The organism is Xanthobacter autotrophicus (assembly GCF_005871085.1).
GTDB lineage: Bacteria > Pseudomonadota > Alphaproteobacteria > Rhizobiales > Xanthobacteraceae > Xanthobacter > Xanthobacter autotrophicus.
This window is the reverse complement of sequence record NZ_VAUP01000022.1, coordinates 222,429-664,363: the sequence shown is the minus strand read 5'-3', so window position 1 is coordinate 664,363 and position 441,935 is coordinate 222,429. Positions and strand designations below refer to the sequence as shown.

Sequence of the window (441,935 nt, the reverse complement as noted above, 5' to 3'; positions counted from 1 at the left end):
CGGGCTACGCCGGCGTCGAGAACGAGCTGTTCTTCAAGGACAATACCATGATGCTCTTCGGCGACGCCAAGAAGGTCACCGAAGAGGTCGTAAAGGCCCTCGGACACTGAACAAAGGCCTGGCACGGGGCGCCGATCGGATTCGCAGCCCCGGGGCAAGGCATTCGCAAGAAGCGTTGCGGCCTCGATTGCCGATGTCCCGCGCCGCCGGTGTCAGGCTTCGCCGATTTCCAGAGGACGGGAGTGATCGGCGGTCCATTCGGCGAGCGAGCCGTCATATTCCAGTGTCGCGTCGTAGCCGATCACTGCCAGCGCGAGCGCCCCCAGGGCGGAGGCGACGCCGCCGCCGCAATAGGTCACGACCACTTCACCCGCCAGCGCCGTGCGTGCCTTGAACAGGTCGCGCAGTTCCACCGCCGGCCGCAGGCTGTTGTCCGCCTCGTTCAGGAGTTCGACGAAGGGGAGGTTGGCGCTGCCCGGAATATGCCCCGGCCGGGATCGGCCGGGCACACGGCCGGAGAAATCATCCTTCTGCAGCAGGCAGATCAGTCGCCCCGGTCTCCGCCCCTCCACGATGTCGAGAACATCGTTCGTGGTGGCGACCGTGCCGGCCGGAAGCGGCAGGGTGTAGTTCGCCTTCACATAAGGGGAGAGCCCGAACTCCAACGGGCGGCCTTCCGCCCGATACTTCCGTAGCCCGCCATCGAGCACGCTCACGCGCGGATGCCCGTAGGAGCGGAGCACCCACCACAGGCGTGCGGCCCATTGGTTCGTCAGATCATCATAGATGATCACATGGGACGTGCGTGCGATCCCGAGCCGGCTGGCTGCGGCGGCCAGTTGAGAGGCCGTGGGACGGGTGAACGGAAACGGTGCGCCCGGATCGGAGAATTGGGTGAACAGATCGGCGAAGCGGGCGCCGGGGATGTGGCCGCGCCGCTCATAGTCGTCGAGCCCGCTGCGGAACTCCGCGGGGGCGCCGTCGCGGGCCGGGTCGAGATAGATGCTGGCGTCCAGGACGATCACGTCGTCATCGCCCAGATGTTCCCCGAGCCATTGCGTGGAGACGAGAGGAAAGGTCTTGGGCATACGGAAAGTCCGGTCGGGTCGGGCGGCAGGCACGCTGGGAGACAGGATCGCGGACTTGCGTCCGCGGCGCCGCCGATATAAATTCTAAACTAAATTTATATATGAAATGCAAGAAATGCGTGGCGCTTCACTTCAATCTGTCGCCTCCGCCGCCGATGGCGAGGATCGCGCACAGGCCGCGGGGGATGAGCTCCCTTCGTCGGGAGTGGCGCCGTCTTCCGCCCGCTATGGGGCCGCGGTCAAGGACCTGGCGGTGGCCGAGGTGGAGCGGCGCAGGCTGCACAACCCGCGCGACCGCACCATCTATCGGGAGGTGGCCCGTCAGTTCGGCGTCGGGGAGCAATCGCTCCGTCTGTGGATGAAGAAGAGGGACGCCGAGCGCTTGGAGGCCGGCGCGCCGGCGGCCGGGGCCGAGGCCGGCGAACTCATGTCGCCGGAGCAGATGCAGAGCGAGCTTCAGGCCCTGCGGCGGCAGATCCAGAAGCTGCGGACCGAGAACGAGGTGTTGAAACGGGCCTTCGTCGTGTTCTCCTCCGAATGGGGTGGAGACAAATAGGGCGGACCCGACCGAACCCCGACCGCCCGGCGTGGGCGTCGGTCAGGGTGGGTCGAGCAGTCCCAGCCCCTGCCGGTGCCGCTCCAGGTTCGCCGCCACCTTCTCCACCAGCGCCAGCCGGGCGCCACTGCCGATGGCCGCCGTGTGGGGCGACACCCGCACGCGCGGATGGCTGTAGAAGGGATGGCCGGCGGGCAGGGGCTCGGGCGTGGTGGTGTCGAGGGTGGCGCGCGCCACCCGGCCATCGGCAAGCGCCTCCAGCAGGGCCTCGTCGTCGATGAGGCTGCCGCGGGCCACATTGATGATGTGGATGCCCGGCTTGGCCGCCCGCAGGCTGTCCGCGTTCAGGATATGCCGGGTCTGCGGCGTGGCTGGCGCGGCGAGCACGAGATGGTCGCTTGTCGCAAGCAACTCCTCCACTGACCGGACGAAGACGATGCCCTCGTCCGCCGCCGGCGCGGAGCGGCGCAGGGCGTGGACGCGTATCCCCAGCCCCAGCGCCCGGCGTGCCACCGCCCGGCCGATGGCGCCATAGCCTAAAAGGCCCAGCGTCGTGCCCTCGATGGGCGCGAACGGACGGGTGCGCCACGCCTGCGGATCGTCGATCCACACCGTGTGCAGGGCTTTCACCGCCTCGAAGATAGTGCCGATGACGAACTCCGCGATGGGACCCGCCGCGACGCCTCGCGCCGTGCTGACCGGCAGCGAATCGAGGAACCAGCGCGGATAATGGTCCGTCCCCGAGGAGACGAGCTGGATCCATTCCAGCCCGAACGGCCAGCCTTCCGGCGCATCCGGCGGCTCCGGCAGATGGGGCAGGTCCCACACCCCGAACATGGGCGCGACGATGAGGACCTGCGCCTCGGCGGGCAGCGCCGCCGGCGCGCCGCGAGGCACGGGCAAGACCTCGGCTCCGAGACGCTCCGCGAGCGCAGTGTTGAAGAAGGGCTCAAGCTGGCTGGCGATGAGCATGGCGCCTTTCCTGCGGGTCAGATCACCACCAGTTCGTCGAACGCACCGTGCTCGGGCGCGAGATTCCAGCTGCGCATCCACGCGGTGGTGTAGGCGAAGCGCTTGGGGTCCAGCGGCTTGGCGTGGGCATAGTGGACGAAGTGGTCGGCGATCTCGAGGGGCGCGATGCGGTCGCGGATCTGGTCCACGATCAGGTGGTGCTTGAAGCTGCCGAAGTCCGCGCGGATGAGGTCCGCCGCGGCGTTGACGGCGGTGAGGTAGCCCTGGCGCTGCGTCGGGGTGAGGTCCGGCGAGATCACCTCGGCGCCGCGATAGAAGTTGGCCGAGATGATGTGCGCGCCCTCCTTCAGGGCGAGGCTGACATAGGGCTCCATGAGCGAGGCGGCCCGTAGCGTGCCGGCCTTCAACTGCTGATAGCGCAGGTAGGGTTCGCCCACGTGTTGCAGCACGATGTCTTCCCGGGGCAGCGTGCCTTCCAGGAACTGCAACGCGGTGTAATGCGAGCCGGTGAACTCGTTGATGCCCACCGGCACGCCGGCGAGGTCACGCGGCTCCTGGATGTCGCCATCGAAGGTGAGGATCACCTGCGCCGCCACGGCGGGCCGCAGGGCATGCACGCGGCTGCCGCGCCCGCTGCGGTCCGAGCGGTCGAGCCCGGCCCATTCGCACAGATTGTAGGCATCCGCCCGGCCGCTCTCGTAGAGCGATTCCTTCTGGCGCTTGAACGCATCCTGGTTCGACGTGACGGGATCGTGCCGCGCCACGAACTCGACTTCGACGCCTTGCGCGTGGAACAGACCGCGCTCCAGCGCGACGATGATGGGCAGGTCGAACACCGGGACGTTGGGGGCAAGGCGGATGACCTGTGTCGTCGCGTCGGACATGGCTGGCTCTCCAGTGCTGTGTGGGAAAAGAGAGGCACGCCGCCCGCAGCAGGGCGGGCGGGCGAAGGCGCGGTTCAGGCTTCCAGCGGGCGCTGGGGGTCCTTCGACCATTCCGACAGCGAGCCGTCGTAGACACGGACCCTGTCGTGCCCCAGTGCCTTCAGGACGAAGCCGTCGAGGGTGGCGGCGATGCCGCTGCCGCAATAGGCGATGACGTCGGTTTCGGAGGAGATGCCCTTGGCGGCGAATTCGGCCTTCAGCACCTCCAGCGGCTTGAGGCTGTTGTCCGCCGCCGTCACCAGCGACCCCGCCGGCAGGGAGATGCTGCCGGGAATCCGTCCGCTGCGCCCATGGGGCCCGGCGACCGCGCCGCTGAAGTGATCCGGGCTGAGGGCGTTCACCAGCGTGGCGCCTCCGCCCTCCACGGCGGCTGCGACCTCCGGCAGGTCGGCGAACAGGCGCTGGGCAACGGGCTCGAAGGCGGGCGCGGGCGGATAGGGCGGCTGCGCGCCGTTCGCCGTCGGGCGGCCCTCCTTGATCCACTTTACGAGGCCGCCGTCGAGCACGGCCACGCGGCTGAAGCCGAGGTCGTTCAGCAGCCACCAGACGCGGGTCGCCCAGCCGTAGGTCGAGGTGGAGTAGACCACTACTAAGGCATCTGGCCCGATGCCCGCGCCGGCGAAGGCCGCGGCGGCGGCCTCCGGCGGGAGGCGGGTGAAATCGAGTGCGGCGGAGGTGTCGGAAAGGTCGTTCTTCAGGTCGAGATAGCGGGCACCGGGAATGTGCGCCTTCTCGAACACGGCGCGGGCGGGCTCGGCCTGTGCTGCGCCGGGGGCGTGGGCAGCGCCCGCCGTGGCGTCAAACAGGCGCAGCGCCGGGTCGGCGAGGTGCTCGGCGAGCCATTGGGTGGAGACGAGGAGAGAGGGGACGGGCTCGGTCATGGTGTCTTTTCCCTAAAAGAGTGCCGGGATGCGGCGGAGAAGCGGTCCTGGCGCGGAGCGCGGCCTGGTTAGGCGCGGCTCGCCGGCGAGCCGGAGGCCCGGCGGTGCCCGCTGAGTTCATGCCCGGCGCCGGGATGCAGCCGCAGGGCCACCGGCACCGCCGCCAGCACCAGGACCGCGAGCACGAGGAAGGCGGCCGCATAATCGCCGCCGCCGGGATGCGGGCGCTGCGCCGCCCAGGCGGAAAGGTTCACCACTGTGACGGACAGGGAAATGCCGATCATCACCGCGAACTGCTGGAAGGTGGTGTTGAGCGAGGTCGCCGGGGCCACCGAACGGCGCGGCAGGTCGGCATAGGCGATGGCGGCCAGCGCATTGAGCTGGATGGCGCGGAAGAAGCCGCCGATCGAGGCGAGAAGGGCGATGAGCGCCACGCTCCAGGACGCCTGGAACGCCGCGCACAGGGCCAGCGCGAAGCCGCACAGCACGCCATTCCAGATGATCACGCTGCGAAAGCCGAAATGCGCCAGGATGCGGGCGGTGAACGTCTTGGTGATGAAGGCGACGAGGCCGGTCGCCAGCAGCACGACGCCGCTCTCGATGGCCGTGAAGCCGAGGCCGAGCTGGAGCTGTAGCGGCAGCAGGAAGGGTAGCGCGCCATAGCCCACGCGCACCAGGCAGCCGCCCCAGAAGGAGACGTTGAAGGTCGGCACCTTCAGCAGCGCGAAATCCAGCAGCGGGGGATGCCCGCCGCCGTGAACGCGCCGCACATAGGCCGTGCCGGAGACCACCGCCAGCGCGATCAGGCCGGCATACACGGCGGGCGAAATGCCGGGGTGGCGCACCAGCCACAGCAGGCTTGCCCCGGCCACCAGCAGCAGCGCCAGCCACAGCCATTGGCGCAGGTCGAAGGGCGGGGGCTCCTCGTCGGTCACCTGGGGCATGACGCGCGCGGCGAAGAGATAGCCGGCAAGGCCGAGGGGCAGGTTGAGGAAGAAGATCCACCGCCAGTCGGAATAGGTGGCGATGACGCCGCCCAGAAGTGGGCCGATGAGCGGGCCCAGCATTGCCGGCGTGATCATCCAGGCGAGGGCGGCCACGAGGTCCGCCTTGCTGGTGGCGTGGATGATGGCCATACGCCCCACCGGCATCATCAGCGCCGCGCTCGCGCCCTGCAGCACGCGTGCCGCCACCAGCGCGGGAAGGGATTGCGCGAAGCCGCACAGGGCCGAGCTTGCCGCGAACAGGATGAGCGAGGCCTGGAACACCGTGCGCGTGCCGAAGCGGGCGGCGAGCAAGCCGCTCAGCGGAATGACCGCGACGTTGGCCAAAAGATAGACCGTCATGGTCAGGTCGAGGTTCAGCGGGCTCACCCCGAAGGCCACCGCGATCTGCGGCAAGGCAGGGGCGATGATGGTCGAGTCCAGCTGATCCATAAAATAGGCCAGCCCCACCAGGACAGAGAGGGGACGATAGCTGGCGGTCCGGGGCGGCATGGCAGGGTGTCTTCGACCGTTGCGACGAAATTTATTTAGTCCATCAATTTAATAAAATAAAGATTGAACTTAGAATTTTAAGTGAGTAGCGTCGAGCTGTGCTGGCGCTGCGCCCCTCGGGGCGCCCTCGGCACCGCCTTGGAAGCATGGGACCCGCGTCCTGGCTCAACCGCCATTTCGCCGATCCCGCGCCGGCGGGCCTGCCGACCTTCGGGCCGGCGGCCTGGCCGCGCATGCTCCGAAGCGCAACAAAAATCGAACGCCGTTTTGGAGCGACACATGAGTGCTCTGCCGCAAGCTTCCGCTGGGTCCGACATCCAGACCGCACGGGTTCTGCACATCCCCGAGGAGCGGCTCGACAGTGCCCAGGCCAAGATCCTGTCCATTGCCGATTACCGGGGCGAGCGGGAAGCCCTCGACACCGTGGTGGTCGAGCCCTATTCGCCGGTGGTTGGCGCCCATGTGCGCGGCCTCGACTTCGGCGCCTCCACACCGGAGCACGATGCGGCGCTCGCTCAGTTTCTCCACGACCGCCTGGTGCGCTACGGCTTCCTGTTCTTCGCGCCGGGCATCGTGCGAGCCGAGGATTTCGGCCGCCTCGTCAGCCTGTTCGGCAAGGCCCGCTATGCCGGCACGCCCTACACCCCGCCGCCGGCCGGGGACACCAGCGTCAACACCATCGATTCCTCGGTGAAGAAGACGCGCATGAACCTGATCTGGCACATCGACCAGGCGTTCGTGCCCGAGCCGCCGCGCTTCACCGCCCTGTTCGGCAAGGCCGCGCCGCCCACCGGCGGCGACACACTTTTCGCCAATGCCACCGCCGCCTACGACCTGCTGGACCCCGACTTCGCGCGCTACCTCGAAACCTTGACCGCGGTGCATGACGTGGAGACGCAGGGCTTCTTGACCCTCGCCTACCAGGACCCCGGTGCCCTCGCCGCCCAGCGCGCCAAGTATCCGCCCATCGAGGCGCCGGTGATCCGCGTGCATCCGGACACCGGCCGCAAGCAGATCTTCGTCAGCGAGCTGTACACCCAACGCATCCTGGGCGTTCCCCGCACGGTGAGCGATCATCTGCTCCAGATCCTGTTCGACTACGTCAAGTCTCCGGACGTGCAGACCCGCGTCGCCTGGCAGGAAGGCGCTGCGGTGATCTGGGACAACCGCGTGGTCCAGCATCGCGGTGTCGCCGATTACGGCGACGGCCTGCGCGTGCTCCATCGCGCCATCGTCCAGTAAACCCGCGCGACAGGCCGCCGCCAGCCCCCGAGTGCCCGGACCCGGGCGGAGACGTGAAGATGAACAGAAGAGAAAGCCTGAAGCTGCTCGCGGGCGCCGCGTCTGCCGCGCTGCTGCCGGCGGGGCGGGTATCCGCTGCCGCCGCGCCGGTGCGCATCACCTTGCCTTCCCCCGGGAGCGCCGGCTCGGTGTGGCAGCCGCTGGTGTCGCGGCTTGGCATCGCCGAAACGCTGGGGCTGAATCTGGAATGGATCGTCGCCGATCCCGGCAAGATGCAGACCCAGCTCGCCGCCGGGGCGCTGGACGTGGGCGTCTATGGCTCTGTGGGGCTCAGCACCATCATCAACAAGGGCAGCGACATCGTGCTGTTCGGCCCGGCGCTGGACAACAACACCCGCTGGGTGGTGCGCGGCGACAGCCCCTTCAAGACTCCCAAGGACCTCGCCGGCAAGACGGTGGCCTCCACCCCCGAGACCAGCGAGACCTACCAGCAGGCCAAGATCGCCGCCTCCCTTGCCGGCCTTGACTTCAACGACCTCAAGATCGTGTTCGGCTCACCTCTCGCGAACCTCGCCCTGTTCGAGCGCGGCGACGTGGAGGCCATCCTCACCCTCGAGCCCACCGCCACGCGCCTCGTCGCCCGTGGCGCCCGCGACCTCGCCCGGGTGGCGGACGAATGGGAGCGCGGCACGGGCCTCAAGGGCGCGCCCATCCTCGTCGGCCTCGCCGCGAGCCGCCCGTGGCTCGACGCCAACCGGGAGACCGCGGCGAAGGTTTCCAAGCTGTTCGTGACGGTGAATTCGGCCATCCGCGAGAACCCGCGGCTGCTGGTGGACGTGGCCCGCGAGATCGGCATCAAGCCGGATGAGACCGAGGCCCTTGCCCTGCTGCCCGGCCGGGCGCGGGAATCCTACGCCACGGCGTGGGACGAAGAGGTGTTCAAGGTCATCGACAAGCAGATCGAGGTGGCGGTCAAGCTCGGCCTGCTGAAGCAGGCCCCCGCCGGCAAGATCTACGTCAAGGTCTGAAGACGGGAGGGGCCGGCTTCGGCTCGCCCCGTCCGGCATGCGTGAAAGAGGAACGATGTCAGTCGTGGACAAAGCCGATGCCGCAGCCCGTGCCCGTGTGCGGGTGGAGCGCCCCGCTACCCGCTGGGTTCCGGCGGTGCGCTCCGCCGCCGGCGAGGCGCTGCCCTTCATCGCCTCCTTCGTGCTGCTCGCCGCCTCTTGGGAGGCGATGGCCCTGTGGCTGCACTCGCCGCTGGTGCCGGACCTCTCCGCCATCCTGCGCGAATTCCTCGTCATCGGCGAGAGCGGCAAGGCGTTCCGGGAGATCTGGGTCACCTTCTACCGCATGGGGCTCGGCTTCCTGCTCGCGGTGGTGCTGGCGTTTCCCATCGGCATCGCCTCGGCGGTGTCACGCAAGGCGGAGCGCTTCTTCGAGCCCGGGGTCATTCTCGGCCTCACCGTGCCCGGACTGGTATGGGCGCTGCTGTGCGTGATCTGGTTCGGGGTGAGCATCGTGTCCCCGGTGATCGCGGTGGCGCTGGGTGTGCTGCCCTCCATGGTCATCACGGTGCAGCAGGGCGTGCGCTCGCTCTCCGCCGACATCGTAGAGATGACGCGCGTGTTCCGGTTGAAGCGCACCACCGTGCTGCGGCGGATCTGGATTCCCCTGCTCTACGCCTCCACCATTTCGGGGGCGCGGGTGGGCTTCTCCATCGCCTGGAAGGTCATCGTGCTGGTGGAGATCTTCGGCATGTCGAACGGGGTGGGCTACCAGCTGAACTCCCAGTTCAGCCTGCAGAGCGTCGAGGGCGTGATCGCCTGGACCCTCGCTTTCTGGCTCGCGATGATGGCGGTGGAGTACCTCGTGTTCCGGCCGATCGAGAAGAACGCCAGCCACTGGAAGAAGTCGGCCTATGAGTAGCGACATCGTTATAGAAGGGCTGGGCAAGGCCTATGCCCCGCGCGGCGGGCGGCGCCCGGCAGTGATCTTCGATGGTCTCGACATGCGGGTCGAGGCCGGCCAACTGGTGGCGCTCGTGGGTCCGTCGGGCTGCGGCAAGTCCACCCTGCTCAACCTCATCGCCGGGCTCGACGCGCCGGACGCAGGCGCCATCCGCTTCGACGGACGGGCTCGCGACAGCCGCCTCGCCATGGTGTTCCAGCAGCCGCGCCTGGTGGACTGGCTGACGGCGGAGGAGAATATCGCCCTCGCCTTCGAGCGCGAGGGCAGCCGGCCGCGTGGCGACGCCCGCGAGATGGTGCGCGCCCTTTTGCGCAAGGTGGGCCTTGTGGACCACGCCGGCGCCTATCCGCAGTTTCTCTCCGGCGGCCAGCGCCAGCGCGTGGCCATCGCGCGCGCCTTCGCCGTGGACCCGGATATCCTGCTGCTGGACGAGCCCTTCAGCGCACTCGACGAGCTGACCGCCCGCCGCCTGCGCCTGCTGCTGCAGAGCCTGTGGGGCGAGGCGGACGGCCCGCGGCCCACAGGAGTTCTGGTGACGCACAACATGCTGGAGGCGGCCCTGCTCGCCGACCGCATCTTTGTGCTCAACGGCCATCCCGGCCGCTTTGCCGCCGTGATGGACATCGACCTGCCGCACCCGCGCGACCCGGAGGACCCGGCCTTGTTCGCCATCCACCGACAGGTGCTGCACGCCCTCGGCGAGGCCTGACGCGGCCTCGCCGGCCCGCGCATTCCCCATGAAACGAACCGGCCGGACCTCCCGGCCGGGCGGACCACCGCGGCCGGAGCCGGACGGCTGCCGCGCCCACAGCCGAGGACCAATGCCCATGCCCCGCGATGGCCTGCGACGGCGCACCCTCCTCACGGCCGGCTTCGCCACGTTCGGGCTCGCCGCGCTCTCCGGCCGCGCCCGGGCCGAGGCGGCAAAGCCCTTCCCCATCAAGCTGATGGCGCCGAACAAGGGCAGCACTTCCGCCATCTATCCCGCCCTCATGGCCTCCGACCTCGTGGACCTGTCGGGGCTCGACATCTCCTGGGTTGGCACCGCGCCGGGCCAGATGCAGGTGCAACTGCTCTCGGGCGCGCTGAACGTGGGTGGCTACGGCGCGCTCGGCGTGGCGGAAGCCCAGCTGAAGGGCGCGGACGTGACCCTGTTCGCCCCGCTCAGCCTCAACCATGGCAGCTTCATCGTCCCCGCCGGTAGCCCGGCCCGCAAGCTGGAGGACCTGAAGGGCAAGCGCATCGCCACCGTGCCGGTGAACACCGACACCTTCCGCCAGGCGGAGGTGGCGGCCGCCCTTTATGGCCTGAACCTGCGCAAGGACTTCCAGGTGAGCCACAGTCCCGGCCTCGCCAGCCTTGCCCTGTTCGAGCGCGGCGACGTGGACGCCATCCTCGCCATCGAGCCCAACTCCACCCGCCTCATAGCGCGCGGCGCGCGGGAGATCGCCCGCGTGGAGGACCTGTGGAACGCCGCCACCGGCAACAAGGAGCCGCTGTTCCTGGTGGGCTGGGCGGCGCGCAGGTCGTGGATCGACGCCAATCCGGAGGTCGCCGCCAAGGTGGCGAAGGCCTACCTCCACATCAACCGCGTGCTGCGCAAGGATCCCTCCATCCTCAAGCGGCCCGAGCTCTACACCGCCCTCGGCCTGCGCGAGGAGGAGACAGACGCCATCGCGCTCCTGCCCGAGCGCATCGCCCGCGTGACCCCGGTGGAGTGGAACCAGGCCGTCTTCGACAATATCGGCCAGCAGATCGACCTGGCGCTGAAGTACGGCACGCTGGACTCCCGCCCGACCCAGCCGCTCTACACCGTGCTGCCGGGCGTATCATGAGCATGGAGGTTTCCTCCGGTGGCCTCGCGCCGCCCGGCGCGGCCGAGGCGCCGCGTGCCGTGCCTTCCCGCGCCGGGACCCTGTCCCACCCCGCAAATTGGCGGCGCGCCGCGAGCCATGTTGCGTCCGTGGTCGCGCCGGTGGCCCTGCCCCTGCTGCTGCTCGGCCTCGTGGCCAGCGCATGGGAGGCCATGGCGGTGGCGCTCCATTCTCCGCTCGTGCCGCACCTGCCGGAGATCGGCAAGGAGCTGGCGCGCATCTTCAGGGGCGGGCACTTCTTCGGCGAGATGGCGGTGACGTTGCTGCGGGTGGGGGCGGGCTTCACCATCGCCTTCGCCGTCGCGGTGGCCGCCGGCATCGCCATGGGCCGGCAGAAGACGGTGGCGCATTTCCTGGAGCCGGCCATCATTGTCGGGCTCACCGTGCCGGGGCTGGTGTGGGCGCTCCTGTGCGTCATCTGGTTCGGCATCGGGCTCACCGGTGCGGCGGTGGCGGTGGCGCTCTCCATCGCCCCGGCGCTGCTGCTCAACATCCTGCAGGGCGTGCGCGCGGTGGATGCCGAACTTCTGGAGGTGGCCGCCATGCTGCGCCTGCCGCTGCGCAAGCGCCTCGCCTGCCTGTGGCTGCCGAGTCTGATGCCCGCGCTGCTGGGCGGCGCACGGCTCGGCCTGTCGCTGGCGTGGAAGGTGGTGGTGCTGGTGGAGCTGTTCGGTCTGTCGAGCGGCATCGGCTACCAGCTCAATAGTGAGTTCGGCGCCCAGAACGTGGCCGGCGTTATCGCCTGGACCCTCGGCTTCGCCGCGGTGATGGGCGTGCTCGAATATGGCGTGCTCGCCCAGCTGGAGCATCACCTGATGCGCTGGCGTCGCACGGCGCAGGTGTGAGGCCGGCCATGGATCGCGCGTCGCGCGGGTTGCCACTCCTCATCAGCCGGCTGGACAAGGACTATGCGGGCAAGGCCGGGCCCCGGCCGGTGCTGCGCGGCATCGACCTTGAGGTGGAGGCCGGCGCCTTCATCACGCTCATCGGCCCCTCGGGCTGCGGCAAGTCCACCATCCTGCGCCTCGTGGCCGGGCTCGACCGCGACTATTCCGGTTCCATCCGCGTCGGTGAAGCGCCGATCCGCGGCCCGGACCTGTCACGAGGCATGCTGTTCCAGGAACACCGGCTGTTCCCCTGGCTCACCGTGCGCCAGAACGTGGCGCTCGGGGCCTTCCACTGCGGCCTTGCGCCGGCAGCGGTCGACGCCCTTGTCCGCGAGTTGCTGGAGCGGGTGGGTCTCGCCCATGCGGCCGACCTGTTCCCAAGCCAGCTGTCGGGCGGCATGGCGCAGCGCGCCTCCATCGCCCGGACCCTCGCCGGGCAGCCGCGCCTGCTGCTGCTCGACGAGCCGTTCAGCGCCCTGGATGCCTTCAATCGCCTTGCGCTCCAGCTGGAACTGGAGCGGCTGTGGCAGCGCACCGGCATCACCATGATCCTGGTCAGCCACGACATCGAGGAAGCCGCCTACCTCTCCGACCGCATCGTGGTGTTGGAGGCCGATCCCGGCCGCATCCGCACCGTGGTGGAGAACCCCTTGCCGCGCCCACGCGACCGCGTCTCGCCGGCCTTCAACGCCATCAAGGCGCGCCTGTTCGAGGCGCTCCACGTGGACACCGGCGCACCGTTCGCCGTCCCCACCGATCCTGCGCCCGAGGAGGCCATCCCATGACCGCTGGCGTCGAAGCCCTGAGGACCCCGTCCGTCCGCGACCAGGTGAGCGCGGAGGAATGGCAGGCCCGTCTCGATCTTGCCGCCTGCTACCGGCTCGCCGCCCTGTGGGGGTGGACCGACCACATCTACACTCACTTCTCCGCCCGCGTGCCTGGCAAGGAGGAGCACTTCCTTATCAACGCCTACGGCCTCACCTTTCCGGAGGTGACGGCGTCCAACCTGGTGAAGGTGGACCTCGCCGGCAACCTGCTGCTGGACATCACCGGCCGTGGCCACAACCCGGCCGGCTATGTCATCCACAGCGCGGTCCACGCGGCCCGGCCGGACCTGAAGGCCGTGCTCCACACCCACACCACCGCCGGGGCCGCAGTCTCCGCCCAGCGCGATGGGCTGTTGATGATCTCGCAGCATGCCGCCCGCTATTACGGGCGCATCGCCTATCACGCCTTTGAGGGCTTCGCCCTGAACCTCGACGAGCAGCAGCGTCTGGTGCGTGATCTCGGCGACAGGCGCGTGATGATCCTGCGCAACCACGGCCTCCTGGCCGCGGGGCGCAGCGTGGGCGAGGCGCTGCAGGAGCTCTATTTCCTCGAACGCGCCTGCGCCATCCAGATCGCCGCCCTCGCCGGCGGCGTGCCCCTGGTGGTGCCGGACGAAGCCGCGCTGAGGCAGGCGTCGGAGACCTACGCGCGCGCCTCCGGCGGCAGCTACACCACCCGCAACTGGGCGGCGTTCGTGCGCGAGCTGGACGCCGTCGACACCTCCTATCGCCAATAGCAAAAGGACCGCACCCATGGACCACGAGGAGGGCAGGAGGCAGATCAGGCTGGGCCTGTTCGTGCTCCATGCGGGCTATCACCTCGCCGGCTGGCGCCACCCGCAGGCGCGCTCCGGCGGCGAGGATTTCGGCCTCATGCGAGAGACCGCGCTGATCGCCGAGCGCGGCCTGTTCGACCTGTTCTTTCTGCCGGACACGCCCACCTCGTCGCGCGGGGCCTCGCCCTCGGCGGCGGCGCGGCTGGAGCCGCTGACGCTGCTCAGCGCCCTCGCCGCGGTGACGGCGGACATCGGCCTCGTGGCCACCGCCTCCACCACCTACAACGAGCCGTTCAACCTCGCCCGCCAGATCGCCTCCCTCGACCACCTGAGCAACGGGCGGGCGGCGTGGAACATCGTCACCACCCTCTCGGCGGAGGTGGCCGCGAGCTTCGGTCGCGCCGGCCATCTGCCCCACGCCCTGCGCTATGCGCGGGCCGCCGAGTTCATCGACGTGGCCAAGGGTCTGTGGGACAGCTGGGACGACGACGCCTTCGTGCGCGACAAGGCGAGCGGGGTCTATTTCGACAAGGCCAAGCTGCACTATCTCGACCACGAGGGTCCGCACTTTTCCGTCCGTGGCCCGCTCTCCCTTGCCCGGCCGCCGCAGGGCCATCCGCTGCTGGTGCTGGCCGGAGCCTCGGACGACGGGCAGGCGCTGGCGGCGCAGGCGGCCGATATCGTCTTCAGCGCCCAGAACGACCTTGCCGAGGCACAGGCCTTCTATCGCGGCATCAAGCTCCGGGCGGCGCAGACGGGACGCGACGGCGGGCGCGTGCTGGTCTTCCCCGGGGTGCTGCCCATCATCGGCGCCACGGAGGCGGAGGCGCGGGCGAAATTCGATGAGTTGCAGAGCCTCGTGGACATGGAGCATGCGCTGCCGCTGCTGTCCTTCTTCCTCGGGCACGACGTTTCCGGCCTGCCGCTGGACGAGCCCTTGCCCGACCTTGGACCCTCGGACGCCATGAAGAGCCGCACCGCGCTTCTCGCCGGCCTTGCGCGGACCGAGAATCTCACCGTGCGCGAGCTGGCGCGGATCGTCGCCGCCGGGCGCGGCCATCGGGTGGTGGTGGGCAGCCCGGTGCAGGTGGCCGATACGCTGGAGCGCTGGTTCCTCGAGGGCGCGGCCGACGGCTTCAACGTCATGGTGCCCTATCTGCCGGGCGGCCTTGAGGATTTCGTGGAGGGGGTGGTGCCTATCCTCCAGGCGCGGGGGCTCTACAAGACCGCCTATGCGCCCGGAACGCTGCGCGACCGGCTCGGCCTTCCCCGGCCCCAGAGCCGATACGCGACCCCCTTGAACTCTCTGTAGCGTGTTCCCGTCTCCTGCGACCGGTAATAGACTGCCAAAACACGGGAGCTTCAAAAGTGGGAGACTTCCGCGCGGTGGAGTTTCAGCCCGCCGCCGCCATGATGCTTGAACGCCACGCCGTTGGCGTCACGCCGGCCCACCGTCGAAAGGCGCGTCCGAAATTGCTGTGGGCTGAAAAGGACAGGGCCGATGCGATGTCACCGACCGGCAGATCGGTGAGCGCGAGCAGTTCCTGGGCGACGCGAAAGCGCACTTCATCGCGGATCGCGACGAAAGATGATCCGGTCGAGAGCAGGCGCCGGTTCAGGGTGCGCGGATGCAGGTTCAACCGTCGCGCGACGGTGTCGAGCGAACAGGCGTCCTGCATGAGGAGAGGCTTCATCCGATGGAGCAGCATCGCGGCCGGATCGGCCGCGTCGATGCTCATCATCGCGGCGAGCTGCGCCAACAAGGCGTCGTAGCGGCTGGCGTTCGCCTGCGGGTTGGCCAGCTTCAGGTCTGTGCGGGCGAAAACCACGCAGGACTGGAATTGGTCGAACCGGACCTTCGCCTTCAAAACGGTTTCAAATAATGTGGGATCGGCAGGCGGGCGGTGGCAGATCAGAACCTCGGCGATGTTCGCCTTGTTGCCCGTCAGAGACCGGATGATGTTGACCGCCATTGCCATGGCGAAGTCATAGGCGTGCTTGGCGCCCGGTTGATGGCGGGCATAGATGCCGTAGCCGAGGGTGGCATCTTCCCCGAGGCGATACGAATAGACGGCCGCGCCGCGGGACAGTCCGATCTGGACATGGGTATAGTGGCGGATGGCGTCCCCTAGGTTCGGGCTTACCTGCATCAGCTGGCCGATCGGACCGAGAGACAGATGATCGAACCGCGCGCCCAGCATCAGGCCGAAATGCGCCTCGCCGCTCACCCGCTGGCAATTCGCGAGAAGCTGGAGCGCTTCGTCAAAGGCGATGAGGCCGTCAGGCACAAGATCCTCGGGCCGGAACGAAAGACCCGCGCAGGCATCGTGGGGATCGGCACCGAGTTCGCGCAACAGGGCCGGTACTCCCGATAGCCCGGCCACCCGCTGCAAGGGCGCGCGGTCCTTTTGCATCCCCATCCGTGCCTTGTCGTGAGAAGATAAACTGATCCTGTACGGCTTCTATAACATCCCCGCGCGCCGCAGGAAGGGCCATTTGCCAGGGCGCTGGAACGTTGGCTGATCGGGGGAATGGGGATGAAGGTATCGCGACGTGCAGTCTCGCTGGGGCTTGGAATTCTGGGCGCCGGCTCCGGTCTCGCGCCGGCCGTTGCTGAGGGCCTCGTCCACGAACTGGCGGCCGATGTCGAGGACCTGCGCTCCGCATCGGAAGCCTATATCTACGGCTATCCGCTGGTGACCATGGAGATCACCCGCCGGGTGATGACGAATGTCGCTACCCCGGAAGCAAGCCGCGCGCCCATGGGGCAGTTCGTGCGCATGCGCTCCTATCCCGATTCGAGCTTCCGCGACGTGACTGCCCCCAACGCCGACACGCTTTATACCACCGCGTGGATCGACGTGGGTAAGGAGCCCTGGATCCTCAGCCTGCCTGACATGAAGGGACGCTATTTCCTGTTCCCCATGCTCGACGGCTGGACCAACGTGTTCCAGGTTCCCGGAACGCGCACCACGGGGACGGGCGCGCAGACCTACGCTATTACCGGGCCCGGCTGGAAGGGCACGCTGCCCGCCGGCGTGGTCGAATACAAGTCGTCCACGGCACTGGTCTGGCTCCTCGGTCGCATCTATTGCACCGGCACGCCGGAGGATTACGCTGCCGTGCACGCGTTGCAGGATGCCTGCACCATCTCTCCCCTCAGCGCCTGGGGCAAGCCGTTCACACCCCCGGCGGGAACGGTGGATCCGGCGATCGACATGAAGACGGCCGTGCGAGAACAGGTCAACGCTTTGAGCGGCATCGACTTTTTCCGCGTGCTCGCGGACCTGCTAAAGACCAATCCGCCCAGTGCCGCCGACGCGCCCATCCTGCCCAAGTTGGCGCAGATCGGTGTGGTCCCCGGCAAGGATTTCAACCCGGCCGCCGCCGATCCGGCAGTGCTCAACCGTGTGCCGAAGTTCAGCTTCGACCGTATCATGCTGCATTTCGTGACCGGGCCGGACATCAGCAACGTCAACGGCTGGCGCTTCACCACCAAGACCGGCCTCTATGGCACGGACTACATCCAGCGGGCGCTGATCGCGGCGATTGGGCTCGGTGCGAACCGGCCAGAGGACGCTGTCTATCCCACCTCACCAAAGTCCGGCGGGGGCCTCCTGGCGCGCAAGTATGATGGCGCCAACAAATATGTGATGCACTTCCCGAAGGGCCAGCTGCCGCCGGTCAAGGGCTTCTGGTCCCTGACCATGTACGACGAAAATTATTTCTTCGTCGCCAATCCGATCAATCGCTATTCAATCAGCCAGCGCCAGGACCTGAAGAAGAACGCCGACGGCTCTGTCGACCTCTACATCCAGAACGCTTCTCCGGGCGCGGACAAGGAATCGAATTGGCTGCCGGCACCGGCGGGCAAGTTCGTGCTCATGCTGCGCATGTACTGGCCGAACCCCAAGAGCCCGTCCATCCTCGACGGCAGCTGGAAGATCCCGCCGGTCACAACCGCTTCGTGATACAAGGCCCGACGCTCGGCTCTCGATCTCAAGGAACAGCGAGACCTAAACGCACGGCAGGGCACGCGAGCCTGCGCGGAGCCCGATCTTTTCCTGCGCGCCGTGATCAACTGTCCCCGATCTGCCCTGGCAACGTTTCCGTTCAATCAGAAAGATGATGTTCATGACCCTTCGCAAACTCCATCTCGTGGCCATCGCGGCCTGTCTTGCTGCCGCCGCGCCGGCATCGGCTCAGTCCGTGCCGAAGCCCGCATCGGTGGAAGTGGTCACCGTGGCCGGGCTCGGCAGCGCCACGATCCTGACCTACAAGGCGCAGTTCGTCTCCGCGGACCCTGCTACCCGTCGCGTGGTTCTGGAAGTGCCGTCGGGAGAGCGCTGGGCCGTGATCGCGCCGCCCCTGGTCGGCGACCTCAGCTCGTTCCGCGTGGGGCAGAACCTGGTGATCCGCAAGCTGCCTGGCGTGGTCACGGCGATCGGCAAAGTCGGCAAGGGCCAGCCTACCGAGGTGCTGAACGAAGTCGTGGTGAATGAAGGACTTCCCGGCCTTCCCGAGGGCTTCGGCCTGCGCGAGGTCTCTATCGCCGCTCCGGTCGTGTCGGTCGATCCGGCCGCCGGCACCGTGAGCTTCCCCGGGCCGGACGGCTATCTGCGGACCCTGAAGGCGGCCAACGCCACCGTCCTGGTGGACCTGCAGGCGTTGCAGCCCGGGACCACGGTTAAGTTCACTTATGTGGAAGGCCTGGCCATCAACGCCGTGCAATGACACAGCGCGCGCCGACGAAGCTTTCCGAGGCGCGTTCTCGTCCGGTGTCGGAGCCCGCGGGCTTCCCGCTCCACTCCATCCGCACGGCGGGGGAGTGGAGCGCTTCCCGGCGATGGTTGTAGCTCGCAGCGTGGGCTGACCACCAAGTCCATGCCCAGATCGATATGGTGGGGCTTCCGAGCCAGCTCACCCGCGCCGTTAGGGCGAGCGGCGAAGCGCCAGCGGCGCGCCATCCTGAGCCCCATCCGGCGAGCGGCGGTGTTTTCAGGCTCAGTCCTAGCCGTCCGATGCTTGCGCTCAACCCTGCGTCGCCGCCTGCGCCATGCGGGGTCGACATATCCCCGCCACAGGGTCAGGCGACTGTCACGCAGACGCCATTCATGGGCAAAATGGCTGCGAAATGACCGGGCTGTGGCGCGGTAGGTGCCGGACGTCTCGCCAAACACCACAACGCAATCGCCGCCGTCGACGAACTCATCCGTCCTTAGGACCATCATGTCGCCCGGCCGCTGTATCTCGTCGATCCCTGCGTTGCGCTTGGGGTGCCCGAGCGCACGCTGCGTCGCGCATTCCACGACCATTTCGGCATCGGGCCGAATTGCCGTCTCTGGCTTCGCCGCATGCATCTCGCCCGCCGTGACCTCTATTGCGATGGACCACCGGTTCTGGGAACTGGGCTGGTTCGCCGCCACCTATCGCCAGCTCTTTAGTGAGACTCCGTCGGCGACACTGCGGCGGCCGCCGGATTCCGGGACTCCACCCCAGCCGTCAGGCCCTCTCGACCTGTCGGTTCCCCCATCGCCAGTCGCCGCCTCCGCTCGACACGCCGCCGGGTGATGCAGTCCTCCGACACGTGATCGGGTGGAGCAGAAGGGCTGAGCAGGGCGCCACGACGCGCCCGCAGCGTTCATCCCCCGCCGGTGGGCTATTTTTACAGGGAAATCCTTGAAATCGTGCGCCGCAAGCGGGCCCTTCATCTCCTCGTCGAGACCGACATGCGCATCGCCGATATTGCCGCCGGCTTGGGGTATGAGGAACACGCCAATTTCACCCGCGCGTTCGGTCGATGGATGCAGTGCTCCCCATCGAAGTTCCGACAGCTGAAGACGTCCGGGCGTGCCTCTCCCGGGCTGGCCGCTCCAGACGATGCCCATGGGATGCCGTCGCCCGGTGCCCGATTATAATTGTATTCCGAAGGCGAACAGGGCGGACCTGCGGTTCACCTTCGTGGCTCATCTGAGCCGGGCGTCGATCCTGCGGTGGGCAGGACGATCTCGGCTTTCAGGCCGCCCTCGGGATGGTTCGCGAGCGTCAACTCCCCGCCGTGCGCCTTGACGATACTGCGCGCGATGGCGAGGCCCAATCCCATGCCACCGGTCTCGGTGCTGCGCGACGGCTCCAGGCGCACGAACGGCTTGAAGGCCTCCTCGAGCAGGTCCTCGGGTAATCCTGGCCCTGCATCCTCGACCCGGACTGTCACGGTGCCGGGCGATGGTCGCAGGACCGAAACCCGGGCGCTGTGTCCATAACGGACGCCATTGTCCACGAGGTTGCGCAGGGCGCGCCTCAGGGCGACGGGGCGGCAGGGCAGCAGAACAGGAGAGCCGGCGGCGATCATTTGCGCATCGGCGCCGACACTGGCGAATTCCTCCACCACGTCCGCACACAAGGCATCGAGATCGACGGTCTGCGTGTCCTCGCTGGTGGCCTCGGCGCGGGTAAAGGCGAGGGTCGCCTCGCAGATGGCCACCAACTCGTCGATGGTGGCGACGATGTCGGCTCGCACGTCCTGATCATCCACGAATTCGGCCTTCAGCCGAAGCGTCGTCAAGGGGGTGCGCAGGTCATGGCTGATGGCTGCCAGCAGCCGCATGCGGTCGTGCATGAACTGGCTGAGCCGTTGCTGCATGGTATTGAAGGCGAGTGTCGCCGCCACCACTTCCGCCGGTCCGCGCAGATCCAGAGCCGGCACGGTCTCGCCTCGACCCAGCCGCTCGGACGCATCGGCAAGGGAGCGCAGCGAGCTGGTCTGCAGCCGCACGCAGGCGACGGTCACGCAGGACACGGCGAGGGAGGAGATCAGGAACGAGAGCAGGGTGGCGGGGTTCCAGATGCCGGGCAAGCTCACCAGCGCGTTCAGGTGCAGCCAGCGCTGATCCGAAAGCGGCACGCTCAGGGCGACCGCGCCGAAGCCCGGACGCTGCTCCTGCGGCGTGGCCGACGGGGCACCGGTCTGGCGCCGGAGCCAGGGGGCATCGTCGCCGGTGCGCTCCGGGCAGCTGCGGTCCCAGGTGGTGCCTTCGGTATCGATATGCACGTCGGGACGGCCGCTCGCGACCCCGTGGAGGCGTCGTGACAACAGGTTCGCAAGTCTTTCCTCGGCCCGCGTCATGGTGCGGGGGTCGGGTGGGGTGGCGGAGACCCACGCACAGAATCCCCGAGATGCGAAGGCGCTGGTGAGCCGGTCCACATCCTCCGGTCCCATGGTCTCGATCAGGCGGACGAGCGTTACCGTCTGGCTGAGCGCCTGGCCGCGGACAATGCCGGCGATGAAGCTGTCGTTCTGGGTCTGCAGCACCGTGATCAGCAGCAACTGCGCGATGGCGAGCGTCGCCACGAGGAGGAGCACAAGCCGACCGGCGAGGCTGCGCGGCCAGACGATGCGCGCGAGGCGGTTCACGTGTCCACCTCGACCGGCGCGGCGAAGACGTAGCCGTCGCCCCACACGGTCTTGATGAGTTCGGGATGCTGGGGATCACGCTCGATCCGACGCCGGAGCCGGCTGACCAGATTGTCGATGCTGCGATCGAAAACCTGCGCCGGGCGACCCGCCGTGATGTCGAGAAGCTGGTCGCGCGTGAGCACGACGGACGGCCGGGTCACCAGGGCGGCTAGAAGGCGGAACTCGGCGCTGCCGAGGCGGACCTCGGTGCCGTGCTCGTCAAGCAGCACCCGGCGGTCGGGATCAAGCTGCCACCGGTCGAAGCGATAGCGGCGCGGTCCGTCCTGCTGCGCGCGCGCCGGCCCCTGCGCTCGACGCAGGATGGCGCGGATGCGCGCGAGCAGCTCCCGCGGGTTGAAGGGCTTGGTGACATAATCGTCGGCGCCGAGCTCGATCCCGACGATCCGGTCGGTCTCTTCCGCCGCCGCTGTGAGCAGGACGACGGGAATGTCGCTCGACTGCCGCAACTGCCGGCATAGGGTGAGCCCGTCGTCGCCGGGCATCATGATGTCGAGCACCACGAGATCGAAGGTGCCGGTGCGCATCTGCTGGCGCATGTCCGCGCCGCCGCTAGCGACGCTGACCCTGAATCCGTTGCGGGACAGGTATTTCGCGAGCAGTTCGCGGATCTCGCGGTGATCGTCGACAACGAGGATGTGCGGCGTGCGTTCCATGCGGTCCAGATTTCAACGCGTTCCAGATATCAACCAGCTTCGCCGGGCTGCGACATTTGACCGGGCCCGTGCTGCCGGGAAGCCCGGATGCGCTGCATCGCCCGAGCGACTTGAGCGGAGCGAACCCGCGCTTGCTACCATGAAATTGTATCGAAATGTGTCAACTCCGCAGAGGAGAGACGAACGATTACCAACCTGCTGCGCTGAGACAAACTCCGGGAACTCCGTCGGTTCATAAGGGGGCACGAAGGAACCTGCCGCCAGACAGGCCGAGTGCCGTCCAGCCCCGCATGTGCCAATCCGCCCATCGGAGTTTGTCATGTCGTTCGCCACCGTCCGGTCCGCGTTGATCTTCCTTCATCGCTGGATCGGCCTCATCCTCGCCCCCATTTTCCTTGTCATCATCGTCACTGGCGCGATCCTGTCATTCCGGCCCATTGTGAACAGCGGGCCGCCCGTGGCGCGCCCCGGATCGAGCCTTGATGTCGTGGCCTTCAAGGCGCTCCTCGGCCAATTGGAAGCGCGGGGCCAGTTCGGGGCAGTGAGCATCGTCGACGGCGGACGTTCCGTCTCCGTGATGTCCCAGAACCCGGAACTGGGAGGCCGCTGGGAGATCGCCACCGGCCAGCACACGCCGGCACCGGCGGGCAGCATCGATATTTTCCGCACCGCGGAAGGGCTGCACAAGACGCTTCTGCTGGGCTTCGGCCTCGTAGTCGAGGTGGCGAGCTTTCTCATGCTTGCGATCATGGTGGCGGGGCCGTTCATGGCCTGGCTCAGGTTCCGCAATACGCTCATGGGCTGGCACACGGCCGTCGGCTGGTGTCTGCTGCCGCTCACCCTGACGTCCCCGGTCACGGCGGTCATGCTGACGCTCGGCATCGGGGTGGGGCCGCGTCCTGAGCTTCCCCGCGCCAAGCGGCCGGTGAGCATCAGCGAAGCCGTCACCATTGCTTCCCGCGACCTCGATACGACCCGGCTTGCGGCGGTGCGCCGGTTCCGGGGCGGCTCGGTGATGGTGCAGATCGCCGGAGATGGGGCGGGAACCAAGGGTGGCTCCTTCGTCGTCACCGACGCCGGGGTGACACCGCTGGTCGGCGGTCCGAACCTCGTCAAGCAGATTCACGAGGGAACCTGGGGCGGGGCCTGGTCGGGCACCCTCAACTTCGTCATTTCCCTCGCTCTTCTGGGGCTCACCGTAACCGGCTTCCTGTCCTGGTTCCGTCGCTGGAGACGCGACCGCGCCAAGACACTGGCGCCCGGCGCCGACATCCTGGTCGCCCATGCGAGCCAGACCGGGCGGGCCGCGCGCCTCGCGACAGCCACCCATGAGGGCCTTATCGCCGCAGGCGAAAAGGCGGCAATCGCCCCCATCGGCGCGATGAAGCCCAAGGATCTCGCCCGCTTCCGCCTTGTTCTGCTCATCGCCTCCACTACCGGCGAGGGCGAGATCCCGGACGGGGCCCGGGCGGTCGCGAAGGCCCTGAAGCCGGGCAGCCTCAAGGGCGTCCGGTTCGCGGTGCTGGCCCTGGGCGACCGCACCTACACCCATTTCTGCGGCGGCGGGCAGAAGCTGCGTTCGGCGCTGCTCTCCGCCGGCGCCGCCGAAGCCGTGCCCATGTGGGAGGCCGACGGCGATCCGGCCGCCACATGGGTCTCGTGGATCGATGGGTTGCGCGCCGAACTCGGTCTGACGTGTGAGGTCCCCCAGCTGCCGCCCGTCAGCGCGCCGGTTGCGCTCACGGTCGCCGCGCGCCAGCGCCTGGACGATCCGGCGCGCGGGGATACGCTGGAGACGTGGCGCATCATGCTCAAAGGGGCCGATGACCTGGCCTTCCGCCCGGGCGACCTCGTGCGCCTGTCCCCCAGCGACGGGGAGGCGCCGCGCTCCTATTCCGTGGGCAGTTCGAGCCTGGTCGATCCCGGGCACATCGACCTCACCGTCCGGCTCCACGCCTGGAACGGGGCGGATGGGACGCCCCGCATGGGCCGCGTCTCCGGCTATCTGGTGCGCGAGGCTCTCGACGGCGCGACCATCGAGGCGCGGCTCGATCCGCATCCCGCCTTCAATCCGCCGTTGGATCCCGCATGGCCGATCATCATGATCGGCGCGGGTTCCGGCATCGCACCCTTTCCCGGCTTCATCACCGAGCGCCGCGCGTCCGGACGGGCGGGGCCGGCCTGGCTCATCTTCGGCAACCGGCACCGCGACGGCGACTTCCTGTGGCGCGAGCTGTTCGAGGCCGCCCTGCGCGACGGCACACTCACCCGCATGGACACGGCCTTCTCCCGCGACCCCGATGATGGTGCCCGCGTTCAGGCGCGGCTCATGGAGAATGCGGCGGCGGTGTTCGACTGGCTCGCGGAGAAGAAAGCTGTCGTCTATATCTGCGGCCGTCGCGCCATGGCACGCGGGGTCGAGGAGGCCATCGCCGACATCCTCGTCACCCAGGGCGGGCTGAAGCCTGACGCCGCGCGGAGCGAGGTCAGCCGGTGGCTCGCCGAGGGCCGCGTTCGCATGGACACGTTCGACTGATGCCAGCTCTTCATGAGGCATTCCCGCCCCGCCCCGATCCGGGAGAGGGTGGCGGGACGTGCGTGCGTCCCGTTGGAGTCCCCATACCGGATCGCGATGCGTCGGCTTCCTCGCCTCCCGGCAGGGGATGGCCCGGAGCCCGCGCGTTCAAAGCCATGCTCGGGGGCCTGCTCGCACTGTGCGTCGCGGCCTGCGCCGTGGGGCCGGAATACGAGACTCCCGATCTGGCCCTGCCCGGACACTGGGGGGCGGCGCCCCAGGCCCGGGTAGCGCCGACGCCCGACCTCAAGGCGTGGTGGCGGCGGATGGGCGATCCCGTGCTCGACGCCCTGATGGATGAGGCGGTCGCTGGCAACCTCGATGTCGCCACCGCCAAAGCCAACGTCAGGGCGGCCCGCGCAAGCTATCGCCAGCAGGTGGGCGGGCTGTTTCCGCAGGTCACCGGCAACGCCTCTGGCACGCGGGGCGACACCGGCGGGCGGGTCGGCTCCGACGGTGATCTCACCGTCGACAGCGGTTACGGCCAATACCAGGCGGGGCTCGACGCCGGCTGGGAAATCGACCTGTTCGGCGCCAATCGCCGTGGCGTGGAGGCGGCGGCCTTCGGCGTCGATGCCTCCGTGGACGATCTCGACGCTGTCCTTTTGACCTTGGTGGGAGATGTGGCGTCCAATTATGCGGATGCCCGCGGTTATCAGGCGCAAATCGCACTCGCTCGCCGCACCGCCGCCTCGCAGCGGGAGACGGAGGCGCTCACCCGGCGCAGGCTCGATGCTGGTGCCGTCTCCGCCTTGGACGTAGCCAACGCTTCCGGCCAGGTGGCGAGCACCGAGGCGAACATTCCCGAGCTTGAGGCGGCGCTGGCCACGAGCGTGCACCGCCTCTCCGTCCTCACCGGCCAGCCGCCGGGCGCCCTCGCTCGACGCATGGCGGCCGTGCGGAAGGTTCCCGCGCCGCGCCTGCCGGTGCCGCGCGGCATTCCCGCCGACGTGCTGGCCAGCCGGCCGGACGTGCGCGCCACCGAGCGCCGGCTTGGCCAGTCCACCGCCCTCATCGGACAGGCCGAGGCGAACCGCTATCCCGCCATCAGCCTGACCGGCAACATCAATGCGACCGGCACCCAGCTCGGGGACCTCGGCCGCGCCTCCTCCATCAGCTGGGCGTTCGGCCCCTCGCTCACTGTGCCGATCTTCACCGGCGGGCAATTGAAGGCGGCCGTGGATGGGACCGAGGCTGCGCGCGACGGGGCCTTCCTCGCCTATAAGGCGTCGGTGCTGACCGCGCTGGAGGAGGTGGAAAACGCCTCCGTCTCGCTCGCCCAGCAGCGCCTGAAGACCGCCAAGCTTGCCGTGTCCGCGGCCGCCTATGGTGAGGCGGCGCGGCTCTCCCGTTCGCTCTACGAGAACGGGTCGTCGAGTTTCCTCGACGTGCTGACGGCGGAGCGCTCGCTCTATTCGGCCGAGACCCAGCTCATCCAGAGCCGGGTGGCGACGGCCAGATACTACATAGCCCTCAACAAGGCCCTCGGCGGCGGCTGGGACGGGATGGTCGACACCTCCGCCCGGGAGGTGGTGGACGGATACACCGGCCCGCATTTCGCCCGCCTCAAGCCCCTGGCGAACCAATGACGGGACGTGCCAAATCATGAACGCCCTGCCTCCCCTCGACGAGACCCGCATCCCCCCGCGAGACGCGACCAAGGCCACCGCGGCGCGTTCGCGGCCGCGCCGACGGCTGTGGCAATGGGGGCTGCTGGCGGTCCTCCTCGGTGCGGGCGCCTATGGCTACACCCGCTACACCGCCCCGGCGCCCGGCTCCGGCCTCATGATCGCCCCGGTCACCACCGGCATGGTGGAGGAAACCGTGCTGGCGAGCGGCACGCTCAAGCCGTCGCGCCTGGTGGCCGTGGGCTCGCAGGCGTCGGGCCGCATCCTCTCGCTCAAGGTCAAGCTGGGGCAGAAGGTCGAGAAGGGCGAACTGATCGCGCAGATCGACGCCGTGACCCAGGAAAATGCGCTGCGCACGGCGGAGGCCTCCCTCGCCAACATGCGCGCCCAGCGGGCGGAGAAGGAGGCGACCCTCGTCCTGAACGAGCAAACCCTCGCGCGCCAGAAGACCATGGTGGCCCAGAAGGCCGTCTCGCAGGCGGATTTCGAGGTGGCCGACGCAGCCGTGAAGGTGACCCGCGCCCAGCTCGCGGCCTTGGAGGCTCAGATCGTCGGGGGCCAGATCGCTGTGGATACTGCCCGGGCTAACCTCGGCTATACCCGCATCACCGCCCCCATCGACGGCACCGTGCTCGCCCTGGTTGCTCAGGAGGGGCAGACGGTGAACGCCTCCCAGTCGGCGCCCACCATCGTCATCCTCGGCCAGTTGGACGTGATGACGGTGCGCGCCGAGATTTCGGAGGCCGACATCGTGAAGGTTGCGCCCGGCATGCCGCTATGGTTCACCGTGGTCGGCGCGCCGGAGGACCGGCACGAGGCCAAGCTCGAATTCATCGAACCCGCCTCCGAATCCATCAAGAGCGACAGCAGCTTCGCCACCTCGACAAGCACATCCTCGTCGTCCTCGAGCTCCACCTCGTCCGCCATCTATTACATCGGCGTGTTCGACGTGCCGAACCCCAAGGGGCGGCTTCGGACCTACATGACGGCGGAGGTGCATATCGTGCTCGGCCGCGCGGCGGGTGTGCTCACCGTGCCTTCGACCGCACTGACGCGCGCCGGGCGCGGCTACCATGTGCGCGTCCTCAAGCCCGACGGGACGGTGGAACGCCGGCGCGTCGAGGTGGGCCTCAACGACAAAATCACCGCGGAGATCCGCTCGGGCCTGGTGGAGGGCGAGAAGGTAGTGACCGGCGAGGCTTTGGCGGGGGCGGGCGGCGCTCAGCAGCAGCAACGCCGACCGGGCGGGCCGCCGCCGCCCATGGGGGGGCTGTGAGCATGGACGCGCCCCTCATCCAGCTGAAGCAGGTGTGGCGCGAATATCCCTCCGGCGAGGGCACCATCGCGGCGCTCAAAGGCATCGACCTCGAGATCCGGCGCGGCGAGATCGTGGCCATCGTGGGCGCATCCGGCTCGGGCAAGTCGACGCTCATGAACATACTGGGGTGCCTGGATCGCCCCACCTCGGGCAGCTACCGCGTGGGCGGCAAGGAAATGTCCGCCCTCGAACCGGATGAGCTGGCGGCGCTGCGCCGTGAGCATTTCGGCTTCATCTTCCAGCGCTATCACCTTTTGGGCGAGCTGACGGCGCTCGGCAATGTGGAGATCCCCGCCGTCTACGCCGGCGCGAGCGCGGAGGCGCGCCGGACCCGCGCCGAGGCGATCCTTGCCCGCCTCGGCATGGCCGACCGCGCGGAGCATCGGCCGGGCCAGCTGTCCGGCGGCCAGCAGCAGCGCGTCTCCATCGCCCGTGCCCTGATGAACGGCGCCGACGTGATCCTCGCGGACGAGCCCACCGGCGCGCTGGATTCGCGCAGCGGCGCGGAGGTGCTGCGCATCCTCGACGAACTCAACGCCGAAGGGCGTACGATCATCATCGTCACCCACGACATGAAGGTGGCCGAACGCGCCCGGCGGATCATCGAGATCCGCGACGGCGAGATCGTCGCCGACCGCCCCGGCGGTGCCGCGCAGGCGCGGCTCTCCGGCCAGGGGCCCAGCCCGCGGACGCCGACAGGGCAGCTCGCCGGCTGGCGCGCCTACGTCGACCGGCTCGGCGAGGCGTTCGTGATGGCGCTGCTCGCCATGAACGCCCACCGGCTGCGAACCTTCCTGACCATGCTCGGCATCATCATCGGCATCGCCTCGGTGGTGTGCGTGGTGGCGCTAGGCGAGGGCTCGCGGCAAAAGGTGCTCGCCAACATTTCCAATCTTGGCACCAATACGCTGGAGATCTTCGCCGGCCGCAGTTTCGGCGACACCCGGTCAGGTCGCATTACCACGCTGGTGGTGGCCGACGCGGATGCCCTCGCGCGGCAGCACTACGTCGCCGCAGTAACGCCCACCGTGTCGAAATCCAGCACGGTGCGCTTTGGCGCCATCGAGGCGAGCGCCCTCGTCAACGGTGTCGGCGAGGGGTATTTCGAAGCCAAGGGTGCAAAGCTCGCGCAGGGCCGCTTCTTCGATGCCGATAGCGTGCGCGACCGGGCCCTTGACGCCGTCATCGACGAGAATACGCGCCGCACCCTGTTCAAGGACTTCCCCGGCAGTCCCCTCGGCCAGGTGATCCTGCTCGGCGAGGTGTTCGTGCGTGTCGTCGGGGTGGTCGCGCCGCAGCAGTCGGGCTTCGGGTCCAGCCAGAACCTGTCCATCTACCTGCCGTTCACCACGGTGCAGACGCGCTTCGTGGGCTCAAGCTCGCTGCGCTCCATCACCGTGAAGGTGGCCGACGACGCACCCATGGACGTGGCCGAGCAGCAGGTGACGCGCTTCCTCACCCAGCGCCACGGCACGAAGGATTTCTTTATCATCAACACCGATGACATCCGGAACACCATCACCGCGACCACCGAAACCATGACGGTGCTGATCGCCTCCATCGCCATCATCTCGCTCATCGTGGGCGGGATCGGGGTGATGAACATCATGCTGGTGTCGGTGTCGGAGCGGGTCGGGGAAATCGGCGTGCGCATGGCCGTGGGCGCGCGGCGCAGCGACATCCTCAATCAGTTTCTCATCGAGGCCGTGCTGGTCTGCCTCGTCGGCGGCGTTGCAGGCATCGGCCTCGCGCTCGGATTCGGCGTGGTCTTCGCCTATATGGGATCGAACTTCACCCTCATCTATTCAGCGACCTCCATCGTCGCGGCGGTGCTCTGCTCGAGCCTGATCGGCGTCAGCTTTGGCTATCTGCCGGCGCGCAATGCCTCGCGGCTCGATCCAGTGACGGCCCTGGCGCGGGATTGAGCGTGGGCCCGACACCTGCGGCTGCGGTCTTCGACCGGAGCCTGTCCATCTGCGCATCCCCTCGCGGCATCGCATGTGATTGAAGGCCAGATACAGCCCGGCGGACGATCCGCCCAACTTGTCCTTCGCCCACGCTGAATTATGAGCGTCTCCAGCGAAGCCAAGACAAGGCGAGGCGGCGGCGGGGCTTCGCCCGGCGGATCGCTTCGGCGCGCGCCAGTTCCGCGCGCATTGCCGCGGCGGCGCGGACCTCGGCGTCCCGCACGCGCTCCAGTGCCCGGTCCGCCAGGGCGTCGAGGGCGGGATGCCCCGCCTTCCGCAGTCCAGGTTCGGCCAACCGGCAGAAATCGGGCACGGCGGTCTCGATCGAACGGGAAAACCAGCTGATGGCCTCGTCGACGAAGCCGCCCTCATACAGGGTGCGGGCGTGATCGAACTGGCCTCGGTAGTCACCACCGAGCGCGGCTTTTCGATACCAGCGGCGTGCGGCCTCCGGGCGCGGGTGTCGTCCCCATCCGTGCTCGATAAAGCGCCCGACCATGGTCATGGCCTTCACGTTGCCGCGTCGGGCAGAGCGCACGTACCAAGCCAGCGCCCGGGAGGGATCGGCGGCAAAGTCGTCAGAGTGCAGCAGGAGCGTCGCGAGATTGAACTGGGCCCAGGCGTGGCCGCGTTCGGCTGCTGAAAGATAGCAACGGGCCGCCTCGGCCATGTCCAGCGTGCAACCCCAGCCGAATTCGTGGCACCGGCCCACCATATTGACGCCGTCGAGGCTGCCGGCCTCGGCGGCGATCGAGAACCACCTGAGCGCCGCCTCCGCATCGCGCTCGATCCCCTCGCCGTCGAGCAGCATCTGGCCCCAGGCGACCTGCGCGCTCTTTATTCCGTTCAGCGCGGCCGCGCGGACCCAGGGGGCCGCATCTCGTGGCGTATCCCCCATCTGGGCGCGCAGGACATCCGGATGGATCTCCTTGAGAGTCTTGTAGGAAATCCGTTCGTCGACCATGTCGGACCCTGCACTCCGGACTGCCACGGTGCACCCGCACGGCAGTTGGATGGGCACGTGCTCCACACCGTATTGAGAGAGTGCCTAAAGACCCCGGAGAGGCGCATCCGTGTCAATACCCTTTCGGCATGAGGAGCCAAGATCAGAATTTGAATTATTAAAAACCATGTATATTTCTGTATCAAATAATCACACTTCGTCTCGCGGTTCCTGAGTTTGGCCCAAGTTAGATCTAATAAAAAACATAATAGTTGCGTTGCAGCATGATCGATCCTTATATCCTCATCCGTACTGAATACGTCCCGCTCGGATCTGCTCATTTGATGCGTTCTGGCGGGTCGGTGGCGGCAGTCGGGCCCCGGATGTCGCTGCACAATCAATCCGCAAGATTTTGATCTGGCGGTCGAAGCTCGGCGCCTGGTGTCAGGTGTGGAGTGCTCAAGTGTGTGTCTTTAATTGAAGCGCAACTAAGTAAATTATAGCTATTTTAAATTGATAAAAAGGTAATATTTAAGCAAGTTGTTCAACTATGACGAGTGGCGTTATTATTTCATGCAGTACATCATGTGATTTCAGTGCGTAAATTATTGCGGCGAATCGAAATAATATTCGTTCGAAGGCGGCATATCGAACAGGAGAAATGAGTATGGCGGCGTTGAGGACACTTCGTCCGGCGATGAAGCATTCCACGGTCACTGCCGGTCTCGCGATGACCATGTCTGCGGTGCCCATGCTGGACGCACTCGCGCAGCAGGCGCAGAACTCGAACACGGAATCGTCCACTCTGGAGCTGCCCACCATCGTCGTGGCCAACGAGGGGGAGCCGGCCAACGCGCTCGAAGCGAGCACGGGCCTCTCCCGCCTGCCGGGCACCGTCCAGGACACGCCCCAGACTATCACCGTCATCTCGCAGGAGACGATGCAGCAGCAGGGCGTGACGACGCTCGAGCAGGCGCTGCGCAACGTGCCCGGTGTCACCGTCTCCATCGGCGAGGGCGGCGGCGGGATGAACGGCGACCAGTTCCGCATCCGAGGCTTCCAGGCTAAGGGCGACATCTACGTCAACGGCCTGCGCGACTTCGGTGTCTATGTGCGCGACAGCTTCGCCTATCAGAACGTGGAAGTCTTCAAGGGGCCGACATCGGAGACCTTCGGATCCGGAACCACCGGCGGTGCCATCAACTCGGAACTCAAGCAGGCCCACCGCGGCAATGTGTATGACATCGAAGGCCAGTTCGGCTCGGGCCCGCTCTATCGCGGTGTCTTCGACGTCAACCAGCAACTGAACGACACCACCGCCGTGCGCATCGTCGGCATGGTCAACGAGCAGGACGTTGTCGATCGTGACCACATCGAGTCCGACCGCTGGGGCCTGATGGGATCGCTCGGCTTCGGCCTCGGCACCAACCAGACGCTGTATCTCAATTATCTCTACCAGCACGGCGACCGCACGCCCGACTATGGCGTTCCGATTGTCACGCCCCTGTACGGCGACGTCCAGAAGTTCGGTTCGCTCGGCCTGCCGGTGACGGAATGGGGCGTGCCGCGCAGCACCTTCTACGGGAAGGTTACGGACCGCGACATCACCGACACCAACATGTTCACCTCCAATTACAAGAACGAGATCAACGACTGGCTGACCTTCACCAATGACAGCCGCATCGGCTACTACACCCGCAGCTTCGCCACGACGGTCCCGGGTTGCAGCCAGGGAACAACGCCGATCACGGAGGCGAAATACGAGGCGAGCTGCACCGGGCAGTTCTTTGACGGAAACGATCCCGCGATCGCCTTCGGCGGCGGCAATCCGGGCTTCGACCAGACGAGCTGGGCGGCGCAGAACGTCGCCACGCTGGTCGCCAAGTTCAAGACCGGCTGGCTGCGCCATGAATTGGTGACCGGCATCGACTACTACACGGTGAACGACGAGCGTACCCTGATTTCCGTCAACGGCAGCAAGGGTACCTCGACCATCTGGAACCCGATCTACCAGAACACCACGGGTTATTTCCTCTATTCGAACCCGCTGGGCAACAATGGTCAGAAGATCAGCAACACCTCTGATTTCGGCGCATTCGCCAGCGACCGCATCTGGTTCACCGACCAGGTCTCCATCCTCGCGGGCACCCGTTGGGACAGCTATTCGACCGACTACAACTATTGGTGTGTCAACACGGCCGTGACCTGTCCGGGCAGTCTCGGCACCTGGGTTGACGCGGATTCCGACACCCAGTTCTGGAGTCCCAAGGTTTCGCTGATCTGGGAGCCGACCAAGACCCAGACCTATTATGTTTCCTACGCCAAGTCCTTCACGCCCCAGGGCGCCTTCCCCACCAACGATGTCACGGTGGTCAATCCCCTCCAGCGGGATCTCGAGCCGGAAGACAACGAAACCTGGGAAGCTGGCGCCAAGATCTCGGTGCTGGACGGCAGGCTCGGCCTCACCGCGGCGATCTTCCGCGTCAACAAGAGCAACGTCTTCTATACCGATCCGGTGACCGGAGATTCGGTGGAGACCGGCGAGACCCAGCGCGTGCAGGGCATCGAGCTTGGCATGACGGGCAACATCACCGATGCCTGGAGCATCCAGGCGGGCTATGCCTATTACGACAGCTCGATCCTCACCTCACCCTTGGCCACGATCGCGAATGTCGGCAACGAAGTTCCGTTCGTTTCGCCGAACAACTTCACGCTCTGGACCACTTATGACCTGATTAAGGGTGGCGTCATCAAGACTATACCCGGACAGCTTCTCGTGGGTGGCGGCATCGTCTATGCAGATGCCTATTTCACCAACACGGGAAATACGTCGATTATTCCGGATACATTCTCACTTGATGCGCTGGTCTCCTACAAGTACGACAAGTACCGCATTGCGCTCAACGGCTACAACCTGACCAACGAGCTCAACTATTCAAGCGGCTTCGGCAGCCGCGCCGTCCCCGCGCCCGGCCGCACCTTCACGCTGACCGTCGGCGCCACCTTCTGAACCTCGCGCCCCTGCGGTCGGCGCGGACGGAGATTTGCTCCGTCCGCGCCGACCGCGTTTTGCCTCTGGAAGGGATCCCGCATGCTCGTCGAAATCCCGAATCTGCTGACCGGAGCGGAAGTTGCTCATTGCCGCCGCGTGCTGGAAGCGTCGCCCTGGGTCGACGGGCGGGTGACGGCGGGCCAGCAAGCTGCAAAGTCGAAATTCAACCTCCAGATCCCGGTGGATTCGCCTCAGGCGCTGGAACTCGGCGACATCATTCTGCACGCGCTGGGCCGTAACCCCGTGTTCAACTCGGCGGCCATGCCGCTCCACGTCCTTCCACCCATGTTCAACCGCTACGACGTGGGCATGAAGTTCGGCGCACACGTGGACGGCGCCATCCGTGCCATTCCCGGGGCGGGCCGGCGAATGCGCACCGATGTGTCCACCACGGTCTTCCTGAGCGATCCGGCGGACTATGACGGCGGCGAGCTGGTGATCGAGGACACCTACGGCGCGCATGAGGTGAAGCTGCCGGCGGGCCACGCCGTGGTCTATCCGTCGAGCAGCCTGCACAGTGTCAACGAGATCACGCGCGGCAGCCGCTGGGGTGCATTTTTCTGGAGCCAGTCGATGATCAAGGAAGGCGAGCGGCGCGAGCTGCTTTACGATCTTGACCTCGCCATTATCGAAATCCGCACCAGGATGCAGGACGATGATCCCGCGGTTCTGGCGCTCACCAACGTCTATCACAACCTGCTCCGGCAATGGGCGCAGATGTGATTCCGCGCGGGTGGGCAGGTCGCCTGTTCCGCGTTTGAGCTGACCGGGCGTGGCGGAGGTTCCAGCGCCGGGAAGGTCGAGCCGAACCCGTAAGACGCGGCGCCTGTTCGCTCTGGATCCGGAACGGCCTGGCCCACTTCGCGTGTCTCACATGACCTGCATCGTCACCAGTCAGGCTTCCAGCCTGGGCTGGGGGCTACCGTCCGCACGCGAGCCCCCTGGCTCTCGAATGCCTCAGCGCATCAGCGAAGCGGGTCCGGAGCGGCGCAAGCCGGTGCCGCGACAATACCAGGCTTGCGGTTTCCCTACCCGGTGCTCGCGCTCAATGCGGGGCCGCTGGTTGGGCGCCGTCCTTGTCGTGGAGCGCGAAGCGATCGACCATGGTCGCGCTCGCCTCGTTGAGGCCCAGCACGCTTACCTGCGCGCCGGACTGACGGAATTTCAGCACCGCCTTGTCGAGGGCGCCGATGGAGGTGATGTCCCAGAAGTGCGCGTGGGCGAGGTCGATGACCACCTCGGCGGGCTTTTCCTCGAAGTCGAAGCCGCGCAAAAACGTCTCGGCTGAGGCGAAGAAGATCTGGCCGAGAACGGTATAGGTCACGCGTCCCGCCTCCAGCGTCCGGGTCACGGACACCATCCGTGCCACCTTTCCGGCGAAGAACACGCCAGACAGCAGCACCCCCACCAGGACGCCCTTGGCGAGGTCGTGCGTGCCAACCACGGTCGCCACCGTCGCCAGCATGACCACGGAGGACGGCGCGGGATTGCGGCGCAGATCGAGGATCGAGCGCCACGAGAAGGTGCCGATTGAAACCATGACCATTACCGCCACCAGCGCCGCCATGGGAATGATACGGACGAGATCGTCCAGCACCAGGATCAGGAACAACAGCAACGCGCCCGCCACGAAAGTGGAGAGCCGCCCCCGTCCGCCGGAGGTGACGTTGATCACCGACTGGCCGATCATGGCGCACCCACCCATGCCGCCAATGAGCGCCGAGGCGATGTTGCTCGCCCCCTGGCCGAGGCATTCCTGGCTCTTGTTGCTCAGGGTGTCGGTCATGTCGTCGACGATCTGGGCCGTGAGCAGGGATTCCAGCAGGCCGACGGTGGCGAGCGTGACCGAATAGGGGAAGATGATCTTCAGCGTCTCGAAGGTCAGCGGTACCTGCGGCAGCATGAAAGCCGGTAAGCTTGAAGGCAGTTCGCCGAGGTCGCCCACCGTCCGCAGACCCATGCCCGACCACCAGGCAAAGCCGGTCAGCACCGCGATGGCCACCAGCGGCGACGGCACCGCCCTGGTGAGGAGAGGGAACAGGTAGATGATGGCCAGCCCCGCCGCGACCATCACATAGGTCTGGACCGGCACGCCGATCAGCTCGGGCAATTGGGCCATGAAGATGAGGATGGCGAGGGCGTTGACGAAGCCGGTGATGACCGAGCGGGAGACGAAGCGCATGAGCCGGCCGAGCTTCAGGAAGCCGGCGGCGATCTGAAGCAGCCCCATGAGGATGGTGGCGGCGAAGAGATATTGCAGGCCGTGGTCGCGCACGAGGCTGACCATCACCACCGCCGTCGCTGCCGTAGCGGCCGAGATCATGCCCGGCCGTCCACCCGCGAAGGCGGAGACACAGGCGATGGCGAAGGAGGCGTAGAGCCCCACCTTCGGATCCACCCCGGCGATGAGGGAAAAGCCGATGGCTTCAGGAATGAGGGCAAGGGCAACGACGACGCCGGCGAGAATGTCGCCGCGGGGATTGGAAAACCATTCCCGGAAATAGGCTGTGTGCTTGGTCATGTCTGGGAATCCGCAATAGACGGCCACGCCGCGCGGGGGCGGTTGGGGCTGTGCTGTCATATGCGTTGTCCGGCGGGTCGGCGGCCGGAAGAGCCACCCGGATTTACACCGGGTCCAGATGATTGGGTCAGCTTGTACAGCCGCTCCCCGCGCCGCACCATGGAATTTATGCGCCGCAGTCCCCGCGGCGGTGCAGTCCGATAGGCACGGCCTTACCCGTGCCGTCACATGCCATCGCTCCGGCGGTCATCAAGGGTGGCCCATCCCGACGGTTGTCCCGTGGGCGGCAACTGCTCGCGCTCCTGCGTCGCCCGCAGGATGTGGGCCTTCGCCAGCATGTGGGCGCTCACCGGCGCGGTGAGGAACAGGAACAGCGTGATGAGCAACTCGTGGATGGAGAAAGTCCCGCGCGCCACCGAAAAATAGATCATGGAGGCGATGAGCAGCGCGCCGATACCCAGCGTTGTCGCCTTTGTGGGTCCGTGCAGGCGGCGCATCATGTCCGGCAGTTTGGCGAGTCCCAGCGCACCCACCAGCAGGAAGAAGGCGCCGGCGAGGATGAGCGCGGCAATCAAGGCGTCGATCAGCATAGGCATGGGCGGCCCCCTATTCGATGACGTTGCCGCGGAGGAGGAACTTGCAGAAGGCCACGGTGGTCACGAACCCCACCATGGCGAACAGCAGTGCTGCCTCGAAATACATGGCGATGCCGAAGGCGATGCCGCCTAGCACGATGAGCGCGATGGTCTCGATCACCAGCGTATCGAGCGCCAGCACGCGGTCGGTGGCGTCCGGCCCCACCGCGAGACGGTAGAGCGTCAGCAGGATGGCGAGGCAGATGGCGCCCCCTGCGATGGTGATGGCGGCGGCGATCATTCGAAGATCCTCTTCAGCCGGCGTTCGTAGCGTGCCTTGATGGCGGCGACGGTCGCAGCCGGGTCCCCGGTGTCGAGGCAATGCACCAGCAGGGCCTTGCCGTCAGCGCTGAGGTCCGCGCTCACCGTTCCCGGCGTCATGGTGATGGTGCCGGCGAGCAGGGCGATGGCCTCGGGGGCTTCAAGGTCGAGCGGCACGGTGACGTAGCGCGTGCGCAGGCTGTCGCCGCGCCGGAACAGGATCAGCTTCGCCACCTCGATGTTCGAGACGATGATGTCCCACAGCACCACGAGCATGAACTCGGCGACGGTGAGGGGCGCCTTCAGCCGCGGCCGGCCGGGCCAGAAGGGCGCGGTGAGAAGGGGAATAGCGAAGCCCAGGATCAGCCCCAGCACCACCACGCCCGGCGTTACCTCGTTCATGAGGAACACGAACACGAGGGCGACGAGAACGGTGAGCAGGGGGTGGGGCAGCAGGCGCGCGCGCATGTCAGTTCCCCGTCGCAAGGCGCACGTCGGGTCCCAGCACCGCGCCGATATAGGCGGAGCGGTCGAGGGCCTGGCGCGCGGTGAGCTGGAGCCCGTCCGTCGCCGGCCCGGCAGCCAGCGTCCAGGCGACCGTCAGCCCAAGGAGGAGTACCACAGCGGCGAGGGGCAGGGCGGGTGGCGCCCTGCTCTCCGATGCCGGACCGCTGGCCCAGAACAGCACCGAGCCCGCCCGGGCGAAGCCGAAGGTCATGACCAGGCTCGCGGCGAGGATGAGCGCCCAGATCCAGGGCCAGATGGCGGCCGCCTGCGCCGCCTGCAGGATCATCACCTTGCCGAGGAAGCCGGACAGTGGAGGCAGTCCCACGAGGGCGATGGCGGCGAGGAAGAACAGGCCGCCGAGCAGGGTTTCGCCGGCCATGGCGGGGGCCGGCAACAACCGGTCGCTCGCCGCGCCCCGCTGCTCCTGCACCAGCCCGGCGATGAGGAAGAGGGCCGCGCCCGCGAGGGTCGAGTGGACGAGATAATAGAGCCCGGCCGAGAGCCCCGCAGTATCGAACAGGCCGATGGCGACGAGCAGCGTGCCCATGGAGGCGATCACCGCGAAGGCGGACAGATCGCGCAAGGTCCGGCTTCCCACCAGCCCGATGGCGCCCACCCCCAGCGTCACCAGAGCCGCCGGGATGACGAACGGCGCCGCCGCCAGCGCCAGCGGACCCGCCCCGGCACCGAACACGAGGCCGTAGACCCGGATAATGGCGTATGCGCCCACCTTGGTCATGATCATGAACAAGGCCGCGGCAGGCGCGGAGGTGCCGGCATAGGTGGCCGGAAGCCACCAGTGCAGCGGCACCAGCGCCGCCTTGGTGGCGAAGACGAGGAACAGCAGCAGCGCCCCCGCCTTCAGCACCGCGGCGTCGGCCTCGGCCACTTGTGGCACCTTCATGGCGAGGTCGGCCATGTTGAGGGTGCCGGTGACGGCGTAGATCAGCCCCACGCCCACCAGGAAGACGACGGAGGCGAGCAGGTTGATGGCCACGTACTGGAAGCCGGCCTTCAGCCGCGCCGGGCCGCCGCCATGCAGCATGAGCCCGTAGGAGGCGATCAGCATCACCTCGAAGAAGACGAACAGGTTGAACACGTCGCCGGTGAGGAAGGCGCCGTTGATGCCCATGAGCTGGAACTGGAACAGGGGATGGAAGTGCCGCCCCCGCCCGTCCACGCCCCCGGCGGCATAGACCGCCACGCACAAGGCGAGCACGGCGGTGAGCAACAGCAGCGTCGCGGAGAGCCGGTCCAGCACCAGCGTGATGCCATAGGGCGCCGGCCAGTCGCCGAGCCGGTAGGCGCGGACCGTTCCGTCCGAAGCCTGGGCGAAGAGGAAGGTGGCGATCCCCAGCAGCAGGGCCGTGACCACGATGGAGACCGTGCGCTGCCCCTTGAGATGATGGCGCAGGGCAAGGACGAGGAAGGCCGCCGTCATGGCGGGCAGGATCACCGGCAGGATGATCATGTGGTCGAGCGGGGTCATGACCGGCCTTCCTCGTCGGTGCGGCGCGGGGCGTCGAGCGCGCTGCGGTCGGAGCCGGTCTCCAGATAGCCGCGCAGCGCCAGCACCACGATGAGCGCCGTCATGCCGAAGGAAATGACGATGGCGGTGAGCACGAGGGCCTGGGGCAGGGGGTCGGTATAGCCCATGGCGTCCGGCGAGATCACCGGCGGCCGGTCGATGGTGAGCCGGCCCATGGCGAACAGGAACACGTTCACCGCATAGGACAGGAAGGTGAGGCCGAGGATGACCGGGAAGGTGTGGGCGCGCAGCAGCAAATAGATGCCCACCATGGTGAGGATGCCGATGGCGGCGGCGACGACGAGTTCCATGGCCTTAGCTCTCCCCGCCGGCGGTGCGGGGCACCGTGCGCTCCAGCTGCACGTCCATCGGCTCCCGGCTTTCCGGCGATGGATCGACGCGATGGGCGACGCGGGAGAGCTGGGCCAGCGATAGCAGCATCACCCCCACCACGGTGAGGAACACGCCGAGATCGAAGGCCATGGCCGAGGCCAGCTCGAACGTGCCCACCACCGGCGAGTGCAGATAGCCGAACGTCGAGGTCAGGAATGGTCGGCCGAAGGCAAAGGCGGCGATGCCGGTGAGGCCGGCGATGGCCACGCCCGCGCCGATCATGGACTGGGCATCCACCTTCATGCGTTCCGCCGCCCAGCCGTAGCCGGAGGCGATGTATTGCATGATGAGGGCGATGGCCACCACGAGGCCGGCGATGAAGCCGCCGCCGGGCTCGTTGTGCCCGCGCAGGAAGATGTAGGCGCCCACCACCAGCGACAAGGGCAGGAGGACGCGGGTCGCCACCACGAGCAGGAGGGGATGGGCATCCCGGGATTCGGTCCGAGGGAGCATGGCCTTGATGCGCCGCACCGCCGCGCCCTTCAGCGCCGGGTCAAGCAGGGCGTAAATGGCGAGCGCGGCGATGCCGAGCACGATGATCTCGGCGAAGGTGTCGTAGCCGCGGAAATCCACCAGGATCACGTTCACCACATTGGTGCCGCCCCCACCGGGCTTGGATTGGGTGAGGTAATACTCGGAGATGGAGGTGCCGTTCCGGGTCATGACGGCGTAGGCCAGCCCCGCCACGCCCAGTCCGGCGAGGCCGGCGACCGTGCCGTCGCGCCAGCGCACGGCCAGGCTTTGTTCCCTTGGCGTCGCCTTGGGCAGGAGGTTGAGGGCCAGCAGCATGAGGATGGTGGTCACCACGTCCACCGAGATCTGCGTCAGGGCAAGGTCGGGCGCGGAGAATTGCAGAAAGGCGAGCGCCACCACCACGCCCACCACGCCGGTGAGGATGAGCGCCGTCAGGCGCTCGCCGTGGAACGCCAGCACCCCGCCGCTGGCCAGGACGAGCGCGAGGAAGGCGGTCAGGGCCGTCGCGGTCACGGGCAGCGGCGGTCGGGTTCCGGCACCGTGCGTCGCGCTCCAGAAGCCGTAGCCGCCGACTGCGATGAGCGTCGCCACGGTCACGCCCATGTAACGGGCCAGCGCGCCGTCGTGGAGGGCGACGAGGCTGCGCCGGCACCCGACCACGAACATGCCGGTTGAGGCCTCGAACATGGCTTTGGCATCGATGCGCGGCAGCCGCGCCCGCAGCGCATCCGCGCGGCGGAACGCGAGGATGAGCGCCGCGGCGCCGGCGAAGGCGACAAGGCTCATCACGAGCGCGGGCGTGATGCCGTGCCACAGGGCCAGGTGATAATCGGGCAGCGGCCCGCCGATGACTGCTGCGGCCGTCAGCGCAACCAGAGGCCCGGCCACGGGACCGGGAAACAGGCCGATGGCGATCACCGGCACCACCAGCACCGCCACGGGCAGCCACATGCCCAGCGGCGGGTCGTGGGGATGATGCGGATAATCGCCCCGCACCGGGCCCAGGAAGGTGCCGATGGCGAAGCGCGCCGAATAGGCGACGGAAAAGACCGCCGCCACCGTCGCGAGCACGGGGAAGAGCAGGTCGAGCCCCAGATAGGAGGTGTGGGCCGCCTCTTCCAGCATCATCTCCTTGGACAGGAAGCCGTTGAACAGCGGGACCCCGGCCATGGAGGCAGCAGCGAGGAGCGCGAGGGTGCCGGTCACCGGCATCAGCACCATGAGACCGCCCAGCCGGCGGATGTCGCGGGTTCCGGCCTCGTGGTCGACGATGCCGGCGCTCATGAACAGCGCGGCCTTGAAGGTGGCGTGGTTGATGACGTGGAACACCGCCGCCACCGCGGCCATGGGCGTGCCCAGGCCAAGCAGCATGGTCATGAGGCCGAGGTGGCTCACCGTGGAATAAGCCAGCAGCCCCTTCAGGTCGTTCCTGAACAGGGCGATGGCGGCGCCGATGAGCATGGTGACGAGCCCCGCCGGCGCGATGATGAGGAACCAGGCCTCGGTACCGGCGAGCACCGGCCACAGCCGCGCCAGCAGGAACACGCCCGCCTTCACCATGGTGGCGGAGTGGAGATAGGCGGAAACCGGTGTCGGCGCCGCCATGGCGTGGGGTAGCCAGAAATGGAACGGGAACTGGGCGGACTTGGTGAAGGCGCCGGCCAGCACCAGCAGCAGCGCCGGCAGATAGAGCGGCGAGGCGCGCACCATCTCGCCACGGGAGAGGATTTCGGTGAGCTGGTAGGAACCTGCCGCCTGCGCCAGCAGCAGGAGGCCGGCGATGAGCGCCAGCCCGCCGCCGCCGGTGATCACCAGGGCCATGCGCGCGCCCTGGCGGGCATCCGCGCGCTTGGTCCAAAAGCCGATGAGCAGGAATGAGGTGAGGCTTGTCATCTCCCAGAAGACGAGCAGCAGGATGACGTTGTCGGACAGCACCACGCCTACCATGGAGCCCTGGAAGAGCAGCAAATAGGCGAAGAAGCGACCCATGGGGTCCTCGCGCGACAGATAAAACCGCGCATAGACGATCACCAGCAGGCCGATGACGAGGATCATGGCGGCGAAGAAGAAGCCGAGCCCGTCCGCGAACACGGACAGCGAGAGCCCCATGGCCGGAACCCAGTCCACGCCGGCCTTGGGGACTTCTCCCGAGAACACCGCTGGCGCATGGGACATGAGCAGGGCCAGAGCGAGCAGCGTCACGCCGCCCGTCGCCACCGCGCAGGTGTTGCGCCCGGAGCGGATCACCAGCGGCGGGAGGAGGGCCCCCATGAAGGGGATGAGGACTACGAGAAGCAGAGTCACGTCGGACGCCTCGTCACGCCTGGCTCGGTCAGGTGGATGAGGCTCCGGGAGCCCCGGTGGAAGGTGGCGACCGCAGGTCCCCGGCCGGAGCGGTCCCGATCATGGCACCAGCCCATGCACTGACGGTGCGGCTGCCGCCCTAGTGATAGATGAAGATGCAGGACTTCGGTTCCCCGATGATGTTCTGGGTGGTGGAGCCGAACAGAAACTCCTTCAGTCCCCGATGGCCATAGGCCCCCATCACGAGCATTTCGATCTCGCTGCGTGCCGCATAGGCCTGGATCACCGCGGATGGTGCCTCGGACGAAGCGATGGGATCAAGGGCGACGTCATAGCCGTGGCGCCGCAGATAGGCGGCGGCATCCCTGGTGAGCCGCTCGGCCATCTCGACCTGGGGATCCACACTCACGACATGGACATGCCGGTTCGCCCACCCGCCGCAGAGGGCAAACAGCTGGAGCGCCCGCATGGCGGGCAGGCTGCCGTCATAGGCGACCATCACGTCGCCTTCTGGCCGAAAGGCATCGGGGCAGACCAGGACAGGCCGCGGTGTCGCGTACAGGAGCTGCGCCAGCACCTGCGAGTTCACTTCCGACTTCATGCCCCGGAACGAGACGTCATGGCCGGCAATCACCAGGTCGCAGGCGGCGCTGAGGGCGGTGACCCGTTCGAAGGGGTCGCCGGCGAAACTGAGGCTCGTGGGTGCGAGCCCATCGGCGACGCAGTCCAGACGGAAGGTTTCCTCTAGGCGCTGGCTGGTTTTTGCCGCTTCGGCCTTCAGGCCGGTTTCCATCTGCGCGTGATACGCCGCGCCGCCGATGGTTCCGGGCATGGGCGCTTCGATGAAGGCGAGGTCGATGCCCGCAAGACCGGTCAGGTGGGCGGCCTTGCTCTTGGCGAGCCGCCGGGCATAGGCGCTGGCGGCGATGCTGGACGGACTCTCGCCGAGCAGGAGCAATGCGCTCTTCATCATTCTGGTTTCCTCCGTGGACCCCTTTTGTGGGCTGCGGGGCGACGGGCATGGTTGCGGAGCCTGAACAGGCGTTTTTCCGCTTCTACCACAAAGAGCAGCATCACTCCGGCGCCTACAGCGAGGGCCAGCTCGGAAACGCCGAGCGGCCGCGTGGCGAAGATGGTTTGCATTGGCGGCAGGTAGGTGAAGGCGATCTGGGCGACGGTCACGCCCACCAGCCCAAGCAGCACGGCCTGCGTCCCGACGAGGCCCCGAAGCGTCAGGGATGTGCCGTGGATGAAGCGGACGGAGAACAGATAGAACACCTCCATGGCCACGAGCGCGTTCACAGCCATGGTGCGGGCGGTCTCGGCATCGCGTCCCCAGGCTCCGGCGATCGCGTGGACGCCGAAGGCCCCCGCCGCCATCAGTACCGAAACGAACACCAGCTGCCATATGAGCCGGGCGGACAGGAGCGGGGCGCCAGGTGGACGCGGCGCGCGGCGCATGGTGCCGGGCTCCGTGGGCTCGAAGGCGAGGGTCAGGCCCAGCGCCACGGCGGTGACCATGTTGACCCAGAGGATCTGGATCGGCGTCACCGGCAGGGTCAGGCCGAACAGCACGGCGAAGACGATGGTGAGCGCTTCGCCCCCGTTGGTGGGCAGGGACCAGGCCAGCACCTTGGTGAGATTGTCGAAGACCGTCCGGCCTTCACGCACGGCGGCGACGATGGTTGCGAAATTGTCGTCGGCCAGCACCATCTCGCTGGCCTCCTTGGCTGCCTCGGTGCCCTTGCCGCCCATGGCGATGCCGATGTCGGCGCGCTTGAGGGCCGGCGCGTCGTTGACGCCGTCGCCGGTCATGGCGACCACCGATCCATCCGCCTGGAGTGCGCTGACGAGGCGCAGCTTGTGCTCGGGCGTGGTGCGGGCGAACACGGTGGTCGAGCGGGCGGTCGCACGCAGCGCATCGTCGTCCAGCCGGTCGAGGTCGGCGCCGGTGACGACCTGGGGATCGTCCGCCAGCGCGAGCCGGGCGGCGATGGCGCGGGCGGTCTCCGCGTGGTCACCGGTGATCATCTTGAGGGCGATGCCGGCGGCCCGGCAGTCCCGCACCGCCACCTCCGCCTCCGGCCGGGCCGGATCGATGAGGCCGACGAGGCCCAGAAGGGTCAGGCCGGTCTCCACCCCTTCCGGGGACAGGCGCGCCTGCGATGCCGTCACCGGCTGAAAGGCCAGCGCGATGACGCGCTGTCCCTCGGCCGCGGCCAGCCGCGTCGTTGCGTCCCATGCCGTCCGGTCCAGCGGCCGGCGTCCTGCGGTGGCGGCCACGTCGGCGCACATGTCGAGGATGCGCTCGGGGGCGCCTTTGACGGAGAGAACCTGTCCACCGTCCGTCGCGTTGAGGCTCGCCATGTAGCGATGGCGGGCGTCGAACGGGATTTCGTCGCGCCGGGGATGGTCGGCGCGGACCCGGGCGGGATCGAGCCCGCCCTTGACCGCCAGAACCAGGAGCGCGCCCTCCATGGGGTCGCCATCGACGGTGGGGTTGCCGTCGCGCACGTGCAGTTGCGCGTCATTGCACAGCAACGCGGCGCGCAGCAACTCGGCGAGGAGCGGGTCGGCGGCGGGGTCCAGGCGCATCCCGTCGCGCAGAAGGCCGCCCTGGGCGCCGAACCCCACGCCTTCCACCGTCACGGCGCCATCCGCGGTGTAGAGGTTGCACACCGTCATCTCGTTGCGCGTCAGTGTGCCGGTCTTGTCGGAGCAGATCACCGAGACGGCACCGAGCGTCTCGACGGCCGGCAGCCGGCGGATGATGGCGTTGCGCCGCGCCATGCGCCGCACGCCCACCGCCAGGGTGATGGTCATCACCGCCGGGAGGCCCTCGGGAATGGCCGCCACGGCGAGCCCGACCACCGCCATCAGCGCGGTCTCCGGGTTGTAGTCCCGCCACAGGACGGCGACGGCGAACACCACGGCGGACAGGACGAGAATGGCCGCCGAGGCCTGCCGGGCAAGCCGGTCCATGGCCCGCATGAGTGGCGTGGCGAGGCTCTCCACCGCGCCGATCATGGTGCTGATGCGCCCAAGCTCGGTGGACCGGCCGGTCGCCACCGCGACGCCGATGCCATGGCCGGCGGCGACGAGGGAACCCGAATAGGCCGCCGAGGCGCGGTCGCCCAGGGTGGCCGTCGCGGCAACCGGCTCCACCTGCTTGGTCGCCGCCACCGATTCCCCGGTCAGCAAGGCCTCGTCGATAGTGAGATTATGGGTGCGCAACAGCCGCAGGTCCGCAGGCACCCGTTCGCCCGCTTCGAGGAGCACGATGTCACCTGGAACCACGTCCTCCGCCGGGATCGATATGCGGTGGCCGGAGCGCATGACGCTGGCATGCGGATCCATCATGGCCCGGATGGCGTCGATGGAGCGCTCCGCTCGTCCCTCCTGGATGAAGCCGACGATGGCGTTCACCAGCACCACACCGGCGATCACCAGGCTGTCGGTAAGGTGGTCCAGCAGCAGCGTCACCGCCGCGGCGGCGAGCAGGACGTAGATCAGGACGTTGTGAAACTGGCTGAGAAAGCGGGCGATATCGCTTCGCCGGCGCGCCTTGGGAAGCCGGTTGGGACCGTGGGTCGAAAGCCTGCGCGCGGCCTCTTCGGTCGCAAGGCCGTGCGGGCTGGACGCAAGGGTCCGCAACACGGCTTCCGCATCCAATGCGTGCCATGCGGTCTCCTCGGTCGCGTCCCGGGAGCGTTCGTCTCGTGTTCGTTCGGCTTGTTTCCTGCCGTGCTCGGGGATCGAAGCTTGTCCGCGAGGATCGGATGCTTGAGCGTCCTGCGTGTCCAAGGGCCTGTTTCCCTCCCCGCAATCGGAGCCGGTGAGCGTATCGATGCGCACTCGGTCCTGCGGGGCGCACATTCATTCCGTTACGGCATGAGTGCCATGGGTCGCAATACGGCACAGCGGCGCAGAAGGTACAGGACTGGCGAATGTCGAGGGACAGCAAGTCACAAGGCACGCGTGTATCCCGATTGATTGCGCCATTCACACCTATCGCATCCTTGTTGCGCGCCGATACGACCGGGGGAACGCAAGCTCATGCTGCGAGGATTGACGCATTGATGATCGATGCATAGCCTCCCAATATGTCGCATCCCTCCCCATCGGCCATGCCATCCGTCCCGCCGTCGCCCGCGTCGGTGGGGAAGCCGAGCCCCGATTTCCTGAGCCGCGCCTACTGGAACGGCACCATCAAGATGAGCCTGTCCAAGTTCTTCATCCTGTGCGTGCTGCACCAGCGGCCCATGCACGGCTACGACGTGGCGCGGGCGGTGGAGGCCACCACAAACGGCTGCTGCTCCCCCACCGAGGGCACCATCTATCCGGTGCTGCGGGAGTTCGAGGAGGGCGGCTATCTCACCGCGGCGAGCGAGGTGGTCTCGGGCCGCGAGCGCAAGGTCTACACCCTTACCGACAAGGGACGCGCCGCCTTCAAGGTGGCGGTGGAGGCCTGGATGGACGTGACCCACTGCCTGGTCGACGCCGGGAAGATGATCGCCGACGCGCCGGGCGATGAGGAGAGCGCCGGGGGATGCTGCATTTGAGCGCGCTCCATCTGCTCCCAAAAAGTGCCCACCAATGCAGTGTTCATCATTGCATGGCACGCCGGAGCCTGCGGTCGCCTCGGATCGAGACACCATACTGCGGTACGGCCCCGTGACCGGTAGCCTGAGCGGCGAGCTCGCGCAGCCGACGTCCGCGCCCCCGCTTTCGGGCCGCAGCCTGTTCATCACTGGCCTTGGGATCGGCCAGATCTGTTCCTGGGGATCGCTCTATTACAGCTTCCCTCTGATGGCCGAGGCCATGGGGCGCGATCTCGGCTGGTCGAAGCCGGACCTGTTCGGCGCCGCAACTCTCGGCCTCGCCCTTGGGGGCATTGCGGCCTTCCCAGTGGGTGCCGCCATCGATAAAGGCCACGGCAGATGGGTGATGGCGGGGGGTGCCGGACTTGCCGGCCTGTGCCTCCTGGCCTGGTCGCAGGTGCAGCAGCTCTGGCTGTTCTATGTCCTGATGGCCGTCCTCGGCATCCTCCAGGCGGCGACCCTCTATGAGCCGGCGTTTGCGGTGGTGGCGCGCCGGACCGGAGCGGCTGGTGCCCGGGCCGGCATTACCGCGCTCACCTTGTGGGGCGGTTTTGCCTCTACGGTGTTCATTCCGCTGATCCAGATCTTGCTGGATCTGGTGGGGTGGCGCGGCGCGCTGGTGGCGCTCGGCGCGGTCAACCTCGTCGTCTGCGCGCCGCTCTATGCCACAGTGATCCGACCCATGGCCGACCAGGCGGTATCATCGGCCCACGCCCTTGCGCTGTCCGGAGCGGCGACCCTGCGGCAGGTGATGGGAAGCATTGCCCGAAGGCCCACCTTCTGGGCGCTGGCGGTGGCGTTCACCGCCTATGCCGCCACCTTCTCGGCCTTCACTTTCCATCTTTATCCGCTGCTGCTGGAGCGCGGCTTCACGCCGGGGAGCGTGGTGATGGCTATGGCCATCATCGGCCCGACCCAGGTGGCGGGCCGGATCGCTGTCTCGGTATTCGCGCCGCGTGCGCCGGTTCGGCTCATCGGCAGCTGTGCCGTGCTGGCCTTTCCTATCTCCATCCTCGCCTTGGCGTGGCTGCCCCCCAGCTTCACCCTGGTGGCGGGGATCGTGGCGCTCTATGGCAGCGCCAACGGCATCATGACCATTGTGCGTGGGCTCGCCGTGCCGGAAATGCTGACCCGTCACGCCTATGGCGCGGTGAACGGCGCGCTGGCGGCGCCCGCCATGCTTGCCCGCGCCCTGGCACCCGCCGGTGCCGCGCTCCTCTGGGCGCAATCCCAGTCCTACGGCGCGGTCCTTTCCGCCATGGCGGCCGGTGGGATCGTGCTGGTCGCGGCCTTCTGGGCCGCCGCGCTGCTGTCGCGCCGCGACGACGGTCGCCCCTCTTGAGGCTGGACACCCCGCGTCGGCAGCGCCCCGGAGGCGTTCCGGCATGTTGCTCCCGACAGCATCTTCATCGGTGCAGCCGCCGAAGGGCGGTCGCTCTCGGAACCGCTGCGCGAGCGCAACGCATGGACGGGCAGCCGGGCTGCGCGTTCCCGGGCGCGCCGTACCGTGCTAGCGTCGCGCATGAGCAATCTCGAAATCGAAGTGTGAGCAGGCCCTTGCGGTCAGGTCGCCACATCCTCCTCCTCACCCTGCTGCTTTCGGCGCTGGCGTTTCACGCTCCCGCCCTGGCAGCGGATGCCGCGTTCACGCAGTTCATCGCCTCGCTCTGGCCGCAGGCGCAGGCTGTGGGTGTCTCGCGGGAGACGTTCGAGCGTGAAACCCGAGGCCTGGAGCCGGACTATAAGCTGCCTGATCTGGCCCTGCCGGGACGGCCCGCGACCGGTGCGTCGGCGCAGGCGGAATTCGTACAGGTGCCGGCAAGCTATGTGAAGGAAGCTACCATCGCGCGGCTGGCCGCCGAAGGGCGGCGACTGATGCAGAAGCACCAGGCCGCCCTCGACCGGATCGAAAGCCATTTCGGCGTGCCGGGGACCATGGTGTTGGCATTGTGGGGCCGCGAGACCGATTTCGGTCGCTATACTTCACCCTATGACACCCTGCGCGTGGTGGCGACCCAGGCCTATGCTGGGCGCCGCAAGGAGCAGTATCGCGAGGAATTCATTCTCGCGCTGAAGATCCTTGATGACGGCGCCGTGGCGCGCAAGGACTTCCGCTCGTCCTGGGCCGGCGCCACCGGCCTCACGCAGTTCCTGCCGTCTGAATACTACAAGCACGGCGTCGATTTCGACGGCGATGGCCGCGTCGATATCTGGCGTTCGGTGCCGGACGCCTTGGCGTCCGCCGCCAAGCAGCTCTCCGACAAGGGCTGGCAGCCCGGCCTGCGCTGGGCCTATGAGGTCCGCGCACCGGCGAATGCCGACTGCACCCTGGGCGTGCCTGACGTGAAGAAGCCCATGGGCGAGTGGCTGCGCACCGGCTTTGCCCCGTTCGAGCGGCTGTCGTCCGGTGAACAGGCCCAGCCGGCATCGCTGCTGCAGCCCGAGGGCGTTTATGGTCCGTCCTTCCTGACCACGGCGAACTACTTCGTGATCAAGCAGTATAATTTCTCCGATCTCTACGTGCTGTTCGTCGGCCATCTCTCCGACCGCATCGCCGGCGCCGGGCCTTTTGCCACGCCGTGGACGGCCTCGACGCAGCTGCGCACCACCTCGGTGGCGGCGATGCAGAAGCATTTGACGCGCATCGGCCTCTACACCGACAAGATCGACGGCAAGGCTGGCATGCTGACCCGCGCGGCCCTCGGCGCCTACCAGAAATCCGCCGGGCTGAAGGTGGATTGCTGGCCGAGCGAGACGGTACTTCAGTCGATGGGTGGGGCGAGGTAGTGGTCCGGGCAGGCCGGGCGCTGGTCCGGCGCGCTGTCGCCGCCTTCTCTCCCGGCGCATGAGTCGTCAGCGCCGCGGGACATGAACCGGAGGGATGCGGGCGCACGTCCTGCCGGTAACGTCCATTTGGCGCGTAATATGCCTTAGGCGGGTCAGACCCGGAGTTTGGTCGGGTTTGTGACGTCGAACCCTACAAGGAGCGTATCTTGCCGTCATTGCAGGAAACCCGCACCATCGTGCCGCTTGCGCCCGCGAAGCCTGCCGGATTGGCCGATCTGGGCGTGCCATTGACCGACACCTCCGTGGTCAAGAAGGGGCGCGCGCACGAGTATCTGCAACTACTGGCGGACGGCAAGATTGGTCGCCGCTTCCAGGATCTTCGCGTCATCGGGATCAAGACGGTCGAGGCCGACGTTCCCTCCGCCAAACTGTTCATCCAGTTCGAGGTGTTTGGCGACAACACCGCGGCGCCGGCAAGCGGGGTCGGTTTCGAGGCGGCGCTGTTCGCGGGCTCGCAGCAATTGGCCAGCCTGTCGTCGAGCAGCCTGTTCCTGCCTTATGCCAACTTCTGGTATGCGAACCGCTTCGTGTTCGAGGTGCCCATGGCGGACTTCGATCAGGCCGACCGCCTGGAATTCATCGCCCTGCCGGAGGAGGTCCGCGCCGTCTAGGCGCGGCGGCGACCGATCCCACGACCGGGACGCTGCGCTGGTGGCGTGGACATTGCCCGTCAGGGGCGGGAGCCCGCCCGCAGCGTCTCTTGCGGGGCCCTTTTGCCGCTGCCTGAAGCCGCGGGGCGTCCGCTGTTGTCTTGTCCGGTCTCATAGAGAGCGACGACTTATGAGCTATCCTCTCGTCAAACGCGTGCCGCATCGGATGCTCGGCGAAATGCTGCGGATGATGTTGAGCGAGCAAGTGTATTTTGATTTGACCCTGGAGGAGGGGCGGACATTGTCGCGCGCCTTCACCGCCGTGGCCCATGACTGGCGGCGGACCGATTCCATCTATCTGAGCCCGGTCGGAAGCGATGGAGAATTCTCCGCCGCCGTCACCCAGGATGGTCTTCATCTGGAAACGGCGGATGGAGCGCGTCATCTGAACTGGGACGACGTGACGGAACTGGCCGAGCGCTTGGCCGTGGTGTAGACGGCAGCCGGATCGAGTGTTGGTCGCTTGGGCGACCCAGTGCATTTCGAAGTATCGTCGACGGCGATGTTCGCCTTGTCGATGAGGACTGTCACGAAGTGCTGGCGGGCCTGATCGATGCGTTGGCGCCTGAGCTGCGTGGCGAGCCGATCCCTCACCTGCTCGAAGGGGACCGGCTCGGTGCCGCCGCCCGGTTTCATCTCCACCATCCGCACGATATGCCAGCCGTTGGCAAGGCGGACCGGAGCCATCCCGCCTTGCCCAATGGCCGGCCGCATCCGCTATGGGATCGGTGCCACCACGTTCTCGTAGAAGAGGTTGACGTCCGTAGTCTCCTGCTGGGAGGTCATGCGCAGGGGCAGCCCGCTGGTGGTGCCGATCCACACCCGCTGCGGCCCCAGCGGTCCGGCTCCCTCCATGGGCGGGGGCGTATATTGATAAATGGTCGCCGGCTGCCCGCGCACGGTCTCGGTGCCGACACGGCTGCAATCCTTGAGCGCGGCGGCGCTCGGCATGGTCTGCTTCTGCATGCTCGCCCGCGTGCCCGGATCCACCGGCAGTTTCTGCCAGCTCGGGCCGGGCTTCATGTAGATGGCGTCCCCGATGGCAATCAGCTCCATGGGCGGGACGCCGGCAAAGGCCATGGTCTGGCGGTAAGCCGGCGCCTTCGAGAGGGCCTCATAGGCCTCGTAGATGGTCTGGCAGTCGTTCGCCTGAACGCCCTGGACCTGGGCGAGGAGGGCAACGGCGACAACAGCCGGAGCAAAAGGCGTTACAAGCGCGCGCATGGGTTGTTCCATGTGGGGGCCTCGTGGTGGGGGCCTCTGAGGGTACAGAGTGATCTGATACCAAGCCAGCGCTCGCCGCGCACCCCGTCTTTGCCACCGACCTGATGGATTGCAGCCGTTTCCGCACGCTGCAGCTCTCTCGGCCGACAGGCGCGCCGGGCCTGCCGACCTCTCCGCTCTGGAAAGACTCGAACGACGCGTCCTTAAGGCCTTCGCGGGGGCCGGGAGCCCCTTTGGCCGTGTGGGTCCCTCGCGAGATCGAGCTCGGATGGGTGGCCCTCAATTCGGGAAGTCGTCGACGGTCCAGAATTTCTGGTCGCGCACCATCGCGAAGGTGGAGCACATGAGCACCTGCTTTCAGGCGGGCCTGTTTCCGTTCGCCCTTTCGGCCGGCGACGCGCCGGGTCATCCGCACGGCGCTTGACGCAGCGTGGTTCGGTGCACGGCTTCGCCGCGCTCGGGCCGACGGCAGGCGAAGGCCGTCGGTCGGAGGAAACGGGTGCCGCGCTCCCGTCGGGAAGCGCCGGTGTGCGCGTTTTGAACATCCGCAGGAAATTGCGATGTTCTTGTGAAGCTCACACCTGCCGTGTTGTCCGAACAATGCACAAGAATGCAGACCCGTCCGACGTGAAGACGCCGGACGGGCAGTTGATCAGGCGCTCAATTCAGCGGCGGTCTTGCCGATCTGGCTCTCATCGACCGTCTTCATGATGCCGTGCTCCATCAGAAGATCCTCGAGCTCGTCCATGGTGATGGGGGTCGGGATGATGCCGTTGCCGACATTGTTGTGAACCTTGGCTGCAAGGTTCCGGTAGTGCTGGGCCTGGGCGCTCTCGGGCGCGTATTCCACGACGGTCATGCGGCGCAATTCTGCATGCTGCACGATGTTGGCGCGCGGCACGAAGTAGATGAGCTGCGTGCCAAGCATCTTTGCCAGCGACTCGGCCAGCTCCAGCTCCTTGTCGGTCTGGCGCTCGTTGCACACCAGCCCGCCCAGGCGCACGCCGCCGGAGTTGGCATACTTCAGAATGCCCTTCGAGATGTTGTTGGCCGCATACATGGCCATCATCTCGCCCGACATCACGATGTAGATTTCCTGGGCCTTGTTCTCGCGGATGGGCATGGCGAAGCCGCCGCACACCACGTCGCCGAGCACGTCGTAGGACACGTAGTCGATGTCCTCGTAGGCGCCGTTCTCTTCCAGGAAGTTGATCGAGGTGATCACGCCGCGGCCGGCGCAGCCAACGCCCGGCTCAGGACCACCGGACTCCACGCAGCGGATGTCCTCGAACCCGATCTTCATCACGTCCTCGAGCTCGAGGTCTTCCACCGAGCCGGCGTTCGCCGCAAGCGACAGGATGGTGTCCTGGGCCTTGGCGTGCAGGATCAGGCGGGTCGAGTCGGCCTTGGGGTCGCAACCCACGATGAGGATCTTGTGACCCATCTGCGCAAGCGCAGCCAAGGTATTCTGAGAGGTGGTGGACTTGCCGATGCCACCCTTCCCGTAAAATGCGATCTGTCGCAGGCCCATGCTTCTCTCCTGATGAGAGCATCCGTCGCCGCCGGCCACGCTGGTCCGGGTATCCGAAAAGGTCTGTGCGGCGGGATGCTTGGAGCTTCACAGCAAGAGAAGTGCCATTTGGCGAGCGGCGGCCAACTCTATTCAGCATTCGCAAAAATCCGGTCGCGAAATGTCGCCGTTCGACGGGCGTGCGATGGGGCTGCGTGCAGGTGGGTTGCAGAATTATAATGATTTCAATGTGATGGAAAATCGAACGCGGGCGCAGCTGTGTCGGGTCGCGATATATAATGCGATTATATCGATATCCTCTACCGTCTGCCTTTGCTTCCGGCGCCCGGATGGGGTCCGCGCGCCGAAGCCGGTCGGGTGGTTTGGGCGCCGACGCTTTTTCGAACGGGTGTATTGGCGATCGCGTCGGAACGTTCGGTGTTGGGAAGCGCACAGCGCCATTGTCGCAAATAATACAATAGAGTGTTCTGGAGAGCTTCCATAGATAGGAGGGATGCGAGATTTGGAGGCATTCCATATAAATTCAATATATCACCAGGAGAGCCCATATCCCGGTGGGCCGAGCGGGCGGGCGGCCCCACATGGCACGGTGTGTGATAGGCTGCGCCTGAATGAGGGGCTTTCCGCAGCCCGCTGTCCTGGCGTGCCGGGCGTGATGCGGGAGTGGAAGCGCGCGGGGAGAGCGTGTGAATGGCGGACAAGATCGACGCGATGCTCGCCTTGCGCAGCGGTGGTCGCCTCCTGGTTGGCCGCGACCGGATCGCGATTCTGGAAGCGGTGGCCCAGCACGGGAGCATCACCGAGGCGGCGCGGGTCCTTGGCTTCAGCTACAAGACCGCTTGGGATGCGGTCTCTTCCATCAACAATCTGATGCCGCGCCAAGTGCTTGTCACCAAGGCGGGTGGACGGCGCGGCGGCGGCGCGGTGCTGACTGAAGAAGGGCACCGGCTCATCGCCGCGTTCCGGCGGCTGGAGGACAAGCTCTCGCGCATCTCCACGCTCATTTCCGAAGAGGGTCTGGATGGGCCGACCGATCTGCTGTTCTGGAGCGTGGCCATGAAGACGAGCGCGCGCAATGTGTTCCATTGCACGGTCGCAGAAGTTCGCCGGGCCCCGGTGAATGTCGAGGTTGTGCTGAAGGTTTCGCCCGTCCACTCCATCGTGGCGGTGATCACCAACGAAAGTGCCGATGATCTCGGCATTGCTGTGGGGCGCGAGGCGGTCGCCTTGGTCAAGGCGTCTTTCGTCATGCTGGCGCGGCCGACACCGGGCCTGACCCTGTCCACCCCAAACTGCATCGAAGGCACGGTGCTGGAGCGTATCGACGGCGGGGTCAATTCCGAGATCGTGCTCGATCTTGGCGGCGGCAAGACGCTGACTTCGATCGTCACAAGGGATGGTGCCGATGACCTGGAGCTGAAGGTCGGCGCGACGGCATGCGCCTTCTTCAATACATCGCAAGTTATCATCGCGGTGGATTAGCGCGGGAAATGAACTTGAACCTGCCGTTTTCAGGATCGGGCCGTGCCGCTGTCGTCCTCACGCCTGAGGCTGGCCCCAGCCTCAGGCGTGACAGCACCGTGGATCATCTGACCGTCCAGGGATGGTGAAGGAGAGAGAATGTTTCCCATCCGCCGGGCGGATCATGATCCCCGGGCATCTGGCAGGCCGAGAGCGATTGCCCTCGCCATTATATGTCAGTTGACGCCGTGAAAGTGCAGATGCGCAAGCTCAGGCCGCGCCCTGGCTCCGCAAAGCCTCGAACGTCATGCGGGGAATGCGGAAGAAGCCGCGGCCATTCGCCAGCGTCTGGTAGTGCTGCGGCACGCCCATGTAGAGCCGATTGAACCAATCTCTCTGGCTCAGCTCATCAGGCTTTGCATCGATGGTGAATATTTCCGCGCTCGGATGAAAGCGGACATGGATGAGAACGTCGTCATGCTGCCGTTCGGATTGCGATTGATCAATCTTCGCCAACGCATTCATACTCGTCTCCGGGCGATAGGGGGCGGGGCAGCCTGTGTAACGTTATATAAAAATAATACATTACGAGTCAAAGGGGATTTTGCGCCGCGGCAAAAGGCGTCCGGAAGGTCGCCGTCAGCCGGAAAGGGTGAGGGCGCCGGGCGCGGTGCGCGTTCCGGCGCCCCGGTGCCAGGCCGCCGGAGACAGCGGCGAGACCCGTCAGGCAATCCGGCCCGTGGGCTGAGGTTGCCCGGCTCTCAGGAGAGGAAGTGGCCCATGGCGATGCCGGCCAAAGCGGCGGAAGCGGCGATCGCCAGCGTCTCCAGCGTCGCGCGCGCCACGGAACGTTTCGCCACCAATCCTCGGCCGATGCCGAGCGCCACCAGCAGCACCGTGGTGAGCACGAGCGAAACGATGCGGGCGCTATCCATGGGCAGGAATGCGAACGGCAGCACCGGCGTGAAGCCGGCGAACAGGTCGGAGACGAACATCCAGAAGGCGTGCGAGGTGGGGCTCGCCCCGTCGTCCGCCTCGGCCAGCTCCGTGCGAAGGCCGGCCACGGCCCGTGGCGCGCGGGAAAGCGCGTCGGCCACCAGGCTCACATCCTGCGGCGCCATTCCGCTGCGGGCCAACGCTGTGGTGATGGCCGCGGTCTCGGCCCGCGCCGCCTCCTCGTCCACGGGGCCGTCGCGACGGACCCGGCGGGCGTCCCGCACGGATTCCGCATCAAGGTAGCTGCCGGCCATCATGGACACGGCGGCGGCTGCCGCACCCGTGGCGCCCGCGATCAGCACTGTATGGGGATCATCGGTGCTGATGGCGACGCCGAAGACGAGACCGAATATGGAGACGGTGCCGTCCTCCATGCCGAAGACCACATCGCCGATCGAGGCCTTGAGCGAGGCGAGGATGCGTTTGGGTGCCGACATTCGTCTGGTCCTTCCGGCCGCTCCGCGTTCGCCCTTCGGGCGCCTCAGCCGACCCAGGCAGGGAACAGGTGGCGCAGGGCCGTGGTGATCATTTCCATAGCGATGGCCGCGAGCACGATGCCCATGAGCCGCTTGGAGATGCTGAGCGCGGTGGCCGAGAGGAAGCTGGCGACGAAGGGCGCCGCCGCCATGCACGCGCTGAAGAAGATCATGTATCCCACCAGCGCGAGATAGAACCCCGCGGCGCCCCCGGGATGCCCGGATGTCTGGGAGAAGACGATAATCGTCGCCATGGTGCCGGGGCCGATGGAGAGCGGGATGCCGAGGGGATAGACACCCATGCTGGAAGCCGTTTCGTAGGTCTTCTTCTCTTCCGTGGTTCCCGAATGGGCGCTGTGGTCCTCGCCGCTCAGCATGGAGAGCGCGAGGAGCAGGACGATGAGCCCGCCCGCAAGCTGGAAATGGGTCACGTCGATGCCAAACACCGATAGCACCCAGCGCCCGCCGATGGCGCAGATGAGGCAGCCCAGCGCGACGGTGGCGTTCAGTACCAGCATGGTGCTGCGCCGTTCCGCCGCCGACCGGTCCGCGGTCAGGCTGAGGAAGACCGGGATGATGGTCAGCGGATTCATGATCGCGAAAAGGGCAGCGAACAGTTTCGCGGCGAGGGTGAGATCCACGTCGGTCAGGTTCAACGTCGCGCGCCCCGTTCAATTGGCCAATCCGGTACTCCGGTGACCCTAGCGAAGCATGCCGTCTGACTCAATGCCGCGAACGGGCCTTGCGCCGTTCAACGCGCGATCAGGCTTGCGGGCACGTCGCGGGAAGTCATGGCCCCGAGCACGAAGGCGAGGTTCGCCGCCGAGACCAGCGCGGCGGCATGGGCGTCCGACTGGGCCAGCCGCGCGGTCAGAAGGCCGCTGTCGGCCGCCGTAGCGACACTGATGTTGCCGACACCGGCCCGATAGGCCGAGAGCGCCGCGTCATAGGTCACGGCCGCCGCCTGCGCCAGCGCGGTGGCGGCGGTGTAGGAGGCAAGCGCCGAGCGCAGGGTGTGGGCCGCGACGACGATCTCGCGGGCCGCCTCGTCCCGCACCTTCTGGAAGGTGGCCTCGGTGGCAGCGGCGAGGGATTCGGCGTTCTTCAGCTGGGCCGCGCGCAGGCCGCCGTCGTAGAGCGGCATGGTGGCGCCCACCATCACGCCCGAGGCCGACGACATCCGGCCGATATTGGGCAGGCCGGAGGCGCTCAGGCTGCTGTTGCCGCCGGCGGCGATGGCCCCGAGATAGACCTTCGGCAGGAATTCCGCCTGCGCCGCGCCGATGCCCGCCTGGCTCGCCTTCATGGCGGAGAAGCTGGCGAGCACGTCCGGGCGGCGGGAAAGCGCGGCCTCCACCATCTTTTCCGTGGGGGCGCCGATGCTCGCGGGCAGGGCGCGCCCGTTGGCCGGCTTCACCTTCAGCTCGGTGACAGGGCTGACGCCCATGGCGCCCAGCAAGCCCTGGTAGGTGTCGCGTTCGGCGCCCTGCGCATGCACCAGTCCGAAGCGCGCCTGCGCCACCTGCTGCCGGGCCTGGGCCACTTCCACGGTGTTGCCGAGCCCGTTCTTCATCCGGGCCTCGGCGGCATCGAGGATGTCGCCGCTGTTGGTCAGGTTGTGTGCGGCGATGCCCACGCGACTGCGCGCCGCGCCATAGATGAAATAGGCCCGGGTGACATCATAGATGATCTTCTGGTGCAGGCCGTTGAACAGGACATTGGCGGCCGTCGCATTATGCTTGTCCACTTCATGCACCGACCCGCGCTGGCCAAAGTCGAACACCAGCTATTGCAGTGCTACCTGCGGCGAAACTCCCTGGGTGGTGCTGGTGATCTGGTTGACGCTGCCGATAGCGAGTGGCAGCGGATTTTCGTACTTCTGGTAGCCGCCGATCACATTGGCGGTGATGAGGGGCAGGTAGGTGGCCTCCACCATGCCGGAAGCAAGCGCCGCCTGTCGCGCCTGCTGCCAGGCGATGCGGGTGGCCGGGTTCTGGTTCTGCGCGATGTCGATGAGGTCCGCGAGGCCGTAGGGCTTGTCGCGGGAGATGTCGGGCGTGGGCTTGAGGACGCCCGCCACCGGCTCCGAGGGGACGCTGAAATCACGCACCGGGGCCGTCTCGGTCCGCGCCTGCGGCGTGGTCTCCGCGCCGGCTGGCGTTGCCGATTGGGCGGTCGGGGTCCAGGGCTGGGATGGGTCGGCCGGCGCGGTGTCGAGGGCGTTGGTCGCGCATGCGGTCAGCAGCGCGCAGGCCGGCACCGCCAGCCCGCGCTTCGCCAGCTCCGCGCGGCGGGGGGAGAGCCCGGGCATGGACCATCGCGCCATGCCCGTCACCTCGCCGCGAGCTGTTCGATGTGGCGCACGCGCGCGGCAAGCGAGCCGGGCGCGTCCGGCCCGGCGTCGGCCACCCCATCCGTGCCTGCGCCACCGGCCGTGCCGGAGACCTGCGCCGACGCGCGGGAAAGCCGCTGGGCGATCTCGCCCTGTTCCTGCCCTGGGCAGAACATCAGCGGGGGCAGCAGCGCCCGTGTTTCCGCGATCAGGGCATGGAGCCGGGCGATGCCGGCGGGGGCGGGACGCTGCGACGCCGGCTCGAACGGCAGCAGCCGCAACTGCTCGCACGCCTTCTCCGCCTCGGCTTCCACCCGCGCGGCATCGTCCAGCGCAGCGGCGCGGGCGGCGGGTTCCAGCGCCGCGAGGCGGGACAGGGCGGCGAGGACCCGAGCCAGGCGGTCGCGCACATCGGCCACCGCACTCTTGGGCCAGATGCCGGTGAAGATGAGGTAGACCACCAGATTGCCGAGCAGGGTGCCGACCACGCGGTCGCGGGCGGATGCCATGTCGAGGCTCGGCGCGAACCCGTTGAGGATGGTGAGCAGGAAGGCGAACCCCACCTGCACCCCGGCATGGGAGATGCGCTCGTTGCCGGCCGATACCCAGGCCCCCGGCAGGACCCCGAAGAACACCAGCACCATGAGCCCGCCCACCGAGCCAAGGTGGGGAATGACGAACAGGATGCACAACAGGCCGATGGCCGCCCCCACGAGGCAGCCGCTGATCCGCAGCGCCAGCTTGTGCACGGTTTCCCCGGTGGTCCCAAGCGCGGCCACGTAGCAGGTGATCATGGCGGTATGGATGCCCTGCCAGGCGATCAGCGAATAGGTCAGGTAGCAGATGACGGCGGCCGCTGTGGTCTTCAGGGCATAGCGCTGGTAGTCCGGATTGCTGAAGGCGTCCGCCGCGAGGAACGGCGGCTTGGGCGCCACCGCGTCGGTGCCGCCATTGGGCCGGGTGAGGCCGTCAAGAGACGCCTGCACCGTTCGCAGGGCTTCGTTCCCGACCGGGCCGGCAGGGGCGGCCGGCGCCGGGGGGCGGCCACCGGCGCCGATCGCTGCCGCCGCGGCGCGGCAGTGCTCCGATAGCGCCGCGCGGGCCTCCTGCGCCAGCCCCGCCGGCAGCGCGGCCACCGCCAGGAGCAACTGGTAGCTGGTGCGCGCGGCGCCCGGGAGCCAGGTGACGGTCGCGGTGGGCGCGGTGGCCGCCGCCTCCAGCCGCTCCACGACCGTCTGGCGCAGCAGGCGATGGGGGGAGGTGCCGAGGACGAGGTTGAAGACGATCATGAGCGCCATGGGCATGACCGCCATCTGCCAGGCATAGAGCAGGCCGCGCGTCGCGATCTCGCCCAGCGGCAGGCTGTCCACCAGGGTCAGGATGAAGGCGATGACCAGCGCGATGCTGGAGCCGATCTCGCCCAGCTGGGAGGCGGCGCCGAGGAAGACGAAGGCGAAGGAGGTCAGCGCGATCACGCAGATCCGCAACAGCGGATCATCCGCCGTCGCCTGGTGGTGTCCCGGTGGAAAAGAGGCGCCGTCGGCCCCTTCTCTCTCCTGAGGGGAACGGCTGGGGAGGGGCGAGACTGCGACGGTCGGCACTGACAGCACCAAGAAAAGCACCCTTGCCCCCTGCCTCACCCGCCCAGGGGAGAGGGATCCCCGCATGCCCCGTCGAAGCCGCAAGCCCTCAAGCTGAGACACCACTCAGCGGCCGCCAGCCGAGCCTCGAGGCCGGCTTCCTGACGGGCTTGCAGACGGGTGCTCGGATGGGCAGCCGTGCCGCGCGCGGAACCGCCATCGGGCGGTTTGCCTTCATAGCCCATGCGCGCGGTCTGCTGGTCCGCTCCTTCAGGTCCTTGATTTGTCGGTCTTTCCGTACCGGCAAAAGTGTGCCACGAAACGGCAGGTCCGGGACCCGAGCGGTGCCGGCCCGTGTCGCGGCGTGTTGTTCCTCCGCGTTTCGGAGATGATTCCGGGAAGGGTGGACGGCATGGTTCGCGATCCCGTCCGGCGGGGTGCGGTCGAGCGCCCCGGGTTCCTGGTTTTGGAGGATGCAACGGCATGTGCACGGCGCTCATCTACAGCGATGCGGATGGACGGAGCTATCTCGGCCGAACCCTCGAGCTGACCATAGACCTGCCCTACCAGGTGGTCTTCCTTCCGCCCGGCTTTGCCGCCTCGTCGCAGATCGCCGGTCATCCCGCGCTGGCCTACACCTCGCGCCACGGCTTCCTGTCGCTGACCATGCCGTGGCGGGTGCCGACGCCGGATGCCCCTCTCGGCCTCGGTGATCTCAAGGTGGTCGAAGGGCTCAATGATCAGGGCCTCGCCTTCAGCCTGCTGTCCTATCCCGCCGCGGCCGGCAAGCCGCAGGCGGTGGAGATGACCCGCGCGGTGCTGTCCGTCGCCGATCTCGGCAGCTGGGTCCTCGGCCAGTTCTCCACCGTCGCCGAGGTGAAGGCGGCGCTGGCCGAGCAGCCGGTCCTGCTACAGGCGCTGCCTATCCTGCGCGGTGCCGTCTCGCCGTTCCACTATGTGGTCAACGACGCCACCGGCGCCTCCATGGTGATCGAGTTCCAGCAGGGCGAGATGTCGCTTCACGACAATCCGGTCCGCGTCATGACCAACGGACCGCAGTTCGACTGGCATCTCACCAATCTCGACAACTATACCCACCTTCTCAACGTCGACAGGCCGACCGCCACGTTCGGCAGCTACAAGGCGGCGCAGCCGGATTCGGGCATCGCCACCGCAGGGCTCCCGTCCTCGAGCACCTCGGTCGGGCGTTTCATCCGGGCCGTCTACTACGCCACCTTCACCGAGAAGGCGGCTTCGCCCGAAGCCGCCGTGCGCACGCTCGCGCATGTCATGAACAATTTCGACCGGCCCCGGGGCGTGAGCATCGATTATCCCGAGGGCGGCGGCGGACACATGGAGGTCGAGGGGCTCGAGGCCGACCATGCCCAGCCCTACGCCACCGAGTTCACCACCTGGACCAGCCTGTCGGATCTCGGTCGCAAGCTGTTCTTCGTGCGTGAATACGCCGGCATGAACTTCACCCGCATCGACCTGGACGGCCTCGCCGAGGTGCGCGAACCGAGGGTGATCGCCCTCCGCAAGCTGGGCGATGCAACGCCGGATGCCACTCAGACGTTGAAGGCTGCAAGTCCGGCCGCCTTCCACCAGCCCGGTCACTGAGGCATGTCGCAGCTCCCGAGGCGCGCGCCGATGAACAGGCGCGCCCTGACCGGACCCACGTTCGCGCCGGTATCGAACATGGTTTAATGCGAGGAGCTTTTCTTCAAACGCGTGCCGCACCATGCATGATTCCGCCGTCGTCGCCTGGCTGCTGTTTGCCGTCCACGCGAGCCTCCAGCTTGTCTTCATCGTCCGCGCGCTGCTGCGCCCCCACCGGGAGCCCGCCTCGCGGTTCGCCTGGGTGCTGGTGATCGTGCTCGCGCCCGTGATCGGGATCCTGGCCTACATTCTGTTCGGCGAGGTCAATCTGGGACGCAAAGCCGTCGCGCGGCTGCGCGCGGCGCTGGATGCCCTGCCGCCCGCCGCGGATGTGGCTGGAGCGTCGGCTGAGGCGATGATCCCCGAACGCTGGGTGCCGCTGTTCCGGGTCGGCTATTCGGTGACCCATTTTTTGCCGGTCGCCGGCAACCGGGCCGCGCTGCTGCCGGATTCCGCGTCCGCCATCGCCGCCATGGTCGCGGACATCGATGCGGCGCGCCACAGCGTGCATGTGCTGTTCTACATCTGGCTGGCCGACGAGAGCGGCGTGACGGTGATGGAAGCGCTGAAGCGCGCGGCTGCGCGCGGCGTCGTCTGCCGGGCCATGGCGGATGATCTCGGCTCACGGGCGCTGATCCGCTCCATGCACTGGCGCGACATGGCGGCGAGCGGGGTGAGGCTTGCCGCGGCCCTGCCGGTCGGCAATCCCCTACTGCGCCTCTTCAAGGGCCGCATCGACATGCGCAATCACCGCAAGATCGCGGTGATCGACAATGCCATCACCTATTGCGGCAGCCAGAATTGCGCCGATGCCGCCTTCGCGGTGAAGGCCCGGTTTGCCCCCTGGGTCGATGTGATGGCCCGTTTCGAGGGGCCGGTGGTGCGGCAGAACCAGCATCTGTTCGCCAGCAATTGGATGGCGCAGACCGACGAGGATCTCGCCCCCCTGTTCGCCGAGCCGCTGCCCGCGCAATCCCAGGCCACCTCGGTGTCGGGCTTCGTCGCGCAGGTGATCGGCTCCGGCGCCGGCGTGCGCTATTCGGCCATGCCGGAGACCTTCGTCGCGCTGATGAACGCGGCCCGCCGCGAACTGGTGATCACCACGCCCTATTACGTCCCGGACGAGCCGATCCAGGCTGCTCTATGCGCCAGCGCCCGGCGCGGGGTCGCAACCACCATCGTCTTTCCCCGGCGCAGCGATTCCTGGATCGTGGCGTCCGCCAGCCGCAGCTATTATCGCGACCTGCTGGAGGCTGGCGTCGAGATCCGCGAATATGTCGGCGGCTTGCTGCACGCCAAGACCCTCACCCTCGATGGCGAGGTGACCCTGATCGGCTCCGCCAATATCGACCGTCGCAGCTTTGAGCTGAACGCGGAGAACAACATCCTCCTGCACGACGAAACCTTTACCCGCGCGGTCCGGGCGCGCCAGCAGGTGTTCCTCGACGCCGCGCCGCCGGTGACGAAGACCCAGGTGGACGCCTACAGCCCGGCGCGGCAGCTCTGGAACAACACCATCGCCATGCTCGGACCGGTCCTGTAGGGCGTGCGCCGCGACCGGGGGCTAACCACCGGGCCCAAAGCGATCCCCCATGAGGGTGCCGTCCGCTGCTGAAGGCCGGGGACCGTATCAACGATCATCCGAAACGGCCGCGGCGTCGGGGTGCCCCCATTTTCGTCCCGGTATTGCGCCCGTGGGGATGGACTCCAAGGAACGACGGGACAAATGGAACGGGACCAAGGGCCCAGCCGACCAGCGCAACGAAGCCGCGCGGGCCCTTTTGTGTTCCTAGGCGGTGGCCCCGCCGCATCCGGCGCGGTCCTGGCGACGGCGGGTGTATCGCAACGGCTGGTATCGGAATATGGCGCGACGAGCTTTCGAGGCTCGTTACATTTCAATAGCTTATGTCATTGAATTGGTGGAGCCGAGGGGAATCGAACCCCTGACCTCTGCAGTGCGATTGCAGCGCTCTCCCATCTGAGCTACGGCCCCGATCCGTGGGAGGCGCCATTTATGAGTTGGGGCCCCATGCTGTCAAGCGCCCCAGGGCGCGAAATCCGTGCCATTCCTGCGCTGTCCACCATGGCCTTGCCTCAGGCCGTCTTCCGCTCGCCCCGCAGCACTACGTAGATGGCGGGGATCACCAGCACCGTCAGGGCGGTGGAGGAGGCGAGGCCGAACAGCAGCGAGAGCGCGAGCCCCTGGAAGATAGGGTCGGTGAGGATCACTGCCGCCCCGATCATGGCCGCGAGCGCCGTGAGCAGGATCGGCTTGAAGCGGATGGCGCCGGCCTCCAGCAGCACGTCCTTGAGCGGGCGGCCCGGCGCGCGGGCGTGGCGGATGAAGTCCACCAGCAGGATGGAATTGCGCACGATGATGCCCGCCAGCGCGATGAAGCCGATCATGGACGTGGCCGAGAACGGCGCGCCGAACAGCCAATGCCCCGCCATGATGCCGATGAAGGTGAGCGGGATGGGGGTGAGGATCACCAGCGGCAGCTTGAATGAGCCGAACTGCGCCACCACCAGGATGTAGATGCCGAGGATCGCCACGCCGAACGCCGCGCCCATGTCGCGGAAGGTGACATAAGTCACCTCCCATTCCCCGTCCCACAAAAGGGTCGGGCGGCTTTCGTCGGTGGGCTGGCCGTGGAGGGTGATCTCAGGCTTCGGCAGGTCGCCGAAATCCGTCGCCGCCAGCGCCTTCGACACCGCCAGCATGCCATAGACGGGGGCCTCATAGGCTCCGGCGAGGTCGGCGGAGACCATTTCGGCGGCGCGGCCGTTGTGGCGGAAGATGGGGAAGGAGGCGGGCTCTCGCACCACCCGCACCACGTCGCCCAGTTCCACCACGCCGCGCCCGCCGGGCAGGGCGTTGGCCGGCACCGGGGTGGAGAGGGTGCGCGGGTCCACCGCCTGCTCGCCCTTGGGCAAGGCGAGGCGGATGGGAATGGGCGCGCGCCCGCCGCCGCGATGGGAATAGCCCAGTGTCGCCCCGGTGAAGACGGAGCGGATGGCGTCGTAAACGTCCGCCTGCTCCACCTTGTAGAATTCAAGATTGTCCTGGTCGATGGCAAGGCGCACCCGCTCGCCGGGCGTGCCGAAGCTGTCGTCCACGTCCACGATATAGGGCACGCTCTCGAACGCCTGGCGCACCTTGCGGGCGACGGCGCGGCGGGTGTCCGCGTCCGGGCCGTAGATCTCGGCGAGCAGGGTCGCGAGAACCGGAGGGCCGGGGGGCGGCTCCACCACCTTCAGCGCGCTGCCGGCGGGCAGCGGGATGGCTTTCAGCCGCGCGCGCACGTCGAGGGCGATGGCGTGGCTCGCCCGGCTGCGCGCGCCCTTGGGCTGGAGGGTGATCTCGATGTCGCCCTGCCGGGGGGCGGACCTGAGCCCGTAATGGCGCACCAGCCCGTTGAAATTGAACGGCGCCGCCGTGCCCGCATGGGTCTGGAAGGCGACCGCCTCCGGCAGGTCCGCCAGCGCGGTCACCATGTCCTGAAGGGTGCGGTTGGTGGTCTCCACCGAGGTGTCGGCGGGCAGGTCGAGGATGACGGCCAGCTCGGTCTTGTTGTCGAAGGGCAGGAGCTTCACCGTCACGCCGTGGGTGTAGAATAGGCTGAGCGAGGCCAGTGTCGCCACCCCCACCACGGCGAGGAAGGCCCCCGAGCGTGCCCGCGAGGCGAGGATGGGCGCGGCCACGCGGCGATAGATGCGCCCCAGCCGTCCGCCGTCCGCCGCCTCGGCATGGAGGGCGGTGCCGGTGTCGCGCCCGGCGAGCTTCAGCATCAGCCAAGGCGTGAGCACCACCGCCACGAAGAAGGAAAACACCATGGCCGCCGAGGCGTTGGCGGGGATGGGGCTCATGTATGGCCCCATCATGCCCGACACGAACAGCATGGGCAGCAGCGCCGCCACCACGGTCAGCGTCGCTACGATGGTGGGGTTGCCCACCTCGGCCACCGCGTCGATGGCGGCTTCGGCGCGCGTGCGGCCGTCTTTCATAGCCCAGTGCCGGGCGATGTTCTCGATGACGACGATGGCGTCGTCCACCAGGATGCCGATGGAGAAGATGAGCGCGAACAGGCTCACGCGGTTCAGCGTGTAGCCCATGAGCCGGGCGGCGAAGAGGGTGAGCAGGATGGTGGTGGGGATCACCACCGCCACCACCAGCGCCTCACGCCGGCCGATGGCAAAGCCCACCAGCACCACGATGGAGACCGTGGCGAGGCCGAGATGCAGCAGCAGCTCGTTGGCCTTCTCGTTGGCGCTCTCGCCGTAATTGCGGGTGACCTGGACTTCCACGTCCGCCGGCAGGGTGCCGCCATGAGCAGCTTCGATCTGGCGCAAGACGGCTTCGGCGATCACCACCGCATTGGTACCGGGCCGCTTGGCGATGGCGAGCGACACGGCGGGGCGGCGGGCAAGGCCGTCCGTGGTCTTCGCCACGTGGAACACGCGGGTCTCGGCGGTGTCGGTGGCAAGGGTCACCTGAGCCACGTCGCGGACATAGACCGGGCGGCCGTCGCGGGCGGTGACGAGGATGTCGCCGATCTCCGCCGGGGTCTGGAGCGTCTGCCCGGCGACGAGGGTGCGCTGGGATGCGGCCTCGCGCACGGTGCCGGTGTTGAAGGTGCGGTTGGCGCCCTCGAGCTTGCCGGCGAGCTGGGCGAGCGTGATGCCATAGAGCGAAAGCCGCTCGGGATCGGGGGCGACGCGGATCTGTTCCGGCTGCTCGCCCACCATGTAGGTGAGGCCGATGTCCGGCAGCTTGGCGATGTCCGCCTGAAGCTCGCGGGCGACACGGGTGAGGGCGTTGGCGGTCCAGCGCTCCGACGCCTCCGGCTTGGGTGTCAGGGTGAGGACGAGGATGGCCACGTCGTCGATTGAGCGCCCGACGATGAGCGGCTCGGTGATGCCCACCGGGATGCGGTCGAGATTGGCGCGCACCTTTTCGTGCACGCGCAGGATCGCGGCATCCGGGCTGGTGCCGGTGAGGAAGCGGGCGGTGACGATGACGCCGTCGTCCTGGGTGGTGGAATAGACGTGTTCCACCCCGTCGATGGCCTTGACGATGGTTTCCAGCGGCTCGGTCACGAGCTTCACCGCGTCTTCCGCCTTCAGGCCCTGGGCCGAGACGGAGATGTCCACCATGGGCACGGAGATTTGCGGCTCTTCCTCCCGCGGCAGGGTGATGAGCGCGATGAGGCCGAAGGCGAAGGCGGCGATGAGGAGGAGGGGAGTGAGCGGCGAGGTGATGAAGGCGCGCGTCAGCACGCCGGCGAGGCCGAGGGAGCGGGTCTTGCTGGTCATGTCAGTGCCCCGGCGCCTGGATCCGGTCGCCGTCGGCGAGGCCGGTGAGCACCTCCACCCGCTCCCCGGCGGCGTCGGTGAGGCGTGCGCCGAGCACCACGGGCACGTCGAGGGCGCCGCGCGGCGTGGCAACGCGCACATAGTCGATGCCGTGGCGGGTCGAGACCAGGGCCGGGGGGATGGCGAGTACGCCGCGACGGCCGATCTCCACCCACACCAAAGTGCGCTCGTTGACGAAATAATCGCCGAGGCCGTCCACCTCCACGTCGGCCATGACGCGGCCGGCGGTGATTTCCGGATAGACCTTCACCACCCGCCCAAGGCGGGCGGTGGCGGCGGTTCCGGCCCTATCCTGCGTGATGCCGCGCTGGCCGATGCGGACCGTGCCGCCCTCGCGGATGTCGGCGGCGTGGCGCTCGGGCAGGCTGAGGCGCAGGTAATAGGGGCCGGAGGCGATGCGGGCGATCTCATCACCGGCCAGCACCACGCTGCCCGGCGTCACCGGAACAGTGAGGACGCGTCCGTCCGCCGGGGCCAGCACGGCGCCCTCGCGAGCCCGCTGGAGCACCACGGCGCGGTCGGCCTCGGCGGCGGTGACCTGGTTGGTGGCCACGTCGAACAGGGTCTTGCCGGTGTCCAGCCGGCTCTGGCTGGCGACGCCCTTGGCCACCAGCTGCTGGGTGCGGTCCAGCTCGACGCGGGCGTTTTCGAGCTGGGACCGCAGCTCCTTGATCCGGGCGTCTGCGGCGTTGAGGGAGAGGGCGAGCTTGTCGTCCACCACCAGGGCGATTTCGTCGCCCTCCTTCACCAGGCTGCCCTCGGAGACGGAGACCGCCCGCAAGCTGCCGCCTATGCGGGCGCGGGCGGGCACCACGGTGCGGCTTTCCACCTCGCCGAACACGGCTTTCAGCTCCGGCACCTGTTCCAGGCGCACGGTGAAATCCTCCGCCCCTGCGGCGGAGGAGGCGAGGGGAGCGGCAAGGAGCGCGGCGAACAGCGCGAGGGAAGGCAGGTGCATCTTAGGTCTCTTCCGCCCGGCCGGCACCGGGCGCGGGCTCAGGAGAAGGCGACGCCGGGCTTCAGGCCCAGCTTCTTCAGCACGATGGCAGCCGGGCAGAAGCCGGTGAGGGACGCCTGCATCAGGTTCACGCCCACGAAGGCGGTGAGCCAGAACCAGTAAGGCGATACGAAAAGGCCGAGGCCGAGGGAGGCCAGCACCATTAGCCCGGCAAACAGCATGACGGCGCGATCAACCGACATTATCCTAGATCCTCGAAAGCGCGTGGGCCCCTTGCCCGTGCGGGTTCGTTTGCATTTAACATTCAAACATTATAAATTCAAGATCATGAATGTTGTTGATATGATGCCCGCTTCGGAACGGGCGGCCGAGCTGATGCGCAGCCTCTCCCATCCGCAGCGCCTCTTGGTGCTGTGCGCACTGGGCAGTGGGGAGAAATCGGTGGGCCAATTGCGGGACGAGCTGGGCATCGAGCAGGTGCCCATGTCGCAACAGCTCATGCGCCTGCGCGCCGACGGCCTGGTGGAGGCCCGGCGCGAGGGCACGAGCGTGCACTACCGCATCGCCCGCGAGGAGGTGCTCCACATCATCGAGGCGCTGCACAAGGCCTTCTGCAGCAAGCCGGAGGGGCCGTGCTGAAGGGAGCGCCGCTCACACCAATGGCCCTCGAGCCTGCCTCGTGGGCCATTGGACAAGCCCGCGCGGCGCTTGAGCGAACCCACTTGGCATCGGTCAACGACCGAGGCCGATGGTAGAAACCCCGCGCGGGCGCCAGACGCTGGTGCGCTTGATCTCCATATCCTCCAGCTCCCGGGTCACCGGCACGCTGTATTCGGCGAGGTGCTCCAGCCGGTCCTTGGGCAGGTAGGTGCGGCCGGGATCGCCGATGAGCACGGTGGCGCCGCGCGTGGACAGGGCGAGCAGCCAGTCGAACACCCGCGCGGACAGGTCCTTCTCATAGGCGATGTCGCCGGCAAGCACCGTGTCCCAGCCCGCGTCGGTGCCGATGAGGTCATGCTCGGTGGCGGTGAGGGTGACGCCGTTGGCTTCCCCGTTGAGGCCGATGGCGGCGCGGGCGAAGGGGTCGATATCGGCACAGGTGACGGACGCCGCCCCCGCCTTCATGGCGGCGATGCCCACGAGGCCGGAGCCGGAGGCGAAATCCAGCACCTTGCGGCCCGCCACCGTTTCGGGATGGTCGAGCACGTGGCGGGCCAGCGCCTGCCCGCCGGCCCAGGCGAAGGCCCAGAATGGCGGCGGCAGGCCCATCTCGCCCAGCTCTTCCTCGGTGCGCTGCCAGAGGGGCACGGCCTCGTCGGCCACATGGAGCGAGATTTCCGGCACCAGCGGCACCGGGTTCAGGCGGGTTTCGGCGCGGATGAAGGCGAGCGGGTCGGCGATGGGCGCTCTCACACCCCGCCCATCCCGCAGACGATGTCCCATTCCTCATCGGTCACCGGCTGCACCGAGAGGCGGGAGAATTTGATGAGCGCCATCTCCTGGAGCCGCGGCTCGGCCTTGACGGCGGCGAGCGTCACCGGGGTCTTCAGGGGCTTCACCGCCTTGATGTCCACCATGAAGAACTTGCCCGAGGGGTCGGAGGGGTCGGGATAGGCCTCCTTGATGACCTCCACGATGCCGACAATCTCCTTGCCCTCGTTGGAATGGTAGAAGAAACCCCGGTCACCCTTCTTCATGGCCAGCAGTTGCTGCTTGGCGAGGTGGTTGCGCACCCCGTCCCAGTGGGTGCCCTTGGCGCCAGCCTTCACCTGCATGTCCCACGACCATTTGAAGGGTTCGGACTTGTAGAGCCAATGGGCCATGGCAAAGCTCGTGTTTCGCAATGATGGTGCGGGTTTGCCTCTTCCCTCCCGGCTTGGCAAGTCCATTGGCAGGCTTGCGGGCCGGTGCCGGGCAATCTTGCCTCGACGGGGCGAAGCCTTAATGTCCCGCGCGGCGGCGCGGACGGGCCGTCGCTGTGAAGGAAAACATCATGGTCTATGAGATCGCCACGCTGGACATCAAGGAAGGCTCGGAAGCGGCCTTCGAGGCCGGAGTGAAGGAAGCTGCCCCCTTCTTCCAGAAGTCGCGCGGCTGCCGCGGCCTGTCGCTGCAGCGCTCGGTGGAAACGCCCAGCCGCTATTATCTCGTGGTGACCTGGGACACGGTGGAAGACCACATGGTCCACTTCCGCAACTCGCCCGAATTCCAGGAATGGCGGCGCCTCGCCAGCCCCCATTTCGCCAGCCCGCCGTCGGTGGAACACACCAGCGTGGTCGGCTCCTTCTTCTGAGCGCCCAGGTTCTTCTGAGAAACGAGGAGCCCGCGCCGCGCCGGTGCGGGCTCTCCCCTTTGTGGCCGTCCCCCAAGTTCCTACGCAGTTTCCCTATGTTGAACGTTGTATCCAACGAAACATAGCTTGTTCCATCTCAATGCGCCGGCTTTCCATCTTGGGGAGCGTGGCGCGGCGCCCGTTGCGGGCGGATGGCATTTTTGGAGGCTTGCCGTGGCGATCGCTTCAGAGGGGCGGGCGGAGGATGCGCGTGACGAGGCAGGGCCGGCCGGGTTCTTCCGCGCCCAGCACGAAGCCTTCGGCGCCACGCTTGGTGCCAACAAGGGCGCGGCGAATCTGCTCGACCGCATCTGGATGCAGGCGTTTTCCAGCTACGAGCACAATGTGGACGAGCAGACCAGGGACCTGCCGCCGCTGGCCTGCCGCAAAGGCTGTGGCACCTGCTGCCGGATCCAGGTGGTGGCCACCGCTCCCGAGGTGCTGATGGTGGCGCGCTATGTGCGGGCCATGGCGGATGGCTTCCGAAAGGTGGGCATCGATCTGCCCGCGCGCCTCGCCGCCGCTTCGGCCGCCGCGCCCGAGGCCGCCGGCACCATGGCGCTGGGGCGTGAATGCCCGTTCCTCGTCGAGGGCATCTGCGTGATCTATCCGGTGCGCCCGCTGGCGTGCCGGGGCCACGTCTCCTTCAACGAGGAAGCCTGCGTCGCCGCGCTGGAAGGGGAGGCGGACGAAGTGCCCGTCTCCGAATCACACCGCACGGTGCGGGCGCTGGTGCAGGGCGCGCTGCAATCGGCCCTGCGCGATACGGGCCACCCCTGGGCACTCTATGACTTGGTGGGGGCACTGAGGATCGCCCTGGCGCGGCCCGACGCGGAGGCGGCCTTCGCCGCCGGCACCGACGTGTTCGAGCCCGCCATGATCGACCATGTGAGCCGCGAGGAAATGGCGCGCACCTTCGACCGGCTGAAGGCCTGATGCCATCGGCCTCGGTCGTTGCCCGAGGCGAAATGGTACGCGAAGTGGGTCCGCTCAAGCGGCGCGCGGGCTTGGCCAATGGCCCATGAGCAAAGCTCCAGGCCATTGGCTTGACGCGTCAACTTCCCCGCCGCCGGGCCTCCACGATGGTGAGGGCCGCCTCGAACGCCTGGGCGATATCCAGCGCCGACGTGTCCAGCAGCACCGCGTCGTCCGCCTGCACCAGCGGCGCAGCGGCACGGGCCGAATCACGCTCGTCGCGCTTGCGGATGTCCGCGAGGACAGCCGCATAGGCGATATCCTCGCCGCGCCCGATCAATTCGCGGTGGCGCCGCTCGGCGCGCACCTCCGGCGTGGCCGTGACGAACAGCTTGGCCTGCGCCTTCGGGCAGATGACGGTGCCGATGTCCCGCCCATCCAGCACCGCGCCGCCGGGCTGGGCCGCGAATCGGTGCTGGAGATCCAGCAGGGCCGCGCGGACGCCGCCGCGCGCCGCCACCACCGAGGCCGCCTCGCCCAGTTCCGCCGTGCGCAGGGTGTCGGGATCGAGCGCCGCCACGTCCAGCGTTCGCGCTGCCTCCACCGCGGCCGCCTCATCCTGAAGCCGCCCCTGCGCCAGCACGATGGCGCCCACGGCCCGGTAGAGCAGGCCGGTGTCGAGGTGGGGCAGGCCGTAATAAGCGGCGAGCCGGCGGGCCAGCGTGCCCTTGCCGGAGGCCGCCGGCCCGTCGATGGCGATGACCACGGTTGTCACCTCACGAAATGACGGCGCCGAGGCCGCGCATCATGGGCATGAAGGTGGGGAAGGAGGTGGCGATGAAGGCCACGTCGTCCACGCTCACGCCCTCTTCGCTGGCGAGGCCCAGCACCAGGAACGACATGGCGATGCGGTGATCCATGTGAGTGGCCACCGGACCGCCGCCCTTGACCGTGGCAGCGCCGGTGACGAGGAGATCGTCCCCCACCACCTCATGGGCCACGCCGCAGGCGGCAAGGCCGTCCGCCACCGCCGCCAGGCGATCGCTTTCCTTCACCCGCAGCTCGGAGAGGCCGCGCATGGCGGTGACGCCCTCCGCGAAGGCGGCGGCGACGGCGAGGACCGGATATTCGTCGATCATGGCCGGCGCCCGCTCGGGGGGCACCTCCACGCCCTTCAGGCGGGAATGGCGCACGCGCAGGTCGGCGACGCGCTCACCGCCCTCGGTGCGCTCGGCCACCACCTCGATGCTGGCGCCCATTTCGAGCAGCGTGGTGATGAGGCCGGTGCGCAGCGGGTTCATCATCACGTCGGTCAGGGTCACGTCGGAGCCGGGCACGATCAGCGCCGCCACCAGCGGGAAGGCGGCGGAGGAGGGGTCGGCCGGCACGTCCACCGGGGCGGCCACCAGCGTTGGCCGGCCCTTCAGGGCGATGCGGCGACCGTGGGGGCCGTGGGGCTCCACCCGCACGTCGGCGCCGAAATGGGCCAGCATGCGTTCGGTGTGGTCGCGGGTGGCTTCGCGCTCGATCACCACCGTCTCGCCCAGGGCGCCAAGGCCGGCCAGCAGCACCGCTGACTTGACCTGCGCCGACGGCATCGGGGTCTCGTAGGTGATGGCTTTCGTCTTGTCGCTGCCCTTGAGGGTGAGGGGCAGGCGCCCGCCCTCGGCGCTGGCCACGATCTCCACCCCCATGGCGGTGAGCGGGTCCAGCACGCGCTTCATGGGGCGCCGCCGGAGGCTGGCGTCGCCGTCGAAGGTGGCGGTCACATCCTGCCCGGCCACCGCGCCCATCATCAGGCGCACGCCGGTGCCGGAATTGCCGAAATCCAGCGGGGCGGCGGGGGAGGACAGCCCGTCGGCGCCGGCGCCCTCCACCTCCCAGTCGCCGGGACCGCGGCGGGTGACGCGCGCGCCCAGGGCGGCGCAGGCCTTGGCCGTGTTCAGCACGTCCTCGCCTTCCAGCAGGCCGGTGATGCGGGTGATGCCCTCCGCGAACAGGCCGAAGATCAGCGCGCGGTGGGACACGGACTTGTCACCGGGAACGCGCACGCGGCCGCTGAGCGCAGGAGAGCGAAGGGCGGTCGCGGGCTGAGCCGGGCCGTCGCCGTGGCCGGAGGCGGGAGCGGCGCTGCGGGTGGCGGACATGGGGGCCTTCCTCAAGCGTTGGCGTCTGGGCCGGAGTTCGTCGGCGATGGATTCTTGCGTGCATGCCGGCTTGCGGGAAGCCGGAACAGGTCGCCCTGCCGGGCAAGGTACCGGGGCGTGCTCTAGCACAGGGCGCGGCGAGGCGTCACCGCCCCGCGCTCGCCTGATGATCGGGCCTTGACAGGGGATACGTCTGGCGCCAATGGAGCACGCTCCTGTTTAGCCCTTCCGAGGATCTTTGCCGTGGCGAAAGCTGAACTCGGCACGAAGCGCATCTGTCCTGTTACGGGGCGCAAGTTCTACGACCTGAATAAGGACCCCGTCGTGTCGCCGTTCACGGGGGAGTCCTATCCGCGATCCTATTTCGAGCCCGCCGTGCGCGGCTCGAGCCGAGCCGAGCCGCGTGGCGCGGTCGAGGAGGTTGAAGCCGAGGACACCGAGGCCGAGGTCATCAGCCTCGAGGAAGCGGACGAGGAAGCCGCCGCCCCCGCCAAGGTGGTCGTGGGCGACGATGTGGACGTGGACGACGACATCGAGGCCGGTGACGACGACACCTTCCTCGAAGAAGACGAAGATGATGGGGACGACGTCTCCGATCTCATCGGTGAGGGCCTCGAGGACGACGAAGAGGCTTGATACCCGACGCGGCCTGTGCTTAAAGGCCGCTCTCGCTCGGCGGGCCTGGTTTCACGACTAAGGTTCACCGGGCATCCGCCGCGGATTTCCCGGCACGCAGATCCGGCGCTTCCCCCCAAAGGAGCGCCCTGCGCGCAGGCCGCGGTAAAGTGGGGCCATAGCTCAGTTGGGAGAGCGCTTGAATGGCATTCAAGAGGTCGGCGGTTCGATTCCGCCTGGCTCCACCAAATTTCCCATAAGCGTGCGGAACGCGGCTCGGGCCTCGGCTCGGATCGTCCCGGACGCGACCACGCTTCCCCGCGTGGGGCCATAGCTCAGTTGGGAGAGCGCTTGAATGGCATTCAAGAGGTCGGCGGTTCGATTCCGCCTGGCTCCACCATTTCCGCTTCAGATGCACTGAACGCAGGCTTCGGCCGCCGCCGAGGCCGTTCTCCTGAGCTTTCCCTTTTCCTGAACCTGCCTGTCCCTGAACGGCGAGCGGGTGCCGACGCATCCGGCCAAGCGGTCCGAATCAGCTGGTGATGGTGGCCTTGCGGCACGGCGGGAGCGCAGTGCGGCGTGGGCGCGTTCTCGCCCCTCCATGGGCGATGTGGCGCCCGGGGTTGAACATCTGCTGCTTCGCCGGGCCTGTTCCGGAGCCGGACCCTTCCACCTGAACCGCGCGCCGGGGCGCTGCGCCGCTCGGGACCCGAATCCGGCTCAAGCCGGGGCCCGGCAGCCGATTGTCGCTGCCCATGCTGGCGGCGACAAGGTGCGCCGGTGCCTTGCGTCAGAGTCGCTGCGGCCCATCGGGGCCAGGCCGGCTCCGGATTCGATCCCTTTTGGATCAGTCTCTTAATTCGCTTCCCGGTTGTGCGTGCTAGACCCCATCTTCTGCCGATCCGGGTGACCAGTGCCTGCAACGCAAGGTCTGGGCTCGCGTGTTTGAGCGCACGTGTCTTCGCGTGCGTGTACTGGCGCACCTGTCGGGATCCCGTGCCAAGCCCTGACCGGCACGGGGTGGGCGGGCCGGGTGGTTTCGTTCGCGGGGCCATCCGGCCCGTTCCGGGTTGCGCGGGCGCGTTCCCGCCATCGGCGGGGCGGCCCTGCCATGGGCTCAGTCCAGGGTGATGCCCAGGCGGTCCGCCTGCCGTTGCACGAAGGCTTCCATGCGCGCGCGCCCGAGATCGGTGAGGTGGACGATGATGCGCCGCCGGTCGCGGGCGTCGGGAACCCGGGACACGAGCCCGGCCTCCTCCAGGTCGTCGATGCGCCGCAGGGCGGTGGTGGCTGGCGCGCCGGAGGCGATGCACAGGCTGGTGACGGAGATGGGCCGATGGCTGGCTTCCGCCATGGCGAGATCGAGCATCATCTCCCAGGCCGGGTCGGAAAACAGGCCGGTCTGAAAGATGGCGTCGCGGTCGGCGCGGGCGGCCACGAGGGCGCGCAGATAGCGCGCCCGCAGATGCTGGGCGCTCAGGTCATGGGGACGCGGAGGGGAGCTCGCCGGGGGTGAACCCGTCTCCCCCTCGGACGTGGCCTCGTCCTCCACCAGCGCGAAGGCGCGGGTGATGGCGTGGGCCACCTCCTCGGCGCTCAGCGGCTTCTGCAGAAAGTCCACCGCCTGCAGGCGCAGCGCCCCCACGGCGCGGTCGAGGGAGGCGTGGCCGGTAATGACGATAGCGGCCACGGGATGCTTGCGGCGCCGCACCGCAAGCTTCTGCAGCAGCTCGATGCCGTCGATCCGCGGCATCTGCAGGTCGGTTACGACGACCTGGAGGTTGTCGTGGCGCTCCATGAGATCAAGCGCCTCGACCGCGGTACCGGCGGTGAGGGAGGTAATACCCAGCAGGCCAAGGCCTTCCTGCAATTCGATCAGCACGTCGGGATCGTCGTCCACCAGCAATACGCGAGGGGCCGTCTTGATCTGGCCGTCCATCGTCTCCTCCGGTTGGCGGCCTTCGTACCGTCGTGGCCGCCGATTTTTATGATCAAGTTTTCTGCCACCTCAAGATCTCGGCAAGCCGAGCTTTGCTGAAAGTTCAAGGACTCTGGACGCGAACACCCGCTCCGGCTTTGATGAGCGACAAGTTTTGTCTCCCTTCAAGACCTTCCATCAACCATCCTCCGCCAAAGGTGGCCTCGTCCGGCTTGATGATAGGAATAAAGGTAACTAGATAAGGCGTTGCGTTTGCCGGTCGAAGCCTGGGGCTTGGAAAGTGCCTCAAGCACGGACCTTTATACCTTTTGGACCTTTGGTGGGCGTTTTTTGCGCTTGCCTTCCCTTTACGACGGCGATCCGGATTTGGTTTGCAGATCAATCCGATATGAACTGAATTCGCCTTGACGGTACCGCCCCCGCGTTGTGCAGTGCCTCCCGATCTGGCGGTGCGCAGCGCGCCGGCGCGAACCGGTGTCTCCGCCATCAGGCTGGTCAGGGCCTCCGGCGGTCAGGTGGATTTCCTGCGCCGCCGCCCCACCGGTCAGGTCGGTTCAACCTGATGACGTCCGGCTCCGGTTGCCGGAAGATGGTCGTGAGCGGTGGCGCATGGGCCGGATTCTTGTGGTTGATGACGAGCCTGAATACCTCGATGAACTGGTCGAGGCGCTGGGCTTTCGCGGGATTTCCGCGATTTCGGTAGGACGAGGCGCCGAGGCCATCGACACGCTTCAGCGCGAGCCTGCCATCACCGTCATCCTCACCGACATGCGCATGCCGGACATGGACGGCATCACGCTGATCAGGGCTGTTCAGGCGACCTTTCCAGAGCGCAAGATTCAGTTTCTGGTGATGACCGGCCATGCCGCCCCCGGCGACCTCATGCAGGCGCTGGCGGCAGGGGTGGTGCGGTGTTTTTCCAAGCCGCTGGCCTTCGATGACCTCTACGAGGCCCTGGTGGCACTTTGCGTCAGCTAGAGCTTTGCCCGCCTGCCGTGCCTCGCGGCGATCGCTCCCGGCTCTTGCGCTGACGCATTATCTTCACGCCAATGGTGCCCGCTCCGCCTGAAACCGCGCAGGGGAGCGCCCCCAGCATGTTGCACGGCCATCCGATCGGCGCATGCTCTCGTAGACTGCGGAATGGCGGCAAGAATGAACGGTAATGAGGCGTGGGGCGACAGGTTGCGGGGGCTGGTCAATCCCGTCACGCTGATGCTGTGCAGCCTTGTGGTCCTCGTGGGCCTCATTCCGTTCGCCGCGGCGCTGGTGCTGTACCAGCTGCACAGCCGGACCGTGCTGACCGAGGCGCGGGACAGTGCCCACCGCACCGCCACCCTGCTGATGCGCAGCTTCGAGCAGTCCATCGAGCGCATCGATGCGGTGCTTCAGGACTTTGCCGAGGCCTATGACGGCACCGCCTCGCCGGTGCAGGTCTACGAGGTTCTCCGCAGCCTGAGGCTACCTGCCGCTGTGCTCCAGGTGAGCGTGACCGACACGTCGGGCGTGCTGATCGCGAGCAGCCTGTCTCCGGGCCTGGAACGGATGGACCTGTCCGACCGTGAACATGTGCGGGTCCAGATCGGCAAGGACCGGGCGAATGCGGAACTGTACATCAGCCGCCCGGTGCTGGGCCGGCTGTCGCAGACATGGGGGATCCAGCTCTCCCGCCCGCTTGCTGATGCGGAAGGCCGTTTTGCCGGGGTGGTGGTGGCGTCCTACGCCATCAGCGACTTCATCGATTTCTACAAGCAGCTGCGCACCGAGGATGACATGCTGATCGCCCTCGTCGGTCGCGACGGCATCGTGCGCGCCCGCGCGGCCCGGACCACCAGCTTCGGCGACGATGTCTCCGCAGATCCTGCCTTTCTGGCGGCGTGGAAGCATGACGGGGTCTATGACCAGGCCAGCCCGTTCGATCACATCGCGCGCATCGGCTATTCGGTCGCGTCGCGAAAATATCCCATCCTGGTGCTGGTCGCCCATTCGCGTGCCGTCGTGGAGCAGCAGTCGAACGAGTTCCGCGTCGCCATCTGGAGCACGGCGCTCGGTCTTTCGGTCGCGCTGCTCATCGTAGTTCTGCTGGGCGGGCGCTACCTCAACCTGCAGAAACAGCTCAAGGCCAACGAAGTGCAGGCCCTCGCGCGCCAGCGCGAGGCCAACGTGCTCGAAGCCATCAGCCGGGTGCCGGGGGTCGCCGTCATGCACGTGACCGCCGCCGGCGCGAGCGAGGTGGGCACCACCTCCAACGCGGCCCTGTCGCCCATGCTGCGCCGCTATCTCGCCAGCGGCCGGTTCCGTGTCCTCGTCCGCGGGCTCCGGGAGCCGCAATTGCGCGACGAGCACCTGTCGGATGGCACCAGTGAGCTGGAGGTGGAGATGGTTGTGGCGCCGCTCCAGGGCATCGAGCGGGCGTCACCGCCGGGGGAGGGGGACGACATGGTGGTGTTCGCCGTGGATCGCACCCAGCGGCGGATGGAGGAAAACAAGCTCTACCAGATGTCGAAGCTGGCTTCCCTCGGTGAAGTGGCGACCGGGCTTGCCCACGAGATCAACCAGCCCCTCGGGGTGATCCGGCTGGCCGCGTCCAATGCGCTGGCCGGCATGAAGAAGGGGCTGCCGGCCGACCATCTCGCCGCCAAGCTCGACCGCATCATCCAGCAGACGGTGCGCATGAGCCGCATCATCGACCACATGCGCATCTTCGGCCGCAAGAGCGAGGAGGAGCTTCAGCCCTCCCACCCCACCGACGCGGTGGACGGCGCCTTGCAGGTGGTGGGCGCCCATTTCCGCCTCGACGAAATCGAGGTGACGACCCAGTACGAACCCGACCTGCCCGCGGTGCTCTGCCGCCAGGACCAGCTGGAACAGGTGATCATCAACCTGCTCCAGAATGCCCGTGACGCCATCAACGAGCGCCGTGCCGCCGTGGGGGAGCATTTTCCTGGCCGCATCGTGGTGCGCGTCGCCGGCGAGGCCAGGCCGGGCGTGGCGGAGCAACTGGTGATCGAGGTCTCCGACAATGGTGGCGGCATTCCCGAGGAGATGGTGGACCGCATCTTCCAGCCGTTCTTCACCACCAAGCCGCCGGGCAAGGGCACCGGACTTGGCCTGTCGGTGAGCTTCGGCATCGTCCGCGACCATGGCGGCAGCCTCTCGGTCCGCAACGGGTCCGAGGGCGCCATCTTCAGCATCCGGCTGCCGTCCCGGCTGGGGGCGCCGCTCAGGGCCAGCGCCGTGGAGGGCTGAGGCCCGAAAAGGGCGCATGCAGCTCTCGCCGGCGCCCTTTTGAAGGTCCTGAGGGGCTCTCGGGTGTTCCGTCGCGCCTGCCGGGGAACCGGTCCCGTCCTGCGGTCCTCACTCGGCGGCGGAGCGCATCTCTGTTCCGGTGGGGCCGGCAGCGCGGATGCCGAGGCGGGCGAACAATGCCGCGTCCTTGTCCCGCTCCGGATTGCCGGTGGTGAGCAGAACGTCGCCGGTGAAGATGGAATTGGCGCCGGCGAGGAAGCACAGGGCCTGCATCTCGTCGCTCATGGCGTCGCGGCCGGCCGAGAGGCGCACGATGCTCTTGGGCATCAGCAGGCGCGCCAGCGCGATCAGGCGCACGAAGGCGATGGGGTCGGGCTTGTCGGCCTTGTCCATCACCGGGGTGCCCTCGATGGCGTTCCACATGTTCAGCGGCACGCTCTCGGGATGGGGGTCGAGGGTGGCGAGCACCAGCAGCATGGCGATGCGGTCGTCCACGGTCTCGCCCATGCCCACGATGCCGCCGGTGCACAGCCGGATGCCGCCCGCCCGCACCGAGGCGAGGGTGTCGAGCCGGTCGTCCATGGTTCGGGTGGTGACGATCTCGGGGTAGAAGGCGGGCGAGGTGTCGATGTTGTGGTTGTAATAGTCGAGGCCGGCGGCGCCGAGGCGGGTCACCTGATCAGGGGTGAGCATGCCCAGGGTCACGCAGGCTTCCAGGCCCATGGCCTTGACGCCCGAGATCATGGCGCAGACGGCGTCGAGGTCGCGATCCTTGGGGCTGCGCCAGGCGGCGCCCATGCAGAAGCGGGTGGCGCCGCCGTCCTTGGCCTTCTGCGCCTGGGACAGCACCTCATCCACGCCCATGAGCTTGGTGGCCTTCAGGCCGGTCTCGTGGTGGGCGCTCTGGGAGCAGTAGCCGCAATCCTCGGCGCAGCCGCCGGTCTTGATGGAGAGCAGCGTCGCGGTCTCCACTGTGGTGGGGTCGAAATGGCGCCGGTGCACGCTCTGGGCGCGGAACAGCAGCTCGGGGAAGGGCAGGTCATAGAGCGCCCGGGCCTCGGCCTCGGTCCAGTCGGAGCGCAGCTGGCCCCCTTCCGCCGCGAAGGCGGTCCCGGTCCCGGTGGTCGTGCCGGTGCTCGTGGTCATGCGGTGCTCCTGAAGATTACCCGATCTGGAGGCAAGGATTACGCCGCAACGCACACCGGGCGCAATCCTCCCCGTGTCAGCCTTCCGGCGCAGACGGTTGGCGGGCCGGCGCGGCGCGCGTCAGAAATGCGTGCGGTAGATGCGGGCGATGGTCTGGTTGATGATGGGCGTGCGCAGCGCCTCCGCGATCAGGGAAGCGCGCCGCGGCGCGTCGGTGGCGGGATCGGGCGGTGCGCCGCTCTCATAGCGCAGGAAGTCGAATCGATCGCAAGTCAGCCGCTCGCGGCCCCGCGCCAGCGCGATGGCGGGCCCGAACCAGGAACGGCACTCGTTGGTGCTGGTGGCGACGGACACGCGATCGGGCGGGATCGGCTGGAACAGGCTGTGACCGCAATAGGCGAGGCCGTCGTCCAGGGCGACGCCCAGCAGGTCAGCGAGGGTGGGGGCGATGTCCACATTGGCGATCAGGCGCGCGCCGTTGCCGCGCAGGGCTTCGGCCATGGCCTCGGGCAGGTGGCGCGGTGGCTTGACCAGGAACAGGGTGCGCAGCACCCAGTCGCTGTAGTTCTCCAGCCGGGAAATGGCCGCCCGGGCGCTCTCCGCATGGTCCGGGCGCTCGCCATGGTCGGCGATGGACAGGATGAGGGCATCGTCGTAGCGGCCGGCGCGCTTCAGCGCCTCGAACACCCGCCGGTGCGCCGTCTCGGTGATGGAAAGGGCGCGCGATCGCCGGTCTTGGAGGGAAGCGGGAATGGGAAAGCGGCTCTCGGCCTGGAACGGCACATGGAGCGCGTTGAGGAAGAGGACGGCGAAGAGCGGCCCCCGGGTCTCGGCGATGATGGCTTCGAGCTTCTCCACCGGATAGGCGTCGTCGATGCCGATGTCGTTGACGAGGGGATGGCCCTCGGTCTCCGCCGCATACAGATCGTCGATGGCGGCGGTGGAGAAGAAGCGGTCGAGGTTCGACCACTCAAGGGTCGACGCCATCAGCAGGGCGGTGCGATAGCCGCGCGCCTTGGCGAGATCGAACACGAAGGGCATCCGGTGCAGCGCCTCGGCGCTTTCGTGGGTCCCTACGCCGGTGAGCAGCGACGGCACGCTGACTTCCGTGCAGGCCGAATTGGTGACGACGTTCGAGGGCTCCAGCCAGTCGGCGGGGTGTCCACTCAGCTCGCGGATCCGCTCGGCCAGGCGGGTGCCGGGCGCATCGCTCGCGGGCAGCCACTGGCCGGCGGATTCATTGATGATGATGAGGATGGTTTCCGGCCGGTGCCCGGCAGCGGCGAGCCGGAATCGGCCGCTCCTGTCGGCGGCGCGCAGTTCGCAGGTTCCCATCTCGGGCGGCACGAGCAGGAAGGCGGTTTCCTCCGGCAGCAGGGGCCGGCGCCCGCCCGCCCGTTCGAGCAGCGCCCACACCAGCAGGGCCAGGAGGCAGGCCGGCACGGCGAGCGCCAGGGACAGGTTGGCCGACCCGATGGCCAGATGGGCCAGCGCCGCCATGGCGAGGAAGGCGGCGATCACCGCCGCGAGAAAGCGCGGCGGAACGAACGGGCGAAAATACGTCCGGGCCAGCTTTGGCAGGGAGGTGGTCGAGCCCGAATGCCGCACATAGCGGTAGATGGTGAACGGCGAGGCCCCCAGATGCTGCCGGCACGAGAGGTCGATGGTGGCCGCGCATCCAAGCAGGATGGCCCCCGTCGCCAGGATGACCGCGCCGGCGAATGGCGGCGCCACATGGGCCGAAGCGCTCAGCAGCACGCCGAAGCAGCCGGCGACCACAAGCGGCCAGCCGATCTTCTCCGACCGAAGTCGTATTCGGCTGCGTCGCGCCCGCAGATAATGCCGTCGCAGACGGTAAAGTACGGCCGCAAGCCCAAGAACGACCACCGGCGTCCCAAATACAAGCCCCATGACGCCGCCGCCCTGCCAGTCATCCCCAAGCTTTAAGCCGTCGCCATAGCGGACGAGGCCTGGATTGACAATCAAGGCATCCCGCCGGGCGCCCCGCCCGGCGGGATTTGGGGGGATGTGTGCGGGCGTTGCCCTGGGGAAGTCTCTAGGCTGCGGTCAGGAACGGCACCAGCACGCGGGCGAGGGCTGCGGGCTGCTCCACGCAGGGAATGTGGGAGGCATCCGCGATCACCTCCAGCCGGGCGCCGGGGATGGCTGAGGCCAGCGCCTGCGCGGAGGCGGGGGGCGTCGCCGGGTCCTGATCGCCGACGATGACGAGGGTGGGCGCGGTGATGGTGGCCGCCGCTGCCCTCAGGTCGGCATCGCGCACCGCCATGGCGCAGCCGAGATAGCCGTCCAGCGTGGTGCGGGCCACCATGTTGGCATAGCCGCGCATGAGCTGCGGGGCCTTCTGCCGGAAGGCGTCCGTGAACCAGCGGCCCATCACCCCCGGCGCGATGGCGGCGAGGCCGTCGCGGCGGATGCCGGCGATGCGCTCGTCCCACACCGAGGCGGGGCCGATGAGGGCCGAGGTGTCGCACAGCACCAGCCGGTCCACCCGCTGAGGTGTCGTCGCCGCCAGATGCTGGGCCACCATGCCGCCGATGGAGAGGCCGCACACATGGGCCTTCTCGATGCCGAGGGCATCCAGCAGCGCCAGCGCGTCGGCCGCGAGCAGGGGGATGGAATAGCCGCTGCCGTCCGCAGGCAGGGGCGTCACGTCCGTGAGGCCGTGGCCGCGCATGTCATAGCGCAGCACCCGGAAGGCGGCCGCAAGATCGGCCATCACCTCGTCCCACACATGGAAGCTGGTGCCCAGCGAATTGGCGAGCAGCAGCACCGGGGCGCCCTCGGGGCCTTCGAGGGCGTAGTGGGTGGTGATCTCTCCGGCGGCGATGAAGGGCATCCGGCTGTCTCCGGCTGGAAGGGGGCGCCGCGCCGGCTGGCGGGGCAGATCGGGGGGCAGTCAATCGAGGTGCAGGAAAGCCGCCCGCCCGCCCCGGCGCAAGGGGTGGGCCGTGCGACGCAGTGGGTGGCGGCGCTCAACTGGCGCGGATGGCGATGCCGGCGCGCGCGTTCAGGTCGTCGAGGCTCAGGCCCGGCGGCAGCGTGCGCGCCACGAAGCCCTCGGGGGTGATGTCGATCACCCCGTGGTCCGTATAGACGCGCGAGACGCAGCCGAGGCCGGTGAGCGGATAGGTGCAGTGCTCCACCAACTTGGAGTCGCCCTTCTTGGTGAGCAGCTCCATCATCACGAACACGTTGCGGGCGCCCACCGCGAGGTCCATGGCGCCGCCCACGGCGGGAATGGCGTTGGGATCGTTGGTGGCCCAGTTGGCGAGGTCGCCGTTCACCGCCACCTGGAAGGCGCCGAGGATGGCGATGTCCAGATGCCCGCCGCGCATCATGGCGAACGACAGGCTGTGGTCGAAGAAGGCCCCGCCGTCCAGCAGCGTCACCGGCTGCTTGCCGGCGTTGATGAGGTCATAGTCCACCTCGTTGGGCGAGGGCTTGGGGCCCATGCCGAGGATGCCGTTCTCGCTGTGGAGCAGGATTTCCTTGTCCTGCGGCAGGAAGTCCGCCACCAGCTCGGGCATGCCGATGCCGATGTTGACGATGGCGCCGTCCGGGATGTCGGCGGCGATGCGCTGCGCCATCTCGGCGCGCGTCCAGGGCGTGAAGGCGATGTCGCTCATTGGGCGGCTCCCGTGCCGATGGCCACCAGGCGGTCCACGAACACGCCGGGGGTGACGATGTCTTCCGGATCCAGCGTCCCGAGGGGGACGATGTCCTCCACCTGCGCCACGGTGACGGTGGCGGCGGTGGCCATGACCGGACCGAAATTGCGCGCCGTCTTGCGATAGGTGAGGTTGCCCCAGCGGTCGCCGCGGTGGGCCTTGATGAGGGCGAAGTCGGCCTTCAGCGGATATTCGAGCACATAGTTGCGCCCGTCGATCTGCCGCGTCTCCTTCCCGGCCGCGATGGGGGTGCCGTAGCCGGTGGGGGTGAAGAAGGCGCCGATGCCGGCACCGCCGGCGCGGATGCGCTCCACCAGATTGCCCTGGGGCACCAGCTCCAGCTCCAGTCTGCCCTCGCGATAGAGCTTGTCGAACACGAAGGAATCCGCCTGGCGCGGGAAGGAGCACACCACTTTCTTCACCAGCCCTGCCGCCAGCAAAGCGGCAAGCCCAGTGGTGCCGTTGCCGGCATTGTTGGAGATGATGGTGAGGTCCTTCGGCGCGCGGGCGATCACTGCCTCGATCAGTTCGTGGGGCATGCCGGCGCCGCCGAAGCCGCCCACCAGCAGGGTCGCCCCGTCGGGGATGTCGGCGACGCAGCTTTGCGTGTCGGGCCTGGTTTTGTCGATCATGGGCGCGCTCCTCAGATCGCCGACGGGTGGCGCGCCAGCGCCGTCACAGTGATGTCCATGAAGGGGAAGAGCGGCAGGGAGGAGAGCAGGGTGTGCAGCTCGTCCACGCTCTCCACGTCGAAGATGGAGATGTTGGAATAGCGCCCGGCCACGCGCCACAGATGCACCCACTTGCCCTGCCGCTGCAGGTCCTGGGCATAGGCCTTTTCCGCCGCCTTGATGGTGTCGGCTTTCTCCACGGGGAAGTCGTGGGGGATCTTCACGGTCATCTCGACATGGAACAGCATGGCGGTGCGCCTTTATTGATGGGGTCTTGAGGGGCGGGGTATCAATTCCGGGACAGTGTTTGAAAATTTCCGGCAGCACTAACCGCGTCATGCCCGGCCTTGTGCCGGGCATCCACGCCGGGCCGCTGGTGCCATCCGCTCAAGGTGGCTCCCGGCCGCACCGCGTGGATGGCCGGGTCAAGCCCGGCCATGACGGCGTGAAAATACCGGTGCGGTCGCGTTTTCAAACACGCTCCAAAACTCACACTCGCTCGATGATGGTGGCGATGCCCTGGCCGACGCCGATGCACATGGTGCACAGGGCGTAGCGCCCGCCGGTGCGGTGGAGCTGGTAGAGCGCGGTGGTGATGAGACGCGCCCCCGACATGCCGAGCGGATGGCCCAGCGCGATGGCCCCGCCGTTGGGGTTCACATGGGCGGCGTCATCCGGCAGGCCGAGGTCGGCGAGCACGGCGCAGGCCTGGGCGGCGAAGGCCTCGTTCAGCTCGATCACGTCCATGTCGGCGAGGGTCAGGCCGGCCTTCTCCAGCACCTTGCGGGTGGCGGGGGCCGGGCCCATGCCCATGATGCGCGGCGGCACGCCGGCGGTGGCCATGGCGACGACGCGCCCGCGCGGGGTCAGGCCGTGCTTCTCCACCCCGGCGGCGGAGGCCAGCAGCAGGGCCGCCGCGCCGTCATTGACGCCGGAGGCGTTGCCGGCGGTCACGGTGCCGCCGGGCTTCACCACGCCCTTCAGGCGGGTGAGGTCTTCCAGCCTGGTGTCGGGGCGCATGTGCTCGTCGCGCTCGAACAGCTTGGGATCGCCCTTGCGCTGGGGGATGCTGACAGGGACGATCTCGTCGGCGAAGCGGCCGGCGGCCCAGGCCTCGGCGGCGCGGCGCTGGCTCTCCAGCGCGAAGGCGTCCTGCCGGGCGCGGCTGATCTGGAAATCCTCCGCCACGTTCTCGGCGGTCTCAGGCATGGAATCGACCCCATGCAGGGCCTTCATGGCCGGGTTCACGAAGCGCCAGCCGATGGTGGTGTCCTCGATCTTCGCGGCGCGGGAGAAGGCGCTGTCGGCCTTGCCCATGACGAAAGGGGCGCGGCTCATGCTCTCCACGCCGCCGGCGATCATGAGGTCGGTCTCGCCGGCCTTGATGGCGCGGGCGGCGGTGCCCACCGCATCCATCCCGGAGCCGCACAGCCGGTTGATGGTGGTGCCGGGCACCGCGATGGGCAGGCCGGAGAGCAGGGCGCCCATGCGGGCCACGTTGCGGTTGTCTTCGCCGGCCTGGTTGGCGCAGCCGAAGATCACGTCCTCCACCTGAGCCGCGTCGAGGCCGGGGCTGCGCGCGGCGAGGGTACGGATCACGTGGGCCGCCAGATCGTCCGGTCGCACCGAGGACAGCGCGCCGGCATAGCGCCCGATGGGTGTGCGCACCGCGTCACAGAGGAAGGCGTCGCTCATCGTTTCCTCGTTTTGTGCGTTATACGAACTTAAGTTCGCAAAATTGATAAGGGCCAGAGGCGGGCGCCGTCAAGGAAATTTCGGGCGTGCTGCGCGCCAAAGTATTCAGGCGGAGCGTGCTGTGCTGTCCCACAAGGCTGTTCCGCGCGCGCTCCGGCCAGCGCTTCCGGATCGTCCGTCTCCGATTGCGGCAGATATCTTGTGCGTTATACGAACAAATGCTACATCCGCCCCGGTGGCATCGGCGCACCGGCGCGCCGCAGCGGGGAGGGCGGATGACCAAGGTGCAGGCGAGCGAGGACAAGGACTATGTGCAGTCCCTGGTGCGCGGGCTGGAGGTGATCCGCACCTTCAGCCGCTACAAGCCGCGCATGACCTTGACCGAGGTGGCCCAGCAGACCGGCATGACACGCGCCGCCGCGCGCCGCTTCCTGCTCACCTTGGTGCGGGAAGAATATGCCGAGACCGACGGCAAGTATTTCGCCCTGCGCCCCAAGGTCCTGGACCTCGGCTTCGCCTATCTCTCGTCCCTGCCCATGTGGGAGGTGGCCCAGCCGATCATGCGCGACGTGGTCAATGTGCTTCAGGAATCCTGCTCGCTGGCGGTGCTGGATGGCCTCGACATCGTCTATGTGGCGCGGGTCCCCACCGAGCGGGTGATGACCATCGGCCTGTCCATCGGTTCGCGCCTGCCGGCCTATTGCAGCTCCATGGGCCGCACCCTGCTCGCTGGCCTGCCGCCAGCGGAGCTGGCCGCCTATTACGACCGGGTGAAGATCGAGCGGCGCACCGAGCGCACGGTGACCAACATGGTGGCCCTGAAGGATGCCATCGAGACCTCGCGCCGGCAGGGCTGGACGCTGGTGGATCAGGAACTGGAAATGGGCCTGCGCTCCATCGCGGCGCCGGTGAAGAACCGCCGCTCGGAGGTGCTGGCCGCGCTCAATGTCAGCACCCACGAGGGGCGCACCTCCATCGAGACCATGAAGACGCGCTTTTTGCCCGTGCTGCTCGACGCCGCCCAGCGCATCTCGGCGGCGGTGCCGCAATAGTGGTAACATATTCTGTATAACCGCACGTCGAAGAGAATATTCGGGCGCTCAGAGTCTGATGACGTTACGTAATTATGCCGGGCGCGCCAGATCATCCCGGTTTTCAGGTGGGATCTTGTCCGCGCGCGCATAGTCCGGACCGGGCCGCCATGGTATCAGCGCCGCCGACGCAGCGTGCTTCACCTGCGTCGGGCTCCTGGCTTGAAGTGGACGGAAAATGAAAATCTCTGTGTCCGACCGTGCGCGGTCCCTGCGGGTTTCCGCGCTTGCGGCGGCGACCTGCGTGGGCCTTCTCTCCCTCGCCACGGCGGGTGTCGCCCATGCGGCCGACGCGCTCGGCAAGTTCACGCGGCCGTCGACCGGCACGGTGGTGAATTTCTATGATTGCGGCGGCAAGCTCTGCGGCAAGATCATCTCGGTGACCAATCCCAAGTTCCAGTCGACGGTGGGCCAGCTCATCGTCGATGGCGCGGAATCCGTCGGCTCCGGCAAGTGGAAGGGCAACCTGTTCGATCCCGATTCCAACAAGACCTACAAGGGCTCCATGACCCTTTCCGGCGACGGCCTCAGGCTCGAAGGCTGCGTGGCCGCGGTCCTGTGCAGCGGCGAAACCTGGCGCCGGACCAACTGACACCTTCGGCCTCTGTCGATCGAGGCCACCACGGCACGCCCTCGTGATCCGCGCCGCTTGGGCCGGCGCGGATCACCCGTTGCGGATGCGGCCTCCGCGCCGATCGGTGGTATAGACTTTAGTCTAAGTTGGCAGAAAGTCTCTGGCCTTGACGGAAGGAAACGCTAGCCTCCCTCGTAACGATTAAAAATTGCAAGGGAGCACGCCTGTGAAGCGGACCATCGCGACTGCCCGCGCCTTCAAGGCCGCGCGCCTGGGTGCCATCGCCCTCGTCTCCACGCTGGCCTTCGCGCCGGTGGCGGCCAAGGCCGAGTTCGTCAACATCCTCACCGGCGGCACGTCGGGCGTCTATTATCCGCTCGGGGTCGCCATCTCGAAGCTGGTGGGCGAGAAGGTGCCCGGCGCCCGGCCCTCGGTTCAGGCCACCAAGGCATCGGTGGAGAATTTGAACCTCATCGAGCAGGGCAAGGGCGAGGTGGCCTTCACCCTCGCCGACAGCCTCGCCGACGGCGCCTCCGGCAAGGAGGAAGCCGGCTTCAAGGCCCCGCTCACCAAGGTGCGCGCGCTGGGCGGCATCTATCCCAACTACATCCAGATCGTGGCCTCCAAGGATTCCGGCATCCGCACCATCGCCGACCTCAAGGGCAAGCGCCTCTCGGTGGGCGCGCCGAAGTCGGGCACCGAGCTGAACGCCCGCGCCATCCTGGGCGCGGCGGGGCTGAAGTATGACGACCTTGGCAAGGTGGAATACCTGCCCTTCGCCGAATCCGTGGAGCTGATGAAGAACCGCCAGCTCGACGCCACGCTGCAATCGTCCGGCCTCGGCGTGGCCTCCATCAAGGATCTCGCCAATTCGGTGCCGATCGTGGTGGTGGAGGTGCCCGCCGCCATTATCGACAAGATCGGCGCGCCCTATCTGAAGGCCACCATCCCCGCCAACACCTATGAGGGACAGGCCGTGGACGTGGCCACCGCCGCGGTGCCCAACTTCCTCGTCACCCGCGCCAGCATGAAGGATGAGGATGTCTACGCCATCACCAAGGCGATCTATGACAACCTGCCTGAACTGGCGGCCGCCCATTCCGCCGCGCGCAGCATCAAGATCGAAAATGCCATGAAGGGCTCGCCGGTGGCGTTCCATCCCGGGGCGGAGAAGTATTTCAAGGAAAAGGGCGTGACGCCCTGAACCGCGCCCCCTCGCGGGCACGGCGCCGCCCCTCCTGAGGGCCGCAGGCAGCGGCCGAGCCTGGAGGTGCCGGCCTGAAGACGAACGCCCGGTCCCATGCCGGAACCGGGCGGAACGCGGCCGGCCCGCGCGGGCCGAAGGTCTCGCGGCGCCCGTGCAATTCCTCCCGGGCCAGTTGAAGACAGGGCTTGAAGGCAGGGTTTCATGACATCGTCGCTGCACACCCCCAACACCGTTCCGCCGGTGAGCCACGATCTTGATGCGCCCGGCCACGGCGCGGCGGTGGTGGTGGACGATGCCCTGCTGGATCTCACCTGGGGCCCCGGCCTGTGGGGTCGCGCGGTGTTCTGGATCGCGGTGGCATTCTCCGCCTTCCAGATCGTCACCGCCGCCTGGAGCCCGTTGGCCAGCCAGATCGTGCGCTCGGTGCACGTGGGCTTCCTGCTGCTGGTGGTGTTCGCCATCGCCGGCAACCACAAGAGCGGCGGCGAGCGGCTCGTTCTGTGGGGGCTCGGCATCCTCTCCTTCGTGGTGGGGCTCTATCACTGGGTGTTCTATGCGGCGCTGATCCAGCGCGCGGGCGACCCCTCCACCCTCGACATCGTGGTGGGCACGCTGGCCGTCGCGCTGGTGTTCGAGGGCTCGCGGCGGCTGATGGGCGCCTCGCTGCCCATCCTGTGCGGCATGTTCATCCTCTACGGCCTGTTCGGCGAATATCTGCCGGCGCCGCTGGATCATCGCCCGTTCGATTTCGTGCAGGTGGTGGACCAGATGTTCCTGGGCACCGAGGGCATTTACGGCACGCCCACCTATGTGTCGTCGTCCTTCATCTTCCTGTTCATCCTGTTCGGCGCGTTTCTCGAGCGGGCGGGGATGATCAAGCTGTTCAACGACGTGGCCATGGGCCTCGTGGGCCATGCCAAGGGCGGACCGGCCAAGGTGGCGGTGATCTCCTCGGCGCTCATGGGCACCATCAACGGCTCGGGCGTCGCCAACGTGGTCACCACCGGGCAGTTCACCATCCCGCTCATGAAGCGGTTCGGCTACAAGCCGGCCTTTGCCGGCGCGGTGGAGGCCACCGCCTCCATGGGCGGGCAGATCATGCCGCCGGTGATGGGCGCCGTGGCCTTCATCATGGCCGAGACCATCGACGTGCCCTATGCGGACATTGCCACGGCGGCGGTGATTCCGGCCTTCCTGTATTTCTTCACCGTGTTTGCCATGGTGCATCTGGAGGCCGGCCGGCGCGGCCTCACCGGCCTGCCCCGGGAGCAGTGCCCCAATGCGCTCGCGGCGCTGAAGGCGCGCTGGTATCTGATCCTGCCGCTGGCGGTGCTGGTGTGGCTTTTGTTCTCCGGCTACACGCCGCTGTTCGCGGGGACCGTGGGCCTCGCTCTCACGGCGCTGATCGTGCTCGGCGCTCCGGTGGCCCGGGTGATCGGGCCCTATGGCCTGCGCGTGGTGTTCTGGATCGCGCTGGGCCTTGCCGCCGCGAGCTTCGTTGAATACGGCATCAACGGCGTCGCCGCCGTGGTGCTCGCGCTGGTGCTGCTGCTGTTCTTCGTGAAGGGCGGGCGGGAGACCTTGCGCATCAGCCTGGAGAGCATGGCGGACGGCGCCCGCAACGCGCTGCCCGTGGGCATCGCCTGCGCCCTGGTGGGCACCATGATCGGCGTCTTCACCCTGACCGGAGTGGCGACCACCTTCGCCACCTTCGTGGTGGAGGTGGGCAAGAACTCCCTGTTCCTGTCCCTCGTCCTCACCATGATCGCCTGCCTGATCCTCGGCATGGGCCTGCCCACCATCCCCAACTACATCATCACCGCCTCCATCGCCGGACCAGCGCTGCTGTCGCTCGGGGTGCCGCTCATCGTCTCGCACATGTTCGTCTTCTACTTCGGCATCATGGCGGACCTGACCCCGCCGGTGGCGCTGGCCGCGTTCGCCGCCGCGCCCATCGCCGGGGTCTCGGGGCAGGCCATCGGCTGGATCGCCACCCGCATCGCCCTCGCCGGCTATGTGGTGCCGTTCATGGCGGTCTACGCGCCCGCCCTGATGCTGCAGGACGGCGACCCCATGTCGGCGGCCATCGGCTTCTGGCCGTCGGTGGCCTATGTGTTCCTGAAGGCGATCATCGCCATCATCCTGTGGGCGGGCACCGCCACCGGCTATCTGCTGGGGCCGCTGAATGCACTGGAACGGGTCTTCGCCTTCGTGGCGGCGGCGATGCTCATCCTGGCTCTGCCCATGACTGACGAGGCCGGCTTCGCCATGGCGGTGGGCTTCCTCGCCTGGCACTATTGGTGCACGCGCAAGCCCCTGTCCGCACAGGGGTGAGCGGATGCCGGTCGCCTGTCTGGTCGCGGGGGCATATGTGGCGCGGCTGGCGGTGATGTTCACCCTTGCCTGGACCCATTCGGTGGCGAAGAGCGAATGGCAGGAGGACTGGCGCGCCACGCCAGGCGGGCTGGTGCTCGACGCGGTGCGGGTGGAGGGCTCCGGTGCCGGCATGGAGCCGCCGGACGACGCGGTGCGCGAGGGCCGGTTCTATGTGGCCCATCCCCGGCTTCCGCCCCAGCGGGAGGTGCTGCTGCGCCGCTCCGGCGCCACCGCCGACTGGCGGGTTTGCATGGACGGAAGCTGCCGGCCCATGGGCGCGTTGCTGCCCGTCGACCTGCCGCCCGCTGACGCCGATCCGGTGCGCCTGATCCAGTGCGAGTGATAGCGCCGCGCGGGCTTGACTGGTGCGTGGCCACGCTCAAGCGCCGCGCGGGCTTGACCGGTGCGTGGCCACGCTCAGCCGCCGCGCGGGCTTGCCGCTGCGCTGACCCGGCGCGCGGCGGCGCAGGACACCGCCGGCGCGGTGCCGGCCCTCAGGGGGCCGGGCTGCCGTGGAGCTGGAACACCGCGTTCACCCGGGCCTCGATCTCCGGGGTGATGACCACGTCGAGGGTGGCGAGGGTCTCCTCCAACTGCGCCATGGAGGTGGCGCCGATGATGTTGGAGGTCACGAACGGCCGGCTCGTCACCCACGCCTGCGCCAATTGCACCGCCGTCAGGCCAAGGTCGGCCGCCAGCGCCAGATAGGCCTTGATGGCCGCGTCCACGCCGGGCTTCTGGTAGCGCTGGCCGCGATCGAACAGGGTGGAGCGGGCGCCGGCCGGGCGCGCGCCGTCCAGATACTTGCCGGTGAGATAGCCCTGCGCCAGCGGCGAATAGGCGAGCAGGCCCACATCTTCCCGCGCGGCGAATTCGGCGAGGCCCACCTCATACTCCCGATTGATGAGATGGTACGCGTTCTGCACCGAGGCGACGCGCGGCCCGCCGCCGGTCTCCGCCGCCTTCAGGAAGCGGTGGAGGCCCCAGGGCGTTTCGTTGGACAGGCCGATATGGCGCACCTTGCCCGCGCTCACCAGATCGGCGAGCGCCCCCAGCGTCTCCTCGATGGGCACTTCGGGGCCGTCGCCGCTGGTGGGCGGGCCGCCCGCTGAAGGATTGCCGAACAGCGGCACGGCGCGGTCGGGCCAGTGGATCTGGTAGAGGTCCACGTAATCGGTCTGCAGGCGCTTGAGTGAACCCTCGATGGCGTAGGTGATGTTCTTCGCATCGAGCCGGGTCTTGGCGCCGTTCTCGCGCAGCCAGGTGTTGTCGGTGCGGCCGGCCACCTTGGTGGCGAGGACGACCTTGTCGCGCCCGCCGCGGGACTTCAGCCAGGTGCCGATGATGCGTTCCGTGGAGCCCTGGGTCTCGGGCCGGGGCGGGATGGAATACATCTCCGCCGTGTCGATCAGGTTGATGCCCACGTCGCGGGCGCGGTCGAGCTGGGCGTGGCCTTCGGCTTCGGTGTTCTGCTGGCCGAAGGTCATGGTGCCGAGCGAAATGGACGACACCGAAAGGCCGGTGCGCCCGAGGGGACGATAATCGAGCATGAAGGATGCTGCTCCGGGGACGGGCAAAGGCAGGGGAGGGGAGAAAAGACCCTGAGGCGGGGTGACGTCAACGCTGGTGGCGGAACCCCGGCGCGATGGCCGGAAAACCCCGGCCGATTTATAATTCAACTTAAACCATCGAATAAATCAAAAAATGATTGACGGGACGTCCGGCGTGCCTATCGTGGAGGGCGAAGACGCGTTGCCATGGAGGTCCCGATGAGCCGCGCCCGCTGTCTGCTCTGATGGTCCCTCGCCTGGCGGCTGCGCCCGTCAAGGATTGCCCCGCGCGTCCGCGCCGCGATCCGGTGGGCGCTCTGTAAGGCTGCGCGCGAGCCGTCTCGTGAGCCATCTCGCGCGCCCTCCCGAGGGCGCCCGCCGACACCCTTTCGTTCTGCCCCGTCACACGCCGCACGTGATCCCGAGAGGGAGGCACGCGGCGAGAACGTGATCCCGTGCGGGGATCGCGAGGAGAGTATCCATGGCCCATGTTGAGACGTCGCCCGGCCGGCAGCTTGTCCTCAACCTGTTCATCTATCCGGGCGGCCATCACGAGGCCGGCTGGCGCTATCCCGGCGCGAGCCCCGAGCGGCTGCTGGACATCACCTTCTACCAGGACCTCGCCCGCTCGGCGGAAGCCGCCAAGCTCGATGCGGTGTTCTTCGCCGACGGCCCGGCGCAGGTGGACAACATCCGCTTCGCCTCGCGCTTCCGCATCGAACCGCTGACCTGGCTTGCGGCCATCGCGGCGGCCACCACCCATATCGGCCTCATCGGCACCGCCTCCACCACCTATTACGAGCCCTATAACCTCGCCCGGCTCTATGCCTCCCTCGACCATCTGAGCGGCGGGCGCGCGGGCTGGAACATCGTCACCACCGCCGTGCCGCAGGCGAGCGGCAATTTCGGCCTCGCCGAGACCCCGAGCCACGCCGAGCGCTACGCCCGCGCCGCCGAGTTCGTGGACGTGGTGACCAAGCTCTGGGACAGCTGGGAGGACGACGCCCTCGTCGCCGATCCCGTCTCCGGCGTGTTCGCGGACGATGCCAGGATCCACCCCATCGAGCATGTGGGCCGGCACTTCCGGGTGAAGGGCGCGCTCAACACCCCGCGCAGCCCGCAGGGCCGCCCGGTCTATGTGCAGGCCGGCTCCTCGGACGACGGCCGCTCCTTCGCCGCGCGCTATGCGGAGGCCATCTTCACCGCCCACCAGACGGTGGAAAGCGCGCAGGCCTTCTATGCCGACATCAAGAAGCAGGCGCAGTCGCTGGGCCGCAACCCGGACCATGTGAAGATCCTGCCCGGCATCAGCCCCTATATCGGCTCCACCGAGGCCGAGGCGAAGCGGCTGTACGACGAGGTCAACGACCTGATCCAGCCGGCCTATTCCATCACCCAGCTCAAGCAGATCACCGGCGTGGACTTCACCGGCCATCCACTGGACGGCGTGGTGTCGCTGGACGCCTTCGCCGATGCCGGCCCCGCCCGCACCGTGGCGAGCCGCTTCCAGCTGGTGGTGGACATCGTCAAGCGCGAGAAGCCGACCCTGCGCCAGCTCATCGATCGCCTCGCCGGCGCGCGCGGCCATTATGTGGTGGTGGGCACGCCGGAGAAGATCGCCGACGAGATCCAGCTCTGGTTCGAGAAGGGCGCGGCCGACGGCTTCAACGTGATGCCGCCCTGGTTCCGCGGCGGCTTCGATCTGTTTACTTCGCAGGTGGTGCCGATCCTGCGCAAGCGTGGCCTGTTCCGCAGTGAATACACCGGAAAGACCTTGCGCGAGCACTATGGCCTGCCGCGCCCGGAGAGCCTTTACGCCAACGAGGCCCGCGCCACGGCGTGAGCTGCCGGCCCGCGCCAAAGCTTCCCTTCAGAAGGCATCATCTTCGCGAAATCCTTCCTTCACTTGCCGGGCCGGCAGATCTGGCCGGCCCTGACACGGATGAACCCATGACTGTTCTGTCCCGCTCCCGCTTCCTCGCTTTGGCCTTTTCTGGGGCGGTCTCCGGGCTCGCCCTCTTCACCCTCGGTGCCGGCGCGCAGGCCCAGACGCCGGCTCCGGCGGCCGACAAGCCGCTCAAGGTGGGCGTCTCCGCCGGTCCCTATGGCGATGTCCTGCGCGAGGCGGCGCGGCTTTCCGAGAAGGAAGGGGTGAAGGCGGAGATCATCGAGTTCACCGACTGGAACCAGCCCAACGCGGCGCTCCAGGCCGGCGACATCGACCTCAACAACTTCCAGAACCGGCCGTATCTCGCCAACCAGATCAAGACACGCAACTACCAGATCGTGGCCCTCGACGAATCTCTCCTGGTGCCGGCCGGCATCTATTCCAAGACATACACCAGCGCCGCCGACATTCCGGCCGGTGCCAAGATCGCCATACCCAATGATCCAACCAATGGCGGGCGTGCCCTGCTGCTGTTCCAGAAGGCCGGGTTGATCAAGCTCAAGCCGGGCACGGGCCTTTATGCCAGCGTGCTGGATGTGGCGGAGAACCCCAAGAAGCTGCAGATCGTGGAGATTGACGCCGCCCAGTTGCCGCGCTCGCTGGATGACGTGGCGGCCGCCTTCGTCTCCTCCAACTACGCCTATCTCGCCGGCCTCGATCTCAACAAGGCGCTGGTGGCCGAGACCAGTGTGGAGGAGGCCAAGCCGTACTTCACCCTCGTCTTCGCCGCGCGGGAGGACCGCAAGGATGATCCGCGCGTGCGCAAGTTCATCGAGGTCTACCGCTCGCAGCCGGTGAAGGACTTCACCCTCGCCAAGTTCAAGGGAAGCATCCTGCCGGCGTGGTGAGCGGCCGCGCCGAAAGGCCCGCCCACACCCCCAGCAGGACCGCCGCCACAGGACCTTTGCCATGACCCGCCCTTCCGTCGTCACCTTCCCCGCCGGGCGCCCGGCCGAGAGCCCGGCGCCCCGCTTCGACGCCATCGCCGCCGCCGAGCGGGTGGCGCAGGCGCTGCTGCCGGACGCCGCCGAGCGCGACCGCCTCGGCGCTGCCCCCCGCAAGGAACTGGAGCTTTTGCGCGGCTCCGGCCTGCTGCCCCTGCTCAACCCGCAGGAGCACGGCGGGGGCGGCGGCAGCTTCACCGACGCGCTGTTGGCGGTGCGGGTGATCGGGCGGGCGGATGCGTCCATCGCCCAGCTGCTCGCCTACCATTATCTCCACCTCACCAACGCCCTGTGGCGGGCGGCGCCTGAGCAAAGCGCGGCGCTGTCGCGGGCCTCGGTGGCCGGCAACTGGTTCTGGGGCGGGGCCTCCAACCCGCGTGATCCGGAATCAAAACTCACGGCAGTTGAAGACGGCTTCCGCCTCACCGGCCGCAAGACCTTCGCCTCCAACGCCTCCCTCGCCGACCGCATCACCCTGCGCGCCGAACTGAACGATGGCTTCGCCGTGCTGGTGGTCCCCGGCGACCGGGAGGGGGTGACCCACGGCAACGACTGGGACGCCTTCGGCCAGCGGCTGTCGGAGAGCGGCACCATCACCTTCGCCGACGTGCATGTGGCCAGGGACGAGGTGCTGGGCGATCCCGCCGCCGCGCCGCCGCCGCGCACTAGCCTGGTGGTGCCGTTCCACCAGCTGCTCATCGTCAATTTCTACCTCGGCACGGCCGAGGGCGCGCTCAGCGAGGCCAACCGCTACATCCGCACCGTCTCGCGGCCCTGGCAGGCCTCCAACGTGGAGAAGGCGAGCCTCGACCCCTACATCCTCGAGCATTACGGCCTGCTCGACGTGGAGCTGCGTGCCTCCCTCGCCCTCGCCGACGTGGCCGCCGACCGCTTCGAGGCGGCCGCGGCGCGCGCCAACGACATCACCCTTGATGAGCGCAACGTGGCGGCGGGGGCCATCTATGCCGCCAAGGTGCATTCCAGCCGCACCGCGCTGGAGATCACCTCGAAGATCTTCGAGCTGATGGGCGCGCGGGCCACCGCCGAGCACTACGGCTTCGACCGCTTCTGGCGCAACATCCGCACCCACACCCTGCACGATCCCATCGTCTACAAGGCGCGGGAAGTGGGCAATTACGCGCTCAACGGCACCATCACCCCGACCCCGCTCTACAGCTGACGCGCAGGAGATCCTCATGAGCTGCAAGCGGGAGCTGCGCTTCAACGCCTTCAACATGGCCGCCCCCGGCCACACCTGGGCCGGCCTGTGGGCCCATCCGCGCGACAAGGCCATCGACTACAACAGCCTCGATTACTGGATCGAGCTGGCGCAGACCGCCGAGCGCGGCCTGCTGGACGGCATCTTCATCGCCGACGTGTTAGGTATCTATGACGTCTATGGCGGGACGCCCGACGCCGCCCTGCTCTCGGCCGCGCAGACCCCCCATATCGATCCCACGCTGGTGGTACCGGTGATGGCGCAGGCGACGAAGCACATCGGCTTCGGCGTCACCGCCAACCTCACCTACGAGCACCCCTACCAGTTCGCCCGCCGCTTCTCGACCCTCGACCACCTCACCGGCGGGCGGGTGGGCTGGAACATCGTCACCGGCTATCTGGACAGCGGCGCCAAGGGCATGGGCCATGTGGCCAACCGCGCCCACGACGCCCGCTACGAGGCGGCGGAAGACTTCCTCGCCGCCGTCTACAAATTGTGGGAATCCAGCTGGGAAGACGGCGCGGTGCACCGCGACCGCTCCGCGCGGGTGTTCACCGATCCCGCCAAGGTCCACCGCATCCATCACGATGGGCCTTACTACCAGGTGGACGGCATCCACCTCGCCGAGCCCTCGCCCCAGCGCACGCCGGTGCTCTACCAGGCGGGGGCCTCCGATCGCGGGCGGCTGTTCGCGGCGAAGCATTCCGAGGGCATTTTCCTCAACGGCCAGACAAGGCCCATCCTTGCCGAGTCGGTGCGGGCGATCCGGCAGGCGGCGCAGTCCTTCGGCCGCGACCCCTACGACATCCGCATGTTCCCCGGTGCCACCGTGATCGTCGCGCCGACCCGGGCGGAGGCCCTCGATCGCCTCGCCGATTATGCGCAATATGTGAACACGGCGGGCCAGCTCGCCCTGCTCTCAGGCTGGACCGGGGTGGACCTCTCCAAGGTCGATCCGGACGACGCCATCTCCTATGTGAAGAGCAACGCCATCCAGTCCACGCTGGAGAACCTGACCCTGCGCAGTGCCGAGCCGCTGAAGGTGAAGGACCTCGCCACCCTCTCGGCCATCGGCGCCCGCGCCCCCTTCATCGTGGGGTCGCCGAGCGAGGTGGCGGACGAGATCCTGTCCTGGGTGGAGGACACGGACATCGACGGCTTCAACCTGAACCGCCTCGTCTCCCACGAGACGCTGGCGGCCTTCGTGGATCTGGTGGTGCCGGAGCTTCAGGACCGTGGCGTCTACAAGACGGCCTATGCCGAAGGCCCCCTGCGCCAGAAGCTGTTCCCCGGCCGTGGTCCCACGCTTCCTTCCACCCACCCCGCCGCCGGCTTCCGGCGCGGGGCGACGGTTGCGCCGGCGGAGCCGGTGGCGGCCGGGGCCTGAGTGTCGGAAGACCGATGCCATCGGGCAGACGGTCGGGGGTGTATCAGTTTGAAAGTCTGCTGCTTCGACCAGGTGCGCCCCAGAACCCTCTCCCGCCCGAAGGCCGGATGTTTCCGGCCTCGGCTCGTGGGAACCGAACGCGGTAGAAGCCGAGTTCGGGCGGGGAAGGGTGGGGGCGGGCCTTCTGCGCCACCTTGCCCGCCGGGTATTCTGCCCCGGCGCCTCTGCCCCCTCCCCACCCCTCCCCCGCAAGCGGGAGAGGGAGTTGGCCGGCGCGGGGATGGAGAGCAGGGGGCTCCGGCGCTCCTTTTCAAACTGAGACACAGTCAAACGGTCTTGTTGCTTGAAGTCCGGGACGGGAACGGTTCAGCTTGCCGCGAGCTGAACCGTTCCGGCCTCCGCATCATGGAGCTGTCATGTCTGCCACCCTGTCTGAGGCCCGCCCCGCGCCGGCCCCGTCATCCGATGCCCGCGCTTTGCTGGAGGCCCGCTACGGCGCCGCCGAGGCGCCCGCCGGCATCCTCCTCAACGACACCATCGCCGCGCTGCTCTCCCATCGCACCGTGCGTGCCTTCTCCGACCGCCCCCTGCCCGAGGGGCTGATCGAGACCCTGGTGGCGGCGGCGCAGTCGGCGCCGTCCTCGTCCAACCTTCAGACCTTCAGCGTGGTGGCGGTGGAGAACCCGGCCACCAAGGCGCGCCTCGCCGAGGTGGCGGGCGGCCAGAAGCATGTGGTGGAAGCCCCCTTGGTGCTGGTCTGGCTCGCCGACCTCTCGCGGCTGGAGGAGATCGGCCGCCGCGCCGGGGCGCCCACCGACGCGCTTTCCTTCCTTGAAACCCTGTTCGTGGGCATCATCGATGCCGCTTTGGCGGCGCAGAATGCGCTCGTGGCCCTGGAATCCCTCGGGCTGGGCGGCGTCTATCTCGGCGCCCTGCGCAACAAGCCGGACGTGGTGGCGCAGCTTCTGGGCCTGCCGCCCAACGTGGTGGGCGTGTTCGGCCTCGCCATCGGCTATCCCGATCCGCAGCGCCCGGCGGATGTGAAGCCGCGCATCGCCCAGCGCCTGGTGCTCCACCGCGAGCGCTATGACGCCAGCCTGCCGCAGGCGGCGCTGGACCATTATGAGGACGCGCTGAAGGCCTTCCAGCGCGGCCAGAACCTGCCGCAGGTGGGCTGGACCAGCGCGGCCCTGGCTCGCGTGCGCGGGGCGGAGTCCTTAAGCGGGCGCGACCGCATCCCGGAAGTGCTGAAAGCCCTCGGCTTCGGCCTGCGCTGAGGAGCGACCGGCGCCGCCGTCACGGTGGCCGAAGCCGGTTCTCGGACAGCTGGAGCCAGTCGGGCTGGCGCTGCCAGCCCCGGCGCCATCTGCATCTCGCGCACCTCGCGGATGGCGCCCGGCGCCGGTCCCGGATAGCGCGCACGACGGGCGCATGTGGGATGATCCTCCCCGCGAATCGCGGGGAGGAAGCAGGAATGGCGGCGGATCTCGATCTGTCCGGGAAGGTGGCCCTGGTGACGGGGGCGGCGAGCGGCATCGGCCTTGCGGCGGCGCAGATCCTCGCCCGGCAGGGCGCCCATGTGGTGCTGTCCGATCGCGACGGCGCGGCGGCCGAGGCGGCGGCGCAGGCGCTGAGGGCGGAGGGCGCGCGCGCCTCCAGCCAGGCCTTCGACGTGACCGACGAGGCGGCGGTGGGGGAGGGCGTGGCGTATCTGCTCGCCGTTCATGGCCGCGTGGATATCCTGGTCAACAATGCCGGCCTCTCCATCCGCAAGGGCATCGCCGAGCTGGCGCTTTCGGACTGGGAGAAGGTGTTCGCGGTGAATGTCACCGGCGCCTTCCTCACCACCCGTGCGGTGGTGCCGGCCATGCGGGCGCAGGGCGCGGGCGCCATCGTCAACATCGCGTCCATCATGGGGCTGTCGGGGGGCGGGCCTTATCCCAACCCGGCCTATCAGGCCAGCAAGGGCGCCATCGTGAACTTCACGCGCGCGCTGGCGGTGGAGCTGGCCCCAGCGGGCATAAGGGTGAATGCCGTGGCGCCCACCTGGGTGCGCACCCCCTTTATTGCGCCGCTGATGAACGACGCGGAGCAACTGGCCAGGATCGAGGCGCTGATGCCCATGGGCCGCATCGCCGAGCCGGAGGAGGTGGCCGACGCGGTGCTGTTCCTCGCAAGCTCCATGGCGTCCATGGTCACTGGCCACATCCTGCCGGTGGACGGCGGCTTCCTGTGCCAGTGAAACCCGGAAACGGGAGAGTAGAAGCGGATGATCGATCGGGCGGTGTCCGAAGGCCTTGAAGCAACCGGATGGTCCATCCGGCCCACCCGAAAGATGAAAACCCCGATCGGCTTGCCATGGAAGCTGCCTGGCAAGCTGATCGGGGTGTTGATCCTACAGGGACACGTAGATGAACTTCTCGCCCTTCAGCGCCGGATAATTGGCGCGCAGGGCCGTGGCGATCTTGCCCACCAGGGTCTTGTCGCCCGCTGCCGAGGGGCCGACGAAATCGGTGCCCGCCATCCAGGTCTCGAAGAAGCAGTGCAGGCCCTCGTCATAGTCCGCGCCCGTGGGGTTGGCGGTCTTGTCGGCGAGGGTGGCAACACCCTCCTTGGTCACTTCCAGCCGCCAGTCGCGGTCATCCACCACCGAGCCGATGAGCTTGGCGAGGTCGGCGTCGGTCCAGTCGCCGTTGATGTCGAGTGCCATGTCGCATTCCCTACCCGTGAAAGTGCCCGGGAGAGGAGACGCAAAAAGCGGTCCATGCGGCGCGGACCGGCTCCGGCCCGGCGCGAATCAGCACGGGCGGGCAAAGCTTGCATTGGGAGTGGAACAGGGAGGTGTCAGCCCCGGCGCTACCGGCGACCACGCTTGCCCGGAGCATGAGCTAGGGCTCGGCAGGCCGGCCGAACGCGGACGATGGCGCCCGATGGGGTGGGCCTTTGAACTCGCCCTGCGCTTCCCGGCCGGCGCTGCCGGCCAGGCCTGATGGAACATTCGTCGGGCGAGCCCAAGGCAAAAGGGCGGGAGGTGCCCCGCCAGCCGCGCGGAACGAAGCCGCGCGGGCCGACCGCGACGGCGATCAGCGGCGCTCGGGCCGGGCGTCGGCCTTTACGGCTTCGTCGTGATACCAGCTGGAGCCGATGACCGCCTGGGTGGCTCCCATGGCCGCGATTTCCGCCGCCCATTTCGCCTCTTTGGAAGGCATGCCGACATTCGCGCCATTCTTCATCGGGAAGGGATAGATTTTCGCCGTCTCGCGCTTCTGCATCACAGTCATCATTCAAACTCCGGTCGATGAGCCTCCTGGGCGCCATCCATTGATCCATTCTTAGCAGAGTTTTGGATCTGCATATACATAAATTGCCTAAAAAATTAGTATGATGCCTAAATTATAGGCGGATATAATTTCAAGACAGATATCCGATTTGTTTGCGCGCATGGTGCATAGCGTCCGCGCGTCTATCGCAGTGCAGCGAGGGTGCCCGAGATCAATCATCCGTGGCGCGCATTTGTTCCGTCGGAATCGCGATGGTGGCGCTTGGGCTCGGCGATATGGCGGGTTTGCCTGCGTGATGGGCGATCCGCCCAAGCGTAAGGCCTAATCCTGGTGCACAAATGGGCAGGTCGTGCCCGAAAGGGGCGTCGCGCGCCCTTGTATGGCGGTTGCGTGAACCTTGGCACGCGGATTGCTAAGGAAACTGCGGCCCAAACGGTCAGTGGATTCTTCGCGGCCGGACGCTCAGTCACGAGTTCCAAAATCTCACGTCATCGGCTTATGAGAGACTGCAATGCGAAAGTTTAAGCTCGAGTATATCTGGCTGGACGGTTACACCCCGACCCCGAATCTGCGTGGCAAGACGCAGATCAAGGAATACGACGTGTTCCCGACCCTCGAGGAACTGCCGCTGTGGGGCTTCGATGGCAGCTCCACCCAGCAGGCCGAGGGCCGCAGCTCTGACTGCGTGCTCAAGCCCGTGGCGGTTTATCCCGATCCGGCCCGCACCGACGGCGCCCTGGTCATGTGCGAAGTGATGATGCCCGATGGCGTCACGCCGCACCCGACCAACAAGCGCGCCACCATCCTCGACGATGCCGGCGCCTGGTTCGGCTTCGAGCAGGAATACTTCTTCTACAAGGACGGCCGCCCGCTCGGCTTCCCGGAGAACGGCTTCCCGGCGCCCCAGGGCCCGTACTACACCGGCGTCGGCTACAAGAACGTCGGCAACATCGCCCGCCAGATCGTCGAGGAGCACCTCGACCTCTGCCTCGCGGCCGGCATCAACCACGAAGGCATCAACGCGGAAGTCGCGAAGGGCCAGTGGGAATTCCAGGTGTTCGGCAAGGGCTCCAAGAAGGCGGCCGACGAAGTGTGGATGGCGCGCTACCTGCTGCTCCGTCTCACCGAGAAGTACGGCGTGGACATCGAGTTCCACTGCAAGCCGCTCGGCGACACCGACTGGAACGGCTCGGGCATGCATGCCAACTTCTCCACCACCTATCTGCGCGAAGTGGGCGGCAAGGCCTATTTCGAGGCGCTGATGGCGGCCTTCGAGACCAATCTCGAGGACCACATGGCGGTGTACGGCCCGGACAACCACATGCGCCTCACCGGCAAGCATGAAACCGCGCCGTGGAACAAGTTCTCCTATGGCGTGGCCGACCGTGGCGCGTCCATCCGCGTGCCGCACTCCTTCGTGCGGAACGATTACAAGGGCTATCTTGAGGATCGCCGCCCCAATTCCATGGGCGACCCCTACCAGATCGCCTCGCAGATCCTGAAGACCATCGCGTCGGTTCCGACCAACGTCTCGGCTGCGGCCTGATCAAAACGCCACGGCGCGTTTCGCGCGCCGTGGCTCCCTTCCGGGCTTTGCCGTTTTGGCGCCTGTGCGCGTCGCGCCTGCGTGACGACTGCCCTTATTCTTGACGCACCATTCGTCCCGGCCTGATTTGGCCCATCCTGATTTTACTCATCCAGATTGCTCATCCAGATTGCTCATCAAGGTGTGAGGCACGCACGGATCCCGGCTGCGGACCGTGAAGGGGCACTTGTCCTGGGGCGTTTGCTTTTGGGGCGTTTGTCTCTGGGGCTTCGGGTCCGGCAGGACTCGTCCCGGCCATCCACGCCTCGACCGCCTGGCGTGTCCTGTGCAGGGATGGCGCCAGCGGAGCGGCGTGGATGCCCCGGACGAGCCGTGGCGCGGCCTTTGGCCCGCGCGAGTTTTTCTCGATAGGCCTTGTCTGTGCAAGCGTCGCCGCACGTCCAGACATCGTGGCGCCACTTCCCCCAGATCCCGGTGACCTGCAAATCCGCTGCCTTGCGTCTTCCTCCCCTCACAGGGGGGCTGGTGGCTGGGTATGCCTGCCAATGGCGGGTGAATGGGGCTTGTCCTCCCCGGCCAGGAAACCCCCGCCGTCCCGGAGCGATGCCATCCCGGCACCGGTCAAAGACGGTAGGCGGCGGTATGAGGGCCGCGTTCACCCGTTTTCCAGCCTGACCGGGCCTCTGTCTTTGCTAAGATCGGTGCCGGATTCGCCATTCGGGCCCATCAGCCCAACCGGCGAAACCGGCCCAAGGGAGCGCGATTCATGGCCGCCGATTGGAATGCCCGCCAGTATCTGAAGTTCGAGGATGAGCGCACCCGCCCGTCCCGCGATCTGCTGGCACAGGTGCCCCTTGCGGAGGCCGCCTTCGTGGTGGATCTCGGCTGCGGCCCCGGCAATTCCACCCAGCTTCTGGCGGAGCGCTTTCCCGGCGCCGAGGTGCTGGGGCTCGATACCTCGCCCGACATGCTGGCGGCCGCCCGCACGCGCCTGCCGTCCGCCCGCTTCGAGGCGGGCGATGCCACCACCTTCACCCTGGACAGGCCGGCGGATCTCATCTTCGCCAATGCGGTGCTGCAATGGGTGCCCGACCACGCGGTGCTGCTGCCCCGGCTCTTGTCCCTGCTGGCGCCGGGCGGCGTGCTGGCGGTGCAGATGCCGGACAATCTGGACGAGCCGTCCCATGTGGCCATGCGGGAGACCGCCATGTCCGGGCCGTGGGCGGACAAGCTGTCGGAGGCCTCCCGCGCCCGTGCCGTGCTGCCGGAGCCCGGCGGCTATTACAATATGCTGGCGCCCCACGCCGCGCGGGTGGACATCTGGCACACCATCTACAACCACCCGCTGAACGGGGTCGCGGCCATCGTGGAGTGGCTGAAGAGCACCGGCCTTCGCCCTTTCCTCGATGCGCTGGAAGGCGACGAGCGCGCGCAGTTCCTTGAGGATTATGCCGCGCGCCTCGGCGACCGTTATCTGCCGCGGGTGGATGGCAAGGTGCTGCTGGCCTTCCCGCGCCTGTTCCTGCTGGCGGTGAAGACATGAAAAAGGCCGGTGGGCTGAACCCACCGGCCTTCGCAATGCACTTGGGCGGCGCTGCCGGGAAAGGCCTTCGCCGGATCACCAGCTCGGCAGCACGGCGCCCTTGAAGGTCTCCAGGATGAAGGCTTTAGTCTCGGGCGACTGGTAGGTTTCCACCAAAGTCTTCACCCAGGCCTTGTCCTTGTCCTCGGCCCGCACCGCGATGACGTTCACATAAGGCCCCTTGGGGTCCTCGCGCAGGATGGGGTCCTTCACCGGGTCGAGACCGGCTTCCTTGGCATAATTGGTGTTGATGCCGGCGGCGGCGAGATCGGGCAGGGAACGCGGCAGCTGGGCGGCGTCGATCTCCACGAACTTGAGCTTCTTGGGGTTGTCGATCACGTCCACCACCGAGGCCTTCACCCCGATGCCATCCTTCAGCTTGATGATGCCCTTGTCGGCCAAGAGCAGCAGGACGCGCCCGCCGTTGGTGGGATCGTTCGGAATACCGATCGATGCGCCGGCGGGGATATCGGCGAAGCTCTTGTACTTCGTCGAGTAGACCCCGATGGGGAAATTCACCGTCAGGCCCACGGGCACGATCTTGTAGCCGCGATCCTTGATCTGGTTGTCGAGGTAGGGCTGGTGCTGGAACGAGTTTGCCTCAAGATCGCCGCCGGCCAGCGCGGCGTTGGGCACCACATAGTCGGAAAACTCGATCACCTTGATATCAAGGCCTTTTTTGGCCGCTTCGGCCTTCACCTTCTCCAGGATCTGGGCGTGGGGGCCGGGGGTGACGCCGACCTTGATGGTCTCGGCGGACGCCGCGCTGAGGAGGCCGGCGGCGAGCGCGAGGGCGAGCGCGCCGGCAGTCGCGAGGGCTTTCATGGAAGTCTCCGTTGAGAAGTCGAACGTGAAGAAGGTGGAGAAGTTCAGGAGCGGCTGCGCTTGTCGAGGCGGCGGGCGATGAGATCGCCCAGCGTCTGTACCCCCTGCACCAGCAGGATGAGCACGATGACCACCGCCGCCATCACCTCCGGCATGAAACGCTGGTAGCCGAAGCGGATGCCGAGGTCGCCAAGCCCCCCGCCGCCCACCGCGCCCACCATGGCCGAGTAGCCGAGCAGCGACACCGCCGCGAGCGTCAGGGCCAGCGTGATGGCCGGCAGCGCCTCGGGCAGCAGCACCTTGGCGACGATCTGGAGCGGGCTTGCCCCCATGGCCCGGGCGGCTTCCACAAGCCCTTGATCCACCTCGCGGATTGCCGCCTCGATGAGGCGCGCGATGAACGGCGCGGCGGCCACCGTCAGCGGCACGATGGCGGCGTTGGTGCCGATGGAGGTGCCCGCCACCAGCCGGGTGAAGGGGATGATGGCCACCACCAGGATGATGAAGGGGGTGGAGCGCGCCGCATTCACCACCAGGCCAAGCACATGGTTGGCGAGGGGCGCGGCAAACAATTCGCCCTTGCGGCTGGTGGCGAGGAACACCCCCAGCGGCAGCCCCGCCAGGGTGCCCAGAACGCCGGAAACCGCAACCATGTAAAGGGTTTGCTGGGTGGCATCGATGATCAGGTCGACGATGGCGGGCGGCAGCAGGCCGAAGCTGAGATCAAACATAGCCGAGCACCTCCGCCGACAGATGAAGTCGTTCCACCGCGCCGACCACCGCCGAGACGGTGGCGGCGTCGCCGGGGACCGAGACGATGATGACGCCGAAGGGGGCGCCGGCGATCTCGTCCACCTGGGCCTGAATGATGTTCACATCCACCGACAGCAGCCGCGACACCCGCGACAGCACGGGATCTGAGGCATGGGTTCCGGTGAAGACGATGCGCAGCACCGCGTCACGGCCTTCTGCCGGCTCGGGTTTCAGGCGGTCGGCCAGTTCCGGCGGCAGGCTCTGGCCGGTGAGGGCGGAGAGGAAGGATCGGGTGGTGGCGTGCTGTGGCGCGGCGAAGACGTCGTAGGTGGCGCCTTCTTCCACGATGCGGCCACCGTCAATCACAGCCACCCGGTCGGCCACCGCCTTGATCACTGCCATCTCGTGGGTGATGAGCAGCACGGTGAGGTTCAGCTCGGAATTCACCTTGCGCAGCAAAGCGAGGATCTGGTTGGTGGTTTCTGGGTCAAGGGCCGAGGTGGCCTCGTCGGAGAGCAGCACGCGGGGGCGGGTGGCCAGCGCCCGGGCGATGCCGACGCGCTGCTTCTGCCCGCCGGACAATTCGGCCGGGTAGCGGTCGCGCTTGTCGGAAAGGCCGACCAGTTCCAGCAGGGGCTCCACGCGGGCCTTGATCTCGCGGCGGGGGACGCCGGCGATCTCCAGCGGCAGGGCCACGTTGTCGAAGGCGGTGCGCCGCGCCAAAAGGTTGAAATGCTGGAAGATCATGCCGATGGAGCGGCGCTCGGCGCGCAGCGCCTTCTCGTCCAGGGCGCTGATGTCCACCCCGTCCACGGTGACGCGGCCGGACGTGGCCCGCTCCAGCCCGTTGACCAGGCGGATGAGGGTGGACTTGCCCGCACCCGACCGGCCGATGACGCCGAGTATGGCGCCTTCCGGCACGTCCAGCGTGATGTCGGAGAGGGCGGCGACCTGCGCATTGCTGCCGCGCGCGGCGAAGATCTTCGCCACCTTCTCAAAGCGGATGATGGGGCGCGCGGCCGCTTGGGCGGGGGCGAGCGGGGCGGGGGAGGGCGTTTGCACTTGATCCGCCGATAGGATGAGTGGGGCGTTCACGGGGGGGCTCCGGGCTTGCCGCCTGTTCGCTAGACCGGACCCCTTGTCCTGCCGTTCAGGACGGCGGAAGGGGTGCGAAAGCGAAGGCGAGCGTCACGCTTCAGGGACGACGTGGCGAGCGCGGGTCCACAAAAGCTTCAATAAGCTGTGTGTTCCGGCGGGTTCCAGCTGGTTTCAGCGACACATCATCATGGCGACGCCCGTAAGTGATGGGGCAATGTTCCCTTCCAATATCGTTCTCTTTATCGAACGCGTCAAGCCATATTAATATGATCAATTTAGTTTATATTATACGCGTCGCCAAGGCCCTGGCATCCCCAAGGTCCTGAAGCAGGCGCCGCTCCAGCCGCGCCAGGGTGCGGGTGAAGACGGTGGCGTCGTCCAGCGCGCGGGCGAGCACCAGCGCACCCTGGATGGCGAGCACGGCGTCCTCGGCCTCCTCGCTTGCCGCTGCTGCCGGATGGCCGATCCGGATCAACGCGTCGGCCAGCGCCTCCCGCCAGCGGGCGAAATAGCTTTGCACCGCCTCGGCGAAACGGTCGCGCACCTCGCCCAGGGCAAACACGCCCACGAGGCACACCCGCCGCCCGGAGCGGAAATAGGCGTCAGTGCGGGCCAGCATGTCGCGGATGGCGGCGCCGCCGTCCTCTTCGGTTCGCAGCGGTGCGAACACGTTGGTCTCGAACCAGAGGTCGATCTCCGCGAGCACGGCCGCCGCCATCTCCTCCTTCCCGCCGGGGAAGAAGTGATAGAGGCTGCCCTTGCCCAGCCCGGTGCGGGCGGTGATGTGGGCAAGGCTCGCCCCCTCGAACCCGTGCTCGCGGAACACCTCGCCCAGGAGGGGCAGGATGTCCGCGCGCTCGCTCACCGTCCGTGCCATGGCGGTCTTTGTCCCTGTCCCTGAAGCTCACATGCCCAGTTCCGTGAGGCCGGGATGGTCGGCCGGGCGCGGGCCCAGCGGCCACAGGAAGCGGCGCTCGTTCTCGCGGATGGCCACATCGTTGATGGAGGCCTCGCGCCGGCGCATCAGCCCGTTCTCGTCGAATTCCCACTGCTCGTTGCCGTAGGAGCGGTACCACGCGCCATCGGCATCGTGCCACTCGTACTGGAAGCGCACGGCGATGCGGTTGTCGTTGAGGCCCCACAGCTCCTTGATGAGCCGATAGTCCAGCTCCTTCTGCCACTTGGCGGTCAGGAAGGCGACGATGGCGGGGCGGCCCACGAGAAAGTCCGAGCGGTTCCGCCAGCGGCTGTCGGGGGTGTAGGCGAGGGAGACCCGCTCGGGGTCGCGGCTGTTCCAGGCGTCTTCTGCAAGGCGGGCCTTCTGGGCGGCGCTCTCCACGGTGAAGGGCGGCACGGGTGGGCGTTGGCTCATGGTCGTCTCCTGTACCGATCAGTCAATAATGTACTGAATGGTACAGGTGCCAGCGCGAGTCAAGCGGGGCGGGATTTCTCCCGCCCCGCTTGGGTTCATATGTCTGGGTTCATTCCGCGGCGCGGGGCAGGCCGGGGCTCGCGTGGGGCGGGGTTCCCGCGTGGTGGTCGCCCGGCTCGTCCCTGGCGCCGATGAAGCGGCCGAAGATGCGCCCGAGGATGTGGCTCAGATCGTCCATGACCGAGAATACCGCCGGCACGAACACCAGCGACAGCACCGTCGAGGTGATGAGGCCGCCGATCACCGCGATGGCCATGGGCGCGCGGAAAGCGCCGCCTTCGCCCAGCGCCATGGCCGAGGGCACCATGCCCGCCACCATCGCGATGGTGGTCATGACGATGGGCTGCGCCCGCTTGCGCCCCGCCTCGATGAGGGCGGTGGTGCGGTCAATCCCCTGGTGCATGGCCTCGATTGCGAAGTCCACCAGCAGGATGGCGTTCTTGGTCACGATGCCCATGAGCATCAGGAAGCCGATGATCACCGGCATGGACACCGAATTGCCGGTGATGAGCAGCGCGATGAAGGCGCCGCCCACGCTCAGCGGCAGCGAGACCAGGATGGTGATGGGCTGGAGCAGGTCGTGGAACAGCAGCACCAGCACCGCCAGCACCAGCATGAGGCCGGCGGCCATGGCCATGGCGAAGCCGGTGTTCACCTCCTCCATGATCTCGGCGTCGCCCGCCTCCTTCAGGGTTACGCCGGCGGGAAGGCTTTGCGCCGTGGGCAGGGCCTTCACCCGGGCGAGGGCGTCGCCCAGTGGGGTCTCACCCACCAGGTCGGCCTCCACCGCGATGCGCCGGGCGCGGTCGTAGCGGTCGAGGGCGGTCGGGCCCTTGCCGAAGCGCACGTCCGCCACGGCAGAAAGCGGCACCGCGCCGCCGGCGGCAGTGGGCACCTTCAGGGCGTCGAAGGTGGCAAGGCTCGTGCGCGCCTTCTCGTCGAGCTGCACGCGGATGTCGATCTGCCGGTCCTTGGCTGAGAACTTGGCGAGGTTGGCGGAGATGTCGCCGATCGTGGCGATGCGCACCGTCTCGGCAATGGTATCCACCGAGACGCCCAGCTCCGCCGCCTCGTCGAGCTTGGGCACGATGCGGATCTCGGGCCGGTCCAGCGCCGCCGAGGAGACCACGTTGGTGAGTTCCGGCACGTGGGCGCGGATGTCCTTTTCGAGCGCGACGCCCGCCTCCTCCACCGCCGCCCCGTCATTGCCGGCGAGCACCACCTGGAAGCCGCGCTGGGTGTTCTGCCCGTTCTGGCTCCAGGAGAAACGCGCGTCGGGAATGGCGGCCAGCGTCCGCGAGAATGCGGTCTCGAACGCCTTCTGGTCCATGTCGCGTTCGGCGCGGGGCTTCAGGTTGATGACGATCTGCGCCTTGCGCACCTCGCCGGCGGTGAGCGACAGGCCGCCCGAGCCGCCGGAGCCGGCGGTGGCATAGACGCTCCGCACCTCCGGCAGCTTCAGCAGGGTGCGGGTGATGTCGTCGGACACCTTCTGGGTTTCGGCGAGCGTGGTGCCCGGCGGCAGCTCCACCGAGAGCAGGGCGCGGGAAATGTCGTTGGTGGGCAGGAAGCCGGAGGGCAAAAGCGTCGACAGGAAGATGGTGCCGATGAAGATGGCGATGCCCATGCCGATGGTGGCGAAGCGGTGCCGCACCGACCATGACAAAAGGCGCACATAGCCCCGCATCACCGGCCCGTCGCCGGCTTCCCGGTGGCCGGTGTCGCGCAGGAAATAGGCCGCCACCAGCGGCGTGATGAGCCGCGCCACCGCCAGCGAGAACAGCACCGCGATGGCCACCGTCAGGCCGAACTGCTTGAAATACTGTCCGGCGATGCCGCCCATGAAGGACACCGGCGCGAACACGGCGGCGATGGTGAGGGTGGTGGCCACCACCGCGAGGCCGATCTCGTCCGCCGCCTCGATGGCCGCGCGATAGGGGGATTTCCCCATCCGCATGTGGCGCACGATGTTCTCGATCTCCACGATGGCGTCGTCCACCAGGATGCCGGTGACCAGCGTGATGGCGAGCAGGCTCACCGCGTTCAGAGAGAAGCCCAGCATGTCCATGACCCAGAAGGTGGGCAGGATGGACAAGGGGATGGCGAGCGCCGTGATCAGCGTCGCCCGCACGTCGCGCAGGAACAGGAACACCACGATCACCGCGAGGATGGCGCCCTCGATGAGCGTGTGCATGGCCGACTGGTAGTCCGACTTGGTGAAGCGGACCGTGGTGTCGATCTCGGTGACGGTGATGCCCGGATTGGCGGCCTTGAGCTTTGCGAGGTCCTCATTCACCCGGTCGTAGACGGTGACATCGGAAAAGCCCTTGGCGCGGTAGACGCCGAAGGCCACCACGCTCTTGCCGTCGAGGCGGGCGAACACCCGCTGCTCGGCGGCGCCGTCGATCACCTGGCCGAGGTCGCCGAGGCGCACGAAGCGGCCGTTGGAGAGCACGATGCGGGTCTCGGCGAGACCTTCCATGGTGGTGGCGCCGGCGAGCGTCCGGATGGACTGCTCCTGCGTGCCCACCTCGCCGCGCCCGCCGGACACGTCGAGATTGGTGGCGCGCAACTGCCGGCTGACCTCGGCGGCGGTGATGCCCAGCGCCATCAGCCGGTCGGGGTCAAGGGCGATGCGGATCTCCCGGTCGACGCCGCCCTGCCGCTTCACCTGGGCCACGCCGCGCACGCCCTGCAGCGCGCGGGCGATGGTGTCGTCCACGAACCAGGAGAGTTCCTCGGTGGTCATGTTGGGAGACGACACCGCATAGGTGACGATGGGCAGGCCTTCGATGTCCACCCGTTGCACCTGCGGCTCGTCGATGGAGCGCGGCAGGTCCTGGCGGATCTTGGTGACCGCGTCGCGGGTGTCGTTCACCGCGCGGTCCACCAGCGTCTCCAGATGGAATTCCACCGTTGTGATGCTGGCGCCTTCCGAGATGGAGGAGGTGATGTGCTTGACCCCGGAGACGCCGGCGATGGCGTTCTCCACCTTCTTGGTCACCTGGGTTTCCAGCTCGCTCGGCGCGGCGCCGGACTGGGTGACCGTGACCATGACGATGGGCACGTCGATGTTCGGCATCTGCGTCACCGGCAGGCCGCGGAAGTGCACGATGCCCAGCACCACCAGGATGAAGAAGAAGACGAGGGAGGGAACCGGCTTGCGGATCGCCCAGGCGGAGACGTTGAGAGCCATCAGCGTGCCTCGCCCAGGGAGAGCGGCTGGGTGACCGGTGTCACCCGGTCGCCGTCGCGCAGGAAGCTGCCGGCGCGCGCCACCACGGCGTCGTCGGCGGCAATCCCGCTGGCGACAAGGATGCGCCCGCTTTTCTTGAGGCCGGGCACGATGCGGCGCACGCCGACGATGCCGTCGGTGACGGTCAGCACATAGGCCCCGTCCGCGTCGAACATGACGGCGGACTGGGGCACGGTGAGCCCCTTCACCTCGCCCACATTGATGACGGCGCGGCCATAGGCGCCGGATTTCAGGCGCGGGTCGTCGGGCAGGGCGATCTTCACCGTGCCGAGCCGCGAGGCGCGGTCCACCTCGGCGGAGACGAGGCGCACCTTGCCGTCCAGCGGCGCGTCGAAGCCGGCGGGCTGCACCTGCGCGATGAGGCCGTCCCGCATGCGCGGCATGGCGCTTTCGGGCACGTCGGCCTGAAGGTCCATGGCGCCGTCCTCGGCGATGCGGAACAGGGGCGCGGAGCGGGTGGAGAGGGCGATGGCGCCGAGACGCGCCTCCCGCGACAGGATAAGGCCGGCGGCGGGGGCGCGCACGTCGGTGCGCTTCATCTTCACGTCCAGCTCGTCGCGCTGGGCCTTCACGAACACCGCTTCCGCCTCGGCGGCGACCAGCATCTCGCGGGCGGCGGCGACCTGGGCTGTGGCCACCTTCACGGCGCGCTCGCGCTCGTCCAGCTGCTCCTGGGAGGAGGTCCCGGTCTTGCGCAGCTGCCGGGTGCGCTCCACGGCGGCGGTGGCCTCGGTTTCCTGGGCAATGACCTGGTCGAGGGCGGCGCGTTGCTGGGCGATGGCGGCGCGGGCCTTGGCGGCGGAGGCGGTGTTCTGGGCGAGCTGCGTCTCCAGCACCTCGCGGGAGAGGCGGGCCAGCACCTGGCCCTTCTCCACCCTGTCGCCGGCCTCCACCAGGATCTCCATGAGGCGATAGCCCTCGATTTCCGGCCCCACCTCGATCTCCTCTCGCGGCTTCAGGGTGCCGGTGACGAGGAGGGTATCGGTCATGGTGTCGGGCTTGGGCTTCACCACCGTCACCGAAAGCGCGGGCGGCGCCTTGGGCGCCGGGCTTTCGGCGGCCTTGGCCGGCTCCGCCGCCAGAACGCCGCCGCCGGGCGCCGCGGCGCAGGCGAGGAGAACGGCCGCCGCCAGAGCGGCGCGGGTGGCAGGACGGACGGTCGCGGACATGATGAAGGAAGCCTCTTTCCGGATCGGGGCGGGACCGTGGGGCGAGACCACGGCATGAACGTGACGGAAGGCGGGTGCGCTGCCGCTTGCGGTGGGCTGTGGCATTGCGGTCACGCCTCAGCCCCCACCGGCGCCTGTGCATCGGGGGCGAGCATGCGCTTGACCAGCTGCGCGAAGGCCGGCAGCCGTTCGGCAAGCCGCCACTGGGGATGCAGCTGATGGTGGAGCAGCACGCCGTCGCCGATGATCTGGAGCAGCAGAACCACCGTGTCGAGGTCCAGCGCCGGGTCGATTTCGCCCTGGGCCACCGCATTGGCAAGGGCCGCCTTCAGCTGGACGCGGCTCTCCTCCTCATGGGGCTCAACGGCGGCGCGCAGGTCCGCATTGCGGATGGCCTCGGCCATGACCTCGGGGCCGAGCCGCGCCGTGGCGAGGCAGCCTTCCTCCATCATGGCGGCGGTGCAGTCGGTCAGGGCGTCGAGTACGGACGGCGCCTTGGAGACGGTGTCGAAGAAGGCGAGCCGCTCCGCGCGCTCCCCCTCCACGATGGCGGCGATGAGGGATTCCTTGGAGGGGAAATAACGGTAGAGCGCGCCGGGGCTCATGCCCGCCTCGGCGCAGATCTTCTGCATGGAGGCGCCGTGGAAGCCATCGCGGGAGAAGCAGGCCACTGCGGCATCAAGGATGCGCTGGCGCTGCTCTAAACGATGGTCCGCCCGGCTCGCGGGCCTGGCGGATGGGGGGGATTCGGCTGGCGGGGCCACGGTGGAAGAGGTCATGGGCAAAGGGGTCCATCCGGCTGCGGAGCGCCGAAAGTGCTGAGAGCGAATGTTCGTTCGCATTATCATGCTGCGGTGCGGCGAGCAAGAGTGAACGTTCGTTCGCGTCTCGGGCGTCTTGGGATCGTGATGAAGCAGGCGCGGTGACAGGGGGCCGTCGCCACGCCTGTCTCTTGACGCTTCTGCGCATTTTTTCGCTGTCGCCGGGTTGCAAGCCGGAGTGGCGTCGATTGAATCGGGAGGACGAATCCTCGCCCCCCATCCGGAGCGTCCATGCCCCGATCGCCCTTCGCCTTTCTGGTCGTCGCCGCATTGGCGGTGGTTGTCGCCGGCCCGGCCGCGGCGCCGGCCCGTGCCGAGCAGGCCGCCCCCGAACAGGTCGCCCCCGTGATCCTCGCGCCGGGCCTCACCGCCGACCTGCTGGAGACCAAGCTGCTGTTCGGCCTTGCCAGCGCCGATGGCAGCGGGGTCAGCGAGCAGGAATGGGCGCGCTTCCTTGCCGAGGAGGTGACGCCGCGCTTTCCCGATGGCCTCACCGTCGTCGCCGCCTACGGCCAGGTGAAGGGCGAGGCCCACGGCACCGCGCAGGTGGTGCAAGAGAACATGCGCCTCGTGCTCATCTACCATCCCGACACGCCCGAGGCGGTCGCGCGCCTTGCCGAGATCCGGCGCCGGTATTCCGAGCGCTTCCACCAATGGGGCGTGCTGCAGGTGACGAACCGGGTGAAAGTTACCCTTTGAGCGCGCCGCGCCATCTTCGTCCGTTCTGCCCTTGAGCCGTCGCGGCCGGCACCCCACTTCTCGCTTGGTTCAAACCCGGACGGTGCCATGCTCGCTTCTGCCCTGGAAGCCTTTCGCCAGACCTTCTCGCCGCTGTTGCGCGGCATGCTCTTGAAGTCCATGGCGCTGGCGGCGCTGCTGCTGGTGGTCCTCGCCATCGCGCTTGAGGCGGCGCTCACCCATTTCGTGCACGTGCCGTCCTATCCCTGGATCGAGACGACGCTTGCCATCATCGCCGGCTTCGGCCTCGTCTTCGGCATCATCTACCTGATGCCGGCGGTCTCCTCGCTGGTGGCGGGCCTGTTCCTCGACGACGTGGCAGAGCGGGTGGAGAAGGCGAGCTATCCCATGGATCCGCCGGGCCGGCCCCAGCCGGTGCTGCGCTCGCTGTTCTATGCGCTGCGCTTCTTCGGCGTGGTGCTGGCGGTGAACCTTGCCGCTTTGCTGCTGCTGCTGGTGCCGGGGGTGAACATCATCATCTTCTACGTGGCCAACGCCTATCTCATCAGCCGGGAATATTTCGAGCTGGCGGCCATGCGCTATCGCACCCCGGAGGAGGCGCGCCGGCTGCGGCAGGCCCATGGGGTGCAGGTGTTCGTGGCCGGGCTGCTGATCGCGCCGATCCTGTTCGTGCCGATCCTCAACCTCATCCTGCCGGTGTTCGGCACCGCCTTCATGGTGCACTTCCACCGCCGCATCGCCCCGCTCCCGCTGCTGCGCGACCGCGACGGCGCGCTTTTGATCGAGGGGCGGGCGCTCTAGATTTTTTCGTGACGCGTTTTCTTCACGCGAACCGGTGTCCACTTCGCTCGAAAACGCTTTAAAGCCCAGCCGCCCTCAGCGCATCCGACTGGCGTGCGGCCACCTCCTCGGCGGAGAAGTCGCCCATGGCGGCCTCGAACAGGCGGTGGAAATTCAGTTCCGCCTTCAGGTGCAGGAACACGGCGCCGAGGCCTACGGCGGCGCGGTCCATGAACACGAACTCGCGCGGCACCGTCACCGGCCCCAGCTCCTTCAGGGCCTTGTGCACGGTGAAAGCCTCCTTTCGCCCATACTGTCCCGGCGCGACCCCGTCGGCGATGGAGCGCACCCGGTCGTCCATGAGCGGGCCATAGATGAAGCGCGCCCAGATGTTGAGAACGTCGATCAGCTCGCGCTTCAGCCCCTTGAAACCCCAGGTCTCATAGGCATGAACCACGCGAGCCTCGTCGCCGGCGATCAGGCCGCGATAGAGGTCCACCACCCCGGCCACGAAGCGCGGCGGGAAGATGCGCACGCAGCCGTAATCGAGCAGGTTGATGCCCGCCGGGCGGCCACCTTCCGAGAACACGGTGTAATTGCCCAGGTGCGGGTCGCCGTGGATCACCCCGAACCGGCTGAACGGCAGCCACCAGGCGGCGAACATGGCCTCGGCCAACTGGTTGCGCTCCTCCAGCGGATGGTCGGTAAAGGTGAGGATCTTCTCCCCCTCCAGCCATTGCAGCGTCAGCAGGCGCCCGGTGGAGAGATCGTCACGCACCCGGGGCACCCGCACCCGGTTCTCGCTTGCGAGCATGAAGGCGTAGAGGGCGGCGTGGCGGGCCTCGCGGCGATAATCCAGTTCCTCGCGCACCCGCTCGCCGATCTCGGTGGCGATCTCGCGGGTGTCGATGGCCCCATCCATGCGGCGCTGGAGGGAGAACAGGATGTCGAGCTGGGAGAGGTCCGCCTCCACCGCCGCCTGCATGTCTGGATACTGGAGCTTGCAGGCCACGTCCTCGCCGTCCAGCGTCACCGCCTTGTGCACCTGCCCGAGGGAGGCGGCGGCGGCGGGCTGGTGTGAGAAGGACGCGAACCGTGTCTCCCAGTCGCGGCCCAGCTCCGCCATCATGCGCCGGCGCACGAAGGCCCAGCCCATGGGCGGTGCATCGCTCTGCAGCTTCTGCAGCTCGGCGGCATATTCGGGGGGCAGCGCGTCGGGAATGGTGGCCATCAGCTGCGCCACCTTCATCAGCGGACCCTTCAGCCCACCGAGCGCGGCGGTGAGGGCCGCGGCGTTGGAGCTGTCGCGGTCGAGGCCCATGAGGCGGGTGCCGGCGATGCGCGCCGCGACGCCCCCCACATTGGCGCCGACGCGGGCATAGCGGGCGGCGCGGGCGGAAAAGCGGTTGCGTTCGTCGTCGGCGATCTTGTCGGACATAAGCCCCGGCTCGCTGGTTCCGACGGGTTCTACGCGCTGGCGGCCCGGCCGGATCGATAGGTGAGGGCGAGCAGGATGAGGAGCAAAAGCGGCGTCAGCACGTCGGTGTAGAGGATGGGCCCGGCATTGCCTGCGGCATAGTTGCCAGCCTCGGCGATCTCGATCAGGTGGTTGACCGCCGCCCCGCCGAGGAAGCCGGCGGTCATCACCGCCACCGCGAGGCGGAAGCCCCAGTTGGGATAGAAGGCGCCGATGAGGCCGGCGAGGCCGATGCCGAGATTGGCGGCGCCCACCTCGATCTGGAACGGGCTCGTCGCCCAGCCGATGCCCGCCGCCGACCGGGCCGGGAACATGATGTGTCCGAGCGCGGCCCACAGGCCCATGAGGCCCACCGGGAACAGGCAGATGTAGCGCAGCAGCAGCTTCGCCAGCAGGCCCGGCCCGCGCGGCGGCGCGGCGCGGGAGTAGGACAGGGCGGTCAGCAGCAGCACCGCCACATAGGACAGGATCGGGACCCAGAAGATCATGTCATTCCCCCACCATGACCGCGGCCGGAACCTGCCATAGGCCGCGCCCACCCGCCAGGGTCCCGGCGCCGGCCGGCGGGCCGGATCAGGGCGCGAGACGGCGGAAGCCCACCACTCCGGCGTCGGCGTCGAAGAGATAGTCGAAGGCGTTCAGCGCCCGCACGGTGGTGTTGACGAACACCGGCCGACGCCCCCGGCCCACCAGCATCACCGCTTGCGGCACCACCGGGTCGCTCCCGTCGCCCACCGTGAAGGCGTAGGCGGGCGCTGAGGCGCCGGGGCCGGGGGAGACGGCGAGGCGCGTGCCATCCGCTACCACCGGCGCGCCGCGCGCGGTAAGGGCCGCAAGGCCGTCGGTCTGGGCGTCCGGCAGCGACAGGAACATATTGGTGACGCCGGTATCCATCAGCAGCGTGCCGCAGGCGGCGGGGGGGCGGCCGGCCAGCGAGAGGCAGGCCGGCGTTGCCGCCCAGTCGCCGGTTTGCGGGTCGGCGGCGAGCTTCACCTGTGCAAAGCCCTGCGCGGCACCGCTCGAAAGCCCCACCGTCACGGACTGCCGGCGCACCACATAGTCGCGCCCGAGGGCGCCGGGCTGGCCGGGCGTGCCCATGCCCGGCACATTGAGGAAGGGGTTGCGCTCCGGCGTCGCGCCGGGCTGGAGATCGCGGCTGCGGGCAAAGCCGATGCCCAGCATGGCCACGCGGCGTGGCGCCTCCTGCGGGCGGCAGGAGCGGGCGCGCTTCAGGCAGTCGATGCGGGTAACGGCGAGCACGCGGATGGGGCGGGTGGTGACGCGCGAGCCGTCCGCCCCGGTCAGGGTCACCGGCGTCTCCACATAGACCCCGCGCATGACGCGACCGGAGGAGGAATAGGTCAGTTCCCCCGGCCCGAGCTGCGGCAGTGTCTCGAACCCGGCGATGGAGGTGGCGGACACCACCACGCCGGTGGAGCCGGTGTCCATCACCGCCCGGTGGATTTCGCCGCCCACCGACAGGCCGAGGGTCGGCGGTCGGCGGATCGGCGCGCCGTCCGCCGGAGCATTGAGATAGGGCAGGGTGACGGCCTGCTGGGCCGCCACCCTTCCCGCCAGCAGGAGGGGCAGAGCGAGGGCGAGGAACACGGCGGGCGAGCGGAAACGGTTCACGGCAAAGGGTCCTCGGATCACGACGGCGTGTTCCTCAAGGCCTGGAGAAGGTGGCTCCGAAGCCCGCCGCCCTAAGGTCCCCCCCAAACCCCCGCCGTTCAGCCGTGCATGAGTGCGGAAACGTGGGCGGCGGCCGAGGAGGCGAGGCCTTCCAGGTCATAGCCACCTTCCAGCACCGAGACCACGCGGCCCTGGCAGGAGGCGTCCGCAACTTCCATCAGCCGGCGGGTGACCCAGCCGAAATCGGCATCCACCAGGCGCAGGGAGGCGAGCGGATCGCGGATATGGGCGTCGAAGCCGGCCGAGATCAGGATCAGGTCCGGCGAGAAGGCGGTGATGCGCGGCAGGATGCGCGTTTCCATGGCCTCCTTGAACACCGCCCCGTCGTCGCCCGAGCGCAGCGGGGCGTTGACGATGGTGTTGGCGTCCCCGGTCTCGTTCACCGCGCCGGTGCCGGGATAGAGCGGCATCTCGTGGGTGGAGCAGTAGAGCACGCTGTCGTCCGTCCAGAAGATGTCCTGGGTGCCGTTGCCGTGGTGCACATCGAAATCCACGATGGCGACGCGGCTTAGGCCGTATTTCGCCTGGGCATGGCGGGCGGCGATGGCCACCTGGTTGAGCAGGCAGAAGCCCATGGGCTTGCGCGTCTCGCAATGGTGGCCCGGCGGGCGCATGGCGACGAAGGCGTTCTGCACCTTGCCCTCCAGCACCTCGTCCACCGCGTAGCAGGCGCCGCCCACCGCGCGCAGGGCCGCTTCCCAGCTGCCGGGAGACAGCACCGTGTCCGAATCGATGCGCACCAGCCCGTCCTTGGGCGAGGCCTCGCCCAGCGCGTCCACGAAGTCGGCCGGATGAACGCGGATGATGTCCTCGCGCGCACCGAGGGGGGCGAGGTCGCGGATGAGGTGGGTGAATTTTTCCTGCTCGAAGATACGGTCGAGGGCGCGCAACCGGTCCGGCCGCTCGGGATGTCCGGGCGGGGTCACATGGTTGAGGCCGGCAGGATGGGTAACGAGCAGCGTGTGCATGAGCCTTGGCGTCTCCCTGAGCCGTGCGTGTCGGCCGTGGCATGGTTTGCGGCGTTTTCGCCTGTTGTTCTTGACATACCATATTCCAGCGCGTCCGGCAGGATGTTGCGCCGGATCAAGAAGCGCTTCCGACCAAAGGCGTGGATACTCCGCGCCCATCGCATGGCAGAGGCGACGGGCTTCGATCGGCGCGGGTGGCGCAGCTCCAGTACCGCGTGGGCTTGAGGCCAACGGGCGCTGGTCTCAGCCCTCCGCGCGCTGGGGCCGGGCCATGAGGGCCTCGATGGCGCCGTCGATGGAGAGGCGGCCCTGCAGCACCCCGTCCACCGCCGCGCTCACCGGCACATCCACGCCCTTGGCGCGGGCCATCTCCACCAGTACCGAGGCGGTGAAGGCGCCTTCCGCCAGCTTGTCGCCGGTGGCCGTGCCCGCCCCCAGGGCCTGGCCGAAGGCGAAGTTGCGCGATTGCGGGCCGGAGGTGGTGAGGATGAGGTCGCCGAGGCCCGACAGGCCGGTGATGGTCTCCGCCTTGGCCCCATAGGCGCGGCCGAAGCGCATCAGCTCGGCAAAGCCCCGCGCCACCAGCGCCGCCGCCGCGCTCGCCCCGAGCCGGCGGCCGGAGACGATGCCGGCGGCAATGGCCAGCACGTTCTTGGTGGCGCCACCGATCTCCGCGCCGCGCACATCGGTGGAATGATAGAGCCGCAGCGTCGATGAGCCGAGCGCCGCGGCCAGCTCCGCCGCCAGCTGCGCGTCATGGGCGGCGAGGGTGACGGCGGTGGGTAGGCCGGCAGCCACGTCGGTGGCGAAGCTGGGGCCGGAGAGCACGGCCGGGCGCGCGCCGGGCATGGCCTCGGCAATCACCTCGCTCATGAAGGCGCGGGTGCCGCGCTCGATGCCCTTGGCGCAGGAGATCACCGGCAGGCCGTCGCGGGCCAGCGGGGCGAGCCGCGCCAGCGTTGCGCGGCAGGCCTGCGCCGGCACCACCAGCAGCAGGGCGTCGGTTGAGGCCACGGCGGCGAGATCCGCGGTGGGGGTGACTGCGGGATCGAGGGCGATGCCCGGCAGGTCCGGCCGGTTCTCGCGTAGCTGCGCCATCTCGACCATGGCGGCGGCATCGCGGCCCCAGAGCACCACTTCATGGCCCGCCTGCCCGCCCTGGCGGCCGGCGCGGGCGGCGGCATTGGCGAGCGCGGTGCCCCACGCGCCGGCACCCATGACGCCGATGCGCCGGTAAGCAGCAGCCATCGCGCGTCAGCTCCGGGCGTTGGCGGAGGCGGCGGCCAGGGGGTCCAGCGGCCAGCGGGCGCGCGGGCTGAAGTCCAGCCGGTCACGCATTCCGCGTGACAGCCGCTCGGCCCCGGCCCAGGCGATCATGGCGCCGTTGTCGGTGCACAGCTCCGGCGACGGCATGGCGAAGCGGGTGTTCAGCTCGGCGGCCACCTTGGCCAGGGTCTCGCGGATCATGCCGTTGGCGGCCACGCCGCCGGCCACCACGAGGGCGGTGGGGCCACGGCCCAGCCGGTCGCGGAAGGCGCGGGCACCGGCGCGCACCCGGTCGGCGATGAGATCGACCACCGCCGCCTGGAAGCTGGCGCACAGGTCCGCCACGTCGTCGTCCGAGAGCGGGGCGAGGCGGTCCGCCTCCAGCCGCACGGCGGTCTTCAGGCCCGAGAGGGAGAAGTCCGGCTCGCGCCGGCCCATCATGGGGCGGGGAAAGGCGAAGCGGCCGGCATAGCCGAGCCTGGCCTGCGCCTCCACCTGCGGCCCGCCGGGATAGGGCAGGCTCAGCATCTTCGCCACCTTGTCGAAGGCCTCGCCCACGGCGTCGTCCAGGGTGGTGCCGAGGCGGGTGTAGCGGCCCACGTCCTCCACCGCCAGCAGCTGGGTGTGGCCGCCGGAGACAAGGAGCAGCAGATAGGGGAAGGCGACGCCGTCGGTGAGCCGGGCGGTCAGCGCATGGGCTTCCAGATGGTTCACCGCCACCAGCGGCTTCTTGGCGGCGAGCGCGATGGCCTTGGCGGTGGTGAGGCCGACGATGACGCCGCCGATGAGCCCCGGCCCCGCCGCCGCCGCGATGCCCGACAGCTCGGAATAGTCCGCATTGGCCTGGCGCATGGCCTCGGCGATGACGTGGTCGAGGATCTCCACATGGGCGCGCGCCGCGATCTCCGGCACCACGCCGCCATAAGGCGAATGGATCTCCACCTGCGAGCGGATCACGTTGGAGCGGATGTCGGACGCCCCCGAGGGCGAGCGCGCCACCACCGCCGCCGATGTCTCGTCGCACGTGGTCTCGATGCCGAGCACCAGAAGATCGGCCACGCCCTCACCCTCCCAGATCCGTTCTTTCGCGGTATCTCGCTATGGCGCCGCTGCGCCCGAACGCCGCTCTATCCCATTTCGATTCCGTCGCGCATTGTACGCCGCCATGAGTGAGAATACGAAATCCGTTTACCATTCCGTCCACCCCCGTTTGCGCATCGGCACCCGTGGCAGCCCGCTGGCCCTGTGGCAGGCCCATGCGGTACAGGCGGCGCTCGCCGCCGCGCTGGGGGTTGAGAAGGAGGCCATCGCCGTGGAGGTCATCAAGACCTCCGGCGACCAGATCCAGGATCGCGCGCTATCCGAGGCGGGCGGCAAGGGGCTCTTCACCAAGGAGATCGAGGAGGCGCTGCTGGATGGCCGTGTCGACCTCGCCGTGCATTCCGCCAAGGACGTGGCGACGGTGCTGCCCGATGGCCTGCACCTGGCCGGCTACCTGCCGCGCGCCGATGTGCGCGATGCCCTGATTATGAAGTCCGGCGCGGCGCTGGCGGACCTGCCGGCGGGCGCGAAGGTGGGCACCGCCTCGCTGCGGCGGGAGGCGCAGTTGCGCCGCATCCGTCCGGATCTGAAGGTGGAACTGCTGCGCGGCAACGTCCACACCCGCCTCGCCAAGGTGAAGGACGGGGATTTTGACGCCACCTTGCTGGCGCTGGCCGGCCTCACCCGCCTCGGCATGGCGCAGGCGGCGAGCTGCGTGCTCCCGACCGATGATTTCCTCCCCGCCGTGGGGCAGGGGGCGGTGGCCATCGAGTGCCGCATCGCTGATCCCGATACCAATGCCGCCATCGCCGCCATCGCCTGCCGCGACACCGGCATCGCGCTGGAGGCGGAGCGGGCCTTCCTCGCGGCGCTGGACGGCTCCTGCCGCACCCCCATCGCCGGCTTGGCCACGGTGGACGGGGAGAATGTGCGCCTGCGCGGCCTCGTCCTGTCGCCGGACGGCAGCGATGCGGCGGAGATCGCGGAACTGGCGCCCATCGCCGACGCGGCCCGCCTTGGCGCGGAATGTGGGGCCAGCCTGAGGACCAGCGCGCCGGCGCGGGCATTGGGGCTTTAGGGGGGCGCGTAGATACCTTCGGTGTTCGGAGGTGAAACGGGTTGGTTGGGCAGGGACCAGCGTAGAACCCTCTCCCGCTTGCGGGGGAGGGCAGGGTGGGGGCAGAGCCTTCTCCACCGTCCCGCCGCCGGGCTTATCTCCCAGCGCCTTGCCCCCTCCCCAACCCTCCCCCGCAAGCGGGAGAGGGGGCGCCAGCGTGAAGAGGACCACCGGCGCGGACCAAATTCTTCAGGGCCCGCGCCCGCCCATATTTTTATCGGCCGCTCTTTTCGAGCCCGGACACGTCTTTTGCTGAGGCCGCCATGCATATTCTCGTCACCCGTCCGGAGCCTGCCGCCTCCCAGACTGCCGAGCGCCTGCGCAAGCTCGGTCACGCGGTGACGGTGGACCCCATGCTGCGCATCGCCCCCACCGCGCCGGTGCTGCCGGAGGGGCCGTTCGACGCGGTGGCCTTCACCTCCATCAACGGGGTGAAGGCGTTCGCGCAGCATCCGCAGGGGCCGGATTTCTTCCACCTGCCGGCCTTCGCCGTCGGCCCGCGTACCTCCAAGGAGGCGCGCGCCATCGGTTTTGCGAACGTCACCGACTGCGATGGCGACGCATCGGCCCTCGCCGGGCGCATCGCCGGGGCGCTGCCGGCCGGGGCAAAGGTGCTGAATCCGGCGGGCGAGGACCGGGCTGCGGACCTCCAGGCGCTGCTGGCGGCGCCGGGCATCACACTGGAGCTCGCCATCGTCTATGCCGCCCAGCCCGCCGATGCGCTGAGCGGGGAGGCGCGGGCGGCGCTGGCCAGCGGAACCGTGACGGCAGCTTTGCACTTGTCCCAGAGAACGGTGAAAACACTGCTCAAGTGTGTCGCCGTCGCCGGCCTTAACGATCGGTTGATCGAAGTGCGCCAACTGTGCCTGTCGGAGCAGGTGGCCGAGCCGTTCGTGAAGGCCGGACTGAAGGTGGAGGTGGCCACGGCGCCCAACGAGGATGCGCTTCTCGCCCTGCTGTGACGCGGCTGTGACATGACCTTGCGCAGCGGGGCTGTTGCGGTGCGACGCGGGGCGGTTTATCCGGAACCGGTACAGCGGATCCGAACTCACGATGGAGGCACGAGAGACGCCTATGGCGAGCGACGATCCGAAGGCGGAGGGCTTCGCGTCCCGCCCGTCCCGCACCCCGCCCACGCTGGACCTGAAGGCCGAGGAGGTCGCGACCGCTTCGGGCGCGCCCGGTGCGACCGCAGCCCAGGGCATCGGCACCCAGGTGCCCGGCAAGGACACCAAACCCGCCGGGGTCGACACCAAGCCGGTGGAGGCCAAGCCGGCTCCGTCCATGCCGGTCGAGCCCAAATCCGCCGATCCCCAATCGTCCGATCCCAAGCCTTCGAGCACCGTGTCGACCGGGCCCAAGCTCTCGGACGCCAAGCCGGCAGATATCAAGCCATCTGACGCCAAGCTGTCCGATGCCAAGCCATCCGAGGCCAAGCCGGCGGGATCGAAGCCGGCCGAGGCCGTTGCCTCCGGCGAATCGGCCGCGGGGGCGAACACCGCCGCCAGGGCGGCCACGCCTGCGCCGGCCCGTTCGGGCAATGGCGGCGCGGTGTTTGCTGGGCTGATTGCCGGCATCATCGGCGGCGGCGCCGTGGCCGGCGGCCTGTGGTATGCGCTTCCGCAATTCTTCCCGCCGCCCGCGCCCGTGGTGGAGCCGGCCCCGGTGGTGAACCTCGCGCCGCTGCAAAGCCGCATCGCGGCTCTGGAAACGCGTCCGGTCTTCGATCCGCGTTCCATCGCCGCCCTGTCCGAGCGTCTGGAGCGCAGCGAGGCGAGCCTGAAATCCCTTGAAGCCACCGTGGTGGCGCTGAAGTCCGCCCCGGCCCCGACCGGCACGTCCGCCCCGACTCAGGCTCAGGCCCCCGTGCCCGCCGTGCCGCCGGGCCTGCTGAAAACGGTGGACGACCTGAAGGCGAGCAGCGAGGCGACGCGGGACGCGCTCGCCACCGCCCGCCGCGACATCGAGGCCCTGCGCACGGTGGAGACCAATCTCCATACGGCGGTGGCCGCAGCCACGGCCGGCGCCCAGCAGGCTGGCGCCCAGGCGCAGGCGCAGGTTCAGGCCCTCGCCCAGTCCCTCACCCCCAAGGTGGAGGCCGTCGGCCCGCGCCTCGATGCGCTGAAGGCGCAGATCGAGGAGGCGACCGCCGCCGCCACCGCCTTCAACCGCGCGGCCGCCGGCCTCGTGGTGCTTTCCACCTTCCGCGATGCGGTGGTCTCCGGCCGGCCGTTCGCGGCGGAGCTGGCCGCCGCCCGCACCACGCTGGGGCCGGCCGCCGGCCAGCTCGATCCGTTCGCCGCGGCGGCGGCGGCGGGCTATGCGGCGCCGTCCAAGCTCGCCGCCACGCTGGCGCAGCAGGGCGCCGCCGCCATCGCCGCCGAGCGGCCCGCGCCCGCGCCGGTGGATTCCTCCGCCTCGCTGGTGGACCGGCTCCTGGCCTCGGCCGAGAGCCTGGTGAAGGTGCGCCCGGTCACGGGTCCCGGCTCGGTGGATCTTGAAGGCCTCATCGCCACCGCTGTCGGTCAGCTGAAGGCCGGCCAGCTGGATGACGCCCTCATCACGCTGAAGAAGCTGCCGGACCCGGTGCAGGCTCGCCTTGCCGTGATCCGCGAGATCGAGGCACGCACCGCTGCGGTGCGTGTCGCCGGGACGCTCTACCAGCAGCAGCTCGCCGCCATTTCGAGGAAGGTGCCGTGATCCGCCTCGTCCTATTCCTGCTCCTGCTCGTCGCCATCACCTTCGGCGTCTCCTGGCTGGCCGACCGGCCGGGCGAGGTGACGGTGGTGTGGGAAGGCGTCGCCTATGGCACCACCGTGCCCGTGGCGCTGGCGGTGATCGCCGTCGTCGCCGGCCTCATCCTGATCCTGTGGCGTATCCTCTCCCTGCTGGTGCGCTCGCCGAAGATCATCGCCGCCTTCTCGCGACGCCGCCGGCGCGAGAAGGGCTGGAACGCGGTGACGCGCGGCCTGCTCGCGGTGGGCATCGGCGACAATGCCGCCGTGCGCCAGGCCCGGCACGATGCCGCCCGCCTCTTGCCCAACGAGCCGCTCACCCACCTGCTCACCGCCCAGGCAGCGCAGCTGGATGGCAAGCACGAGGTGGCGGTCGCCGCCTTCCGCGCCATGGTGGACAAGCCGGAGACGCGCCTGCTCGGCCTGCGCGGCCTGCACATGGAGGCGCGCAAGGCGGGGGACAAGGTGGCGGCCTACGCCATCGCCGAGGAAGCCGCCTCCGCCGCGCCGACCCTGGGCTGGGCGGCGGATGCCGTGATCGAGGCGCGCTGTGCCGCCGGCGATTATGCCGGCGCGCGCGGCGTGCTGGAGCGCCAGATGGCCCTCAAGGGCATCGACAAGGCCCAGTACCGCCGTCGCAAGGCGGTGCTGCTGGCCGCCGAGGCCATCGCGCTGGAGCATTCCGACCCGCTGGTGGCACGGGAAAAGGCGGTGGAGGCGGTGCGCCTCGCCCCCACCCTCGTGCCTGCCGCCGCCTGCGCCGGCCGCCTGCTGGGCGCCGCCGGCGAGCTGCGCAAGGCGGCCAAGGTTGTGGAGACCGCGTTCGCCACCAATCCCCATCCCGAGTTGGCGGACGTGGAGGCCTATCTGCGGCCGGGCGACGCAGCGCAGGATCGCCTGAAGCGCATCCGCACCCTGGTGAACCGGGCGCCCAGCCATCGCGAGAGCGCCATCGCCCTGTCCCGCGCCGCCATCGATGCGCAGGAATTCGCCCAGGCCCGCCTGGTGCTGGAGCCGCTGCTGGCCGAGCCGAGCCAGCGCGTCTGCCTGCTCATGGCCGAACTTGAAGCCGCCGAACATGCCGATATCGGCAAGGCTCGGGAGTGGACCGCGCGCGCCGTGCGGGCCAATCGCGACCCGGCCTGGATCGCCGACGGGGTGGTGTCCCACGCCTGGGCGGCGGTGTCGCCGGTGTCCGGAAAGCTCGACGCCTTTGTGTGGGAAGTGCCCCCCGGCGTCTCCGCCACCCCGATCCTGGAGCATGAGGCGGAGCGGGTGAAGGCGGCCATCGCCGCCGTCCGCGCCAGCGAGGAGGCCAAGGCTGCCGTCGCCGCCGCCGAAGCGGCTGCCCTTGTTGCAGCCGCCGAGGCGGAAGCCGCCGCGCTCACTCCCCCCAAGGAGGAGCCGAAGCCGGAGCTGGTGGTGGTGCCCGAGCCGGAACCGGCGGTGGTCGTCGCTCCGCCACCTCCCGTAAAGCCAGCACCCGTAACGCTTTCCCCGGAGCCGGTGCCGGCCCCCGCCGCAGCGGCGAACGGGAAGGGGAAGCCGGCGCGGCCCGCCCCCATCGTCGCCCTGCCGCCGCTGCCGGATGATCCGGGACCGGAGGGGGAAACCCCCGACGAGCCGGAGACACCCGGCAAGAAGCGCCGCCTGATGGGGCTTTGAGGGCCGTTTTGTCCTGATCCTGTCGAGACGGGCGCGCGCGTCCGCCAGACGGCGGTGGTGCGCGCCCCTGCGAGGATTGCCGTCGTGCGGGCGGGGCTCGTGCCACCCCTTCTCCCGCCCTGCGCCGGCCCTGCCGCCTTGTGGCGAACCCGCGCCGATGCTATGCGGCGCGGATGACCGCCACCGCCCAGAAGAACATTCGCAACTTCTCCATCGTCGCCCACATCGATCATGGGAAATCGACCCTCGCCGACCGCCTGATCCAGATCACCGGCGGTCTCACCGAGCGGGAGATGACGGATCAGGTGCTCGACAGCATGGATATCGAGCGCGAGCGCGGCATCACCATCAAGGCCCAGACCGTGCGCCTGTCCTACAAGGCGCAAGATGGCGAGACTTACATCCTCAACCTCATCGACACCCCCGGGCACGTGGACTTCGCCTATGAGGTGAACCGCTCGCTCGCCGCCGTTGAGGGCTCGCTGCTGGTGGTGGACGCCTCCCAGGGCGTGGAGGCGCAGACGCTGGCCAACGTCTACCAGGCCATCGACAACAACCACGACATCGTCCCGGTCCTCAACAAGATCGACTTGCCCGCCGCCGAGCCGGAGAAGGTGAAGGCGCAGATCGAGGACGTGATCGGCCTCGACGCCTCCAATGCCATCGGCATTTCCGCGAAGACCGGCCTCAACGTGGACCAGGTGCTGGAAGCCATCGTCACCCGCCTGCCGCCGCCTATGGGCGACCGCGCCGCGCCGCTGAAGGCGTTGCTGGTGGATTCTTGGTACGACACCTATCTCGGCGTGGTGGTGTTGGTGCGCATCATCGACGGCGTTCTGAAGAAGGGCCAGCGCATCAAGATGCTGGGCTCCGGCGCCGTGAACGACGTGGACCGCGTCGGCGTGTTCACCCCCAAGATGGTGGCCATGGCCGAGCTTGGCCCCGGCGAGATCGGCTTCCTCACCGGCTCCATCAAGGAAGTGGCCGATACCCGCGTCGGCGACACCATCACGGAAGAAAAGCGCCCCTGCGCCGACATGCTGCCGGGCTTCAAGCCGGCGCAGCCGGTGGTGTTCTGCGGGCTGTTCCCGGTGGATGCGGCGCAGTTCGAGGATCTGCGCGCCGCCATGGGCAAGCTGCGCCTGAACGACGCCAGCTTCTCCTATGAGATGGAGACCTCCGCCGCGCTGGGCTTCGGCTTCCGCTGCGGCTTCCTCGGGCTCTTGCACCTGGAGATCATCCAGGAGCGGCTGGAGCGCGAGTTCAACCTCGACCTGATCGCCACCGCGCCCTCGGTCATCTACGAGATCCAGATGACCGACAATTCGGTCATCGACCTGCACAATCCGGCGGACATGCCGGATGTGGTGAAGATCGAGGAGATCCGCGAGCCGTGGATCCGCGCCACCATCCTGACCCCGGACGAGTATCTCGGCTCGGTGCTGAAGCTGTGCCAGGACCGGCGCGGCAACCAGATCGAGCTGACCTACGTGGGCGCGCGGGCCATGGTGACCTATGACCTGCCTCTCAACGAGGTGGTGTTCGACTTCTACGACCGGCTGAAATCCATCTCCAAGGGCTACGCCTCGTTCGACTACCAGATCACCGAGTACCGCGCCGGGGATCTCGTGAAGATGTCCATTCTGGTGAATTCGGAGCCGGTGGACGCCCTCTCCATGCTGGTGCACCGCGCGCGTGCCGACGCACGCGGCCGGGTGATGTGCGAGAAGCTGAAGGACCTGATCCCCCAGCATCTGTTCAACATCCCGATCCAGGCCGCCATCGGCGCCAAGATCATTGCCCGCGAAACCATCAAGGCCCTGCGCAAGGACGTGACCGCCAAGTGCTACGGCGGCGACATCTCTCGTAAGCGCAAGCTTCTGGACAAGCAGAAGGAAGGCAAGAAGAAGATGCGCCAGTTCGGCAAGGTGGAGATCCCGCAGGAGGCCTTCATCGCCGCGCTGAAGATGGACGAATAGGGCGCGCACCTGTCCCGTATCGGCCTGAGCGCGGTCCCGCACCGCACCCGGCCGCTGGCCCGTCTCTTGCTTGAAATCCAGGCGCAGACCGATCCGGCCGATCGGCGGGGCGGAAGGGAATGCCAGACGTGTCGTCAATCCCGGAGATCGAGCAGGCCTATGGCCTCAAGGGGGTGCTGGAGCATAGCTTCGAGCGCACCCGCCATGACGCCTCGGGCATGCTTGCCGATTACATTCCCGAACTCGCCAAGGCCGATCCCGAGCGCTTCGGCATCGCGGTGGCGTCGGTCTCCGGCGAGGTGGTGGGCGTGGGCGACGTGGATCTGCCCTTCACCATCCAGTCCATTTCCAAGGCGCTGGCCTATTGTCTGGCGCTGGAGGCGCTGGGCCGGGACAAGGTCTTGGCCCATGTGGGGGTCGAGCCGTCCGGCGATGCCTTCAACGCCATCGTCTTCGATGCGCTGTCCAACCGTCCCTTCAATCCCATGGTGAATGCCGGGGCCATCACCGTCTCCGGCCTTCTTGCCGAGGCGTTCGGGGCGGAGGCGTTCGAGGTGGTGCTGGACCGCTTCTCCGCCGCTGCCGGCCGCCGGCTGGCGATGGACGAGACCGTGTTCCGCTCGGAGGCGCAGACCGGCCACCGCAACCGCGGCATCGCCCACCTGCTGAAGTGCGCGGGTGCGCTCGGCGCCGATGTGGACGACGCCGTCGAGCTTTATTTCCGCCAGTGCTCCATCCTCGTCACCGCCACCGACCTTGCGGTGATGGGGGCGACGCTGGCCAATATCGGGGAAAATCCGCTCACCGGCAGCGCCGTGTTCGCGGTGGAGGCGGTGCGCAACACCCTGTCGGTGATGTTCACCTGCGGCATGTATGATTTTGCCGGCAACTGGGCCTTCGACGTGGGCGTGCCGGCCAAAAGCGGGGTGGGCGGCGGCATCCTCGGCGTGGTGAACCGGCAATTGGGCATCGGCACCTATTCGCCACGCCTCGACGCCAAGGGCAATTCGGTGCGCGGCATCTCAGCCTTCCGCGACCTCACCGAGGAGATGGGGCTGCACGTATTCGATCCCACCAATCGCGGCTCATCCCTGCTCAGTGCGTACCGGCGCTGAGAAGCGCCCGCGCAATTCACCCGTCAGGGCATGGCCTGCCGGGTGTGGCGCGTGGCCGTGGGATGGTCGCAGGAGAGTCGGCCGGCTGGGCGCCGGCCGATCAGGCACCCGGGTTCAGGAGCAGCGCACGTAGACCATGGTGCCGTAGCGACGGGAGACCTCAGGGTCCAGCCACTTCAGCACCAGCACGTTGCCATCGAAGCGCACCACCTGGCGGTCCCGCTCGCCACCGGCCGGGTCCTCTGGGGGCCCGATGTAGGTCGGGCCGCCGGCCACCTGCTTCGACACAACTTCGGTCAGCTTGTTGTCGTCAGCGAGGTACATCATCACGCCGCCATTGGGGCCGGCGGTAATGACATAGGGATTTGAGCACTGCGCGCGCGCCTGATTCTCGGTCCGGGTCGCATCATCGGGCCGGTGATAGGCGGCGAGGCCCCAGCGGCCCACCAGGCGGTCCGGCGGAATGGGGCTGGTGAATTGCGGGCGGGCCGGAGGCGGCGGCTCGGTGGGGCCGCTCGCGCACCCGGCGAGCATCAGCGCCAGTCCGGTCACGGCAACGCCCAGCAGGCCGGCGCGCCGCGCGGCGCCCACATGCGACTTCGATCCCGCAAACATCTTCGTCATGTGATTTCCGAGGCCTCCCGCCGCCTGGGATCCGTTATCCGATTGCCCGCCATGCCAGCCGGTTCCGCCGACCATAATGGTTGGCGCCGTCCGCGTCGATGCCGCCGCGCCCCGCGAATCGCGAAGGTTTGGCGCCACTGTGAACCAAAGCTAGACCACGCCGGTTACGGCTTTCCTAGCTGTCCTTTGAGGCAGCCGGCCGGATCTCATGCTGCAGCGCGCCTTGACGGGGAGGGGTGGCCCGCTTATCTCCGCTGCGAGCTTGGCACTCCACCTTGGAGAGTGCCAGAACCGGCGGGCCAGAGGCTCGCGTCCCTCGGAGAGGTAAAAACAATGTCCTTCCGTCCCCTGCACGACCGCGTCGTGGTCAAGCGCATCGAAGCCGAGCAGAAGACCGCTGGCGGCATCATCATCCCCGACACCGCCAAGGAAAAGCCCCAGGAGGGCGAGGTGATCGCGGTGGGCGCCGGTGCGCGCGACGAGGCCGGCAAGCTGGTTCCCCTCGACGTGGCGGCGGGCGACCGGGTGCTGTTCGGCAAGTGGTCCGGCACCGAAGTGAAGATCGACGGCCAGGACCTTCTCATCATGAAGGAGAGCGACATCCTCGGCGTCATCACCAAGTGAGTGGTGTTGCCGGTTGAGTGTCGCTGCCGCGTGAGGGTATTCGCCAAGTGATGGCGGCCCGAACGCACCCTATAATCCCAGAATTCAGGAGGCCGTAATGGCTGCCAAAGACGTAAAGTTCTCCGGCGACGCCCGCGAAAAGCTGCTGCGCGGCGTCGATATCCTCGCCAACGCCGTGAAGGTCACCCTCGGTCCCAAGGGCCGCAACGTGGTGATCGAGAAGTCGTTCGGCGCCCCGCGCATCACCAAGGACGGCGTCACCGTCGCCAAGGAGATCGAGCTGGAAGACCGGTTCGAGAACCTCGGCGCCCAGCTGGTGCGTGAAGTCGCCTCCAAGACCAATGACCTCGCAGGCGACGGCACCACCACCGCCACCGTGCTGGCCCAGGCCATCGTGAAGGAAGGCGCCAAGTCGGTCGCCGCCGGCATGAACCCCATGGACCTGAAGCGCGGCATCGACCTCGCCGTCGCCGCCGCCATCGCCGACATCCGCGCCCGCGCCAAGAAGGTCTCCTCCTCCGCCGAAGTGGCGCAGGTGGGCACCATCTCCGCCAACGGCGATGCCTCCATCGGCGAGATGATCGCCGGCGCCATGCAGCGCGTAGGCAATGAAGGCGTCATCACCGTCGAGGAAGCCAAGACCGCCGAGACCGAGCTCGAAGTGGTCGAAGGCATGCAGTTCGACCGCGGCTATCTCTCTCCCTATTTCATCACCAATGCGGAGAAGATGATCGCCGACCTGGAAGAGCCCTACCTCCTCATCTTCGAGAAGAAGCTCTCCGGCCTCCAGCCGATCCTGCCCGTGCTCGAAGCCGTGGTGCAGACCGGCCGCCCGCTGGTCATCGTGGCCGAGGACGTGGAAGGCGAGGCGCTGGCCACCCTCGTGGTCAACAAGCTGCGCGGCGGCCTGAAGGTCGCGGCCGTGAAGGCTCCCGGCTTCGGTGATCGCCGCAAGGCCATGCTGGAGGATATCGCCATCCTCACCGGCGGCACGGTGATCTCGGAAGATCTCGGCATCAAGCTCGAGAACGTGACCATCGCCCAGCTCGGCCGCGCCAAGAAGGTGATTCTCGAAAAGGAGAAGACCACCATCGTGGACGGCGTCGGCGAGAAGGCCGACATCGAGGCCCGCGTGAACCAGATCAAGGCGCAGATCGAGGAGACCTCCTCGGACTACGACCGCGAGAAGCTCCAGGAGCGTCTGGCCAAGCTCGCGGGCGGCGTCGCGGTGATCCGCGTCGGCGGCTCCACGGAAGTGGAAGTCAAGGAGAAGAAGGACCGCGTGGACGACGCCCTGAACGCCACCCGCGCTGCGGTGGAAGAAGGCATTGTCCCCGGCGGCGGCGTGGCCCTGCTGCGCGCCAAGAAGGCGGTCGAGCTGGTGACCTCGGACAATCCCGACATCACCGCCGGCATCAAGATCGTCCTGCGCGCCCTTGAGGCCCCCATCCGCCAGATCGCCGAGAATTCCGGCGTGGAAGGCTCCATCGTGGTGGGCAAGGTGCAGGAGTCCAATGATCCGAACTTTGGCTTCAATGCCCAGAGCGAGGAATATGTGGACATGATCGTCGCCGGCATCGTCGACCCTGCGAAGGTGGTGCGCACCGCCCTGCAGGACGCGGCCTCCATCGCCGCCCTGATCGTCACCACCGAAGCCCTGGTGGCCGAGCTGCCCAAGCGCGACAGCGGCATGCCCTCCATGCCCGGCGGCGGCATGGGTGGCATGGGCGGTATGGACTTCTGAGGAAGTCCAGGCCGACCAAGGTCTTGAGTGGCGAAGCCGGCAATGCCGGCTTCGGTGGCGGTATGGACTTCTGATCCAGCCTTCCATCTTCGAAATAAGAGAGGGCGCGGCTTCGGCCGCGCCCTTTTCGTTTGGTTGGCTCGTTTTGCGGCGCTCCCCCTCACGTCCCGCAGAAGGTCTGGTAGCCCTCCATGGACGGCGGCAAGCCGGCATAGGCGGCGAAGGCCGGCTGCTCCTCGAAGGGGTGCGCCAGCACCGTGTTCAGCGTCTCGAAGGGGGCGAAGTCGCCCTCCGTCGCCGAAGCGATCACCTGCTCCACCAGATGGTTGCGCGGGATGAAGAGGGGATTGACGCGGTCCATGGCCGCGCGGGTCGCCGCGGCGTCGCGTCCGGTGGCGGCCAGCCGCTCGCGCCAGCGGGTGGTCCAGGCGTCGAAGGCCTCCCGGTCGAGGAACAGGTCGCGCACCGGACCCCCGGCTTCCGGGTCGGCGGCAAGCGCCCCCAGCCGGCGGAAGGTGAGGGTGAAATCGGCCTTGGACGCTGCCATCACTGACAGCAGCTCCAAAGCGAGGGTGGTGTCTTCCTCGCTCGCTACCCCGTCCGGCGCCGCAAGGCCGATCTTGGCCACGAGGCCGGAATGGTAGGCCGCCCTGAAGAGCGCCGGGAAGTCCTTCAAGGCGCCGTTGGCGGCGGCGATGGCGGCTTCCTTGTCCTCGCCCAGCAGCGGGATCAGGCATTCGGCGAGGCGGGCCAGGTTCCAGTGGGCGATGTCCGGCTGGTTGCCATAGGCGTAGCGGCCCATCTGGTCGATGGAGGAGAACACCGTTTCCGGGTCATAGGCGTCCATGAAGGCGCAGGGGCCGTAATCGATGGTCTCGCCGGAGACCGACATGTTGTCGGTATTCATCACCCCGTGGATGAAGCCCACGAGAAGCCAGCGCGCCACCAGCGCCGCCTGCCGGCCGATGACGCCATTCAGCAGCGCCAGATAGGGTTCGCTCGCGCCGGCAAGCTCGGGATAATGCCGGGCGATGGTGTAGTCGGCCAGCTGGCGCACCGCGTCGGTGGCCTTGCGGGCGGCGAAGAACTGGAACGTGCCGATGCGGATATGGCTCGCCGCCACCCGCGCCAGCACGGCGCCCGGCAGCGGCCGGTCGCGCAGTACCGGCTCGCCGGTGGTCACCGCCGCCAGCGCCCGCGTGGTGGGGATGCCCAGTGCCGCCATGGCCTCGCTGACGATGTACTCGCGCAGCACCGGACCCAGCGCCGCCCGCCCGTCGCCACGGCGGGAGAAGGGCGTGGGGCCGGAGCCCTTCAGCTGGATGTCGCGGCGTCGGCCGGCACGGTCCACCACCTCGCCCAGCAGGATGGCCCGCCCGTCGCCGAGCTGGGGCGTGAACTGGCCGAACTGGTGGCCGGCATAGGCGAGCGCGATGGGTTCCGCCCCCTCCGGCACATGCTGGCCGGCGAACATCTCCACCGCGTGCGGGGTGGCCAGCGCTTCGGGGTCGAGGCCCAGCTCTTCCGCGAGGGGGGCGTTGACCTTCACGAGGCCGGGTGCGGTCACCGGGGTGGGCGTGGCGGGAGCGTAGAAGCCCGGCAGGTCGCGGGCATAGGAATTGTCGAAGGGGAAAGGGGCAGGCATGGCGCGGCAATCTCCCCCGGGGCAGAAAGGGGCAGACCCCCGGGCCGTCAACGATGGGGAAAAGGTGGGGTCTCCCCCCGGCGATGTCCAGCCGGCTTCAGGCCACGGCGTAGAGCGGATGCTCGCGGCGCAGCTCCTCCAGCAGGATCTCCTCCACCTTGGCGAGGGCCGGCGGGCGGCTGCCGGGCCGGCCGTAGAGCACGAATTCCATGTCCGGCAGGCTGGCGCGGTCGAGGTCCGCCACCACCGCAAGGTCGGGCCTGAGTGCGCGCGGTGAGCGCACGGTGACGCCGATTCCCGCGCCCACCGCGGCCATGAGGCCGGGCAGGCTGGGGCTGGTGAAGGCGATGCGGAAAGAGCGCCCCGCCGCATTGAGGGCCGAGATGGCGGCGCTGCGGCAGATGCAGGGGTTCTCGAACAGCACCAGCGGCACCGGCGCCTCCCGGTCGAGGCGCAGGTGGCGGGCGGCGATCCACACCATGGGCTCGCGCAGCAGCAGGGTGGTGGGCAGGTCGCTCTCGTTGCGCAGGCCCACGGCGATGTCGAGGTCCTCCGCCTTCAGCTTGTCCAGCATGGTGACGGTGGTGCACACGCGCACCGTGATCGGGGCCTGGGGAAAGCTGGCCGCGAGGCGATACAGGATGCGCTTCATCACGTCTTCGCCCACGTCCTGCACGAAGCCGAGCCGCAGCGGCTGGGCGAAGGCGCCGTGCACATGCTGGGTCAGCACCCGGTCGTTGAGGTCGAGCAGGCGGCGGGCATCCTCCAGGAAGGCACCGCCGCGCGGGGTGGGAGAGACGGCCCGGCCCCGCCGCTCCAGCACCTGGAAGCCGAGGGATTCGGCCAGCCGGTCCATTTGCAGGCTCACGGCCGACTGGCTGCGCCCCACCTTGCGCGCGGCCGCCGAGATGGAGCCCAGATCGGCCACGGCCGCGAAGCTGCGCAGGAGATCGAGATCGAGATTGCGGATCATGATATGAGCTTATCCGATTTCTCGGATTTTAGAATTCAAATTTTCTCATGCGAAGGTGCGGCGTAGGGTGACGCCATCGAACCGATGGAGACCCTCATGCCCCTTCTCGATGTGAAGCTGTCCGGCGCGCCCGATGCCGCCCTCGCCGCCACTGTCGCGGCCACCCTGTCCGATCTCACCGCCGGCATCCTGCGCAAGGACCCGAAGGTGACGGCCGTCGCCGTCTCCTTCGTGCCGCGCGAGCAGTGGTTCGTGGGCGGCGCGTCGCTGGCGGCGAAGAACGCCTCGTCCTTCGCCCTCGACATTCTGGTGGTGGACGGCACCAACACCAAGGACGAGAAGGCGGCCTATCTGGAAGCGGTGTTCGCCGCCATGGGCGGCCTGCTGCCGGAGCTGGATCCGGAGAGCTACATCCTGGTGCGCGAGGTGAAGGCCGACGCCTATGGCTATGGCGGGCGCACCCAGGAAAGCCGCTATGTGGAGAAGAAGCTGAAGGCGGCGTGAGGGCGGGGCGGATACTTCGACGCTTCGTCGTGCGCCGCCACATCGACCCGTCATACTGGAAACCCTCTCCCGGGTGCGGGGGAGGGCAGGGTGGGGGCAACGGTGCTCTCCACTGGCGCTACCGGAACAGAGGAGGAGGACTTGCCCCCTCCCCAACCCTCCCCCGCACTGAAGCCGGATGTTTCCGGCTTCAGTGCGGGGGAACCGAACTCGGCAACAGCCGAGTTCGGCCGGGAGAGCGGCGACTGCGCCTACAGCCTCGCGAGGCCCCGCGCCAAGACGCCCAACCTCACTTGCCGGCGAGCAGCGGGGCCAGTTCCTTGTCCCATTCGGCGATGCCGAGGGCGCCGGAGACCTTCTTGCCGTTGATGAAGAAGGTGGGGGTCGCGTTCACGCCCAGCTCCTTGTTGGCGTAGAGGGCGCTTTCCTGCACCTTCTCGCCGAGGGTCTGGTCGGTGAGGCACTTCTCGAAATCGGCCTGACTCATGCCCGCCTGCTTGGCCACGGCCAGCAGGCCCGCCGCCGGGTCCTGGCTGTAGGCCCAGGCCTTCTGGGTCTCGAACAGGGTCGAGATCATGGGGAAATATTTGTCGTCCGGCATGCAGCGGGCCAGCATGAAGGCGGCGGTGGCCACCGGCTCGAACGGGAATTCGCGGAAGACGAAGCGCACCTTGCCGGTGTCGATATATTTCGTCTTCAGCTCGGGGAAGGTGGTGGTGTGGAAGGCGGCGCAATGGCTGCACGTGGCCGAAGCGTATTCCACCACCGTCACCGGCGCCGTGGCGCTGCCGATGGCCTTCTCCGGCAGGGGGCTCGCGGCGGGGGCCATGAGCTTGGCCTGCTCGACGGTCTGCGCGGCGGCCGGCTCGAACGGGATGGTGAGGCCGAGGCCCAGGCCCGCGGCGAGGGCGGCAAGTCCGGCTCCGGCCAGGAAACGGCGGCGATCGAGAATCATGGACATCTCCGAAAGGTCCGGCGTCGAATCCGGGGGTCCCGCGCGGGCGGGAGCCGGATGCGCCATATCGCCGAAGCTATTGAGCGCAAAGCACGGGTAAAGGCGGGGCAGGGCGCCTCGCCAGCGGAATCCATGGCGCTCTAACATGTCGCCCGTATGGCGGCAAACGTGCGACGATCACAGCTTGTTCAGTGCGCTCGCGCGCCGGCCGGAAGCCGATCAGCCGCGTCCGCGCTCGCGTCGCACCAGCGCCCCGAGCCGGGCGAGGGAGGCGGCCAGCGCCTCGTCCTCGAAGGCGCCGATCTCGCCGCGCACGGCGGCGACGGTCGCCGGCTCGGGCTTGGACGGCAAAGGCTGGCGGGCATGGCGCTGAGGCACCGGCCCCTGGCGCAGGGCGAGCCGGCCCACGCAGCGCCAGCCGAAATAGGCGTTGATGCGCTCCACCACCACGCCGGCGGCATATTGCAGCTCGATGGCATAGGCGCCTTCCACCCGCACCACCAAAGTGGCGGCGGCGCCGTCTTCCTTGGGCCATTGCAGGCGCACGGGCATGCAGCGCGGGGCAAGGTCCGGCCCGACAATCTCGTCCCAGTGGGTCACCACCTCCACCACGGAGAAGCCCGCCTTGCCGCACAGGTCCGAGATGCTCGGCGCGACGAAGTCGGCGAGCGGCCGGGGGCCGGAGCGGCGGGAGAGCATGCGGAGCGGGTTCGACACGGGCGGCTCGGGGATTCTCTGAAGGGGAAGAAGGCGCGGCGCCCCTTGTCCTGCGGCGCCGACGCAGCCACCTTGGCCGCATGACATCCTCCCCCGCCGCAAGAGCCACGGCAAGAGCAGCAGCGAGAGCGACTGCAAGAGCGTCCGCGCGGGCCTCGGCGCGTGCGTCGGCAGGTTCGGGCGCGCGTGCGGACCTAAGTTCCGACGCGATTGCCGAAGCAAGCTCCGGCGCACCCGCCGCCGCATCACGCACCGGCGGGCCTGATCCTGCCGCGCTGCTCGCCTGGTACGACCGTCACCGCCGCCGCCTGCCCTGGCGGGCCGAGCCGGGGCTGCGGGCCGATCCCTACCATGTGTTCCTCTCCGAGATCATGCTGCAGCAGACCACGGTGAAAGCGGTGGGGCCGTATTTCGGGGCCTTCCTCGCCCGCTGGCCCAGCGTGTCGCATCTCGCCGCCGCGCCGCTGGAAGAGGTGCTCTCCGCCTGGGCGGGGCTCGGCTATTACGCCCGCGCCCGCAATCTCCACGCCTGCGCCAAGGCGGTGGTGGACCGCCACGGCGGGCGCTTCCCCGATGCCGAGGCGGCGCTGCTGGATCTTCCCGGCATCGGCCCCTATACGGCGGCCGCCATCGCCGCCATCGCCTTCGACCGGCCGGCAAGTCCGGTGGACGGCAACATCGAGCGCGTCATCTCCCGCCTCTATGCCGTCGGCGAGCCGTTGCCGGGGGCGAAGGGCGCCATCAAGGCCCGCGCCGCCGCGCTGACGCCGTCCGCGCGGCCGGGGGATTTCGCCCAAGCCATGATGGATCTGGGCGCCACCATCTGCACACCGAAATCTCCCGCCTGCTCGCTCTGCCCCTGGATGGAGCCGTGCGTGGCGTGGGCTGAGGGCGATGCCGCCCGCTATCCGGTGAAGGCGCCCAAGGGCGAGAAGCCCCGGCGCGAGGGCGCGGCCTTCCTCGCCGTGCGGGCGGATGGGGCGGTGCTGCTGCGCACCCGGCCCGACAAGGGCCTTCTGGCGAAGATGACGGAGGTGCCCTCCACCCCCTGGGACAGCCGGGCGGGGGCGAAGGCGCCTGCGCGCACCGAGGATCACGCCCCCTTCCCGACCCGCTGGCGCGCCGTGCCGGGGGCGGTGGAGCATGTCTTCACCCATTTCGCGCTGACGCTGAAGGTGCTCCGCGCCGACCTGCCCGCCGCCACGCCGGCGCCTGAGGGCCATCGCTGGGTTCGGCCGGAGGGTTTCGGCCGTGAGGCGCTGCCCTCGCTCATGCGCAAGGTGCTGGCCCACGGTGGCGTCGAATAATGGACAACCGCTGTCATCCCCCGACCCGCCGTCATCCCCCGGCTTGACCGGGGGATCCATCTGGCATCCGTGGCCGGGCTTTGAAGAGGGGATGCTGCGATCGTGGCTGGGCGGCCGGGATAGCGGGCGCGGCCGGCGTGCGTAAGCGGAGCGTCCCGGCCGGCCTATTCCGCCGCGATGCCCATCTCAGCCCGCAGCCGGGCCCGCAGCACGTCGATGGGGTGGCGGCGGCCCTGTTCTTCCACGTGCCAGAAGGTCCAGCCGTTGCAGGCTTCCGCCCCCTGCGCCAGAGCGCCGACGCGGTGGATGGAGCCCACATTCTGCCCGCCGGCCAGTGACAGGGTGCCATCGGCCCGCACCACGGCGCGGAAGCGGCCCTTGGCGTCGGTCAGCTCGGCGCCGGGCGTCACCAGCCCGCGCTCCACCAGCACCGAGAATGCGACGCGCGGGGCTTCCCGCGCGCTGGGCGGGGCGATCAGGGCATCTTCCGGCAGCGGCTCCACCGCATCGATACGGGCGCGGGCGGCCTGCGCATAGGCCTCCTCCCGCTCGATGCCGATGAAGGAGCGGCGCAGGCGCCTCGCCACCGCACCGGTGGTGCCGGAGCCGAAAAAGGGGTCGAGCACCACGTCGCCGGGCTTGGTCGCCGAGAGCAGGACGCGGGCGAGCAGGGCCTCGGGCTTCTGGGTGGGGTGCAGCTTCTTGCCCGCCCCGTCCTTCAGCCGCTCCTGGCCGGTGCACAGGGGGAACAGCCAGTCCGAGCGCACCTGAACATCTTCGTTGCCCGCTTTGAGCGCCTCGTAATTGAAGGTGTATTTGGCATCCGCGCTGCGGGCGGCCCAGATCAGCGTCTCGTGGGCATTGGTGAAGCGCCGGCCCCGGAAATTGGGCATGGGGTTCGCCTTGCGCCACACGATGTCGTTGAGGATCCAGAAGCCCAGATCCTGCATCATGGCGCCGACGCGGAAGATGTTGTGATAGGAGCCGATGACGAACAGCGTGCCGTTGGGCTTCAGCGCCCGCCGCGCGGCCAGAAGCCAGGCGCGGGTGAAGGCATCATAGGTGGCGAAGCTGTCGAAGCGGTCCCAATCGTCGTCCACCGCATCGACGAGGCTCTCGTCGGGCCGCTTCAGCTCGCCGCCGAGCTGGAGATTGTAGGGCGGATCGGCGAACACGAGATCCACGCTGCCGGCGGGCAGGCCGGCCATCATCTGGATGCTGTCGCCGAGGAGGATCTGGTCGAGGGGCAACGCGCCCGGCGCGACGCCTGCCGCGTCCCGCGTCCGCTTCGCCGGAGATACAGCGCGCGCGGCACGGGGTGCCGTAAGCACCGGCTCGACGGCCCGCGGGGCCGTACCTGGCACCGTAACGGCCCGTGGGGCCGCCAAGGGGGCAGGCTCGGCATACTCCGGACAAACGCCCAACTGGCGCGCCGTCCGTCCGGCTGCCCCCTTGGCCACACTACGCATGACGCAACCCTACGCAACGCTTACGAACAGGTAGGAGTGTGGCCGGCAGGGGTTAAGGCTGGGTGAAGGGGAAGGCGGTTGGAGGCTACGGAGTTTGCGGCGGCTTGGCTTGTCCCGCGCCTTCGCAATCGCCCGCCGAAACCCGACAATTCCCCGTGGCTCCGATCTTGCTTGTAGCTGGTCCATGTCCGCTTCCCGCCAAGGGGAGCGTCTCGCACGTCCGGGGAAAGGCGCGGTCCATGAGTGAGCTTTTCGCCGTATGTGCCACCTATGAGGTCGATGACGGCGATGCGCGCGGCTTCGTGCTGGCGCGGCTGGACGAGACCGGCGCCGTCAAGAGGTGGCCCATCCTCATCGCGCGCCAGTCCAAGAACTACTACGGCTACGAAAATGCCTGCCCCCACGAGGGCACGCGCCTGGATCTGGTGCCGGGGGAGTTTCTCGACCGGGAGGGCAACTTCCTCGCGTGCGGCCGGCACGGGGCGAAGTTTGATTTCGACACCGGCCACTGCTTCATCGGCCCCTGCCAGGGCAAGGCGCTGACGCCCATCAAGCTCGTCATCGACGATGGCGACGTGTGTCTGGTGGATGTCGAACTGGCCGAAGAAGACGGACTAGACATTGAGGACCCCAACGAGGTCCCCGAGGTCCTGATCACGGGCGATTGAAGCGGGCCGCACGGCCCGCCGACCAGAGGTCGCGCCCTTTGGGCGCGGCAGACCGCGACGGTGCGGTTCGCGCGGCAGGTTTCCGCCGAGCGAACGACGGCACCCACAGCAAGCCCACCACGACCTCCACAAAGGACCAATCCTTATGACTGCCATTGCAGATACGCCGTTTGCCAAGCTCGAAACCGAGGGCCGGCTGCTGAAGCCCAGCCTGAACGCCGACACCCACGTGGCCGGCCGCTTCGGCTTTCGCGGCGAAATCTCCTATGACGGCCCGGAGACCCTCCTGAAGGAGGTCTTCGCCGTTTCCGAAGACGGCCAGCCGGCCATCGGCTTCCTCGCCGGCTCCATCGCCGAATTCGAATCCCTGCCCAAGCTGGTGGAGACCTTCGGCTCGGCCTTCAATGCCGATGGCAAGTATCTCATCTATATCGCGGACCTGCCCCAGGGCAATCGCCTCTCGATCCAGTTCGGCGATGTGAAGATCTTCGCCATCTTCATCGACGGCACCTCGGTCTATAATGAGTTGATCGACACGTTCTACGTGGACAAGATCAAGCTGAAGAAATACGACACCGCCGCCAAGCTCGACGCGCTCGCCGACGTGGGCCTGAAGTATTCCTCGCCTTCCGACTACAAGGAAGTGTCCTACGCGGACGGACTGGCGATCAAGAACGCCGCCTGAGCCCCGCGCCGACACTGCCCACACAGCCCGCCGGAGCACGTACCGACCACTTCATGCCGGATCGTCACGTGCTCCGGGGCTGGATCAGCTTTTACGCACCCCGTTCATCTGCCCCACCACATCCACCAGCAGCGGCACGTTCTTCTCGCCGTTTCCGAGCCCTTCGGCGGTGGCGTAGAGGTTCTTCACCGTGGCGCTGATGAAGGCCGCCGCGCCAGTGTTGGTGGCGAGGTTGGTCACATAGCGCATGTCCTTGTGGGCATTGGTGATGGTGAAGCGGTGGGCGTTCACGTCGCCGTCCAGCGCATAGCCCATGAAGGTGCGGTAGAAGCCGCAATCCATGCGCCCGCCGCGGATCACGGCATCGAACACCTGCGGCGTCACCCCCGCCTTGGCGGCCAGCGCCAGTGCTTCCGCATAGATGGCGCCATAGCCCAGCGACAGGAAGTTGTTGAGCAGCTTCATGGTGTGCCCCGCCCCCGGCGCGCCCACCCGCACGATGCGGTTCGCATAGGCCGCCACCACCGGCTCGATCACCGCGAAGGCGGCGTCCTGCGCGCCCACCATGGCCGAGAGCGTGCCCTCGTCCGCCTGCACCGGGGTGCCGCCGAGGGGCGAATCGCAGAAGAAGACGCCGCGCGCCTCCAGTTCCGCCGCCAGCGCCATGGTGAGGGTGGGCTCTGAGGTGGAGGTATCGATGATGTGGAGGCCGGCTTTGGCAGTGGAGAGAATGCCGTTTTCGCCGCGCAACACCGCTTCCACCTGTGGCGCGCCGGTAACGCACAGGACGATGATCTCGCTCACCTGCGCCAGCTCCGCCGCCGACTTCACCTCGGTGGCCCCGCGAGCGACGAGGTCTTCCACGGGTGCCCGGTTGCGATGGCCCAGCACGGCGAGGGGAAAGCCTTTGGCGAGAATGTTCTTCGCCATCCCATGGCCCATCAGTCCCACGCCGATGAAACCGACCCGCGCCTTGCTCGTATCCTCGGTCATGTCTTTCGTCCCTATGCCAATTACCATTGGTCGTTGCCGTTAAATCGTTTAACATGAACGAAAGGACGGCGCGAGACGCGACAGATCCGGTTATAGGGAAGGCCCATGGATGACAATATCCCCGATCAGGCCCAAGCCGGCCAGATGCCCGCTTCCATCGGCAAGGTGACGCTCCAGGGCCTTGCCCGCGAGCTTGGATTATCCACCGCCACCATCTCGCTCGCCCTGCGCGACAGCCCCATGGTGGCGGAGGCGACGCGCCTGAAGGTGCAGGAAGTAGCCCGCGCCCGCGGCTATGTGGCCAATCGCGGCGCCGCGGCCCTGCGCACGGCGCGCACCAATATCGTGGCGCTGGGCCTGCACGATATCGTCAATCCCTCCTTCACCGAGCTGCTCGCGGCGGTGGAGGATGCTTTGACCGCCGCCGGCAAGACGGTGCTGCTCGGCGTCAGCCAGGAGGACGTGGCGCGCCAGACCCGCACCCTGGGGACGCTGGCCGAATACCGCCCGGACGCCTTCCTGGTCTCGCCCGCCGCTTATTCCACGATTGCGGACCTGAAGGCGCTCGCCTCCACCGGCATCGCCGTGGTGCAGGTGACGCGGGAGATCGAGGGCTCGGGCTTCGATTTCGCCGGCTCGGACGATGTGACCGGGGTGGCACTGGGCGTCGCCCATCTGGTGGCGCTGGGCCATACCCGCATCGGCATGCTGGGCGGCTTCGGCGCTATTTCCACCGGCCGCAAGCGTCTTGCCGGTTACAAGGCCGGCCTTGCCGCCGCCGGCCTCACCTTCGATCCCACCCTGGTGATGGAAGGGCCGGGCCTGCGGGAAGAAGGCCGCCGCCAGCTGGCGCGCCTGCTGGCGCTGGAGGAGCCGCCCACCGCCGCCGTCAGCTTTAACGACCTCTCCGCCTTCGGCGCCCTCATGGAGCTGCAGGCGGCCGGGCTCACGGTGGGCCGAGACTTCTCGCTGGTGGGCTATGACGACATCGGCGAGGCCAAAGTCTGGCATCCGGGGTTGACGTCGGTGCACACCTTCATCCCCGAATACGGCCGTGCCGCCGCCGACCTTGCCCTCAAGCGCATCGCCGATCCGTCACGCCCGGTGGAGCGGGTGGAGATGCCCCCCAAGCTGGTGGTGCGCGCCACCACCGCTCCGCCCGTGCCGGTGAAGCGCCGGCCCCTATGATCCTTCCGGTGACCGAGGCCGCTGATCCGCGCATCGCGGATTTCCGGGACGTGCGCGAGCGCGACCTCGTGGGCCGGCAAGGCTCCTTCATGGCGGAAGGGGAGGTGGTGCTGCGCCTGCTCGTGTCGCGCCTCGGTGGAGCGGATAGCCACCGCCTGCGCGCGCTGCTGCTGTCCGAGGCGCAGGCCATGCGGCTCGCCGATGTCATCACGGCCCTGCCGGAGGACGTGCCGATCTATGTGGCCGGGCAGAAGGTGATGGACCAGGTGGTGGGCTTTCCCATCCATCGCGGCATCCTGGCGCTCGGGGCGGCGCGGCCGCTGCCGGAGCCGGGGGCGCTGCTGGACCGGCTGGGGGAGCGGGCGCTGGTGGTGGCGGCCCTCGGCCTCACCAATCACGACAATATGGGCGGCATCTTCCGCAATGCGGCGGCCTTCGGCGCCGATGCGGTGCTGATCGATGCCGCCTCCTGCGATCCGCTCTACCGCAAGGCCATCCGGGTGTCGGTGGGGGCGAGCCTGGTGGTGCCGTTTGCGCGGGTGGCGGACGGCGCAGCGGCGGTGGACCTGCTGAAGACGCGCGGCTTCGAGGTGGTGGCGCTGTCGCCGGCCGGGCGCGAGCCTCTGTCCCGGCTTGTCCGGCCGCCGCGGGTCGCGGCCCTGTTCGGCACCGAGGGGCCGGGCCTGCCCGACGCGGTGATGGCCATGACGCGCACCGTCGCCATTCCCATGGCCGCCGGCTTCGACAGCCTGAACGTGGCCACCACCAGCGGCATCGTCCTGCATCATCTGTCGGGGGTGTGAGGGGCAAGAGATCGGTTTAATCCATCCAGATGGGGCCTTCAGGCCCCCTCCGGCGCTTCATTGCCGTCATGGCCGGGCTTGTCCCGGCCATCCACGCGGCAAGGCCGGGAACGATTTTCGCACATAAGCGCAGGCGGTTCGGCGTGGATACCCGGCACAAGGCCGGGTATGACGTTGCGTAAATATCGAAGCCGTCAGCGAATGCCGATCCAGCCGCGTTCCCAACGACGCCTCACTCTTCCGTGGTGCTCTCCCAGGTGGCGTGGCGCACGCCGGGCAAAGCGGCGAGGCGGTCGGTGACCGCGTCCAGCTCGGCCGGCTCCACCGCCGTGCTCATGAGCTTGGCCACGAGTAGCGAGGTGTCGTCGGCGGCGGGGCCCTCGTCCACGTCGCTCACCGGATATTTCGCCTGTTCCAGCAGCTCGATGAGCTTTTCGCGCAAATCGGGGATGGCATCGGTGTCCACCGTCACGCGCACCTCGTAGCTCACTTCCGAATGGCGCTCGTCCAGCGGGATGCGGTCGATGAAGTTGGCCACCGGGCGCAGCAGGGTATTGCCGGCGATGACGATGAAGGTCAGCAGCATGGCTTCCGCCAGCATGTCCGCCCCGGTGAAGCAGCCCACCGCCGCCGAGCACCACAGGGTCGCCGCGGTGTTGAGGCCGCGCACGTTGAGGCCTTCCTTCATGATGACGCCGGCGCCAAGGAAGCCGACGCCGGTGACCACGTTGGCCACCACGCGCATGGCCTCGTCGGAGCCGGCGATGCGCGCGGCGAGGTCCACGAAGGCGGCGGCGCCCACCGCCACCAGCACATTGGTGCGCAGGCCGGCGGTGCGCTGGCGGTACTGGCGTTCCGCGCCGATCAGCGTGCCGAGCACGAAGGCGGCGGCAAGGCTGACCAGGGAATCAAGGAACGACCACAGTTCGAAGGTCTTCAGGAAGCTCACGCGGGTCCCCGTGCTGCGCTGGTTCCGGGCGGGCTTCTTCCTCGCGTCCCTGCGGCGGGCGGGCAAGGGAAAAAGCCGGCCGAAGACGTTTTCACAGTCTCGCGCGCCGGATTGTCGCGGCTCGATGGAACTGCTACAAACCGCCCATGCATCATGCCTGTGCGCCTCTTTCGATCCTGAGCCGGGTGGCCCTCTGCGCCGCCGGCCCGTTCGCGCGCACGACCATGGAGTTCGCGGCGGTGCCGGATCATGTCCGCCTGCCGGGCCGCTTCTTCGGCCGCTTCACCACGGCGGCTTCGGCCCAGCTTCGCGGCTGACGCGCCTTTAAGTCTCGTCGTCGAGACAGCTCGCATTCCAGATACCGGCCCGGCCGCCCATCGCGCGCGCCGGCCTCTCCTCAGGACAGGACCCGAGACGTAGCCATGACCGCACCTGCGAACGCCGCACCCGCGAACGGCCCCCGCACCCTCTATGACAAGATCTTCGACGACCATGTGGTGGCGCGGCAGGAGGATGGCACCTGCCTCCTCTACATCGACCGCCACCTGGTCCACGAGGTGACCAGCCCCCAGGCCTTCGAGGGCCTGCGAATGACCGGGCGGACCGTGCGCGCGCCGCACAAGACCTTGGCGGTGGTCGACCACAACGTCCCCACCACCGACCGCACCCTTCCGAACCCGGACCCGGAGAGCGTGGCGCAGATCGCTGCGCTGGCGGAGAACACCCGCGAGTTCGGCGTCGAATATTATGACGGTTTCGACAAGCGTCAGGGCGTGGTCCATGTGGTGGGCCCCGAGCAGGGCTTCACCCTGCCCGGCACCACCATCGTCTGCGGCGACAGCCATACCTCCACCCACGGCGCCTTCGGCGCGCTCGCCCATGGCATCGGCACGTCCGAGGTGGAGCATGTGCTCGCCACCCAGACGCTGATCCAGAAGAAGGCGAAGAACATGCGCGTCACCGTCTCCGGGCCGCTGCCCGAGGGCGTCGGCGCCAAGGACGTGGTGCTTGCCATCATCGGCACCATCGGCACCGCCGGCGGCACCGGCTATGTGATCGAATATGCGGGCGATGCCATCACCTCCCTGTCCATGGAAGGGCGGATGACGGTGTGCAACATGTCCATCGAGGGCGGTGCCCGCGCCGGCCTGGTGGCCCCCGACGAGAAGGCGTTCGAATATCTCAAGGGTCGCCCCAAGTCGCCCAAGGGCGCCGACTGGGACGCGGCCATGCGCTTCTGGCAGACCCTGCGCACCGACGCGGGCGCCCATTTCGACGCCGAGATCCAGCTCGACGGCGCCAACCTGCCGCCCATCGTCTCCTGGGGCACCAGCCCCGAGGATGTGATCTCGGTGGAGGGCCTGGTGCCTGATCCGGCCCTCATCTCCGACGAGGGCAAGCGCGCCGCCAAGATCCGCGCGCTGGGCTACATGGGCCTGACCGCCGGCACCAAGATCACCGACATCACGCTCGACCGCGTGTTCATCGGCTCGTGCACCAATGGCCGCATCGAGGATCTCCGGCAGGCCGCGGCCATCGTCGCCGGCCACACGGTGAATGCGAACGTGAATGCCATGGTGGTGCCGGGCTCGGGCCTCGTGAAGGAGCAGGCCGAGGCAGAAGGTCTCGACAAGATCTTCCTCGCCGCCGGCTTCGAGTGGCGCGAGCCGGGCTGCTCCATGTGCCTTGCCATGAACGCCGACCGCCTCGCCCCCGAGGAACGCTGCGCGTCCACCTCGAACCGCAATTTCGAGGGCCGGCAGGGCTTCAAGGGCCGCACCCATCTGGTGTCGCCCGCCATGGCGGCGGCCGCGGCCATCGCCGGCCGCTTCGTGGACGTGCGCCACTGGCCCAAGGCGGCGTGAGGGTTACGGCCTGAGGGTTTTCTCAGCCTGTTGATACGGAACGGCCGGGCTCGCGCCCGGCCGTTTTCGTTTGGGGCGCGCTCACCCCACCCAGTCGAGGCCGATGTCGAGGATGGGGGCGCTGTGGGTCAGCCAGCCTACGGAGATGAGGTCCACGCCCGAGGCTGCGATGGCCGGCGCGGTGTCGCGGTTCACCCGGCCGGAAGCCTCGGTGAGCATGCGCCCGCCCACCATCCGCACGGCTTCCGCCAGCGTCTGCGGCGTCATGTTGTCGAGCAGCACCGCGTCGGCGCCGATGGTGAGCAGCTCTTCCAGCTGGGCGAGGGTGTCCACCTCCACCTCCACCTTCACCATGTGGCCGGCGCGGGCGCGCACCCGGCTCACCGCCTCGCGCACCGAGCCGGCAATGGCCACGTGGTTGTCCTTGATGAGCACCGCGTCGTCGAGGCCGAAGCGGTGGTTGGCGCCGCCGCCGGCCCGCACCGCGTATTTCTCCAGCGATCGCAGCCCCGGCGTGGTCTTGCGGGTGCAGACGATCTGCGCCTTGTGGCCGGCGATGGCGGCAACCAGCCCCGCCGTGGCGGTGGCGATGCCGGAGAGGCGGCAGGCGAGGTTCAGCCCCGTCCGCTCGCCAGTGAGCAGCGCGCGGGAGGGGCCTTCCACCTGCGCCAGCACCGTGCCCGGTTCCACCGCCGTCCCGTCCGTCACCCGCGGGGTGAAGCGCACGCCGCCATCCAGCAGGCGGAAGGCGAGGCGGGCGCAATCGAGCCCCGCCACCACGCCGGGCTGCCGCGCGGCGAGCACGAGGCGGCTCTCATGGCCGGGCGGTACCACCGCGTCGGTGGTGATGTCGCCGGCCCGGCCGAGATCCTCCAGCAGCGCGGCGCGCACGATGGGCTCCACCATCAGCTCGGGGAGCGGGTCGAGGGGCATGATGGGATCCGTCAGCTGGATGAGGCGAGGGCGAAGGCCGGGGCGGCGTGGCGGCGGGCCTCGGCAAGGCTGCGCTCAAGGGTGGTGCGGGAGCGCCGGGCCACGGCAGCGGGGGCGGGGAAATCCGTGCGCGCATGGGCGCCCCGGCTTTCCTCACGCGCCAGCGCCGACACCGCCATCATGAGCCCCACCCGGGCGGGCGCGCAGGCCGGCCCGGTGCCCTCCGCCAGCGGCAGCAGGCGGGCGATGGCGGTGGCAAGGCCCGCCGCATCACGGGTGACGCCCAGATGGCGCGAGACGATGGGGCGGACGGAGGTCGCGTCCGGCGCCGCCGGCAGATGCGCGGCCATTCGGCGGGCGGGGGCGCGGGCCGGCGTTCCGGCCACGCTCAGGGCCGCCGCGCGCCCGCAGACCACCGCCTCCAGCAGGGAATTGCTGGCCAGCCGGTTGGCGCCGTGGAGGCCGGTGGCCGCCACCTCGCCCGCCGCCCACAGGCCGGGAACGGAGCTGCGGCCGTCCGCATCCACCGCGATGCCGCCCATGTGGTAGTGGGCCGCCGGGCGGATGGGCACGAGGTCGGTGGCGGGGTCAATGCCCGCCGCCCGGCAGCCGGCGGCGACCGAGGGAAAGCGTGTGGCGAAGCGCGCGCCGAGGCTGGCGCGGGCATCGAGGAATACCTCGCGGCCGGCCACCAGTTCCCGCCACACGGCGCGGGCCACCACGTCGCGCGGGGCAAGCTCCGCCCCCGGCACGGCTTCCAGCACGCGGCGGCCGGCGCGATCGACGATAAGGGCGCCTTCGCCGCGCACCGCCTCGCTGATGAGGGAGAGCGGACGGGCCGAAGTGGCGAGCGCGGTGGGGTGGAACTGCACGAATTCGAGGTCCGCCAGCTCCGCCCCGGCCTCGGCTGCGAGCGCGAGGCCCATGCCGAAGGAGGAGGCCGGATTGGTGGTGTGCTCGAACAGGGCGCCGACGCCGCCGGTGGCCAGGATGAGGCGGCGGGTGCGCAGCACGGCGCCGCCGTCTCGCCCCGACACCAGCAGGCCGGCCACCGCGCCATCCTCCATCAGGATGCGGCGGGCTTCCGCCTCCACCACGGTGATGGACGGGCAGGCACGGGCGGCGCGAGTGAGCGCCTGCACCAGCGCGCGGCCGGTGGCGTCGCCATCCGCATGGACGATGCGGCGGCGGCTGTGGGCGGCCTCCAGGCCGAGGGCGAGGCTGCCGTCGGCGGCCCGGTCGAAGGCGACGCCGAGGCGCTCCAGTTCGGCCACGGCGGCGGGGCCATCGGCGAGGATGCGGCGGGCGACCTCGGAATCGCACAGGCCGTCGCCGGCCATCAGCGTGTCGGCCAGGTGGAGGTCGGCATCGTCGTCCGTGCCGACGCTGGCGGCCATGCCGCCCTGGGCCAGCGGGCTGGAGCCGTCCGCGCCCAGCGGCGCGCGGGTGACCAGCACCACCGGCTCGGGCGCGAGGAAGAGGGCGGCGGCAAGCCCGGCGATGCCGCCGCCGACGATGACGGGGCGGCCCTCCAGCCGCTCGAAGCCGGTCACAGCGCCAGCATCCGCTCCACCGAGGCGCGGGCGCGGTCCGCCACGTCCGCCGCGATGGTCACTTCGTGCTGGTTGCCTTCCAGCGCCTTGCGGATGTTGGAAAGGGTGATCTTCTTCATGTGCGGGCAGAGATTGCAGGGCCGCACGAAGTCGATGTCCGGATAGTTCACGGCGACATTGTCGCTCATGGAGCATTCGGTGAGCAGCACCACGCGCGGCGGGCGCTTCTGGCCCACATAATCGCTCATGGCGGCGGTGGAGCCGGCGAAGTCCGCTTCCGCCACCACCTCCGGCGGGCATTCCGGATGCACCAGCACGGTGACGCCGGGATTGGCCAGGCGCAGCTCGCGCACGTCCTGCGCGGTGAAGCGCTCGTGCACCTCGCATTGGCCGGCCCAGGAGATGATCTCGACGCCGGTCTCGGCGGCCACGTTCTTGGCCAGATACTGGTCCGGCAGCATGATCACCTTTGGCACGCCGAAGCTTTTCACGATGCGCGCCGCATTGCCCGAGGTGCAGCACACGTCCACCTCCGCTTTCACGGCGGCCGAGGTGTTCACATAGGCGATGACGGGCAAGCCGGGATAGGCCTGCCGCATGAGGCGCACGTCCTCCGCCGTGATGGAATCGGCCAGCGAGCAGCCGGCGCCCTGGTCCGGGATCAGCACGGTCTTGCTCGGATTGAGCAGTTTGGCGGTCTCGGCCATGAAATAGACGCCGGCGAGCACGATCACGTCCGCATCCACCCGCATGGCCTCGCGGGCCAGCGCCAAGCTGTCGCCCACGATGTCGGCGACGCAGTGGAAGATTTCCGGCGTCTGGTAATTGTGCGCCAGGATCACCGCGTTGCGCTCGCGCTTCAGGCGCAGGATGGCTTCGGCATCCTCGGCGAAGAAGGCCCAGTCGGCGGGCGGCACCACGCGCCGGACGCGCTCATAGAGCGCGGCGGTGCGGGCGAACGCCTCCGAGAGGGCAGTCTCGGAAAGGCGGGGGTCGGCGAGGGCAGGCTGGGCAAGTGCGACCATTATCTATACTCAGTTTGAGCATATGTCTGGCATATGCTTATACTGAGCATAAGCACTGTCAAGTGGGCGCGAGGGGCAATTTCGTTCCCGCCAGCGCCCGCTCTTCCACCACGGCATGGCGGAAACGGAAGAGTTTTGCTGGCCGTCCAAGGCTTTCGGAGGTGGTGCCGCCGGTTTCCTCCACCAGCTCCTGTTGTTCCATGAGCCGGCGAAAATTCTGCTTGTGCAGGGTGCGCCCGGCGATGGCTTCCACGCAGCGTTGCAGCTGCAGCAGGGTGAAGGTGGGCGGCATCAGCTCGAACACCACCGGGCGATACTTGATCTTGGCCCGCAGCCGCGCGATTCCGGTGGCGAGGATGCGCCGGTGGTCGGCGATCATGGGCCGGCCGGCGCCGCCCGCCTCGCTGTGGCCTTCCCGGCGCAGGCGCTCGGCCACGATGCCGGCCTCGTACAGCATCTCGTAGCGCTGGAGGGTCAGTTCCTCGTTCCAGCGCGCCCCATCGAGGGCGAAGGTGGCGGCGGCCCGCAGGCGCCGCTCGCTCCGCATGCCGGCGGTGGAGGCATCCTCCGCCCAGGCGGCCAGCGCGGGCGCCAGCACCCTGGCGATCACCGGCGGCGGGCCGGCGCGGTGGTCCTCCCAGGGAAAGTATTCATACCAGCTGTGCCAGCCGGCCTCGGCCGCGTCGTGCTCCCGGGTGAGGCCCAGATAGGAGATGGAGATGGTGCGCGGCGCGGTATCCGCATCGGCGCGGTCCTTGTCGGCGAAGGTGTAGAGCTGTTCCACATAGCCGAGCGGATGGTGGGTCTGCTGCTCCACCCAGTCGCGCAGGCCCTGCTGGAGCGAGCGATGGGCCAGTTCGAACGGGCCGGAGGGCAGGGCGCTGCCCTTGGTTACCGTCATCACCCGCGGCTCACCGGCGGTCACCGCCGCGAGCACGGCGATGAGATCCACGACAACGGATCGGCTGGCGCGCTGGGAACCCGGCATGATGCTCACGGCAGGGGGGAAAGCCTCGCGGAATAGCGATGCCATCCGCTGCGCCCCCGATAGCACGCCGACCGCGCGGGACGGAAGCGCGGCAAAAGGGGGAGGGGCCTGGGGAGAGCGGGACGGCTGGTCGCGGCCGGAAGCGCTTTGGCTCCAAGCTCTGCCATCGCGACCGGGTGCAGGCGTGAACCCTCCCCCGCAAGCGGGAGAGGGCAGGGCCTCTCCACTTGAAACCATGCGATGGCACGCAACCCAGCGTCTCTGCCCCCTCCCCAACCCTCCCCCGCAAGCGGGAGAGGGGGCGCGGCGGTTCTGGTTCAAGGTCTCGGCGTAAACACGGCCCTACACGGTGGCCCGCAAGCGGGAGGGGCAGCGCGGCGGCTCTGGTCCCGCCCGTCTCGCGATCAGCCCCGCAGGGGGGCGGCGCCGCTCAGAGCCAGGGCTGCTCGGCGCCCTTGGCGGTTTCGTAGGTGGCGATGGCTGGGGCCTTCTCCAGGGTCAGGCCGATGTCGTCCAGCCCCTCGATGAGGCAGCGCTTGCGGAACGGGTCGATCTCGAACTTCACCACGCCGCCATCCGGGCCGCGGATTTCCTGCGCCGGCAGGTCGATGGTGAGGGTGGCGTTGGCGCCGCGGTCGGCGTCGTCGAACAGCTTGTCCAGGTCTTCCTTGGAGACGACCACGGGCAGGATGCCGTTCTTGAAGCAGTTGTTGTAGAAGATGTCGGCGAACGAGGTGGAGATCACGCAGCGGATGCCGAAGTCGAGCAGTGCCCACGGCGCGTGCTCACGGGACGAGCCGCAGCCGAAATTGTCGCCGGCCACCAGGATCTTGGCAGTCTTGTAGGCGCTCTGGTTGAGCACGAAGTCGGGATTGTCCGAGCCGTCGTCCTTGTACCGCATCTCCGAGAACAGGCCGGTGCCCAGGCCCGTGCGCTTGATGGTCTTGAGGTACTGCTTGGGGATGATCATGTCGGTATCGACATTGACCAGCTTCAGCGGGGCGGCGACGCCCTCCAGGACGGTGAACTTCTCCATGGGACCTTGAGCCTCGGCTTGTCTTTATAGGCTTCCTGCCTGAGGCCCCTCCATAACAGGCGCATCCGCCCTTGCCCAGTCAAGAAGACCGGCGCGCGAAGGCCCGCGCGCCGGTTTGGGCCGATCCCGCCGCTCAGGGCGCGACGCGTTCCGGCAGCATGCGCTTCAGCACGTCGTCCTTGAGCACGTAATGGTGGGCCACGGCGGCGGCCGCGTGCAGGACGGCGAGGACGACCAGGGCGTTGGCCAGCCATTCGTGGACCTCGATCACCTCGCGCGCCAGGTCGCGGTTCACCGCGATGGGCGAGGGGATGGTGAAGAGCGAGAAGAAGCTCACCTCGTTGCCGCGCAGGAAGGCCAGGTAGATGCCGACCAGCGGCACCGCGATCAGCAGCAGGTAGAGCAGCCCATGCACGATGTGGGAGGCGATGGCCACCGGCCGGCTGATCTGCGTCGAGGCCGGCGGATGGTGCCCGAAGATCCGCACCGGAATGCGCGCTGCCACCAGCGCGATGATCAGGAGGCCCACCGAGATGTGGGTCCACCAGATGAGGCCGCGCTCCGGCGTGCCGCGCGCGAAAAAGCCCTCCAAATAGGTGATGCCGAACACCACGATGATGCTCACAACGGTGAGCCAGTGGATGGCGCGCAGCGGCGCCCCATAGCGCGACAGTCTGGGATCGACGGGCATATGAGCCTCCTTATTTGGATCAATTCTAAAAAGAATGACGCCCCGGGTCCAGCGTGCGGGCGGGGCTTACCCTGCGGTCAATGCGCCCGGTCCTCGATGGCCTCCATGTCGTCGTCGGACAGGCCGAAATGATGGCCGATCTCGTGCACCAGCACGTGGGTGACCACGTCGCCGAGGGTTTCCTCGTTCTCCGCCCAGTAGTCGAGGATGGGGCGGCGATAGAGGAACACCATGTTGGGCAACTGCCCGGTGTGGGCCACCGCGTCCGACTGGGCGCGGCCGATGCCCTGGAACAGGCCGAGCAGGTCGAACGGCGTCTCGGCCCCCATCTCGTCCAGCACTTCGTCGGTGGGAAAATCCTCGATGCGGATGATGAGGCCCTCGCACAGCGCCCGGAACGAAGCGGGCAGGCCGGCGAAGGCGTCGCGGGCCAACTCCTCGAACGCGGCGATGCCCGGCGCCTCGAGGTCGCGCCAGACATGCGTCGTGCCGCTTTTTCCCGCGCTGTTCTGCGACATGCCTGTACCTCCTTCGGCGGAACCCTTGCTGCTGCGATGCAACATCATGCGGGGCAAAGGTCAATCGTCCTGACCCTCCAGGCGGGCCAATCGTCACGCAGCCGTGACTTTCCTGAACACTTTCTGAACGGGAGCATCAAAGGGGGTTCAGACAGACTTGGTTAAGGAACTCTTAATCGACCTGCATCGTTAACCCTGTAGATGACGAATTTGGAGAGTGGCCATGGTTCGGAAGCTTGCTGTCACCGGCGCTCTGGTGACCATCCTTGGAATTGCAGCGTTTTTTGCCCCTCACGAGGCCAATGCGGCCACCCTCGGCATGCTCGGCGGCGTGATGTTCTGATATCTGGCCTGGACGGCGAGCTTTTTGCGCGCCGTCTGATCACGTGATTGTGATGGAAACGGAGACCGTTCAAAGTTGCTCGTTTCCCATGTGCAACAGCTGAGTTGGCGCCTTCGCAGCTGCGAAATGGGTCGCCAAACGTTCCCCCGCGCTCTCTGAACGTGCCGCGGGAGCGCTTTCGCGCGCCTAGCGTCAACCGCCTGTTCAACCCATGGCGGCGCGGATGAGTTCCTCCTCCGCCTCCGCGAGCAGCGCGTCGCTCGCCTCGCCCCCCACGCTCTCCTGGCCGATCTCCAGCAGCACCGGCACCGCCAGCGGCGACACCCGGTCCAGCGCCATGTGCACGATGTGCCCCTTGATGCGCGCCAGCATCTCGGCGAGCCGCTTCACATCCAGCAGCCCGGTGGCGGCGTCCGCCCGCGCGGCCCGTAGCAGAAGATGGTCCGGCTCGTGCCGGCGTAGCACGTCATAGATCAGGTCGGTGGAGACGGTGACCTGCCGCGAAGTCTTCTCCTTGCCGGGGAACCGTCGCTCGATCAGGCCGGCGATCACCGCGCAGTATCGGAACGTCCGCTTCATCAGGGCGCTTTCCGCCAGCCACGCCTCCAGATCGTCTCCCAGCATGTCCTCGTCGAACAGGTCCGCCAGCGCCAGCCGGCCTTGCGCGATGGCGGCGCCCATGTCCCCCGCCGCATAGACCGCGAGGGCGTAATCATTGGCGACGAAGCCCAGCGGCTTCAGCCGTGCCCGCTCCAGCCGCCGCGTCAACAGCATGCCCAGGGTCTGGTGGGCGAGGCGGCCCTCGAACGGGTAGGTGACAAGATAATAGCGCCCGCCTTGCACGAAGCTTTCCACCAGAAGGTCGTCGCGGCCCGGCAGGCGCGAGCGCAGGCTCTGCAGCTCCAGCCATTCGCGCACTTGGCTGGGCAGCGCCGCCCAGCGCTCGGGCGCGGCGAGCAGCGCCCGCACCCCGGCCGCGAGGAAGGTGGAGAGGGGAAATTTGCCGCCCGCATAGGCCGGCACCTTGGGCTCGGTGGCGGTGGTGCGCGAGACATAGACCTCGTCCTCCACCAGGGTCTCGTAGCGCAGGATCTCGCCGGCGAAGACGAAGGTGTCGCCGGGGACCAGGGTCTCCACGAAATATTCCTCCACCTCGCCCAGCATCCGCCCGCCGAAGCGCACCCGCCCGGTGACGCCGGTCTTGGCCGCGCCTCGCGCCGAGACCAGGCGAACTTTCAGCATGGTGGATTCCACGATGGTGCCCACGTTCAGCCGGTAGGCCTGCGCGATCATGGGGTTGGCCACCCGCCACAGGCCGTCGCGGGTGGGGCGGATCTTGGCGTAGCGCTCATAGGCCTTCAGCGCGTAGCCGCCGGTGGCGACGAATTCCAAAGCGGCGTCGAAGTCCGCGCGGGGCAGGTGCCGGTAGGGCGCGGCCGAGCGCACTTCCCGAAACAGGGCGTCGGCGGCAAACGGCGCGGCGCAGGCCATGCCGAGGATATGCTGGGCCAGCACGTCCAGCGCGCCGAGGCGCTCCGGCGGGGTGTCCTGCGCACCGATCGCCACCGCCTCCAGCGCGGCGCGGCATTCCAGCACCTCGAACCTATTGGCCGGCACCAGCACGGCGCGGGAGGGCTCGTCCAGCCGGTGGTTGGCGCGGCCGATGCGCTGGAGCAGCCGCGAGGAGCCCTTGGGCGCGCCCACGTTGATGACGAGGTCCACGTCGCCCCAGTCGATGCCGAGGTCGAGGGAGGAGGTGGCCACCACCGCCTTGAGCCGCCCGGCGGCCATGGCCGCTTCCACCTTGCGCCGCTGTTCCACCGCCAGCGAGCCGTGGTGGAGGGCGATGGGCAGATTGTCGTCGTTGATGCGCCACAGCTCCTGGAAGATGAACTCCGCCTGCCGGCGCGTGTTGACGAACACGAGGCTGAGCCGGTTCGCCTTCAGCAGCGCATAGATGTCGCGCACCGCATGGAGTGCCATGTGGCTCGCCCAGGGCATGGGCACGTCCGTCTCCAGCATGCGCACGTCGGGCGCGACACCGCCCTGCGCCACCACGAGGTCGGCGAGGGGGACGGGCGTGGGGGCGGCCTCGTCCTGCGCCACCAGATAGCGGCGCAGGTCGTCAGGCTCGGCCACGGTGGCGGAGAGGCCGACACATTGCAGCCCCGGCGCGATGGCCCGCAGCCGTGCCAGCGCCAGCGCCAGCAGGTCGCCGCGCTTGGAGGTGACGAGGGCGTGCAACTCGTCCAGCACCACCCGCTTCAGGCCGCTGAACAGGTGCTCGGCGTCCTTCGAGGCGAGCAGCAGGGAGATCTGCTCGGGGGTGGTGAGCAGGATGTCGGGCGGGTCGCGCCGCTGCCTTTGGCGGCGGGAAGAGGGGGTGTCGCCGGTGCGGGTCTCCACGCGGATGGGCAGTCCCATCTCGCTGATGGGCGTCTCCAGATTGCGCGCGATGTCCACCGCCAGCGCCTTCAGCGGGGAGATATAGAGCGTGTGCAGCGGCGAGGCCGGCTGCGCTGCCTGCCAGCGGGCGAAGGGCAGGGGGGCGGCGTCGGCATTGACCATTTCCCCTTTGCCGACATCCGGCGCGGCCTTGCTCCCTCTCCCGCTTGCGGGGGAGGGCTGGGGAGGGGGCGCGGTGTCCAGAATGGGCAGGGTGTCCGGAGGGGGCAGATCGTCCGGAACGGCAACACCCCCGCGCTTCCCCCTCCCGCCACTCAGCTCGATCAGCGTGGGCAGGAAGCCGGCCAAGGTCTTGCCGGCGCCGGTGGGGGCGATGAGCAGCACCGAGCGGCCCGCCCGCGCGGCGGCGACCAGATCAAGCTGGTGCGCCCGCGCCGTCCAGCCCCGCGCGCGGAACCAGCTTTGGAACACCTCCGGCAGCCCGCCGGGCGGAACGGCGTCCGGAGGGGGGGCGTCAGGTCTGGGGGTTTTTCGGGGGGAGCGCGGCACCAGACCAAGATAGGCATGCCGGGCCGTTTGCGCGATGGGCCGGCCCGTTGGCCCGTTGGAACCTGCATCCGACACGGCACGCCGTCGTCGGTCGGTGGTATCCGGAAGACGTTGCGTCATCGATGCATAGCCTTATAGTGCGGCCGCTTTCGCGGGGGCGGCGCGATCACGGGACGCGATCACGGGCGGGGAAGGGCAGGGATGACGGTTCGCGTTGCGGGTGAATGTTCGCTGAGAGCGGAGCACGGTGCCGCCCGGGTGGCGAACGGCCTGTTCATCACCACCAAGAGCACGGACCGGATCAGGGCCCATTTCGAGCGGGTGCGGCAGCAGACCGAAGGGCTGGTGGACTGGCGCCTGATCCACAATCCGGGCAACCACGTGGCCCCCGTCGAGCCGTGTCTCGATCCACCGCCGGAAGCGGTCCTGCCCGAGCGCCTGCGCCAGCTGGATGAGAATGGCGGCCTGGTGCCCGGCTATGTGGACGTGCTCACCGTGGCAGCGGCCTGGCCGCTGCCCCACGACCACACATGGGTCATGGAATTCGACGTGGACTACACCGGCGACTGGCGCGCCCTGTTCGAGCGCTTCGCCGCCAACGACGCCGACCTCCTGACCACCACGCTCGTGCCCCTCGCCGACGACCCGGACTGGTATTTCAACGAGACGGCGCTGGCTCCGGCCCATGTGGACCCGGCTTGCCGCATGCGCTCTTTCAATCCGCTCATGCGCATGTCGCGGCGGTTCATGGAGGCTTATGCGGCCGAAGTGCGTGACCCCGGCTGGCAGGGCCATTTCGAGTATCTGCTGCCCACGGTGGCCCGCCATCTCGGCCTCAAGATCGAGGACATGGGCGGGGATGGGCCGTTCTGTCCGCCCGAGCGGCGGGGAAGGCTCTATTCCAACACCCCGCTTGATCCCAATCTGGTACCGGGGACCTTCGTGTACCGCCCCTGGCGGCCCGACTATTTCGCCGAGCGCCCGCAGGATTTCCCGCAAGGGGACTGGCTGATCCATCCGGTGAAGCCGGACACGCCGCAGCCGCCCCCACCGCCGGCGCCGGCGCCTCCGCCGCAGCGGTCTTTGCCCCGGCGCTTGTGGCGCTTCGTCCGCGGCAAGGGGATGGGGTCTTAATCGCTCGTCAACCGTCCCGGACGCATGGTGCGGCAGTTGTCCCGCACCGGAGTTGCCGTCCCATGATGTCGCGCGCCGACCGCACCGTCTTGAGCGAATGGTGGTGGACGGTGGACCGCGCCCTTTTGGCCGCCCTGTGCGGCCTGATGGTGATCGGGATCATCCTGTGCCTTGCCGCGAGCCCGGCGGTGGCCGCGCGCCTCGGCATCGCCGACCCGTTCCACTTCGTGAACCGGCAGGTGCTGTTCCTGGTCCCCGCCGCAGTGGTGATGATCGCCACGTCCTTCCTGTCACCGCGCGCGCTCCGGCGCATCTGCGTGGTGGTGTTCGCCGTCTTCTTCGTGCTGCTCATGGCCACCCTGGTGGTGGGGCCGGAGGTGAAGGGCGCGCGGCGCTGGCTCACTATTGCCGGCGTCACCGTGCAGCCGTCCGAATTCATCAAGCCGGCCTTCGTCATCCTCGCCGCCTGGCTGTTCGCCGAGAGCACCAAGCGGCCGGAGATGCCGGCCACGCTGCTCGCCTTCGGCCTGCTCGGCAGCGTGCTGGGCCTTTTGGTGAAGCAGCCGGACTTCGGCCAGAGCCTCTTGATCTCGCTGGTGTGGGCGTCCCTGTTCTTCCTCGCCGGGCTGCGCTGGATCTGGATGGTTGGGCTGGTGGGCGTGGGCGCCGGGGGCGGCTTCATCGCCTACATGACCGTGTCCCACGTGCAGAAGCGCATCAACCGCTTCCTCAATCCCGATTCGGGCGACACCTACCAGATCGACGCCGCGCTCAATTCCTTCCGCAACGGCGGCTGGTTCGGCCAGGGTCCGGGCGAGGGCACCATGAAGCGCATGCTGCCGGACGGGCACACCGATTTCGTCTTCGCCGTGGCGGGTGAGGAGTTCGGCATCATCCTGTGCCTGATCATCCTCGCCTTGTTCGCCTTCATCATCCTGCGCTCGCTGTCGCGGGCCTCGAAGGAGAGCGACCCCTTCTCCCGCTTCGCCATCACCGGCCTTGCGCTGCTGTTCGGGCTGCAGGCGGCCATCAACATGGCGGTGAACGTGCACATCGCCCCGGCCAAGGGCATGACGCTGCCCTTCATCTCCTATGGCGGCTCCTCGCTCATCTCCATCGCCTTCGGCATGGGCATGCTGCTGGCCCTCTCGCGCAAGCGGCCCGGCGCGGCGGCGCTGGCGGCCCTCACCGAGAAGCCGTCGGTGGAGCCTGTGGCACGGCCTGTCGCGCCGCCGGCAGGTGCCATGCCGGACCCGGCCTGACCAGCCTTTTCCTCCCCGGAATGGCCGCATTGACGGGGCAGCAAGCCCTATCTGGCTGATCGGATCGGCCATTCGAGGTAGATGTGACGCAAATTGTTCTTCTCGCCGCCGGCGGCACCGGCGGCCACCTGTTTCCGGCCGAGGCGCTCGCGGCGTCGCTTGGTCGGCGCGGATTCGACGTGGATCTCGCCACCGATGCCCGCGCCGCGCGCTATGCCGGCCATTTCCCCGCGCGGGAACTCCATGTGCTGCCCGCCGACACGGTGCGCGGCCACTCCCCGGTGGCGCTGGCGCGGACCGGATTTGCCCTCGCCTCGGGCCTTGTCTCCTCCCTCGCGCTGCTCCGGCGGGTGAAGCCGGTGGCCGTGGTGGGCTTCGGCGGCTATCCCACCGTGCCACCGCTGCTGGCGGCCGCGCTCATGGGCGTGCCGACCCTCATCCATGAGGCGAACGGCGTCATGGGCCGGGCCAACCGCATGCTGGCGCGGCGCGTCACCGCCATCGCCACCGGCTTTCCCGGCATCGTCGCTGCCGATCCGGCGCTTGCCCCCAAGGCGGTGTGGACCGGAAATCCCCTGCGCCCCTCCGCCATCGCCGCCGCGGCCACGCCTTACGACCCGCCGCTGCCGGGGGGCGAGCTGCGCCTGCTGGTGTTCGGCGGCAGCCAGGGCGCGCGGGTGATGTCCGACGTGGTGCCGGAGGCCATCGAGCGGCTGGACTCCGACCTGCGATCCCGTCTCGTCCTCACCCAGCAGGCGCGGGAGGAGGATCTGGAGCGGGTGAAGGCCACTTACGCGCGCCTCGGCGTACGGGCGCAGGTGGCGCCCTTCTTCGACGATTTGCCGGCGCGCATGGCGCTGGCCCATCTGGTGGTGTCGCGCTCCGGTGCAGGCACGGTGGCGGAGCTGGCCGCCATCGGCCGGCCCTCCATTCTGGTGCCGTTGCCCCACGCCCTCGATCAGGACCAGGCCGCCAATGCCCGCTCACTGGGCGACGTGGGCGCGGCGCTGGTGCTGCGGCAGGTGGAGTTCGATCCCGACCGGCTGGCGCTGGAGCTTCACAGCTTTGCCAGCGAACCTCGATCATTGACGCAGATGGCGGATAAGGCCAGAAGCCAAGGCGTGCTCGACGCAGCGGAACGACTGGGCGATCTCGTCCGGCATCTGGCGGCGAAAGGCGCGGTCGCAACCTTTCAGGGGAAACTGGCATGAAGTTGCCGTCCGGCCTCGGCTCCATCCATTTCGTCGGTATCGGCGGCATCGGCATGAGCGGCATCGCCGAAGTGCTGCACAATCTCGGCTACGAGGTGCAGGGCTCGGACGTGGCGGACAGCGCCAACGTGAAGCGCCTGCGCGACCTCGGCATCAAGGTGATGATCGGCCACGCCGCGGCCAATGTGGATGACGCCGACGTGGTAGTGGTCTCCTCCGCCATCAAGCGCGACAATCCCGAGCTGGTGGCCGCCCGCGCCAAGCGCCTGCCGGTGGTGCGCCGCGCCGAGATGCTGGCCGAACTGATGCGGCTGAAGAGCTGCGTTTCCATCGCCGGCACCCACGGCAAGACCACGACCACTTCCATGGTGGCGGCGCTGCTGGATGCCGGCAATTTCGACCCCACCGTCATCAACGGCGGCATCATCAACGCCTACGGCACCAATGCCCGCCTCGGCGACGGCAACTGGATGGTGGTGGAGGCGGACGAGAGCGACGGCACCTTCCTGAAGCTGCCCACGGAAGTCGCCATCGTCACCAATGTGGACCCCGAGCACCTCGACCATTTCAAGACCTTCGACAAGGTGCAGGACGCTTTCAAGACCTTCGTGGAGAACGTGCCCTTCTACGGCTTCGCGGTGATGTGCATCGACCATCCGGTGGTGCAGGCGCTGGTGGGCCGCATCGAGGACCGACGCGTGATCACCTATGGCGAGAACCCGCAGGCGGACGTGCGGCTGGTGGACGTGGACCTGAAGGGCGGCATCACCCGCTTCGGCGTGGTCTTCCGCAACCGCGCGGGGGAGACGGTGCACGAGATTTCCGGCCTCAAGCTGCCCATGCCCGGCAAGCACAATGCGCTCAACGCCACTGCAGCCATCGCGGTGGCGCACGAGCTGAAGGTGCCCGACGACAAGATCATCGAGGCCATCGCCAGCTTCGGCGGCGTGAAGCGGCGCTTCACCCGCACCGGGGAGTGGAACGGCGTCACCGTGTTCGACGATTACGGCCACCACCCGGTGGAGATCGCCGCCGTGCTGAAGGCGGCGCGGGCCGCGAGCGAGGGGCAGGTGATCGCCGTGGTGCAACCGCACCGTTACTCGCGGCTCGCCTCCCTGTTCGACGAATTCTGCACCTGCTTCAACGATGCCGACCACGTGGTGGTGGCGCCGGTCTATGCCGCCGGCGAGGCGCCCATCGAGGGCGCGGACCGGGACCATCTGGTGCAGGGCCTCATCGCCCACGGCCACCGCTCGGTGACGGCGCTGGACGGGCCGGAGAAGCTCGCCGAAGTGGTGGGCGCGTTGGCCAAGCCCGGCGATTACGTGATCTGCCTCGGCGCCGGCTCCATCAGCGGCTGGGCCTATGCCCTGCCGGGGGACCTCGCCGCCCTCGAGCCGGCGGCTTAGGGACGGTTTCGGGGCGGGCGGGATCGTGGCGATGCCGGTTTTGCCTGGCCGGTTTTGCCTGATTAACCCCGGGTCTGGCTATCTCACCACCGTCATCCCCCGGCTTGACCGGGGGATCCATGGAGGGGGCGCGAGCGCTGCACGCGTTACGTCCCCGGCGACGCCCTTAACCGGGACCCATTCCACCTGACCGGCGGCACGATGGATCCCCCGGTCAAGCCGGGGGATGACGCTGCCTCAAGAAGATGCCTCTGTCCCAGGGGGATGACGCTTCTTGAGGGACCGGCCTCACGTCTTCGCGCCGGCCTCGATCACGTCCTCAAGGGTACGCAGGCCGGTGCGGGGGGCGTTGACCAGCACCGCCATGTTGCCGGGGGCGTGCTGGTTCTTCCACATCTTGGTGTGCGCCTCGGGGATGCGGTCCCAGGGGAACACTTCCGACATGCAGGGGTCCACGCGCCGGTCGATGATGAACTGGTTGGCGGCGGAGGCCTGCTTGAGGTGGGCGAAGTGGGAGCCCTGGATGCGCTTCTGGCGCATCCACACATAGCGGGCGTCGAAGGTGATGTTGAAGCCGGTGGTGCCGGCGCAGAACACGATCATGCCGCCGCGCTTGCCCACGAGGGTCGAGACCGGGAAGGTCTGCTCGCCGGGGTGCTCGAACACGATATCCACGTCGCGCTTGCCGCTGATGTCCCAGATGGCCTTGCCGAACTTGCGGGCTTCCTTGGTCCACTCATTGTATTCCGGCGAGTTGACCTTGGGCAGCTGGCCCCAGCACTTGAAATCCTTGCGGTTGATCACGCCCTTGGCGCCGAGGCCGAGGACATAGTCGCGCTTGGTCTCGTCGGAGATGACGCCGATCACATGCGCGCCGGAGGCGGCGGCAAGCTGCACGCCGAACACGCCGAGGCCGCCCGAGGCGCCCCACACCAGCACGTAGTCGCCCGGCTTCACCGTGTGCGGCGGGTGGCCGAACAGCATGCGGTAGGCGGTGGCCATGGTGAGGGTGTAGCAGGCGCTCTCTTCCCAGGTCAGGTGCTTGGGGCGCGGCATCAGCTGGCGCGCCTGCACCCGGCAGAACTGGGCAAACGAGCCGTCCGGGGTCTCATAGCCCCAGATGCGCTGGGACGGCGAGAACATGGGGTCGCCGCCGTTGCATTCCTCGTCGTCGCCGTCGTCCTGGTTGCAGTGCACGACCACCTCGTCGCCCACCTTCCAGCGCTTCACCTTGGAGCCCACCGCCCAGACGATGCCCGAGGCATCGGAACCGGCGATGTGGAAGGGCGCCTTGTGCACGTCGAACGGCGAGATCGGCTGGCCCAGGCCCGCCCAGATGCCGTTGTAGTTGACGCCGGCGGCCATGACGTAAACCAGCACGTCGTTCTCGCCCAGCTCCCAGGTGGGAACCACCTCCAGCTGGAACGACTCTTCCGGCGGCCCATGGCGCTCGCGGCGGATGGCCCAGGCATACATCTTGGCCGGGACGTGACCGAGGGGGGGAACCTCGCCCAGCTCATAAAGGTCCTTCACCGGTCCCTCGTTCGCGTTGGCGGCTGCCGTCTGGGCCATGGCTGTCGTCCTCTCCTGGCATTTCTGCGGACCGTTCGGTCGGCTCTTGCGGGGCTTCTTGCGTTGCAGCGTAGCAGAGAAAAATTCCAAAGCGATACCCCCCACTTTGGACCATCGGGGGACAATTTCCGCGTTCTGCGAACCACAAGGCCACGCTCGCGTTGTCATTCCCGCGGCGCGCTGCAGGCGCTAGGCTGGGGCGTCGCGGGACGGGCCGGCCACCGGGGCGGACGGGCCGGGGCGGCGACACGGAAAGGGGACGGGACATGGGTATCTTGTGGATGGTCATCGTCGGCGCCATCGCCGGCTTCCTGGCGGGGCAGATCTTCCAGGGCTACGGCTTCGGCCTTCTGGGCAACATCGCGGTGGGCATCGTCGGCGCCCTCATCGGCGGCTTCCTGTTCGGCGGGGTGTTCGTGGTGGGCGGCATGCTGGGCCAGATCATCTCGGCCACCATCGGTGCGATCATCCTGCTGTTCATCATCTCGCTGGTGAAACGGTAGGGGCAGGGCCGGCGGCCGCGCGCGATCCCTCCAGTGGCTTAAAGCTGCGAGGGGCGCGCGCGGAGCCGCGGTCGGCACGAAAAGCACACGCACCTGTGGAGAGGTGCCATGGGCCTCCACCAATTTCCCATCGACGTCCGGGCCATTGCGACGCACAATCGCGTCCAATCCAGAACGACCAGATGGGGGAATAGGAATGGTGGCGCGCGACAAACCCTGGCTTTTCCGCACCTATGCGGGGCATTCCACCGCCACGGAGTCCAACAAGCTCTATCGTTCCAACCTCGCCAAGGGCCAGACCGGTCTTTCGGTGGCCTTCGACCTGCCCACCCAGACTGGCTATGATTCCGACCATCCGCTGGCGCGCGGCGAGGTGGGCAAGGTGGGCGTGCCCATCTCTCATCTGGGTGACATGCGCACCCTGTTCGACGGCATCCCGCTGGCCGAGATGAACACGTCGATGACCATCAACGCCTGCGCGGCGTGGCTGCTCTCACTCTATATCGCCACTGCCGACGAGCAGGGCGCCGACCGCACCAGGCTGCAGGGCACCACCCAGAACGACATCATCAAGGAATATCTGTCGCGCGGCACCTATGTGTTCCCGCCGGCGCCATCCATGCGGCTGACCAAGGACACCATCATCTTCACCACCGAGTATCTGCCCCGGTGGAACCCGATGAACGTGTGCTCCTATCACCTGCAGGAGGCCGGGGCGACGCCGGTGCAGGAACTGGCCTTCGCGCTCGCCAACGCCATCGCCATCCTCGACACGGTGAAGAAGTCGGGGGAGGCGGAAGGCAAGGTGTTCGGCGAGGTGGTGGGGCGCATCTCCTTCTTCGTGAACGCCGGCATGCGGTTCATCACCGAGATGTGCAAGATGCGCGCGTTCGTGGATCTGTGGGACGAGATCTGCGTCAACCGCTACGGCATCACCGACGCCAAGCAGAAGCTGTTCCGCTATGGCGTGCAGGTGAATTCGCTGGGCCTCACCGAGCAGCAGCCGGAAAACAATGTCTACCGCATCCTCCTGGAGATGCTGGCCGTCACCCTGTCCAAGGGCGCCCGCGCCCGCGCCGTGCAGCTGCCCGCCTGGAACGAGGCGCTGGGCCTGCCCCGCTCCTTCGACCAGCAATGGTCGCTGCGCATGCAGCAGGTGCTGGCCTATGAGACCGACCTGCTCGAATACGGCGACATCTTCGACGGCTCCATCGAGATCGCGAGGAAGGTGGAGCAGCTGAAGGAAGAGGCCCGCGCCGAGCTGGCGCAGATCGACGCCATGGGCGGCGCGGTGGCGGCCATCGAGAATTCCTACATGAAGCAGCAGCTGGTGGAATCCAACACCCGCCGGCTGGAGGCCATTGAGCGCGGCGAGCAGGTGGTGGTGGGCGTCAACCGCTGGACCGAGACCGAGCCCTCGCCGCTCACCACCGGGGAAGGCGCCATCCTCACCGTGCCCGAGGGCGTGGAGGCCGAGCAGATCGCCCGCCTCCAGGCCTGGCGCGAGGCGCGTGACAATAAGGCCGCTGCTGCTGCTCTGACGGCGCTGAAGAGCGCGGCGCAGGAGGGGCGCAACATCATGGAGCCCTCCATCGTCTGCGCCAAGGCCGGCATCACCACCGGCGAATGGGGCACCTGCCTGCGCGAGGTGTTCGGCGAATACCGCGCCCCCACCGGCGTCGGCCGCGCCGCCCGCGTGGATACGCAGGGGCTGGACGAAGTGCGCAAGGGCGTGGACGCGGTGTCCGAGAAGATCGGCCGGCGCATCAAGTTCCTGGTGGGCAAGCCGGGCCTCGACGGCCATTCCAACGGCGCCGAGCAGATCGCCGTGCGCGCCCGCGACTGCGGCATGGAAGTGGTCTACGAGGGCATCCGCCTGACCCCCGCCGAGATCGTGAACGCCGCGCTGGAAGAGAGCGTGCACGTCATCGGCCTGTCCATCCTCTCCGGCTCCCACGTGCCGCTGGTGCGCGACGTGATGGAGCGGCTGCGGGCCGAGGGCCTCTCCGACATTCCGGTGGTGGTGGGCGGCATCATCCCGCCGGAGGACGAGGTGCAGCTGAAGGGCTTCGGCGTGACCGCGGTCTACACCCCGAAGAATTTCGAGCTGAACCGCATCATGGCCGACATCGTCGCCATCGTGGACCGGCAGGCCCAGAAGGCGGCCTGAGCCGGGGCGGGGGGAAAGGTTTCGCCGATCCGCCTGGCATGCGGGCTGATCGGCGCCTTTGACAGGTCGGTGCTCGATTTGCCGGGAGAGGGCGCATGGCCCTTGAAGGTGCACATGCAGGCGGACGGGGGCGGTCGCTGGCGGCGGCCGTTCTGGTCGTCGCCCTCGCGCTGAGCGTGCCGGTTGCACGGGCCGAGGGTGGCCCGGTGGATGTGGCTGCGTCGGAAGCGGCCCCGCCCCCCAATCCGCCTGCCCCTGCCGTTCCGGCACCCGCGTCCAGCGCACCGTCCCCGACTCCCGTCTCCGCCGCAGCCGCCGATCCCTATGCCGGCCTGCCGAAGGTGGTGGCGCGGGCGGTGCAGGAGCTGGAGGCGGAGTGCCGTGCCGCCGAGGGCAGGCCGAATTGGAAGCCCGGCACTCTCGCCGAGGTGGTCAACGTCTCCCCCGACGGGCGGCCGGACTATCTGATCGACACCCACGCCATCGCCTGCGACGGCGGCTTCACTCCCTGGATCGGCTCGGACGGCTTCCGGCACATCCTGTTCGTCTCCACAGGTCCCGGACGCTGGGTCCGGGCCTTCGATCGCGCCGCGCGCGGTTTCGAGATCGACAACAAGGGCCGCAAGGTGCCGCAGGTGATCGTCTTCTCCCATTCGGCCTACTGCACGCGGCCCAATCCCGAGCGCTACATGCGCTGCACCCAGGTCTATGAATGGCGCCGTGGCAAGCTGCGCAAGATCTCCGAGGACTGGTTCACCGACTGATGCCGCCCGAGAACGGGCAGGGTGGCACCCATGCGGCGCTGCTGCGCGTTGCTTGCGTTGGTGCAATGGCATGCGCCTGCCACTTCCACCATATTTGGAGCAACGCAGGCGGCGGCACCGAAAGGCGCCTCCGTCTCGCCAGGAGCTTCAGCATGACCGCCGCCCTTTCCCTGTCCCCCAAAACCGCGCCGCACGATCTCGCCCTCGGCGCAGTGGCCCTGTCGAGCCGCGATCCCGAGCGGCTCATCCCCTTCTATCGCGATGGCGTGGGCCTTGAAGTGCTCTCCACCGGCGAGACGGTGGTGCTCGGCGCCGGCGGCCGCCCGCTGGTGGAGATCACGCGCCGATCCGACGCCGCCCCGGCGCCGGTCCGCGCCCCCGGCCTGTTCCACATGGCCATCCGCGTGCCCGATCGCGCGAGCCTTGCCGCCCGGCTGCTCGCCCTCCACCACATGGGCCTTCGGATGGGTGCTTCCGACCATCTGGTGAGCGAGGCGCTCTATGTGGACGACCCGGACGGCAACGGCATCGAGATCTACCGCGATCGCCCCGCCGACGAATGGCCGCGCTCCGTCGACGGCACCATCGCCATGGCGACCTTGCCCCTCGACCTGAACGCCCTGGCCCGCGAGGCTCTGCCGGCCGCGCAACCCGCACCCGCCGGCACCGACATGGGGCATGTGCATCTCAAGGTCTCCGACCTTGAGGCCGCGCGGCGCTTCTGGGTGGATACGGTGGGACTCACCATCATGGCGCGCTATCCCGGCGCCCTGTTCGTGAGCGCGGACGGCTACCACCACCATCTCGGCCTCAACACCTGGCAGTCCTCTGGCGCACCCGCGCCGGCGGCCGGCACGGCGGGGCTCGACCATTTCACCGTGCGGCTGCCGCAGGCCTCCATCGATGCCCTCGGCCAGCGCCTCGCGGCGGCGGGTGTCGCGTTCGCGGCAGTTGAAGGCGGCGGCCTCACGGTGCGCGATCCGTCCGGCAACACGGCGGTGTTCCGCCCGGCCTGAGGCGCGGGCCGGCGCAGGCGCGATCCATCATGAGGCAGAGCACTCCCTTGGTAAGGGAGAGGTCATCTGGGCAGCCAGTGCGGGCGCGATCCATCACACCCGCTGATGGGTGCGTGCGCCAAAATCGATTTCCCCCGCGCCTCGGATGACGCTACAGCGGTCGCCTGCCGAGCCCGCTCCCACCGGAGCTGGCTCCAAGCCCGCGCCGGAGGCGTGGATCGCATCATGCGGGAGGAAAAATGTCGGTGAGGCCCTCGCGCCCGTCCGGAATAGCCCTGTACGACGCGCCCTATCTGCTGCTCACAGTGACGGCGCTGCTGTGGGCCATCAACATCGTGCTCGGGCGCTTCGTCGCCGGTCATGTGCCGCCGGTGACGCTGGCCTTCGTGCGCTGGACCGGGGCGACGCTGATACTGCTGCCGTTCGCCTTCTCGCAGCTCCGGCGCGACCTGCCGCTCATCCGCCGCCATTTCTGGCTGCTGGTGCTGCTCGCGGCCACCGGCATCGCCTGCTACAACGCCATGAGCTATTATGGCTTGCAATATACTCAGGCCCTCAACGGCCTTTTGGTGCAGTCCACCGCGCCGCTTCTGGTCGCCCTGTGGACTTTCTTCATTTTTGGCGAGCGGTTGAGCCTTGGCCAGATGGCCGGCATCGTCACCTCGCTCGTCGGCGTGCTGGTGATCATCAGCCATGGTAGCCTGGATACTTTCCTGCACCTGAAGCCCAACATCGGCGATGTGTGGATCATCTTCGCCCTGTTCATCTATGCCTTCTATGCCGCCATCCTGCGCAAGCGGCCGGGGCTGGGGCCGCTCTCCTTCCTCGTGGTGATCATGGCGCTGGGCTCGGTGCTGCTGGCGCCGTTCGCGCTGTGGGAAGCCGCGCTTGGGCACATTTTGCGGTTCGACCGGATGACGCTGGGGGTGCTGGCCTATGTGATGGTGGGGCCGTCGATCTTTGCCTATCTGTTCTTCAACCGGGGGGTGGAACTGGTGGGGGCCAATGCCGCCGCGCCGTTCCTGCATCTCATGCCGGTGTTCGGCACCGCGCTCGCCATCGTGTTCCTGGGCGAGACCATGGCCTGGTATCACGCGGCGGGCTATGCGCTGGTCATCGCCGGCATCGCGCTGGCGACCCTGTCGGCTCGCGCCAGGGCTCGCCCACCCGCCTGAACGGCAGGGCCGTCACGCCTGCGTGAAACCGTTCATATTTATATTAAGAGGTTACAAACTCTCTGCTAGGAGCGGTCCTGCCGGATGAGCCGGCAGGAGGTGATGAGCATGAGCAAGGGGATTTCGACCAGGGGTGTCGGCGCGCTGCTGGCGCTGGTGCTGGCGGGGCTGGCCGCGCCGGCGGCGGCGCAGGTGCACGGGTCCGGCTGGGAGCTGCCGTTGACGCTCGCCAACGAGGCTGCGCTGGAGGCGGTGCGCGCCTGTGCCGAGAAGGGCTGGCCGGTCTCCGTGGCGGTGGTGGACGTGTCCGGCGAAACCCGTGTGCTGGTGAAGGGCGACCATTCCACCACCCACACCCGCACCTCCAGCTTCCGCAAGGCCTATACGGTCGCGACCCTTGGGCCGGTGTTCGGCTTCGATACCCTCTCGGCCTTCGTGGAGAAGACCCGCGGCGGGCCCAGCACCCAGGCGCTCGCCTCCCTGCCGGATATCCTGCTTCTGGCCGGCGGCGTCGGCGTGAAGGCGAAGGGGGAGATCGTGGCCGCCATCGGCGTCGGAGGCGCGCCGGGCGGGGAGAAGGACGAGGCCTGCGCGGCCGCTGGCCTTGCCAAAATCGCCGACCGCCTGCCGCACTGACGCAAGACCTGGCCCCGTCTTCGACGGGGACCGCACGCAACATGCGTGAACGAAAACGGCCGCCCCGAGGGCGGCCGTTGCGGCTCGTTCAGAACACCAAAGCCTCAGAACACCAGGGCCTTGGCCGCCTTCACCTGCGGCAGCGCCTGCACCTTGCCGAGCACGTCGGTCGGCACGGTGCCGTCCACCGCCACCAAGGCGATGGCGTCGCCGCCCAGATGGTCGCGGCCGAGGGCGAAAGTGGCGATGTTCAGCCCCGCATCGCCGAGCAGGCTGGCGAAGCGGCCGATGAAGCCCGGCTTGTCCTCGTTGGTGATGTAGATCATGGAGGGCGCGAACTCCGCGTCCACCTTGATGCCCTTGATGTTCACGATGCGCGGGCGGCCGTCCGCGAACACGGTGCCGGATATCGAGCGCTCCAGCGTGTCCGTCACCACGGTGAGGGTGATGAGGCTGTCAAAGTCGCCGGTGGCGGCGCGGGTGGTCTCCTCGATGACGATGCCGCGCTCCTTGGCGACGGTGGGGGCGGACACCACGTTGACCTCCGAGAGCATCGGGCGCAGCAGCCCTGCCACCGCGGCGGAGGTCAGCGCCTTCACCTTCAGCTCCGCCACCGCGCCTTCGTAGACGACGTGCACGGTCTTGATGTCGGTGTCGGTGAGCTGGCCGGCGAACGAGCCGAGCTTTTCCGCCAGCTCCACATAGGGCTTCAACTTGGGGGCTTCCTCCGCCGTGATGGAGGGGAAGTTCACCGCATTGGAGATGGCGCTGGTGAGCAGATAATCGCTCATCTGCTCGGCCACCTGGAGCGCCACGTTCTCCTGCGCCTCGGTGGTGGCGGCGCCCAGATGCGGCGTGCACACCACGTTGGGATGGCCGAACAGCGGGTTCTGCTCCGCCGGCTCCACGGTGAACACGTCGAAGGCGGCGCCCGCCACGTGCTTGGAATCAAGCGCATCGCGCAGGGCGGCTTCGTCCACCAGGCCGCCGCGGGCGCAATTGATGATGCGCACGCCCTTCTTCGTCTTGGCGATGTTCTGTGCCGAGAGAATGTTCTTGGTCTTCTCGGTCAAGGGCGTGTGGAGGGTGATGAAGTCGGCGCGGGCGAGCAGGTCGTCCAGCTCCACCTTCTCGACGCCGAGGTCCAGCGCCCGCTCCACCGAGAGGAAGGGATCGAAGGCGATCACCTTCATCTTCAGGCCCACGCCGCGCTCGGCCACGATGGAGCCGATGTTGCCGCAACCGATGATGCCGAGCGTCTTGGCGGTGACCTCGACGCCCATGAAGCGGTTCTTCTCCCACTTGCCGGCCTGGGTGGAGGCGTCCGCCGCCGGGATCTCGCGGGCCAGCGCGAACATCATGGCGATGGCATGCTCGGCGGTGGTGATGGAATTGCCGAACGGCGTGTTCATCACGATCACGCCCTTGGCGGTGGCCGCCGGCAGATCCACGTTGTCGACGCCGATGCCGGCGCGCCCGATCACCTTCAGGCGGTCGGCCTTCTGCAGGATCTTCGGGGTGACCTTGGTGGCCGAGCGGATGGCGAGGCCGTCATAATTGCCGATGATCTCGGCCAGCTTGTCCTTGTCCTTGCCGAGGTCGGGCTGGAAATCCACCTCGATGCCGCGATCCTTGAAGATCTGCACGGCGGCGGGGGAGAGCTTGTCGGAAATGAGAACGCGGGGTGCCATGGGGGGCTCCACAAATGGGGGGATGTCCGGCCGGGCATGCGCGAGCGTTCCGCGCTTCACCGGCGTGAACCCTCTCCCGCTTGCGGGGGAGGAGAGAATGGGGAGGGGTGTCGTCCCACTCCCGCGGCTTCTGCCGATGCAAGCCCTCACCCGCTTGCGGGGGAGGGTGGGGAGGGGGAAAGCGGGCGTGCTGGCGGAAGGCGTTTCAGGTCGGGAGAGAGTGGAAGGACACCACCCCAGCCCTCCCCCGCAAGCGGGAGAGGGGGCAGGGCGATTCAGTCACCCCGCCAGCCTCACGCGGCCGGATCTCACGCCGCCGGATCTCACGCCGCCGGATCTTACGCCGCCTTGGGCAGCGCGGCCTTGGCTTCGGTGAAGGCCCAGTCGAGCCAGTGGGTCAGGGCTTCCACGTCGGCCCGTTCCACGGTGGCGCCGCACCAGATGCGCAGGCCGGGAGGGGCGTCGCGATAGGCACCGATGTCGTAGGCGATGCCGCCCTTCTCAAGGCCGGAGGCGATGGCCTTGGCGAAGGCGGCCTGGGCGTCGGCGGGCAGCGAGGTCACGTCCGCATCCACCACCTTCAGGCACACCGAGGTGTTGGAGCGCGTCACCGGGTCGGTGGCCAGGAAATCCACCCACGGCGTGCGGTGCACCCACTGGGCGATGGCCTCGAAGTTGCGGTTGGAGCGCTCCTGCAGGGCGGACAGGCCGCCCACGTTCTTTGCCCACTTCAGCGCGTCGAGATAGTCTTCCACGCACAGCATGGAGGGCGTGTTGATGGTCTCGCCCTCGAAGATGCCTTCGATGAGCTTGCCGCCCTTGGTCATGCGGAAGATCTTGGGCAGCGGCCAGGCCGGCTTGTAGGTCTCGAGCCGCTCCACCGCGCGCGGGGAGAGGATGAGGATGCCGTGCGCGCCCTCGCCGCCGAGCACCTTCTGCCAGGAGAAGGTGACCACGTCGAGCTTGGCGAAATCCAGCTTCTGCGCGAAGGCCGCCGAGGTGGCGTCGCAGATGGTGAGGCCGGCGCGATCGGCCGGGATCCACTCCGCATCCGGCACCATGACGCCGGAGGTGGTGCCGTTCCAGGTGAAGACCACGTCGTGGGAGAAATCCACCTGCGCGAGGTCCGGCAGCGCGCCATAGGGGGCGGTCAGCGCGCGGGCGTCGGTGAGCTTGAGCTGCTTGACGACATCGGTCACCCAGCCTTCGCCGAAGCTTTCCCAGGCCAGCATATCCACCGGGCGGGCGCCCAGCATCGACCACAGCACCATCTCCACGGCGCCGGTATCGGAGGCGGGGACGATGCCGATCCTGTAGTCGGCGGGCACTTCCAGCACGTCGCGGGTGAGGTCGATGGCCTCTTTGAGCTTGGCCTTGCCCACCTTGGCGCGGTGCGAACGGCCCAGCGGCGCGTCCGAGAGGCCCTCCAGCGTCCAGCCGGGACGCTTGGCACAGGGGCCGGACGAAAAGTTCGGGTTTTCCGGACGCGTGGCCGGAGCAGGATTCGTCGTCATGTGGTCCATCCTTACAGATGGGCGCCTCCCGTTGGGGGGAGGTGTCCCACGGATGGGGTTACGCCCGAGGGGGCGGGGGCGTCAAGGGTGATGAGGGGAGGGATGCCGAAGGCTTGGTCGCGGTGCCCAAGGGATGGGCAGGCAAAAAGCGGGCAGGAAAGGCGCGGTCTCGCGTGTCGTCTTTCCTCTAGATTGTCTGCGCCACCCGCCCCGCCTTCACCCGCACCCCGACGAACGCCGCGATGAACACCGCCGTCATCAGCAGCACGATGGTGGGCGCCGGCGCGGAATCGAGGAAGAAGGAGAGGTAGACGCCGGAGAGCGCGCAGCCCACCGCCACCGCCACCGCCACCACCAGCATGACGCCGAAGCGCCGGGTGACGAGGAAGGCGATGGCCCCCGGCGCGATCAGAAGCGACACGGCGAGGATGATGCCCACCGCCTTCAGCGCCGCGACGATGGTCAGCGACAGCATCACCAGAAGCCCGTAATGCAGCAGCCCGACGCGCAGGCCCACCGCGCGCGCCTGCGCGGGATCGAACGCGTTCAGCAGCAGGTCGCGCCATTTGGCCAGCAGCGCCACCGTCACCAGGCCGCAGATGATCGCGCTTTCGGCGATGTCGCCCCAGGTCACGCCCAGCATGTCGCCGAACAGGATGTGGTCGAGGTGCACGTCCGACTGGATCTTGGTGTAGAGCACCAGCCCAAGCCCGAACATGCCGGAGAAGACCACGCCCATCACCGTGTCTTCCTTGATGCGGCTGTTGGCCTTCAGATAGCCGGTGCCGAGCGCGCACACCATGCCGGCCACGAACGCCCCGAGGGCCAAGGGCAGGCCGGCCATATAGGCCAGCACCACGCCGGGGAGCACGGCATGGGAGACCGCGTCCCCCATCAGCGACCAGCCCTTCAGCACCAGGAAGCAGGAGAGCAGCGCCATGGGCACAGCCACCAGCGCCGAGATCACCAGCGCGCTCAACATGAAATCGAACTGGAACGGGGCGAGCAGCGTGTCCATCACAGCCCGCCCTCCCTCAAGGCCAGCGCCGCCTGCCGCCGCGCCGCCAGTAGCCCGTGCTTGGGGGCGAACACGAAGGCGGTGAGGAAGATGAGGGTCTGCAGCACCACGATGATGCCGCCCGTGGCCCCGTCCACGAAATAGGAGAGATAGGCGCCGGTAAAGCTCGTGCCCGCGCCGATCAGCACCGACAAGGCGATGAGGCGGGGGAAGCGATCGGTGAGCAGATAGGCGGTGGCCCCCGGCGTCACCACCATGGCGATCACCAGGAAGGCGCCCACCGTCTGCAGCGCCGCCACCGTGCAGGCGGACAGAAGCGTGAAGAACATGATCTTCAGGAAGGTGGGGTTGAGGCCGATGGAGCGGGCGTGGCTCTCATCGAAGAAGGTCACCATCAGGTCCTTCCAGAACACCAGCAGCAGCCCCAGCGAGACAAAGCCGATGAGCGCCAGTTGCAGCGTGTCGGCCGGCGAGATGGCGAGGATATTGCCGAGCACGATGGTCTGCACGTTTACTGAAGTGGGCGAGAGCGACACCATGAACAGGCCGAGGCCGAAGAAGGAGGTGAAGATGAGGCCGATGACGGCATCTTCCTTCAGCTTGGTGCGCTCCTGCAAAAACAGCATGGCACCGGCCGCCAGCGCGCCGGAGAAGAAGGCGCCGAGCGAGAAGGGCAGGCCCAGCATGTAGGCCCCCGCCACGCCCGGCACGATGGCATGGGACAGGGCATCGCCGATGAGCGACCAGCCTTTCAGCATGAGGAAGGCGGAGAGGAACGCGCACACCGCCCCCACCAGCGCGCTCACCCACATGGCATTGACCATGTAGGAATAGCCGAACGGCTCAAGGAGGAGGGTCATCACCCGATTCCCTCCGACGAGCCGGCGGTGCCGCTGGCGGCGGGGCGGTCCTTGTAGAGCACGAGGGGGCGCTCGTCGTCGGTGAGCACGCCCAGCGTGCCGGCGGCGGTGGAATGGCTCTCGTCCAGCACGAAATGGCGCAGCACGCCGCCGAAGGCCTTCTCCAGGTTCACCTGCGTGAAGATCTCGGAGGTCAGCCCATAGGCCAGAACCGTGCCCTTGATGAGCACCGTGCGGTCGCAGAATTCCGGCACCGAGCCGAGATTGTGGGTGGAGACCAGCATCACCCGCCCCTCGTCGCGCAGGGCCTTCAGCAGGGCGATGATGGCGTCCTCGGTCTTCACGTCCACGCCGGTGAAGGGCTCGTCGAGCAGGATCACGCGGGCGTCCTGCGCCAGCGCGCGGGCGAGGAACACGCGCTTCCTCTGCCCGCCGGAAAGCTCGCCGATCTGTCGGGTGCGGAATTCCAGCATGTTGACGCGGCCGAGCGCCGCCGTCACCGCCTCATGGTCGGCGCGGCGGGGCATGCGCAGGAAGTTCATGTGGCCGTAGCGGCCCATCATCACCACGTCTTCCACCAGCACGGGGAAGGTCCAGTCCACTTCCTCGGCCTGGGGCACATAGGCCACCACGTTGCGCTTCAAGGCCTCGCGCACGCTCATGCCGAGGATGGTCACCGACCCCTTCGCCGCCGAGAGGAAGCCCATGATGGTCTTGAACAAGGTGGACTTGCCCGAACCGTTCACCCCCACCAAAGCGGTGATGGTGCCGGTGGGGATCTCGAAGCTGGCATCGCGCAGGGCGGTGTGGCCGTTGCGATAGGTGACGGTGACGTGGGCGACGCTGAGACCGGCGCCGGCGGTATCCGCCTGGGTCAGGGGAGGAAGAGGGGCATTCATCGGGCGGTGCCTCCGGTGAGGCCGTCGGCGATGGTGGTGGAGGTGACCCGCAGCAGGTCGAGATAGGTGGGCACCGGGCCCGCCGCGTCGCTCAGCGAATCCACATAGAGCACGCCGCCGTAGCGGGCGCCGGTTTCCCGCGCCACCTGCTTGGCGGGCTCGGCGGAAATGGTGCTCTCGGAGAAGATGGCGGGGATCTTGTCCGCCCGCATGCGGTCCACGACGCGGCGCACCTGCTGGGGCGTGCCCTGCTGGTCGGCGTTGATGGGCCACAGATAGAGCGGCTTGAGGCCGAAATCCCGCGCCAGATAGCTGAAGGCGCCCTCGCTGGTGACCAGCCAGCGCTGGTCCGCCGGCACCTTGTCCAGCTCGGCGCGGATGGGGGCGATGGTGGCGGTGATCTTCGCCTTGTAGGCCTCGGCGTTGGCCTTGTAGGTGGCGGCGTTGGCCGGATCGTATTTCACCAGCGCGTCGCGGATGTTGTCCACATAGATGAGGGCGGCCGAGGGCGACATCCAGGCATGGGGATTGGGCTTGCCGCTGTAGGGGCCCTCGGTGATGCCCATGGGCTCCACGCCGTCGGACACCACCACGCTCGGCACCCCTTTCAGGCGGCTGAAGAACTTCTCGAACCACAGTTCCAGGTTCAGGCCGTTCCACAGGATCAGGTTGGCGCCCTGGGCCTTGATGAGGTCGCCGGGGGTGGGCTGGTAATTGTGGATCTCGGCGCCGGGCTTGGTGATGGAGTCCACCTGAGCCGCGTCGCCGGCCACGGTCTTCGCCATGTCGGCGATGATGGTGAAGGTGGTGACCACCTTCAGCTTGTCCGCCGCCCGGGCAGGCCCTGCGGACGACGCTGCGGCCAGCCCCGCCAGCAGCCCCGCGAGAAACACGGCGCCCGCCGCCGAAAAGACACGGCCAGCCCAGGAACGAACCAAAGAATGAGCCGGAGAACCGGCCGTCAAACCATCAGGGCAGCGCATGAAGCAGCGCTCCAATCCAATCATCGCATCAATTTGCGATCCATTTGCAAAAATAGGCCCACCAAACTGCAATTGCAACTTATTCGCATTTAAGTCGGCCTAGCCTTTTTCGTTCTGCTCCGCCACGGCGCTCTCCGCAAGAGCGGGAACCGGGCCGGGGGCGGATTCCGGTGTCGAAAGCGGCGGCTGCGTTGCCGCAGGTCCATTGAGGCCCGCCGGCACCATGGCCGGGGAGGGGGATTGCACCGGCGCCGTCCCGGCCGTGGGGACGGGAGCGGGCGTGACCGCGCTCACCTCCACCGCGCCGGCAGGTGCGTCGGGAGAGGGGGAGGCAGCCTCGGCCCCGGTGCCCGCGGTGCCGGCGGCCTGCACGGCGGCGGCGAGGTCGGCGTCGCTGCGATCCAGCACGTGGGCGAGCATGCCGCGCGCCACCTCGCGCTCGCCCATGATGATGAAGTCGGCGCCGCCCTGGCGCAGGTGCTCCACCTCGGCGTCGGAATGGGCACGGGCGACGATCTCGATGCCGGGATTGATCTGCCGGGCCTTGCGCAGCACGCCGCTGGCCTCGAAGCCGTCGGGGATGGCGAGGATGAGCCGCTTGGCCCCCGCCACGTTGGCGGCGGTGATGGCGGCGGGGGACGCGGCATTGGCGTCCACCACCTCGATGTCGCCGCGCCGCAGCACCTCGACCCGGTCGTCCTGGTCCTCCACCACGAGGAAGGGCAGGCCGGCGGCCTTCAGTCCGTCCGCCACCAGATGACCCACCCGGCCGTAGCCCACCAGAACCGTGTGCGCCTGCTGGCTGGTGACCGGCAGGGTGGGCGCGGGCGGCGCCTTTTCCGCCGGGGTCGCAGCCTCGGCCGCCGCTGCGGCCGCCTTGGCGGCGGAGGCCGACACCGCCTTCGCCCGGTAGCGATCCAGCGCCAGGAAGAAGAACGGATTGATGAGAATGGAGATGATCGCCGCCGCAAGGATGAGGTCGCGGCCTTCCTCCGGCAGCAGATGGAGGTCCACGCCCAGCGCCACCAGGATGAAGGAGAATTCGCCGATCTGCGCCAGCGAGGCGGAGATGGTGAGCGCCGTGATGTTGCCGTAGCCGAACGCCCGCACCAGCAGGAAGGCGGCCAGCGACTTGCCGAACAGCACGATCAGCACGGTGATCAGCAGCGGCCCCGGGCTCTTGATGATGATGGAGGGGTCCACCAGCATGCCCACGGAGACGAAGAACAGCACGGCGAAGGCGTCGCGCAGGGGCAGCGTCTCTTCCGCCGCGCGGTGGGAGAGCGGCGATTCACTCAGCACCATGCCGGCGAAGAAGGCGCCGAGCGCGAACGACACCCCGAACAGCTTGGCCGAGCCGAAGGCGACGCCGAGCGCGATGGCCAGCACGGCGAGGCGGAACAGCTCCCGCGAGCCGATATGGGCCACCCAGTGCATGATTCCGGGAATGACGCGCCGGCCCACCACCAGCATCAGCACCACGAAGCCCGCCACCTTGGCGAGGGTGATGCCCAGCGTCACCCACACGTCGTCCCCGCCCAGCCATTCGGCGGTGGGGGTGGCCACCACGCGCCCGCCCAGCGCCCCGGAGAGCGCTGGCAGCAGCACCAGCGCCAGCACCATGGCGAGGTCTTCCACGATGAGCCAGCCCACCGCGATGCGGCCCTGCTCGCTCTCCACCATGCGCCGTTCCTGCAACGCTCGAAGCAGCACCACCGTGCTCGCCACCGCCAGGGCGAGGCCGAACACGATGCCGGCGCCCAGGCCCCAGCCCAGCGCATAGGTGAGGCCGATGCCCATGAGGGTGGCGACGCCGATCTGCAGCACCGCGCCGGGAATGGCGATGGCCTTCACCGACAGCAGGTCGCTGAGGGAGAAATGCAGGCCCACGCCGAACATCAAGAGGATGACGCCGATCTCGGCCAGTTCCAGCGCCATGCTCTGGTCGGCGACGAAGCCGGGGGTGAAGGGGCCCACCATGACGCCGGCGAGCAGGTAGCCCACCAGCGGCGACAGCTTGAAGCGCTGGGCGATGGCGCCGAAGACGAAGGCGAGGACGAAGGCCCCGACGAGTGTCGCAATGAGCGGCGTTTCGTGGGGCAATGGTCGTCCTCCGTCGGGCAAAGGGGCACCTCGCGCCGGATGCGCGCGTGAGCCCGGATTTGGGATGAGGGCAGTTCAGGCGGAAGCCCCTGCCAGCGCTACCAGTATCCCGCATGAACGCGGCACTGTCATGGCACAGATGCCGATGGGGCAGGTTTTTTCGGCTTTTCGGGGGGAGGGGCGGCGTTCCCGGCCGACTGCAACGGAGCGTCGGTGTACAGGAAGAAGAGCCGCTGTAACCCCCTCCCCCGCAAGCGGGATAGGGGCTGGGCCGCTTCTCGCTATCGTCGCCCGCCGGCTTGACCGGAGGGTCCATCTCGCCGCTTGTCCGGCCCCCGCCGTTTTGTCCCTGAGAGCGTCTTCCCGTCGGGGCCATGGGCCGCCCGGTCAAGCCGGACGGCGACGGTGGTCGGGGGACGTCGTCCCAGTGTAGCTTCCGGACTGAAGGAGATCGCGCCCGCCCGCCGCGCCCGCCTCACACGGCGGCGAGGATGCGCTCGTGCAGCCGGGCGGCTTCGGCTCCCGTGCGCCCGCCGCGGGGCAGATCAACCGGCACGTCGAGGGCGATCTCGCCCTGCCGCAAAACCACCACCCGGTCGGCCAGCGAGACCGCCTCGGCCACATCATGGGTGATGAGCACCACGGTGAAGCCGTGTTCCTTCCAGATGCGCTCGGTGAGGCGGTGCATCTCCACCCGGGTCAGGGCGTCCAGCGCGCCGAACGGCTCGTCCAGCAGCAGCACGCCGGGGCGCGACACCAGGGCGCGGGCCAGCGCCACGCGCTGCTTCTGCCCGCCGGAGAGCACAGAGGGCCATTCCCGGCCGCGATCGGCAAGGCCCACGTCTTTCAAGGCCGCATGGGCCTTCTCGCGCCAGCCGGGGCCGCGGGCGATGCCTACGTTGCCGATGACGCGCTGCCACGGCGCGAGGCGGGCGTCCTGGAACAGCAGGCGCACCTGCGGCATCAAGCCGGTGACCGGCGCCTCGCCGATGCGCACCTCCCCGGAGGTGGCGGTGTCGAGCCCGCAGATGAGGCGCATGAGGGTGGTCTTCCCCCCGCCCGAGCGGCCCACCACGGCGAGGAACTGGCCGGCGGGCACGTCGAGGTCGAGCCGGCGCAACACAGTGCGGGCGCCGAAGCTCTTCACCACATTGTTCAGGCGGATGCGCTCGCCCTGCCAGCGCTCGGCGGTGGCGGTTTCCGGAAAGCGCGGGCTGCGGAAGGTCTCGCGAATCTCCACCTCCCGGCTCTCCCTGTCCCGCAGGGCGGCGGAGATTTCGGCGTCGCTGGCGGCAAAGATTTCCATCACGCAACTCCCTTGCCGCCGGGCTGGTAGGCCGGGTTCCAGGCCAGCGCGCGCTGCTCGATAGCCCGCGTCAGGCTGTCGGCGAGCTTGCCGAGCAGGGCGTAGGCGAGCACGCCCAGCACCACCACGTCGGTCTGGAGGAATTCGCGGGCGTTCATGGTCATGTAGCCGATGCCCTCGGTGGAGGAGATGGTCTCGGCCACGATCAGCGTCAGCCACATGATGCCCAGCGCATAGCGCAGGCCCACCAGCACCGAGGGCAGCGCCCCCGGCAGAACGATGCGTGTGAACAGGGCGGCCGGGGAGAGCCCGTAGACCCGCGCCATCTCGATGAGGCCGGAGTCCACGTTGCGGATGCCATGGTAGGTGTTGAGATAGATGGGGAAAGCCACCCCCACCGCCACCAGAAAGATCTTGGCCTCCTCGTCGATGCCGAACCACAGGATCACGAGGGGGATGATGGCGAGGTGCGGCACGTTGCGCAGCATCTGCAGGGTGGAATCCAGCGCGGTTTCCGCCGGCTTCCACACCCCGTTGAGCACCCCGAGCGCGAAGCCGATGCCGCCGCCGATGGCCAGGCCCGTGAGCGCCCGGCCGGTGGAGACGGAGATGTTGGAAAGAAGCGTGCCGTCTCTCAGGGTGCGCCAGAAGGCGATGGCCACATCCCCCGGTGCCGGCAGCACGCGGGAGGAGAGGAAGCCGAGGCTCGCGGCCGCCTGCCACACGGCGAGGATGGCCAGCGGCAGCGCCCAGGGGGCGAGCGACTTCGCCAGCGATTTGCCGAGCGCCCGCCCGGTGCTTGCCAGCCGCGACCGGCCAGCGGCGCCGGCCGCATCGTGACGTTCCGCCTGCGCCCCGGTGACCGCTGGGACACGGCTCGCCGGCACGGTGCCGGCAGCCGCGCCTTGCGTGAAGGCGATGGCTTCGGTGGGGCCGGACAGGCTCATGGCGGATCTCCTCGGAGAATGTTTGAAAACTCGACCGGTCGGGGGCTCTCGCCGACCACTGAGGTGCTCAGCACCGTCATGGCCGGGCTTGTCCTGGAAGTTGGCTGTTGCCGACTTCCGTCCCTGAGAGCGGAACCCGCAAACATGCGGGTTCCGGCCATCCACGCGGTGAGGCTGGGAACGATTTTCGCGGGTCTTCGCAAGCGGTTCGGCGTGGATGCCCGGGACAAGCCCGGGCATGACGGCGGGATTGCCAGAGTGCCTGCCGTGCGTTTTCAAACGGGCGCTCAGGATTTGGGTGCGCGCAGGGCGTCGGCGATGCGGATGGGCTTGGGGATGAGGCCCAGGGCGAAGAAGGTGTCCGCCACCTTCTGCTGCTCCGCTGCGACCTGGGGCGTCAGCGGCTTCACGTCATACTGCTGGCGGGCCAGCGCCACCTCTAGGATGGGCGCGGGAATGCCGATGAGGGGCGAGAAGGTCTCGGCCGCCGCCTTGGGGTTGGCCTTGGTCCAGGCGCCGATCTCGGCGACGCCGGCCAGCACCGCGTCCACCACCTGCGGCGCCTGATCCACGAACGCCTTGGTGGAGAAATAGAACTGGTAGTTGGAGACAATGCCGGTGCCGTCCGCCAACTGCCGGGCCTCGATGGTCTTCTCCGCCGCCGCCTGGAAGGGGTCCCAGATGGCCCAGGCGTCCACCGAGCCGCGCTCGAAGGCGGCGCGGGCGTCGGCCGGAGTGAGATAGGCGGTCTTGATGTCGCTATAGGGCACGCCGGCCTTCTCCAGCGCCTTCACCAGCAGGAAGTGGACGTTGGAGCCCTTGTTGAGGGCCACCGTCTTGCCCTTGAGGTCGGCCACGGTCTTCAGCGGGCTGCCCTTGGGCACCAGGATGGCCTCGCCCTGGGGCGCGGCGGGCTCGAAGCCCACATAGACAAGGGGTGCGCCGGCAGCCTGGGCGAAGATGGGCGGGGCCTCGCCGGTGTTGCCGAAGTCGATGGCACCGGCGTTCAGCGCCTCCAGGAGCTGCGGGCCGGCGGGGAACTCGGCCCACTTCACGCTGTAGCCCAGCGGCTTCAGCTTCTCCTCCAGCAGGCCCTTGTTTTTCAGGAGGATGAGGGTGCCGTACTTCTGGTAGCCGATGCGGACCACCTTCTCCTGCGCCAGCGCGGGGGCCGACACGAGGCCCGCGGCGAGGCCGGCGGCGAGGAGGAGGGAGGTGCGGCGGGTGATGCGGCGGGTGATGCGGCGGGTCATGAGGCGATCCTTCGGGAATGACGCGGGGCGGTCGGCGAGCTGAAGGCCGGCCTCAGTCGGCGAGGGAGCGATAGCCGCCGGCCCAGTACAGCAGCGGCTGCGCGCTTTCGGTGATGCGGGAGGCCACCACCCGGCCGATAACGATGACGTGGGAATGCCGCTCGATGGCGTCCTCCAGCACGCAGTCGAAGGCGGCCAGCGCATCCGCCAGCACCGGGGCGCCGGTTTCCAGCCGCGTCCAGTCGCCGCCCTGATAGCGCTCGGCGCCCTTCAGCCCGCCCTTGCCGGCGAACTGGTCGGCGATGGCCTGGTGATGCGGGCGCAGTACGTTGATGGCGAACGCCCGCTCCTGCAGCACCGGACCGATGGAGGAGCCGCTGCGGTTGATGGTGATGAGCAGGGTGGGCGGCTCCACCGACAGGGAGGTGACCGACGTGGCGGTGAGCCCGGTGCGCCCGTCGCCCACGCCGACGGTCAGCACGCTCACGGCCCCGGCCAGCTTGCGCATGGCGGCGCGGAAGGCGAGCGCGGCGTCGGGCAGCTCGGGCGCAAGGGCGGGGGAGGCGACGGACGTATGCGCGTTCATGAAAGTGGCCTTCTGGACGGCGCGCGACGGCGCCGGGGCGTTCGGGAGCCTCCGGATCATTCCGGAGGGCATCGGGTGGAAAAAAGGATAGACAGCGGCCAACTCATTAGTCAATAAATTCGATGAAGTTTATTGAATTAAAAAAGGGCCAGCCCCGGGGCGTCCCGGCGGCCGTGCCCTCAGCCAGGAGCCGATCATGTCGAGTGCCAAAACCGCGAGCGCAGAGCCCACCCTCACCCCGGCGAGCGAAGCGAACGTGCTATGGTTCCTGCCCACTCACGGCGACGGTCACTATCTCGGCACGTCCCACGGGGCGCGGGAGGTGAGCCTGGGTTACCTCAGGCAGATCGCGCAGGCGGCGGACCAGCTCGGCTACTACGGCGTGCTCATCCCCACCGGGCGCTCCTGCGAGGACAGCTGGATCGTCGCCTCGGCGCTGGCCGGGCTCACCGAGCGGCTGCGCTTCCTGGTGGCGGTGCGGCCGGGCCTCCTCTCCCCGGCGGTGGCGGCGCGCATGACGGCGACGCTGGACCGCATCTCGGGCGGGCGGGCGCTCGTCAACGTGGTGACCGGCGGCGACCCGGAGGAGAACAAGGGCGACGGCTTCTTCGCCGACCACGCCGAGCGCTATGAGATCACGCGGGAATTCCTCGACATCTACACCCGCCTGCTGAAGGGCGAGGAGGTGACCTTCACCGGCAAGCACCTTCAGGTGGAGGGCGGCAAGCTGCTCTATCCCCCGGTGCAGCAGCCCCATCCGCCGCTGTTCTTCGGCGGCTCCTCCGCCCCCGCCCACGAGGTGGCGGCGCGGCAGGTGCAGAAATATCTCACCTGGGGCGAGCCGCCGGCGCTGGTGGCCGAGAAGATCAAGGACCTCAAGGCCCGCGCCGCTGCGGTGGGCCGCGAGCTGACCTTCGGCATCCGCCTCCATGTCATCGTGCGCGACACCACGGCCGAGGCCTGGGCAGCGGCGGACAAGCTGATCTCCTATATCGACGACACCACCATCGCCGAGGCCCAGAAGGTGTTCGCGCGCATGGATTCGGAAGGCCAGCGGCGAATGAGCGCCCTGCATGGCGGGCGCCGCGACAAGCTGGAGGTGAGCCCCAACCTGTGGGCCGGCGTCGGCCTGGTGCGCGGCGGCGCCGGCACCGCGCTGGTGGGCGATCCCGCCACGGTGGCCGAGCGCATCAAGGAGTATATGGCGCTGGGCATCGATACCTTCGTGCTCTCCGGCTATCCTCACCTCGAGGAGGCCTATCGCTTCGGCGAAGGCGTGCTGCCCCTGCTGCCGCTGGCCGCGGGCACCGGCGCCCCCAAGGTGGTGACCAACCATCGTGGCCCGTTCGGCGAGATCATCGGCAACACCATCGTGCCGCAGGAGCGTCGCGTCTCGGCCTCCTGAGCCCGGAGAACGCCCGCCGCTCGGCGTTCCGGGCGGCGGTGTTGGCCTTGCCGTTCACCCTTGCAGACTTCGCTTCGCAGACTTTGCGCAGGACCGCCTCGGCCCGCGACAGCCTTGACGCGGGTGATGAGCCGATGACCGGGGCCGGTGCGGGTGGGCTCGGTCGGCTTCAGGCCTGCGACAGCACCGGGCGCGGCCACACCGTGCGAACCTTCAAAAGTCCGACCGTTCGACCAGCCCCGCCCGCGACCCCTCTTCCGCTTTCGGGGAGGGCAGGGGGCAACGCAGGCGCCCGCGTGGCGCCGTTGGCGGCGACGCGCCATTGGAGAGGCAACCTCCATCCCCGCCGGCCTTCGGCCACCTCCAAATCGGCCGGGTGAGTGTGTTTGTCGCGCTCCGCCGCGCTGTGGAGGCGGAAATGCCCGGCATCCTGCGGGCGCCGCCTTTCACATTTCCGCGATGTCGTTCACCGCAAATGTGTGGCGCAAAGGCCACCCCGCAACGCAGCATAGATGGTACATCGCTGCCCATGAGGTCTTGCGGCCGCGCCATCCGCTGCGCCTTCAGGCGAAGCCGGTGATGCGCCGTTAACCTTAACGCCACATGTGCAAGGTTCAATGCAACGGACCGGTGGGCGAAACCCGCGCCCCGGTCCGCGCGTTGATGCGTGCAGAGATTCGTTTCGTTCCGAGTGGACAGACCATGGCCCTGAAGTTCCCCCCGGCAGATCATTCCTCGACGCCTGAACGCCTCACCCGTCGCCTGTTCGTGCTTGGAGCGCCTCTGGCGCTCGCCGCCTGCGTGACCAATCCGCCGCCGGCGCCGCTCAGCCGGTCGGCCATGATGTATGGCCCGGTGGAGGGCGAGCCCTTCCCGGTGGACGAGGTCGACATCTCCGAGGTGGATCCCCGCTTCCTGCGCCAGGAAGTGCCGGCGCCCGCGGGCTTCGCGCCCGGCACCATCCTCGTCGATATCAACGAGCGCTTCCTCTATCTCATCGGTCGCGACGGCAAGGCCATCCGCTACGGCGTGGGCGTGGGCAAGGAGGGCTATTCCTTCCGGGGCTGGGCCACCATCAAGCGCAAGGAAAAGTGGCCCCACTGGACCCCGACGGCCAACATGGTCCGGCTCCAGCCGGCCCGCTACGGACCCTACGCGGCCGGCCTGCCCGGCGGCGAGACCAACCCGCTGGGCCCGCGCGCGCTCTATCTCTACGACGGCGACCGCGACACCCTGTTCCGTATCCATGGCACCATCGAGCCGTGGAGCATCGGCCAGCAGGTCTCCTCCGGCTGCATCCGCCTGCTCAACCAGGACATCATCGACCTCTACGAGCGCGTGCCGCTCGGCACCCGCGTCTATGTGAGGGGGTGAGGGGGCGGTCTTGCGTTTTCATGCCCCGGCTTGTCCGGGGCATGTATCGATTAGCCACTCCTTGGTGATGCGCGGCTAAAGTACAGGTTATTTTTGTGGGTCTGCCCTTGACCATAGAGCATTGCCTACCACCTAAGGTGGAATGGTTTTTTTGTTACTTGGTAAGGGTAGCCGGTGTTCGATCGCAGTGCTGGTCCGTTTGCGGTTTGTCATGCGCACAACGGGATGCCGTTCCCTCATGCTAAAAACATTGAAGCGCTTGCAAATGCGGTAAAATTTGCCCGGTATCACCACATGCGTTGCGCTGAGGGTGGCGGGATGTCGCCCGCGCTCGCGCTTATTGACGGCAGTGGCAACATGGCGCCTCTGGGCGAATTTGACGGACAGTTCCTTGACTGAACGCTGCGATAGATACTGAAAAATCTATGCGGCGAAAGTCTTGGGTGCATCGGCTAAGGCGGAGAGGGCCTCCCCCTCCCCAACCCTCCCCCGCAGGCGGGAGAGTGGGCACCACCAGCCCCAAACTTGCCGTTCCGGCCCCCGTCCTCTAAGACGCCCCAACCCTTTGTGAAGATACCGGGACGGGCTCCCAATCCCCATGGCCAAAGAATTCAAGCCGAAGGCGCGGCTCCCCCGCGGCCTCGTCGACCGCACCGGCGCGGAACTGTCCGCCACCCGCGCCATGCTGGAGAAGATCCGCGCCGTCTATGAGCTGTACGGCTTCGAGGCGCTGGAGACCCCGGCGTTCGAATATACCGACGCCCTCGGCAAGTTCCTGCCGGACCTCGACCGCCCCAACGAGGGCGTGTTCTCCCTGAAGGACGACGACGAGCAGTGGCTGTCCCTGCGCTATGACCTGACAGCGCCGCTGGCCCGCTACGTGGCCGAGCATTTCGAGCAGCTGCCCAAGCCCTACCGCTCCTACCGGGCCGGCTACGTCTTCCGCAACGAGAAGCCCGGCCCCGGCCGCTTCCGTCAGTTCATGCAGTTCGACGCCGACACCGTGGGCGCCCCCTCGGTCGCCGCCGATGCCGAGATCTGCATGATGGCCGCCGATACCCTGGAGGCGGTGGGCGTGCCCCGCGGCGCCTATGTGGTGCGGGTGAACAACCGAAAAGTGCTCGACGGGGTGATGGAGGCCATCGGCCTCGGCGGCGATGAGAATTTCGGCCGCCGTCTCACCGTGCTGCGCGCCATCGACAAGTTCGACAAGTTCGGCGTTGAAGGTGTCGAACTTCTGCTCGGCCCCGGCCGGCGCGACGAGAGCGGCGACTTCACCAAGGGAGCGGGCCTAAGCCAGCGCCAGAGCGCGGTTGTGCTGGCCATGCTCACCGGCACCGGCCTGCGCGCCACCGATGTGGGAGTTGAAGTCGAACTCGACGGTGATGTGGAACTCGCGGCGGCTTTGGCGTCCAATTCCGCCTTCCTTGAAGGCATGGCGGAGCTGCGCGACATCGCCGCGCTGGTGGCTGCGGCGGGCTATCAGGACCGGGTGAAGATCGATCCCAGCGTCGTGCGCGGCCTGGAATATTATACCGGCCCCGTCTACGAGGCCGAATTGACCTTTGAAATCAAGGATGAAGACGGTCGACCAGTGCGTTTCGGCTCGGTGGCCGGCGGCGGACGCTATGACGGCCTGGTGGCCCGCTTCCGCGGCGAGAAGGTGCCGGCCACGGGCTTCTCCATCGGCGTCTCCCGCCTGCTGGCGGCCCTGGCCTTCCTGGGAAAAATGGATGCAGTGGAAGGGGTTGGCCCGGTCGTGGTGCTGGTGATGGACAAGGAGCCGCACCGCCTCGCCGACTATATGAAGATGGTCGCCGACCTGCGCGCCAACGGCATCCGGGCCGAGATGTACCTGGGCGGCGGCGGCATGAAACCGCAGATGAAATATGCCGACCGGCGCGGCGCGCCTGCGGTTATCATCCAGGGATCAAACGAGAAATCAGCCGGCGAGGTGCAGATCAAGGACCTTGTGGAGGGCGCGAGGATCGCCGCCTCCATCGCCGACAATGCGGAATATCGCGCCGCCCGCCCGGCCCAGTTCGCGGTGAAGGAGGAAGACCTCGTCTCCGCCATCCGCGACGTGCTGGAACGCCGCGCCGCGCCCACGCTGGGGCTCGCGGACTGAGCTTTCCGGACCGGCTGCCGGAGGGGAAATCCCCTCGTAATCTCAATGTATTGCAAGAAGGGCCGGGGTGCCTCTTCCCCGGCCCTTTGCGTTTTCAGAGAAAGGCGAGCCGCCGGTCCCGGCGGCGATCCTGCACAGGCTGGTAGGCCATGCGGGCATGCACGGTGCAATAGGGCGTGCCCGGATTGCTCTTGCCGCCACAGAAATGAAAGCTCTCCGTGCCCGGCTCGCCCAGGGGCCAGCGGCAGGTGGACTCGGTGAGATTCATGATGGTGCAACGCTGCGCCATGGGCACCACGTTGTCGGCCGCCTTGGGGGCGGGGGCAGGTGCCGGCGCCTCTTCCGGCATCTCCTCCGGCTCGGCCGCGAGCGCGGTGTTGCCGATGGTTGCGGGGCGGTTGGGACGGGCCTCTGGCCGCTCGGGCCGGTCCGTCTTGCTGCGCGGGCGGGCGGGCGCCGGGGTCGGCGACTTGGCCCGGCCGGACAGGCCCAGCCGGTGCACCTTGCCGATCACCGCATTGCGGGTGACTTCACCCAGTTCAGTTGCAATCTGGCTCGCGGAGAGGCCTTCGCTCCAGAGCTTTTTCAAGAGTTCGACGCGCTCGTCAGTCCAGCTCATCGCTCTTCTCCATTTGCCGCATTTGAAAGCCACCGGCACCGGCGCTTGCCGGCGTCGCGTGGGTCGGTCCGCGGCCCATGCTGGACCCCGGACGACGGCCGGCGAGAATGCGTCGGCCGAAAACGAGGGCGCCGGAATACGCGCGGCACCGAGGGGCCATCCCGGTCCGATCGCGGTGTGATCGGAAAAGCGGCCTCTTTTCATCATGTTGGAGACGGATTGGTCGATCAGGCCTTGCAACCTGAACGGATCCGGCTCCTGCCAACCCGCCCCCCGACCGTGTTGGGTGGCACGTGAAGCCGGACTCCTTCCGCATTCCCGCACGCTTTCGCGCACAGGCTCGGCCCGGCTCTGCAAGGTCCTGGAAATGCGTTCCTGGCGTCCCTCGCGCACGACATCTCGTGGCTGACGAGGGATAACCTACAATATGGCTGGTGCGCACAACAGAGTCGGTGATGGCGTCAAGGCCGTTTTCCCCAGCTCCTTAAGGCTCCGTTAATGCCGCAGGTTCCATCGCGCACCCGTGTGCCGTGAAAACTTTCGTGGGGAAACGTCCGTGAGGCCAAAGAACCGGCTCCGGCCGCGCACGAGTTGACCTCTCGCCCATGATCATTAGAATCCATTGCTGTCGGGCCGCCCCCCGCTTGGGCGGCCTTTTTTGTTTGCGACGCACCGGTTGTCGCGTTTTGTTCGTCAACCGGTGCCACCTCAAGGGGAATGAACCCTTTTTGGGAGGTTTGAAGTGATCACCGCCGTTCTGCCGACCTATGCGCGCATCGACCTCGAATTCGAACGGGGGGAGGGCTGCTGGCTCGTCACGACGGACGGGCGACGCTTTCTCGATTTCACCGGCGGCATCGCCGTGAACGTGCTGGGCCACGCCCATCCCTATCTCGCCGAGGCGCTTTCCGAGCAGGCGAAGAAGCTCTGGCACACCTCCAACCTGTTCCGCATCCCCGGCGGCGAGAAGCTGGCGGATCGCATCAAGGCTGTGACCTTCGCGGACACCATGTTCTTCACCAATTCGGGTGCGGAAGCCATCGAGTGCGCCATCAAGATGGCCCGCAAATACCAGTTTGCCAGCGGCCATCCCGAGAAGAACCGCATCATCACTTTCGAGGGCGCCTTCCACGGCCGCACGCTGGCGACCATCGCCGCCGGCGGCAACGCCAAGTATCTCGAAGGGTTCGAGCCGGCCATGCCCGGCTTCGATCAGGTGCCGTTCGGCGACCTGGAAGCCGCGCGCGCGGCAGTGACGCCTGAGACCGCCGCCATCCTGGTGGAGCCGGTGCAGGGCGAGGGCGGCGTGCGCGTGCCCCCCTCCGGCTTCCTCAAGGGCCTGCGCGATCTGTGCGACGAAAAGGGCCTGCTGCTGGTGCTGGACGAGGTGCAGAGCGGCGTCGGGCGCACCGGCAAGCTGTTCGCGCACGAATGGGTCGGCGTCACCCCGGACATCATGGCGGTGGCCAAGGGCATTGGCGGCGGCTTCCCCATGGGCGCCTGCCTTGCCTCGGAAGAGGCCGCCAAGGGCATGACCCTCGGCACCCACGGCTCCACCTATGGCGGCAACCCGCTTGCCATGGCGGTGGGCAATGCGGTGCTCGATCTCGTGCTGGCCGACGGCTTTCTCGACCATGTGAACGCCATGTCGATGCGCCTCGTGCAGCGCCTCGCGGAGGTCAAGGACCGGCATCCGTCCGTCATCGCCGAGGTGCGCGGGCAGGGCCTGCTGCTGGGCCTGCGCTGCGCCGTGCCGGCCGCCGATCTCGTGGTCGCGCTGCGCGAGGAAGGCATGCTTGCCCCCGGCGCCAGCGACAATGTGGTGCGGCTGTTGCCCCCGCTCATCGTGAGCGAGGAGGAGGTGGGCATCGCCGTGGAGAAGATCGAAGCTGCCTGCCGGCGGATCGAGGACCGCCTCGTCGCCGCCCCGGTGCAGGGAGCGGCGGAATGAGGGGGAACGGCGTGCGCCATTTTCTAGACCTGTCCGAGATCCCGGCCGAGGAGTTGCGCCGGGTTCTCGAAGTTTCCAAGGACCTCAAGGCCCGGCGCAAGGCCGGCGAGGTGGACCGGCCGCTCGCGGGCAAGACGCTCGCCATGGTGTTCGACAAGCCGTCGACCCGCACTCGCGTGTCGTTTGACCTCGCCATGCGTCAGCTCGGCGGCGACACCATCATGCTCACGGGCCAGGAGATGCAGCTCGGGCGCGGCGAGACCATCGCCGACACCGCCCGCGTGCTGTCGCGCTTCGTGGACGCCATCATGATCCGCATCCTGGACCATGACGACCTCACCGAACTGGCCAAGCACGCCACCGTTCCGGTGATCAACGGGTTGACGCGCATCTCCCATCCCTGCCAGGTGATGGCGGACGTGCTGACCTTCGAGGAGCACAAGGGCAACATCCAGGGGCGCTCCGTGGCCTGGACCGGTGACGCCAACAATGTGCTGGCGTCCTGGGTCCATGCCGCCCAGCGCTTCGATTTCTCGCTCAAGGTCGCCACCCCGAAGGAGCTTTCGCCGCGCCAGGCGCTGAAGGACTTCGTGAAGCGCACCAAGGCGAAGGTAAAGTTCATGCGCGATCCCGAGGAAGCGGTGGAGGGCGTGGACTGCGTCGTCACCGATACCTGGGTCTCCATGGGCGACAAGGAGGCGGAGCGCCGCCACAACCTCTTGAAGCCCTATCAGGTGAACCGCTCGCTCATGGCGCGCGCCGACAAGGATGCCATCTTCATGCATTGCCTGCCCGCCCATCGCGGCGAGGAGGTGAGCGACGAGGTGATGGACGGTCCGCAGTCGGTGGTGTTCGACGAGGCGGAGAACCGGCTGCACGCTCAGAAGGGCATCCTGGCTTGGTGCTTCCACGCGGCGGGCGACTGAACGCGGGACGCCGACGCGGGATAAGATCCGGACGAGCGCGGTCCGGGGTGTTCAGGCTGACCGATCCGGGGGCATCTTCCGCCGGCGGGGTCGGGTGCCTATATGCCGGCTTAACCCTTCCGGGCCGGGTGGCATCTGGCCGCGCCAGCGTCTGCCGGATCCTTGGCTCGCGGCCACGGTCTGTCCTGCCCGGCCCATCGTTTCGAGGAGTCCCCCAATGAGCGGCGAGCGGTCCCGCGGCGAGCAATCCCGCGGCGAGAGACACGGCAGCACCCGCCAGGCTGCGCCCGAAGCGGCCCAGGACGATATCGTCACCGCCTTTCAGGTGGATGCGCTGGACCTGCGCGGGCGCACCGTGCGCCTCGGCGCCACGCTGGACGCCGTATTGGCGCACCATGATTATCCGGCGGCGGTGAAGCGCGTGGTGGGCGAGGCGGTGACGCTCGCCGTGCTGCTCGGCTCGTCCCTCAAGTTCGAGGGCCGCTTCATCCTGCAGACCCAGACCGACGGGCCGGTGGACATGGTGGTGGCAGACTTCGTCACCCCCGACAAGATCCGCGCCTATGCGCGCTTCGACAAGGAGGCTCTGGCCGAGGCCGAGCGGCGCAACGAGACATCGCCCGCCGCCCTCATCGGGCGCGGCCACCTCGCCATGACCATCGACCAGGGCATTTCCGCCAACCGCTACCAAGGCGTGGTGGCGCTGGACGGCTCGGGTCTGGAGGAAGCGGCGCACGAATATTTCAAGCAGTCCGAGCAGATCCCCACCCGCGTCCGCCTTGCCGTAGGCGAGGAGATGAAGGCCGGGGGCGCGGCATCGTCCTGGCGGGCGGGGGGGCTCCTGGCCCAGTTCCTGCCGCAGGATGCTTCCCGCTCCCGCATGTCCGACCTTGCGCCGGGCGATGCGCCGGAGGGCACCACGCCCCACGCCTTGGACGAGGACGATGCCTGGGTGGAGGCGCGCTCCCTCGTGGCCACCCTGGAGGACGTGGAGCTGATCGACCGCGACCTCTCCAGCGAGCGGCTGCTCTATCGCCTGTTCCACGAACGCGGGGTGCGGGTGTTCGATCCCTCGCCCATGGCGGCCCATTGCTCCTGCTCGCGCGAGCGGGTGTCAGGCGTGCTCGCCTCCTTCTCCAGCGAGGAGCGGCGCGACATGATCCAGGACGACGGCCATATCGCCGTCACCTGCGAGTTCTGCGGCCGCGTCTACAAATACAGCGCCGAGGAAGTCGTCGGCGGGCAGCCGGACGCCTGACGAGCGCGGCGGCCGCCTGGTCTCCTCTCCCGCAGGGGAGGGGGGCATCCCCCGGCTGGGCCGGGGGATGAGAAGGCCAGCGCGTGGCCCTATCCGCGCCGCCGCTCCATGTAGGCGCGCCAGCCGCCGAGCGCGGTGATCTCCTCGGCCCGCTCCACCGCATGGGCCTCGCACAGGAAGCCGGGCACTTCGCTACCGTCCTCCAGCCGCACCTTGCCGATGCCAAGGGGCGCGGGGATGCGGGAGACGAAGCGGCCGAAGGCGGCCGGGTCCAGCGCCCACACCTCCACCTCCAGCCCCGGCCCGGCAAAGCCCGGCGCGCGCACCACGCCCGGCTTCTGGGGCGTGGTGTCCGGCAGCACGAACAGCCGGTAGTCCGGCGCGGTGCGGCAGCTTTTCACCAGCACGCCGCCGGCCTCCGTGAGTTCCGGGTTGAGCGGCATGCCGGAGAGGTGCGCGCCCACCACGGCGATGGGCACCGCCTCCCGCGGGCTGGTTTCGGACGGGCGATGTCCGCTGAGCGGCAGATCGGTCGTCATGAGCTTTCCTCTCAGCTTTCGTCACAGGGCTTCGAGCACGCAGACCACATCGCCGGACCGCACGGTGCGGCCGGGGACGGCGCGGATTTCCCGCACCCGCCCGGCGGCATGGGCGGTGATGGAGATTTCCATCTTCATGGATTCGATGATGGCGATGGTTTCGCCTGCGGCGACCACCGTCTCCTCCTCCACCAGCACCTTCCAGACATTGCCGGGCACGTTGGCGGCGACGCCGAAGCAGCCGTCCGGCATCTCGCCCTCGCTGAAGGGGCCGGCGCCGTCCTCCACCACGAAGCTGTCGAGCCCCTCCGCCTTCCAGCGCGCGCGCTCGGCCTCGAAGGCCCCCTGCTGGCGAGCCTTGCCGGCGGTGATCTCGCCGGCATTGGCGGCGAGGTTCGCGGCATAATCGGCGTAGGAGAAGCGGCCTTCCTCGATGCGCACCGGATAGGCGCCATGGGGGAAGGCCTCGCGCGCCTCCATCAGCTCCTGATGGCTCACGGGGAAGAAGCGGATCTCGTCGAAGAAGCGCAGCAGCCACGGGGTGCCGGGCTCGAACGCGGGGGTCGACCTCCACGTGTTCCACATCTGGATGGTGCGCCCGAACAACTGGTAACCGCCCGGCCCCTCCATGCCGTAGATGCACATGTAGGCGCCGCCGATGCCCACCGCGTTTTCCGGCGTCCAGGTGCGGGCGGGGTTGTACTTGGTGGTCACGAGGCGGTGGCGCGGATCGATGGGGGTGGCTACCGGCGCGCCGAGATAGACATCGCCCAGGCCCAGCACCTGGTAGCTGGCGCCAAAGATGATGTCCTTCACCGCCTGTTCGTCCGGCAAGCCGTTGATGCGGCGTATGAACTCGATGTTGGACGGGCACCACGGCGCGTTCGGCCTCACCAACTCCTGGTACTTGCGCATGGCAAGTTCCGCCTGCGGGTCGTTCCACGACAGGGGCAGGTGGACGACGCGGCTCGGTACCACCACGTCTTCGGCGCGGGGCAGGCCGCTCTCGATCTCGGCGAGGGCGTCGAGCAGCTTGGCGCGTGGCATGGCCGCGCCGTCGTAGTGGATCTGGAGCGAGCGGATGCCGGGGGTGAGGTCGATGATCCCCGGCAGGCGCGCCTCCTCGACCGCCTGCGCCATCAGGTGGGCGCGCAGGCGCAGGGCGATGTCGAGGTGCATGTCGCCGAATTCGACCAGCAGGTTGTCATCGCCCTGCCGGCGATAGACCACGCTCACCGGCCCATCGTCCCGCCGCGCGAGGATGGGGGAGCCGGTCTCCTCCGGCGCGCCGATGACCATCGGGCCGGCGATGGGGTCCTGCGGCCGGGGCAGGGCGACGAAGCGCACGGTGTCGCCGGGCTTCAATTGCCCCATCTTCCACTGCTCGTCGCGGGCGATCACCGCCGGGCAGACGAAGCCACCCAGAGAGGGGCCGTCCGGGCCGAGGATGATGGGCATGTCGCCGGTGAAGTCGATGGCGCCGATGGCATAGGCGTTGTCGTGGATGTTGGAGGGGTGGAGCCCCGCCTCGCCGCCATCGGTCCGCGCCCAGCGCGGCGTCGGCCCCATGAGGCGCACGCCGGTGCGGGCGCTGTTGAAATGCACCTCGTAGGTGGCGGCGAACAGGTCCGCGATGTCGTCGTCCTGGAAGAAGTCCGGCGCGCCGTGGGGGCCGTAGACCACACCGATGCTCCACTCCCGCGTCAGCGGCGCGGGCGAGCCGGGCACGTGGTCCGGAACCTGTGGCCGCGCGGCCTTAGGCGCGAGGTGGAGGGCATCGCCGCCCTTCAGGGTGCCGGTGGCATGGCCGCCGAAGGCGCCCAGGGCGAAGGTGGCACGCGAGCCCAGCACCACGGGGGCCTGGAACGCACCATTGACCGCCAGATAAGACCGCTGCCCCGGCCCCGAAATGGCGCCGATGGCCAGCACCTGCCCGGCCTTCACCGGGAAGGCGGCATCGTGGGGCGCTGGGACACCATCCAGTGTCGCCGGCATCAGCGCGCCGGAGAGGGCGACCACCGCATCGTCGTGGAAGCGCAGGGTCGGGCCGTTCACCGTCAGTTCCAGCGCGCATCGGGTCTCGGCATTGCCCACCAGCGCATTGGCCCGGCGGAACGAATACTCATCCATGGGTCCGGAGGGCGGCACGCCCACGTGCCACAGGTGAAGCCGTCCGGGCAGTTCCTGAAGGCTGGACTGGGCGCCGGGGACCAGCACCTCCACGCTTTCGGGCCGGAAGGCGAAATCCTTCAGCGCTGTGGTCGCCACCTTCGCCGACGCAAGCAATTCGGACGCCGCGATGGCGCGCAGATATTGCAGGTTGGTCTCGATGCCGCAGATGGAGGTTTCCGCCAGCGCCGCGTTCAGAGCCGCGATGGCGGCGGGGCGGTCTTCCCCGGTCACGATCACCTTGGCGAGCATGGGATCGTAGAAGGGTGTCACCTCGGTGCCGGTCTCGATCCAGCCGTCGATGCGCGCGCCGGCCGGGAACTTCACCTCGGTGAGAAGGCCGGCCGAGGGCTGGAAGTTTGCATGCGGGATCTCCGCATAGACGCGCACCTCCATCGCCGCGCCCTTCGGCACCAGTGGGCCGGCGGCGGCGATGGGATCTTCCCCGGCGGCCTGGCGGATCATCCATTCCACGAGGTCGATGCCGAACACCGCCTCGGTGACGGGATGCTCCACCTGCAGGCGGGTGTTCACCTCCAGAAAGTAGAACTCCTGCCGGGCCGGGTCGTAGATGAACTCCACCGTGCCGGCGCTCTCGTAGGAGACGCTCTCGCCGAGCTGCACGGCGGCGGCGTGGAGGCGGGCGCGCACGTCGTCTGAGAGGAGGGGGGCGGGCGTCTCCTCCACCACCTTCTGGTTGCGGCGCTGGAGCGAGCAGTCGCGCTCGCCGAGCGCGACGACCTTGCCCTTGCCGTCGCCGAAGATCTGCACCTCCACATGGCGCGCCTCGGCCACGAAGCGCTCCAGATACACCCGCGCATCGCCGAAGGAGGCGCGGGCGGTGCGCTGAACCCGCTCGAAGGTGTCGGCCAGCTCCTGCGGGGTGTGGCACAGCTGCATGCCGATGCCGCCACCGCCGGCGGTGGACTTCAGCATCACCGGATAGGTGATGGCCTCCGCCGCCTTCAGCGCGTCTTCGGCGCTCTCCAGCAGGTCGGTGCCCGGAAGCAGCGGCACGCCGGAGGCTTTCGCCAGCGCGCGGGCTGTGTGCTTCAGGCCGAAGTCCTTCAAATGCCCGGGCTTGGGGCCGATGAAGCGGATGCCTTCGTCGGCGAGGCGCTGTGCGAAAGCCACGTTCTCCGACAGGAAGCCGTAGCCGGGGTGCACCGCCTGCGCCCCCGTCGCCTTGCAGGCGGCAATGACGGCGTCCACGTTCAGGTAGCTCTCGGCGGCCGGGGCCGGGCCGAGGCGCACCGCCTCGTCCGCCTCCAGCACGCCGCGGGTGAAGCGGTCGGCATCCGAATGCACGGCCACCGACTTGATGTTCATGGCGCGGAGCGTGCGGATGACGCGGCGCGCGATCTCGCCGCGATTGGCGATCAGGACTTTGGTGAACATGGATCAGCCCTCCTCGCCGGCGAAGACGAGGACCTGGATCGGCGTCGGGTTGAAGCCGTTGCAGGGGTTGTTGATCTGCGGGCAGTTGGAGATGACGACGAGCACGTCCATCTCCGCCTTCAGCTCCACATAGTCGCCGGGGCCGGAGATGCCGTCCACGATGGCGAGTTCCCCCGAGGGTTCCACCGGCACGTTCATGAAGAAGTTGATGTTGGGCACTACGTCCCGCTTCGACATGCCGTGCTTCATCACCTCGATGACGAAATTTTCCCGGCAGGCGTGCAGATACTTCACCTGATGGCCGAAGCGCACCGTATTGGCCTCGCACGAGCAGGCGCCCGCCGAGGTGTCGTGCCGCCCGCAGGTGTCGGCGGTCACGGTGAGCATGAGGTTGCCCTCGGTGGAGATCAGCTTCGTGCCCGTGGACACATAGGCCGAGCCCTGCATCCGCAGGGTATCCTGAGAGGAATAGCGCTCGGAGAAGTCGTCGGCGCGGTAGAACAGGGTATCCACCGCCTGCTGGCCTTCCAGGTCCACGATGCGCACGCTCTCGCCCTTCTTCACCACGCAGGAGAAGGGGGCGTTGGCCGGCACGAAGTAATCGGCGATGGCGGTGGAGGCATCCCGCACCGGGGTTGCGAAGAACTTGCTCATGTCAGCCTCCCCTCAGCGCGCGGTGTTCTCGAAGCCGCGGACGGCTTCGATGGTGGCGGTGCGGCACAGGTCGTCCGCGGCCGGCGCGGGCGCGCGGAAGCGGATCGCCTCCACGGCGGGCGGGGCACAGTCGGGCGCCGGGTCGAGGGGGTGGGGGCAGTTGGACAGAGCGACGATGAGGTCCATCTCGGCGCGCAGGTCCACGAAGTCGCCGGCCTGCCGCTTGCCGTCCAGCCAGCGGAAGACACCGTCCGCATCGGTGCGCACGGGCGCGAAGAAGGTCAGTGCCGGGGGGATGTCGCGCTTGTCGTAGCCGAGCTTGCCGGCGGCGAGGATGAAGTTGTCGCGGGTGTTGCGCAGCACCTTGTCGCCATAGCGGGCGCGGTTGGAGGCGGCGGTGGAGCCGCCCACCAGCGCGTCGTGGAAGCCGGTGGTGTCCTCGATCAGGGAGAACATCACCCGGCCCATGTCGGAGAACAGCACGCGGCCCTTGCCAAGGGCCGAGGTCCACTGGACCTTCACCGTGTCGGCATAGTTCAGCCGCTCGCTCTTGTCGGCCGCCGACCAGGCGATCATGGAGACCGCCGCCGGGCCATGGGGCAGGCGGATGCGCAGGGCCTCGCCGGCCTTGAGCGGCGTCGACCAGTACCAGCCGCCCGGAAGGGTTTCGGCATGGATCACGGCGCCTTCAGGGATGGGGGCACCATCACGCGGCGTCGGACCGGGCAGGGCCTTCGGCGCGTGCTTCTGGCCGGCGGCCTTCAATTCGGCATAGCGGCGCTTGTTCTCTTCGATGAAGAGGCGGGTGTCCTCGGTGACGGTCATGTCGTGTCTCCTCAAGCCGTCTGGAGTGCCGGGTCGTCCCGGCCGGGTCCCGAGGGAATGGCCGGGTCGTCCCGGCCTGGGGTGGGTGATGCCTGCCTGGTCTTGCCGGCGATGCGGGTCGGCCAGACTTCGATGTCCTTGGCGATGGTGGCGCCGTAGCGGGCCTTCTCCTCGGGCCGGTTGCGGCGGCGCTCGAAGGCGATGATGCGGGTGGCGAGGGTGAACGCCTCTTTCAGGTCGTGGGTCACCATCACCACGGTCATCTCGCAGCTGTTCCACAGCTTCAGCATGAGCTGGTGGATGTCGGCGCGGATGCCGGGATCGAGCGCGCCGAACGGCTCGTCCAGCAGCAGGATCTTGGGCTTGCGCATGATGGCCTGCGCCAGCGCCAGGCGCTGCTGCATGCCGCCGGACAGCGCCGCGGGGTATTTGTCCTCGGCGCCCTTCAGGCCCACTTCCTCGATGAGGGCGCGGGCCTCCTCCTCCACGTGACGGCGGCGGGCGCCGAACAGGCGGCCGATGAAGGGGGCTTCCTCCATCTCGGCGGCCAGCACCACATTGCCCAGCACGGTGAGGTGCGGGAACACGGAATAGCGCTGGAACACCACGCCCCGGTCGGCGCCCGGCTCGCGGGCGATGGGCTTGCCGTCGATCAGCACCTCGCCGCGGGTCACGGTCTCTTCCGAGAGCAGGATGCGCAAAAAGGTGGTCTTGCCGCAGCCCGAGGGGCCGACAAGGGCGATGAAGGAGCGCGGCGTGAAATCGAGGGAGATGTCCTCCAGAACGATCTGGTCGCCATATTCCTTCCACAGGTGGCGCACGGCGATGGCGGTCATTTCGCGGCTCCAAACCAGGGGAAGAAGAAGCGGCGGGCGCGCACCAGCGCGAAATCCATGGCCACGGCGAGGAGGGTGATCCAGGCCACGTAGGGCAGGATCACATCCATGGCGAGATAGCGCCGCACCAGGAAGATCCGGTAGCCAAGGCCAGAGTCGGAGGCGATGGCCTCTGCCGCGATGAGGAACAGGAAGGCCGGCCCCAGCGACAGGCGCAGGGCGTCCATGAGGCGGGGCAGGATCTGCGGCAGCACCACGCGCAGAGCCATCTGCCAGGTGGAGGCGCCGAGCGTCTGCGCCTTGATCATCTGCTCGCGGGGTAGTTCCTCCACCCGCATGGCGAGGTCGCGGATGAGATAGGGCGTGATGCCGATGGTGATGAGCGCGATCTTGGAGGCTTCCCCGAGGCCCATCACGATGAACAGGATGGGCAGCAGCGCCAGCGGCGGCACCATGGAGACCATGGCCACGAACGGCGCGAGGAAGGACCGCACGATGGGCAGCATGCCCACGAGCACGCCGATGAAAAGCGCGATGGCGGTGGAGATGGCGAGCGCCGAGAACAGGCGTTCAAGGCTCGCCAGGGTGTCCGACCACAGCAGGTAGTTGCCGGTGCGGGCATCCGCCGTGAAGGCCACCTTGACGATGGCGTCGCCCAGCGACACGAGGCTCGGCAGCAGCTTGTCGTCGGGGTTCGCGGACAGGCGCTCGGCCGAGCCCAGCACATAGGCGAGGATGACCAGGGCAAAGGGCAGGATGGCGAGGAACAGCGCCGTTCCCCGATCCGGCCTGATGTTTACAAGGCGCATCAGCGCTGCTCCGAAAATTGGGTGGGATGGCAGCCCGGCTGGACCGCAGTGGCGCCCTCTCCCGCTTGCGGGGGAGGGCCGGGGAGGGGGCAGTTCTGCGGACGAGGCGCGGCGTGTGGCACACGATGCGGCGCCGTCTCCTCACCGGGCGCGGAAGGTGGCGGCAGGCCCCCTCCCAACCCTCCCCCGCAAGCGGGAGAGGGCTCAGGACGGGCTCGGTGGAGGAGTGCCCCTCAGAGCTTCCCGTCGGCGGCGAGCGCCATCCAGGTGTCGACGAAGCGGAACTTCACGTTCTTGGCGTCGCCCAGCACCTTGCCGTCGGCCAGCGCGATGCCCACCGCGTCGGCGGACTTAGCGTTGGAGCCGAGCAGGTTCTTCTCGAACAGGAACTTGCGCACCCGGTCCATGGTGGTGCCCACGGCCGGGGAGCGCACGAACTCCACCGCGTCCGACGCCTTGGCGAACAGCTTGGTGGCGGCGAGCTGGCTGTCGAAGCCGGCGAGGTCCGAGCCGGAGGCCTTGCCCATGGCGGCCCGTGCCGCCTTGCCGGCGTCGGTGTCGGCGGTGAAGAGGGCCGTGGTCTCGTACCAGATGCCCACCAACGCCTTGCCGAAGTCCGGGTTGTCCTTGAGCGTGTCGGAGTTGGCGACCATCAGGTCCATGATCTCGCCGGGGATCTTGGATGAGTCGAACACGTTGTGGGCGTTCTTGTCGGCGAGGATCTCGGACACCAGCGGGTTCCAGGTGACCACGGAGGTCACGTCCTTGGTCTTGAAGGCGCCGACCATGTCGGCGTCGGAGGTGTTCACCACCTTCACGTCGCGCTCCTTCAGCTTGATGCTCTCAAGGGCGCGGGCGAGCAGGTAGTGCGAGACTGAGAACTCCACCAGGTTCACCTTCTGGCCCTTGATGGCCGAAAGCTCCTTCTTGCCCTTCAGGATCACGGCGTCGTTGCCGTTGGAGAAGTCGCCGACGATGACGGCGGTGGTGTCCACGCCGCCGGCGGCGGGCACGGAGAGGGCATCCATGTTGGTGACGGTGAGGGCGTCGAAGGCGCCGGCCGTGTACTGGTTGATGCTCTCCACATAGTCGTTGAACTGCACGACTTCGATCTTGATGCCGTACTTGTCGGCCCACTTCTTCACGATGCCGGTGTCGTTGGCGTAGCCCCAGGGCATCCAGCCCACATAGATGGACCAGGCGACCTTGAATTCCTTCTTGGGCGCGGCGGCGGCCGGCTGGGCGGCGAGCGCAAGGCCCACCACGGCGGCGGCGCCGAGGGCGCGGGCGGCGAAGGATTTCAGGCGCTGAGCTGAGAACGAGAACGCAGTGTGCATGTAATTCCCCTTCGTTTCGAACGATTGGGAACTGGCGGAAACCCAAGTGCCGCCAATTCCTTGGCCACTGAGGTCTCCCGGGCTTTTATCCCGCCGTGCACCCGCCCCGGATGTCTCCCGGAGCAGTGGCAGCTCTCGGACCAGCACATCCCGCAGGATGCCGGAACCCTAGCCACCAACTCGTCCTGATATCAAGCAACGGGCGTGCCAGATGATGGTTATAATAAAATCAATGACTTGCCGATTCCACGCGGTTGGGATGTGCGTGGGAGTCGTGCACTCGCGGCATAATTATTGAGCATAAGTGCCATTCTCTGTGCGCATTGCATACATCGGCGCTCGGCGACGAAGCGCCCCGCGCGCCGGCCGGGTCCCCTCGCCATCCGGCTGCGCTTGAGGTAGTCGGTGCAGGCCCGCTTTCGGGGGAAGGATGCAGCATGAAGTTTCCGGTCGGTCTCGCCGCGGCGATCTTGGTCTTTGCCGCCCTGTATGTCGCGGACACCCTGATCGTGCCGGTGGCCTTCGCCGTATTCGTCATCGCCGTGGTCTACCCGCTCCAGTCCCTGCTGGAGAAACGCCTGCCGAAGCTGCTGGCCGTCCTGGCGACCCTCGTCATCACCCTGGCGGTGGTGGGCGGCGTGTCGTCCGTGGTGGTGTGGGGCTTCAGCCATGTGGCCACCTGGGTGTTCCAGAACACTGCCCGCTTCCAGGTGCTCTATGGCCAGGCTGCCGCATGGCTGGAAGGGCACGGCTTCGTGCTGGCGGGCCTGTGGGCCGAGCATTTCGACGTGCGCTGGCTGCTGCGGGTGTTCCAGGATATTTCCGGCCGTCTGCAGGGGCTGGCGAGCTTCCTCGTCTTCACCTTTGTCTATGTGCTGCTGGGCCTTCTGGAAGTGGATGCCATCAAGAGTCAGGTGCTGCGGCTCGGCCGCACCGGGCGTGCGCCGCACCTGCCGGCGGCCCTTGCGGACACCGCTGCGAAGCTCCAGAAATATATGGCGGTGCGCACGCTCATGAGCATCGCCACCGGCGCGGTGGTGTGGGTGTTCACGCTGACCGCCGGGCTGGAGCTGGCGCTTGCCTGGGGCGCGATCGCCTTCGCCATGAACTATATTCCGTTCATCGGCCCGTTCGTGGCGACGCTGCTGCCGGCGCTGTTCGCCCTCGCCCAGTTCGAATCCTGGGAAATGGCCCTGTTCGTCTTCGCCTGCCTGAACGTGATCCAGTTTCTCTCCGGCTCCTATCTGGAGCCGCGCCTTGCCGGCAAGGCGCTGGCGGTGTCGCCGTTCCTGGTGCTGTTCTCGGTGTTCTTTTGGGCCTTCCTGTGGGGCATCGCCGGCGCCTTCATCGGCGTGCCGATCCTCATCGCCGTCCTCACCATCTGCGCCCACCACCCGTCGTCCCGCTATGTGGCGGAGCTGCTGTCCGGCCAGACGGTTCCGGAGGAAATCTAAGCCCAAGCCGGCGCGGCGCCCTGAGCGACGGCTTCCTCATTTACCGGGCGGGGGGCAGGCCCGCTGCCACGCGCTCAGCGAGGTAAGGGAAGAAGGGGTTGGAGGACATGCGCACCAGCATGTCCATGCCCACCACCAGCGACCCGAATTCCCCCCGGGCAGCGATGTCGCCGAGCCTAATGCCGAAGGTGTCGGAAAGGTCCGGCTCCAGTCCGTAGAGCCCGTCGGAGAGCGGGAACGGGATCGCCACGTGGGACAGGGAATAGACATCGCCCGGATAGCTGACCGAGAGCGGGCGTGTCGTCTCCTCGGTGGCGTTGGCGAGGGTCTCGCGCACCTCCATGGCCTCGGTGGTGGTGGAGGCATTGGCAATCACCGCCGTGCGGAACCGGCGCGGCGCGGGCGGCAGCAGTCGGGAGAGGGCGGTGCCGGCATTGACCGTCAGCAGTTCCTCGAACTGCCCGCCGCGATTGATGTCAAACAGCACCAGCTCGCTGCCGTTGTCGTCGAGACGGGCGTGCAGTTCGTCGATCACCGCGCGGGTGCTCACCGTGTGGTCCAGCACCGACTGGAAGGTCAGCACCGGGGCGAGGCCCGACAGCCGCCCGGTGCGCGAATGGCGGACGATGTTCGCCTGCAGCGCTTGCGTCAGGAGAAAGGACTGACGCGCCGCATGCACCGGGAATGAATTGTATTTGAACGGGTTGAATTCGGGGATCAGGTTCAGCCACGCCGCCTTGGCGAAGGCGGGAAAGATGGCCGGCAGGCCGGCGAGGCCGGCGAAGCGCGCGAACTCGGTCACCCCCACCATGGGCGACATCAGCACGATGCGGGACGGCGCCACCAGCGAAGGATCGTCCAGCGCATCCAGCGCATGCATGAGGGCCAGCGCCCCGCCGTTGGAATAGCCGACGATATGCACCGGCTTGTCCGGCCCCACGCGGCGGCGGGCCTCGCGCATGGCAAGGCGGGTGGCGGCGATCCAGTCCTCGTAATCGGTCTCGGTGAGGGCGCCGGGCACCGTGCCGTGGCCCGGGAGGCGCAGCACGATGGCGACGAAGCCATGATCCGCATAGAGCTTGGCCAGGTGCCGGTGGCTGTAGGGCGAATCGGTGAGGCCGTGCAGGAACACGGCCGCCCCCTCCGGCGCGCCTTTGGGCTCCAGCACATAGGTGCGGTTGAAATCCTGTGCGAAGCGGCCGGGATAGATGGGGCTGGCGTCATAATAGCGGTTGAAGCGCACCCGGTCGGAGGGGGGCAGCTTCTGCGTCACCTTGGCCTGCACGGCGGCGAACGCCTTGCCCTCGGCCTCAAGGTATTGGGCAAGGTCAGCCTTTGCCAGCGCGCCGCGGCTGAGTTCCGGCGGCACGAAGGTATGCCATGGCTCCAGCGGCGGACCGCGCTGGCTGTCCACCGCCCGCACCACGAAGATGGTGAGGACGACAACGGCCACCAGCAGCGCGAAGAGTTTTACCGCGCGCGTTGAGCCCCGCCACAGCGGGCCGAAAATCCTCATGGTGCCGTCATCCCTTTTGCCGTGTGTGCCGGCGCGGGACCCCTATAGGTCGCTGGAAGGCCATGGCAAAGGCGAAGCACGGCGCCCTGCCATGCGCAAGCGGCACGGCGCAGACCTGTGCCGCGCCTTTGCCCCTTGAAGCGCGGGGGCGTGATCGCTATCTGCGATGCATGCCAGAAAGGCAGTGTCGCCATGGAAAATCTGAAGCTCATCGCCCTCGACGACGAGGATCTCGCGATCTTTTCCGCCCATCTGCAGGATGCGGTGGTGAAGACGGTCGATATGGGGTTCCTGCCGCGGTTGCAGCGCTTCGCCATGGTGCTGAACCGCTTCGACTGGGACCAGCAGGTCTGCGCCAACGAGACCGTGCGCCGCCGCACTGGCCTGCATTTCGAGCGGGTGCGCGACGTGAAGTGCCGCAACATGGAGGAGGCGCGCCGTACCGGCGTGCTCAATCTCCTGGCCGTCACCTTCATCCCTGGCGAGACCCCCTCAGGCTTCGTGCTGCTCACCTTCTCGGGCGGAGCGGAAGTGCGGCTTGAGGTGGAGTGCATAGAAGCCGGCCTGCGGGACCTCGGACCCGCATGGGGTTGCACGCATGCGCCCAAGCACCCGGTGCCGGAAGAGGCGCCGGAATCCAAGGGCACCGCCGCTTGAGCGGGGCTGCGGAGGCGCTGGCGCTGTATGCCGCCGGCGCGGCACGGTGACCGCGGGGCTTCCCTCGCGGGCGAACCTGATCTAGCAAGGCGCCATGCCGATCCGCCTCATCACCGAACAACCCGATTTTCCCGAACGTTTCACCACCTTCCTCGGCTCCAAGCGCGAGGCCTCGGTGGACGTGCAGGAACAGGTGGCCACAATTATCGCCGACGTGCGTGCGCGCGGCGATGATGCCCTCGTCGACCTGTCGCGCACCTTCGACCGGGTGGACCTTGCAAAGCTCGGCCTGCGCGTGACCGACGCGGAGCTGGACGCGGCCCTCGCCTCCATCCCGCCGGAGACCCGCGAGGCGCTGGCCTTTGCCAAGGCGCGCATCGAATCCCATCATGCCCGCCAGAAGCCGACCGACGAGACCTATCGCGACGCCGCCGGCGTGGTGCTGGGCCATCGCTGGACCAGCGTGGACGCGGTGGGGCTCTACGTGCCCGGCGGCACGGCGGCCTATCCCTCGTCCGTGCTGATGAATGCGGTGCCGGCGCAGGTCGCGGGCGTGCCGCGCATCGTCATGGTGGTGCCGGCGCCGGATGGCGAGATCGCGCCTCTGGTGCTGGCGGCGGCACGTCTGGCCGGCGTGCACGAGGTCTATCGCGTGGGCGGCGCCCAGGCGGTGGCGGCGCTGGCCTATGGCACCAAGACCATCCAGCCGGTGGACAAGATCGTCGGCCCCGGCAACGCCTATGTGGCGGCCGCGAAACGGCAGGTGTTCGGCAAGGTGGGCATCGACATGGTGGCCGGCCCTTCCGAGGTGCTGATTCTGGCCGACGGGGACGCCAGCGCCGATTGGATTGCCGCCGACCTCCTCGCCCAGGCCGAGCATGACACCGCCGCCCAGTCCATCCTCATCACCGATTCGCCCGAGCTGGCGGACCAGGTGGAGAAGGCGGTGGAGGGCATGCTGGCAACCTTGCCGCGCGTGGCCATCGCCTCCGCCTCCTGGCGCGACCATGGCGCCGTCATCCTGGTGCCGGACCTCGCCTCGGCCATCCCGCTGGTGGACCGCATCGCCCCAGAGCATCTGGAAATCCACGCCGCCAATGCGGACGAGCTCGCGGCCAAGGTACGCCATGCGGGAGCGATCTTCGTGGGCGCCTTCACGCCGGAGGCCATCGGCGATTATGTCGGCGGCACCAACCACGTGCTGCCCACCGCCCGCTCGGCGCGCTTCTCCTCGGGCCTGTCCGTGCTCGATTTCATGAAGCGCACCTCAATCCTGAAGCTCGACGCCGGCGCCTTGGCGCAGCTCGGGCCGGCGGCCGTGCGCCTCGCGGCGGTGGAACGCCTCGACGCACATGGGCGGTCTGTCTCCATCCGCACCAACAGATGATCGGAAGGACGAGGCGATGAGCGACAAGCCGGATGCGCGCCCCCCAGCCCGCCTCAGCGCGGTGACGCTCGACGATGCCTCCATCGGCCATTCCAGCGCCGACATCGACCACGAGCGCGCCACCGCCATCTGGGACCTCATCGAGGACAACACCTTCGCCCCCTGCAACGATCCGGGGGCTGGTCCCTACACGCTGCACATCTCGCTCATGGAAAGCCGCCTGGTGCTCGACATCAAGCGCGAGACTGGCGAGCAGGTGGTGCAGCACCACCTCTCACTCACCCCCTTCCGCAAGGTGGTGAAGGATTATTTCCTCGTCTGCGAGAGCTATTACAACGCCATTCGTTCCGCCTCGCCGAGCCAGATCGAGGCCATCGACATGGGCCGGCGCGGGCTGCACAACGAGGGTTCGACGCTGCTGCGCGAGCGCCTCGACGGCAAGGTGGAGCTGGATTTCGATACCGCCCGGCGCCTGTTCACGCTCATCTGCGCCCTGCATTGGAAAGGCTGAGCGACCATGGAGCCGCCTGCGGTACCCAAGCGCTCGGCGCGACCGCAATCGGTTCTTTTCATGTGCGGGCAGAACGTGGTGCGCTCGGTGATGGCGCAGGCGCTGGCCAAGCACCTGTTCGGCAAGTCCATCTATGTGGCCTCGGCCGGCGTGATCGCGGGCGATGCCGACCCCTTCGTCACCGCGGTGCTGGATGAAATCGGCCTCGACGTGAAGAAGCACCGGCCGCAGAGCGTGGAGGACCTCGAGGAATATGAGGGCCTCAGCTTCGACCTCGCCATCACCCTGTCGCCGGACGCTCACCACCGCGCGCTGGAGCTGACCCGCACCAATGCTTTGGGCGTGGAATACTGGCCGACCTCGGATCCATCGCGGGAAGCCGGCAACCGCGAGCAGCGCCTCGACGCTTACCGCGCCGTGCGCGATGAACTGGAGCAGCGCATCCGCGCCCGCTTCCGCCAGCCCTGAACCCAGCCCGCGCGGCGCTTGAGCGAAGAGATCCCGGATGCGCAGCATCCAGCCCGCGCGGCGCTTGAGCGAAGAGATCCCGGATGCGCAGCATCCCCCGGGATCGCGAGAAAACCACGCCCGCCGCCGGACTTGGGGAAGCAGCGGCGGGCGTGCTGTCGCGGCGGAGCTACACCACCAGCGACAGAGCCATGATGAGGCCGAGGGCCACCACCGACAGGATCGTCTCCATGGCGGTCCAGGTCTTGAAGGTCTCTTCCACCGTCATGTTGAAATACTGCTTCACCAGCCAGAAGCCGGCGTCGTTGACGTGGGAGAGCACCACCGAGCCGGCGCCGGTGGCCAGCACCAGCAGCTCGCGGTTGACCCCAGGGGTGAGCGCGAGGACCGGGGCGACGATGCCGGCGCCGGTGATGGTCGCCACCGTGGCCGAGCCCGTGGCCACCCGGATCACCGCCGCCACCAGCCAGGCGAGGAGGATGGGGTTCACATGGGCCTGCACCGCCATGTGGCCGATGACATCGCCAACGCCGCTTGCCACCAGCATCTGCTTGAAGCCGCCGCCGGCGCCGACAATGAGGATGATGCCCGCCACCGGCAGGAGGCTGTCGTTGAGGTGCTTGCCGATAACCTCGCGCGAGAAGCCGCGCGCGCTGCCGAAGGTGTAGAGCGACAGCAGCAGCGCCGCGAGCAGCGCGGTGATGGGATGGCCGATGAGATCCAGCCACGCCCGCACGGGATGACCGGCCGCGAAGGTCACGTCGGCGAAGGCCTTCAGCAGCATCAGCACCACCGGCAGCAGGATGGTGGCGAGGGTGACGCCGAAGCCGGGCAGGGTGTGGGTGCGGGTGTCCTGCACGAACTGGGCGACCAGTTCCGGCGAGGCGTGGCCTGGAATGCGCTTTGAAATGAACGAGCCGAACATGGGCCCGGCGACGGCGGCGGCGGGAAGGCCGACGATGAGGCCGTAGAAGATGGTTTTGCCGATATCGGCGCCGAACACGCCCACCGCCAGTAGTGGTCCGGGATGGGGCGGCACGAGGCCGTGCACGGCCGAGAGGCCGGCCAAAAGCGAGATGCCCACCTTCACCAGCGACACGCCGGTGCGGCTTGCCACCACGAAGACCAGGGGGATGAGAAGCACGAAGCCGATTTCGAAGAACAGCGGAATGCCCACCAGGAAGGCGGCGAGCATGATGGCCCAATGCACCCGCTGCTTGCCGAAGGCGTCGATAAGGGTCTGGGCGATCTGGTCCGCGCCGCCCGATTCAGCCATCAATTTGCCCAGCATGGTGCCGAGGCCGAGCACGATGCCGACGAAGCCAAGCACGCCGCCGAAGCCGTCCTGGAACGACTTCATGATGAGGTCCACCGGCATGCCGGAGCTGAGCCCCAGGAAGCCTGCGGCCAGGATCAGGGCCACGAAGGGGTGGACCTTGAAACGGGTAATGAGGACGATGAGGCCGATGATGGTCACCGCCGCGTCGACCAGTAGAAATGTGTCCTTGCTCATGCCCAGCATGCGTTCCTCGTAGCGTTCTTGCAGTTCAGTGGAAAAATACCGTTCGCTGGTCCTGTGTCCGGGACCCTGCCGATGGCGATGACATGAATGAGTTTGGTTGACGCTAAGTGAGATAGCGCTATCTCAAAGGTGCGGCAGAGCCGTGCGACAGAGATCCTGGATCAGGCGGACGAAAGGGATGGAGGGTGTCAGATGGCCTGACTGAGAGTGGGACCTGGAACCCTTCGAGCCCCCGAGTTGGCCGCTTGAGGCGCGCGCCACCATTCCACAATGCGCGGCGCCATCTCCGACAATGGGAGCGTGGCATCAAGGGTCAGGGTGAGGGCTTCCGCCGAAGGGCGCTCCAGCGCGGCGAACTGGCTGTCGATGAGGCTCGCCGGCATGAAATGGCCGGGCCGCTCGGCCACTCGGCGGGCGGCCATTTCCCGTGTGAGATCAAGGAAGACGAAGCCGAGGCGTGGGACGGCCGCACGCAGGGCATCACGATATCTGCGCTTCAGCGCCGAGCAGGTGAGAACCGGTGTCGCGCCGTCGCTGAGAGTGCGTGCCATCTCCTCGCCGAGACGCGCCAGCCAGCCGGCGCGGTCGTCGTCGTCGAGTGGAATGCCGGCCGACATCTTGGCGATGTTGCCGGCGGGATGGAAGCTGTCGCCTTCGATCAGGCGGGCGCCGGCCAACTCGGCCACAGCCGCGCCGACGCTGCTTTTGCCGCAGCCCGAAACACCCATCACCACCAGGGCTGCAATTCTCTCGCCCATCCTTGTCCCCTCTTGCCGTCCGGCAGTGTCTCTCGGCAACGTCACGCGGCATCAACAAAGATAGCGCTATCTCCAATCGGTGAAAGCATACCTGCCATGCAGCGCCGGACCATTGACCTTAAGTCGAGTATGCCCCTAAATCTCAAACACATGGCGCTTCCGTTACTGTGGAATGCGCAAATTCTGGCTTGATGCCGTCGAGATAGCGTTATCTTATGCGCTGTCGGCGGCAGCTATCAAGCGGAAAACGCGTCCCATGTCTCCACGCTCTTCGGGAGGATCGTCCGGCGGTCCCCCTCGCGGGTCGCGCGCCAGCGGCCGCCCCACCCTGGCGGAGCTGGCCCGGATCGCCGGCGTCTCGCCGATCACGGCCTCCCGCGCCTTGCGCGGCGTGGCGAGTGTGGATCCCGATCTCGCAAAGCGCGTGCGGGAGGCGGCTGCGGCGCTGAATTATGTGGCCAATCCCGCCGCGCGCACCCTTGCATCCGCCCACAGCGAAGCGGTGGCGGTGCTCATTCCCTCCCTCTCCAACCTGCTCTTCATCGACACGCTGGAAGCGATCCACGACGTACTCATGCCGCGCGGCCTGGAGGTGTTGATCGGCAATTTCCACTATTCGCCGGAGGAGGAGGAGAAACTCGTCCGCAACTATCTGGCCTACCAGCCACGCGGCATCCTGCTCACCGGGCTGGAGCAGACGCCGGCCACGCGCGGCCTGCTCGCGGCCAGCGGAATCCCGGTCGTCTACATGATGGAACTGAGCCGGGAGGCCGGGCTTCACAGCGTCGGTTTCTCGCAGGAAGAGTCCGGCGCAGCGGTGGCCAGCCACCTGCTGGCCCGGGGGCGGCGAAATCTGGCTTATGTGGCGGCCCAGCTTGATCCGCGCGCCCTCGAACGCGGGCTCGGCTTCCAGCGGGTGCTGGCGGGAGAGCGCGAGGTGCGGCCCCCGGTGTGGCTCTCGGTGCCCGAGCCCTCGTCGGTGGCCCTCGGCGGGGAACTGTTCCTGCGCCTGCTGGAGGCCTATCCCGACATCGACGGCATCTTCTTTTGTAACGACGATCTCGCCCAGGGCGCGATCTTCGAGGCGACGCGGCGGCAGATCCCCATTCCCGGCCGGGTCGCCGTGGTGGGCTTCAACGACCTGCCCCTGTCGGCCCACATGGCGCCGCGACTCACCTCCATCCGCACCCCACGGGCCAAGGTGGGGGAGGCGGCCGCACGCCGGCTCGTGGCCCTCATGGAGGGCGATTGCCGCGCCGAGCCGGCCATCGACCTGGGCTTCGAGTTGGTGGCGCGGGAAAGCAGCTGAGGCTCGATCCTGCCGCAGCGGATCTTGACCGCGCCCCGGTGGGCATGGTGTAAACGGGATGCGCTCGCTCTGCGGCGCCGTAAGCGTCCGACGTCAGGCAACGCATCCATACCGGTCCTTGGCCGGTTCGGGTGCGTATGCGATCCGGACCCGCCGGGACCATCCTGAAGGGATGGCCCAGATGGCCTCTTCGAACTTTCCCTCTTCAAACTCTCCCAAGTTCACCCGCAAGCTACCGGCGCGCTATGCCGGCATTCTCATGCCGCTGGTGCTGTCGGTGCTGATGACCTTCGTGGTCTCGGCCATCGCCACAGCCAGGAGCCTGGGCTTCGGCCCGGATTTCCTCGCCACTTGGCCCACCGCCTGGGCGCTGTCGTGGGTGGTGGCCTTTCCCACGCTGCTGCTGGTGCTGCCCGTGGTCCGGCGGATCGTCGCGCTGCTGGTGGAGGCGCCGGCGCGCTGAAAACGCTCCAAAAGAAAAGGCGGCACAAGAAAAGGCGGCACTTGGGCCGCCTTTTCCGATCAGATATGCCGCCCGCTCAATTGTCGAGGAATGACCGCAGCTTGCGCGAGCGCGAGGGGTGCTTGAGCTTGCGCAGCGCCTTCGCCTCGATCTGGCGGATGCGCTCGCGGGTCACCGAGAACTGCTGGCCGACCTCTTCCAGGGTGTGGTCCGTGTTCATGCCGATGCCGAAGCGCATGCGCAGAACGCGTTCCTCGCGCGGGGTGAGGGAGGCCAGCACCCGCGTGGTGGTCTCGCGCAGGTTGGACTGGATCGCCGCGTCGATGGGCAGGATGGCGTTCTTGTCCTCGATGAAGTCGCCGAGGTGCGAATCCTCCTCGTCGCCGATGGGCGTTTCGAGGGAGATGGGCTCCTTGGCGATCTTCAGCACCTTGCGCACCTTCTCCAGCGGCATGCCGAGCTTCTCGGCCAGTTCCTCGGGAGTGGGTTCGCGGCCGATCTCGTGAAGCATCTGCCGGCTCGTGCGCACGATCTTGTTGATCGTCTCGATCATGTGCACGGGGATGCGGATGGTCCGTGCCTGATCTGCGATGGAGCGGGTGATGGCCTGTCTGATCCACCAGGTGGCGTAGGTGGAGAACTTGTAGCCGCGCCGGTACTCGAACTTGTCCACCGCCTTCATCAGGCCGATGTTGCCCTCCTGGATCAGGTCCAGAAACTGCAGGCCGCGGTTCGTGTACTTCTTGGCGATGGAGATGACGAGGCGCAGGTTGGCCTCCACCATTTCCTTCTTGGCCTGGCGGGCTTCCTTCTCGCCCTTCTGCACCATCTGCACGATCTTGCGGAACTCGGCGATCTCCAGCCCGGTCTCGGTGGCCAGCGCGTGGATGTCGCCGCGGATCTCGTGGATGGTATCCTTCTCGTGGCCGACGAAGCCCTTCCAGCCCTTGGTGCCGAGCTTCGACACCCGCAGCAGCCATTTGGGGTCCAGTTCCGCGCCCATGTAGTTCTTCAGGAAGTCGTCGCGGGTCACGCCATAGCTGTCGGCGAGGCGCAGCAGGCGCCCCTCCAGCCCTACGAGGCGCTTGTTGATCTCGTAGAGCTGCTCCACCAGGGCGTCGATGCGGGCCTGGTTGAGGGACAGGCTCTTCACGTCGCCGACGAGGTCTTCCTTCAGCTTCTTCGCCTTGCGCTCCTGCGCCGGCGACAGCGTCTCGTTCTTCAGCTTGGATTCGACGTTCTGGTCCTGCAGCCGCCGCAGCTTGGTGTAGGACGAGGCGATGCGGTCGAAGGTTTCCAGCACCTTCGGCTTGATCTCCGCCTCCATGGCGGCGAGCGACATGGAATTTTCCATGTCGTCGTCGTCACCCTCGGGACCGGGGGCGTCGCCCAGAAGGCCGTCTTCCCCCGCCTCAGGGGCAAGGGCTGCTTCCTCGCCGAGCGCTGCGGGCGGGTTCTTGCCTTCGGGGCCGGCGTAGGTGGCCTCGAGGTCGATGATGTCGCGCAGCAGCACGCGGCCTTCGGTGAGCTCGTCGCGCCAGATGATGATGGCCTGGAACGTCAGCGGGCTCTCGCACAGGCCGGCGATCATGGCCTCGCGGCCGGCCTCGATGCGCTTGGCGATGGCGATTTCGCCCTCGCGGGAGAGCAACTCCACCGAGCCCATTTCGCGCAGGTACATGCGCACCGGATCGTCGGTGCGCTCGGCCGGCTCGGACTTGGTCTCGGAGCGCGCGACGGCGCGCGGGGCGGGCTCGGCGAGCTCGCCGCCCTCGGCCTCCTCGGGCTCCTCGGCGGTCTCGGTCTCCTCAGCGCCCTCTTCGGCCTCGGCTTCCTCGGCCTCGATGACGTTGATGCCCATGTCGTTGAGCATGGCGAGCGTGTCCTCGATCTGCTCGGAGGTGACTTCCTCGGAAGGCATCACCTCGTTGAGCTGCTCGTAGGTCACATAGCCCCGACGCTTGGCATTCTTGATCATCTTCCGGACGGCGGCGTCGGAGAGGTCGAGCAACGGCCCGTCGGGCGCGTCGGTCTCCTTCTCGGGAGCCTCGGTCGCTTCGGAAGACTGCTTCGCCATAGACTTCTCCTGCGGATCCTGCTGAGTGCCAACAGCAGAACGGCGGCGCGGCGCCTCGGCCGTGCCACCTTTTGCCTTTGCGCCCGGGAGCGGCTTTTTTGACGCCATCCCGTTAAACCAGCCTGAACGCACTTCCAACCCCTATGGTTGATGCGTTAGGCTCCCTTTCATTCTGCTTCGCTTACCGCCGTAGCCACCATGGGGGTGGCCGACAGCCGGGAAGCGAGAAGAGTGCCGTTGTCCGCCTTGACCCCGCATGTTCCGGGAACCCAGTTCCAGCAACACGACCGGTTCAAAGGGAGCGCACCGCACTCCGGCCTGATGACGCACCAAAACCTTCCACCAGTGCTTCGGTTCCATCCAGCGCCGAAAGGCGCTCGCGGACGTCCCGAAGCCAAGCAAAATTGGCTTCGCTGGGGTCTTCCCCCAAAGTGCGTTCGGCCTCCTTCAACTCTCTAGATAGCGCGTGAGCCTTGCGATGCAAGGCCGTGCGCTGATGCCACCAGAGTCGCACATCGTTTGGCGCGGTATCTGGATATGCTGGCCAGTCATGCCGGGGGTTTGCAAATGCCTTCACACGGCGGGTGAGGGCATCGATATCCGCCTGCCCCAGCCGTTCCGTGAGGGCTTCTGCATCGGCGCCCTCAAGGTGCGAATCAATCAGGATGCGGCGCAGGCGATCTGCCTCCGGGTTGGCCAGCGGCAGGCTTGCCACGTCCTCATCCGCCTCGTCCAGCAGGAAAGTGTGGTTGATGAGGCAGAACAGCAAGAGCGCCTCGTTGCGGGGCAGGGCAGCCATGGGTCCGCGCACCAGCGCGCTGCGGGCGATCTCGGTGCCGCGCGGCACCAGCGGCGGGGGCGAAGGTGGACCGCGGCGGCCGCCGGACGGCTGCCAGCCCTCCTTCCAGCCCTCCCGCCGGGCCCTCGCGGGCGCGCGGTCCTGCGGGGAGACTAGGGCGTTGAAGCGGCTCAGCAATTCCTGGCGGTAGTGCTTGCGCACCGTCTCGTCGGCGATGGCGGAGACCACCTCGCCGAGGCGTGCTTCGAGGCCCGCGCGGCGCTCCGGCGTGTCGAGGGTGGCGGTCTCGCTCTCGCGTGCCCAGAGTTCCGCAACCAGCGGACGCGCCTGGGCCAGCACGGCCTCCATGGCCTCGCGGCCGGAGCGGCGGATGAGGTCGTCGGGGTCCTGCCCCTCCGGCAGGGTGGCGAAGGCGAGGCTGCGGCCGGCCTTCAGGTGCGGCAGGGCGAGGTCGAGGGCGCGATGGGCGGCGCGGCGGCCGGCCTTGTCGCCGTCGAACAGCAGCAGCGGCTCTTCCGACATGCGCCAGAGCAACTGCAACTGATCCTCGGTCAGCGCCGTGCCCAGAGGCGCCACGGTGGCACCGAAGCCGGCCTCGGCCATGGCGATCACGTCCACATAGCCTTCCACCGCGATCACCCGGGCCCCCGACTGGGCGGCGGTGCGGGCGGCGGCGCCGTTATAGAGCAGCGATCCCTTGTGGAAGAGCACCGTTTCCGGGGAATTGAGGTATTTCGCCGGAACATCCTTCTCCAGCGCCCGGCCGCCGAAGCCGACGATGCGGCCCTTCAGGTCGGTGATGGGGAACATGACCCGGTCGCGGAAGCGGTCGTAGGGCACGGGAATGTCTTCGCCGGCGATCAGCAGTCCGGCCTCCACCATGTCCTCCACCGGCACCCCGGCCTTGCCCAGCGCCTCCTTCAGGCGGAAGCGCTCGCCGGCGGCATAGCCGAGGCCGAATCGCTTCTGGGTAGCGGCGCCCAGTTCCCGGTCGGCGAGGTAGCCGCGGGCCTTGGCGCCGAGGCGTGATTGCAGCGTCTCCTCGAAATGCCGGGCGGCGAGGGACATGACCTCGAACAGGGTATGGCGGCGGCGTTCCCTGGCGGCCGCCTCCGGGGTCTCCTGCGGCAGAGGCAGGCCGGCCATGGCGGCGAGCCGCTCCACCGCCTCGCCGAAGGGCACGCCCTCCGTTTCCATCAGGAAATCGAACACGTCGCCATGCTTGCCGGAGGAGAAGCAGTGATAGAAGCCCTTCTGGTCGTTGACGAAGAAGGACGGAGTCTTCTCCGCGTTGAAGGGAGAGAGGCCGGCGAACTCACGCCCCTGTTTCTTCAGCTTGACGCGTCGGCCCACCACTTCCGACACGGGAAGGCGGGCGCGGATCTCGTCGAGGAAGGCGGGCGAAAAGCGCATATGGCCTAGTCTGTGCCTGGTCTGTTAGGTCGTCGATGGGGGCGCGGCGATGGCGCGTACAGCCGCCGTGGCCGCACGACGGACGCCACGGGAGGAGCCTTGTAACAGTGGGAGGCGTCGCCTCTCTTGTAAAGCGCTGCTTATCGGCGAAGTCGGGTTATTACACAATCTAAGATTGTGTTTTTCCCACCCATGGGGCCTCGAACAGCCAAGGTGCTACACGCGCCAGCGCCAGCCCTGCGAACAGGGCCGTAGGCAGGGCGATGGCAAAGATCAGATAGGGCGTCGCGGGCAAGTTGGACAGCCCGGTCACAGCGAACCCGTTGACCAGATAGACGATCAAGATCTTGTGCAGCAGGTAGATATAGAGCGTGCGCCGGCCGATGAAGCCGAGGGCGGTTGCGATGAGGGTGCCCTCCACCGCTTGGCAGAACTGGCAGACTGTGAAGATGCCGAGGGCGCTGGTCAGCAGCGTGAGAGGGGCGAGGTGGTCCGCGTCGTACGAGAGGATGGCGCTGCTCAGCGCCGCAAACGCGGCGAGCGTCACCGGCCATAGACGCCGGTAGGCCTGGGAGCACGTATTTACCGCGTCGAACAGATAAATTCCCAGAATGAAGAACAGCGGGAGGCGTGCCATGCGCGTTGCGAAGGTCAGCGGCTCCCATTGACCGTCGGTCACGCTGACTGTGTAGGAGAGGAGCAAAATGCCGATTGCCACCGGTTTTGGCAGAAGGCGGGCCACCTTGGCGATCGCGAAAAGCACGGCGAGCGCGAAGATGAACCAGAGATACTCTAATGGAGATACGAAATTTACGATATAGTCAGAAATATATAGCGGATTCCCATTCTTTATTTCACGTACGCACACCACTAAAATGAAGAATATTGTCATCCAAATGGTGTATATATAATAATAATTGAAACACCTTTTTCTGAAGAGGCTCGCCCAGTTTCCGGCGGTGGCCTTTGCAGCGAAAAATCCAGCGGCAAAAAAGAACAGAGGCATGCGCACGAAAATTAAAAGGGTGTTGATGGCAAGTTCTGTCCCCGCGGTGTGCCACAGCACGACCAGGCAGATGCTGATGCCCTTGGCGCTGTCCACCCAATCCGCCCTTTTTTTCGGTTGATCGAGGGGAGCCGCCGGGCTGATCGGCTCGCCTCTAGTGATCTGCCGATCCAGTTCGAGTTTCATTGGCCGCTCGTTCAAAATTGAGCGGTGAGGACGGCTCCTACGCCGTTCGTCGGAAGGCGGATATCGTCAGCCACGCGGCTGAAGACCTGTCTCCCGGGTATCTTGTGCCCGTGACTCTTCGCTTTGTGTGGCTTCGTCTTGCCCCGGAGGGGTGATGGCGGCGTGGGGGACAGGCCGGCCAAGCTGCCCACACGGTTACACAGCGTACCCGCCATGCCTCGCTCCTTGATTCACGCCATGCGTGTATCGCCCTATCTTCTAAGGATACCGCCATTTGCCATGCGGCGAAAGATGCCGCGATGCAACCTTTGATCTGTAATTACGCAAATTGCGAATCGTGTCTTGGGCGTCATCCGCGGGTGAATGCCCAACAGCCGGTTGCATTATCAAAATACCACTACAGGCGGGGCCTGTGCGGTGGGTTGTGCAGCGCCCCGTTGGCCGTGGCCGGATCAAGCCGTTCTCTTGCTGTCCTCGTTATCCACAGCACGCCACGGCATGGCGTAGCGGTACTTTCGGGGGCGTATCGCTGTGGACCCCGTCGCCGACCACCGCTAGCCTGACTGGCGCACGTGGGCGTTGCATGGGGGCGGGCGCAATGGACGCACTGATCGATTTAGTGAACACGATTTTCTGGGGCTATATCCTCATCTACGGCCTGTTGGCGGTGGGCGTGTATTTCACCTTCCGATTGCGCCTCATCCAGATCCTGCATTTTCCCGAGATGCTGCGCTCCGTGCTGCGGGCGGATGCAACCGACAAGTCCGGCATCACGCCGTTTCAGGCCCTGTGCACCTCGCTCGCGTCGCGGGTGGGCACCGGCAATATCGCCGGCGTCGCCGTGGCGCTCACTCTCGGCGGGCCGGGCGCCATCTTCTGGATGTGGGTGGTGGCGGCCCTCGGCATGGCCACCGCCTTCGCCGAGAGCACGCTCGCCCAGCTCTACAAGGTGAAGGACGAGCAGGGCCGTTATCGTGGCGGGCCTGCCTTCTATATCGCGCGCGGGTTGAAGGCGCCGTGGGCCGGAGGGGTGTTCTCGGTCTGCCTCATCCTGTCTTTCGGCCTGGTCTTCAACGCCGTGCAGGCCAATTCCATCGCCGATGCCATGCACGGCGCCTTTGAAATTCCCAAGCTCTGGACCGGGCTGGCCGTCGCCGCGCTCTCGGGCGTCATCATCTTCGGCGGCATCGCCGCCATCGCGCGCACCGCGGAACTGGTGGTGCCGTTCATGGCCTTGGCCTATGTGGCCCTCGCGCTCTATGCGCTCGTCACCCATCTCGGCGCCGTGCCGGCCATGCTCGGCCATATCGTCGGCAGCGCATTCGGCCTCGAGCCGGCTGCCGGCGGCGTTTCGGGGGCGGTGGCCGCGGCCATGCTCAACGGGGTGAAGCGCGGCCTGTTCTCCAACGAGGCCGGCATGGGCAGCGCGCCCAACATCGCCGCCGTGGCGACGCCCGATCCCCACCACCCCGTGAGCCAGGGCTTCGTGCAGTCACTGGGCGTATTCATCGACACCATCGTGATCTGCACCGCCACCGCGCTGCTGATCCTGCTGTCGGGCGTGGAACTGGGGACGGTCACCGGCACCCAGCTCACCCAGGCGGCGCTGGAGGCGCATGTGGGCGGGCTGGGGCGCTATTTCATCGCCATCGCCATCTTCTTCTTCGCCTTCACCTCCATCATCGGCAACTACTCCTATGCCGAGAATGCGCTGGTGTTCCTCGGCCACGGCCATGTGTCCGGGGTGGTGATCCTGCGTCTTGGCGTGCTGGCCATGGTGGTGTGGGGTGCGATCCAGAGCGTCGCCACCGTGTTCAACCTGGCGGACGCCTCCATGGGCCTCATGGCCTCCATCAACCTCGTGGCCATCGTGCTGTTGTCGGGCACAGTGGTGCGGCTGGCCCAGGACTATCTCGCCAAGCGCAAGTCCGGCGTGGAACCGCTCTTCATCGCCAGCGAGATGTCCGACCTGCCGCCCGGCGTGGATGGAGAGATCTGGAAGCGCAAGCGCTGACCGGATCCGCCTTCTGTAAACAGAGAGGAGTGCCGGCGGGCCTGACCCGCCGGCGAAACGACCTCAGGCCGCGACGGTGAGGGCTTCCTTCACCCAGCCGGAGGCCTTGCCGAAGTCGATGGCGCCAGCGTGGCGCTCCTTCAGCACCGCCATGGTGCGGCCCATGTCCTTGATGCCCTTGGCCTCGATCTCGGTGATCACCGCCTGGATGGCGGCGCGGGTATCGGCTTCCGAGAGTTGCTGCGGCAGGAACGCCTGGATATAGGTGATTTCCTCGCGCTCCTGCTCGGCGAGCTCGGGGCGGGCGTTCTCCTCGTAGATCCTGGCGCTTTCCTCGCGCTGCTTGACCATCTTGGCGAGCAGGGCGCGCAGTTCGTCGTCGGTGAGGGGGTCCTTGCCATGGCCGCGCTGCTCGATGTCGCGGTCCTTGAGCGCGGCGTTGATCAGCCGGAGCGTGCCGGTACGGCGCTTGTCCTGGGCCTTAAGCGACTCTTTCAGGGCCGCGTTGATGTCGTCACGAAGCACGGAACATCGTCCTTGGTTGAAAGAAGGGATCATAAGGGGCGGGCGGGCCGGGGCACCGCTGGAGCAGAGAGCGGCTGGGCTGACCCGCTTGTACGCCTTCGGCTCCATCCAGAACGCCAGCCTGCGGAGGCATTTCATCACCGGTCCCACGACCGTCTGGCGCCGCGCCGCACAAATTCCCGCGCGTGACGCTGGAAACGTGACGCGCGAGCCTCTATCTAGGCGATCCATGACCAACGAACAAGACCACGCCCCGACCGCACCGGCCGAAGGCCGGGATGCGCGCCCCTCCTCCGAAGGCTGGAGCGAGCCCAGGCCCACCGCCGTCCTCGTCCTCGCGGACGGCACGGTCCTTGAGGGCTTCGGCATCGGCGCCGAAGCCCGTCTCGCCGGCGAAGTGTGCTTCAACACTGCCATCACCGGCTATGAGGAGATCCTCACCGACCCCTCCTACGCGGGCCAGATCATCACCTTTACGTTCCCGCACATCGGTAATGTGGGGACCAACGAGGAAGACGTCGAGACGGTGTCCATGGCCGCCGCCTCGGGCGTACGCGGCGTGGTGCTGCGCACCGCAATCACCGAGCCGTCCAACTACCGCGCTACCCGCAACCTGAATGAATGGCTGAAGGCGCGCGGCATTCCCGGCATCACCGGCATCGACACCCGCGCGCTCACCGCCCTCATCCGCGAGGCGGGCATGCCCAATGCGGTCATCGCCCATTCCGCCGACGGTGTCTTCGACATCGAGGCGCTGAAGGCTGAGGCGCAGGCTTGGCCGGGCCTCGTCGGGATGGACCTCGTGCCCGGTGTCACCTCCGTCCAGCGCTTCGGCTGGGACGAGACCACCTGGGAATGGGAAAAGGGTTACGGCCACCTGAATGCGCCCCGCCACCACGTGGTGGCGGTGGACTATGGCGTGAAGCGCAACATCCTGCGCCTGCTCGCCCGCGCCGGCTGCAAGGTGACGGTGGTTCCGGCCACCTCTTCGGCCGACGACATCCTGGCTTTGAAGCCGGACGGCGTGTTCCTCTCCAACGGCCCGGGCGATCCGGCGGCGACGGGGGAATATGCGGTGCCGGTGATCCGCCAGATCATCGAGACCGGTGTGCCCACCTTCGGCATCTGCCTCGGCCACCAGATGATCGGCCTCGCGGTGGGCGGACGCACGGTGAAGATGCACCAGGGCCACCACGGCGCCAACCATCCGGTCAAGGATCTCACCACCGGCAAGGTGGAGATCACCTCCATGAACCACGGCTTCGCGGTGGATCGCGAGACCCTGCCGAAGAATGCGGTGGAGACCCATATTTCCCTGTTCGACGGCTCGAATGCCGGTATCGCTCTGGCGGACCGGCCGGTGTTCTCGGTGCAGTACCACCCCGAGGCCAGTCCCGGGCCGCAGGACAGTCACTATCTCTTCGATCGCTTCGTCGAGATGATCGGCAAGCACAAGGCGGCCTGAGGGCCGCGTCGCAGATGCAAAAAGGCCGGCGCATGCGCCGGCCTTTTTTGTTGCGTGCGTCGAGGGACGCTCAGTCCAGGAAGTTACCGTGCTCGGCCACGTGGCGGGCAAGGCCCATGGTGTGCTCGCGCACCAGGCGCTCGGCGAGGTCGGGGTCGCGCTTCTCGATGGCTTCCACGATCTTCGTGTGGTCCACGATGGAGCGCTGGGCGCGGTGATCCTGGCCGATAGTGACCTTGCGCACCCCGCGCATGTGCGGAAACAGGTTTTCCGTGGTCTCGGCGATGAGCTGGCATCCGGACATGCGGATGATGAGCTTGTGGAAGGCAAGGTTCGCCTCGGAATATTCCGAGACGTAGTCTTCCGGATCGCGGTTGGCGAAGGCGCGCACGTTTTCCCGCAGCAGGCGGATCTCACCCTCGCTGGCCCGCTCGCAGGCAAGCCGGGCGGCCATGCTTTCCAGCGCGGCCCACACAGTGATCATCTCGATGATCTCCTGCTTGGTCTTGCGGACCACGAAGATGCCGCGGCGCGGCACGGAGCGTACGAAGCCTTCCTGCTCCAGCAGCGTCATGGCTTCGCGAATCGGCGTGCGCGAGACGCCGAGCCGTTCGGAGAGCTGGCGTTCCTCGAGGCGGATCTCCTCGGGGTGGCTGTAGATGTCCATCTCCATGATGGCCGCCTTCAGCGCCTTGTACGCCTTCATCCGGAAGCTCGATTCGGTCTCGATCGGCTTCACGTTGATATCTTGGTACGTCATCGCACCCTTTCGCCCCTGGCGGATCAGGTTCGCCGGACCAGCGCCGCGTGATTCCCGCCTTTGCGCACCATATACATCATATCTAATGGCAGCATGATTGCGGGGCGTAAGCAATGCCGCACCCGGTGCGCAGTTGCATTGCGATGCAGCAAAGATAACGGCCGGTTCATGCCGCAGTGCGCGTTGACAGAATGTATTTTGAATACCAGCATCTCTTCCAGAAGACGGGGCGGCATTTTCTGGCCCAAGCCCCGCTCGTGACGGCGAACACAGGGACGGATCCGGTCAGGTCAAACCGATTTGATTGGTGAATCCGTCCCTCAAATTGCGTGAGAGCACGTCACCCGGTCTGCTCGCTCTGCCAGCCGATCGCCCGTGTTCGAGCCAGGGGAGGACGCCAATGATGACCGTGGACGATATGCTGCGGGCCAAGCGCGATACCCGCATCATCACACTGCGCATGCATGAAACCGTAGCCGACGCCGTTTTGGTGATGAAGCGGGAGAATATTTCCTCCGTCATCGTCAAGGACGTGTGCGGCACAGAAGGCAACACCGTGGTCGGAGTCTTTTCCGAGCGCGATGTCACCCGCGCGGTGCTGGAGCACGGCGCCAATACGCCCAAGATGGTTCTCGCCAGCCTGCTGAAGCGGGACGTTATCAGCTGCGCTCTGGCCGACAGCGTGGAGACGGTGCTGCGGCTGATGGTGGAGCACCAGGTGCGCCACCTGCCGGTGATGCAGGAGCACAGTCTCGTGGGTGTCATCAGCGCCACCGACCTGATGCGCCACTACCTCAAGGAAGAGGAAGAGGCTCTTCGCGAGCCGGTCACCGCCGGTATGGAAGCAGGTCTCGCCGCCCTTAGGTGAGGTTCCCGTGCAAAAGGAATTGCGGGGACCGAATGACGGTGCTACATTTTGTATCTGGCATACGTAATTCAGTACACAAAAGTACCACGGACGATGCCCTCAGGGTCCAGTCCCCGCCGGCGCAAGCCGGTCGTCCAGCGAAGGGTGAGCCGTCGAAAGCCGGAACCCCAGCGAAGAGCAAGCCGGCGCAGACCGGCGGCTCCGCAATTCAGGGCAGGAAATCCGGGAGTGGATGCATGGGCAAGGCGCTTGACGGCGTGCGCGTCCTGGACATGACGCACGTGCAGTCTGGCCCGTCCGCCACGCAGCTTCTTGCGTGGCTGGGGGCAGAAGTTATCAAGGTCGAGATGCCGCGGCGCGGGGACATCACCCGTTCGCAGCTGCGCGACAAGTCCAATGTGGACAGTCTTTACTTTACGATGCTGAACGCCAACAAGCGTAGCGTCACCATCAACATCAAGACGCCCCAGGGCCAGGAGGCCATGGGCCGCCTGATCGACGCCTGCGACGTGCTGGTGGAGAATTTCGGCCCCGGCGTGCTGGACCGGCAGGGCTTCGGCTACGACGCCATCCGCGCTCGCAATCCCCGTCTCATCTATGCCTCCATCCGCGGTTTCGCGGAGGGCGCCGGGGTGGACGCCAAGGCCTATGAGACGATCGCTCAGGCCATGGGCGGCGCTATGAGCACCACCGGCTGGCGCTCCGGACCACCCACCGCCTCCAGCGCCCAGATCGGCGATACCGGAACCGGCATCCACTGCGTCACCGGCATTCTGGCAGCACTCTACCAGCGCACCGTCACCGGCGAGGGTCAGAAGGTGGACGTGGCCATGCAGGATTGCGTGGTGAACCTGCTGCGCGTGAAGCTCCGCGACCAGCAGCGCCTCGACGCCGGGCCGCTCACCGAATATCCCGGCGCCCCGGAAGGGGACTGCGTGCCGCGGGCCGGCAACTGCTCGGGCGGCGGCCAGCCCGGCGCGGCCCTGCGCTGCGCGCCGGGGGGCGAGAACGACTATTGCTACGTCATCATCCAGCCCCAGGGCTGGGCGCCGCTGATGCGTCTGGTCGGCCGCAAGGACCTTATCGACGATCCCAAGTTCGCCTCCCATGAGGCCCGCGCCCAGCGGCTGGAGCAGTGTTTCGAGGTCGTCGAGCGCTGGACTGCCAAGCGCACCAAGTTCGAAGTCATGGCCGCCCTGAAGGCCATCGACGTGCCGTGCGGCCCGGTGCTGTCCACCAAGGACATCCTGGAGGATCGCGCGCTCTATGACCGCGGCTTCCTGGTGGAGGTGCCGCATCCCGAGCGCGGCACCTATGTCACTGTGGGATCCCCCATCCATTTGTCCGCAAGCCATGTCCCCGTCGAGCGCGCGCCGCTCCTGGGCGAGCATACGGACGAGGTGCTGGCCACGCTCGGCTACACCCACGAAGAGATCGCCGGCATGCGTGCCGCCGGTGCAGTCTGACGGGAGAAAAACGCCCGTTTGAACATCCGCCGCTCCATGAGGGACAAAAAGAGGGTGGAGCGGTTACCAACATTCAAAAATATAAAAAGTCTCAAGGGGTAGGAAAAATGGTTGAAGCAGCAGTAAAGGTGCCTGCGACCAATCGCTGGTTGCAACTTATCGCCGGTATCGTCTGTATGGTGGCCGCGGCGAACATTCAGTATTCCTGGACGTTGTTCGTTCCGGAAATCGTCTCCACCCGCGGCTGGACGCGCGCCTCCGTGCAGGTGGCCTTCACCGTCTTCGTCGTAGTGCAGACCTGGCTGACGCCCATCGAGGGCTATTTCATCGACAAATACGGCCCGCGGGTCATGGTGCTGGTCGGCGGCGTGTTCACCGGCCTGTCCTGGGTGCTGAATTCCTATGCCGAGTCCCTCACGGCGCTCTATGTGGCGGCGGCTGTCGGCGGCATCGGCGTCGGTTGCGTCTACGCCACCTGCGTGAACGCCGCTCTGAAGTGGTTCCCGGATCGCCGCGGCCTCGCCGTGGGCCTCACCGCCGCCGGCTACGGCTCGGGCACCGTGCTCACCATCCTGCCCATCGCCGCCATGATCAAGACGAGCGGCTATCAGGAAACCTTCTTCACCTTCGGCCTGATCCAGGGCGCGGTGATCCTGCTCGCCGCCGGCTTCCTGCGGGCGCCGTCCAAGACCGAAGTGGTCTATTCGTCCACCGTCGCCCAGAGCCGGCGCGACTACACGCTGGGCGAGGCGCTCCGGACCCCCGTGTTCTGGATCATGCTTACCCTGTTCATTCTCACCGTGTCCGGCGGCCTCATGGCCGTGGCGCAGCTGGGCGTGATCGCCGAAGACCTTGGTGTGAAGCACATCAACGTCGACCTTTACTTCTTCGCCATGGCGGCGCTGCCCTTCGCCCTGATGCTCGACCGCATCCTGAACGGCTTCTCGCGTCCCTTCTTCGGCTGGATCTCCGACCATATCGGCCGTGAGAAGACCATGTTCTTCGCCTTCGCCATGGAAGGCATCGGCATCGTCGCGCTGGGCACGTTCGGCCACAATCCGTGGGCGTTCATCATCCTGTCCGGCGTGGTCTTCCTGGCCTGGGGCGAAGTCTACTCCCTGTTCTCGGCGACTGCCGCAGATACCTTCGGCTCCAAGCACATCGGCAAGATCTACGGCATGCTCTACACGGCCAAGGGCTTCGCAGCCCTACTGGTGCCGCTCGCCAACATCCTCATGGAGGCGACAGGCACCTGGACCACCGTGCTCTACACCGTCGCGGCCATGGACCTGACCGCTGCGTTCGGTGCGCTCTTCGTCCTGAGGCCCATGCTGGCGCGCCACCACCGGCTCAATGCCGAGGCGGCGGCGGCAGCAGCCTCCACCACCCGCGAAGTGCCCGCCTGACAGACGAGACCCGACCGGGGCGGCATCACCGCCCCGGTCGCCCGGTCAGGTTCCAAAGGTCCAGAAGATAAAGCAGTTGCCGGTCGGCCCAGGCTTTGGTCGATCAGGTCCCAAGTCGGAACCCCAAGCCGGGGCGCGTGAACGATCAGATCCGGACCCGGACGATCCGTGCCCCCTGGGTGTTGCCCCTCAGGTGTTGCCCCACCTGCGCGATGCGCAGGATGCCGGCAACCGAACCAGTCCCTCCGCCGTCCCAGTGGCGGCCCCTCAAGCCCCGGCCTTGTGCCGGGGCTTTTTTCGTTTGTGGGTCCTGCGAGGGGTGGATCTGATTTCGGATGCCGTCGTGCGCCGGGCTGTCGATTTCACGCAATCGCATGACGTATAAATAAGATATAAGTCCATGAGAGCAAATATAATTTCGTCGGGTGGAAGACGATGTCTGCTTCGTGCCCTGTTAGCGACGTCAGATTGTCTCAGGGTCATCTTCGGATAACGCTCAGAAGCGCCGGGATGTATCAGTTACATAGCCGTTAAATGCATTATGTATACCGTATTTTTGATACAGCTCCTCCCGTGGTACGCGAGCGGGCTCAATCAAGAAAGCCTGCATCAAGGATGGTGCCGTCACGGGCCGTTCATCGCTCTCGATGATCCCCAGTGAGAAAGGGAAGGAAATGTCGCAAAATCTTTCGACGCCCGTGCGCGGGCCGTTGGGCGGAAGGTGGATGCAGCTCGCCATCGGCGTGGTCTGCATGTCCATGATCGCCAATCTCCAGTACGGCTGGACGCTGTTCGTCGAACCGATGAACGAAAAGCACCAGTGGGGGCGCGCCGCCATCCAGGTGGCCTTTACCATCTTCGTCGTGTTCGAGACGTGGCTGGTCCCGGTGGAAGGCTGGTTCGTGGACAAGTTCGGACCGCGGCCCGTGGTGTTTATCGGCGGCATCCTGTGCGCCCTGTCCTGGGCGCTCAACTCCGTGGCTTCCAGCCTTGCGATGCTGTACGTCTCGGCGGCCCTCGGCGGCGCCGGTGCCGGCGCGGTCTACGGCACGGCCGTGGGTGCGGCGCTGAAGTGGTTCCCGGATCGCCGCGGCCTTGCCGCCGGCATCACCGCCGCCGGTTTCGGCGCCGGATCGGCCCTGACCATCGTGCCCATCGCGGCCATGATCAAGGCCCAGGGCTACGAGCACACCTTCCTGTTCTTCGGCCTGATCCAGGGTGCCGTCGTGCTTGTCGCGTCGCTCTTCCTGATGAGCCCGAAGCCCGGACAGGTGCCGGTCGTCGCCTCTACCTCCACCACCCAGAGCCGTCGCAGCTATGGTCCGGGGGAGATGCTGAAGGCCCCGGTGTTCTGGGTCATGTATCTGATGTTCGTTCTGGTGGCGGCGGGCGGCCTGATGGCGACGGCCCAGCTCGGCTCCATCGCGAAGGACTTCAAGATCGCCGACGTGCCGGTCTCTATCATGGGCCTCACTTTGCCGGCCCTGACCTTCGCCCTGTCCATCGACCGGGTGCTGAACGGCGTCACCCGCCCGTTCTTCGGCTGGGTGTCGGACAATATCGGGCGTGAGAACACCATGTTCATCGCCTTCTCGCTGGAAGCGGTGGGCGTGCTGGCGTTGGCCCATTTCGGCGCCGACCCGCTCGCGTTCGTGATTCTCACCGGTCTCGTCTTCTTCGCCTGGGGTGAGATCTACTCCCTCTTCCCGGCAACCTGTGGCGACACCTTCGGCTCGCGCTTCGCCACTACCAACGCCGGCCTGCTCTACACCGCGAAGGGCACTGCCTCGCTCGTGGTGCCGCTGGCTTCGGTCGCGGTTGCCAAGCTCGGCAACTGGGACCTGGTGTTCATGCTGACGGCAGGTGTCAACGCCATTGCGGCGCTCATGGCGCTCTTCGTCCTGAAGCCGTTGCGTGCTCGCTTCGTGTTGGGGGCGGTGGCGAAGGAGGACGTGGAGGTCCCCAGCGCCAAGGTCGTCAGCTGAAGATTGCCCGACGGACGGGGGCGGGGAAGCCCGGCCACGACCTCGGACTTCGCTTTGGCCCTCCTACCCCGGGCCTACCTTGAGGGAGCGGCTTGCCGCTCCCTTCTTTCTGTCCGCACCGGCATGTCCGCGGTCCGGGCTTTTCCGATCAGTTGTGGCGGGGAGAGACAGTCACCTCGACAGCGCTGGTCGCAGCGGTGCGAACCGAAGCGAGACGCGACTCCGACGGCTGCAGCAAAACGTCTTCCACCGGAATGCCCATGCCGCCGGCAACCGACATGTAAGGCTTCTGTGCGTTCAGGCCGGTAACCGCGAGCGAGAGCACAATGCCGAAAAGGCCGAAGGCCGTCAGTTCAAGCGCGTTCATCATCTTCTCTCCGGGCACCTCAAGTGCCGTCCCCGAATGAGCCCTCATGTGCGATGCACCACCGGGATCGACCTCTTCATAGCGCAGCCTGAAGTCGATGTGGTATACATAATACGCAGAGGGACCCCGCCATTGCTGCATAGCAGCATCGCACATGCGGTGGCGGTTCAGAATAGGACGCTACCTGTCTAGAGAGGCTGGGTCAGCCGCCGGAGAAGGCGTCGAGATGGGCGATCAGCCCGGAGGTGGAGGCCGACGCGCTGGCCGGGAGCGCCCCGCCGGTGACCGCCGGCAGGAACTGGGTGGCCAACTCCTTGCCCAGTTCCACGCCCCACTGGTCAAAGGCATTGATGCCCCACACCGCCGCTTCCACGAACACCCGGTGCTCGTAGAGCGCGATGATGCGCCCGAGGGTGAACGGGTCGAGGGTGGCATAGGCGATGGTCACCGACGGGCGATCGCCGGGGAAGACGCGATGGGGCGCAATCTCCGCCACCTTGTCGTCGGCCAGTCCCTTGGCCCTGAGCTGGGCCGTCGCCTCTTCCAGCGTGCGCCCGCGCATGAGCGCCTCGGACTGGGCCAGGCAATTGGCCACCAGCAGGTCCTGGTGGTCCTTCAGCGCCGGCTCGTGGCTCTGCGCGCCCACCAGGAATTCCACCGGCACGATGTCCGTGCCCTGGTGCAGCAGCTGGAAGAAGGCGTGCTGCGCATTGGTGCCGGGCTCGCCCCACACGATGGGGCCGGTGGGCCGGGCGACGGCGACTCCGTCCCGCGTCACGCTCTTGCCGTTGCTCTCCATGTCGAGCTGCTGGAGATAGGCCGGCAGCCGGGCGAGGCGCTGGTCGTAGGGGATGATGGCGCGGCTCGGGAAGCCGCAGGCGTTGCGGTGCCACAGCCCGATGAGGCCCAGCAGCACCGGAAGGTTCTGGTCGAGGGGAGCGGAGCGGAAGTGCTCGTCCATGGCCGCAGCGCCGGCAAGGAATTCCCGGAACCGGTCCGGGCCGATGGCGAGCATCAGCGGCAGGCCGATGGCCGACCACACCGAATAGCGCCCGCCCACCCAGTCCCAGAAGCCGAAGATGCGATCGGCCGGGATGCCGAAGGCCCCCACCTTGTCGAGCGCCGTAGAGACGGCGGCGAAATGGGCGCCCACGGCCTCCTCGCCGAGCGCATTCACGATGAAGGCGCGCGCGGTGGCGGCGTTGGTCATGGTCTCCACCGTGGTGAAGGTCTTGGAGGCCACGATGAACAGGGTGGTGGCGGGGTCCAGTCCCTTCAGCACGTCGGTGATGTGGGCGCTGTCTACGTTGGAGACGAAGTGGCAGCGCGGCCCGTCGTGATAGGGCGCGAGCGCCAGCGTCACCATGGCGGGGCCGAGGTCCGAGCCGCCGATGCCGATGTTAACCACGTCGGTGATGACGCCGCCCCGCGCCCCGGCGATGCGGCCCTCGCGCACGCCGGAGGCGAAATCGCCCAGCCGTGCCAGCGTCTCCACCACGCCGGGCTTCACGTCGATGCCGTCTACCTGGATGGTCTCTCTCGCCTGGTCACGGAGGGCGGTGTGCAGCACCGCGCGATCCTCGGTGAGGTTGATGTGATCGCCGGCGAACATGGCGTCGCGCTGCGCCTCAACGCGGCCGGCGCGGGCAAGCTCAAGGAGCTGGGTGAGGATGGCGTCTGATATGGCGGTCTTGGAGAAGTCAATGAGCAGGTCGCCATAGGCGACGGAAAAGCGCTCGAACCGGTCCGGCGTCGCGAACAGGTCGAGGATGCGTCCCTCGCGGGTGGTCCAAGCGGTGGCGAGGGCCTTGAAGGCGGCGTCGGTCGCAAGGGCGTTGGACGTCATGGGCGCAAAATCTCCGTCAGGCCCTTTGCGGGCAATGTGGGAAGCCGGGTCACTGAAAAAGGCGAAAGGCAATCTGAGCGGCTCGGACCCTAGGGGCACCAGAGCACGTCGAGCGGCGCACGCGCATTGGCGAGCACGGCGCGGATGGGCAGGTCCGCCCCGTCGCCGCCGGCGGCGGCGCGCTCCAGCACCGTGCGCTTGTTCGCGCCTTCAATGTGCAGCAGCAGCAGGTCGGCCGAGACGAGGGGTGGCAGGGTGAAGGTGATACGCGGCTCGCCGGCCCCCTCCGCCCGCACCGCGATGAGGGGAGCCGTGCCGGCCGGATCGATGGCGGCAGCGAGCGCCTGCGCACCGGGGAAGAAGGAGGCGGTATGCCCGTCATCCCCCATGCCCAGTACCACGGCGGCGAACGGGGCGGGCAGGGTGGCGATGGCGGTCTCGGCCTCCGCAAGTCCGTCTTCCGGCGTCGGCGCGCCGGTGAAGAGTGGCACGAACCGGGCGGCCGCGGCAGGACCCTTCAGCAGGTAACGCCGGACCAGGGCGGCGTTGGAGCGGTCCGAGGTCTCCGGTACCCAGCGCTCGTCCACCAGGGTCACAGCGATGCGGCTCCAGTCCAGCGGGGCTCCGGATAGGGTCTCGAAGAAGCGCGTCGGCGTGCGCCCACCGGAAACGGCAAGGCTCGCCGAACCGTCGCGGGCAAGGCGGGCGCGCAGCGCCTCCGCCACATGTGCCGCCAGGGCGCGGGCGAGGGCGGCGGGGTTGTCATAGGCGGCGAGAGCGAAGGGGAGTGCGGGTGTCGTCATTGGGGTCTCGGAAATGGCGGCCTCAGGCATCGTCGGTCCAGGTCCGTCCGTCCCGCTCGATGAGGGCGATGGCGGCGGAGGGGCCCCAGGTGCCGGCGGTATAGGGCTTGGGCGGTTCGCGGGAGGTCCGCCAGGCGTCCAGGATGGGATCAATCCAGTTCCAGGCCGCCTCCACCTCGTCGCGGCGCATGAACAGGGTCTGGTTGCCTCGCACCACATCCATGATGAGGCGTTCGTAGGCGTCGGGGTTGCGCACCCCGAACACGCTGGCGAAGCTCATGTCGAGGGGCACGTGCTGGAGCCGCATGCCGCCGGGGCCAGGGTCCTTGATCATCAGCCACAGCTTCACGCCCTCGTCGGGCTGAAGGCGCATGACGAGGCGGTTGGCCATGATGGGCCCCGCCTGCGCGTCGAACACCGAATGGGGGATGGGCCGGAACGCCACCACGATCTCGGACACCCGTGACGCCAGCCTCTTGCCGGTGCGCAGGTAGAACGGCACGCCCGACCAGCGCCAGTTGCCGATCTCCGCCTTCAGCGCCACAAAGGTCTCGGTGTCCGAAGTGCTGGACCCCAGCTCCTCCAGATAGCCCGGCACCGCCCCGCCCGCCGAGGCGCCGGCGCGATACTGGCCGCGCACGGTAAGCTGGGCGGCGTTGGCCTCGGTGATGGGGGTGAGGGCTTTGAGAACTTTCAGCTTCTCGTCGCGCACCGCATCGGCGTCCAACGATACCGGCGGCTCCATGGCGACGAGGCAGAGCAGTTGGAGAATGTGGTTCTGCACCATGTCGCGCAGGGCGCCGGCAGTATCGTAATAACCGGCCCGCCCGGCGGTGCCGATGCTCTCGGCCACCGTGATCTGCACATGGTCGATGTGGGCGTTATTCCACACCGGCTCGAACAAGGCGTTGGCGAACCTCAGCGCCATGAGGTTCTGCACCGTCTCCTTGCCGAGATAATGATCGATGCGGAACACCGCTTCCTCGCGGAAGACCTTGCCGACCGCTGCATTGACCTTCAGCGCCGAGGCGAGGTCCTTGCCTACCGGCTTTTCCACCACCACGCGGGTCTTGTCGGTGACGATGCCGTGTTCCCCGATGCGGGCGCAGATGGGATCGAACAGGTCCGGCCCCACGGCGAGGTAGAGGACGCGGACATGGTCACGCCCCTCTTCCAGCAGGCCGGAAAGGTCCGCCCAGCCGAGATCGGACTGGGCGTCCACCGCCACATAGTCGAGCCGGTCAAGGAAATGGGCGAGTTGAGCCGGTCGGGCATCCTCGATGCCATCGGACATCTCCACCGCTTCCCGGGCGAAGTTCTGGAATGCCGCCCGCTCCATGGGCCGCCGGGACACGCCGATGATGCGGGCCTCGTCGGGCATCTGGCCGGCGAGGTCACGCTCGAACAGGGCCGGTAGCAGCTTGCGCCGCGCGAGATCGCCGGTGGCGCCGAACACGATGATGTCGAAGGGTTCGACCGCGACCACACGCGCAACCATCAGCCTCTCCCCCCTGACCACGGCGCCTGCCGCACCCGGAGCGAGCCCGGGGCCGCCGCATCCGCGTCCGCCGCAGGCACTCTAGATCACGTTCCGATCGGATTGCACCGCTAACTGGTCGCTGGACCAGGCGCCCTGTGCGCACGGGTTCGCCAGCACCGGAGCATCTCTGCGGCAGCATGAGCGATGTTGATGAAAACGAGATGGCGGAGGATAAAAGGTGCCGGGTGCGGCGTTCCTCAGCGCGGTCGCGCGCGCTCCACCAGATCGTGCCGCCCTTGGATCAGCGGAGTGCGCGCGGTCTTGAGGTGTCATACAGGCAAAATCCGCGCATGCAGGCACGCGCGGTTGAAATGACTCGAAGCTGGGATCTGCTGCGCCGCGCCGGTGCAGGACCGGACGGCGCCGGCGGGATCAGCGGGTCGGGCGCGGCTTGGAGGGGATGAGACCCTCGCGCTGGGCGCGCTTGCGGGCGAGCTTGCGGGCGCGACGGATGGCCTCGGCCTCCTCGCGGGCGCGCTTCTCGGAGGGCTTCTCGTAATGGCCACGCAGCTTCATCTCGCGGAAGATCCCCTCGCGCTGCATCTTCTTCTTGAGCGCCTTGAGGGCCTGATCAACATTGTTGTCGCGGACGAGAACTTGCACGTGTTTACCTCTTCGAGCTGTTGCGCCGAGCCCAGCAAGCCGTGATCTGGCCAACCTTGATCTGAACACCCGGACCGGGGAAGCGCGAGCCTTTCGCTCGACTTCAGCTCATCCGGAAGGCTGCTCTCTTATCAGAAGCCTTGAACCTTGTCCACATGCCATATGCGCTGGAAAAGCGAGGCGGGGCCTTGTGTCGGCTCATCTTCGCGCCGGCCCGTCCGTGCCATCCGACGCGGATGCGATCACCGCGTGGCGGCGGCGAAGGCAGAATCGGTGGAGGGTTCGAGCGCAGGCAAGGCGATGGCCCGCCCCGCCTGCTTTTGCGCCTCGCGGCACAGGGCATCCAGCTCCGTCCGGATCTCGGAATCGGCAAAGCAGTTGGCCGCCTCCCGGATGCCTTGCATGAAACGCAGCTCGATCTGGATCAGACGCCAGCTGCCATAGCGGCCCGTCCGGGCCATGTGCCGCGCAAGCTCGCGCAGCCAGTCCTTGAAGCGATCCTGGGCCACCGGCATTCCCTGAACTAATGAGGTATTATAGTACAGAAACTGGGTTGAGCACATATGACTCATGATGAGCCTTCCGTCGCCATGGCGATTCGCCTCAGGTCTCGGAAGGTCAAGCTCAAAACGGTATATTGGTGAGGTTCGATGGCAGGCCAGTGACAGGCTTCCCCATCTGTAATCACGCCGCCCAATTTGCGGCTCGACCAGATCGGCTAACGCGTTCTCTGTGGAGAAACGACGGGGCAGGGCACCGCGCAGATTGCTTCGGTGCGCCCGGATCGCGTCCTAGCAGTCGTCTTCGGGAATGTGGGCGCAGGCTTCCGGATCGCGGCGCACCCGCACCACATGGCCCATCTTGCGGCCGGCTCGGGCCTCGTCCTTGCCATAGAGGTGGACGTGGGTGCCGGGCTCAGCCAACAGCGCGTGCCAGTCGTGCACATCGGCTCCGATGAGGTTGGTCATCTGTGCCCGACCGACGCGTGCCACCTCGCCCAGCGGCCAGCCGGCGATGGCGCGCACATGCTGCTCGAACTGGGAGGTCACGGCGCCGTCCTGGGTCCAGTGCCCGCTGTTGTGCACACGGGGCGCGATCTCGTTGACGATCACTCGTTCCGCGGCACCGCAACCGACCACGAACAGCTCAACCGCGAACACGCCTTCATAGTCGAGGGCATCGCCGATGGTGCGGGCGATGGAGCGCGCCTGCCGCGCCGCGCCGGCCGACAGGGTGGCGGGCACCGTGGACGTGTGGAGGATGTGCTCGCGATGCACGTTCTCGGTCACGTCGAAGGCCTGGAAGGCGCCATCCGCCCGCCGTGCCGCCACCACCGAGACCTCGCGCTCGAAGGCGACGAAGCCCTCCAGGATCGCGCTCTGCCGGCCCAGTGCATGCCAGGCGGCGGTGAGGTCTTCTTCCGGGCGGATGATGACCTGGCCCTTGCCGTCATAGCCGAAGCGCCGGGTCTTCAGCACCGCCGGCAGGCCGAGCGCAGCCACGCCCGCTTCAAGGCTGGCGAGGTCGTCCACCGCGGCGAACGGCGCCGTCTCGATGCCGAGGTCGCGCACGAAGCTCTTTTCCGCCAGCCGGTCCTGGGTGATGGCGAGGGCCTTTGCCCCCGGCCGCAGGGGCACGCGGGCGGCGAGGAATTCGGCGGTGGCAAGCGGCACGTTCTCGAATTCGTAGGTCACCACGTCCACGCCCGCCGCGAAGCGCTCCAGCGCCGCGAAATCGTCATAGGGCGCGCAGATGTGGTGTTCGCTCACATGGAAGGCGGGGCTGTCCTTGTCGGGGCAGAGGATGTGCGTCTTCAGGCCCAGCTCCGCCGCCGCGAGCGCGATCATGCGGCCGAGCTGGCCGCCACCAAGGATGCCGATGACGCTTCCGGGTTTCAGCATGGCTCAGGCCGGCCGTTCCGCCACTGCCCCAGTGCGCGCCGCGCGCCAGGCTTCGAGGCGTTCGGACAGGGCCGGGTCCGAGAGTGCCAGCACGGAGGCCGCGAGCAATGCCGCATTGGTGGCTCCGGCGACGCCGATGGCGAGGGTGCCCACGGGCACGCCGGCGGGCATCTGCACGATGGAATAGAGGCTGTCGAGGCCGGACAGGGCCTTGGACTGCACCGGCACGCCGAACACCGGCAGGGTGGTGAGCGCCGCCACCATGCCCGGCAGGTGGGCCGCTCCGCCGGCGCCGGCGATGATCACCTTGAATCCGTTCGCCTTCGCGCCGCGGGCGAAGTCGTACATGCGCTCGGGCGTCCGATGGGCGGAGACGATGCGGCTGTCGTGCGGGATCTTCAACGCTTCCAGCGTCTCGGACGCGTGGCGCATGGTCTCCCAATCGGACTGGCTGCCCATGATGACGGCAACGTCAGCCGTGCTCATCCCTCAAGATCCCTTAAAACGGAAAGCGCGGCTTTATAGGATCGCCGCAGCGGGGGCAAGGGTTGCGGCCAACTCTCTGGTCCGCGCCGAGGAGCGGGGGCGGACCTCACCGCCAGCGGCGGTGGAGCCACAGCCACTGGTCGGGATATTCGCGCACCCAGCCTTCGATGATGGAGGTGACGGTCTGCATGGTGCCGACCACGTCGATCTTGCCTTCGGTATCGCGGGGCAGGGCGATCTCTTGCGTGATCTCCACGCGGAACCGCGCGCCGGGCAGGCGGATGACGCGCATGCCGTGCACCGGGCAATCGAACTGCCGGGCGAGGCGGGCGAGCGTGGGATTGGTGGCGCAGGGCCGGCCGAAGAAGGTCACTTCCGGTCCGCCGGTCCAATACTGGTCGACCAGCATGCCCAGATGCTGGCCCTCGGTCAGCATCCGCGCCATCTGGCGGCCGGCGTCGCGTCCGGCGCGGATGAGGCCCGGCATGGTGCCGGAGCGCATCTCCTCGATCAGCGCGGCGGCGCTCTTGTTGTTGGGCGCGCGATAGAGCACGCCCCCCGGCACATCGAACTTGGCGCCGGCGATGGCGCAGACTTCCCAATTGCCGGTGTGGGCGGTGAAGAACAGGGCCGGGCGGCCATCATCGCGCAGGCGCTGGAAGATCTCGGCGCCCACCACTTCCACGCGGCCTTCACCGGGCCGTGCGGGATCGTAGTCCCACAGGCGGTCCTGCTGCGCGAATTCGGCGGTGAGCCGGCCCATGTTGGCCCACACCCCGCGCACAAGGGCGCTGATCTCGCCCTTGCTCTTTTCCGGATAGGCGGCGGTGAGGTTGCGCCGCGCCACCTTGCTCACCGCGAAGAAGGGCCCGAACGTGCGCGCCCAGAAGGCCATGCCCCCGGCCGACAGCCAGAGCGGCCACAGGCGCAGCCACCAAATGGAGGCGCGCACATAGCCGCCCACCAGCACCTCCACCACCGGCTGCAGCGCAAGGCGCAATCGGAAGAGCAGGCGGCGGACGGAGTGGGGGAGGCGGGTCACGGCCGGGCGCGCCGCACCGGACCCTTAGAACTTCACCACGATCTTGCCGAAGACCTTGCGGCTTTCCAGCCGCTCCAGGCCTTCATTGAAGTTCTCCAGCGGCACCACCGTATCGATCACCGGCCTGATGCCGCGGCCCATCTTCGCAAGGCCTTCCGACACATTGCGGATGGTGGCGCCGAACGAGCCGAAGATCTTGTACTGGCGCTGGAACAGCTGCATCAGGTTCATCTGCACGCTCACGCCGGAGGTGGAGCCGCAGGTGACGAGGCGCGCGCCGGGCTTCATGGACAAAAGCGAGGCGTTCCAGGTGTCGGCGCCCACATGCTCGAACACCACGTCCACGCCCACCTTCTTGGTGATCTTACGGACCTCGTGCTCGAAGCGGTCCTTGCGATAATTGATGACGTGGTCGGCGCCCAGCGCCAGCGCCTTCGCCATCTTCTCGTCGTCGCCCACGGTGGTGATGACGGTGGCACCCACGTCCTTGGCCAGCCGGATGGCGGCGGAGCCGATGCCGGAGCCACCCGCATGCACCAGAACGGTCTCACCCTTTTCCAGCTGTGCGTTGTCGAACAGCATGTGCTCGACGGTGGAAAAGGTGATGCCGGCGCAGGCGGCGTCCTCGAAGGAGACGCCCTCGGGCGCCGGGATCACGAGGCGCTCGGGCATGTTGATCACGTCGCGGGCGAAGCCGTCGATGTGGAAGCCCAGCACGCCGCCCACGTTCTGGCAGAGATTGTCGCGCCCCTTCAGGCAGTTGACGCAATGGCCGCAGGTCATGGCGCCGTACATGGCCACCGTCTGCCCCACCTTCAGGCCGCGCACGTCGGCGCCCAGCGCCACGATCTCGCCGGCGGCCTCCGCGCCCACCACGAGGGGCATCTTGCGCTTGGCGAAGGCCATGCCGCGCCAGCCCCACACGTCGATGTGGTTGAGCGCCAGCGCCTTGACGCGGATCTGCACCTCGCCGGCGCCGGGGGCGTCGGGTTCGGGCAGGTCCACGAGTTCGAGGCTGCGGTCGGAGACGAGCTGGAGGCCACGCATTCTTTTTAATCTCGGAAGTTGGATCAGCGGTGGGCGGCGAGCGAGGCGGAAAGCCCACCATCCACCGGCAGGATGGCGCCGGTCATATAGCCCGCGCCGGGGGAGAAGAGGAAGGCCACCACCTGCGCCACGTCATCGGGCGTCGCAAAGCGGCCGGCAGGGATCTGCGCCTCCATCTTGGCGCGATAGTCCGCGAATTTTTCCAGCATGGCGGTGTCGATGAAGCCGGGGGCCACGTAATTCACCGTCACACCGCGCCGGGCGGTCTCGATGGCAAGGCCGCGCACATGGGCGAGCAGCGCCGCCTTGGAGGCGGCATAGGCGGCGTTGCCCTGATTGGCCTGGAGCGCCGCCACCGAGCCGATGGCGACGATGCGCCCCTGCCTCGCGCGGGTCATGGGCCGCACCACGGCGCGGGCAAGGCGCACGAAGGCGAAATGGTTCACCTGCATCACCGCCTCGGCCTTGTCCTGGTCGATCATGGCGGCGAGGGTGTCGTAGGAGGCGCCCGCATTGTGGCACAGGCCGTAGAGCGTCTCCCCGGCCTCCAGTTCCTCAGCGAAGGCCTCCACCGCGGCGCGGTCGGCGAGGTCCAGCGCGCGGGCGGAAAGGACGGCATCGGGATGCGCGGCGCCGATCTCGTCCACCAGCGCCTGGGCTTCCGCCACCGCCGACCGGTAGGTGAAGGTGACGGGATAGCCCGCCGCCGCCAGCGCACGCACGATGGCGGCGCCAAGGCCGCGTCCGCCGCCAGTGACGAGGATGGGCTGAGCCGAGATGGTCACAGCCGCGTCCCCTCTCCCGCTTGCGGGGGAGGGGGGGCGCAGTGCTGGCTGTCCCGCACAAAAACCCCAAGGCTGGCACAGGCGGAGAGACGTGCCGCCACCCCAACCCTCCCCCGCAAGCGGGAGAGGGAGCAACCTGCGTATGGAAACTGCACCCTCACGCCGGCTCCCCCGCCAGCACCAGGCAGACATTCTGCCCGCCGAAGCCGAAGGAGTTGGAGATCACCCGCCGTACCTGCGCATCGCGCGCCACGTTGGGCACCACGTCCAGGGGAATGGCCGGGTCCGGGATGTTGTAGTTGATGGTCGGCGGGATGCGGCCATTGGCGATGGTGAGCAGCGACACCGCCGCCTCGATGGCGCCGGCCGCCGTCAGGGTGTGGCCGATCATGGACTTGTTGGACGAGATGGGGGTCTGCGCCAGCTTCTCGTCGCCGAACACCGCCTTCATGCCCACATATTCCATGCGGTCGTTTTCCGGCGTCGAGGTGCCGTGGGCGTTGATGTAGTCCACGTCGTCCGGGGTCACGCCCGCGTCGGCGAAGGCATTGGTCATGCAGCCGATGATGGGGCGGCCGTCGGGGCTGGAGCGGGTACGGTGGAAATTGTCCGCCATCTCGCCGCAGCCTTCCAGCACGCCGAGGATCTTCGCCCCGCGCGCTACCGCATGCTCATAGCTCTCCAGCACCAAAGCCGCGGCGCCTTCGGCCATGACGAAGCCGTCGCGATTCTTGGCGAAGGGGCGGGCGGCGCCTTCGGGGTTGTCGTTGGCGGTGGTCAGCGCCGAGAGCAGCGAGAAGCGGATGAGCGCTTCCGGATGCACCGAGCCGTCGGTACCGAGGGAGAGCGCCACATCGGTCTCACCGCGGCGGATGGCTTCCACGCCGAGCTGGATGGCGGTCGCCCCCGACGCGCAGGCGGTGGAGAGCGAGATGGGCTGGCCGCGGGTGCCGAAGCGGTCGGCGAGCCGATCCGCCACCGAGCCGAACAGGAAGCGTTCGTGCCAGGGGCGGAACTTGCCGGAGGCCGCCGCACCGAGGAGGTCATGATAGACGATAGGGTAACGGCCTACGGCCTCGGCGAGCTGCTGGCGCTCCGGCCATTCCAGCTCTACGGGCGGCACGGCCGCGAACAGCGGGCCGGGAAAATCCCCGTGCGAGCCGATGCCGGATTCAGCGATGGCCTCTTCCGCTGCCAGCGTCGCGAGCTTCTCGGACAGGTCCGGGGCTGCGACGCGGCCGTCGAACAGGAAGTCCACCGTGCCGGCGATGGTGGTGCGCATGCCCTCGATGGGGAAGCGGGTGATGGTGTGGATGCCCGACTCGCCAGCGGTGAGACGGCGCCAGTTGTCTTCCTTGCCCTGGCCGAGGGAAGTGACGATGCCGATGCCGGTCACCACCACGATGGGGCGGCCGAAAGTGTCCAGATGCGCCTGCGTCATGTTCGCGGCTCCTTTGAGTGAAGCGCGCCCGCCCCAGGCGCCGTCCATGGTGTCCCCGGTCCCGCGCAGACTGCTGCGCGCATGTCCTTGCCGACGGGTCCGGAAAATAAGCCGAAGGCGGCCGATAGGACAATGCGTCGGCGCCCTGTCCTATCCCGCAGTCCAGCGCGCACCGTCCCCGACGCCGCCATGAGGCGGTCCGGATCCGCCGGGCAGGCGGGACAGGGCGGTCCGAAGACCGGCGGAGGACGCCGCTAAACGCCGGGAGCGGAAGGCGGCCCCTTCGGGCCTCACGCCTTTTCCACCAGCCCGGCGCCTTCGCCGCGCCAGTGGCCCACCTGCGTCACCACGATGCGCTCGGCGGCGTCGCCCGGCTGCTCCAGCGGATCGCCGGTGAAGGGCGGGAACAATGTGCCCTTGGACACGGCGAGGGCGGCCAGCGCCAAGCCGGCGATGAACTGGGCCTCGAAGCCGTGGCCCATACGGTTCGCCACCGCACGCACCGGCAGGCCGGAGGCAGCCAGCGCCACGCGCTCGGCTTCGGTGGCGTCATGTCCGCCAGTGGCGCCGGAGATGACGGCGGTGCCGGCCGGTGTTCCGGCCGTGGCCAGAAGCGCCTTCACCTTTTCGGCGACGGCGCCTTCCACGGCGCGCTTCGCCCGTTCCGACCACACGCCGGACAGCTTGGCGATGGGCTTGGCCCCACGTGCCGTGGCGTGCTCCGGCGATTCGAGTACCAGGAACGCGCCCATGGAGCCGGAAGCGATGCCCGGCGCGGCGAACACCGGCTTGAACTCGCCCTTCAGGCAGAAATTGTCGAGGTCGTTGAGGAGCAGCGTGTCCTCACGCTCGGCATTGTAGGCGCCGCCCACGAGGGCGATCTCGCTCTGGCCTGCGGCAATACGCGAATAGGCCACGCGTGTCGCGTCCACTCCGGCGCTCTCCTCGCCCATGAAGGTACGCGAAGAGCCGGTGACACCGTGCACGATGGAGATGTTGCCGGCCAGAAGATTGGACAGTTGCGCCAGCGACAGGGTCGGCCGCAGGTCCGACAGAAGGCGCTCGTTGAGCAGCCGGCCAGGATCGTTGGACGTGGACAGCTCGTTGAGAATCGAGGCGTCCACGGCGAAATCGCGCTCGCCGCCGCCCGCCGCCACGATCATGTCGGTCTTGGACAGGATCTCGGTATTCTTGGCGATCCCCGCGGAATCGAGGGCGAGGCCGGCCGCATAGGTGCCGATGCGCTGCCAGGGCTCCATCTGCCGCTGGTCGCCCTTCTTGGGGATCTGGGTGTCGAAGTTCACCTTGACGAGCGGATGGACCACGTAAGGCGCGTAGCTGGCGGTGTCGGTCGCGGGCAAGGCTCCGGAGGCGAGCGCTTCCCAATGGGCATCCAGCCCCTCCCCAAGGGAGGAGACGAGGCCGATGCCGGTGATCCACACATCCCGGTGGATCCGGCGCCGGCCGGCGTTCGCGTCAGGCATCTGCAAAGTCCGCAAGGGGGAAGGAGACGTGCTCGGCCACCTTCATCACCACGGGCTTCATCTTGCCTTCCGGCCAGGGGAGCACGCGGAAGGTGAGCTCGGCGGAGCAGATGAGCTTGCCTTCGAGCATGGCCTGGGTCTTCGCCACGACGAAGCCCGAGCCCTCGTGGAGGATTTCGGAGTACAGGTCGAGATTCTGCCCCGGCAACACAAAGGTGCGCAGCTTCGCCTCCTTGACGGTGGCGAGGAAGGGCATCTTGTTGAAGCGGTTTCGGGCAAGCACCAGCCAGCCGGTGGTCTGGGCCATAGCCTCGATGAGCAGCACGCCGGGCATGATGGGGTAGCCGGGAAAGTGCCCCTCGAAAATGGAGCTCTCTTCCGGCACCAGGCCCTGGCAGTGGATCTTCTGAAGCGACGGGTCGATGGAAACGACCCGGTCGATCATCTTGAAGACTTCAGGACGCATCGAGGCGCCTCACGCGGCCTTCGCAGCGACCAACTCGTCGATGCGGGCGCACAGGTTCTTGAGCACGAAATACTGCTCGGTGGTGGCCTTGCCGTCGTTGACTTCCTGGGTCCACTGCTCCAGCGGCAGCTTGATGCCAAACGCCTTGTCGATGGCAAAGGCGATGTCCAGGAAGTCGAGGCTGTCGATGCCCAGATCGTCGATGGCGTGGCTGTCCGGCGTGATGGTGTCCCGCGGAATATCGCAGGTTTCCGCGATGATACTGGCCACCGTGTCGAACGTCGAAGACATGGACTGACGCCTCTCGTATGCTCGGCCGCTCTGCTCGCCGCCGGCCCGCGCATCACGCCCTTGGGCATCATGCAGGGTCTGCGTTCAGGGCCGAGGGCTGGCCGCATGGCCCCTTCGGAAGAAGTTGTCGGCCCCTATAGCGAAGGCTGCAAGAGGTTTCAATGGCCGACGCCGAACGGCCCGCGCGAAGGGATTCCTCCGCGGCGGCGCCGTGCGATCGGCCGTCCTTCGCATGCTTGGCCGCGGGAGGCAAGAGCGGGATCACGAGCCGGGGCAATAGCGCTTGGCGCCGGCGTTGGCCTTTCCCCACCCTCAGGCCGCGCATACCCGTTCCAGCATGAGGTCGCGCACCGGCTCCACGGCGTTGGCGCCATACATGCCGCGCGGCGTGGCAAGGCGCGTGGCGGCGAAGGCTTCCGCCACCGCCGTCGGGGCCGATTCGGCAAGCGCCGCCGCCGCCGCCAGCAGCGCCAGGGCCTCCGCTGCGCGCCGGGCCCGTGCCTCCCGATCCCCCGCGTGAAGGCACTGCGATACGCAGTCCGCCGACGCGGCGGCGCCGGGCAGGCCACGGGTCCGTTCCTTCAGGTCGGCGAGAATCGCCTGCACCAGATCCGGCTCGCGGAAGGCGACGCGGGCGAGGTCCAGGGCCATCACGTTGCCCGAGCCTTCCCAGATGGCGTTCACCGGCGCCTCCCGATAGAGGCGCGGCAGGGCACAGTCCTCCACATAGCCGTTGCCGCCCAGCACCTCCATGGCCTCGGCGATGAAGCCGGGCGCCGCCTTGCAGATGGCGAACTTCGCCACCGGCGTCAGCACCCGGGCACGGGCGGCCTCGGTACCGGAGCCGGCCGCCTCGTCGAAACTCAGGGCAAGGCGGAAGGCGAGGGCGGCGAAGGCCTCCTGGTCCAGCGCGAGGTCCGCCAGCACCATGGCCATGGCCGGCTGGTCCACCAGCTTCTTCTGGAACGCGGTGCGATGGCGGGCATGGTGCAGCGCCCGAGCCAGCGCCGCGCGCATCAGGCCGGCGGAGGAGACGGCGCAGTCGAGGCGCGTCATCTGCACCATGCCGATGATGGTAGCGATGCCGCGCCCCTCCTCGCCCACCCGCCAGGCGAAGGCGCGCTCGAACTCCGCCTCGCAGGAGGCATTGGAACGGTTGCCGAGCTTGCGCTTCAGCCGGGTGAGTCGCAGGGCGTTGACGCCGCCGTCGGGCCGGAAGCGGGGCAACAGGAAGGCGGTGAGGCCGCCGGGCGCCTGCGCCAGCACCAGGAAGGCGTCGCTCATGGGGGCCGAGAGGAACCACTTGGCGCCGCTGATCTCGTATTCGCCGTTGCCGGTGGGCGCGGCCCGCGTGGTGTTGGTGCGCACGTCGGTGCCGCCCTGACGCTCCGTCATGCTCATGCCGATGGTGATGGAGGCCTTTTCCCAGAACGGCAGGAAGCGCCCGTCGTAGTTGCGGCCGCGGATGCGGGGCAGGAAATCGCGCATCAGCTCCGGCGCGGCGGCAAGGCTGGCGGGGGCGGCGTGAGTCATGGTCAGGGGGCATACATGGCCCGCCTCCACCTGGCTCACCACATAAAGCCGGGCCGCGCGCTGGGCATTTCCGCGCCGGGCCTCTGCCGGCCGCAGCGGTCCGTCCCAGCTGGAACAGTGGAGCCCCGCCTCCATGCTCTGCGCCATCAAAGCGTGATAGGCGGGGTGGAATTCCACCACGTCACAGCGCCGGCCCTGGGGGTCATGGCTGTGCAGCTCGGGCGGGTTCTCGTTGGCGAGGCGGCCGAGGGCAAGCTGGTCCGAGCCGCCCCATTGGCTGCCGAAGGCCCACAGGGCGCCGTTCAAGCCGGCCCGCTCGGTCGCGGCGGTCAGGGCCGGGTCGCCGGCGGCGAGATTGATGTCGGCATAGGGCGGCGGCTGGTTCGCGACCTCGTCCGCGTCGGGCGTGACGTCCATGGCGTTTCCCCGCCGGGGCCCGGCTCCTCTTGGCGGGAGCGGTGCGCCGGCACCGGCCGGCCCGCAGGTGCAGGCCCGCGGATCCGACTGAGGAGAATTGGTGCGAGCTTTATCGATTTAATGCAAGGGGGACGCCGGCCAAGAGCGCAGGCGACGGGCGCGGCAGGTTCAGTGATGGCGGGCTTTGGGGCCTGCGATCACGCGCGCCATCCCAATTCGAACTGGCATGGCGCGCACGCGGCAAGATGTGCCCCGGACGGGCCGGGGCAGGGCGGCGCATTCAAGGCGAGTCGCGTTCAGATTGCCCCGGAGAAGGTGTTGCACTGCTGCATGGAGCCGGTCTTCAGCCCGCGCGTGAACCAGTTCACCCGCTGCTGAGAGGAGCCGTGGGTGAAGCTGTCGGGCACCGCATAGCCTTGGGACTGCTTCTGCAGCCGGTCGTCGCCGATGGCGCTGGCGGCGTTCAGCGCCTCCTCCACGTCGCCGGGTTCCAGAATGCGGAAGCGGGCGTTGGCGTGGTAGGCCCACACCCCCGCGAGACAGTCGGCCATCAGTTCCACGCGGACGGAGAGGTTGTTCGCCTCCGCCCGCGATGAGGCGCGCGCCTGCGCCTGCTGCACCTTGGGCAGGATGCCGATGAGGTTTTCCACATGGTGGCCCACCTCGTGGGCGATGACATAGGCGGCGGCGAAGTCGCCCGGGGCCTTGAAACGGCTTTTCATCTCCTGGAAGAAGGAGAGGTCGAGATAGACCTTCTGGTCGAGCGGGCAATAGAACGGCCCCATGGCCGACTGGGCGCCGCCGCAGGCCGAGCGCGTGGCGCCGGAAAACAGCACCAGCTTGGGATCCTGATAGGTCTTGCCCTCGGCGCGGAACAACTCGGTCCACACGTCTTCGGTCTGGGCCAGCACGGCGGCGGCGAATCTGCCGAGTTCATCCTTGGGCGCACCCTGCGGGGCGGTGCGCGGCGCCGCCTGCTGCTGCGGAGCGCTGCCGCCGCTCATGCCGTTGATGGCTTCCAGCCCGCCGATGAGTACCGCCGGATTGATGCCCAGCGCCCAACCGACGATGCCGACGATAATGATGGTGCCGATGCCGAGACCACCGCGGCCACCCGGCATCCGGAAGCCCCCACCGCCGCCGTCGCCTCGCCGGTCTTCCACATTATCGCTGGAGCGGAAATCGTCCCAACGCATCGCGCGCCTCCCGCACAGGATCCCGGCCTCGGCCAGATAACGTCCCGGCTCCCGAGGGCCGCCTTGGACGCGTTCTCGAACATGGGCTTACATCGTGACGGGAGCAATGCCCAGCCCATCGCCAGGTTCCATGCTATCAAGATGCCCGGGCCGCTCATCGTCCGCAGGCGACCCGGTTCACCGTCAGATCAGGGTTTCCCTCTCCCCATGGCGCCGCGTCCGAAAACCCAGCCTCCGGGCACCGATCCCGCTTCCGCGAGCGCAAGGCCGCGCGGCCGGCCACCGAAGGCGGGGACGGTCACGACCGGCTGGGTGGGCCTCGATTTCTCCCGCGAGCGCGCGCTGTACGCCAATGGGCTCGCCCCCGTCGCCGGAGCAGACGAGGTGGGCCGGGGGCCACTCGCCGGCCCCGTGGTAGCGGCAGCCGTGGTGCTGGATCCGGCGCGGGTGCCGCAAGGTCTGGATGATTCGAAGAGGCTGACACGGGTGAAGCGCGAGGCGCTCTATCTGGAGATCTGCGCCACCGCTGAAATCGCCATTTCCCTCGCGCCGCCGGCGCGCATCGACCGCGACAACATCCGCCAGGCGACGCTCTGGGCGCTCGCGAGCGCGGTGCGGGGCTTGCCGTGCCGGCCGGCGTTCCTTCTGGTGGATGGCAACGATCCGCCGCGGGTCGAGTGCGCGGTCGAGGCCATTGTGGGCGGCGACGGCCTCATCGCTTCCATCGCGGCGGCGTCCATCGTGGCTAAGGTGGTGCGCGACCGGCTGATGGCTGGCGTCGGCGCCGCCTTTCCCGCCTACGGGTTCGAGCGCCACATGGGCTACGGTACACGCGAACATGGCGCCGCGCTGAAGGCCCATGGCCCCTGCCTGCACCATCGCCGTTCGTTCGCGCCGGTGCGTGAGCAGCAGCTCGGCCTGTTTCCGGCGACGGAGTTTCCGGTGACGGAGGACCTGGAGGTGGCCGATTGAGGCCGCCATCCGGTCTCAGTGGTAGCCCTCGCCCTCGCGCACTTTGCCGCGGAAGATCCAATAGACGAACACGATGTAGCCCAGCACCACCGGCAGCAGGAAGATGACGCCGAACAGCATCAGGATCTGGCTCGGCGCGGCGGCGGCAGTCTGCCACACGGTAAGGCTCGGCGGCACCAGATAGGGGAAGGTGGAGATGGCGAGGCCGAGAAAGCCGAGCACGAACAGCCCCACGGTGCCGAAGAAGGGCAACATCTCCCGTCCGGACTTCAACCAGTGCAGCACCGCCAGGGCGACCAGAACGGTGATGACGGGCACCGGCGCGAGGAAGAAGATGTTGGGCTGCGAGAACCAGCGGGTGGCGATGCGCTCGAACGCGATCGGGGTCCACACGCTCACTACGGCCATCAGGGCAAGCACGGCGAAGAGCAGGGGGATGGCGTGGGCGCGCGCGCGTTCCGCCACCATGCCCTCGGTCTTTATCAGCAGCCAGGTCGAGCCGAGAAGCGAATAGCCCACCACCACGCCGATGCCGCACAGGACGGCGAACGGCGTCGCCCAGTCGAGCGGGCCGCCGGCGAATGCGCCGTTTTCCACCGTGATGCCCTGCACGAGTCCACCCAAGATGACGCCCTGGGAGAAGGCGGCCACCAGCGACCCACCGGCGAATGCGGCATTCCACCAGCGCCGGCTGCTCAGGGCCACCCAGCGGAACTCGAAGGCGACGCCCCGGAAGACGAGGGCAAGCAGCATGATGATAACAGGCAGGTAGAGCGCCGGCATCACCACCGCGTAGGCCTTGGGGAAGGCGACCCAAAGGCCGCCGCCGCCGAGGATGAGCCAGGTCTCGTTGCCGTCCCAGAACGGCGCCACCGTGTTCATCATCACGTCGCGCTCGCGCTCTTCCTTCGCGAACGGAAACAGGATGCCGATGCCCAGGTCGAAGCCGTCGAGCACCACGTACATGATGACCGCGACGCCGATGATGACGCCCCAGATGACGGGGAGATACCATTCCATGGCTTGGATCCTCGCACGCGTCGGTTGAAGGGATGAGCTTGTTCCGGCGCCGGGCTCAGGTGCCCGGCGTCATCTGGCCCTCGCCATGGGCGGCGGCCAGAGGCCGCGTGGGCCGCTCCTTTTTGGGGGGCTCGATCAGCGTGCCGCCGGGGCCGCGCACGATGAGGCGGTTCATGAAGTAGAGGCCGGTCGCGAAGATGATGCCGTAGACGATCAGGAACAACACCAGCGTCAGAGCCACCGTCCACCCCGCGATGGGAGACATGGCGTCCTCGGTGCGCAGGAGGCCCTCCACCACCCAGGGCTGGCGGCCCTGCTCGGTGACGACCCAGCCCGACAGGATGGCGATGAAGCCCAGCGGCCACGCCCACGAGCAGATGCGCAGGTACCAGCGGGTGACGGTCTCCTCGTCCCGGTAGATCAGCCATGCGCCGATCCAGCCCAGAAGGATCATGACCACGCCCACGCCCACCATGGCACGGAAGCCGAAGAAAGGTCCGAGCACCGGCGGGCGATCCTGCGGCGCGAAGTCCTTCAGTCCCGGGAACAGGCCATCCAGGCTGTGGGTGATCATCAGCGAGGCGCCCCGCGGGATGGAGATTTCGTAAAGGTTCTTTTCCGCCTTCTCGTCGGGCCATGCGAACAGCACCAGCGGGGCCGGCTTGGAACTGTCCCAGTGGGCCTCGATGGCGGCGATCTTGGCCGGCTGGTAGTGGGCGGTGTTGAGGCCGTGGCTGTCGCCCACGAAGGCCTGGATGGGCCCGACGATGGCGAGCATGCCGATGCCCATCACCATCATCACCCGGGATTCCTCGGGGAACTTGCCAGCCAGGAGGTAGCGCGCACCCACCGACAGCACCACCAGCGAGGTGGTGAGATAGGCCGCCAGCAGCATGTGGGGCAGGCGCCAGTGGAAGCTCGGGTTGAAGATGATCTGAAGCCAGTCCAGCGGATAGGCGACGCCCGCACGGATCTCGAAGCCGGCGGGGGTCTGCATCCAGCTGTTGGCGGCGAGGATCCAGAACGCCGACATGAAGGTGCCAAACGCCACCACGCAGCAGGACAGCACATGGAGCCATGGCGGCACCCGGTTCCATCCGAACAGCATGATGCCGAGGAAGGTCGCCTCCAGGAAGAAGGCGGTGAGCACCTCGAAACCGATGAGCGGCGCGATCACCGAGCCGACGAATTCCGCGTAGCGGCTCCAGTTGGTGCCGAACTGGTAGGACAGCACGATGCCGGACACCACGCCCATGGCGAAGGAGACGGCGAAGATCTTGGTCCAGAACCGAGCGAGGCGGTGATACACGTCGCGCCCGGTCTTCAGCCAGATGAGTTCCAGGGTCGCGATGAACGCGGACAGCCCGATGGTGAAGGCGGGAAATATGATGTGGAAGCAAACCGTGAAAGCGAACTGAATACGCGCGAGGGTCACCGGATCGAGATCCATCGGGTCCGCTCCTTGTCGTCCGCTCGGTGTGAGGCGTCCGCTCGGTATGATCGGCCAGACGTTGCCCCGCCGGCTGCCGCCGGCCTGGACGGCGCTCGGGCCGACCGTCTTGTTCTTCCCCCGCCGGTGCGACGCCCCGGACAGGAGAACCATTCCCAGTAAACGCTGGGACGATATCCGCCTCCCGTGACGGCGTCGATATGGAAGTCACCCAGCGCTCCACAGGTTTGGTGCCGTGTTGCCGCAGGGGAGGAGCGCGGAGGCGGGGATGGCGTCTTGAACCTGCCCTTGCGGTGCCTCGCGAATGGGTGTTGCCGCAATGCAAAAAGGCCTTGACCTCGCGGTTTCCCAGAGCAATAGCCGGGCGCGACGGTCCCCGTGCCGGTCAATCGAAAGTCGTTCCTCTGATGGACAGTTCCAGTCGATCTAGCTCGAGCCTGCTCGCAGCGGCACGGACCTGACCTTTCGCGTCCGGTTCGTCCTCCCGCCGCCGCAGGCTCCGGGATGAAAGGTGAACCCATGCGGACGCTTCCTTTCCGCACACATCTTTTGCGCAAGCCCCTGTTCCGCAGGCATCGCACCTGCCGGACCAGCGCTGCTGGACAGGACCGAAGTCGGCGCTGACGCTGCCGCGCGCGGCGGCGTTTGGACGTGATCGAACGTGTCTTTCCGCCGGAACGACCCCTGAGGTCCCGTGAGGAAGCGCGCTTCGAGCCCAATACATTGAGAACGCAAGACGTTGAGCATGCCGTTTGGGTCCGCGCCGTTCGGTGCGGCCTGCGATGTGCTCCGGATGGCCGACCCTACCGCGGAAATCGGATTCTTTCATCATGACGATGCATCACCCGGCCCTGGAAGCGGGCCGCCGGCGCACGTTCGCGCCGAACCTCTGGGACGCGCTCGCCTTCGGGCTGCTGTTCGGCGGGCTCATTCTCATGGTCCATGGCGGCAAGGAGACCCTTGCGCCGCTGGCCGCGCTCGACCTTGCGCCGGTCTCGCTCGATCCGGCCATGCTGCCGGAATATGCCCTGCGCACCACCATGCGCATGCTGGCGGCCATCGTGGCCTCGCTGGTCTTCACCTTCGCCTACGGCGCGCTGGCGGCCAAAAGCCGGCGGGCGGAGATGGTGCTGGTGCCCATGCTGGACATCCTCCAGTCGGTGCCGGTGCTGGGCTTCCTGTCCTTCACCGTGGTGGGGTTCATGTCCCTGTTCCCCGGCCGGGTGCTGGGGGTGGAACTGGCGGCCATCTTCGCCATCTTCACCAGCCAGGCCTGGAACATGACCTTCAGCTTCTACCAGTCGCTGAAGACGGTGCCGCGCGACCTCGACGAGGCCACCCGCAGCTTCCGCCTCACCGGCTGGCAGCGATTCTGGCGGCTGGAGGTGCCGTTCTCCATGCCGGGCCTGGTGTGGAACACCATGATGTCCATGTCGGGGGGCTGGTTCTTCGTGGTGGCCTCGGAGGCCATCTCGGTGGGCGACACCACCATTACCTTGCCGGGCGTCGGTTCCTATGTGGCGCTCGCCATCAAGGAGCAGAATCTCGCCGCCGTGGGTTGGGCGGTGCTCGCCATGCTGGCGGTGATCCTGCTCTATGACCAGCTGCTGTTCCGCCCGCTGGTGGCGTGGGCCGACAAGTTTCGGGTGGAGACTTCCGCAGGCGGGCCGGCGCCGCGCTCCTGGCTGCTGTCGGCCGCCCGCCGCACCTTCCTGTTCCAGCGCGTGCTCCAGCCCTTGGGCGCCATGCTGGCGGCGGTGCCGCGCCAGCGCCTGTCCTTCTCCGCGCCGGTGTCGCAGGACACCCGCCGCGTCGTGGAAAGCGCGTGGACCAGCCGCTGGGCGGAGGGCATCTGGCTGGCGCTGGTGTTCACCGTGGCCGGCTATGCGCTCTATGTGATCGTCGCCTTCGTCGCCACCGAACTGAGCCTGCCCGAGGTGATCCGGGTGTTCGGCCTCGGCGTCCTCACCATGTTGCGGGTGATCGTTCTGATCGCGCTTGCAACCTTGATCTGGGTGCCCATCGGGGTGTGGATCGGGCTGCGACCGCGCTGGGCCCAGCGCGTGCAGCCGCTGGCCCAGTTCCTCGCCGCTTTCCCGGCCAACATCATCTTTCCCTTCGCCGTGGTGGCCATCGTGCGGCTGGGACTGGACCCGGACATCTGGCTGTCGCCGCTGATGGTGCTGGGCACTCAGTGGTACATCCTGTTCAACGTGGTGGCCGGCGCCAGCGCCTTCCCCAACGACCTCAAGGAAGCCGCCTCCACCTTCCGCATCCGCGGCTGGAACTGGTGGCGCAAGGTGATGCTGCCAGGGATCTTTCCCTATTACGTCACCGGAGCCATCACCGCGAGCGGCGGGTCGTGGAACGCCTCCATCGTCGCCGAGGTGGCGAGCTGGGGCGACACCACGCTGCGGGCCCACGGGGTGGGCGCCTACATCGCCGATGCGACCGCCGCCGGCGACTATCCGCGCATCGTGCTCGGGGTGGCGGTGATGTCCATCTTCGTCATCTTTTTCAACCGCCTGCTGTGGCGTCCCATGTTCACGTTCGCCGGCCGTCGCCTGCGCCTCGACTGAAGGAGGATTGAATGGCTGTGATCGATCGGGCCGCGCCGCGCCCCGCAACCGAAGGCGCCTTCCTCGTCAACGCCTCTGGCGTGCGGCAGGTCTACGCCAAGGGCGACAATGCCGACCTCGTGGTGCTGGACGACGTCTCCCTCACCATCCGCGAGGGCGAGGTGGTGGGCCTGCTCGGCCGTTCGGGCTCGGGCAAGTCCACGCTCCTGCGCATCATTTCGGGCCTGGTGAAGCCCACTTCGGGCCGGGTGGAGTGGCGCGGCAAGCCCGTGACCGGCCCCAGCGAGGGCCTGTCCATGGTGTTCCAGAGCTTCGCGCTGTTCCCATGGCTCACCGTGCTGGAGAATGTGGAGGTGGGGCTGGAGGCCATCGGCGTGCCGGCAGCCGAACGGCGGCGGCGGGCCATCGAGGCCATCGACCTGATCGGCCTCGACGGCTTCGAGAGCGCCTATCCCAAGGAATTGTCCGGCGGCATGCGCCAGCGCGTGGGCTTTGCCCGGGCGCTCGTGGTGCACCCGCGCCTGATGCTGATGGACGAGCCCTTCTCGGCGCTGGATGTGCTGACCGCCGAGACCCTGCGCACCGACCTCATCGACCTGTGGATCGAGGGCCGCCTGCCCATCAAGTCCATCCTCATGGTCACCCACAACATCGAGGAGGCGGTGCTGATGTGCGACCGCATCCTCATCTTCTCCTCGAATCCCGGGCGGGTGGCGGCCGAGATCAGGATCGAGCTGCCGCATCCGCGCTCGCGGCTGGATCCGGTATTCCGCGCCATTGTCGACGACATTTATGGCCGCATGACCCAGCGCACCCCGGCGGAGAAGGAGGCGCGCAAGGGCGAGGGCGCCTTGCCGGGCACCGGCATCGGCATGGCGCTGCCGCACATTTCCACCAATCTCATCTCCGGCCTGATGGAGGCGCTGGCGGCGCCGCCCTATGGCGGCAAGGCCGACCTGCCGGATCTCGCTGGCACCCTGCAGATGGAGGTGGACGAGCTGTTCCCCATCGTCGAGACGTTGCAGCTCATGCGGTTCGCCGAGCTGGAGGCGGGCGACGTGACCCTCACCGAGGCCGGGCGGCGGTTCGTGGACCTGGACGTGGATGCCCGCAAGCGCCTGTTCGCGGAGCATCTTCTGGCCTATGTGCCGCTGGCGGGGCTGATCCGCCGGGTGCTGGACGAGCGGCCGAGCCACAAGGCGCCGTTCACGCGTTTTTCCGAGGAACTGGAGGACTATATGTCGGAGGACTTCGCGGAAAACACCCTGCGCGCCCTCATTACCTGGGGGCGCTACGGCGAATTGTTCGGCTATGACGAGCACACCCGCCAGTTCAACCTGGAAAACCCAACGTGAGACCATCGGCACCGGTCTTCGACCGATGCCGAGTGGGTCCGCTCAAGCGCCGCGCGGGCTTGGCCAATGGCCCGCGGCTCAGCCCTTCGAGGCGCGCGCCGGGTTCATGAGGTTCACCACCATCGGCACCCGATTCCCGCCGAACTCCCGGCGAAAGTCCGGACTTCGGCGCGATCTCGGTTTGGTGGTATTTTAGTAATGAGGTGAGGGCGCCGGACTCCATGCCCGGCGTCCCTCAGGCCACCCCGCCCGGACCCCGGCCGGGACGCTCGGCCCCGATCAGGTGGCGGGCATGGGGCGGGGCGTCGCCCCGGTGGAATTTCAGCACGCCGGCCTGCACGTCGGCATCGGCGTGGGAGACTCGGCGATGCTGGCGCAGGTGCTCGGCCCAGGAGTCCACCATGAACCACTCCACCATCAGCGACGGGTCGGCGGCATCCTCGGTGACCCCCCAATTATAGGCGCCGTCGCGGCGGCGGGCGGCGGAGAGAAGGTAGAGGGCCTCGAGGAAGGCCGGGCGGTCCTCCGGCGCGATGCGATATTCAATGAGGATCAGCACCGGGCCGCGGTCATTCTCCACCGGGGCGGCGAGCAGGGGCTCGGGCCAGTGCATGGCGGGGGTGAGGTCGGCCTCCCCCGCCGGCAGCTTCACCCGGTGGAGGATGAGCCCGGCCACCACGAGGCCCGCGCCGGCCACCAGCAGCGCCGCCGCCAGCCCGATCTGCTGCGCCACCAGGCCCCAGGTGATGCTTCCGCAGGCCATGGCGCCGTTGAAGGCGGTGAGATAGACCGCCAGCGCCCGCCCGCGCACCCAGTTGGGCAGGATCGACTGGGCGGTGGCGTTGAGGGTGGTCAGCGCGATGATCCACGCCCCGCCCATGGCCAGCAGCACCACCAGGGCGAGCCAGCGCGGCGGGGCGAAGGCAAGGCTCGCCGTGGCGGCGGCGGTGACGAAGGCGGCGCCGAGCACCAGCCCGTCGGCGGTGGCGAAGGCCCGCAGGCGCGGCAGCAGCAGGGCGCCTGCGATGGCCCCGGCCCCTACCGAGCCCAGCAGCACGCCGTAATAGGCGGCGTCGCCCTTCAGCAGCTCCCGCGCCACCAGCGGCAGCAGCGCCCACACCGCGCTGGCGAAGAAGAAGAAGAACACCGCCCGCAGCAGCACCACGTGCAGCTCGCGGCTGGCGCGGGCATAGCGCAGGCCGGCGCGGAAGGCGCCGGTGAAGCGCTCGGACAATTCGTCCTGTGCGCCCGCGTCCCGCCGCCACCACCACAGGGCAGCGATGACGAGCACGTAGCTCGCCACGTCCGCGCCATAAGTCACCGCCGCGCCGAAGGAGGCGAGCAACAGGCCGCCCACCGCCGGGCCGATGGAGCGGGCGATGTTGATGCCCAGCGAGTTCAATGCCACCGCGCTCTTCAGCTCGGGACGCGGCACCAATTCGGGCACGATGGATTGCCAGGTGGGCGCCATCAGCGCGGCGCCCACGCCGCCGAGGAAGGTGAGCGCCACCAGCGACGACACGGTCATCAGCCCGCTCATGGACAGCAGCATCAGCGCCGCGCTCACCAGCCCGAGGGCGATCTGGATGCCGATCAGGAAGCGGCGGCGGTCGAGGATGTCGGAGAGCACGCCGGCGGGAATGGCGAGCAGGAACACCGGCAGCATGGCGGCGGCCTGCACCATGCCCACCGCCGCCGGGGAGGCGGACAAATCGGTGACGATCCAGGCGCTGGCCACGTCGCGCATGAAGCTGCCGGTATTGCCCAGCACGGTGGCGCCCCACAGCACGGCGAACACCGGTCGCCGCAGCGGCGCGAAGGCGCCGCCGGCTGCCGGGGGCGGGGAGGCGGGCGCAGCCGGAGGGGCGGAAGATGTCGCGCCGTGGGTGTGGTCGCTCACAGGTCTCTCCCGTGCAGGCTGGTCCCGGTGGAGGCGCCGTGGACAAGATCGTACCACGCCACCAGCACGAAGGCGCCGGCAAGGCCCAGATGCTCGAAGAAGGCGTTGGCGGCCATGGTGCTCTCGGGGGGCGCCATGGCCCAGAAGCGGTTGGCGAGGAAGGCGGCCAGCACCGTGAAGCCCGCCAGCCCCAGCGCCCCCAGCCAGCGCAGCCGGCCGCTGAGGATCAGGGCGGAGGCGCCCAGCTCCAGCACGATCACCGCTACGGCGAAGGGCGCCTGCGGGGTGAGCCCGAAATGGGTCATCTCCGCCAGCGCGCCGTTGAAGTCCAGCGCCTTGGTAAGGCCGCCCTGGATATAGGCCCCGCACACGGCGAGCAGCGCGAGAAACCGCACCGGCGCCGGCGATATCAGGCGCCGGGCGAGGGCGGTGAGGGGGGCGTTGCTTGCGCTTTCAGCCATGGGCGGTGTGGTTCCGAAGGTTTGAAGCGGGTCGAGCGGCGTGGGCATTGGCTTGGGTGACGGGGGCGATGGTGGCCTTGGCGGCCAGGTCCGGTGCGAACCCTCTCCCGCTTGCGGGGGAGGGCAGGGTGGGGGCTGCGGTTTCTCCACCCGGTGTGAGCGTTTGCGCAAAGGGCCTGCGCCCTCCCCAACCCTCCCCCGCCCGAACTCGGCTGTTGCCGAGTTCGGTTCTCCGAGAGCCGAAGCCGGAAGCATCCGGCTTCGGTGCGGGAGAGGGGGCCGCTTCTCACCATCGTCGCCCTCCGGCTTGACCGGAGGGCCCATCTCTCCCCTTGTCCCGGAGGCGCGTTCCCGGCCGGGCCATGGGCCGTCCGGTCAAGCCGGACGGCGACGGTGCTCCATCGTCTCAAGGCGTTGCCCCCTCCCCATCAGAACGCCCAGCAGGCGCAGCCCAGCGCGCCCCAGAAGGAGCGTTCGTCGGCGGCGGGCACGCTGGCCGCCAGCGCGCTGGCGTGGGCGTGGCCGTGGACGCCGCACGCGGTGGCGCAGCCGCAGGCGGCGGCGAAGGCGTATTTGCGCTCGCCGGTTTCCGCCCGCTTCTGATAGCCGCCGAAGGTGCGCACCGGCGACCAGTCGGGCATGGGCGGCGGCAGGTCCGGGGCGAGGGTCCTGAAGTCGCCGTCGCCATGGACCGGCGTGCCGCCCAGAAGCGTGAGCACGCTGGTGATGTCCTGGATCTTGTCCTCGGACACGGAGAAATAATCGTCCGAGAGCACCGCGAGGTCGGCGAGCTGTCCCGCCTTCACCTGCCCCTTCTTGTCGGGCTCGGACGAGAACCAGGTATTGGCCTCGGTCCACAGCCTGAGCGCGCTCTCGCGGTCGAGCAGGTTGGACGGCGGGTAGAGGGCGAGGCCGCCCAAGGTCTTGCCCGTCACCAGCCAGGACAGGGACACCCAGGGATTGTAGGAGGCGACGCGGGTGGCATCGGTGCCGGCGCCCACGGGAATGCCGGCGTCCAGCATGCGGCGGATGGGCGGGGAGCGCTCCGCCTTGCCGGCCCCGTAGCGCTCCACGAAATATTCGCCCTGGAACGCCATGCGATGCTGCACGGCGATGCCGCCCCCCAGCGCCGCGATGCGGTCGATGTTGCGGTCGGTGATGGTCTCGGCGTGGTCGAAGAACCAGTTGAGGCCCTTGAGCGGCACGTCCTTGTTGACCTTCTCGAACACGTCGAGGGCGCGCGAGATGGTCTCGTCATAGGTGGCATGCAGCCGCCACGGCCAGCGGTTCTCCGCGAGCAGGCGGATGACCGGTTCGAGGTCGCCCTCCATGTTGGGCGGCATGTCCGGCCGGGCCACCTGGAAGTCCTCGAAGTCGGCGGCGGAATAGACCAGCATCTCGCCGGCGCCGTTGTTCCGGTAGAGGTCGTCGCCCTGGCCGGGCTTCACCTGCTTCGACCAGCCGGAGAAATCCGCCAGCTCCTGCTTCGGCTTCTGGGTGAAGAGATTGTAGGCGATGCGCACGGAAAGCTGGCCGTCCCGGTGCAACTCCTCGATCACCGCATAATCGTCCGGATAGTTCTGGAAGCCGCCGCCGGCGTCGATGACGCTGGTGACGCCCAGCCGGTTCACCTCGCGCATGAAATGGCGGGTGGAATTCTTCTGGTATTCGGCCGGCAGCTTGGGGCCCTTGGCCAGCGTCGAATAGAGGATGGTGGCGTTGGGCTGGGCCAAGAGCAGGCCGGTGGGATTGCCGGCCGCATCGCGCACGATCTCGCCGCCGGGCGGGTTGGGCGTGTCCTTGGTGTAGCCCACCACGCGCAGCGCGGCGGCATTGAGCAAGGCGCGGTCATAGAGGTGAAGGATGAACACCGGTGTGTCGGGCGCGGCGGCGTTCAGTTCCTCCAGCGTGGGCAGGCGCTTTTCGGCGAACTGGTGCTCGGTGAAGCCGCCCACCACCCGCACCCATTGCGGCGGCGGGGTCACGGCCACCTGTTTGCGCAGCATCTCCATGGCGTGGTCGAGGGAGCGCACCCCGTCCCAGCGCAGTTCCATATTGTAGTTCAGCCCGCCGCGGATGATGTGCATGTGGCTGTCGATGAGGCCGGGAATGATCCGCCGGCCACCCACGTCGATGATCTTGGTGGTGGTCCCGGCGTGGCGCATGGCGTCGAAGGTGGCGCCCGCGAACAGGATGCGCCCGTCCTTAACCGCCACCGCCTCGGCCTGCGGGTTGGTGCGGTCGAGGGTGGTGACCTTGCCGTTGAAGAGGATGAGGTCGGCGGTCTCGCTCATGGTCTGCGCCTTCGGGGAGGTGGGGACAAGGCCGGCGGCGGCCATGAGCCCCGCGGCGGCGATGAACTGGCGGCGATCGGGGGTCTTCTGGTCGGCCATGGCGCTGCTCCGCTCAGGTTCCGGGAGGGGTGCGGGGCGGCGTGTCTCTGAGGGGGGTGTCTTGCGGCGGCTCCACTGCCGCGCTCTGCCGGCCGGGCAACTGGCCGAGCACATGGTCGGAGCAGTCGGCGAGGCCGATGGCGGTGCGCAGGCTGTCGCCGGCGATCAGGTGGCGCGCCACGGGAACGATCTGCTCGCCGATGAGGATGCCCAGCAGCCCCACCAGCGCCACCACCGGCGGCGCCGGCGAGCGCACGTTGATGAGGCTGTAGACGATGCCGACCAGAAGGCCGGCGCCCAGCGAGGCGAGATAAAGCTTCATGCCATGTGCGCCCTGGATGGGACGGCGCCGGCCGGGCCGGCGCCGTCGGGGTCAGGCCTTGATGAAGGCGAGCAGGTCGGCGTTGATCACGTCGTGGTTGACGGTGAGCATGCCGTGCGAGAAGCCCGGATAGGTCTTCAGCGTGCCGTGCTTCAGCAGCTTGATGGACTTCAGCGCGGAATCGGCGATGGGCACGATCTGGTCGTCCTCGCCATGCAGCACCAGCGTCGGCACCGTGATCGTCTTCAGGTCCTCGGTCTGGTCGGTCTCGGAGAAGGCCTTGATGCCCTCATAATGGGCCTTGGCGCTGCCCATCATGCCCTGCCGCCACCAGTTCTGGATCACGCCGGGAGAGACCTTCGCGCCCTCGCGGTTGAAGCCGTAGAAGGGGCCGGTGGGCACGTCGAGGAAGAACTGGGCGCGGTTGTCCGCGGTGGCCTTGCGGAAGCCGTCGAACACCTCGATGGGCAGGCCTTCCGGGTTGGCGGCGGTCTTCAGCATCAGCGGCGGCACGGCTGAAACCAGCACCGCCTTGGCGACGCGGCCGGCCGGCTGGCCGTGCTTGGCCACATAGCGCGCCACCTCGCCGCCGCCGGTGGAATGGCCGATATGGACGGCATTCTTCAGGTTGAGGTGCTCGACCACCGCGAAGGCGTCGGCGGCATAATGGTCCATGTCGTGGCCGTCGCTGACCTGGGTGGAGCGGCCGTGGCCGCGCCGGTCATGGGCCACCACGCGGTAGCCGTGCTGCACGAAGAACAGCATCTGCGTGTCCCAGTCGTCCGACGACAGCGGCCAGCCGTGGTGGAACACGATGGGCTGGGCGTCCTTGGGACCCCAATCCTTGTAGAAGATCTCGACGCCGTCTTTGGTGGTGACGAAAGGCATGGCTGTGGCTCCTTTGATCGGATCTGAAGGCGCGGCCGCGGCGGGCAGGGGCAGGCCGAGGGCAGCCGCGAGCGCCGCGCCGGCGCCAAGTTCAAGGGCGGTGCGGCGCGTCAGGCCGCCGGCCGGGGCGCCGGGGGCCGATGAGGCGTGGTCCATGTTCAGTGGCCTTCCGAGGCGCCGAACATGGTCTTGGCGTAGATGATGCCGAGGCCGTAGGCCCCGCCGAACTTCTTGGCGATGCCGGTGGTCATGTCGTAGGTGCCGGTGCGGGCCCAGTCGCGCTGCAGTTCCAGCAGATATTGCAGCGAGGTCATGGGCCGGGCGCCGGCCTGGATCATGCGCTGCATGGCGCGCTCGTGGGCCTCGTCCGAGACATCGCCGCAGGCATCGGCGATGACATAGACCTCGAAGCCCTGCTCGATGGCCGACAGCGCCGGGCCGACGATGCACACGCCGGTCCACAGGCCTGACAGCACGATGCGGTTCTTGCCGATGGCATTGACCCTGGCGATGACGGCCTCATCCTCCCAGGTGTTCATGGAGGTGCGGTCGAGCAGCTTCTCGCTGGGGAAGGCGTCGGTGATCTCGGAGAACATGGGGCCGGAGAAGCTCTTCTCCGCCACCGTGGTGAGGATGGTGGAGACGCCGAACCCGGCCGCCGCATGGGCGACGAGGGCGGCGTTGTTGCGCAGGTTCACGGCGTCGATGGACTTGGTCGCGAACGACATCTGCGACTGGAAGTCGATCATGATCAGGGTGTGGTCGTTGGGAGACAACAACATCCCGCCGGGGGCAGCGACGGCATTTGACACGGGGAAATCTCCTGCTGTGATGGTGGGGACTGAGCGGACGGGAAGCTAGCGCCACACGGGCGCTGCGGCCATTAGTTACCTTCGAGATACTGGTTTCATCCATGGACGACGAAACAGATGCCAAGAAGATCGGCCTCGGGCGGTGTCAGGCCGAGCATTTCCTCAAGTTCATGGCCCAGGAGTGGATGGGCCATATCATTGCCGCGCTCGCGCGCAACGGGACGCTGCGGTTCGGTCAATTGCGCCGGGCGCTTCCCGGCGCTATCTCCGCGCGGGTCCTGTCGGCGCGGCTCAAGGAGCTGGAATCCGTTGGCTATGTGACGCGGCGCGAACGCGAAGGCCGGGTGCGCCACGTGGAATATGCGTTGACGCAGGACGGCCATGCGGTGGACGCCGCCCTGGCCCGCAACGAGGTCTTCGGCGTGCCGGAGGTTCGGCTCTAGGGCGTTATATTGACGCGTTTTCTTCACGCGAGCCGGTACCCACTTCGCGCGAACCCGCCCTGACGAAGAGGGCTTCAGGCGCGCCGGCCGCTGGCCGGGCCGCGCGGTGGCCGGGCGGGGGAGGCGGTCCCGAATCCAAGGGGAGCGTGCATGGCCGCGCGGCGGCGGGGGGCTGGAGGGTTCCCGATGTCGCGGTCATGGTTTCGCCCCCGGCTGGTGCGGTTCTCGGCGACTATCGCGCGGGGCGCGTGAAGCGTCTTGAAGGAAAGTCCGCGCTTTTGGACGATCGGACCCGGCAGATCGGCTCCGTGTCAGGCAAGTTGCATGTTCCGAAAACACGCGCAACGTCTTTGAATTGTCATTTAATCACATTGAGATGAGCGCCGCTGTTTGTGCGGCGTATCCCAAATGCTGCGAAATGGTTGCTTGGCACCATCCATTCCGTCGGTGTCAACGGTCGCCGCACGGGTGAGGTTAGCGGGCGCGCCGCCAGGCGCCGGGCGTCGCCCCCGTGAGGCGCGCGAACGTGCGCGTCATGTGGCTCTGGTCGGAAAAGCCGCACTGGATCGCCACATCCGCCAGCGACAGTTCCGATCGGGTGAGCAACTCGCGGGCGCGCTCCACGCGCCGGGCGAGAAGCCACTGGTAGGGTGTCGCGCCGGTCGCCTGCCGGAAGGCCCGGATGAAATAGCTGCGCGACACATCGCAGGCGGTGGCGATGTCGCCGATCAGCACGGCGCTGTCCATCCCTGCCACCAGCAGTTCCTGGGCGCGCCGCACCTGGGTGGCCGCAAGGGCGCCGCCGCGCATGGCTCGCGTGACGGTGCCGTGATAGCGCGATACCAGATGGGTCTGCATGGCGCACACCACCTGCTCCACGAACAGCGAACTGGCAATCGCCGGGCGGGCGAGGGCCGGCAGCACCGCGCGGCCGAGATGGGCGAGCACCGGGTCGGTCCCCGCCTGCGTGGGGGACAGGCCGTCCGCAAGCGGAACGCCATTTTCGGCGCAGGTGTGATGGAGCGCGGCCTGGGAGACCTCCAGCAGAAGGAATTCGAATCCAGTCTCGATGTCGGCCCGGTAGTCTTCGGCGAATGGGCGGATGTAACAGCTGTCCGCCGCGAAATCGTAGGAAACCGAGCGGGTTCCAGTGAAGATTCGCCGCCGGTGTCCACCGGTGAGGGAGAGGCCCACCAGCACCCCCCGGTCGCTCGGCCCCGTCTCCACCCGGCTCAGCTCGGCGCCGTCGTGGGACTTGCGATAGATCACGAAACCGTGACCGCTCAGCTCCTGCCCGTCGCAGAGCGCGGCGAGCGAACAGCCGAGGCTGTCCCGCCCGGCGGCGGAAGGACGCTCCGCTGCATTTGACTGAGCCACATTCATCCGGGCATCTGACCTTTCCGCGCCGCCGAAGGCAAGGGTCACGCTGGCCGGCATCGGCGGACGGTAGCAGAAGGTGGTTCTGGCCACGGCGGAAAGCGGCGCCCTTCGCCGTTTTGAGGTGCGGCCGTCACGTAAGAGCCGCTTTGGAAATCAATGGGGCCGTGTGGGGATTTGGCGGCGGCACCGCCTCAGCACCTATCGGGGCTGATTTTCAAGCGGACTCTTGAGAAAATCCTGTCGCGTTTCGGATAGTCTGTTCACCTGCCCCGGTTTCGGGAAATGATCGGGTGCAACCTGTGATTTCTTCTGGCGGCTCCGGACGACGCGCCCGACCTCTGCGCGACCAACCAGCGGCACCAAGGCGTAAAAGGCGGAACGACGAATGGATCTGAACACCGTGCGGCAGGTCAGGTCGCCCTCAAGCGCCGACGAGGTGGCCGATTGGCCCGCAGGCCACGCCTGGCTGTCGGGGGGCACCTGGCTCATGTCCGAGCCGCAGCCGGGCATCGACACGCTGGTGGACCTCAACGGCCTGAACTGGCCGGCACTGATGGCGTCTGACGCGGGACTGGAGATCGCGGCCACCGCCACCATCGGCGCCCTCGCCGATTTTTCCGCCCCGTCGGACTGGACCGCCGCGCCCTTGCTGCGCGCCTGCGCCCATGCCCTGCTCATGTCGTTCAAAGTGGCGGATGTGGCCACCGTGGGCGGCAACATCTGCATGTCGCTACCGGCCGGCGCCATGGTCTCCCTCACCGTGGCGCTGGAGGCGACTTATGTGCTGTGGCCCCGCGCGGGCGCGCCGCGCACGGTGGCGGCGAAAGATTTCGTCACCGGCAACCATGCCAATGTGCTGGCCCCCGGCGAATTGCTGCGTGCCATCCATGTTCCGGCGGCGTCCTTCAAGCGGCGCTTCGCCCTGCGTCGGGCATCGCTGACGAAGCTCGGCCGCTCGGCGGCGCTGCTCATCGGCACCAGCGGGCCGAACGGCGACCTGCTCCTGACCATCACCGCCTCGACCCCGCGCCCGGTGCAACTGCGCTTTGCGGTGATGCCGGACGCCGACGCGCTTCAGGCCGCGCTCGCGGGGGCGATCCCGGCGGATGGCTGGTTCGACGATGTCAATGGCACGCCCGCCTACAAGCGCCATCTCACCGTGCATTTCGCGGAAGAGATCCGGGCGGAACTGGCGGCTGGCAGGAGAGACGCGTGACCTACAGCATCGACGGGCGGACCGTTGCCGCAGAGCCGTGTCCCGGCCAGTGCCTGCGCACCTTCCTGCGCGAGAGCGGCGCGCTGGGGGTGAAGAAGGGCTGCGACGCGGGCGATTGCGGCGCCTGCACCGTGTGGCTCGACGGGCGCCCGGTGCATTCCTGCCTCATGCCCGCCTTCCGGGCCAAGGGGCGGCAGGTCACCACCGTGCAGGGCCTCGCGTCGGGCAACGACCTGCACCCGGTGCAGCAGGCGTTTCTGGAGGCGCAGGCGTTCCAGTGCGGCTTCTGCGCCGCCGGCATGATCATGACGGTGGCAGCCCTCGATGAGGACCAGCGGGCCGACCTGCCGCGCGCGCTGAAGGGCAACCTCTGCCGCTGCACCGGCTATCGGTCCATCGCCGACGCGGTCCACGGCGTCGCCGCCATCGAGCAGGACGTGGCGGGGGCGGCGTGCGGGGCCAGCCTGCCCAATCCGTTCAGCGCCGGCATCGTCACCGGCCATGCCCGCTACACCATGGATGTGGACGCCGCCGACCCGGCGCTCCGCGGCCTGCTGCATCTCAAGGTGCTGCGCTCGCCCCACGCCCATGCGCGCATCCTGCGCATCGACACGGCGAAGGCGCTGGCCATCCCCGGCGTGGTGGCGGTGTTCACCCATGAGGATGTCCCGAAGAAGCTCTTCAGCACCGCCACCCACGAGGACCATCTGGTCGATCCCGACGACACCCTCATCCTCGATGATGTGGCCCGCTTCGTCGGCCAGCGCATCGCCGCCGTGGTGGCGGAGACCGAAGGCGCGGCCGAGGCCGGCTGCCGGGCGCTGGAGGTGGATTACGAGATCCTGCCCGCCGTGTTCGATCCGGTTGATGCCATGGCGCCGGACGCGCCCCTGCTGCATCCCGGCAATGACGGGCTTGCCGGTGGGGCGCGGGGCAATGTCTTCCTCTGCCTCAAGGGCGAGGTGGGCAGCGTCGCCGAGGGCTTCGCGGCCGCTGCCGTGGTCCATGAGGAGACCTATTCCACCTCCCGGGTGCAGCATGCGCACCTCGAAACCCACGGCTCCATCGCCTGGCGGGACGGGGAGGGGCGCATCCATGTGCGCACCTCCACACAGGCGCCGTTCATCACCCACCGGAAGCTCTGCTACCTGTTCGGCATCTTCCCCCACGACCTGCATGTGTTCACCGAGCGGGTGGGCGGCGGCTTCGGCGGCAAGCAGGAGATGCTGTCGGAAGACCTTTGCGTGTTGGCGACCTTGAAGCTCGGCCGCCCGGTGAAGTGGGAGTTTACCCGGCCGGAGGAATTCCTCGGCGCCACCAGCCGCCACCAGATGACCACGCGGGTGAAGATGGGCGCCACGGCGGATGGCACCCTGACCGCGCTGGAGGTGCATGTGGTGTCCAACACCGGCGCCTATGGCGGCCATGGCGGGGAGACGCTGGCGGCGGCGCTGGGCAGTCCGCTTGCCGCCTATCGTTGCCCGGCCAAGAAGGCCGAGGGCCATGCGGTCTATACCAACGTCATCCCCGGCGGCGGCTTTCGCGGCTATGGCGCCTCGCAAACCTCGTTCGCCATCGAATCCGCTTTGGATGACCTCGCCGCAAAGCTCGGCATCGATCCCTTCGCCATCCGCCGCAGGAACATGATCCGGCCGGACGATGTGATCCAGTCGGTGTGGGCCGAGCCGAGCGATGTGGCCTTCGGCAGCTATGGCCTCGACCAGTGCCTCGACCTCGTGGAGGCGGAACTCGCCAGCGGCAAGGGCGAGCGGACGCCCGAGGGCGACTGGGCCGAGGGCACCGGCGTGGCGCTGGCCGTGCTGGAGGCCGGCCCCCCCACCGAGCATCGCTCGGGCGGCGAGATGCGACTTCTGGCGGACGGCACCTATCACCTCGCCGTGGGCTCCACCGAGATGGGCAACGGCTCGGTCACCGCCCATCGCCAGATCGCCGCGGCGGTGCTGGGCACGCGGGCGGAGGCCATCGCCATCATCAATGCCGATACCGACCGTGCCCCCTACGACACCGGCACCTTCGCCAGCACCGGCACGGTGGTGGCCGGGCAGGCGGTGGAGCTGACGGCGCGGGCGCTCGCGGCCGAGATCCTCGCCTATGCGGCGCGGCGCACCAACACCGCGCCGGAGGACTGGCGGCTTGCGGCCGACGCGGTGGAGAGCGCGACCCAGCGCATTTCGCTCGCCGAACTGTGCCGGCTCGCCGCCGCCGAGGGCCATGGCCTGGAGGCCAAGCGCAAGGCCTATCTCTCGCCGCGCACCATCGGTTTCAATGTGCAGGGGGTGCGGCTTGCCGTGCACCGGGTGACGGGGGAAATCCGCATCCTCCACAGTGTGCATGCCGCCGACATCGGCCGCCTCATCAACCCGCTGCAATGCCGAGGGCAGATCGAGGGGGCGGTGGCCATGGGGCTGGGCTGGGCGCTCACCGAGCACATGGTGCATGACGCGCAGGGCAATGTGGTGAACGCGGCGCTGCGCAACTACCACATCCCCGCCTTCGCCGACACGCCGCGCACCACCGTGCTGTTCGCCGACACCCACGACACCATCGGCCCGCTGGGCGCCAAGGCCCAGGGCGAATGCGCCATCAACGCGGTGGCGCCGGCGGTGGCCAACGCGCTCGCCAACGCCACCGGCGTGCGCTTCGCCCATCTGCCTTTCACACCGGACCGCATCTTCGACCGGCTCGGTGGACTTGAAAGCAGACCGTTATGAGCGGTGCGCCCGAAGGCTCGGTCACCATCGTCACGCAGACGCGGGTGCTGAAGGGCCAGGACCACGCCTTCGCCGGCTGGCAGGAGGAGACGAAGCGCGTCATTGCCGGCTTTCCCGGCTTCATCGAGCAGTCGGTGGCGCCCCCCGCGCCGCCGGCGCAGGTGGATTGGGTGATCCTGCAGCGCTTCGCCAGCACGCAGGATGCGGTGGGCTGGCTGAAGTCGCCGGAGCGCCTCGCGCGCATCTCCGGCGTCCAGCCCATGCTGGCGGGGCGCGACGATGTCCACCTCGTGCGCGACGGGGCCGCCGGGGTGCTGCCCTCGCCGGTGTCGGTGGTCATCTCCACCCGGCTGAAGAGCGGGCAGGAGGCGGCCTATCGGGCCTGGGAGCAGCGCATGACGGCGCTGCAGAGCCGCGCCCCCGGCTTCGAGGGCTACCGGCTGGAGGCGCCCATTCCCGGCGTGCAGGAGGATTTCCTGGCTATCCTGCGCTTCGACACCCAGGAACATCTGGAATCCTGGCTCGGCTCGCCCCAGCGCACCGCCATGCTGGAGGAGGCGCGGGCCTTCATCGACGAGTTCCACACCCGCACCGTGCGTACCGGCTTCGAGCAATGGTTCTCGGCGCCCAAGGGGGGCAAGCCGCCGGCACCGTGGAAGCAGAACATGCTGGTTCTGCTCATGCTCTATCCGGTGGTGTTCCTGTTCGGCCATCTGGTGCAGAACCCGCTGCTGATGGACCGGGCCGGGCTGCCGTTCGCGGTGGCGCTGTTCATCGGCAATGGGGCGAGCGTGCTGATGCTCACCCGCCTCGTGCCCTGGGCCAGCCGCCGCTTCGACTGGTGGGTGCAGGCGGCATCGCCGCGCACCACTGCGCTGGGCGCCGGCATCCTCCTCGCCCTTTACGCGGCGATGATCGCCAGCTTCATGCTGGTCTGAGAACGGCGCGGACGCCGCCTGTCAGCCGACCCACGGGGTGGTGGCATCCGCCTGCGGCAACCAGATGGCGAAGGTGGCGCCCTGTCCCGGCGGGCTCGCAAGGCTCATGGTGCCGCCGGCCCGGTCCACCAACGTGAAGCTGATGGAGAGGCCGAGGCCGGTGCCGGCCTTGTCGCCGCCCTGCGGCATGGCGTGGGCGGCGTTGACCATCAGATTGATCAGCACCTGTTGCAGCTCCACCCGGTTCATGAGCACAAGGCGGGTCGCGGCCTCGTCCCGCGCCACCTCGATCTCGCCGCGCGAGAGCAGGTATTGCACCAGCAGCAGCGCATCCCCGATCACCTCGGCCGGTGCAACCGGCTCCAGATGGCCAGCAAATTCCGCCGGCCGGGCGAACTGCAACAGCTTCGACACGATGATGGTGATGCGGTGGACCTGCTGGTCGATGAGGTTGAACTCGGTGCGCACGGGGGCAGCCGCCGGCCCCAGCACGTCGCGCGCCACATCGAGGTTGCCCTGGATGACCGCCACCGGATTGTTGATCTCGTGCGCCACCCCGGCGGTGATCTCGCCGATGGCTGCCAGCTTCTCCGACATTACCAGCTGGCGCTGGGTGGCGGCCAGCTCCGCATTGGCGGCCTTCAGTTCCGCCGTGCGGGCTGCGACGCGGCCGTCCAGCTCCTGCGCCCAGCGCCGCAGCTCGGCGTCGCGCTGCTGGAGCAGGTCCAGCATGCCGTCGAGATGGTGGGCGACGCGGCCGATCTCGTCGGAAGTCGCGGCAACACCGGTGCGGGCGGACAGCGTGCCGGCCTCCACCTGCGCGATGGTGGCATTCATGGCCTCCAGCGGCCGGAAGATGCCGGCGGCCCAGCGCAGCAGCACGGGACTGGCGATGAGCGCCACCAGCAGGAAGCCAATGCCCACCGCCGCAAGGCTTGCCCGCTTCAGCGCCAGGAACGGCGCTTCCAGGAAGCCCACATAGAGCATGCCGATGCGCTGGCCTTTGCTGTCCACCACCGGCTCATAGGCGGAGATGTACCAGTCGTTGACCACGAAGGCGCGGTCGAGCCACACCCGGCCCTCGCCCAGCACCGCTTCGCGTACCTCCTTCGAGACGCGGGTGCCCAGCGCCCGGCGACCCTCGAACAGGCGCACGTTGGTGGAGACGCGCACGTCGCCCACGAACAGGGTGGCGGTGCCGGCCGAGCCCTCGGGCAGGCTGCCGGGGCGGTAGACGAGGTCGTTGATGGTGTCGATGAAATCAAGATTCTGGTTGAGCAGGATGCCGCCCACCAGCGCCCCTCTCCGCGTGCCGTCCGCAAGCTGCACCGGGGTGCCGGACTGCACCACCATGCCCCGGTCCTCGGCATCGCGCGCGGTGGGCACGGCGCCGGGGGTGGGGACGAGGGCGATATGGGCGCGCGCCGCAAGCTCGGGGGAGAGGTGGGCGAGCTGGTCCGGGCCGAAGATGTCGATCTGCGTGGAAGCCTGCCCCTCAAGCGCCCGGCGCTCCACCAGCCACGCGGTCGCGGCCGGGCCGTCCTTCACCGAGGGCGGGGAGGCGGCGACGCGGCGGCCCTGCGGGTCCAGCAGATAGAGGAAATCGAGGCCCATGGCGCGGCGGCGGGCATCGAGGAAATCCGCCATGGCGGCGCCGTCGCCGGCCTCTGCCACCCGGGCGAAGGCGACCGACTCCCCCAGCGCGTGCAGGGTCTCGTCGGAACGCTCCATGAGGCGGTCGAGATATTGCCGGGCGATGGTGAGATCGCCCGCCACCTTGGAAATGAGCAGGTGGTCGAACTGCCGCGTCCACCACGTCACCACCAGCGCCAGCACCGCCGGCATGATGATCAGCGTCGGCAAGAGCGCGATGGCCAGCAGCCGCGCCCGCACCGAGCGCAGGCGGGAGAACAGGCGGGACAACCGGCCCCTTGGCGCGGCCTGCGCCGTAGCGTCAGGCATTCCAGGCCTTCAGCTTGCGGTCGAGGGTCTTGCGCGAGACGCCGAGGCGCCGCGCCGCCTCCGCCCGGTTGCCGCCCGCTTCGCCCAGAACCTTGAGCATGTGGGCCTTCTCCACGGCGCCGAGGCCCTGGGGCAGGGCGCCCGCGTCCGCCGCCGCCGGTTCCTCGTCGGCATCGGGCACCACGTCGCTGGGGAACTCGCCGAGGATGAGCGAGCGCTCGATGACGTTGCGCAGCTCGCGCACATTGCCGGGCCAGTCATAGCGGGCGAGGGCGCGCAGCACCCCCGCCGTCAGGTCGAGGGGCGGCACGCCGAGCTGGGCCGACAGCTCGGCCATGAACAGGTGGGCCAGCGGCTCCACGTCCGGTGCCCGCTCGCGCAGGGGGGCGAGATGGATGTTGACCACGTTGAGCCGATAATAGAGGTCCTGCCGGAAGCGGCCCTGCGCCACCGCCGTGGCGAGATCGCAATTGGTGGCGGCGATGAGGCGCACGTCCACCGGCACCTCCCGCTCGGCCCCCACCGGGCGGACCTTCTTGTCCTCGATGACGCGCAGCAGCTTGGACTGCATGGCGGGCGGCAGCTCGCCCACCTCGTCGAGGAACAGCGTGCCGCCCTGGGCATAGAAGAACAGCCCCTCGCGGGAGGAGGCGGCGCCGGTGAAGGCGCCCTTCAGGTGGCCGAACAGCTCGCTTTCGATGATCTCAGGGGCGATGGCGGCGCAGTTCACCGGCACGAACGGCTTGCCGGCGCGGGGCGAGACATCGTGCAGGGAGCGGGCGGTGACCTCCTTGCCGGTGCCGGATTCGCCGGTGACCAGCACGGTGGTGGGCATGGGGCCGACGCGCTCGATCATGCCCCGCACGGAGCGGGTGGCGTTGGAGGCGCCCACCATGGCGCCGACGCCGGGCAGGGCTTTCAACTCGCGGCGCAGCACGAAATTCTCGCGCATCAGCCGGCCCCGGTCGAGGCAGCGGGCGATGGCGTTGAGGATCTGGTTGGAGCGGAACGGCTTCAGCACGAAGTCCGCCGCCCCGGCCCGCAGGGCCTTGATGGCGGTTTCCAGATCCGCGAAGGCGGTGATGAGGATCACGTCCCGGTAGAAGCCCGAGCCGCGCAGCTCTTCCAGCCATTCGAGGCCGGTGCGCCCGGCCATGATGTTGTCGAGGATGATGAGGTCGAAGGGCGTCGCCTCCAGCAGCCGGGAGGCCGTCGCCACGTCCGCCGCCTCCGCCACGTGCCGGCAGCGGGAGGCGAGCATGCGCACGAGGAAGTTCCGCATGCCGGGCTCGTCGTCCACCACCAGGATGGAGGCGCCGGAAAGATGCGGGCTGAAGGCGATGTCGCCGGCGGCGTGATGCGCCGCCTCTTGCGGGGCATCGGCGGTGGTGGCCATCAGGTCTTGATCGTCCTTCTGCGACCCCCGCCGGCGCCCGATCCGGCATGCGTTGAGGGTCCTGCGCGAAAGACGCGTCGTGTGGCCCGCCGCCGGCGCGCCATCCGTCCCGCCTTTCCTCCCCGATGCCGCCGCCGCATCTTGTAAAGCGCGGGATCGCCGGTCATCGCCCCATCCATCGCGCAAATCGCGGGATCGGGCAAATGGGATGTCCGGCACACAGGCTGTGCGCCGGGTTGAAGGGGCACGCCTGCGGCCGGGCGCAGCGGCACCCTCTCCCGCTGGCGGGGGAGGGCAGGGAGGGGGCTGCGGCGCATCCGCCCTCGCGTCGTTTCAGGAGGAGGTGGCCTGCCCCCTCCCCAACCCTCCCCCGCAAGCGGGAGAGGGGGCGACAGCGTGTTTTTTACGGAGATAACACCAAGTCCGGCGCGCCCTTTGCCAAGGGCAGGGCGCGCCGGAAAGGGCCGGGATCAGTGGAACAGGATCACCGCCTTCTGCAGGGTGATCCAGACGCCCCAGGCGAGGGGCACGCCCACCACCAGCCATGCCGCGACCACCAGCGGCAGCGGGGTGGAGCCGGAGGCCACGGGGGTGGAGCCGCGCGCCAGGACGGCAACGCCGCCGTCCTTGGCCTCTTCCTCGAAGTCCTCGAAGTCGGCGTGGGCGTCCTCCTTGGCGAGGGCGGCCTTGCTCATCTTCCTGAGGTCCTCGTCCTTCATGTAGAGGTGCTCGGCCACCGGGCGGACGAGGAGATTGCACACGAGGCCCAGCACCAGCAGGCCGGCGAGGATGTACATGGTCTGGTCGTAGGCCGCCTCGCGGGGGATGCCGGAGGCGATCTGGTATTCGCGCAGATAGTTCACCAGCACCGGGCCGAGCACGCCGGCGGTGGCCCAGGCGGTGAGCAGGCGGCCGTGGATGGCGCCCACCATGTGGGTGCCGAAGATGTCGGCCAGATACGCCGGGATGGTGGCGAAGCCACCGCCGTAGAACGACAGGATGATGCAGAACGCGCCCACGAACAGCACCACCGAGCCCATGTGGGCGGTGGTGGGCACCAGCGCATAGAGGCCGAAGCCCAGCACGAAGAAGATGGCGTAGGTCATCTTCCGCCCGAGCTTGTCGGAGAAGGAGGCCCACAGGAACCGCCCGCCGATGTTGCACAGGCTGAGCAGGCCGGTGAAGCCGGCGGCGATGGCGGCGATCTGCGCCTTCTGCCCGGCATCGAGCTGGGAGAAGGTGAGATCGAGGCCGATGAGCCGCCCGCCGAACACCTCCTGCAGCATGGGCGAGGCCATGCCGATGACGCCGATGCCCGCCGACACGTTGAGGCACAGCACCGCCCACAGCAGCCAGAATTGCGGGGTGCGCCAGGCCACGTTCAGGTGCACGTGGCGATGGGTGACCATGGCATTGGCGGCGGCGACCGGCGCCGTCCAGCCCTTGGGCGCCCAGCCTTCGCGCGGCACCCTGTAGCTCAGCGCGCCGCCCACCATGAACACGAAATAGACGGCCGCCATCACCAGGAAGGTCTGCCACACGCCCACCGAGGTGGGGCTGGCGAAATGCTGCATCAGGATGTTGGCGAGGGGCGCGCCGATCATGGCGCCGCCGCCGAAGCCCATGATGGCCATGCCGGTGGCCATGCCGCGTCGGTCCGGAAACCACTTGATGAGGGTGGACACGGGCGAGATGTAGCCGAGCCCAAGGCCGATGCCGCCGATGACGCCGGAGCCGAGCCACAGCATCCAGATTTGGTGCAGGTAGACGCCTGCCGCCGAGATCACGAGGCCGCCGCACCAGCAGAAGGCGGAGACGAGACCGGCCTTGCGCGGCCCCGCCGTCTCCAGCCAGCCGCCCCAGATGGCGGCGGAGGAGCCGAGCAGCACGAAGAACAGGGTGTACATCCAGCCCAGCGCCGAGATCTGCCAGTCGCAGGAGGTGGCGAACAGGGCGGCCACAGCGCTCATGTCGGTGGGGCAGGCGACGGGCGCGCTGACGCCCACGGCGCGTGACAGCGGGAGCCAGAACACACTGAAGCCGTAGGCCATGCCAATGCACAGATGGATGGCGAGGGCCGCCGGCGGCACCAGCCAGCGATTGAAGCCGGCCGAGGCGATGGTGCGCTCCCGGCTGAGAAATGGGGGTGGCGCGAACGCGGTGACGGACATGTTTCCTCCAGCTTTTCTTGTTTGGCGCGCCGCCTTTGGCCGACGCGCGGCACGCCCGCCTAGCAAGGGCAGGGCCAGCGGGCGGGGGCTTGTTCCCTCAAGGACTTGGCGTCGCCCGGCCGGGCGCGGATGGACAAATTGTCCAGTCGGCCCGGCCCGGCGCGGGGCGCGAGGGCCAAACTGTCGCGGGGGCGGGGTGCTCGCGTGCGGTTGGCGGGCGCAACGTCTCGCCGTCGCTCTCATGTCCTGAATTGCTGTATCTATGACATTTGAGACATGGGCCGCGAGACCTATGGTTCTCCCATCAGAGCCGGCGACGGGGCCGGACAGAGGGGAACAGGCACATGAGCACCAAGGGCACTGCCGTCATCACCGGTGCGTCTTCCGGCATCGGCGCCATCTATGCGGAGCGGCTCGCCGCGCGCGGCCACGACGTGATCCTCGTCGCCCGCAACGCCGAGCGGCTGGCCCGGCAGGCGGAGCGCATCGGCGAGCGCCATGGCGTCGCCGTCCGCGTCTTCAACGCCGATTTGACCGATGCGGCGCAACTGCGCCAGGTGGAGGCGCTGCTGCGGGACGACGACACCATCAGCGTCCTCGTCAACAATGCGGGCTTCGGCGGGGCCGGGACGCTGCTCCAGTCCGACGTGGACCGCATGGAGGAGATGGTGGCCATCAACGTCACCGCCGTCATGCGCCTGACCTATGCGGTGGCGCCGCGTTTCGTGGCACGCGGGGCCGGCACCCTCATCAACATCTCGTCCATCGTCGCCATCGGGCCGGAGGTGCTGAACGGGGTCTATGGGGGCACCAAGGCCTTCGTGCTCGGCTTCAGCCAGTCGCTGCGGAAGGAACTCGCCGGCACCGGCGTCGGCGTGCAGGTGGTGCTGCCGGGCGCCACCGCCACCGCCTTCTGGGATGCCGCCGGCCTGCCCGTCGACCAGCTGCCGCAGGCCTGGGTGATGTCGGCGGCGGATCTGGTGGACGCGGCGCTGGCCGGGCTCGACAAGGGCGAGTTCATCACCATCCCCTCGCTTCAGGACGGGGCGCAATGGGATGCTTATGAGGCGGCCCGCCAGGCCATGCTGCCCCACTTGTCCAGCGCCAAGGTCGCCCCGCGCTATACTGCGGCTGCGGCCGCCTGATCCCTGAGCTGCCGCCGGACGGGCCGGCGGCAGCTTTCTCCCCAACACCGGTGAGGTCGAGATGCCGGGTATCGGCTTCGTGGTGTTCGACGGCTTCCAGATCATGGGCGTTGCCGCCCTCTCGGTGTTCGAGATGGCCAATGGCGTCCTGGGGCGGCCGGCCTATGAGGTGCACGTGCTCTCCGAGGGGGGCGGGCCGGTGCGCAACTCCCTCGGCTTCGCCATCGAGACGGCGCCGTTCGGGGCAACGATCCATGACACCACCATCACCATCGGCTCGCTGGTGGTGAAGCCCTCCTCGCCCGCGCTGCTGGACTATCTGCGCGCCGCCGGCGCTTCCTCCCGGCGCATCGCCGGCATCTGCACCGGAGCCTATGTGCTGGCGGAAACCGGGCTGCTCGACGGCCGAAGGGCCACCACCCACTGGGCCCATGCGCGCCACTTGCAGTCGCTTTATCCGCGCGTGCGGGTGGAGGTTGACCGCATCTTCAGCGCCGATGGCAATGTGTGGACCTCGGCGGGCATGAGCGCGGGCATCGACCTTGCCCTCGCGCTGGTGGAGGACGATTTCGGGCAGGAGGTGGCGAAGGCCACCGCGCGCAACATGGTGGTCTATCTGCGCCGGCCCGGCGGCCAGTCCCAGTTCTCCACTCTGCTGGAGCTGGAGCCGAAATCGGACCGCATCCGCCGCGCGCTGGTCTATGCCAAGGAGCACCTCACCCATCCGCTCTCGGTGGAGGAGCTGGCCGAGACTGCCAGCCTCAGCCCGCGCCAGTTCAGCCGCCTGTTCCGCGAGGAGACCGGCCAGTCGCCGGCCAAGGCGGTGGAGCACCTGCGGCTGGAGACGGCGCGGATGCTGATGGAGGAGGGCCACCGCTCCATGGACGAGGTGGCCCGCGAAACCGGCTTCGCCGATCGCGAGCGCATGCGGCGGGCCTTCGTGCGCGCTTTCGGGCAGCCGCCGCAGGTGATCCGCCGCGCCGCCGAGGCCATGCGCGGAGCCGGCCTCAACTGAGCCTCACGCGGCCATCTACGCAGTGCCCGTGGCGGGCCGCCGCTCGCGCACCGCGACGATGGCCGCCGCCGCGAGGATGCAGAGCACGCCGGCCACGAAGAAGGCCGGCAAATAGGTCTGGTAGAAGGTCCGGCTGAAGCCGGCGCCATAGGCCGCCGCCGCCGCGCCGAGCTGATGGCCGGCGAAGATCCAGCCGAAGACGAGGTTGGCGCGCTCGCCGAAGCGGTCGGCGGTGAGCTTCACCGTCGGCGGCACCGTCGCCACCCAGTCGAGGCCGTAGAAGACCGCGAACAGCGAAAGTCCATAGAAGCTGAAATCGGTGAAAGGCAAATAGAGCAGCGACAGGCCGCGCAGCCCATAATACCAGAACAGCAGCCAGCGGCTGTCGAAGCGGTCGGACAGCCAGCCCGAGCCCACCGTGCCGATGAAATCGAAGATGCCGATCATGGCCAGCATGCCCGCCGCCGTCACCGCCGCCATGCCGTAGTCGCCGCACAGGGACACGAAATGGGTCTGCACCAGCCCGTTGGTGGAGGCGCCGCAGATGAAGAAGGTGGCAAACAGCACCCAGAAGGTGGGCGTGCGGGCCGCATCCCTCAGCGCCACCAAGGGCGAGGCCAGCATGGCGCCAAACGTCGCCGGCAGCACCGGCACCGGGGGTGGCGCGCTGGCGCCATAGGGCAGCAGGCCCACATCGGAGGGCCGGTCGCGCATGAACAGCAGCACGCACACCACCGCCACCAGCAGCATCGCCAGCACCAGGCCGAGGGCGCTGCGCCAGCCCAGCACCTCGGTCAGGCGGGCGAGGAGCGGCAGGAACACCAATTGGCCGGTGGCCGTACTCGCCGTCAAAAGACCCAGCACCAGACCGCGGCGTTGGGAGAACCAGCGCGTCGCGACCGTGGCGCCCAGCACCATGGCGGTGAGCCCGGTGCCGACCCCCACCACCACGCCCCACAGCAGCACGAGGTGCCACAGCTTGGTCATGGCGAAGGAGCCGACCACGCCGGCGCCAATCAGCGTCAGCGCCACGGTCGCCACCGGGCGGATGCCGAAGCGGTTCATGAAGGCGGCGGCGAACGGGCCGAGCAGCCCGAACAGCATGAGCCGCACCGCGAAGGCGGAGGAGATGTCGGCGGTGGCCCAGCCGAATTCCGCCTGCAGCGGCCCGATGAGCACGCCCGGCGCCCCCACCGCGCCGGCGGTCACCAGCATGGTGAGGAAGGTCACCGCAGCCACCGCCCAGCCATAGTGGATGCCCCTGCGGGCAAGGAGGGCGGCAAGCCTGGGCGCGCGGGTGGAGAAATCAGTCGGTGCGTTCATGGGATGTCCAGTACGAGGGTATATACCCGTTTAAGTCCGCAAAAATCACACGGCGTGCGCAATGGCGCGCAGGGCCTCGATCTTGTCCGTGCCCAGGCGCTTCTCGATCTGGCGCTGGCAGGCTTCCCACAGGGGCGTTGCCGCCGCCAGCGCCTCGATCCCGCCCGGAGAGAGGCTGACCACGGCTTCGCGCTGGTCCTCGCCGCGCGCGGTCTTCACCAGGCCGTCGCGCTCCAGCACCTTGACGTTTCGGCCAATGGTGGAACGGTCGAGATCGGCGAGGCGGCCAAGCTCGGTGAGGCTCACCTGCTGGCGGTTCTGGATCATCCGCAGCAACGCATATTGCGCGATGTTGATGCCCACCGGCGCCAGCGCCGCGTCATAGGCGGCGGCGACCTTCCGGGTGGCGGTGCGCAACAGGGTGCAGTAGCAGGGCGATGTCATGTGTATGCATATACCCGTTTATTGCACCCTTGTCCATGCTTCATCGAATCGCTGGGGTTAGGGAGCAGCCGAGGCCGGACATGCAACAGCGCCGGAGCATGCTTCGGCGCTGTGTCTTCCACTCCGGCCTGTGACGGGGCTTCAGGACCTGCCGATCAGGATTTGCCCAGCGGACACCCGGTCTCGCCGGCGGGGCGGAACACCTCGGAGGCGGGCAGGGTGGTGACCGGCTTGTAATAGTCCCACGGTCCCTTGCTCTCCGCCGGGCTCTTCACCTCATAGAGGGTGAGGTCGTAGAGAACGCGGCCATCGGGACGGATGGAGGCGGCGTGGCCGAAATAGTCCACCGGCAGACTGCGCATCTCGGCATTCACCTTGGCGGCATCATCGGTGCCGGTGGCGGCGACTGCCTTCAGATAGTGCTTCACCGAGGCATAGACCGAGGCCTGCTGCTTGGTGGGCATGCGGCCCATCTTGGCCTCGAAGCGCTTGGCGAAGGCCCGCGCCTCGGCGTTCTGGTCCCAGTAAAAGCCGGTGGAGATGAGCAGCCCCTTGGCCAGCGGCAGGCCGATGGCGTGCACATCGGTGATGAAGACGAGGAAGCCCGCTAGCTTCTGCCCGCCGGAGGTGATGCCGAATTCCGCCGCCTGCTTCACCGCATTGCTGGTGTCGCCGCCCACATTGGCAAGGCCGATCACCTGCGCCTTGGAGGCCTGGGCCTGCAGCAGGAAGGACGACAGGTCCGCCGCCCCCAGCGGATGGCGCGCATTGCCCACCACCTTGCCGCCGGTGGCCACCACCGCCGCCGAGGCGTCGCGCTCCATGGCGTGGCCGAAGGAATAGTCCACGGTGAGGAAGAACCAGCTCTTGCCGCCGCCCGCCGTCACCGCGCGGCCGGTGGCGTTGGCCAGCGCATAGGTGTCGTCCGCCCAGTGGGTGGAATAGGGCGAGCAGGCCTTGCCGGTGAGGTCGGACACGGCCGCGCCGGAGATGAGCAGGGTCTTCTTCTTCTCCCGCGCGATTTCCTGCGCGGCGAGGGCCACCGAGCTGACCGGCAGGTCGGCCACCGCGTCCACGCCGCCCTCGTCGAACCATTTGCGCAGGGTGGCGCCGCCCACGTCCGGCTTGTTCTGGTGATCGCCGGCGATCACCTCCACAGGCGCGCCGGCGACCTTGCCGCCGAAATCGTCCACGGCGAGCTGCGCCGCCACCACCGAACCCTTGCCGCCGATATCGGCGAACTGCCCGCCCATGTCGCCGAGCACACCGATGCGCACCACATTGTCGGAGATCTGGGCGTGCGCAGGCGCGGGCAGCAGGGCCGTGGCGGCCGTGAGGGTGAGCGCGAGGGCGAGGGAAGGGGCGAAGGCGGGCAGCGCGGCGCGTGGGGTGTGCGGGGCAGTCAGGCGATTCATCATGTTCCTCCCATGGGCGCGCGCCGTCGTTCCTGCGTGGCGCGCCGGTTCTGTTTTTTCAGTCGATCCCAGGTGCGGGCCGCCGATTGGCGTCGGCGGCTTTGGTTTCACCCCTCCAGGGCGTGCCACATCTCCATGTCGCGCTCGGCGGTCCAGATGCGCGGGGTGTCGATGCCCTTGGCCTCGTCATAGGCGCGGGAGATGTCGAACGGCATGCAATGGTCGAAGATAACCCAGTGCCCATACTTGGGCCGCATCTGCCGCAGCGCCTCGGCATAGACGGTCTTCAGGTCGTGCCCGGCGGCAACGCCCGCCTCGGCGATGGCGAAGGCATCGCGCAGGAAGGCGCGGGTCTCGTCCAGCCCGGCCTTGATCTGGTCGGGGGTGACAAGCGCCTCGCCGCGGCCCGGCACCAGCTTCTCGGCGCCGAGGGTTTCCAGCCGGTCGAGGGTTGCGGGCCAGTCGCGGAAATGGGCATCGCCGCAATAGGGCGTGGCGCCGAACTCCACCAGGTCACCGGAAAACAGCACCTTCTCCTTGGGCAGCCACGCGATGGTGTCGCCGCGGGTGTGCCCGCGCCCGGCATGGATGATGCGGACCTCGCGGGAGCCGAGCCAGAGCGTCATTTCCCCGTGGAAGGTGAGGCTGGGCCAGGTGAGGCCGGGAATGGTCTCCTGGGCCCGGAACAGGCGCGGGAAGCGCTGGATCTCGGAGGCCATGTCCTGCGCACCGCGCTCGACGATCATGTCGCGGGTGACATCGGAGGCGATGACGTTGACGCGCTCGTCGAAGCCGGCCGCGCCCAGCACCCGCACCGCATGATAGTGGGTGAGCAGCACGTGGCGGATGGGCTTGTCGGTGACGGCGCGGATGCGCTCCACCAGCTCGCGCGCCATGACCGGGGTGGCACGGGCGTCGATGACCAGCACGCTGTCATCACCGATGATGACGCCGGAATTGGGATCGCCTTCCGCAGTGAGGGCGAACACGCCGTCCGCAAGCTCGGTGAAGGTTTCCGTCTTCTCGGCGAGATCGGCCTGGCTTGCGAATGTCTTGGCGGCTGGTGCGGTCGCGGTGCTCACGCGGTTTTCCTCCGTTGGGGCGCGACGCAGGATTGCCGGCTTCCGGCGGCAATGGCCGCCGCTCGTCCGATGCGCGCTTCCTTGTTCTTCGACAGTTTGATATACCGCAATTGGTTGCGATTGAGACCAAGTTATACAGTTGCAACTGCAACAGTCAAGGCCGCCGTGCGGTCGTGTGTGGAGGGGCGGGAGCCGGGCGCGCCATGTCGAAGCGGAAGGTCGAGCGACTGAACCTGTTGAAATTCATGCCGTTTCGGCTCAACCGGCTGGCGGCGGAATTCTCCAATGCGCTCGCCATGGAATACATGGCCCGCTTCGGCATCGATATTCCCGAATGGCGGGTGCTGGCGACGCTGGGCCTGCACGACGCGCCCCGCAGCGCCCAATATGTGGTCCGCTGCACCCGCACCCACAAATCCCGCATCAGCCGGGCGGTGGGCTCGCTGGTGACCCTCGGTTACGTGGCGCGGGCCGAGGCAATGGACGATCGTCGCGAGGTGATGCTGGAGCTTACCCCCAAGGGGCGGGCGGTCTATGCCGAGCTGGTGCCGCTGCTGCTGAAGCGCGAGGAGGCCATTCTCTCCTGCCTCAGCACCGAGGAGCGCGCCCAGCTCGATCACCTGATGGACAAGCTGGAGAAAAGCTTCGACCTGGTGCAGTGCGGGGATTGAAAGCCTTGATGCGGCACGGGTTCACCCGCGCTCGATGAGGCCCTGGGCGCGGGCCAGCACCTTGGCCATGGCCTTGTCCAGCACCGCGCGCTCCTGCGGGTCGAGGTCTTCCAGCAGGTAGTCTTCCCGCGCCTGCGCCAGCGGCACGATCTTCTGGAACAGGGCGCGGCCGGAGGCGGTCAGGGTGAGGATCTTCGCCCGGCGGTCGGCGTCGTCGGTGGCGCGGGTGACAAGGCCTGCCTCCTCCAGGCGCGCCACGGCGCGGCTCACCTGCATCTTGTCGAGGGTGGAGTAGGCGCTGATGTCCTTCGCCGCCATGCCGTTGTTGGCCCCCAGCGCCGCCAGCACGCGCCATTCGGCCCGGGTGATCTGGAAGCGGTCGCCATAAAGCTGCGCCACCGCCTGCGAGACGTTCTCCGCCAGCACCGCGAGACGGTAGGGGAAGAAATCCGCGAGCGCGAACGGGACCACCTCGTGCTTCGCCATGCCTGTCCCGCCTCCAGCCCCAATTTGATAACGCAGGTTACATATACATGGCCGGGCGATCCGGCTCCAGCGCCGCTCCGCTTTTCCTTATTTTAGAATTCCAGACGCAAAATCGTCTCGCTCGCAACGAATTTCGCTTGCGCCAATTAGTAACGTTAGTTACTTTTAATCCCGGCCCACACAGCCCAATCAAAAGCCGGAGGACGCCATGCTCGTCGAGAAGATTCATCACGTCGCCTACCGCTGCAGGGACGCCAAGGAGACCGTGGAGTTCTACCGCGACATCCTCGACATGGAGCTGATCGGCGCCATCGCCGAGGACAAGGTGCCCTCCACCAAGGCGCCGGACCCCTACATGCACATCTTCCTCGATGCCGGCGCAGGCAACATCCTCGCCTTCTTCGAGCTGCCCAATTCCCCGCCCCAGGGCCGCGATCCCAACACCCCCGAATGGGTGCAGCACATTGCCTTCCAGGTGGGAGACGTGGCCGCGCTGGAGACCGTGAAGGCGAAAGCTGAGGCGGCAGGCGTGGACGTCATCGGCCCCACCGACCACGACATCTTCAAGTCCATCTATTTCTTCGATCCGTCGGGCCACCGGCTGGAGCTTGCCGCCTGGACCACCACGCCGCAGACGCTGGCTCGCCTGAAGGCGGTGGCCCCCGCCATGATCGAGGAATGGGCGGTGACCAAGAAGCCCCCCCGCCACGCCGCCTGGCTGCACGAGAAGGAATTCTCCGCCAGCTGAGGGGAGGCCCCCTCGCGCCCGGACGCCACCGGGCGCGCCATCACCAATCGTCACCAGTCGTCACGAGGCCGAATGGCCCGCCGCGCTTCGGGAGAAACGCTCCGATGATGAGCACCTATACCTATCCCAAATACCCCTATCGCATCTCGTCCGAGCAGGAAGCCGGCCGCCTCGTGCGCCATCCGGTGGTGGTGATCGGCGCCGGCCCGGTGGGCCTCACCGCAGCGCTGGATTTCGCCGCGCGCGGCATTCCCACCGTGGTGCTGGACGACAACGACACCGTCTCCGTCGGCTCGCGCGCGGTGTGCTATGCCAAGCGCCCGCTGGAGATCTGGGATCGCCTCGGTTGCGGCGAGCGCATGGTGGAGCGGGGCATCAGCTGGCGCATCGGCAAGGTCTTCTTCGAAGATGACCTGCGCTACCAGTTTGATCTTCTCCCCGAGCCGGACCACAAGATGCCGGCCATGATCAATCTTCAGCAATACTATCTGGAGGAGTTCATGGTGGAGGAATGCGCCCGCCAGCCGCTGGTGGACCTGCGCTGGAAGCACAAGCTGCTCTCCCTCCAGCAGCATGAGGATTTCGCCACCCTGGTGGTGGAGACGCCGGACGGCGTGTTCTCGCTGGAGGCGCAATGGGTGGTGGCCTGCGACGGCGCCAATTCCGACACCCGCAAGATGGTGGGCGCCGAATTCACCGGACAGGCCTTCCAGGACCGCTTCCTCATCGCCGACGTGGTGATGAAGGCGCACTTCCCCACCGAGCGCTGGTTCTGGTTCGATCCGCCGTTCCATCGCAACCAGTCGGTGCTGCTGCACCGGCAGGCGGACGATGTGTGGCGCATCGACTTCCAGCTCGGCTGGGACGCCGACCCCGTCGAGGAGAAGAAGCCGGAGAACATTATTCCGCGGGTGAAGGCCATGCTGGGGCCGGATGCGCAGTTCGAGCTGGAATGGGCCTCGGTCTACCAGTTCGCGTGTCGACGCATCGACCGCTTCCGCCACGGCCGGGTGATCTTCGCCGGGGATGCCGCCCACCAGGTCTCGCCCTTCGGCGCGCGCGGCGCCAATTCCGGGGTGCAGGACGTGGACAATCTGGGCTGGAAGCTCAAGCTGGTGCTGGATGGCCTTGCCCCCGAAACCCTCGTGGACACCTACCATGACGAGCGGGCGCTCGCCGCCGACGACAACATCGCCAACTCCACCCGCTCCACCGATTTCATCACGCCGAAGAGCGCCATGAGCCGGCGCTTCCGCAATGCCGTGCTGGAGCTGGCGCAGGAGCATCCCTTCGCCCGGCCGCTGGTGAATTCCGGCCGGCTCTCCACCCCCACGCCCTATCTCGCCTCGTCCCTCAACACCCCGGACGAGGACGCCTTCGCCGGCCTCATGGCGCCGGGCACCGCCTGCGCCGATGCGCCGGTGCGGGTGGATGGGAAGGACGGCTGGTTCCTCGGCCTGCTGGGCGGCGGCTTCACCGTGGTCACCTTCGGCGAGGCGCCGCTGGGCGAGGTGCGGGCGGGGGGCATCGCCGCCCCGGTGCTGCGCATCGGCATCGATGCGGCGGACGCCAAGGGTCGCCTCGCCGAGCGCTATGACGGCGCGGACGGCACCACCTATCTCATCCGCCCGGACCAGCATGTGGCGGCCCGCTGGCGCAGCTTCGACCCCGACAAGATCCAGGGCGCCATCACGCGCGCCATCGCCGCCTAGACCGGTTCGGTTCGCCCCGGTGCACGGCACGTGCCCGGGCCCAACTCGCTCAACAGCGCCTTGAAGGAGGCAACACCATGCTTCACATCCTGCCCGCGGACGCGCACCGGCACGACGCCCTTATCCGCTCCCCCAACATCCCGGACCCGGACGGCTTCTACGAGGAGCTGATCGAGAGCCAGCGCCTGCTCACCGACGAGGCGGCCCAGCTCATGAACTGCAAGCTCATCCTTTTGCTCGCCAACCATGTCGGGGACCGCGCGGTGCTCACCCAGGCCCTGAAGGCGGCGGGCGGGGCGGTGAAGTAGGGCGGCGGGCGGCGCCCTTTCAGCCGGGTGGGTGGCGCGGTCGTCGAGGATGCGCCGCGTCAGCCGGCGCGCCCGCTGCGTCAGATTTTTCCCGCGCCGGCGCCAGCGACCCTTTCGCTTTTTGCGCTGCGGCCTGCCATTCTGCCGGGCAACGCAACGTCAGGGACACCGCATGGCCGCCGAGACCGCCCACGCCGCCGCGCACGGCTTCGATATCCTTCCCGTGGTCGTCCTGCTGGCTGCGGCCGTGGTGGCGGTGCCGCTGTTCAAGCGGCTGGGCCTCGGCTCGGTGCTCGGCTATCTGGCCGCCGGCCTCGTCATCGGCCCGTTCGGGCTCGGTCTGTTTTCCGATCCCCAATCCATCCTCCACGTGGCCGAGCTGGGCGTGGTCATGTTCCTGTTCATCATCGGGCTGGAGATGCAGCCCTCGCGCCTGTGGGCCATGCGGGGGGAGATCTTCGGCCTCGGCCTGGTGCAGGTGGGGGTGTGCATCGCGCTGCTCATCTGCGTGGGCCTCGCACTTGGTTTTCCGCCGGCGCAGAGCTTCGTGGCGGGCACCGGCTTCGTGCTCACCTCCACCGCCATCGTCATGCAGATGCTGGAGGAACGCCGCGCCCTCGCCCTGCCCAAGGGGCGCCGCATCATGGCGATCCTGCTGCTGGAGGACCTCGCCATCGTGCCGCTCCTGGCCCTCGTCGCCTTTCTGGCGCCGGGCGGAGCGGACGTGACGCTGCAACAGCGCCTCGCCAGCGTGGGCATCGGCCTTGGCGCCATCGCGGCGCTGGTGGTGGCCGGGCGCTATGCGCTCGACCCCATGTTCCGCCTGCTGGGCAAGGCGCGGGCCCGCGAGGTGATGACCGCCGCCGCGCTGCTGGTGGTGTTGGGGGCGGCTCTGCTGATGCAGGCCGCCGGCCTCTCCATGGCCATGGGCGCCTTCCTCGCCGGCGTTCTGCTGTCGGAATCCTCCTTCCGCCACCAACTGGAGGCGGACGTGGAGCCGTTCCGAGGCGTGCTGCTGGGGCTGTTCTTCCTCGGCGTGGGCATGGCGCTCGACCTGACGGTGATCGCCGCCAACTGGCGCCTCGTGGCGGTGTCCGTGGTCGCCTACATGGTGCTGAAGACCATGGGCATCTACGCCGTGGCGCGGCTGTTCCGCGCCAGCAACCGCGAGGCGCTGGAACGCGCCGTGCTGATGGCGCAGGGCGGCGAATTCGCCTTCGTGCTTTATGCGGCGGCGACGGCTGTCGGCATCCTCGACATCACCGGCAACGCCATCCTCACCGCCACCATCATCGTCTCCATGGCGGCGACGCCGCTCCTCGTCATCGCCCACGATCGCCTGATGCCCAAGCCCGCCCCCTCCCTGGAGGGCATGGAGGCGCCGGAAAACCTGTCCGCCAGCGTGCTGCTCATCGGCTTCGGCCGCTTCGGCCAGATCGTGAGCCAGCCGCTCCTGGCCCGCAGTTGCTCCATCACCATCATCGAGACCAACACCGACGGCATCCGCGACGCGCGGGACTTCGGCTTCAAGGTGCATTACGGCGATGGCACGCGCCTCGATATCCTGCACGCGGCTGGGGCAGCCGAGGCCCGGCTCATCGTCATCACGGTGAACGACCGCGAGGCCAGCCTGAAGATCGCCGAACTCGTGAAGGCCGAATTTCCCCTCGTCCCGGTGATCGCCCGGGCGTTCGATCGCGGGCACGCCATCGAGTTGGTGCGCGCCGGCGTCGACTTCCAGATCCGGGAGACGCTGGAATCGGCGCTGGCGCTGGGCGCCAAGGGCCTGTCCCTGCTCGATGTGGACGACGAGGAGGTGGCCCGCGTGGTGGACAGTGTGCGCCGGCGCGACGCGGAGCGCTTCGCCATCGAGCTCACCGACGGCATCCATGCCGCCCGCGACCTCATCCACGGCAATGCGCCCGTGAAGGGACAGGCGGGTTCCCAGAAGGCATCCTGAGCGAAACCCGCCCGGCGTCGGTCATGGGCCGGGGTCGGTGGCGTCACTCGGCATCCGCCTGCCGGGCCGGGTGGGCGGCCATGAAGGCGGGATGGGTCGCCGCCAGCGCCTCCACCCGCAGGATGCGGGGAAAGGCCGCCAGCGGAACGTTGAAGCGGCGGGCGGAATAGATCTGCGGGATCAGATAGAGGTCGGCAAGGCCGGGCTCATGGCCGAAGCAATAGCCCTCGGCGCCGATCAGCTGCTCCACGGCGGCAAATCCATCCGTGATCCAGCGGGCGATCCAGGCGGAGACGGCGGCCTCGTCCTGCTGCATCTCCCGCCGCAGCATGGTGAGTGGCGACACATTGTTGAGGGGGTGGATGTCGCAGCCGATGAGCGCCGCCACCGCGCGCACCTTCGCCCGCGCCACCGCCGAGGCCGGCAGCAGGGGCGGGGCCGGATAGGCCTCCTCCAGATATTCGAGGATGGCCGGGGACTGGGTGAGCACGGTGCCGTCGTCCAGCACCAGGGTGGGCAGGCGCTGCTGCGGGTTGAGGGCGGCATAGGCGGCGGCGTGCTGCTCGCCGCCGCCTCGCACCAGATGCACCGGCAGCTGTTCCACAGCGATGCCTTTCAGGGCGAGGGCGATGCGCACCCGGTAGGCCGAGGTGGAGCGCCAGTAAGTGTAGAGCCGCACAGCGCTCACCCGAGCGCCGGCAGGATGGTGCCGCGGCAGGCGCCGAAGCCTATGGAGACGAAGCCCTCGCGCGTGGCGCGCCCGGTGAGGATCACCGTGTCGCCATCCTCCAGAAAGCGCCGCTCTTCGCCCGAGGCGAGGGTGAGGGGCGCCTTGCCGCCCTGGGACAGTTCCAAAAGGCTGCCGTAGCTGTCCGGCGTGGGGCCGGAGATGGTGCCGGTGCCGAGCAGGTCGCCGGGCGCAAGATTGCAGCCGCCCGAGGTGTGGTGCGCCACCAACTGGGCGAAGGTCCAGTAGAGGTCACTTGAGGAGCCGCGGGACAGGCGATGGGGCGGCAGGCCCTTCGCCTTCAGCCCCGGCGTCTCGATGAGCACGTCCAGGGTGATGTCGAGGGCGCCTTGCGCCTGGTCGGCGGCGTCGAGCAGATAGGACAGGGGGGCGGGATCGCCCAGCGGCCGCGCCGGCTGGGGGATGCGGAAGGGGGCCAGCGCCTCCGGCGTCACCACCCAGGGCGACACGGTGGTGATGAAGTTCTTGGCGAGGAACGGGCCGAGCGGCTGGTATTCCCAGCCCTGGATGTCGCGGGCAGACCAGTCGTTGAGCAGGCAGAAGCCGGCAATGCGGTCGCCGGCGGCGTGGATGGAGATTGGCTCGCCGAGGGTGTTGCCCGGCCCGACGAAGATGCCCAGCTCCAGCTCGTAGTCGAGATTGCGGGAGGGGCCGAAGGTCGGCTCCGCCTCGTCGGCCCGCTTGCGCTGGCCGTTGGGCCGACGCACGTCGAAGCCCGAGGGCCGGATGGAGGAGGCCCGCCCGTGATAGCCGATGGGCACGTATTTGTAGTTGGGCAGCAGCGGGTTATCGGGCCGGAACAGCTTGCCCACATTGGTGGCGTGGGAGATGCCGGCGTAGAAATCCGTGTAGTCGGCGATGGCGGCGGGCAGGTGCAGCGTGCAGTCCGCCGCCCGATGCAGCAGCCGGGCGGCGTGGGGCTCCACGTCGGAGCGCTCCGCGCCATGGGCGTCCAGCAGCTGGACGAGGCGTGCACGCAGCGCGGCGCGCGGCGCCGTCCCGAGGGCGAAGAAGGCGTTGAGGGTCGACCCCGCCGCCGCCTGCGCCGCTGCCTTGGCGGTCCCCTCGAACAGGCCCAGCTCCAGCGCCACGGCGAGATCAAGGATGTCATCGCCGATGGCGACGCCCCCGCGGGGCTGCCCGCCGGGCGGGCTGAAGATGCCGAAGGGCAGGTTCTGGATGGGGAAATCGGAATGGCCGTTGGCTGAGGCCACCCAGCTGGTGCGGGCGGGATCGTGGGTTGCGTCGATCATGGGAGAGGTCCGGGCAAGGGAGCAAGGAGCGAGCAAGGAGGAAGGCCGGCGCCGGCATGCAGCGCCGGCGCGGACGCAAAGTCAGACGGGGAGGGCCAGCCTCACCACGCATCCTTGCGGGTGGGGTCGAAGCGCTTCTTCAGGCCAGCCCAGCAGTCCACATAATCGGCCTGGAGCTGCGGCACGCCGGTGGCATAGGCGGTGACGCGCTGGGCCACGCGGGTCTCGAACATGAAGGCCAGCGTATTCTCCAGCTTCACCGGCTTCAGCTCGCCGGTGGAGGCGTGCTCGAAGGCCTGCTCGTCCGGGCCGTGGGGCAGCATGAGGTTGTGCAGGGAGAAGCCGCCGGGCTCGAACCCCTCGGGCTTGGCGTCGTAGACGCCGAAGATGAGCCCCATGAATTCGGACATGATGTTGCGGTGATACCACGGCGGCCGGAACGTATTCTCCGCCACCATCCATCGCTCGGGGAAGATGACGAAGTCGATGTTCGCCGTGCCCGGCGTGCCCGAGGGCGAGGTGAGCACGGTGAATATGGACGGGTCCGGATGGTCGAACATCAGCGCGCCGACAGGCGAGAAGGTGCGCAGGTCATATTTGTAGGGCGCGTAATTGCCGTGCCAGGCCACCACGTCGAGGGGCGACTGGCCGATGTCGGTGACGAACAATTCGCCGCCCCACTTCACGAACAGCTGCGAGGGCACCTCCCTGTCCTCATAGGCGGCCACGGGGGTGAGGAAGTCGCGCGGGTTGGCAAGGCAGTTGGCGCCGATGGGGCCGCGGTCCGGCAGGGTGAAGGTGGCGCCGTAATTCTCGCAGACATAGGCGCGGGCCGGCCCGTCGATCAGCTCCACCTTGAAGATGACGCCGCGCGGGATCAGGCAGATCTCGCCGGGCGCGATGTCGATGACGCCGAACTCGGTGCGGAACCGCAAGGCGCCCTGCTGGGCAACCACCAGCAATTCGCCGTCCGCGTTGAAGAAGTACTCGTTCTCCATGGAGGCCGTGACGAAGGCCATGTGGGCCGCCATGCCGCTCTGGCCGTCGGCGTCCCCCGCCGTGGTCAGGGTGGCAAGGCCTGAGAGGAAGGTGCGCTTGTCCTGCGGCAGCGGGAGCGCGCTCCAGCGGTATTGGCCGAGCGTCAGCTCGCTCTCGTCGCGGGCCATGGGGGCGGTGCGCATCAGGCCCTTGTCCACGCGGCGGTAGCGCCCCGAATGCTTCACCGTGGGGCGGATGCGGTAGAGCCAGGAGCGCTCGTTCACCGCCTGCGGCGCGGTGAAGGGCGAGCCGGAAAGCTGCTCGGCATAAAGCCCGTAGTTGATCTTCTGCGGCGAGTTGCGGCCGATGGGCAAGGTGCCTTCCAGCGCCTCGGTCTCGAACGAATTGCCGAAGCCGGACATGTAGCCGGGCACGAGCGCGCTCTGGCGCAGCGGCGTGCCCTGAAGGCGGGGTTGGGGCAGACTGTTCATGGCGACCTCCAAAATTTGCGACCTCCAAAATTTGGTTGCGACCATGACAGTTGAAAATGTAACTAACAAGCCATGAGCACGCTCGACAGCACCCTCGACCTCGAACGCTTCCTTCCCTACCGGCTCAACCGCGTGGCCGCCGTCCTGTCGGAGCAGTTGCGGGAGGTCTATGGCCGCAAGTTCGGCCTCACCATTCCCGAATGGCGGGTGCTGGCGACGCTGGCCCAATTGCCCCGCAGCACGGCGCGGGAGGTGGGCCGGCATGCGCGCCTTCACAAGACCAAGGTGAGCCGGGCGGTGCAGGGGCTGGAGGAGCGGCGCTGGCTGTCGCGGGCGGAAAACCCGGCGGACCGCCGCGAGGAATTCCTGAGCCTTACCCCGTTGGGTATCACCACCTATCGCGCCATCGTGCCCGACATGAGCGCCTTCGAGGCCCGCCTGTGCGCGGCCCTGGGGCCGGACGACACCCAGGCGGTGCGCCATGCGCTGGACCGGCTGGAACAGGTGCTGGGATTGGATGGCACGCGGCCGCTGGACGGATCCAATGGCCCATGAGTTGGGCTTGCGGGCATGGACCAGCCCGCGCGGCGTCTGAGCGTCGGCCCCAGCCATGGACCAGCCCGCGCGGCGTCTGAGCGTCGGCCCCAGCCATGGACCAGCCCGCGCGGCGTCTGAGCGTCGGCCCCAGCCATGACCAGCCCGCGCGGCGTCTGATTGCGCCTCGTCCCGAGGCGCATCCACGAGCGGCAAGGGCGCGGACCCGTGTCCTAGACCTCCTTGCTGTCGGGGGCCGGGGGGCGGACCGGCCTCCGCCCGCTGCGCTTGGCCTCGTACATAGCCCGGTCCGCGGCCTGGAGCAGCGCGCGCGGGGTGCGACCCGCCTCCGGGTGGAGCGCGACGCCGACGCTGACGCTGATCTTCAGGTTGAGGTCGCCATCGGCGCCATACGGCGACCCCACATGGGCGATGATGCGCTCCACCACCGGCTCCACCTCCTCGGGCGTGCAGATCGATCCCAGGATGACCGCGAACTCGTCGCCCCCCAGCCGCGCCAGCGTATCGCCCGCGCGCAGGCAGCTCTTCAGCCGGCGGGCCACGTTCTGCAACAGTCCGTCGCCGGTGTCGTGGCCGTGGGTGTCGTTGATGGCCTTGAAGCCGTCGAGATCGAGATAGAGGACGGCGAACCCTTGCCCGCCTTCGACGGCGTCGGCGAGGCACCGCTCGAAGCGCCGGCGGTTCGGCAGCGCGGTGAGCACGTCGTGCTCGGCAAGGTGGGCGATCTGCTCCTGCGCCCGCACGCGCTCGGCAATCTCGCGCTGGAGCCTCAGATTGGCCTCGGCGAGCTGCTGCGTGCGCTCCTGCACCCGCCGCTCCAGCTCTTCGTTGGCGCGCCGCAGCTCGGCGGTGGCCATCTTGCGCTCGGTGATGTCGATGAACAGCGCCACCACCCCCACCTTGCGCGCCGGGCCGTCCTGGGTGGGATGCGACCACAGGGTCGAGGTGATCATGTTGAGCCAGACGCGCTGGCCGTCGCGGTGATATTCGATGTCGCGGTCGTGGCGGCTGTCGGCGTCGTAGACGGCGTCCAGCAAAGCCTGCGCGAAATCGTCATTGGCCGGATCGTCGAACAGCACGGTTGCGAACGGGTGCTCACCGGCACGTTCCAGCGACAGGCCGAGCATGCGTTCCGCCGCCGGATTGAAGGCTCGCACGTGGCCCCGGCGGTCGAGGGCGAGCGCCCCACCCTGCATGAATTCCAAGATTCGGGAGAAAACGATGTCGGGTTCAACCATGGTGCAACTCGGGCGGAGCCGCGCCGATATTGGCTATGTCACCGCCGGAAACACAAGGGTGGCAAATGGGAGCAGCCGCGCGCCAGCCCTCGCGGCCCCGCTGGTTGGGGTCACGTTGCGTCACATGTGCTCATATGGCGGCAGCCGCACCTCTTCGCGATGGATGGGCTGATCCCGTCTTCCGTAGCCTTCAGGATGTTCGCTGTTCCGCGTCGGGCGCGGCCTTTTCCTTCTCCTGGGTTTGGGACAGGGCGTCATAAAGCCAGCGGCGCAGGTCGCCGGCGAACATGGCGCCGGCCACGCGGGCGACCTCGCGGTGATCATGGATGAAGCTGAGGGTGGGGATGGAGCTGATGCGGAAATAGCTGGCCAGCTCCCGCTCGGCGTCGGTGTCCACCTTGGCGAAGCGGATATGGGGCTCGAACTCGGCTGCCAGCGCCTCGAACACCGGAGCCATGGTTTTGCATGGCCCGCACCAGTCGGCCCAGAAGTCGATCACCAGCGGCACGTCGCTCTGTCCGGTGTGGGCATCGAAGCGCGCAGCGGTCAGCGCCATGGGGCGGCCGGTGAAGAGCTGTCCCCCGCAGGCGGTGCAGCGCGCGGCCTGGGCATCCTCGCCGGAGGAAAGGGCGGTGAGGGCGTCGCAGGTGGGGCAGGCGATGGTGCGGCCGGGGCGGGGCGTGGACTGTGTCATGGTTCAGGCTCGGATTGTCTCGGGTGAGATCCCTGCCGTGCGTGGTGCAAGAACGGGACCGCGCGGATGGATCCGCATCGCCGGTGATGGCATGGCGGTTCATTGCACAGGCGGTCGCGCGTGCTGCTATGGTCGCACAAAATACCAATCCGGCGGGGAAAGCTCATGGGAACGGTCAACGGCACATGCCGGCATCTGCGCTGGCTTCTCCTCGCCCTCTGCGGGATTGGCGCTGCCGCCCCAGCACAGGCGCAAACGCCGGCGCAGGCCCGCGCTTCTCCCGCCTTCGCCGAGCCGGTGACCCTCGCCAGCAAGGATGGCGTGCTCGAGGTGCGGCTTACCGCCCATCAGGGCGCCGCCCGGCTCGACACCTCAGCCGCCCCGGTGAAGAACGCGCTGCTGTTCGGCTACACCCTAGTGCAGGGCACGGCCTCCGACGGCGTTGCCGCTGCCAGCGATGTCTATCCCGCCCCCACCTTGCAGGTGGCCCCGGGTGAGACCTTGATCATCCATCTGGAGAATGGCCTCAAGGACCTTACCGTCCGCGATTTCTACGACCCGAACTATGCCGCGCGGGGCGCCGCCGTGCCGCTCCATCCCGCGCCGCTTGCGGAATCGCCCATCAACCTGCACACCCACGGCCTGCACGTGAGTCCCAGGGGCAATTCGGACAATGTGTTGCTGCACATGCCGGCGGGCACCGCGAACACCTATGTCTACCGCATTCCCGCCGACCATCCGCAGGGCGCCTACTGGTATCACCCGCACCTGCACACGCTCACCGCCGCCCATGTCTATTTCGGCCTTGCGGGCCTGCTCACCATCGGGCGGGCGGACGGCAATTTGCCGGTGGTGACGCGGCAGGCCATCCCCATCCGCAACATGGCGCTGCAATATAATTTCGTGTTCGATCGGCAGGGGCCTGCGCCGCAGTTCAACAATGCCAACTGGCCGCAATTCGTCAGCACGCTGGAGCCGCCGGCCCCCGGCGCGCTCGCCGCCGGCACCTATCGCCCGGTGTTGGCGCCGGTGAACTTCACCAAGGCCAAGCCCGGCACGCAGTTCGCCACCGTGTGGTACGCCGGTCCGTTGTCCATCAACAACATGCGCGGGCGCTTCCAGTTCATCCCGAACAATCTGCAAAGCTTCACCGCCGCCGCCGGCAGCGCCGGCAACGTGCCCGCCGATCCGGCCCGGCCCGACCACCTGCGCGACGTGCAGTTCACCGTGAACGGGCAGTTCCAGCCGACGCTGCGCTCCAAGGCGGGGCAGACCGAGATCTGGGTGCTCTCCAACATCAGTGACATCGCCTATATGAACCTGCGCCTCACCGAGACAGCGACGGGTCGCCACCCGAAGATCGCCATCGTGGGGCAGGACGGCAATCCGAGCCCGGCGGTGCGCTATCCGACCGACGAGGACGGGACGCGCCTCCTCATCCCGCCGGCGTCGCGGTTCGCCATCGCCGTGACCATGCCGGAGACCGGCGACCTGGTGCTGGAGATGCCGCCGCTGGGCGGTGGCGCGCGGACGCAGAATGCGCCGGGCATCCTCTACACCGCCAACGGCACCGAGAACCCGCCGGCCGTGCTCGGCACCCTCAGCGTGGCGCCCGCGGCGGTGAGCTATTTCGACGGCTTCTTTTTCTTCCCCACCCAGGTGCTGGCGCGGGCGGTGCCGGACGGGGGCAAGGACGCTACGAAGGGCACCACGACGCCATTCCGGGAGGGCGAGCCTCTGAAGGCCGGCGCGCCGTTCGACGACCTCTCCAGGCTGACGCCGGACCTCACCCGCCGCATCCTCATCAATGGCGGCTTCCTTAATGACCTCGCCAGCACGGATGACCCGAAGACCTTCATCTACGCTTTCGACAGCGGGGCCTTCCCCAATGTCCCGCTGATCCAGCCGCGCCTCGGCTCGGTGGAGGAGTGGGCCTTCAGCAACGTCAACAACGACGAGCATCCCATCCATGTGCATGTGAACGACTTCCAGCTCGTCGCCATGTCCGACCCCACCGTGGATTTGACCCTCGGCCCGCTGATGCAGGGCCTCGACAACGTCAACGTGCCGGCGCCGAACCTCGGCCCGGAGGAGAGCGTGATCCAGCCCGGCACCCTCTCCATCCGCACCCGCTTCCTGGACTATGCCGGCCTGTTCGTCATGCACTGCCACCGCCTCAACCATGAGGACAACGGCTTGATGGCGCTGGTGAACATCATTCCCGCCGTCTCCACCTACGCGGTCGCCATTCCCGGCGGGCCGGGGCGGGCGGCCAGCGTCCGCGTGTTCGACAACAATGGTGATCGCCTGGTCGCGACCGTGACGCCCTTCCCCGGCTTCGAGGGCACGGTAAGCGTCGCCATGGGCGACGTGGATGGCGACGGCGTCTACGACCTCGTGGTGGGCGCGGGCGCCGGCCGCGCGCCGGAGGTAGCCGTCTTCGCCGGCGCGGCGGGCAAGGGTACGGCAGGGCAGGGTGGGGCAGGGCAGGGTGCGGCGCCCTTCACCAGGGAACTGGCGCGGTTCCGGGCGTTCGATGCGGGTGCCACGGGCGGCGTCAGCGTCGCTGTGGCCCAGATCGACGGCACTGCGGCGGACAATATCATCGCCGGCTCGGGGCCGGGTGTGCGCAGCGAAGTGAAGGTGTTCCGCTCCACCCTGCTGCCGCTGGGCTGGGCGCCGGCGCTGTTCTCCTCCTTCAGCCCCTATGGCGAGGACCGCTCCGGCGTCACCCTCGGCACCGGCTTCGTGGATTTCGCCACCGGCCGGCAGAGCATCGTGACCGCGCCCGGTCCCGGCGCGCCGGCGCGGGTGAAGGTGTTCGCCTTCCCGCTGTTGTCGCCCATCGGCGTCGGGACGCCGGTGGCCCTGTCGCCTCCCGCGCCGGCGACGCCGATCCCCGCCGCCCTCGCGCCCTTCGGCGATATCTGCCGGGGCAATGTGGACCGGTTCGAGCCGGTGACCACCGCCGAGTTTTCGCCCTTCGGCGACGACTACAAGGGCGGGGTTTCGCTCGCCACCGGCTGGCTGGCCGGGGTGCTCGGCGGCGCCGAGCGGATCGTGGTGGGCCAGCTCGACGGCGGGACAGTGAAGGTGTTTTCCAGCGGCTCGGCGCTGGATGGCGGGCCGGTCATGTATCTCCACAGCGCCGCCGCGCATCCCGCCGTCACCTTTGGCGAGATGGCCTCGCTCCAGCCGTTCGGGGCCGCAGGGCGCGGCCTGAGCGTCGCCACCACAAGCACCACCGAAGGCGCGGACCTCCTCGTCAGCGCGCCGGCGGACGGCGGACGCCCGGCCAAGGTGGTCCGCTTCCACATGGTGCGGCCGGGCCCGTCGGCGAAACAGCTGGAAGCCCGCCGGGTGGGTGAGGCCGAGGTGGCGAGCATGGGCCGCATCACGCTGGGTGGGGATTGAGGCGTGGCGAAAGGCTGAAGCTGCGACTGGGTGCGATGGGAACCCTCTCCCGCTTGCGGGGGAGGGCAGGGTGGGGGCAAGGGTGGCTTTCACCCACGCCAGCCGGTCCCTTTTGGCGGAGGCTAGCCCCCTCCCCAACCCTCCCCCGCGAGCGGGAGAGGGGGCACGGCGGCACTCACCCCGCACGCAGGCAGGGAGCAAAGGCAGCGCTCGCCTCGCCATCGGGCGAGCAAGTCAGGCACTTCGCCGAACGCACCGCTTCAGCCCCCCTTGAGCACGCGATGCATGGTGTCCACGCGGCGCAGCTCGGCCGTTCCGGCGGTCCAGCCGATGGCAGCGCGGTAGCTGCCGAGCGTGCCGGCCGCCACCAGATCGTCCTCGCTGATGCCCTGCCAGCCGCCGGCTTTCGGCGACACGTAGAGCGCGTCCTCCGGGCAATACAGCTCGCACATGAAGCAGGTCTGGCAGTCGTCCGGCCTCGCGATCACCGGCGGGGCGCCGGGCGTCTTGTCGAACACGTTGGTGGGGCAGGCGCTGACGCAGATGTTGCAGGCGGTGCAGCGGGACGGGCTGACGATCTCGATCATGCGGCGATCTCCGCGCCATTGGTCGCCAGCGCCGGTGCCGGCCGGCGGGAGACGAACACCGCGTCGAGCCCGCCCGATGTGAGGTAATGCCGCTGGGCCGGGTCCGCTCCCGCATGCTCCATGCGGCGGTGCATGCCCCGGCTTTCGGTGCGGGCGAGGGCGCTTCGGTACATCCAGCGGGCCACCGCCGTCATGGCCGCCGCCTCGCGGGTGCGCAGCACGCCGTCGCGGTCGGCGGCAGCGGCGGCGCGCAGGCCCTCCCACTGCCGGTCCAGCCGGTCGAGGGCAGCGCCGAGCCCGGCCTCGGTGCGGAAATAATTGCGCTCGAAGGGGTGGACCTCGGCGAGCACGGTGCGGGCCGCCTCCGCGGGGTCGAAGGGGCGGGCGCCGGCATCCCGCAGCCCCACGGTGCCGGCGCCCTGCCGCGCTGCGCCTGTGTGCGCGCGGCGGCCATGGTCTGCGGCCGCCCGACCGGCCCAGCGGCCGGAGGAGATGGCCCAGGCGGCATTGTGGCTGCCGCCGCCGGTGAAGCCACCGCAGATCAGTTCGCGCGTCGCGGCGTCCCCGGCGGCATAAAGGCCGGGCACGCCGGTGGCGCAGGTCTCGTCCACGATCCGCAATCCGCCGGTGCCGCGCACCGTGCCCTCCAGATGCAGGGTGACCGGGAAACGCTGGGTGAAGGGATCGATGCCCATGCGATCGAAGGGCAGGAAGAAATTCGGCTGGGCCGAGCGCATGCTCTGCCGCATGGCATCATCGGCGCGGTCGAGCCGGGCGAACACCGGCCCGGTCTGAAGGTGCCGCGCGATCACCGAGCGCCCGCCGTTGGAGGCGGCGCCGGGAATTTCGTCGCCGCCCGCATCGGTAAAGGTGGCCCACTTGTAGAACAGCGTCTTGGTGACCGAGGAAAAGGCTGCGGCGATGGCATAGGCATTGGAGAATTCCATGCCCGAGAAGTCCGCCCCCGCTTCCGCCGCCATGAGATGGCCGTCGCCGGTGAGGGCGGTGCAGCCCAGCGCGCGGGAGAGGAAGGCGCAGCCGCCGGTGGCGATCACCACCGCGCCGGCATGTACGCGCCAGGCATCGCCCTGCTGGCGGCGGATGCCCCGCGCCCCGGCCACCGCGCCGCCGCCATCCACCAGAAGCTCCAGCGCCGGGCTGTGATCGAGGATGCGCACGCCCGCTCCCTTCACCAGCTTGCGCATGAGGCGCATGTATTCCGGCCCCTGGAGGGACACCCGGATGGGCGCACCGGCCTCGTCCAGCGGGAAGGGATAGCCGCGCTCGCCCAGATGGTTGAGGCCGTCATATGTGGCATCCAGCACCCGTGCCGACCACGCCCGGTCGGCGAGATGGCCGCCCAGCGCCTCGCGGCTGACGATGGCGGCGTGCCGGCGTTCCGGGTCGGGCGGCACGTACCAGACCGAAGTGCCGGAGGGCGCGGTCGCCCCGGACGTGCCGCAGAAGCCCTTGTCCGCAAGGATGACGCGGGCGCCGGATTTCGCCGCTTCAAGGGCCGCCCAGGTGCCCGCCGGCCCGCCGCCGAGCACGAGGACATCGCAATCCAGATGGCTTTCCGACGACGGGGAAGAGGCTGAGCCCATGCCGCAACTCGCTTGGCAAAGAGGGGTGGAAACGAGGGTGTGAAACAACCGGGTTTTAATGTTCATTTAATTTATAGACTAACTTGAAATTATCAATCTAAATATTCCCGCCGCGGCTGTGGCGCCCGTCGAATGCACGGCGGCCCCGCCCGCCCCCCGATCCGGGGAAAGGCCATCAGGTCATCACGAGGAGGTTGCCATGAGCGCATCGGTCACCAGCCTGCCCACCCTTCCCGAGAGCGACGTGGTTCCGCTCTCCGGCCGCATCGGGGTCGAGATCCGCAACGTGCGGCTCGCCGGCGATCTGCCGCAGCCACTGTTTGACGAGATCCAGCGCCTGCTGCTGAAGCACAAGGTGCTGTTCTTCCGCGACCAGGAGAATCTCGACGACGCAGCGCAGGAGGCGTTCGGCGCACGGTTTGGCGGGCTGGTTCCCCATCCCACCATCGGCGCCCTTTCCGGCACCAGTTCGGTGCTGGAGCTGGACACCCGCCGCAGCGGCGAGCGCGACAGCGGGCAGGGCGCCGGCCGCGCCGACCAGTGGCATACGGATGTGACCTTCGTGGACGCCTATCCCAAGATCTCGGTGCTGCGCGGCGTGCTAATTCCCGCCGCCGGCGGCGACACGGTGTGGTCGAACACCGCCACGGCCTACGCGTATCTGCCCGAGCCGCTGCGCCAGCTCGCCGACAGCCTGTGGGCGCTGCACACCAACGCCTACGATTATGCCGCCGTGCGCCCCCACGCCACCGACGACGACCGCCGGCAGTTCGACCGCAACTTCACCCGCACCGTGTTCGAGACCGAGCATCCCGTGGTGCGCGTGCACCCGCAGACCGGGGAGCGCACTTTGGTGCTGGGCAATTTCGTGCAGCGCTTCATCGGCCTCAACAAGGGCGACAGCCAGAAGCTCTACGACCTGTTCCAGAGCCACATCACCGCGCCGGAGAACACCGTCCGCTGGCGCTGGCGGCAGGGCGACGTAGCGGTTTGGGACAATCGCGCCACCCAGCATTACGCCGTCAACGACTACGGCGACCAGCACCGCATCGTGCGCCGCGTGACCGTGGACGGGGAGGTGCCGGTGAGCGTGGACGGCCGTTCGAGCGTGCTGCGCTCCCGCCACGACAAGGCCGAGGTCGGCCGCGCCGCCTGAGCCTGCCCGCCCGACGCGGCCGGGACCTGTCCCGGCCGCCCCGCCCGAATGCCCCGCCCGCCTGCCGACGAGGTTCCCATGTCGCGCCCCATTCTTCGTCTTCTGCGTCCTCTGCTGCGCCCGCTGGCGGGTGCCGCCGCGCTCGTCGCCCTGTGGGCGGGAGCCGCCTCCGCCGAGACCGTGATCCGTTTCGGCCATCCCGGCGTCGGCGCCGAGCAGCGGGCCTTCTCCCACGGCGATCCCACCACCTATGCGCGGGCACGCGAGCTGATCGAGAAGGAGTTCGCCAACGACAAGGACGTGAAGATCGAATGGACCTTCTTCCGTGGCGCCGGGCCGGCGCTGAATGAATCGGTGGCCTCCGGCCAGCTGGATTTCTTCCTGCTCGGCGACCTGCCGGCCATCGTCGGCCGGGCGCGGGGGCTGAAGCACAAATTCATCTTCGCCACCCAGCGCAACAATCCCATCTTCCTCGCGGTGCCGGCCAACAGCGACATCGCCAAGGTGGAGGACGTGAAAGGCCGCAAGGTCGCCCTGTTCAAGGGCACCAATTTGCAGAATGCCACCGACCGCATCCTGGCGCTGCACGGCCTCTCCGAGAAGGACGTGCGCTTCATCAATCTCGATGCCAACGCCGCCGTGGCGGCCCTGAGCTCCGGCAATGTGGATGCGGTGTTCGGCGGGCAGGAATATCTGCCGCTGGCGGCGCGGGGCGTGGTCAAGATCGTCTACACCACCAAGAATGACGATCCGACGCTGGGGCGCAACTCCTCCTACTTCGTCACCGAGAAGTTCGCCGCTGAGCATCCCGAGCTGACCCAGCGCGTGGTCACCACCTTCATCAAGGCGGCGCGCTTCATCTCGCTGGACGAGAACCGCGAGGAGGCGTTCGAGGCCTGGGCGCTCTCCGGCCTGCCCAAGGAAACGTTCGCCACCAATTTCGAGGGCGTGCGGCTCTCCCACATCGTCAATCCGCTGATCGATGACTATGTGGTCGCCCGCTACAAGGAACAGGCCGCCGCCGCCAAGGACTACGGCCTGCTGAAGGGTGATCCGGACATCGATCACTGGTTCGACCGCACCTATCTCGACAAGGCGCTGAAGGACCTGGCCCTGGAGGACTTCTGGTCCACCCATGACGCCAAGGGCAAGATCGTGACCCGCGGCCGGATCGACCAGAAAGCCTCCAATTGAACCTTGCAACTGAATCTTGAAGGTCCTTCCAGGGCCGGTGCGCGCAGGACGCTCCCGGCCCTGGTCACGCCATCACCGGTGGAGCGACATGAGCCTCACACAGACCCTCGACACCCGGTCCGCCCGCCCCGAGGCCGCCCAAGTGGCCTCCCTCGCGGTCCCCGCCCATCGCCGCCGGCCACGCGCGATTCCGGCCGCCGTGCTCGGCCTCGGCTTTCCCACGGTCCTGGTGGTCGTGTGGTGGGCGGCGGCGCGGGCCGGCCTGCTGCCGGAACAGATCCTGCCGGCGCCGCAGGCGATCCTGGAAACCTTCCTCGGCCTCGTGGGCGACGGCACCCTCGCCACCCATCTGAAGGTGTCCACCGAGCGGGTGCTCATCGGCTTCGGCATCGGGGCCGTGGGCGGGCTCGCCTTCGGGGCGGCGGCGGGCCTGTCGCCCACCTTCCGCGCCTTCTTCTATCCGCCGGTGCAGGCGGTGGCGCGGGTGAACGTGCTGGCCTGGATGCCGCTGCTCACTTTGTTCATGGGCATCGATGAGCCGTTGAAATATGTGGTCATCGCCTGGTCGGCGGCCATCCCCGTCATCCTCGGCACGGCGCGGGGCATCGAGGCGGTCTCGCCGGCCTTCCGGGAGCTGGGGCAGGCGCTGCAGTTCGACACCCGCGACACGCTGCGCCTCATCGTGCTGCCGGGGGCGGTGCCCTCACTCTTCGCCGGGCTGCGCGAGGGCCTCGCCAATGCCTGGCAGACTTTGGTGCTGGCCGAGCTGTTCGCCTCCTTCGAGGGCCTCGGCTACCTGATGACATGGGGCCGCCAGCTGTTCCAGCTCGACCTCGTCATCGTGGCCATGATCGTTGTGGCGATCGCGGGCCTTGCCATGGACCTGCTGCTGCGGGCCGTGGAGCGCCGGGCGCAGCCGTGGAAGAAGGGGACCGCCGATGTCCATTGACGCCCTTTCCGGCACCGCCCGAAGCACCGCCCGCGACGCCGCGCCCGCGGCCCCCTCGCGGCTTGCTACGGCCCTGCGCGGCACCGGTCATGCGCTGGGCCGGAGCCTCGACTGGCGGCCCTGGGCCTCGTTCGGCGCGCTGCTGCTGCTGTGGTTCGCCGCCCATCATTTCGGCTGGGTGGAGCGCAAATACCTGCCGTCCCCCCTCGACGTGGTCCATCGCCTCGTCGTGGAGGTGACCCAAGGCACCATCCTGTTCGATCTGAAGGAGACTTTGCGGCGCAATCTCGCCGGGCTGGTCATCGGGGTGGCCGCCGGCCTTGCCCTCGGCGGCCTTCTGGGCCTGTCGGGCCGGCTCGGCAAGATCGTCGGCCCGACCGTGCTGGCCCAGCGGCAGACGGCGCTGTTCGCCTGGGTGCCGCTGCTGTCCATGTGGTTCGGCGGCGCCGACCCCGGCAAGATCGCCTTCATCGCCGTGGCGGCGTTCCAGCCCATGGTGGTGAATACTTGGCGGGGCATCAGCCTCGTGCCGGCCACCTATCGCGAATTGTCCGATGTGCTGCTGTTCAGCCGCTGGACCTATTTTCGCCTGGTGGCAGTGCCGAGCGCGCTGCCCATGATCTTCACCGGCCTGCACGGCGCGCTCATCTATGCGTGGCTCGCCACCGTTGGCTCCGAACTCTTCCTCAACATCGCCCCCGGTCTCGGCGGGCGGCTCAACGAGGGCAGCCAATTGTTCGAGATCGACCTTTTATTCCTCGCCATCGCGCTGTTCGGCCTCGTTGGGCTCGCCTACAACACGCTGGCCGAGCGCGCCGAAGCCCTCCTCGTGCGGTGGCACGCCCGATGACCGCGCCCCTTGCTTCCGCTCCGGCGCTGGCCGCGCGCCATCCCGCCCTCGACATCCGCAATGTCAACAAGACCTTCCTGGTGCAGGGCCGGCCCATCGAGGCGCTCGCCGGCATCACCCTCACCGTGGAGGCCGGCGCCTTCGTGAGCGTGGTGGGCGCATCCGGCTGCGGCAAGTCCACCCTGCTGCGCCTGATCCTCGGCCTCGACCGGGACTATTCCGGCGAGATCCGCCTCGACGACCGGCTCGTGGACGGGCCGGGGGCCGACCGGGCCATCGTGTTCCAGGAGCACCGGCTGCTGCCGTGGCTCACGGTGGAGGCCAATGTGGGCGCGGCGCTGCTGCATTCCGGCCTCGACAAGCCGGCGCGGCGGCGCGCGGTAGCCGAGCATCTGGAATTGGTGGGGCTGGAGGCCTTCGCCAAGGCCTATCCGGCCCAGCTCTCCGGCGGCATGGCGCAGCGCGTCGCCATCGCCCGGGCGCTCGCCAACCGGCCGCGCTTCCTGCTGCTGGACGAGCCTTTGGGCGCGCTCGATGCGCTGACCCGGCTGCGATTGCAGGAGGAACTGAAGCGCATCGTGGCCAGCGAGGGGGCCACCGCCATCCTTGTCACCCACGATGTGGACGAGGCGGTGTATCTGGGCCATCGCATCGTGGTGCTGCATCCCCGGCCGGGGCGCATCGCGGCGGTGCTCAATGTGCCCGAGGTGGCCCGGCGCGACCGCTCCAGCCCGCAGTTCGTTGCCCTGCGCGACCAGGTGCTGGAGCTGCTCGGCGTGGTACACGCTCCGGCGGAGCGGGGAGTAGGCGCGGGAGCTGAAACAACGGCATGAGGCCCGCCACCGGAGCGGATCGGCGGGGAAAGCACTCCGCCTTCAAAATCAGGCCGGCGCCCGCGCCGGCTTCACCGGGCCCACGTCCACGAGGATCTCGTCACCCTCCACCCGCACGTCATAGGGGTGGAGCGCGTTGCGCACGAGGTGGGTCACGCACTTGCCGCTGGTGGCGTCGAATCCCCACACATGGATGGGGCAGGTGACGGTCTGCCCGTTGAAGGTGGCGTCGGTCAAAGGCATGTCGGCGTGGGGGCATCGCCCGCGATAGGCCTTCAGCTCGCCGCCCGTGGGCCACACCAGCAGCACGCTCTTGCGGCCGACCTGGAAGAGGCCCATGGCCCCCTCACTCACCGCACTCGTGGGACAGACAGAGGTGAACGCCATGGGGATCGCCTTCGCAGAAACGAACGTCTGACCGCCCACACGCAAGTTGTGGACCAGTGCGGGGCGCGCCATTCCGGGCGTCTGCCGGCCCCGCGAGTGTCGCAAAGCCGACAGGGCACACGCCCAGCCCGCCACCGGGATGCCTTCCTTCCTCCCGCGGTGCTAGGGATGGCGAAAGGCGCATGATCCGGAGGGCGAATGACCATGACGGGCAAGTCGGTGAGCTTGAGTTCCAGCGTGCTGTCGGCGGAGATTGCCCCCCTCGGCGCCGAACTGGTGCGGCTGCGCGACCGGGAGGGCCGCGACCTGCTATGGCATGGCGATCCGGCGTTCTGGGCGGGGCGCGCGCCGCTGCTGTTTCCCATCGTCGGCCGGCTGCCGGAGGACGAACTGCTCCACGACGGGCAGCGCTACGGCATGAAGCAGCACGGCTTTGCCCGGCGCAGCACGTTCGAAGTGGTGGAAGAAGAGCCGGCCCGCGCCGCGTTCCGGCTGCTGCCGAGCGCCGAGACCCGGGCCCAATATCCTTTCGCCTTCGCGCTGGACGTGGCCTATGTGCTCGACGGCGCCACCCTCACCATCACCGGCACGGTGCGCAATCCGGGATCGGACAGCTTGCCGGCGAGCTTCGGCTTCCACCCTGCCTTCCTGTGGCCGATGCCCTATGGCGGCAGCCGGGCCGACCACCGCCTGCTCTTCGAGACGCCGGAGAACGAGCCGGTACACCGGCCAGTGGAGGGCCTGCTTTCGGCTACCACCGAGCCCAATCCGGCGGCGAGCGGGATCATCGCGCCCGACGATGCCCTGTTCGAGCGCGACGCCGTGATCTTCCGGACCATCCGCTCGCAGCGCATCCGCTTCGGTGTGCCGGGCGCGCCGGGCCTTGAGATCGGCTTTCCGGGCATGCCGCAGCTCGGCCTGTGGTCGAAGCCGGGCGCGCCCTTCCTGTGCATCGAGCCATGGCACGGCTTCGCAACGCCGGAGAATGAGGTGCGGCCTTTCGTGGAGAAGCCAGGTCTCGCGCACATTCCGCCGGGCGGCGCGCAGACATTCGCCATGTCCATCAGCTGGCTGCCCGACACCGGCGGCTAGGCGACGTCAGCGAGACGCCATCCGCGCGATGCCTGGTCGTCTTGTTTCAACCCGCAGGTTGCGTGATCCGATCCCAGCAGGGACGAGAATTGCCATAGCGCCCGGCAGGACGGCCGACCGCGCGGGGGCGCAGGGGCGGGAGAGTGCGATAAATAGGGTATATGCTGATAATTGAGCGGGCCAAATATGGCAGCCCGGTTTTAGTGTGCAGCGGTATGGCGCGTGTCTGCGGGCGAGATATGGCCCGAGGCGATTTCAGGCTTTGGCTCATATAAATGACATTAGCTGCACCCGCACGGGTCGCGCCTGCCGTGGCGCGTCACCGTGTCGGGGGTTGCCGGATGCTCGTTTGCGGTCCATTATAGGGTATATGCCCGTATATGGGTGGGTCTGCCCGGTCCATGGATCGCGCAGCGCCGGGGCGGCCACGCCAGTGCGCGTGGCGATATCGTATCCGGAGAAGGAGAGCATCTTGAGCACGCCTGACATCATCCTCGCCGCGCCCGTGCGCACCGCCATCGGCGCTTACAACGGGGCGCTCAAGGGCATTCCGGCAACGGAACTGGGCGCCATCGCCGTGCGCGAGACGCTGCGCCGCGCCAACCTCGATCCGGCGGAGATCGGCACCGTGGTGATGGGCAACGTGGTGCAGGCCGGCAACCGCATGAACCCCGCCCGGCAGGCGTCCATCGGCGGCGGTCTGCCAGTGTCGGTGCCGGCCATGACTGTCAACCGGGTCTGCGGATCGGGAGCACAGGCCATCCTCACTGTGGCGCAGGAGATCGCGGTTGGCGCCGCCGACGTGGCGGTTGCGGGCGGCATGGAGAACATGGACCGCGCGCCCTATCTCCTCGACGGCGGCCGCTGGGGCTATCGCATGGGCCCGGCCCAGATCCTCGACAGCATGCTCACGGACGGGCTCAACGACGCGTTTTCCGGCGAGCATTCCGGCTGGCACACGGAAGACCTCGTCACCCGCATGCAGATCACAAGGGCCGATCAGGATGCCTTCGCCGTGCGCTCCCAGCAGCGCTTTGCCGCCGCGCAGAAGGCGGGCCACTTCGCCGGCGAGATCGTCGCGGTGGAGCTGAAGGGCAAGAAGGGACCGGAGACCTTCGCATCCGACGAGGCGCCGCGCCCGGATACGACGCTGGAAGGGCTCGCCAGGCTGAAGCCGGCCTTCCGCAAGGACGGCAGCATCACCGCCGGCAATGCGCCCGGCCTGAACAGCGCCGCCGCGGCGATGATCGTCGCTGACCGCGCGTTCGCCGAGGCCAAGGGCATCGCGCCGCTGGGCCGGATCGCTGGCTATGGCGTGGCGGCGGTGGAGCCCGGCCTGTTCGGCCTCGGCCCCGTGCCGGCGGTGCGCAAGGCGCTGGAGCGGGCGGGCTGGAGCCTGGGCGATATTGAGCGCATCGAGATCAACGAGGCCTTCGCCGCCGTGCCCATCGCGGTGGCACGCGAGCTGGGCCTGCCGGAGGACATCGTGAACGTGGAGGGCGGCGCCATCGCCCACGGCCATCCCATCGGTGCCACCGGCGCCATCCTCACCACACGGCTGCTCCACGCCATGAAGCGGGACGGCTTGCGCAAGGGCATCGTCACCCTCTGCATCGGCGGGGGACAGGGCATCGCCCTGGCCCTGGAGGCGCTCTGACACACGGGCGCAGACACAAGGGACGCAGACAGACGGGGCGCAGGGCTGGACTGCGCCCCTCCATCCCAGCCGCGAGACAGATCCCGCCCGGCACGACGACCGCCCGGCCCGAACGTCCGGGCGCGCTTAAGCCTTTGGACGGACTCAGCCGTTGCGGCGGGCGCCGCGCAGAGTGGGCAGGCCGATGCCGGCGGCGTCGAAGCCGCCATCCACCGCCAGCTCCTGGCCGGTAATGTAGCTGGCGCGGTCGCTGCACAGGAAGAAGATGGCTTCCGCCAGCTCCTGCTCCAGCCCGTAGCGATTGAGCGGGATGCTGTCGTGATAATCGGCGCGGATCTCGGGGGAGTGCACCGCCTTGGCCATGGCGGTCTCCACCGGTCCGGGGGCCACCGCATTGACGCGGATGCCGAGACTGGCGAGTTCCACCGCAAGCTGCTTGGTGAGATGCGCGAGGGCGGCCTTGCTGGTGCCGTAGGCGGTGCGCAGGGTCGAGGCCCGCAGGCCCGAGATGGAGGTGATGTTGACAATCGCCCCGCCACCCTGCTCGCGCATCAGCGGCGCGGCGGCCCGGGTGCAGATGAACGGGCCGCTGAGGTTCACGTCGAACACCCGGCTCCATTCCGCGTCTTCGATCTCCAGCAGCGGCTTGAATACCGCGACGCCGGCATTGTTGACCAGCGCGTCGAGCCGCCCGAACCGCGCGACCAGCGTGTCCATGGCAGCGGAGATGCCCTTGGCATCGGAAACGTCGCAGGTCAGGGCCAGGGTGCGGTCGGGCTGGTGAAGGCTCGCGACGGCGTCTTGAAGCAGCGGGCCCTGGATATCGAGCAGCGCCACCCGCCAGCCTTCGGCGAGGAATTTTTGCGCCACGGCGAGGCCGATGCCGCGCGCAGCGCCGGTGACGAGGGCGACCTTCTGATCTGTGGAGGACATGAGCGTTTCGATTCCCGGAATTTGGTTGGTCTTATCCCGGTGTGCTTCGAAACGAAATGCCCTTGTGCGCGGCGCGCTTGCGCCTTCCACGCGGATGAGGGGCATCGGCGGTGCCAGAGGTGGGCCCCCGGGCGCGATGGCGCGAGGATGGGCCGCAAAGGCCCCATGGCCCGGTGCCGGGCCGAGCCGAGCCTGCGGGCGGGGGCGCCCTCTCAGCCTGCCGCCGTCCTGCGGTTCCAGGGGGCGCGGGCCAGCAGAAGGCCCATGCCGCAGAAATCGGTGATGCCGGCGAAGACGAGGCCGGCGCCCACGAAGCCCGAGAGGACGATGAAGGCCGGGTGCACCAGCCACGCCAGCAGCACGCCGAGGACGACGAGCGAGCCGGCGCCGATCCGTACCTGCCGCTCCAGGCTGATCACCTTCACGCCGCCCCGCGTCACCGGATAGCCCGCCGCCTCCCAGGCCGTGGTGCCGCCATCCACGATCACCACCTGCCCGAAGCCGGCCTTCTCGAAGGCGGCGGCGCCGAGCTTGGCCCGGTTTTGGGTGCGGCAGATGACGTGGACCGGCCGGTCGCGGGCGGCGACGCCGGCCGCCGCGAGGGCGGCCGGATCGAGGCTGTCGAGGGGCACGCTCTTCGCCTGCGGCACATGCACCTCGCCATATTCGGCCGGGGTGCGCACATCCACCAGAAGCAGGCCGGGGTCGCCGGCGATGCGCGCCTTGAGGGTTCCGATGGAGATGGTCTCGGCCATGGTCAGGCGTCCTTCAGCTTTTCGGCAAAACGTGGAGCGCGGTCACCAGCGCGTCCACGTCTTCGCGGGTGTTGTAGAAGGCGAGCGAGGCCCGCACCGTCGCTTCCACGCCGAAGCGGCGCAGGGCGGGTTGGGCGCAATGGTGCCCCGAGCGCACGGCGATGCCGCGCCGGTCGAGGAACTTCGCCACCTCCTGGGGATCGATATCCTTCACCACGAAGGATAGCACGCTCGCCTTGTGCCGGGCGGTGCCGATGAGCCGAAGGCCGGCGATCTCCTCCAGCCCCGCCGTGGCATAGTCAAGCAAGGCATGCTCATAGGCGGCGATGGCGGGCAGGCCCACCTGCTGGAGATAGTCCACCGCCGCACCTAGGCCCACCGCGCCGGCGATGTCCGGCGTGCCCGCCTCGAACCGCTCGGGCAGGCCCTGGTAGACGGTTTTCGCGAAGGTCACGTCCTTGATCATGTGGCCGCCGCCCTGCCAGGGCGGCAGACTCTCCAGCAGGTCGGCCTTGCCGTAGAGGATGCCGATGCCGGTGGGGCCGAAGATCTTGTGGCCGGACAGCACCAGGAAGTCGGCGTCCAGCGCCTTCACGTCGATGGGCACGTGGGGGGCCGACTGGGCGGCATCCACCAGCACCGGCACGCCATGGGCGTGGGCGATGGCGATGATCTCCTCCACTGGCACCACCGTGCCCAGCGCGTTGGCCACGTGGGTCACCGAGACCAGCTTGGTCCGCCCGGTGAGCAAAGCGGCGAACTGCTCCAGGATCACCTCGCCCCGGTCGTTCACCGGCACCACCTTCAGCACCGCGCCGGTGGCCTGCGACAGCAACTGCCAGGGCACGATATTGGCGTGGTGCTCGATAGCGGTGACGATGATCTCGTCCCCGGCGCCGATGCGGGTGCGGCCGAAGGTGTTGGCCACCAGGTTGATGGCTTCCGTGGTGCCGCGCAGGAACACGATCTCGCGCGGCTCGGCGGCGCCGATGAAGCGGGCGATCTTTTCCCGCGCCCCCTCGAACAGGTCGGTGGAGCGCGCCGCCAGGGTATGGGCGGCGCGGTGGATGTTGGAATTGTCATGGGCGTAGAAGTGCGAGGTGGCGTCGATGACGCTCTGCGGCTTCTGCGTGGTGGCGGCATTGTCGAGCCACACCAGCGGGTGGCCGTTGACGGTCTGGTGCAAGGCGGGAAAATCTGCCCGCACCCGATAGGGATCGAACCCGGTGAGGCCGCCGTGCGTCACCGCCGGGGGCGTCTGGTGGGGCGGCTTGCCCTGTCCCGGCACGAAGCGCGAAGTGCCGGGGGTGAGGAAATAGAAGTCCGGCGAGGCAAAGGGATCGTCCCGGCCGATGCCGGCTGGCGTATCCACCACGGAGATCCGCCGCCATCCTGCGTCGGCTGATGCCGACGCGGGCGGCGGCACGGCAGGGCCTTCGGCCAGAGGCTCGATGACTGGCTCGATCACCGGATGGACCGGCGGGGCTCGGCCGCCATCGGGGGTGGAACCCGCCGGAGCAAAGCCCCGGGCGGCGCGAATGCCTTCCGCGCCGCCGCTGGTGATGCCCGGCAGGCGCGGCGCCGGATATCCGGGCGCGGCGGAGGCCTGCTGCCACACGCCGGGAAAGGCCGGGGCGTGCGGGGCGATCGCCTTCGCCGGGAGGGCGGACGGCGTGGTGCCGTCCCCCTCGCGACAGAGTTCGTTGACGAGCCGCGAGATGAGGGCGGTGTGGAAGCCATCGCCCTCCGCAGGGCTGAACGCGGCTAACCCCGGAAATGCGTGCTCAGGCGTAGTCATGGTAGCGCCCGATCAGAACGTTATCGAGGCGGGCGATGGCATCCTCGATCAGCACCGCCGCCGAGAAATAGCGGGTGACGAGGTGCGAGGCGATGGAGTGCTCGTTGGTGCCCGAGTAGCGCACCGACAGGCCCGGCTCCACCTCGCCGGTGACGCCCACCTTCTGCAGCCCGACCACGCCCTGTTCCGCCTCGCCGACGCGCAGCAGCAGGATGGAGGAGGAGGCGACCCCGGTCGCCGGGTCCACGTTGATCGGCAGCTTGTCGGACGGCACCAGGGGCACGCCGCGCCAGGTGAGGAAGGGCGAGCCATAAAGATGGATCACCACCGGCGGCACGCCGCGCCGGGTGGCCTCGCGGCCGAAGGCGGCGATGGTGCGCGGATGGGCGACGAAGAAGGCCGGCCGCTTCCACACCAGGCTCAGAAGCTCGTCGAGGTCGTCCGGGGTCGGCGCGCCGGAGCGGGTGGGGATGCGGAACCGCGGCGACACCTCGTTGAGCAGGCCGAAATCGGGATTGTTGATGATCTCCCATTCCTCCCGCTCCTTCACCGCGTCCACGGTGAGGCGGATCTGCTCGCGCAGCTGATCGATCTCGTTGGAATAGAGGTCGGTGATGCGGGTGTGGGTGTGCAGCACCGTCTGGATGGTGGAAAGGTGGTATTCGCGCGGGTGCTCGGAATAATCCACGAAGGTGGTGGGCAGGCGCGGCTCGCCGCTGTGGCCGGCCAAAAGGCTGATCTTGGGTTCGCCGTGGCCGTTGGTGATTGCGGCCAGGTCCTTCAGCTTGTCGGCGGTGGCCGTGATGGAATCGCGCACTGCGTTGAGCTGGGCGAGGTCGGCGATATCGAAGGTGAGCAGGGTCACGTCGGAGAGCGCCTTTACCCCCGGCACATGGCGCGCCTCGCCGGTGAGGGCGTGGTCGCCGAAATAGTCGCCTGTGGTGGCAAGGCCCTGCCGCAGCAGTCCGCCGAACGGGCCGGTGAGGAAATATTCAAGGGTGCCGTCCGCCACCACGAACAGCTTCTGAGCGCCGGCCGAAGGCTCCGCAATGACCTCGCCCGCCTTGTGCCGGCTTTCCTGAAAGCGTTCGGCAAGGCTTGCCGCTGCCGCCCCATCGAGCCCGCTGAGCAGCGGGATGGCGGCCAGGCTCTGCGGCACGATGCGCGCCGTCCCGCCGTCGAGGCCAATGGCGATGCGGCCGGGCTTGGGCACCAGCACCGAACGCCGGTTCACGCGATAGACGCCGCCCGCCACATCGACCCAGGGCAGAAGGCGATGGAGCCAGCGCGGCGTGCGTTCGGAATTCTGCACCACCGTGACGCTGGCCGTCGCAAGATTGCGTGCGGCGGCCGCGCTGACACTCAGTCTCTGGGAGGTCATGTCTGTTCCTTGTGTTGTACTTCCGTAAAGGGGCTAAGCATTCAGATGCCGTCGCCGAACATCTGATCCATGCTGAAGGCGGGTCTTTGGGTGCTGGAATGGCCGATCACCTTGGCCGGCACGCCCGCCACGGTGGAGAAGGGCGGCACGTCGTGCAGCACCACGGCGGCGGCGGCGACCCGCGCGCCTTCCCCCACCTTGATGTTGCCGAGCACCTTGGCGCCCACGGAGAGCAGCACGCCCCGCCCGATCTTGGGATGGCGGTCGCCCCGGTCCTTGCCGTTGCCGCCGAGGGTGACGGATTGAAGGATGGAGACATCATCCGCCACCACAGCGGTCTCGCCGATCACCACCGCGGTGGCGTGATCGATGAAGACGCCGGAGCCGATGCGGGCGGCAGGGTGGATATCGGCCTGGAACACCTCGGAAATGCGGCTCTGGAAGTTGAGCGCCAGCGTGGTGCGGCCGTCGTTCCACAGCCAGTGGGCGACGCGGTAGGCCTCCAGCGCGGCGAGGCCCTTGTAGTAGAGGAAGGGGTCGAGAAAGCGCCGGCAGGTGGGGTCGCGCTCATAGATGGCGCTGAGGTCGTCGGTGAAGGCGGTCCGCAGCGACGGCCGCGACCGCAGCGCCGACATGAAGATGTCGCGCACCGCGAGGCGGCTCAGGTCGCCGCCGCCGAGGCGATGGGCGAGGCGATAGGCGAAGGCGCTGCCGAGGTCCGGCTGGTCGATCACCGTCGACTGGAGCACTCCGGCGAGCAACGGCTCCTCGTCGAGGGCGGCGGAGGCCTCCTGCCGCATGCGGGACCAGATGAGGTTCTCTCCGGTCCCCTTCACCACCTCCATGGCGATGCTCATGACGGCCTCCGCCTTCCGGAAAGCGTCGCGGGCCGGCCGTCGGAGGGGGGAGCTTCAGAGGCTCCGCACCGGTGAACCTGCCCCCGGGGATGCCTGGAGCGTGATCGGGCTTGGAGATGCAGGGTGACGCGCATCGCTTTGCGCGGGGTCATGTTCGGCATGGGGAAGCCTTGGAATGGAAAGCTCTTGGAATGGAAAGCTCTTGGAATGGAAAGCTCTTGGAATGGAAGGCATTGGGGCGGGAAGCCTTGGGGCACGCAGGTTCGCGCCGGGATGGATTTGCGGCCAGGGCCGTGCCTGCGCGACAGCTCGCCCGAAGGCGGCGCGGGGACGCGGCGAGCCTGGATGGCCTGCCCCCACCTGATCTAAGGACACCCGCTGATGACACCCTCTCCTCCGGCTGTTGCGTCGCCTGAGGAGAGCAGCCTTGAGTTTGATAGTCAACAAATTCAATTGAATTTATGGAAATATGGAAGGCCCATGGGTTGCTGCCGCCGGAAGGCTCGGCCGTGCCCCCGCCGTTTTGCCGCGACGCCGGGCATTCGCACGCGGCACCTTCCATGGAGCCTCTCCCACACGCCGTCGGGGATGCGTGCCGGAGGCGGACAACGCGCCCTTGGGGCCGCGTTTCGGCTCTGCTTTTGCGCTGATCCCGGCTGATCAGTTCCGCCACGCGAATGGACGCACCCGCCGCGTCCCGTGCCTGGGCGGCTGTTCGGCCGCGCCGGGAACTCAGTGCAGCGGCTTGAGCGCCGCTGACATCCATTCCGTGACCACCTGCACGAGGCATCGGAAATTGCCTCTAATCTCCCAAATTGACGCAAGATCAGAAGATCACCGGCTCCAATTTAGCTAGTATGCGCGGCTTGTGAGTTGATGGCAGAGCGTGATTCAGATTTATTTCCAATGTTCAGAAGAGACGCAGGGCGCTTTTGGAATGGCATAGCTCTAGAAAAATGACGTGAGGCCGAAGTGGGCTGCGAAGGGCGGGCGATGAGGGTGATCGTACGTCTTCTTGTGATCTGGCGACCTGACGGCCCTTATCAAATCCGGTGACAAGGGCTTGCTGGAACTGGTGATGGTGACGCACGCGGGCATGTCCCCGGCGCAGTTCCAGGAGACCGTCACGGATTGGCTCACCATGGCAAGGCCTCCCCGTTTCAAGCGCAGGTACACGGATTTGGTCTACCTGCCGATGCTCGAGGTGCTGGGGTATCTGCGCGAAAGCGGCTTCACCACCTACATCGTCTCCGGCGACGGTATCGAGTTCATGCGCCCCTGGTCGGACACGGTCTATGGCGTCCTTCCGGCACAGGTGGTCGGATCGAGTATCTAGACCAGGTTCGAGATCGTCGACGGCAAGCCGACCCTGGTGCGCCTGCCCGAACTGAATTTCATCGACGACGGCGCCGGGAAGCTGGTGGGCAACAACCAGCACATCGGCCAGCGCCCGATCGCGGCTTTCGGAAATTCCGATGGCGATCTCCAGATGTTGAAATGGACCACGGCGGGAGAAGGTGCGCGCCTCGGCATGATCGTCCATCATACGGATGCAGTGCGTGAGTACGCCTATGACCGCCAATCTCGCTTCGGGCGCCTCGACAAGGCGATGGATCTGGCGCCGGCGGAAGGCTGGGTGCTGATCGACATGAAGGCCGACTGGAAAGAGATCTTTCCGGCGGAAAAATAAGGCCGGTCCCGGACCTGGGGTGATCTGGGTACCTAGATGGGCGGCAACCGCCGCGGCATGCCCACGCCGAACGTCGATCAGCTGGCTGCCGGCGGCATGACCTTCACCAGCTTCTATGGCCAGCCGAGCTGCACGCCCGGCCGCGCCTCAGGCGCGCACCAACCGCCGGCGGAGTGGGAGGCCGGCGAGCATGCCCGCGAACGCCGCGGCGAGAAACAGCCAGCCGGACAGGGCGCCGGCGTGGATGCCCGAGAGCAGCACGCCCACGGTGCAGCCGAGCGCCGTCATGGCACCCCAGCCCATCAGCAGCCCGCCGCTGAGGCCGGCCACCACATCCGACAGGCGCGGCCGGCGCGGCGCGAAATCCCCCGACACCAGGGCGCAGGCGAGGCTTGCGCCCATGAGGCCGAGCACGAACACGCCGTTCTTCGAGAGGATGGCCGTCTTCACCGCCGTGGCGCAGCCGCGGAAGCCGTCGAGGCCGTAGAGGGTCGAGGGCAGGAAATCGAGCCGGTCGGTGGCGCTACGGGCGAGGCTGCCGATTTCCGCCGTCACGCCCAAGGGGCCGATGCGCAGGTAGCTCGCCGCCGAAACGATCCCCACCACCGCCCCGCCCACCAGCGCCGGCCAGCGCGACACGAACACCGCCCGCGCCGCGCGCCTCATATCCAGCGGCGCCGCGGCAGAGGCGGGAAGCGGTGTGCGCCGTCCCCGGTGCAGCGCGAGGAGGGCGAGGGCGCCCAGCACCACGAGGGAGAGGCCGAGGGTGCCCGCATAGCCCAGATGATGGGGCAGCCAGACCACCGGCGCCTCGGAGATCACCGCGAGATAGAGCCGGTTCCAGCTGAGGAAGCCGGCTACGAAGCCGAGCACCGTGCCGAGAAGGGCGAAGGGCGCCGTGGGGGAGCCTTCGCCCAGCCGATAGAGATGGGCCGAGACGCACGAGCCTGAAACCGCCATGCCGAGGCCGAACACGAAGGCCGCCAGCGCCAGGACGACGCTCACCGGCCCGATATGGGCGTCCGGCGGCAGGCGCTCCGCCACGGGGACCGGCAGCCAGGAGCCGATCACCAGCATGTAGCCGGCGATGCCGACGGCGAGCGCCAGCAGGATGGCGAGCACCCCGCGCGGGTCGCCGCCCTCGATGAGGTCGCGGGTGTGGCAGAAGAAGCAGAAGCGGGAGCGTTGCAGCACCACCCCGAACACCGCGCCCAGCGCCAGCGACAGACCGAGCGTGCGGCCCGCCGGGTCTCCGCCGGACAGATCAAGGACCGCCCAGATGAGAACCACCGCAAGCACCAGCGCGGCGGACAGGGCAATGGGGCGGGAAGACGAGGGGGCGGTTGTGGACGAGGTCGTGGGAGACATCACGCGCCATCAAAAGAAAAGGGCGCGGGCTTTGTGCCCGCGCCAGTTGGCCACAGAGAGAACGAAAGGACGAGGAGGCCGGATCAGCGGCCCTGCCACACCGTCCCGGACAGGTTGGCGATGGGCACGCCCACCGAATTTCCGTATTCGGTCCAGGAGCCGTCGTAATTCTTTACCTGATAGCCGAGGATGCGGGACAGGGCGTACCAAGTGTGGCTGGAGCGCTCGCCGATGCGGCAATAGACGATGATCGGCCTGGAGCCGTCCACGCCCGCATCCGCATAGAGCTTCTTCAGCTCGTCCTTGGACTTGAACTTGCCGGTCTCCGGATCCACCGCCTTTGACCAGGTTACGTTCTTGGCCCCCGGCACGTGGCCGGCGCGGATGGACAACTCCTTCGAGCCTTCGGGGGCGAACAGCTTGCCCGAGTATTCATCCGGCGAGCGGATATCCACGACCACCGTGCCGTTCTTGCCATCCGCCGCGGCCAGCACGTCGGAGAGGCGGGCGCGCAGCTCCGTCTTCGGGCCGCTGAGGGTGAGGTCGGATACGGTGGGGGAGGGCGTTTTGGTGTCGAGGGGAAGCGCCAGCTTCTCCCAATACTTGCGGCCGCCGTCGAGCAGCTTCACCTGGTCGCCCAGGCCGTAGATGTCGAACACCCAGCCGCCCCAGGCGGCGAACCAGTTGTTGTTGTCGCCATAGAGCACGATGGTCGTGTCCTTGGTGACACCCGCCTTTTCCAGCAGCGCCTCGAACTTCTCCTTGGAGACGATGTCGCGCTTCACCGTGTCCACGAGGTCGGTGTGCCAGTTGAGGTTCACTGCGCCGGGAATGTGACCGCGCTCGTACAGCCCGGGATCGACGCTGACCTCGAACACGCGAACCTTCGGATTGTCGAGGTTCTTGGCGAGCCATTCGGCCTCGACGAGGGGGCCCGGCGCGGGGGCTCCCTGCTGGGCCGAGGCGCCGGTGCTAAGGGCGCCCGTGCTGAAGGCGGCGACCACGATGCCTCCCGTCACGGCGCGACGCAAAGAGGAAATGAACGTCATGGAGGATCCCTGCATGGTTCAGCGAGAGGGGTGAAACCTGTCCCTGCCTGTCGCAGGAGGGAGTTCCGAGATGATGACGTAGCGGCAGAATTAATGTCAATCATTTTGATTGAAATTATTATATATGTATTGCACCTTGCTGGTCCGCTTCAGGTGCTGGAACCGGCGCCGTCGAATTGTCTTGGCAGCGCCGCTTGGCCCTGCACCTGCGGCGGGGGACCTCGCGCCCGTTCTCCAGCCTCACCGCCTTGTGGTGGACCGTCTTGTGGCGGACCTGCCTCGCCAGCCACGAACCGGAACGACCTCGCCTGAATGGAGGCGACACATGACCAAAGCCCGACAGATCAAGCTCGGCGCCTTCCTGATGACGGATGGCCATCACATCGCCGGCTGGCGCCACGAGCGCTCACCGGCCAACGCGAATGTGCGCGTCGACCATTTCCTGCGCCTTGCCCGGATCGCCGAGGCCGCCAAGTTCGACGCCATCTTCCTGTCCGACGCCCTCGGCGTGCGTGACACCAACCTGAATTCCGTGAGCCGCACCTCGCGCAACGTGGGGTTCGAGCCGCTCACGCTTCTGTCGGCGCTGTCGGTGGTGACGCACCATATCGGGCTCATCGGCACTGCCTCCACCAGCTTCAACGAGCCGTTCCACATCGCCCGCAAGTTCGCGTCCCTCGACCTCATGAGCGGCGGGCGCGCGGGCTGGAACCTCGTCACCTCCTCGGGCGAGGAGGAGGCGCGCAACTTCAACCTCGACCGCCACGTGCCCCACGCCGAGCGCTACGACCGCGCCCGCGAGTTCGTGGAGGTGGTGAAGGGCCTGTGGAACAGCTGGGAGGACGACGCCTTCATTCGCGACAAGGTGAGCGGCGCCTTCTTCGATCCCGAGAAGCTCCACGTGCTGAACCACCGCGGCAGGCATTTCAAGGTGACGGGGCCGCTCAACGTGGCGCGCTCCCCGCAGGGCCATCCGGTGATCGTCCAGGCGGGCGCCTCCGACGACGGGCGGGATCTTGCCGGAGCGAGCGCCGAGGCCATCTTCTGCGCCCACCGCACCCTGGCCGAGGCCCGCGCCTTCTATGCCGACATCAAGTCCCGCGCCGCCAAGGCCGGCCGCGATCCGGACCATGTGAAGGTGATGCCCGGCGTGTTTCCGGTCATCGGCCGCACCGAGGCGGAGGCGCAGGAGAAGTTCGAGGAATTGCAGTCCCTCATCCATCCGGCGGTGGGACTCCAATTGCTGTCCACGGTGATGGGGGTGGGCGACCTGTCCGGCTACGACGTGGACGGGCCGCTGCCGGACCTGCCGGAGACCAACGGGCCGAAGAGCCGCCAGCAACTGGTCCTTGATGCCGCCCGGCGCGACAACCTCACCATACGCCAGCTCTATCTTTCCATCGCCGGGGCGCGGGGCCATTGGCAGGTGGTGGGCACGGCCGAGCAGATCGCCGACCAGCTCGAAGAGCGCTTCCGCAAGGAAGGCGCCGACGGCTTCAACATCATGGCGCCGCACCTGCCGGGCGGGCTCGAGGACTTCATTGAGCAGGTGGTGCCGCTGCTGCGCAAGCGCGGCCTGTTCCGCACGGAATACGAAGGCACGACCCTGCGCGAGAACCTGGGCCTGCCGTTCCCCGGGCATCCGGCAAAGCTGGAGGCGCCGGCAGCTGTGGCGGCTGAATAAGGCAGGAGGGCCGGGCCTGCGCGGCTTCGGGATGGGATCAGCAAAGGGCCGGGGTGCAGCACGCCCCGGCCCTTTGCGTTTGTGCAAAACAATCGGGCCCGAGGTTGTGGTGCGCCTTTTCCGTGCCTCTCGGACGTGGAGTATTCGGCGCGCCAAGAGCACGCCGAGGTCAGCGCAAAGGCGGCGCTCGTGTTCCTATCCCCGGCATCGGGGCCCAGAGCCGCCGGTCTGCAAATGCGATTGCGTTGCATCGACCCGGCCTATGCACTATTTTGCCAGAATTGATTGGGTGGCTTGATAATTGGAATTGAAGCGTTGCCCGCTCTTTCCAATGCCGACAGGAAGTTTCGGGTTGTGGAGCCGAAAAATAGAATATTTCTATTAAGCGCCTTCGCGCGGCATTATGACGAGTTGCTGCGTCATGTCGCACGTCGCATCGGCAATCCGGCTGCGGCGAGCGACGTGGTGCAAGACACTTTTTTGCGGATTCATGCCTGCGCACCCACCGCCGAGATCGCCAGCCCGGCGGCCTATCTGTTCCGTGTCGCTGATAACATCGCCATCGACCATCTGCGGCACGAGGCCGTGCGCGCGCGGCTGGCGTCAGCGGACACCGAATATGAGGGGGTTGCCGCGACCGACCCGTCTCCCGAGCGCGCCCTGGACTACAAGCAGCGGCTCACTGTGCTTCAAGCCGCCATCGCCGAGCTGCCGCCGAAGTGCCGCGAGGTGTTCCTGCTGCACAAGTTCGATGGCCTCAGTCATGGCGAGATCGCCGAGCGCCTCGGCATCAGCCGCAGCATGGTCGAGAAGCATGTGATGAAGGCCCTGGTCCATTGCCGCGGTCGGCTGGCGGACCTGCTGGATTAGACCGCTTCCAGCACAATCGCCGGTGTTCCGCGCGGCCCCGGGTGCAATGCCCACCGCCTGAGGCGTGTTCGCGGGTATCGCGGGGCACCGGAATTCCGGGCTCCGGCCGGAAGGGGACCGCCGCAGTCCCGTTCAGGGGTGGTTTCTGGAAAATTTCTAAACCTTGAGGTGAGGTGCGGGCCGGTCTATTTCGTCAGGAGAGGCAGAGCGGTGAAATCTGTTCTTCGCCGCAAGGTTCGCTCCACAGGTGCCGGTGTGCGCAAATCGCAAGTTCGAGATACGACGGTCCCACCCACGGCGCGCGACGCCGCGCTCGCCTGGTTCGTGAAAATGCGCTCCGGCGAGGCCGCTCCGGTGGAGGTCGTGGAGTTCCAACGCTGGATCGCCGCTGCCGCCGATAACCGCCGGGAATATGAAGCCCTGGAGACCCTTTGGGGCGACCTCGACCAGGTGGGCGATCCCCGGCGGGCGATGGCGTCGGCCGCTTCGCGCGCGTCGGTTGGCCTGATGTCGCGGCGCGGCCTTTTGCTCGGGGCCACGGGCGTGGCGGCGGCGGTGGTGGCCGGGGTGGCGCTGGGCGTTCCGGAGTGGTTCGACGGCGGGATGCGCACCGGCGTCGGCGAGCAGCGTCAGCTGATGCTGGCCGACGGTTCGCGGGTGGACCTCGACGCCGATTCCGCCCTCTCGCTCCAGTTCACGCCGCAAGAGCGACGGTTGACGTTGCAGCGCGGTCGCGCCTTCTTCGATGTCGCGCCGGATCGGGCGCGCGCCTTCTCGGTGACGGCTGCGGGCGGGGTCACCACGGCCACCGGCACCCAATTCTCCGTGCACCTGTGGTCGAACGAAGTGACCGTGGCGGTGAGCGAGAGCGCGGTCTCGATCCGCGCCGGCGCTGCCGCGCTGACCCAGCTCAGGGCGGGCGAGGCGGTGAGCTATGATGCCTCCGGCATCGGCGAAACCGAGCAGGTGAGCGATGCCCAGGCCTCGGCCTGGCGGCGCGGCAAGCTCATCTTCGAGGATCGCCCGCTTCGGCAGGTGATCGCGGACGTCAACCGCTACCGGTCCGGTACCATCATGGTCACCGACAACACTCTGCTGCGCCTGCGGGTTTCCGGCATTTTCGACATCCGCCAGCCGGACGGAGTCCTGGAGGCCATCACCCGCAGCCTGCCGGTGCGGTCCGTGGCGCTCACGCGCTATCTCGTGCTGCTTTACCCCGCCTGACCACGGCGGGAACCCCCATCGCGGAATTTTTTCTCACGACCCAGGTGAGGTCCCCGGTACTCGCGCCCGTCTTTGAGATATCGCGGCGATCGGCCCGGGCTCTCCGGGTCGGCGCCGCCGCTTAGCTCATCGGGCTTTCGGGGTGCCATGCTGGACTATCGCTGTCGTCGGCCGTCGCGTGTGAGCGGCAAGGTCATCCGTCTCGGCCTGGGCCTTGGGCTTCTGGCCAGCACGGCCATTTCGTCGGGCTTCACCGCTTCGGCCGCCATGGCGCAGCAGGCAGCGGCGATTGCCTTCGCCATCCCGCCGTCCTCCCTCACCTCGGCCCTCACCGCGTTCGGCGATCGCGCCAATCTCCAGGTGCTCTACGCGGCGGACCTGGCGCGCGGCGTCCAGTCGCCGGGGGTGTCGGGCACCCTGGCGCCGGCGCAGGCCCTGTCCCGCCTACTGGCGGGCACCGGCCTCACCTATCGGTTCACCAGTGCCAACACGGTCACCATCGCCCGGCCGGCGGCGAGCGGCGGCGGCGCGTCGCCGGAAGGCGGCGTCCAGCTCGACACGGTGACGGTGGAGGCGGACGGGGTCGCAGGTCCCTTCGTGGCCATCGACACCTCCACCGGCATGAAGATGGACGTGCCGCTGCGCGAGGTTCCGCAATCGATCTCGGTGGTGACGCGCCAGCAGATGGATGATCGTGGGGTGCAGACCCTGAGCGACGCCATCGACTATTCGGCGGGCGTCTCGGCCTCGCCCTACGGGCAGGACAACCGCTTCGAGCAGTTCGTCATCCGCGGCTTCGACGAAAACCTTCTCGGTGTCTATCGCGACGGCATGCGCATGCCCACGGCGGGCTTCGCCGGCTTCCGCCAGGAGCCTTACGGCCTTGCCCGCGTGGACGTGCTGCGGGGTCCGACATCCACGCTCTATGGCCTCAACAATCCCGGCGGCCTGGTCAATTTGATCTCCAAGCTGCCGGTGGTGGGGTCGCAGTTCGGCGAGATCTGGACCTCCTACGGGTCGTTCGACAATATCCAGACCGGTTTCGACATCAATGGCGCCGGCGTTGATGGCTCGAACCTCACCTATCGCTTCACCGGACTGGTGCGCTGGGCCGACACCCAGGTCGATTATGTGCCCAACGACCGCATCTATCTGGCGCCGACTCTGACCTGGACGCCCAATGCGGACACCACTTTAACGGTGTTCGCCAACCTGCAGCAGGACCGCACCGGCGACACCTACCAGTTGCTGCCGGCGGAAGGCACGCTTTACCCCAGCGTCTACGGCAAGATCCCGACGTCACGCTTCCTCGGCGTGCCGGACTGGTCGAAGTATGATGCCACCCAGTATTCGGGCGGCTATTTCTTCGAGCACCGCGCCGACAATGGCTGGACGCTGCGGCAGAACCTGCGTTACGCGTCGGTGGACGTGGACTATCGCACCGCCTACCCCATCGCGGCCTATGGCGACACAACGACCCTGCTGCGCACCGCCCAGGAAAATAACCAGACGCTGGGCGTCTTCACCATCGACAACCAGGCCCAGTACGACAGCGATCTGGGGTTCGCGAAGAACCAGGTGGTGTTCGGCCTCGACTATTCCAACACCCAGCAGGACGGCACCCAATATGGCGGCACACTGCAGAGCCTCATCACCGGCTCGTCGCCGGTGGGGCCGATCAACCCCTATTTCCCGGTCTACAACAGCACCGTCGCGCCGCTGATCAACACCCTGAACACCTCCCAGGAGCTGAGCCAGACCGGCCTCTATGCCCAGGACATGTTCAAGCTTCACGACAAATGGGTGTTCACCTTCGGCGGCCGCTACGACTGGGTGCAGACCGAAAGCTCGACGCAGAGCCCCGTGCTGGCGCAGCTCGCGCCGCTGCTGAATTACTATTACGGCGTCAACGTTCCGAGCACGTTCCAGACCAGCGCCAACAACGGCGCGTTCAGCGGCCGGGTCGGCCTGTCCTACCTGTTCGATAATGGCCTGACGCCCTACGTCAGTTATTCCAGCTCGTTCAACGTGGTGCCGGGTTTCACCCAGTCCAGCGTGACCGTGGATACGGACTATGGCCCGCTGCCCATCAGCTACGCCTTGCTACCGTTGAAGCCGGAAACCGGCGAACAGTATGAAGTGGGTCTGAAATACCAGCCCAACACCGGCAAGAGCTATATCCAGACCTCGCTTTACCAGCTCACCAAGCAGAACGCGGTGAGCTTCGACACCACCGACCCCATGCAGCAGGCCTATTACCAGACCGGCGAGATCCAGGTGCGGGGTTTCGAAGTGGATGGCGCGGTGGATTTCGAGAACGGCTTCAAGCTCCTGGCCGCCTACACCTATCTGCACGCCGAGGTGACGGCCGACATTCCCCCGGCCGGGGAGCCGAGCATCGTGGGCAATACGCCGGAGCGCGTGCCGGCGCATCTGGCCTCGGCCTGGCTGGACTACACCTTCCAGGATGGCACCCTGAAGGGCTTCGGTCTCGGTGCCGGCGTGCGCTACGTGGGCTCCACCTGGGGCGACCGCGAGAACACCATCTATGTGCCGAGCTACACGCTGGTGGATGCGGCGGTGCGCTACGCCAAGGACAGCTGGCTGTTCTCGGTGACTGCCAAGAATCTCTTCGACAATGCTTATGTGGGCACCTGCTCGAGCATTGCGGATACTTATATCGGCTGCTCGTACGGGCAGACCCGCACCATCACCGCGCAGGTGACTTACAAATGGTAGGTGCGCTGACGATGGTGGGTGAGCTGCCGGTGGAAACGGGGGAGCCGAAGGGCTTTGCTCTGGAGGGGGTCGGCTTTGCCGCCGAAGGCCGCCCGCTGCTGCGCGATGTGTCCTTCACCCTCACGCCAGGCCGGGTGGTGGGCATCATCGGCCACAATGGCTCGGGCAAGAGCACGCTGCTGAAGCTGCTGGCGCGGCAGCAGGCGGCGAGCGCGGGCACGCTGCTCCTCGACGGGCAGAGCCTGGCGACGTGGAGCAGCCGGGCGTTTGCCCGCATGGTCGCCTACCTGCCGCAGACGCCGCCGTCCGCCGGCGCGCTGAAGGTGCGCGAGCTGGTGGCGTGCGGGCGCTATCCCTGGCATGGCGCGCTCGGCCGCAAGAGCGCGCGCGACGGCGAAGCGGTGGAGGCGGCATTGGCGCTGGCTGACGTGGGCGGCTTCGCCGATCGTCTGGTGGAGACTCTGTCCGGCGGCGAGCGGCAGCGGGCGTGGCTCGCCATGCTGGTTGCGCAGGAGGCACGCTACCTGCTGCTGGACGAGCCCACCGCCGCCCTCGACGTGGCCCACCAGGTGGAAGTGATGGCGCTGGCCCGCAGGCTCGGCCACGAGCACGGGCTCGGCGTGGCGCTGGTGCTGCACGACGTCAACATGGCGGCGCGCTACTGCGACGAACTGGTGGCGCTGCGTGGCGGTCGCCTTTTGATGCGCGGTCCGCCGGATCAGGTGGTGACCACCGATGCGCTCGCCGAGATCTACGGCATTCCCATGGCGGTGATGGCGCACCCGGACGGGGGATGGCCGGTGAGTTTCGTTCGCTGACGTTCCCCACGGCTTAAAGGCGGGGGCTGGACTTGCCGGGTTGCGCGGATGATGCCGCCGGCCGGTGGAAAGGGGTTCCCATGACCGCACCGCTGCGCATTTCCTCGGCTTCCGCTGCGCTTTCGGGCGCGGCGGCGAGCGCTTCCCTGTTCGACACCCTCCTCGCCCACCGCGCCCGGCTGGTGCGGATGGCGTTCCGCATCGTCCAGTCCCGGCATCTGGCGGAGGACGTGGTGGAAGACGCGGCGGTGAAGCTCTGCGAGGGGGAGGGCATCATTGCGGCGGACCATCCGGCGCCGTTCCTCTACCGCCTCGTGCGCAACCTTGCCATCGACCGGGCGCGCCGCCTGAAGCGCGAGCGCAGCCTCGCCGGCAGCGCCGAGGAGGCCGCCCAAGTGGCCATGCCCTGTGCCTGCCCGCTGGAGCGCCTGGAGCAGCGGGAGATGTTGGAGGCCGTCATTCGCGCCCTCGACACCCTGCCACCGCGCACCCGCCTCGCCTTCCTTCGCCATCGCATCGACGGTATGCCGCAGAAGGACATCGCCGAACATCTCGGGGTGTCGCGCACGCTGGTGAATTTCATGGTGCGCGACGCCACCAAGGTCTGCCGTGACAGCATCGACGCCTATTGCGGGCGCACCACCGCCCGCTGTCCCAAGGCAAGCTGCCCCAAGACAACCTGCCCCAAGACAACCTGCCCCAAGACAAGCTGCCCCAAGGCGCGCGCAGCCAAAGTATCGACCTCCGACAAGGGGCAAATGGCGAAGGCCCATCCGTCGAAGACGCATCGTCCAGCCCCGCGCTGCCCAGTGGCGGAGGCTCATCCCAGTATCCGCCGCGCGGTGCCGAAAGCGGTCGCATGAGAGACGTGCTGTTCTCCCGCCGCGCAGTGATCGCGGGCGCGTCGGCGTTGCTCGGCAGCCGGGTGATGGCGTCTCCCGGGCCACGGGTGGTGGCGTTCGACTGGGGCATCGTCGAGACCCTGCTCGGCCTCGGCGTGGTAACGGCAGGGATCGCGGAAGGCGATGGCTATAGGGAGTGGGTGCGCGAGCCGGCGCCGCCGCCGGGCATTCCGGACCTTGGCCTGCGGGTTGAGCCGAACCTTGAGGCAGTGGCGCGGCTGAAGCCGGACCTCATCGTCATCACTCCGCAACTCGCGTCCTTCGAGCCCATGCTGGCGCGCATCGCGCCCACCCTCAGCCTCGCCATCTTCGACGAGGACGGGGATGTGTGGATTCGGGCGCGGCAGGTGGCGCTGACGCTCGCCGCCGCCACCGGGCGAGAGGACGCCGGCGTGCGCCTTCTGGCCGATGCCGATGCCGTTCTGGCGGCGGTCCGCCCGAAGGTTGAGCCGCTGGCCGCCCGGCCGCTCTATCTCGCCAGCTTCGTGGATGCCCGGCACGTGCGGGTCTATGGCCGCGGCTCCCTGTTCGATGCGGTGCTGACCCGCCTCGGCATCGCCAATGCCTTCACCGGCTCCACCAGCTTCTGGGGCTTCGTCACCTTCGGCCTGGAGCATCTGGCCACGGCGCAGGATGCGGCGCTGCTGGTGTTCGAGCCGGTGCCGCCCGAGGCCCAAGCCACCTTGGCCCACGGGCCGCTGTGGCAGCGCCTGCCCATGGTGGAGGCCGGCCGCGTCGGCCTGTTGCCGCCGGTTTGGTCGTTCGGCGGCCTTGTCTCGGCCATGCGCTTTGCCCGCGTGCTGGCCGACCATGCCGCCGCGCCCGCCGTCTCCGGCGCGGGGAGGAGGGATGCCCGTGGCTGAACGCTCCGCCCGTCTGTTCCGCCCCGCCGTTCTGGTGCTGGTTCTGGCGGTCGTCGCCGCCGCTTTGAGCGCGGAGAGCCTTTATGCCCGCATCGGAACCGGCTCCCTCATGCAGGCGCTGGTCCGCCCCGGCGCCATGGGCGAAGTGGTGGTGCATTTCAGTTGGTTGCCGCGACTGGTGGTCTCCTGGCTGTGCGGGGCGGCGCTGGGTCTTTCGGGGGTGTTGATGCAGCAGGTGCTGCGCAATCCGCTGGCCTCGCCCACCACGCTCGGCGTGTCCGCCGGCGCTCACCTTGCCCTGGTGGTGGCGACCCTCGCGGTGCCAAGTCTTGCTGTACCCGGCCTTGCCGGGTTCGGGCGCGAGGCGGCGGCTCTCGCGGGCAGCGGCGTCGCCGCCGTGCTGGTGTTCTCGCTGGCCTGGAACAAGGGGCTGGCGCCGCTGGCGGTGGTGCTGGCCGGTATGGTGGTGAGCCTTTATTTCGGTGGCCTCGGCGCCATTCTGGTGCTGTTCAACCAGAATTATCTCGCCGGCCTGTTTATCTGGGGCGCGGGCTCCCTCGCCCAGCAGGATTGGGGGGTGGTGCTGCATCTCGCCCCGCTGGTGGCGGCGGCCGGTCTTGGCGCCGCCCTGATGGTGCGGCCGCTGGCGCTGCTCGACCTCGATGAAGAGGGGGCGCGCAGCCTCGGTGTGCCGCTGGTGGGGCTGCGCCTCGCGGCGCTGGCGCTGGCGGTGGTGCTGGCGGCAGCGGTGGTGAGCGCGGTGGGCGTGGTGGGCTTCATCGGCCTCGCCGCGCCGGCGCTGGCGATGCTCGCCGGTGCGCGCACCTTTGGTGCCCGGCTGGTATGGGGGCCGCTCATCGGCGCGGTGCTGCTGTGGCTCACCGACCAATTGGTGCAGCTTCTGGCCGGGCTCTATGGCGATCTGGTGCCCACCGGCACGCTCACCGCTTTGTTCGGCACGCCGCTGTTGCTGTGGCTGCTGCCCCGGCTTCAGCGCGATGTACGGCCGCCGCGCATGGCCGCCCCCGTGCTGGAGCCGCGCCTGGAGAGGCCGGGGCTCGCGCTGGGCCAGGTGGCCGTCGTGCTCTGCGTGCTGCTGGTGCCGGCGCTGCTGCTGTCCCACCATGCGGGCGGCTGGAGCCTCGATGTGTCCGGCGATTTCCTCGACTGGCGCTGGCCGCGGGTGGCGGCGGCGCTCGCCGCCGGCGGGCTGCTCGCCATGGCCGGCACCATCACCCAGCGCGTCACCGGCAATCCCATGGCGAGCCCGGAGGTGCTGGGCCTCACCTCGGGCGCGGCTTTGGCCCTCATCGTGGTGGTGATGGTGCTGCCCGGCGCCGACCGCCCCACCGAGATCGCGGCGGGCGCGGCCGGGGCGGCGCTCACCACCTTCGGCCTTTTGGCGCTGACCCGGCGCGCGGCGTTCGCGCCGGACAGCATCTTGCTTGCCGGCATCGCGCTGGGGGCCCTGTTCGATGCGCTGGTGGTGGCGGTGACGGCCTCCGGCGATCCGCGCGCCATGACGCTCCTGGCCTGGCTCGCCGGCTCCACCGCGCGGGTGGGGGACGGCGAAGCCATCACCGGCCTCGTCGCCTTCGCGGTGCTGGGGGTGGCGGCGGTACCCTTCACCCGCTGGCTCGACCTGTTGCCACTGGGCGCGGTCACCGCCGGCGCCGTGGGGGTGGACGTGAAGCTCGCGCGCCTGCTGCTGCTGTTGCTGACAGCGGTGATGACCGCCACCGCCACGCTGATCGTGGGGCCGCTGACCTTCGTGGGCCTGCTGGCGCCGCATCTCGCGCGGCTCGCGGGCTTTTCCCGCGCGCTGCCCCATCTCATCGCGGCGGCATTGCTGGGCGCGCTGGTGATGGTCGGCGCCGATGTGCTGGGGCGCACGCTGATCTATCCGCGGCAGATCCCCACCGGGCTCCTCGCCACGCTCATCGGCGCGCCCTATCTGCTGTGGCGGATCCGGCGGCTGTGAGGGACACCCGATGATCCCCGCTCTCGCCCCCATCTTCCACGGCCCGCTGGAGCCCTATGCGGACACGCTGGTGCTGCCCGGCGACAAGTCCGACGCCTTTCCCCTGTCCGAACTGCTCGACCCCGCGCGGCTCGACGCGGCGCTGGACCTTGTGGCGGCGCATTTCGGCGGGGAGGACCGGCGGGCCCTCGCCTCGCTGTTCTCCATCCACTACGTGCACATCCTGATGCCGGTGGTGGTGGTGGCGAACCTTATGCTCGGCCGCCATCTGCCGGTGGCCCTCGATGACCTCGCCATCGTGCTGGACGAGGACGGCCTGCCGGACCATTTCGTGCTGCCCCACGATGGCCACGTGGATGGCGAGGCCGACCCGTTCGTGCGCTTCAAGCCGTTGATCTTCGATCATCTGGAGCCGGTGTTCGCGGCGCTGTCGGCGCGCTCGGGACTCTCCACCAAGGTGCTGTGGACCAATGCGGCCAACCTGTTCGAGGCCATCCTGCGGGAGCTGGAGGGCACCGGGCAGGTCCCGGCCGCCGTGGCGGCCGGCGATCTATTGGCGGCGGCGCCGCGCTGGCCGGGTGGCGCGCGCAATCCCTTCCATGCCCCGGTGCGCTACGAGCCCGGGCCGGGCGGCGAAGGGCGCTGGCGGCGCGTCTGCTGCGTGCGCTATTTGCTGCCGAAGCGCGGCTATTGCAGCAACTGCCCCCACGTGCTTGCGGGCAAGAAGCGGGATGACGCCAAAGTCGCGCCTGGAGCAATTTCCGCTCGCCTTGGCTCACGGTAATCGCTTTAGAGCTTTGTCTTGGCGCGTTTTCTTCACGCGAAACGGTACCCACTTCGCTCGAGAACGCTCTAAGCGCCCGGCGGAGGCGCGTTGAGGCCCGGCGCCACCGCCCGAGCCCTGCTTCCGCCGCCGGGTCCTGCCCCGATGGCCAACTGGGGACGCCCTCTCATTCCGCCGCTCCGGCCAGAACGGAGGGGTGCGGCGCGTCCCAGGCCGTGGCGAGGCTGCGGGCGAAGCTGTCGTGGAAGCGCGCGCTGTCCACGATCTCGCGGTGGGTGACGCCGGGGATGACTTCCACCTGGTCCACGCGGGGCGAATAGCGGCTCCAGTCCACGAGGTCGAGCCCGCGCGCCACCGAGTTCTCCGCCAGCCACACCCGCACCGGCACATCGAACGGCGCCATGGAATAGCGCCGGTAGAGCAGGGTGTTGTCGATGAAGGTCCACAGCTCGTATTCCCGGCTGCCGAGGCCCGGCCCGTCCGTGGGCAGGTCGCCGCCGATGGTCTCGACGTAGCGCAGGAACTGGGTGAACAGGGTGTCGTCCATGCGGGCGAACAGGTTCTCCCATTCGGCCCGCATGGGCGCGCGGTCGAGCCAGGTTGCGACCTGCGCGGTAAGGCGGGCGCGGTCGGCGGACGCGATGTCGGCGAGCCGGCCCACGGCGAAGTTCACGTCGAGATTGCACACGTCCAGCATGCCGACGAAGCCGATGTCCACCTCGCCGGCCAGAAGCCGCGCGGCCTCGAAGGCCAGCACCCCGCCCCAGGACCAGCCGAGCAACGTGGCGCTGCCGCCGGCGCATTCGGCGCGGATATGGGCGGCGTAGCGCGCCGCGATGTCCTCCACCGACACCACGCTCTTGCGCTCCTCCGTGAGGGAGTAGCACACGAAGCCGGTCACCGGCTGGTCCGGCCCCAGCCGCCGCACCAGCGGGGCATATTCGCGGGTGTTCACCATGAGGCCTGGGAAGCAGTAAAGCTTGGGCCGGCTGCCGCGCGGGTTCAGCCGCACCACCTGCGTCGTGCCCACCGCGTCGGCATCGATGGCCGCGGCAAGGCTCGCCACATCCTGGTGGCTGAACAGCAGCGGCACGCCGATGGTCTTGTCCGGGAAGCGCGTCTTCAGGGCATTCAGCACCCGGAGCGCGGCGAGGGAATTGCCGCCGAGGTCGAAGAAATTCTGGTTGGCACCCACGCTGGTGCGTCCCAGCACGTCGCACCAGATGGCGGCGATGGCCTGCTGGGTCTCGCCCTCGGGCGCCATGACGAGATCCTGCGTTTCAGGCGGGGCGGGCAAAGCGGCGCGGTCCAGCTTGCCGTTGGGAGTCACTGGGAAGGCGTCGAGCACCACGATGCGGCCTGGCACCATGTAGTCGGGCAGGCGGCGCAGAAGGGCGGCGCGCAGCGGCGCTTCTTCGGCCGCCGCGCCCTCGACGGGGGTGACGTAGGCGACGAGCCGGGGCGCTGCCCCGTCGGTGCGTAGCATCACCAGCGCCTCGCGCACCGTCTCCTCCTGCCGCAGCTGGGCTTCGATCTCGCCGGGCTCGATGCGGAAGCCGCGCAGCTTGATCTGCTGGTCGGCGCGGCCGAGATATTCAACGGTTCCATCGGCGAGCCAGCGCACCCGGTCGCCGGTGCGGTACATGCGCCGGCCGGATGGGCCGAACGGGTCGGGCAGAAAGCGCTCGGCGGTGGCGCCGGGCCGGCCCAGATAGCCGCGCGCCAGCCCCTCTCCAGCAAGATAAAGCTCGCCCGCCACCCCGATGGGCACGGGCTGAAGACCATCGTCGAGCACATAGGCGCGGCGCTGGCCCACGGCGCGGCCGATGGGGGCATAGGGCCCGTCGAAGCTCTCGGAGGCCGGCACCCGCCAGGCCATGGGCGAGATCACCGCTTCGGTGGGACCGTAGCCGTTGATGAGCGCCTGCGGGCGCAGCGCCCGCTTCACCGCCTCGAAGCCGGCGCGGGGCATGGCCTCGCCACCGAAGGAATAGACCTGCACCGGCGGCGGATCCCCCGCGCTCTCCACCCATTCGGCGAGCTGGGCGAGATAGGCGGGCGGGAAGCCGGCGTGGGTGACGCGATGGCGGGCTAGGGCATCCCGCGTTTCCTCGGCGCTCCACAGGCCCTGGTCGCGCAGCACGATGGCGCCGCCGAAGGCCAAAGGCACCATCCAGCGCTCGTGGGCGCCGTCGAAGGCGAAGGACAGGAAATGCAGCTCCCGCGTCTCCTCGCCGGTGCCATAGAGCGCGCCGGTGGCGCGTACATGCATGGCGAGGGCGCCATGGGGCACGCCGACCCCCTTGGGCCGCCCGGTGGAGCCGGATGTGTAGATGACATAAGCGAGCTGCTGGGGGTGGATCGTCAGCGGCGGCGCGGTGTCCGGCAGGGCGGCGAGATCCAGCCGCTCCAGCACGAGGGCGGTTATGGCTTGCGGCAGCGCCGGCCCGTCCGCCTCCACAAGGGCGAAGGCGGCGCCGGAATCGGTCACCACGTCGGCGATGCGCTCGGCCGGATGGTCGGGATCGAACGGCACGAAGGCCGCTCCCGCCTTCAGTACCCCAAGGAAGGCTGCCACCGCACCCGGCCCGCGCTTGAGGCCCACCGCCACCCGCGTCTCCGCCGTGACGCCAAGGCCAAGGAGATGGTGGGCGATGCGGTTGGCGCTCCGCTCCAGGTCGGCGAACGACAGGGTTTCATCCCCGCAGATCACGGCTGGCGCATCGGGACGGCGCCGCGCCGCCTCGGCGATCAGGTGGGGCACCAGATCATCCGCGAGGGGCAAATCTCCCGGCCAGGGCGCGGAGAGCTGGTCGAGGGTCGCCGCATCCACCAGCGGGACGTCGGCGATGGCGGCGTCGGGCACGGCGAGGCAGCGCGCCGCCAGAGCGAGGAAAAGCTCCGCCATCCGCTCTACGGTCGCCGCCCGGAACAGGTCGCGGGCATAGCCGAAGGCGGCGATTATGGCGCCGTCCGACTGCTCGGTGGTCTCCAGCACCAGGTCGAAGGCGATGGCACCGGTGTCGCGGGCCACGGGGGACAGGGTGAGGCCGGCCATGCGGGCGGGGCGCTCGTCCACCAGATGGCTGTGCATCACCTGGAACAGCGGGCTGCGGGCAAGGCTGCGCTCGGGCTGGAGCGCCTCCACCACCTCCTCGAAGGGCGCGTCCTGAAGCGTCTGGGCATCGAGCATGGCGGCCCGCGCCGCGTCGAGAAGTTCGCGGTAGCTGATGGCGCAGCAGATCTCGGTGCGGATCACCAGCGTGTTCACCAGCAGGCCGACGAGGTCGTGCGTCTCCGGCCGGTCGCGATTGGAGGCGGGGATGCCGAGCCGCAGGTCGCGCTCGCCCGTCAGGCGGAACAGCAGGGCCAGCAGCACGGCCATGAGCCCCATGGCGGTGCTGGCGCCGGCCTGCTGCATCAGGTTGCGCAGGCGCGCGGCCAGCTCCGGTGGCAGGGTGACGGCGTGGCGCCCGCCGCGATGGCTCTGGGTCGCCGGGCGGGGCCGGTCCGTGGGCAGGGCCAGGAGCGCGCCGCCGTCGCCGAGGCGGGTGCGCCAGCCTTCGATCTGCCGCGCCATCTCGCCGGCCTCGAGCCAGTTGCGCTGCCAGACGGCATAGTCGGCATAATGCAGGGGCGGCAGTGCAAGCGGCGCGGGTGTGCCGGCGCGCCGGGCGGCGTAGAGCGCCATCAGGTCCCGGAGCAGCACGGCGAGGGACGCGCCATCGGAGACGATGTGGTGCTGGGTCAGCAGCAGCACATGGGCGTCCGGCGCAAGTCGCACCAGCGTGGCGCGGGTGAGCGGCCCGGCGAGAAGATCGAACGGCCGGGCGGCGTCGGCGTCGGAGAGGGCTTTCAGCCGCGCGGCCGGATCGGCGGTGTCGGAGAGGTCCACGTGGTCGAGAAAGACGGGTGCCGTCTCATGGATCACCTGCTCGGGCACGCCGTCCAGGGTCAGGGTGAAGGTGGTGCGCAGGGCCTCGTGGCGGGCAGCCAGGTCGGCGAAGGCGGCTGCGAGGGCATCGGCGTCCAGCGTGCCGTCGAGCCGCAGGCCCCCGGCGATGGTGTTGAGGGCGCCATTGCCGCCCATCTGTTGTGCCACCCACATGCGGTTCTGCGCGAAGGAGAGCGGCGCGCGCCCCTGCGGGCGAGGCGCCGCCGGGATCGGCAGCAGGCGGAAGTCGACGCCGGCTGCCGCGAGGGCGTCCAGGAACTGGCGGCGCTTTTCGGGTGCCAGCTGGGCGAAGCGGCGGGCGAGGTCGTGCGGCGAGGGGGCCATGCTCATCCCTCCAGTTCACCGAGCAGCGCATCCATCTGCGCCAGGGCATCTGCGCCGAGTGCCGGTCCGCTCGCGGCGGTGGTGGCGGTGTTTACGGCGGCGCGGGCATCGGTGGCGCGGGTTTCGGCCAGCACTACAGCGAGGCTGCGCAGGGTCTGGCATTCGAACAGGCGGCGCACTGGGACCTCCACGCCGAGCCGTTCGCGGATTTCCAGCCGCACCTGCGTCGCCGACAGGGAATGGCCGCCGAGGGCGAAGAAATTATCCTCGCGGCCGATCTCCCCGGCACCCAGCACGTCGCGCCAGATGGCGGCGAGGGCTTCCTCGTCGGCCCCTTCCGGCGGCGCGGAAAGCGTGGCGTTGGCGCGCGGTTCCGGCAAGGCGGCGCGATCCAGCTTGCCGTTGGCGGTGAGGGGCAGCGCGTCGAGGGCCACCACATGGGCCGGCACCATATAATCCGGCAATCCTGCCTGAAGCCGCTCGCGCACGGCCATCGGATCGAGCTTGCCGCTCGCCACCACATAGGCCACCAGCGCCGGCCCGCCGGGAAGCTCCCGCACCACCACGGCGGCGTCGGTGATGGCAGTATCGTCGCGCAGGCGCGCCTCGATCTCGCCCAGTTCGATGCGGAAGCCGCGGATCTTCACCTGACCGTCGCCGCGACCGAGATAGTCGAGGGTTCCGTCCGCCCGTCGCACAGCCTTGTCGCCGCTCAGATAGAGCCGGCTGCCGGGCGGCCCGAACGGGTCCGGCACGAAGCGCGCGGCGGTAAGGCCCGGCCGCTTCAGGTAGCCGGACGCGAGGCCCGCGCCGCCGACGCACAGCTCGCCCGGAACGCCGACCGGAACCGGGTCCAGCCGATCGTCGAGAAGATGCAGCGTGAGGTCGGGGATCGGCCCGCCGATGGGGCTGCGGCTCGCGCCTGGAACGTCGCCGGGACCGAGCGGGCGGTAGGTGACATGCACCGTGGTCTCGGTGATGCCGTACATGTTGACGAGGCGAGCCGTGATGCCGAAGCGCTCATACCAGGGGCCGAGTACGCTCACGTCCAGCGCCTCGCCGCCGAAGATGACGTGGCGCAGGGCGATGTCCGGCGTCTCGGTCCGTGCCAGCGCCGCCTGCAGGAAGGGGCGGAAGGCGGAGGGAGTCTGGTTCAGCACGGTGACGCGCTCGCGCACCACGAGGTCGAGAAACTCCTCCGGGGCGCGGCTCACCGCGTGGGGCACTACCACCAGACGCCCGCCAAAGCTGAGGGCACCGAAGATTTCCCACACCGAGAAGTCAAAGCCATAGGCGTGGAACAGGGTCCACACGTCATCCGGCCGGAAGCCGAACCACGGCGCGGTGGCGGAGAACAGGCGCGCCACATTGCCATGGGTCACCACCACGCCCTTGGGCGTGCCGGTGGAGCCGGAGGTGTAGATGACGTAGGCGGGCTGGTCCGGGTGCGGCGACGGCCAAAGGCGCGTCGCCGCCGCATCCTCCTCGGCCTCCCCATAAAGGTCGAGGGGGATGTGTCGCAGCCCGGTCTGCGGCAGATCGGCAGCATTGGTCGTGTCGGCGAGGATGCAACGCACGTCGGCATCGGCGATCATGTAGGCGCGGCGCGCCTGCGGGTAGATCGGATCGAGGGGCAGGTAGGCCGCCCCGGTCTTCAGGATGGCGAGGAGCCCTGCGATCAGGGCCGGTGAGCGCTCGGCGCTGATGCCGACGATGTCGCCCGGCCCCACGCCCGCCTCCGCAAGACGCCGGGCGAGGCGCTCGGCGTGGCGGTCGAGATCGGCATAGGTGAGAACGTCCGCGCCGCAGGTGACGGCGGTGGCATCCGGCCGCAGGCGGGCCTGTGTGGCGATGCGCTCATGCAGCGGCGTCAGGTCCGCGCCGGGCGCGGTGGCAGCGCCGTGGGCGCGGGCGGCTGTAATCTCCTGCGGCAAGGTGAGGGAGAGGGCGGAGAGGTCCGCCTCCGGGTTCCCGGCCAGCAGGTCGAGGGCCAGCAGCAGGCGGTTGGAGAGTTGCTCCATCGCGGACGGCGAAAAGCGCTCGGCGTCGTAGCTCCATGCAAGGCGCGGCTCGGCGTCGGTGATGACGCTGAGGGTGAGGGGGAAGTTGGTGGCCTCCTGCGAGATCACCGGGCCGAAGGCCAGCCCCTCCACCGTGCGCGCCTTCAGGGCGGCGTCCATGGGATAGTTCTCGAACACCAGCAGGCTGTCGAACAGGGCCTGCCCGCTGCGTCCGGCCCAGCGCAGGATGTTCACCAGCGGCGTGTCCGCATGGGCCGTGGTCGCCACGCTCTCCGCCTGAACCTCGCGCACGAAGTCCGCCACCCGTCCGGACGCCGGCACGGTGAGGATCGTCGGCACGGTGGCGATGAACAGGCCGAGCACGCTTTCCATGCGCGGGTCGTCGTCCGGCCGGCCGGAAACGGTGGTTCCGAACGCCACGGCGGGCCGCCCGGTCATGTGCTTCAGCACCAGCGCCCAGGCCGCCTGGAACAGGCTGGCAAGGGTCACCCGCTCAGCCTTTGCCGCCGCGGTCAGGAGCTCCCAGCGCTCCGCCGCCAGAGGCACCGCGAGGTGCCGGTGAACGGTCGGGGCCGTGGTCGTGGCGGCAAGCAGGGATGGCTCCTCAAGCCGCGCCAGCCGCGTGCGCCAGAAGGCCTCGCCGTGGGCACGCGGGGTGGCGAGGGCCGCCACATGATCGCGGAACCGTGCCGGGGGCGGGGGCACGGCGGCGCCCGCATAGTCGGCGAGCACTTCCGCCAAGAGGCGGGCGGAACTCCAGCCGTCCAGCAGCAGATGGTGGGCGGTCCAGATGAAATGGTGCGCGTCGGATCCGAGGGGCACGAGGCGGACGCGCATGAGCGGCGCCGCATCCAGCGCGAAGCCGCGGGCGCGGTCGTCTTGAGCGATGGCGTCGAGGGCGGTGGTGTCCGCGGCGTCCATGGGGGCGTGCCGGTCCACGGCGAACGGCACATGCCGCCGGACCGCCTGCAAGGGTGCGCCGAGGTCGGCGGTCCACAGGAAGGCGCTGCGCAGGATATCGTGGCGCGCCACCGCGCGTGCCCAGGCGGCGGCGAAGCGCTCAGCATCGAGCCCGGCGATGGTGACGCGCAGCTGGTTCACATATGCGCCATCTCCTGACCCCTCCAGCGCATGGAAGAGGATGCCCTGCTGGGTCGGCGTCAGCGGGTAGAGGTCGTCGATCTCGCGCCAGGGCAGGGCGAGCTTGTCCAGCGCCGGCTGGGAGAGGCCGGCGAGGGGGAAGTCGGAGGGCGAGGCGCCGTCGCCGTCGAGGGCGGCAAGGCGGGCAAGGTCGGCGGCGATGGCCTCACTGAGGCGGGCAAGGGTCGCCTCCTCCCAGCGCGCGGTGGAGGTGGTGAGGCGCAGTTCGGCGCCGGCTTCCGTCTCGCTGGTATCCACGATCAGCTCGGCGCCGAGGGGCAGGTCCGGATCGGCCGAAAGGTCCATGGCGGCGAGGGTGAACAGGGCGCCGGCGCGACCCGCATCCACCCGTCCGAGATGGTTGAAAATGAGCGCCGGGGCCGGGCCCAAGGCGTCGGCGACGGCACGGCGGGCGGCCTCCTTGGTGGCGAGCAGAGCGCGGCGCAGGTCGTCCTCCAGCGGCATGGTAGCCGTGGCGAGGGCGGTGAACCAGCCCACGGTGCGGCTGAAATCGGCGCCCGGCACCAGGTCCCGCCCATGCCTCTCGATGCCCACCGTGAGCTGGGGCAGGCTGCGCAGGCGTCCCGTGGCCCGCACCACGGCGGCCAGCAGCAGGTCGTCGAGCCGGGCATGGTGGGCGTGCGCCACCTGTCGCAGCGCCTCCACCTGCGGGGCATCGAGGGCGAGGCGGGTCAAGCGGCGGTGGCCGAAGGTGTTCGCGCCCTCGGGATGGTCGCAGGGCAGGGCGATGGCGGGTACCGGGACGGTTGCCGCCGGCCGGTGCAGGGTGCGGACGGCGAAGGGCGTGCCGGGGCCGGGCGAGGCGAGGGGGCGGCCCTGTTCCAGGTCGAGATAGGCGCTTCCGATCTCGTCCAGCAGGATCCGCCAGGAGACCGCATCCACCACTAAATGGTGGGCGGTGAGAAACAGCCGCTGCGTGCCGTCGTCGAGCTTCGCCAGAAAGGCACGGAACAGCGGGCCCGCGGCGAGGTCGAGCGCGCTTTCGAGGGAGGCGAATAGGGCGGCGGCCGCCTCCCGGTCCGCCGTCGCGACCACGGCGAGGGGCGGTGTCGTGGCCGCATCAGCCTCCTCCTGCCGCCAGCCATCCGGGGTCCGCGTGAAGCGCAAATGGAGGGCGCCGTGCTGGTGGGTCACATGGCCGATGGCGGCTGCGAGATGGCCGGCATCCAGCGGCCGGGTGGGGGAGAGCACCACGGTCTGGTTGAAGTGCTGGAGGCGCGGCGCGCCGCTATCGAGGAAGGCGCGCTGGAGCGGGGTGAGGGGCAGGGGGCCGCCCGGGGCTTCTGGTGCCGCCGGCGTCTCCTCCCGCCGGGCGGCACCGGCGAGGCGGGCGATGGTCTGGTGCCCGAACAGGTCGCGGGCGGACAGCACCAGCCCGGCGCGGCGGGCGCGGGCGACGATCTGGAGGCTCAGGATGGAATCCCCGCCCAGCTCGAAGAAGTTGACGTCGAGGTCAGGCAGGTCCGGCAGGCGCAGCACCTCCGCCCAGATGCGGGCGAGCAGCCTTTCGTCGTCCGTCTGCGGCGGGCGGCCCTCGGGTGCCGGGGCGGGGCGCTCGGAAACGGGCAGGGCGGCATAGTCCACCTTGCCGTTGGGGTTCAGCGGCAGGGCCTGAAGTACCACAAGGCGGGACGGCACCATGTGGTCGGGCAGGCGCCGGCTCAAGGCCTCGCGCAGCGCGGCGGGATCAGGCGCAATTTCGGCCGTCGCCACCACATAGCCCACGAGCTGGGCTGAGGCGCCCGCGGTCTTCAGGGCGACGGCGGCGGCGCCAACGCCGGGCAGCGCACGCAGCGCCGCCTCCACCTCGCCGGGCTCGATGCGGAAGCCGCGCAGCTTGATCTGCCGGTCGGTGCGGCCGAGATATTCCACCGTTCCGTCGGTGCGCCAGCGGGCCCGGTCGCCGGTGCGATACATGCGCCCGCCCGGCGGACCGAAGGGATCGGGCAGGAAGCGCTCGGCGGTGGCGCCGGGCATGTCCTGATAGCCGCGCGCCAGGCCTTCTCCGGCCACGTAAAGCTCGCCGGGGATGCCCACGGGCAGGACATTGAGGGCGCCGTCCAGCACATAGGCCCGCCGCGTGCCCACGGCGCGGCCGATGGGGGCGTGGGGGGTGTCGAGGCGGGTGGCCGCCGGCACCTTCCAGGCGAGGGGCGAGATCACCGCCTCGGTGGGGCCGTAGCCATTGATGAGCAGGCGGGGCTTCAGCGCGCTGGCGATGCGCGCGAAGCTCTCCGCCGGCATGGCCTCGCCGCCGAAGGACAGGATGTCCACGCCAGGGGCTTCGCCCCGCGCCTGCGCGGTCTCGGCCAGCGCATCGAGATAGGCCGGCGGGAAGCCGCCGTGGGTGGCGCGATGGCGGGCGATGGCGTCCAGCGTGTCGGCCGTGGCCCAGGGGGTACGGTCGGTGAGGATGATGGCGCCGCCGTGGATGAGCGGCACCATCCAGCGCTCGTGGGCGCCATCGAAGCTCATGGAGAGAAAGTGGAATTCCCGCGTGCGCTCGGAGGTCTCGTAGAGCGCGCCGGTTGCGCGGCAATGCATGGCGAGCGCGCCATGGGCCACCATCACCCCCTTGGGGCGGCCGGTGGAGCCGGAGGTGTAGACCAGATAGGCGAGCTGGTCGGGATGGGACGTCCTGCCCACCGGCGTCGTCGGACGGGACGACAGGCCGAGACGTTCAGGGTCGCACTGGTCCGGGTCAAGACTTGGCAGGCCCGGGGGGAAGCCCTCGCGCGCCAGCACCAGCTTTGTGCCCGCATCGGCGAGGATATGGGCGATGCGCTCGGCCGGGTGGTCGGGATCGAACGGCACGAAGGCGCCGCCGGCCTTCCACACCGCGAGCAGTGCGGCGATGAGCCCCGGCCCGCGCGGCAGGCCCACGCCCACCCGCGTCTCCGGTCCCACGCCATGGGCAATGAGCACATGAGCAAGGCGGTTGGCCTGCGCCTCCAGCGCGGCGAAGGATGTAATGGTGTCGCCGAAGATTACCGCTGGCGCGTCAGGCCGCCGGCGCGCTTGCAGGGCGATGAGGTCCGGCACCGGCAGGTCGGGCAGGGCGCTCCGGTCCGGCCAGGGGGCGGCACGGGCAGCGAGCGTCGCCTCATCCTCCAGCGCGAGCAGATCGAGCCGGGTATCGGGTGCTGCGACAGCGGCTCGCGCGAGGGTGGCGAAGGCGTCGGCGAAGCGGGCCACCGTGGCCGGTTCGAACAGGTCCAGCGCATAGCCGAAGGCGAGCGCGAGGCCGCCATCTGCGGTCTCGGCACTCTCCAGCGCCAGGTCGAACTGCTGGCCGCCGCTGTCGCGGGTGAAGGTGTCCACGCCCGCCCCGGCCCGGCGCGGCAGGTGGGTGTAGAGGGTCTGGAACAACGGATGGCGGCTGAGGCTGCGCGCGGTGCCGAGGGCGTCCAGCACCCGGTCCAGCGGCACGTGCTGGTGCGTTTGCGCCTCCATCACTCCGTCGCGGGCACGGCGCAGCACCTCGGCGAATGCCGCAGCGCCGTCCACATGCAGGCGCACCGGCAGGGTGTTCACGAACAGGCCCATGGTGTCGTGGCTGTCGGCCGCCACGCGGTTGGCGAAGGCGAGGCCCACGCACAGGTCGTCGGCGCCCGAAAGGCGATGCAGCAGCACGTTGAACAGGGCGAGCAGCGCCATGGGCAGGGCGGCGTCGGCGGCCGCCGCGAGCGCGCGCAGGTCGGCCGTCAGGGCCGGGTCGAAGGTGATGTCGAGCCGCCCGCCGCGATGGCTCGCCTCGGCCGGCCGGGGATGGTCGGCGGGCAGGGTGGTGAGGGCGGGGGCATTGGTCAGCCGGTCGCGCCAGAACGCGAGGCCGGCTTGGTCCGGGGCTTCCGCCGCCTGCCGGTGGGCATAGGCGAGGTAGGACCCGGGCGGCGGCAGCGTGGGGGCCGATCCTGCGGCGCGCGCGGCAAAGGCTGCGGCGAGTTCCTCGTTCAGAAGCGCAAGGGACCAGCCGTCGCAGATCAGGTGGTGGAGGGTGACGAGCAGTTCGTCGCGGCCGTCCGGCCGGCGCACCAGCAAAGCGCGGGCAAGGGGCGCGACCGCAAGGTCGAACGGTGCTTCCGCATGGGTCCTGGCGAGGGCGGCGTAACGGGCGCCATCCGGGTCGTAGCGAAGGTCGGCGAAGTCGAGCGGAAGGTCGGCGGCGGCCAGTTCCTCCTGCATCGTATCGCCGGCCTCCATGCGCAGGAAGCGCGTACGCAGCGCCCCGTGGCGGGCCACGAGGTCCGTGAGCGCGGCGGCGAGCGCGTCACGGTCGATCGGCCCAGGAAAGCGGATGCCGCCCGCCACGTGATAGGCGGCCCGGCTCGCCGCGCCGGCGGCCGCCTCGGAGAGGAACCACATGCGTCGCTGCGCGGGGGTCAGCGGCACCGGGCCATCCGGGATGGCCGCAGGCGGGGCGAATGCGGGTGCGGCCGCCTCGATCTGCTCCAGCGCGGCCGCGAGGCGGCCGAGGGTGGGGTGGCGGAACAGCTCCGCCACTGGCACATCCAGCCCGAGCGAGGCGAGGCGCGCCCGCACCCGCATGGCCTCCACCGAATTGCCGCCGAGGGCGAAGAAATGGCTGTCGGCCGTGAGATCCTGCCGCCCCAGCACCTCGGACCAGATGGCGGCGAGCTTTTCCGTCATGGCGCTGGCCGCGGGCGCAACCGGGGCGGTGTCGCCGGTCCGGTCCTCCAGCACGCCGTCGCGCAGGATGGCGAAGGCGTCGAGGGTGCCATCCTGATAGCCCCGCGCCACCGCGCTGCGCTGCAGCTTGCCGCTAGAGGTGCGCGGCAGTGCGCCGGGTTCCAGCAGCACCACCACTCGCGCGGGTTCGAGGAAGGCGTCGCCCACCACTTCCGACACCAGCGCCGCGATGCTCCGCGCCGACACGGTCTTGCGGGTGCGGCGGGAGATTTCCACGGCGACGCCGATGCCCTCGCCATCGTCGCAGGCCACCGGGAAGGCGGCAATGCGACCCTGCCGCACCAGATCCACCTCCCGCTCGATCACCTCCTCGATGTCGTGGGGATAAAGGTTCTGGCCGCGGATGATGATGAGGTCCTTGGCCCGGCCCGCAAGATAGAGCTGTCCGGCGGACAGGAAGCCGAGATCGCCGGTGCGCAGTATGCGGACCCCGTCCATGTCGGGGAAGGTGGCTGCGGTGGCGGCTGGGTTGTTCCAATAGCCCTGGGCGATGCTGGGGCCGAAGGCCACCACCTCGCCCACCCGGCCCTCGGCCAGCGGCGCGCCGGTGGCGGGATCGAGGATGCGCACGCCGTGGTCGGCCGCCGGCACGCCGCAGGCGACCACGCGGACCGCCTCGGCGCCTTGGCCCGGCTGCGCTTCTCCTTCGGCCAAGCGCGCGGCGTCGAAGCCGGGCGCCGTCAGGCCCTCGCCCCGCCGCCGGGCGGTAACGAACAGGGTCGCTTCGGCAAGGCCGTAGCAGGGGTGCAGGGCCCGCGCGTCGAAGCCCAAGGGCGCAAAGCGCGCGGCGAAGGCTTCCATGGTGGAGGCCCGCACCGGCTCGGAGCCGGAATAAGCGACCTTCCAGTCGGACAGGTCGAGCCCGTCCGCCTGTGCTGGATCGATGCGCTCGACGCACATGCGATAGGCGAAGTCCGGCCCGCCGCTGACCTCGGAGCGGAAGCGCGACATGGCCTCCAGCCAGCGCACCGGCCGGGCGAGGAAATGGCGCGGCGACATGAGAATGCAGGCGCCGCCATTGAACAGCGGCTGCAGCAGCCCGCCGATGAGGCCCATGTCGTGATAGAGCGGCAACCAGCTCAGGATAGTTTTGTCCGGCAGGATCGAGAAGCCCGCGCGGATGGCGGTTTCGTTGGCGATGAGGTTGCCGTGGCTCACCATCACGCCCTTGGGGGTGGAGGTGGAGCCGGACGTGTATTGCAGGAAGGCGATGTCGGGCGGGCGCGGCCGACGCAGGACGAAGCCGTTGCCATCGCCGTCCGCCACATCCTCCACGCAGAGCACCGCCGTGCCCGGCCGGGCGGCGAGAAGACTCTCGGCCGCGCCACGGTCGCCGGCATGGACGAGGGCGATGGAGGCGCCGCAATCGCGCGCCATGGCGGCGAGGCGGGCCTGATGCTGCGGCCGGTTGGCCTCGGGTGGGAAGGCGGGAACGGCGATGAGCCCGGCATAGAGGCAGCCGAAGAAGGCGCCCACATAATCGAGGCCGGTTTCCAGCAGAAGCAGCACCCGGGCGCCGGGCTCCGTATGGTCCTCCAGCCGCGCGGCGAAGGCCCGCGCCCTAGCGTCGAGGGCGGCGTAGCTCACGGTGCGCTCGCCGTCACGCGGGTCGTCCAGCAGCTGGAGCGCAAGCGCCTCGCCCTGGCGGGCCGCCAGATCGGCAAGATGGGTGGCGATGTCCGTGGGCTCGGCGGCGACGATGGGCAGGGGCGGCTGCGGCAGGTGGTTCACCACGTGGCTCACCGGGCGGCTCCGTTGCCGTCCGTGTCTGCGGCCATTTCGCCGTCCATGGCCCGGCGCAGGCTCAGGGGGCGCATGTCCGTCCAGACCCGCTCCACATGCTCAAGGCAGGCGGTCTTGGTGCCGGTGAAGCCGGCGTCACTCCAGCCGGCGGGCACGGGCCGGTGCAGCGGCCAGATGGAATGCATGTCTTCATCGTTGCGGACCACGCGGAACACCGCGTTCTCGTCATCGAATGCCATGGCAACCTTCGCGCCCGTCCGGGCGGATCATGGCCGGCGCCCTGCCGATGGGTGGGTGCGCCCGGCCTTAAATGGGGGTCGACTGGAAGACGAATGAGGCCTCGCGAAATTTAGGGTCCTCGCGTGGCGCATCGCCATCGATGCCGGAGCGCACATCGCCGGTGATCTGCCCGTTCTCCATGTGCACGATGCGGTCGCCGCAATCGAAGTAGCGGTCGTCGTGGGAGATCACGAGCACGCTCTTGCCCAGCGCCTTCAGCTCCGGCAGCAGCTCGCGATAGAATACGCCCTTGAAGGCGGGGTCCTGGTCCGCCGCCCATTCGTCGAACACCAGGAAGGGACGATCCTCCAGCACGGCGGCAACGAGGGCGAGGCGCTTGCGCTGGCCGGTGGAGAGGTCGCGGGTGGAGAAATGCCCGTCCTCCACGCTCACCTTGTGGGTCAGGGCGAGCCGCGAGATCAGCCGGTTGGCACGGGCATCAAGGTCCGGCGTGCCTGACAGGCCGACAAGACTCTCGAACAGGTGGAAATCGCCGAATACGGCCGAGAACAGGGCGCGCTGCGCGCTCCGGCTGGTGTCGTCCACGATGGCGCCATTGAGCCCCACCGTGCCGCTCTCCGGCGCGTAGAGGCCGGTGATGAGCTTGGCGAGGGTGGTCTTGCCGGAGCCATTGCCGCCTACCAGGAATACGATCTCCCCCGGCGCGAAGGCGATGTCCACGGGGCCGAGGCGGAACATCTCCGCCGTCCGCTCGTCCCAATAGGCGTGGGTGACGGCCTCAAACGTGAGGCTCTCGAACGGCGCGGGCGGGGCCGGTTCGGTGTCGCGGGTGGCAAGGGCCGCCTCGGTTTCGGCAAGGCGCTGGCCGGCGACGCGCGCCACAGCCAGCCGGGGCAGGTCCTCCATCACGGCGGCCAGCGGCCCGATGAGGAATAGCAGCACCACCGCATAGCCCGTCGCCACCGTCCCTCCGCCGGTAAACACGAACAGCACGAGGCCGATGAAGCCGAACACGATCAGGCTGCCCCAGGCGGAGCCCAGGGCCAGCAAAGTGATGCCGTGGGTGCGGGCGCGCCGCACGGTCTCTATGGCCGCGCCGAGGTGACGGGTGCGGAAATCCTCGGCCTTTGTGCGGTTGAGCTTCAGCTCCTTGGTGCCCAGCACCAGCGCCGAGAGGTGGGCAAACAGCGTATCCTGCCGCCCGCCCGCATGTTCCAGATGATGCCGCGCCCGTCCCGCAACCAGCATGTAGCCGGCGACCCCCAGCCCCATCATGCCCGCCGCGCCGAGGAAGAGCGGCAGGGACAGCCACGCGAGATAAAAGAGGCACCCGGAGATGGCGACGGCATTGGTGAACAGCACTGGCAGCCGCACCACCACGGTGGCGAGGGTGAAGACATCGTCGGTGACGAGGGCCTGGAGCCGTGCCGGCCCCACCTGCTCCACGGCGCGCAGGGGCGCGGCCTCCACCCGCTCGGCGATGCGGCTGCGCAAGCGGGCCAGCACTTCCTGCCCTAGCCGGCCGAACAGGATGCCCGAAGCCGTCTGCAACGCCACGGTCACGACGGCGACCGCCGCGAAGGCAAGCCCGAGGCCCGCAAGATCCGACACCTGCGGCGCCAGCGCCATGTTGATGAGGATGATGAGGGCGACAGCTGCGATGCCGCTCAGGAGGCTGGTGGCCACGGCGGCGGAGAATTCCACCGGGTTCTGCCCGAACACGAAGCCCAGAAGCGAGAAGCCGCTCGCTTGCGGGGGCCGCGCCGCAGTGATGGCGGCGTCCGCGGCGACGGGCGCGGGTGACGGGCCCATGTGTGTTCGGCTCCCTCGGTGACTTCGCGTCCGGACGCGACCGGACCTGAATCCCAAGACGCTCAGGGTATGCGGAAATTTAGGGGTGTCCTGCTCGGGCGCCGCCGCCGCGCCGGTGAAGTTGCGAGATGTTCCTAAATCGGTGCCCGGCGCATTCGTCTTATCTCCCGAAACCCGTTCGCCGACCGGAGGGACAGGACGCCATGGCCGCTGGAGAGATCGTCGCCGCCCATCGCGAGGGCGAAGGCATCGTGGCCCGGTGCGAGGACGGTTCGCGCCTGGTCCTGGCGCCGGACGCGGCGACGGGCGGCTTTACCCTGTCCGATGTTCGTGCGGCGGAGGATGCAACGGCCTTCTGCCTGCTTTTGCGCGCGCTGGAACAGGCGACCGCCCTGCGGGCCGTGCCGGTGCCGCTGCCCCTTCTGGGGCTCGATGCGGACAGGGGCGCGCTTGCCGGGGCGCTGCGGTCGCGCCTTCTCGCCGAAGGGCTCGCGGCCAGGAGCGGCGCGGGGCTCGACGTGTTCCCGGAGGCGTTTTGGCAGCAGGCTGACCTGTGGCTGCCGCAGGCGCGCCCGCCGTTCGCGCAGCGCTTCGCCCTCACCCAGGGCCGGCGCCACCCGGTGCGCCCGCCGAAGCCGGAAGGCATTGTTTACACGCGCTTTATTCCCTGGCTCGGCGCCCGCTTCGAGCTGCGCACGGTGGATGTGGCCACCGACCTCGCGGGCTTCAACCGCTGGATGAACGATCCCCGCGTTGCAGAGATCTGGGACGAGGCCGGCGACCTCGCCAAGCATCGCGCCTATCTCGAAGGACTTCAGGCCGATCCCCACATGCTGCCGTTGATGGGGACGGTGGATGGGGTGCCATTCGCCTATTTCGAAGTCTACTGGGCCAAGGAAAACCGCATCGCCCCCTTCTACGATGCCGGTGATCATGATCGCGGCTGGCATGTGCTGGTGGGGGAGGACGCCTTCCGTGGCCGGGCCTATGTGGCGACCTGGCTGCCCTCCCTCATGCACTTCATTTTCCTCGACGATCCGCGCACCCAGCGCATCGTCGGCGAGCCGCGCTCCGACCATCACCAGCAGCTGCGCAACCTTGAGCGCTCGGGGTTTGCGCGGATGAGCACGTTCGATTTTCCCCACAAGCGGGCCGCCCTGGTGATGCTACTGCGCGAGCGCTTTTTCGGCGATCGCCTGTTCGTGCCCGATGGTGCCCTGCCGGTTCCGGCGTTGGCGGAAAAGGCACCGCCGCTGCGCACTTTTACCGAGGCTTGACAAGGTTTTAAGCCCGTCGGCCTGGTGATGCCGGGCCGTGTTTCGCCAACTCAATCAGGAAACGCACCGGGAATTGCACCATGACCCTCAGAGAGAGCCATCCATTGCCCTCCACCCGTCGTCCCGCCGGGCCGAAATCCGAAGGCGAGGACTGGACTTACGACCTCGTCGGTGTCGGCTTCGGCCCCTCCAACCTCGCCATCGCCATTGCGCTGGCCGGGGTGGGGGAGGCCGGGCTCTCGCCCCATTTTATCGAGAAGCAGCAAAGCTTTGTCTGGCATGGCGGCATGCTGCTGCCGGGCAGCGACATGCAGATCTCCTTCCTGAAGGATCTGGCGCTGCCGCGCGATCCCTCCAGCCCCTTCACCTTTCTCGCCTATCTGCACGAGAAGGGCCGGCTGATGGATTTCATCAACCAGAAGACGTTCTTTCCCAGCCGATTGGAATTCAATGATTATCTGCGTTGGGCGGCGCGCCGCTTCGACCCGTGCGTCAGCTATGGCGAGGAGGTGGTGGCGCTGGAGCCGGAGGTGTCCGGCGGCGCGGTGGAGGTGGTGCGAGTGGTTTCCCGGGGGGCGGACGGGCGCACACAGGTGCGGCGGGCGCGTAACGTGGCGCTGGCCACCGGCGGCAGCCCGCGGGTGCCGGAGCTGTTCGCGCCGTTCCGCAACGTGCCGCGCATCTTCCATTCGGCCGCATACCTCTCGAACATCGACAACTTCGGGTTCGGAAATCACCCGGCCCCGCGCATCGCGGTGGTGGGCGCCGGGCAGAGCGCGGCGGAGATCTTCCTCGACCTTTCTTCCCGATTTCCCAATGGCCAGGTGGACATGATCGTGCGCGGGCATGCCCTGCGCCCCTCCGACGACACCCCCTTCGTGAACGAGATCTTCAACCCCGACTTCACCGACTTCATCTTCCACCAGAGCGAACCGCGCCGGCGGGCGCTGATCGCCGACTTCAAGAGCACGAATTACTCGGTTGTGGACGCCGACCTCATCGCCCGGATCTACAGCCTGCTCTACCAGCAGAAGGTGAGCGGGGAGGAGCGCCTCCAGGTCCGCCGGCTCACCCAGGTGACACGGGTGGCGGAGGCGGATGGGGCCATCGTGCTCGACCTGTCCATCGGTCCAGACGGGACCGAGGGCCGGTCGTTCTATGATGCGGTGGTGCTCGCCACCGGCTATGTCCGCGACAGCGGACGGGCGCTGCTCGCCGGGCTGGAACCTTATGTGAGCGTCGGTGCGGTGGGGCGCGACTACCGGCTCGCCACGGCGGCGGAGTTCCGGCCCTGCGTGTTCATCCAGGGCACCAACGAGAGCACCCACGGCCTCAGCGACACCCTGCTCTCGGTCCTCGCCACCCGGGGGCAGGAGATCGCCGAGGCGGTGCTGGCAGCCAGCTCGGCTTCGGGGGTGTCCGCGGCGCCAGTGCGGCGACAGCTGGGACGGGCCTGAGGCCCGCCCACCGGCTTTCGTCGTGACGGATCGAAACAGCGCGACGCTTGCACCTCGGGTGTCGCGCTGTGTCCATTGGACGTCCCGCGGGGCCGAGCCCATGGCCGTGAGGACCCGTGCCGGGATGGGTGCAGGTGCCGCACCGACCCTGCCCTGCCACGCCGCCCCGGCGCGGCCTCCACCGTCTGGCACGCCGGGTGCTTGGCCTCCCTGTACGGCTTGATCACGGCAGGGAGCACGCGGCCCATGGCGCATTCCGGACAATTGGGGGAGCATGGCGGACGCCGCCTCGTGCCATGTCTGGCGCCCGTCACGGCGCCGGCGGGGCCTCGTCCATGACCATCAAGGCGATCCTGACCGATATCGAGGGCGCGGCCGGTCCCCTGTCCTTCCTCAAGGAGACGCTTCTGCCCTATGCCCGGGAGCGCCTGGGCAGTTTCATCGCGGCCCATGCCGAGGATGAGGACATCGAGGAGGCGCTCGAGGAGGCCGGACGCCTCATGGGCGGCTTCTCGCTGAAGCCGGTGGAGGCCGAGGCGCTGTTGCAGCGCTGGATGAAGCAGGGCCGCAATCCCACCCCGCTCAAGATCATCCAGGGCCGGATCTGGGAAGAAGGCTATGAGGCCGGCGTCTTCACCGCCGAGATCTTTCCCGATGTGGCGCCCAGCCTCAACGCGTGGAGGGACGCCGGGATTCGTCTCTTCACCTATTCCTCCAGTTCGGAGCTGGCGCAGCGGCTGTGGCTGGGTTCGGCGGGCGGGGACGTGGCGACGGTGTTCGAAGACCTCTTCGATACCCGCGTCGGCCAGAAGGTGGAGGAGGAATCCTACAAGGCCATCGCCGAGCGTCTGGCCCTGCCGGTGGCGGAAATCCTGGTCTTGTCCGAAAACGAGGACGAGCTGGATGCCGCCAAGGCCGCAGGCCTCGCCACCACGCGGATCACGCGGGACGGCGGCGGAGGCGGCAATCATCCGGTGGCGGTCGACTTCGCGTCGTTGAACCTCGGATAGGGCGGGCGCAGACATGGCACGCTTCACCGTGGAGACCCGCGACGGCGACCGGATCGAGGTGACGGGCCGGGACGGCGCGACGCTGCTGAAGGCCATGCGCAAGGCGGGCGTGGAGGAAGTGGTCGCCCAATGTGGCGGCGGCTGCGCCTGCGCCACCTGCCATGTCTATGTGACCCCGCCCGAAGGCGTCGTGCTGCCCCAGATCGGGCCGGGGGAGGCCCGGATGCTGGCGACCAGCCGCCATCGCACCCTGTCGTCCCGGCTGTCCTGCCAGCTCAAGCTGGAGCCGGCCCTCGAGCGGATGCATGTGGTGATCGCACCGGACGATGGCGGCGATTTCTGAGCGGCTGCCTGTTTGGCGGCCCTCTGGCTGCCGCCCTTTGGCCACCTCCGCGTGCAATGTTCCGGTTGCCGGCCTCCGGGTGCGAAGCTGGATCCGGGACGCGCGCCGCCGGTTCAATGCTGCGCTGCGATAAATCATGCTGCACCGCCCTTGCGGCTTGATGGCGGCATGCCCATCTACCATCCAGACAGATGGTTTGGGGATGGAAAATGGCGGACCGCGTGCACGAACTGCGTCCAAGGACTCCGGAGAGCGAGAAGATCACCATCAATCTCGGCTACGTCGATCTGGGCCAGGTCGACCTGCTGGTGCGCGAGGGGTTCTATTCCAACCGGACCGATTTCATCCGGACCGCCATCCGCAACCAGCTCGACCGTCACGAGGAAGCCCTCAAGAAATCCCTTGCCCACCGCCAGCTCCATCTCGGCATGCGCAGCTATAGCTGCGCAGATCTGGAGGCCGCGCGGGACGCCGGTGAGATGCTTCATATCCATGTCCTGGGAATGGCCGTCATCGCGCCGGATGTTCCCGGGGACCTCGCGCGCTCAACCATCGCGTCCCTGCACGTGCTTGGAGCGCTGCAGGCCAGTGCGGAAGTCAAGGCGGCGCTGGCCGATCGAATACACTGATCCCCGAAATCATCCGTTCCGGGCCCCATGGGCCCGGGCCGCAGGGCGGCGCGCCGCGTCTTGCCCTCTTCATTCGACAGGAGCCAGCTCAGATGGCCAGACAATCCAAGATCGATGTTCTGGAAGCCACGCGTCTCACGCGCCTCGGCCGGCTCGAAGAGGCCATGGCCGTTCTGCGGGGTGACAGCGTCGCCCCCCATGACCGGGCCGGGCCTTCTGATGCGGCTGGCGGCAAGGCTCCGGTCGTCGATCTGGTCCCCCCGTCGGCGCAGACCGGAAGCGCCTGGACGCCCCCGCTCTCCACCCCGGCCGAACCCGCGGCCCCGCGCAACGACATGAGCCCTTTTTCCGGGGCGTGGATCGAGGGGCTGCTCGATCTCGTGCGCCATCGCACGCCTGAGGGTGGGCGCGACGACCGGGTCGGTGGCGGCGCGACGCCGGCGGTCGTGCCCGGTGAGGCGCGCTTCGAGGAGCGCAGCTTTTCCAATGAAGCCGGTCGCAGGAGCTACAAGCTCTATGTGCCGGGAAGCTTCGACGGGCAGCCCCTGCCGCTCGTGGTGATGCTGCACGGCTGTACCCAGTCCCCCGACGATTTCGCCGCCGGCACGCGCATGAACGCGCTTGCGGAGGAACACACCTTCCTCGTCGCCTACCCCGCCCAGAGCCACGATGCCAATGCCTCCCGGTGCTGGAACTGGTTCAACGCGGGCGACCAGCGGCGCGACCGGGGCGAGCCTTCGCTGATTGCCGGCATCACGCGCCAGATCATGGACGATTTCCCGGTGGACCCCGACCGGGTCTTTGCCGCCGGCCTGTCCGCCGGTGGCGCCACGGCGGCGATCATGGGCGCGACCTATCCCGATCTCTATCGCGCCATCGGCGTGCATTCCGGATTGGCCTGCGGCGCGGCCCGGGACATGCCCTCCGCCTTCTCGGCGATGCGGCAGGGCGGAGCCTCGACCGGAGGCGCCTCCCCTCGCATCGAGGGAAGGATGGTCCCCACCATCGTGTTTCACGGCGACGGCGACACCACGGTCCATCCCCTGAACGGCGCCCAGGTGGTGGCCCAGGCGGTGGCGCAGGCGAATGCCGGGGAGAACCTGCGGACGACCACCCTGTCCGGCCAGGCGCCGGGCGGCATCAGCTACACCCGGCAGGTGCAGTGCGACGATGCGGGGCGCAGCGTCCTTGAGCACTGGGTGCTTCACGGCGCCGGCCATGCCTGGTCCGGCGGCAGCGCATCGGGATCCTACACCGAGCCCCGTGGCCCCGACGCCAGCCGCGAGATGGTGCGCTTCTTCCTCCAGCACGATCGCCCCTGAGGCGACGGCGGCGCCGGGAAATGGGGCGGGTTCCGCAACCTTAGAGCCGGGCCACCGGGGCTGGGCGCTCGGCCGCGAAGACCTGCCGGATGGTCTCCTCCCGCCGCTCCGGATGCGATGCATCCGGCTGTCCCGGGTTGGGCCGAGCGGCACTGCCGGCGCCTCATGACGGCGGCGTTTCGGCCTCCAGCGTGAAGGTCGTCGCCGGATCGCCGTAGACGCAATAGGCAAGCCACGTGAGGTCGTCGGATTTCGCCCGCGCCGCCTGCTTCGCCCTCAAGGTCGCCGCGGCCAGGGTGCCGCCCTGCGCAAGCGCGGCGTAGAAGGCTTCCGAGAAGGCCGCCGCGGCGGTGTCGTCCACCTCCCACTGCGCCGCCACGAACACCCCGGCCCCGGCCCTGGACCGGGGTGCGACGAAGGCCTTGGCATAGCCGGCCGCGCCCACCAGCCCGCGTGTGGCGCGCCCGGCGCGGCAGACGTTGAGGAAGACCACCGGCGCGGCATCCGGGTTGAAGCGGACGTTCGCGGCCACGAGCCGGCTGTCGAGCACGTCCTCCACGAAGCCGCTCCTGAGGGGGTCCTCGCTGTCCTGGAGCACGAGCAGGCCCTCGCGCAGGGTGCCGCTGGCGGTGTTGCCATGTCCGCACAGGTGCAGCACGCCCACTTCGTTTTCCCCCCGCAGCTCCGCGACCATGGCGCGCGAGCTTGCGCCCCAGCGCGTGAGTGGGCCGATGGTGGCATCGAGCTGATCGATCTCGCGCTCGAAGCCGGACAGGCGCATGGCCTCGTCCAGATAGTCCGGCTTCACGTAGACGGCGGGCGTCAGCGATCGCCCGTGACGGCGCTTGGGCTGGCCCACGTTGCGGAACCAGCGGGTGAGCCCCTTCTCGGCCAGAAAGAAGCCGGCTTCCCTCGGATTTGAGGGGTCGTCGAGGAACATGACCTCCCAGGGCAATTGGTGCTCGTCGGCAATGAGGAGGATGCCCTCGATATCGGCGCGCACCTCCCACAGGGCGGCCCGAATAGCCAGGGGGAGCACGGCATCGGCGAGCTGGATGCCCACGGCCCGCACCATTTCCTCCACCGAGGCCGTGGAGGACGCCGAAGCAAACACCGCCTCGAGGTCGCCCAGCGTTTCCTCGATGAAGTCGTCATAGGTCCGCCCGTCGAGGACCGAGGCGCCCTCCACGTTGAGCCCGCGCCCGGTAAGGTGGAGCCGGAATGCGGTGTCGCCACCGTTCCGCTGGGTTTCCACGAACAGGGTCAGGTAGCCGTCATAGCCGTCGCCGGCCCGGACCCGGACCAGCTCGGGAAGCTTCGCGGCCGGCGGGGCGGTGCCGGCCTTGGCCGTCAAGGGTGCGACGCACAGCTGCGCCGAGCCGCGCCACACCTCCACCAGAAACTCCGTCGGCCCCGGTTCCGGGCAGCTGGCGCTGAAGGTGAAGATGCGCTTCTCCTGCTCCAGCGGCGGCGTGATCCCGGCGATGCGGCCGGACCCCTCCACCCTGGCATTCTTCACCCCGGCCACCGACAGGACGAGGCGGTCGTCCTCGGCCGCGGTGAAGGAAGCCGATGCCGCCGCCGTCCCGGCGGCCGCGGCGAGCTCCTCACGCGACAGGCTCACCTCGATCGGGAACGGCTTGGCGACCGGCGGCAGCGCCGGCATGGTGGCCTCCACCTCGAACGTCCGCGCCGTTCGGACGGCGGGTGACGGCGTCTCGGGGGATGTGGTTTCGGGGGATGTGGTCCCGGGAGCGCTGGCCGCAGAGGATTTCGCCTTGCGCGTCTGGGACCGCTTGGCTCCCCCCACCGGCAGCTCGGCGGACAGCATTTCTCCGGGCAGGTCGAGGGCGATGAGGGTGTCCAGCCGGGGGCTCCCCCGCCGGCCGCCCTGACGGCCGGGACGGACCGCCAGATCCAGCGTCTCCAGCGTTTCGGCGAGCACCTGCGGAGTGACCACCGGGGGCGTCGCCGTCGCCTGCGACAGCGCGGCGGGGACGTGCCAGGTGAGCAGGGCGAGCGCCGTGTCGGCGGCGTCGAAATAGCGGGTATGGAACACCTTGTCCGACCGGGTGCGGATCTGGTCCACAAGCTGGCGCTGCCGCTTGCCGAAGCTGGTCATGGACTCGGTGTGGACGACCAGGTCATTGGCCGCGTTGCGGAACAGGCGGTCCGCGACGGCGTCCACCGCCACCATCCGGGCGCCGCCCTGCAGCAGCGAGGGGGCCTCGAAATCGATGGCCAACGCCCTGTAGCGCGGCCGGTCGTCCCCGTCGTCGACGGCGTCGTTGAGGCGGGTGACGAGCGGACCGCCGGGTTGCATGGCAGCGAGCCCGGGAACGTGACTGTCGGTGATCGCAGCCTCGGCGAGTGCCTTGACGAAGTCGCCGAGGCCGGAGAGGAGAGCCTTCGTGATCTCCACCGTGGCGGCGGAGGGCGGAAAGGCCACCTCCACCAGCCTCGCGCCCCAGGCGAACAGGGTGGTGTAGAAGTCGATCAGGTCACGCATGTTTTCCGGCTCGGCGAGGTAGGTTCCGGAATTGGTGCACCCGACGAAGGTCACGTCGCCAATCTCGTGGGGGCCGAGCGCGGCCCGGCGCGCCTTCTCCTGCAATTCGAGGAAGACCCGCGCCACGAGCCCGCCCCGGCTGAAGGCCACGATGTCGATCCGGGCGCCCTCCGGCAGCTTCGCCTTGGAGAGCGCGGCGATGAGATGGCCGACATTCTCTTCCGGCGTCTCCACCAGCGTCTTGTGCTCGAAGCCCACGACCGCGTCGTAGGCGCTGAAGAGCTTCTCGCCGAAGGGCGCGCACTCCGGATCGCGCAGGCCGCCGAAGCTGCCGGCCGTGGACGAGAACGTACCGTGGATGAACAACAGGACGCGGAACGGCTTGCCCTCCTCGGCCTTGAAGGTGAAGGCGCCGTCGGTGCGCCAGGTCGTGGGTGCGGTCTTGCCCATGGGCACGAGGCCGGTCGCGATATCGCGGTCGAGATAGCCGGCAGCCGCGCCGCCAAGCTGGCCGGCGACCCAGCGGAATACATAGACGTCGAGCTTTGAGCGCAGGTAGCCCCACACGTCCGAGGCCAGCGAACGCCGGCCGGGGGAGCTCCCGGGGCCGATGGTTGGGGTGGCGTCGAACTCGAAATGAAGTGTCCGTTCGGTGGAGCGGCGCCGGCTTGGCAGGGCGGGGTCGTCGGGCGTGGGGTAGACCCAGCGGAACACGCCGTCCTGCTCCACCAGCACTACCGCCTTCTCGCCGGTAGCGATGGTCACATCGGCGGTGAACTGCCCGCCGCCGAAGCTGCGGCGCAGGCCCCGGCGCGACCCGCCGGGCTTGGGCTCGATGGTGGCGCGTGCCACGAGATCGACCTCCCGGTCGGCCGGGAAGAAGCCGGCTGCTGCCACCGTGGCGGGCCCAGGGGCGGCCCTCCCGCGCGCGGTGCGAGCCGTCGCCTTCGCGCCGGCCTGCGCCTCGTATCCTTCGGGAACGTCGAAGACCACTCCGGTTCCTGCGATCCTGGTCTGCGGCATCTGATCCTCCTGTCCTCCTGTCGGGCGGCCTGGAGCCGGCCCGGTCGATCCCTGGCGATTCAGCGGGCGCTGGGTGGTGCCTTGCCGCCGCTGTCCCGCGTGGTCGCGGGTTGTTGTTGTTGTTGTTGTTGTTGTTGTTGTTGTTGTTGTTGTTGTTGTTGTTGTTGTTGTTGTTGTTGTTGTTGTTGTTGTTGTTGTTGTTGTTCGCCGCCGGTGGTCTCCGTCGGGAGAGGCGCGGTGGCCTGTCGTGCGCTCACGGTGACCGCGGCGACGGCGATGAAGGCATTCAGCGCGAGGAACAGCATGCCGAGCCGGCCGAGCACGAGGCCTGCGGGGGAGGGCGCAGCCCGCGTCGGCAGCTCGAACACCTCCGCGAATGGCCTGGGCGCCGCATCCGCGAGCATGGGTGCGGTCACGCCGGGGTCCTTCAGCCGCCGCGCCTCGGGCTCAGCAAAGGTGGCGTCGATCACGCGGGCGAGCGGCGCCCGGCGGTCGCGGCCGAGAAGATCGTCGAGCACGGCTGAGGGGCCGGCATAGAGCACGGCCTGCCCCTCGCGGGGGGCGCCGGTGTGGGCCGATGTCGTCCGGCTCTCGGGCTTTCGCCGGCGACCTTCGGCGGTGCGGCGCACCAGGTAGCCGAAGACGACAAAGGCGATGAAGGCGGCGAGGCTCGCGATGGCGTAGGGCGAACCGAGCTGGTCGAGGAGGCCCGCGAGGCTTGCTCCCCCCTCCTGCTTCAGGAAGACGACGAGCGCCACCCCGATAACCACGCCGAGCGGCGCCCAGCCGAGGATGAGGTCCCCCGGCAGGTGGCGAAGCGGCCGGGCCAGCCACAGCCCGAGAATGAAGCCGATCGCCAGCAGGAACGGTTCCTGCGGAGCGGTGGCGTTCAGCGTGGTGCCGGCGATGCCTTTGCCAGCGCCGAGGTCGAGGCTGGCGACGGCCAGCATGATTGTCAGCGCCGCGCCGACCGTCCGCGAGAGGGGAGAGCTGAAGCGGGTCGCCCGCCGTGCATCCGGCAACAGGCCCTGGCGCACGGCGAAGCGGGCGAGGAGGGCGAGCAGCACCAGTCCGGCCGCCAGCTGTGGGGTGAGGCCGAACAAGGGCGGATCGACGATCAGGGCGGAGTTCCCGAACGTGAGCTGGAGAGGTGCCGCGAGCGCCTGCGGCGACCAGCCGAGGGCGTGGAGGACGGCGCGCAGGCCCACGAGCAGCAGCAGCACGGCAACCGCGCCGCCGATGGGCGCCCGCGACAGGCCCCAGACAAGGGCGAGGCTCGCGGCCGGCCACAGCAGGTTCAGGATGAGGGTCGCCTTCAATCCCGAGGCGGACTGCAGGTGGCTCATGGTGACGCATCCGGCGAGCAGGGCCAGCGCGAGCAGGGCGCCGGCGCCGAACCGCTCCTGCGTCAGCAGGCGCCGCCGCAGGTCCGCGTCGGCGGTGAAGCGCGCCCAGAACAGGGTCGCGGCCACGAAGCCCGGCGCGCCGAGCAGTTGGGGGAGGGCGTTACCGTCCTGCACGGGCAGCGACAGGCCGATGGCGTGCGGCACCAGCACGACCGCGAGGGGCGGCAGGGCGCGCCGGCCCCAGCGCGCGGCCGCCCAGACGGCGATGGGCAGGATGAGGGGCGCGGGGCTCGCCCCACCGAGCCAGAGGGGCCATGGCAGAAGCACCACCGACAATGCCAGCGTCACCGCGATCCATGGCGCGAGGAAGGCGGGAAGGCCCCGAAGCCCGCGCGCAAGGCCTGCGAGGGCCGCCGCCACGATGGCGCGCGCACCACGGCGCGCCAGGTCGTCGGAGACGCCGAGGCGGCTCAGGCGCCGGAAATCCGCATAGCTGGCGCCCGGCACCGGCGCCCCCCTCAGTTCGGCTTCAAGCAGCAGGCGCGGCAAGGGCGAGGCGAAGAGAAAGGTGTAGCCGAGGAGGATGGGCCATGCGGCCATGTGAACGAACGCGCTCGCTTTGCCGGGGGTCCAGGGCGCCAGCAGAATGATGGCGCTGATCAGCACTATGGAGAGAAGAAAAGCCGGGACGAGGGCATAAGGCGCCGTCGCGGAGCGGGGGCGGCGGGGTGCCTCCCCTGCGCTCTTGCTGGGCGGAGATGACACCAGCAACAGAAGTTGCTTTCGCAAAAGATAAGCTAAAATGAATATGAATGAAAGAAATATTATGCACATTAATAGCTTATAAATGTCCGAATCTGGCCGATATATGCTGTAGAATATAAATATAAATATGGATAATTGGATAATTGATAGCGTAGATGGCAAAAATTTAAGCGGAAACTGATCGATTTCATAGGATCTAATGACAAGTATAGATGGAAGTAAGATTGAAATTAACGTCAGTGATGTCCATAAATTCGATACAAACGTGGAAAAAATAAAACTGATATATGTTAACGGCATAACGCAAAAAATCTGCATAGTAATTATTACATAATTAAAGTTTCGATGTGGGGTAAATATTTTCCAGTATATATAAAAAGTCAAAATAAACACGGTGTAAAATAATAGAAATGTAGTAAAAATATAATTTGAGCCGACAGTGGGCTCAGCGACGATCATGGACGGTGGTAAGGCGGTAACGGGTGCGAAAACAAGAAATGCCACCAGGGCCCACAGCCGCGGCGGTGGAGCGTTCTCCTGCAGCGTCTCCGGCGGCAGCAGGCGCTGCACGATGACGGTCGCGGCGGCAAGGCCGAGGCCGAAGCCCGCGAGCCCGAACAGGGTCACATCCTGCGTGTTTTGTTCCGTGATCTGCCAGCCCAATCCCAGCAGCAACAGCGCCAGCGGCGCCGTATAGAGTGGGACATCGAGGACGTAGCGCCGCGTGAAGGTGCGTGCGGCAGGCTGCGGGTTTTTGGGCACCGGAGCGGGCGGCGGCGCCGGGGCGGCGGCCGGCCGGCGGGGCTCCGCGCTGCGGGGCGTTTCGGCGTCGGAGGCCTGGGGCGCCCGTTCGATGGGAGGTGTGCTGCGCTCGGCGGTCTCCATCTCATTTCACCTCCGGCCTGCGGGTGCCGCGCAGCCGCCTGCCGGCATCCTCCAGCCACTCCCGCGCCCGGACGCCCGCCCTGGTCGCCACGTCGTTCAGGAACTGGTTCACCGCCTCGGGGTCCGGCTCGCGATAGGTGCGGGTCGCCAGCGCGATGCGGTAGGGAAAGAGCAGCCAGAGGAGGCCGATCAGCAGCGCGAGGGCGACGAAAATGTCCCCGGCGGTATTGCCGAGCCCGCTCGGCAGCAGGGCGGCGATCGCCGCGAAGAGGCTGGCCGCCCACCAGCCCAGCACGATTGTCGCCGGCCCGCCGAGCAGGGTCCCCAGCTCCGCAATGATGGTCTCCGCAAATACATAGCCCGCCGCTGCCACCAGCACGAGCGCGCCGATGGCGCCGCGCCGGGCCGCGGAGGCCGGGGCGTCGGCGCGGCCGTCCGCAAGGCGCGGGGCGAGGATGCCGATGTGAAGCGGATCGCCGGCGCTGCGGAAGGCGGCGAACACCGGGTCGCGCGCCGGAAGGCCTGCGGGATGGCCGATGCGCGCGCTGTCGTCCGGCGTCAGCACCACCCGCTCGGGGTCGCGCGATTGTGGGTCGGCAACGAGCTGCGCCGTCACCCGGTCGAGCGCCTGCGCCACCGCCGCGCGCTCGGTGTCGGTCAGCGCGCGGGCAAGGGCGAGGCGCAGCCAGGCGGGCGCCTTGGTCTCCCGCCCCCACGGCAGCCGGGCGATGCGCAGATAGAGGTCCTCAGTGAGGCGTGGCCCCACCGGCTCCATGGCACCGCCGCGCCCCACCGGCGCGGGCGCGGCGAGCGCCGTGGCGATGGCGGCCGTGAGGTCGGGATGCAGCCGCGGAAAGATCAGCACCGCCGTGAGCAGCCGGAATGCCGCCCGCGACCCCATGTAGCCGCGCAGCGACGCGACCAGCTCGGACACTTCCGCATTCGAAAGCTCGGCGGTGGCGAGGGGGGCATCGGCGCCGTTGTCCGGGGCGGACGGCAGGGCATGCTCGGCGAGATAGAGGGGAAGCCGGGTGTCGAGCGCGCTCACCAGCCGGTCGGGCAGGTCTGGCGTCTCATCGGCCAGCGCGCCGTCGTCGCCGGGGGGCGCGAGCGCGGAGGCGGCGACCGCCGCGATGCCTGCCGCGTCGGCGGCCACCACCCGGGCACCGGCATGGCCGAACGCGCGCTCCGCCATGCCGGCGCGGAACGCCGCCTCGCCGGCACCGCCCTGCCGCAACCGGCCGCCTACGGAGCGGCGCGGCGCGGGAGAGAGCAGGTAGACCTGGGCGAACGCGTCCAGCGCCTCGCGGTGGAATTTGGATAGCGCCAACGTGCGCGGGTCGAGGAAGGCATTGCCGCTGCTGACGAGCAGGAGCCGCGCCCGGGCATGGGAAAACGCGAAGCGCTCGAACGGCACCGGTGCCCCGCGCGTGCCCGACCCGGGCTCGATGCGCGTCACCAGGGCCGGACTGCCGGAGAATTCATAATGCATCACCGGCGCTCCAGCCTCGCGGAGCCGGCCGGCGAGCTGGACGCCGAGCGCCGCCACATGGTCGGTGCGGCCGGCGCGCTCCACCAGAACCACGCAGTCGAGCGCGACGCGCCGTTCCTCGAAATGCAGGCGGGGCACGCCGCCCGCCTGTGCGGTGGCGCAGACGCTTCGCCTCACGTCGAGGCGTCGTAAGCGGATGCGCAAAGGCCGGCGCAGCTGTTCGAGGCTGCGGCGCACCGCAAGGCTGGTGAACAGCACCAGCCCCGGCGTTTCCGGAAGCCATCGCGCGATGGCTCCCGGCGAAGGCGCATCCTCGTCGCCGGCGGCCACCCGCCGGCGCTCCCACACGATCCAGGCGGCGATGAGGGCGGGCAGCGCCACCGCTGCGCGCAGCAGGAGATCGGCGATCGCCGCGTCCAGAGCGAGGGGCACCACCGCCGGCTGCGCATCGGTGATGACGGGCGTCGGGGCGCCACCCTGAAGGCCCCACCACAGCAGGGCCGCCGTGCCCGCCGTGAGCAGCATCAGCCCGGCGGCGAGCACCGCCCGTCGCCGCTGCGCCGCACGCCGGGCCGCGGCGACGGCCGGGTCTTCCGGCTCCGGCCCGCGGGAAGAGGGCTCCGGCTGCGACAGGTGCGCGATCCCCGTCGGCTGGCCGGTCCGCCATGCGCCTCGGACCAGCTCGCGCAACGCGCGCTCGTCGCGGGATGAGCGGGCGAGCACGCCGGCGACGACCACGCCGGCTTCCTCCCCGTCGGCGAAGGCGAGCCCGGCGTCGGCGTAGCGGGCGAGAACCTCGGCGAGGCGCAGCTTGCTGTCCTGTGCCACGTCGATCTGGCGATGCTCCGCCTCCCGCAGCAGCCGGGTGAGGCCAGCCTCGCCTCCGAGACCGCCGAGGAGGCCTGCGGTCGCGCCCGATCCGCTTCCCGGGCTCACGCGGGGGCTCCCCACAGGCGCGCCATGGCCTGCTCGCAGATGGCGAAATCCGCCCGCGTCTTGCCGAAGGCCATGGCCATGGCCTGGCGGAGGCCGTGATCTGCGAGCGAGGGCACCGGTGACCACAGGTGCATGGCGCGCACGGCGGCGATACATTCGGCGGTGCTCGGCGGTCGGCTCATGGTCCCGGCGTGGAAGGTTGGATCACGCAGTTCGCGGAACAGCAGCAGGGCCTGGTCCACGAGGCCGCCGTCCATCTCGATGTCGCGCAGGTTCGTCTCGATGATGTCGCGCAAAGTGGCGTCGGAGAGCGTGAGGGTATGGAAGATGCAGCGCCGCAGCAGGGTCTCGGGAAGCGCGCGCTCCGCATTGGCGGTCAGCACGACGATGGGCCAGTGCGCGGCGTTCGCCTTGAGATGGAGGCCGAGCTCCCGGATATGGAGGCGCATCTCCTCGAACTCGACGAGCAGGTCATTGGGCGTGTCGCGCGGCGCCTTGTCGATCTCGTCCACCACCACCAGCGTGCGCACGGGGCCTGTGAGGCCGTCGAACACGTCGGGAAACAGCAGGCCGAGGGTGACGGGGCCGGCCGGTACACCGAAATTCTCCCCGAGCTGCGCCCAGCCGGTGGCGGCGATGCCGTTGCCGTCCCGAAACACGCCCGGCTCCAGCGCATAGGCCGGCCCGAGCGAGCGCAGGACGGCGAGGGCGATGGGCCCCAGGGTCACGTAGTCGCGCAGCGCGCGACGGCCGGCGCCGTGGCTGTCGCGGAAGCGGCGGATATCGTCGATGCCATAGAGCAGGTCGGCGGCGACGGTGACCGAGCGGGTGGTGAAGCGCTCCACGGGAATGCAGAGCCGCGCGGCGAGCGCGAGCCCGGCCTGGGTCTTGCCCACGCCCGGCTCGCCGGTGAGCAGCAGGGGCTGCCCCACCAGCAGCGCCGCCTTGAAGGCGTACAGCAGCTCCGGCGAGAACACATAGGGCTTGCCGCCGGCCGTCGAGCCGCCGGCGCCGTCTCCCAGGCTGGCGGCGACGGTGGGCAGGGGCAGGTCCACCTCGGTCAGAAGTTCGGGCACCAGCCATTCGGTGCCGTCACCCGACGGCCGACGGCGCGCGGCTTCGAAGGCGGCGAGTTTCGGCTTGCTGGTCATGGGCGCGTCCCAACGGTCGATGTCTGGATTTCGGCGATGAGTTCCAACACCCGGCGGAGGCGCGGATAGGCCCTGGCCCCCTCCGGGCAGTTGGCGTAGAGGCGGTAGACCCGGTCGCGCAGCTCGTCGATGCGCGGCGCCACAAGATGGCTCCAGCGCTCGATGTCCGGTACCTGGAGCAGCGTGGCGCCCCAATCGGCGATGGCGTGCTCGTCGATCCATTCGAGGTCGCCCATGAAGTCCAGGGACCGCAGGGCGTTCTCAAGACTGTCGGCTGCGCCGGCGCGAAGGCGGTCGTGGATGACGGCGCCGCGCGTCGCCTGCGCGCCGCGTTCGAGGAACAGCAGCAGAACGAGGGGGGCCGTGAAGGCTGCCAGTTCCTGAAGAAGAGCCGCGGTCTCGCGCAGGCAGGCGCTCGCATCCTGCGGGCCGGCGATCTCCCCCGAGACGATGATCGGGACGACGACCGAGCCGGGGCCGCTTCCCAGCCCGCCCTCAAGGTGGCTGAGCAGCCCGTTGATGTCGCTGCGCGACAGCCGGCCGGGGGGCATCCGCATGACGAGGGGCTTCGCCTCCACATGGGCCGTCGGCACCGGCGCGCCCCGCCGCGTGACGTCCTTCAGGGCTCCCGGCAGCTTGCTGGCGATGGTGCGGAGCGCCCGGTAGGGATCGTCCTCGCCCACGTAGCCGACCGTGAGGATCGCCCGTGGCGCGGCGGGACCCGGCGGAGGCCCGCCGCCGGCGATGGAGGAGGCGATGCCTTCGCAGGTTTCCTTGCGGTCGATGAGCGCGGCGTGGTCGATCAGCGCCGGCGGGGCGAGGGCCTTCGCGTGGGCGGCCGGGGCGATGCCGTGTTCGCGCAGGATGCCGCCGAGGTCGGCGTGGTCCTCCAGCGCGGCTCCGAGCAGGGCGACGGCAAGGCTCCTGTGGTCGCGGCCGAGGTTCTCCATGAGCTGCGCATAGCTGGGGCTCGATGTGGCAGAAACGACCCCGACGATGCTTGGCGGGTGGGGCCGTTCGATGCGCAGCACCACCGATCCTGAAATGCCCGGCGGCGTGTCGCCCCCTTCCGCCACGGTCAGGATCCGGCGGTTTTCCACCTTGTCGCGGAGGGTCAGCTCGCCGCTGAAGAGCGCCAGCTCGGTCAGGAAGTGCAGGTCAGGATCGATGGGGACGGGCATGTTCTCCGCAGCGCCTGCAGAGGCTTGGTCCGCAGCGGCGTCCTGCGCCAGCGGAAAGCCGATGAAGCGCGCGGGAAGAGCCATCTCATCCACGTCCGTCGCGGCAACGGCGAGCGGGGCGACCTTGAACGGCGAGTCCTTGAGCTTGAGGAGTGCAAGGTCGCAGGCGAACCAGCTCGTCGGCTCCGTCGGCCACAGGATTTCGGCCTCGGTCCATTCCACCTTCCGGGCGGTCCCGCCCAGGCGGGCAGCCAGCGGAACGACGGCGACCCGGATCCTCCAGTCCTGCGGCAGGTCGGGGTCGACGTGTTCGCAGCTTCCATCGTCGCGGCGGCGAACGAAGGTGTGAAGGGCCGTCATGACGAGGTCTTTGGCGATCAGCATGCCAGTCGCGAGCCGCTGGCTGCCAGGATACGCCAGATGTATCCCGACAGCCCGCTCCTCAATCAGAAGGGCGCTATCTGTACCCCGTCCTCTTGGCACCGCCGCCCCCTTCGCGTCGCGCCGAAACGTGGAATAAGGCCACTACTGTGGGCCGCAGGCGTGCCGCCGTCCATACGTAAGGGCCAGCTCGGGCATCTTTGGAGCAAGCCGATGAGCGGCCAGGGTTGGGATTGGGCGAAGCCGGTGCCCATTGGGAAACGAGGGCCCGTGCAACTGTCCGGACAGGTAATGCCAATTCCGGCCCCGCCAAATGACTTACTGCTTTTCAATGAAAGCAGAATTTGTCCGCTCTGCATCCCTCATTTGGGGGACGAAGGACATCCGGCGGATTGCCACGAGCATTGCACTGTCGGCGGGCTGTACACCTCGGAGAATGGACAGCCCGGCCCCCGGGCCCGGGGGGTTCGCGCCTTCAGGCCGCCCATCCCGGAGTTGGATCACGCTGCGCCGGGCGGCGAGGCGGTCATCCGGTCGAAAGCGCGCGCGACAGCATGCCTCCGGAGATGTTTCGGGCGCGGAAGCCGTTCTGGATCAGAATGCGCGTCGCGTAATACGCGCGCTGGGCGGAGCGGCAGATCACATGGATGTCGCGGTCACGGGGGAGTTCCCCGAGACGCTGGCGCAACTCGCCCAGGGGAATGTTCACGGCGCCTTGTACATGCTCGACCGTCAGTTCAACGGGCTGGCGCACGTCCAGGAGGAAGGCGCCGTCCTCAACGCCCCAATGGGTGAGGGGCATGTCGCCGCGCAGCACGTCGGCGGCCACCATGCCGGCGAAGTTCACCGGGTCCTTCGCGCTGCCGAATTGCGGCGCGTAACACAGCTCGGCCTCCTCCAGGTCATAGACCGTTGCGCCCATCTGCAGGGCCATGGCGAGCGTGCTGATGCGCTTGTCCACCGCCGGGCCATCCTCGCCGAAGGCCTGCACCCCCAGCAGCCGACCATCGGAGCGGCGGAACAGCACCTTCATCCCGAGCATCTTCGCTCCGGGATAGTAACCGGCGCGGGAGTTGGGGAAGAGGTAGATTTTCTCGTAATCCGTGTCGCCGCGCCGCTGCAGCGTTTTCTCGCTCACGCCGGTCCAGGCGGCGGCAGCGCCGAACAGACCGATGATGGACGTGCCCTGGCTGCCCCGGAATCGGGACGGACGGCCAGCGATCACATCGGCGGCGATGCGGCCCTGCCGGTTGGCCGGTCCGGCAAGGGCCACGAGGCTCGCCTCCCCCGTCACGTAATCCGCCACCTCCACCGCATCGCCCACGGCCAGGATATGGGGGTCCGACGTGTGCATGCTGTCGTCCACCTTGATGCCGCCCCGTGGGCCGACGGCGAGGCCAGCGGCGCGGGCGAGGGTCGTGTCCGGCCGGACCCCCAGCGCCAGGATGGCGATGTCTGCGGGAAAGGTCCTGCCCGAAATGGTATCGACCTCCAGGCTTTCCCCTGCCACCGCGCGGAAGGCGGCCACGCCGTCGGCGAGCACCAGCCGCACGCCGTGCCGCCCCAGATGTTCCTCCACCAGGCGCGCCATCTCCGGGTCGAGCGGAGCCAGCACCTGGTCCTGCATCTCCAGCAGGGTCACGTCCAGACCCGCATGGGCGAGGTTTTCCGCCATTTCCAGACCGATGAAGCCGCCGCCGATCACGACGGCGCGGCGCTCCGGCTTGACGAACTGGGTGCCGGAATAGCTGTACATGCCGGCCAGCGCCCCGGTCTCGCGGTTGAGCCATGCCCGAATGGCGCGCGCATCCGGCACGGTACGCACCTCGAAGATGCCGGGGAGGTCGACGCCGGGAAGGCGCGGACGCACGGAGGCGGCGCCGGGGGCGAGCACCAGCTTGTCGTAGGGCTCGTGAACGACGTCGCCGGTGGCCACGTCGCGCAGGGCGACGGTCTTGTCCGCGCGGGAGATGGCGATGGCCTCGCACCCGGTCCGCACATCGATGTTGAAGTTGGTGCGAAACAGCTGCGGGCTGGCCACCAGCAGCGCGGATTCCTGCTCGATCACGCCCGAGACATGGTAGGGCAGCCCGCAATTGGCATAGGAGACGTAGGGTCCGCGCTCGACCATGACGATCTGCGCCTGCTCATCCAGACGGCGCAGGCGCGCCGCGCATGAGGCGCCACCCGCGACGCCGCCGACGATCACAACCTTCATGTTTCCAATTCCCTGCTCGTCGCAGTGACCGCAGGCGTCGCTACCGCAGGCCTGCTTGCGACACAGGGCAAAATACATTCATAAAATTTAATTTCAAATAATTTAATGTTTAGCAGATGGCGCCTCCGCTCAGCCGAACATGTCAGCCACCATGCCGCGGTACCAGTCCGCGTTCTCCTGTTGCTGCCGCCGCCGCAGCGCGGGTGGCTCGGCGGCCCGGGAGACCGCGCCTTCGATCTCGCGGATGCGCCCCTCCACCGGCCGGTAGAGCCCGCTGACCTTCACCGCGTCATCGGCGGCGATGAGGCTCCAGCAGGTGCTGGCGTAGGCGGCCGGGGTCTCGGCGCCGTGGAACAGTCCGGCCAGCACGGCGCGCGCCGCCACCTGGGCCTGGCTGCCGGCCGCGAAGGCGGACTTGGGCATATCGCCGGCGATGGCCGCGTCGCCGATCACGAAGATGGCGGGATCCAGGAGCGAGGCCATGGAGGCGGGCTCCACCGGACACCAGCCCGAAGCATCGGCGAGGCCTGCCGTCCGCGCGATGGCGCCCGCCTTCTGGGCCGGGATGATGTTGACCAGCGCGGCGTCGCGATAGGTCTCGAAGCCGGTGACGACGGTCCCGGTCGCCGGGTCCACCGAGACGAGGCCCTCGGAGATGTCCGGCGCCATCCATTCCACCATGCCCGGATAATGTGCCTCCCAGCCCTCCTGGAAGAGGCCCTGCATGGAGAATTTGGGTTTGGGATCCACGATGATGATGCGCGCGTCGCCGCGCCCGGTGGATTTCAGCCGGTGCGCCATCATGGAGGCGCGCTCATAGGGCGCCGGCGGGCAGCGGAACGGATTGGGCGGCGCGACGATGACGATGAGCCCGCCGTCGGGCACCTGATCAAGCCGGTCCTTGAGGATGCGTAGTTGCCGGCCCCCCTTCCAGGCATGCGGCATCACCGTCTCGGCGGCGTGGCTCCAGCCGAGCACGCTGTCATACTCAAGATCGATGCCGGGCGAGAGGACGAGGCGGTCATAGGGGATGCGGTCGCCGTCGGCGAGCCTCACCTCACGCCGTTCGCGGTCGATGGCCGCCGCGGCCTGGGGGATGATGCGCACGCCCGCTCGCGCGAGGCCCTCATAGCCGAAGGTCAACGCGTCGACGGTGATGAAGCCGCCGAGCCAGAGGTTGGAATGGAACACCGCCACATAGCGCGGTTCCGGCTCCACCAAGGTGACCTCCACCGTGCCGGCGCGGATGAGGGCGCGGGCCGCGCTCGCTCCGCCGGCGCCGCCGCCCACGACGACGACGCGCGGACGCGCCTGCGCCAGGACGCGGGGCGCCCGCAGCATTCCGGCCGCGAGCGCCGACCCGCCCAGCAGGGCCCGCCGCGAGATGGAACCGGCGGGAGACATGCTTTCAGCCGACCTTGAGGTAGGCGAACCCGTTGTTCTGCATCATGCCCACGGTGGCGACGCCGGAGGGGACGAACACGATGTATGGCTCCTTGCGCGCCTTCTCCTTGTCGATCTTGTTGCGCTCGAAGGTGAGGGAGCACAGGTAGATCTTGAGCCCGTTCTTCGAGAGCGCGTCCACCTTCTCGGTGAACGTCGGGTCCAGCGTCTCCTTCTCCCACTGGGTGCCGGAAAGAGAATCCAGGAAGAACTTCACGCCGCCGGCGTGGGCGACCAGCGCCAGCTGAATCGCGAACGGGTCGGCGCCATAGGCGGCATAGTGGTTGGAGATGTTGTTCAGGGTCTGGGCGAAGCGGTTCTGGTCGCCATAGTCACAGTGATAAAGGCAGGCGTTGTCCGCCTCCTTCACGATGTTCTTGGCGTCGATGGCGCCCGCGGCCTGCGCCGCCACCGGCACGGCGGCCGCGCCGGCCAGCGCCATGGTTCCGAGGAAGGCCCGGCGGTCAAAATGGGGCATGGTGTCCTCCCGTCATCCGGCGTCTGGCGCGCCGTGTATGTGCGAATGTGCCATCTGCCGGAGGCCCGCCGCAATGGCGTGGACCGGCAGGGGCGGCGCTACTTCTTCGAGCCGTCGGTGTTGAACTGGGCGAGGAAGGCGATGAGGTCGCGGCGCTCGTCCTCGCTCTTGATGCCGGCGAAGGCCATCTTGCCCTTCGGTGCGAGGGTCTTGGGGTTGGTCAGGTAGGTGTCGAGGGTCGCCTCGTCCCAAACCTTGCCGGCGGCGGCGCCGTCCTTGATGTCGGCGGAATAGGCATAGCCCTCGAAGTGCGCCCACTTGGCGCCGACGATGCCGTTCAGCGGCGGGCCGACCTTCACCTTCGCATCGGGGCCGACGGCGTGGCAGGCCATGCATTTCTTGAAGGCCGTTTCGCCCTTGGCGATGTCCGGGTCTGCGCGCGCCGGGGCAGCGGCGGCAGCAAGCAGGAGGGCGATCAAAATGGTGCTTCGCACGTTCCGCGTCCTTTCCGTTGGGTGTTGGCTGTGTGGTGTCCCGGACGGATCTGCCGGGACACCTTCCCTCACTCCAGGTCGCCCTTGGGCGGATCACCGTCGGGGGTCACGTTGAGGATCTGGGCGCGGGCGGTGACATGGACCTCCCCGCTGCACTCCTTCATGCAGGGATTTGTTTTCCAGAAGGCCTTTTCTGAGGTCTCGCGATCATCGTCGAAGAAATTTGCCTCGTTGGGCAGGTCGACCTTGGAGAAGTTCTCCTTGGAGAGCACGTAGTTTTCGGGAACAAGATCATTGAGGTTCAGCAAATAGGCGACGATGGCATAGGTCTGGTCAGCAGACAGCGTCATGTTGCTGCCGAATGGCATGGCGCGATGGACGTAGTCATAGACCGTGGACGCATAGGGCCAGAAGGAGCCGATGGTCTTCTCCGGCCGCTCGGATTTCAGCGTGCCGCGCCCGCCGGCGAGCACCGGCCAACGTCCCGCGCCTTCGCCGAACTCGCCGTGACAGGTGGCGCAGTTCTGGAGGAACAACTCCTCGCCCTCCTTCACCGAGCCCTTGCCCGGGGGCAGGCCCTCGCCATCGGCGCGCACGTCGATGTTCCAGGCGGCGATCTCCTCTGGCAGCGCGGGGCGGCCGAGGGCGATGGGCGTCTTGCCGGCTGGCGCGCTCGCCCCGGCCGGTGTCAGCACGTTCACCGCCTGCCGGGCCTTGTCCTTCTCGCCTTTGGTCGCGGCTGCCTTGGCCGCCGGCTGGGGGTCGGCCACGGCAATGCCGGTCGCGGCCAGGGCTCCGGCGAGAACGGCGGCGGCGAGGATCTTCTCAGCCGACTTCCACATTTTCCGTCTCCCCGTTGGCGCGCACCAGCCAGGTCTGGATGCCGTTGTTGTGATAGATGGAATTGGTCCCGCGGACGGCGCGCAGCTCCTGCTTGGTGGGCTGGACGTAGCCGGTGTCATCCATGGCGCGCGATTGCACCATCAGCTCCTGCCCGGCCCAGTCGAAGTCGAGATAGAAGCGCGTCATGGACATGGGCATGGCCGGTCCGTCGAGGCGCGCGGTAGTCCAGTTGCGGCCGCCGTCCAGCGACATATCCACCCGGGTGATGGTGCCGCGTCCCGACCAGGCGATGCCGGACAGGACGTTCGGTCCCTTTTGCTTCAGCGGCGCCTGCGGGCTCGGGCTCGTCACCACGGATTTCGCATCCATCACGAAGGTGAAGCGGCGTGAGCGGCCGTCGGCGAGGAGGTCGGTGTATTTCGAGGTCTCCTCGCGCTGTTGCCACGGCTGGTCGCCCACCTTGAGGCGGCGCAGCCACTTGACCCACATGTTGCCTTCCCAGCCCGGCACCACGAGCCGCACCGGATAACCCTGCTCGGGCCGCAACGCCTCGCCGTTCATGGCGAAGGCGACGAGGCAGTCCTTCATGGCCTTCTCAAGCGGAATGGAACGCGTCATCACCGCCGCGTCCGCGCCCTCGGCAAGCACCCATTTGCCCTTGGGATTGACGCCTGCCATGTCGAGCAGCGTCTTCAGCGGCACGCCGGTGTAGAACAGGTTGTGGATCATGCCGTGGGTGAACTGGCAGCCGTTCAGCTGCGCGCCACGCCATTCCATGCCCGAATTGGCCGCGCATTCGAGGAAATAGGCGCGGTTCACCCGGCCCGGCATGCGCTTGATGTCTTCCAGCGTGAAGACGAGGGGCTTGTCCACCATGCCGTGGATCATCAGCCGGTACTTGTCCGGCTCGATCTCCGCCTGGCCGCCATGATGGCGCACGAAGCACAGGCCGTTGGGGGTGATGACGCTGTCGAGGGCGTAGAGCGGGGTGAAGCTGACCGAGCTCTGGGAACTGGCGGTGAGCCAGGTCACCTCCCGGCGCACCACATCCTTCTCGAAGACGGATGGCTTGCCGTAAGGGTTTTCGTTCACTGGCGCGCCGAGGGTCCTCGTCCAGTCGGGCACGGGCACGATATTGGGGTCGGGTGCGCCGGCAGCCGGGGCGGCGAGGGCGGACCGTCCCCCCACGGCGACGGCGGCGCCAGCCCCCACACCGGCGAGGTTGAGGAATCTCCGCCTGGACAGCGACGGCTTCGACAGCGACGGCTTCGCGCCGGGTGCGCGCTCCACCGGGGGCAGACTGGTGTCGGACATGGCGTCCTCCCTAAATATTCTTTTATTCGCATATTTGAATATATACGTTGGAATGCGGCCCGTGCCCTGGCCTCGGACGCCTTGCCGGCCTCACGCCCCGGTCACCTTCACCGAGGCGTTGGGGGCGATTTTCACGGTCTTCGCATCGGTCACGTAGCGTTCCACCAGTTCCCAGACCGGCGGCCCCTCCACATTCTGGGCGATGGAGGCCCAGCCGGCGACCGTATAGGTCTTGTCGGCCTCCAGCGGCTTGCCGGTCTTCAGCAAGGTGAGGTCGGATATGCGCTGTCCCGCACCCTGGGACACATCGATGGCGTAGCCCACGCCGCCGACGCGCACCATGTCGCCCCCGCCCTGGAAGTAGGGGTCGGGGTGGAAGATGTTGTCGGCCACGTCTTCCAGCACCTCCTTCAGCTGCTTGCCGGTCATGGTGGTGCGGTAGCAGGCGGGATAGGTGATGGCGGTGGCGTTGGCGACAGCATCGAAGGTGATGGGATCGCCCGGCAGCAGCGTGCCGCCCCAGCGGAAGCCGGGGGAGAGGGCAATCTCCGCGTCCCGCTCCTTCATGATCGCATCGCAGATCATGTCGTCGAACGTGCCGTTGAAGTTGCCGCGGCGATAGAGAAGGCTGTCGGCGCGGCCGAGCTCGCGGGCGAGATCCTTGGCATAGGGCGCCCGGATGTCGGCGACAAGCTTCGCCATGTCCGGGTCCGGCGCGATCACGTCCGAGAACACCGGAATGAGCTGGAAGCGATATCCGGTGACTTTCCTGTCCTTCACGTCGAGGTCGAGGCGGGACAGGAACTTGCCGTGGGATCCGGTGGCCACCAGCAGGGTCTTGCCCACCTCCACCACGCGCGGCATGGCATCATGGGTATGGGCGGTGAGGATGACGTCGATGCCCGACACGCGGGAGGCCATCTTGCGGTCCACATCGAAGCCGTTGTGGGACAGCACCACCACGGCATCCGCCCCGCCGGCGCGCGCGGCGTCCACCTGCTTCTGCATCTCCTCCTCGCGGATGCCGAATTCCCAATCCGGGATCATCCAGCGCGGGTTGGCGATGGGGGTGCGGGGGAAGGCCTGGCCGATCACCGCGATCTTCGCCCCGCCTTTCTCGAACGTCTTGGCGGCGTCGAACACCGGCTCCTGCCATTCGGTGGAGCGCACGTTCTGGGCGAGGAAGGCGAAGGGCGCCTTCTCCTTGATCTCGGTCACCCGGTCGGCGCCGTAGGTGAACTCCCAGTGGCCGACCATGGCATCCAGGCCGAGGGCGGTGAAGACCTTCACCATGTCCTCGCCCTGCGTCTTCAGCGAGGACCAGGAGCCCTGGAGCCCGTCACCCCCGTCGAGCAGCAGCACCTTGTCGGCCCCACGCTCGGCACGGATGGCCTTCACCAGGGCGGCGATACGGTCCACGCCGCCCATGCGCCCGTAGGTGCGGGCAAGCTGGGTGAAATCCTCGGACGTGAGGGAATAGGCGTCACGCGTGCCGGGCTTCAGCCCGAAGTAGTTCAGGAAGGCGACGTCGGTGAGGTGGGGCGGCACGCCCCGCGCGTCGCCCACGCCGAGATTCGTCGACGGCTCGCGGAAGTAGAGCGGAACCAGCTGGGCGTGGATGTCGGTGACGTGCAGAAGGGTGAATGTGCCGGATTTGCCGAACTTCAGCAGGTCGGCCTGGGTCAGCGACTGCCCGCCGACGGCCTGGGCCAGCCCGGTTCCGGACGCGGCGAGCAGGCCGGCGAGCGCCGTTCCCGCGGACAGAAAATCGCGCCTCGAGATCATGTTGACCGCTTTCTCAAGTCATGGCGAGGCCGTTTGCCGGACCGGTCGGCGGTCCGGCAGCACATCTGCCTCGATCCTCATGGAGAACGACGTTGAAAGCCCGGCCGTCAGGCGACCGTGAGTTTCGCGCTGGCCTTCTGCTCGGCGCCGGCATCATCCTTCCAGGTGAAGGTGAACTCGCCGCTTTCCTTCGCCCTGAAGAAGAAGGACTGGTAGGGATTCGCCGAGATCGACGGAAACCATTCCGCGGTGAAGAAGGGCTTGCCGTTGAAGGCGGCCTGGAAGGTGTTGATGATGTCGCGCGGCACGGTCTTGCCCGCGGCATCCTTGCGCTGGCCGCTCTCCATCTCGTGGGAAATGAGAGTCTTGATCTCGATGATCTCGCCCGCCTTGGCCTGGGCGGGCACGCGCACGCGCGGCTGGGACTTGATGGCCATGGGTTTCCTCCGGTTTCTTTGCGGCGATGCCTGTGGCGTTCGCCTGTTCTGTTCTTGTGCTGTGATTCGTCTTTGGTCCGTCAGCCGCCGCAGCCGCCGATGGTGACCTTCACCTGGGCCTTGGCGGAATAAAGCTGGCCATTGGACATCTCGGCCACGGCGATGACGTTCTGCGTCTGCGCAAGCCGCATGCGGGCGGAGGCGGAAGCCTTCCCGCTCTCGGGGGTGAAGCGATAGGTCAGCACCTGGGGCAGCGGATTGCCATCGGCGAAGACATGGACCGACTTCACGAAATCCGCCTCGGTCATGGGGCTTTCCACGTCGAGGTTGATCGGCACGACCAGCCCGTTCTCGGCGATCTCCGGCAGGTCGAGCTTGATCTTGCCCTCGCCCATGGCCTTGCCCGAGAAGAGCTTTTTGATTTCGTCCGCCACTTGGGCCTCGGTGGCGAGCGCCATGCGCGGGGCCAGGACGGCCGCGAGCGTGGCGAGGCCGGCGAGCTTCAGGGCACGGCGGCGTGTGGGGACAAGGGTGGCGTCGAGATGAAGCGGCATATATTTCCTCCTGGCGCGGCTGGCGCTTGGACGCCTGACCGCAGGTGCTTGTTATTTTTGGCTAATCGCGCGGGTCAACACGCCTCATCATGAGCGCTGCCCGGGATCAATTTCACATATTGTGATATCGAATTTTTTGAATGTAAAGTATCTCCTATCCACGATCGCTCCCATCTATGAGGGACGGGAAGATCGAGGGTGGATCGCCGCTCCTCAAGGGTTTCACAGAAGGCCTGGAGCCGCGGGACGTCGTCGTGGGGAGGATAAATGCGACCCAAAGCCACATTATTCACATGCCTGTGCGCCCTTGCTCTGGCGCTTGCTCCCATCGTCAGCGCATCCGCGCAGGAGGACGCGAGCGAGAAGGAGATCGAGCGCTATCGCGCCATGATCAACGACCCCATGGCCAATCCCGGCTATCTGGCTGTCGATCGCGGCGAGGCGCTCTGGGCCGAGCCGCGCGGCACCCGGAACGTCTCCCTGGAAACGTGCGACCTCGGTCAAGGGCCCGGCAAGCTTGAAGGGGCCTATGCCGCGCTGCCGCGCTACTTCGCCGATGCCGGCAAGGTCATGGATCTTGAGCAGCGCCTGCTGTGGTGCATGGACAAGATTCAGGGCTTCGACATCAAGCCGATCATGGCCAAGCCCTTCTCCGGTCCCGGCCGCGGCTCGGACATGGAGGACCTTGTCGCCTTCATCGCCAACAAGTCGAACGGCATGAAGATCGACATTCCGCTCGCCCATCCGAAGGAAAAGGAAGCCTATGCCATCGGCGAGGCGCTGTTCTTCCGGCGCTCGTCCATCAATGACTTCTCCTGCTCCACCTGTCACGGCGAACCCGGCAAGCGCATCCGCCTGCAGGGCCTGCCGCAGCTCGACAAGCCCGGCAAGGACGCCCAGCTCACCATGGCCTCCTGGCCCACCTATCGCGTCTCCCAGAGCGCGCTGCGCACCATGCAGCACCGGCTGTGGGACTGTTATCGCCAGATGCGCATGCCGGCCCCCGATTATGCCTCGGAAGTCGTCACGGCGCTCACCGTCTTCCTGCAGGCGCAGGCGGCCGGCGGCGAGCTCAACGTGCCGTCCATCAAGCGGTGAGGGAGGAACAGCCATGAAGACAGTCATCATCGCCGCGGCGTTCCTCCTTCCGCAGGTGGCCCTCGCCCAGCAGATTCCCGCCGCTCCGCCGGCGGTGGTGGACAAGGTGGTTCAGGAAAGCTTCACCAAGCTTCCGGACGGGTGGGCCGCGCGGCTCGTTCCCGACGAGACCATGGAGATCTGCTCGGTCACCCGCAATCAACCCTCCGCCACGGCGGCGGAGGCCATCATGGCCCGTGAGGCCAGGACCGTGAAATACCCGCAGGGCAGCGTCCTGGGGGACTGGAAGAAGGGCGCCGAGGTGGCGCAGAACGGCCGCGGCGGCCAGTTTTCCGATCCGCCCGGAACGGTCAGCGGCGGCAATTGCTACGCATGCCACCAGATGGACCCCAAGGAGGTCAGCTACGGCACCCTCGGCCCGAGCCTCGTCAACTATGGCGCGGAGCGGAAATTCTCCGACGTGGATGCAAAGGCGGCCTATGCGAAGGTCTACAATGCGCAGGCGGTGTTCGCCTGCTCCTCCATGCCCCGTTTCGGGCACAATGGCGTCTTGAGCGAGCAGCAGATGAAGGACGTGGTGGCCTATCTGTTCGACCCGCAATCGCCGGTGAACAAGCCGGCCAAATGAGACGCGCGACAGGGGCGCTCCGGCGCCCCTGTCCTCCTGCCGCCACCGCTTCAGCGATCGCCTCAGCCACCTCTTCAGCCGCCCCTTTGACCACCCTTTTATCCCTTGCCCTGCCGGCTGAGCCACGCATCGAAGGGCGCGGTGCCATAGGCGCCCTCGGCCACGTAGCGGAACATGGCGGAGAATTCCCGGCGCGGCAGCAGCCCCGGCATGCGCGCGACTTCCCGCGGCCGTCCCTCCACCTCGGCGAAGAACTGGAAGGTCGGCGTGGCGCGGATGCGCTCGCGCTGGCCGAGCGCCTTCTCGGTGAATCGGGCGCCGTCGAGAAACGTCACCTCCCGCGCGCCGAACAGGTCCAGGTGCACGATGTCGAACGCGTCCCTGATGGGCGCCTCGATGGCGGGATCGGCGAAATAGACCGTGTGCAGCTCCTTGCAATAGATGCACCCGCGCTGGCTCCACTGGATGGCGAAGCTGCGGCCCCGCGCGCGGGCGGCGGAGAAATCCTCGGGCAGGTCGAGGAAGCTGTCGACGTACCAGTCTTCCGTATAGAGGCCGTCGTCGCCGAGGCGCGCCTTGGCGGCCGCGCCGGTCGGGACGAGCGCTGCTGCAAGTCCGGCGGAAGCCTGGAAGAGGCGCCGGCGGCTGAGCGGGGTGGTGTCGGCCATGGAGGTCCTCCCTTGTCCTGAAGTGCGCGCCGACCAGATGGGTCGATCCGGTCGGATCGCGCGTTAGCCGATGGCGCCGAGGCCGGGAGCGGCATCGAGCAGCCATTGCGCGATCTGCGGCATGAACCCCGTCATGAAGGCGATGCCAGTGAGAATGAGCAGGCCGCCGGCGAGCTTCTCGACGAGGTCGAGCCGCCGGCGCGCCGCGCGTGTCCAGGCGAGAAACCGCTCGGTGAACGCCGCCGCGATCAAGAATGGAATGCCGATGCCGGCGGCGTAGAGGGCCAGCAGAAGCATGCCCTTGCCCACCGAGGCCTCCGCCCCCGCCACGATCAGGATCGCCGCCAGAACCGGCCCGACGCAGGGTGACCAGCCGAAGCCGAAGGCCAGCCCCATCAGATAGGGGCCGATCAGACCGGCGGGCCGCGTCATCGGCTCGAGCCGCGCCTGACGGTACAGGAGGGAGATGCGGACGAGCCCGGTCAGATGCAGCCCGAACAGCACCAGCAGCCCACCGGAAAGCAGGGTCAGGATCTCGATATGCTGAATCAGCACCTGCCCGAGAGATGATGCCGTTGCCCCAAGCAGCACGAAGACGGAAGCGAAGCCGAGCACGAACAGGACGGCCGAAACGAGCACCCGGCGACGCGCGGGCGCCACCCCCTCGCCGCCGTCCGCCGCCGTTCCGGCGAGGAAGCCGATATAGGCCGGCACCAGCGGCAGCACGCAGGGCGAGGCGAACGAAAGCAGGCCGGCAAGGAACGCCCCCGCGAGGCTGATATCCACAGCGCTGCTCCTCCCGATCAAGCTCCGCGTCGGTTCGGGGTGCGCGGATTGGTCCTTGCCTACGATATATGCGAATGCGATAATATGTCTCGTGAAAACCACGTCTGGATTGTGAATTCATGCGCTTTTCCGCTCGTCTGGTGCTCGCGGCCGGTCTGCTGGCCATGCCGGCGCTCGCGCCTGGCGCGGCGGCGCGGGAACTCCTGATGTTCGAGCGCAAGGGCTGCACCTATTGCCTGAAGTTCGATCGCGACGTGGCGCCGATCTACGAGAAGACCGAGGAAGGCCGCCGCGCGCCGCTCAAGCGCGTCGATCTTTCGCGGGGTGCGCCCGGCGGCGTGGTTCTCGCGTCGCCGGTGCGCTTCGCGCCCACTTTCGTGCTCGTGGACGAGGGGCGCGAAGTCGGGCGCATTACCGGCTATGCTTCCGACGAAGCGTTCTGGGGGCTGCTGGGCGCGATGACGGACGGGATGGCGGGCGGCCGGCCGTGAGGCTGCGCCGCGGGGAAGAGAAGGCTGGCACATGTCAATCGTTTCCAGGAGACTTGAGGACGAGCTTCGGGAGGGGCCCGAGATCTCACCCGAGCTCGACCGCCTCATGCGCAATGCCCGCAAGGCGAGCGACTTCCTGAAGGCGCTCTCTCACGAGAACCGCCTTCTGCTTCTGTGCCTGCTGGCCGAGGGCGAGCGCTCCGTGACGGAGCTGGAGAACATCCTCTCGCTCCGCCAGCCCACCGTCTCCCAACAGCTCGCCCGCCTGCGCCTGGACGATCTCGTCACTACCCGGCGGGACGGCAAGACCATCTATTACAGCCTGGCCAATGACGACGTGCGCCGCGTGATCTCGGTCATCTACGACATGTATTGCGGAGACCCGCGTTCAAGCGGAGAGTGACCTAAAGTAAATGCGCCGGGCCGGCGACGGGACGCTCGACAAGTCTCGCTCCGGCCATCTCAGGGAGGAAGGCGCGCATGGATGTTTCAAGCCCGTGGTGGACCGCGCTCGCGGGGCTCGCCGTGGGCGGGGTGGTCGGCTTCGCCGTATTCCGCGCCCGCCTATGCACCTTCGGCGCCATGGAGGACGCCATGGTGGGCCATGACTGGCGACGCATGAAGGTGTTCGGCCTCGCCCTCGGCCTCGCGATGCTCGGCACGCAGGCGTTGACCCTCGTCGGCATCCTCGCCCCGGACCGCACCAATTATGTGACGAGCGCCTTGCCCTGGCTCGGCATCCTGACGGGTGGCCTCCTGTTCGGCCTGGGCATGGCGCTGGTGGGCACCTGCGCCTTCGGCTCGCTGGTGCGCCTCGGCTCGGGCGACCTGCGCAGCCTGGTCGTGCTGCTGGTCTTCGGGGCCGTGGCCTACGCCACCCTGCGGGGGATCTTCGCCGGCATCCGTGTGGACGGGCTGGAGCGCTTCGCCCTGCAGTTGCCGGTGGGAACCCAGACGGATCTGCCGTCCATCATGGGGCGGGTCACGGGTCACGATTTCAGGGGCATCCTCACGGCCTGCGCCTGCGTGGGTCTGGTGACACCGGCCCTGGCCGACCGCAGGCTTCGCCGCGCCGGCCGGCTGATGACGGCAGGCGTGCTGCTGGGCCTGGGGGTGGTCGCCGGCTGGCTCGCCACCACGTGGCTGGTGGACGAGTTTGCCCATCCCACCGCGCCGCAGAGCCTCACCTTCGTGTCGCCGGTGGCGCGCGCGCTGTTCGGCGTGCTGTTCGAAGCGTCGAGCCTGGCGGAATTCGGCGCCGGCAGCGTCCTTGGGGTGGCCCTCGGCGCCTTCGCCGCCGCACGCCACGCCGATGAGTTCCGCTGGGAAGCCTTCGACGACCCGCGCGAGATGAAGCGCCACCTGCTCGGCGCGGTGCTCATGGGCGCGGGCGGCATCCTGTGCGGCGGCTGCACCATCGGGCAGGGCCTCACGGCCGGCTCGCTGTTCGCTTTGTCCTGGCCGCTGGCGGTGGCCGGAATGGCGCTTGGCGCGCGGCTCGGCATCGCGCTGCTGATGGAGGGCTCGCTGAGCGGCTTCGTGCGACAGACCGTGGTGGGACGCTTCGGTTTCCACAACAAGCCCTGAGGCTTCGGGGCTGCTCCTAGGCGGCGCCGCGCAACCACACGACCGTTGCCCGCAGCCCATGGCGATCACCGCGGTTTTCCAGCGTGAGCCTGGCTCCGGCGCGGGCGGCCGCCATGGTGGCGATGGTCAGGCCGAGGCCGCTGCCCGAACCGCTCCGGCTGCGTCCCCGGTAGAAGCGGCGCGTCACCAGCGGCAGTTCCTCCTCGGGGATGCCCGGCCCCTCGTCCTCCACGCAGAGGCCTCCGGCGCAGGGGCGCCAGGCGATCGTGCCGCCGCCGGCCATGTGTTCCACTGCATTCTCGTGCAGGTTCCGGAGCAGCAGGTGCAGTGCCTCGCGGTCGCCCTTCAGCTTCAGGGCGTCAAGCGCGTCCTCGAGTACCACCTGCGTTGCGCCGGGCCGGGCGGTCTGCCGCACGATGTCGCGCAGCAGCGCCCCGGCATCGGTCTCGCCCGCGGTGTCGGCGGGCGGGGAGGGCGTGCCCTCGAGCTTGGCGAGCGCCAGCAGCTGCCGCACCAGGCGGGTCGTGCGGTCCACGGAGATGAGGATCTGCCGCAGCGCGCCCTCCCGGGTCGGCGCGTCGTGCGCTGCCAGCGCGATCTGGGCCTGCGTCTTGAGGCCGGCGAGGGGCGTGCGCAACTCGTGCGCCGCGAAGGCGGTCACGTCGCGCTCCTGCCGCCGCGCGGCCTCCACCTTCGCGAACAGGCCGTTGATGGCCTCGAGCAGCGGCCGGATCTCGGCGGGTGCCTCGGCGGGCGCCACCGGGCGCATATCCTCGCCATCGCGGGTGGCGATGTCGCTCGCCACCGCGTGCAACGGCTTCAGCCCCCGGCCGAGGCTGATCCAGATCAGCAGTCCGAGCAGCGGCACGATGAGCACCACCGGCGCGAGCAGCCCCGCCACCAGATCGCGGACCAGCCGGTCGCGCAGCCCGATGCGGTCGCCCACCATCACGCGCACGCCCTTCCCGGGGTCGAGAATGGTATAGACGCGCCACGGCTCGCCATTCACGACGCGCTCGGAAAAGCCTTCGGCCGGGCCGGCCAGCGCCTCGTCCGGCGCGCCGCCCGACTTGGCCACGAGCCGCCCGTCGAGCGACCAGATCTGGCAGGAGAGCTGACGCTCGTATGCCGCCTCGGGCAGGGTCGCGGCCTGAGCCGCGGCGGCGATGTTGCCGCCGGCGACCAGCGAATGGACCATGCGCGCCGCCTCCTGGAGGCGGGTATCGAGCACATGCTCCAGCTCGCTGCGGCTGGAGACATAGATCCAGCCGGTGGCGCACAGCCAGATGGCGCCGGTCGCCGCGAGCAGGATGAGGAACAGCCGGCGCTTGAGGGAGCTCATGCCGGTCCCCTGACGCGATAGCCGAGGCCGCGCACCGTTTCGATGGCCTCCCGGCCGACCTTGGCGCGCAGGTTGTGGATGTGGACTTCCACCGCGTTGCTCTCCACTTCTTCTTGCCAGCCGTAGAGGCGCTCCTCGATCTCCATCCTCGAGCGGATCACGCCGGGACGTTCCATGAGCGCGGAGAGCACGGCGAATTCCCGCCGCGACAGGGCGATGGCCTGTCCGTCCAGCGTCGCGGAGAGGGTGGCGGGATCAAGCACCAGCGCGCCCGCCCGGAGCAGCGGCCCGGCTCGCCCATGACCACGGCGGGCGATGGCGCGCACCCGGGCGGCCAGTTCGTCGAGGTCGAACGGCTTGCCCAGATAGTCGTCTGCGCCGCCGTCGAGGCCGCGCACCCGGTCAGGCGGCTCGTCGAGGGCGGTCAGCAGCAGGACGGGAGTCGCATCGCCACGGGCGCGCAGGGTGGCGAGCACATCGAGGCCTGAGCCGTCGGGCAGCATCACGTCGAGCACCACCGCATCGAACCGGCCGGCCGCGAGGGCGGCGCGCGCGTCGGCGCAGGTGGCCACATCGTCCACTGTCGCCCCAGCCAGGCCGAGGCCCACCTTGAGCCCGTCCATCAGGATCGGATCGTCCTCGACGACCAGTATGCGCATGGGTCCGTTCTCCTCCGCCCTCTCTTCTAGCCCGAGCTTAAGGCCCCCTTAAGGTGGGCGTCCGAGGGAGCCGGTCATGGTCGCGATACCGTTTCCCCGCCGCGCGCTTGTCGCGCTGGCCCTGATCCTGCCGGTGCTCGCCGGCGGAACGTCCGTGGCGGTCGAGGGCCGCATCCTCACGGCCGACGAGGCCTTCCGCGTCTCGGCGGCACGGGAGACGGATGGAACATTGTCACTTACCTGGCGGATCGCGCCGGGCACCTACCTTTACCGCGAGAGCCTGAAGGCTCGGATGGACGGCGTTGCCGTGCCCCTCTCGCTGCCGCCCGGTGAAGAGAAGGACGATCCCAATTTCGGGCCGGTGGAGATCTACCATCAGTCCGTCGGGGTGCGCGCTTCCGGCCAGCCGGCAACGGGCGCGCTGGATCTCTCCTTCCAGGGCTGCGCCGAGCAGGGCATCTGCTATCCCGTCGTGACGCGCCGGGTGGATCTGGCCACGCTGGCCATCGCCGCCGTTCGTCCGCCGCCGGAGGCCGCGGCCGAGCCGACGGCGCAGGGACCAGAGATCGGGCCGGGGACGGCATCCCGGGGGATCGCCGCGCCTGTGGCCGAGCGTGGGTCCGTGCCGAACTCCGCGCCTGTGCCGCCAGCCGCGCCCGTGGTCGCGATGGACGCGCTGTTCAGCGGCCGGCTCGTGCCTCTGCTCGCGGCCTTCTTCGGTCTCGGCCTGCTGCTCGCCTTCACGCCCTGCGTCTTCCCCATGCTGCCGATCCTCTCCGGCATCCTCGCCGGCAGCGGATGCAGGCCCACGCCGGGGCGCGGCCTCGCCCTTTCCGGCGCCTATGGCCTCGCCATGGCCGCGGCCTTCGGCGTGCTCGGCATGGGCGCGGCCTGGACCGGCGCGAACCTTCAGGCGGCGCTCCAGACGTCATGGGCGGTCGGGCTGATGGCCGCCCTGTTCGCCGTGCTGGCGGGCGCCATGCTCGGCCTGTTCGATATTGCCCTTCCGTCCGCCCTGGCGACACGGATGCCGGTGCGCGGCCAGGGCTCGGTGGCGGGCGCGGCAGGGCTCGGCTTCGCCTCGGCGCTGGTGGTGGGGCCGTGCGTGACGCCGCCGCTCGCCGCCGCCATGCTCTACGCGGCCCAGACCGGCGACGCCGCACGCGGTGCCGCTGCGCTGTTCATGCTGGGCCTCGGCATGGCGGCGCCGCTGGTGGTGGTCGGCACGTTCGGAGCGCAGATTCTGCCCCGATCCGGACCCTGGCTCGTCCGGGTGAAGCAGGCCTGCGGCGTGCTGTTCCTTGGCGTTGCCGCCTGGCTGGCGGCACGGGTGCTGCCAGAGCCAGCGGGCCTTGCCCTCTATGGTCTCTTCGCCATCGGCCTCGGCGTATTCGCCGGCGGCCTCGATGCCCTCTCCGCCGAGAGTGGCGCCGGCCGCCGCCTTGGCAAGACCACGGGCCTCGGCGCCGTGGCGTGCGGGCTGCTGCTGATCGTCGGCGCCGCCGGCGGGGCGAGCGATCCGTTCCGGCCGCTCGGCTTCCTCGCGTCGCAGGCCGGGCCTTCCGCCGTGGAGGCCAGGCAGGCGCACATCTCCTCGCCCGCCGCTTTCGAAGGCGCGCTCGCGGCGGCGCGGGACGGCCGCCGCCCCACGCTCGTCGCCTTCACCGCCGCGTGGTGCACCGTGTGCAAGTCCAACGAGGCGGTAATGGCAGAGCCGGCGGTGGAGGCGCGCCTCGCCGGGCTCAACCGCATCGTCGTGGACGTGACCGACTATGGCGACGGCGCGCGCGCACTCATGGGCCGGTACGACGTGATCGGCCCGCCCACCCTGGTCCTGCTCGACGCCGGAGGCCGGGAACTGCCCGGGGCGCGCCACGTGGGGGCGCTCGGCGCCGCCGATCTCGAACGTCTCGCCGTCGCGGCGGGCCTCTGAATTCTCAACGCAAAGGACGCCACATGCGACGCAGGGACTTCATCCGCATCGCCGCGCTCACCCTCCTGCCGCCGGTCGTGGGGCTGGGGCGCGCCAGAGCGGCGCGGGCCGACGGCGTGGACGTGAACGCCATTCTCCGCGATCCCGATGCCCCCACCTTCGGCGATGCGGACGGCGACGTCACCATCGTCGCCTTCCTCGACTACAACTGCCCCTACTGCAAGAAATCCGCGCCGGACCTGAGCCGCGTGGTGAAGGAGGATGGCCACATCCGCCTGGTCTACAAGGACTGGCCCGTGCTGACGGAGGCCTCGGTCTACGGCGCGCAGCTTGCGCTCGCGGCGCAGTACCAGGGCCGATACGAGACGGTCCACGACGCCCTGATGGGCATTCCCGGCCGCCGCATCGACGAGAAGCGGATGCTGGAGGCCGTGGCGGCCTCGGGGGTCGATCTCGATCGGCTGATGGCCGACCTCAAGGCCCACATCACCGATATCGCCGCCCTGCTCAAGCGTAACAACGCCCAGGCCGAATCCCTTGGGCTGAAGGGCACGCCGACCTACCTGGTCGGCCCGCTGCTCGCCTCCACCCTCGACTATGCGAGCTTCAGGCGCGCCGTAGCCGAGGCCCGCCGTCGTCAGGCCGCGGGGGAATGATGCGGCACGTGGATTTTCCTGCCGCTTCCCGGCCCCTTTCCCGGCGCGCGCTGTTCTCCAGCCTCGTCCTGCCGCTGGCGCTTGGCGCCTGCGTGACCACGAAGGAGGAGGTTCCGGTGAAGGCGCCCGGTGTCGCGCCCTCCGATGCCGCGCGCTATGGCGCCCTGACCGACGGCGGCTACAGCATTCCCGGCGTTGATCCGGACGATATCAAGGTCCGCAACGTGCGCCAGCTGGTCAAGGATCCCACTGGTCAGGAGCCGGGCACGCTGGTGGTCGATCCCAAGAACCGCTTCCTCTATCTCGTGCAGGAGAATGGCAGGGCGCTGCGCTATGGGGTGGGCGTCGGCCGCGAGGGGCTCGAATTCTCCGGCACGGCCAATGTCGGCTACAAGCGCGAATGGCCGAGCTGGCGTCCCACGGACGCCATGATCGCCCGGGAGCCCTGCCGCTACAGGCAATGGGCCGGCGGCATGGCCGGTGGCGAGACCAACCCGCTCGGCGCCCGCGCGCTCTACCTGTTCAAGAATGGCAAGGACACGCTTTACCGCATTCACGGCACCAACGAGCCGTGGACCATCGGCGAGGCGGTGTCGTCCGGCTGCATCCGCATGATGAACCAGGACGTGATCGACATTTACCGCCGCGTGCCCGACGGCGCGAAGGTGGTGGTGCTGTCCGGCTGACGGGGGAGGCGGCCAGCCGAGCGAAGCCCGCGCAAGACAGCCCAGGCCAGACAGCCCAAGTCAGCCCGCGCGGCGCCTGAGCGAAGCCCACGCAAGTCAGCCCGCGCGGCGCCTGAGCGAAGCCCACGCAAGCCAGCCCGCGCGGCGCCTGAGCGTTGGCCAAGCAAAACCACCCGCGCACCGCGCGGGCGAAGTCATCGCGAGCCAATACCCTTTCCCTGCCGTCAATCGTCCCGCGACGGGGGGAAATGCGCGAACGCCCGGACCCTGCACGGTCCGGGCGTTCGTTGCTTCAGGCGGTCAGTAGCGGGCGTCGGCCGGCTTCTTGTCCTTGGGCCAGTCGTTGACTTTGCCGGCGAAGTCGGGCCGGGGCATGTGGCTGAAGTATTCGGCCACGTCCACCGCCTCCTGGTCGGTCAGGCCGCCCTGGCCCAGCGGGAAGCCGCCGTGGAAGCCGATGGGCATGTTCCGCTTCACGAAGGCGGCGGCGGTATAGGTGCGCGCCATGCCGGCGCCGATGTTGAAGGATTGGTCCCCCCACAGCGGCGGATAGACGAACGCGCCCTTGGCGTCCTTGATCCCTTCGCCATTGGCCCCGTGGCACACAGCGCACTGCGCGGCATAGACCTTGGCCCCGTTCTCCGTGTCCGGCTTGATCTGCTGGCTGACCTTGCCGACGCCGCGGCCCTCCACCTTGTCCTCGGGCTTCGTCTCCCGCTTCATCCAGTCGAAATAGGCGACCATGGCCTTCATGTCGTCGCCGTCCTTGGCCAGCGGCTTGCCGTTCATCGAGCGCAGGAAGCAGCCGTTGATCCGGTCTTCCAGGGTGATCTCCCGCCCGGCCCGCGGCGCATAGCTCGGGAAGAAGGCGGAAACGCCCACATAGGGAGAACCGTCCGCAACCGTACCGGCGTTGAGGTGGCAGCTGGAGCAGTTCAGCACATTGCCCACATTCTTCGGCAACAGGGTGTGCGTCTCGGTATTGAGCCGCATGCCACGCACCAGCTGGGTGGCGTTCGGCTGCTCCAGCACGTCGGCGATGCGCGGCGTCTCGAAGGGGCGGGTGTCCACCTTGGGGTCGAGGGTGGCGCGGGCGGCCTTCACCTCGGCGGCGGTGACCGGCGCTCCGCCACCGCCCCAGCTCGCGCGGACGAAGGAGAGGATGTCGGCGATCTCGGCATCCCCGAGCCGGGCGAAGCCGGGCATGGTGAAGACGCGGTCATGGGCCTGGGTCTGCGCCGTCGCCCAGCCGGTCAGGGTGATGTGGACGAGGGTGGATGGGTCCTTGGCCGCGACGGTCGGATTGCCCGCCAGCGGGGGGAACACCTTGGCGACGCCCTCGCCGTTCAGGCGGTGGCAGTCGGCGCAGAACTGGGCATAGGCGAGCCCGCCACGGGTGGTGAACATGGCGGCGGGAACGCCCGTGTCCGGCGTCGCAGGACGCGCGGGGCGCGGCTGATCGGACGGCAGGTCATGGAGATAGGTGGCGATGGCGAGGAGGTCGCCGTCGGTGAAGTTCTGGGTGGAGTTGTGGATCACCTCGGTCATGGAGCCCGAGACAGTGCCGAAACGGTTCTGACCGGTCTTCAGCAGTTCCACCGTGTCCGCGACTTCGCCGAGGCCGCGCAGGTTGACTGCGTTCCAATCCTCCACCTTGGAGCCGGACAGGAACTGGTCGCCGCTGCCGCCCTTCTCCGACATGGCGCGTTCCTGAAAGCCGATGCCGCGCGGCGTGTGGCAGGCGCCGCAATGGCCGAGGCCCTGCACCAGATAGGCGCCGCGATTCCACAGCTCGCCCTTGTCGCCCTTGCCCGCATCGGCGACGAAGGGATGGGTCTCGAGGAACATCTCGTTCCAGAAGGCGAGCGTCCAGCGCTGGTTGAACGGAAAGCCGATCTCCGAGGGCTTGTTCGGGCTGTCCACCGGCGCCACGCCCTTCATCAAGTAGACGTAGAGCGCATACATGTCGTCCGGCGTCATCCTGGCGTAGGACGGATACGGCATGGCCGGATACATGTGGGTGCCGTCGGCGGTCACGCCCTTGCGCATGGCGCGGTCGAACGCGCCGAAGCTGTAGCGGCCGATGCCGGTCTTCGGATCGGGGGTGATGTTGGTGGAATAGAGCATGCCGAACGGCGTCTCCAGCCCGCGTCCACCGGCCATGGGGTGGCCGTCCGCCTTGGTGTGGCAGGCGATGCAGTCACCCAACTCGGCGATGTATTTGCCCTGGGCGAGCAGCTCCGGCGCCGCGACCTGCGGCAGCGTGCGGCCGGCATCATCCATGCGCGGTGGGGTGACCACCCACCAGAACACGGCCGCTCCCGCCACCGCGACACCTGCGGCGACCGCCGCCAGCCGCCTCAATCTCGGCCTGCGCCGGATCGAACTCTCGTCGTTCATCGAACGACCTCCTGTCTAACTGGCAGCCTTTGGAGCGCGCGCGAACGCATCTGGAAGACTGCGCCTCCGCATCTTCCAGCGTCCTTCTTGCTGCCGTTCTGGTCGTCCCGCGGGGCAAACCTACCCGAGTGCCAAGACATGGCATTGACGCACCGCAACTGTGGAAATCCGCAAGCCCTGCCCAGTGCCATGGCGGCAGGGGCAGCCGGATCTGCGGCGCACCACCCGATATTATCAATAAAATTATCGATAAATTTGTCCCGCGAATATTGCCACAGTGCGCAACGGTATGAGAGACACGGATGGCGTGGTGCTCGACACCAAGGCGGAGTGCGACATGCCTGCAGCCATTAAAAAGACGGACAAAAAGGGAGGGCAGGCCCGGGAGGCGGCGTCCCTCGAAGCCATCGTGCGGGCCCTCGAGGAAGATATCGTTCTTGGCCGGTTGCATCCGCGGGAGCGCCTCATCGAGGAGGAGTTGCTCGACCGCTTCGGAGCCACCCGCCACACCATCCGGCTTGCGTTGATGGAACTGGACCGCATGGGCCTGGTGGAGCGGATCCCCAACCGGGGCGCCCAGGTGCGCAGCTACTCCATCGCGGAAATCAACCAGCTCTACGCGCTGCGCGAACTCCTGGAGACGGAGGCCGCCCGGCTTATTCCGCTGCCGTTGCCGCAGGCGTATCTGGAGGAAATCGAGGCCATCCAGGTCACCCACGACGCCGCGGTGGCCGCGCTCGATTTCGCCGCCATCTACCGCTCGAATCATGCCTTTCATCACAAGCTTTTCGCCTGTTGCGGCAATGCCTTCCTCATCAATGCCATCGATGCCGCGTCGGATCGGGCCAATGGCATCCGCTTCCTTGCGCTGGCCAGTCCGGTGGAGGTCGAGCGGGTTCGGCGCCAGCATCACGAGATCATCGATTGCCTGAGGACCGGCGACCGTGAGGCCCTGGTGCGCCTGTGCCGTGTTCGCCTGCCCGCGTCGAAGGACATCTATCTGCGCGCCTATGCCTCGATCCTGCCCAGCGGCTCCACGTGACCGGGGGCGGACGCCGCTATGCTGTGCCATGTTCCCCACGCCAATGGTGGATCGCGTGACGGTAGGGCCCTCGCCCGCCCTGTCCGGGGCGGCTGAAGGCGCGTTCCTCGATACCGTGTGGTGTGCCGGGAACACACAGGAAAAGAGCCCGCAGAAGGCTGCGGAACGACCGGTCCGGCAGGGCAGGGAAGGCACGCGTAATGAGCGGTGAACCGGGGACGAAATCCCCCTTCAGGCTGGATGGCAAGGTGGTGCTGGTCACCGGTTGCGGTTCCATCGGGCCTGGCTGGGGCAATGGCAAGGCGATCTCGGTGCTGTTCGCGCGGCAGGGCGCCCGGGTGTTCGGCGTGGACCTCAATCTCGACGCGGCGGACGAGACCCGGGGCATCGTCGAAGGCGAAGGCGGCGAGATGGCGGTGCGCGCTGGCGACGTGACCTCTTCCACCGACACGTCCGCGATGGTGCAGGCCTGTCTCGATCGGTTCGGCCGCATCGACGTGCTGGTGAACAATGTCGGCCGCTCGGAGCCCGGCGACCCGGCCACCATGGATGAAGAGGTCTGGGACGCGCAGCTCGACGTGAACCTGAAGAGTGCTTACCTCATGCTGAAATCCGTCCTGCCGCTCATGGTGGAGCAGGGGGGCGGGTCGGTCGTCAACATCTCGTCCGTGGCCGGCCTGCGCTATGTGGGCAAGCCGCAGGTGGCATATGCCGCCGGGAAGGCCGGGCTGATGCAGATGACCAGGACCACGGCCGTCATCTACGCCCCCAAGGCGGTGCGGCTGAACTGCGTCGTCCCGGGGCTGATCCACACGCCGCTGGTGGCGCGCCTCGCCGACAAGTATGCGGCCGGCCGGTACGAGGAGTTCGTCGCCACCCGCAACGCCCAGGTGCCCATGGGCCGCATGGGCGACGGCTGGGACGTGGCCCATGCGGCGCTGTTCCTGGCCGCCGACGAAAGCCGCTACGTGACCGGAGCGGAGCTTGTCGTGGACGGCGGCCTGACGAGCGCCACCGGCTGAGCCGCCGGCCGGTCCCGCCCGGCACCGGCCTATCGGCCAAGACACCCCCCAACGTTGCGCGCGCATGCGGCGCGACACGAGAGAAGGACGAGGAATGGCCCGTATTTCCTATGGCGATCCCGCCGCGCCAGAGGCGCGTGCGTTGGTGGAGCGCATCGTCGCCGAGCGCGGCAGTCTCCTGCATCTCTACCAGATGCTGATCCACAGCCCGCCAGTGGCGGAGGGCTGGCTCGCCTTTCTCACCGCCATCCGGCACAAGGGCGTGCTCCCAGGCGCCCTGCGCGAGCTGGTGATCATCCGCATCGCCCTGCTCAACAACGCGCCCTACGAGGCGGACCAGCACGTGCCCATCGCCCTGCGCGAAGGCGCCACAAAAGCGCAGGTGGACGCATTGGCCGATTGGCAGGACAGCGCGCTGTTCTCGCCGCGTGAGCGCGCGGTGCTCGGCTATGTGGACGCCATGACCCGCCAGATCCAGGTGCCGCCGGAGGTGTTCGCGGCGGTGCGCGATGTCTGCGATGACCGCGAGCTGGTGGAGCTGACCGCCACCATCGGCGCCTACAACATGGTGTCGCGCTTCCTCGAGGCGCTGGAAATCCATTCGCACGATCCGCGATAGGTGCGCGCAAGCCGAACGCGCTTCGCCGGGCCTGCTGCGGCCGCCTCGGACTTCGGAACTATGATGTCAAAGCAAACTGCCGGTCGGCGCCCCGCGCACCGTCCGGCAGTTCTTCTTGTAGCCTCGGAGGCGCTCCGGATTGCGGGGCGCCTTATTTCTTGAGCAGCGGGCAGGCGCTCTGGCCCGCCGGCCGGAAAGCCTGCTCGGCAGGGATGATCTCGCCGATGGTGAAATAGTCCCAGGGCCCTTGGATTCGGCCGGCGACTTCACCTTGGCCATGCGCACGTCGCGCATCAGGCGGCCATGGTTGCACCCACGACGGACCCCATGCCCCGGGTGTCCGAGAGCGAGCCCGACATGTCGGTGAGCACGCCGATGCGGATGGTCTCCTGCGCCGATGCGCTTCCTGTCCTCCATCGCGCGGGTGAAGGAACTGGTGCGGGTGCTGGGGAACACCCCTTCGGATGGGGCGGCGGAGGCGGTGGGCCGACTGGCCGCCCATCTCATCGTGCTGCGCCGGCTGTCCTCCTCGGTGGCGGGCAGCAGTTTCCTCAACGTGCTCGCCTACACCAGGCTCGCCGCTCCCTCCTTCTCCCTGGGCGGCGGCACCCGGGAGATCCTGCGCGGCATCATCGCGCGAGCCCTTGGGCTGAGGTGAGCCGGCCCCTCCGCGGAGGGGCAACGTTTTTGTCATCGGGATCGCGCAATCCGGGCGCCGCGGCATCGTGCTGCCCGTGTTTCGCCGAAAAGGAGTTCCAGTCCATGCATGTCGGCTTCATAGGGTTGGGAATGATGGGCCTGCCCATGGCGGAGAACCTCGCCCGCGCGCCGGGCATCGCGCTGGTGGCGTTCGATCGCGCATCGAGGGGCCGCAATGTGGTCAGCGAAACCAAGCTCGCCCAGTTCATGATCCCGGGAACCTTCGCCGGTGGTTTCGCCCTGAAGCTTCAGGCCAAGCACCTCTGCATCGTGGCGAGCATGCTGGAGGGGACGCAGCTGGACGCCCCTGAGGTCGCCCTGTGCGCCGGCCTCTGGCGAGAGGCGTCGGCAGTGCTCGGCCGGCCCGCAGGCTGACAATACCGAGATCTACCATTTTCTGGAGTCCCGGCACGACGCCGGAACCCCGAGGGAGGAAGCCCATGCCGTCGATTGAAATCCGCAAGCGCAGCCTCATCGTGGAGACCACCTGGCACGAGGGTGGTCCCGCGGTGAAAGTGCCGCTGAAGCTCGCCGCCGCGAGCGCGGTGATCCGCAACCCCTATGCCGGGCGCTACGAAGAAGACCTGATGCCGTTCATGGCGGCGCTGCGTCCGCTCGGCCATGAGCTCGCGACGGAACTGGCCGACCTGCTCGGCAAGGAGAATGTGGAGGTCTACAGCAAGGCCGCCATCGTCGGCATCAACGGCGAGATGGAGCAAGGCGCGGTATGGCATGAGGCCGGCGGCTGGGCCATGCGCGAGGTGCTCGGCAATCCCAAGGCCATGGTGCCGGCGGTGAAGGCGGTGGCGAGCGCCGGCTACCGGGTGATGGTGCCGGTGCACTACATCCACGCGTCGTATGTGCGCAGCCACTTCAACAGCATCGAGGTGGGCATCCAGGATGCGCCGCGTCCGGACGAAATCCTCTTCACCCTGGTCATGGGCACCGGCGGGCGTGTGCATTCGCGCCTCGGCGGCCTGCTCAAGGAAAATGTGAGCGTCAACGACGGGCAGCGGTGATCCCTCCCGAGACCGCCCATCGGACTGAGGGGGCATCGCCGGCCGGCGATGCCCCCTCCTTTTTCAGTGCGCTCTGATCGGCGCCTGGAGCCCTGTGGTCACAGGCGTTCCACGATCATGGCGATGCCCTGCCCACCGCCGATGCACATGGTGATGAGGCCGTAGCGGCCGCCGCTGCGGCGCAGTTCGTAGATGGTCTTGATGGCGAGGATGGCACCGGTGGCGCCCACCGGATGGCCGAGCGCGATGGCGCCGCCATTGGGGTTCACCTTGGCGGGATCCTCTGTCACCGTCTCGGCGATGGCGTCACCGGACCGGTCCCGGCGTTCATCCTCATGTCGGGGAAAGGGATGCCGACAGCGATCCAGCGCACCCTTGCCAGCGCACCCTTGCGGCGCCGGGCCTGGGCACTGGGGCCGGCATGTGGCGCGGCGATTGGGTCGCAGTCGTCCGTTCCGTGCCCGGCAGCCCGGGGCGGGGTGTTGCAGTCCAATGGGATCACGTCTTCCTCCGTGACACGGGCGGCGTAGGCTCGCCGCTCCGTCGAGCAGTCAGCCTGGTGGCGACACCTTGGTGTCGAAGTCGCGCTTCAGCAGTTCCCAGCCGCGGCGCAGGTCGGCGATGTGTTTGGCGGACCAGGTGCGGGCACCTTCCGCATCACGCCGCTTCAGCGCCGCATAGATCTTCTTGTGTGCTTCGAGCAGGCGGCCGGCAGCCTGGGGCAGGTCCGGCCGGATCAGCTCGAACGCGGGATAGAGCAGCAGCCCGATGGGCTCGCGCGCCAGCAGCAGGGCGCGGTTGCCCGCGCCGGCGCTGATCATGTTGTGGAACTCGAGGTCGAGCTCGCCGGGGGATTCCCCGCGCTGGATCGCGGCGGCGGTCTGCTTGATGTTCTCGCCGAGTGCCTTCAGATCGCCCTCGCTGAGGTTGACGGCGGCAAGCTCGGCCGCCAGCGGCTCCAGCACATTGGCCACATCCCAGAGTTCGCGGAAGGTGACTTCGTGCATCACGAGGTTGCGGGTGTGCCGCTGGGCCAGATCCGTGGTGCTGGGCACGGCCACCAGAAGCCGCTTGCGACTCTCGCGCCGCACCAGCCCCTCGCTCTCCAGCTGCCGGATGCCCTCCCGCACTGTCGATCGATTGACGCCGAAGCGCTCGGCAAGCTCGGTCTCGCTCGGCAAAGCTTCGCCCGGCTTGAGGGCGCCCGACAGGATCCGCCGTTGCAGCTCCAGGGAGACGGCCTGGTAGGCGGGGGGCAGCCTCAGCCTTTCGATGTCCAGCATCTTCTCATCCATCCATGACGCCGATCCGTCGGACTGTCAGCGGATCCGGCCGCCATGTTACGGCAGTTCGGATCAGGCGACAGCCTGCATGATGGGGCAACGCGTTTTTGAAGGCGCCCAGCCGGTCTCGTGTCCAAACCCTTTCCGAGCCCTTCCATAGCGTCCGGCGGGGCGCTGCGCGCGCCGCTCCTGCCCCTCGGGCGAATGGGAAAAATCCATGCTCCGTCCTCCCGACGGTGATCAGCTGAGGCTTTTGCCTTCAATGATTTCAACGGCGCGGCGTGCGAATACCGGAGAGCGCGCGCCGATCACCTGCGCATTGGACGCGGAGGCATTGCCATTGCGCGCCCGGGCGGCGATGCCCACGAAGATCACCGCGTTCCTGACTTGCTCTCCCGGTGCGGCCGCGCCCTCAGCGCTGCATACCCCAGCGCCGGACCGTGTAGCGTTCGATGGTCTGGAAGATGACGCCTTCCACGAACAGGCCCACGAGCATCACGGTCATGAGGCCCGCGAACACCCCTGCGGTTTCCAGCAGGTTGCGGTTCTCGAAGATGAACCAGCCCAGGCCTCCCTGGCCCGCCGAGACGCCGAACACGAGTTCTGCGGCGATCAGCGTGCGCCAGGCGAAGGCCCAGCCGATCTTGAGGCCCGACAGGATGGCGGGGAAGGCGGCGGGAATGAGGATGAGCGCCACGAAGCGCAGCCCCGAAAGGCCGAATGTCTGTCCCGCCATGCGCTGCGTATCGGAGACTGCGAGGAAGCCGGAATGGGCATTCAGCGCCACCGCCCACAGCACCGAGTGAACGATCACGAACACGAGGCTCGGCACCCCGAGGCCGAACCAGAGCAGGGCCAGCGGCAACAGCGCGATGGCCGGCATGGGGTTGAACATGGCGGTCAGGGTGGACAACAGATCGGTGCCGAACCGCGTCGACACCGCGAGGGTGGTGAAGATCGCGGCGATGCCGATACCGATGGCATATCCCATGACGAGGACACGCAGGCTCACCCCCAGCCTCTGGGGGATGACGCCGTTGACCGTATTGTCCCAGAGCGCCCCCAGCGTTTCCGAGAACGAGGGGAACATCAGCGGATTGTCCAGCCACCGGGCATAGATCTCCCACACCACGGCCAGCACCGCGAGGATGAGAAGGCGGCGGACGAGGGTGTGGGCGAACAGCCGCTGCACCAGCGGCAGCGGCGCCTCCACCTGGCCGGTCACGACGGGCGGAAGAGTGGCGTTGACATATTCGGGCCGGACCACCGGCTGCAGCTTGACGGCGCTTTGGGATACGGCGCTTTGGGGTACGGCGCTTTGGGACATGGCGATCTCACTTCCCTTTGTCGGCGCGCTTCAGTGGGCCGGCTGGCCGTCGTCGAACAGCATGTGGTGGATGCGTCCGCACAGGGTCTGGAATTCGGCGCCGCCCTGGTGGGACGCGTCGAAATGGTGAGCGTTGAGTTCCGCCTTCACCTGGCCGGGGTGGGGCGACAGCACGAGGATGCGGTTGCCGATCAGCACCGCCTCTTCAATGGAGTGGGTGACAAAGACGACGGTGAAGCGGATGTCGTCCCAGAGTTCCAACAGTTCCTGCTGCATCTTGCGCCGGGTCAGGGCATCGAGGGCGGCATAGGGCTCGTCCATGAGCAGGATGTCGGGCCGCATGCCCATGGCCCGCGCGATGGCCACCCGCTGCTTCATGCCGCCCGACAGCATGTGCGGATAGGCATCGGAAAACTTGGCGAGGTTCACCTTTCCCAGCACGTCGAGGGCGCGCGCGTCCGCTTCGCTCGTGCCCACGCCGTTGCAGCGCAACGGGAAGGCCACGTTCTGGCGCACCGTCTTCCACGGCATGAGCTGGTCGAATTCCTGGAACACCATCATCCGGTCGGGACCCGGCCGGGTGATCTGTTGGCCCTTGAGCCGTATGGTCCCGCGTACCGGCCGGATGAAGCCGGCGATGGCTTTCAGCAGGGTCGACTTCCCGCAGCCGGACGGCCCGAGCAGCACAAAGCGGTCGGCGGGATAGATGTCGAAGCTCACGTCGGACGTGGCCGTGACGAGATGATCGCGGGTTTTATACTGCAACGTCACGCTGTCTGCCTGAAGCAGGGGCGTGAGCGCGGCAGCGGTGCGCGAAGGTGCTGGCATATGCTTCATGATCCTCCCCTTTCGGCTCGTTCGCCTCTGGCGGGCGGGTTCGAGCAGGCATGTGTCAGGTCTTGTCGCGAGCGGTGATGAAGCGATGGACCGCCGCCTTGTGCTCGTCGGTGGATGTGACCACCGCGTAGTGCGACGAGATCAGGTCAAGATTGGTCCGCAGGTCGTTGCGCATGCCCTGGTAGATGGCGCGCTTGATGAAGCGGATGGGCAGTTCCGGCGCGCGGGCGATCCTGCGGGCGATCCCCATGACGTCTTCCATCAGCCGGTCGTCGTCGAAGACCTTGTTGACCATGCCGATGCGCAGGGCTTCCTCGGCATCCACGAAATCGCCGGTGAAGAACATTTCCAGCGCCTTGGCGGTGCCGACGAGGCGGGGCAGGAAGTGGGCTCCGCCCGCGCCCGGCACCAGCCCGACCTTCATGTAGGTCTCGGCGAAGCGGGCGCTTCTGGCGGCATAGCGCATGTCGCACATGAGCGCGAGGTCGAGGCCGGCACCGGTCGCGACGCCGTTCAGGGCGGCGATCACCGGCTTGTCGAGGTCCTCGAGGGTGAGCGGAATGCGTTGGACCTTCTCGAACAATTCCGCTTTGCGCTGGGCCGGCTGCTGGGCCAGTCGGTCGCCCATCTCGACGATGTCGCCGCCGCTGCAGAAGGCGCTGCCGGCGCCGGTCACCACCACCACTTTCACGGCGGGATCGGTGCGGCACTGCTGGAGCGCCTCGGTCCAGGCGGCGATCATCTCGAAGGTGAAGGCGTTCATGCGCTCGGGACGGTCGAGCAGGATGGTGGCGATGTCGTCCTCGACGCTGAACTTCAGGTGTTCGCTCACGAAATCTGCTCCATGGGTGTGTCGCAACTCGGCTGGCCGGTCAAAGCCCGGATGGTCTCTTCGGGCAAGCCGGCCTCCTCGAGAATTTCCCGGGTCTGCGCGCCGAGGCCGGGGGCGTGATGGCGGATCTCGAACGGCGCGGAGCTGAACGAGACCGGCCGGCGCATCACGCGGTAGGCGCCCTCGCTGGGATGCTCGGCGACCGAGAAGAAGCCGACATCCCGAAGGTGTAAATCTTCGAACAGGTCGACGAGGTCGTTCACCGGCATGCAGGGGATGGAGACGCGATCGCAGAAGGCGATCCACTCGGCGGTGGTGCGCCGGGCCGCCTCTTCCTCCACCACCGCATAGAGCACGTCGATGTTCTGCACCCGCTCGCCCAGGTTGGCGAAGCGGGGGTCGCCCTTGAACTCGGCGCGGCGGGTGAAGTCGAAGAAGTCCTGCCAGTTGCGGTCCGAATAGGGCAGGATGCAGGCATAGCCGTCCCGCGTCGCATAGGGCTTGCGGTGATGGGAGATGACGCGGTTGAAGCCGGGCGGGCCGAGCGGGGGCTCGAAGGCCGAGCCCATCATGTGCTCGATCAGGTTGAACTCCACCATGGTCTCGAACATGGGCACCTCGATGGCCTGGCCGCCGCCGCCGGAGGCCCGCTGGAACAGGGCGGCGATGATGGAATAGGCGATGGCCTGGCCCGCGATCTTGTCGCACAGCACCGTGGGCAGGTAGCCGGGCGCGCCGTGCATGGCATTTTGCAGGGCGGAGAGGCCGGAGCCGGCCTGGATGATGTCGTCGTAGGCCGCCTTTTCCGCATAGCGGCCCTCGGCGCCGAAGCCGTAGGCGCCGCAATAGACGATGTCGGGGCGCAACTGGCTCACGTGCGCATGGCCATAGCCCAGGCGCTCCGCCGCTGCCGGGCGCATGGCGTGGACGAAGACATCCGCCCCCGCGATGAGCTGGTCGAGCGCCGCGCGGGCCGCGGGCGTCTTCAGGTCCAGCACGATGGAGCGCTTGTTGCGGTTGAGGTGCAGGAAGTTGCCGGCCATGGCGGTGTGGCGCGCCGGCCGGTAGCTGCGGAAGGTGTCGCCCTCCGGCGCTTCCACCTTGATCACGTCGGCCCCGAGGTCGGCCAGAATGTGGGTCGCGAACGGCCCCATGATGACGTTGGTGAGATCGATCACCCGCACGCCCGCCAGTGGCCCCACGCGTTTTGCCTTCCCTGTCACGGCTGTGTCCCCCTGTCGCCGTTGGCAGCGGCGCGCAGCGCCACGAGCCGCGGCCAGAGCGCCGCGCCTCCCTGCGCGCACACCATCCGGCCGATCCGCTCCTGCCAGTGGGCGTCGTTGCCGCATTCGTCGCGCCAGGCCCACAGGCGGCGGGTGATGAAATGCAGCACGTGCTCTTGCGTGAACCCCATGGCGCCATGCACCTGGTGGCAGATCTCCGCGACCTTGCCGGCGGCTTCCCCGCAGCGGGCCTTGGCGATGGCGACGGCGAGGGGGAACTGGTCCGTGTTCCACGCGGCGGCGGCGACCTGGGCGGCCGCGCCGGCGGCCGCGCTCTCCCCGGCGGCCACCGCCAGCATCTGCTGCACCGCCTGGAAGCGCCCGATGGGCTTGCCGAACTGCTTGCGCTCGTTGGCATAGGCGACGGCGAGGTCGAGGCAGCGCTCCATTGCCCCCGCCATCTGCTGGGCCCGCGCGAAAGCGCCGAACAGCATCAGCCCATCCGGCCCGGCAAGGGGAGCGGGCAGGGGCAGAAGGGCATCCGGGCCGAGTGGAGCCGTGCCGATGTGGAGGGTCTCGCGCGGCTCGTTGGCAAGATTGCGGCGCGGCACGATGGTGTAGGCCGCGCGGGGCAGGAGCGCGAGGTGGCGCGCCCCGTCCGGCGCCTCGGCGATGGCCAGCACGTGGCCGGCCGCGCCCGCCCAGGGCACATGCGCCATGGTGCCTTCGGCCAGGATGGTGCCGGAGGCGAGGCGGAGCAGGCCGGTCGCGAGGCTCACGGGCCCCTCCACGGCCGCGCCCCCCGCCGCCGACCACAGGGCAAGCCCCAGCATGGTCTCGGCGAGCGGGGCGGGCAGCGCGTGATAGCCCGACCGTCGCAGGATTTGCGCGGCCGCCGGGGCGTCGAGCCCCACCCCGCCGGCAGCCTCCGGCACCAGGGCAAGCGGAAGCCAGGCGTCGCTGACGGCCTCCCAGGCTGCGGCGGGAAAGACGCCGCCATCTGCCGCCTTGAGGCAGGCCGGCGTGACGTGCTGGGCGAGCAGACGGTCGGTCTGCTCGGCGAGGATGGCGGAGAAATCGTTCGGCTCGGACTGGAGGTCGGCTTGGGGGGACGCAGGAGCATGAAGCATTGGGGGGATCCTCAGCGCAGGCCAAGGCCGCGGGCGATGACGCCGCGCAGGATTTCCCGGGTGCCACCGCGCAGGGTGAAGGAGGGCGCGCGCAGGGCGACGTCGGCCAGCGCTTCGGCGAAGCGGTCGTCTTGCGCGTCGAGGCTGGCCTCCACCGCCACCAGGCGGCGGGCGACCTCGGGAATGTCGCGCTCGAACGCGGTTCCCACGTCCTTCACCAGCGCTGCTTCCACGTTGGGGACGATGTCCCGGTCGAGCAGGGCCGCCACCGATCCGGACATGGCCATGAGGGCGCCCATATGGGCGACGAGCCGCCCCGTCTCCACCGCCTGCCGGGCGTCGGGCGCCGGGCCGATGCGGTCCACCAGCTCGGTGAGCAGGCGATAGTCGGACATGAAGCGATCCGGCCCGGAGCGCTCGAAGGCGAGTTCCTGAGTCACCATGGACCAGCCGTCGCCCACTTCGCCCACCACGAAATCGTCGGCGACGAAATGGTCGGTGAAGAAGACTTCGTTGAATTCGTGGTTGCCCGACAGATCATGGATGGGTCGCACGCTGATGCCCGGCGCCGCCATGTCGATGATGAACTGGGTGAGGCCGCCATGGCGGTCCGCGCCGGCATCTCCGGTGCGCACGAGGGCCAGCAGGTAGTGGACGCGGTGGGCGTTGGTGGTCCAGATCTTCTGGCCGTTGAGGACCCAGCCGCCCGCCCCGCGCACTGCCTTCGATCGCACGGCGGCGAGGTCGGAGCCGGAATCCGGCTCGCTCATGCCGATGCCGAAATAGCATTCGCCGGCGCAGATGCGGGGGATGATGTGGTCCCTCGCCACCTGGGTGCCATGGCGCAGGATCTGCGGCGCCGACTGGCGGTCGGCGATCCAGTGCGCGCCGCACGGCGCTCCGGCGGCCAGCATTTCCTCCGTCGCCACGAAGCGGGCAAGGCTTGAACGGGCGTGGCCGCCATAGGCCTCGGGCAAGGTCAATCCCACATAGCCGGCCTTGGCGGCGCGTCGGCTGAAGTCGGGATCGAAGGTGTTCCATGACGAACGGTGCGGAACGAAGCGGCCGTCCGCCTTCTCAGCTTCAAGAAAGCGCCGCACCTGTAGCCGCAGGTCTTCGGCATCCTTGGGAAATGCAACGGTTGCGAAGCGCATATCTGGCATTCTGGCGTTCCCTGCCGCACCAATTTTTGCCGAGGTCTGTCACCTCGGATCCGGTGCTTTGCTGCTTGCAAAAGACATCACCGACGCCGCGTGGGGCAAGAGGATTGCACATATGTAGCGAAAAGATCATATATGTGATGCTGAAACCCTTAAGGACCTTGATGATGAATGCCCGCGAGGCCAAGGCGGCTGCCCGGCCGCCCTCGGAGGAAGGCGCCGTGCGGGTCGTTCCGCCGGTGGAGGACATGGAAGAGGGCGCGGTGGTGAAGTCCGCCGCCCGGGTCCTGCGCATTCTGGAGTTCTTCGACGAGGTGCAGCGGGACGCGCGGGTGACGGAAATCGCGGCGCATCTCAAGTTTCCGCAATCCTCCACCTCGGCGTTGCTCAAGAGCCTCGCCCAGCTTGGCTATCTCGATTATGACCGGGTGCGGCGCACCTTCCTGCCCACGGCGCGGGTGGCGCTGCTCGGGACATGGCTCAAGGAAGGGCCGGTTCAGGACGGGCGACTGCTGCGCCTGATGGAAGATCTTTCGGAAAAGACCCACGATACCATCATCCTCGCGGTGAGGAACGGCATCTACTCACAATACATCCATGTGATCCAGGCGCTGACGCCGATCCGATATCACGTGCCGCAGGGCTCGCGCCGGCTGCTCGCCTGGTCGGGCAGCGGCTTTGCGCTCCTGACCCAGTCGGCGGACAAGGAGATCCGGGCGGTGGTGGCACGCACGAATGCGGAAGCGCCGGAAGGGCGCACGCCCATCGACCTGCGCGCGACGCTGGAGCATGTGCATCAGGCGCAGCGCGACGGCTATTTCTTTTCGCGTGCCCTGGTGACGCCGGGCGCGGGGGCCATTGCGGTCTCGCTGCCGCCGGGTCTCGAGCGGCGCAACCGGCCCATGGCCATCGTTGTCTCCGGCGTGCTGGAGGATCTGGAACGGCGCGAAGACCAACTGGTGAGCCTGATGCAGGACGCCGTCGATCGCTATCTGGTGACCGACTGCGGGTGACCGACAGGTTCGCGGGCGCGGAGGCCGCCATGGCGCATGGCAGTCTCCGTACCTTGAGGCATCAGCTGCCGCTGCGGTCACCGATCATCGGGAAGAAGAGGTCCTGCCACTTCTGCGGTTCCTTCTTCAAAAGGCCCTGCTGATACATGTATTTGGTATAGGTCATCATGCCCTGCGGCTCGATCTGGTAGACGATGGAGCCATCGGTGGTGATCTTCTCCACGTCGGCCGCCGACAGCTGAACCGCCTCCGACTTGAGATAGATCTCGGCCGCCTTCTTCGGATCGGCGCGGATCAGCGCGCAGGCATCGGCGAGGCCGCGCAGCAAAGCCTCGGCCACCTTGGGGTTGGCATCCACGAACTGCTGGGTCGCGGCGAGGGTGGCGGCGGTGGCCTCCTGGCCGCCGAACAGGCTGCCCGAGACCAGGACCTTCCGCATCCGGGGATCGCGTTCGATGATCTGGGAGAACGGCGGCGTGGCGAAATAGCCGCCGATGGCCTCGCCCGCCAGAAGGGCGGCGGTGGCGTCCGGGTGGGGCAGGGCGGTCATCAGCGCGTTGGCCTTGTCCTGGCCGCCCAGGTCGCGCTCGGCGGCGACGCGCAGCAAGATCGCCTGCGGCGAGTTGAAGGCCGGCACCGCGATCTTGTCGTTCGGGGTGAAGTCCTTCAGCGCGCTGACATTCTGCCGGTTGGTGAAGAGCGTGTAGGTGACCACCGAGAGCCCGGCGATACTCTTGATCTGCTGCTTGCCGCGGGTCTTGTCCCAGGCGATGAGAGCGCCCGCCGAGCCGAGCGCGCCGGCCTCGATGCTGCCCGACAGGAGGGCATCGTTCATGCCCGTGGACCCCGAGATGCGGCTGAGCGCCACGTCCAGTCCCGGCAGGCCGAGGGCCTTGGCGTTCTTTTCGAAAAGCTTCTCCTCGGCCGCGACGACGATGGGCAGGTAGACGAGGCCATATTGAAGGCCGATCTTCACCGCGCCGGTTTCGGCCCGTCCGCCCGCCGGAGAGGCAAATAAAAACGCTGCTGCAAGGGCTGCGGAGCCCCATGCCCGAACATTAAACATGGATGTTTCTCCCGGTACGGCCCCGTTGCATTTTTCGGGCGTGGCCCGCTTCTCGGAGCGCGTTATCAAAAGCAACGCAGATCATTCCGTCATGTGCGGAACATCCAATAACTCCACCGGACCCGACTGCAATGGGAAGCGGCGGGCGGGGCGCCAATATCACAAGCATGCTGAAGCGGTGCATCGCACAATCGGGCGATGGGGCGCACGCAGGGCCTACCCATGGGTGGACTGGCGCTGCGGCTCTTCGAACGCGCACATGAAAAAGATCGCACGGAACGATCAGATGGAACGATTGGTGTAGCTCAACGTTTTTCCTCGCAGCTGTGGTTAGGCTTTCGCCGTGGCAGCACGAACGATCGAGGATAGAGAATCATGGCCGACGCAAATCTCGCCCAGGACACCCGCGCGACGATCGAGGCGCAGATCATCGAGCTGAGGAATGAGATGGGTCGTCTCAGCAAATCCCTCCAGGCGCGCGCATCCGATGCAGCGGAAGAGGCCGAGGATGCCTTTGAAACGGTGAAGGCGCGCGCCAATGGCGCGGCCAAGACGGTCCGTCGCCAGGCGCACGCGGTTTCTGAGGCCATCGGGGAGAATCCCGGCACGGCGGCGGCGGTGCTTTCGTCCGCGGGAGTCATGGGGCTTCTGGTGGGCTTTGCCGCCGGCTACATTCTGGCCAGCGGCTCGCGGCGCTGAGCGCCCCACCGACCGGATCTGACCGAGGCCCCGCCACGCGCGGGGCCTTTTTCCGTTCACGCACCGCAAGGGCAGGGGCTCCCGCATGCCGGGGCTGGAGTGCGGAGCATCGCGCTTGGTCTGGTCGCCGATCAGGCCGGGACGGCCGGAATACTGTCTTTGCCATCAATGCCGGGCCGGGAATACAAAGCCCCGTGCTTTGCGCGGGGGTGGTCCGGGAGAGATCCGGTGCTGCGGCGCCCTCCGGCGACGCGGCGCGGTCTGGGCGTCCGGCGCGGCCGACAGGTGGGGCGGAGCCCCTTGCCGAAAGCTCGAAATCGCTGGCCGGTAGTGCGGTGCAGCAGGCGAAATGCCTCCCGCTACCGCAGTGCGGGAAGAATATATTACCCCCCGACCAAGGAACTGGGTGAAGTCAGGCGGGATTTCTGCTTTACTCTTCTTCCAACAAAATGGTCCCGCAACGACGGGGCGCGGGAGGGATATTGTGACATTCGAGACGAACGGTCGTCCACGCCGGCCCATTGGACGTGTCGCGGCGAGGAGCATCGCCGCAGGTGATGATACGGCGCGTCAGAGCGCTGCGGTTCTTGTGGTTGCCTTTTCGTGCGCGGCCTCCGGCCTTCTGATGGGCCTTTGCCTTGCTGCGGCACACTGGCCAGCGCTGGCGTTCGTATTCGGGGCCGTGCTGGCGGGCACCGGCGCTTGGTTCGCCAAGGATCTCGTCGCCCAGATCAAGGGCTGACGATGCGTGTTACGGGATGGCGCCTGGCCGGTGGGCCGGGCGCCATCTTTCGTTTGGGCGGTCGGTCGGCTGCGTGCCCGTCAGCCGGCGGCGAAGGGGTGGCGCGCGCTCGCGCTCTGCGCCAGCACGTCCGCCGGCCGGGGGGTGCCGCTCACGGCCCGCTCGATGGCAAGGCGGGTGGCCTCATGGTTGAACGCCTGGATCTTCGCGTTGTCGCTCGCATCCCAGTGGATGAAGACGCCGACGCAGATGAAGACATCGTCGGCCTCCTCCACCGGAATGATGCCCTCGGCCACGCAGTCGGTGACCGCCTTGGCCACCGCATATTGCGCCGGGCCGAACATCTGCACCGCCTGGCGGGCGTCCTTGATGGTCACCTTGTTGAACAGCACGGTGGCGGGCTTGGCCAGAAGGTTGGGTTCCACCACGGCGAGCAGGGTGGTGAAGCCGTCCTTGTTGTTGGTCAGGGCATTCACGAAAGCCGTCTCGGCGGAGGAGCCGCGCGGACCCATGATGAGGTCGATATGCGCCACCTCGTTGCCCTCGCCCACCAGGGCCTCGCCCACCATCAGGCGATCGATCTTCGGCATGAAACCTCCAAAAATACGCGGCGTTCTGAAAAGCGGCCCGGCGTCGCCGGGGCAAGGCCTTTCATGCAATAACCTGACCGCGCCCGGGTCTGCCGGCTTCCTGGCTCCTACGTCAGCGGCTGCCTACTGGATCTCGAACGGCAGGTTGCCGGTGGCGGCGGCGCCCCGGCCGTCGCGCACCGTCACGAACACACGGTAGCGGCCCGGCGGCAGGCCGGCGATGCGGACCCCGGCCGGATGGGGATCATGAATGCCCTCGGGAAAGCTCGGCGGCACCGGCTCGGGATCGCCGCCGACGCTGCGCACGGTGGTCTCGGCCATGACCTGCCATTCCACCTTCAGCGAATCGCCATCGGGATCGGTGGCGGTGAGGCGGATATGGGTTTCGTTCCCGGCGGGGAGGCGCGACGGCCCGGCGAAGGCGAGGGTGAGGATGCGCGGGGCATGGTTGGCCCCGCCCGGCGGGGTGCCGCCCCAGATATCGGCCATGGCTTCCACCGTCTCGGTCCATTCGCCGGTGGGCAGCAGCAGGGAATACCAGGTGGGCGTCACCTCCTGCTTGTGGCCCCACAGGAAGGGCATGGCGCCCACGCCCGCCTGCCTGGCCGCCAGCAGGTAGCGCCGCACGCGATCGGCCTTCTGCGATGAGGTGGGCTCCAGGGGCGCCCCCCACGGTGCGGTGGGGGCGTCCCAATGGCCCTGCGCGCCCATCTCGGTGAGCATGATGGGGCCGGTCCAGCCCTGGGCCCGCGCGCGCTTGGCCGAGGTGAGCAGGCCGTCGCTATACCCGTTGATGCCGATGACGTCGATGCTCGGCGCCAGGCGCTTGATCAGCGCGGCCTTGTCGGTGCCCACCTCGGCGACGGCCGCCATGGTGGGGTGCTGGCCGTCCAGCGTCTTGGCGAGCTTCGCCGCCTCCTCGATGGCCGGCCACACGGCCAGCGCCTCCTCGGGGGAGAGATCCACCTCCACTTCGTTGCCGATGCCCCACATGAGCAGCGCCGGGTGGGTGCGATAGCGCTCCACCATGTGGCGCAGGGCTTCCAGCTGCTGGGCCACGGCGATGCGGTTGGCGTAATCGAAGCCGAGGCGCGGATGGCCGAGCCAGAAGCCGACGATGACCTTCAGCCCGGCCCGCTGGGCGGCGTCGAGGATTTCCCCCGGCTCCTGCCCATAGGTGCGCACCACGGTGGCGCCGAGGGCCTTCAGATCGGTAAAGCGGGCTTCGCCGCTGGCGCCGTTGGGAATGAAGGGCTTGCCGTCCACGACGATCTCGGCGCCGCGCACGCTCACCTGCGCGGCATGGAGGGAGGGCGGCATCAGGAACGCGCTGAGCGCGATGAGGAGGGCACGACGCACGGGAACCGGACTCGCATTGAAAACCTTGGCAACTGCACTGCACCATGAAGGGTGCAGGACCGTGACGGCAACATCAACTTATTGCGTGCGCGCCACATTGTCCCCGAAGCGCAGCGCCGCGGCGGCGGGCGGGTGAACGGGACGGGCGATCTGCTATAAGGCCGGCGTTCGCGGCAGAAGCTGAGGTTTTCCGCATGTACGTGCTGGCCCATCTCTCCGATCCCCATCTCGGCCCCATTCCCGAGGCGCGGATCTCCGAGCTTCTGGGCAAGCGCTTCTTCGGTATGATGAACTGGATCGGCGCGCGTCGGCGCAATTTCGGCGCCGCCACCCTGGCGCCGCTCCTCACCGACCTGCTGGCCCATGCGCCGGACCATATCTGCGTCACTGGCGACCTGGTGAATGTGAGCCTGCCGGCGGAATTCGATACCGGCGCCACCTTCCTCGCCTCCCTCGGCGCCCCGGACAAGGTGAGCGTGGTGCCCGGCAACCACGACGCCTATGTGCGCTCGGCCATGCACTACCATCTGGAGCACTGGGCCCCCTTCCTCGCCGGGGACGACACCCATCCCCACACGCCGGTGGACGTGGAGGCGTTCCCCTATGTGCGCCGGCGCGGGCCGGTGGCGGTGGTGGGCGTGTCCACCGCCGTACCCACCGCCGTGTTCCTCGCCAGCGGCAAGATGGGCCACGCCCAGCGGGCGCGGCTGAAGGCTCTGCTGGAGCAGTTGAAGGCCGAGGGCCTGTTCCGGGTGGTGATGATCCACCATCCGCCGGTGGGCGAGCGCCCGTTCCACCGCGACCTGCGCGACGCCGCCAAGGTGCGCGCGGTGCTGGCGGAGGCGGGGGCCGAGCTGGTGCTGCACGGCCACGACCATCGCGCCTCCCTCGGCCAGATCCCGACCGGTGCGGGGCCGATCCCGGTGGTGGGCGTGCCCTCTGCCTCGGCGGGGCCGGGGTCCGAACGCGGACCCGGCGGTTATTGCCTGTACCGCATCTCCGGCGCGCCCGGCGCGTGGCGCTGCGACATGGAGCGGCGCGGCTATGCCAAGGACATTCAGAGCGTCCAGTCGCTGACGCGTCAGGTGCTTGTCGGGGAAGGGTATTCCTCCTGACAGACGTGGCGAAATCATGCTGGAGAAACGGCCTGGATGTGGCCATGTATCGCAAGGTGTAACGACTTGTAACAGAAGGATAAATTACAGAACTTTAAGTTGCTCGCAGGGGGGTGCTGCCCGATGCTTCCTTCGCCCCTTGAAGGAGGATTGCACATGAAACGAGCCGTCATTGCCGCCACTGCCGCTGCACTTATCGCCGGCTCGGCGGTGAGCTTTGCCGCCAATTCCAACGCTGGCCCGGACACCGGGCGCTGGCGCCCCAGCGCCGAGGATCGCGCCATCCTCACCGATGCGCGCATCGTCGCGCTCAAGACCGCGCTCAAGCTGACCCCCGACCAGGAGAAGCTCTGGCCCGGCGTCGAGGCCACGCTGAAGCAGGTTTCGAAGGACCGTATGGCCCGACGCGACGAAGCCCGCGCCGCCCGTCAGGCCGCTCGCGAGTCCAATGCCGCGCCCGATCCCATCGCCCGCATGCGCGCCATGGCCACCCGCATGGACGCCGGCGCCACCGACCTGCGCAAGATCGCCGACGCCGCCGACCCGCTCTACAAGACCCTGGACGACGGCCAGAAGCAGCGCCTCAACCTGATGCTGCGCCAGCAGTTCCATGGCGGCGGTCACGGCGGCCACGGCCCGCACGGCGACGGCCCGCGCCGCGGCTGATCCCCGGTGCCTTGCGGGTCGCTGAGACCATCGGCATCGGTCTGTGATCGATGCCGATCGGGCTGACCAAGCATGTCCTGAGGCTCGCGCTTGGTTTGGACGTTCAGAAGGGCGCCATCGCAATCACCGCCGTCATGCCCGGTCTTGTCCCGGGTATCCACGCCGTGCCGCTCGGGACAGCATGCGAAGATCAGCCCCAGCCTGCCCGCGTGGATGGCCGGGTCAAGCCCGGCCATGACGGTGGAAAAGCGCTGTTGATGGTTGCACGTGCTTCGGATGATCGAATTGTAAAACCGACTCCGGGCGTTGGCCGGTGATCCCTCATCGGCCAACGCCATCGGCGCCTTCCATGAGGATCCTTCATGGATCGCTTGATCAATATTGATTTTCAATAGGGCCGGCAAATCCGTAGACTGGCTGTGAAAGGCGCCCCCTGGCGTCGCACAGCGAGTCTTTTCCATGTCTGCCACGTCCTCGGTGCCGGTGCCCTCCGGCACGCGGCGCGCGCTTCCGGCCATGCTCATTCTGGTCGCCGGCTGCGTCATCGCCCTTGTCACCTTCGGCCCGCGCTCGGTGTTCGGCCTGTTCCTGCTGCCCATGTCGCAGGAATTCGGCTGGGGGCGCGACGTGTTCGGCCTCGCTGTGGCGCTGCAGAACCTGCTCTGGGGCGTCGGCTCGCCGTTCGCGGGCGCCATCGCCGACCGCTTCGGCACGGTGCGGGTGCTGTGCTGCGGCGCACTGCTCTATGCCGCCGGCCTCGTGCTGATGGCCTATGCCGACACCCCCGGCATGCTGCATCTCACCGCCGGCGTGATGGTGGGCTTCGGCCTGTCCGCCGCCTCGTTCAACCTGGTGCTGGCCGCCTTCGGCAAGCTGCTGCCGGATGAATGGAAGTCCATCGGCTTCGGCGCGGCGACGGCGGCGGGCTCGTTCGGCCAGTTCCTGTTCCCGCCCCTCAGCCGCGCGTTGATGGACACCATCGGCTGGCACGAGACGCTGATCGTGTTCGGCGCCGCGTTGCTTATCGTCATGCCGTTCTCGCTGGCGCTGGCAACCCGTGGGGTTGCCGCGGCAAAGCCGGGCGCCGTGGCCGCGGCGCCACAGCAGGGCATCGGCGCCGCCATCGGCGAGGCGCTGCGCCACCCAAGCTATGTGATGCTGGTGCTGGGCTTCTTCACCTGTGGCTTCCAGCTCGCCTTCGTCACGGTGCACATGCCGGCCTTCCTGGTGGACAATGGCATGAGCCTGTCGGTGGGCGCCTACACGCTGGCGCTGATCGGCCTGTTCAACATCCTCGGCTCGCTCACGGCGGGCTATCTGTCCAGCCGGGTGTCGCGCAAGTGGCTGCTGGCGTGGATCTACGCCGGGCGGGGCGTGGCCATCGCGGTGTTCGTGCTCATGCCCATCACGCCGCTCAGCTGCTACGTGTTCGGGGCGGCCATGGGCTTCCTGTGGCTCTCCACGGTGCCGCCCACCTCAGGGCTGGTGATGCTCATGTTCGGCACCCGCTACATGGCGATGCTGTATGGCTTCGCCTTCTTCTCCCATCAGGTGGGCGGCTTCCTCGGCGTGTGGCTGGGCGGCACGCTCTATGTGGCGACGGGCTCCTATACCTGGGTGTGGTGGCTCTCGGTGGCGCTGTCGTTCGCCTCCGCCGCCATCAACCTGCCCATCAAGGAGCGCCCCGTGGTGCGGGTGCCTGTCGCGGCTTAGCCGCCACAATTTGCGAATGCTGGGCGGCGTAGCCGTCACAATTCGCGAATGCTGGCTGGCCTGACCCGCCGCCACAGTTCGGGCACGCTGGTGGCCTAAGCCCCACCGCGTGGCCGGGACCGCCACCTTTCCGCGACATGGAAGGCACGGTGCCGGCAAAATCCGACACGGCGGGCGGCTTGGGTGTTCTCCTGCTGTTCCGGACTCTTGACAACAACCCGTGGTCTCTGCGCAACGTGACGGGGATCAAACAGGTATTCGCGAACGAGCCATGCGCAGCATCCTTTTCGCGGCCTTGGGCTTTGCCGCATTCGCCAGTGGCCCGGCCTTGGCCCAGCAGAATTCCGGCCAGCAGCTCTCCGCCCAGCAGGCGCGGGATTTCGCGGTGGGCAAGATGTTCTCCTTCAGCTGCTTCGAGGGATCGAAGGGCGCCGGCCGCATCTATCCCGACGGCTCGGTCGCCGGCATGATCACCATGCCCGACAAGGAACCGCGCTTTGTCCGCCTGCCCGCCAACACGTTGCGTGTGCGCGGGGATAATGTGTGCGGTTTCGTCAAGGGCATGACCTTCGAGCCCTGCTTCGACCTGGTGAAGACCGGCCCCGGCTCGTTCCGCGGCTCGCTCGCCGGCGTGCAGACCATGTGGTGCGAGTTCGTGAGCGCCGGCGGGGACAAGTCCCAGGTGGCCTCCCGCCGCGCCAAGTCCAAGCCGCGCAGCAACACCGCCGAAGCCTCGGCAGAGTAATCCCCGGCCGCTTATCGCGAGTTTGAAAACTCGAACCGTTGAGCGTGCGCCGACCACTTAGGTGTTTTCGCGCCGTCATGGCCGGGCCTATCCCGGCCATCCACGCGGAGCGGCCGGGAAGAGCTTGCGCACGCTGTCTCAAGCGGCTCGGCGTGGATACCGGCACAAGGCCGGGCATGACAGAGGTGATTGCGGCAGGGCCTGCGCTGAGTTTTCAAGCACGTTCTTAGACGGCCTGTTTGATGCTGGCTTGATCTGCGCGATGTCGTTTCAGCCCTCGACTGTCAGGTCTTCAGTGGAGACCCGTGCCGCCTCCACTCGCGTTTCCTGCCCTTCGATGCGCCCGCGCAGCTTGCCGATCTCGCGGCCGGCATGCTCCATGAAGGTGCGCACCCGCGCCGTGGCCTTGATATCCGGATGGGTCAAGAGCCACAGGCCCGATTCCACATCCGCCTGTGGCGCCATGACCTGAACGAGGCCCGGCGTCACCGCCGCGATGAAGCAGGGCAGCATGGCGAGGCCGATGCCTTCGGCCGCCGCCTCCGCCAGCCCCAGAACGGTGTTGACGCGATAGATGATGCGCTCCTCGTCCACCCGCTCGCGCAGCCATTTGGCCGGCTTGATGCCGCCGAGATTGTCGGAAAATCCGATCCAGTCGTGGCGCCTGAAATCGCCGGTGCCGAGTGGGGTCGCGGGCGCCCGGTCCGCGCGGGCATAGACGGCCCAGGCGATGGAGGCCATGCGCCGGCCCACCAGCGTATCCCCCGGCCGGTCGCTGGCGCGGATGGCGATATCCGCGTCGCGCTTCGACAGGCTGAGGGACTGGTTGGAGATGACCACGTCCAGCCGGATCTCGGGGTAGGCCTTGAGGAATGAGGCGAACACGGGCGTGAGCATGTGCACCAGGAGGGTGTCATTGGTGGTCACGCGCAATTCGCCGGAGGGCCGCAGGTCCTGGCCGGTGATTCGCCGCTCCACGGACAGCACCTCGTCGGCCATGCGCTCGGCGAGGCGTACCATCTCCTCGCCGGTGGCGGTGGGCACGTAGCCGGAGCGCGCACGCTCGAACAGCCGTGCGCCGAGCTGCTCCTCCAGCGCGCCGAGCCGGCGGAACACGGTGGAATGGTTCACCCCCAGCTGCTCGGCCGCCCCGGCCAGCGAGCTGCTCTGTGCAATGGCCTGAACCAGGCGGAAATCATCCCAGGCGATCATTCCGAACCCCACCCGTCCGTCGTCCGCGCGATGGTGTGATTTGCGCGAATGCAAACTCAAGCTTGATTTCTTGAGTATGGCGTTGCGGGAGTGCGAAAGCTAGAGGTGGTGCCACATCAAACCGGAGATCACTCCCATGGTTGACACACGCACCGCTCCCTACGGCCTCTTCCTCCTGCGCGTCGCGCTGGGCCTCATGTGGCTTTCGCACGGCCTGATGAAGATCTTCATCTTCACCGTTCCCGGCTTCGCCGGTTTCCTTGCCAACAAGATCGGCCTGCCTGGCTTCCTCGCCATTCCCTTCATCGCAGCGGAAGTCATCGGCGGCCTGCTGCTCATCGGCGGCGTCTATGCCCGCCAAGTGGCCATCCTGCTCATCCCCCTGATGCTCGGCGCGCTCAACTTCCACCTGCCCAATGGCTGGGTGTTCTCCGCGGCCGGCGGCGGCTGGGAATATCCCGCCTTCCTCGTGGTGGCGTCCCTGGTGGTGGCCCTTGCCGGCGAAGGCGCCTACGCGGTGAAGCCCGCCGCCCTCATCCCCGGCAGCCGCCGCGCCCTGGCCTGATCCTCTTCCGCGACACACGAAAAAGGCCGGCTCCGCGAGGGGCCGGCCTTTTGCTGTCCCGGATGGCGCCGCGCCCCATTGGCTGTTAGCCAAGCCCGCGCGGCGTTTGAGCGTGCCCACCTCGATAGTGCCTATTCGGCCTCGGTCAACGACCAAGGCCAATGGTATCAGTGAGCGCGGGACAGGCAGAAATCCACGGCTTCCATCAGCGCGTCCTTGGCGGGACCGTTGGGGAACAGAGCCAGCGCATCCTTGGCGATGGCGCCGTAGTGGCGCGCCCGCTCCACCGTGTCCGCGATGGCGCGGTGACGGGTCATGAGGCCGATGGCCTGATCAAGGTCGGCGTCGTTGCCCTCGCCCTTTTCCAGGCAGCGTTGCCAGAAGGCGCGTTCGGTGGCGTCGCCGCGGCGGAAGGCGAGCAGCACCGGCAGGGTGATCTTCCCCTCGCGGAAATCGTCGCCCACATTCTTGCCGAGCTTGGCCTGGCTGCCGCCGTAGTCGAGAGCGTCGTCCACCAGCTGGAAGGCGATGCCGAGATTCATGCCATAGGAGCGGCAGGCGGCCTGCTCGGCCTTCGGCCGCTGGCCCAGCACCGCGCCCACCTCGCAGGCGGCGGCGAACAGCTCGGCGGTCTTGCCGCGGATGACGGCGAGATAATCGTCTTCCGAGGTGGCGGTGTTCTTGGCGGCGGCGAGCTGCATCACCTCGCCCTCGGCGATGACGCAGGCGGCGGTGGCGAGGATGTCGAGGCAGGTCATGGAACCCACCTCCACCATCATCTTGAACGCCTGTCCCAGCAGGAAGTCGCCCACCAGCACGCTGGCCTCGTTGCCCCACAGCTTGCGGGCGGCGAGCTTGCCCCGGCGCATGTCGCTCTCGTCCACCACGTCGTCGTGCAGGAGGGTGGCGGTGTGCATGAACTCCACGGACGCCGCGAGCTTCACATGGCCGTCGCCCCGATAGCCGGAGAGCGACGCGCAGGCGAGCGTCAGCATCGGCCGCAAGCGCTTGCCGCCGGAAGAGATGAGGTGGTTGGCCACCTCGGGAATCATCGCCACGTCGGAGCCGGTGCGCGCCAGGATGGTGGCGTTCACGCGTTCCATGTCCGCCTTCACCAGGGCGACCAGGGCCTCGATGGACGGCTCGTTGGGCTCGAACGGTAGGACGAGGGCCAAGAAACGCTCCCGCTTGTCATTCTTTGGGGCGCACCATAGGGATGCTGACGGGCTCCGTGCAAGCGCCGGGCAACTTTCTTGATGCCGCGCAGGTGCGCACATTGCCGCTAGGTCGGGTGGGATACGATGCAGGAGCTGGTGCGGACCAACGATCTGGTGCTCATCGGCGCCATTGAGGCGCTTTTTGAGTCGGCCCAGATCGGGCACATGGTCGCGGACCAGTATATGAGCGTCATGGAGGGCACCATCGGCATCCTGCCCCGCCGTCTGCTGGTGGTGGACGAGGATGTGGACCGCGCCCGGCGCCTGCTGAAGGAGGCGGGCTTCGGCGCGGCGCTCCGCGATGACGGCTGACGATCCGGCATCTTCCACCACCACCGACAGCGTTCTCGGCGGTAGTCTGACGTTACGTCAGCAGAGGGCGGGCCACCGCGTGGGACACGACGCGCTTCTGCTCGCCGCCTTCGCGCCGGCCGATCGCCGCCGCATGGTGGATCTCGGCGCCGGGGTGGGCAGTTGCGGCCTCGCCTTCCTCACCCGCGTTCCCGAGGCAAAAGGGGTGCTGGTGGAGATCGCGCCGGAGCTGGCGGATCTGGCGCGGGACAATGCGGCGCTGAACGGCCTGTCCGCGCGGGTCGAGGTGGTGACGGGGGATGTCACCCGCCTCGGCCGCCCGTCCGGACCTGAACGGCCGCAGGCGGGGGCGGCGGACCTCGTTCTCACCAATCCGCCCTTCAACGACATGGCGCAGCATCGCATCTCCCCCGACGAGGCCCGAGCCCGCGCCCACATGGCCGACGGCGCGCTGCTGGACGAGTGGGTGCGCGCCGCCGACCGCTGCCTCGCGGCGCGGGGCATGCTCTGCCTCATCCACCGGCCGCAGGCGCTGGCGGCGATTCTTGCGGCGCTGGACGGCCGCTTCGGCGCGGTGGAGATTTTGCCGGTGTATCCGCGTGACGACCGGCCGGCGGTTCGCCTTCTGGTGCGCGCGGTGAAGGGCCGCCGGACCCCGCCGGCGCTGCTGCCGGGCCTCGTCCTCACTGGCGCGGACGGCAATCCCACCGCCGCCGCCGACGCGGTGCTGCGACAGGGGGAAGGCCTCGCGCAGCCCTGAAGGTGCGCGTTGTCGTAGTTTGAAAATCTGCTCTGCGACCGGGCGCGCTCTGAACCCTCTGCCGCAGAGAGGGAGTTGGCCGGCGCGGGGGAGAGGGCAGGGTTCACCGGCGGCTCCGCCTCGCACGCATCCCTGCCTTGAGTGCGTCACCTGCGCGCCCTACATCTGGACCATGGCCGACAGCTTCCTTTCCTCCCTTTCGCGCCGCGTCAGCGGCATCCTCCCCAAGACGTGGCGCCGTGACCTGCCGGTGGTGCCGGTGGTGCGGCTCTCCGGCGCCATCGGCATGCAGACGACGCCGTTCGCGCGCTCCCTGTCGCTGGCCGGCACGGCGCAGGCGCTGGACAAGGCCTTCGCCATCAAATCGGCGCCGGCGGTGGCGCTGCTCATCAATTCGCCGGGCGGCTCGCCGGTGCAGTCGCACCTGATCTTCCGGCGCATCCGCGCGCTGGCGGAGGAGAAGGAGAAGCACGTCTTCGCTTTCGTGGAGGATGCGGCGGCCTCCGGCGGCTACATGATCGCCTGTGCGGCGGACGAGATCTTCGCCGATCCCTGCTCCATCGTCGGCTCCATCGGGGTGGTGACGGCGGGCTTCGGCTTCGACAAGGCCATCGAGAAGCTGGGGGTCGAGCGGCGCGTCTTCACCGCCGGCGAGCGCAAGGTGACCCTCGACCCCTTCCGCCCCACGCGACCCGAGGACGTGGAGCGGCTCGACGTGCTCCTGAAGGAACTCCACACCGTGTTCGTGGACCTCGTGCGGTCGCGGCGCGGCGACGCCCTGCCGGCCGACGACGAGACCTTGTTCTCCGGCGAGTTCTGGCTCGGCACCCAGGCGGCGGGCCTTGGCCTCGTCGACGGGCTGGGCGACGTGCGCTCCATCCTGAAGGCGCGCTATGGCGAGGATGTGCGCATGCCGCTGGTGCAGGGCGCCTCCAGCTTCCTGCTGCGCCGGCCGGGCGGCTTTGGCGCCGCGCTGGCCGGCACCCTCGCCGCGCAGGCGGCGGATGGTGCCATGGCGGCGGTGGAGGAGCGCGCCTTGTGGTCGCGGCTCGGCCTGTGATCGACGAAAAACGCCCTGCGGCAGCCCTTCGGGGATGCCGCGATGGCGCCGGATGAGGCAGATTTCGCACCTGCCCTTTTCTTGCCCTTTCCCCCCTTCGCAGCTGGGGTTAAATCCGTTTCCATGACCATTCTCGAGACCAGCCGCGAGACCGGCGCCACGCCCGACGCTCCCGTCGACACCCTGTTCATCGCTGTCGCGCAGCTCAACCCCATCGTGGGCGACGTGGCCGGCAACCTGGACCTTGCCCGCCGCACCAGCGCCGGCGCCCGCGATGCGGGGGCGGACCTCGTGGTCTTCCCCGAGCTGTTCATTGCCGGCTATCCGCCCGAGGACCTGGTGTTGAAGCCGGCGTTCCAGCAGGCCTGCCGCGCCGCCATCGAGACGCTGGCCGCCGAGACCGCGGACGGCCCGGCCCTGCTCATCGGCGCGCCGTGGGTGGAGGAGGGCAGGCTCTACAATTCGGTGCTGCTGCTGGAAGACGGCGGCATCTCCGCCGTCCGCCACAAGGTGGACCTGCCCAATTACGGCGTGTTCGACGAGAAGCGCGTGTTCACCCCCGGCCCGCTGCCGGGGCCGATCCCGTTCAAGGGCGTGCGCCTGGGTGTGCCGGTCTGCGAGGACATCTGGGGCGCGGACGTGGTGGAATGCCTCGCCGAGACCGGCGCAGAACTGCTGATCGTGCCCAACGGCTCGCCCTATCGCCAGAGTGTCTATGCCGAGCGCGAGAACGTGGCGGTGGCCCGCGTGGTGGAGAGCCACCTGCCGCTGCTCTATGTGAACCAGGTGGGCGGGCAGGACGAACTGGTGTTCGACGGCGCCTCCTTCGCCCTCAATCCCGACCGCTTCCTCGCCCTGCAATTTCCCGGCTTCATGGAGAGGGTGCGCATCTCCAAGTGGCAGCGCTTCGAGAACGGCTGGAAGTGCCTCGGCGCCAACCTTGCCGACCGCATCGAGGGCGATGAGGCGGACTATGCCGCCTGCGTGCTGGGCCTGCGCGACTATGTGAACAAGAACCGCTTCCCCGGCGTGGTGCTGGGGCTTTCGGGCGGCATCGACAGCGCAATCTGCGCCGCCATGGCGGTGGATGCTTTGGGCCCGGAGCGGGTCCACTGCATCATGCTGCCCTATCGCTACACCTCGGACGAAAGCCTGACGGATGCGGCCGCCGTGGCGCAGGCGCTCGGCGTGCGCTACGACATCGTGCCCATCGCCACCGGTGTGGAGGGCATGGAGGCCGCGCTCGCGCCCCTGTTCGAGGGCACCCAGCGCGACGTGACGGAGGAAAACCTCCAGTCCCGCGTGCGTGGCGCGCTGCTCATGTCGGTGTCCAACAAGTTCGGCGCCATGGTGGTGACCACCGGCAACAAGTCCGAGATGTCCACCGGCTACGCCACCCTCTATGGCGACATGAACGGCGGCTACAATCCCATCAAGGACCTCTACAAGACCCAGGTGACCCGCCTGTCGCGCCTGCGCAACCGCTGGAAGCCGGCGGAGGCGCTGGGGCCGGACGGCATCGTCATTCCCGACAGCCTCATCGACAAGCCGCCCACCGCCGAACTGCGCGAGAACCAGAAGGATCAGGATTCGCTGCCGCCCTATGCGGTGCTGGACGCCATCCTTGAACGCCTGGTGGAGCGCGAGCATTCGGTGGCGCAGATCATCGCCGAGGGCTTCGATGCCGCCACCGTGACGCGGGTGGAACGGCTTTTGAACATCGCCGAATACAAGCGCCGGCAGGCGGCGCCGGGGGTGAAGGTGACCGGCCGCAACTTCGGCCGCGACCGCCGCTATCCCATCACCAACCGCTTCCGCGAGGGGTGAGGCGATAGGGACACGCCCGTCGGCTCGGTCCGCTGGCGTTTCCATGCTACCGCTGCCTGTAACGGGAAAATCCTTTTTTAAATTGAGCACTTAACGCGGCTCAGCTAGCGTTGTGCCGGACGCCGCGCTACACCCGGTTGCCGCAGGAGGGGCGCGCTGGCTTTGCCGCGCGGAACTCTGGCGCGGCCGCTGCGGAAGTGCCGGCGTGGCAGGGCCGGATCGGCTCGGGCTGGATCGGTCCGGGCGGTGAGTCTGTCTCGATCGGGCGCAAGGGTGCAGCAATGGACGAATGGGCGCTTCTCATTCTGGTGGTTCTCGCCTTTCCGGTGATGACCCTGGTCGCCTTCGTTCTCGTGCTGAAGCACCGGGGCCGCATCCGGCTTCTGGAGGCGCGGGTCGCGGCGCTGGAGGCGCAGGCTTTCGGCCTCGTGGCGGAGGCGCCGGCCGCCGCCGCCCCGCTTCCCAAAGGCCCGATCACGCTGGCGCCCTTCGCGCCCCGGCCGCCGGATGAGGCCGCGCCGCCTGCACCCGCCCACCCGCCGGCCGTGCATGACGTGACGCGGCCGCCCTCGTTCTCGGAGCCGTTGCAGGCTGAGGATGGCGCGCCGTCCGCCGCGCCACGGCCGGGCTTTGACGCCGGCCAGCTCAAGGAGCGCTTCGCCGGGTTCGAGGAGAAGGTGGGCGCGCGCTGGGCGGTTTGGGTGGGCGGCCTCGCCCTCGCGCTGGGCGGGGTGTTCCTGGTGCGCTTCGCCGTGGAGCAGGATCTCATCGGCCCGGCCATGCGGGTGGGGCTCGGCCTGCTGCTGGCGGTCGCGCTGCTGGCGGGTGGCGAAGTGCTGCGCCGCCGCGCCCGTGGGGAAGAGCCGGTCGAGCCGCCCGCCAGCCTTTCGCCGCCCTCATCACCCGGCCTGTTCGCGGGTCTCTTTGCCGGTCTGGGGCGCGTGCCCGACGTGCCGAGCGTGCTCACGGCCGCCGGCACCATGACCGGCTTCGGCAGCATCTACGCCGCCTATGAGCTGTACCACCTCATTCCGCCGCAGGCCGCCTTCCTGCTGCTGGCGGCCTGCGGCGTCGCCACCCTGCTCGCCGCCTTGCTGCACGGCCCGGCGCTGGCGGCACTGGGCTTCATCGGCGCGGCGGTGACGCCTTTCCTCATCACCTCGCAGGACCCCAATGCCTGGGGCGTCGCCCTGCTGATCGCTGCGGTGGCGGCGAGCGCACTCGCCGTGGCGCGGGTGCGGCGCTGGGCGTGGCTGGCGCTCATCGCCATTATCGGCGTGGTGGCGTGGGGCCTCACTTTGGTGGTGTTCGCGGTGCCGCAGGCGGTGAGCGCCTCGGGCGCGCTGGGGCTGGTGCTGCTGGCGCTGACGGCCCTTTTGCTGGCGCCGCGCCTGTTCTGGGGTCCCGATACCGGCCCGCGGCCGGAACCGATCTCCATCCTCGGGGCGGTGGGGGCGCTCGTCGTCACCGCCGTTGCGGCGGTGGACGGGAAGCTGGGCGGGGAGATGGGCGCGCCGGCCCTCGCGGTGTTCGTACTCGCCGCCATCGGCGTTCTGGCGCTGGCGTGGCGGGTGAAGCCCATGACCCTGGCCACGCTGGCGGTGGCGGTGCTCGCTCCGGCGCTCCTCACCCAATGGGTGTTCCCGCCCGAGCCGGGCACGACCATGGCTCCGGCCGGCCCCATGGCCGGCGTGCTGCCCGAGCCGGCGCGGCTGTCGCTGGGTCATTTCATGGTCTACGCCTTCGGCATGGGCGCGCTGATGCTGGGGGCAGGCCTTGCCGGCGCCTGGCGCGGCGGGCGGTTCCTCGTCCTCGTCGGCTGGGCGGTGACGGGCACCCTGGGCCCGGTGCTGATGCTGATCGCGGCTTATGCGCGCCTGACCGAGCTGGACCGCAGCGTGCCGTTCGCGGCGCTGGCGCTGGCCCTCGCCTTCCTGTTCACCCTCGCCGCCGAGCGGCTGTCGCGGGCGACCCGCGCCTATGGCGGCACCATCTTCGCCGCCGGGGCGGTGGTGACGCTCGCCCTCGCGCTCACCTTCGCGCTGGAGAAGGGCTGGCTCACGGTGGGCCTCGCGCTGGCGGCGCTGGGCGTGGCGTGGATCTCCACCCTGCGGCCCCTGCCAGGGCTGCGCGCCTTCTCCGCCGGGCTCGCTCTGGTGGTGCTGGGGCGCATCGTGTGGCTGCCCACCATCGCGGTGGATCCCGGCGCCACCCCCATCTTCAACTGGCTGTTGTGGGGCTATGGCGTGCCGGCCTTCTCCTTCGCCGGCGCCGCCTTCCTGCTGGCGAAAAGCGGCGACGACTGGAGCCGCCGGGTGCACGAGAGCCTGGCGCTGCTGTTCGCGGTGATGCTGGCGGCGACGCAAGTGCGCCACCTCGCCCATGGCGGGGACATCTATGCCAGCGGCACCCGCCTGTTCGAGACCGGGCTGCTCGCCTGCATCTACGGCGCCTATGCGGTGGGCCTCTCGCGCCTCGCCACCATCACCGGGCGCGGCTTCTACCAGCTGTTCGCCGATCTCGTCGCCGCCCTCGCGGCCCTGTGCGCCCTCAACGGCCTCGCGGAGAACAACCCGTTTGTGACCGGGGAGAGCGTCGGCGGGGTGGTGTTCAACGATCTGCTCGTCGCTTTCGCGCTGCCGGCGGCGCTGGCCCTCATCTTCGCCGGAGTGCAGCCGGCGGCGCGTGCCCGGGTGAAGCTGGCGGCGGGTGGGCTCGCCATCGTGCTGGCGCTGGCCTACATCACCTTCCAGGTGAGCCGCCTGTTCCAGGGCGACGTGCTCGATCCCGACCAGATCAGCTCGGCCGAGTGGTACGCCTATTCGGCGGCGTGGCTGGTGTCCGGCATGGTGTTGCTGGGCATCGGCCTGTGGCGCGGATCGCGCACCCTGCGCCTCGCCTCGGCTGCGGTGATGGTGGCGACCGTGCTGAAGGTGTTCCTCTCCGACATGGCGGACCTGGAAGGCGTGCTGCGCGCGGTGTCCTTCATCGGCCTCGGCGTGGTGCTGGTGGCCATGGGCTGGGTCTACCAGCGCCTGCTCGCCCGCGAGAAGGCCGCGCCACGGAAGGACACATCACGCGGGCCGGGGCCCGCCTGAGGCTCAGCCCCGTGGGCCGAACACGATGACCGCCGCTCCGGCGAGGCACAGAACCGCTCCGGCGGCGTCCCAGCGGTCGGGGCGCACGCCCTCCACGCTCCACATCCAGAGCAGCGACGACAGGATATAAATGCCGCCATAGGCCGCGAACGCCCGGCCGGCGGCCTCCGCCTCCACGAAGGTGAGGGCATAGGCGAAGGCGGCAAGGCTCGCGATGCCGCCCATGAGCCACCACGGCGAGCCGCCGAGCCGCACCACATGCCAGAAGGCGAAGCAGCCGGCGATTTCGCCGAGGGCTGCGAGCAGGAAGGCGGGCAGCGTCATCGGGGCAGCATCATGGTGGCGTTCAGCCCTATCGCAGAACGGTGGGCTTCACCCACCAGCCGGGCTCTTGCGCAAGCACGCGTCGTGCCAGCGCGGCGGCGGCGCGGCAGTTGTCGGTGAGGGCGAACACCGTGGCGCCGGAGCCGGACATGCGCACCAGGCGCGCCTCGGGCGTTTCGGCCAGCAGCGCCATGGCCCGGCCGATTTCGGGCGCCAGTGCCAGGGCCGGCGGCTCCAGATCATTGGGCAGGCCGGCGATGAGGGCGCGCAGGGCGACCCCATTCCCCATCGTCATGTCCCGCAGGGCGTCCGGGTGCTCGGGACCGGGGAGCCTCGCGCCGGGCGCAAGGCCCAGCGCCCGGAACACGCCGGCGGTGGGCACGGCGACCCGGCAATTGACCAGCACCGCCGACAACGGCGGCAGGGCGAGCGGGGCGGAGAGGCGGTCACCCACCCCGCGCATCAGCCGCGCCCGTGGATCAAGGCACACCGGAACGTCCGATCCGGTGGCCCGGGCGGCGGCAAACAGGCGCGGATCGTCCGGCGCCAGCCCGTTGAGACCGGCGAGCAGGCGCAGCGCTGCGGCGGCGTCGGACGAGCCGCCCCCCAACCCCGCCGCCACCGGCAGCCGCTTTTCCAGCACGAAGCGGCCGAGCCGCGCGCCGGGCACCCGTTCCGCAAAGGCACGGGCGGCGCGCAGCACCAGATTGTCGTCGTCCGGGCCGGCGGCGGCGGCCGTGGGGCCAGACACCTCCAGCGCCAGGGGCGCATCGGGATGAAGGAAGACGAGGTCGCCGGCGCCGGCAAAGGCCACGAGGCTCGCGAGATCGTGAAAGCCGTCCGCGCGCCGTCCCTCGATGCGCAACGTCAGGTTGATCTTCGCCGGGGCGCGCGCGCGCATCAGTTCCATGGGGCGGGCTTATAGCAGATCGGGCCGGGCCGTCACGCCCGCGCGGGATAGGGTTCTCCCGCACTGCACCACCACCAGGGGGTGTCGCGCCGGTGGTATTACGCGCACGTAACTTGCGGTGTCACAGGAAAGCCGCCATCCTCCCGCCATCTCGCCCCGCTTGGATCCTTCACTAGTATCTCTGGCGCTTAACCGGCAGGGACGGCACTTTCAGGACATACGATCGGTGACGACTGCACGCCCCTTCTTCTCCGTTGCCCTCGCGGCCGGCTTTGCTGCGGTGCTCCATCTCGCGGCGAGCCCGGCCCGCGCCGAAGCGGTGCCCGACGTCGACACCTCGCTCGCCGGCAATTATCTCGCCGCGCGGCTCGCCAGCTCCGAGCGTGATTCGGATGCGGCGGTGACCTACCTGCGCAATCTGATGAAGCTCGATGCGCGCAATGACGAGATCGTCGAGCGCACCTTCTTCGCCATGCTCATGGATGGCGACATCGACGACGCCATGAAGCTCGCCGACCGGATGGTGAAGGCGGACCGCACCCACCGCATCGCCCGCCTGGCCCTGTCCGTGCGCGCCATCAAGAAGGCCCATTATCAGACCGCCCGCACCAACCTCGCCCTGTCGGTGCGCGGCCCCATCGGCGATCTCACCGCCACGCTGCTGGCGGCCTGGACCTTCTACGGCTCCGGCAACACCAAGGGCGCGGTGGAACTCATCGACCGCCTGGAAGGCCCCGACTGGTACGTGCCCCTCAAGGAGCTGCATGCCGGCCTCATCCTGGATGCCGCCGGGCAGAAGAAGGAGGCGGGCAAGCGCCTCGAGCAGGCGATGAAGATCGATCCCGGCTCGCTGCGCGCTATCGATGCCTATGCTCGCTGGGCCTCGCGAAACGAGAGCATCGATGCGGCGCTGGCCGCCTATGCCAGCTTCGACAAGCAGCTTCCGAACCATCCGGTGGTGCTGGCCGCCATCAAGGAACTGAAGGCGGGCAAGACCCTGCCGCCGCTGGTCAAGACCGCGCAGGAGGGCTCCTCCGAGGTGCTCTACGGCCTCGGCTCCACGGTGGGCCGGCAGGGCGGCGAGGACCTCGCCCTTGTCTATCTCCAGCTCGCCATCTGGCTCTATCCCGAGCACCCGTTCGCCAGCCTGACCCTGGCCGACCTGTACGAGCAGCTGAAGCAGCCGGCCAAGGCCATCGAGGTCTATGAGAGCGTGCCGGACACCTCGCCGCTGAAGCGTAATGCCGAGGTTCAGCTGGCGGTCAATCTCGATGCCGCCGACAAGTTCAACGATGCGCGCGCCCATCTGGACAAGATGATCGCCGCTGATCCCAAGGACATCGAGGCCATCGTCGCGCTGGGCAAGATCCAGCAGGCCCGCAAGATGTTCGCCGACTGCGCCGGGACCTATTCCAAGGCCATCGCGCTGATTCCCGAGCCGAAGAAGGGCAATTGGGCGCTGTTCTATTTCCGGGGCATCTGCAACGAGCGCTCGAAGAACTGGCCGGCAGCGGAGGCCGACCTGAAGAAGGCGCTGGAGCTGAACCCGGACCAGCCCCACGTGCTCAATTATCTGGGCTACAGCTGGGTGGACCAGGGCATCAACCTCGACCAGGGCGTGGAGATGATCCGCAAGGCGGCCAAGCTGCGGCCCGACGACGGCCCCATCGTGGACAGCCTGGGCTGGGCCTATTACCGCCTCGGCCGCTACGACGAGGCGGTGGTGGAGCTGGAGCGCGCCATCGAGCTGATGCCCCAGGACCCGGTCATCAACGATCATCTGGGCGACGCCTACTGGAAGGTGGGCCGCAAGCTGGAGGCGGGCTTCCAGTGGGCCCACGCCCGCGACCTGAAGCCCGAGCCGGACGACCTCACCAAGATCGTGCAGAAGATCGACAAGGGCCTCGACGCGGTGGACCAGCCGGCCCCCGTGCGCAAGGCCGAGGAGACCCAGAAGGGCGGCTGAGCCTGAAAGGCGCCGCGCTGCGGACCTCCTTTCCCCCCTGTTCGGGCACAGCTTTTTTGCCGCGCCCGTGCTTCCCTCGCGTGGTGCGACCCGGTAGGGTCGCGCCGCCTGGGGACTGATGCATGCACGAGAGAACCGCCCGCCCGCTCGATCCCTCATCCGACGCCGCCATCGCCGCCAGTGTGACACCCCGGCCCATCGCTGAGGTGGCGGACGACCTGGGGATCCCGGCGGATGCGCTCTACCGCTACGGCCCGCACAAGGCCAAGGTGGCGCTGGATTTCATCGCCGAGATCGAGACGCGGCCGCGCGGCCACCTGGTGCTCGTTACCGCCATCAACCCGACCCCGGCTGGGGAGGGCAAGACCACCACCACCATCGGCCTCGGCGACGCGCTGGCCCGGCTCGGCACCAAGGCCGCCGTGTGCCTGCGCGAGCCCTCCCTCGGCCCGGTGTTCGGCGCCAAGGGCGGCGCCACCGGTGGCGGATGGGCGCAGATCATCCCCATGCAGGACATCAACCTGCACTTCACCGGCGACCTCCACGCCATCACCGCAGCGCATAACCTGTTGTCGGCGCTCATCGACAATCACATCCACTGGGGTAACCGCCTCGACCTTGACGCAAGGCGCATCAGCTGGCGGCGGGTGATGGACCTCAACGACCGGGCGCTGCGCCAGGTCACGGTGGGCCTCGGCGGGCCGGGCAACGGCTTTCCCCGCGAGGACGGCTTCGACATCACGGTCGCCAGCGAGGTCATGGCCATCCTGTGCCTCGCCACCAGCCTCGCCGACCTGGAGGAGCGCCTGTCGCGCATGGTCATCGGCCAGACCCGCGGGCGCCGTCTGGTGAGCGCGGAGGAACTGGGCGGCATCGGCGCCATGGTGGCGCTGCTGCGTGACGCCTTCCAGCCGAACCTGGTCCAGACCATGGAGGGCACCCCCGCCTTCGTCCATGGCGGACCGTTCGCCAACATCGCCCATGGATGTAATTCGGTGATGGCCACCAAGACCGCCCTCGGCCTCGCCGACGTGGTGGTGACCGAGGCCGGTTTCGGTGCCGATCTCGGGGCGGAGAAGTTCTTGGACATCAAATGCCGGCAGGCCGGCCTTGCGCCCTCCGCCGCCGTGGTGGTGGCGACCGTGCGGGCGTTGAAAATGCATGGCGGCGTCTCGCTCAAGGAGCTGGGCACGCCGGACGTGCATGCGGTCACGCGCGGCTGCGCCAACCTGAAGCGACATGTGGAGAACCTGGAGAAGTTCGGCTTGCCGGTGGTGGTGGCATTGAACCATTTCACCTCCGACACGCATGAGGAGACGCAGGCCGTGCGCGCCGCTCTGGCGCCGCTGGGCGTGGGCGTCCATGTCTGCGGTCACTGGGCGAAAGGCGGCGCGGGGGCTGAAGATCTGGCCCGCGAGGTGCTGGAGCTGGTGGCTCGTCCCTCCACCTTCCACACCCTCTATCCCGACCAGCTCCCGCTGGCCCGGAAGATCGAGACCGTCGCCCGCGAGATCTACCGCGCCGTCCGCGTGGACATCGCCCCCGCCGCCGCCCGCAAGCTGCATGAGTATGAAATTGCTGGCTTTGGCGACCTGCCGGTGTGCATGGCGAAGACGCAGTATTCCTTCTCCGCCGATCCGGCGGCGCGCAATGCCCCGGAAGGCCATGTGCTGCCGGTGCGCGAGGTGCGCCTGTCCGCCGGCGCCGGCTTCGTGGTGGCGCTGGCGGGGGACATCATGACCATGCCGGGCCTGCCCTCGGCCCCCGCCGCCGAGCAGATTTTTGTGATGCCGGATGGCTTTATCGCGGGTCTGTCATAACGCCCGCCGCGCGCCTATCTCAACCAAGACCAACGCAACGCGGTGTCACGCCGCCGGGAGAATGACATGCCTGCAGGAGATCTGGAGACCAAGGCCGCCATCGTGGGCTGGGCCCATTCGCCGTTCGGCAAGCTTGAGGATGCCGACACCGAGGCCTTGATGAGCCGCGTCGCCGGCGCCGCCATCGAGCATGCGGGCCTTGCCCCCTCGGATGTGGATTCCATCCATGTGGGTGTGTTCAATGCCGGCTTCCAGAAGCAGGATTTCCAGGGCGCGCTGCCGGCCCTGAGCGTGCCGGAGCTGGCCCATACCCCGGCGGTGCGGGTGGAGAATGCCTGCGCCACCGGATCGGCCGCCATCCATTCGGCGCTGAATTATATCGCCAGCGGGCAGGGCCGCATCGCCCTCGTGGTGGGCGCGGAGAAGATGACGGCCAAGCCCACCGCCGAGGTGGGCGATATCCTGCTCAACGCGTCCTACCGCAAGGAAGAAGCTGACATCGACGGCGGCTTCGCCGGCGTGTTCGGCCGCATCGCGCAGCATTATTTCCAGCGCTACGGCGACCGCTCCGAGGAGCTGGCGCGCATCGCTGCCAAGAACCACAAGAACGGCGTTTCCAATCCCTACGCCCAGATGCGCAAGGATTTCGGCTTCGAGTTCTGCAACACCATCTCCGAGAAGAACCCCTATGTGGCCGGCCCCCTGCGCCGCACCGACTGCTCGCTGGTGTCGGACGGCGCCGCGGCGCTGGTGATCGCCTCGCCCGACGTGGCGCAGACCCTGCAACGCGCCGTCGCCTTCCGCGCCCGCGCCCATGCCAACGACATCCTGCCCTTGTCGCGGCGCGATCCCATCGCCTTCGAAGGCGCCCGTCGCGCCTGGGTGAAGGCGCTGGAGCAGGGCGGTATCAGCCTCGACGACCTCGATCTGGTGGAGACCCACGACTGCTTCACCATCGCCGAACTGCTCGAATATGAGGCCATGGGCCTCGCCAAGCCCGGCGAAGGCTACAAGGTGGTGCGCGAGGGCATCACCGAGAAGACCGGCAAGCTGCCGGTGAACGCCTCGGGCGGGCTGAAGTCCAAGGGCCATCCCATCGGCGCCACCGGCGTGTCCATGCATGTGCTCTGCGCCATGCAGCTCATGGGCGAGGCCGGCGACATGCAGATCGCCGACGCCAAGATGGCCGGCATCTTCAACATGGGCGGCGCCGCCGTGGCCAACTACGTCTCCGTTCTCGAACGGGTGAAGTGAGGGCAGGGGGCCCGTGGCCCCTTCTCCCGCCTCGGGCGGCTTCGGCCGCTTCCAGCCCTGCCCGGAGTGGGGCTCATTCCGTCACCGCCGACAGGATCGGGCCGCCGGACGGAAGCTGGACAAGGACCGCTGTGAGAAGGCCCGGCGGCGTCTCGCTCCGGGCGATGTGGACGGGCTTGCCGTCCCAGCCGCCGAGGCGTTCCAGCCGGTGCACAACGCGCACGTGGGGCAAGGTGCGGCCGGAATTCTCGCCGCGCCGCACCGGCACTTCGACCACGTTCGGATCATAGGCCACCAGCCAGATGTCGGCCTCCGCGGCCGGCGCCGCTCCCCGGCCGATGGACACCTCCCGTGGCCCCAGCGTGATGTCCGGCCCGCTGAAGGGCGGGGCGACGGCAATGGCCCGCTCGATGTCCGCCAGATCGAAGCCGACGCGGCTGATGCGGCCGTTCACCACCATCTGCGGCGTGAATGGCCCGCGCTCGCCCAATTGCGGTTCGTAGGCATATTGGCGTTTCGTGAATTCCGGCTTGCCGAAGGTGTCGCGCCAGCCGAGATGATCCCAATAGGTCACGCTGAAGCTGAGCGCGAGCACATCCGGCCGCCGGCTGAGGGCGATGAGGTTGGCGTCCGCCGGCGGGCAGGAGGAGCAGCCCTGGCTGGTGAACAGTTCCACCACGGTGAGGCGCTGGTTTTGCGGAGCGGCGACGGCCGACAGTGCGGCGGTGGTGGTGGCAAGCGCCACCATGAGGGTAACTGCGTGCAACAGGCGTGCGCGGGGCGCGGGGCGTGGCGGTGCGGGCATCGGGCGGTTCTCCGGAGCGAGGCGCCATTCGCCGCGATACGGCCGAACGCGCTCCTTGAGCGCTTCGGCCGACGCCTGTGCCCGGTTACACCCTCACGTCATCGTGCGTGCCTTACCCGCGCGACAGGCCGTTTTTTTCCAGCGCCTTGAGATAGGAGCCGAATTTCTCCTCCTGCTCGGCGCCGTAGGCGTGGAGCAGCGTCCAGGTGTAGAGGCCGGTGGAGTGGCCATCGTCGAAGATGAGCCGCACGGCGTAATTGCCCACCGGCTCCACCTGGGCGATGCGCACATTGCGCTTGCCGGCGACCAGGATCTTCTCATCCGGATTGTGGCCCTGGACCTCGGCGGAGGGGCTTTCCACGCGCAGATATTCGGCCGGCAAGGTGAAGCTCTGGCCATCATCGAAGGTGACGGCGAGGGCGTGGCGCTCGTTCACCACGCGTAGCTCGGTGGGCCATGCCGCGGCGGGGGCAGACGCTGTGGCCATTTCATTCTCCATTTGCACGCTCGGGCGGGGCACACCGCAATGTGTACTGGCCCGGACCCTATCCATGGGTTGCTTGCATACGATATATAGAGCGTGCGCCGAAGTCCGCGCACTGCCGCAGCCTGGGAAACCGATGGGACGGCAGGCGGGCCTTCGAGATCGGCACAAGCCGGCAGGCGAGGCGGCGCAGGGTGGATGTGGGAGTGGTCTCGTGAGTGATGTGCCGAGGGATCTGATCGACAGGCCAAGCGTGGCGGCGGCGGCTCAGACCGGACCGCTGGTGGATACGTTCGGCCGCGCCGTCACCTATCTGCGCGTTTCGGTGACCGATCGCTGCGATTTCCGCTGTGTCTATTGCATGGCCGAGCACATGACCTTCCTGCCCAAGCAGGACTTGCTCAGCCTTGAGGAGCTGGACCGCCTGTGCAGCGCCTTCGTGCTGCGCGGGGTGAGGAAACTACGCCTCACCGGCGGCGAGCCGCTGGTGCGCCGGGATGTGATGACCCTGTTCCGCAGCCTGTCCCGCCACATGGAGAGTGGGCAGCTCGAAGAACTCACGCTGACCACCAACGGCTCCCAGCTGGCCCGCCACGCGGCCGACCTCGCGGCCTGTGGGGTGAAGCGCATCAATGTGTCCATCGACACGCTGGACGTGGCGAAGTTCCGCGCCATCACCCGCTGGGGCGAGTTGTCCAAGGTGCTGGAGGGGGTGAAGGCCGCCAGCAATGCCGGGCTCAAGGTGAAGATCAACGCGGTGGCGCTCAAGGATGTGAACGAGCACGAGATCGCCTCCATGATGGAATGGGCCCATGGCGAGGGGCACGACCTCTCCCTCATCGAGGTGATGCCGCTGGGCGAGGTGGGCGAGGAGCGGGTGGACCAGTATCTGCCGCTCTCCGTCGTGCGCGCGCGGCTGGAAGAGCGCTTCACCCTCACCGACATCGACTATCGCACCGGTGGCCCGGCCCGCTACGTGGAGGTGAAGGAGACCGGCGGGCGGCTGGGTTTCATCACCCCCATGACCCACAATTTCTGCGAGGGCTGCAACCGCGTGCGGGTCACCTGCACCGGCACCCTCTACATGTGCCTCGGTCAGGACGACGCCGCGGACCTCCGCGCGCCGCTGCGGGCCTCGAAGGATGACGCCGTGCTGCAGCAGGCCATTGACGAGGCCATCTTCCGTAAGCCCAAGGGCCACGATTTCGTCATCGATCGCCGCACCCGCCAGCCGGCGGTGAGCCGCCACATGAGCACCACCGGCGGCTGACGCGGCCCCTGTGACCAACACCTCGACCGCGGACGGCACCGGGAGGTTTCCCGCTAACGTCCTGTTCCGGCGCGGGCCTGAATTGCGGCGGAGAGGTGGCCGGGGCATGCGGCGCGCGAAGGGCTCAGGCGCGAGCCATCGGGATTCCGCAAGGCGCGATTTACCTGAAATCAGCTACATCTGGGGCAACTAATCGATGAGGTGCGGACGAGACGTTCGCACCGTGGGAGCGAACCCCAAGAGGTCGATCGTGAGCCTGCCCCGGGCTGCCGTGCGCCTACGCGTCGGCGACAGCTTTACTGCCGCACCGTCCGTCTTCCCCTGCGCCGGCTCTCCAGCGGAGCGCTCGGAATGAGCCGTCTTCCGCAATCAGCGAAGCCGGAGCCTGCCCGTGCCGCGGCGGCCAAGCCCGCCATGTCGGCCACGGTGAAGGGGCTGATCGCCATGGCCCTGTCCATGGCGCTCTTCGTCACCAACGATACGTTCCTCAAGCTCTCCATCCGGGAAATCCCGCTCGGGGAGGCGCTCGGCCTGCGCTCGTTCATGGCCGGCATTGTGCTGTTCGTGCTGATCATGCGCGCCGGCGACCTGCCGGCGCTGCGCTATGCCTTCCACCCGCGGGTGGTGATGCGCTCGACGCTGGATACACTGACCACCTTCGTCTATGTGGCGGCGCTGGCGGTGATGGCCATCGCCTCCTCCACCACCATCTACATGGCGACACCGCTCATCACCACGGCGCTGGCCGTGCCCATGTTGGGCGAGAAGGTGGGCTGGCGCAGCTGGTGCGCCATCGTGGTCGGCTTCTGCGGCGCGGTGATCGTGACCCGGCCGGACCCCTCCACCTTCGAAGCCATCGCCATCCTGCCGCTGCTCGCGGCCCTTTTCGGCGCCATCCGGGACGTGTCGACGCGTGGCATCGGCCGGGAGATTCCGGGCACGGTGGTGGGCTTTTCCGGAACGCTGGTGCTGTGCGCCACCGCAGCCGTCTTCATGGCCTGGGAAAGCTGGAAGCTGCCGTCCGTGACGGTCATGGCCTATATCGTCGCCTCGGGCGTGGCGTTTGCCGGGGGCACCCTGTGCCTCGTCTTCGCCTTCCGCAACGCGCCAGTGGCCTCGGTGTCACCCCTGCGCTACCTGCTGGTGTTCGGGGCGCTGGTGTCGGGCTATTTCGTCTTCGGCGACCTGCCGGATGCGTGGACCACGGTGGGCATGGTGCTGGTGGTGGGCGCCGGCCTCTATGCCGTCCATCGCGAGCACGAGAAAAGCCGCGCCGCGCGCCGTGCCTCCACCCCGGGGCTGGGCGCCGCAGCGCCCGGTTGCCGGCCGGCCGCCGCCTGTGCGCCCGCCCGCGATTGATGAGCCGGCGGATGTTTCCCGCCGATGAGGCTCTGACCGATTGATGCTCGGCCTCGGCCTTCAGTTTTTCTTGGGGCGATAATCGCCAGTGACCGGATCGCGTTCCAGCGGTACCGCCTTCACCTCACCCGCATCGGCCGCGCGGTGGCGGTCGAGGGCCGCATTGATGCGACGCGTCTCGGCGGAAATCACCTTCACCAGGGCGACGGCGCCGAGGGCGCCCAGCGCGACGATGACAAACGGCGGCACGGGTGTCCTCCTTCAGGCCTCCGGGGTGGAGGCCTGAGCCATTCTCACCATACGCCCGTGGCGAAAAATCGTCGCCTATTGCGCCGCGTGCCTCACCGCGTGGGCTGGGAGAACACCTTGTAGCGGCGGGGCAGCAAGCCGACCTGCGTGCCTGGCAACAGTGTCTGGCCGTGGGGCACGGCGGCTTCCACCACCACAGGGCCGCCGGTGCTGGTCAGTTCCACATCGGCGCGGCGGGTGGGGCCGAAGGTGCGCACCGCCAGAACCTTGCCAGCGAAGGGCGTGGTGCCGGGATCGGCGAGGTCCACGTCATGGGGGCGGGCGAGGATGCGCGCCGGCCCGTCGGCCACCCCCTGGGGGTCGAGGCCCAGCGCATGGGTGCCGAAATAGAGCGCGCCGCCGCGCACTTCGCCGGGCAAGGCGATGGTCTCACCGATAAAATCGTGCACGAAGGCGGTGGCGGGGTTGTCGTAGACCTCGGCCGGAGAGCCGACCTGCTCGATCTTGCCATGGCCCATCACCACCACCCGGTCGGCGAGTTCCAGCGCTTCTTCCTGGTCGTGGGTGACGAGGACGGAGGTGACCGGCAGCTCCTCGTGCAGGTGGCGGAGCCAGCGCCGCAATTCCTTGCGCACCTTGGCGTCGAGGGCGCCGAACGGCTCGTCAAGCAACAGCACTTTCGGCGAAATGGCCAGCGCCCGGGCGAGCGCCACGCGCTGGCGCTGGCCGCCGGACAGCTGGGCGGGATAGCGCTCGGCCAGCCAATCGATCTGGACCAGGGAGAGCAACTCGTTGACCTTCTCGCGGATGGCGGCTTCCGGCAGCTTGTCGGCGCCGCGCCGCACCCGCAGCCCGAAGGCCACGTTCTCGAACACGTTCATGTGCCGGAACAGGGCGTAGTGCTGGAACACGAAGCCCACGTTGCGCTCGCGCACGGAGCGCGCCAGGGCGTCCTCGCCGTCGAAGCGCACTTCGCCCGTATCCGGCCATTCCAGGCCGGCGATAATGCGCAAAAGCGTGGTCTTGCCCGATCCCGAGGGGCCGAGCAAAGCCACGAGCTCACCCGAATGGATGGTGAGGTTCACATGGTCGAGGGCGGTGAAGGTCTTGAAGCGCTTGGTGACGCCGACCACGTCGATGGTCATCTGTCTTCCTCGGCGAGGCGGTGTTCCAGGATGGTCTTGGCGATGAGCGTCACCAGCGCCAGCAGCGCCAGCAGTGACGCGACCGCGAAGGAGGCGACGAACTGATATTCATTATAGAGGATCTCAATGTGCAGCGGCATGGTGTTGGTGAGGCCGCGCACATGGCCCGACACCACCGACACCGCTCCGAACTCGCCCATAGCGCGGGCGTTGCATAGGAGCACGCCATAGAGAAGCGCCCATTTCACATTGGGCAGGGTGACGCGGAAGAAGGTGGAGAGACCCGAGGCGCCGAGCGAGATTGCCGCCTCCTCTTCCGCGGTGCCCTGCTCCTGCATCAGCGGGATCAACTCGCGCGCCACGAAAGGGAAGGTGACGAAGATGGTGGCGAGCACGATGCCTGGCAGGGCGAAGATGATCTTGATGTCCCACGCCTGCAGATAGGCGGCGAACAGGCCCTGGGAGCCGAACAGCAGCACGTAGATGAGGCCCGCCACCACGGGTGAGACCGAGAAGGGCAGGTCGATGAGGGTGATGAGCAGGCTCTTGCCCGGAAACTCGAACTTGGCGATGGCCCAGGATGCGACCAGCCCGAACAGCAGGTTCGCCGTCACCGAGATTGCCGCGACGATGAGGGTGAGGCGGATGGCGGCGAGGGCGTCGGGTTCGATGATGGCCGCCACATAGGCGGCCCAGCCACGCCGGAACGCTTCGTAGAAGACACTCACCAGAGGCAGGGCGATGAACAGTCCGAGAAAGCCCAGCGCCACCAGGATGAGGGCGATGCGCACGGCGCGCGGCTCGGTGCGCACCGGCCGCCCGCCGTGATGGGTATAGGTGTGGGATTGCGCCAGCGCCGAGGGCAGCCCCTCGCTGGCGCCGTGGACTGCGCTCTGCGCGGGATGGTCGAGCGTGCTCATGCGTTGCGGCTCCCGCGCAGTTCCGCCCAGCGCTGCAGGCGGTTGATGATGAGGAGCAGCAGGAAGGAGGCCACCAGCATCACCGTGGCGATCGCGGTGGCGTCGGCGTAGCGGAACTCCTCCAGACGGATCACGATCAACAGCGGTGCGATCTCCGATACCCCCGGCAGGTTGCCGGCGATGAAGATGACGGAGCCGTATTCCCCGACCGCCCGCGCGAAGGCGAGGGCGAAGCCCGTGAGCAGCGCCGGCCAGACGGAGGGCAGCACCACCTTGACGAGGGTCTGGGGGCGGCTGGCGCCGAGGCTGGCGGCGGCCTCCTCCAACTCCTGGTCAAGGTCCGCGAGCACGGGCTGCACGGTGCGCACCACGAACGGCAGGCCGATGAAGACGAGGGCCACCACGATGCCCAGCGGCGTGAACGACACCTGGATGCCGAGCGGCGCCAGCAAGGAGCCGACCCATCCGTTCTCGGCATAAAGCGCGGTCAGCGCGATGCCCGCCACGGCGGTGGGCAAGGCGAAGGGGATGTCGATGAGGGCGTCCACTACCTTCTTGAAGGGGAATTCGTAGCGCACCAGCACCCACACCACGATGGCGCCGAACACCACGTTCACCAGCGCCGCCACCAGCGCCAGCCCGAATGACACCTGCAAGGCGTGCAGGGTGCGCGTGGCGGTGACGATGGCGATGAAGCGATCGAAGGTGAGTTCGCTGGTCTTGATGAACAGGGCGGACAGCGGCAGCAGAACGATGAGGCCAAGCCAAGTCAGCGTCAGCCCCATGGTAAGGCCGAAGCCGGGGATGACGCTCTTCTGCCGGAAGGCGATGCGGGACGGGGAGGCGCTCATGACAAATTATAGGCTCTGGCGAAGATCGCGTCTCGGGTCCCGGGGCAACGGCCGTCGCCCGTAAAGGCGACGGCCGCGGTGATGAAAGCTCAGTTGCCGGTGATCTGGTCGAACACGCCGCCATCGGCGAAGTGGGTCTTCTGTGCCTTCTGCCAGCCGCCGAACACCTGATCGATGGTGAACAGCTCAACGGGGGCGAACTTGTCCTTGAACTTGGCCGCCACGGCCTCGTTGCGCGGACGGTAATAGTTCTTGGCGGCGATCTCCTGGCCCTGGGGCGTGTAGAGGAACTTCAGGTAGGCCTCGGAGATGGCGCGGGTGCCCTTCTTGTCCACCACCTTGTCCACCACCGCCACCGGCGGCTCGGCCAGGATGGAGAGCGAGGGTGTGATGATGTCGAACTTGTCAGGACCCAGCTCGTTGACCGAGAGATAGGCCTCGTTCTCCCAGGCGATCAGCACGTCGCCGATGCCGCGCTCCACGAAGGTGACGGTGGAGCCGCGGGCGCCGGTGTCGAGCACCGGGGCGTTCTTGAAGAGGGCCTTCACGAACTCCTTGGCCTTGGCCTCGTCGCCGCCGCTCTTCTTGAGTGCATAGCCCCAGGCGGCGAGATAGTTCCAGCGGGCGCCGCCGGAGGTCTTCGGGTTGGGCGTGACGATCTTGATGCCGGGCTTCACCAGGTCGTCCCAGTCCTTGATGTTCTTGGGATTGCCCTTGCGCACCAGGAACACGATGGTGGAGGTGTAGGGTGCCGCATTGTCGGGCAGGCGCTTCTGCCAGTCGGGGGCGAGCAGGCCCCGCTCGGCGATGGCGTCGATGTCGTAGGCCAGAGCCAGCGTCACCACGTCCGCCTCAAGCCCGTCGATGACCGAGCGCGCCTGCTTGCCCGAGCCGCCGTGGGACTGGTTGATTTTCAGCGTGTCGCCCGGATGGGTCTTGGCCCAATCGGCGGCAAAGGCCTTGTTGACTTCCACATACAGCTCGCGGGTCGGGTCGTAGGACACGTTCAGCAGCGTCGTGTCGGCGGCGGCGGCGGCGCTGGCCGACAGGGCCAGAGCCGTGATGGCCCCCAGCGAACTGCGCAGGAAAGAGCGACGAGACGACATGGGGAGCCTCCAGCGAAGTTCATCCGTCAAATGGATCGTTTGTTCGATAAAACAAACGATGGCATCGGCCTCGCGAAGGGTCAATACATTTTATCACAAAATCGATGGAATTAAATTATTTCCCATCGCTAATATGGATACCGCATTCGGTCTTGGACTTTCCGCGCCAGCGGCCGGCGCGCGGGTCCTCTCCCGGCTTCACCCGCGAGGTGCAGGGCATGCAGCCGATGGAGGGAAAGCCGAACTGTTCCATGGGATGCCGCGGCAGGGCGTGAGCATCCATGTAGGCGAGCAGGTCCTCGCGACCGAGTGCGGCCAGCGGGTTGAACTTCACCCGGGTCCCGTCTTCCTCCACGAAGGGAATGTCGGCGCGGGTCGACGCCTGGTAGCGCTTGCGGCCGTTGATCCAGGCCGCATAGGGACCGAGCGCGCGGGCCAGCGGCTCCACCTTGCGCAGGCCGCAGCAGGCATCCGGGTCATCCGACCACAGGCCGTTCTCGGGATCGCGCGCGGCGAGCGCCACCGGATCGGGGTGGAAGGTGAGGACCTGCGTCAGCCCGAGGCGCGCGATGAGGGTGTCGCGATAGGCCAGGGTCTCCTCGAACAAGTGGCCGGTGTCGAGGAAGAGCACCGGCGTCGCCCTGTCCACCTCGGCGATCATATGCAGCAGCACCGCCGATTCCGTGCCGAAGGAGGAGACGGCGGCGATGCGACCGGGAAAGGCGGCAAGCCCCGCGGCGATGACTTCCAGCGGCGCGGCCGACCTGAGCTTCGCATCGAGCGTCGCCACGTCGAAGCCGGACCCTGCGCCCAAGGGGGCGCCGGGCGAAGGCTGGTCGAATGGTGTGGAGGGGAGGCTGGCGCTGGGGCTGGCTATCATGGACCTATCCCCCTGTGGCCGCCGGCGCGGTGCGGGCGTCGCGCACGGTGGGGCGGTGGTCGCCCGTGGGCTGGTAGAAGACGGAATAGGTGGCAACCGCCTTGCCGAAGGCCTCCACGTCCGCCGCCTTTTCCAGGGAAAAGGCGTCGAAACCGGCGCGCACCATCATCAGCACCTGGTCACGCAGCACGTTGCCCACGGCGCGCAGCTCACCCTTGTAGCCGTAGCGCTCGCGCAGAAGCCGGGCCTGGCTGTAGGCACGCCCATCGCGGAGCTTCGGGAAGGCAAGGGTGATCAGCGACAGCCGCGACAGGAAGGGCTGAAGCTCGGCCACATCCTTGTCGTTGGGCCAGGCAACGCCAATCTCGCCGTTGCGGATGATGAGCGCCGGGCCGTCCGCAAGAAGGCGCGCGGCGGATACGATCACCGGCCCGTCGGGCAGCGGCTCGCCGTCGGCGACGGCAACGAACAGGTCGGCGGCAAGCGCCCCGTTCTTAACGAGGGGCATAGGCGCGCTCCTTGAAAGGCTCGATTCCCAAACGCTCCACCGCCGCCACGAAGGTCTCGGCGGGAGAGGTGCGCAGGTTGAGATAGGTATCGACGAGGCTTTCCACCACGTCCACGATCTCGCTTTCCGCAACGGCGGGGCCGATCAGCTCGCCGATGCGGGCCTTGGAATTGCCCTTGCCGCCCAGGGTGATCTGGAAGAACTCCTCGTCCTTCTTCTCCACGCCCAGAATGCCGATATGACCCACATGGTGGTGGCCGCATGCATTGATGCAGCCTGAAATGTTCACGTGCAGCCGGCCGATGTCGGCGATGCGCGCCTCGTCGGCGAAGCGCTCGGTGAGCTTCTGCGCGATCGGGATCGAGCGGGTGTTGGCCAGCGAGCAATAGTCGAGGCCGGGGCAGGAGATGATGTCGGTGAGGAGGCCCACATTGGGGGTGGCGACGCCGATCGCTTTCAGCTTCGCCCACAGCGCCGGCAGATCCTTCTGCCGCACATAGGGGAAGGTGAGGTTCTGCTCGTGGGCGACGCGGATCTCGCCATAGGCATACTGGTCGGCGAGGTCGGCGATGGCGTCCATCTGGTCCGCCGTGGCGTCGCCGGGCGGGGCGCCCACGGGCTTCAGCGAGAGCGTGACAATGGCATGGCCCTTCGCCTTGTGGGGCGCCACCGAATTGGCATGCCAGCGGGCGAAGGCGTCGTCGGTGGCGAGGGCGCTGGCCAGCTCCGCGGGCTGGTCGTCCAGCGCCTCGAGGTCCGGGATCTGGAAGCGGTCGCGGATGGCGTCGAGGGCGGCTTCGTCCAGCTTCAGGGCGCCGTCGCGGATCTCGGCCCACTCGGCCTCCACCTTCTTCGCGAAGGCCTCGGCGCCCATCTCGTGCACCTGGATCTTGATGCGCGCCTTGTAGATGTTGTCGCGCCGGCCGCCGAGGTTGTAGGTGCGTAGCACCGCCTCGAGATAAGAGAGCAGGTGCTCCTTCGGCAGGAAGTCCTTGATGGTCTTGCCGATGAAGGGCGAGCGGCCGAGCCCGCCGCCCACCATCACCTCGAAGCCGGTCTCGCCGTCGCGCTTGTGGAGGCGCAGGCCGATGTCGTGCACGCGGATGGCGGCGCGATCGTGCTTGGCCGCGGTGATGGCGATCTTGAACTTGCGCGGCAGGTAGGTGAATTCCGGGTGCAGGGTGGACCACTGGCGGATCACCTCCGCATAGAGGCGCGGGTCCTCCACCTCGTCCGCCGCCGCGCCGGCCCACGGATCGGTGGTGGTGTTGCGGATGCAGTTGCCGGAGGTCTGGAGACCGTGGATGCCCACCTTGGCGAGGTCCGCCATGGCGTCCGGCAGCTCGTTCAGCTTGATCCAGTTGAACTGGATGTTCTGCCGAGTGGTGAAGTGGCCGTAGCCCCGGTCATATTTGCGGGCCACCGCGCCCAGCGCGCGCAGCTGCTGCGACGACAGGGTGCCGTAGGGAATGCACACCCGCAGCATGTAGGCATGGAGCTGCAGGTACACGCCGTTCATGAGGCGGAGCGGCTTGAACTCCTCCTCGTTCAGCTCCCCCGACAGGCGGCGCGCCACCTGATCGCGGAACTCGGCGACGCGTTCCTGAAGGAACGTGCGATCGAACTCGTCATAGACGTACATGAGGCCTACTCGCTTGGGCGTCGGGGTCCCTTGAGGGATCTCAGGCGGCGCCGGGCAGGGAAATGGTGGGGCCGGTGACGCGGATGCGCTCGCGCAAATTGGCCGGCTGCGGCGTGCCGTCGGCCGCCAGAATGGCCGGAGCCGGATAGGCGCCGACCGCGGTGATCTCGTCCGCATGGGCGATGTCGAGCAGCCGCAGCACCTCGTCGCTGGTGGTGCCCACCGCGGCCTGGGCGATGGTCTCGCTCCAGCCGCCGGTGGCGGTGAGCCACACGGAAATGCCGTCCGCGAGACGGTTGGCGGTGACCACCGTAGGTCCGCTGATCTTGAGCTTGCGCTGCAAGGGGGAGGTCATGAAAAAGCCGCTCCGCGCGCCCGATTTCCCATCTCACAGCGGGAGAGCGCTAAATAATCCAGTTGACGTGTGTCTTAAGCTAAATTACCGATCAAAAATGCGCAATATGAAAATAACCGCCTCTCGTCAATGTAAAATCTACCAGTTTGGTAGAATTTAAAGTTGCCCGCCGTCTGTGGCGCCCGTCGCGGGCGTGGTCAAGGCGGAAGGGGAGGGCGGTTCGGTTTGGAATTGGCTCCGGCCCGGCGTGTCCTGCGGTCTGCGGACAGGCGAAGACCGGGGCAGACCGGCACCTTCAGCGGTGCCACGAAGGAATGACGTCATGACGCGTCTCGATGCGCTGGAAGCGCAGAGCATCTTCATCTTCCGCGAGGCCTTCGCCCAGCTGCGCAAGATTGCCATGCTGTGGTCGCTCGGCAAGGATTCCAACGTGATGATCCACCTGGCGCGCAAGGCCTTCTTCGGCCGCCTGCCATTCCCGGCCATGCACGTGGATACCCACCGCAAGTTCCCCGAGATGTATGCCTTCCGCGATCACTACGCGAAGGAATGGGACCTCGACCTCATCGTCGAGGATTGCCCGCCCATCGAGAGCACCGACCCCACGCTGCCCCCCGCCGCCCGTTCCGCCGCCCGCAAGACCGAAGGCCTGCGCCTGGCGCTGGCCAAGCACGGCTTCGACGGTGTCATCGCCGGCATTCGCCGCGACGAGGAGCCGACCCGAGCCAAGGAGCGCTTCTTCTCGCCGCGCGGCACCGACGGCGCCTGGAACGTGCGCGAGCAGCCCCCCGAATTCTGGGACCAGTACAACACCGCTTTGACCCCCGGCGCCCATGTGCGCATCCATCCCATCCTGCATTGGACGGAGATGGACATCTGGGCCTACACCCAGCGCGAGAACATCCCGGTGATCCCGCTGTACTTCTCCAAGGACGGCAAGCGCTACCGCTCGCTGGGCGACCAGGACATCACCAACCCGGTGGAGTCGGACGCATCCACCCTGGACGAGATTCTGGCCGAACTGGCCGTCACCAAGACCTCCGAGCGCTCGGGCCGCGCCATGGACCACGAATCCGAGGACGCCTTCGAGCGCCTGCGCACCGCCGGCTACCTGTGAAACCAACGACCGGCGAGCCGTGCTCGCCGGTCCTTGGTCAAGCCCGCGCGGCACTTGAGCGAAACCCTCGCGGTGCCGGTCGTAGACCGGGACCGATGGACCAGGATCCGCCGACCGTCCAGCGCGCCGCCTCCCGAGATTTTGAAGAGATCATTGCCATGTCCGCGTCAACGTCCGTTTCCGCATCAACGTCCACCCTGCCGCTCGCCACCTCTTCCGCCGCGGCTGCGGCCAAAGAGCGTGAGCTTCTGCGCATCGTCATCGTCGGCCACGTGGACCACGGGAAGTCCACCCTGGTCGGCCGTCTCCTGCACGAGACCGGCTCGTTGCCCGACGGCAAGCTGGAGATGCTGAAGGAGGTCTCCGCCCGCCGCGGCATGCCGTTCGAGTGGTCGTTCCTGCTCGACGCGCTGCAGACCGAGCGCGACCAGGGCATCACGGTGGACACCAGCCAGATCCGCTTCAAGACCGCCAAGCGCGACTATGTGCTCATCGACGCGCCCGGCCATGTGGAATTCCTGCGCAACATGGTCACCGGCGCCGCCCAGGCCGACGCGGCCCTGCTGCTGGTGGATGCGGGCGAGGGCGTGCGCGAGCAGACCCGCCGCCACGCCTTCCTGCTGCACCTGCTCGGCCTGCGGCAGGTGACGGTGGTGGTGAACAAGATGGATCGCGTGGCCTTCGACCAGGAGGCGTTCGCGGCCATCGAGGAGGATGTGAGCGCCTATCTCGGCGGCTTCGGCCTGCGCCCCACCTTCGTCATCCCGGTTTCGGCCCGCGACGGTGACTTCATCTCCGAGCGCACAGCGCGCCTGCCCTGGTATTCCGGCCCCACGGTGGTGGAGGCGCTGGACGCCTTCACCGCGCCGCCGAGCCTGTCCGACCAGCCGCTGCGCTTCCCGATCCAGGCGGTCTACAAGTTCGACGAGCGGCGCATCCTTGCCGGCCGTATCGAAAGCGGCCGCCTCTCCGTGGGCGACGAGCTTGCCTTCGAGCCGTCGGGTGCCACCGCGCGGGTGAAATCCATCGAGGCGTGGCCCGGCTCGGCGCCGACGACCGTTGAGGCCGGCCAGTCCGCCGGCATCACACTCGACAAGGATATTTTCGTCACCCGCGGCGACATCGCCGCTCATGGCGACCAGCGCCCCCGTGCCGCCAAAAGTCTGAAGGTGCGCCTGTTCTGGCTCGACGATGCGCCGCTGAAGGCGGGTGACCCGGTGGTGGTGCGCCTGTCCACCGCCGCCGCGCCGGGCGTGGTCTCGGCGGTGACCAGCGCCGTGGATCCCGCCAATCTCGTCACCGAGGGGCAGGCGAGCCTTGGCCGCAACTATGTGGGCGAGGTGGAAATCACCTTGCGCCAGGCCCTGCCGGCCGATCCCTACCACCTCAACGCCTTCACCGGCCGCGTGGTGGTGGAGCGGGACCGGCGCATCTGCGGCGGCGGCATCATCCTGCACGCGGCCCGCGAGGCGCGGCTGGAAGCGCCGAAGCGTGGCCCCGTGGTGGCGGTGGATTCGGCCGTCACCCCGGCGGAAAGGGTCACGCGCTTCCATCACCAGGGCGCGGTGCTGTGGCTCACCGGGCTGCCGGCCTCCGGCAAGTCCACGGTGGCGCGGGCCCTGGAGCGGCGCCTGTTCGACCTCGGCGGCTCGCCGGTCTACCTGGACGGCGACACCCTGCGCACCGGGCTCAATGCCGACCTCGGCTTCTCGCCGCAGGAGCGCTCGGAGAACATCCGCCGCGTCGCCCACATGGCCGGCTTCCTTGCCCGCAACGGCCATATCGCCATCGTCGCTTTGGTGTCGCCCACGCGCGCCGACCGGGAGCAGGCGCGGGAGGTGGGGGCGCGCTTCTTCCATGAGGTGTTCATCCGCGCCCCGCTGGAAGTGTGCGAGGGGCGCGACCCCAAGGGTCACTACGCCAAGGCCCGCAAGGGCGAGATCGCCAGCTTCACCGGCATTTCCGCGCCCTATGAGGAGCCGGAGGCGCCTGAACTGGTGCTCGACACCACCGGAGACATCGCTGCCACGCTGGCGGCGCTGGAGGCCTATCTGGAAGAGGCCGGCGTGCTGTTCCCGCCGGATACCGATTCGCCGATCTGAGATCGGCGAGTTCGGCACTCAGCACCGGCACCGGGCCTGAAAACTCTCGGCCCGGCCGCCTTGTGGCGATGCTCCGGCTTTGGCAGCTTGGCGGTCCCAATCCGCAAGGCCGCCGCCGCATTCCGCGTGCGGTTCGAGCCGACAAAGCCCGAGGAACGCCCCTGATGAGCGCCCCCACCAGCGCCGCCGCCGACGAACACCCCATTCGCCTCGACATCGCCGAGGGCATCGCCCGCATCCGCTTCAACCGTCCCCAGGTGCTGAACGCCATCAACGAGGCGGCGGTGCTGGCCTTCAAGTCGGCCGTGGACCAGGTGGCGAAGGACGAGAGCGTCCGCGTTGTCGTGCTGTCGGGGGAAGGGCGAGCCTTCATGGCCGGCGGCGACGTGGGCCGCTTCCACGCGGCGGGCCGCGATGCGCCGAAGGTGGTCAACGCCATCATCGACCCGTTCCACCATGCCATCGTCTCGCTCGCCGCCATGCCGGCGCCGGTGATCGCGTGCCTCCACGGCGCGGTGGCGGGGGCGGGGGTCTCGGTGGCGCTGGCTGCGGACCTCGCCATCGCCGCCGACGACATCAAGATGACCCTGGCCTACACCCGCATCGGCACTTCGCCGGACGGGTCGTCCACCTTCTCGCTGCCGCGGGTGGTGGGGCTGCGCAAGGCCATGGAGATCGCGCTGCTCTCCGACACGGTGGACGCGGCCGAGGCGCTGCGGCTGGGGCTGGTGAACAAGGTGGTGCCGGCGGCCGATCTTGCGGCCGAGACGGATGCGCTGGCCAAGCGCCTCGCCGCCGGGCCGACGCTGGCCTATGGCCGCATCAAGCATCTGCTGCGCGCCTCCTTCAACCACAGCCTGTCGGACCAGTTGAACGCCGAGCGCGATGCCTTCATCGCCAGCGCCGGCACTCATGATTTCGCCGAAGGCGCCGCCGCCTTCGTGGAAAAGCGCGCGCCCCGCTTCGAGGGGCGGTAGCTCGATAGCAAGCCCCCTGCCCGCCGACGTGCGTCAGCGGGTGGGGGGTGCTATTAAATAACGTTGAAAAAATGTTTATTGACCATATTCACTTTCAATATAAAATGACCGGACATAATGGGAAGTGAATTATGACCATAGCACGTGGACGAGTCCTGCGGGACAGCTTCCTCTTCGTTCTGGCCTACGGCGTCATTGCCGCCGCCGTAATTTTCGGCTGAGCCATTCGCCTCGCGCGTCGATGCGCTTTGCGCCGCGCGAAGCTTGGCCTGGGGGAAGGGGGCGGCTCGTCTTCCGCTCCTTCCGGAGCATGTCTTCCGGGCCGCGCTTCCTCGACCTGCTCTCGTGCTTTTCTCTCTTGGGCCATCTCTTCAGGTGCGGCATCCCGCGCCATGCATAAGCCTTTGTGGGGCTTGGCATCTCGCGCCCACTCCGGCACCCTTCCCAACATGCGATGGGAAATCGGGACGGTGAGGACGCGATGGGACACCTGATCCCCGCTGCCGGCAAAGGCGTTGAGCCCGGCCGGGACGCGGAGCGGACCAGCGGGCTCGCGCCCCGCCTGCATGAACGGGCTTTCGACATTCTGGCGGCGCAGATCGTTTCCGGCGCGCTCCGGCCCGGCGAGCGGCTGCTCGAATCTCGGGTGGCGGAACGGTTCGGCATTTCCCGCGCACCGGCTCGCCAGGCCCTTGCCCGGCTGGAGCAATTGGGCCTGGTGCGCCGGGCCGAGGGGCACGGCTTCGTCGTCGAGCTGCCCATCGGCCCCGTCCCGGATTTCACCGAACAGGCGCCGGCGGCAGATATCCACCTCGCCCCCGAATCCACCTGGGAGCGTATCTACAAGGAGGTGGAGCACGAGGTGGTCACCCGCAGTGCCTTCGGCTCGTTTCGCGTGGTGGAGAATCACCTTGCCGCCGCCTACGGCGTCAGCCGCACGGTGGCCCGGGAGGCGTTGTCGCGGCTTCACCAGCGCGGCGTCGTGCGCAAGGATGCGCGCCAGCACTGGTATGCGCCGGCACTCACGCCCGCTTACGTGGCCGAACTGTTCGAGATGCGCGCCATCCTGGAGCCGGCGGCCTTGCGCCTTGCCGCGCCTCGCCTTCCTCCGGCGACGCTCAAGGCGCTTGCGGGCAACCTCGCGGACGCCATGGCAGCGCCCGAGGCGGTGGACGGCGCGCGCCTCAGCGCCCTGGAGGAGGAGTTGCACATCAGCCTTCTCGGCCATTGCGGCAACGCAACCCTCATGGACGCCCTTTCCTCCTACCAGACCCTGCTGGTGGCCCTGACCTTCCTTTATGACGCCGCAGCACGGGCGCCCGGCGTCGAGCCGTTCCTCGCCGAGCACATGGACGTGGCGGAGCGGCTTTCGGCTGGCCGCGCGGAAGCGGCGGTGGAGGCGCTCAAGAGCCATCTTGATGGCTCCTTCGCCCGCGCCATGGAGCGCCTGGAACGGGTGCGCCAGGCTCCGGCCCCGGGTCCGCTGCCCTATCTGTCGCCGTTGTAGTCGCGCGGGTCGGGGGATGGCGGGTCGGGAATCGCGGATACCGGGCGTCGCGAGCCACGCCTCCGTGCCGCCTGCCTGAGGACGGCGAACCGGACATTCACGGCGCCCGGACCCAAGCTTTTGATGCAGCAGCATTTTGTGCCGTAACTCCATGGGTCTGCCGCAAATGAACGCCGAAAGGCGGTCACATGGGCGTGACGCCCCTCGTTGCCACGCGCGCTGCACCTATTTGTTGATCTAGACGGGTAGCGCCCGGCACGAACGAGGTTAAGATAACTTGTTCGTCGGCGCAGAGCCTGTCTGCTTGGCGACAGTCGTCGCAAGTGTCTTGGAGGAGGATCTCCATGTCCCTCATTGCCGGTTCCGCTCTCGCCCTCGCAGCTCTTGTCGGGGCCATGGTCCTCGCCCAGCTTGCGGCGCGGCAGAAGCAGGCGGTGCCCGTGCGCGTGCGGGCGCGCCGCGTCAGCCGCTGAGGCGCTCCACCTTCCGCTACCGGGAAATCCTCATCTCCGTTTGAGTTTCGACGGGACGCAATCGGAGAGCACGCGTCGGCCAGCTTGCATTGCGGGCTAGTCGAAGCGTGCTTTCGCTTGAGACGCATGGGCGGTTGACGGCAAAATTGATTGTGAATGGGGCAATTTGCCCGGATCACGCTCTAGACGGTATCGCGCAGCGATTTGGTCGAAAGGCGTTCGGCGGGCGCCGCGCCAGAGCGGATTGAATAATCGACATGGACACCGACATCGAGATCCGCGTTGAGCGGGTCTCGCAGCTCTTCAACATGCTCGATCCCTTTCCCTTCCGGGAGCGGGATCTCGACCCTGAGGCCGAGGCGTATATCGTCGCCTGGGCGCGCGAATTGCCGCGCGGTGCGCCCATGCGGATCGTGGTGCATCTGCCCGAAGCGGAAGCTGCAGCGTCCGAGGCGCGGGGCCTGCCCGAGGCGATGCGCCATTATTTCATGGATCGCGAAATCGCGGTGTCTGGCGAACTGAAGGAGCTGTTCCGCGTCGGCCGACTGTCGCTGACCATCGGCTGCGCCGTGCTCGCCGTCTGCCTCGGCATTGCCGGCCTGATCGGCGAGGGGGCGTTTTCGCGGAATCTGGCGGGATTTGCTGCCGAAGGCCTGCTGATCCTCGGCTGGGTCGCGCTGTGGCGGCCCATGGAGATCTTCCTCTACGACTGGTGGCCCATCGCCCGCCAACGCAACTTGTTCCGGCGCTTAGCTGCGGCCGAAATCGTGGTGCGCGGCACCTCGGGCCGTGCCTGATCGCAAGAGCGGCCGTCGACAAGAGCGGCCGGGATTGGTCAGCCTTGATCGTGCGAAGGCCTGGACCCGGCCCTGACTTGCAGGGCCGGAACCGCCTCAGGCGGCAGCGAGTGCTGCGCGAGCGTGACCGCGGATGCGTTCCACCATCGAGCGCAGGCCGTTGGAACGCTGCGGCGTGAGGTGACCCTCAAGCCCGATCTGCCGGAACACGCCGAGGATGTCCGTCTCCATGATCTCCTTCGGGCTGTGGCCCGATACGAGGTGGAGCAGCACCGCCACCAAGCCGCGCACGATGTGCGCGTCCGAATCGCCCTGGAATTCGATGATGGTACCGGCCGGCGTCTGCTTCAGGTCGGAGATGAGCCACACCTGGCTGGCGCAGCCCTGCACCTTGTTGGTTTCGTTGCGCTCCGCGTCCGGGAAGGGCGGCAGCTTCTTGCCCAGCTCGATGACGTGGCGGTACCGGTCTTCCCAATTGTCCAAGAATTCAAAATCGGCAATGAGGTCGTCTGCGTTCATGAGGCCAATTCCTCGTCTCACCTGAGGCGCCCGCCCGGAAAACGGAACGGGCAGCCATAGAACCTTGCGGTGCAGCATAGCACAGCCGGCAAGGAAATGCGGCCACTTTGATTCGATGTGGCGATCGCCGGCGCGACGGCGGGCAGAAGGTATCAGGCTGGCCGGCGCGGCGGCAGGGGCGTCGGGGCGGGGGAGGCCGGCAGGGCGGGGGCGCCGGGCTGGACACCCTGGGGCACGAAAGTGCGGGCGTTTTCGCCACCGCCCCAGACCGGTAGCAAATCCTGAGGCGCGAGGTCGAGCCCGCCCGCCTGGCCGGAGCCCGGCACGCCGGCAGGCGGATGGGGCGCTTCGCCGGAGGGCGAAGAGCCGATGGAATCGTGCAGCCACTTGGCGCCCACCTGCGCCTTCTCGACAAGGTGGCTCGCCATCTGCCCGCCCACCGCGCAGGCTTGCGGCTGGCGATCGCAGAATCCCTTGAGGTCGGCCACCAGCGCCTGCGCGGCGCCGAAGGCGTCGAACACGCTCACCTCCTTGCCGTCGGTGCCCTTGAGGCCGAGCGGCAGGAGCAGCAGCACGAGGCCGAGCCAGAAGGCGAGGCGAAGCAGAAAGAACATGGCCCCCTCGTCGAGATGCGCGGGCCGGATGCCGGCGCCCTTGCAAATTACCAGAGCCGGTGGCCGACGGGGGCCTGCGCGGCCGCCGTCGGGCTGCACTTTTCAAGACATCGTTAACGCTGAAAGCGGGCAGTGCCGCCCCGGCTTAGCGTTCGCTTAAAGCCTGCCGTGGCAGGGTGTTCCCCGCAGTGCCGGGAGACCGGCGCGCAGTTTTCAGGCATCCGGCTCGCGCTTGCGGGCATCTGACAGGGGGCGGCGTGCGTCACCTCGGCATCGGCGAAGCGGCAGACGGTTCTCGTCCCGGCCCCCTGCGGGCCGCGGGCGGCGAGAGCCTGCCGCGTCTTGCGGTGCTCGGGCGGGTCACAGGCGCCACGCTCACGGGCCTCGGCGTGCTGGCGCTGGGATGCGGCGCCATCGCGCTTCTGGCCGAGGTCACGGGCCTCGTCCAGGGTGCGTTTTTGAATGCTACGGCGCTGGTGGCCACCGGTCTTGTCTCGACCGCCCTGGCGGCGGTGGCCGGCGGGCTGGCCCGCGCCGCCACCCGCGCCAGCGAGGAAATTCCCGACGATGCCCTCCTCGTCACCCGCCACGGCCTGCGCGGTGAGGTGGCGGTGGTGGAAGCGATGGAAGGGCCGTTCGCCGGCGCATCGGCCGCCGCCTTCACCGGCCTTGCCCTGTTCGAGCGCGTGCTGGTGGCCGACCGGCCGGCCTTCCTCTCCGCCGTGCAGACGGCCCATCACGGCAGGGCGCAGCGCTGCGAGCTGCGCCTGCGTTGCGACGGTAAGGGGGAAGCCGCTCCGGCCTTCATGACCGTGGAGGCGCGGTGCACGGCCCTGCGCTCCGGCTTGGTGCGGATCGTCTGGCGGGCGCCCTGGCAGGCCGCCGCCGTTGAACGGCTGAAGGCCGACGATGCCGCCCGCGCCCGCGCCCAGGCGGAGGAGGCCAACGCCGCCAAGAGTCACTTCCTCGCCGCCATGAGCCATGAGCTGCGCACCCCGCTCAACGCCATCCTCGGTTTTTCCGAGCTGCTGGCGACCGAGACCGGCGCCCCCCTCGACGACGTGCGCAAGGCCGATTACGCGCGCATCATCCACGAGAGTGGCCAGCATCTGCTCGGCCTGGTGAACGACATCCTGGATCTCTCGCGGGTGGAGGCGGGGGCCTACGAGCTGGAACGCGAGGCGGTGGACATGGCCGCCCTCGTCGCCGGCTGCGCCGAAATGGTGGCCATCGACGCCGGACGCGCGGGCGTGGCGGTGAAGACTGTGTTCGCGCCCCGCTTGCCGGTCATCGATGCCGACCGGCGGGCGTTCAAGCAGATCGTGCTCAATCTTTTGTCCAACGCCGTGAAATTCACGCCCGAGGGCGGCCGGGTGCAGGTCAGTGTCCGCCGCGAGGGCGAGGCGGTCGCCATCCGGGTACGCGACACCGGCCCCGGCATGCGGCCGGAGGATGTGGCCCGGCTCGGCGAGCCGTTCTTCCAGGCCGGCGACTGCACCCAGCGGGCCCGGGGCAGCGGTCTCGGCATCGCGGTGGTGAAGGGGCTGGTGAAGCTGCACGGCGGCGATTTCCGCGTGGAGAGCGCGCCGGGGCGGGGCACCAGCGTCACTGTGACATTGCCGCTTGCGGTTGAACCGGCGGTGCGGGGCGAGGGCGTGGTGGCGCCGTTTCCTGCCCGCCTCGACGAAACACGCGCGAAGAGGATGGCATGAAGCTGGAACCGGTCATGGCGGGGGGATTGGGCGAGGACGCGCCGGCGGCGGTGGACCTGTCGACGGCGATCGCCCATGCGAGCGAGGCCCGGCACCTGCGCCGGCTAGACTGGGTGGCCGGCGCCGTGGCGCTCGCCGCGTCCGGCGCTTTCCTCGTCAACCTCCTGCTGTTGCAGGCGCCGCCCGCTGGCGCGCCGCTGCCGGAGGCGCGTCCGGCCGGGGCCATCCAGGCCCTCGACCGCTCCAGGACCAGCCGCACCACCGTGCCGCTGCCGCCGCACAGTCCCGGCGGGTCGCCCGTAGCGTCAGCCGGTGGCGCAACTGACGGCGCGCTGGGCTACCTGTCCATCCGCACCACCGTGACCGGAACGCCGGTGCCCCTGGT

The 441,935-nt window shown here is 68.3% G+C and carries 378 protein-coding genes, 3 tRNA genes, 2 pseudogenes, 1 riboswitch and 1 other annotated feature (1 of these 385 only partly in view); of the genes and pseudogenes, 176 read left to right on the top strand and 207 right to left on the bottom strand.

The features are described 5' to 3' along the window. A partial coding sequence (locus FBQ73_RS11795; protein ID WP_138399652.1) for an NAD(P)(+) transhydrogenase (Re/Si-specific) subunit beta occupies positions 1-110 on the top strand: 110 nt, incomplete at its 5' end. 102 nt (positions 111-212) lie between these two features. On the opposite strand, the gene FBQ73_RS11790 is transcribed toward FBQ73_RS11795, so the two are convergent. After that, a complete protein-coding gene (locus tag FBQ73_RS11790; RefSeq protein ID WP_138399651.1) occupies positions 213-1,088 on the bottom strand; it encodes a sulfurtransferase in 876 nt (291 codons plus the stop codon). A gap of 205 nt (positions 1,089-1,293) precedes the next feature. Between FBQ73_RS11790 and FBQ73_RS11785 the strand changes: the two genes are divergently transcribed. Continuing rightward, complete coding sequence (locus tag FBQ73_RS11785; protein ID WP_170218849.1) at positions 1,294-1,644, top strand: hypothetical protein; 351 nt, start codon at positions 1,294-1,296, stop codon at positions 1,642-1,644. 42 nt (positions 1,645-1,686) lie between these two features. Here FBQ73_RS11785 and FBQ73_RS11780 read toward each other — a convergent pair whose 3' ends face one another. From FBQ73_RS11780 to FBQ73_RS11765, 4 genes are all read right to left on the bottom strand, one after another. After that, positions 1,687-2,616, bottom strand: coding sequence for an NAD(P)-dependent oxidoreductase (locus FBQ73_RS11780; RefSeq protein WP_138399649.1), 930 nt, complete (start codon positions 2,614-2,616; stop codon positions 1,687-1,689). Between the two features lie 17 nt (positions 2,617-2,633). After that, a complete protein-coding gene (locus tag FBQ73_RS11775) occupies positions 2,634-3,500 on the bottom strand; it encodes an ABC transporter substrate-binding protein (RefSeq protein ID WP_138399648.1) in 867 nt (288 codons plus the stop codon). Between the two features lie 74 nt (positions 3,501-3,574). After that, entirely contained in the window at positions 3,575-4,441 is an 867-nt protein-coding gene (locus tag FBQ73_RS11770; RefSeq protein ID WP_138399647.1) for a sulfurtransferase, read from the bottom strand. 68 nt (positions 4,442-4,509) lie between these two features. Next, complete coding sequence (locus FBQ73_RS11765) at positions 4,510-5,937, bottom strand: MFS transporter (protein WP_138399646.1); 1,428 nt, start codon at positions 5,935-5,937, stop codon at positions 4,510-4,512. Between the two features lie 279 nt (positions 5,938-6,216). Between FBQ73_RS11765 and FBQ73_RS11760 the strand changes: the two genes are divergently transcribed. The 9 genes from FBQ73_RS11760 (at position 6,217) to FBQ73_RS11720 (ending at position 14,826) form a co-directional block, all read left to right on the top strand. Further along, positions 6,217-7,179: a TauD/TfdA dioxygenase family protein gene (locus tag FBQ73_RS11760; protein WP_138399645.1), complete on the top strand. Its 963-nt coding sequence runs from the start codon at positions 6,217-6,219 to the stop codon at positions 7,177-7,179. 59 nt (positions 7,180-7,238) lie between these two features. After that, complete coding sequence (locus FBQ73_RS11755; RefSeq protein WP_138399644.1) at positions 7,239-8,207, top strand: ABC transporter substrate-binding protein; 969 nt, start codon at positions 7,239-7,241, stop codon at positions 8,205-8,207. 55 nt (positions 8,208-8,262) lie between these two features. Continuing rightward, on the top strand, positions 8,263-9,108 hold the full coding sequence (locus FBQ73_RS11750; RefSeq protein ID WP_138399643.1) for an ABC transporter permease: 846 nt from the start codon (positions 8,263-8,265) through the stop codon (positions 9,106-9,108). After that, on the top strand, positions 9,101-9,859 hold the full coding sequence (locus tag FBQ73_RS11745; RefSeq protein ID WP_138399642.1) for an ABC transporter ATP-binding protein: 759 nt from the start codon (positions 9,101-9,103) through the stop codon (positions 9,857-9,859). The genes FBQ73_RS11750 and FBQ73_RS11745 overlap by 8 nt, the downstream gene beginning before the upstream one ends. Before the next feature lie 118 nt (positions 9,860-9,977). Beyond that, the gene (locus FBQ73_RS11740; protein ID WP_170218848.1) at positions 9,978-10,985 is read left to right on the top strand and encodes an ABC transporter substrate-binding protein; all 1,008 of its coding nucleotides are present in this window, start codon (positions 9,978-9,980) and stop codon (positions 10,983-10,985) included. After that, complete coding sequence (locus FBQ73_RS11735) at positions 10,982-11,869, top strand: ABC transporter permease (RefSeq protein WP_210236750.1); 888 nt, start codon at positions 10,982-10,984, stop codon at positions 11,867-11,869. Before FBQ73_RS11740 ends, FBQ73_RS11735 begins: the two co-directional genes overlap by 4 nt. 8 nt (positions 11,870-11,877) lie before the next feature. Then, the gene (locus FBQ73_RS11730) at positions 11,878-12,696 is read left to right on the top strand and encodes an ABC transporter ATP-binding protein (RefSeq protein ID WP_138399640.1); all 819 of its coding nucleotides are present in this window, start codon (positions 11,878-11,880) and stop codon (positions 12,694-12,696) included. Then, on the top strand, positions 12,693-13,475 hold the full coding sequence (locus FBQ73_RS11725; protein ID WP_138399639.1) for a class II aldolase/adducin family protein: 783 nt from the start codon (positions 12,693-12,695) through the stop codon (positions 13,473-13,475). The genes FBQ73_RS11730 and FBQ73_RS11725 overlap by 4 nt, the downstream gene beginning before the upstream one ends. Before the next feature lie 16 nt (positions 13,476-13,491). Continuing rightward, on the top strand, positions 13,492-14,826 hold the full coding sequence (locus tag FBQ73_RS11720) for an LLM class flavin-dependent oxidoreductase (RefSeq protein WP_138399638.1): 1,335 nt from the start codon (positions 13,492-13,494) through the stop codon (positions 14,824-14,826). An 82-nt stretch (positions 14,827-14,908) separates the two neighbouring features. Here the strand turns inward: FBQ73_RS11720 and FBQ73_RS11715 are convergent, their stop codons facing one another. Beyond that, positions 14,909-15,934: a helix-turn-helix domain-containing protein gene (locus FBQ73_RS11715; RefSeq protein ID WP_138399637.1), complete on the bottom strand. Its 1,026-nt coding sequence runs from the start codon at positions 15,932-15,934 to the stop codon at positions 14,909-14,911. Between the two features lie 117 nt (positions 15,935-16,051). Between FBQ73_RS11715 and FBQ73_RS11710 the strand changes: the two genes are divergently transcribed. From FBQ73_RS11710 to FBQ73_RS23515, 3 genes are all read left to right on the top strand, one after another. After that, positions 16,052-17,485: a DUF1254 domain-containing protein gene (locus FBQ73_RS11710; protein ID WP_138399636.1), complete on the top strand. Its 1,434-nt coding sequence runs from the start codon at positions 16,052-16,054 to the stop codon at positions 17,483-17,485. A gap of 163 nt (positions 17,486-17,648) precedes the next feature. Beyond that, positions 17,649-18,248: a hypothetical protein gene (locus tag FBQ73_RS11705; protein WP_138399635.1), complete on the top strand. Its 600-nt coding sequence runs from the start codon at positions 17,649-17,651 to the stop codon at positions 18,246-18,248. A gap of 920 nt (positions 18,249-19,168) precedes the next feature. Next, positions 19,169-19,432 carry a helix-turn-helix domain-containing protein gene (locus FBQ73_RS23515; RefSeq protein WP_170218847.1) on the top strand — a complete coding sequence of 88 codons (264 nt, stop codon included), beginning with the start codon at positions 19,169-19,171 and terminating at the stop codon, positions 19,430-19,432. 35 nt (positions 19,433-19,467) lie between these two features. Here FBQ73_RS23515 and FBQ73_RS11695 read toward each other — a convergent pair whose 3' ends face one another. Both FBQ73_RS11695 and FBQ73_RS11690 read right to left on the bottom strand, forming a co-directional pair. After that, positions 19,468-20,928, bottom strand: a complete 1,461-nt coding sequence (locus tag FBQ73_RS11695; protein ID WP_138399634.1) for an ATP-binding protein — start codon at positions 20,926-20,928, stop codon at positions 19,468-19,470. Further along, positions 20,925-21,644: a response regulator gene (locus tag FBQ73_RS11690; protein ID WP_138399633.1), complete on the bottom strand. Its 720-nt coding sequence runs from the start codon at positions 21,642-21,644 to the stop codon at positions 20,925-20,927. Before FBQ73_RS11690 ends, FBQ73_RS11695 begins: the two co-directional genes overlap by 4 nt. A gap of 319 nt (positions 21,645-21,963) precedes the next feature. Between FBQ73_RS11690 and FBQ73_RS11685 the strand changes: the two genes are divergently transcribed. The 4 genes from FBQ73_RS11685 to FBQ73_RS11670 all read left to right on the top strand — a co-directional run bounded on the left by FBQ73_RS11685 (position 21,964) and on the right by FBQ73_RS11670 (position 29,090). Then, a complete protein-coding gene (locus FBQ73_RS11685) occupies positions 21,964-24,180 on the top strand; it encodes a sulfite reductase flavoprotein subunit alpha (protein ID WP_138399632.1) in 2,217 nt (738 codons plus the stop codon). 155 nt (positions 24,181-24,335) lie between these two features. Beyond that, complete coding sequence (locus tag FBQ73_RS11680; protein WP_138399631.1) at positions 24,336-25,808, top strand: efflux transporter outer membrane subunit; 1,473 nt, start codon at positions 24,336-24,338, stop codon at positions 25,806-25,808. A gap of 16 nt (positions 25,809-25,824) precedes the next feature. Next, positions 25,825-27,123 (top strand): efflux RND transporter periplasmic adaptor subunit, encoded by a 1,299-nt coding sequence (locus FBQ73_RS11675; RefSeq protein WP_138399630.1) that lies wholly within the window; start codon positions 25,825-25,827, stop codon positions 27,121-27,123. A 2-nt stretch (positions 27,124-27,125) separates the two neighbouring features. Further along, on the top strand, positions 27,126-29,090 hold the full coding sequence (locus FBQ73_RS11670) for a MacB family efflux pump subunit (RefSeq protein ID WP_138399629.1): 1,965 nt from the start codon (positions 27,126-27,128) through the stop codon (positions 29,088-29,090). Positions 29,091-29,229: 139 nt separating this feature from the next. Here the strand turns inward: FBQ73_RS11670 and FBQ73_RS11665 are convergent, their stop codons facing one another. Continuing rightward, positions 29,230-30,096 (bottom strand): tetratricopeptide repeat protein, encoded by an 867-nt coding sequence (locus tag FBQ73_RS11665; RefSeq protein WP_138399628.1) that lies wholly within the window; start codon positions 30,094-30,096, stop codon positions 29,230-29,232. Between the two features lie 646 nt (positions 30,097-30,742). On the opposite strand from FBQ73_RS11665, the gene FBQ73_RS11660 reads away from it, so the two are divergent. Further along, entirely contained in the window at positions 30,743-33,085 is a 2,343-nt protein-coding gene (locus FBQ73_RS11660; protein WP_246089664.1) for a TonB-dependent receptor, read from the top strand. Positions 33,086-33,166: 81 nt separating this feature from the next. Next, positions 33,167-33,850, top strand: a complete 684-nt coding sequence (locus FBQ73_RS11655) for a Fe2+-dependent dioxygenase (protein ID WP_138399627.1) — start codon at positions 33,167-33,169, stop codon at positions 33,848-33,850. A gap of 322 nt (positions 33,851-34,172) precedes the next feature. Here the strand turns inward: FBQ73_RS11655 and FBQ73_RS11650 are convergent, their stop codons facing one another. From FBQ73_RS11650 to FBQ73_RS11610, 9 genes are all read right to left on the bottom strand, one after another. Continuing rightward, a complete protein-coding gene (locus tag FBQ73_RS11650; protein WP_138399626.1) occupies positions 34,173-35,648 on the bottom strand; it encodes a SulP family inorganic anion transporter in 1,476 nt (491 codons plus the stop codon). Positions 35,649-35,711: 63 nt separating this feature from the next. Beyond that, positions 35,712-35,767, bottom strand: a sequence feature (sul1 is cis-regulatory element that is thought to sense ions involved in sulfur or methionine metabolism; They are found in Alphaproteobacteria). 105 nt (positions 35,768-35,872) lie between these two features. Continuing rightward, on the bottom strand, positions 35,873-36,244 hold the full coding sequence (locus FBQ73_RS11645; RefSeq protein ID WP_138399625.1) for a Na+/H+ antiporter subunit G: 372 nt from the start codon (positions 36,242-36,244) through the stop codon (positions 35,873-35,875). 10 nt (positions 36,245-36,254) lie between these two features. Next, the gene (locus FBQ73_RS11640; RefSeq protein ID WP_138399624.1) at positions 36,255-36,524 is read right to left on the bottom strand and encodes a K+/H+ antiporter subunit F; all 270 of its coding nucleotides are present in this window, start codon (positions 36,522-36,524) and stop codon (positions 36,255-36,257) included. Next, on the bottom strand, positions 36,521-37,012 hold the full coding sequence (locus FBQ73_RS11635) for a Na+/H+ antiporter subunit E (RefSeq protein WP_138399623.1): 492 nt from the start codon (positions 37,010-37,012) through the stop codon (positions 36,521-36,523). The genes FBQ73_RS11640 and FBQ73_RS11635 overlap by 4 nt, the downstream gene beginning before the upstream one ends. A gap of 1 nt (position 37,013) precedes the next feature. After that, complete coding sequence (locus FBQ73_RS11630) at positions 37,014-38,540, bottom strand: monovalent cation/H+ antiporter subunit D (RefSeq protein ID WP_138399622.1); 1,527 nt, start codon at positions 38,538-38,540, stop codon at positions 37,014-37,016. Beyond that, complete coding sequence (locus tag FBQ73_RS11625; protein WP_138399621.1) at positions 38,537-38,890, bottom strand: Na+/H+ antiporter subunit C; 354 nt, start codon at positions 38,888-38,890, stop codon at positions 38,537-38,539. The genes FBQ73_RS11630 and FBQ73_RS11625 overlap by 4 nt, the downstream gene beginning before the upstream one ends. 4 nt (positions 38,891-38,894) lie before the next feature. Further along, entirely contained in the window at positions 38,895-41,750 is a 2,856-nt protein-coding gene (locus FBQ73_RS11620) for a monovalent cation/H+ antiporter subunit A (protein ID WP_138399620.1), read from the bottom strand. Between the two features lie 139 nt (positions 41,751-41,889). Continuing rightward, complete coding sequence (locus tag FBQ73_RS11615; RefSeq protein ID WP_138399619.1) at positions 41,890-42,723, bottom strand: universal stress protein; 834 nt, start codon at positions 42,721-42,723, stop codon at positions 41,890-41,892. Next, positions 42,720-45,422, bottom strand: a complete 2,703-nt coding sequence (locus FBQ73_RS11610; RefSeq protein ID WP_281278807.1) for an HAD-IC family P-type ATPase — start codon at positions 45,420-45,422, stop codon at positions 42,720-42,722. Before FBQ73_RS11610 ends, FBQ73_RS11615 begins: the two co-directional genes overlap by 4 nt. Before the next feature lie 485 nt (positions 45,423-45,907). Between FBQ73_RS11610 and FBQ73_RS11605 the strand changes: the two genes are divergently transcribed. From FBQ73_RS11605 to FBQ73_RS11585, 5 genes are all read left to right on the top strand, one after another. After that, positions 45,908-46,312, top strand: coding sequence for a PadR family transcriptional regulator (locus tag FBQ73_RS11605; protein WP_246089662.1), 405 nt, complete (start codon positions 45,908-45,910; stop codon positions 46,310-46,312). Positions 46,313-46,424: 112 nt separating this feature from the next. Further along, entirely contained in the window at positions 46,425-47,693 is a 1,269-nt protein-coding gene (locus FBQ73_RS11600) for an MFS transporter (protein WP_210236749.1), read from the top strand. 233 nt (positions 47,694-47,926) lie between these two features. After that, the gene (locus FBQ73_RS11595; protein WP_138399705.1) at positions 47,927-49,138 is read left to right on the top strand and encodes a lytic murein transglycosylase; all 1,212 of its coding nucleotides are present in this window, start codon (positions 47,927-47,929) and stop codon (positions 49,136-49,138) included. A gap of 206 nt (positions 49,139-49,344) precedes the next feature. After that, positions 49,345-49,809 (top strand): hypothetical protein, encoded by a 465-nt coding sequence (locus FBQ73_RS11590; protein WP_138399616.1) that lies wholly within the window; start codon positions 49,345-49,347, stop codon positions 49,807-49,809. Between the two features lie 169 nt (positions 49,810-49,978). Then, positions 49,979-50,284: a hypothetical protein gene (locus FBQ73_RS11585; protein ID WP_138399615.1), complete on the top strand. Its 306-nt coding sequence runs from the start codon at positions 49,979-49,981 to the stop codon at positions 50,282-50,284. On the opposite strand, the gene FBQ73_RS11580 is transcribed toward FBQ73_RS11585, so the two are convergent. The 3 genes from FBQ73_RS11580 to nifH all read right to left on the bottom strand — a co-directional run bounded on the left by FBQ73_RS11580 (position 50,230) and on the right by nifH (position 52,603). Continuing rightward, positions 50,230-50,535 carry a peptidylprolyl isomerase gene (locus FBQ73_RS11580; protein WP_138399614.1) on the bottom strand — a complete coding sequence of 102 codons (306 nt, stop codon included), beginning with the start codon at positions 50,533-50,535 and terminating at the stop codon, positions 50,230-50,232. The genes FBQ73_RS11585 and FBQ73_RS11580 overlap by 55 nt on opposite strands. 30 nt (positions 50,536-50,565) lie before the next feature. Continuing rightward, positions 50,566-51,084: a LolA-like protein gene (locus FBQ73_RS11575; RefSeq protein WP_170218846.1), complete on the bottom strand. Its 519-nt coding sequence runs from the start codon at positions 51,082-51,084 to the stop codon at positions 50,566-50,568. Positions 51,085-51,724: 640 nt separating this feature from the next. Next, positions 51,725-52,603 carry a nitrogenase iron protein gene (gene nifH / locus FBQ73_RS11570; protein WP_138399612.1) on the bottom strand — a complete coding sequence of 293 codons (879 nt, stop codon included), beginning with the start codon at positions 52,601-52,603 and terminating at the stop codon, positions 51,725-51,727. Positions 52,604-53,293: 690 nt separating this feature from the next. On the opposite strand from nifH, the gene FBQ73_RS11565 reads away from it, so the two are divergent. Then, entirely contained in the window at positions 53,294-54,085 is a 792-nt protein-coding gene (locus tag FBQ73_RS11565; protein WP_138399611.1) for a TOBE domain-containing protein, read from the top strand. Positions 54,086-54,334: 249 nt separating this feature from the next. Here FBQ73_RS11565 and FBQ73_RS11560 read toward each other — a convergent pair whose 3' ends face one another. From FBQ73_RS11560 to FBQ73_RS11540, 6 genes are all read right to left on the bottom strand, one after another. Beyond that, the gene (locus tag FBQ73_RS11560) at positions 54,335-54,589 is read right to left on the bottom strand and encodes a hypothetical protein (protein ID WP_138399610.1); all 255 of its coding nucleotides are present in this window, start codon (positions 54,587-54,589) and stop codon (positions 54,335-54,337) included. A gap of 236 nt (positions 54,590-54,825) precedes the next feature. Continuing rightward, positions 54,826-55,497: a VIT1/CCC1 transporter family protein gene (locus FBQ73_RS11555; RefSeq protein WP_138399609.1), complete on the bottom strand. Its 672-nt coding sequence runs from the start codon at positions 55,495-55,497 to the stop codon at positions 54,826-54,828. A 44-nt stretch (positions 55,498-55,541) separates the two neighbouring features. Next, a complete protein-coding gene (locus FBQ73_RS11550; protein ID WP_246089661.1) occupies positions 55,542-56,192 on the bottom strand; it encodes a MarC family protein in 651 nt (216 codons plus the stop codon). 95 nt (positions 56,193-56,287) lie between these two features. Further along, on the bottom strand, positions 56,288-57,319 hold the full coding sequence (locus FBQ73_RS23185; RefSeq protein ID WP_281278806.1) for a TolC family protein: 1,032 nt from the start codon (positions 57,317-57,319) through the stop codon (positions 56,288-56,290). 3 nt (positions 57,320-57,322) lie between these two features. Next, on the bottom strand, positions 57,323-57,862 hold the full coding sequence (locus FBQ73_RS23180) for a hypothetical protein (RefSeq protein ID WP_246089659.1): 540 nt from the start codon (positions 57,860-57,862) through the stop codon (positions 57,323-57,325). A gap of 5 nt (positions 57,863-57,867) precedes the next feature. Then, a complete protein-coding gene (locus FBQ73_RS11540; protein ID WP_246089658.1) occupies positions 57,868-59,343 on the bottom strand; it encodes an FUSC family protein in 1,476 nt (491 codons plus the stop codon). Positions 59,344-59,931: 588 nt separating this feature from the next. Here FBQ73_RS11540 and FBQ73_RS11535 point away from each other — a divergent pair. Then, positions 59,932-61,068, top strand: a complete 1,137-nt coding sequence (locus FBQ73_RS11535) for a linear amide C-N hydrolase (protein WP_138399607.1) — start codon at positions 59,932-59,934, stop codon at positions 61,066-61,068. A gap of 121 nt (positions 61,069-61,189) precedes the next feature. After that, positions 61,190-62,650, top strand: coding sequence for a cardiolipin synthase (gene cls / locus FBQ73_RS11530; protein ID WP_138399606.1), 1,461 nt, complete (start codon positions 61,190-61,192; stop codon positions 62,648-62,650). 374 nt (positions 62,651-63,024) lie between these two features. Here cls and FBQ73_RS11525 read toward each other — a convergent pair. The 4 genes from FBQ73_RS11525 to FBQ73_RS11510 form a co-directional block, all read right to left on the bottom strand. Beyond that, positions 63,025-63,100 (bottom strand) — tRNA-Ala (locus FBQ73_RS11525). A 101-nt stretch (positions 63,101-63,201) separates the two neighbouring features. After that, entirely contained in the window at positions 63,202-66,420 is a 3,219-nt protein-coding gene (locus tag FBQ73_RS11520) for an efflux RND transporter permease subunit (RefSeq protein ID WP_138399605.1), read from the bottom strand. 1 nt (position 66,421) lies between these two features. Further along, positions 66,422-67,438, bottom strand: coding sequence for an efflux RND transporter periplasmic adaptor subunit (locus tag FBQ73_RS11515; RefSeq protein ID WP_138399604.1), 1,017 nt, complete (start codon positions 67,436-67,438; stop codon positions 66,422-66,424). Between the two features lie 38 nt (positions 67,439-67,476). Beyond that, a complete protein-coding gene (locus FBQ73_RS11510; protein ID WP_138399603.1) occupies positions 67,477-67,680 on the bottom strand; it encodes a YgaP family membrane protein in 204 nt (67 codons plus the stop codon). 100 nt (positions 67,681-67,780) lie between these two features. Between FBQ73_RS11510 and FBQ73_RS11505 the strand changes: the two genes are divergently transcribed. After that, positions 67,781-68,077, top strand: a complete 297-nt coding sequence (locus FBQ73_RS11505) for an ArsR/SmtB family transcription factor (protein ID WP_342780534.1) — start codon at positions 67,781-67,783, stop codon at positions 68,075-68,077. A gap of 93 nt (positions 68,078-68,170) precedes the next feature. Here the strand turns inward: FBQ73_RS11505 and FBQ73_RS11500 are convergent, their stop codons facing one another. Together FBQ73_RS11500 and FBQ73_RS11495 are read right to left on the bottom strand one after the other, a co-directional pair. Next, positions 68,171-68,881: a class I SAM-dependent methyltransferase gene (locus FBQ73_RS11500; protein WP_138399601.1), complete on the bottom strand. Its 711-nt coding sequence runs from the start codon at positions 68,879-68,881 to the stop codon at positions 68,171-68,173. Further along, positions 68,848-69,261, bottom strand: a complete 414-nt coding sequence (locus FBQ73_RS11495) for an EVE domain-containing protein (protein ID WP_138399600.1) — start codon at positions 69,259-69,261, stop codon at positions 68,848-68,850. Before FBQ73_RS11495 ends, FBQ73_RS11500 begins: the two co-directional genes overlap by 34 nt. 170 nt (positions 69,262-69,431) lie before the next feature. Here FBQ73_RS11495 and FBQ73_RS11490 point away from each other — a divergent pair, with 170 nt between their 5' ends. Then, positions 69,432-69,731 carry an antibiotic biosynthesis monooxygenase family protein gene (locus FBQ73_RS11490; protein WP_138399599.1) on the top strand — a complete coding sequence of 100 codons (300 nt, stop codon included), beginning with the start codon at positions 69,432-69,434 and terminating at the stop codon, positions 69,729-69,731. Between the two features lie 213 nt (positions 69,732-69,944). After that, positions 69,945-70,706 (top strand): YkgJ family cysteine cluster protein, encoded by a 762-nt coding sequence (locus FBQ73_RS11485; RefSeq protein WP_210236748.1) that lies wholly within the window; start codon positions 69,945-69,947, stop codon positions 70,704-70,706. Positions 70,707-70,824: 118 nt separating this feature from the next. On the opposite strand, the gene cmk is transcribed toward FBQ73_RS11485, so the two are convergent. Next, a complete protein-coding gene (gene cmk, locus FBQ73_RS11480; protein ID WP_138399598.1) occupies positions 70,825-71,451 on the bottom strand; it encodes a (d)CMP kinase in 627 nt (208 codons plus the stop codon). A gap of 10 nt (positions 71,452-71,461) precedes the next feature. Continuing rightward, positions 71,462-72,832, bottom strand: coding sequence for a 3-phosphoshikimate 1-carboxyvinyltransferase (gene aroA, locus FBQ73_RS11475; protein WP_138399597.1), 1,371 nt, complete (start codon positions 72,830-72,832; stop codon positions 71,462-71,464). Between the two features lie 243 nt (positions 72,833-73,075). Here aroA and FBQ73_RS11470 point away from each other — a divergent pair, with 243 nt between their 5' ends. From FBQ73_RS11470 to FBQ73_RS11460, 3 genes are all read left to right on the top strand, one after another. After that, the gene (locus FBQ73_RS11470; RefSeq protein WP_138399596.1) at positions 73,076-73,468 is read left to right on the top strand and encodes a TIGR02300 family protein; all 393 of its coding nucleotides are present in this window, start codon (positions 73,076-73,078) and stop codon (positions 73,466-73,468) included. Between the two features lie 151 nt (positions 73,469-73,619). Beyond that, positions 73,620-73,695: transfer RNA gene (locus FBQ73_RS11465), tRNA-Ala, on the top strand. 76 nt (positions 73,696-73,771) lie between these two features. Continuing rightward, positions 73,772-73,847 (top strand) — tRNA-Ala (locus FBQ73_RS11460). Positions 73,848-74,564: 717 nt separating this feature from the next. Here FBQ73_RS11460 and FBQ73_RS11455 read toward each other — a convergent pair. Continuing rightward, on the bottom strand, positions 74,565-75,386 hold the full coding sequence (locus FBQ73_RS11455; protein ID WP_138399595.1) for a response regulator: 822 nt from the start codon (positions 75,384-75,386) through the stop codon (positions 74,565-74,567). A 609-nt stretch (positions 75,387-75,995) separates the two neighbouring features. Here FBQ73_RS11455 and FBQ73_RS11450 point away from each other — a divergent pair. Further along, positions 75,996-76,364, top strand: coding sequence for a response regulator (locus FBQ73_RS11450; RefSeq protein WP_138399594.1), 369 nt, complete (start codon positions 75,996-75,998; stop codon positions 76,362-76,364). A 174-nt stretch (positions 76,365-76,538) separates the two neighbouring features. Further along, positions 76,539-78,632 (top strand): ATP-binding protein, encoded by a 2,094-nt coding sequence (locus FBQ73_RS11445; protein WP_138399593.1) that lies wholly within the window; start codon positions 76,539-76,541, stop codon positions 78,630-78,632. A 108-nt stretch (positions 78,633-78,740) separates the two neighbouring features. On the opposite strand, the gene bioB is transcribed toward FBQ73_RS11445, so the two are convergent. The 7 genes from bioB to pcaF form a co-directional block, all read right to left on the bottom strand. Then, positions 78,741-79,778: a biotin synthase BioB gene (gene bioB / locus FBQ73_RS11440; RefSeq protein ID WP_138399592.1), complete on the bottom strand. Its 1,038-nt coding sequence runs from the start codon at positions 79,776-79,778 to the stop codon at positions 78,741-78,743. Positions 79,779-79,898: 120 nt separating this feature from the next. Next, a complete protein-coding gene (locus tag FBQ73_RS11435) occupies positions 79,899-81,557 on the bottom strand; it encodes a sulfatase-like hydrolase/transferase (RefSeq protein WP_170218845.1) in 1,659 nt (552 codons plus the stop codon). Between the two features lie 277 nt (positions 81,558-81,834). Beyond that, positions 81,835-82,635 (bottom strand): 3-oxoadipate enol-lactonase, encoded by an 801-nt coding sequence (gene pcaD, locus FBQ73_RS11430; RefSeq protein ID WP_138399590.1) that lies wholly within the window; start codon positions 82,633-82,635, stop codon positions 81,835-81,837. Positions 82,636-82,771: 136 nt separating this feature from the next. Further along, positions 82,772-83,425 carry a 3-oxoacid CoA-transferase subunit B gene (locus FBQ73_RS11425; RefSeq protein WP_138399589.1) on the bottom strand — a complete coding sequence of 218 codons (654 nt, stop codon included), beginning with the start codon at positions 83,423-83,425 and terminating at the stop codon, positions 82,772-82,774. After that, the gene (locus FBQ73_RS11420; protein WP_449353875.1) at positions 83,422-84,096 is read right to left on the bottom strand and encodes a 3-oxoacid CoA-transferase subunit A; all 675 of its coding nucleotides are present in this window, start codon (positions 84,094-84,096) and stop codon (positions 83,422-83,424) included. The genes FBQ73_RS11425 and FBQ73_RS11420 overlap by 4 nt, the downstream gene beginning before the upstream one ends. Before the next feature lie 14 nt (positions 84,097-84,110). Then, the gene (gene catC, locus FBQ73_RS11415) at positions 84,111-84,386 is read right to left on the bottom strand and encodes a muconolactone Delta-isomerase (protein ID WP_138399587.1); all 276 of its coding nucleotides are present in this window, start codon (positions 84,384-84,386) and stop codon (positions 84,111-84,113) included. A gap of 241 nt (positions 84,387-84,627) precedes the next feature. Then, positions 84,628-85,833: a 3-oxoadipyl-CoA thiolase gene (pcaF, locus tag FBQ73_RS11405; RefSeq protein ID WP_138399585.1), complete on the bottom strand. Its 1,206-nt coding sequence runs from the start codon at positions 85,831-85,833 to the stop codon at positions 84,628-84,630. Between the two features lie 275 nt (positions 85,834-86,108). Here pcaF and FBQ73_RS11400 point away from each other — a divergent pair, with 275 nt between their 5' ends. The 5 genes from FBQ73_RS11400 to FBQ73_RS11380 all read left to right on the top strand — a co-directional run bounded on the left by FBQ73_RS11400 (position 86,109) and on the right by FBQ73_RS11380 (position 91,424). Continuing rightward, entirely contained in the window at positions 86,109-86,885 is a 777-nt protein-coding gene (locus FBQ73_RS11400; protein WP_138399584.1) for an IclR family transcriptional regulator, read from the top strand. A gap of 217 nt (positions 86,886-87,102) precedes the next feature. Next, positions 87,103-87,516 carry a DUF2147 domain-containing protein gene (locus FBQ73_RS11395; RefSeq protein ID WP_138399583.1) on the top strand — a complete coding sequence of 138 codons (414 nt, stop codon included), beginning with the start codon at positions 87,103-87,105 and terminating at the stop codon, positions 87,514-87,516. A 208-nt stretch (positions 87,517-87,724) separates the two neighbouring features. Continuing rightward, a complete protein-coding gene (locus tag FBQ73_RS11390) occupies positions 87,725-88,702 on the top strand; it encodes a TAXI family TRAP transporter solute-binding subunit (protein ID WP_392567230.1) in 978 nt (325 codons plus the stop codon). A 204-nt stretch (positions 88,703-88,906) separates the two neighbouring features. Continuing rightward, positions 88,907-91,039: a TRAP transporter permease gene (locus FBQ73_RS11385; protein ID WP_138399582.1), complete on the top strand. Its 2,133-nt coding sequence runs from the start codon at positions 88,907-88,909 to the stop codon at positions 91,037-91,039. Between the two features lie 4 nt (positions 91,040-91,043). Next, entirely contained in the window at positions 91,044-91,424 is a 381-nt protein-coding gene (locus tag FBQ73_RS11380) for a DUF1850 domain-containing protein (RefSeq protein ID WP_138399581.1), read from the top strand. 151 nt (positions 91,425-91,575) lie between these two features. Here the strand turns inward: FBQ73_RS11380 and FBQ73_RS11375 are convergent, their stop codons facing one another. After that, positions 91,576-92,631, bottom strand: a complete 1,056-nt coding sequence (locus tag FBQ73_RS11375; protein ID WP_138399580.1) for an aldo/keto reductase — start codon at positions 92,629-92,631, stop codon at positions 91,576-91,578. A gap of 481 nt (positions 92,632-93,112) precedes the next feature. On the opposite strand from FBQ73_RS11375, the gene FBQ73_RS11370 reads away from it, so the two are divergent. From FBQ73_RS11370 to FBQ73_RS11345, 6 genes are all read left to right on the top strand, one after another. Then, positions 93,113-94,474: an LLM class flavin-dependent oxidoreductase gene (locus FBQ73_RS11370; RefSeq protein ID WP_138399579.1), complete on the top strand. Its 1,362-nt coding sequence runs from the start codon at positions 93,113-93,115 to the stop codon at positions 94,472-94,474. Between the two features lie 107 nt (positions 94,475-94,581). Further along, positions 94,582-95,427, top strand: coding sequence for a MetQ/NlpA family ABC transporter substrate-binding protein (locus tag FBQ73_RS11365; protein WP_138399578.1), 846 nt, complete (start codon positions 94,582-94,584; stop codon positions 95,425-95,427). 61 nt (positions 95,428-95,488) lie between these two features. After that, positions 95,489-96,703, top strand: coding sequence for an acyl-CoA dehydrogenase family protein (locus FBQ73_RS11360; RefSeq protein ID WP_138399577.1), 1,215 nt, complete (start codon positions 95,489-95,491; stop codon positions 96,701-96,703). Positions 96,704-96,719: 16 nt separating this feature from the next. Continuing rightward, positions 96,720-98,129 (top strand): LLM class flavin-dependent oxidoreductase, encoded by a 1,410-nt coding sequence (locus tag FBQ73_RS11355; RefSeq protein ID WP_138399576.1) that lies wholly within the window; start codon positions 96,720-96,722, stop codon positions 98,127-98,129. A gap of 416 nt (positions 98,130-98,545) precedes the next feature. After that, positions 98,546-99,406, top strand: coding sequence for an NADPH-dependent oxidoreductase (locus FBQ73_RS11350; protein ID WP_138399575.1), 861 nt, complete (start codon positions 98,546-98,548; stop codon positions 99,404-99,406). 197 nt (positions 99,407-99,603) lie between these two features. Beyond that, entirely contained in the window at positions 99,604-100,371 is a 768-nt protein-coding gene (locus FBQ73_RS11345) for an SDR family NAD(P)-dependent oxidoreductase (RefSeq protein WP_138399574.1), read from the top strand. A 153-nt stretch (positions 100,372-100,524) separates the two neighbouring features. Here the strand turns inward: FBQ73_RS11345 and FBQ73_RS11340 are convergent, their stop codons facing one another. Together FBQ73_RS11340 and FBQ73_RS11335 are read right to left on the bottom strand one after the other, a co-directional pair. Continuing rightward, a complete protein-coding gene (locus tag FBQ73_RS11340; protein ID WP_138399573.1) occupies positions 100,525-100,839 on the bottom strand; it encodes a hypothetical protein in 315 nt (104 codons plus the stop codon). Positions 100,840-101,212: 373 nt separating this feature from the next. Next, entirely contained in the window at positions 101,213-101,401 is a 189-nt protein-coding gene (locus FBQ73_RS11335) for a DUF2735 domain-containing protein (RefSeq protein WP_170218844.1), read from the bottom strand. A gap of 520 nt (positions 101,402-101,921) precedes the next feature. Between FBQ73_RS11335 and FBQ73_RS11330 the strand changes: the two genes are divergently transcribed. Both FBQ73_RS11330 and tam read left to right on the top strand, forming a co-directional pair. Further along, positions 101,922-102,956: a glutamine synthetase beta-grasp domain-containing protein gene (locus FBQ73_RS11330; RefSeq protein WP_138399571.1), complete on the top strand. Its 1,035-nt coding sequence runs from the start codon at positions 101,922-101,924 to the stop codon at positions 102,954-102,956. A gap of 766 nt (positions 102,957-103,722) precedes the next feature. Continuing rightward, positions 103,723-104,499: a trans-aconitate 2-methyltransferase gene (tam, locus tag FBQ73_RS11325; RefSeq protein ID WP_138399570.1), complete on the top strand. Its 777-nt coding sequence runs from the start codon at positions 103,723-103,725 to the stop codon at positions 104,497-104,499. Between the two features lie 75 nt (positions 104,500-104,574). On the opposite strand, the gene FBQ73_RS11320 is transcribed toward tam, so the two are convergent. The 8 genes from FBQ73_RS11320 to FBQ73_RS11285 form a co-directional block, all read right to left on the bottom strand. Further along, the gene (locus FBQ73_RS11320) at positions 104,575-105,363 is read right to left on the bottom strand and encodes a MetQ/NlpA family ABC transporter substrate-binding protein (RefSeq protein WP_138399569.1); all 789 of its coding nucleotides are present in this window, start codon (positions 105,361-105,363) and stop codon (positions 104,575-104,577) included. 44 nt (positions 105,364-105,407) lie between these two features. Then, entirely contained in the window at positions 105,408-106,094 is a 687-nt protein-coding gene (locus tag FBQ73_RS11315; protein ID WP_392567229.1) for a methionine ABC transporter permease, read from the bottom strand. Continuing rightward, a complete protein-coding gene (locus FBQ73_RS11310) occupies positions 106,087-107,211 on the bottom strand; it encodes a methionine ABC transporter ATP-binding protein (RefSeq protein WP_138399568.1) in 1,125 nt (374 codons plus the stop codon). The genes FBQ73_RS11315 and FBQ73_RS11310 overlap by 8 nt, the downstream gene beginning before the upstream one ends. 283 nt (positions 107,212-107,494) lie before the next feature. Further along, a complete protein-coding gene (locus FBQ73_RS11305) occupies positions 107,495-108,091 on the bottom strand; it encodes a TetR/AcrR family transcriptional regulator (RefSeq protein ID WP_138399567.1) in 597 nt (198 codons plus the stop codon). A 27-nt stretch (positions 108,092-108,118) separates the two neighbouring features. Further along, complete coding sequence (locus tag FBQ73_RS11300; protein WP_138399566.1) at positions 108,119-108,586, bottom strand: nuclear transport factor 2 family protein; 468 nt, start codon at positions 108,584-108,586, stop codon at positions 108,119-108,121. 109 nt (positions 108,587-108,695) lie between these two features. Then, positions 108,696-111,842 carry an efflux RND transporter permease subunit gene (locus FBQ73_RS11295; RefSeq protein WP_138399565.1) on the bottom strand — a complete coding sequence of 1,049 codons (3,147 nt, stop codon included), beginning with the start codon at positions 111,840-111,842 and terminating at the stop codon, positions 108,696-108,698. Next, the gene (locus tag FBQ73_RS11290; RefSeq protein WP_138399564.1) at positions 111,842-113,071 is read right to left on the bottom strand and encodes an efflux RND transporter periplasmic adaptor subunit; all 1,230 of its coding nucleotides are present in this window, start codon (positions 113,069-113,071) and stop codon (positions 111,842-111,844) included. Before FBQ73_RS11290 ends, FBQ73_RS11295 begins: the two co-directional genes overlap by 1 nt. Positions 113,072-113,181: 110 nt before the next feature. Next, on the bottom strand, positions 113,182-113,850 hold the full coding sequence (locus FBQ73_RS11285) for a TetR/AcrR family transcriptional regulator (protein WP_170218843.1): 669 nt from the start codon (positions 113,848-113,850) through the stop codon (positions 113,182-113,184). 273 nt (positions 113,851-114,123) lie between these two features. Here FBQ73_RS11285 and FBQ73_RS11280 point away from each other — a divergent pair, with 273 nt between their 5' ends. Both FBQ73_RS11280 and FBQ73_RS11275 read left to right on the top strand, forming a co-directional pair. Beyond that, the gene (locus tag FBQ73_RS11280; protein WP_138399562.1) at positions 114,124-114,591 is read left to right on the top strand and encodes a DUF3574 domain-containing protein; all 468 of its coding nucleotides are present in this window, start codon (positions 114,124-114,126) and stop codon (positions 114,589-114,591) included. An 87-nt stretch (positions 114,592-114,678) separates the two neighbouring features. After that, positions 114,679-115,392, top strand: a complete 714-nt coding sequence (locus tag FBQ73_RS11275) for a sulfate transporter family protein (protein WP_138399561.1) — start codon at positions 114,679-114,681, stop codon at positions 115,390-115,392. A 58-nt stretch (positions 115,393-115,450) separates the two neighbouring features. Here the strand turns inward: FBQ73_RS11275 and FBQ73_RS11270 are convergent, their stop codons facing one another. The 6 genes from FBQ73_RS11270 to tsaD all read right to left on the bottom strand — a co-directional run bounded on the left by FBQ73_RS11270 (position 115,451) and on the right by tsaD (position 121,833). Next, complete coding sequence (locus FBQ73_RS11270) at positions 115,451-116,809, bottom strand: ABC1 kinase family protein (RefSeq protein WP_138399560.1); 1,359 nt, start codon at positions 116,807-116,809, stop codon at positions 115,451-115,453. Between the two features lie 29 nt (positions 116,810-116,838). Beyond that, a complete protein-coding gene (locus tag FBQ73_RS11265) occupies positions 116,839-117,336 on the bottom strand; it encodes a DUF6790 family protein (RefSeq protein ID WP_138399559.1) in 498 nt (165 codons plus the stop codon). An 85-nt stretch (positions 117,337-117,421) separates the two neighbouring features. Next, the gene (locus tag FBQ73_RS11260) at positions 117,422-118,480 is read right to left on the bottom strand and encodes a hypothetical protein (protein ID WP_138399558.1); all 1,059 of its coding nucleotides are present in this window, start codon (positions 118,478-118,480) and stop codon (positions 117,422-117,424) included. A gap of 98 nt (positions 118,481-118,578) precedes the next feature. After that, positions 118,579-119,508, bottom strand: coding sequence for a histone deacetylase family protein (locus tag FBQ73_RS11255; protein WP_138399557.1), 930 nt, complete (start codon positions 119,506-119,508; stop codon positions 118,579-118,581). A gap of 243 nt (positions 119,509-119,751) precedes the next feature. Then, positions 119,752-120,756, bottom strand: coding sequence for an NAD(P)H-dependent glycerol-3-phosphate dehydrogenase (locus FBQ73_RS11250; RefSeq protein ID WP_138399556.1), 1,005 nt, complete (start codon positions 120,754-120,756; stop codon positions 119,752-119,754). Between the two features lie 6 nt (positions 120,757-120,762). Further along, a complete protein-coding gene (tsaD, locus tag FBQ73_RS11245; protein WP_138399555.1) occupies positions 120,763-121,833 on the bottom strand; it encodes a tRNA (adenosine(37)-N6)-threonylcarbamoyltransferase complex transferase subunit TsaD in 1,071 nt (356 codons plus the stop codon). A gap of 106 nt (positions 121,834-121,939) precedes the next feature. Here tsaD and hemC point away from each other — a divergent pair, with 106 nt between their 5' ends. The 6 genes from hemC to glsA all read left to right on the top strand — a co-directional run bounded on the left by hemC (position 121,940) and on the right by glsA (position 130,426). After that, a complete protein-coding gene (gene hemC / locus FBQ73_RS11240; RefSeq protein ID WP_138399554.1) occupies positions 121,940-122,893 on the top strand; it encodes a hydroxymethylbilane synthase in 954 nt (317 codons plus the stop codon). Between the two features lie 302 nt (positions 122,894-123,195). Next, positions 123,196-123,894: a uroporphyrinogen-III synthase gene (locus FBQ73_RS11235; RefSeq protein ID WP_138399553.1), complete on the top strand. Its 699-nt coding sequence runs from the start codon at positions 123,196-123,198 to the stop codon at positions 123,892-123,894. Positions 123,895-124,006: 112 nt separating this feature from the next. Beyond that, positions 124,007-125,632, top strand: a complete 1,626-nt coding sequence (locus tag FBQ73_RS11230) for a COG4223 family protein (RefSeq protein ID WP_138399552.1) — start codon at positions 124,007-124,009, stop codon at positions 125,630-125,632. Continuing rightward, on the top strand, positions 125,629-127,332 hold the full coding sequence (locus FBQ73_RS11225; protein ID WP_138399551.1) for a heme biosynthesis protein HemY: 1,704 nt from the start codon (positions 125,629-125,631) through the stop codon (positions 127,330-127,332). Before FBQ73_RS11230 ends, FBQ73_RS11225 begins: the two co-directional genes overlap by 4 nt. Before the next feature lie 173 nt (positions 127,333-127,505). Next, positions 127,506-129,311, top strand: coding sequence for a translation elongation factor 4 (gene lepA / locus FBQ73_RS11220; protein WP_138399550.1), 1,806 nt, complete (start codon positions 127,506-127,508; stop codon positions 129,309-129,311). 119 nt (positions 129,312-129,430) lie between these two features. After that, on the top strand, positions 129,431-130,426 hold the full coding sequence (glsA, locus tag FBQ73_RS11215; protein ID WP_138399549.1) for a glutaminase A: 996 nt from the start codon (positions 129,431-129,433) through the stop codon (positions 130,424-130,426). Positions 130,427-130,540: 114 nt separating this feature from the next. On the opposite strand, the gene FBQ73_RS11210 is transcribed toward glsA, so the two are convergent. After that, entirely contained in the window at positions 130,541-131,041 is a 501-nt protein-coding gene (locus FBQ73_RS11210; protein WP_210236760.1) for a hypothetical protein, read from the bottom strand. Between the two features lie 342 nt (positions 131,042-131,383). Here FBQ73_RS11210 and groES point away from each other — a divergent pair, with 342 nt between their 5' ends. Then, positions 131,384-131,674, top strand: a complete 291-nt coding sequence (gene groES, locus FBQ73_RS11205; RefSeq protein ID WP_138399548.1) for a co-chaperone GroES — start codon at positions 131,384-131,386, stop codon at positions 131,672-131,674. Positions 131,675-131,771: 97 nt separating this feature from the next. Beyond that, positions 131,772-133,418 (top strand): chaperonin GroEL, encoded by a 1,647-nt coding sequence (groL, locus tag FBQ73_RS11200; RefSeq protein ID WP_138399547.1) that lies wholly within the window; start codon positions 131,772-131,774, stop codon positions 133,416-133,418. Between the two features lie 160 nt (positions 133,419-133,578). On the opposite strand, the gene FBQ73_RS11195 is transcribed toward groL, so the two are convergent. After that, positions 133,579-135,063: a protein adenylyltransferase SelO gene (locus FBQ73_RS11195; RefSeq protein ID WP_138399546.1), complete on the bottom strand. Its 1,485-nt coding sequence runs from the start codon at positions 135,061-135,063 to the stop codon at positions 133,579-133,581. Positions 135,064-135,160: 97 nt separating this feature from the next. Continuing rightward, positions 135,161-136,036, bottom strand: a complete 876-nt coding sequence (locus FBQ73_RS11190; RefSeq protein ID WP_138399545.1) for a LysR substrate-binding domain-containing protein — start codon at positions 136,034-136,036, stop codon at positions 135,161-135,163. A 96-nt stretch (positions 136,037-136,132) separates the two neighbouring features. On the opposite strand from FBQ73_RS11190, the gene FBQ73_RS11185 reads away from it, so the two are divergent. Continuing rightward, positions 136,133-136,540: a tautomerase family protein gene (locus FBQ73_RS11185; RefSeq protein ID WP_138399544.1), complete on the top strand. Its 408-nt coding sequence runs from the start codon at positions 136,133-136,135 to the stop codon at positions 136,538-136,540. A gap of 289 nt (positions 136,541-136,829) precedes the next feature. Here the strand turns inward: FBQ73_RS11185 and FBQ73_RS11180 are convergent, their stop codons facing one another. After that, positions 136,830-137,495 carry a DsbA family protein gene (locus FBQ73_RS11180; RefSeq protein ID WP_342780533.1) on the bottom strand — a complete coding sequence of 222 codons (666 nt, stop codon included), beginning with the start codon at positions 137,493-137,495 and terminating at the stop codon, positions 136,830-136,832. Between the two features lie 219 nt (positions 137,496-137,714). Beyond that, complete coding sequence (locus FBQ73_RS11175; protein ID WP_246089657.1) at positions 137,715-138,212, bottom strand: DUF721 domain-containing protein; 498 nt, start codon at positions 138,210-138,212, stop codon at positions 137,715-137,717. Positions 138,213-138,421: 209 nt separating this feature from the next. Between FBQ73_RS11175 and mutY the strand changes: the two genes are divergently transcribed. Continuing rightward, positions 138,422-139,519, top strand: a complete 1,098-nt coding sequence (gene mutY / locus FBQ73_RS11170; protein WP_138399697.1) for an A/G-specific adenine glycosylase — start codon at positions 138,422-138,424, stop codon at positions 139,517-139,519. A gap of 164 nt (positions 139,520-139,683) precedes the next feature. Here the strand turns inward: mutY and FBQ73_RS11165 are convergent, their stop codons facing one another. Then, positions 139,684-140,907, bottom strand: a complete 1,224-nt coding sequence (locus FBQ73_RS11165; RefSeq protein WP_392567228.1) for a site-specific DNA-methyltransferase — start codon at positions 140,905-140,907, stop codon at positions 139,684-139,686. Positions 140,908-141,227: 320 nt separating this feature from the next. On the opposite strand from FBQ73_RS11165, the gene FBQ73_RS11160 reads away from it, so the two are divergent. Both FBQ73_RS11160 and FBQ73_RS11155 read left to right on the top strand, forming a co-directional pair. Then, a complete protein-coding gene (locus FBQ73_RS11160; protein ID WP_138399543.1) occupies positions 141,228-141,656 on the top strand; it encodes a Rieske (2Fe-2S) protein in 429 nt (142 codons plus the stop codon). Positions 141,657-141,801: 145 nt separating this feature from the next. Next, a complete protein-coding gene (locus FBQ73_RS11155) occupies positions 141,802-142,341 on the top strand; it encodes a hypothetical protein (protein WP_138399542.1) in 540 nt (179 codons plus the stop codon). Between the two features lie 84 nt (positions 142,342-142,425). Here FBQ73_RS11155 and FBQ73_RS11150 read toward each other — a convergent pair whose 3' ends face one another. Further along, positions 142,426-143,334 (bottom strand): NAD(P)-dependent oxidoreductase, encoded by a 909-nt coding sequence (locus tag FBQ73_RS11150; protein WP_138399541.1) that lies wholly within the window; start codon positions 143,332-143,334, stop codon positions 142,426-142,428. Between the two features lie 105 nt (positions 143,335-143,439). Between FBQ73_RS11150 and FBQ73_RS11145 the strand changes: the two genes are divergently transcribed. Both FBQ73_RS11145 and FBQ73_RS11140 read left to right on the top strand, forming a co-directional pair. Next, complete coding sequence (locus tag FBQ73_RS11145) at positions 143,440-144,522, top strand: LacI family DNA-binding transcriptional regulator (protein WP_138399540.1); 1,083 nt, start codon at positions 143,440-143,442, stop codon at positions 144,520-144,522. After that, positions 144,519-145,325, top strand: a complete 807-nt coding sequence (locus tag FBQ73_RS11140; RefSeq protein WP_138399539.1) for a TrmH family RNA methyltransferase — start codon at positions 144,519-144,521, stop codon at positions 145,323-145,325. Before FBQ73_RS11145 ends, FBQ73_RS11140 begins: the two co-directional genes overlap by 4 nt. A 232-nt stretch (positions 145,326-145,557) precedes the next feature. On the opposite strand, the gene FBQ73_RS11135 is transcribed toward FBQ73_RS11140, so the two are convergent. Next, positions 145,558-146,274 carry an MgtC/SapB family protein gene (locus tag FBQ73_RS11135; RefSeq protein ID WP_138399538.1) on the bottom strand — a complete coding sequence of 239 codons (717 nt, stop codon included), beginning with the start codon at positions 146,272-146,274 and terminating at the stop codon, positions 145,558-145,560. 146 nt (positions 146,275-146,420) lie between these two features. Here FBQ73_RS11135 and FBQ73_RS22765 point away from each other — a divergent pair, with 146 nt between their 5' ends. Together FBQ73_RS22765 and leuC are read left to right on the top strand one after the other, a co-directional pair. Beyond that, positions 146,421-146,591: a hypothetical protein gene (locus FBQ73_RS22765; protein WP_157048055.1), complete on the top strand. Its 171-nt coding sequence runs from the start codon at positions 146,421-146,423 to the stop codon at positions 146,589-146,591. A 105-nt stretch (positions 146,592-146,696) separates the two neighbouring features. After that, positions 146,697-148,139, top strand: coding sequence for a 3-isopropylmalate dehydratase large subunit (gene leuC / locus FBQ73_RS11130; RefSeq protein ID WP_138399537.1), 1,443 nt, complete (start codon positions 146,697-146,699; stop codon positions 148,137-148,139). Positions 148,140-148,220: 81 nt separating this feature from the next. Here leuC and nadC read toward each other — a convergent pair whose 3' ends face one another. The 8 genes from nadC to FBQ73_RS11090 all read right to left on the bottom strand — a co-directional run bounded on the left by nadC (position 148,221) and on the right by FBQ73_RS11090 (position 158,181). Then, positions 148,221-149,072, bottom strand: a complete 852-nt coding sequence (gene nadC, locus FBQ73_RS11125; RefSeq protein WP_138399536.1) for a carboxylating nicotinate-nucleotide diphosphorylase — start codon at positions 149,070-149,072, stop codon at positions 148,221-148,223. An 11-nt stretch (positions 149,073-149,083) separates the two neighbouring features. Then, positions 149,084-150,625 carry an L-aspartate oxidase gene (locus FBQ73_RS11120; protein WP_138399535.1) on the bottom strand — a complete coding sequence of 514 codons (1,542 nt, stop codon included), beginning with the start codon at positions 150,623-150,625 and terminating at the stop codon, positions 149,084-149,086. Further along, entirely contained in the window at positions 150,622-151,650 is a 1,029-nt protein-coding gene (nadA, locus tag FBQ73_RS11115; RefSeq protein WP_138399534.1) for a quinolinate synthase NadA, read from the bottom strand. Before nadA ends, FBQ73_RS11120 begins: the two co-directional genes overlap by 4 nt. Before the next feature lie 58 nt (positions 151,651-151,708). Continuing rightward, positions 151,709-152,638, bottom strand: a complete 930-nt coding sequence (locus FBQ73_RS11110) for an NUDIX hydrolase (protein WP_170218842.1) — start codon at positions 152,636-152,638, stop codon at positions 151,709-151,711. A gap of 430 nt (positions 152,639-153,068) precedes the next feature. Next, the gene (gene leuD, locus FBQ73_RS11105; protein WP_138399532.1) at positions 153,069-153,674 is read right to left on the bottom strand and encodes a 3-isopropylmalate dehydratase small subunit; all 606 of its coding nucleotides are present in this window, start codon (positions 153,672-153,674) and stop codon (positions 153,069-153,071) included. Positions 153,675-153,807: 133 nt separating this feature from the next. Then, positions 153,808-154,365 (bottom strand): cytochrome b, encoded by a 558-nt coding sequence (locus FBQ73_RS11100; protein WP_170218841.1) that lies wholly within the window; start codon positions 154,363-154,365, stop codon positions 153,808-153,810. A gap of 77 nt (positions 154,366-154,442) precedes the next feature. After that, entirely contained in the window at positions 154,443-154,883 is a 441-nt protein-coding gene (locus tag FBQ73_RS11095; protein ID WP_138399530.1) for a metallopeptidase family protein, read from the bottom strand. A gap of 547 nt (positions 154,884-155,430) precedes the next feature. Further along, positions 155,431-158,181 carry a ligase-associated DNA damage response DEXH box helicase gene (locus tag FBQ73_RS11090; protein ID WP_392567232.1) on the bottom strand — a complete coding sequence of 917 codons (2,751 nt, stop codon included), beginning with the start codon at positions 158,179-158,181 and terminating at the stop codon, positions 155,431-155,433. A gap of 201 nt (positions 158,182-158,382) precedes the next feature. Here FBQ73_RS11090 and FBQ73_RS11085 point away from each other — a divergent pair, with 201 nt between their 5' ends. The 4 genes from FBQ73_RS11085 to murC all read left to right on the top strand — a co-directional run bounded on the left by FBQ73_RS11085 (position 158,383) and on the right by murC (position 163,197). Further along, on the top strand, positions 158,383-159,315 hold the full coding sequence (locus FBQ73_RS11085) for a hypothetical protein (RefSeq protein WP_138399529.1): 933 nt from the start codon (positions 158,383-158,385) through the stop codon (positions 159,313-159,315). Positions 159,316-159,377: 62 nt separating this feature from the next. Next, the gene (gene ftsW, locus FBQ73_RS11080; RefSeq protein ID WP_138399528.1) at positions 159,378-160,577 is read left to right on the top strand and encodes a putative lipid II flippase FtsW; all 1,200 of its coding nucleotides are present in this window, start codon (positions 159,378-159,380) and stop codon (positions 160,575-160,577) included. Between the two features lie 83 nt (positions 160,578-160,660). After that, a complete protein-coding gene (gene murG, locus FBQ73_RS11075) occupies positions 160,661-161,788 on the top strand; it encodes an undecaprenyldiphospho-muramoylpentapeptide beta-N-acetylglucosaminyltransferase (protein WP_138399527.1) in 1,128 nt (375 codons plus the stop codon). After that, complete coding sequence (murC, locus tag FBQ73_RS11070) at positions 161,785-163,197, top strand: UDP-N-acetylmuramate--L-alanine ligase (protein WP_138399526.1); 1,413 nt, start codon at positions 161,785-161,787, stop codon at positions 163,195-163,197. Before murG ends, murC begins: the two co-directional genes overlap by 4 nt. Positions 163,198-163,485: 288 nt before the next feature. Here murC and ccrA read toward each other — a convergent pair whose 3' ends face one another. After that, on the bottom strand, positions 163,486-164,769 hold the full coding sequence (gene ccrA / locus FBQ73_RS11065) for a crotonyl-CoA carboxylase/reductase (RefSeq protein WP_138399525.1): 1,284 nt from the start codon (positions 164,767-164,769) through the stop codon (positions 163,486-163,488). Positions 164,770-165,035: 266 nt separating this feature from the next. Between ccrA and FBQ73_RS11060 the strand changes: the two genes are divergently transcribed. The 6 genes from FBQ73_RS11060 to FBQ73_RS11035 all read left to right on the top strand — a co-directional run bounded on the left by FBQ73_RS11060 (position 165,036) and on the right by FBQ73_RS11035 (position 171,033). Beyond that, positions 165,036-165,272 carry a GlsB/YeaQ/YmgE family stress response membrane protein gene (locus FBQ73_RS11060; protein ID WP_138399524.1) on the top strand — a complete coding sequence of 79 codons (237 nt, stop codon included), beginning with the start codon at positions 165,036-165,038 and terminating at the stop codon, positions 165,270-165,272. A 196-nt stretch (positions 165,273-165,468) separates the two neighbouring features. Beyond that, positions 165,469-167,442, top strand: a complete 1,974-nt coding sequence (locus FBQ73_RS11055; protein ID WP_138399523.1) for a protein meaA — start codon at positions 165,469-165,471, stop codon at positions 167,440-167,442. Between the two features lie 95 nt (positions 167,443-167,537). After that, complete coding sequence (locus tag FBQ73_RS11050; RefSeq protein WP_138399522.1) at positions 167,538-168,206, top strand: hypothetical protein; 669 nt, start codon at positions 167,538-167,540, stop codon at positions 168,204-168,206. Between the two features lie 152 nt (positions 168,207-168,358). Beyond that, positions 168,359-169,222 carry a VOC family protein gene (locus FBQ73_RS11045; RefSeq protein ID WP_138399521.1) on the top strand — a complete coding sequence of 288 codons (864 nt, stop codon included), beginning with the start codon at positions 168,359-168,361 and terminating at the stop codon, positions 169,220-169,222. A 239-nt stretch (positions 169,223-169,461) separates the two neighbouring features. Then, positions 169,462-170,397, top strand: a complete 936-nt coding sequence (locus tag FBQ73_RS11040) for a DMT family transporter (RefSeq protein WP_138399520.1) — start codon at positions 169,462-169,464, stop codon at positions 170,395-170,397. Positions 170,398-170,505: 108 nt separating this feature from the next. Then, positions 170,506-171,033, top strand: coding sequence for a GlcG/HbpS family heme-binding protein (locus FBQ73_RS11035; RefSeq protein WP_138399519.1), 528 nt, complete (start codon positions 170,506-170,508; stop codon positions 171,031-171,033). 104 nt (positions 171,034-171,137) lie between these two features. Here FBQ73_RS11035 and serA read toward each other — a convergent pair whose 3' ends face one another. The 11 genes from serA to FBQ73_RS10980 form a co-directional block, all read right to left on the bottom strand. Continuing rightward, on the bottom strand, positions 171,138-172,724 hold the full coding sequence (serA, locus tag FBQ73_RS11030) for a phosphoglycerate dehydrogenase (RefSeq protein ID WP_138399518.1): 1,587 nt from the start codon (positions 172,722-172,724) through the stop codon (positions 171,138-171,140). Between the two features lie 338 nt (positions 172,725-173,062). Beyond that, entirely contained in the window at positions 173,063-174,238 is a 1,176-nt protein-coding gene (locus FBQ73_RS11025) for a phosphoserine transaminase (protein WP_138399517.1), read from the bottom strand. Between the two features lie 187 nt (positions 174,239-174,425). Further along, the gene (locus FBQ73_RS11020) at positions 174,426-175,256 is read right to left on the bottom strand and encodes a metal ABC transporter permease (protein ID WP_138399516.1); all 831 of its coding nucleotides are present in this window, start codon (positions 175,254-175,256) and stop codon (positions 174,426-174,428) included. Then, positions 175,256-176,116: a metal ABC transporter permease gene (locus FBQ73_RS11015; protein WP_170218840.1), complete on the bottom strand. Its 861-nt coding sequence runs from the start codon at positions 176,114-176,116 to the stop codon at positions 175,256-175,258. The genes FBQ73_RS11020 and FBQ73_RS11015 overlap by 1 nt, the downstream gene beginning before the upstream one ends. After that, positions 176,116-177,015: a manganese/iron ABC transporter ATP-binding protein gene (locus tag FBQ73_RS11010; RefSeq protein ID WP_138399514.1), complete on the bottom strand. Its 900-nt coding sequence runs from the start codon at positions 177,013-177,015 to the stop codon at positions 176,116-176,118. The genes FBQ73_RS11015 and FBQ73_RS11010 overlap by 1 nt, the downstream gene beginning before the upstream one ends. Continuing rightward, positions 177,012-177,998 carry a metal ABC transporter substrate-binding protein gene (locus tag FBQ73_RS11005; protein ID WP_246089655.1) on the bottom strand — a complete coding sequence of 329 codons (987 nt, stop codon included), beginning with the start codon at positions 177,996-177,998 and terminating at the stop codon, positions 177,012-177,014. The genes FBQ73_RS11010 and FBQ73_RS11005 overlap by 4 nt, the downstream gene beginning before the upstream one ends. 99 nt (positions 177,999-178,097) lie before the next feature. Beyond that, complete coding sequence (ybaL, locus tag FBQ73_RS11000) at positions 178,098-180,101, bottom strand: YbaL family putative K(+) efflux transporter (RefSeq protein ID WP_138399512.1); 2,004 nt, start codon at positions 180,099-180,101, stop codon at positions 178,098-178,100. Between the two features lie 475 nt (positions 180,102-180,576). Beyond that, positions 180,577-181,407, bottom strand: a complete 831-nt coding sequence (locus FBQ73_RS10995; RefSeq protein WP_138399511.1) for an ATP-binding cassette domain-containing protein — start codon at positions 181,405-181,407, stop codon at positions 180,577-180,579. Next, the gene (gene ssuC, locus FBQ73_RS10990) at positions 181,407-182,354 is read right to left on the bottom strand and encodes an aliphatic sulfonate ABC transporter permease SsuC (protein ID WP_246089654.1); all 948 of its coding nucleotides are present in this window, start codon (positions 182,352-182,354) and stop codon (positions 181,407-181,409) included. The genes FBQ73_RS10995 and ssuC overlap by 1 nt, the downstream gene beginning before the upstream one ends. 287 nt (positions 182,355-182,641) lie before the next feature. After that, positions 182,642-183,607: a sulfonate ABC transporter substrate-binding protein gene (locus FBQ73_RS10985; protein WP_170218839.1), complete on the bottom strand. Its 966-nt coding sequence runs from the start codon at positions 183,605-183,607 to the stop codon at positions 182,642-182,644. 52 nt (positions 183,608-183,659) lie between these two features. Then, positions 183,660-184,193 carry a flavin reductase family protein gene (locus FBQ73_RS10980; RefSeq protein WP_138399510.1) on the bottom strand — a complete coding sequence of 178 codons (534 nt, stop codon included), beginning with the start codon at positions 184,191-184,193 and terminating at the stop codon, positions 183,660-183,662. A 196-nt stretch (positions 184,194-184,389) separates the two neighbouring features. Between FBQ73_RS10980 and ssuD the strand changes: the two genes are divergently transcribed. The 4 genes from ssuD (at position 184,390) to hisS (ending at position 189,100) form a co-directional block, all read left to right on the top strand. Then, positions 184,390-185,598, top strand: a complete 1,209-nt coding sequence (gene ssuD, locus FBQ73_RS10975) for an FMNH2-dependent alkanesulfonate monooxygenase (RefSeq protein WP_138399509.1) — start codon at positions 184,390-184,392, stop codon at positions 185,596-185,598. Between the two features lie 702 nt (positions 185,599-186,300). After that, the gene (locus FBQ73_RS10970) at positions 186,301-186,972 is read left to right on the top strand and encodes a L,D-transpeptidase (protein WP_138399508.1); all 672 of its coding nucleotides are present in this window, start codon (positions 186,301-186,303) and stop codon (positions 186,970-186,972) included. A gap of 174 nt (positions 186,973-187,146) precedes the next feature. Next, positions 187,147-187,371, top strand: coding sequence for a hypothetical protein (locus FBQ73_RS10965; protein ID WP_138399507.1), 225 nt, complete (start codon positions 187,147-187,149; stop codon positions 187,369-187,371). A gap of 199 nt (positions 187,372-187,570) precedes the next feature. Beyond that, positions 187,571-189,100 (top strand): histidine--tRNA ligase, encoded by a 1,530-nt coding sequence (gene hisS, locus FBQ73_RS10960; RefSeq protein WP_138399506.1) that lies wholly within the window; start codon positions 187,571-187,573, stop codon positions 189,098-189,100. A gap of 94 nt (positions 189,101-189,194) precedes the next feature. On the opposite strand, the gene FBQ73_RS10955 is transcribed toward hisS, so the two are convergent. Continuing rightward, entirely contained in the window at positions 189,195-189,719 is a 525-nt protein-coding gene (locus FBQ73_RS10955; RefSeq protein WP_138399505.1) for a GcrA family cell cycle regulator, read from the bottom strand. A gap of 742 nt (positions 189,720-190,461) precedes the next feature. On the opposite strand from FBQ73_RS10955, the gene FBQ73_RS10950 reads away from it, so the two are divergent. The 3 genes from FBQ73_RS10950 (at position 190,462) to FBQ73_RS10940 (ending at position 193,854) form a co-directional block, all read left to right on the top strand. After that, positions 190,462-191,670, top strand: a complete 1,209-nt coding sequence (locus FBQ73_RS10950; RefSeq protein WP_138399504.1) for an aspartate aminotransferase family protein — start codon at positions 190,462-190,464, stop codon at positions 191,668-191,670. Further along, on the top strand, positions 191,667-192,596 hold the full coding sequence (gene argF, locus FBQ73_RS10945) for an ornithine carbamoyltransferase (RefSeq protein WP_138399503.1): 930 nt from the start codon (positions 191,667-191,669) through the stop codon (positions 192,594-192,596). The genes FBQ73_RS10950 and argF overlap by 4 nt, the downstream gene beginning before the upstream one ends. 217 nt (positions 192,597-192,813) lie before the next feature. Then, positions 192,814-193,854, top strand: coding sequence for an Hsp33 family molecular chaperone (locus FBQ73_RS10940; RefSeq protein WP_138399502.1), 1,041 nt, complete (start codon positions 192,814-192,816; stop codon positions 193,852-193,854). An 89-nt stretch (positions 193,855-193,943) separates the two neighbouring features. Here FBQ73_RS10940 and FBQ73_RS10935 read toward each other — a convergent pair. The 7 genes and pseudogenes from FBQ73_RS10935 to FBQ73_RS10905 form a co-directional block, all read right to left on the bottom strand. After that, a pseudogene (locus FBQ73_RS10935) lies at positions 193,944-194,333 on the bottom strand (allophanate hydrolase-related protein); the annotation flags it as partial. 81 nt (positions 194,334-194,414) lie between these two features. Continuing rightward, positions 194,415-197,960, bottom strand: a complete 3,546-nt coding sequence (uca, locus tag FBQ73_RS10930) for an urea carboxylase (RefSeq protein ID WP_138399500.1) — start codon at positions 197,958-197,960, stop codon at positions 194,415-194,417. A 3-nt stretch (positions 197,961-197,963) separates the two neighbouring features. Then, the gene (locus FBQ73_RS10925) at positions 197,964-198,614 is read right to left on the bottom strand and encodes an urea amidolyase associated protein UAAP2 (protein ID WP_138399499.1); all 651 of its coding nucleotides are present in this window, start codon (positions 198,612-198,614) and stop codon (positions 197,964-197,966) included. 12 nt (positions 198,615-198,626) lie between these two features. Further along, a complete protein-coding gene (locus FBQ73_RS10920) occupies positions 198,627-199,439 on the bottom strand; it encodes an urea amidolyase associated protein UAAP1 (protein ID WP_138399498.1) in 813 nt (270 codons plus the stop codon). A gap of 11 nt (positions 199,440-199,450) precedes the next feature. Beyond that, on the bottom strand, positions 199,451-200,275 hold the full coding sequence (locus FBQ73_RS10915; RefSeq protein WP_138399497.1) for an ABC transporter ATP-binding protein: 825 nt from the start codon (positions 200,273-200,275) through the stop codon (positions 199,451-199,453). Then, on the bottom strand, positions 200,272-201,084 hold the full coding sequence (locus FBQ73_RS10910; protein ID WP_138399496.1) for an ABC transporter permease: 813 nt from the start codon (positions 201,082-201,084) through the stop codon (positions 200,272-200,274). Before FBQ73_RS10910 ends, FBQ73_RS10915 begins: the two co-directional genes overlap by 4 nt. 233 nt (positions 201,085-201,317) lie before the next feature. After that, positions 201,318-202,421 carry a putative urea ABC transporter substrate-binding protein gene (locus FBQ73_RS10905; RefSeq protein WP_210236745.1) on the bottom strand — a complete coding sequence of 368 codons (1,104 nt, stop codon included), beginning with the start codon at positions 202,419-202,421 and terminating at the stop codon, positions 201,318-201,320. A gap of 72 nt (positions 202,422-202,493) precedes the next feature. Then, positions 202,494-202,604, bottom strand: a riboswitch (guanidine-I (ykkC/yxkD leader). Positions 202,605-202,858: 254 nt separating this feature from the next. On the opposite strand from FBQ73_RS10905, the gene FBQ73_RS10900 reads away from it, so the two are divergent. After that, positions 202,859-203,875, top strand: coding sequence for an AI-2E family transporter (locus tag FBQ73_RS10900; protein WP_138399495.1), 1,017 nt, complete (start codon positions 202,859-202,861; stop codon positions 203,873-203,875). A gap of 40 nt (positions 203,876-203,915) precedes the next feature. Here FBQ73_RS10900 and FBQ73_RS10895 read toward each other — a convergent pair whose 3' ends face one another. Beyond that, complete coding sequence (locus FBQ73_RS10895) at positions 203,916-205,391, bottom strand: alpha/beta hydrolase (protein ID WP_138399494.1); 1,476 nt, start codon at positions 205,389-205,391, stop codon at positions 203,916-203,918. 192 nt (positions 205,392-205,583) lie between these two features. Here FBQ73_RS10895 and FBQ73_RS10890 point away from each other — a divergent pair, with 192 nt between their 5' ends. The 4 genes from FBQ73_RS10890 to FBQ73_RS10875 all read left to right on the top strand — a co-directional run bounded on the left by FBQ73_RS10890 (position 205,584) and on the right by FBQ73_RS10875 (position 208,414). Further along, entirely contained in the window at positions 205,584-206,048 is a 465-nt protein-coding gene (locus FBQ73_RS10890) for a DUF2948 family protein (protein WP_138399493.1), read from the top strand. 94 nt (positions 206,049-206,142) lie between these two features. Beyond that, positions 206,143-207,435, top strand: a complete 1,293-nt coding sequence (gene hisD, locus FBQ73_RS10885) for a histidinol dehydrogenase (RefSeq protein ID WP_138399492.1) — start codon at positions 206,143-206,145, stop codon at positions 207,433-207,435. Positions 207,436-207,451: 16 nt separating this feature from the next. Then, positions 207,452-207,946 (top strand): UPF0262 family protein, encoded by a 495-nt coding sequence (locus FBQ73_RS10880; protein WP_138399491.1) that lies wholly within the window; start codon positions 207,452-207,454, stop codon positions 207,944-207,946. A gap of 6 nt (positions 207,947-207,952) precedes the next feature. Continuing rightward, positions 207,953-208,414, top strand: a complete 462-nt coding sequence (locus tag FBQ73_RS10875) for an arsenate-mycothiol transferase ArsC (protein ID WP_138399490.1) — start codon at positions 207,953-207,955, stop codon at positions 208,412-208,414. Between the two features lie 169 nt (positions 208,415-208,583). Here the strand turns inward: FBQ73_RS10875 and FBQ73_RS10870 are convergent, their stop codons facing one another. Continuing rightward, on the bottom strand, positions 208,584-209,936 hold the full coding sequence (locus FBQ73_RS10870; protein ID WP_138399489.1) for a GntP family permease: 1,353 nt from the start codon (positions 209,934-209,936) through the stop codon (positions 208,584-208,586). A gap of 188 nt (positions 209,937-210,124) precedes the next feature. Beyond that, the gene (locus FBQ73_RS10865; protein ID WP_138399488.1) at positions 210,125-210,694 is read right to left on the bottom strand and encodes a gluconokinase; all 570 of its coding nucleotides are present in this window, start codon (positions 210,692-210,694) and stop codon (positions 210,125-210,127) included. 256 nt (positions 210,695-210,950) lie between these two features. On the opposite strand from FBQ73_RS10865, the gene FBQ73_RS10860 reads away from it, so the two are divergent. Together FBQ73_RS10860 and FBQ73_RS10855 are read left to right on the top strand one after the other, a co-directional pair. After that, a complete protein-coding gene (locus FBQ73_RS10860) occupies positions 210,951-212,003 on the top strand; it encodes an HTH-type transcriptional regulator GntR (RefSeq protein ID WP_138399487.1) in 1,053 nt (350 codons plus the stop codon). 181 nt (positions 212,004-212,184) lie between these two features. Beyond that, positions 212,185-212,466, top strand: a complete 282-nt coding sequence (locus tag FBQ73_RS10855; RefSeq protein ID WP_138399486.1) for a DUF2798 domain-containing protein — start codon at positions 212,185-212,187, stop codon at positions 212,464-212,466. 76 nt (positions 212,467-212,542) lie between these two features. On the opposite strand, the gene rpoD is transcribed toward FBQ73_RS10855, so the two are convergent. From rpoD to FBQ73_RS10840, 3 genes are all read right to left on the bottom strand, one after another. After that, positions 212,543-214,543: an RNA polymerase sigma factor RpoD gene (gene rpoD / locus FBQ73_RS10850; RefSeq protein WP_138399485.1), complete on the bottom strand. Its 2,001-nt coding sequence runs from the start codon at positions 214,541-214,543 to the stop codon at positions 212,543-212,545. A 292-nt stretch (positions 214,544-214,835) separates the two neighbouring features. After that, on the bottom strand, positions 214,836-216,755 hold the full coding sequence (gene dnaG / locus FBQ73_RS10845) for a DNA primase (RefSeq protein WP_138399484.1): 1,920 nt from the start codon (positions 216,753-216,755) through the stop codon (positions 214,836-214,838). Positions 216,756-216,924: 169 nt separating this feature from the next. Then, on the bottom strand, positions 216,925-217,947 hold the full coding sequence (locus FBQ73_RS10840; RefSeq protein ID WP_138399483.1) for an acyltransferase family protein: 1,023 nt from the start codon (positions 217,945-217,947) through the stop codon (positions 216,925-216,927). 598 nt (positions 217,948-218,545) lie between these two features. Between FBQ73_RS10840 and FBQ73_RS10835 the strand changes: the two genes are divergently transcribed. Then, complete coding sequence (locus tag FBQ73_RS10835) at positions 218,546-219,961, top strand: alanine/glycine:cation symporter family protein (RefSeq protein WP_138399482.1); 1,416 nt, start codon at positions 218,546-218,548, stop codon at positions 219,959-219,961. A 63-nt stretch (positions 219,962-220,024) separates the two neighbouring features. On the opposite strand, the gene FBQ73_RS10830 is transcribed toward FBQ73_RS10835, so the two are convergent. Continuing rightward, positions 220,025-220,486, bottom strand: coding sequence for a GatB/YqeY domain-containing protein (locus FBQ73_RS10830; RefSeq protein WP_138399481.1), 462 nt, complete (start codon positions 220,484-220,486; stop codon positions 220,025-220,027). 229 nt (positions 220,487-220,715) lie between these two features. On the opposite strand from FBQ73_RS10830, the gene carA reads away from it, so the two are divergent. Next, positions 220,716-221,951, top strand: coding sequence for a glutamine-hydrolyzing carbamoyl-phosphate synthase small subunit (gene carA / locus FBQ73_RS10825; protein ID WP_138399480.1), 1,236 nt, complete (start codon positions 220,716-220,718; stop codon positions 221,949-221,951). A 70-nt stretch (positions 221,952-222,021) separates the two neighbouring features. Here carA and FBQ73_RS10820 read toward each other — a convergent pair whose 3' ends face one another. Further along, complete coding sequence (locus FBQ73_RS10820) at positions 222,022-222,711, bottom strand: GntR family transcriptional regulator (RefSeq protein ID WP_138399479.1); 690 nt, start codon at positions 222,709-222,711, stop codon at positions 222,022-222,024. Positions 222,712-223,114: 403 nt separating this feature from the next. On the opposite strand from FBQ73_RS10820, the gene FBQ73_RS10815 reads away from it, so the two are divergent. The 3 genes from FBQ73_RS10815 to oxlT (FBQ73_RS10805) all read left to right on the top strand — a co-directional run bounded on the left by FBQ73_RS10815 (position 223,115) and on the right by oxlT (FBQ73_RS10805) (position 226,451). Further along, complete coding sequence (locus FBQ73_RS10815) at positions 223,115-223,579, top strand: CBS domain-containing protein (RefSeq protein ID WP_246089653.1); 465 nt, start codon at positions 223,115-223,117, stop codon at positions 223,577-223,579. A 236-nt stretch (positions 223,580-223,815) separates the two neighbouring features. Continuing rightward, positions 223,816-225,045, top strand: coding sequence for a formyl-CoA transferase (gene frc, locus FBQ73_RS10810; RefSeq protein WP_138399477.1), 1,230 nt, complete (start codon positions 223,816-223,818; stop codon positions 225,043-225,045). A gap of 107 nt (positions 225,046-225,152) precedes the next feature. Then, positions 225,153-226,451 carry an oxalate/formate MFS antiporter gene (gene oxlT, locus FBQ73_RS10805; protein ID WP_138399476.1) on the top strand — a complete coding sequence of 433 codons (1,299 nt, stop codon included), beginning with the start codon at positions 225,153-225,155 and terminating at the stop codon, positions 226,449-226,451. 496 nt (positions 226,452-226,947) lie between these two features. Here oxlT (FBQ73_RS10805) and FBQ73_RS22760 read toward each other — a convergent pair whose 3' ends face one another. Further along, positions 226,948-227,211 carry a hypothetical protein gene (locus FBQ73_RS22760; RefSeq protein WP_170218818.1) on the bottom strand — a complete coding sequence of 88 codons (264 nt, stop codon included), beginning with the start codon at positions 227,209-227,211 and terminating at the stop codon, positions 226,948-226,950. On the opposite strand from FBQ73_RS22760, the gene oxlT (FBQ73_RS10800) reads away from it, so the two are divergent. Beyond that, positions 227,126-228,436 carry an oxalate/formate MFS antiporter gene (oxlT, locus tag FBQ73_RS10800; RefSeq protein WP_138399475.1) on the top strand — a complete coding sequence of 437 codons (1,311 nt, stop codon included), beginning with the start codon at positions 227,126-227,128 and terminating at the stop codon, positions 228,434-228,436. The genes FBQ73_RS22760 and oxlT (FBQ73_RS10800) overlap by 86 nt on opposite strands. Before the next feature lie 148 nt (positions 228,437-228,584). On the opposite strand, the gene FBQ73_RS10795 is transcribed toward oxlT (FBQ73_RS10800), so the two are convergent. From FBQ73_RS10795 to ypfJ, 17 genes are all read right to left on the bottom strand, one after another. Next, on the bottom strand, positions 228,585-228,806 hold the full coding sequence (locus tag FBQ73_RS10795) for a hypothetical protein (RefSeq protein WP_138399474.1): 222 nt from the start codon (positions 228,804-228,806) through the stop codon (positions 228,585-228,587). Positions 228,807-229,005: 199 nt separating this feature from the next. Further along, positions 229,006-230,649, bottom strand: coding sequence for a glucose-6-phosphate isomerase (gene pgi / locus FBQ73_RS10790; protein WP_138399473.1), 1,644 nt, complete (start codon positions 230,647-230,649; stop codon positions 229,006-229,008). Between the two features lie 89 nt (positions 230,650-230,738). Beyond that, the gene (pgl, locus tag FBQ73_RS10785; RefSeq protein ID WP_138399472.1) at positions 230,739-231,452 is read right to left on the bottom strand and encodes a 6-phosphogluconolactonase; all 714 of its coding nucleotides are present in this window, start codon (positions 231,450-231,452) and stop codon (positions 230,739-230,741) included. Between the two features lie 22 nt (positions 231,453-231,474). Continuing rightward, a complete protein-coding gene (gene zwf, locus FBQ73_RS10780; protein ID WP_138399471.1) occupies positions 231,475-232,950 on the bottom strand; it encodes a glucose-6-phosphate dehydrogenase in 1,476 nt (491 codons plus the stop codon). A 414-nt stretch (positions 232,951-233,364) separates the two neighbouring features. Beyond that, positions 233,365-233,595 (bottom strand): 30S ribosomal protein S21, encoded by a 231-nt coding sequence (gene rpsU, locus FBQ73_RS10775; RefSeq protein ID WP_012113273.1) that lies wholly within the window; start codon positions 233,593-233,595, stop codon positions 233,365-233,367. 242 nt (positions 233,596-233,837) lie between these two features. Continuing rightward, positions 233,838-234,104: a hypothetical protein gene (locus FBQ73_RS10770; protein WP_138399470.1), complete on the bottom strand. Its 267-nt coding sequence runs from the start codon at positions 234,102-234,104 to the stop codon at positions 233,838-233,840. A gap of 282 nt (positions 234,105-234,386) precedes the next feature. Beyond that, positions 234,387-235,496, bottom strand: coding sequence for a 5-(carboxyamino)imidazole ribonucleotide synthase (locus FBQ73_RS10765; RefSeq protein WP_138399469.1), 1,110 nt, complete (start codon positions 235,494-235,496; stop codon positions 234,387-234,389). 3 nt (positions 235,497-235,499) lie between these two features. Continuing rightward, positions 235,500-235,982, bottom strand: coding sequence for a 5-(carboxyamino)imidazole ribonucleotide mutase (gene purE, locus FBQ73_RS10760; RefSeq protein ID WP_138399468.1), 483 nt, complete (start codon positions 235,980-235,982; stop codon positions 235,500-235,502). Between the two features lie 106 nt (positions 235,983-236,088). Next, positions 236,089-237,024 carry a lipid A biosynthesis lauroyl acyltransferase gene (locus FBQ73_RS10755; protein WP_138399467.1) on the bottom strand — a complete coding sequence of 312 codons (936 nt, stop codon included), beginning with the start codon at positions 237,022-237,024 and terminating at the stop codon, positions 236,089-236,091. A 24-nt stretch (positions 237,025-237,048) separates the two neighbouring features. Then, positions 237,049-238,071, bottom strand: a complete 1,023-nt coding sequence (locus FBQ73_RS10750) for a zinc-binding dehydrogenase (RefSeq protein ID WP_138399466.1) — start codon at positions 238,069-238,071, stop codon at positions 237,049-237,051. 23 nt (positions 238,072-238,094) lie between these two features. After that, a complete protein-coding gene (locus FBQ73_RS10745) occupies positions 238,095-238,856 on the bottom strand; it encodes an SDR family NAD(P)-dependent oxidoreductase (RefSeq protein WP_138399465.1) in 762 nt (253 codons plus the stop codon). Positions 238,857-239,013: 157 nt separating this feature from the next. After that, positions 239,014-240,297: a beta-ketoacyl-ACP synthase gene (locus tag FBQ73_RS10740; RefSeq protein WP_138399464.1), complete on the bottom strand. Its 1,284-nt coding sequence runs from the start codon at positions 240,295-240,297 to the stop codon at positions 239,014-239,016. 290 nt (positions 240,298-240,587) lie between these two features. Continuing rightward, the gene (locus tag FBQ73_RS10735) at positions 240,588-241,781 is read right to left on the bottom strand and encodes a beta-ketoacyl-ACP synthase (RefSeq protein ID WP_138399463.1); all 1,194 of its coding nucleotides are present in this window, start codon (positions 241,779-241,781) and stop codon (positions 240,588-240,590) included. Continuing rightward, positions 241,774-242,247 (bottom strand): 3-hydroxyacyl-ACP dehydratase FabZ family protein, encoded by a 474-nt coding sequence (locus FBQ73_RS10730; protein ID WP_138399462.1) that lies wholly within the window; start codon positions 242,245-242,247, stop codon positions 241,774-241,776. The genes FBQ73_RS10735 and FBQ73_RS10730 overlap by 8 nt, the downstream gene beginning before the upstream one ends. 9 nt (positions 242,248-242,256) lie before the next feature. Continuing rightward, complete coding sequence (locus tag FBQ73_RS10725) at positions 242,257-242,538, bottom strand: acyl carrier protein (protein ID WP_138399461.1); 282 nt, start codon at positions 242,536-242,538, stop codon at positions 242,257-242,259. Positions 242,539-242,850: 312 nt separating this feature from the next. Then, positions 242,851-244,488 carry an acyl-CoA dehydrogenase family protein gene (locus FBQ73_RS10720; RefSeq protein ID WP_138399460.1) on the bottom strand — a complete coding sequence of 546 codons (1,638 nt, stop codon included), beginning with the start codon at positions 244,486-244,488 and terminating at the stop codon, positions 242,851-242,853. A 296-nt stretch (positions 244,489-244,784) separates the two neighbouring features. After that, the gene (ypfJ, locus tag FBQ73_RS10715) at positions 244,785-245,684 is read right to left on the bottom strand and encodes a KPN_02809 family neutral zinc metallopeptidase (protein ID WP_138399459.1); all 900 of its coding nucleotides are present in this window, start codon (positions 245,682-245,684) and stop codon (positions 244,785-244,787) included. Positions 245,685-245,891: 207 nt separating this feature from the next. Here ypfJ and FBQ73_RS10710 point away from each other — a divergent pair, with 207 nt between their 5' ends. Continuing rightward, positions 245,892-246,656, top strand: coding sequence for a ribonuclease HII (locus FBQ73_RS10710; protein WP_138399458.1), 765 nt, complete (start codon positions 245,892-245,894; stop codon positions 246,654-246,656). Between the two features lie 15 nt (positions 246,657-246,671). Here FBQ73_RS10710 and cydB read toward each other — a convergent pair whose 3' ends face one another. Together cydB and FBQ73_RS10700 are read right to left on the bottom strand one after the other, a co-directional pair. Next, the gene (cydB, locus tag FBQ73_RS10705; protein ID WP_138399457.1) at positions 246,672-247,676 is read right to left on the bottom strand and encodes a cytochrome d ubiquinol oxidase subunit II; all 1,005 of its coding nucleotides are present in this window, start codon (positions 247,674-247,676) and stop codon (positions 246,672-246,674) included. Positions 247,677-247,731: 55 nt separating this feature from the next. Beyond that, on the bottom strand, positions 247,732-249,126 hold the full coding sequence (locus FBQ73_RS10700; RefSeq protein ID WP_138399456.1) for a cytochrome ubiquinol oxidase subunit I: 1,395 nt from the start codon (positions 249,124-249,126) through the stop codon (positions 247,732-247,734). A gap of 830 nt (positions 249,127-249,956) precedes the next feature. Here FBQ73_RS10700 and FBQ73_RS10695 point away from each other — a divergent pair. Together FBQ73_RS10695 and FBQ73_RS10690 are read left to right on the top strand one after the other, a co-directional pair. Further along, a complete protein-coding gene (locus FBQ73_RS10695) occupies positions 249,957-251,705 on the top strand; it encodes an ABC transporter permease (protein ID WP_138399455.1) in 1,749 nt (582 codons plus the stop codon). Positions 251,706-251,716: 11 nt separating this feature from the next. Then, positions 251,717-253,060 (top strand): ABC transporter ATP-binding protein, encoded by a 1,344-nt coding sequence (locus FBQ73_RS10690; RefSeq protein ID WP_138399454.1) that lies wholly within the window; start codon positions 251,717-251,719, stop codon positions 253,058-253,060. 235 nt (positions 253,061-253,295) lie between these two features. Here the strand turns inward: FBQ73_RS10690 and FBQ73_RS10685 are convergent, their stop codons facing one another. The 6 genes from FBQ73_RS10685 to FBQ73_RS10660 all read right to left on the bottom strand — a co-directional run bounded on the left by FBQ73_RS10685 (position 253,296) and on the right by FBQ73_RS10660 (position 259,806). Further along, positions 253,296-254,960 carry an MFS transporter gene (locus tag FBQ73_RS10685; protein ID WP_138399453.1) on the bottom strand — a complete coding sequence of 555 codons (1,665 nt, stop codon included), beginning with the start codon at positions 254,958-254,960 and terminating at the stop codon, positions 253,296-253,298. Next, entirely contained in the window at positions 254,957-255,421 is a 465-nt protein-coding gene (locus tag FBQ73_RS10680; RefSeq protein WP_138399452.1) for a DoxX family protein, read from the bottom strand. The genes FBQ73_RS10685 and FBQ73_RS10680 overlap by 4 nt, the downstream gene beginning before the upstream one ends. Positions 255,422-255,849: 428 nt before the next feature. Beyond that, positions 255,850-257,814 carry an amidohydrolase gene (locus FBQ73_RS10675; RefSeq protein ID WP_210236744.1) on the bottom strand — a complete coding sequence of 655 codons (1,965 nt, stop codon included), beginning with the start codon at positions 257,812-257,814 and terminating at the stop codon, positions 255,850-255,852. Between the two features lie 13 nt (positions 257,815-257,827). After that, positions 257,828-258,136 (bottom strand): XapX domain-containing protein, encoded by a 309-nt coding sequence (locus tag FBQ73_RS10670; RefSeq protein ID WP_138399451.1) that lies wholly within the window; start codon positions 258,134-258,136, stop codon positions 257,828-257,830. A gap of 51 nt (positions 258,137-258,187) precedes the next feature. Further along, positions 258,188-259,024, bottom strand: coding sequence for an alpha/beta fold hydrolase (locus tag FBQ73_RS10665; RefSeq protein WP_342780535.1), 837 nt, complete (start codon positions 259,022-259,024; stop codon positions 258,188-258,190). 158 nt (positions 259,025-259,182) lie between these two features. Further along, on the bottom strand, positions 259,183-259,806 hold the full coding sequence (locus tag FBQ73_RS10660) for a hydrolase (protein ID WP_138399690.1): 624 nt from the start codon (positions 259,804-259,806) through the stop codon (positions 259,183-259,185). A 131-nt stretch (positions 259,807-259,937) separates the two neighbouring features. On the opposite strand from FBQ73_RS10660, the gene FBQ73_RS10655 reads away from it, so the two are divergent. Further along, on the top strand, positions 259,938-260,279 hold the full coding sequence (locus tag FBQ73_RS10655; protein WP_138399449.1) for a winged helix-turn-helix transcriptional regulator: 342 nt from the start codon (positions 259,938-259,940) through the stop codon (positions 260,277-260,279). Positions 260,280-260,753: 474 nt separating this feature from the next. Here FBQ73_RS10655 and FBQ73_RS10650 read toward each other — a convergent pair whose 3' ends face one another. After that, positions 260,754-261,662 (bottom strand): helix-turn-helix transcriptional regulator, encoded by a 909-nt coding sequence (locus FBQ73_RS10650; protein ID WP_170218838.1) that lies wholly within the window; start codon positions 261,660-261,662, stop codon positions 260,754-260,756. 382 nt (positions 261,663-262,044) lie between these two features. Here FBQ73_RS10650 and FBQ73_RS10645 point away from each other — a divergent pair, with 382 nt between their 5' ends. From FBQ73_RS10645 to FBQ73_RS10635, 3 genes are read left to right on the top strand one after another with little or no spacing between them, the layout of a single operon-like run. Then, on the top strand, positions 262,045-262,875 hold the full coding sequence (locus FBQ73_RS10645; RefSeq protein WP_138399447.1) for an FAD binding domain-containing protein: 831 nt from the start codon (positions 262,045-262,047) through the stop codon (positions 262,873-262,875). After that, the gene (locus FBQ73_RS10640) at positions 262,872-265,607 is read left to right on the top strand and encodes a molybdopterin-dependent oxidoreductase (RefSeq protein WP_138399446.1); all 2,736 of its coding nucleotides are present in this window, start codon (positions 262,872-262,874) and stop codon (positions 265,605-265,607) included. The genes FBQ73_RS10645 and FBQ73_RS10640 overlap by 4 nt, the downstream gene beginning before the upstream one ends. Beyond that, positions 265,604-266,545, top strand: coding sequence for an antibiotic biosynthesis monooxygenase (locus tag FBQ73_RS10635; RefSeq protein WP_138399445.1), 942 nt, complete (start codon positions 265,604-265,606; stop codon positions 266,543-266,545). The genes FBQ73_RS10640 and FBQ73_RS10635 overlap by 4 nt, the downstream gene beginning before the upstream one ends. Before the next feature lie 21 nt (positions 266,546-266,566). Here FBQ73_RS10635 and FBQ73_RS10630 read toward each other — a convergent pair whose 3' ends face one another. The 3 genes from FBQ73_RS10630 to FBQ73_RS10620 all read right to left on the bottom strand — a co-directional run bounded on the left by FBQ73_RS10630 (position 266,567) and on the right by FBQ73_RS10620 (position 272,074). Continuing rightward, positions 266,567-268,507, bottom strand: coding sequence for a sensor histidine kinase (locus FBQ73_RS10630; protein ID WP_138399444.1), 1,941 nt, complete (start codon positions 268,505-268,507; stop codon positions 266,567-266,569). Beyond that, complete coding sequence (locus FBQ73_RS10625; protein WP_138399443.1) at positions 268,500-269,903, bottom strand: sigma-54-dependent transcriptional regulator; 1,404 nt, start codon at positions 269,901-269,903, stop codon at positions 268,500-268,502. The genes FBQ73_RS10630 and FBQ73_RS10625 overlap by 8 nt, the downstream gene beginning before the upstream one ends. 470 nt (positions 269,904-270,373) lie before the next feature. Further along, on the bottom strand, positions 270,374-272,074 hold the full coding sequence (locus tag FBQ73_RS10620) for an OFA family MFS transporter (RefSeq protein ID WP_138399442.1): 1,701 nt from the start codon (positions 272,072-272,074) through the stop codon (positions 270,374-270,376). Between the two features lie 344 nt (positions 272,075-272,418). Here FBQ73_RS10620 and FBQ73_RS10615 point away from each other — a divergent pair, with 344 nt between their 5' ends. Both FBQ73_RS10615 and FBQ73_RS10610 read left to right on the top strand, forming a co-directional pair. After that, on the top strand, positions 272,419-273,219 hold the full coding sequence (locus FBQ73_RS10615; protein ID WP_138399441.1) for an SDR family NAD(P)-dependent oxidoreductase: 801 nt from the start codon (positions 272,419-272,421) through the stop codon (positions 273,217-273,219). A gap of 61 nt (positions 273,220-273,280) precedes the next feature. Next, complete coding sequence (locus FBQ73_RS10610) at positions 273,281-274,234, top strand: GlxA family transcriptional regulator (protein WP_138399440.1); 954 nt, start codon at positions 273,281-273,283, stop codon at positions 274,232-274,234. A 15-nt stretch (positions 274,235-274,249) separates the two neighbouring features. Here FBQ73_RS10610 and FBQ73_RS10605 read toward each other — a convergent pair whose 3' ends face one another. The 4 genes from FBQ73_RS10605 to FBQ73_RS10590 all read right to left on the bottom strand — a co-directional run bounded on the left by FBQ73_RS10605 (position 274,250) and on the right by FBQ73_RS10590 (position 278,498). Beyond that, positions 274,250-275,557 carry an MFS transporter gene (locus FBQ73_RS10605; RefSeq protein WP_138399439.1) on the bottom strand — a complete coding sequence of 436 codons (1,308 nt, stop codon included), beginning with the start codon at positions 275,555-275,557 and terminating at the stop codon, positions 274,250-274,252. A gap of 45 nt (positions 275,558-275,602) precedes the next feature. Continuing rightward, positions 275,603-276,001 (bottom strand): MarR family winged helix-turn-helix transcriptional regulator, encoded by a 399-nt coding sequence (locus FBQ73_RS10600; RefSeq protein ID WP_138399438.1) that lies wholly within the window; start codon positions 275,999-276,001, stop codon positions 275,603-275,605. A 155-nt stretch (positions 276,002-276,156) separates the two neighbouring features. Continuing rightward, positions 276,157-277,416 carry an ABC transporter substrate-binding protein gene (locus FBQ73_RS10595; RefSeq protein WP_138399689.1) on the bottom strand — a complete coding sequence of 420 codons (1,260 nt, stop codon included), beginning with the start codon at positions 277,414-277,416 and terminating at the stop codon, positions 276,157-276,159. A 107-nt stretch (positions 277,417-277,523) separates the two neighbouring features. Further along, positions 277,524-278,498: an MBL fold metallo-hydrolase gene (locus FBQ73_RS10590; RefSeq protein ID WP_138399437.1), complete on the bottom strand. Its 975-nt coding sequence runs from the start codon at positions 278,496-278,498 to the stop codon at positions 277,524-277,526. A 203-nt stretch (positions 278,499-278,701) separates the two neighbouring features. Between FBQ73_RS10590 and FBQ73_RS10585 the strand changes: the two genes are divergently transcribed. Further along, the gene (locus FBQ73_RS10585; RefSeq protein ID WP_170218837.1) at positions 278,702-279,169 is read left to right on the top strand and encodes a MarR family winged helix-turn-helix transcriptional regulator; all 468 of its coding nucleotides are present in this window, start codon (positions 278,702-278,704) and stop codon (positions 279,167-279,169) included. Positions 279,170-279,190: 21 nt separating this feature from the next. On the opposite strand, the gene FBQ73_RS10580 is transcribed toward FBQ73_RS10585, so the two are convergent. Beyond that, positions 279,191-279,655 (bottom strand): MarR family winged helix-turn-helix transcriptional regulator, encoded by a 465-nt coding sequence (locus FBQ73_RS10580; protein ID WP_138399436.1) that lies wholly within the window; start codon positions 279,653-279,655, stop codon positions 279,191-279,193. Between the two features lie 208 nt (positions 279,656-279,863). On the opposite strand from FBQ73_RS10580, the gene FBQ73_RS10575 reads away from it, so the two are divergent. The 4 genes from FBQ73_RS10575 (at position 279,864) to FBQ73_RS10560 (ending at position 284,383) form a co-directional block, all read left to right on the top strand. Next, positions 279,864-280,403, top strand: a complete 540-nt coding sequence (locus FBQ73_RS10575; RefSeq protein ID WP_138399435.1) for a VOC family protein — start codon at positions 279,864-279,866, stop codon at positions 280,401-280,403. Between the two features lie 107 nt (positions 280,404-280,510). Continuing rightward, the gene (locus FBQ73_RS10570) at positions 280,511-282,115 is read left to right on the top strand and encodes an FAD-dependent oxidoreductase (RefSeq protein ID WP_170218858.1); all 1,605 of its coding nucleotides are present in this window, start codon (positions 280,511-280,513) and stop codon (positions 282,113-282,115) included. Positions 282,116-282,192: 77 nt separating this feature from the next. Next, positions 282,193-282,423: a DUF2783 domain-containing protein gene (locus FBQ73_RS10565; protein ID WP_138399433.1), complete on the top strand. Its 231-nt coding sequence runs from the start codon at positions 282,193-282,195 to the stop codon at positions 282,421-282,423. A gap of 172 nt (positions 282,424-282,595) precedes the next feature. Continuing rightward, positions 282,596-284,383, top strand: a complete 1,788-nt coding sequence (locus FBQ73_RS10560) for a monovalent cation:proton antiporter-2 (CPA2) family protein (protein ID WP_138399432.1) — start codon at positions 282,596-282,598, stop codon at positions 284,381-284,383. 43 nt (positions 284,384-284,426) lie between these two features. Here the strand turns inward: FBQ73_RS10560 and maiA are convergent, their stop codons facing one another. The 3 genes from maiA to hmgA form a co-directional block, all read right to left on the bottom strand. After that, positions 284,427-285,062: a maleylacetoacetate isomerase gene (gene maiA, locus FBQ73_RS10555; RefSeq protein ID WP_138399687.1), complete on the bottom strand. Its 636-nt coding sequence runs from the start codon at positions 285,060-285,062 to the stop codon at positions 284,427-284,429. A gap of 5 nt (positions 285,063-285,067) precedes the next feature. Further along, positions 285,068-286,384, bottom strand: coding sequence for a fumarylacetoacetase (gene fahA, locus FBQ73_RS10550; RefSeq protein ID WP_138399431.1), 1,317 nt, complete (start codon positions 286,382-286,384; stop codon positions 285,068-285,070). 101 nt (positions 286,385-286,485) lie between these two features. Continuing rightward, positions 286,486-287,853 carry a homogentisate 1,2-dioxygenase gene (gene hmgA, locus FBQ73_RS10545; RefSeq protein WP_138399430.1) on the bottom strand — a complete coding sequence of 456 codons (1,368 nt, stop codon included), beginning with the start codon at positions 287,851-287,853 and terminating at the stop codon, positions 286,486-286,488. A 72-nt stretch (positions 287,854-287,925) separates the two neighbouring features. On the opposite strand from hmgA, the gene FBQ73_RS10540 reads away from it, so the two are divergent. Further along, positions 287,926-288,408: a MarR family winged helix-turn-helix transcriptional regulator gene (locus FBQ73_RS10540; RefSeq protein ID WP_138399429.1), complete on the top strand. Its 483-nt coding sequence runs from the start codon at positions 287,926-287,928 to the stop codon at positions 288,406-288,408. Positions 288,409-288,620: 212 nt separating this feature from the next. Here FBQ73_RS10540 and FBQ73_RS10535 read toward each other — a convergent pair whose 3' ends face one another. Next, entirely contained in the window at positions 288,621-289,646 is a 1,026-nt protein-coding gene (locus FBQ73_RS10535) for a GGDEF domain-containing protein (protein ID WP_138399428.1), read from the bottom strand. Positions 289,647-289,836: 190 nt separating this feature from the next. Further along, positions 289,837-290,340: a thioredoxin TrxC gene (gene trxC / locus FBQ73_RS10530; protein WP_138399427.1), complete on the bottom strand. Its 504-nt coding sequence runs from the start codon at positions 290,338-290,340 to the stop codon at positions 289,837-289,839. Positions 290,341-290,505: 165 nt separating this feature from the next. Here trxC and FBQ73_RS10525 point away from each other — a divergent pair, with 165 nt between their 5' ends. Beyond that, positions 290,506-293,754, top strand: coding sequence for a multicopper oxidase domain-containing protein (locus FBQ73_RS10525; RefSeq protein WP_138399426.1), 3,249 nt, complete (start codon positions 290,506-290,508; stop codon positions 293,752-293,754). Positions 293,755-294,014: 260 nt separating this feature from the next. On the opposite strand, the gene FBQ73_RS10520 is transcribed toward FBQ73_RS10525, so the two are convergent. Continuing rightward, complete coding sequence (locus tag FBQ73_RS10520) at positions 294,015-294,341, bottom strand: 4Fe-4S dicluster domain-containing protein (RefSeq protein WP_138399425.1); 327 nt, start codon at positions 294,339-294,341, stop codon at positions 294,015-294,017. After that, entirely contained in the window at positions 294,338-295,945 is a 1,608-nt protein-coding gene (locus FBQ73_RS10515; protein WP_138399424.1) for an FAD-dependent oxidoreductase, read from the bottom strand. The genes FBQ73_RS10520 and FBQ73_RS10515 overlap by 4 nt, the downstream gene beginning before the upstream one ends. A gap of 199 nt (positions 295,946-296,144) precedes the next feature. On the opposite strand from FBQ73_RS10515, the gene FBQ73_RS10510 reads away from it, so the two are divergent. From FBQ73_RS10510 to FBQ73_RS10490, 5 genes are all read left to right on the top strand, one after another. After that, positions 296,145-297,101, top strand: coding sequence for a TauD/TfdA dioxygenase family protein (locus FBQ73_RS10510; protein ID WP_138399423.1), 957 nt, complete (start codon positions 296,145-296,147; stop codon positions 297,099-297,101). 78 nt (positions 297,102-297,179) lie between these two features. Continuing rightward, on the top strand, positions 297,180-298,295 hold the full coding sequence (locus FBQ73_RS10505) for an ABC transporter substrate-binding protein (RefSeq protein WP_138399422.1): 1,116 nt from the start codon (positions 297,180-297,182) through the stop codon (positions 298,293-298,295). Positions 298,296-298,383: 88 nt separating this feature from the next. Next, a complete protein-coding gene (locus FBQ73_RS10500; protein WP_138399421.1) occupies positions 298,384-299,244 on the top strand; it encodes an ABC transporter permease in 861 nt (286 codons plus the stop codon). After that, entirely contained in the window at positions 299,234-300,094 is an 861-nt protein-coding gene (locus tag FBQ73_RS10495) for an ABC transporter permease (protein WP_138399420.1), read from the top strand. Before FBQ73_RS10500 ends, FBQ73_RS10495 begins: the two co-directional genes overlap by 11 nt. Further along, the gene (locus FBQ73_RS10490; protein WP_138399419.1) at positions 300,091-300,927 is read left to right on the top strand and encodes an ABC transporter ATP-binding protein; all 837 of its coding nucleotides are present in this window, start codon (positions 300,091-300,093) and stop codon (positions 300,925-300,927) included. The genes FBQ73_RS10495 and FBQ73_RS10490 overlap by 4 nt, the downstream gene beginning before the upstream one ends. 48 nt (positions 300,928-300,975) lie before the next feature. On the opposite strand, the gene FBQ73_RS10485 is transcribed toward FBQ73_RS10490, so the two are convergent. Then, positions 300,976-301,314 (bottom strand): Rieske (2Fe-2S) protein, encoded by a 339-nt coding sequence (locus FBQ73_RS10485; protein ID WP_138399418.1) that lies wholly within the window; start codon positions 301,312-301,314, stop codon positions 300,976-300,978. A 198-nt stretch (positions 301,315-301,512) separates the two neighbouring features. Between FBQ73_RS10485 and FBQ73_RS10480 the strand changes: the two genes are divergently transcribed. Together FBQ73_RS10480 and FBQ73_RS10475 are read left to right on the top strand one after the other, a co-directional pair. Next, positions 301,513-302,406, top strand: coding sequence for an aldose 1-epimerase family protein (locus tag FBQ73_RS10480; protein WP_210236743.1), 894 nt, complete (start codon positions 301,513-301,515; stop codon positions 302,404-302,406). A gap of 472 nt (positions 302,407-302,878) precedes the next feature. Continuing rightward, positions 302,879-304,063 (top strand): thiolase family protein, encoded by a 1,185-nt coding sequence (locus FBQ73_RS10475; protein ID WP_138399417.1) that lies wholly within the window; start codon positions 302,879-302,881, stop codon positions 304,061-304,063. Between the two features lie 144 nt (positions 304,064-304,207). On the opposite strand, the gene FBQ73_RS10470 is transcribed toward FBQ73_RS10475, so the two are convergent. The 5 genes from FBQ73_RS10470 to cysE form a co-directional block, all read right to left on the bottom strand. Next, complete coding sequence (locus FBQ73_RS10470; protein WP_138399416.1) at positions 304,208-304,996, bottom strand: SDR family NAD(P)-dependent oxidoreductase; 789 nt, start codon at positions 304,994-304,996, stop codon at positions 304,208-304,210. Positions 304,997-305,208: 212 nt separating this feature from the next. Then, positions 305,209-305,751, bottom strand: coding sequence for a rhodanese-like domain-containing protein (locus FBQ73_RS10465; RefSeq protein WP_138399415.1), 543 nt, complete (start codon positions 305,749-305,751; stop codon positions 305,209-305,211). 13 nt (positions 305,752-305,764) lie between these two features. Further along, positions 305,765-307,549 (bottom strand): cysteine desulfurase, encoded by a 1,785-nt coding sequence (locus tag FBQ73_RS10460; RefSeq protein WP_138399414.1) that lies wholly within the window; start codon positions 307,547-307,549, stop codon positions 305,765-305,767. After that, complete coding sequence (locus FBQ73_RS23395; RefSeq protein ID WP_138399413.1) at positions 307,536-308,930, bottom strand: family 2B encapsulin nanocompartment shell protein; 1,395 nt, start codon at positions 308,928-308,930, stop codon at positions 307,536-307,538. The genes FBQ73_RS10460 and FBQ73_RS23395 overlap by 14 nt, the downstream gene beginning before the upstream one ends. A gap of 41 nt (positions 308,931-308,971) precedes the next feature. Next, positions 308,972-309,787: a serine O-acetyltransferase gene (cysE, locus tag FBQ73_RS10450; RefSeq protein WP_138399412.1), complete on the bottom strand. Its 816-nt coding sequence runs from the start codon at positions 309,785-309,787 to the stop codon at positions 308,972-308,974. A 1,024-nt stretch (positions 309,788-310,811) separates the two neighbouring features. On the opposite strand from cysE, the pseudogene FBQ73_RS10445 reads away from it, so the two are divergent. After that, a pseudogene (locus tag FBQ73_RS10445) lies at positions 310,812-311,477 on the top strand (HAD family hydrolase); the annotation flags it as partial. Between the two features lie 147 nt (positions 311,478-311,624). Here the strand turns inward: FBQ73_RS10445 and FBQ73_RS10440 are convergent. Both FBQ73_RS10440 and FBQ73_RS10435 read right to left on the bottom strand, forming a co-directional pair. Next, a complete protein-coding gene (locus FBQ73_RS10440) occupies positions 311,625-312,845 on the bottom strand; it encodes a YeeE/YedE family protein (RefSeq protein WP_138399411.1) in 1,221 nt (406 codons plus the stop codon). An 83-nt stretch (positions 312,846-312,928) separates the two neighbouring features. After that, a complete protein-coding gene (locus FBQ73_RS10435) occupies positions 312,929-313,894 on the bottom strand; it encodes a sulfurtransferase (protein WP_138399410.1) in 966 nt (321 codons plus the stop codon). Between the two features lie 325 nt (positions 313,895-314,219). Between FBQ73_RS10435 and FBQ73_RS10430 the strand changes: the two genes are divergently transcribed. The 9 genes from FBQ73_RS10430 to fhuF all read left to right on the top strand — a co-directional run bounded on the left by FBQ73_RS10430 (position 314,220) and on the right by fhuF (position 325,759). Continuing rightward, entirely contained in the window at positions 314,220-315,578 is a 1,359-nt protein-coding gene (locus FBQ73_RS10430; RefSeq protein WP_138399409.1) for an LLM class flavin-dependent oxidoreductase, read from the top strand. 315 nt (positions 315,579-315,893) lie between these two features. Then, on the top strand, positions 315,894-316,448 hold the full coding sequence (locus FBQ73_RS10425; RefSeq protein WP_246089652.1) for an RNA polymerase sigma factor: 555 nt from the start codon (positions 315,894-315,896) through the stop codon (positions 316,446-316,448). Between the two features lie 210 nt (positions 316,449-316,658). Beyond that, positions 316,659-317,672, top strand: coding sequence for a FecR family protein (locus FBQ73_RS10420; RefSeq protein WP_246089651.1), 1,014 nt, complete (start codon positions 316,659-316,661; stop codon positions 317,670-317,672). A gap of 180 nt (positions 317,673-317,852) precedes the next feature. Next, a complete protein-coding gene (locus FBQ73_RS10415) occupies positions 317,853-320,411 on the top strand; it encodes a TonB-dependent siderophore receptor (RefSeq protein WP_170218836.1) in 2,559 nt (852 codons plus the stop codon). Beyond that, entirely contained in the window at positions 320,405-321,229 is an 825-nt protein-coding gene (locus FBQ73_RS10410) for an ATP-binding cassette domain-containing protein (protein WP_210236742.1), read from the top strand. The genes FBQ73_RS10415 and FBQ73_RS10410 overlap by 7 nt, the downstream gene beginning before the upstream one ends. 80 nt (positions 321,230-321,309) lie before the next feature. Next, the gene (locus FBQ73_RS10405; protein ID WP_138399407.1) at positions 321,310-322,092 is read left to right on the top strand and encodes a sigma-70 family RNA polymerase sigma factor; all 783 of its coding nucleotides are present in this window, start codon (positions 321,310-321,312) and stop codon (positions 322,090-322,092) included. Next, the gene (locus tag FBQ73_RS10400) at positions 322,089-322,994 is read left to right on the top strand and encodes an ABC transporter substrate-binding protein (protein ID WP_138399406.1); all 906 of its coding nucleotides are present in this window, start codon (positions 322,089-322,091) and stop codon (positions 322,992-322,994) included. The genes FBQ73_RS10405 and FBQ73_RS10400 overlap by 4 nt, the downstream gene beginning before the upstream one ends. Then, positions 322,981-324,975 carry a Fe(3+)-hydroxamate ABC transporter permease FhuB gene (gene fhuB / locus FBQ73_RS10395; RefSeq protein ID WP_138399405.1) on the top strand — a complete coding sequence of 665 codons (1,995 nt, stop codon included), beginning with the start codon at positions 322,981-322,983 and terminating at the stop codon, positions 324,973-324,975. The genes FBQ73_RS10400 and fhuB overlap by 14 nt, the downstream gene beginning before the upstream one ends. Positions 324,976-324,985: 10 nt before the next feature. Beyond that, positions 324,986-325,759, top strand: coding sequence for a siderophore-iron reductase FhuF (gene fhuF, locus FBQ73_RS10390; RefSeq protein WP_138399404.1), 774 nt, complete (start codon positions 324,986-324,988; stop codon positions 325,757-325,759). A 166-nt stretch (positions 325,760-325,925) separates the two neighbouring features. Here fhuF and FBQ73_RS10385 read toward each other — a convergent pair whose 3' ends face one another. The 4 genes from FBQ73_RS10385 to FBQ73_RS10370 form a co-directional block, all read right to left on the bottom strand. Beyond that, a complete protein-coding gene (locus tag FBQ73_RS10385) occupies positions 325,926-330,038 on the bottom strand; it encodes a non-ribosomal peptide synthetase (protein ID WP_138399403.1) in 4,113 nt (1,370 codons plus the stop codon). Between the two features lie 2 nt (positions 330,039-330,040). Further along, entirely contained in the window at positions 330,041-339,673 is a 9,633-nt protein-coding gene (locus FBQ73_RS10380) for a non-ribosomal peptide synthetase (RefSeq protein ID WP_246089650.1), read from the bottom strand. Continuing rightward, positions 339,670-339,912, bottom strand: coding sequence for an MbtH family protein (locus tag FBQ73_RS10375; RefSeq protein WP_138399402.1), 243 nt, complete (start codon positions 339,910-339,912; stop codon positions 339,670-339,672). The genes FBQ73_RS10380 and FBQ73_RS10375 overlap by 4 nt, the downstream gene beginning before the upstream one ends. Positions 339,913-339,979: 67 nt before the next feature. Beyond that, positions 339,980-341,725, bottom strand: a complete 1,746-nt coding sequence (locus FBQ73_RS10370) for a cyclic peptide export ABC transporter (RefSeq protein WP_138399401.1) — start codon at positions 341,723-341,725, stop codon at positions 339,980-339,982. Between the two features lie 203 nt (positions 341,726-341,928). Here FBQ73_RS10370 and FBQ73_RS10365 point away from each other — a divergent pair, with 203 nt between their 5' ends. The 6 genes from FBQ73_RS10365 to FBQ73_RS10340 all read left to right on the top strand — a co-directional run bounded on the left by FBQ73_RS10365 (position 341,929) and on the right by FBQ73_RS10340 (position 347,763). Next, positions 341,929-343,002 carry a GNAT family N-acetyltransferase gene (locus FBQ73_RS10365; RefSeq protein WP_138399400.1) on the top strand — a complete coding sequence of 358 codons (1,074 nt, stop codon included), beginning with the start codon at positions 341,929-341,931 and terminating at the stop codon, positions 343,000-343,002. A gap of 80 nt (positions 343,003-343,082) precedes the next feature. Continuing rightward, positions 343,083-344,459: a lysine N(6)-hydroxylase/L-ornithine N(5)-oxygenase family protein gene (locus tag FBQ73_RS10360; RefSeq protein WP_138399399.1), complete on the top strand. Its 1,377-nt coding sequence runs from the start codon at positions 343,083-343,085 to the stop codon at positions 344,457-344,459. Positions 344,460-344,755: 296 nt separating this feature from the next. Then, complete coding sequence (gene mtnC, locus FBQ73_RS10355; protein WP_246089649.1) at positions 344,756-345,469, top strand: acireductone synthase; 714 nt, start codon at positions 344,756-344,758, stop codon at positions 345,467-345,469. 13 nt (positions 345,470-345,482) lie between these two features. Further along, entirely contained in the window at positions 345,483-345,812 is a 330-nt protein-coding gene (locus tag FBQ73_RS10350; RefSeq protein WP_138399398.1) for a 2Fe-2S iron-sulfur cluster-binding protein, read from the top strand. Between the two features lie 209 nt (positions 345,813-346,021). Beyond that, positions 346,022-346,441, top strand: a complete 420-nt coding sequence (locus tag FBQ73_RS10345; RefSeq protein WP_138399397.1) for a CopG family transcriptional regulator — start codon at positions 346,022-346,024, stop codon at positions 346,439-346,441. Positions 346,442-346,533: 92 nt separating this feature from the next. Further along, positions 346,534-347,763, top strand: a complete 1,230-nt coding sequence (locus FBQ73_RS10340) for an extracellular catalytic domain type 1 short-chain-length polyhydroxyalkanoate depolymerase (protein ID WP_138399396.1) — start codon at positions 346,534-346,536, stop codon at positions 347,761-347,763. Between the two features lie 163 nt (positions 347,764-347,926). Here the strand turns inward: FBQ73_RS10340 and FBQ73_RS10335 are convergent, their stop codons facing one another. The 14 genes from FBQ73_RS10335 to soxY all read right to left on the bottom strand — a co-directional run bounded on the left by FBQ73_RS10335 (position 347,927) and on the right by soxY (position 368,998). Beyond that, the gene (locus FBQ73_RS10335; RefSeq protein WP_138399395.1) at positions 347,927-351,295 is read right to left on the bottom strand and encodes a CHAT domain-containing protein; all 3,369 of its coding nucleotides are present in this window, start codon (positions 351,293-351,295) and stop codon (positions 347,927-347,929) included. 59 nt (positions 351,296-351,354) lie between these two features. After that, a complete protein-coding gene (locus tag FBQ73_RS22920; protein WP_210236741.1) occupies positions 351,355-353,241 on the bottom strand; it encodes a hypothetical protein in 1,887 nt (628 codons plus the stop codon). Positions 353,242-354,292: 1,051 nt separating this feature from the next. Then, positions 354,293-356,719 (bottom strand): hypothetical protein, encoded by a 2,427-nt coding sequence (locus FBQ73_RS10325; RefSeq protein WP_138399394.1) that lies wholly within the window; start codon positions 356,717-356,719, stop codon positions 354,293-354,295. Continuing rightward, positions 356,716-357,870 (bottom strand): AAA family ATPase, encoded by a 1,155-nt coding sequence (locus FBQ73_RS10320; RefSeq protein ID WP_138399393.1) that lies wholly within the window; start codon positions 357,868-357,870, stop codon positions 356,716-356,718. Before FBQ73_RS10320 ends, FBQ73_RS10325 begins: the two co-directional genes overlap by 4 nt. Then, complete coding sequence (locus FBQ73_RS10315; protein ID WP_170218834.1) at positions 357,867-359,435, bottom strand: hypothetical protein; 1,569 nt, start codon at positions 359,433-359,435, stop codon at positions 357,867-357,869. Before FBQ73_RS10315 ends, FBQ73_RS10320 begins: the two co-directional genes overlap by 4 nt. Before the next feature lie 523 nt (positions 359,436-359,958). Continuing rightward, complete coding sequence (locus FBQ73_RS10310; protein WP_138399391.1) at positions 359,959-361,650, bottom strand: FAD-dependent oxidoreductase; 1,692 nt, start codon at positions 361,648-361,650, stop codon at positions 359,959-359,961. 129 nt (positions 361,651-361,779) lie between these two features. Further along, a complete protein-coding gene (locus tag FBQ73_RS10305; protein WP_138399390.1) occupies positions 361,780-363,054 on the bottom strand; it encodes an NAD(P)/FAD-dependent oxidoreductase in 1,275 nt (424 codons plus the stop codon). A 4-nt stretch (positions 363,055-363,058) separates the two neighbouring features. Continuing rightward, entirely contained in the window at positions 363,059-363,571 is a 513-nt protein-coding gene (locus FBQ73_RS10300; protein WP_138399389.1) for a DsrE family protein, read from the bottom strand. A gap of 98 nt (positions 363,572-363,669) precedes the next feature. Beyond that, positions 363,670-364,065 (bottom strand): c-type cytochrome, encoded by a 396-nt coding sequence (locus tag FBQ73_RS10295; protein ID WP_138399388.1) that lies wholly within the window; start codon positions 364,063-364,065, stop codon positions 363,670-363,672. 68 nt (positions 364,066-364,133) lie between these two features. Further along, complete coding sequence (locus FBQ73_RS10290) at positions 364,134-364,907, bottom strand: c-type cytochrome (protein WP_138399387.1); 774 nt, start codon at positions 364,905-364,907, stop codon at positions 364,134-364,136. Next, the gene (soxC, locus tag FBQ73_RS10285) at positions 364,891-366,222 is read right to left on the bottom strand and encodes a sulfite dehydrogenase (protein WP_138399386.1); all 1,332 of its coding nucleotides are present in this window, start codon (positions 366,220-366,222) and stop codon (positions 364,891-364,893) included. Before soxC ends, FBQ73_RS10290 begins: the two co-directional genes overlap by 17 nt. 90 nt (positions 366,223-366,312) lie before the next feature. Further along, a complete protein-coding gene (soxB, locus tag FBQ73_RS10280; protein WP_138399385.1) occupies positions 366,313-368,007 on the bottom strand; it encodes a thiosulfohydrolase SoxB in 1,695 nt (564 codons plus the stop codon). A 107-nt stretch (positions 368,008-368,114) separates the two neighbouring features. Further along, positions 368,115-368,444: a thiosulfate oxidation carrier complex protein SoxZ gene (gene soxZ / locus FBQ73_RS10275; RefSeq protein WP_138399384.1), complete on the bottom strand. Its 330-nt coding sequence runs from the start codon at positions 368,442-368,444 to the stop codon at positions 368,115-368,117. Between the two features lie 80 nt (positions 368,445-368,524). Then, positions 368,525-368,998 carry a thiosulfate oxidation carrier protein SoxY gene (gene soxY / locus FBQ73_RS10270; protein WP_138399383.1) on the bottom strand — a complete coding sequence of 158 codons (474 nt, stop codon included), beginning with the start codon at positions 368,996-368,998 and terminating at the stop codon, positions 368,525-368,527. Positions 368,999-369,265: 267 nt separating this feature from the next. Between soxY and soxA the strand changes: the two genes are divergently transcribed. Both soxA and soxX read left to right on the top strand, forming a co-directional pair. Next, positions 369,266-370,096 (top strand): sulfur oxidation c-type cytochrome SoxA, encoded by an 831-nt coding sequence (soxA, locus tag FBQ73_RS10265; RefSeq protein WP_138399382.1) that lies wholly within the window; start codon positions 369,266-369,268, stop codon positions 370,094-370,096. A gap of 13 nt (positions 370,097-370,109) precedes the next feature. Continuing rightward, the gene (gene soxX, locus FBQ73_RS10260) at positions 370,110-370,724 is read left to right on the top strand and encodes a sulfur oxidation c-type cytochrome SoxX (RefSeq protein ID WP_138399381.1); all 615 of its coding nucleotides are present in this window, start codon (positions 370,110-370,112) and stop codon (positions 370,722-370,724) included. 98 nt (positions 370,725-370,822) lie between these two features. Here the strand turns inward: soxX and FBQ73_RS10255 are convergent, their stop codons facing one another. Both FBQ73_RS10255 and FBQ73_RS10250 read right to left on the bottom strand, forming a co-directional pair. Further along, positions 370,823-371,392, bottom strand: coding sequence for a SoxW family protein (locus FBQ73_RS10255; RefSeq protein WP_138399380.1), 570 nt, complete (start codon positions 371,390-371,392; stop codon positions 370,823-370,825). Positions 371,393-371,455: 63 nt separating this feature from the next. Next, a complete protein-coding gene (locus FBQ73_RS10250) occupies positions 371,456-372,178 on the bottom strand; it encodes a cytochrome c biogenesis CcdA family protein (protein WP_246089648.1) in 723 nt (240 codons plus the stop codon). Between the two features lie 119 nt (positions 372,179-372,297). On the opposite strand from FBQ73_RS10250, the gene FBQ73_RS10245 reads away from it, so the two are divergent. The 3 genes from FBQ73_RS10245 (at position 372,298) to FBQ73_RS10235 (ending at position 374,256) form a co-directional block, all read left to right on the top strand. Then, positions 372,298-372,669: a thioredoxin family protein gene (locus FBQ73_RS10245; RefSeq protein ID WP_138399379.1), complete on the top strand. Its 372-nt coding sequence runs from the start codon at positions 372,298-372,300 to the stop codon at positions 372,667-372,669. Between the two features lie 31 nt (positions 372,670-372,700). Further along, positions 372,701-373,072, top strand: coding sequence for an ArsR/SmtB family transcription factor (locus FBQ73_RS10240; RefSeq protein WP_138399378.1), 372 nt, complete (start codon positions 372,701-372,703; stop codon positions 373,070-373,072). Positions 373,073-373,149: 77 nt separating this feature from the next. Further along, entirely contained in the window at positions 373,150-374,256 is a 1,107-nt protein-coding gene (locus FBQ73_RS10235; protein WP_138399377.1) for a YeeE/YedE family protein, read from the top strand. Positions 374,257-374,272: 16 nt separating this feature from the next. Here the strand turns inward: FBQ73_RS10235 and FBQ73_RS10230 are convergent, their stop codons facing one another. Both FBQ73_RS10230 and FBQ73_RS10225 read right to left on the bottom strand, forming a co-directional pair. Beyond that, entirely contained in the window at positions 374,273-375,598 is a 1,326-nt protein-coding gene (locus FBQ73_RS10230; RefSeq protein WP_138399376.1) for an ATP-binding protein, read from the bottom strand. Then, a complete protein-coding gene (locus FBQ73_RS10225; RefSeq protein ID WP_138399375.1) occupies positions 375,595-376,257 on the bottom strand; it encodes a response regulator in 663 nt (220 codons plus the stop codon). Before FBQ73_RS10225 ends, FBQ73_RS10230 begins: the two co-directional genes overlap by 4 nt. Positions 376,258-376,333: 76 nt before the next feature. Between FBQ73_RS10225 and dsbD the strand changes: the two genes are divergently transcribed. Genes dsbD through FBQ73_RS10210 form a run of 3 tightly spaced genes read left to right on the top strand, consistent with a single transcriptional unit; the run spans position 376,334 to position 379,532 of the window. Beyond that, on the top strand, positions 376,334-378,190 hold the full coding sequence (dsbD, locus tag FBQ73_RS10220; protein ID WP_138399374.1) for a protein-disulfide reductase DsbD: 1,857 nt from the start codon (positions 376,334-376,336) through the stop codon (positions 378,188-378,190). 23 nt (positions 378,191-378,213) lie between these two features. Next, a complete protein-coding gene (locus FBQ73_RS10215; protein ID WP_138399373.1) occupies positions 378,214-378,846 on the top strand; it encodes a DsbA family protein in 633 nt (210 codons plus the stop codon). After that, entirely contained in the window at positions 378,846-379,532 is a 687-nt protein-coding gene (locus FBQ73_RS10210) for a L,D-transpeptidase (RefSeq protein WP_170218856.1), read from the top strand. The genes FBQ73_RS10215 and FBQ73_RS10210 overlap by 1 nt, the downstream gene beginning before the upstream one ends. A gap of 300 nt (positions 379,533-379,832) precedes the next feature. Here FBQ73_RS10210 and FBQ73_RS10205 read toward each other — a convergent pair whose 3' ends face one another. Further along, positions 379,833-381,932, bottom strand: coding sequence for a c-type cytochrome (locus FBQ73_RS10205; protein WP_138399371.1), 2,100 nt, complete (start codon positions 381,930-381,932; stop codon positions 379,833-379,835). A 310-nt stretch (positions 381,933-382,242) separates the two neighbouring features. On the opposite strand from FBQ73_RS10205, the gene FBQ73_RS10200 reads away from it, so the two are divergent. The 6 genes from FBQ73_RS10200 (at position 382,243) to FBQ73_RS10175 (ending at position 386,333) form a co-directional block, all read left to right on the top strand. After that, entirely contained in the window at positions 382,243-382,974 is a 732-nt protein-coding gene (locus FBQ73_RS10200) for a GntR family transcriptional regulator (RefSeq protein ID WP_246089647.1), read from the top strand. A 200-nt stretch (positions 382,975-383,174) separates the two neighbouring features. Continuing rightward, complete coding sequence (locus tag FBQ73_RS10195; RefSeq protein ID WP_138399370.1) at positions 383,175-383,996, top strand: SDR family NAD(P)-dependent oxidoreductase; 822 nt, start codon at positions 383,175-383,177, stop codon at positions 383,994-383,996. A 94-nt stretch (positions 383,997-384,090) separates the two neighbouring features. After that, entirely contained in the window at positions 384,091-384,615 is a 525-nt protein-coding gene (locus FBQ73_RS10190; RefSeq protein ID WP_138399369.1) for a carboxymuconolactone decarboxylase family protein, read from the top strand. 397 nt (positions 384,616-385,012) lie between these two features. Then, a complete protein-coding gene (locus FBQ73_RS10185; RefSeq protein ID WP_138399368.1) occupies positions 385,013-385,273 on the top strand; it encodes a hypothetical protein in 261 nt (86 codons plus the stop codon). 104 nt (positions 385,274-385,377) lie between these two features. After that, complete coding sequence (locus tag FBQ73_RS10180; RefSeq protein ID WP_138399367.1) at positions 385,378-385,689, top strand: NAD-binding protein; 312 nt, start codon at positions 385,378-385,380, stop codon at positions 385,687-385,689. Positions 385,690-385,754: 65 nt separating this feature from the next. Beyond that, complete coding sequence (locus FBQ73_RS10175) at positions 385,755-386,333, top strand: amino acid synthesis family protein (protein WP_138399366.1); 579 nt, start codon at positions 385,755-385,757, stop codon at positions 386,331-386,333. Positions 386,334-386,431: 98 nt separating this feature from the next. Here the strand turns inward: FBQ73_RS10175 and FBQ73_RS23155 are convergent, their stop codons facing one another. The 9 genes from FBQ73_RS23155 to FBQ73_RS10135 all read right to left on the bottom strand — a co-directional run bounded on the left by FBQ73_RS23155 (position 386,432) and on the right by FBQ73_RS10135 (position 394,119). Further along, a complete protein-coding gene (locus FBQ73_RS23155) occupies positions 386,432-386,701 on the bottom strand; it encodes a hypothetical protein (RefSeq protein WP_210236756.1) in 270 nt (89 codons plus the stop codon). Positions 386,702-386,884: 183 nt separating this feature from the next. Continuing rightward, positions 386,885-387,616, bottom strand: coding sequence for a FadR/GntR family transcriptional regulator (locus tag FBQ73_RS10165; protein WP_138399365.1), 732 nt, complete (start codon positions 387,614-387,616; stop codon positions 386,885-386,887). 240 nt (positions 387,617-387,856) lie between these two features. Next, positions 387,857-387,982, bottom strand: a complete 126-nt coding sequence (locus FBQ73_RS23390) for a hypothetical protein (RefSeq protein ID WP_281278802.1) — start codon at positions 387,980-387,982, stop codon at positions 387,857-387,859. Between the two features lie 46 nt (positions 387,983-388,028). After that, positions 388,029-388,943, bottom strand: a complete 915-nt coding sequence (locus tag FBQ73_RS10160; RefSeq protein ID WP_138399364.1) for an ABC transporter permease — start codon at positions 388,941-388,943, stop codon at positions 388,029-388,031. Positions 388,944-388,973: 30 nt separating this feature from the next. Beyond that, positions 388,974-389,780, bottom strand: coding sequence for an ABC transporter ATP-binding protein (locus FBQ73_RS10155; RefSeq protein WP_138399363.1), 807 nt, complete (start codon positions 389,778-389,780; stop codon positions 388,974-388,976). Positions 389,781-389,835: 55 nt separating this feature from the next. Continuing rightward, on the bottom strand, positions 389,836-390,612 hold the full coding sequence (locus tag FBQ73_RS10150) for an enoyl-CoA hydratase/isomerase family protein (protein WP_138399362.1): 777 nt from the start codon (positions 390,610-390,612) through the stop codon (positions 389,836-389,838). Then, on the bottom strand, positions 390,609-391,835 hold the full coding sequence (locus tag FBQ73_RS10145) for a CaiB/BaiF CoA transferase family protein (RefSeq protein WP_170218817.1): 1,227 nt from the start codon (positions 391,833-391,835) through the stop codon (positions 390,609-390,611). The genes FBQ73_RS10150 and FBQ73_RS10145 overlap by 4 nt, the downstream gene beginning before the upstream one ends. Next, positions 391,832-392,965: an acyl-CoA dehydrogenase gene (locus FBQ73_RS10140; RefSeq protein ID WP_138399360.1), complete on the bottom strand. Its 1,134-nt coding sequence runs from the start codon at positions 392,963-392,965 to the stop codon at positions 391,832-391,834. The genes FBQ73_RS10145 and FBQ73_RS10140 overlap by 4 nt, the downstream gene beginning before the upstream one ends. Before the next feature lie 11 nt (positions 392,966-392,976). Beyond that, positions 392,977-394,119, bottom strand: a complete 1,143-nt coding sequence (locus FBQ73_RS10135) for an acyl-CoA dehydrogenase family protein (protein WP_246089646.1) — start codon at positions 394,117-394,119, stop codon at positions 392,977-392,979. A gap of 170 nt (positions 394,120-394,289) precedes the next feature. Here FBQ73_RS10135 and FBQ73_RS10130 point away from each other — a divergent pair, with 170 nt between their 5' ends. Next, positions 394,290-395,138, top strand: a complete 849-nt coding sequence (locus FBQ73_RS10130) for an IclR family transcriptional regulator (protein ID WP_246089645.1) — start codon at positions 394,290-394,292, stop codon at positions 395,136-395,138. Between the two features lie 61 nt (positions 395,139-395,199). Here FBQ73_RS10130 and FBQ73_RS10125 read toward each other — a convergent pair whose 3' ends face one another. Further along, a complete protein-coding gene (locus FBQ73_RS10125; RefSeq protein WP_138399358.1) occupies positions 395,200-396,204 on the bottom strand; it encodes an ABC transporter substrate-binding protein in 1,005 nt (334 codons plus the stop codon). A gap of 375 nt (positions 396,205-396,579) precedes the next feature. Between FBQ73_RS10125 and FBQ73_RS10120 the strand changes: the two genes are divergently transcribed. Both FBQ73_RS10120 and FBQ73_RS22750 read left to right on the top strand, forming a co-directional pair. Further along, a complete protein-coding gene (locus FBQ73_RS10120; RefSeq protein WP_138399357.1) occupies positions 396,580-396,903 on the top strand; it encodes a DUF3618 domain-containing protein in 324 nt (107 codons plus the stop codon). A 589-nt stretch (positions 396,904-397,492) separates the two neighbouring features. Further along, positions 397,493-397,645 (top strand): hypothetical protein, encoded by a 153-nt coding sequence (locus FBQ73_RS22750; RefSeq protein WP_170218833.1) that lies wholly within the window; start codon positions 397,493-397,495, stop codon positions 397,643-397,645. Between the two features lie 80 nt (positions 397,646-397,725). On the opposite strand, the gene fae is transcribed toward FBQ73_RS22750, so the two are convergent. Continuing rightward, complete coding sequence (gene fae / locus FBQ73_RS10115; protein ID WP_138399356.1) at positions 397,726-398,235, bottom strand: formaldehyde-activating enzyme; 510 nt, start codon at positions 398,233-398,235, stop codon at positions 397,726-397,728. Positions 398,236-398,358: 123 nt separating this feature from the next. Then, positions 398,359-399,594: a glycoside hydrolase 5 family protein gene (locus FBQ73_RS10110; protein ID WP_138399355.1), complete on the bottom strand. Its 1,236-nt coding sequence runs from the start codon at positions 399,592-399,594 to the stop codon at positions 398,359-398,361. Between the two features lie 194 nt (positions 399,595-399,788). Here FBQ73_RS10110 and FBQ73_RS10105 point away from each other — a divergent pair, with 194 nt between their 5' ends. Beyond that, the gene (locus FBQ73_RS10105) at positions 399,789-400,709 is read left to right on the top strand and encodes a metallophosphoesterase family protein (protein WP_138399354.1); all 921 of its coding nucleotides are present in this window, start codon (positions 399,789-399,791) and stop codon (positions 400,707-400,709) included. 156 nt (positions 400,710-400,865) lie between these two features. Continuing rightward, positions 400,866-401,375 carry a Spy/CpxP family protein refolding chaperone gene (locus FBQ73_RS10100; RefSeq protein WP_170218832.1) on the top strand — a complete coding sequence of 170 codons (510 nt, stop codon included), beginning with the start codon at positions 400,866-400,868 and terminating at the stop codon, positions 401,373-401,375. On the opposite strand, the gene FBQ73_RS22745 is transcribed toward FBQ73_RS10100, so the two are convergent. Next, positions 401,330-401,836, bottom strand: a complete 507-nt coding sequence (locus tag FBQ73_RS22745) for a hypothetical protein (protein WP_170218831.1) — start codon at positions 401,834-401,836, stop codon at positions 401,330-401,332. The genes FBQ73_RS10100 and FBQ73_RS22745 overlap by 46 nt on opposite strands. Between FBQ73_RS22745 and FBQ73_RS10090 the strand changes: the two genes are divergently transcribed. Together FBQ73_RS10090 and FBQ73_RS10085 are read left to right on the top strand one after the other, a co-directional pair. Next, positions 401,835-403,088: an MFS transporter gene (locus FBQ73_RS10090; protein ID WP_138399351.1), complete on the top strand. Its 1,254-nt coding sequence runs from the start codon at positions 401,835-401,837 to the stop codon at positions 403,086-403,088. The genes FBQ73_RS22745 and FBQ73_RS10090 overlap by 2 nt on opposite strands. A gap of 271 nt (positions 403,089-403,359) precedes the next feature. Next, on the top strand, positions 403,360-403,833 hold the full coding sequence (locus FBQ73_RS10085; RefSeq protein WP_138399350.1) for a hypothetical protein: 474 nt from the start codon (positions 403,360-403,362) through the stop codon (positions 403,831-403,833). 270 nt (positions 403,834-404,103) lie between these two features. Here FBQ73_RS10085 and FBQ73_RS10080 read toward each other — a convergent pair whose 3' ends face one another. Then, on the bottom strand, positions 404,104-405,045 hold the full coding sequence (locus FBQ73_RS10080; protein ID WP_138399349.1) for a LysR family transcriptional regulator: 942 nt from the start codon (positions 405,043-405,045) through the stop codon (positions 404,104-404,106). Between the two features lie 136 nt (positions 405,046-405,181). On the opposite strand from FBQ73_RS10080, the gene FBQ73_RS10075 reads away from it, so the two are divergent. Continuing rightward, complete coding sequence (locus FBQ73_RS10075; RefSeq protein WP_138399348.1) at positions 405,182-405,610, top strand: DoxX family protein; 429 nt, start codon at positions 405,182-405,184, stop codon at positions 405,608-405,610. A gap of 167 nt (positions 405,611-405,777) precedes the next feature. Here the strand turns inward: FBQ73_RS10075 and FBQ73_RS10070 are convergent, their stop codons facing one another. After that, the gene (locus FBQ73_RS10070) at positions 405,778-406,785 is read right to left on the bottom strand and encodes a polyprenyl synthetase family protein (protein ID WP_138399347.1); all 1,008 of its coding nucleotides are present in this window, start codon (positions 406,783-406,785) and stop codon (positions 405,778-405,780) included. Positions 406,786-406,911: 126 nt separating this feature from the next. Between FBQ73_RS10070 and FBQ73_RS10065 the strand changes: the two genes are divergently transcribed. From FBQ73_RS10065 to FBQ73_RS10045, 5 genes are all read left to right on the top strand, one after another. Then, entirely contained in the window at positions 406,912-407,139 is a 228-nt protein-coding gene (locus FBQ73_RS10065; protein ID WP_138399346.1) for a putative signal transducing protein, read from the top strand. Beyond that, the gene (locus FBQ73_RS10060; protein WP_138399345.1) at positions 407,129-407,899 is read left to right on the top strand and encodes a tRNA1(Val) (adenine(37)-N6)-methyltransferase; all 771 of its coding nucleotides are present in this window, start codon (positions 407,129-407,131) and stop codon (positions 407,897-407,899) included. The genes FBQ73_RS10065 and FBQ73_RS10060 overlap by 11 nt, the downstream gene beginning before the upstream one ends. Positions 407,900-408,071: 172 nt before the next feature. Further along, positions 408,072-408,959 carry a S49 family peptidase gene (locus FBQ73_RS10055; RefSeq protein WP_138399344.1) on the top strand — a complete coding sequence of 296 codons (888 nt, stop codon included), beginning with the start codon at positions 408,072-408,074 and terminating at the stop codon, positions 408,957-408,959. A gap of 123 nt (positions 408,960-409,082) precedes the next feature. After that, positions 409,083-410,786, top strand: coding sequence for an NAD+ synthase (locus tag FBQ73_RS10050; protein WP_138399343.1), 1,704 nt, complete (start codon positions 409,083-409,085; stop codon positions 410,784-410,786). 281 nt (positions 410,787-411,067) lie between these two features. Then, a complete protein-coding gene (locus FBQ73_RS10045; RefSeq protein WP_138399342.1) occupies positions 411,068-413,884 on the top strand; it encodes a DUF2339 domain-containing protein in 2,817 nt (938 codons plus the stop codon). A gap of 3 nt (positions 413,885-413,887) precedes the next feature. On the opposite strand, the gene FBQ73_RS10040 is transcribed toward FBQ73_RS10045, so the two are convergent. Continuing rightward, on the bottom strand, positions 413,888-414,208 hold the full coding sequence (locus FBQ73_RS10040) for a YnfA family protein (RefSeq protein ID WP_138399341.1): 321 nt from the start codon (positions 414,206-414,208) through the stop codon (positions 413,888-413,890). A 28-nt stretch (positions 414,209-414,236) separates the two neighbouring features. Then, positions 414,237-415,118, bottom strand: a complete 882-nt coding sequence (locus FBQ73_RS10035; RefSeq protein ID WP_138399340.1) for a 4-(cytidine 5'-diphospho)-2-C-methyl-D-erythritol kinase — start codon at positions 415,116-415,118, stop codon at positions 414,237-414,239. Positions 415,119-415,344: 226 nt separating this feature from the next. Between FBQ73_RS10035 and FBQ73_RS10030 the strand changes: the two genes are divergently transcribed. The 3 genes from FBQ73_RS10030 to FBQ73_RS10020 all read left to right on the top strand — a co-directional run bounded on the left by FBQ73_RS10030 (position 415,345) and on the right by FBQ73_RS10020 (position 420,158). Beyond that, complete coding sequence (locus FBQ73_RS10030) at positions 415,345-417,084, top strand: tetratricopeptide repeat protein (protein ID WP_138399339.1); 1,740 nt, start codon at positions 415,345-415,347, stop codon at positions 417,082-417,084. A 122-nt stretch (positions 417,085-417,206) separates the two neighbouring features. Further along, a complete protein-coding gene (locus tag FBQ73_RS10025) occupies positions 417,207-418,904 on the top strand; it encodes a formate--tetrahydrofolate ligase (RefSeq protein ID WP_138399338.1) in 1,698 nt (565 codons plus the stop codon). Positions 418,905-418,970: 66 nt separating this feature from the next. Beyond that, a complete protein-coding gene (locus FBQ73_RS10020) occupies positions 418,971-420,158 on the top strand; it encodes an acetyl-CoA acetyltransferase (protein ID WP_138399337.1) in 1,188 nt (395 codons plus the stop codon). A 73-nt stretch (positions 420,159-420,231) separates the two neighbouring features. On the opposite strand, the gene FBQ73_RS10015 is transcribed toward FBQ73_RS10020, so the two are convergent. Continuing rightward, complete coding sequence (locus FBQ73_RS10015; protein ID WP_138399336.1) at positions 420,232-420,963, bottom strand: DUF1223 domain-containing protein; 732 nt, start codon at positions 420,961-420,963, stop codon at positions 420,232-420,234. A gap of 112 nt (positions 420,964-421,075) precedes the next feature. Continuing rightward, the gene (locus tag FBQ73_RS10010; RefSeq protein WP_138399335.1) at positions 421,076-421,450 is read right to left on the bottom strand and encodes a gamma-butyrobetaine hydroxylase-like domain-containing protein; all 375 of its coding nucleotides are present in this window, start codon (positions 421,448-421,450) and stop codon (positions 421,076-421,078) included. 220 nt (positions 421,451-421,670) lie between these two features. Here FBQ73_RS10010 and moaA point away from each other — a divergent pair, with 220 nt between their 5' ends. After that, the gene (moaA, locus tag FBQ73_RS10005; protein WP_138399677.1) at positions 421,671-422,717 is read left to right on the top strand and encodes a GTP 3',8-cyclase MoaA; all 1,047 of its coding nucleotides are present in this window, start codon (positions 421,671-421,673) and stop codon (positions 422,715-422,717) included. A gap of 351 nt (positions 422,718-423,068) precedes the next feature. Further along, the gene (locus FBQ73_RS10000; protein ID WP_138399334.1) at positions 423,069-424,076 is read left to right on the top strand and encodes a DMT family transporter; all 1,008 of its coding nucleotides are present in this window, start codon (positions 423,069-423,071) and stop codon (positions 424,074-424,076) included. Positions 424,077-424,136: 60 nt separating this feature from the next. Here FBQ73_RS10000 and FBQ73_RS09995 read toward each other — a convergent pair whose 3' ends face one another. The 9 genes from FBQ73_RS09995 to FBQ73_RS09955 form a co-directional block, all read right to left on the bottom strand. Then, the gene (locus tag FBQ73_RS09995; protein ID WP_138399333.1) at positions 424,137-424,325 is read right to left on the bottom strand and encodes a hypothetical protein; all 189 of its coding nucleotides are present in this window, start codon (positions 424,323-424,325) and stop codon (positions 424,137-424,139) included. A 92-nt stretch (positions 424,326-424,417) separates the two neighbouring features. Further along, entirely contained in the window at positions 424,418-425,470 is a 1,053-nt protein-coding gene (locus FBQ73_RS09990; protein ID WP_138399332.1) for a sulfate/molybdate ABC transporter ATP-binding protein, read from the bottom strand. After that, the gene (cysW, locus tag FBQ73_RS09985; RefSeq protein WP_138399331.1) at positions 425,467-426,390 is read right to left on the bottom strand and encodes a sulfate ABC transporter permease subunit CysW; all 924 of its coding nucleotides are present in this window, start codon (positions 426,388-426,390) and stop codon (positions 425,467-425,469) included. The genes FBQ73_RS09990 and cysW overlap by 4 nt, the downstream gene beginning before the upstream one ends. After that, entirely contained in the window at positions 426,387-427,241 is an 855-nt protein-coding gene (gene cysT, locus FBQ73_RS09980) for a sulfate ABC transporter permease subunit CysT (RefSeq protein WP_138399330.1), read from the bottom strand. The genes cysW and cysT overlap by 4 nt, the downstream gene beginning before the upstream one ends. A gap of 89 nt (positions 427,242-427,330) precedes the next feature. Next, complete coding sequence (locus tag FBQ73_RS09975) at positions 427,331-428,347, bottom strand: sulfate ABC transporter substrate-binding protein (RefSeq protein ID WP_138399329.1); 1,017 nt, start codon at positions 428,345-428,347, stop codon at positions 427,331-427,333. 115 nt (positions 428,348-428,462) lie between these two features. Continuing rightward, positions 428,463-429,227, bottom strand: coding sequence for a phosphoadenylyl-sulfate reductase (locus tag FBQ73_RS09970; protein ID WP_138399328.1), 765 nt, complete (start codon positions 429,225-429,227; stop codon positions 428,463-428,465). A gap of 4 nt (positions 429,228-429,231) precedes the next feature. Then, complete coding sequence (locus FBQ73_RS09965; RefSeq protein WP_138399327.1) at positions 429,232-429,735, bottom strand: DUF934 domain-containing protein; 504 nt, start codon at positions 429,733-429,735, stop codon at positions 429,232-429,234. After that, a complete protein-coding gene (locus tag FBQ73_RS09960) occupies positions 429,722-431,377 on the bottom strand; it encodes a nitrite/sulfite reductase (RefSeq protein ID WP_138399326.1) in 1,656 nt (551 codons plus the stop codon). Before FBQ73_RS09960 ends, FBQ73_RS09965 begins: the two co-directional genes overlap by 14 nt. Before the next feature lie 40 nt (positions 431,378-431,417). Continuing rightward, positions 431,418-431,732 carry a DUF2849 domain-containing protein gene (locus FBQ73_RS09955; protein ID WP_138399325.1) on the bottom strand — a complete coding sequence of 105 codons (315 nt, stop codon included), beginning with the start codon at positions 431,730-431,732 and terminating at the stop codon, positions 431,418-431,420. A 322-nt stretch (positions 431,733-432,054) separates the two neighbouring features. On the opposite strand from FBQ73_RS09955, the gene cysD reads away from it, so the two are divergent. From cysD to FBQ73_RS09930, 6 genes are all read left to right on the top strand, one after another. Beyond that, entirely contained in the window at positions 432,055-432,849 is a 795-nt protein-coding gene (gene cysD / locus FBQ73_RS09950) for a sulfate adenylyltransferase subunit CysD (protein WP_138399324.1), read from the top strand. Between the two features lie 158 nt (positions 432,850-433,007). Beyond that, positions 433,008-434,951, top strand: a complete 1,944-nt coding sequence (cysC, locus tag FBQ73_RS09945; RefSeq protein ID WP_246089643.1) for an adenylyl-sulfate kinase — start codon at positions 433,008-433,010, stop codon at positions 434,949-434,951. A 164-nt stretch (positions 434,952-435,115) separates the two neighbouring features. Then, positions 435,116-435,928, top strand: coding sequence for an enoyl-CoA hydratase/isomerase family protein (locus FBQ73_RS09940; protein WP_210236740.1), 813 nt, complete (start codon positions 435,116-435,118; stop codon positions 435,926-435,928). Positions 435,929-436,409: 481 nt separating this feature from the next. Then, positions 436,410-437,435, top strand: coding sequence for a GntR family transcriptional regulator (locus FBQ73_RS09935; protein ID WP_138399323.1), 1,026 nt, complete (start codon positions 436,410-436,412; stop codon positions 437,433-437,435). A 344-nt stretch (positions 437,436-437,779) separates the two neighbouring features. Beyond that, positions 437,780-437,908 carry a hypothetical protein gene (locus FBQ73_RS23385; protein ID WP_281278799.1) on the top strand — a complete coding sequence of 43 codons (129 nt, stop codon included), beginning with the start codon at positions 437,780-437,782 and terminating at the stop codon, positions 437,906-437,908. A gap of 257 nt (positions 437,909-438,165) precedes the next feature. Next, positions 438,166-438,705, top strand: coding sequence for a hypothetical protein (locus tag FBQ73_RS09930; RefSeq protein ID WP_138399322.1), 540 nt, complete (start codon positions 438,166-438,168; stop codon positions 438,703-438,705). A 96-nt stretch (positions 438,706-438,801) separates the two neighbouring features. On the opposite strand, the gene FBQ73_RS09925 is transcribed toward FBQ73_RS09930, so the two are convergent. Continuing rightward, positions 438,802-439,224 carry a SufE family protein gene (locus FBQ73_RS09925; RefSeq protein WP_138399321.1) on the bottom strand — a complete coding sequence of 141 codons (423 nt, stop codon included), beginning with the start codon at positions 439,222-439,224 and terminating at the stop codon, positions 438,802-438,804. 152 nt (positions 439,225-439,376) lie between these two features. Next, on the bottom strand, positions 439,377-439,838 hold the full coding sequence (locus FBQ73_RS09920; protein ID WP_138399320.1) for a DUF5330 domain-containing protein: 462 nt from the start codon (positions 439,836-439,838) through the stop codon (positions 439,377-439,379). Positions 439,839-440,095: 257 nt separating this feature from the next. Between FBQ73_RS09920 and FBQ73_RS09915 the strand changes: the two genes are divergently transcribed. Next, positions 440,096-441,550: a sensor histidine kinase gene (locus FBQ73_RS09915; RefSeq protein WP_138399319.1), complete on the top strand. Its 1,455-nt coding sequence runs from the start codon at positions 440,096-440,098 to the stop codon at positions 441,548-441,550. Then, positions 441,547-441,935: the 5' portion of a peptidoglycan-binding domain-containing protein gene (locus FBQ73_RS09910; RefSeq protein ID WP_138399318.1), read on the top strand. The gene runs 331 nt beyond the window's last position; the window shows 389 of its 720 coding nt (coding positions 1-389); it begins with the start codon at positions 441,547-441,549; its stop codon lies off the right edge, out of view. The genes FBQ73_RS09915 and FBQ73_RS09910 overlap by 4 nt, the downstream gene beginning before the upstream one ends.

Coding starts and splice junctions, on each gene's coding strand:
- FBQ73_RS11790 (WP_138399651.1), bottom strand. CDS start 1,088: ATGCCCAAGACCTTTCCTCTCGTCTCCACGCAATGGCTCGGGGAACAT.
- FBQ73_RS11780 (WP_138399649.1), bottom strand. CDS start 2,616: ATGCTCATCGCCAGCCAGCTTGAGCCCTTCTTCAACACTGCGCTCGCG.
- FBQ73_RS11775 (WP_138399648.1), bottom strand. CDS start 3,500: ATGTCCGACGCGACGACACAGGTCATCCGCCTTGCCCCCAACGTCCCG.
- FBQ73_RS11770 (WP_138399647.1), bottom strand. CDS start 4,441: ATGACCGAGCCCGTCCCCTCTCTCCTCGTCTCCACCCAATGGCTCGCC.
- FBQ73_RS11765 (WP_138399646.1), bottom strand. CDS start 5,937: ATGCCGCCCCGGACCGCCAGCTATCGTCCCCTCTCTGTCCTGGTGGGG.
- FBQ73_RS11760 (WP_138399645.1), top strand. CDS start 6,217: ATGAGTGCTCTGCCGCAAGCTTCCGCTGGGTCCGACATCCAGACCGCA.
- FBQ73_RS11755 (WP_138399644.1), top strand. CDS start 7,239: ATGAACAGAAGAGAAAGCCTGAAGCTGCTCGCGGGCGCCGCGTCTGCC.
- FBQ73_RS11750 (WP_138399643.1), top strand. CDS start 8,263: ATGTCAGTCGTGGACAAAGCCGATGCCGCAGCCCGTGCCCGTGTGCGG.
- FBQ73_RS11745 (WP_138399642.1), top strand. CDS start 9,101: ATGAGTAGCGACATCGTTATAGAAGGGCTGGGCAAGGCCTATGCCCCG.
- FBQ73_RS11740 (WP_170218848.1), top strand. CDS start 9,978: ATGCCCCGCGATGGCCTGCGACGGCGCACCCTCCTCACGGCCGGCTTC.
- FBQ73_RS11735 (WP_210236750.1), top strand. CDS start 10,982: ATGAGCATGGAGGTTTCCTCCGGTGGCCTCGCGCCGCCCGGCGCGGCC.
- FBQ73_RS11730 (WP_138399640.1), top strand. CDS start 11,878: ATGGATCGCGCGTCGCGCGGGTTGCCACTCCTCATCAGCCGGCTGGAC.
- FBQ73_RS11725 (WP_138399639.1), top strand. CDS start 12,693: ATGACCGCTGGCGTCGAAGCCCTGAGGACCCCGTCCGTCCGCGACCAG.
- FBQ73_RS11720 (WP_138399638.1), top strand. CDS start 13,492: ATGGACCACGAGGAGGGCAGGAGGCAGATCAGGCTGGGCCTGTTCGTG.
- FBQ73_RS11715 (WP_138399637.1), bottom strand. CDS start 15,934: ATGGGGATGCAAAAGGACCGCGCGCCCTTGCAGCGGGTGGCCGGGCTA.
- FBQ73_RS11710 (WP_138399636.1), top strand. CDS start 16,052: ATGAAGGTATCGCGACGTGCAGTCTCGCTGGGGCTTGGAATTCTGGGC.
- FBQ73_RS11705 (WP_138399635.1), top strand. CDS start 17,649: ATGACCCTTCGCAAACTCCATCTCGTGGCCATCGCGGCCTGTCTTGCT.
- FBQ73_RS11690 (WP_138399633.1), bottom strand. CDS start 21,644: ATGGAACGCACGCCGCACATCCTCGTTGTCGACGATCACCGCGAGATC.
- FBQ73_RS11685 (WP_138399632.1), top strand. CDS start 21,964: ATGTCGTTCGCCACCGTCCGGTCCGCGTTGATCTTCCTTCATCGCTGG.
- FBQ73_RS11680 (WP_138399631.1), top strand. CDS start 24,336: ATGCTCGGGGGCCTGCTCGCACTGTGCGTCGCGGCCTGCGCCGTGGGG.
- FBQ73_RS11675 (WP_138399630.1), top strand. CDS start 25,825: ATGAACGCCCTGCCTCCCCTCGACGAGACCCGCATCCCCCCGCGAGAC.
- FBQ73_RS11670 (WP_138399629.1), top strand. CDS start 27,126: ATGGACGCGCCCCTCATCCAGCTGAAGCAGGTGTGGCGCGAATATCCC.
- FBQ73_RS11665 (WP_138399628.1), bottom strand. CDS start 30,096: ATGGTCGACGAACGGATTTCCTACAAGACTCTCAAGGAGATCCATCCG.
- FBQ73_RS11660 (WP_246089664.1), top strand. CDS start 30,743: ATGGCGGCGTTGAGGACACTTCGTCCGGCGATGAAGCATTCCACGGTC.
- FBQ73_RS11655 (WP_138399627.1), top strand. CDS start 33,167: ATGCTCGTCGAAATCCCGAATCTGCTGACCGGAGCGGAAGTTGCTCAT.
- FBQ73_RS11650 (WP_138399626.1), bottom strand. CDS start 35,648: ATGACCAAGCACACAGCCTATTTCCGGGAATGGTTTTCCAATCCCCGC.
- FBQ73_RS11645 (WP_138399625.1), bottom strand. CDS start 36,244: ATGCCTATGCTGATCGACGCCTTGATTGCCGCGCTCATCCTCGCCGGC.
- FBQ73_RS11640 (WP_138399624.1), bottom strand. CDS start 36,524: ATGATCGCCGCCGCCATCACCATCGCAGGGGGCGCCATCTGCCTCGCC.
- FBQ73_RS11635 (WP_138399623.1), bottom strand. CDS start 37,012: ATGCGCGCGCGCCTGCTGCCCCACCCCCTGCTCACCGTTCTCGTCGCC.
- FBQ73_RS11630 (WP_138399622.1), bottom strand. CDS start 38,540: ATGACCCCGCTCGACCACATGATCATCCTGCCGGTGATCCTGCCCGCC.
- FBQ73_RS11625 (WP_138399621.1), bottom strand. CDS start 38,890: ATGGAACTCGTCGTCGCCGCCGCCATCGGCATCCTCACCATGGTGGGC.
- FBQ73_RS11615 (WP_138399619.1), bottom strand. CDS start 42,723: ATGATGAAGAGCGCATTGCTCCTGCTCGGCGAGAGTCCGTCCAGCATC.
- FBQ73_RS11585 (WP_138399615.1), top strand. CDS start 49,979: ATGAGCTATCCTCTCGTCAAACGCGTGCCGCATCGGATGCTCGGCGAA.
- FBQ73_RS11580 (WP_138399614.1), bottom strand. CDS start 50,535: ATGGCTCCGGTCCGCCTTGCCAACGGCTGGCATATCGTGCGGATGGTG.
- FBQ73_RS11575 (WP_170218846.1), bottom strand. CDS start 51,084: ATGGAACAACCCATGCGCGCGCTTGTAACGCCTTTTGCTCCGGCTGTT.
- nifH (WP_138399612.1), bottom strand. CDS start 52,603: ATGGGCCTGCGACAGATCGCATTTTACGGGAAGGGTGGCATCGGCAAG.
- FBQ73_RS11565 (WP_138399611.1), top strand. CDS start 53,294: ATGGCGGACAAGATCGACGCGATGCTCGCCTTGCGCAGCGGTGGTCGC.
- FBQ73_RS11560 (WP_138399610.1), bottom strand. CDS start 54,589: ATGAATGCGTTGGCGAAGATTGATCAATCGCAATCCGAACGGCAGCAT.
- FBQ73_RS11555 (WP_138399609.1), bottom strand. CDS start 55,497: ATGTCGGCACCCAAACGCATCCTCGCCTCGCTCAAGGCCTCGATCGGC.
- FBQ73_RS23180 (WP_246089659.1), bottom strand. CDS start 57,862: ATGGCGCGATGGTCCATGCCCGGGCTCTCCCCCCGCCGCGCGGAGCTG.
- FBQ73_RS11535 (WP_138399607.1), top strand. CDS start 59,932: ATGTGCACGGCGCTCATCTACAGCGATGCGGATGGACGGAGCTATCTC.
- cls (WP_138399606.1), top strand. CDS start 61,190: ATGCATGATTCCGCCGTCGTCGCCTGGCTGCTGTTTGCCGTCCACGCG.
- FBQ73_RS11520 (WP_138399605.1), bottom strand. CDS start 66,420: ATGACCAGCAAGACCCGCTCCCTCGGCCTCGCCGGCGTGCTGACGCGC.
- FBQ73_RS11515 (WP_138399604.1), bottom strand. CDS start 67,438: ATGCACCTGCCTTCCCTCGCGCTGTTCGCCGCGCTCCTTGCCGCTCCC.
- FBQ73_RS11510 (WP_138399603.1), bottom strand. CDS start 67,680: ATGTCGGTTGATCGCGCCGTCATGCTGTTTGCCGGGCTAATGGTGCTG.
- FBQ73_RS11505 (WP_342780534.1), top strand. CDS start 67,781: ATGATGCCCGCTTCGGAACGGGCGGCCGAGCTGATGCGCAGCCTCTCC.
- FBQ73_RS11500 (WP_138399601.1), bottom strand. CDS start 68,881: ATGGGACATCGTCTGCGGGATGGGCGGGGTGTGAGAGCGCCCATCGCC.
- FBQ73_RS11495 (WP_138399600.1), bottom strand. CDS start 69,261: ATGGCCCATTGGCTCTACAAGTCCGAACCCTTCAAATGGTCGTGGGAC.
- FBQ73_RS11490 (WP_138399599.1), top strand. CDS start 69,432: ATGGTCTATGAGATCGCCACGCTGGACATCAAGGAAGGCTCGGAAGCG.
- aroA (WP_138399597.1), bottom strand. CDS start 72,832: ATGTCCGCCACCCGCAGCGCCGCTCCCGCCTCCGGCCACGGCGACGGC.
- FBQ73_RS11455 (WP_138399595.1), bottom strand. CDS start 75,386: ATGGACGGCCAGATCAAGACGGCCCCTCGCGTATTGCTGGTGGACGAC.
- FBQ73_RS11450 (WP_138399594.1), top strand. CDS start 75,996: ATGGGCCGGATTCTTGTGGTTGATGACGAGCCTGAATACCTCGATGAA.
- FBQ73_RS11445 (WP_138399593.1), top strand. CDS start 76,539: ATGAACGGTAATGAGGCGTGGGGCGACAGGTTGCGGGGGCTGGTCAAT.
- bioB (WP_138399592.1), bottom strand. CDS start 79,778: ATGACCACGAGCACCGGCACGACCACCGGGACCGGGACCGCCTTCGCG.
- pcaD (WP_138399590.1), bottom strand. CDS start 82,635: ATGCCCTTCATCGCCGCCGGAGAGATCACCACCCACTACGCCCTCGAA.
- FBQ73_RS11425 (WP_138399589.1), bottom strand. CDS start 83,425: ATGAGCGACATCGCCTTCACGCCCTGGACGCGCGCCGAGATGGCGCAG.
- catC (WP_138399587.1), bottom strand. CDS start 84,386: ATGCTGTTCCATGTCGAGATGACCGTGAAGATCCCCCACGACTTCCCC.
- pcaF (WP_138399585.1), bottom strand. CDS start 85,833: ATGAGCGACGCCTTCCTCTGTGACGCGGTGCGCACACCCATCGGGCGC.
- FBQ73_RS11400 (WP_138399584.1), top strand. CDS start 86,109: ATGACCAAGGTGCAGGCGAGCGAGGACAAGGACTATGTGCAGTCCCTG.
- FBQ73_RS11395 (WP_138399583.1), top strand. CDS start 87,103: ATGAAAATCTCTGTGTCCGACCGTGCGCGGTCCCTGCGGGTTTCCGCG.
- FBQ73_RS11385 (WP_138399582.1), top strand. CDS start 88,907: ATGACATCGTCGCTGCACACCCCCAACACCGTTCCGCCGGTGAGCCAC.
- FBQ73_RS11380 (WP_138399581.1), top strand. CDS start 91,044: ATGCCGGTCGCCTGTCTGGTCGCGGGGGCATATGTGGCGCGGCTGGCG.
- FBQ73_RS11375 (WP_138399580.1), bottom strand. CDS start 92,631: ATGCTCGATTATCGTCCCCTCGGGCGCACCGGCCTTTCGGTGTCGTCC.
- FBQ73_RS11370 (WP_138399579.1), top strand. CDS start 93,113: ATGGCCCATGTTGAGACGTCGCCCGGCCGGCAGCTTGTCCTCAACCTG.
- FBQ73_RS11365 (WP_138399578.1), top strand. CDS start 94,582: ATGACTGTTCTGTCCCGCTCCCGCTTCCTCGCTTTGGCCTTTTCTGGG.
- FBQ73_RS11360 (WP_138399577.1), top strand. CDS start 95,489: ATGACCCGCCCTTCCGTCGTCACCTTCCCCGCCGGGCGCCCGGCCGAG.
- FBQ73_RS11355 (WP_138399576.1), top strand. CDS start 96,720: ATGAGCTGCAAGCGGGAGCTGCGCTTCAACGCCTTCAACATGGCCGCC.
- FBQ73_RS11350 (WP_138399575.1), top strand. CDS start 98,546: ATGTCTGCCACCCTGTCTGAGGCCCGCCCCGCGCCGGCCCCGTCATCC.
- FBQ73_RS11345 (WP_138399574.1), top strand. CDS start 99,604: ATGGCGGCGGATCTCGATCTGTCCGGGAAGGTGGCCCTGGTGACGGGG.
- FBQ73_RS11340 (WP_138399573.1), bottom strand. CDS start 100,839: ATGGCACTCGACATCAACGGCGACTGGACCGACGCCGACCTCGCCAAG.
- FBQ73_RS11335 (WP_170218844.1), bottom strand. CDS start 101,401: ATGCAGAAGCGCGAGACGGCGAAAATCTATCCCTTCCCGATGAAGAAT.
- FBQ73_RS11330 (WP_138399571.1), top strand. CDS start 101,922: ATGCGAAAGTTTAAGCTCGAGTATATCTGGCTGGACGGTTACACCCCG.
- tam (WP_138399570.1), top strand. CDS start 103,723: ATGGCCGCCGATTGGAATGCCCGCCAGTATCTGAAGTTCGAGGATGAG.
- FBQ73_RS11320 (WP_138399569.1), bottom strand. CDS start 105,363: ATGAAAGCCCTCGCGACTGCCGGCGCGCTCGCCCTCGCGCTCGCCGCC.
- FBQ73_RS11315 (WP_392567229.1), bottom strand. CDS start 106,094: ATGTTTGATCTCAGCTTCGGCCTGCTGCCGCCCGCCATCGTCGACCTG.
- FBQ73_RS11305 (WP_138399567.1), bottom strand. CDS start 108,091: ATGGCACGGACGGTGAGCGAGCGCGCGGACATCCTGCCCCTCCTGGGC.
- FBQ73_RS11300 (WP_138399566.1), bottom strand. CDS start 108,586: ATGAGCCAACGCCCACCCGTGCCGCCCTTCACCGTGGAGAGCGCCGCC.
- FBQ73_RS11295 (WP_138399565.1), bottom strand. CDS start 111,842: ATGGCTCTCAACGTCTCCGCCTGGGCGATCCGCAAGCCGGTTCCCTCC.
- FBQ73_RS11290 (WP_138399564.1), bottom strand. CDS start 113,071: ATGTCCGCGACCGTCCGTCCTGCCACCCGCGCCGCTCTGGCGGCGGCC.
- FBQ73_RS11285 (WP_170218843.1), bottom strand. CDS start 113,850: ATGACCTCTTCCACCGTGGCCCCGCCAGCCGAATCCCCCCCATCCGCC.
- FBQ73_RS11280 (WP_138399562.1), top strand. CDS start 114,124: ATGCCCCGATCGCCCTTCGCCTTTCTGGTCGTCGCCGCATTGGCGGTG.
- FBQ73_RS11275 (WP_138399561.1), top strand. CDS start 114,679: ATGCTCGCTTCTGCCCTGGAAGCCTTTCGCCAGACCTTCTCGCCGCTG.
- FBQ73_RS11270 (WP_138399560.1), bottom strand. CDS start 116,809: ATGTCCGACAAGATCGCCGACGACGAACGCAACCGCTTTTCCGCCCGC.
- FBQ73_RS11265 (WP_138399559.1), bottom strand. CDS start 117,336: ATGATCTTCTGGGTCCCGATCCTGTCCTATGTGGCGGTGCTGCTGCTG.
- FBQ73_RS11255 (WP_138399557.1), bottom strand. CDS start 119,508: ATGCACACGCTGCTCGTTACCCATCCTGCCGGCCTCAACCATGTGACC.
- FBQ73_RS11250 (WP_138399556.1), bottom strand. CDS start 120,756: ATGGCTGCTGCTTACCGGCGCATCGGCGTCATGGGTGCCGGCGCGTGG.
- hemC (WP_138399554.1), top strand. CDS start 121,940: ATGAGTGAGAATACGAAATCCGTTTACCATTCCGTCCACCCCCGTTTG.
- FBQ73_RS11235 (WP_138399553.1), top strand. CDS start 123,196: ATGCATATTCTCGTCACCCGTCCGGAGCCTGCCGCCTCCCAGACTGCC.
- FBQ73_RS11230 (WP_138399552.1), top strand. CDS start 124,007: ATGGCGAGCGACGATCCGAAGGCGGAGGGCTTCGCGTCCCGCCCGTCC.
- lepA (WP_138399550.1), top strand. CDS start 127,506: ATGACCGCCACCGCCCAGAAGAACATTCGCAACTTCTCCATCGTCGCC.
- glsA (WP_138399549.1), top strand. CDS start 129,431: ATGCCAGACGTGTCGTCAATCCCGGAGATCGAGCAGGCCTATGGCCTC.
- FBQ73_RS11210 (WP_210236760.1), bottom strand. CDS start 131,041: ATGTTTGCGGGATCGAAGTCGCATGTGGGCGCCGCGCGGCGCGCCGGC.
- groES (WP_138399548.1), top strand. CDS start 131,384: ATGTCCTTCCGTCCCCTGCACGACCGCGTCGTGGTCAAGCGCATCGAA.
- groL (WP_138399547.1), top strand. CDS start 131,772: ATGGCTGCCAAAGACGTAAAGTTCTCCGGCGACGCCCGCGAAAAGCTG.
- FBQ73_RS11195 (WP_138399546.1), bottom strand. CDS start 135,063: ATGCCTGCCCCTTTCCCCTTCGACAATTCCTATGCCCGCGACCTGCCG.
- FBQ73_RS11190 (WP_138399545.1), bottom strand. CDS start 136,036: ATGATCCGCAATCTCGATCTCGATCTCCTGCGCAGCTTCGCGGCCGTG.
- FBQ73_RS11185 (WP_138399544.1), top strand. CDS start 136,133: ATGCCCCTTCTCGATGTGAAGCTGTCCGGCGCGCCCGATGCCGCCCTC.
- FBQ73_RS11180 (WP_342780533.1), bottom strand. CDS start 137,495: ATGATTCTCGATCGCCGCCGTTTCCTGGCCGGAGCCGGACTTGCCGCC.
- FBQ73_RS11160 (WP_138399543.1), top strand. CDS start 141,228: ATGAGTGAGCTTTTCGCCGTATGTGCCACCTATGAGGTCGATGACGGC.
- FBQ73_RS11155 (WP_138399542.1), top strand. CDS start 141,802: ATGACTGCCATTGCAGATACGCCGTTTGCCAAGCTCGAAACCGAGGGC.
- FBQ73_RS11150 (WP_138399541.1), bottom strand. CDS start 143,334: ATGACCGAGGATACGAGCAAGGCGCGGGTCGGTTTCATCGGCGTGGGA.
- FBQ73_RS11145 (WP_138399540.1), top strand. CDS start 143,440: ATGGATGACAATATCCCCGATCAGGCCCAAGCCGGCCAGATGCCCGCT.
- FBQ73_RS11140 (WP_138399539.1), top strand. CDS start 144,519: ATGATCCTTCCGGTGACCGAGGCCGCTGATCCGCGCATCGCGGATTTC.
- FBQ73_RS22765 (WP_157048055.1), top strand. CDS start 146,421: ATGCATCATGCCTGTGCGCCTCTTTCGATCCTGAGCCGGGTGGCCCTC.
- leuC (WP_138399537.1), top strand. CDS start 146,697: ATGACCGCACCTGCGAACGCCGCACCCGCGAACGGCCCCCGCACCCTC.
- nadC (WP_138399536.1), bottom strand. CDS start 149,072: ATGCCCCTCGACCCGCTCCCCGAGCTGATGGTGGAGCCCATCGTGCGC.
- nadA (WP_138399534.1), bottom strand. CDS start 151,650: ATGGTCGCACTTGCCCAGCCTGCCCTCGCCGACCCCCGCCTTTCCGAG.
- FBQ73_RS11110 (WP_170218842.1), bottom strand. CDS start 152,638: ATGCCGGGTTCCCAGCGCGCCAGCCGATCCGTTGTCGTGGATCTCATC.
- leuD (WP_138399532.1), bottom strand. CDS start 153,674: ATGGAGAAGTTCACCGTCCTGGAGGGCGTCGCCGCCCCGCTGAAGCTG.
- FBQ73_RS11100 (WP_170218841.1), bottom strand. CDS start 154,365: ATGCCCGTCGATCCCAGACTGTCGCGCTATGGGGCGCCGCTGCGCGCC.
- FBQ73_RS11095 (WP_138399530.1), bottom strand. CDS start 154,883: ATGTCGCAGAACAGCGCGGGAAAAAGCGGCACGACGCATGTCTGGCGC.
- FBQ73_RS11085 (WP_138399529.1), top strand. CDS start 158,383: ATGACGGTTCGCGTTGCGGGTGAATGTTCGCTGAGAGCGGAGCACGGT.
- ftsW (WP_138399528.1), top strand. CDS start 159,378: ATGATGTCGCGCGCCGACCGCACCGTCTTGAGCGAATGGTGGTGGACG.
- murC (WP_138399526.1), top strand. CDS start 161,785: ATGAAGTTGCCGTCCGGCCTCGGCTCCATCCATTTCGTCGGTATCGGC.
- ccrA (WP_138399525.1), bottom strand. CDS start 164,769: ATGGCCCAGACGGCAGCCGCCAACGCGAACGAGGGACCGGTGAAGGAC.
- FBQ73_RS11060 (WP_138399524.1), top strand. CDS start 165,036: ATGGGTATCTTGTGGATGGTCATCGTCGGCGCCATCGCCGGCTTCCTG.
- FBQ73_RS11055 (WP_138399523.1), top strand. CDS start 165,469: ATGGTGGCGCGCGACAAACCCTGGCTTTTCCGCACCTATGCGGGGCAT.
- FBQ73_RS11050 (WP_138399522.1), top strand. CDS start 167,538: ATGGCCCTTGAAGGTGCACATGCAGGCGGACGGGGGCGGTCGCTGGCG.
- FBQ73_RS11045 (WP_138399521.1), top strand. CDS start 168,359: ATGACCGCCGCCCTTTCCCTGTCCCCCAAAACCGCGCCGCACGATCTC.
- FBQ73_RS11040 (WP_138399520.1), top strand. CDS start 169,462: ATGTCGGTGAGGCCCTCGCGCCCGTCCGGAATAGCCCTGTACGACGCG.
- FBQ73_RS11035 (WP_138399519.1), top strand. CDS start 170,506: ATGAGCAAGGGGATTTCGACCAGGGGTGTCGGCGCGCTGCTGGCGCTG.
- serA (WP_138399518.1), bottom strand. CDS start 172,724: ATGGCACCCCGCGTTCTCATTTCCGACAAGCTCTCCCCCGCCGCCGTG.
- FBQ73_RS11025 (WP_138399517.1), bottom strand. CDS start 174,238: ATGACGACGAATCCTGCTCCGGCCACGCGTCCGGAAAACCCGAACTTT.
- FBQ73_RS11020 (WP_138399516.1), bottom strand. CDS start 175,256: ATGGACACGCTGCTCGCCCCGTTCCAGTTCGATTTCATGTTGAGCGCG.
- FBQ73_RS11015 (WP_170218840.1), bottom strand. CDS start 176,116: ATGACCCTCCTCCTTGAGCCGTTCGGCTATTCCTACATGGTCAATGCC.
- FBQ73_RS11010 (WP_138399514.1), bottom strand. CDS start 177,015: ATGAATGCCCCTCTTCCTCCCCTGACCCAGGCGGATACCGCCGGCGCC.
- FBQ73_RS11005 (WP_246089655.1), bottom strand. CDS start 177,998: ATGCGCTGCCCTGATGGTTTGACGGCCGGTTCTCCGGCTCATTCTTTG.
- FBQ73_RS10995 (WP_138399511.1), bottom strand. CDS start 181,407: ATGGAAATCTTTGCCGCCAGCGACGCCGAAATCTCCGCCGCCCTGCGG.
- ssuC (WP_246089654.1), bottom strand. CDS start 182,354: ATGAGCCTGTCCGGCCCCACCGAAGCCATCGCCTTCACGCAAGGCGCG.
- FBQ73_RS10985 (WP_170218839.1), bottom strand. CDS start 183,607: ATGACCCGCCGCATCACCCGCCGCATCACCCGCCGCACCTCCCTCCTC.
- FBQ73_RS10980 (WP_138399510.1), bottom strand. CDS start 184,193: ATGAACGCGCATACGTCCGTCGCCTCCCCCGCCCTTGCGCCCGAGCTG.
- ssuD (WP_138399509.1), top strand. CDS start 184,390: ATGTCGAGTGCCAAAACCGCGAGCGCAGAGCCCACCCTCACCCCGGCG.
- FBQ73_RS10970 (WP_138399508.1), top strand. CDS start 186,301: ATGGCCCTGAAGTTCCCCCCGGCAGATCATTCCTCGACGCCTGAACGC.
- hisS (WP_138399506.1), top strand. CDS start 187,571: ATGGCCAAAGAATTCAAGCCGAAGGCGCGGCTCCCCCGCGGCCTCGTC.
- FBQ73_RS10955 (WP_138399505.1), bottom strand. CDS start 189,719: ATGAGCTGGACTGACGAGCGCGTCGAACTCTTGAAAAAGCTCTGGAGC.
- argF (WP_138399503.1), top strand. CDS start 191,667: ATGAGGGGGAACGGCGTGCGCCATTTTCTAGACCTGTCCGAGATCCCG.
- FBQ73_RS10940 (WP_138399502.1), top strand. CDS start 192,814: ATGAGCGGCGAGCGGTCCCGCGGCGAGCAATCCCGCGGCGAGAGACAC.
- uca (WP_138399500.1), bottom strand. CDS start 197,960: ATGTTCACCAAAGTCCTGATCGCCAATCGCGGCGAGATCGCGCGCCGC.
- FBQ73_RS10925 (WP_138399499.1), bottom strand. CDS start 198,614: ATGAGCAAGTTCTTCGCAACCCCGGTGCGGGATGCCTCCACCGCCATC.
- FBQ73_RS10920 (WP_138399498.1), bottom strand. CDS start 199,439: ATGACCGTCACCGAGGACACCCGCCTCTTCATCGAAGAGAACAAGCGC.
- FBQ73_RS10915 (WP_138399497.1), bottom strand. CDS start 200,275: ATGACCGCCATCGCCGTGCGCCACCTGTGGAAGGAATATGGCGACCAG.
- FBQ73_RS10910 (WP_138399496.1), bottom strand. CDS start 201,084: ATGCGCCTTGTAAACATCAGGCCGGATCGGGGAACGGCGCTGTTCCTC.
- FBQ73_RS10905 (WP_210236745.1), bottom strand. CDS start 202,421: ATGCACACTGCGTTCTCGTTCTCAGCTCAGCGCCTGAAATCCTTCGCC.
- FBQ73_RS10900 (WP_138399495.1), top strand. CDS start 202,859: ATGAAGTTTCCGGTCGGTCTCGCCGCGGCGATCTTGGTCTTTGCCGCC.
- FBQ73_RS10895 (WP_138399494.1), bottom strand. CDS start 205,391: ATGAGGATTTTCGGCCCGCTGTGGCGGGGCTCAACGCGCGCGGTAAAA.
- FBQ73_RS10890 (WP_138399493.1), top strand. CDS start 205,584: ATGGAAAATCTGAAGCTCATCGCCCTCGACGACGAGGATCTCGCGATC.
- hisD (WP_138399492.1), top strand. CDS start 206,143: ATGCCGATCCGCCTCATCACCGAACAACCCGATTTTCCCGAACGTTTC.
- FBQ73_RS10880 (WP_138399491.1), top strand. CDS start 207,452: ATGAGCGACAAGCCGGATGCGCGCCCCCCAGCCCGCCTCAGCGCGGTG.
- FBQ73_RS10875 (WP_138399490.1), top strand. CDS start 207,953: ATGGAGCCGCCTGCGGTACCCAAGCGCTCGGCGCGACCGCAATCGGTT.
- FBQ73_RS10870 (WP_138399489.1), bottom strand. CDS start 209,936: ATGCTGGGCATGAGCAAGGACACATTTCTACTGGTCGACGCGGCGGTG.
- FBQ73_RS10865 (WP_138399488.1), bottom strand. CDS start 210,694: ATGGGCGAGAGAATTGCAGCCCTGGTGGTGATGGGTGTTTCGGGCTGC.
- FBQ73_RS10860 (WP_138399487.1), top strand. CDS start 210,951: ATGTCTCCACGCTCTTCGGGAGGATCGTCCGGCGGTCCCCCTCGCGGG.
- FBQ73_RS10855 (WP_138399486.1), top strand. CDS start 212,185: ATGGCCTCTTCGAACTTTCCCTCTTCAAACTCTCCCAAGTTCACCCGC.
- rpoD (WP_138399485.1), bottom strand. CDS start 214,543: ATGGCGAAGCAGTCTTCCGAAGCGACCGAGGCTCCCGAGAAGGAGACC.
- dnaG (WP_138399484.1), bottom strand. CDS start 216,755: ATGCGCTTTTCGCCCGCCTTCCTCGACGAGATCCGCGCCCGCCTTCCC.
- FBQ73_RS10840 (WP_138399483.1), bottom strand. CDS start 217,947: ATGAAACTCGAACTGGATCGGCAGATCACTAGAGGCGAGCCGATCAGC.
- FBQ73_RS10835 (WP_138399482.1), top strand. CDS start 218,546: ATGGACGCACTGATCGATTTAGTGAACACGATTTTCTGGGGCTATATC.
- carA (WP_138399480.1), top strand. CDS start 220,716: ATGACCAACGAACAAGACCACGCCCCGACCGCACCGGCCGAAGGCCGG.
- FBQ73_RS10820 (WP_138399479.1), bottom strand. CDS start 222,711: ATGACGTACCAAGATATCAACGTGAAGCCGATCGAGACCGAATCGAGC.
- FBQ73_RS10815 (WP_246089653.1), top strand. CDS start 223,115: ATGACCGTGGACGATATGCTGCGGGCCAAGCGCGATACCCGCATCATC.
- frc (WP_138399477.1), top strand. CDS start 223,816: ATGGGCAAGGCGCTTGACGGCGTGCGCGTCCTGGACATGACGCACGTG.
- oxlT (WP_138399476.1), top strand. CDS start 225,153: ATGGTTGAAGCAGCAGTAAAGGTGCCTGCGACCAATCGCTGGTTGCAA.
- oxlT (WP_138399475.1), top strand. CDS start 227,126: ATGTCGCAAAATCTTTCGACGCCCGTGCGCGGGCCGTTGGGCGGAAGG.
- FBQ73_RS22760 (WP_170218818.1), bottom strand. CDS start 227,211: ATGGACATGCAGACCACGCCGATGGCGAGCTGCATCCACCTTCCGCCC.
- FBQ73_RS10795 (WP_138399474.1), bottom strand. CDS start 228,806: ATGATGAACGCGCTTGAACTGACGGCCTTCGGCCTTTTCGGCATTGTG.
- pgi (WP_138399473.1), bottom strand. CDS start 230,649: ATGACGTCCAACGCCCTTGCGACCGACGCCGCCTTCAAGGCCCTCGCC.
- pgl (WP_138399472.1), bottom strand. CDS start 231,452: ATGACGACACCCGCACTCCCCTTCGCTCTCGCCGCCTATGACAACCCC.
- zwf (WP_138399471.1), bottom strand. CDS start 232,950: ATGGTTGCGCGTGTGGTCGCGGTCGAACCCTTCGACATCATCGTGTTC.
- FBQ73_RS10765 (WP_138399469.1), bottom strand. CDS start 235,496: ATGCTGAAACCCGGAAGCGTCATCGGCATCCTTGGTGGCGGCCAGCTC.
- purE (WP_138399468.1), bottom strand. CDS start 235,982: ATGAGCACGGCTGACGTTGCCGTCATCATGGGCAGCCAGTCCGATTGG.
- FBQ73_RS10750 (WP_138399466.1), bottom strand. CDS start 238,071: ATGCGTGGCCTCCAGCTCGTCTCCGACCGCAGCCTCGAACTCGTGGAC.
- FBQ73_RS10740 (WP_138399464.1), bottom strand. CDS start 240,297: ATGACGCAGGCGCATCTGGACACTTTCGGCCGCCCCATCGTGGTGGTG.
- FBQ73_RS10735 (WP_138399463.1), bottom strand. CDS start 241,781: ATGCCTGACGCGAACGCCGGCCGGCGCCGGATCCACCGGGATGTGTGG.
- FBQ73_RS10730 (WP_138399462.1), bottom strand. CDS start 242,247: ATGCGTCCTGAAGTCTTCAAGATGATCGACCGGGTCGTTTCCATCGAC.
- FBQ73_RS10725 (WP_138399461.1), bottom strand. CDS start 242,538: ATGTCTTCGACGTTCGACACGGTGGCCAGTATCATCGCGGAAACCTGC.
- FBQ73_RS10720 (WP_138399460.1), bottom strand. CDS start 244,488: ATGGACGTCACGCCCGACGCGGACGAGGTCGCGAACCAGCCGCCGCCC.
- ypfJ (WP_138399459.1), bottom strand. CDS start 245,684: ATGCGTTGGGACGATTTCCGCTCCAGCGATAATGTGGAAGACCGGCGA.
- FBQ73_RS10710 (WP_138399458.1), top strand. CDS start 245,892: ATGGCGCCGCGTCCGAAAACCCAGCCTCCGGGCACCGATCCCGCTTCC.
- cydB (WP_138399457.1), bottom strand. CDS start 247,676: ATGGAATGGTATCTCCCCGTCATCTGGGGCGTCATCATCGGCGTCGCG.
- FBQ73_RS10700 (WP_138399456.1), bottom strand. CDS start 249,126: ATGGATCTCGATCCGGTGACCCTCGCGCGTATTCAGTTCGCTTTCACG.
- FBQ73_RS10695 (WP_138399455.1), top strand. CDS start 249,957: ATGACGATGCATCACCCGGCCCTGGAAGCGGGCCGCCGGCGCACGTTC.
- FBQ73_RS10690 (WP_138399454.1), top strand. CDS start 251,717: ATGGCTGTGATCGATCGGGCCGCGCCGCGCCCCGCAACCGAAGGCGCC.
- FBQ73_RS10680 (WP_138399452.1), bottom strand. CDS start 255,421: ATGGCTGAAAGCGCAAGCAACGCCCCCCTCACCGCCCTCGCCCGGCGC.
- FBQ73_RS10675 (WP_210236744.1), bottom strand. CDS start 257,814: ATGGCCGACCAGAAGACCCCCGATCGCCGCCAGTTCATCGCCGCCGCG.
- FBQ73_RS10670 (WP_138399451.1), bottom strand. CDS start 258,136: ATGAAGCTTTATCTCGCCTCGCTGGGCGCCGGCCTTCTGGTCGGCATC.
- FBQ73_RS10665 (WP_342780535.1), bottom strand. CDS start 259,024: ATGCCTTTCGTCACCACCAAAGACGGCGTCGAGATCTTCTACAAGGAT.
- FBQ73_RS10660 (WP_138399690.1), bottom strand. CDS start 259,806: ATGTTGTTGTCTCCCAACGACCACACCCTGATCATGATCGACTTCCAG.
- FBQ73_RS10655 (WP_138399449.1), top strand. CDS start 259,938: ATGGACGACGAAACAGATGCCAAGAAGATCGGCCTCGGGCGGTGTCAG.
- FBQ73_RS10650 (WP_170218838.1), bottom strand. CDS start 261,662: ATGAATGTGGCTCAGTCAAATGCAGCGGAGCGTCCTTCCGCCGCCGGG.
- FBQ73_RS10645 (WP_138399447.1), top strand. CDS start 262,045: ATGGATCTGAACACCGTGCGGCAGGTCAGGTCGCCCTCAAGCGCCGAC.
- FBQ73_RS10635 (WP_138399445.1), top strand. CDS start 265,604: ATGAGCGGTGCGCCCGAAGGCTCGGTCACCATCGTCACGCAGACGCGG.
- FBQ73_RS10630 (WP_138399444.1), bottom strand. CDS start 268,507: ATGCCTGACGCTACGGCGCAGGCCGCGCCAAGGGGCCGGTTGTCCCGC.
- FBQ73_RS10625 (WP_138399443.1), bottom strand. CDS start 269,903: ATGGCCACCACCGCCGATGCCCCGCAAGAGGCGGCGCATCACGCCGCC.
- FBQ73_RS10620 (WP_138399442.1), bottom strand. CDS start 272,074: ATGTCCGTCACCGCGTTCGCGCCACCCCCATTTCTCAGCCGGGAGCGC.
- FBQ73_RS10615 (WP_138399441.1), top strand. CDS start 272,419: ATGAGCACCAAGGGCACTGCCGTCATCACCGGTGCGTCTTCCGGCATC.
- FBQ73_RS10610 (WP_138399440.1), top strand. CDS start 273,281: ATGCCGGGTATCGGCTTCGTGGTGTTCGACGGCTTCCAGATCATGGGC.
- FBQ73_RS10605 (WP_138399439.1), bottom strand. CDS start 275,557: ATGAACGCACCGACTGATTTCTCCACCCGCGCGCCCAGGCTTGCCGCC.
- FBQ73_RS10600 (WP_138399438.1), bottom strand. CDS start 276,001: ATGACATCGCCCTGCTACTGCACCCTGTTGCGCACCGCCACCCGGAAG.
- FBQ73_RS10595 (WP_138399689.1), bottom strand. CDS start 277,416: ATGAATCGCCTGACTGCCCCGCACACCCCACGCGCCGCGCTGCCCGCC.
- FBQ73_RS10585 (WP_170218837.1), top strand. CDS start 278,702: ATGTCGAAGCGGAAGGTCGAGCGACTGAACCTGTTGAAATTCATGCCG.
- FBQ73_RS10580 (WP_138399436.1), bottom strand. CDS start 279,655: ATGGCGAAGCACGAGGTGGTCCCGTTCGCGCTCGCGGATTTCTTCCCC.
- FBQ73_RS10575 (WP_138399435.1), top strand. CDS start 279,864: ATGCTCGTCGAGAAGATTCATCACGTCGCCTACCGCTGCAGGGACGCC.
- FBQ73_RS10570 (WP_170218858.1), top strand. CDS start 280,511: ATGAGCACCTATACCTATCCCAAATACCCCTATCGCATCTCGTCCGAG.
- FBQ73_RS10565 (WP_138399433.1), top strand. CDS start 282,193: ATGCTTCACATCCTGCCCGCGGACGCGCACCGGCACGACGCCCTTATC.
- FBQ73_RS10560 (WP_138399432.1), top strand. CDS start 282,596: ATGGCCGCCGAGACCGCCCACGCCGCCGCGCACGGCTTCGATATCCTT.
- fahA (WP_138399431.1), bottom strand. CDS start 286,384: ATGATCGACGCAACCCACGATCCCGCCCGCACCAGCTGGGTGGCCTCA.
- hmgA (WP_138399430.1), bottom strand. CDS start 287,853: ATGAACAGTCTGCCCCAACCCCGCCTTCAGGGCACGCCGCTGCGCCAG.
- FBQ73_RS10540 (WP_138399429.1), top strand. CDS start 287,926: ATGAGCACGCTCGACAGCACCCTCGACCTCGAACGCTTCCTTCCCTAC.
- FBQ73_RS10535 (WP_138399428.1), bottom strand. CDS start 289,646: ATGGTTGAACCCGACATCGTTTTCTCCCGAATCTTGGAATTCATGCAG.
- trxC (WP_138399427.1), bottom strand. CDS start 290,340: ATGACACAGTCCACGCCCCGCCCCGGCCGCACCATCGCCTGCCCCACC.
- FBQ73_RS10525 (WP_138399426.1), top strand. CDS start 290,506: ATGGGAACGGTCAACGGCACATGCCGGCATCTGCGCTGGCTTCTCCTC.
- FBQ73_RS10520 (WP_138399425.1), bottom strand. CDS start 294,341: ATGATCGAGATCGTCAGCCCGTCCCGCTGCACCGCCTGCAACATCTGC.
- FBQ73_RS10515 (WP_138399424.1), bottom strand. CDS start 295,945: ATGGGCTCAGCCTCTTCCCCGTCGTCGGAAAGCCATCTGGATTGCGAT.
- FBQ73_RS10510 (WP_138399423.1), top strand. CDS start 296,145: ATGAGCGCATCGGTCACCAGCCTGCCCACCCTTCCCGAGAGCGACGTG.
- FBQ73_RS10505 (WP_138399422.1), top strand. CDS start 297,180: ATGTCGCGCCCCATTCTTCGTCTTCTGCGTCCTCTGCTGCGCCCGCTG.
- FBQ73_RS10500 (WP_138399421.1), top strand. CDS start 298,384: ATGAGCCTCACACAGACCCTCGACACCCGGTCCGCCCGCCCCGAGGCC.
- FBQ73_RS10495 (WP_138399420.1), top strand. CDS start 299,234: ATGTCCATTGACGCCCTTTCCGGCACCGCCCGAAGCACCGCCCGCGAC.
- FBQ73_RS10490 (WP_138399419.1), top strand. CDS start 300,091: ATGACCGCGCCCCTTGCTTCCGCTCCGGCGCTGGCCGCGCGCCATCCC.
- FBQ73_RS10485 (WP_138399418.1), bottom strand. CDS start 301,314: ATGGCGTTCACCTCTGTCTGTCCCACGAGTGCGGTGAGTGAGGGGGCC.
- FBQ73_RS10480 (WP_210236743.1), top strand. CDS start 301,513: ATGACCATGACGGGCAAGTCGGTGAGCTTGAGTTCCAGCGTGCTGTCG.
- FBQ73_RS10470 (WP_138399416.1), bottom strand. CDS start 304,996: ATGTCCTCCACAGATCAGAAGGTCGCCCTCGTCACCGGCGCTGCGCGC.
- FBQ73_RS10465 (WP_138399415.1), bottom strand. CDS start 305,751: ATGGCCGAGACCATCTCCATCGGAACCCTCAAGGCGCGCATCGCCGGC.
- FBQ73_RS10460 (WP_138399414.1), bottom strand. CDS start 307,549: ATGACTACGCCTGAGCACGCATTTCCGGGGTTAGCCGCGTTCAGCCCT.
- FBQ73_RS23395 (WP_138399413.1), bottom strand. CDS start 308,930: ATGACCTCCCAGAGACTGAGTGTCAGCGCGGCCGCCGCACGCAATCTT.
- cysE (WP_138399412.1), bottom strand. CDS start 309,787: ATGAGCATCGCCATGGAGGTGGTGAAGGGGACCGGAGAGAACCTCATC.
- FBQ73_RS10440 (WP_138399411.1), bottom strand. CDS start 312,845: ATGTCTCCCACGACCTCGTCCACAACCGCCCCCTCGTCTTCCCGCCCC.
- FBQ73_RS10435 (WP_138399410.1), bottom strand. CDS start 313,894: ATGACGTTCATTTCCTCTTTGCGTCGCGCCGTGACGGGAGGCATCGTG.
- FBQ73_RS10430 (WP_138399409.1), top strand. CDS start 314,220: ATGACCAAAGCCCGACAGATCAAGCTCGGCGCCTTCCTGATGACGGAT.
- FBQ73_RS10410 (WP_210236742.1), top strand. CDS start 320,405: ATGGTAGGTGCGCTGACGATGGTGGGTGAGCTGCCGGTGGAAACGGGG.
- FBQ73_RS10405 (WP_138399407.1), top strand. CDS start 321,310: ATGACCGCACCGCTGCGCATTTCCTCGGCTTCCGCTGCGCTTTCGGGC.
- FBQ73_RS10400 (WP_138399406.1), top strand. CDS start 322,089: ATGAGAGACGTGCTGTTCTCCCGCCGCGCAGTGATCGCGGGCGCGTCG.
- fhuB (WP_138399405.1), top strand. CDS start 322,981: ATGCCCGTGGCTGAACGCTCCGCCCGTCTGTTCCGCCCCGCCGTTCTG.
- fhuF (WP_138399404.1), top strand. CDS start 324,986: ATGATCCCCGCTCTCGCCCCCATCTTCCACGGCCCGCTGGAGCCCTAT.
- FBQ73_RS10385 (WP_138399403.1), bottom strand. CDS start 330,038: ATGGCCCCCTCGCCGCACGACCTCGCCCGCCGCTTCGCCCAGCTGGCA.
- FBQ73_RS10375 (WP_138399402.1), bottom strand. CDS start 339,912: ATGGCATTCGATGACGAGAACGCGGTGTTCCGCGTGGTCCGCAACGAT.
- FBQ73_RS10370 (WP_138399401.1), bottom strand. CDS start 341,725: ATGGGCCCGTCACCCGCGCCCGTCGCCGCGGACGCCGCCATCACTGCG.
- FBQ73_RS10365 (WP_138399400.1), top strand. CDS start 341,929: ATGGCCGCTGGAGAGATCGTCGCCGCCCATCGCGAGGGCGAAGGCATC.
- FBQ73_RS10360 (WP_138399399.1), top strand. CDS start 343,083: ATGACCCTCAGAGAGAGCCATCCATTGCCCTCCACCCGTCGTCCCGCC.
- mtnC (WP_246089649.1), top strand. CDS start 344,756: ATGTCTGGCGCCCGTCACGGCGCCGGCGGGGCCTCGTCCATGACCATC.
- FBQ73_RS10350 (WP_138399398.1), top strand. CDS start 345,483: ATGGCACGCTTCACCGTGGAGACCCGCGACGGCGACCGGATCGAGGTG.
- FBQ73_RS10345 (WP_138399397.1), top strand. CDS start 346,022: ATGGCGGACCGCGTGCACGAACTGCGTCCAAGGACTCCGGAGAGCGAG.
- FBQ73_RS10340 (WP_138399396.1), top strand. CDS start 346,534: ATGGCCAGACAATCCAAGATCGATGTTCTGGAAGCCACGCGTCTCACG.
- FBQ73_RS10335 (WP_138399395.1), bottom strand. CDS start 351,295: ATGCCGCAGACCAGGATCGCAGGAACCGGAGTGGTCTTCGACGTTCCC.
- FBQ73_RS22920 (WP_210236741.1), bottom strand. CDS start 353,241: ATGGCCGCATGGCCCATCCTCCTCGGCTACACCTTTCTCTTCGCCTCG.
- FBQ73_RS10320 (WP_138399393.1), bottom strand. CDS start 357,870: ATGACCAGCAAGCCGAAACTCGCCGCCTTCGAAGCCGCGCGCCGTCGG.
- FBQ73_RS10315 (WP_170218834.1), bottom strand. CDS start 359,435: ATGCTGATCGCCAAAGACCTCGTCATGACGGCCCTTCACACCTTCGTT.
- FBQ73_RS10310 (WP_138399391.1), bottom strand. CDS start 361,650: ATGAAGGTTGTGATCGTCGGCGGCGTCGCGGGTGGCGCCTCATGCGCG.
- FBQ73_RS10305 (WP_138399390.1), bottom strand. CDS start 363,054: ATGTCTCCCGCCGGTTCCATCTCGCGGCGGGCCCTGCTGGGCGGGTCG.
- FBQ73_RS10300 (WP_138399389.1), bottom strand. CDS start 363,571: ATGCCCCATTTTGACCGCCGGGCCTTCCTCGGAACCATGGCGCTGGCC.
- FBQ73_RS10290 (WP_138399387.1), bottom strand. CDS start 364,907: ATGTGGAAGTCGGCTGAGAAGATCCTCGCCGCCGCCGTTCTCGCCGGA.
- soxC (WP_138399386.1), bottom strand. CDS start 366,222: ATGTCCGACACCAGTCTGCCCCCGGTGGAGCGCGCACCCGGCGCGAAG.
- soxB (WP_138399385.1), bottom strand. CDS start 368,007: ATGATCTCGAGGCGCGATTTTCTGTCCGCGGGAACGGCGCTCGCCGGC.
- soxZ (WP_138399384.1), bottom strand. CDS start 368,444: ATGGCCATCAAGTCCCAGCCGCGCGTGCGCGTGCCCGCCCAGGCCAAG.
- soxY (WP_138399383.1), bottom strand. CDS start 368,998: ATGCCGCTTCATCTCGACGCCACCCTTGTCCCCACACGCCGCCGTGCC.
- soxA (WP_138399382.1), top strand. CDS start 369,266: ATGCGACCCAAAGCCACATTATTCACATGCCTGTGCGCCCTTGCTCTG.
- soxX (WP_138399381.1), top strand. CDS start 370,110: ATGAAGACAGTCATCATCGCCGCGGCGTTCCTCCTTCCGCAGGTGGCC.
- FBQ73_RS10255 (WP_138399380.1), bottom strand. CDS start 371,392: ATGGCCGACACCACCCCGCTCAGCCGCCGGCGCCTCTTCCAGGCTTCC.
- FBQ73_RS10245 (WP_138399379.1), top strand. CDS start 372,298: ATGCGCTTTTCCGCTCGTCTGGTGCTCGCGGCCGGTCTGCTGGCCATG.
- FBQ73_RS10240 (WP_138399378.1), top strand. CDS start 372,701: ATGTCAATCGTTTCCAGGAGACTTGAGGACGAGCTTCGGGAGGGGCCC.
- FBQ73_RS10235 (WP_138399377.1), top strand. CDS start 373,150: ATGGATGTTTCAAGCCCGTGGTGGACCGCGCTCGCGGGGCTCGCCGTG.
- FBQ73_RS10230 (WP_138399376.1), bottom strand. CDS start 375,598: ATGAGCTCCCTCAAGCGCCGGCTGTTCCTCATCCTGCTCGCGGCGACC.
- FBQ73_RS10225 (WP_138399375.1), bottom strand. CDS start 376,257: ATGCGCATACTGGTCGTCGAGGACGATCCGATCCTGATGGACGGGCTC.
- dsbD (WP_138399374.1), top strand. CDS start 376,334: ATGGTCGCGATACCGTTTCCCCGCCGCGCGCTTGTCGCGCTGGCCCTG.
- FBQ73_RS10215 (WP_138399373.1), top strand. CDS start 378,214: ATGCGACGCAGGGACTTCATCCGCATCGCCGCGCTCACCCTCCTGCCG.
- FBQ73_RS10210 (WP_170218856.1), top strand. CDS start 378,846: ATGCGGCACGTGGATTTTCCTGCCGCTTCCCGGCCCCTTTCCCGGCGC.
- FBQ73_RS10205 (WP_138399371.1), bottom strand. CDS start 381,932: ATGAACGACGAGAGTTCGATCCGGCGCAGGCCGAGATTGAGGCGGCTG.
- FBQ73_RS10195 (WP_138399370.1), top strand. CDS start 383,175: ATGAGCGGTGAACCGGGGACGAAATCCCCCTTCAGGCTGGATGGCAAG.
- FBQ73_RS10190 (WP_138399369.1), top strand. CDS start 384,091: ATGGCCCGTATTTCCTATGGCGATCCCGCCGCGCCAGAGGCGCGTGCG.
- FBQ73_RS10185 (WP_138399368.1), top strand. CDS start 385,013: ATGCGCTTCCTGTCCTCCATCGCGCGGGTGAAGGAACTGGTGCGGGTG.
- FBQ73_RS10180 (WP_138399367.1), top strand. CDS start 385,378: ATGCATGTCGGCTTCATAGGGTTGGGAATGATGGGCCTGCCCATGGCG.
- FBQ73_RS10175 (WP_138399366.1), top strand. CDS start 385,755: ATGCCGTCGATTGAAATCCGCAAGCGCAGCCTCATCGTGGAGACCACC.
- FBQ73_RS10165 (WP_138399365.1), bottom strand. CDS start 387,616: ATGCTGGACATCGAAAGGCTGAGGCTGCCCCCCGCCTACCAGGCCGTC.
- FBQ73_RS10160 (WP_138399364.1), bottom strand. CDS start 388,943: ATGTCCCAAAGCGCCGTACCCCAAAGCGCCGTATCCCAAAGCGCCGTC.
- FBQ73_RS10155 (WP_138399363.1), bottom strand. CDS start 389,780: ATGAAGCATATGCCAGCACCTTCGCGCACCGCTGCCGCGCTCACGCCC.
- FBQ73_RS10140 (WP_138399360.1), bottom strand. CDS start 392,965: ATGCTTCATGCTCCTGCGTCCCCCCAAGCCGACCTCCAGTCCGAGCCG.
- FBQ73_RS10135 (WP_246089646.1), bottom strand. CDS start 394,119: ATGCGCTTCGCAACCGTTGCATTTCCCAAGGATGCCGAAGACCTGCGG.
- FBQ73_RS10130 (WP_246089645.1), top strand. CDS start 394,290: ATGATGAATGCCCGCGAGGCCAAGGCGGCTGCCCGGCCGCCCTCGGAG.
- FBQ73_RS10125 (WP_138399358.1), bottom strand. CDS start 396,204: ATGTTTAATGTTCGGGCATGGGGCTCCGCAGCCCTTGCAGCAGCGTTT.
- FBQ73_RS10120 (WP_138399357.1), top strand. CDS start 396,580: ATGGCCGACGCAAATCTCGCCCAGGACACCCGCGCGACGATCGAGGCG.
- fae (WP_138399356.1), bottom strand. CDS start 398,235: ATGCCGAAGATCGATCGCCTGATGGTGGGCGAGGCCCTGGTGGGCGAG.
- FBQ73_RS10105 (WP_138399354.1), top strand. CDS start 399,789: ATGTACGTGCTGGCCCATCTCTCCGATCCCCATCTCGGCCCCATTCCC.
- FBQ73_RS10100 (WP_170218832.1), top strand. CDS start 400,866: ATGAAACGAGCCGTCATTGCCGCCACTGCCGCTGCACTTATCGCCGGC.
- FBQ73_RS10090 (WP_138399351.1), top strand. CDS start 401,835: ATGTCTGCCACGTCCTCGGTGCCGGTGCCCTCCGGCACGCGGCGCGCG.
- FBQ73_RS22745 (WP_170218831.1), bottom strand. CDS start 401,836: ATGGAAAAGACTCGCTGTGCGACGCCAGGGGGCGCCTTTCACAGCCAG.
- FBQ73_RS10085 (WP_138399350.1), top strand. CDS start 403,360: ATGCGCAGCATCCTTTTCGCGGCCTTGGGCTTTGCCGCATTCGCCAGT.
- FBQ73_RS10080 (WP_138399349.1), bottom strand. CDS start 405,045: ATGATCGCCTGGGATGATTTCCGCCTGGTTCAGGCCATTGCACAGAGC.
- FBQ73_RS10075 (WP_138399348.1), top strand. CDS start 405,182: ATGGTTGACACACGCACCGCTCCCTACGGCCTCTTCCTCCTGCGCGTC.
- FBQ73_RS10065 (WP_138399346.1), top strand. CDS start 406,912: ATGCAGGAGCTGGTGCGGACCAACGATCTGGTGCTCATCGGCGCCATT.
- FBQ73_RS10060 (WP_138399345.1), top strand. CDS start 407,129: ATGACGGCTGACGATCCGGCATCTTCCACCACCACCGACAGCGTTCTC.
- FBQ73_RS10055 (WP_138399344.1), top strand. CDS start 408,072: ATGGCCGACAGCTTCCTTTCCTCCCTTTCGCGCCGCGTCAGCGGCATC.
- FBQ73_RS10050 (WP_138399343.1), top strand. CDS start 409,083: ATGACCATTCTCGAGACCAGCCGCGAGACCGGCGCCACGCCCGACGCT.
- FBQ73_RS10045 (WP_138399342.1), top strand. CDS start 411,068: ATGGACGAATGGGCGCTTCTCATTCTGGTGGTTCTCGCCTTTCCGGTG.
- FBQ73_RS10040 (WP_138399341.1), bottom strand. CDS start 414,208: ATGACGCTGCCCGCCTTCCTGCTCGCAGCCCTCGGCGAAATCGCCGGC.
- FBQ73_RS10035 (WP_138399340.1), bottom strand. CDS start 415,118: ATGGAACTGATGCGCGCGCGCGCCCCGGCGAAGATCAACCTGACGTTG.
- FBQ73_RS10025 (WP_138399338.1), top strand. CDS start 417,207: ATGCACGAGAGAACCGCCCGCCCGCTCGATCCCTCATCCGACGCCGCC.
- FBQ73_RS10020 (WP_138399337.1), top strand. CDS start 418,971: ATGCCTGCAGGAGATCTGGAGACCAAGGCCGCCATCGTGGGCTGGGCC.
- FBQ73_RS10015 (WP_138399336.1), bottom strand. CDS start 420,963: ATGCCCGCACCGCCACGCCCCGCGCCCCGCGCACGCCTGTTGCACGCA.
- FBQ73_RS10010 (WP_138399335.1), bottom strand. CDS start 421,450: ATGGCCACAGCGTCTGCCCCCGCCGCGGCATGGCCCACCGAGCTACGC.
- FBQ73_RS10000 (WP_138399334.1), top strand. CDS start 423,069: ATGAGCCGTCTTCCGCAATCAGCGAAGCCGGAGCCTGCCCGTGCCGCG.
- FBQ73_RS09990 (WP_138399332.1), bottom strand. CDS start 425,470: ATGACCATCGACGTGGTCGGCGTCACCAAGCGCTTCAAGACCTTCACC.
- cysW (WP_138399331.1), bottom strand. CDS start 426,390: ATGAGCACGCTCGACCATCCCGCGCAGAGCGCAGTCCACGGCGCCAGC.
- cysT (WP_138399330.1), bottom strand. CDS start 427,241: ATGAGCGCCTCCCCGTCCCGCATCGCCTTCCGGCAGAAGAGCGTCATC.
- FBQ73_RS09975 (WP_138399329.1), bottom strand. CDS start 428,347: ATGTCGTCTCGTCGCTCTTTCCTGCGCAGTTCGCTGGGGGCCATCACG.
- FBQ73_RS09970 (WP_138399328.1), bottom strand. CDS start 429,227: ATGATAGCCAGCCCCAGCGCCAGCCTCCCCTCCACACCATTCGACCAG.
- FBQ73_RS09965 (WP_138399327.1), bottom strand. CDS start 429,735: ATGCCCCTCGTTAAGAACGGGGCGCTTGCCGCCGACCTGTTCGTTGCC.
- FBQ73_RS09960 (WP_138399326.1), bottom strand. CDS start 431,377: ATGTACGTCTATGACGAGTTCGATCGCACGTTCCTTCAGGAACGCGTC.
- FBQ73_RS09955 (WP_138399325.1), bottom strand. CDS start 431,732: ATGACCTCCCCCTTGCAGCGCAAGCTCAAGATCAGCGGACCTACGGTG.
- cysD (WP_138399324.1), top strand. CDS start 432,055: ATGACGCGTCTCGATGCGCTGGAAGCGCAGAGCATCTTCATCTTCCGC.
- cysC (WP_246089643.1), top strand. CDS start 433,008: ATGTCCGCGTCAACGTCCGTTTCCGCATCAACGTCCACCCTGCCGCTC.
- FBQ73_RS09940 (WP_210236740.1), top strand. CDS start 435,116: ATGAGCGCCCCCACCAGCGCCGCCGCCGACGAACACCCCATTCGCCTC.
- FBQ73_RS09935 (WP_138399323.1), top strand. CDS start 436,410: ATGGGACACCTGATCCCCGCTGCCGGCAAAGGCGTTGAGCCCGGCCGG.
- FBQ73_RS23385 (WP_281278799.1), top strand. CDS start 437,780: ATGTCCCTCATTGCCGGTTCCGCTCTCGCCCTCGCAGCTCTTGTCGGG.
- FBQ73_RS09930 (WP_138399322.1), top strand. CDS start 438,166: ATGGACACCGACATCGAGATCCGCGTTGAGCGGGTCTCGCAGCTCTTC.
- FBQ73_RS09925 (WP_138399321.1), bottom strand. CDS start 439,224: ATGAACGCAGACGACCTCATTGCCGATTTTGAATTCTTGGACAATTGG.
- FBQ73_RS09920 (WP_138399320.1), bottom strand. CDS start 439,838: ATGTTCTTTCTGCTTCGCCTCGCCTTCTGGCTCGGCCTCGTGCTGCTG.